Genomic DNA, 399,803 nt, shown 5'->3' on the forward strand with positions numbered 1-399,803 from the left:
CCTTCGGCGACGGCACCACCGGGCCCTTGGTGGTGATGCTCGACATCACGCAGGTCACCGACGTCATGGGCACGATCGACGCGGTCGCCGACGAGCTCGAGCAGGTGCCGGGCGTCGACCGCATCGCCGGCGCCTTCCCCGACGCGACCGTCGACACGGCCATCATCCAGGTGATCCCGACCACGGGGCCCGCTGACGTCGCGACCGTCGACGTCGTGCACGCACTCCGCGAGCTCGCGCCCGCGATCGAGGCCGAGCACGCCACGCCGATGGCGGTCACCGGCATGACCGCCGTGCAGATCGACCTCTCGCAGCGCCTCGCCGACGCGCTCGTGCCCTTCGGCGCCGTGGTCGTCTCGCTCTCGGTGCTGATCCTGCTGCTGGTGTTCCGCTCGATCCTGGTGCCGCTCACGGCGGCGCTCGGCTTCGTGCTCTCGGTGCTGGCCGCCTTCGGCGCGACCGTGGCGATCTTCCAGTGGGGCTGGGCCGCCGAGCTGCTGCACTTCGAGGCCGGTCCGATCCTGTCGTTCATGCCGGTGCTGACGATGTCGGTGCTGTTCGGGCTGGCGATGGACTACCAGATGTTCCTCGTCAGCGGCATGCGCGAGGCCTACGCCCACGGGCACCCGTCCGATCCCGACAGGGCGAGGAGCGCCGTGCGGCACGGCTTCGCCGCCAACGCCCGCGTCGTCACCGCGGCGGCGCTGATCATGTTCTTCGTCTTCTTCGCGTTCGTGCCGGAGGGCATGGCGATGATCAAGGCCATCGCGTTCGGGCTCGCATTCGGCGTCGCCATCGACGCCTTCCTGGTGCGCATGACGCTCGTGCCGGCGCTCATGACCCTGATGGGCGAGCGCGCCTGGTGGCTGCCGAGGTGGCTCGACCGCATCCTGCCGAACATGGATGTCGAGGGCGAGAGCCTCGGCCGGCACCGCGCCGCACTGGCCTGGGCGGCGGATGCGGGCGGTCACCTCGCGCTCGAGCGGCTGCGCCCCGAGCTGGGGCACGACCTGCCGGGCGAGCAGTCCTGGACGCTCACGGCCCCGCGCGGCGCGGTCGTGCGCCTCGACGGCTCGTTCGCCGAGCGGCAGCGCCTCGCGCACGCGCTGCTGAGCGACATCGGCGCGACCGGCAGTGCCCACCTCGGCGGCGCCGCGCTGCCGGGCGACGCGGCGACCATCCGGCAGCGGATGGCGCTGGTCGATCTCGACCTGGCAGGATCCGGCAGCCACCAGGAATCCGCCCACCAGGCCGCGCGGGCAGCGCTCGCACTGCGCTCGCCCTTCGCGATCGGCACGGTGCTCGACCGCCGGGCGAGCACCCTTGTCGAGCGCGCCGGCATCGCGGCGGGCACGCCCATCGACGCCGCGGCGCCCATGGCGCGCCTCGCGCCGCTCGCGCGCGCCGCCGTGCTGCTGGCCATCGCGATGGAGCGCACGCCGAGCTTGCTCTGGATCGACGCCGCCGGCGGCGCGCCCACCGGCGCGGCCGCGATCGCAGCCCGGCTGGGCGGCGACGACGTGACCATCGTCACGAGCGAGGCATCGCCCGAGGCGCACGGCCGGGCGGCGATCGAGCTCGCCCCGGCCAGTGCTGCAGCTGAAGACCGTGCCGCAGCGGAGGACCGCCTGGACGAGCCGCGCGAGGCCGAGGCGGCCCGCGCGGCGGCCGCAGCCGCATCCGCCCACCCACCGACCGACAGCGACGCCCCCGCCGGCGATCTCGCGACCACGGGAGCAGACCGATGAGCCCAGTGTCCACTTCCTTCGGGTTCACGCCCTCTGGGCTGAAGAAGGCCGTCGCCCTGACCGCGGCGGCAGCGACCCCGTTCGCGATCGCCGCGCTCGCCGCCTGGTCGTTCGGGCCGGCCGCCGACGGCGAGCGCGACGTGCCGGCCGCGGTCGTGAACCTCGACGAGATGCTCACGACCACCGCCGCCGACGGCACCGAATCGAGCATGTTCGCCGGGCGCCAGGTCGTCACCGACCTGGTCGCCGACGAGGACGACGGCTTCGCCATCCGCATCCTGAACGAGGAGGATGCCGCCGACGCGCTCGCGGCCGGCGAGGTGCAGGCGATCGTCACGATCCCCGCCGACTTCTCGCAGCGGGTGCTGAGCCTGCAGGGCGAGGAGCCGCAGCAGGCGGGCATCCGCATCGTCACCGACGCGAGCTCCAGCGGGCTCGCGACCAGCCTCGCGACCGAGACCGGGGAGGCGATCATGAACTCATTCGGCGACATGGTCACGAACGGCTTCATCTCGGGCATCTACGGCGGCATGGGTACGATCGCAGAGCAGCTCGGTGCCGCGGCGGACGGCGGGGATGCGCTGGGGGCTGGAGGCGCGGACCTCGCCTCCGGCCTGGGCGACCTCGCCGGGGGCATCGACCAGCTCGCCGACGGCGCGGGGCAGTCGCAGGACGGCGCTGCGCAGCTCGCGGACGGCGGGCAGCAGCTCGCCGCCGGGCTCGGCACCGCGCAGGGCGGCATCGGGCAGCTCGCCGACGGCTCGGCGCAGCTGAGCGACGGCGTCGACCAGTACACCGGCGGCGTCGACCAGCTCGCCGGTGGTGCCGCGCAGCTGAGCGACGGCGTCGCGCAGTACACCGCCGGCGTCGACCGGTTCGCCGCCGGTGTGCAGCAGGCGACCTCGCAGATCTCTGCAGGGCTCGACGAAGCGGTCGCGGCCGGCGGCATCGGCCAGCTCGAGACCGCCATCGGGCAGTCGAGCACGGGCGCGGCACAGCTCCTCGCGGCGCTCGAGGCCGACCCCGCCACCGACCCGCAGGCGTTGGAGGCCGCGCGGCAGCTGGCCGGCGGGCTCCAGCAGCTGGATCAGCAGGACCTCGCCGGGCAGCTCACCGCCGGCCTGGGGGAGGCCACCGCCGGCCTCGACCAGCTCGACGCCGGCGCGACGCAGCTGATCGCCGGCGGCGCTGGCCTCCGCGACGGCGCATCGCAGCTCGCCGACGGCGCGGCGCAGGTCTCGGCGGGCTCGCCGGCGCTGCGCGAGGGCGCATCGCAGCTCGCCGACGGCCTCGGCCAGCTCGACGGGCAGTTCGGCGCCTCCGTCTCCGGGGCGCAGCAGCTCGCCGACGGCACCGGCGAGCTCGCCGGCGGCCTCGGCCAGCTGGAATCGGGCGCGGTGCAGCTCGCCGCGGGTGCGCGCTCGGCCCAGACCGGCGCCGCGCAGCTCGGCGACGGCGGCACCGAGCTGGCCGACGGGCTGCGCGAGGGCATCGCGCAGATGCCGCAGCTCAGCGACGCCGAGCTCGCGCAGCTCTCCGACGTCGCCACCAACCCGATCGGCTTCGACCTCGCCCAGCAGCACGCCGTGCCGACCGGCGAGGCGCGCGTGGCGACGATCGCCGTGCCGATCGGCCTGTGGCTCGGCGCGCTCGCGCTGGTGCTCGTGCTGCTGCGCGCCGCCAGGCGCACGCTCGCCTCGGCGGAGTCCGACGGCCGCGTGCTCATGACCCTGCTGATCCGCTCCGCCTGGGTCGTCGGCCTGCAGGCCGTGCTCGCGACGCTCGTCGTGCACGCCATCGGCGGGGTGGCCTGGGCCTCGGCGCCGGCGACGCTCGGCATCGCGCTGCTGTTCGCGGCGGTCGCGACCCTGCTGCACGTGGCGCTGGTCGCCTGGTGGGGGCCGGTCGGAGCGGTGGTCTCGCTCGTGCTGCTGGCGCTGCAGGCGGTCGCCGCCGGCGGACTCGTGCCGCGCGAGGTGCTGGGCGAGGGCTTCGCCGCCATCGCGCCGGCGCTGCCGATGACGCACGCGGTCGATGCGCTGCAGGCGGTCTCGGCCGGCGCCGGCGGCGCCGGCGGCGCGGTCGCGATGCTGCTGCTGTTCGCGGGGTTCGGGCTGCTCGCGGCCTATCTGGCCGTGCGCGCGGCGCGGCGCCGCGAGACGGGCGAGCGCGTCCGCGCGCTCGACGCGCTGGCACCCACCCCAGCCGTGGCTTGAGCAGATCCTGCGCCGGCGCGCATTGACACGGCAGCGGCGCAGGGCGAAGATAACGCTGTTCGTCATCGGTCGCGCGCTGACGAGCCGCCTCTCCTGCCGCGACGCAGCACGCATCGCGATGCGCCGAGCACGCTCGGCACCTCAGCAGCGCCCGATCCGGGCATCCGGTTCCAATGGAGGAATCACATGCGCACGACCTATCGCGTCCTCGCATTCGTCATCTGCGGCCTCGTCATGCTGCAGGCCGCTTCCCACGCCTGGCTCTCCTCAGGCCTGGCGATCTACATCGGCGAGGGCGGCACCCTCGACCCGAACGCGCCGCCCGCCTTCCCCGAGGCGCTGGGCTTCATGATCCACGGCATGAACGGCATGTACGTCATCCCGGTGGTGGCGATCCTGCTGCTGGTCGTGTCGTTCTTCGCGAAGGTTCCCCGCGGTGTGATGTGGGCGGTGGTCGTGCTCGTGCTCGTCGCGCTGCAGGTGACGCTCGGCATCCTCGGCCACGAGATGTCGGCGCTGGCGTTCCTGCACGGCCTGAACGCGCTGCTGCTGTTCGGCGCCGCACTCCTGGCGGGCATGCGGGCGAAGGCGCCGGCACGGGTCGCCGCCGAGGCGCCCCGCACCTCCGTCGGCGTCGGCTGACGCCGGGCCGCCCGGCACAGCGCAGGAGCCTCCGGTGCGCCCGACCCGCCGCTCGCGGGCCGGGCGCATCGGGCGCGTGCTGGCCGGGCTTGTCGCACTCGCCGCGCTCGTCGCCGTCGGCACGATGTGGTGGTCGAGCCTGCGCCCGGCGACCTACTCGGCGCTCGCGATGGGCGTGCCCGACACCGGCGACGGCACCACCAGCGCCGACGCCGACCACGGGCACGGCGTAGGCGACGACGGGGACGGCCCCGACGCATCCGCCGTGCCCGTCACCGAGCTGGTCGCCGACCCGCTGCGCGTGCCAGACGTGCACGTCGAGCTCGTCGCGCGCGCCGAGAGCGTGACGCTGCCGTCGGGGGAGTCGTTCGACGGCATCACGCTCAACGCCGTCACGCCGGGCCCGGAGATCCGCCTGCGGCAGGGGCAGCTGGTGGAGGTGGTGCTGGTCAACGAGTCGGTGGCGGGCGGCGCGACCCTGCACTGGCACGGCGTCGACGTGCCGGCGGCCATGGACGGCGTCGCCGGGGTGACGCAGGATGCGGTGCTGCCCGGCGAGCGCTTCGCCTACCGCTTCGTCGCCGAGGACGCCGGCAGCTACTGGTACCACTCGCACCAGGTCTCGCACGAGCAGGTGGTGGCCGGCATGTTCGGGGCGCTGATCGTCGAGCCGGTCGAGCCGGGTGGCGCCGACGGGCCGGACGGGGCTGATGAGCCGGGCGATCCCGATGAGCCGGACGAGCCAGGCGGCACCGCATCCGACGCCGTCGCGCTGCTGCACACCTACCCGGGCACCTCACGCACGCTCAACGGCACGGCCGGCGAGGTGCGGCACGAGGCAGGGCCGGGGGATGCGGTGCGGGTGCGCGTCGCCAACACCGACAGCACCCCGACCGCGGTCTGGGTGAGCGGCGGACCCTTCCGCGTGCTCGCGGTGGACGGCACCGAACTGCACGGGCCGACCCCGCTCGAGCGGCAGAGGCTGCAGGTCAGCGCTGGAGGACGCATCGACCTCGAGGTGACGGTGCCGGCCTCCGGAGCCGTGCGCGTGCAGGCGCTCGGCGTCTCGCTGCTCGTCGGCCCGGCGGATGCCGAGGCCCCGACGGTCCCCGCGCCCGCCGAGCTCGTCGACCTGCTGCACTACGGCACCCTGGCGCCGCTCGGCTTCGACCCGACGCGGCCCGACCGGAGCTTCGCCTACGACATCGGCCGCGCTCCCGGCTTCCTCGCCGGCGTGCCCGGCATCTGGTGGACCATCAACGGGCGGATGGGCGACGACGTGCCGATGTACATGGTGCGGGAGGGCGACGTGGTGGAGATGCGCATCACCAACGGCTCTGGCGAGGTGCACCCGATGCACCTGCACGGTCACCACGTCGTGGTGCTCGCGCGCGACGGGGTCGCTGCCACCGGGAGCCCGTGGTGGGTGGACTCGCTCGACGTCGGCCACGGCGAGAGCTACGACGTCGCCTTCGTCGCCGACAACCCCGGCATCTGGATGGACCACTGCCACACGCTGCCGCACGCGGTTGAGGGGCTCGTGACGCACCTCATGTACGAGGGCGTGACGACGCCGTTCCTGCTCGGGCGGGGCTCCGGGAACGAGCCGGAGTAGCGCCTCACGCGCGCCGGAACTCTGCCCGCCACACGCCCAGCCGGCTGGGGGAATCGGGCGCCGCGAACTCCTCCACCGACACGGCCGTGAGCCCGCCCTGTCCGAATGCCTCGATCTCTTGCCGGTGCAGCGGCCACGGCGGGCCGCCCTCGCCTTCCCGCTCGGCGATGGCTTGCACCACCAGCAGTGAGCCGCCGGGCGCCACGAGTGCGCGGACACCGGCGGTGAGCTCCTTCCGGACGCTGGGATGCACGGCTTGGACTGTGTAGATCTCGACGACGAGGTCGAACGCGCCGATCCACTCGTTCGGCAGATCGAGCAGATCGCCGACGGCGTACGTCACCGCCGAGCCGTGGCGCCGGTCGCGGGCCGCGGCGACGGCGGTCGGCGAGATGTCGAAGGCGGTCGTCGTGTAGCCGAGCCTGGACAGGTGCTCGGCATCGGCGCCGAGCCCGCATCCGACGACGACGGCGGCGCCGCTCGCGGTGCCGGGATCAGGGGCGCCCATCCACGATGCCAGTGCAGGGTGCGGCGCGTCCCGCTCCCACGGCATCGTGATGTCGCCGTGGTCGGCGGCCGCCCAGAGCCGCTCGAACCAAGCTGTGGGCTCGGTCGGATCGGCGTTCCCGAGCCGTGCGGTCTCGGACTGCCAGGAGCGGGGTTCGACCATGGCGTCGACGATAGGTGGGCGCGGGCCCGCGGACAAGGTCGCGCCGTCCGGCGTGCGCCAGCTCAGCGGATACGCTCACGCGTGTGCCGACCACCTCTGCCATCGCCGCCGTCGGCACCCATCTCCCGCAGCGCATCCGCACGACCGAGCAGACCGAGCGCCGGCTGCGCGACGAGAACCCCGGCGTGGCGCTGCCGGTCGGGCTGATCCGGCGCATGACCGGCGTCGACCGGGTGCACGAGCGCGAGGAGGGCCAGCAGGCCTCCGATCTCGCGGTCGCGGCCGCCCGCGAGGCGCTCGCGGCATCGCCGGAGCCGGTCGACCTGCTCATCTTCGCGAGCGCTAGCCAGGATCTCATCGAGCCCGCCACCAGCCACATCGTGAACGACAAACTGGGCCTGGGCGTGCCGGTGTTCGACGTCAAGAACGCCTGCAACTCGGTGCTCAACGCTATGCAGGTCGCGCACGCCATGATCGTCAGCGGCCAGGCCCGGCGGGTGCTCATCGCCAGCGGCGAGACACCGACGAGCGCGGTGCGCTGGCGGGTCGCCGACCGCCACCAGTTCGTGCGCTCGTTCCCCGGCTACACGATGAGCGATGCGGGCGCCGCGCTCATCCTCGAGGCGACGGATGCGTCGGCACGGCCGGGCGGCGCCGGTTCCGCGGGCGCCGGTGCCGTGAGTGCTGATCCGGTGGGTGCCGACCGTGCCGCGGCCGACACCGGCATCGTCGAGATGGCTTTCTCCGCTGCCAGCCACCACTGGTCGATCGGCACGCTGCCCATGGGCGGCTCGATGCGACCGCGCGACCCCGAGGCCACCTACTTCGACATCGACGGCCGCGGCCTGCAGCGGGCATTCCTGGCGCTCGGGCCAGAGCTCGTCACCGGGCTGCTGGCGCGCAGCGGCATCGCGCTAGCCGACCTCGACCTCGTGCTCATGCACCAGGTGGCCGAGCCGCACCTCGGCCCGATCGCCGACCGGCTGGGCCTCGGCGTCGAGATGATCCTGCCGACGGTCGCGCAGCACGGCAACCTCGCCTCGGCGACCCTGCCGATCCAGCTGCGCACGGCGCTCGATCAGGGACTCGTCGGGCCGGGCAGCCTCCTGCTGCTGGTCGGCCTCGCCGGCGGCATCAGCCTGGGCGCCGCGGTGGTGCGGCTGTGAGCGGGACGGCTGGTGCGGCTGTGACCGCGGCGGACGGGGCGCTCCGTCGCGGCGGCCAAGGGCCGACGGATGCGCGGGGCCGGCTCGCGGTCGTCGTCCCGGTCTACGACGAGGCGCGCGGCATCGCGCCCACGCTGCGGCAGCTGGCGGCGCAGCGCGACGGCGACTTCGACGCGATCTTCGTCGACAACCGCTCCACCGACGGCTCGCGCGCGGTGATCGAGGCGTTCGCACGCGAGCGCGGGCTCGACCGCTGGCGCGTCATCGACGAGCCGCAGAAGGGCACCGGCGCGGCGGCCGACACCGGCATGCGGGCGGCGATCGCGGCCGGCGCGACGATGCTCGCGCGCACCGACGCCGACTGCATCCCGCGGCTCGACTGGACTGCACGCATCCGCCACGCCCTCACGCCGAGGGGCGCGGGCGGCCTGGGGCTCGAGCTCGTCGCGGGCAGCCTCGTGCCCCGCCACGACGAGGGGCTCGGGCCGGTGCTGCGCACGCTGCTGATGGGCGCGGTGCACGTGGCGGATGGGTTCGGCGTCGTCAGGCCCGACAACAACGGCCCGCAGTTCCACGGCCCGTACGTCATGGCGCCGGGCTGCAACCTGGCGATCACCGCGGCGATGTACGTCGCGGCGGGCGGCTTCCCTCGCACCGCGATCGAGGAGCTGCACGAGGATCGCGCGATCGTGAACGCCGTGCGGCGGCTGACCGGCAACTACGCGCGCCGGCGCGACGTTGTCGTGCGGGGCTCCTCGCGGCGTGTGCAGGCGTGGGGGCTGAAGAACACGCTGCTCTGGTACAAGGATCACGCGTACCGGCCGGAGCACGTGGACATCCGATGAGCGGGACGGACCGCCGGCGCGGGCTGGCGCTCGCGATGCGCCGCGACGAGCGGCTGATGCGCGCGGTGCACCCGATCGGCTACCCGCTGCTGCAGGCGGTGCCGGGGCCGGTGCGGCGGGTGCCGGGCCTGGGCGTGGTGGTGAAGGATGCCGCGCTCGCGCGGCAGGTGCTGCTCGACGGCGAGGGCTTCTCGAAGCAGGGGCCGGGCGCCTCGAGCGACCTGTGGACGCCGGTGCTCGGCGCCCGGGTGCTCGTGAACATGCACGGCGAGGACCACCGAGCGCTGCGGCGCCGGCTCGCGCCGATCTTCTCGCCCTCGTTCGTCGAGCCGCTCGTGCAGCAGAGCCTCGGGCCCGGGGCCGCAGCGGTCGAGCGGCGGCTGCTCGCGGGGGAGCGCGTCGACCTGGCCGCCCATGCGCGGCGGTCGGCGAGCGCCGCCATCGCGCTGCTGGTCGGGCTCGAGCGCGAGGCCGTCGACGACCGGCTCTTCCGGCAGATCGCCGGCATCACCGGCATGGTGCGGCTCACGCGGCCGACGCTGAGCCCCGCCCAGGTGCGCAGCGCGCGAGCGGTGCTCGACTCGCTCGGCGAGCACGCGGCCGCCGCCTACCGCGGCGACGAGTCGACCCTGCCGGGGCGGCTGCGCGGGCTCGGCCTCTCGGAGGACGAGGCGCTGGGCGCCGTGGGCGCCTTCATCCTCACCGGCACCGAGACGATCGCCGCGGCGATCCCGCGCATCGTCGCGCTGCTGGCCGACAGCGGCACCCTGCGCGAGGCGCGCGATGAGGCCGGCGCCGAGCGGGCGATCGCCGAGGGGCTGCGCTGGACGACGCCGACGCCGGTCATGCTGCGCTCCACGATCGCCGAGCGCACGGTCGGCGCGCTGCGGGTCGCGCCCGGCGACCGCGTGATCATCGCCACCTACGCGGCCGACCGGGCGGCCGGCGGCTTCGACCCCGCGAGCGACCGGGCGGCGAGCCTCAAGCAGCTCTGGTTCGGCGCCGGCGCGCACTTCTGCATCGGGGCGCCGCTGGCGATGGCCGAGATCCGGCTGGCGCTCGCGGCCCTGCGCCGCGTCGAGGCATCGGGCCGTCAGGTGCGTGTCACGGCCCGCACGCCCGCCCGCGGCCAGCTGCTGCCCGGCTATGCACGACTCATCCTGGAGGCCCGCCCGTGAGCATGCTCGAGGCCGTCCTGGCCGCCACCCGCGAGCACGCGGCGCTGCCGGCGATCACCGGGGGCGGCCGCACCCTGCACTTCGCGCAGCTGGGCGAGCGCATCGAGCGCACGGCGACGGGGTTGGCGGATGCCGGCATGCGGCCGGGCGATCGGGTCGCGTTCTCGGTGCGGCCGTCGGTCGACGCCGTGGTGCTGGCGCTCGCGGTGTGCCGGGCGGGCGGGCAGATCGCCTTCGTCGACCTGGGCGCCGGGCCCGAGCTGCTCGCCGCCAGGCTGGCGCTCGCGCAGCCGCAGTGGACGGCCGCCGAGTCGCTGCTGCACCTGGTCTCCGCCCCGGGGCTGCGCCGCATCGCCCGCAGCCGCGGCGTCGACCTGCCCGCCTACCGCGAGCTGCTGCCGAACGCCCGCCACATCGTCACCGGCCGCGCGCTGCCCGGCGCGCCGCGCGGCGCGCTGCGGCTCGACCGGCTGGCGCGCACCGCACCGCGCGCGCTGCCGCCGGCAGACCCCGCCGCCGATGCGCTGCTCATCTTCACCTCCGGCACCACCGGTGAGCCCAAGACCGTGCTGCACACGCTCGCCTCCCTCGGCGCAGGCCTCGCCGACATCCGTGCCGGCCTCGGGCTCGAGCCCGGGCTGCGCGTGCTCACCGACCAGCTCATGATCGGCCTGCCGGCGCTCATCGCCGGCAGCCACTGGACGCTGCCGCCTGCCGGTCTCGACCCGGCCGCCTCGCCCGCGCGGTACCTGCCGCTGCTGGGCGCCGCCGACGCGATCTTCGCCTCTCCCGCAGGCCTCGACGCCATGCTCCGCGAGCTCGACGAGCGGCGGGCCGCCGGCGCCGAGCGGTACGAGAGCGCCGTGCGCCTGATCGCGCTGGGCGGCGCGCCGGTGCTGCCGCCCCTCATCGAGCGCGCGCTGACGCGCTTCCCCGACGCACGCATCCGCTGCGTGTACGGCATGAGCGAGATCCTGCCGGTGGCGATCGCCGACGGTGCCGAGAAGCTGCACGCGAGCGGCGAGGGCGACTACGTGGGGCGCGTGGCCTCGAGCGTCGATGCCCGCATCGACGACGGCGAGCTGGTGCTGGCCGGACCCGGCCTGGCCCGCGCGTACGTGCACGAGCTGCCGCGCGAGCTCGGCGAGGTGCGCACGGGCGATCTGGCGCGCATCGACGGCGACCGGCTGACGCTGCTGGGTCGCAAGAAGGACATGCTGCTGCGCGGCACCCAGAACATCTACGTCGGCCTGTACGAGCCGGTGATCGCCTCGCTGCCGGGCGTCGCCGACGCCGCCATGGTGGGCGTGCCCGACGCGATCGGCGACGACCGCGTCGTGGTCGCGGTGGTGCCCGAGGGTGCACCGGAAGATCTCCCGGCCGACCCTGCGCATCCGCTGGCCCGACGCGTCGCGGCGGCGCTGCCGGGCCTCATCGACCACGGCGCGCTGCCCGATCTGGTGGTGGCGATCGGCGCGCTGCCCAGGCGGGGGCGGATGCGCAAGCCCGACCGGGGCGCGCTCGTCGCCCTGGTCGCGCCCCACGTCTCGTAGCGCGGAAGTGCGGCTAGGGTGCACGATGAATGGTCGGCTCAGATGATGTGAGCCCCACGCTCAGATGGGTTTCGCATGGTCGCAGATGTCGTCGTCGCAGCGACGCCGATCGCTGCCCTCACGGAGGAAGCCGTTCAGACTGCCTTCGCGTTGCGTCTCATGACCGAGTCGCAGGTCGTGCGCGTCTCGGAACGCCGGATGGCTGCTGGGCTCCCGCTTACGGAGCGAGAGCGGACGACGGCGCTGAGGCTCAGCGATGAGTTCGACGCTGTCGCGGCGGACTGGTGGAGCGAGCCCCCGGTTCGAGTCCGAGACCTGCTTGATGAGATCTCGAGCGGATCGCTGCGGGTGGTGCTCGTCTTCCTGGTCGCATCCGCCGCTGAGCGGATCCCTGACGATGAGGCGGCGGTCTGGGAGATCGAATCGATCCTTGATTCGCTCGACGTTGGCGGCTTGTTCGCCAACGACCGGTTCTTCTCGGCAGGATCCAGAGGGCGATGGCGCAACGGCGAGGGCATCCGGATCGCTGCGCTGCGGGAAGCGAAGCAACTGTCGTGACCGTGTCAGGACGTTCCGATCAGGACTGGGGGCAGGGCACGAGGGCGTCCGGCGGGATGTGGAGCGCGCGCTCCTGCGCTTGAAGCGCTGACGAGGAAGCGCACGTCGACATGGCGCTGGCAGACCTGGCAGGCCACCCGCCCTGACGTGGCCGTGCTCGATCGGGGCCGACCGGAGATTGAGCCGACGCTCACGCGGTTGCAGCGAGCGAAAAAGGTATACGGCGATTGGCTCTTCGGATCGACCCCGCAGCGCAACCTGCCGTATACCTAACCACGCGCCTCGGGCGCGGACGGCTCAGGCGGAGGGGTCAGCGGAGGAGACCGGCTCGGCCTCGGACTCGGCGGGCTCGTCGATCGCGAGGTGCTCGCGGGCGAACTCGAGCGTCTCGGTGAGCAGTCGCAGCCGGTCGCGCTCGTTGCGCGCGTACCGGGTCTTGATCTCTGCGACCACCTGGCCGCTCCACTGCTGCTGCGCGAGCATCTGCAGCACCTCGGCGACCGGCTCGTTGCCGTGGCCGGGGATGAGGTGCTCGTCGAACACGCGGCCCTCCTCCGCCGCAACACCATCCGTGAGGTGCAGGTGCCGCAGTCGATCGCCCAGGTCGAGCGCGAGCTGCATCGAGTCGCGCTTGGCGAGCGCGCAGTGCGAGAAGTCGAGCGTGGCGTGGTCGACATCCATCTCGCTCGGGTCGATGCCCGGCAGGTACGCCTGCCGGTCGATGCCGCCGGCGGCCCAGGGGAACATGTTCTCCACCGCCACCTCGACGCCGTGCTTCTGCTCCGTCGCGCGCACCGCATCCGTGAACGTCCTCGCGTACTTGCCCTGCCACCGGAAGGGCGGATGCACGACCACGGTTGGCGCACCGACATCGACCGCGAGCTGCGCCGAGCGGTCGAGCTTCGTGAACGGGTCGCGGCCCCACACGAAGGTGGTCAGCAGCACCACCGGCGCGTGGATGGCCATGATGGGCTGCTCGTAGCGCTCGGCGTACTCCAGCAGCTTCTCGGGACTGCGGGTCTTCGCGTCGGTCGTGACCATCACCTCGACACCGTCGAAGCCCGCCTCGCGCGAGAGCCGGAAGCCGTCCTCGACCCCCTTGGGGAAGACGGAGATCGTGCTCAGGCCGACCTGGATCATGCAACCGACGGTAGACCCTTCCGCTGAACATGGCACAGCGAGAGCACGTCGATCTGGGTGCGGGAGGAATCTGACATCACCCCCGGCGTAGGATCGGGACATGCCAGAGATCGACATCAAGCCGCGTTCCCGCGCCGTCACCGACGGCGTCGAAGCCACCACCAGCCGCGGCATGCTGCGCGCCGTCGGCATGGGCGACGGCGACTGGGAGAAGCCCCAGATCGGCATCGCGAGCTCGTGGAACGAGATCACCCCGTGCAACCTCTCGCTCGACCGCCTCGCGCGCTCGGCGAAGGAGGGCGTGCACGCCGGCGCCGGCTACCCGCTGCAGTTCGGCACCGTCTCGGTCTCTGACGGCATCTCGATGGGCCACGAGGGCATGCACTTCTCGCTCGTCTCCCGCGAGGTGATCGCCGACTCGGTCGAGGTCGTCGTCAACGCCGAGCGGCTCGACGGCACCGTGCTGCTGGCCGGCTGCGACAAGTCGCTGCCCGGCATGCTGATGGCCGCCGCCCGCCTCGACCTGGCGAGCGTGTTCGTCTACGCCGGCTCGATCGCGCCGGGCTTCGCGAAGCTCGAGGACGGCACGATCCCCGAGTCGCTCACGATCATCGACTCCTTCGAGGCCGTCGGCGCCTTCAAGGCCGGCAAGATCTCCGCCGAGGACCTGCACCGCATCGAGTGCGGCTTCGCGCCCGGCGAGGGCGCCTGCGGCGGCATGTACACCGCCAACACCATGGCCTGCGTGGCCGAGGCGCTCGGCATGAGCCTGCCCGGCTCGGCGACCCCGCTGTCGGCCGACCGCCGCCGCGACTACTACGCCCGTCAGTCGGGCACCGCCGTGGTCGAGCTGCTGCGCAAGGGCATCACCGCCCGCGACATCCTCACCAAGGAGGCGTTCGAGAACGCCATCACCGTCGCGATGGTGCTCGGCGGCTCGACGAACGCCGTGCTGCACCTGCTGGCGATCGCGCACGAGGCAGAGGTCGAGCTCACCCTCGAGGACTTCCGCCGCATCGGCGCCCGCTCGCCGCACCTCGCCGACGTCAAGCCATTCGGCGCCTACGTCGCGCAGGACTTCGACCGCGTCGGCGGCATGCCCGTCGTGATGAAGGCGCTGCTCGACGCGGGCCTGCTGCACGGCGACGTGCTCACCGTCACCGGCAAGACGCTCGCCGAGAACCTGGCCGAGCTCGACCCGCAGCCCATCGACGGCACCGTCGTGCGCGCCATCGAGGACCCCATCCATGCCACCGGCGGCCTGACGATCCTGCAGGGCACGCTCGCCCCCGAGGGCGCGGTCGTCAAGACCGCCGGCTTCGACGCCGAGGTCTTCGAGGGCCCCGCCCGCGTGTTCGACCGCGAGCGCGCCGCCATGGACGCGCTCACGGCCGGCGAGGTCAAGGCCGGCGACGTCGTCGTCATCCGCTACGAGGGCCCGAAGGGCGGCCCCGGCATGCGCGAGATGCTCGCGATCACCGCCGCCATCAAGGGCGCAGGCCTCGGCAAGGATGTACTACTCTTGACCGACGGCAGATTCTCGGGCGGCACAACCGGCCTGTGCATCGGCCACATCGCCCCTGAGGCGGTCGACTCCGGTCCGATCGCCTTCGTGCGCGACGGAGACCGCATCAAGGTCGACATCGCCGCTCGCTCGCTTGACCTGATCGTCGACGAGGCAGAGCTCGCCTCCCGGCGTGACGGCTGGGAGCCGCTGCCCCCGCGCTACACGCGCGGCGTCCTCGCCAAGTACGCGAAGCTCGTGCAATCCGCCGCCACCGGCGCGGTTACGGGCTGACGCATCCAGGCATCGAGCCCAGGAGAGCCATGACCATCACCCCACGGCCTGCGCCGCCTCGCAGCGCCGAGCCGCCCATCCTCACCGGATCCGGCGCCGTCCTCAAGTCGCTCGAGCTGCTCGGCGTCACCGACGTCTTCGGCATTCCCGGCGGCGCCATCATCCCGTTCTACGACGAGCTGATGCAGCAGAGCGCCATCCGCCACATCCTCGTCCGCCACGAGCAGGGCGGCGGGCACGCCGCCGAGGGCTACGCCGCCGCCACCGGCAGGGTCGGCGTGTGCCTCGCCACCAGCGGCCCGGGCGCCACGAACCTCGTCACCGCCATCGCCGACGCCTACATGGACTCGGTGCCGATGGTCGCCATCACCGGGCAGGTCTTCAGTCACCTGATCGGCACGGATGCGTTCCAGGAGGCGGACATCACCGGCATCGTGATGCCGATCACGAAGCACACCTTCCAGGTGACCCGCCCCGAGGGCGTGCCGGCCGCCATCAAGGCCGCCTTCCACATCGCCTCCACCGGCCGCCCGGGCCCGGTGCTGGTCGACATCACGAAGGACGCGCAGGCGGACAGCGCGCCGTTCGTGTGGCCCGAGAAGCTCGACCTGCCCGGCTACCGCCCGGTCACGAAGGCGCACGGCAAGCAGATCACCGCCGCCGCGCAGCTGCTCTCCCAGTCGCAGCGCCCGCTGCTGTACGTCGGCGGCGGCGTCATCCGCGCGAAGGCCTCGGCCGAGCTGCTCGACTTCGCCGAGTCGACCGGTGCGCCGGTCGTCACGACGCTGATGGCGCGCGGCGCCTTCCCCGACTCGCACCCGCAGCACCTCGGCATGCCCGGCATGCACGGCGCTGTGCCGGCGGTGCTCGCCTTCCAGGAGTGCGACCTCATCATCGCCCTCGGCGCGCGCTTCGACGACCGCGTCACCGGCAAGGTGCACGAGTTCGCGCCCGGCGCGAAGGTGATCCACGTCGACGTCGACCCGGCCGAGATCTCCAAGATCCGCACGGCCGACGTGCCGATCGTCGGCGACGTGCGCGACGTGCTCTCCGACCTGTCGATCGCCTTCCAGGAGCTCGCTGTCGACGAGCGCCCCGATCTCACCGACTGGTGGGAGCGGCTGCACGGCCTGCAGGAGCGCTTCCCGCTCGGCTTCACCGAGCCCAGCGACGGCAAGCTCTCGCCGCAGCACGTCATCCAGCGCATCGGCGCGATCACCGGGCCGGAGGCGATCTACGCCGCGGGCGTCGGCCAGCACCAGATGTGGGCGGCGCAGTTCATCAAGTACGAGCGCCCCAACTCGTGGCTCAACTCCGGCGGCGCCGGCACGATGGGCTACGGCGTGCCCGCGGCGATGGGCGCGAAGGTTGCGGAGCCCGACCGCGTGGTGTGGGCGATCGACGGCGACGGATGCTTCCAGATGACCAATCAGGAGCTCGCCACCTGCACGCTCAACGACATCCCCATCAAGGTCGCGATCATCAACAACTCGTCGCTCGGCATGGTGCGGCAGTGGCAGAGCCTGTTCTACGAGGGCCGGCACTCCTTCACCGACCTGGAGACGGGCTCCGACGCCAAGATGATCCCCGACTTCGTGAAGCTCGGCGACGCCTACGGCTGCCTCGCCATCCGGGTCACGAAGCCCGAGGAGGTCGACCCGGCCATCAAGCTCGCGCTCGAGACCAACGACCGGCCCGTGGTGATCGACTTCATCGTGTCGAAGGATTCGATGGTGTGGCCGATGGTGCCACAGGGGGTCTCGAACTCCTTCGTGCAGTACGCCGTCGATCACAGCCCGGTGTGGGAGGAGGAGTGATGAGCACCCACGTCCTGTCCCTCCTGGTGGAGGACAAGCCGGGTCTGCTGACCCGCGTCGCCGGGCTCTTCGCCCGCCGCGGCTTCAACATCGACTCGCTCGCGGTCGGCCGCACCGAGGTGCCGGGCCTGAGCCGCATCACGGTCGTCGTCGACGTCGACAAGCTGCCGCTCGAGCAGGTCACGAAGCAGCTGAACAAGCTCGTCAACGTCGTCAAGATCGTCGAGCTCGAGCCCGAGCAGTCGGTGCAGCGCGAGCACATGCTCGTCAAGGTGAAGGTCGACAACGCGACGCGCTCGCAGATCCTGGAGGCGGCGACGCTGTTCCGCGCCCGGGTCGTCGACGTCACCACCGACGCGCTCGTGATCGAGGTCACGGGCGACTCGCCGAAGTGCCAGGCGCTGCTGAAGCTGCTCGAGCCCTACGGCATCAAGGAGATCGCGCAGTCCGGGCTGCTGGCCATCGGCCGCGGCGGCAAGTCCATCAGCGAGCGCGTGCTCAAGGGCGACCGCGCCTGAGGCGCGACCGCACCTGCGAGCAGCGCGCGACCACGAACATCCGAACGAACATGAAGGAGTCACCATGACTGAGGTCATCTACGACGACGGTGCCGACCTCGGCATCATCCAGGGCAAGAAGGTCGCCATCATCGGCTACGGCTCGCAGGGCCACGCCCACGCACAGAACCTGCGCGACTCGGGTGTCGACGTGCGCGTCGGCCTGCAGCCGGAGTCGAAGAGCCGCCAGAAGGCGACCGAGGCCGGCTTCGAGGTGGGCACGCCCGCCGAGGTCGCCGAGTGGGCGGACGTCGTCGTCCTGCTCGCGCCCGACCAGTTCCAGCGCCACATCTACAACGACGAGGTCGCCCAGCACATGCGGTCGGGCAAGACCCTGCTCTTCAGCCACGGCTTCAACGTGCGCTTCGGCTACATCGACGCACCCGAGGGCATCGACGTCGTGCTCGTCGCGCCCAAGGGCCCGGGCCACACCGTGCGCCGCGAGTTCGAGGCCGGCCGCGGCGTGCCCGTGATCGTCGCCGTCGAGTCGGATGCCTCGGGCTCGGCCTGGCAGACGGCCTGGTCGTACTCGAAGGCGATCGGCGGCCTGCGCGCCGGCGGCATCAAGACGACCTTCACCGAGGAGACCGAGACCGACCTGTTCGGCGAGCAGGCCGTGCTCTGCGGCGGTGTCTCGCAGCTCGTGCAGTACGGCTTCGAGACGCTCACCGAGGCCGGCTACCAGCCGGAGATCGCCTACTTCGAGGTGCTGCACGAGCTCAAGCTCATCGTCGACCTCATGTGGGAGGGCGGCATCGCCAAGCAGCGCTGGTCGGTCAGCGACACGGCCGAGTACGGCGACTACGTCTCCGGCCCGCGCGTCGTCGACCCGAGCGTCAAGGAGAACATGCAGGCAGTGCTGAAGGACATCCAGTCGGGCGCCTTCGCCGAGCGCTTCATCGGCGACCAGGACGCCGGCGGCCCCGAGTTCAAGGAGCTGCGCGCCAAGGCCGAGGGTCACCCGATCGAGGCGACCGGCAAGAAGCTGCGCGGCCTGTTCGCGTGGGAGCAGCCCGACACCGACTACGTCGACGGCAGCGCCCAGCGCTGACCGGGCCGCGCAAGGGGCGGGGATCCAACCTGGATCCCCGCCCCTTGCGCATCCCGCCGCTGCCGCGTTGAGTGGGGGACATGCGCTCCCTCTGGCAGGCGACCGGCCCCACCATCGGCTTCGACGAGGAGGCGCCCAGGCGCACGGACGTCGCCGTCGTCGGCGCCGGCATCACCGGGCTGATGACCGCCGTGCTGCTCGCCCGTCGCGGCATGGGCGTGGTCGTGCTCGAGGCGCGCGAGGTCGGTGCGGTCGCGACCGGCAACACCACCGCCAAGCTGAGCCTGCTGCAGGGCGACCGGCTGCACCGCATCCTGGCGCTGGCGTCGGCCGAGGCGGCGCGGGCGTTCGTCGACGGCTCGCTCGAGGGTCAGCGGCGGCTGCTCGAGCTGCTCGAGGAGCGGGGCGAGCCGACGCAGAGGATGCCGGCGGTGTCCTACGCCTCCGGCATCGAGGGTGCGGCCGGGCTCGAGCGTGAGCTGGAGGCGGCGCGCAGCCTCGGTCTGCCGGTCGAGCAGGGCGGCGCGGAGTCGCTGCAGTTCCCGGTGGCCGGGGCGATCCGGCTCGAGCAGCAGGCGCAGCTGCAGCCGATGACGGTGCTCGCCGTGCTCGCGCAGGAGCTGCGCGATCGCGGCGGCCGCATCATGCGCGCCGCCGTGCGCAGTGCGCACGCCACGGGCGAGGGCCTGCGCCTCGACACCGACGCGGGTCAGTGGCACGCCGATCTCGCCGTGCTCGCGACCGGCGCTCCCGTGCCGGCCAGGCTCACCGCTGCGCCCCTCGAGGCGCACCGCTCCTATGCCGCCGCCTACCGCGTCGCCGGTGGGCTCCCCGAGGTCATGGCGCTCAGCGTGGATGCGCCGTCGCGCTCGCTGCGGACGGCCAGCGTCGACGGCGAGACGCTCCTGGTCGCCGGCGGCGTCGGCCACGTGGTCGGCCGGCATGCCGACCCGCGGCGGCTGGTGGCCGAGCTCGACGACTGGGTGCTGCAGCACTGGCAGGGTGCGGAGCGCACGCACGTGTGGAGCGCGCAGGACTACCGCACGCCGGACCGGCTGCCCTGGATCGGTGCCCGGCCGGGATCCCGCGGCCGCGTGCTGCTGGCCACCGGCTTCGACAAGTGGGGGATGACCGGCGGGGCGATGAGCGCGCTCGCCCTCACCGGCCGCATCACCGGGCGCGAGCCCGAGTGGGCGCGCACGCTGCGCCGACGCGGCACGACGCCCGCCGCGGCGGGACACCTCACCGGAACGCTCGGCGCCGTCGCGAGCACGCAGGCCCGCCGCCTGGCTGCTGCGCTCGCGCCCGCATCGACGCCGCCTGAGGGCGAGGGTCGCGTCGGCCGAGACGGCTTTCGCCTCGTCGCGACCTCGACGGTGGACGGAGCGACGCAGCGCGTATCTGCGCACTGCCCCCACGTCGGCGCGCTCGTGCGCTGGAACGCCGAGGAGCGCAGCTGGGACTGCACGGCGCACGGCTCCCGCTTCGCCCCCGACGGCAGCCGTCTGGAGGGCCCGGCCGCGTGCCCGCTGCACGCGCTCCGCGCCCCAGCGCGGTAGGAGGCGCTACCGCACGCGCGTCCGCGGGAAGCGCCAGGCAGCCAGCACCGCCGCGACCAGCAGGATCCCCGCGCACCACAGCACCGCCTCGAGCGCCCGCGTCTCACCGCCCATCAGCAGCCCGCGGATGGTCTCGATGATCGGCGTGACCGGCTGGTGCTGGGCGACGCCGTGCAGCCACTCGGGCATGGTCGCGATCGGCACGAAGGCGCTCGAGACGTAGGGCAGGAACAGGATCAGGAAGCCGTAGCCGTTCGCCGCCTCCGGGCTGCCGGCGACGAGCCCGATGAGGGCGAAGACGGCGGTGACCGCGAGGATCCACAGCGTCACGATGCCGAGCGCACCCAGCCAGCCCAGCGCATCCGCCGTGGGTCGGAACCCGATCAGCAGCCCCACGCCGATCACGATGGCCGTGGCGATGAGGTTGCGCACCACGCTCGCCACCACGTGGCCGACGATCGCGGTCGCCGCGATGATCGGCATGGTGCGATAGCGCAGCATGGCGCCGGCGGTCATGTCGCGGCTGACGGAGACGGCCGTCGAGGCGGCGCCGAAGCCCGCGCAGATGAGGATGATGCCGGGCACGACGTAGTCGATGTAGCCGCCGTCGCCCTGGATGGCGCCGCCGAAGACGGTGGTGAACAGCAGCATCAGGATCACCGGCAGCGCGATGGCCATGATCAGGCCCTCGCCGTCGCGGACGCTGTGCAGGAGGCTGCGGCCGATGAAGATGCCGCTCGATGCCAGCGGCGAGCTGCCGGCGGTGCGTGCTGCCGGGCTCTGCTCGTGCGCAGGCTGTCGGGGCGTGTGCAGGGTCGCGGTGCTCATGCTGCGACCTCCTCTCGGGGTCGGGAGGTGGTGATCGCCGTGAAGGCGTCGTCGAGGGTGGGGGAGCGCAGCTCGATGCGCGTGCCCTCGCCGTCGCCGCTGGCGAGGTGCTCGCGGTCGAGGGCGGTGAGCGCGCGGGCGACGGATGCCGGGGTGCCGTCGGTCTCGGATCGGCCGATGACGCTGCCGCTCGCGTCGAGCAGCACGACCGTCTGCCCGCCTACCAGGGCGGTCAGCTCGTCGGCCGTGCCGTCGGCGACGATGCGGCCGTGGTGGAGCACCGTGATGCGGTCGGCGAGCGCCTCGGCCTCGTCGAGCGTCTGGGTGGTGAGGAGCACCGTGGTGCCGGCCGTCGCCAGCGCGCGCACGTCCTCCCAGACGCGGGCGCGGCTGCTGGGGTCGAGGCCGGTGGTGGGCTCGTCGAGGAACAGCACCCCCGCGGGGGCGATGAGACTCGCGGCGAGGTCGATGCGCCGCCGCATGCCGCCGGAGTAGCTGCGCACCGACCGGCCGCCCGCCGTCGTGAGGTCGAGGCGCTCGAGCAGCTCATCGGCGCGGCCTCTGGCGCGCCGGCCGAGGCCGAGGAGCCTGCCGAGCAGCACGAGGTTCTCGCGGCCGGTGAGCAGCTCGTCGAGCGAGGACGACTGGCCGGTGACGCGCACGAGCCGGCGCACGGCCGCTGCCTCGCGCACGACGTCGTGGCCGAGCACGCGCGCCGTGCCGCTGTCGGGCCGCACGAGCGTGGTGAGGATCGACACGAGCGTGGTCTTGCCCGCGCCGTTCGGGCCCAGCAGTGCCAGCACGCCGCCGTCGACCGAGAGGTCGAGCCGGTGGAGCACGCGCTCGGAGCCGTAGGTCTTCCCGAGGCCGGCGACCTCGATGGTGGGTGTCATGGCGACCCCTCTCTGTGTATGTGACAGACAGTATGCGGCATAAACAGTATGCACGCAACACAGTATGCTTGGCATACCGTGGGCCAGGAGATGGGAGAGCAGATGGCATCGGAGGACGTGTCGCGCGTCGTGGCGCTCGCCTGGGGCGTGGCGGCCGCGCCGCAGCGCGGCCCCAAGCGCGAGCTGAGCCATGAGCGCATCGTCGAGACCGCGATCGAGATCGCCGATGCGGAGGGCCTGCCGGCGGTCACGATGCAGCGGGTGGCGCAGTCGTTCGGCTACACCACCATGGCGATCTACCGCTACGTCGCCACGAAGGACGACCTGCATCAGCTCATGCTCGACGCGGCTTTCGCCGACCTCGCTCCGCCCGCGGTGACCGGCGACTGGCGCGAGGGTCTCGGCGCGTGGATGGGCTGGCTGTTCGAGGCCTATGGCGCGCATCCATGGGTGCTCGACATCCCGATCAGCATGGAGGCGCTGCTGATGCCCTCGCAGATGCGGCTCGCGGACGCGATGCTGCGCACGTTCAGGGACCTGCCCGCGACCGACGGCGAGCGGCTCGCGCTGCTCATGTCGCTGTCCACGTTCCTGCGCGGCATGGCCGGCATCCAGCGCGACATCGCGCATGAGGGCGCCGAGGTGAGCGCGGCCACGAAGGCTCTGATCCGCGAGGTGGCCACGCCGGCGTCGCTGCCTGCGCTGCAGCCGCTGATCGACAGCGGGGCGTACTTCGGCGAGTACCCCGGCGAGTCCGGAGCCTCGGCCGAGGTGACCGAGGAGGACTTCGCCATCGGGTTCCAGGTCTGGATGGCTGGCATCGCGGCCGTCTTCGAGTCGCGCGAGGCCGTGCCGCAGGAGCATCCGCGGCCCGCACCCGAGACCCCGGCCGAGCAGCACGAGCGCGCCGAGGTGGAGCTCGCCGCCGGCGTCGCCGCGCGCAAGGCCGCGGAGCAGCGGGTCAAGGTCCTCTACAAGGAGGAGGCGGCGCTGCGGAAGCGCCGCGACAGCGCGAAGGAGCTCGCCAAGGCCGCCGCGCGCGCCGAGCGCGGCTGAGCCGGTCGAGGCTCGCCCCAGCCCCGAAGTGGCAGGCTGGGGCGGGTGGAGAGCGTGAGTGACGACAAGAAGGTCAGCGATGCTTACCTGCGCTGGGCGCAGATGGAGGCCGGCGACCGCTCGCCGCGCTACGCCGAATGGGCGCGCGGCGTCGCCGCCGACCCGGTGCTGTGCGCGGCGATCGCCGAGCTCGAGCCGATCAAGCGGCAAGCGAACCTGCTCTTCGCCGCCGCCCGCTTCGAGGGGGTGCCGCTGCAGCCGTGGAGCGATGTGCGCGACATGCTCGCCGGCAGCTGGAGCCGCATCCGCTCGACCATGCTCGCCCGCATGACGCAGACCAACGAGGCGCGCCGCATGGCCACGCTGCTGCCCGCGATCGCGCACCTGCGGGGGCCGATCGCGCTGGTCGAGGTGGGCGCCTCCGCCGGCCTGTGCCTCTACCCGGATCGCTGGCGCTACCGCTTCGGCGCCGGCAAGTACGTCGGCGACGCGTCGCTGCCGCTGCTGGAGACCGTCGCCTCGCCGTCGACGCCGCTGCCCGAGCGGCTGCCGCAGATCGCCTGGCGCGGCGGCCTCGACCTGCAGCCGCTCGATCCCGACGAGCCCGACACGAAGGCGTGGCTCGAGGCGCTCGTGTGGCCGGATGCGTCGGGTGGCGTCGACGGCGCACGCGTCGACCGGGTGCGCACCGCCATCGCGATCGCCCGGCGGGAGCCGGCGCACGTGCGGCGCGGCGACCTGACCGTCGACACGCGCGCGGTGGTCGAGGAGGCGGCGCGGCACGCGCCCACGGTGGTCGTGTGGCACTCGGCGGTGCTCGCGTATGTCTCCGCCTTCGACCGGGCCGCCTTCGCCGACCTGATGGGGGAGCTGCCGGTGACCTGGGTCGCGAACGAGGGCGCGACGCTCGAGATCGGCCCGCCCGCGCCATGGGCGCAGCCGGCCGACTTCGTGCTGCGGCGCGACGCGCAGCCGCTCGCGATCACCGATCCGCACGGCGCCGCCATCACCTGGCTCGACGACATCCCTCGCTAGCGGCCCCCGCGAGCGGCACATGGCCCGACTGCGGTGTCGCGAGCAGAGGAGATGTTGCGAGCAGAGGACGATGCTTCCTCCTCTCGCAGCACACTCCGCGTTCCATCCTCGTTTCGCGACAGTGCATCGGCGCGGCGAGGCGGGCTCCGGCGCGAGCGGGCAGGCGAGGGAGGCGTGCGAGGTGGGCGGGGCACCGCGGCCAGCGCGGGTAAACTCGATCCGATGAACCGCGACGAGGATGCCCTCCACTGGGAGGGCGACGACGAGCTCGATCGCCTGTCCGTCGTCGATGCAGCGGACGAGGCCGACGGCGCTGCCGAGCCAGGCGCATCCGCCCCCGTGGTGCGCGAAGCGCGGCACCGCGGCCCGCTCGGCTGGCTGATGCTGGTGCTCGCGGTCGCCGCGACCGCCGGCTGGGTCGTCATCCTGGTCGCGAACCCCGTGCAGCAGCCGAGCCTCGTCGCGCTCGCGATGTATCAACTGGGCGAGCTGCTGGCGGTGCTGACGCCGCTGCTGTGGTGGTTCGTCGTCGACCGTGTCGCACCGCTGCCGCGCCGGGCGCTGTGGTGGCTCGCCGGGCTCGTCGTGACCGCGCCGTGGCCGCTCGTCGCCGGGGTGCTGGCGTGAGCGCCGGTGATGGCATGACGACCGCCGCGGCGCGCGAGCCGCGCGAGGAGCGCCCCGGCGACAGCTGGATCGTCGCGCTGCTGTTCGCGCTCGCCTTCGGCTACGACACCGTCGAGGCGGTCGCCAACCTGCAGCAGCTCCCGCTGCTCTACCTCGGCAACGCCATCGAGGGCGCGACCCCGTGGTGGCTGCTCTACGCCGGCATCGCGCTGCCGGTGCTGCTGTTCGCGGCGGCGCTCTGGGTCGGGCGGCGGATGCGGCTGGTGCCGAAGGCGGGCGTGCTGCTGGTCGCGCTCGGCGTGAGCGCGCAGCTGAGCCTGCTCGCCGAGCAGCTCGCGCGGCAGATCGCTCTGACCGCGCTGGGCGGATAGCGTCGCCGGAATGCATCGCCCGCGCGGGACGTCTGCATCTGCGATGGGGATCGGCGAGAGGGCACACCGGCGGCGCCGGGTGTCTCGGCCGATCGCGGGCACCGCGCTGCTCGGTGCGCTGGTCGCGGCGCTGGTGGTGGTGGCGCTGCTGCTCGGGTCCGGCCTGTTCGGGCAGGGTCTGCCGAACGCGCTGCGGGAATGGGGCGGCCCGCTGCCGAGGGTGTCGCCGTGCACGGTCGAGACGGCGCACGGCGAGGTGGGGCTCGACCGCGCTCAGGCTCAACGTGCCACCACTGCGGTCGCGCTGCATGCGCGCGGGCAGGGGGCGCCCGACACCTCAGACATCGACGGGGCCGCGCTGCAGCGGCTCGCCGAGGGCGCGCCCGGCGACGCCGGCGCGAGCCTGGCCTGCCGGGGCACGCCCGCCGACGAACTGGCCGAGCAGCAGCCGGCAGCGAGCGGGCTGACACCGCGAGCGGAGCGGCTGCTGGACGAGATGACGGCTGTGTTCGGCGAGCAGCGCCTGGGCGGGTTCGCCCCGGGCGGGGTCGACCACGGCCACATGCCGGGGTCGACGCACTACGAGGGCCGGGCCATCGACATCTTCTTCCGCCCGGTGACCGAGGAGCATCGGCGGCAGGGCTGGCTGCTCGCCCACTGGCTCGTCGCTCACGCCGACGAGCTGGAGGTGCAGTACGTCATCTTCGACGACCGGGTTTGGAGCGTTCACCGCCCGGACGGGCAGTGGCGGCAGTACCGGGCGCCCGACCCGGGCAATGAGATCCTGCGCCACCTCGACCACGTGCACGTCGATGTGCTGCGCGGAGGGACAGGCTGAGGACGGCGGACGCTGCCGGAGCGGTCAGATCACGGCGACGAGCAGCAGCGCGCCGAGCGCGACCTGCCCGATCGCGCGCGGCACGAGCGGCATGGCGACGGCGCCGAAGCGCTTCGGGTCCTTCGCGGCCTCGGCGTTCGCCGGGAACACCGCGACCAGCAGCGCGATGAGCGCGAGCCCGGCGGCGAAGCGCACACCCCACCAGGGCGCCAGCAGCCCGATGCCGCCGAGGATCTCCGCGACGCCCGAGATGGTCACGAGCGGCATCGCGCGCGTGCGCTCGGGGCCGGCGAGCCCGGCCGGGATCATCGCCGCCATGGTGCGGCGCACGCGGGGGAGGAAGTGCGTGACCCCCATGCCGATGAAGACAGCGGCGAGGATGATGCGCAGCACGAGCTGCACGATTGCGAAGGCGTCCATCGCGACCATTCTCCCGCATCCACGGACCGGCTCGCGCCAGGCCGCTCGTCACGGTCGGCCGCGATGCACCCCACAAAGTTGCGCCCCGAGACGCGCGGGAACGGCGGCGCACACGCCGGTCGGTACGCTGGAGGCCTGGCACGACGACGTGCTGCCTGCCCACACCTCCCGAGGAGTCCCGCATGTCCAAGCCCGTCGTCCTGATCGCCGAGGAGCTCTCGGCCGCCACCGTCGATGCCCTCGGCCCCGACTTCGATGTGCGCAACGTGGACGGCACCGACCGGCCCGCGCTCTTCGCGGCGCTCGCGGACGCATCCGCCGTGCTCGTGCGCAGCGCCACGAAGATCGACGCCGAGGCGCTCTCGCACGCGCCGAAGCTGCGGGTCGTCGCCCGCGCCGGCGTGGGCCTCGACAACGTCGAGATCCCGGCCGCGACGAAGGCCGGCGTCATGGTCGTCAACGCGCCGACCTCGAACATCGTCTCGGCGGCCGAGCTGGCCATCGCGCACCTGCTGGGCCTCGCCCGGCACATCCCGGCGGCGGATGCGTCGCTCAAGGCGGGCGAGTGGAAGCGCTCGGCGTACACGGGCGTCGAGCTGTACGAGAAGACGGTCGGCATCGTGGGCCTCGGCCGCATCGGCGTGCTGGTGGCCGAGCGCCTCGCGGCCTTCGGCACCAAGCTGATCGCCTTCGATCCTTTCGTGAGCCCCGCGCGCGCCGCCCAGCTGGGCGTCGAGCTGCGCTCGCTCGACGAGCTGATGGCCGAGAGCGACTTCGTCACCATCCACATCCCGCGCACGCCCGAGACCGTCGGCCTGATCGGCGCCGAGCAGTTCGCGCTCGCGAAGCCGACCCTGCGCATCGTCAACGCGTCGCGCGGCGGCATCATCGACGAGGCCGCGCTCGCCGAGGCGCTGCGCTCCGGGCAGATCGCGGGCGCCGGCATCGACGTGTTCGTGAACGAGCCGCCGAAGGACGACGCGCTCACCTCGGCCCCGAACATCCAGGTGACGCCGCACCTGGGCGCCTCCACCGATGAGGCGCAGGAGAAGGCCGGCGTCGCCGTCGCCCGCTCGGTGCGGCTGGCGCTCGCGGGTGACCTGGTGCCGGATGCGGTGAACGTCGCGGGCGGCGTGATCGACGAGTACGTGCGCCCCGGGATCCCGCTGGCCGAGCGGCTCGGACAGTTCGCAGCCGGCCTCGCGGGCGGCCCGGTCGAGGCCGTGGACGTCGCGGTGCACGGCGAGCTCGCCGCCTACGACGTCAAGGTGCTGAGGCTCGCGGCCCTCAAGGGCTTCTTCTCGTCGATCGTGAGCGAGCAGGTGACCTTCGTGAACGCGCCGGTGCTCGCCGAGTCGCGCGGCGTGACGAGCGAGCTGACCGCCGACGAGCGCAGCGACGAGTACCGCAACGTCATCGAGATCGTGGTCGCCACGAGCGAGGGCCGCCGCGTGACCGTCGAGGGCACGCTGACCGGACCGAAGCAGATCGAGAAGATCGTCGGCGTCAACGGCCAGTCGGTCGAGGTGCCGCTGGCGCAGCACTTCATCGTCATGCAGTACGTCGACCGCCCCGGTGTCGTCGCGACCTACGGCACCCTCTTCGGCGAGGCCGGCATCAACATCGCCGGCATGCAGATCGCCCGCACCGAGGCCGGCGGTGAGGCGCTCTCGATCGTCACCATCGACCAGTCCGCGCCCGACGAGCTGGTCGAGGCGCTCGGCAGCGCGATCGAGGCGAAGGCGATCCGGCAGATCGAGATCCGCGAGTTCTAGCCGTCAGCCGGTCGGGGCGAGCAGCGACTGCAGCCGCACGATCACCTGCTCGACCGAGTCGGGCGGCAGCGAACCGGCGCCGCCGATGACCGAGCGCAGGTAGATGCCGTCACTCAGCCGCACGACCAGCAGCGCGAGGTCGCGGTCGCCGAGGCTGGTCGTGAGCGCGGCGAGGTAGTGCTCGTCGAGCCGCTCGAGGGCGTCGCGCGCGGCGGCGTGCTCGTCGAGCTGCCCGAGCTTCAGCAGCGCCACGAGCGTGCGATCGATGGGGTCCTCGGCCGCGAGCGACTCGCGCAGGAAGACGGTGACGGCATCGGCCATGGGGGAGAGGCGCTGCTCCTCCCGCTCGCCGAAGCGGTCGAGGCGCTCGGCGAGCCCGTCGACGAGCGCGCCCTTGGAGCCGAAGTGATAGAGCAGGCCGCCCTTCGAGACGCCTGCGGCATCAGCGGTCGCCGCGATCGTGCCGGCGCGCTCACCGAAGTCCACCACCAGCTGCTCGAACGCGTCCAGGATCCGCTCTCGGGTGTCGTCCGCCTTGCTCATGCCTGGCATCCTACCTCGACAACAAACCGTCCAGACGGTACAGTATTCGGGTGACGAACGAGGACACGACTGACGGCATCGCTGCGGCGACTGCACCCCCGCGCGCCGGCGCACGCGCCTGGGGCGCCCTCGCGGTGCTGATGCTGCCGGTGCTGCTCGTCTCGATCGACATCACCGCGCTCAACTTCGCGCTGCCGGAGATCGCGATCGCGCTGCAGCCCAGCGCCGCCCAGCAGCTCTGGATCATCGACGCCTACTCGCTCGTGCTGGCGACGCTGCTGGTCGCCATGGGCAACCTCGGCGACCGCATCGGGCGGCGCCGGCTGCTGCTGATCGGCGCGACCGGCTTCGCCGCCTTCTCGGCGCTCGCAGCATTCGCCCCGACGGCAGAGCTGCTCATCGCCGCGCGCGCCGCGATCGGCTTCTTCGGCGCCACCCTGATGCCCTCCACCCTCGCCTTGCTGCGCTCGATCTTCCTCGATCGCCGACAGCGGCGGCTGGCCGTGGCGATCTGGGCGACGGCGTTCTCCGTGGGTTCCGCCGCCGGGCCGATCGTCGGCGGCGTGCTGCTGGCGCACTTCCACTGGGGCGCCATCTTCCTGATCGCGGTGCCCGTGCTGGTGCCGCTGCTGGTGCTCGCGCCGCTGCTGGTCGACGAGTCGCGCGACCCCGCGCCCGGCCCCATCGACCCGATCGGCATCGTGCTGTCGATGCTCGCGCTGGGCGGTCTCGCCGCCGGCATCAAGGAGCTCGCGGCAGCGGGCGCCGACCCGCTCGGCATCGGCCTGGTGCTGCTGGCAGGCCTGGCGGGCTGGCTGTTCGTGCGACGGATGCGTCGGGTCGCGTCCCCGATGCTCGACGTCGGGCTGTTCCGCGTGCCGCAGTTCAGCGGCGCCCTGCTGGTCAACCTGCTGAGCGTGGTCGCGCTCACCGGCTTCCTGTTCTTCGTCACGCAGCACCTGCAGCTCGTCGAGGGGATGCCGGTGCTCGACGCGGCGCTCGTGCTGGTGCCGGGGGTGGTGGCGATGATCCTCGCCGGCCTGCTGGTCGTGCGGGTGGTGCGCTCGGTCGACCCGGGGGTCGCCGTGGTCGTCGCGCTCGGCTCCTCGCTCGCCGCCTACGGCATGCTCGCGGTGCTGGGGGAGAACGTCAGCGTCCTGGGCATCGCCGTGTCGTTCGCCCTGCTGGGCCTCGGCATCGGCGCCGCCGAGACGATCTCGAACGACCTCATCCTCTCCGCCGTGCCGCCCGCGAAGGCCGGTGCCGCATCCGCCCTCTCCGAGACCGCGTACGAGTTCGGCGCCGTGCTGGGCACGACGCTGCTCGGCGGCCTGCTGACGGCCGTCTACCGCGCGACGCTCGTCGTGCCGGCCGGCACGGACGCCGCGATGGCGCAGGCGGCGCGCGAGACGCTCGGCGGCGCGGTCGCGGTGACCGACGGCGCGGGACCGGCGGGGGAGCGGCTGCTCGAGGCGGCCCGCATCGCCTTCGACCACGGCGTGATCGCCACCAGCATCTCAGGCGCGGTGCTCATGCTGCTGGCAATGGTCGTCGCGTGGCGCTCGCTTCGCGGCACCGGCGACTGAACGCCGTCGAGCGAGCGCCCCAACGATGGCGCGTGTGGGCGCCCGCGGCTAGCGTCGCCCACATGACCACTCCCACCGAGAACGACGCTGCCCGCATCATCCTCGTGCCCGGCTTCTGGCTGGGCGCATGGGCCTGGGACGACGTCGCCGCGAGGCTCCGCAGCCTCGGCCACGAGGTCACCGCGCTCACCCTCCCGGGGCTCGAGCCCGGCTCCGACCCGAGCGGCGTCTCGCTCGAGGCTCACGCCGCCGCGATCGAGGCCGCGATCGGCGACGGTCCGGTGGTGCTCGTCGCGCACAGCGGCGCCGCGTTCCCGGCGACGATCGCGATCGACCGCAACGTCGATGGCATCGCCCGTTCCGTCTGGGTCGACACCGCGCCGGTGGTCGACGGCGCCGCGATGGACGCCTCGTTCGAGGGGGACGCGCTGCCGCTCGAGGCCAACTGGGAGGAGGAGCTCGAGGCCGGCTCGATGCGCGATCTCACCGACGCGCAGCTCGAGGAGTTCCGTCGCCGGGCCGTGCCGCAGCCGGCCGGCACCGTGCGCGACGCGGTGAGCCTCGCCGACGACCGACGGCTCGACGTGCCCGCAACCATCATCTGCACGGCGTACTCCGCAGCCGACTACCGCTCGTACGCCGAGCAGGGCGTGCCCTTCCTGCAGGGCGTGCTCGAGCAGCGGGCGCTCACGATGGTCGACCTGCCCACCGGGCACTGGCCGATGTGGTCGAAGCCGGCCGAGCTCGCGGCGCTCATCGATGAGGCAGCGCGCGGCTGAGGCTCGCGGCGCTGCGCGGGTCAGGCCCGCCCGAACGCGCCCGCGTCACCGACCTGGGCGCGCACGAGCGCGACGACGAGCGTGCCCTGCCCACGTGCGGTGAACGCATCCGCCTCGGTCTCGATCTCGGCCTGGACGCCGTCGATCCAGACGGCGATCGCGTCGCCGCGCGCACTGCCGCGCACCACGAGCGCGTCGCCGGTGCGCTCGACCGCAAGCGTCAGCTGCGGCGCCTCGGAGCGGATCGGCAGCGCGAGCCAATCGGTCGCGGCCAGCGGCGGCGTCCGCGCGGGCGTCGTGCGCCGCGGCCGCAGCGCCTCGATCGCGAGCGCCAGCCGCAGCACGCGCTCGTCCTCGTGCGGCCTGCCCGCGATCGTGAGCCCCACCGGCATGCCGGTGTCGGCCATCGTGCCCATCGGGACGGTGACAGTCGGGATGCCGAAGTGCCGCCAGACGAGGTTGCCGTTCGCCACCCACGTGCCGTTGCGCCAGGCGAGTCTCGCCGAGGCCGGCTCAGTGTCGGCATCGGCGGGCCCGACGTCGGCAACCGTCGGCATGACGACCGCATCGATGCCGTGCTCGGCGAGCCAGTCGTCCCAGTCGCGCTCGCGCGTGCGCTCAAGCCCCGCGAGCCCCTCGGCCATCGCGGGGATGTCCTCGAGCCTGGGCACCGGCATCGCGGGCAGCGACGCCAGGTCGACCTCGGCCGCCAGCTCGAGCGCCGGCGGGCGCTCGTCGTAGCGGTCGCTGAGCGCGCCGGGCGGGTGGGGGAAGATGCGCTCGCCGTCGACCTCCGCCAGCCGCTGCAGCGCCGGGTCGCCGTTGCGGCGCAGGAAGCCGTCCCAGCCCCAGACCGTCAGCTCCACCAGCTCGCTGCGCAGGAAGCGCTCCGGCACGAGGCCACGGGTCACGATCTCGGGCGCCCCCTCGCGGTCGCCCTCGTAGTTCGACACCAGCGGCAGGTCGGTCTCGATGACCGTGGCGCCGGCCGCGCGCAGGTCGTCCGCCATCGCCCGCCACAGAGCCAGCACGCTCTCGCGCGTGGCGATGGGGGATCGGATGCCGACGTCGGCGCCGATGTACATGCGGGGCACGGCGAGCGTGAGGCCGGCGAGCGAGGCGGGCTCGAGGCCGGCGAAGCGGCTCGGGCGCACCTTGTCGACCGGCGGCACCGGCAGCCAGGCCTGCTCGCGCCAGAAGTCGCCGTCGGTGCGGCGGTCGGGCTGCACGAGCACGTCGAGCGCGGCCAGCAGATCGGCCATCGACCGCGCGTGCGGCACCGCGACATCCATCGTCGGCACGAGCGGCCAGTTGCCGCGCATCGAGATCACGCCGCGCGAGGGCGTGTAGGCGACGAGCGCGTTGCAGCTCGCCGGCGCCCTGCCCGACGACCACGTCTCCTCGCCCAACCCGATGACGCCGATCGAGGCGCCGGTGGCCGATCCGGAGCCGTTGGACGAGCCGGAGCCGATGGCGCTGGTGAGGAAGTCGCCGTTGTAGGGGCTCTCGGCCCGGCCGTGCACGCCGCGCTGCATGCCGCCGTTGGCCATCGGGGGCATGGTCGTCAGGCCGATGAGCACGGCGCCCGCCGCCCGCATGCGCTCGATGGCGAAGGCGTCCTCGCCGGCGACGAGGTGCTCGAACGCGGGGCTCCCGGCCGAGACCGTCATGCCGCGCACCGAGTAGCTCTCCTTGGCGGTGTAGGGGATGCCGTCGAGCGCGCTCGCGGGCCGACCCGCGCGGATGCGCTCGTCAGCGGCGCGCGCGGCGTCGAAGATGTCGGATGCGAGCACCGGCACGGCGTTCAGCCGCGGCCCCGCCGCGTCGAACCTCCCGATGCGCGCGAGCGTCAGCGCCGCGAGCTCGGTCGCGGTGGTCTCGCCCGCGTCGAGGGCCGCGCGCAGGGTCCCGACGCTGGCCTCGTGCAGCTGCGGCGTGCTCACCGGGTGGCCTTCGGCTGCTGCTGCGTGATGCAGTGGATGCCGCCGCCACGGGCGAAGATCTCGCGGGCGTCGACGGTGACGGCGCGGCGACCGGGGTAGGCCGCCTCGAGCGTCTCGCGCGCGGCGGCGTCGGCGGCCGGGTCGTCGAAGCCGCAGGCGATGATGCCCTCGTTCACGAGCACATGATTGACGTACGACCAGTCGACCCAGCCCTCGTCGTCGCGCAGCGCGGCGGGAGCCGCGAGCGGGATGACCTCGAGCGCGCGGCCTGTCGCGTCGCTCTGCTCGGCGAGCAGCCGGGCGATCTCGCGCGTCACGTCGTGATCGGGGTGCTCGGTTGAGCCCTGCTGGTGCACGAGCACGCGGCCGTCGCCCACGAGCGTCGCGACCATGTCGACATGCCCGCGCGTGCCGTAGCGCTCGTAGTCGCGGGTGAGACCGCGCGGGATCCAGATGGGATGCATCGCGCCGATCGTGCGGGCGAGCTCGGCTTCGACGGCCTCGCGGGTGATGCCGGGGTTGCGACCCGGGTCCCGCTGCACCGTCTCGGTGAGCAGCACCGTGCCCTGCCCGTCGACGTGGATCGCTCCGCCCTCGTTGACGAGCGAGGAGGGGATGCGCTCGGCGCCCGCGGTCTCCGCCACGACCCTGCCGATCTGGCCGTCGTGCTCCCAGCTCGCCCAGTCCTGGCCGCCCCAGCCGTTGAAGACCCAGTCGACGGCGCCCAGCCTGCCCTGCTCGTCGAGCACGAAGGACGGGCCGATGTCGCGCATCCACGCATCGTCGAGCGGCGCTTCGAGGATGGTGATGGAGCCCGCGAGCAGGCGCCGGGCGGCGTCACGCTCGGCCGGATCGACCACCACCGTGACGGGTTCGAACTCGCTCGCCGCGTTCGCGACCGCGGCCCAAGCATCGTGCGCCGCGGCCACGCCGGCGGCGTCGTCGCCGGCGTTCTCGCCGTGGGGGAACGCCATCCACAGCCGCTCGTGCTCGGTGCCCTCTGCCGGCATCGTCCAGGCCATCGCTGCTCCCACGTCATCGTAGATATTGACCAAATGATCAATAAGTCGGTAGGGAGAGACAATACTGTGGAGCCCGTGAGGACGCAATGACCGAGCGCAAGCGCATCCGGAAGAGCCCTGCCGTCCGCCGCGACGAGATCCGCGCTGCGGCGCGCGCGATCGCGCTCGAGCGCGGGCTGAGCGCGGTGACGCAGCGCGCGGTCGCCGAGCGGGTGGGCATCGTGCCCGGGCTCGTCACGCACTACGTCGACCGCATGGAGCTGCTGGTCGCCGAGATCTTCCGAGACATCGCGCGCGAGGAGCTCGTGCAGGTGCGCGGCGAGGTCGAGGCCGCCGGCGCGGACGTCGACCGGGTGCTGGTGCTGCTGCGTGAGCTGATCGGCGACTACCGGCGCGACGTGGCGCTCGTCTGGGTCGACGGCTGGAGCCTCTCGCGCCGCAACGACGACCTCGCAGCGGTGCTGACGGAGGAGGCGCGCGCGTGGGAGGCATTCGTCGCAGGGGTGCTCGAGGACGGTCATCGTGCAGCGGCGCTCCATGCCCCCGACCCGCTGGCGCTGGCGCGTTTCGTGGTGGGTGCGACCGACGGGCTCAGTGCCCAGGCCGCCGTCTGGGCCGGGTACGAGGCGGAGACGCTCGGCACCGTCGTGCGCACGGTCGCCGGCCTGCTCCGGATCTCGCCGGAGGAAGTGGCCCTCCGCGGCTATTGATCGTTCGCCCAATAGTGTGCGATAGTCGTCGTCAGCGATGGCGCGTCGGTCCGTCGTCCTGAGGCGGAGGAGCGCACACCATGGCGGAGCACAGCGTGGACGTCGTCGTCATCGGAGCCGGGGCTGCGGGCCTGAGCGCCGCGACGCGGCTGGCCAGGGCCGGCAGGAGCGTGCACGTGCTGGAGGCGCGCGACCGCGTCGGCGGCCGCACCTGGACGCGCGAGATCGACGGTGCGATGCTCGAGATCGGCGGGCAGTGGGTCTCGCCCGACCAGACCGCGCTGCTGCAGACGCTCGAAGAGCTCGGGCTGGAGACCTACCTGCGCTACCGAGACGGCGAGAGCCTCTACGTCGACCGTGCCGGCACGACCCACCGCTACACCGGCGAGCTCTTCCCGGCCGGCGAGCAGACCGAGGCCGAGATCGAGCGGCTCGTCGCGCTCGTCCACGGCATGAGCCTGGAGGTCGGCGCGGACGCACCGTGGGCCCACCCGAGCGCGGCGGAGTACGACGCCATCTCGTGGCGCGAGTGGCTGCGCGGCCAGTCCGACGACGAGACCGCGACCGACATCGTCTCGCTCTACGTCGCCGAGGCGATGCTCACGAAGCCCGCGCACTCGATCAGCCTGCTGCAGGCGCTGCTGATGGCCGCGTCGGCCGGCGGCTTCGAGCACCTCGTCGACGAGGGATTCATCCTCGACCGCCGCGTCGTCGGCGGCATGCAGCAGGTCTCCGAGCGGCTCGCGGCAGAGCTCGGCGATGCCGTGACGCTCGGCGCCCCCGTGCGTCGCCTCGAGCGCGGCGACGACGGTGTCACCGCCTACGCCGACGGCGACGTCGTGGTGCACGCGAAGCGAGCGATCGTCGCCGTGCCGCCCAACCTCTACTCCCGCATCGACTTCCAGCCGCCGCTGCCGCGCATGCGGCACCAGGCGCACCAGCATGTCTCGCTCGGCCTCGTCATCAAGGTGCACGCCGTCTACGCCACGCCCTTCTGGCGCGAGGACGGCCTCTCCGGCACCGTCTTCGCCCCCTTCGAGACCATCTCCGAGGTCTACGACAACACGAACCACGACGACCCCAAGGGCACGCTGGTGGGCTTCATCTCCGACCTCGAGGCGGATGCGTCGTTCGGCCTGGGCGAGGATGCGCAGCGCGCGCAGATCCTCGAAAGCCTCGCGGCCTACTTCGGGCCGCAGGCGCTCGAGCCGGAGGTCTTCTACCTCTCGGACTGGGGCTCGGAGGAGTGGACGCGCGGCGCCTACGCCGCGAGCTTCGACCTCGGCGGCCTCTCCCGCTACGGCGCGCTGCAGACGCAGCCAGAGGGCGTCATCCACTGGGCCTGCAGCGACATCGCGGCGGCCGGCTACCAGCACGTCGACGGCGCGATCCGCCGCGGCTGGGCGGCCGCCGACGAGGTGCTCGAGCAGCTGCCCGTCTGATCCACAGCACGAACCCAGGAGTCAACGATGACCACCACCGCCACCACCAGCGATCCCGATACCGGCATCTCACCCAAGGGCCTCTCGAAGGGCACCGTGACGGTGCTGGGCGCCGTCGTGATCGGCGTCTCGACCATTGCGCCGGCTTACACCTTCACGGCCGCCATCGGCCCGACCGTCAGCGCGGTCGGCCTGCAGGTGCCCGCGATCATCCTCATCGGCTTCATCCCGATGCTGCTGGTCGCCTTCGGCTATCGCGAGCTGAATCAGGCCATCCCCGACGCCGGCACCTCGTTCACCTGGGGCACCCGCGCGTTCGGCCCCTACCTCGGCTGGATGACCGGCTGGGGGCTCGTGATCGCCACGGTGCTCGTGCTCTCGAATCTCGCGGGCATCGCCGTCGACTTCCTCTACCTGCTCATCGCGCAGCTCACCGGCGACGCCGCCATCGCCGAGCTCGCGGCGAACCCGTTCATCAACGTCGCCACGTGCCTCGCGTTCATGGCGATCGCCACCTGGGTCTCCTGCCGCGACATCACCACGGCGCAGAAGCTGCAGGCCGTCCTCGTCGCCTTCCAGGTGCTGGTGCTTGTCGGCTTCGGCATCGCGGCGCTCGTGCAGGCGAACGGCGGCGGCGCGATCGACCACACGCCCATCGAGCTCTCGTGGTTCAACGTCTTCGACGCGCCCTCGCTGAGCGCCGTCGTCGCCGGCCTGTCCCTGTCGATCTTCATCTTCTGGGGCTGGGACGTCGTTCTCACCATGAACGAGGAGGCGAAGGACCCCAAGCGCACGCCCGGCCGTGCCGCCGCCATCACGATCCTGATCGTCCTCGGCCTCTACCTGCTGCTGGCGATCGCGCTGCTGTCGTTCGCCGGCAACGGTGAGAGCGGCCTGGGACTCGGCAATCCCGACATCCAGGACAACGTGCTCTTCCACCTGTCGAATCCGATCATGGGCCCGCTCGGCTGGCTCATCTCGCTCGCGGTGCTCTCGTCGTCGGCGGCCTCATTGCAGTCGACGGCGATCTCCCCCGCCCGCACACTGCTGGCGATGGGTCACTACGGCGCGGTGCCGAAGCGCTTCGCATCGGTACACCCGCGCTTCCTCACCCCCGTGTTCGGCACCATCGCCTCCGCCGTCGTGGCGAGCACCTTCTACGCAGTCATGCGGTTCATCAGCGAGAACGTGCTGTGGGACACCATCACGGCGCTCGGCATGATGGTGTGCTTCTACTACGGCCTCACCGCGCTGAGTGCTGTCTGGTACTTCCGCAAGAACGCCTTCGGCTCGGCGCGCACCGCGTTCACGCAGTTCTTCGCCCCGCTCATCGGCGGTGTGGTGCTCATGGCGCTGTTCGTGCAGACGCTCGTCGACAGCTTCGATCCGGCCTACGGCTCGGGCTCCGAGATCGGGGGCGTGGGCCTGGTCGGCATCCTGGGGGTCGGGATGCTGCTGCTGGGCGTCGTGCTCATGCTCGTCATGCGCGTGCGGGAGCCCGCCTTCTTCCGGGGTGAGATCCTGCCCCGCGGCTACAGCAAGGGCGGGCTCGACACGAAGGCGCAGTTCATCCAGTAGCGGCCGCCAGCCGGGAGCTCCCTGCCTCGGCGAGGTCCCGGCACGGCGGAGGGCGCCGACCCGTCTTCGGATCGGCGCCCTCCGCGCTGCGCTCAGACGACGTCGTCGCGGCGCTCGGTGCGCTCGATGCGCGTGCCGGAATCCGGGTCGACGGTCGACCGGGAGACCTGCGAGGTGCGGCCGCGACTGGCGGCCATGATGATGCCGATGAGGGTGATGAGCGCGCCCGCGCCCAGGAGGATGTAGCCGATCAGCGCCCAGTTGGCGCCATCGACCTGCCACAGTGCTGGCACTGCCCACGCGACGATCGCGCCGACGGCCATCAGGAAGATGCCGAAGCCGATGCTCAAGGTGCTCTCCATTCGTCGGGACGGCCAGGGACCAGGCCGACTCTGGTGCGAATGTACCCCGTGATCCTGGACGCGTCGATGGCATCGTGCTCGCCGCTAGGCTGGAACCCGCGGTCCGTGCGGGTGCGGCGCCGCCGGTCGACGGGTGCGCTGGCGCACCAGGAGGAGGAAGTGTGGAGCAGCTGCGCCTCGCGGTCATCGCAGGAGACGGCATCGGGCCCGAGGTGACGCTCGAGGCACGGAAGGCCATGCGCGCCGCGCTCGACGGCGTCGAGCTCGTCGAGACCGAGTACAGCCTCGGTGCAGCGCACTACCTCGACACCGGCGAGATCCTGAGCGACGAGACGCTGGCGAGCCTCAGGCAGCACGACGCGATCCTGCTCGGCGCCGTCGGCGGCGACCCCGCGGATGCGCGCCTGGCAGGCGGCATCATCGAGCGCGGCCTGCTGCTGCGCCTACGCTTCGCGTTCGACCACCACGTCAACCTGCGCCCCACCAAGCTGCATCCCAAGGTCACCAGCCCGCTCCGCGAGCCCGGCGCGATCGACTTCGTCGTCGTGCGCGAGGGCACCGAGGGCCCCTACGTCGGCAACGGCGGCTCGTTGCGCACCGGCACCGAGCACGAGATCGCCAACGAGACGAGCGTCAACACCGCCTTCGGCGTCGAGCGCGTCGTGCGCTTCGCCTTCGAGCTCGCCGAGCAGCGCAGCAAGCGCCTCACGCTCGTGCACAAGAAGAACGTGCTGGTGCACGCGGGCGGCCTGTGGCAGCGCATCGTCGCTGAGGTCGGCCAGCAGCATCCGGACGTCGCGGTCGACTACCTGCACGTCGACGCCGCCACCATCTTCCTGGTCGAGCAGCCCAGTCGCTTCGACGTGATCGTCACCGACAACCTCTTCGGCGACATCCTCACCGACCTGGCTGGCGCCGTGGGCGGCGGCATCGGGCTCGCCGCATCCGGCAACCTCAACCCGTCCGGCGAGTTCCCCAGCATGTACGAGCCGGTGCACGGCTCTGCGCCCGACATCGCCGGCCGCGGCATCGCCGACCCGACCGCCGCGATCATCTCCGCCGCGCTGCTGCTCGAGCACTCCGGACACCCCGACGCCGGCCAGCGGATCAGGGACGCCGTCGACGGCGACGTCGACGCGCGCGACGGATCCCGCCGCACCACCAGTCAGGTCGGCGACGCCATCGTCGATCGCATCACCGCTTCCAAGGAGCAAGCATGACTCTCGAGTTCGCGCTCACCCGCAACGAGCAGCCGGCGGCCGACGACGTCCGCCAGGGCGTGCTCGACGAGCCCGGCTTCGGCCGCCACTTCACCGACCACATGGTCTCGATCGACTGGACGGCGGAGGGCGGCTGGCAGAACGCGCGCGTCGAGCCCTACGGCCCGCTGCAGATGGACCCGGCCTCGGCCGTGCTGCACTACGGCCAGGAGATCTTCGAGGGCATGAAGGCCTACCGTCGCGCCGACGGCTCGGTCTGGACCTTCCGGCCCGACCAGAACGCGCAGCGCATGCAGCGCTCGGCGGCCAGGCTGGCGCTGCCGCAGCTGCCCGAGCAGGACTTCCTCGAGGCGGTGCGGCAGCTCGTCGAGGTCGATGAGGCGTGGGTGCCCAGCGGCGGCGAGAATTCGCTCTACCTGCGACCGTTCATGATCGCGAACGAGGTCTTCCTGGGCGTGCGCGCGGCGCAGACCGTGCGCTTCATGGTGATCGCCAGCCCGGCCGGCCCCTACTTCGCCGGCGGCGTCAAGCCCGTCTCCATCTGGCTCTCGCGCGAGTACAACCGCGCCGGCAAGGGCGGCACCGGCGCCGCCAAGTGCGGCGGCAACTACGCCGCCAGCCTGCTGCCGACGCAGCTCGCCGTCGCGCAGGGCTGCGCGCAGGTGCTGTTCCTCAACGAGGAGGGCACCGACCTCGAGGAGCTCGGCGGCATGAACGTCGTGCTGGTCAAGTCCGATGGCACCCTCATCACTCCCGACTCGGACTCGATACTCGACGGCGTCACCCGCAACTCGCTGCTGCAGCTGGCTGAGGACGCCGGCCACAGGGTGGAGCGCCGGCCCGTCACGCTCGCCGAATGGCGCGACGGCGTCGCCGACGGCTCGATCACCGAGGCGTTCGCCTGCGGCACCGCGGCGGTGCTCACGCCCATCGCGGCGCTGAAGAGCACCGACGAGGTCATCGGCGACCCGGATGCGCCGGCCGGCCCCGTCGCGACCGCCCTGCGCGCACAGCTCACCGACCTGCAGTACGGCCGGGCGGAGGACCCGCACGGCTGGATGGTGCAGCTCACCGAGGCACGCTGATGCGCGTCACCCGGTTCCTGCAGGGCGACCGCATCGGCTACGGCGTCGTCGACGAGGATGCGCTCGTCGAGCTCGTCGGCGACCCGCTCGCCACGGGCTTCGACACCACCGGTCAGCGCCTGGCGCTCAGCGACGTGCGACTGCTGGCGCCGGTCATCCCGCGCTCGAAGGTGGTCGCGGTGGGGCGCAACTACGCCAAGCACGCCGCCGAGATGGGCAACGACGTGCCCACCGAGCCGCTCGTGTTCCTGAAGCCGAACACCTCGGTGGTCGGCCCAGGCGATGCCATCGTGCTGCCGCCGGAATCCGAGGACGTGCACTTCGAGGGCGAGGTGGCGCTCGTCATCGGCCGCGTCGCCCGCAGGCTCACGCCGGAGAACGCGCTCGGCGCAGTCTTCGGGGTGACCGTCGCCAACGACGTCACGGCGCGCGACCTGCAGCGCCGCGAACCCCAGTGGGCGCGCGCGAAGGGCTTCGACACCTTCTGCCCGCTCGGCCCGGCGATCGAGACCGAGCCGGATTGGGACGACCTGCGGGTCATCACGCGCCTGGACGGCGAGGTCAAGCAGGACGGTCCCTCGACCGACTGGATCTTCGACGCACCGACCGTGCTCAGCTGGATCACCGCATCCATGACCCTGCTGCCCGGCGACGTCGTGCTGATGGGCACGCCGGACGGTGTCGGCCCGCTGCGGGCTGGTCAGACCGTCGAGGTCGAGATCCCCGGCATCGGCACCCTGCGCAACCCTGTGGTGGCCCAGCAGGCCGTCTGAGTAGCATCGCTGGCATCGGCGGCGTCGGTCGCCGCGGGACTCGAGGAGGAGTCATGTCGGAGATCCAGCAGCTGATCGGCCAGATGCCCGTGCAGCAGATCGCACAGCAGGCCGGTGTCGATGAAGCCGAAGCGCGACAGGCGATCGAGGCGATCGTGCCCGCGCTCGTCGGCGGCATGCAGGCCAATGCCCACGACCCCGCTGGCGCACAGTCGCTGATGGGCGCGCTCGGCGGCCACCAGGGTCACCTCGACGAGCGACTGGCGGGCGACGTCGACACCGCCGACGGCGAGAAGATCGTGCACAACATCTTCGGCGACAACACCGAGCAGATCGCCCGTGCGGCCGGGGGAGGCTCGGCGCTGGGCGGGATCATCAAGAAGATCCTGCCGATCGTGGCGCCGATCGTCATCGCCTGGATCGCCAACAAGTTCTTCGGCCAGGGCGGCGGTCAGCAGCACGCTCCGCAGCAGCCGGAGGCCGGCGGCGGCTTCGACTCGCCCTTCGGGCAGGGCTCACCCGGCTCGCAGCAGCAGGTGCCCACGCCCCAGCAGACGCCGCAGGGCCAGCAACCGGAGCAGGGCGGCGGCTTCGGCCTCGACGACCTGCTCGGCGGCATCCTGGGCGGCGGCTCCTCGAGCCAGCAGGGCGGCAGCGGTCCGCTCGGGCCGCTCGGCGACATCCTCGGCGGGCTGCTCGGCGGCGGCCGCCGCTGACAGTTGGAGGCTGTCTGCATATGCAGGCAGCCTCCCGCTAGACTGCCCGCATGGCTTCCCCCGATGCGCTCCGCGGCCACGTCGACGCGATGCTGCTCGCCGTGCTCGCCGAAGGCCCCGTGCACGGCTACGGTGCAGTCGAGCGCATCCGCGAGCGCTCGAGCGGGGTGCTCGACTTCCCCAGCGGCACCGTCTACCCGGCGCTCAAGCGGCTCGAGCGCCGCGGCCTCATCGAGGGGGAGTGGCAGGCGAGCGGCCGGTCGAAGCGTGTCTACCGGCTGACGAGCGCCGGCACGAAGGCGCTCGAGACCGAGCGGAGCGACTGGGCGGCGACCGCGTCGCTCATCACGCGCGTGCTCGGAGCGGCTCGAGCCTGACCGCGCCCCAGCGCAGCAGCACCCCCGCGGCGGAGGCGATGAGCCCCGTGCCCAGCAGCAGGGTCACCGCGACCAGCGCGGCGAGCACGGCCGTGCCCGCGGCCGGCACCGTCACGGCGCCCACCATCGCGACGGCGCCGACCACGAGCGCGAGCGCGTAGCCCAGCTGCAGCAGCGCCACGGCGACGATCGCGGCGAGAGAGCCGGATCGCCGGATCGCGAGCCAGCCGACGACCGCGGCGCCGACCACCAGCGGGCCGGCGACGTCGAGACCCCGCGAGACCTGCAGCATCCACCCGCCCTCGACCGGCACGCGGAAGCCGGGCATGCCCACGAGCGTCGTCATGGCGGCGAACCAGGCGACCAGCAGCGTGACTGCGCCCAGTGCCGCGAACGAGGCGAAGCGCTTGCCGCGGTCGGCGAGCAGCTCGAGCGACAGCTCGACGGCCAGCTCGCCCGGATCGCCGAACTCGGCCACGACCGCCTCGGCGGCGTCGCGCTCGGGCACACCGGCGCGCACGCGCGCGGCGACGTCCTCACGCAGGTCGCCCTCGATCTCGCGCGCCAGCTCCCTGCGGTGCCGGCCCGTGGCCACGACGGCACGCTCGAGGCGGCCGACGAGCAGGGCGACGGGATCGGGGGAGGGCATCCCCGCTATTCTCCCACGCCTAGGATGGAGCCATCATGAGCGTTCCCTTCTCGTCGGCCACTGGCAGCGATGTCGTCGTCCGCTTCTGCCCCTCGCCCACCGGCACCCCGCACGTCGGACTCATCCGCACGGCGCTGTTCAACTGGGCCTACGCCCGCCACCACGGCGGCAAGATGGTCTTCCGCATCGAGGACACCGACGCAGCCCGCGACAGCCAGGAGTCGTACGAGCAGCTGCTCGAGGCGATGCGCTGGCTCGGCATCGACTGGGACGAGGGCGTCGAGACCGGCGGCCCGCACGAGCCCTACCGGCAGTCGCAGCGCGGCGAGATCTACGCCGGCCTCATCAGCCGGCTCACCGCATCCGGTCACCTGTACGAATCCTTCGCGACCGCCGAGGAGATCGAGGCGCGCAACCGCGAGGCAGGCCGCGACCCGCGCCAGGGCTACGACAACTTCGAGCGCGACCTGAGCGTCGAGCAGCGCGAGGCGCTCCGCGCCGAGGGCCGCGTGCCCAGCCTGCGCCTGCGCGTGCCCGACGAGGATCTCTCGTTCGACGATCTGGTGCGGGGCGAGATCACCTTCCCGGCCGGCTCCTTCAGCGACTTCGTGGTCGTGCGCCCCAACGGCGCCCCGCTCTACACCTTCGTCAACCCGGTCGACGATGCGCTGATGGGCGTCACGCACGTGCTGCGCGGCGAGGACCTGCTCTCGTCGACCCCGCGCCAGATCGCCCTCTACCGTGCGCTCGCCGAGATCGGTGTCGTGAGCGCCATCCCGCGCTTCGGCCACCTGCCGTACGTGATGGGCGAGGGCAACAAGAAGCTCTCGAAGCGCGACCCGCAGTCGAACCTGTTCCTGCTGCGCGAGGCCGGATTCATCCCCGAGGGGCTGCTGAACTACCTCTCGCTGCTGGGCTGGTCGATCGCGCCCGATCGCGACGTCTTCACCCGCGACGAGCTGATCGCCGCCTTCGACGTCGCCGACGTGAATCCCAACCCGAGCCGCTTCGACCCGAAGAAGGCCGAGTCGATCAACGGCGACCATGTGCGCATGCTCGAAGCATCCGACTTCGCCAAGCGCCTGGAGCCCTACCTGGGCCGGGTCTTCGACGGCGAGCCGAGCGAGGCGCAGCGCGCGCTGCTCGCGCAGGCCGCGCCGCTCGTGCAGGAGCGCATGCAGCTGATCGGCCAGGCCGAGGACATGCTGGGCTTCCTCTTCCTCGACACCGAAGACATCAAGCACGACACGGATGCGGTGGCGAAGCTGGGCGATGACGTGCTCGCGGTGCTCGAAGGATCCCGACGCGCGCTCGCCGAGCTCGAGACCTTCGACACGGCATCGATCGAGGCCACGCTGCGCGAGGTGCTCATCGACGGGCTGGGGCTCAAGCCGCGCTTCGCGTTCACCCCGCTGCGGGTGGCCGTCACCGGCCGCCGCGTCTCGCCACCGCTGTTCGAGTCGATGGAGCTGCTCGGCCGAGAGTCGACGCTCGCCCGCATCGACCGGTTGGCCGCGAGCGTCTGATGGACGTGGACGTCGTCGTCATCGGCGCCGGCCCCGCCGGCCTCGCCGCGACGCTGAACCTGGCGCGGCAGCAGCGCACGGTGCTGCTGGTCGACTCCAACCGACCCCGCCACGCGGCGACGCTCCAGTCGCACGGCTTCATCACCCGCGACGGCATCTCGCCGCTCGAGCTGCGCACCCTCGGTCGCGAAGAGGTGCTGCGCTACCCGACGGTCGACCATCAGCGCATGCTGGTGACGCAGGTCGCGGCGGTCGATGGCGGCTTCGCCGTGCAGGCCGAGCAGGCCGGATCCCGCGCCGAGAGCGAGACCCGCGCATCCGCCGTGCTCCTCGCCACCGGCCTGAGCGAGACGCTGCCGCTGTCGCAGCAGGTGCGCCCCTGGTACGGCACGAGCCTGCACTCCTGCATGGACTGCGACGGCTACGACAAGCGCGGCCAGGCGCTCGCGCTGATCGGCGAGACCGACGACCTCGTCGAGCGCGCCATGGTCATCCGCCGCCACACCGACGACCTCGCGGTGTTCACGAACGGGGTGGCGGATGCGGTGAGTGCGGCCGGCGAGGCCCGCCTGGCCGAGCACGGGGTCGCCCTGGTGCGCGCCCCGATCGCTGCGATCGAGGGCGACCGCGACGGCATGCAGGCCATCGTGCTGGAGGACGGGACGCGGAGCGAGCGCACCGGCGGCTTCGTGCGACCGTGGTGGCACGCGCAGCTCGGCTTCGCGGAGTCGCTGGGGCTGGAGACCGATGAGGACGGCCTGGTGGTCGTCGACCGCACGCAGCGCACCTCCGTCGAGGGCATCTACGCCGCCGGCGACATCACGCCCGGCTTCCGCCAGCTGGCGGTCGCCGCCGGCGCCGGCACCATCGCGGCATCCGTCATCAACCGCGACCTCATCGCCCGCGGCCTCTGACCGCCGCCTGTCTGGTCACGACGCACTCCCGCTGGTGAAGACTGTCCTCTGATGGACACCGAGCTCTGGATCCGCACCGCGCTCGCCATCGCGCTGCTCGCCGCGATCGCGCTCGCGGGTCTGCGCGCCTTCCGCGTCGCCGCCCCGTGGGAGGTCGTCATCGCGATCCTGCGGGCGGCCGTGCAGCTGGCGCTGCTGAGCGTCGTGCTCGCGGGGCTGATCCAGGATGTGCGGTGGGTGGCGCTCGGCCTCCTCGTCATGCTGGTGGCGGCCGTGCTGACCGCCGCTCGCCGCGGTCGGGGCGCATCGGCACCGCTGCCCCTGCTGGCAGTCGCGATCGTCGCTGGCCCGCTGACGGCGATGCTCGTCGTGTTCGGCACCGGTGCGGTCGGCATCACGCCGGAGTACCTGCTCGCGGTGGGCGGCATCGTGATCGGCAACGCGATGACGATGGCGATCCTCGTGCAGCGTGTGCTGCACGCCTCGATCGACGATCACTGGGACGAGGTGGAGGGCTGGCTCGCGCTCGGGGCGACACCCAGGCAGTCGATCGCGACGCTCGCGAGGGGAGCGGTGCGGACGGCGCTGCTGCCCGCGATCGACCAGACCCGCACGACCGGCATCGTGGTGCTGCCCGGCGCCTTCGTCGGCGCGGTGTTCGCGGGCCTGTCGCCGCTCGAGGCCGGCCGCTTCCAGCTGATCGTGCTCGCGTCCATCCTGGCCGCCGGTGTCGTCACCGCCACGATCCTCGCGTTCGCACCGATCAGGTCGTCCGCATCCCGGGCGGCGCCGGCGCGGGCCTTCGACTCCGGCGAGGCGAAAGCGTGAGCCCTCATCGCGCGGATATCTTCCTTTCCATCTCGCGATCTTCCTCCTAAGGTAGAAGCATGGCGCTCAACATCAAGGATCCAGAGACCGATCGCCTCGCCCGCGAGCTGGCGCAGGCCACAGGTGAGACGATCACGGTCGCGGCCCGTCGTGCGATCGAGGAGCGCCTCCGGCGAGTGAGGGCGCGGAGCGCCAGCGGCGTCGAGGCCCAAGTGCAGGCGATCATCGACCGTGGGCGCGCGCGAACGGTGCTCGACGATCGCACTGCCGACGAGATCCTCGGCTACGACACGGTCGGGCTGCCCCAGTGATCGTCGTCGACACATCAGCGCTGGTCGCCGTCGTCGCGGCGGAGTCGGATGCCGAGCGGTTCGCGGCAGTGCTCGTCAGGAACGCGGGTGATGTGGAGGTGAGCGCAGCGGCGCTGCTCGAGGCGACGATCGTGCTTGAGGCGCGGTATGGCGCGGAGGCGTCGACGGATCTTGAGCTGCTCATCGATCGTCTCGGCATCGCCGTTGCGCCGGTCGACGCCGACCAGGCCGCGATCGCGGCGCAGGCGTGGCGAAGGTTCGGCAAGGGGCGGCATCCTGCGGCGCTGAACTTCGGCGACTGCTTCTCCTATGCGCTCGCGGCAGCACGAGGCGTTCCGCTGCTGTTCAAGGGCCGTGACTTCGCGCAGACCGACGTGCGCGACGCAAGCGCCTGACGGTCGAGGGGAACGTGCGTACCGTCGCCCGTGTGCGCGGAGTCCGCGCGTGACCTACGAGGAGATCGGCCCGCCGGCGCGCCTCACGGGGATCGCGACCCGGCTCTGGCACCTCGAGGCGGTGCCGCTGCGCCGCTACGAGAAGATCCTGCCGCTGCCGAACGTCCACCTGATCGTCAACCTCTCGCGGCCCTACCGGCTGTTCGACCGCGCAGGCCGCGCCAGCGAGGTGGTGGACGCGTTCGTCTCCGGGCTGCAGCGCGAGTGCCTGATGATCGAGTCGCCGACCCGCATCCACCACGTCGGCGTCGAGCTCACGCCCGCCGGGCTGCACACCTTGGCGCCGCATCAGGCTGCGGCGAGTGCGGGCACGGTGCAGGACGCCCGCCGGTTGCTGGCGGGCATCGGCGCGCTCGTGGCGCAGCTGCACGCGGCATCCGCGCCCGACGTGAGCCTGCGCATCCTCGTCGACTTCCTGAGCGGCGCGGTCGTGCAGCCGCCCGATCGGCTCGTCGCCGATGCGCTGCAGCTGATCGGGGCGGAGTTCGACCGCACCGTCGAGTCGGTCTCCATCGAGCTGGGTGTCTCGCAGCGCACGCTCATGACGCGCTTTCGCACCGTCACCGGCACGACGCCGAAGCAGCACGCTCAGGTGCTGCGATTCCACCGCTTCGTCGACGCGGTGCATGCCGCCGGCGGTCGGCCGGACTGGGCCGCGCTCGCCGTCACGAGCGGGTACTACGATCAGCCGCACGTCATCCGCGCTTTCCGCCGCTTCAGCGGCTGGACGCCGGGGGAGTACTACCGGCTGGCCGCCGAGCACGGACCGGACGCGGCGCACTTCGTGCCGCTCGACCAGTTGCCGCGCGCGGCTCAGGCGAGCGCGTAGGCGTCGCGCAGCCAACCCAGCAGCTCGTCGTCGACATCGTCGATCGCGGCGACGTCGACGCGGTGGGTGCACATGCCGCCGGCCGCTTTGAGCCGCTCGGTCGGCGGGGCATCGGCGAGGTTGACGCCCAGTTGCACGCGCTTGGCGCTCGCGGCCTCGATGACCGCGAACTGCTTGCGACGGCGCAGCGAGACGCTCGTCTTCTTCGGCGCCACCTCGACGTCGTCGCCGAAGTCCGCCACGACCGCCAGGATGCGGTCGAGGATCGGCCGCAGCGCCGCCTTGCCGCCGGTGTACTGCGCGTCGACGAGGCCGTCGGGGATCACGGGGCCAGCGCTGCGTGCGCGGTGCTGCAGCGCCATGAGGTTGGCGAAGCCGTGCGTCATGCCGTGCTCACCCTTGAGCAGCGCCATCGCCTGGCCGTGCTTCTCGGGGGCTGCGGCATCGAGCACCGCGAACCACTCCGCGAGGCTCTTGCCGGTCTTCGCGGGCAGGTTGTCGATCATCGTCTGCGTCGCAGCGTCTACGTCCATGGCATCACGCGAACGCCGCCCCTGCGGTCGCGATCGGACGAAGTTGACCCGTCGGCAGGCGGATGCGGTTGGCGCTCGGGTGCCCGAGCCGCTATGCTTGACTCTTGGTTCGCCCGCTCCGGCGCGCGACCATTGGGGTATGGTGTAATTGGCAACACGGAGGTTTCTGGTACCTTTGTTCTTGGTTCGAGTCCAGGTACCCCAGCCAGATGAACGTTACTCGAACCATGGTCAAACGAACTGACCATGGGTCTTGCAGGGCTCTCCGCTTTTGAGCGGGGAGTCCTTTTTTGTTGCGCGGTGTGGCCCGCGCTGCCGCCCTGTGTGGCCTCGTTCAGCCCTCGGACGGCACGGTTAACCTTGCTGCGCTCGGCGGCCACCTCTGTGCGCTCGTCGCGCACGAAGACGGCCAGGTGCTCGAAGCACGCCAGCAAGAGGTCTCGGCGCACCGTGTCGGATGCACGTTTGTAGAGCTCTTCCGGAGACGCTAGTAGGTCCATGAAGGCGACTGCTGTGTCAGCGCCGTACTGGAGACGATCGGCCGTCTGCTCGAGCCTCTCCTGCAGCGCTGCCTTCGCTAAGGTCGTGTGCTCGATGCGCTCTCGGATCTTGGTAATCGGCAGTGTTCCCGAAGCGGCCAGGTCGATCAGCCGCTCCTCCTGCCGTTCCAACTTGCCAAGCTGCTTCCGCAGTTGAGCCTTGGCATCGCGATCCTCGGCCAGCAGGTTGTCGACCGCGCCAGTCAACGCCTCGCGCATGTCATCGAGGGCTTCGGTGCTCAGTCGTTCGCGCGACACCACTTCCAGGAGGCGATCCTCAATCTGTTCGACGCGGCTCCACGGCATCGAGCACTGCTTGCGCTGCTTGGCCGCACAGACGAGGTACTCGTAGGTGCCGCCGTTCCCGTTGACCTGGCTGTAGATCAGGCGGCTGGTTCGCCCTTCCTCCGCGCAGTGCCCGCACCGCAACAACCCCTTCAAGTAGTGATGGTGCGTGATGTCCCGATCGCCCTGTCGCTTGCGCTGATCCAAGATCTCCTGCACTTTGAGGAACGTCTCCTTGGTGACGAGCGGCTCGTGGCGACCGACGTAGAGTTTGCCCTTATCGCGCATGGGTCTGCTGCACGGATAGGTGACGGTTCCTAGTCACGCCGCCAGTGCGGCGGGCGTGTTCATGATGGTCTCGAACTCGATGGGGGTCAAACGCCCGAGCGCGGCCTGTCGGCGGCGGCGGTGATAGGTCCGTTCGATCCAGGTCACGATCGCGATGCGCAGCTCGTCACGAGTGGCCCACGAGCGGCGGTTGAGGACGTTCTTCTGCAGCAGCGAGAAGAAGCTCTCCATGGCCGCGTTGTCGCCCGCGGCGCCGACTCTGCCCATCGATCCGACCATGCGGTGACGCGTCAGGGCGCGCAGGAACTTCCGGCTTCGAAATTGCGATCCGCGGTCGCTGTGGACCACGCACCCGGCGACTCCACCGCGCATTGCGGCGGCGTTGTCCAGCGCGCTCACGGCCAGTCTGGACTTCATCCTGGAGTCGATCGAGTAGCCGACGATCTTGTTCCCGAAGACGTCCTTGATGGCGCAAAGGTAGAGCTTGCCCTCGGCGGTGCGATGTTCGGTGATGTCGGTCAGCCAGAGCTGGTTCGGGGCGATAGCGGTGAAGTCCCGGCCGACGAGGTCGTCGTGGACTGGCGGGCCGGCCTTCTTCCCACCGCCACGGGCCTTCTTCTTCCCGAACGCGCTCCACCAGCCGTGCTGAGACGCGATCCGCCACGCGGTGCGATCCGCCATCGGCTCACCGGCCTCGCGGGCCTCGTCAGCGAGCAGCCGGTGCCCGAACTCTGGATCGTCGTGGTGCGCGTCATACAGAGCGTTCGCGCGATACGCCTCCACCACCTCGCTCGGCGTGATGGGGTTCGCCAGCCACCGGCAATAGGGCTGGCGAGCGAGCTTGAGCACCCGGCACGTCACCGTCACGGGGATCCCCGCAGCGGCGAGCTCGGTCACGAGCGGGTAGAGCCTTTTCCCGGCAGGTTCGCCTGCGACAGATACGCCGCCGCCCGCCGCAGGACCTCGTTCTCCTGTTCCAGCAGCCGGTTGCGCTTGCGCAGTTCGCGGATCTCCGCCGACTCGCTTCGCATCTGGCCAGGCGCCGATCCGTCTTCGACCTTGGCCCGCTGGAGCCACTTCTGCAACGTCATCGGATGGACCCCGAAGTCGTGCGCGATCTGCTCGATCGTGACGCCGGGTTCACGGTGCCGCGCGACGCGGACGACGTCGTCACGGAACTCACTCGGGTAGGGCTTGGGCACGATGGCATCCTTCCAGGCCTGCCCCTCGGGCAAGCCAGATCAGATGTCACCTACACGTGCAGCAGACCCGATCTGCGGGCGCAGCTGGACGTCATCGCCCAACTCAACGACCGCAGCGTCACCGAAGAGATCCGCCTGGCTCTCGAGTCCTGGGTTCAGACCAGCAAGTCCGATCCCAAGGTTCTCGCCCGAGCTGAGACGGTCAGGGCTGAGATCGACCGCGAGGCCAAGACCAAGCAGTCGGCAATCGAGGCCATCTTCGGAGGACCGGCGGCGAGCAAGCCTCCCCGCCAGACCAAGCAGGCACCCGCCTGAACGGTGGTGGCTGGACCCGGGCTTGAGAGCAATCGCTCTCGCCTGGGCCAGCTGCCGCCCGACCAGCCTCGTTGTCCCGCTGCGGCTTGCCAGGTGAACGATCGCGTTCGCCGGCCGCACGAAGGCAAGGAGGAACCATGACTACAGCGGTATGGATCCAGGCCGACACTATCTGGTCGCCGAGCATCATCGAGGTCGATGAGATGGCGGACTACCAGTCACTGGTGGACGGCTGGGTCGAAGCGCTTCAGGTGCCGAGCCTCGGCATCACGATCTTCGTCAACGAGGAAGGTCGGCTGAGACGGCTGAAGTTTAACGCCAGGGCATCCCTGCTGTGGTGGCAGCGCACACCGGAGGCACGCAACCAGATGATCTGCGGTGACGCCGTCATCGTCGGCACACCCGACGCCACCGGCAAGTCGACGGACGCACCGGACGATCTCGTCACGATGCTGACCGAGGATGGCTTGTTCGCCGTCCTGGTGAAGATCCCGTACGAAGACCAGGGCGTGTACGTCGATCCGGTCACAGGCACGAGCAACCACGTCGTGCCCCTACCTCCGAGCATGGAGGGCTGGTACGTCTGTCAGGGGATGTACCCGGACTACTTCTCTGCAGCAGTCTGGGCGATGCTCATCGAGGAGCGGTGGGCCTCCGTCGACGACACCAAGGTCGCGTCGGTCGCCGGGATGGAGCACTTGTTCCCGAAATTCATGCAACGCCGGTCGACAGACTGACCGGCTATCCGGCGGCAGCCTCCTGGGATCGAGAGCGACGCGCTCTCTCCCGGGTGGGCTGCCGCCTGTTTCACGTTGGAGAGTCCGCTGTGGAGAACTTCTACGACTTATCTGCCGCTCTCGCTAGCGTGCTGAAATGCCAGACATCTTCGACGAGCTCGACTTCCGCTGCCCGAAGTGCAACGTCCTCGTGTACGACGAGCGCTGTCGTGGTTGCGGGTATGTCATCGAGGCGCTCCGGATCCCTGAAGTTGAATCGAAGCGTGTGGCGGGGCACGACGATGTGCCAGGGATCGGTGGTTGGTAGCGAGTTAATGTCACCGGCTCGACGTACCGTCGTGGCATCGGCTTGTCCCCAGCAAAGGCGGTTGTCATGGATCCCTCGCAGCACGTTCCCTCGCTCACGCACCTGCGTGACTTCGCCCGAGCACGGAAGGCCGGGCGCCGCACACACGTCGCCCAGGACCGCGCCCAAGTGACCGCACCAATCGGTGAGCGGTTTCCGGCCTTCTATTACGAGAAGTTCCTGAGCGCGGTCATCGAGTACATCGACAACGGCTGCTTCGGAGGGGCACTCGAACGTGTCGTCGAGGCCGCTTCGGCGCGAAAGCGTGCAAGTTACGCCGCGGCGGCACGCGGCATGACGGTAATGCTCTCTGAACTCCGGCCGATTGCGGCGAAGCGGAAGCAGCGGAATGTGGTCGTCAATGACAAGTACGTCCAGCTCGTGAGCTTACGTATCCACCTGCTGATCGAACTGGCAGATTACTCGGTGGTCGCGGCGCACTTCTACTTCTCAGAGAAGGCGCTGACCGAGGTGGAGCTGCGTCTAATGGAGACTTCCATCGCCCTCGCCTCGCTGGAGTCGGTCCCTGGTGCCGCGCCCGCAATCGCCATGGCGCGCTCTGGTCGTCTGCATCTGATTGACGTAGCCGAGGCGACGTCGGCAGATCGAGTCGAAGAGCTGCGCGATGCGTCCGAGGCATACCTCGACGAGTGGCGGGCCGCGGCGTGACGGGTCAACAGAACTCGATACCGTCGAGCATGACCAACACACCTGCGCTCCGCATTGGTGATTCCAGCGCTCAGATCGCAGCTGAGTCCGTGCTCCTGGCGGCCGCGTCGAAAGCGCTGGGTGTTGAATTGTCGCCGTCTCGCGTTCATGTCGGTGATGTCTACATCGACGTCGACGGCGTTGACCCCGGGCGGACGGTGCTTGTCGAAGCGACTGCAATGATCGGGGCGCCGAAGGCTGCGCAGCAGAAGAAGCTTGCCGCTGACGTCCTCAAGCTCGGGTGGGCAAGTCGCACGCTCGGAGACGTCCGGTGTGTCATCGTCACCTGGAGCCCAGAGGTCCAGGCCTTCCTCTCACGGCCGCGTGCTTGGCTGACGGCAGCGCGACTCGAAGCCGGCGTAGAGCTGATCCTGGCTGAACCCGACGACACAGCCTTCGTTGCAGTCTCTGCAGCCCGGCTCGCGCAGGATAGATACGCGATGGAGTAATCAACAGGTCATTGCGTCTATTCAACAATTCTCGCAATTGTGCGATAATTGTCACAGATTGCAATAGCCGGTTCGAGCCTCGCTCCCGGCTGAATCGAGTCCAGGCCCCGCGCGCCGTGCTGACGTTCTGTCAGTACGCGCCGATACGGTGGCCAAGGAGCCCCCAGCGCCAACCAACGCACGCCCTCAGCGTGGAGGAGAACAGAACACATGCCGCCGACCACCAAAGAAGCCCAGCGCGCCGAGCTGCACAAGACCATCTGGCGCATCGCCAACGACCTGCGAGGCAGCGTCGACGGATGGGACTTCAAGAGTTACGTGCTCGGCATGCTGTTCTACCGCTTCATCTCGGAGAACCTCACGGCATACATCAACGTCGGCGAGCGCGAGGCCGGACACCCCGACTTCGACTACTCCAAGCTCGCTGACAAGGATGCCGAGTTCGGGCGGGCCGACACGGTATCGGAGAAGGGCTTCTACATCCTGCCTTCGGAGCTCTTCCAGAACGTCCGGAAGCGCGCGAGCGACGACGAGAACCTCAATGAGACCCTGGCTGGCATCTTCGCCGACATCGAGGGCTCCGCGAAGGGCACAGACAGTGAGGATGACCTCAAGGGTCTGTTCCATGACCTCGATGTCAACAGCCCGAAGCTCGGCAGCACTGTCGCGAAGCGCAATCAGAAGCTCGTAAAGTTGCTCGACGCGATCGGTGATCTGCCGCTCGGTAACTTCGAGGACAACTCGATCGACCTGTTTGGCGACGCGTACGAGTACCTCATGCAGATGTATGCCTCTCAGGCGGGCAAGTCCGGTGGTGAGTACTACACGCCGCAGGAAGTGTCAGAACTGCTGGCTCGGATCACCGTTGTCGGCAAGACCAGCGTCAATAAGGTCTACGACCCGGCGGTCGGCTCGGGATCCCTGCTGCTCAAGTTCGCCAAGGTGCTGGGCAAGGAGAACGTTCGCCAGGGCTTCTATGGCCAGGAGATCAACCTGACCACCTACAACCTCGCGCGGATCAACATGTTCCTGCACGACGTCAACTACGAGCAGTTCAACCTCGCCCACGGTGACACTCTGATCGACCCTGCGCACTGGGACGATGAGCCGTTCGAAGCGATCGTTTCCAATCCTCCATATTCGATTTCATGGGAGGGCGATGCGAACCCGCTCCTGATCAATGACCCGCGCTTTGCGCCGGCCGGAGTGCTTGCGCCGAAGTCCAAGGCTGACCTTGCCTTCACGATGCACATACTTTCGTGGCTGGCGGTAAACGGCACCGCCGCCATCGTCGAGTTCCCTGGCGTGCTCTACCGTGGCGGCGCGGAGAAGAAGATCCGCCAGTACCTCATCGACAACAACTACGTCGATGCCGTCATCCAGTTGCCGCCGGACCTGTTCTTCGGAACAGGCATTGCAACCTGCATCATCGTGCTCAAGAAGTCCAAGGCCGACAACAGCGTTCTGTTCATCGATGCGTCAACTGAATTTTCGCGCGTTGGAACGAAGAACAAGCTGCAGGCGGTCAACCAGGCCAAGATTCTTGATTCACTGGTTGCTAGGAGCGCGGTCGCTCACTTCTCTGCGCTGATCCCGAATGAGCAGATTGCACAGAATGACTACAACCTCGGCATTTCTTCGTACGTGGAGCAATCGGTCGTGGAGGATAATCTGGATATTGCCCAACTCAACGCCCGAATCGCCGATATTGTAGAGCGGCAAGCGGAGTTGAGGACGATCGTCGATCGAACCGTTGCTGACATCGAGGGGATGGTCGGATGATCGCTGCGGATGTATTCACGACTGTTCGGAAGAAGGTGCGTCTTTCTGACGTGACGTCGGAGAGTAGAGAGCGGAACATCGATCGACTCGTGACCGATGTACGAACGGTCACGAATCAACAACAACTGATCCCGACCGCAGACTTCTTTGCGAACGCGCGCACCAGCGAGGACACGAAGAACTATAAGATCGCTCGTCCGGGTGCGTTCGTTTACAACCCTTCTCGAATCAATGTGGGCTCGGTTGCTTCGGTTGTGGGCGACAAGCCGGTCATAGTCAGCCCAATGTATGTAGTCTTTGACGTCGATCAATCGTGCGTGTTGCCACGATATCTAATGCATTTCCTGACCTCCCGAGCAGGTCGCCGAATGATTGAGGGTGGAGTCGAGATCGGCGCTCGCTTTCGACTTACCTATGCGAGTCTTTCGAAGTTTGTCATTAGCTTGCCAAGTCTCCAAGTGCAACAAGCGATTGTCGACGCGCTTGGCGACTTCGAACGACTTATTGACGCCCTTGAGGAGGAGTCGGATCTCCGGCGTTTGCAGTACGTTCACTACGCTGACCGTCTTGTCGCCAGCGGCGAGAAGACCAGCAGTGCCCTGCTCGGTGATGTGGCGACCGTAGTTCGAGGGGCTTCGCCGAGACCGATTCAGGAGTTTCTTACCGACAATGCCGACGGTATTCCTTGGATAAAGATTGGCGATGTTGCGACCGGCGAGAAGTACATTACTTCGACATCTCAGCGAGTGACGAAAGCAGGCGCGGAGAAGTCGCGTCGAGTTCGGCCGGGTGACTTTGTGCTCTCTAACTCCATGAGTTTTGGTCGCCCCTATATATCCAAGATCGACGGCTGTATTCATGATGGCTGGCTTGCCATAAGTGCTTTTGACGACGCCTTCATTCCAGACTACCTCTATCACCTGTTGCGTTCCTCCATAATTCAGGCAGAGTTTTCGCGACGCGCGGGTTCGGGCGCGGTACGGAATCTCAACTCCGAAATTGTGAGGTCTGTGCGAGTGCCTGTCCCTTCGCGCATCGAACAGGAGCGAGTGGTGGTTAGGCTCGATGGTTTCGAGAAGCTTGCCAACGACTCCTCGAGCGGCATCCCTGCAGAGGGCAAGCTCAGGCGACGACAGTACGAGTACTACCGCGACAAGCTCCTGACCTTCGAGGAGCTGCCAGCATGAACGAGCTCAGCAACCGCAAGTACGACCCGATCGCCATCAGCAGCGAGAGCACCGTGGTCGCCGAGTACATCCCGGACGCGGCGCAGCAGTCGGCGTATCAGTCGGAGGCAGAGCTCGAGCGCGAGTTCATCCGACTTCTGGAGTCGCAGGCCTACGAGCGCCTGACGATCACGTCAGAGGCTCAACTGGTGGACAACCTCCGGGTTCAGCTCGAGGCGCTCAACGGCATCGCGTTCTCCGACGAGGAGTGGACGCGCTTCTTCAACGAGCGGATCGCCGGAGCTAACGACGGCATCGTCGAGAAGACGCTGCGTATCCAGGAAGACCACGTTCAGGTCCTGACTCGTGATGACGGCTCGACGAAGAACATCACCCTGCTCGACAAGCGTCACATCCACAACAACCGGCTGCAGGTCATCAACCAGTACGAGACCAGCCAAGAACAGGGTGCCAAGCACGCGACTCGCTTCGACGTGACCGTGCTGGTCAACGGGCTGCCGATGGTTCACGTCGAGCTGAAGCGCCGCGGTGTCGACATCCGTGAGGCCTTCAATCAGATTGACCGCTATCAGCGAGACAGCTTCTGGGCCAGTTCCGGCTTGTTCGAGTACGTCCAGCTGTTCGTGATCAGCAACGGCACCCTGACGAAGTACTACTCGAACACCACGCGCCGCGAGCACCTCAGCGAAGAGACTGGCAAGCGCAAGTCTCGCAAGACCTCGAACTCCTACGAGTTCACCTCCTGGTGGGCGGACGCGCAGAACAAGCCGATCCAGGATCTGACGGCGTTCGCCAAGACCTTCTTCGCCAAGCACACGCTGCTCAACATCCTGACGCGCTACTGCGTCCTCACCGCCGACCGCATGTTGCTGGTGATGCGGCCGTACCAAATCGTGGCGACCGAGAAGATTCTTCAGAAGCTCGAGATCTCGACGAACTACAAGCAGCTCGGCACGATCGATGCCGGTGGCTACGTCTGGCACACGACCGGCTCGGGCAAGACCCTGACCAGCTTCAAGGCTGCCCAGTTGGCGTCGAAGGTGCCCAGCGTCGACAAGGTGCTGTTTGTCGTCGACCGCAAGGACCTCGACTACCAAACCATGAGGGAGTACGACCGCTTCGAGAAGGGCGCGGCCAACTCCAACACCTCGACTGCAGTGCTGAAGAAGCAGCTCGAGGATCCCAACGCCCGGATCATCATCACGACGATCCAGAAGCTCGCGACGTTCATCAAGGCCAACAAGGGCCACGACATTTACTCCGGCCACATCGTCATCATCTTCGACGAGTGCCACCGCTCTCAGTTCGGCGACATGCACTCGGCCATTACGAAGGCGTTCAAGCGGTACAACCTGTTCGGCTTCACCGGCACGCCGATCTTTGCGGCCAACTCCGGCAGTGGCGGCAATCCCCAGCTGAAGACCACTGAGCAGGCGTTCGGTGAGAAGCTCCACACCTACACAATCGTCGACGCCATCACCGACAAGAACGTCCTGCCGTTCCGCATCGATTACGTCAACACCGTCAAGGTCGGCAACGTCGTCGACAAGCAGGTTTCGGCGATCGACACTGAGAAGGCTTTGCTCGCACCCGAGCGCATGAGCCAGGTCGCGGCTTACGTCCTAGAGCACTTCGACCAGAAAACGAAGCGTGCCGAGCACTACACGCTGGGGGAGCGGCGCGTCCGCGGCTTCAACGCCCTGTTCGCCACTGCCTCGATCGATGCGGCTCGTCTCTACTACCAACTGTTCGCACTGCAGCAGGAACAGCTGCCGCCGGCCCGCCGCTTGAAGATCGCCACGATCTTCTCGTACGCCGCCAATGAGGCAGTCGAGGACGGTGCGCTCGAGGAAGAAGGCTTCGACACCAGCGCCCTCGACGGAGACGCTCGGTCGTTCCTCGAGGAGGCGATCAAGGACTACAACCGGATGTTCGGCACGAGCTTCGACACCTCGTCCGATCGCTTCCAGAACTACTACAAGGACCTGTCGCTACGGCTGAAGCAGCGCGAGATCGACCTGGTCATCGTGGTCAACATGTTCCTGACTGGCTTTGACGCCACCACGCTGAACACCCTGTTCGTCGACAAGAACCTGCGCACCCACGGCCTGATCCAGGCATACTCCCGCACCAACCGCATCCTGAACTCGGTCAAGACCTACGGCAACATCGTTTCGTTCCGCGACCTCGAGGAAGCGACCAACGACGCCATCGCGCTGTTTGGCAACAAGGACGCCCGCGGCGTCGTCCTGCTGAAGCCGTACGGCGAGTACTACAGCGACTACGCCGACAAGGTCACCGAGCTTCCCGAAGCGTTCCCGCTCGGAATTCCGATCGTTGGCGAGGCTGCACAGAAGACATTCATTGCTCTGTTCGGAGCCATCCTGCGCCTGCAGAACATCCTGACCTCGTTCGACGACTTCGTCGGCAACGAGATCGTCAATGAGCGCCAGATCCAGGACTACCGCAGCGTCTACCTCGACCTGTACGCCGAGTTCCGCAAGGACAAGGACGGCGACAAGGAACTGATCAACGACGACGTCGTCTTCGAGATCGAGCTCATCAAGCAGGTCGAGATCAACGTCGACTACATCCTGATGCTCGTCCAGAAGTACCGCGCGGAGCGCGGCGACGGCGACGATAAGGAGATTCGGGCTGAGATCGCCCGGGCGGTCGACTCCAGCCCGAGCCTGCGCAACAAGAAGGACCTGATTGAGGACTTCGTCGACTCCGTCTCAACCGACGGCGCGCTCGATGAGGAGTGGCGAGCCTTCATCGCAGCCCGACGCGAGGCCGAGTTGAACGCCATCGTCGATGACGAGGGTCTCCGGCCCGAAGCCACGCGCGAGTTCATTGACAACGCGTTCCGTGACGGCAACGTCCGCACCAGCGGAACGGCCATAACGAAGGTGCTGCCGCCGGTGTCACGCTTCGCCGCTGGCGGCAATCGCGCGGAGAAGAAGGAGCGAGTACTCACTCGCCTGAGCCAGTTCTTCGAGCGATTCTTTGGGCTTGGTGCGCAGGAGGATCAGGGTTCGTCATGACTGGGTGGGAGTGGTCGTGATGGCAATCAACCTGCTTCCTGGCGACGTCTGTGTCGGCCACCCCTTCGGTGATTACGCACGTGACGAGCACGTCGTTGCGTTGATGGATGCATCGGTGCCGAGATGGCAAACACTACTTTATGAACTGAACAGCGCGCCTTTGGCGGAACAGGAGCGACAACTCTAATGCATATATCCAAGCTGAGCATGGTCAACTTCCGAAATTTCTCTAGCACCGAGTTCCACTTCACCGCGGGTGTAAACACTGTGATCGGTGAGAACGGCACAGGCAAAACGAACCTGTTTCGCGCGATACGACTGCTTCTCGACGAGAGCATGCTACCCGCTGCGTATCGGTTGAACGAGGGTGACTTCCATCGCGGCCTTACGAATTGGAGAGGTCATTGGATTGTCATCAGCGCCGAATTTGCGAATATAACTATGGACGAATCGGTGCAAGCTTTATTCGTGCATGGCACGGGAAATCTCGAAGAGGAGCCGGTCGACACCGCGACCTTCAACCTCATCTTTCGGCCGCGGAAGGATGTACGAGCAGGCCTGGCCGCACTCACCGATGGCGACGAGATAGCAATGCGCGCCATCCTGGACCCGCTCACAATCGATGACTACGAGACTGTTTTCACCGGTCGGAGCACAGCAGATTTCAGCGACCCCGAACTCTATAGGTCGATCGTCGGCGACTTCGACAATGTGATCTTCAGCGACGAGACTGAGTTTCCCGAACTGGGCGCAATGCTGCCGAGACAGCTTGCTGTTGCCAAAGAAGTCTCTTTCTCACACATTCAGGCGCTCCGCGACGTAGTACAGGACTTCCAGAACAATCGGGCAAATCCACTTCGAACGCTATTGAGAATCAAGAGCGGCGAGATCGACACTGCCGGATTCAAGACAATCGCCGACAAGGTACTTGAACTCAACAAGTCGATCGAAGAGTGGCCTGACGTCGAGGAAATCAGTGGTGACATAAAGCAAACAATCAAGGACGCGGTTGGTGAGGCATACTCGCCGTCGTCGCTGAATATCAAGTCCGATCTCCCTGGCGATGCCGATCGCCTGTTCCAGTCACTGAAGCTCTTCGTGGGTGAGGACGGCGCGGATTATGAAGGTGGTATCCACGAACTGAGCCTTGGAGGAGCCAACTTGATATACTTAACTCTCAAGCTCCTTGAGTTCAAGTATCAGAAGGCCAAGCAGGCTGTTGCGAACTTCCTCCTCATTGAAGAGCCTGAAGCGCACATCCACACACACATCCAAAAGACGTTGTTCGACCGTCTAAATTACAGCGATACTCAGATAATCTATTCGACCCACTCCACGCAAATCTCGGAGGTGAGCAAGGTCGAGAGTATGAACATCGTTGGTCGCGACAATGGACGATGCGAGGCTTATCAGCCTTCACGTGGCTTGGAGCCGACCCAAATTGTGCATGTCCAGAGGTATCTCGACTCGGTTCGAAGCAATCTCCTCTTTGCTCGAAGCGTGTTGCTTGTCGAAGGTGACGCAGAAGAGATCTTGATCCCGGCACTGATCAAGAAGGTCTTGGGAATAGGTCTGGATGAACTTGGGATCAGCCTTATCAATATCCGTAGCACTGGATTCGAAAACGTGGCGCTGCTCTTCCATGATGAACGCATCCGGAAGAGGTGCAGCATCATTAGTGACCTGGATGCCGCGTTCTTCGACACGACTGCCGACACCAAGGACGATGAATCGCGTGTAAAGCTCAAGAAGCGGGCGCGTGCATCAGAGACATCGGGCGCCGCTAGAAAAGTTCGACTCGACGCCTTTGCGTCCGGCAACCAATGGGTTTCCACGTTCTATGCGGACCACACTCTCGAGGTTGATTTTGTTAAAGTTGGAAACGCGCCTGCTGCGGTAGGTGTAATCGACGATGTGTACGTCGATCCTCCAACGCGCGCGACGGCTAAATTGTCCTTAGAGTCTGACGACAGCTTCCGCTACGGGCATCGAATCCTTACGATGGCTAAGTCAGCGGGTAAGGGGTGGTTCGCGATCCTTCTTGCTGGCAAGCTTGACCATCACGTCGTGATCCCCGGATATCTCTTGGATGCACTGTGTTTCGCGCATCCCGTGATTAGCAGGGAGACATGGTTCAACATTTTTACTTATCGGATTGCTCTTGATGAGCTGGAGGCAATCACAGAGGCAACCGTGCGTGAATCGTTCTTAGCGCGCTTGCAAGAATACCGTCGGGGTGACCTCGCGTTCGCGGATGTTAAGTCCGAGTTCGCGGAGGCTTTTCCTTCAGATCGAATTAATGAAGTATTGGGTCGCTACTAAAAATGCTTGTCAGCGATCGAGGTGCACTGAATGCTGAGCAGGAAGCTGCGATCGCGGAGCCTGGAAGCGTCTTCCTGATTGCATGTCCAGGCAGCGGCAAAACTCGAACACTCACCTATAAGGTCGCGAGTGAGTTGGAGAAGATCGATTCTCATCGAAGCTTTGTAGCCGCCATTACCTATACGCATCGGGCAGCAGATGAAATCGAGGAGCGGATCTCTGGCCTGGGCGTGGACACGTCACAGTTGTGGATTGGGACTATCCACGCTTTTTGCTTAGAGTGGATTCTCAAGCCGTATGGGAAGTATCACCCCGACTTGCAGTATGGTTTTCAGGTGATCAATTCCCATGAAAGTGAAGTCATTCTTAAGCGGCTTTGTGCCACCTCTCGAAATCCGGCCGTGACAACCTTCGACTGCGACTACTACTTCACGGACTCGTCGATGGAGCTTGGTTGTAGAACAGCGTCGAAAATCCCAAGCGTGCACCGGATCCTGCAGGAATATTTCGGCGAATTGCACGCGTCGCGCCAGATCGACTTCGAGCACATTCTCAAGTATGCGTTCGAAATTGTCAGAGATAATCCGTCGGTTAGCACGATCCTTTCGCAGATCTTCACTTTCATCGCGATCGACGAGTACCAGGACACGAAGCAGGTCCAGTATTCGATCCTTGGAGCGATAATCAAGGCCGGCGCTGGTTCCACTCGAACTCTGATTGTGGGAGACCCAAATCAGTCGATCTTCGCTTCGCTTGGCGGATACGCAATCGCCCCGGGCGACTTTCGCTCACTTATCGGCGTGCCTTTGAGGGAAATGGCTCTCTCTCGAAACTACAGATCGTCCGAGCGTATAATCGACTATTTTGGAAACTTCAACGTGCATGGAACTCTGATAGAGGCCGCATCGGAGCACGCTGCCTACGCCAGCGCGATCACGTTTGATAATGTGACCACAAGGAACGAGTTGGAGACCGAACTTGCGCGCCTCATCCGACACAATATTGAGGTAGAGGGAGTTTCCCCAAACGAAATCTGCGTCGTGGCGCCTTGGTGGATCCACCTCGCTCATATGACCAGGCGGCTCGTTGCCTTGATGCCCGAGTATGAGTTCGATGGGCCAGGCTTGGTTCCGTTCTCCCGCGACATCGACAACTTTTGGTACAAGTTGGCAAAGCTTGCACTGACAGAGGCATCGCCGCGTATGTTCGTTCTCAGGCTGCGGTGGGCGGGCGACATAATCAACGACTTGGAGCTAGCTGGCGTCGACACGTCTCGGATTTCAAGGAGATCGCTTCTCCGGGAATCAAATTCCATCGCTCCTCCGGATGTCGAGGGTCTCGATTACTTGGCGTCCTATTTCCGGACTCTTTTCGAGAATCTAAGTATCGACTATGCGCAGTACCGTCCTCTGCAAGAACAACATGATGCATTCTTTGCCAGTTCGCGACAACGAGTTGATCGATTAGTTGCCGAAGGTGCTCCTTACGTCAGTGACATTGCTACTTTTCGGCGGGTCTTCCGTCCGCGAACGGGCATCACTGTCTCAACGATTCACGGCATCAAGGGCGCGGAGTTCGATACTGTAGTGGCGTTTGCGTTGCTGGATGGCATGGTTCCTCACTTTAGTGATGCCGATCAACTCGATAGTGCCAAGAAGCTCATGTACGTAATTGGTTCTCGCGCACGCAAGCATCTGCACTTGATTGCTGAGCGCGGCAGAACGAAAAAGGGCAATTGGCCGGACTACGATACAACGATTCCATTGAAGAACTTGCAATATGCCTACGACCGTTAGTTCATGAGCAATGGCTTTGAGTGAAGGCGCACAAGAAGGACCTAGGGCGAAGGGGCTGATCGATCGCAAACTTAGCTCACGTGGATGACTTCTTCCGCGGCGCCTTCGCCCGCATCTCCACGCCACTGCGGTGCAGTGCGCGCATTACCGCGCCGTGCGAGAGTCCGAACTTCCTCTCCAGCTCTCGCATCGTGGCTCCGGCCTCATAGTTCTCAGCCAAGCGCCGTGCTTCCGTCTCCGTGACTTTCTGCTTCGTCACAACCACGTCATGTTCGCGGAGGAGCCGCACGAGTGCCGATGGCGCGACCTCGTACTGCTTGGCTAGTGACCGCGCGCTTGCACCGGCCGCAGCTCTGCTTACGATCTCTGTGATTGCTTCAGTGCTGAGCCGCTTCTTCAGTGCCTGCGCCCGGTACGAGGGTGTATTGCTCGAACCCTGGTCTCGATCGCCAGGGACCGCCAGCTTCCGCAGCTGACTAGGGTTAAACCCCGCTCTGCAATGGTTCGAGCAGACGTCAAGTAGGCCAGCAGTAAAGCCCTCGCAGACGCGGGGGCTTCTTGCGTTTCACGACACGAAGATTGGCATTGCCTCTGCGGGCGGCTGTGTGTAATGTCTGTTACACATTGCTCCCCTCGACGGCTTGCCGTCTGAAGAACGTCAAGGACGACGTTCGCAGGAAAGGTTCGAATCGATGACTTCGACGGCAGATATCTCCAGGGATCCGGTCACTGCACCGCGCAAGAGCCTGCGCCTCTGGGAGGTCGTGGCGATCTCGGTGGGCTTCATGGGCCCGGTGATGGCGATGTCGCTCAACGGCATCGGGGTCGCGGGCCTCGTCGGCTCGGGCGTGCCGTTCACGTTCGTGGTGTCGTTCCTCGGCACCATGCTGGTGGCCTACGCCTTCATCCGCCTCACGCGCTACGTCACCCATGCCGGATCGGTCTACGCGCTCGCGGGTGCGACGCTCGGCCCGCGCGCCGGCTTCTTCGGCGGCTTCGCGCTGCTCGGCACCTACCTCTTCTTCGCCGCTTGCATCGCTGGCGCGTGCGCCGTGTTCTTCGAGGCGATGATGACCGAGCTCGGCGTCACGCTGCCCGCCTGGTCGTGGATCCTGGTGCCCGTGGTGGTGGCCGTGTTCGTGCTGCTGCTCAACGTGCGCGAGTCGACGGTCACGGCGCGCACCCTGCTCGGCATCGGCTTCGTGGGCATCGCCGCGATGGTGGTGCTGTCGATCGTGATCATCGCGAAGGTGGCGGCGGGCGACGCGCCGGTCTCGACCGGCGTCGACTTCTCCGTGCTGCTGCCGGGCGACGCGCCGATCAGCGCCGTGATGACGGCTGCGGTGTTCGGCTTCCTGTCGTGGGCGGGCTTCGAGTCGGGCACCTCGCTCGGCGAGGAGACGCGCAACCCCAAGCGCGTCGTGCCGATCGCGCTGCTGCTCGCGGTCGTGCTCGCGGGCGTCATCTACGTGCTCGTCATGTTCGCGCAGACCATCGGCTTCGGCACCGATGCCGCCGGCATCGAAGCGTTCGCGGGTGCCTCGTCGACGCTCACGACGCTCGCCTCCAGCTACATCGGGCCGTGGTTCGCCGTCATCATCTCGATGCTCGCCTTCCTCGTCGCCTTCGCCTCGCTGCTGAGCTCGACCGCCGCGGCCTCGCGACTGCTGTTCGCGCTCGCCCGCGACGGCTTCGGGCCGCGCACGTTCGCGCAGACGAGCCCGAAGACGGGCGTGCCCGTGCACAGCACCGTGTTCGTCGTCGTGCTCACGGTCGTGCTCGCGGTCGGCTTCGGCCTGTTCGGCGCGACGAGCGTCGACGTCTACTACTGGTTCGCGACCATCGCGACCCTCTGCATGGTGGTCGCCTACGCGATGTGCTCGGTCGGCGTCATCCGCTACGCCTTCAAGCGCGGCTCGAAGATTCCGAAGTGGGAGATCGTCTTCCCGGTGCTCGGCATCGCGTTCCTGGTCTACGTCTACGTCATCCAGATCGCCGGCCAGGTGGCGCCGTACACCTACTTCCCCTGGATCGCAGGCGCGTGGTGCATCATCGGCCTCGTGATCGTCGTCGCCAAGCCCGCCCTCGCCGACCGCATCGGTTCGCGCCTCACCACGGAGGATCTGGATTGAGCATGCCCGACACCGACCCGCGTCAGAGCGCGCCCGAGCTCGACGAGCTCATCTTCGTCGCGACGACCGACATCGCCGCGCGCACCAAGGGCCGCTCGATGCGACTGGCCGACTTCGACGACGACACCACCCTCGGCTGGGTGCCGGCCAACCTCGGCATCGGCTCGCTCGGCCACATCGTCGACGACATCCCCTACGGCTCGACGGGCGACCTGCGCCTGCAGCCCGACCGCTCGTCGCTCACGCGCGTCGACGGCATCCCCGGCCGGCCGCCGCTCAACATCGTCTTCGCCGACCTGGTGAACACGGATGGGTCGGCGTGGGAGAGCTGCCCGCGCACCTTCCTGCGCGAGGCCGTCGAGCAGCTGCGGGACGAGTTCGGCATCACCACCCGCTGCTCCTTCGAGCACGAGTTCGTCGACGCGAGCGCGCAGGGCGACCACCACCCGTTCTCGCTGCAGGCCTTCCGCAACGCCGAGCCGCTCGGCTCGGAGCTCATGAGCGTGCTGCACCGAGCCGGCCTGGAACCCGAGACCTGGCTGCCCGAGTACGGCCGGCACCAGTACGAGATCACCGTCGCGCCCACCGACCCCGTGGCTGCGGCCGATCGCGCGATCCTGGTGCGCGACATCGTCTACGACCTCTTCGACGCCCACGGCCGCGAGGCGACCTTCGCCCCCGTCGTCGCGCCCGGTGAGACCGGCAACGGCGTGCACGTGCACTTCGGCCTGAACGACGCCGACGGCAGCACGCTCGTGTTCGATCCCTCGCGCCCCGGCCGCCTCTCCGCGCTCGCGGGCAGCTTCGCCGCCGGCATCGTGCGCCACGGCCCGGCGATGGCTGCGCTCTTCGCCCCGCTCGCGACGAGCTACCTGCGGCTCGCTCCGCACAACTGGTCGACGGCCCGCTCGTTCCTGGGGCTGCAGAACCGTGAGGCGCTGCTGCGCATCTGCCCCACGAACGAGATCGACGGCCGCGACCCGAAGGACCAGCTGCACTTCGAGTTCCGCGGCAGCGACATCGGCGCCAACCCGTGGATCCTGCTCGGCATGATCCTGCGCGCGGGCATGCAGGGCATGCGCGAGGGCCTCGAGACCCCCGAGATCGTGGAGGGTGAGCTCGACCTCGACGGTCGCGACGCGGGTCTCGCGCGACTCCCGCGCGACCTCGAGGAGGCGCTCGACGTGCTGCGCCGCGACGAGCTCGTCTCCGGCTGGTTCTCGCCCGCGTTCCTCGCCACCTACGAGGCGATCAAGCGCGACGAGTTCGCCTCTGTGCAGGCGCGATCGCTCGCCGAGCAGTGCGAGGTCTACAAGCGTGTCTACTGACCTGCAGGCGGATGCGTCCGGTCCCGGCGCGCTCCACGGCCTCCCGCTGTTCGACCACCACTGCCACGGCGTCACCACGGCAGCGCTCGATCGCCCGAGCTTCGAGGATCTGATCACCGAGTCCGACTGGGCCGCCCCCGACGGCACGACCCACTTCGACACCCAGGTGGGCTTCGCCATCCGCCGGCACTGCGCGCCCGTGCTCGGGCTCGAACCCTTCGCGAGCCCCGACGAGTACCTGGCGCGCCGCCGCGAGCTCGGCACCGAGGCGAGCGAGCGGCTGCTGCGCGCGACGGGCATCAGCGACTACGGCATCGAGACGGGCCATCGCGGCGACGAGATCCTCGATCCCGCAGGCATGGCCGCCGCGGGGGCCGCACGCGCGCACGAGATCGTGCGCCTCGAGCGGCTCGCCGAGGAGCTCATGATCGGCGAATGCTCGCCACAGGCGTTCCGCGCGGCCTACGGCCGCGTGCTCGACGAGCGCCTCGAGAGCGCCATCGGCGTGAAATCGATCGCCGCGTACCGCATCGGGCTCGACTTCGACCCCGCGCGCCCGGCCGACGGCGAGGTGGACGCGGCGATCGGCGCATGGGCGGCGCACATCGCCGACGGCGCGCCCGTGCGACTCGACGACCCCGTCATCATCCGCCACGTGCTGTGGGCGGCCGTCGACCGGGCCTGCGCCATCCAGTTCCACATCGGCTACGGCGACGCCGACGTCGACCTGCACCGCTGCAGCCCGCTGCTGCTCACCGAGTTCCTGCGCCGCACGCGCGAATCCGGCGCGCGCGTGCTGCTGCTGCACTGCTACCCGTTCCAGCGCGAGGCCGGCTACCTCGCGCAGGTCTTCCCGCACGTGTACTTCGATGTCGGGCTCGCGATCAACTACACGGGCTCGCGCTCGGTCGAGGTGATCGCCGAGACGCTCGAGCTCGCGCCGTTCCACAAGATCCTCTTCTCGTCCGATGCCTTCGGCGTCGCCGAGCTGTACCACCTCGGCGCGCTGCTGTTCCGGCGCGGCCTCGAGCAGGTCCTCGAGACCTTCGCCGAGCGCGACGGCTGGCCCTCTGAGGAGCGCCAGCGCATCGCGGAGCTCATCGCGTGGCGCAACGCGCTGCGGGCCTATCGGCTCGACGCTGCGATGCCGGAGACGGAGCGGCCGTGAGCGTCGCCGTCTCCCAGCTCGCCGAGCTCGCGACGCGGTGGAGCGCCGCGCTCGAACGCCAGCTGCCCGCGGCCCAGCGCCTGCGCGAGCAGCTGCACGCGGCACCGCGGCTCTCGGGGCACGAGCACGACGTGACCGAGCGCCTCACGCGGGAGCTCGACGGCGTCGTGCGCCTCCAGCCGGTGGCGGATGCGGGCGCGATCGGCCGCGTCGGACCGCGCGGGCCCGCGGTGATGCTGCGAGCCGAGCTCGACGCGCTGCCAGTCGCCGAGCTCACCGGCGCCCGCTTCGCCGCCGCCGGCGGCGTGATGCACGCGTGCGGCCACGACGTCCACCAGGCCGCGCTGACGGCGCTGCTGCGCGCATCCGTCGGCCTCGATCTGCCCGTCGGGGTCGTCGCGCTGCTCCAGCCGCGGGAGGAGGCCTACCCCTCCGGTGCGCTCGACATTCTGCGCGACGGCGTGCTGCAGCAGCACGAGGTCGCGCACGTCATCGCGGCGCACGTGCACCCCGGCGTGCCCGTGGGCGCCGTCGCGGTCGGCGGCGGCTTCATCAACGCGGCGGCCGACGAGATCGAGGTGCGGCTCGCGGGCCGCGGCGGGCACGGCGGCTACCCGCACGAGGGGGCAGACACGGTCGCCGCCATCGCGCACATCGCGACCGCGATCCCCGAGGTCGTGCGCCGAGCGGTCTCGCCCCTCAACCCCGCGATCATCAGCGTCGGCACGCTGACCGCGGGCGACGGCGCCGCAAACGTGCTGCCGGCTGAGGCGCGCCTGCTGGCCACCATGCGCACGACCGACCCGGCCGACCGCGAGCCGCTGTTCGAGGCCGTCCGCGCGATGGCGGAGGGGATGGCCGCGGCGTTCGGCACGCGCGCAGAGGTCGAGCGCGTCGAGGGCGAGCCGGTGCTCGTCAACGACGTCGGCCTCGCCCAGGGCGCCGACGACTGGCTCGCGCGGCTCGGCGTCGACGGTGCGCAGCCGATGCGGTCGCTGGGCGCCGATGACTTCTCCTACTTCAGCGACGCTGTGCCCTCGCTCATGCTGTTCGTGGGCGTCGAGACGGCGGGGGAGTCGCCGCAGCCCGCGCTGCACCACCCGCGCTTCCTGCCCGGCGACGAGGCGGTCGGCGCGGTCGCGCATGCGCTGCTGGCCGGCTACCTCGCCGCCGCGGAGCGAGTGCTCGGCATCCCGCATCACCGTGGCGAGCCGGCGGGGTCGCAGGGGACGGCGTCGTGAGCGCACCGGCGCCGAGCCGACTCGAGCACCTCATGGCGCGCGACGCGCAGGCGATCGCGGGCGTCGAGCGGCTGCGCTTCTTCCCGCTCGCCGCGATCGCCGGCCGCGGCGAGCTGCTCGTCGAGCCCGGTGGCCGCGAGCTGCTCGACCTCAGCGCGAGCTGGACGGCCGCTGGCTTCGGCTACGGCAACCCCGCCATCGCCGAGGCCATCGCGGCTGCCGCCGCGACCGCGCCGGGCGCCTCGATCCTCTCCGGCACGCACCCCGACGCGGTGGCGCTCGCCGAGGAGCTGCTCGAGCTCGTGCCGGCTCGCGCACCCGAGCAGCCGCGCCGCGTGTACCTCGGGCACGCCGGCACCGACGCGAACGACGTCGCGCTGCGCGGCTGCCGCCACGCGACCGGTCGCCCGGGCGTGCTCGCGTTCGAGCATGGCTACCACGGCGGCTTCGGCGCCGCGCAAGGCGTCTCGGGCGTGCACGTCGCCGCGGGCGCGAGCGCTGATCCCGACGTCGTCTTCCTGCCCTATCCCGATCGCTTCCGCCCGCACACGGGCGACGCGGCGATGGTCGTCGACGACGTGCTGGAGCGCGCCGCCGCCGCGCTGTCGCGCGGCCGCATCGCCGCGGTCATCGTCGAGCCGCTGCAGTCGGACGGCGGCCTCATCGTGCCGCCCGACGGCTTCCTCGCGGGGCTGCGCGCGCTGTGCGACGAGCACGGCTCGTACCTGATCGTCGATGAGGTGAAGGTCGGGCTCGGGCGCACGGGCCGCACGCACGCGTTCGAGCACGCGGGCATCGTGCCCGACGTCGTGACGCTCGGCAAGGCGCTCGGCGGCGGCGTGCCCCTCTCGGCCGCGATCGGTCCCGCTGACGTGCTCGACGAGCCGACCGCATCCGCTCTCATGACGACCATCGGCAACCCGATCTCGTGCGCTGCCGGTCGCGCGGTGCTCGCGCTCGTGCGCGACGGCGCAGCGACGCGCAACGCCGACGAGCGCGGCACCCAGCTGCGGGCCCTGCTCGCGCAGTACGCCGCCAGCGGCCGGCCCGGAGCGGAGCGGGTCGGGGATGTGCGCGGGCTGGGCCTGTCGATCGGCGTCGAGCTCGTCGTCGGAGCTGGCGACGACGCCCCGGATGCGGTGCTGACGGCGAAGGCGGCGTACCGGGCTTGGGAGCTCGGTGCGGTCGCGTTCCCCGTGCGCGGCAACGTGCTCGAGCTCACCCCCGCGCTCACGATCTCCGCCGAGGCGATCGACCGCGCCGCGACGATCCTCACGCGGGCGATCGACGACGCGGCCGCCGGAGCCGTCTCCGACGAGCAGATCGCTGCGTTCCAGGGCTGGTAGTCAGCGCCGTCAGGCCCGCGGCGGGCCCGCGATGTGCCCGCGCATCGCCTCGATCGCCGCGAGCCGCTGTCTGCCGCTCTCGCCCAGCCGATCGGTGACGCCCGCGATAACCGCCTCGACGAGCGCGAGCGCCGGCACGAGCGAGTCGAACGGCGAGGGTGCCTGTACGTCGGCGGAGAGCACGGTCGTGGCGACATCGGCAGCCGGGGAGAGCCAGCGGTCGGTGAACAGCACGATCTCGGCACCGCGACCGGCGGTCTGCTGTGCGACGTCGACGATGCGCGGGTCGTAGCGCCGGTAGTCGAACACGATGAAGACGTCGCCGCGGCGAGCATCGGCGATCGCGCCGAGGCGGGCGAGCTCATCGGGTTCGACCACCGCGACGTCGCGCCGCAGCAGCACCAGGTGCGCGCCGAGGTACTCGGCAAGCATCCCGCTGAAGCGCCCGCCGACGAGGCGGATGCGGTGCTTGGCATCGGCCAGCAGCGCGACGGCGCGGTCGAACTCGCTCTGCGGCAGCTCGTCGATCGTGCTCGCGATGCCGGCCGCGAAGACGCGCGCCGCCCGAGCGAGGTCGTCGTCGGCCGACTGCAGGTCAGCGCGTCCGTACTGCTCGAGCGGCGAGCCGAGCCGCTCGTGCACCTCGCGCATGAGGCGGCGCTGGAAGTCGGGGTAGCCGCTGAAGCCGAGCCGGGCCACGAAGCGCACCACGGTCGGCGGGCTGACTGACGCGCGCTTGGCGAGCTCGGCGACGGTCTCGAGTCCCGCGATCGGGTAGTTCGCGAGCAGGGCCCGGCCCACCTTGCGCTCGCCGGAGCTCAGCGCATCCAGCGATCCGCGCACGACGTCGCTGAGCGAGCCTGCGTCTGCGCCATCGGGGAGCTGCGTCATGTTCCGCCCTTCGAGCTTGGAACAGACGTTACAGGGCTGCCGAGCGGTGCTGGGTGCGGCCTGCACCATAGGCTCGGCTGAGTGCCGGACTCGGCAAGCACAGCGAAGGGGACCGATGGCCCAGCGACACGTGGTGCAGCGGCTGCACCCCACCCTCGCCGACGTGCTGAGCCAGCTGGATGGCACACCGTTGGGGCGGGCGCTCAACGATCGCGCCGTCGAGCTGGCGACATCGCAGGTGCTCGGCGATCCGATCGATCGGTCTGCGGCTCTCGCCGGGCACCGCTGGCTGCTCGAGCGCGCCGACGGCGACGGTCTGCCGCTGACCGCGGCCGGCTACCTGAAGCCAGCCGCAGTCCGCGAGCTTGCGGCGGTGCTCCCGACCATGCACGACTGGCCGTTCGGCCTCGCGAAGGAGGTCGATGCGCACCCGCTGCTGCACTTCCACGGGTATCTCAAGTCCATCGGCCTGCTTCGCAGGTACAAGGGCACCCTGCGGCTGACGAAGGCCGGCCGTGCGGCGCAGCAGGATCCTGCGCTGCTGTGGCAGCACCTGGCCGACGCTCTCGTGTCATCCGATTCGCCGTTCGAAGAGACCACGGGCGTGGTGATGCTCGTGCACGCGGCGACCTCCGCGGACGACATCGACGTCGACGTGGTGGCCCGCACGATGGCCGAGCTCGGCTGGAGGGTGGACGACGGCTCGTCCGTCGAGCGGCGGGATGTGTATCCGGTCTGGAACCAGCTGTGGGATGCGCTCGGCAACGTCGGCGCGCCCGTCACCAGGAGCGTCATGGATCGCGCGCTCAGCCCCGCAGCACGGGCTCTGGTCGCCGACGCACTCTTCAAGATTGTTGAGAACGAAGCCCACGGCTGACCGCGAGCGTCGCCGTACCGCTGCTCGTCGCGTTGCACGAGTGACGTCCGGCGCTCAGGCGAGCGCCAGGAAGAGCTGCTCGAGTTCCTCGGTCGTCAGCCCATCGCGCTCCTTGCGGCCCTCTGGGTCGCTGACGCACTCCTCCATCGCGCTCGCGACCACGACGAAGCCTGCGCGGTTGAGCGCATGCGTCACCGCCGAGAGCTGCGTGACGACGTCGCGGCACGGCGCGCCGTCCTCGACGGCCGCGATCACCGCATCCAGCTGCCCGCGGGCGCGCTTGAGGCGGTTCGCGATGCGCCGCTGTGCCGCTGCCTGCTCGTCGGCCGTGCCAGGCATCTCAGACCTGGTCTGCGGAGGCCTGCGCCTGCTGCTCGGCGACCTTCGCGTGCACCTCGTCCATGTCGAGGTCGCGCACGGCGGTGATCAGCTGCTCGAGCTGCGGCTCGGGGAGGGCGCCGGCTTGGCGGAAGACCAGCACGCCGTCGCGGAACGCCATCAGCGTCGGGATCGACGTGATCTGCAGGCCAGCGGCGAGCTCCTGCTCGGCCTCGGTGTCGATCTTGCCGAAGGTGATGTCGCCGTGCTTCTCGGAAGCCTGCTCGAAGATGGGGCCGAACATGCGGCACGGCCCGCACCATGCGGCCCAGAAGTCGAGCAGCACGATGCCGTCCGACTCGATCGTCTGCTCGAGGGTGTCCTTGGTGATCTCTGTCGTAGCCATCCGTCCAGGGTACACCCGCATACCCCTGGGGGTATAGGGCGGAGGTGCCGTTCGCCGCAGGCATAGACTCCGGCGCATGGATCCCGCTGCCGTCGTCGTCTGCATCGCCGCGACGCTCGCCGCGCTGGTGCACGGCTACATCTTCGTGCTCGAGACGCTGCGATGGCAGCACCCGGCGACCCGGCGCGTGTTCGGCACCAGCGCCGAGCAGGCTGCGCAGTCGAAGCAGCTCGCCGCCAACCAGGGCGTCTACAACCTGCTGCTGGGCATCGCCGCCCTCGTCGGCGTGCTCGTGCTGCTCACGGGTGGGGCGGATGCGGGCCTTGCAGTCGCGCTGACCGCCACCGGCATCATGCTCGGCGCGGCCGTGTATCTCGTGGCCAGCGACCGCCGACTGGCGCGCGCCGCCCTCGTGCAAGGCCTCTTTCCGCTGATCGCCGTGGTCGCGGCCCTCGTCGCGCTCGCGGGCTGAACGATGCGGGCCCGGCGCATCGCGCGCCGGGCCCGCATCCGTCTCGGGTCAGTACGAGTCGGCCTCGCCCCGCGGTTGCTTCAGGCGCGCCACGGCCGCCTCGGAGCCGCGCGCCATCAGCGACACGTCGGCGGCCACGAAGACGAAGCTTGCGCCGCGCGCGAGCACGCGATCCTGGTCGGCCTCGGCGAAGGCGTTCACGCCGACGGGCTTGCCGGCGGCGCGCACCGCGTCGATGGCTGCGTCGACGGCGTCGACCACCGCCTGCTCGCCGGGCCGCCCGGGGTAGCCCATCGATCCGGCGAGATCGGCGGGGCCGATGAAGAGCGCGTCCACGCCGTCGACGGCCGCGATCTCGGCGGCGTTCGCCACCGCATCCGCTGTCTCGATCTGCACCGTCACCGACACGTGCTGGTCGGCGTTCGCCACGTAGCCGGCCGCCCGGCCCCAGCGCGCCGAGCGCGCCAGCGCCGAACCGATGCCGCGCGTGCCGGCCCGCTCGCCGGCGCCGCCGGGGTAGCGGGCGGCGAGCACGGCCGCCTCGGCGTCGGCGGCCGTGGAGACCATCGGCACGATGATGTTCTGCGCGCCCAGGTCGAGTACCTGCTTGATGCGCACCGGGTCATTCGAGGCGACGCGCACCAGCGTGGTGACCGGATAGGCCTCCGAGGCCTGCAGGATGTGCAGCAGATCGCGCAGCTCGATCGGGCCGTGCTCGCCGTCGACGAGCAGCAGGTCGGCGCCCGAGCCCGCCATGAGCTCAGCGGCGACCGGGCTGCCGGATGCGTTCCACAGGCCCACGAGGGGCGCGGTCGCCTCGGCAAGGGCGTGACGGAAGGTCGGCTTGAGGGTCACCGGAAGGTCACCTCGACCGTGCCCATGTCCTGGTACTCGGCGCGCACGGTGTCGCCGGGCTCGACCCAGACCGGCCGCGTGAACGAGCCGGCGAGGATGAGCTCGCCCGCCTCGAGTCGGTCGCCGTGCTGCGCAAGCTTGCCCGCGAGCCAGGCGACGCCGAGGGCGGGGTTGCCGAGCACGCCGCCCGAGACGCCGGTCTCGATGATCTCGTCGTTCACGAGGCAGAGCGAGCCGATCCAGGACAGGTTGCGGTCGCGTGGGCCGATCTCGTAGTCGCCGACGACGACGGCACCCAGCGCCGCGTTGTCGCTGATGGTGTCGACGATCGTGCGGCCCTCGAGCTCGATGTGCGAGTCGAGGATCTCGAGCGCCGGCACCACGACCTCGGTGGCGTCGAGCACCTGGTCGACCGTGAGGCCCTCGCCCTCGAGCGGCGCCTGCAGTACGAACGCGAGCTCGACCTCGACACGCACATTCGACCACTGCGCGTGCTCGACCGTAGCGCCGTTCGGGTAGGCCTGGTCGGCGAAGATCACGCCGTAGTCGGGCTCGGTGATGCCGGTGGCGAACTGCATCGCCTTGCTGGTCAGGCCGATCTTGCGGCCGACCAGGCGCGCGCCGCCCTGCTCGCGGCGCGTGCGCCAGACGCGCTGCACCGCGTAGGAGTCCTCGATGGTCGCCGCGGGGAAGCGGGTCGAGATCTTCTCGATCGTGCCGCGCGAGCGGGTGGCCTCGGCGAGCTCGTCGGCGATCTGCGTCACCGTCGCGTCGTCGAGGCCGCGCCCTGGGCGCGTGGGCTCCGGGGTGCTCAAACCTGGTTGCCCATCTTGAAGCCGATCTCCTCGGCCGGCTCACCCTTGATGGCGTCGCCCGGCGCACGCGTGTAGGAGAAGCCGTCGGCGCCGACCGTGACGGCCATCTCGCTCGCATCCGTGCGCTCGATCACCGGCTGCGGGTTGCCGTCCAGGTCGAGCACCAGCGATGCCTCGGTGTACCAGGAGGGCACGACCGGGTTGCCCCACCAGTCGCGGCGCTGGTTGTCGTGCACGTCCCAGGTCACGGTGGGGTTGTCGGGGTCGCCGGTGTAGTAGTCCTGCGTGTAGATCTCGACGCGGTGGCCGTCCGGGTCGAGGATGTACAGGTAGAACGCGTTCGAGACGCCGTGGCGGCCGGGGCCGCGCTCGATGCGGTCGGAGATGCGCAGGGCGCCCATCTTGTCGCAGATCTGGATGATGTTGTGCTTCTCGTGGGTCGAGAAGGCGATGTGGTGCATGCGGGGGCCGTCGCCGCCGGTGAGGGCGGTGTCGTGCACGGTCTGCTTGCGGTGCATCCAGGCGGCGTAGGTGACGCCGTCCGAGTCCTGGATGTCCTCCGAGACGCGGAAGCCGAGATCCTCGAGGTAGGCGCGGCCGCGGGGCACGTCGGGCGTGACCTGGTTGAAGTGGTCGAGCCGCACGAGCTCGCCTGCCGAGTAGAGGTCGTAGCGCTGCGTGAGCCGCTCGACGTGCTCGGTGGCGTAGAAGAACTCGTACGGGAAGCCCAGCGGGTCCTCGACGCGCACGCTGTCGCCGAAGCCCTTCTGGAAGCCGTCCTTGCGGCGCTCGGTGCGGCAGCCGAGCTCCCGGTAGTAGGCCTCGGCGGCGTCGACGTCCTCCGGCGTGCGCACGCGGTACGCGAACGCGGCGACCGCGGCTACCGGTCCCTTGCGCAGCACGATGTTGTGGTGGATGAACTCCTCGAACGACCGCAGGTAGATCGCCTCGTCGTCCTCCTCCGTCACGTGCAGGCCGAGCAGGTCGACGTAGAACGTGCGGCTGGCCTCGAGGTCGGTGACGACCAAGTCCATCGCCGCGCAGCGCACGATGTCGGGCGCGGGCGCCGAGGGGGTGGGGATCTTCTCGTTCATGATTGCTTCTCCTTCGAAGTGTGCGGAGCGGTGCTGACCGCGTCAGGCGGATGCGCCGAAGCGGGCGGTGTGGACGTCGCCGAGGGTGATGTGCACGGCCTGCTGGTCGCTGTAGAAGTCGAGCGAGCGGTAGCCGCCCTCATGGCCGAGGCCGGAGGCCTTCACGCCCCCGAAGGGGCTGCGCAGGTCGCGCACGTTGTGGCTGTTGAGCCACACCATGCCCGCCTCCACGTTCTGCGAGAACAGGTGCGCGCGCTTGAGATTGTTCGTCCAGATGTAGGCGGCCAGGCCGTAGCGGGTGTTGTTCGCGAGCTCGAGCGCCTCCTCGTCGGAGTCGAACGGGGTGATCGAGACGACCGGGCCGAAGATCTCCTCCTGGAAGATGCGCGCATCCGGCGCCACGTCGGCGAACACGGTCGGGGCGACGTAGTTGCCCTCCGGCAGACCCTCGGGGCGGCCGCCGCCGGCGAGCAGGCGGCCCTCCTGCTTGCCGATCTCGACGTACGACATCACCTTGTCGAAGTGCTCGGGGTGCACGAGCGCGCCCACTTCGGTCGTCGGGTCGTGCGGGTCACCGACGACGATGCGCTTCGCCCGCTCGGCGTAGCGCTCGAGGAACTCCTCGTAGATCGAGCGCTCGACCAGGATGCGGCTGCCGGCGGTGCAGCGCTCGCCGTTGAGCGAGAAGACGCCGAACAGCGTCGAGTCGATCGCGGCGTCCAGGTCGGCGTCGGCGAAGACCACCGCGGGGCTCTTGCCGCCGAGCTCCATCGAGAGCGCCTTCAGGTGCGGCGCGGCATTGCCGAAGATCAGCTTGCCGGTGCTCGACTCGCCCGTGAACGAGATGAGCGGCACGTCGGGGTGCTTGACGAGCGCGTCGCCAGCGGTCTCACCGAAGCCGTTCACGAGGTTGAACACGCCCGCCGGCAGCTCGGCCTCCTCGAAGATGCCGGCCCAGAGCGATGCCGACAGCGGCGTGAACTCGGCAGGCTTCAGCACCACGGTGCAGCCGGAGGCCAGCGCCGGGCCCAGCTTCCACGACTCGAGCATGAAGGGGGTGTTCCAGGGGGTGATGAGGCCCGCGACGCCCTTGGGCTTGCGGTTGACGTAGTTCACCTGGCTGCCGGGCACCTTGTAGGTGTCGTCGCGACCGGCGACGATGAGGTCGGCGAAGAAGCGGAAGTTCTCGGCCGCGCGCTGCGCCTGGCCCTTCGCCTGCGTGATCGGCAGCCCGGAGTCCCACGACTCGAGCTGCGCGAGCTCCTGGTCGCGCGACTCGACGATGTCGGCGATGCGGCTGAGGATGCGGGCGCGCTCGCGGTTCTTCATGCGCGGCCAGGGGCCCTCGTGGAAGGCGCGCGTGGCGGCGGCCACGGCGAGGTCGATGTCGGCCTGCTTGCCGGAGGCGGCGACGGTGTAGTCCTCGTTCGTGACCGGGTTCAGCACGCCGAACGTGTCGCCGTCGACCGAGGGCACGCGCTCACCGTCGATGTAGTGGGGGATCAGGTCAGGGATGCCTGCGGGCTGGTTCGCCATGATGGCTCCTTACGGTCGGTTCTGGCTGGTGTCTGCGTGCGTGCGCTGGAGGTACGCGTCGGGCGTCGCGAGCCGGTGGGCGCGCACGGCGAGCTCGATGCGGCGGGGGTCGGCGCCCGCCTCGATGAGGCCGAGGATCGCCTCGTGCTCGTCGACCGAGGGCAGCGCGCGGCTGGGCACGAAGGAGAAGGTCGACTGGCGCAGTCGTGCGAGGCGCTTCCAGCAGGTGTCGATCACGTCGCCGAGCACGGCGTTGGGGGAGACGTCGCTGAGCCGCCGGTGGAAGGCCTCGTTGAGGGCAGTGAACTTGACCGGGTCGAAGGCCGCGAGCGACTCGCGCATCTGCTCGTTGATCGTGCGCGCCTCATCGACGTCCGCCTTGGAGTAGAGGCCGGCGGCGAGCGAGATGGCGGCGCCCTCGACGAACGAGAGCGTCTCCATCGTGTCGTGGTACTCGAGCTCGTCGATCTCCGCCACCCGGGCGCCGATGTTGCGCTCGAAGGTGACGAGGCCTTCGGCCTCGAGCCGCCGGATGGCCTCGCGGACGGGCACGACGCTCATGTCGAGCTCGCGGGCGATCGCGTCGAGCACCAGGCGGTAGCCGGGGGAGTAGGTGCCCTCGACGATGCGGTCGTGCAGCAGCTGGTAGGCGCGCTGCGACTTCGACTGCGTGATGGCGCCTCCGGCCTCGTCGGCCGTGGCTGCCGTGAGCCGTCGGGGGCTCACGCGTGTTCCGGCCCGGTCTGGGCCGGCCCGGCCTGGGCCGACGCCTGCTGGGTCGCCTCGTATTTCGCGCGCCACTCGGCGTTCATCGGGAAGAGTCCGTCGAGCGGCTCGCCGGCGTCCATCTGCTGCGCGATGTACTCCTCGGCGCGCTCGGCCTCGATGCACTCGGCGACGAGCTCGCGCACCAGCGCCGGCGGGATGACGAGCACGCCGTCGCCGTCGGCGACGATGACGTCGCCGGCCTGCACGGTGGCGCCGCCGCAGGCGACGGTCTCGTCGAAGCTCCACGGCACGTGCAGGCGCCCGAGCACCGCGGGGTGGCCGCCGCCGTGGTAGGTCGGCACGCCGATCTCGGTGACGACGTCGAGGTCGCGCACGCCGCCATCGGTGATGATGCCCGCTGCGCCGAGATGGCGCGCGCGCAGCGCGAGGATGTCGCCGAGCGTGCCGGATCGGTTGTCGCCGCGCGCTTCGATGACGACGACGTCGCCCTCGTGCAGGTCGTCGAAGAGGCGCTTCTGCGCGTTGTAGCCGCCGCCGTGGCTCTTGAAGAGGTCCTCGCGGTTGGGCACGTACCGCAGCGTGCGCGCGGTGCCGACGATGCGCTTGCCCGGCTGCGTCGAGCGCAGGCCGTCGATCGAGACGTTGTTGAGCCCGCGCTTGCGCAGTGCGGAGGACAGGGTCGCCAGGGCGACGGTCGAGAGCTGCGCGCGCAGCTCGTCGTCGAGCACCGGTGCGGCGGCCTGCTGGAACTGGGAGACCGGGCGCCCGGATGCGTCGGCCCACTGCTGCGGCGTCGGCTTCGGCTGGGCGGAGTATGCCGGCAGCCGCTGCTCGCCCACGCGCACGGTGGAGGCGAGGCGGCCGGTGGAGACCTGCTCGCCGTCGAGCGTCGTCGCGGTGACCTCGACCTCGACGGTCTGGCCGGGCGCGAAGGTGGAGGCGTTCGCGGGCGTGCCGGTCAGGATGACGTCGCCGGGCTCGAGCGTCACGAGCTGCGAGAGGTCGCTGACGATCTGCGCGAGCGAGAAGATCAGGGTCGAGGTCGAATCCGCCTGCACGAGCTCGCCGTCGAGCCAGGTGCGCACCTCGATGGCGTTCGGGTCGAGCAGCGCGGCATCCAGCAGCTTCGGGCCGATGGGGGTGAAGCCGTCGCCGCCCTTGGAGCGGAGGTTGGAGCCCTTGTCGACCCAGCGCAGGTCGAACACACCCAGGTCGTTCGATGCGGTGACGTGCGCGACGTGACCCCACGCATCCGCTTCGCTGACCGCACGCGCGGCGGTGCCGATGACGATCGCGATCTCGCCCTCGAAGCCGAAGATTTCCGTGCCCTCCGGCATGACGAGCTCGCCGCCGAGGGAGAGGGAGGTGGAGGGTTTGAGGAAGTAGCCGGGCGCCTCGGGGGTGCGGCCCTTCTGGGCGGCGCGGGCGCGGTAGCCGATGTGCATCGCGAAGATCTTCGAGGGCCGGGAGCCGAGCAGCTGCCAGGCGTCGACTGCGGCCTGAGGGGCGCCCGCTCGGGGCTGCGACGATGCATCCATGCGGGCATCGTATACGATTCCGAATCTGGTCTGCAAGGGGAGCTCGATCGATCCCGGGCCTGACATGCTTGGTTCGTCGCGCTTGACCGTCGTGCATGAAATCGTATATGTTCCATCCAGTCCCGGGCCGACGCGGCCCTTCCCCTGACAAAGGAGTCAGCGTGTCCCACAGCACGACTCACCTCGCCACCGGACGAGAGCGCAACAAGGTCCTCGCGGCGGTCGTCGTCGGCACCACCATCGAGTGGTACGACTTCTTCATCTACGCCTTCATGGCGAACCTGGTCTTCGCGCAGCTCTTCTTCGAGCCCGCCGGCCCGGGGCTCGGCCAGATCTTCTCGCTGCTCACGATCGGCATCTCGTTCCTGTTCCGACCGCTGGGAGCCTTCCTCGCCGGACACTTCGGCGACAAGCTCGGCCGTCGCCCGATGCTGGTCATCACGCTGCTGCTCATGGGTGGTGCCACCACGCTCGTCGGCGCGCTGCCCACGTTCGACACCATCGGCGTCATGGCGCCGGTGCTGCTCATCCTGCTCCGCATCCTGCAGGGCCTCTCCGCCGGTGGCGAGTGGGGCGGCGCGGTGCTGATGGCGATCGAGCACGCACCGGCCAACCGCCGCGGCCTCTACGGCTCGTTCGTGCAGGCCGGCGTGCCGATCGGCATGCTGCTCGCGACCGGCATCCTCGCCGCCATCCGGGCGATGTTCCCCGGAGACTCGTTCCTCGAGTTCGGCTGGCGCATCCCCTTCTTCATCTCGATCATCCTCGTGATCGTCGGCTTCGTCGTGCGCCGCTCGGTCGACGAGTCGCCGGTGTTCAAGGAGATCAAGGAGACGGCGCAGGAGTCGTCGGCACCGATCAAGATCGTCTTCAAGAAGTACGGCCACATCGTGCTGTTCGCGGCGATGGTCTTCATGGCCAACAACGCCACGGGCTACATGACCACCGGCGGCTACGTGCAGGGCCTGGCATCGCGCCCGGTCGACGGCACCCCGCCCGGCCTCGGCTTCGACCCGGTCGGCGTGCAGCTCGCCGCCTTCGCAGGCTCGCTCTCGTGGCTGGTCTTCACGTTCGTGGCCGGCTGGCTCTCCGACCGCATCGGGCGCAAGCCGCTCTACTTCATCGGCTGGGCCACCCTCGCTGCCGGCATCCTGCCGCTGTTCGTGCTCGTGGAGCAGGGCGTCGCCGGCGTGGCCTGGGCCACCATCATCCTCGGCGCGGGCCTGGGCCTCACCTACGGCGCGCAGGCGGCGTTCTACGCGGAGTCGTTCCCGGCTTCGGTGCGCTATTCAGGCGTCTCGATCGCCTACGCGATCGGCGCGGTGATCGGCGGTGCGTTCGCTCCCACGATCGCGCAGGCCCTCCTGAACGCCACCGGCACGACCTGGGTCATCGTCAGCTACCTGCTGACCACCGTCATCATCTCCGTGATCGGCACTGCGCTGATGCCCGATCGCACGGGCGTGCCGCTGTCGGTCGAGTACGAGCACTCTGGGCACTGGGAGAAGTTCCGACGCGGCGACGAGTTCGAGGAGCTCTCGCCGGTCGACGCGCAGGCGCACCAGCAGCGCTAGCGTCGCTGCAGCACGGGACGGGCTCCGCTTCGGCGGGGCCCGTTCTGCGTCTGCGAGCTACTGCACGACGACGATCGGATCGTCGAGGGGCGTGCCGGCGGTGTACGGCCCGAAGAAGAGATCGGCGCCGTCCTCGGTGAGAGCCGTGCCGCGAGCGCGCCGACCGTCGAACGCCTCGATGGTGGCGAAGCGGAGTCGGATGCTCGCGTCGTCCGGATCGGCGATCTCGAGCGCCCAGCTGCCGCCGCTCTCGACCAGCGCCGGGTCGGCGATGACGACGCGCATCATGCCGCTGTGGCCGGAGAGCACGACCGTGCCGCGGAACGCGTAGGGGGCGGATGCGTCGTCCCGGCGCCGGAAGCGGAACCCGCCCTCGGCGGCCGTGCCGTCGCCCGCCTCGGTGCCACCGGACGCATCGGCACCGGCTGCATCGGCACCGGCTGCTGCCTCGGCGCCCGCCGATGCTTCGACGCTGCCGTCGGACATGCCGCGCACGTAGCTGAGCAGCGACGCCTTGATGCCCCAGACCAGGGCGCCAGTGCCGCTCGCCGTCATCGCGGCACCGACCAGGGCAGCGAGCGGGCGTAGTCGATGAGCGCTCGGGAGCGAGCGGTCGGGGCGGGAGTGCCGGGCCAGATGACGTCGACGCCGACCGGCGCGACCGGCGGCGCGATCTCCTTCATGGCCACAGGGTAGCCCTCGTAGCTCGCCGGGTTGGCGGGCCGCTGCACGAGGATGCCGTAGCCGAGCCCGCGCCCCACCAGTGCCCGCACGGCCTCGTAGCTCTGCACCCGGTGGCGCACCCGCGGGGCGAGTCCGCGGGCGGCGAACAGCGACATCGTGTGCTCGCTCGAGGGCGGCGCGTCGAGCAGGATCAGGTCGCGCTCGACGAGCTCCTCGAGCCGCACCGCGTCGGTGCTCGCGAGCGGATCGTCACCGGCGACCACCACGTGCGCGGGCAGCTCGAAGAGCTTCGCGCGCTGCGGCTCGCCGGGGATGAGCGTGTCGTAGACGAAGGCCACGTCGACCTGGCCCGCCTCGAGCCGGCCCTGCAGGCGGTCGTGGGTGGCCTCGACGATCGTGAGCTCTACGCGCGGGTGCGCCCGCCCGAAGCCCTGCAGCAGCGCGGGCAGGATCGTGGGCGCGAGCGTCGGGTAGCAGCCGACGGTGATGGGCCCGACCAGCTCGCCCGGAGCGCCGCGCAGCGATGCCTCGAGCTCGAGGGACGACGCGAGCAGCGCACGGGCGCGAGCGACCACATCCGCCCCCGTGCTCGTCAGCGTCAGGCCCCGGGCGCGACGCCGCACCGTCAGCTGCGTGCCGAGGCTGCGCTCGAGCTCGGTGATCGCCTCGGAGACCGCCGAAGGGGAGGCGTGCAGCCGCGCGGCGGCGGCGGCGATCGTCCCCTCGTCTGCGGCGCAGACCAGGAAGGAGAGCTGCCGGAGCGTGAAGGCGGGGGCTTCGAGCCGGTCCATCGTCGGTTCCTCCGATGTTAAAGTGTCGCAAAATCCGCTTTCCCAACGGTAGCCGACGCGGGCACACTGAGGACCGTGCGCGCGCTGATGCGCACCGACCACGAGGATGTGTGTGCCATGTCGAGCAAGGAAGCTCCCGTCGCCGACTGGGTGACGATCCCGGATCTGTACCGCGACCCGTTCCCGATCTATGAGCGCCTGCGCGCCGAGGGCGGCGTGCACTGGGTGCCGGCAGTCGGGCGCTACCTGATCACCTCGTACCAGGCGGTGCACGAGACCGAGCTCGACCAGACGGTCTTCTCGGCCAACGAGCAGGGCTCGCTGCAGATCCGCGCGATGGGGCACTCGATGCTGCGCCGGGACGACCCCGAGCACTACCTCGAGCGCAGGGCCTGGCAGCCGACGCTGCGGCCGGGCGTCGTCAAGCGCCACTGGCGCGGCGTCTTCGAGCAGACCGCTGAGCGCTACCTCGACGAGCTGCTCGCGAAGGGCAGCGGCGCCGACCTGATCTGGGACTTCGCCGCCCCGTTCGCGGCCGAGAGCCTGCGGCAGATCATCGGCCTGCACAACGCCACGCAGCAGGATCTGCAGCGCTGGTCGCAGACCCTGATCGACGCCACCGGCAACTACGCCGACGATCCCGAGGTGTGGGCGAAGGGCAGGCGCTCGTTCGACGAGGTCGACGCGGTGCTCGACGAGATGCTGCCGTGGCACGCGGCCAACCCGAACGAGTCGCTGCTGTCGCAGCTGCTGCGCATCCCCGGCTACGAGATGCCGATGGAGCGCATCCGCGCCAACGTCAAGATGACGATCGGCGGCGGGCTGAACGAGCCGCGCGATGTGCTCGGCGTCGCCGCCTGGGGGCTGCTGTCGCACCCCGAGCAGCGCCGCGCCGTCGAGGCAGACCCGAGCCTGTGGCATGCGGCGTTCGACGAGACGCTCCGCTGGATCGCCCCGATCGGCCTCTACTCGCGTCAGACGACCCGCGAGGTCGAGCTCACCGGCGTGCGGCTGCCGGCCGGCGCGCGGCTGGGCATCTGCATCCTCTCGGCGAACCGCGACGAGCGCGTCTGGGATGACGCCTCCGCCTTCGACATCCGCCGCGAGGTCAAGCCGCACCTGGCCTTCAGCAAGGGCGTGCACGTGTGCCTCGGTGCCTGGGTCGCGCGCTCGGAGATCGCCGATGTGGCGCTGCCGATGCTGTTCGGGCGGCTGCAGGGGCTCGAGCTGGTGCCGGAGAACCCCGCAGAGATCGGCGGATGGGTCTTCCGCGGCATGCTGAAGATGCCCGTGCGCTGGTCGTCGGTGGTCTCGAGCACCGCCGCTGCGGCCACCGCGCCGGCTGCCGCGGCGCCGGCGGCCGGGCTCGCGCCGCGGATCGGCATCGTCGGCTCCGGTCCGGCCGGCTCGTTCACGGCGCAGGCGCTGCGCCGGCGGCTGCCGGCCGCCGAGATCGACGTGATCGACGCGCTGCCGGTGCCCTACGGGCTGATCCGCTCCGGTGTCGCCGCCGACCACGGCGGCACGAAGTCGGTCGCGCGCCAGTTCGACCGGCTGTTCCTGCACGAGGGCGTGCGCTTCCGTGGCAACCTGCGCGTCGACACGGGCTCTGTCGATGGCGCGGCCGACGGGGCCGTCTCGATCGACCGGCTGCGCTCGGCGTACGACGCGGTCGTGCTCGCCACCGGCCTGCGGCTCGACCGGCCGCTCGGCATCCCGGGCGATGCACTGGAGGGCGTGCACGGCGCCGGCCGCATCACCCGGCTGCTGAACGCGCACCCCGACGAGCCCGCCGCGCCGTCGCTGGGCACGACGACGCTCGTGGTCGGGCACGGCAACGTCGCGATGGATGTCGTGCGACTGCTGGCCCGCGACGAGGAGGAGCTCGACGGCACCGACGTCGACGACGAGGCCCGGCGCGCGCTGGCCGCCGAGCTGCGCACCATCCACGTGGTCGGCCGCAGCGCGCCCACGGCCGCGAAGTTCGACCCTGTCATGGTGCGCGAGCTCGCCGGCCTCTCCGGGGTCGCGCACCACGTGCACGGCGCCGACCTGGGGCTCATCGCGGCTGGCAAGGACGCCCGGCTCGACGCGGTGCGGCTGCTCGACCAGAGGCGCCCGCGCCTGCCGCGCATCACGGTCCACTGGTGGTTCGGCCTCACGCCGGAGCGGCTGGAGGGCGACGGCTCGGTCGCGCGCATGGTGCTCCTGGGCGCCGACGCCGACGCCGAGGTCTCCATCCCGACCGACTCGGTGGTGACGGCGGTCGGCTTCGCCGGCGACGTCGAGACGCTCGCGGAGCCCGGCGCCCATCAGGACGGCCGGGTGGAGGCGGGCCTCTACACCGCCGGCTGGCTGCGGCGCGGCCCGCGCGGCACCATCCCCGACCAGCGCACCGACGCGCGCGAGCTCGCCCGCACGATCGCCGAGGACCTCGAGACCGGGGCGGTCGCGATCGGTGCGCCCGGCCTGCCGGCGGTCGCCGGCGAGACCGGCTTCGACGGCTGGCGCCGCATCGATGTGCGCGAGCAGCTGGGCGCCGCGCCCGGGCGCTCGCGAGCGAAGCTGCGCGGCCTGGCAGCGCTGCTCGAGGCCGCCGCCGACGCGACGATCCCGCTGCCCGAGATCGAGGCAGAGGCGGATGCGTCCGGTGGCGGCGGCGCGCCGGTCACGGTGGTGTTCGGCACCGAGTCCGGCGGCGCGGAGCTGGTCGCCGAGGAGCTGCGGCGCACGCTCGCGCACCGTGCGGACGTGGTGGTGCAAGATCTCGCCGATGTCGCACCCGACGACCTGGACGCATCCCGCCTGCACCTGGTGGTGTGCGCGACCTACGGCGACGGCGAGGTGCCGACCAGCGCCCGGCCCTTCCACCGGGCGCTCGCGGCGCTGCCCGAACTCGCCGGGCTGCGCTACGCAGTGTTCGGCATGGGCGATCGGAGCTACGCGAAGACCTATTCGCGCGGCTCGGAGCTGATCGACGAGGCGCTCACCGCGTGCGGCGCCACCCGGGTCGGCGAGTACGGCCGGCACGACGCCGGGGGGCCGGTGCCGGCGGCGGAGGCGGCCGCGGAGTGGGCCGATGCCGTGCTCACCGAGGCGCTCGCGCCGGTCGTGACGGTGTAGCGGCGCGGCCGCTCAGCCCTCGGCCATCGGCTGCTTCGGCAGCCGCTTCACCCGCGCCCGGCGCTTCGGGCGGGCGGGGATCATCGAGCGCATCTCCTCCAGCCGGCCGAAGCACAGCAGTCGGTCCTCGGCCTGCAGCACCTTGCGACCCTTCGGGTTCGGGATCACCGCGGTGCCGCGGTGCAGCGTCAGCACTGTGATGTCGCGATCCCAGAGGCCTGACTCCTTGACGGTCTTGCCGACCAGGTCGGCGTCGCCGTGCACCTCGAGCTCGGCGACGCCGTAGCCGGTCGAGACGCTCAGCCGCTCGCGCACGTCGATCTCGGGGAAGGCCACCTGGTTGGCGATGTGGTCGATGATCGCGCCCGCCACGTCGAGCCGGGTCGCCGTCTCGATGCCCTCGAGCCCGGGCGAGGAGTTGACCTCCATCACCAGCGGCCCGTCGTCGCCCTCGAGCATGTCGACGCCCGCGACCTTGAGGCCCATGATCTGGGCAGAGCGCACGGCGACCCGCTCGTACTCGGGCTCGAGGGTGACCGCTTCGACGGTGCCGCCGCGGTGCACGTTCGAGCGGAACTCGTCGCCCTGCGCCGTGCGCCGCATCGCCGCGACGACGCGGTCGCCGACCACCAGCGCCCGGATGTCGCGCCCCTTGCTCTCGGCGACGAAGCGCTGGATCAGCACCTGCTGCCGCGTGCTCTGGAGCGTCTCGATGATCGCCTCGGCCACCTTGATCGTCGGCGCGAGGATGACGCCGATGCCCTGCGTGCCCTCCAGCAGCTTCAGCACCACGGGCGCGCCGCCCACCCGCTCGATCGCGGGGATCACGTCGGCGCGGTCGCGCACGAACGCCGTCGCCGGCATGCCGATGTCGTGCCGCGCGAGGATCTGCGTCGCGCGCAGCTTGTCGCGCGAGTTCGCGATGCCGTTCGCGGTGTTGGGCGTATAGACGTCCATCTGCTCGAACTGCCGCACGACGGCGGTGCCGAAGTAGGTGATGGAGTTGCCGATGCGCGGCAGGACCGCGTCGTAGTCGGTCAGCTGCCGGCCGCGGAACTGCAGGTCGGGCGCCTCGCCCGAGAGGTCGATCGCGAAGCGCAGCGTGTTCAGCACCTTCACGTCGTGGCCGCGCTCGACCGCCGCCGCGCGCAGGCGGCGCGTGCTGTAGGCGTGCGGCGCACGCGAGAGGATGGCGAGCCTCATGATCGAGCGTTCCTGCCTTCCCTGGTCGGGTTCTGCTGGTTGGATTGCCGCATGGGCCGACACCATCCAAGCACCCCCGCGACCGCCGGCTGGCGCGAGTGGGTCGGGCTGCCCGAGCTCGGGGTCGCGCACATGAAGGCCAAGCTCGACACCGGCGCCCGCACGAGCGCGATGCACGCCTTCGACCTCGCGGAGTTCACGCGCGACGGCGCCGACTGGGTGCGCTTCGAGGTGCACCCGTGGCAGCGCTCCAAGGCGGATGCGGTGGTCGCCGAGCACGCCGTGCACGACCGCCGACGCGTCCGTTCATCGACCGGGCACGAGCAGGAGCGCATCGTCATCCGCACCGCGATCACACTGCTGGGGCGCGACGTCACGACCGAGGTGACGCTCGCGAGCCGCGACGAGATGGGGTTCCGGATGCTCGTGGGGCGTGAGGCGCTCCGCCAGGGCTTCGCGGTCGACAGCGCGCACTCCTACCTGGGCGGCCGGCCGCCCCGCGAGGTGCGGCTGCGGAATCGGGGGCGCAGTGGCGCGTGAGTCGTTCGCGATCGGCGCGGTGCGGGTGCGTGCCGGTCAGGCGAAGAGCGTGGAGCTGCCGATCACCAAGCTCGTCACCGGCGGCGACGTCTCGCTGCCGGTGCGGGTGGTGCACGGCCGCGAGCCCGGGCCGACGGTCTGGCTCGACGCCGCGATCCACGGCGACGAGGTGCTCGGCGTCGAGGTCGTGCGGCAGGTGCTCGCCCTGGTCACGCCGCGCACGCTGCGCGGCACGCTGCTCGCGGTGCCGGTCGTCAATGTGCTCGGCTTCATGACCGGCGATCGCACCCTGCCCGATCGGCGCGACCTCAACCGCTCGTTCCCGGGTGCGGCGCGCGGCTCGCTCGCGAGTCGCATCGCGCACCTGCTGATGACCGAGGTGGTCGCCAAGTGCGACGTCGGCATCGACCTGCACACCGGCACCGACCACCGCGACAACCTGCCGCAGATCCGCGCCGACCTCGACCACTCGGAGACGCGCAGGCTCGCTGAGGCGTTCGCCGCACCCGTGATGCTGCACGCGAGGCTGCGCGACGGCTCGCTGCGGCAGGCGGCGCGCGAGGCGGGCGCCATCGCCCTGCTCTACGAGGCCGGCGAGGCGCTGCGCTTCGGCGCCGAGCCGATCGCCGCCGGGGTCGACGGTGTGCTGCGCGTGCTCGCAGCGCTCGACATGATCGACGACGCGCCCGAGCCCGCGGTCGCGCCCGAGGAGAGCCGCGCGAGCGGCTGGGTGCGGGCGCGCGGCACGGGCATCCTGCACCTCGACGTCGAGCTCGGCGACCGGGTGGAGGCGGGCGCCAGGCTCGGCAGGGTGGCGGATGCGTTCGGCACGTCCGGCCGCATCGTGCGTGCCGACCGCGCCGGCATCGTCATCGGCCTCACCCGTGCCCCGATCGTGCACGCCGGCGACGCCGTCGCCCACATCGCGGTGCCGGTGGCGCTCGAGGCCTGAGCCAACCAGCGCGCTGCCGTGCACCCGCGCGCAAGTGCCGTGCACGCAAGACATGTCGACGCCGGAGGCGTCGTGTGACGATGAGTGCGTTCCGTTCGAAGGAGAGTGAGGAACCATGGAGACCTACGAGTCCCTGCTGGCAGCGGTCAGCGTCCCTGAAGGCCAGCCGGTCATCGACCCGGCCACGGGCGAGGCGTTCGCACACGCGCCGGTCTCGACCACGGCAGACCTGGAGCGGGCGATCGCGGCGGCGCAGGCCGCCCAGCCCGCATGGGCGGCGCTGAGCGACGACGAGCGCCGCGCCGCGCTCACCGCGGCGGCCGACGAGATCGAGGCGAACGCCGAGGCGCTCGCGCTCATCATCGCGCGCGAGCAGGGCAAGCCGCTCAGCGGACCCGGCGCACGATTCGAGGTCGGCGCTGTCGTCGGGTGGCTGCGGGCGACCGTCGCGACGCAACTCGAGCCCGAGGTCGTCGTCGACGACGAGCAGGCGAAGGCGACGATCTACTATCGCCCCATCGGGCTGGTCGGCGCGATCGGGCCGTGGAACTGGCCCGCGATGATCGCCACCTGGCAGTTCGCACCCGCCCTGCGGATGGGCAACGCCGTGGTGATGAAGCCCAGCGAGTTCACGCCGCTGAGCGTGCTGGCCACGGCGCTGCTGGTGAACCGGCACCTTCCCGAGGGCCTGTTCACCGTGCTCGCCGGCGACCGCGAGCTCGGCGAAGCCATCTCCTCCAACCCCGCCTTCGGCAAGGTCACGTTCACGGGCTCCGCCCGCACCGGCGCGGCGATCATGCGCGCCTCCGCCGACAACCTCACGCGGCTCACGCTCGAGCTGGGCGGCAACGACCCCGGCATCGTGCTGCCGGATGTCGACCCCAAGGCGATCGCCGAGGGCCTCTTCTGGGGTGCGTTCATCAACACCGGCCAGACCTGCGCGGCGCTCAAGCGCCTGTACGTGCACGAGGACGTCTATGACGACGTCGTGCGCGAGCTGGCGGCCGTGGCGGGCGCCATGCCGATGGGACCTGGCAGCGACGAGCAGAACGTGCTCGGGCCGCTCACCACTGAGCAGCAGTTCGGCATCGTCGACCGCCTCGTCGAGGACGCCAAGGCTCGCGGCGGCCGCGTGCTGGTCGGCGGCGAGCCCGATCGCGACGCGCCGGGCTGGTTCTACCCGGCGACGCTCGTCGATGGTCTCGACGACGACGCCGATCTCGTGAAGGAGGAGCAGTTCGGCCCCGCGCTGCCGATCCTGAAGTACTCCGACGTCGACGACGCCATCGAGCGCGCCAACCGCGGCGAGGCAGGCCTCGGCGCCAGCGTCTGGTCGGCGGACCCGGCACGTGCCCGCGAGGTCGCCTCGCGCATCCAGTCCGGCTCCGTGTGGATCAACTCGCACGGCACGATCCACCCGATGGCGCCCTTCGGTGGCGTGAAGGGCTCCGGCTACGGCCTGGAGTTCGGCGTCGAGGGCCTCAAGGCGATGGGTGTGCCGCAGGTCATCCACGGCTGAGGCAGCGCACCGGGCGGGCGGCTCCGGAGGGAGCCGCCCGCCTCCGTGCGTGAGCGTGTGCGTGCGCGACGGACGCGGTGCGCACCGCCACGCGGTGCCGATCGGCTCAGCCGAATGCGAGCGTCGGCACGTCCACGACGTGGGCGCCGCCGTCGATGACGATCGTCGCGCCGGTGAGGTAGGAGCTCGCAGGCCCGGCGAGGAAGCAGGCGAGCTCGGCGACCTCCTCGGGCTGCGCTGCCCGGCCCAGCGGCACGTCGCGCGTGACGAGCGCGTACGCCTCGTCGAGCGTCGCGGCGCGACCCTGCTCGATCAGCACGCCCATCTCCTCGTCGGCCATGGGGGTGCGCACCCAGCCGGGGCACACCGCGTTCGCCCGCACGCCGTCGCGGCCCCCGTCGCGGGCGATCTGCCGCATGAGCCCCAGGAGCGCGTGCTTGCCCACGGTGTAGCCGGTCGTCTCCGGGGCAGCGCGGATCCCCGCGAGCGACGAGACGATGACGATCGAGCCGCCGCCGTCCGCCAGCGCCGGCAGCGCCGCGCGGCAGGCGACGAACGCGGTCGTCAGGTTCGCCTGCAGCGAGGACGACCACTCCTCGTCGGTGGTCTCGGCCACCGACGAGTACCCGTGCCCGCCGGCGCTCGTGATGAGCGCGCCGAGCGGACCGGACTCGAGCGCGGTCTGCACCACCGCATCCATCGCCTGCCGATCGGACGCGTCGGCCGCCACGGCGCGGATGCGCTCGGGTGCCAGCGCGGCCGTGTCCTCGAGCGGCGCCGCGCGGCGGCCGGTGACGACCACGTGCCAACCCTCGCGGGCGAGCTGCAGCGCGACGGCCCTGCCGATGCCGGTGCCGCCGCCCGTGACGATCGCGCCGGTCATCTCTGGGGCTCCTCCACGAGGTAGGGAGTGGCGTTCACGACCTCGAAGCGGCTGCCGACCGGGAAGACGGTCGGGCTGCCGGGCTCGAACGCGTCGTCGCCGAACAGCGCCCCGTCGGAGCGCAACTGCTGCAGGTCGATGAGCACGGCCCCGAGCGTGGGCACGATCTTCTCCCGCCAGACGAACAGCACGAGGCCCTCGGCGACGCGGATGGCGTCGCACGCGTCCGTGTCGGCCAGGCCCGCCTCCACGCCCGAGAGGCAGTGCCAGGTGTACCGGTGCTCGGAGAGGTAGATGTGCTCGTACGACTCGGTGGGGGAGTAGGTGTAGCGGTTGCGCAGCCCGACCAGCTCGCGGGTGGGCGCGTGTCGGCTGCCGCCCGCGTCGACCAGGCCGTGCCGGAAGGCGGCCGTCACGCCGGTCGGATCGTCGCCGCGCTGCACGCGCGTCCAGGCGCTCTCGCGCGCGGTCGGGGCATCCGGCAGCCGTGCGGAGACGCGCGTGAACCCGCCGTCGGCGAGCACCAGCAGCTCCAGGCCCCGGTCGCCCGAGAGCTGCCTGGCCATCAAGACGCCCGGCCGGATCGCCGTGACGTGCGCGTCGCCCCGCTCGCCGCCGAGGTCGGCCGTGCCGTCCTCGCCGAACGCGATGCGCTCGCCCTCGAGGTCGAGCTCGCGGCCCGCGAGGGCATCCACGGCCGGCAGCACGTCGCCGTGCGCCTCCATGCCGCGCCCGAGATCGCCGACCGAGATGAACTCGCTCATCGGATCGCCACGTGGTCGTCGCCGTCGTCGCCGTGATGGCCGTGGTGGCCGTCGTGGTCCTCTCCGCGCTGGTGGCCGCCGTGGCCGTGCTCGTGACCGCCGTCGGGGCCGCACGTGCACGCGCCGCCGGCGCAGCCGCATCCGCCCCCTGCCTCCGGCACGTCGAGCGCCGGATTGCGGTCGAGGAAGCCGTAGGGCTTCACCCAGAAGCCCGAGTAGTCGACCGGCATGATGGGCCAGTCCTCGGGGCGCGGGATGTGCGTGAGGCCGAACGAGTGCCACACCACGAGATCGCCGCCGTCGACTTCGCCGCCCGCCTCCACCGACGCGGGCAGGCCGGCGCCCCCGGAGTGCTGGTTGGGGTAGCGGCCGGCGGGATAGAGGTCGTCATCGCGGTGCGCCGTCACCCAGAGGTGCTCGGTGGCGAAGGTGGCGCGCGCGTGCACCGTCGAGGCCGGATCTGCCATGAGCGTCGCCCTGGCCTCGGGGATGAGCTGGAACTCCGTCGGCCTGCCGACCGCGTTGGTGCGGCTCGACGAACCGATGTGCCAGGTGCGGCCGAAGGCCCCGTCGCCCTGCATGCCGGATGCGGCCGTGATGCGATCGCGCCGGTAGCTGAAGGCGTTGCCCCACGGGTTCTCCTCGCCCATCGGCACGCGCACCAGGTCGACCTGGTCGACGTAGTTGTCGGTGCCGTCGACGTCGAAGTCGAGCCGCGCGCAGAAGATGTGCTGGTGGATGGGCGCGAACAGGCCCGGTGCCATCTCGGTCGCGCTCGGCAGGATGCTGCCGGGAGCGTCGGCGCCCGCGAAGACGATGCCGGTCGCCTTCGCCTCGAACTGGATCGAGCCGTCGAGGTAGAGGTACCAGAAGAACCCGTAGTCGTAGTTGCCGACCGTCGCCCAGTAGGAGACGACGAGCCGGCGCGAGCGGCGGCCGTGGGTCGTCTCGCCGTCGAGCTCGCGGTGCTTCCAGAGCACCCCGTAGTCCTCCTCGTGCATGCAGATCGCGCGCGGGATGGTGATCGACTCGCCGGTGTCTGCAGCGACGTGCGCGTCGAAGTAGTGGATCGCGCCGACGCAGTCGCAGCCGAGCTGCAGCGAGTTGGCGTTCTTGCCCAGGTTGTACTCTCCGGCGTCGAAGTAGCTGATCCAGCGGCGGGTCTCGCTCGTGTCGCCGTAGGGCACCACCATCTCGGGCACGCTCGCCCGGTGCAGCACCGGCCGCAGCTCGTCGCCGTCCTGCCAGCCGAGCTGATGCAGCACGAGCCCCTCGCGCATCGAGAAGCCGACGCGGAACCGCCACTGCTCCCAGGTCACCTCGCTGCCGTCGACCGAGAAGCTCGGTCCCTCCGGCTGGGTGATCGAGAGCGGCTTGAGCGAGGTGCGGCGCTCGCCGACGGCCTCGTCGTCGTAGTTGAAGCCCTCGAGCACGGGCACCGGCACCTGCCGCTCGTCGACGAGCTTCACGACGCGCTGCTCGGTGACGTCCACCATCAGCACCAGCCCCTCGACGGGGAACGACCAGGGGTTGTCGTGCTCGCCGGGCGGCATGAACGTCAGCGAGCGCATCATGCGCTTGCCGACTTCGTCGGTCTCGCCGAACTGCCCGGGTGCGAGCGGCACCACGAGCGCGTGCTCCCACTCGGTGAGTCCGCGCGCCTCCATGGCCCTGCGCCAGCCGGCATCCGCCTTCACCACGCGGTCGACCAGCTCGTACTCCTCGAACAGGTACGGCGGCTGCCCGTAGGGAGCCTCGGCGGTGGGCAGCGTCTGGATCGATTCGACCCTGTCGTCGTCGAGCGAGACGACCGCTTCGCGCACCCGGCCCGAGCCGGTGTCGAGCAGGGTCGTCAGCACGCGGCGGCCGAGCGGCTGGCCGGGTCGCCATGCCGCGAGCTGCGCCTTGGGCGCCTCGAGCAGCAGCTGCAACGGGAACCGGGTGTCGTCGAGCAGCTCGCCGGCGGCGTCGAGCGCTCGGCGCACCCTGTCGATCTCGGCAGGCGCGAGTGCGTCGAGCGGATGCGTCGCCTCGGCCAGGTGGGAGTCGCGCGCGCCATGGGTGTGCGTCGTGTCGGGCATGGGACCTCCTCGTCCAGCGTGCCTCCACGGTAGGCGGCAACCGGAGCGCTGGCTTGCCCGCTAGTGCAGGGCGCTTGCCGTCGCCTGCTCGTGCACGCCTGTCGCCTGCTCGTACACGCTCGTCGCCTGCTCGTGCACGCTGGCCGCGACCCGGTACTCGGTCGGGCTGTGACCGAACGTGGCGCGGAACAGGCGCGAGAAGTGCGCCGGGTTGACGAGCCCCCAGCGCGACGCGATGCGCGCGATCGGCAGATCCGCCAGCTGCGCATCGGTGAGGTCGCGGCGGATGCGCTCGAGGCGGCGCTCGCGGATCCATCCGGCGACCGTGATGCCGCGCTCGGCGAAGACCGCGTGGAGGTGGCGGGTGGAGATGAAGTGCGCGTCGGCGACCTGCGCCGGGGAGAGTTCCGGGTCACCGAGCAGCTCGTCGATGGTGCCGAGCAGCTCGTGCAGCAGCTGCCGTCGCGGGTCGCGCCGCACGCCCTCCTTGAGCTGGGTGTGGATGAGCGTCATCAGCAGGTCGAGCCCCGAGCGGGCGAGGCGCTGCCCGTGCTCGGCCGGCAGCTGAGCGAGGCTCTGGGCGAGACCGACGAGGAACGGGTTGACGACCCTGCCCAGCGGCGACTCGAGCGGGAAGGCCGTCGCCGTGACCGAGGCGAGCTCCTCGCGGGGGATGTCGAGGTAGCCGTGGGGGAAGGTGATGACGACAAGGCTCGTCGTGCCGTCGAAGCGCAGGGTGTACGGGCGGGAGGTGTCGTAGATCGCGAGATCGCCCGGGTGCAGCAGGGCCACGCGGCCGTCCTGCTCGATCAGCTCCTCGCCCGAGAGCTGCAGGCTGACCTTGATGAGATCGGTGGCGCCGCGGCTGACGAGCGCCGGTGTGCGCGCCACGATGCTCGCGGTGTGCTCGATGCGGAAGACGGAGACCTCGCCGACGTCGACGCGGCTCGCGCGTGCCCGGAACGGGCTCTCGCCCAGCGGGTGCACGTCGAGCGGCACGAAGTTCTCGGTGGTGTCGCGCCGCCACTGCGCGAGGTCGACGAACGGCGCCTCCAGCGGCGGGAAGTCGAAGATGTCGGTCACTGGGCCCTCCTGCGGCCGCCCCGTCGCGGCCGTGCTCCCAGGGTAGCTGTGCTATCGGGTGCCGGTGTCTGCGCGCCGACAGTCAATGCTTCAGCGCTCGCAGGCAATCGTCTGCGGACCCTATGGGGGCACCATGAGTGCAAATCGGTCCATCGAACGAAGGAGTCCCATGGACACCGAAGTACAGCATGGTGCTCTCAAGGCGAACCAGCTCGGCGTCCCAGCCGTCGTGTTCCTCGTCCTCGCCGCGGTCGCGCCGCTGACCGTCGCGATCGTGGTCCTGCCGCTCGCGATCGGATTCGGCAACGGCGGCGGCATCCCGGTCGCGGTGATCGTCGTCGCGCTGGCGCTGCTGCTGTTCGCCATCGGCTACGCGCAGATGTCGAAGGAGCTGGTCAACGCCGGAGGCTTCTACGCCATCGCGGTGCGAGGGCTCGGCCGCACGGCGGGGCTGATCACCGGCCTGATCGCGACGTTGGGCTACAACTTCTTCGTCGCGGGTGCGCTCGGCACCATCGGCTTCTTCACCGGAGCGGTGGTGCTGCCCGCGCTGTTCGGCTTCGAGGTGCACTGGTTCATCGCCGGTCTCGTGCTGTTCGTGATCGTCTTCCTGCTGGCCCGCTCGGGCATCCACATGAGCGCCGTGGTGCTGGGCGTGGCCCTGGTGCTCGAGACGCTCATCCTGGTGGCGTTCGCGATCTCCGTCCTGGTGCAGACCGGGTTCAGCCTCGAGGCCTTCACGCTGGCGCTCAGCCCCGAGATCCTCATCGGCGGCTCGATCTGGATCGCGTTCCTCATGGTCGCGACGGCGTTCATCGGCTTCGAGGCGACGGCACTGTTCAGCGAGGAGGCCCGCGAGCCGCGCAAGACGATCCCGCGCGCCACCTACACGGCGATCATCGCGATCGGCGTCATCCACGCGATCGTCGGCTGGGCGATCGTCAGCGCCGTGGGCGTGCAGGATGCGCAGGAGTCGGCGCTCGACCACCTGGCCGCTGGCGACATGACGCTCGTGCTGATCGACACCTACCTGGGGCCGGTCGTCGGCATGGTGGCGCTCGTGCTGCTCGTCGTAAGCCTGTTCGCGGCGCAGCTCGCCTTCCACAACTCGGCCGCACGCTACCTCTACGCGCTCGGACGGGCGCGCGTGCTGCCGCGCTGGCTCTCGAAGACGAACCGCAACGGCGCGCCCGAGCGCGCGCAGCTGGTGAACCTGGTCTTCGCGGTCGCCGTGGCCGGCATCTTCGCCATCTTCGTCGAGACCGACCCCGACGGCGCCCCGCTGCCTCCCGTGCTCACGCTCGTGCCGGTGGGGCTCGGCTTCGCCACGCTCGCGATCATGATCGTGCAGACGATCGCGGCGCTGGCGGTCGTCGTGTACTTCCGCAAGCGCTCCGACCCGCGGCTGTGGAGCACGCTGATCGCGCCCGGACTCGGCTTCCTCGCCCTGCTCGGGTTCAGCATCGGCGCGCTGTTCAACTTCACCCTGGTCGCCGGCTCCGAAGCGCTGTACGTGCGGCTGATGCCGTGGCTGCTGCTGCTGGCCGTGATCGGCGGCGTCGGCTACGCGGCGTACCTGCGCTCGCGGAAGCCCGAGGTGTACCGCGGGCTCGATGCGGACATCGAGCGGCTGGACGAGTTGGACGAGGAGCCCGTACGGGCCTGACGCCGACTGGGCAGGGGCGCATCCGTGTGGGCGGATGCGCCCCTTCCTCACGCCAGCAGCCCGAGCGCGCCCGTCACGATGAGCGCCGCCCCGCCGAGCACCGACAGCGCGATGATCGACCAGCGCACGACGGTGCGGTTCACGAGGTGCGCCAGCCGGTTGCCGAGCAGCACGCCCGCGACCACCGGCACGCAGAGCAGCAGCCACGCCCACAGCGGCCAGTCGGGGCTGCCCTCGGGCGCCACGAACGGCCGCACGGCGACGATGACGCCGCTGACGATCACCCAGAACGGCTGCATGGTGGCGACGAAGGTGCGGTCCTGCCAGCCGGAGAGCAGCGTGTAGACGCCGAGCGCGGGCGCGCCCATGCCGACGCTCGCGTTCAGCACGCCGATCGTCGCGCCGGTCGCGATCCGCAGCGCCGGTCCGTCGTGCGAGCGCTCGGCGGTCGTGAAGGCGACCGTGATGACGACGCCTGCCATGGCGATGACGCCGACGGCGATGCGCAGCACGTCGGTGTCGAGCCCCTTCGCCAGCAGCAGGCCCGGCACCATGAGCGCGACCGCGGGCACGGCCAGCCACAGCAGCCGCTTCCAATCGATGTCGTGCCAGACCTTCGGCAGGATCACCATGCAGGCGAGCGCGCCGTAGAGGTTCACCACCAGCACCGCCGCGAGCGGGCCGGCGACCAGCGCGACCGCGGGCGTGACGACGAGGCCCCAGCCCATGCCGATCATGCGCTGACCGGCGGCGCCGATCAGCACGGCCACCAGCGCGACGACGAACGAGACGAGATCCATGCGCGGCGACCCGCTAGCGCAGGTCGGCCTCGATCGCCCTGGCCGCACGCAGCACGGCGGCGCCCAGCGCCTGCGCGTCCGGCTCGCCGACCGTGACCACCGCGACCGACGCATCCGTCATGCCGCGCGCCCTGATCGGGGCGCCCACCGACGTGATGCCCTGGATCACCTCGTTCGCGCTCACCGCGAAGCCCTGCGCGCGCACGTCGGCGACCGCCGGGTGCATGGGCTCGTCGTGGCCCAGCTCGCGCCAGGTGGCCTCGCTCAGCATGGCCTGCAGGGCGATGCCGGGCGCACCGAGCGCGATGGGGTGGCGGTGGCCGGGGTGCTGGGCGACGGATGCGTTGACGCCGCGGGGCACGGCCGTCACGAGGGTGACGGCGTCGTCGCCGTCGCGCACCGTCAGGAAGGCGGTCGCGCCGAGCTCGTCGGCGAGCTGCTGCAGGTGGGGGAGCGAGGCCGACTGCAGGTCGTGCTCGACGTCGCGCGCAAGGATGACCAGCTGCGGGCCGAGCGAGAGCATGCCGCCGCTGTCGCGCACCACCAGGCGGTGCTCTTCGAGGGTGCGCACCAGGCGGTAGGCGACCGAGCGGTGCACGCCGAGCAGCGCGGCGAGCGACTGGATCGACTGGCTGCCGTGATCGGCCAGCAGCGACAGCGCGGTGAGGCCGCGCGAGAGCGTCTGCGAGCCGCTGGTCTCGGGCTTCGCTGCGGCGCCGGAAGCTGTCGCTGCGGGGCTGGCGGGCGTCGGCTTGGTCTCGGGCATCGTCGCTCGCTCTCGTCACCATCGCGCCGCGCGCGGTCGGACGCGGACTCATGATCGAGCATAGAACACAGCGTTCAGATAGTGGATCTGTGAGCGTGCGCTTCAGGCGGCGTCGATGCCGGTCACGCCCGTCGCGAGCATCGTCAGGCGGCGCCGACGATGCCGGACACGCCCGTCGCGATCACCGCGGCGCCGCCGATGAGCGAGAGCACGATGATCGTCCAGCGCGCGACGCGGGGCGAGATGTGATCGGCGATGCGGTGCGCGAACAGCGTGCCGACGGCGGCGGCGGCACCGGCGCCGAGCCACGCCCACCACGGCCACTGCGGGAAGCCGTCGGGCACCAGGAGCTGTCGCTCGGCGAGGGTCACGAGGTTGAGGATGACCCAGAAGGGCTGCATGGTGGCGGCGAGCACGCGCGGATCCCAGCGGCTCACCAGCGCATACGCGCCCACCAGCGGGGCGCCGACGCCGACCGCGGCGTTGAAGCCGCCGATCGCCACCCCGGAGACGAGCCGGGTGGTCGGCCCGTCGAGCGTGTGCGAGGTGCGGGTGAAGACGACGGAGACCAGCACGCCCGCGATCGCGACGATCCCGATCGTGACGCGCAGCGCATCCGTCGACACCGCGCGCGCCAGCAGCAGCCCCGCGACGCTCGCCGGGATGGCGGGCGCGAGCAGCCATGCCATGCGGCGCCAGTCGATGTCGCGCCAGACCCCCGGCAGCATCAGGCTGCAGGCGACGACCGCGAAGATGCAGTTGAGCGGCACCGCGGCGATCGGGCCGGCGACGATCGCCGAGACCGGGCCCATGACCAGCCCGAAGCCCAGGCCGATGACGCGCTGCGCGACGGTCGCGACGAAGAGGGCCGCCGCGTAGAGCAGCAGCGTGAAGGGATCGATCACGCGCCGGCGGCACCTGCCTGCGCGCGATCAGCGCGGCGGGTCAGAGCTCGATCGCGTCGCCGGGGGAGAGGCGGTGGTGCTCGCCGCCCCCCGCGCTGACCGCGCCCTCGATGCGCGCGTGCGCCATGGCCAGGCCCATCTCCGACAGTGGGGCGTCGTGCACGGCGAAGGTCATCTTCGGCGCGACCTCGCTCACGAAATCCATCACCTCGCCGATCTTCAGCCAGGGCGCGCCGGCGGGGGTCGCGAGCAGCTCGACCGGCACGTCGGGCACCGCGTAGGAGTCGCCCGGGTAGTAGAAGCGCTCGTTCACGAGCACGCCGAGGTTGTCGACCCGCGGGATCGAGCGGTGGATCTCGGCGTGCGTGCCGCCGAAGAAGCGCAGCCTGAACGGGCTGGCGGTGACGCGCTCACCCGCCTCGACGACCGTCACGTCGAAGCCTTCAGCGGCCTCGGCGACGCCCGCGGGGCCGTAGATCGGCACATTCGGATTGCTGGCGCGCAGGGTGGCGAGGTGCTCGGCATCCCAGTGGTCGGCGTGCTCGTGGGTGATCACGATCGCGACGAGTCCCGGCGCCGAGATCGGGCCGGTCTGGTTGCCCGGGTCGATGACCAGGCTCTGCCCTTCGTCGCCGAGGATCATGCACGCGTGCTCTCGCTTGGTCACTCGCATGCCAGCCACGATATCGGCCGCACGCCTGAGGGGTCGAGTCGCGCGTGTCCGGCGGTGCGGCGCGGCGCTTCCTGCGACGGCGGCGGCCGTAGGCTCAGACGGTGCAGGTCGTCGTCGCCTCCAACCCCACCGCGCGCTTCGGGCGCACCGCGCCGGTGGGCGCGATCGTGGCCGCCCGCATCGCCGACCTCGGCCATGAGGTGCAGCACATCGCCGCCGTCGACTACGCCGGCCAGCTGGAGCAGACGCGCTTCGCGATGATCGGGGCGGATGTGCTGGTCGTGGTGGGCGGGGACGGCATGGTGCACCTGGCGGCCAACATCGTCGGCGGCACGTCCAAGCGGCTGATCATCGTGCCCAGCGGCAGCGGCAACGACTTCGCGAAGACCCTCGGACTCGGTTCGACGGAGCAGGTGGTCGCCTCGTTGGAGGCGCTGCTGGGCGCGGAGCCCGACCCCATCGACCTGGTGCGCATCGAGCATCCCGACGGCGTAGCGCTGGCCGCCGGCATCGTCTCGGTGGGCTTCGACGCCGACGTCAACGTGCGCTCGTTCGGCTTCACCCGGGTGCCGAGCCGGCTGCGCTACCAGGCCGCCATCCTCGCCACCGTGCTGCGGCCGAGGCACCGCAGCTTCCAGGTGCGGCTCGACGGCGGAGAGGCGCGCACCTGGCGCACGCTGGTGGCCGCGATCGCCAACAACCGCATCTTCGGCGGCAGCATCCCCATCGCGCCGGGGGCCGATCTGCGGGACGGTCGGCTGACGGCGGTGTTCGCCGACGAGCTCTCCTACCCGCGCTTCCTGTGGCTGCTCGGCAAGGTGCTGCGCGGCCGCCACGAGGCCGATCCGCGCGTGCACGTGGTCGACTGCGAGACGGCCGAGCTGGCGAGCGGCGAGACCGTGATCGTGTGCGCGGACGGCGAGATCGTCGGGCGCCTGCCGGTGCGCTGCAGCGTCTTGCCGGGGGCGCTGCGGGTGCTGCGCATCCGCTGATCGCGAGCGCGCCGCCGCCGATTTGGCGCACGGGCAGATCGTGTGGCAAACTATCCAGGTTGCAAACGCAAGTGAAGCGACAAGGCCCCATCGTATAGCGGCCTAGTACGCCGCCCTCTCACGGCGGTAACGCGGGTTCGAATCCCGCTGGGGTCACAGCAGAAGAGCCCCCGGTCCACGGACCGGGGGCTCTTCGCATGCGCGGGCAAGGATCCCGCGGGCAGACCGCGCGCTGCGCGGCCCGCGCCGAGCGCAGACGGGACGGGCCCCGGCCGCCGGCCGGAGCCCATCCGCTCGCCCGTGGCTACCGCGAGGCGGGCCGCAGCGCGCCGCGGAAGAACGCCGCCAGCTCGGCCGTCGCGCCCAGCGGCAGGATGTGCGCCACGTAGTGGTCGGGGCGCACCACGACGACGGCGCCATCGCGCGAGATGCCGCGGATGTCGAAGATGTCGTCGTTCGGCAGCGCCGCGTAGACGTTCTCGAGGTTGACGAGCTCGAACGGCCCCACGATCGGCTTGAACGCATCCGGCACCCGGTTGAGCCAGACGTCGTCGTGCTGCTGCTGGTAGATCGCCCGGATGTCGAACAGCGAGCTCGTGTCGGCACCGGCGGGCGTGTGCACGGCGATGGGCGACTCGGGGTCGTTCGCGATCCACTCCGCCCAGTCGGTCATCGCCGATGCCTCGCCCGGTGCGGCGGCGTCGGCGAACGCATAGATGCGCCAGCGGCCGTCGGCGGTGTGGAAGTGGCCGATGTGCACGTCGTTGGTGTCGGCCACCTTCGTCGCGCGCGCCGACTTGAAGCGCTTGCCGAGCGGGAAGCCGGTCGCGAGCTCCTGCTGCGCGCTGTCGGCGACGATCATCGACGGCTCGTACTCGGTCATGAAGCCGGCCGGGAACTCCATCGTCTGCGTGTAGAAGTCGGCGACCGCTTGCGGGTTCTCGAACTCGCTCGCGGGCTTCGCCATCAGCGTCGACCACTCCTTGTCGAAGTCGATGAGGTTCTGCGCGACCACCTGGCGCTCGAGCGAGTAGGTGTCGAGCAGCGCCTCGTCGGCCCGGCCGTCGAGCACGTGCCCGAGCTTCCAGCCGATGTTCCAGCCGTCCTGCATCGAGACGTTCATGCCCTGACCGGCCTTCGCGCTGTGCGTGTGGCACGCGTCGCCGGTGATGAACACGCGCGGCGTGCGCGTGCCGCGGTCCTCGGCGAGCACGTCGTCGAAGCGGTCGGTGATGCGGTGGCCGACCTCGTAGATCGAGCTCCAGGCGATGTTCTTCACGTCGAGCGTGTAGGGCGCGATGATCTCGTTCGCTCTGCGGATGACCTCTGCCATCGGCGTGCTGCGCACCTTGTGATCGTCGTCCTCTGGCACCTCGCCGAGGTCGACGTACATCCGGAACAGGTAGCCGCCCTCCCGCGGGATGAGCAGGATGTTGCCGCCGGCGGAGGATTGGATGGCGCACTTGGTGCGGATGTCGGGGAAGTCGGTGTTGGCCAGTACGTCCATGACGCCCCACGCGTGGTTCGCCGACTGGCCGGCGAGCGTGCAGCCGATCGCGGCGCGCACCTCGCTGCGAGCGCCGTCGGCGCCGACGACGTACTTGGCGCGGATGGTGCGCTCGCCGCTGCGCTCGCCGTCGGTGTGCGCGACCGTCACCTCCACCGGGTACTCGCCCTCTCCGGTGACCGTCAGGCCCGTGAGCTCGTAGCCGTAGTCGGGCGTGACGCGTCCAGGCGCGAAGGCCGCGGCCTGGGCGAAGTAGTCGAGCACGCGCGCCTGGTTGACGATCAGGTGCGGGAACTCGCTGATGCCGGCGGGGTCGTCCTCGGGGCTCGAGGTGCGGATGATGCGGGAGGGGTTTTCGGGGTCAGGGCCCCAGAAGGCCATCTCGCTGATGCGGTAGGCCTCGGCGATGATGTGGTCGGCGAAGCCGAACGCCTGGAACGTCTCGACGCTGCGCGCCTGGATGCCGTCGGCCTGGCCGATCGCGAGGCGGCCGGGCCGGCGCTCGATGATGCGCACGTTGACATCCGGGAACTGCGCGAGCTGCGCTGCCGTGATCATGCCCGCGGGGCCGGAGCCGACGATCAGCACGTCGACCTCGTCCGGGAGGTCGGCCGGCCGGTCGAGGCCGATGCCTGCCGCGGGCTGCACGCGCGGGTCGGTGGATACGTATCCGTGGTGGTGGAACTGCACGGGGCTTCCTCACTCCTGTGTGAGACGACTGACGTCATCGTCAAGCGTGTTCTATATATGAACACGTGCTTCGATTATTGTTCTCGAGCATAGAGCGGTCGCCCGTGTGAGACAAGCGCCAGCCGCGCCCCGTTCTGCGGCGAGCGCCCGCCCTCGCCGCGTCGCGTGCGCCACCGCCTCGGTGTCCCGAGCAGAGGAACGATTCGGGATCCGCTTCAGAACGAGGAGAAATCGTCCTCTGCTCGCGACGCTTCCTCTGCTCGCGACGCTTCCTCTGCTCGCGACGCTTCCTCTGCTCGCGACGCTTCCTCTGCTCGCGACGCTTCCTCCATTTCGTCCCTCGGTTGTATCCCTCTGCTCGCGCCTCGTCCTCCGCGCTGCGACTCGTGGCGCTCCCGGCCGGCGCTGTCCACAGGCGACGCCGTCCGGACCGCCCGCGACCGCGCCGTGTCGCATGATGCGACCATGCGCGACCTGCGATCGGATCTGCTTGCCGCTGGCGGTGCCACGACCCGGGTCGCCTTGCGCGCCCTGGGGCACGCGGGCCGCAGCATCCGCGCAGCCGTCGAGCGCGGCGACCTGCAGAGCGTTGGTCGCAGGTGGGTCGTGCTCCCCGAAGCCGATCAGGCAATCATCACCGCGCTCGAAGCAGGTGGCGTGCTCGGCGGCGCGACTGCGCTGGCCAGCTACGGCGTCTGGGTCACGCACGTGCCGCGGCTGCAGATCGCGACGAGGCCGAGCACGGGTGCGGGAGCGATGACGACTGCGGATCGCATCTGGGCGCCGTTCGAGGTGGATGCGAAGCAGTGGCGCGTGGGCGTGCTGGATGCGCTGTTGCAGCACGCCAAGCGTGTGCCGCACGACGACGCGATCGCATCGATCGACAGCGCCTGGCATCAAGGGCTGATCGCCGAGGAGCAGATCGACGAGCTCTTCCGCCGACTGCCGCAGCGGTGCCGCCCCTGGCGTCGGCTCCTTGAGGCCAAAGCGCAATCCGGCCTCGAGACGCTCGTGCGCGTGCCGTGCCTCGAGCGTGGCTGGCGCGTCGAGTCGCAGGTGGCGGCTCCAGGCGGCGGGTTCAGCGACCTGCTGATCGACGGCTGGCTCTACGTGGAAGCCGATGGATCGGAGTGGCACGACGAGCCGAAGCAGGCCGCCAAGGATCGAAAGCGCAACCGCGCGATCACTGACCGCGGCGACCGCTGGCTGCGCTTCGGCTATGCGGACGTCGTGCATGACCGGCCGCGCACCATCGCCACCATCGCGGCAGTGATGGCGCAGGGACGACCTGGCGGTTCGGCAGCAGGGCGAGCGTGTTCGGCGGCGTGACGACCCCGTCGGCGGCGACCGGCGGCTCGACCACCCGTCGGCGGCGACGGCGGCTCGACGGCCGGTCGGCAGACGCACCGAGTGCGCGGATGTTCTGAGCAGAGGAGATGGTGCGAGAAGAGGACGATTTCTCCTCGATCGGCGCCAGATCGGGAGGTCCTCCTCTGCTCGGGACGGACGAGGCGGCCAGCCGGCCGGCGGCGGTACGTCGCAGCGGACGAGGCGGACGGCCGGCGGCGGCACGTCGCAGCGGACGGGGAGCGGAAGCGGGAAGCGTGCAGCCGTAGCGCGCGTCAGCCCATCGAGCCGAGAGCCCGCACTGCATCGCGCTCGGCAGCGAGCTCGGCCACCGAGGCGTCGAGCTGCGCGCGCACGTCGGCGTCCATCGCCAGGCCCTCCACGATCGACCATGCGCCGCCCGCGCACGTGACGGGGAACGACGAGACCAGCCCCTCAGGCACACCGTATTCACCGCGCGAGACGACCGACATCGAAGTCCAGTCGTCGGCCGGCGTCCCCAGCATCCACGAGCGCACGTGGTCGATCGTCGCCGAGGCCGCAGAGGCCGCCGACGACGCGCCGCGGGCCTCGATGATGGCGGCACCTCGGTTGGCGACGGTGGGCACGAACGTGCCCGTCACCCACTCGCGCTCCACCAGCTCGATCGCAGGCCGGCCATTGACCACGGCGTGCGTCAGGTCGGGCACCTGCGTCGCAGAGTGGTTGCCCCACACGATCATGCGGCGGATGTCGCCCACGGCGGCGCCGGTCTTGGCCGCCAGCTGCGCCAGTGCGCGGTTGTGGTCGAGGCGGGTGAGCGCCGAGAAGCGCTCCCGCGGGATGTCAGGCGCGGCCGCCGCCGCGATCAGCGCATTCGTGTTCGCCGGGTTGCCCGTGACGGTGATGCGGATGCCGGCGCTCGCGCGCTCCTGGATGGCGCGTCCCTGCGCGGCGAAGATGGCGCCGTTGGCGGCCAGCAGGTCGCCGCGCTCCATGCCCTTCCCGCGCGGCCGCGCGCCCACGAGCAGCGCGTGATCGGCCCCCTCGAAGGCGACCGCCGCATCCGCCGTCGTCTCCACCGACGTCAGCAGCGGGAACGCGGCGTCGTGCAGCTCCATCACGACGCCCTCCAGCGCAGGCAGCGCCTGCTCGGTCTCGAGGATGCGCAGCCGCACCGGCTGGTCAGAGCCCAGCATGTCGCCCGCGGCGATGCGGAACAGCAGCTGGTAGCCGATCTGGCCGGCACCGCCGGTGACGGTCACGGTCGCGGGGCGGGGTGCGGAGTCGTCCATGCCCTCATCCAACCGTGGCGGGCTCCTCACAGCCAGTGCTTGCGCTTGAACGCCACGTACAGCCCGGCCGCCAGCAGCGCCATCAGCAGCAGCGCGAAGGGATAGCCGAGCAGCCAGTGCAGCTCGGGCATGGTGCGGAAGTTCATGCCGTAGATGCCGGCGATCAGGGTGGGCGCGAAGAGGATCGCTGCCCAGGAGGTGACGCGCTTCGTCTGGTCGTTCTGCACCACCTGCTGCTCGGTCATGGCGCGCATCTCGTCGTTCTGCCGCTCGGTCACCCGGGCCGCGGCCAGCTGCAGGAGGCCGGTGAGCAGGTTGCGCATGCCGCCCGCGCGCGCGGCGGTGCGGCGCGCGTGGTCGTCGACGTCGCGCAGGTGGTGGCGCAGCTCGGCGGCAGCGTCGGGCAGCCGGGCGGCGAAGCGCTCGACGATGCCAGCGATGGGCTCGGCGACCCGCTCGAGCGCCAGCACTCGTCGCATCGCCCGGTATACGTCGACCGTCGCAGGGTCGGCGTCGCCGAAGAACGCTGCCTCGATCTCGACGACCTGCTCGCGCAGCTCCTCGGCGAGCTCGGCGTGCGCGTCGGCGGTCTCGTCCAGCAGCAGGTACAGCAGCGCCGTGGGGGAGCGGGGGATCGAGGGGATGCCCGCGGCGAGCCGCTCGCGCAGCGTCTCGAGCGGCGCACCCCACGAGACGGTCACGGCGCAGCGACTGGCGATGATGGCGTGCAGCTCCTCGGGCACGAGCGCATCATGCTGCCGCTCCAGCCGGTGCACGACGCAATAGGTGATGCCGTCATAGGGCTCGAGCTTCGATCGCTGCCCCTGCTGCAGCACGTCCTCGACGAGCAGGTGGTGCAGCTCGAGCTCGCGCGCGACGGCGAGCAGCTCGTCCTCGCTGGGGTCGACGAGCTCGATCCAGGCGAAGCCGTCGTGGCGGGCGGCGGATTCCAGCAGCTCGTTGAACGGCACTCGGCCCGCGACCCTGCCATTGGCCGTCCAGACGGATGCGTCAGCGATGGCCATGTGCGATCCCTCCGGTGCGACTCACGCTCGCAATATAGGCCCAGCGGTCCGCCTGCCACCCGGCGTTCGCCGAAAGAGGATCAGCACGGGCTCGCGCGTAGACTTGGCAGACGGGCCGCACTGCCTTCCTCGGTGCGCGGGAGCCCGTCCGTGTTGGGAGAGAACCGTATGGGCAAGACGCTCGCTGAGAAGGTGTGGGACGACCACGTCGTCGTGAAGGGCGAGGACGGCGCGCCCGACCTCATCTACATCGACCTCCACCTCGTGCACGAGGTGACCAGCCCGCAGGCCTTCGACGGGCTCCGCCAGGCGGGCCGCTCGATGCGCCGCACCGACCTGACGGTCGCGACGGAGGACCACAACACCCCGACGCTCGAGATCGACAAGCCCATCCAGGATCCGACCAGCCGCAAGCAGATCGACACGCTGCGGCAGAACGCCGAGGAGTTCGGCGTCCGCATCCACTCGCTGGGCGACAAGGAGCAGGGCATCGTGCACCTGGTCGGCCCGCAGCTGGGGCTCACCATGCCCGGCATCACGGTCGTCTGCGGTGACTCGCACACCTCGACGCACGGCGCGTTCGGCGCGATGGCGTTCGGCATCGGCACCAGCGAGGTCGAGCACGTCATGGCCACGCAGACGCTGCCGCTGAAGCCCTTCAAGACGATGGCCATCAACGTCGAGGGCGAGCTGCGCCCGGGCGTGACGGCGAAGGACATCATCCTCGCCGTGATCGCCAAGACCGGCACCGGCGGCGGCGCCGGCTACGTCTTCGAGTACCGCGGCAGCGCCATCCGCGCGCTCTCGGTCGAGGGCCGCATGACGATCTGCAACATGTCGATCGAGGCGGGCGCCCGCGCCGGCATGGTCGCGCCCGACGAGACCACCTTCGCGTACGTCAAGGACAAGCCGCACGCGCCGCAGGGCGCGGACTGGGATGCGGCGGTCGAGTACTGGAAGACGCTGCCGACCGACGAGGACGCGGTGTTCGACAACGAGATCTTGATCGACGCGAACGAGCTCGAGCCCTTCGTCACCTGGGGCACGAACCCCGGCCAGGGCGTCTCGCTCTCCGGCGAGGTGCCGGCGCCCGACTCGTTCACCGATCCGACCGACCGTGCCGCCGCCGAGCGCGCCCTCGAGTACATGGATCTGCAGCCGGGCACCAAGCTCAAGGACATCCCGGTCGACACCGTCTTCATCGGCTCCTGCACCAACTCGCGCGTCGAGGACCTCACGGCCGCCGCCGAGATCATCCGCGGCAAGCAGAAGGCGGATGGGGTGAAGGTCATGGTCGTGCCGGGCTCGGCACGGGTGCGGCTCGAGGCGGAGGCGCTGGGGCTCGACAAGGTCTTCAAGGACTTCGGCGCCGAGTGGCGCTTCGCGGGCTGCTCGATGTGCCTGGGCATGAACCCCGACCAGCTCGCCCCCGGCGAGCGCTGCGCATCGACCTCGAACCGCAACTTCGAGGGCCGCCAGGGCAAGGGCGGCCGCACCCACCTGGTCTCGCCGCTGGTCGCGGCCGCGACCGCGATCCGCGGCACGCTCTCGAGCCCCTGGGATCTGCAGGAGACAGAGGCCGAGGCGCGCAATGTGACCGCCGATGAGCTGCAGATCGCCGATGTGCAGACCCAGCAGCTGGCCGAGGAGGTCTGAGCATGGAGAAGATCAGCACGCTGACCGGCACGATCGTGCCGCTGGAGCGCTCGAACGTCGACACCGACCAGATCATCCCCGCGGTGTTCCTCAAGCGCGTCACGAAGACCGGCTACGACGACGCGCTCTTCCACTCGTGGCGGCAGGACCCCGAGTTCGTGCTCAACCAGGAGCCGTACACGCACGGCGGCGTCCTCGTCGTCGGGCACGACTTCGGCACCGGCTCGAGCCGCGAGCACGCCGTCTGGGCGCTGCGCGACTTCGGCTTCAGCGCCGTCCTCGGCCCGCGCTTCGGCGAGATCTTCCGCGGCAACGCCGGCAAGCAAGGCCTGCTCGTCGGCCAGATCTCCGAGGAGACGATGGAGGCGCTCTGGGCTGTTGCGAAGGCAAGCCCGGGTGCGCAGATCACCGTCGACCTCGAGGCGCGCACCGCGACCGCCGACGGCGTTACCCACGACTTCCAGATCGACGACTACACTCGCTGGCGCCTGCTCGAAGGCCTCGACGACATCGCACTGACCCTCCGCGAAGAGGCCGCGATCACGGCGTTCGAGGCGAAGCGTCCCTCCTGGATGCCGACCACGCAGCCCGTCAGAGAGGGAACGCAGTGAACCTCACCGAGTTCAGCAAGAGCGCGGGTGCCGCCGTCGGCATGAACGTCGACCGCATCACCGTGCGCGGCGGCAAGCCGCTCAAGGGCAGCATCCAGATGAAGGGCGCCAAGAACCTCGTCACCAAGGCGATGGTCGCGGCGCTCCTGGGCGAGGGCCCCTCCGAGCTGCGCAGCGTGCCGGAGATCAGCGACGTGCGCGTCGTGCAGGGACTGCTCGAGCTGCACGGCGTGAGCGTCGAGCGCGACGGCGACACGCTGCGGCTCGACCCCGCGAACGTGCGCACCGCGCACGAGACCTCGATCAACGCGCACGCCGGCTCCAGCCGCATCCCCATCCTGTTCTGCGGGCCGCTGCTGCACCAGCTCGGCGAGGCCTTCATCCCCGACCTGGGCGGCTGCCACATCGGCGACCGCCCGATCGACTTCCACCTCGACGTGCTGCGCAACTTCGGCGCCGTGGTCGAGAAGCTGCCCAGCGGCATCCGCATGACGGCGCCGAACGGACTGCACGGCGCCAAGATCGCGCTGCCCTACCCCTCGGTGGGCGCGACCGAACAGGTGCTGCTGGGCGCGGTGCGCGCGAAGGGCCGCACCGAGCTCGCCAACGCCGCCGTCGAGCCCGAGATCATGGATCTCATCGCGATCCTGCAGAAGATGGGCGCCGAGATCCAGGTCGACACCGACCGCACGATCCGCATCGAGGGCGTCGACAAGCTGGTCGGCTACAGCCACACCGCCCTGTTCGACCGCAACGAGGCCGCCTCCTGGGCATGCGCGGCGCTCGCGACCGACGGCGACATCTTCCTCGAGGGCGCACGGCAGCCCGAGATGACGACGTTCCTCAACGTCTTCCGCAAGGCCGGCGGCGCCTTCCGTATCCAGGACGACGGCATCCGCTTCTGGCACCCGGGCGGCGCGCTGAAGCCGGTCGTGGTGGAGACGGATGTGCACCCCGGCTTCATGACGGACTGGCAGCAGCCGCTCGTGGTCGCGCTCACGAAGGCCGAGGGCATCTCGATCGTGCACGAGACCGTCTACGAGCAGCGCTTCGGCTTCACCGAGGCGCTGGTGGAGATGGGCGCCTACATCCAGATCCACACCGACTGCCTCGGCAGCCACGCCTGCCGCTTCGGCCAGCGCAACTACGAGCACTCGGCAGTGATCGCCGGCCCGGTCGAGCTGCACGGCGCCGACATCACGGTGCCCGACCTGCGCGGCGGCTTCAGCCACCTGGTGGCAGCGCTCACGGCGGCGGGGACGAGCCACATCTCGAACGTCGGCATCATCGCGCGCGGCTACGAGCGCTTCATCGAGAAGCTGGAGGCGCTGGGCGCAGACTTCGACGTGGAGGGCTGATGGCGCTGCCGGGGAAGCCGCCGAAGGGCGAGCGCACGCCTGTCTACATGGGGCTCGCGGCCACGATCATCCCGCCGATGACGGCGATGGCGAAGCTGCACATCCGCGGTCATGAGCACGTCCCGACCACGGGCGCCTTCGTGCTCTCGCCGAACCACTACAGCGAGATCGACCCGCTCGTGATGGCCATCGCCATCTGGAAGTCGGGCCGCGTGCCGCGCTTCATGGCGAAGGCCAGCCTGTTCAAGATCCCCGTGTTCGGTCGCATCCTGACGGCCGCCGGCCAGATCCCCGTCGAGCGCAGCGGCCGCGCCACGGTCGGCGGCGCGCCCATGGAGGCCGCGCGCACGCTCGTGCGCGAGGAGCTCGGCGTCATCATCTACCCGGAGGGCTCGCTCACGCGCGATCCGGATCTGTGGCCGATGCGCGGCAAGACGGGTGCCGTGCGCATGGCGCTCGAGGCCGGCGTGCCGCTCATCCCTGCCGCGCACTGGGGCACCCAGCACCTCATGCCGCGCTACGGGAAGGGCATCCGCCCGTTCCCGCGCAAGCACATCCAGATCCTCTTCGGCCCGCCCATCGACCTGTCGGAGTTCGAGGGCAGGACCGACCAGCGGTCGATGACCGCCGCCACCGAGCGGCTGATGGCGGCGATCGCCGAGCTGCTCGGTGAGCTGCGCGGCGAGACGCCGCCGGCGCAGCGGCACGACCCCGGCCAGCACGGGCAGGCCGAGACGGGGCGGTTCGATGGCTGACGCCGTCGTCCTGGGGGCCGGCAGCTGGGGCACCACGTTCGCAAAGGTGCTCGCCGACGGCGGCGCCGACACGGTGCTGTGGGCGCGCCGTCCCGAAGCGGCCAGGGAGATCGACGAGTCCCGCCGGAACACCCGGTACCTGCCCGGCATCACCCTGCCCGCCGGGCTGCGCGCGACGAGCGACATCCGCGCGGCCCTGGCCGACGCATCCGCCGTCTTCCTCGCCGTCCCCAGCCAGCAGCTGCGGCAGCTGCTGCGTGACCACGGCGACGCGATCGAGCGCGGGGTGCCGATCGTGACGCTGATGAAGGGCGTCGAGTCGGGCACCCGACTGCGCATGACCGAGGTGATCGCACAGGAGCTGCAGGTCGATGCCGCCCGCATCGCCGCGGTCTCCGGCCCCAACCTCGCGCTCGAGATCGCGCAGCAGCAGCCCACGGCCGCCGTGATCTCCTCGAGCAGCGGCGACACCGCCCGCGCGATCGCGAAGCTCGCGCGCAACGACTACTTCCACTCGTTCATCAACGCCGACGTGGTCGGCACCGAGTTCGGCGGCGTGCTCAAGAACCTGGTCGCGCTCGCGATCGGCATCGTCGACGGCGTCGGCTACGGCGAGAACACCAAGGCCTCGATCATCACCCGCGGCCTCGCAGAGATGACCGACTTCGCCGTCGCGCACGGTGCCGAGCGCAAGACGATGCGCGGGCTCGCGGGCCTCGGCGATCTGATCGCCACGTGCGGCTCGCCGCTCTCGCGCAACTTCACCGCCGGCCGGCTGCTGGGCATGGGCTACTCGCGCACCGACGTCATCGCGCGCATGGAGCAGGTCGCCGAAGGGCTGGCATCGGTCGACCCGGTGGCAGAGCTCGCAGCCGCGAAGGGCGTGCGGATGCCTATCCTCGAGCAGGTGCGGCTGGTGCTCGACGGCGAGATGGACCCGCGCGACATCGCGCCGCACCTGACGACCGACGACGAGCCGATCGAGGAGTGACCGTGCCACAGCACGACGACCGGGTGTCCGGCCCGCCTGACCGCAAGACCCGCGTCGCGCTGCTGTTCGGCGGCCGCTCGAGCGAGCACACCATCTCGTGCGCGACCGCCGGCAGCGTGCTCGAGCACATCGACCGCGAGCGCTACGAGGTGGTGCCGATCGGCATCACCCGCGATGGCCGGCTGGTGCTGCAGGCCGACGACCCCGCACCGCTCGCGCTCGAGCGCATGCCCGAGGTGACCGGGGGCGACGCGGTGCAGCTGCCCGCCTCCAGCACCTCGCGCATGCTGACGGCGACGGATGCGTCCGGCCGCGTCCGCGAGCTGGGCGAGATCGACATCGTCTTCCCCATCCTGCACGGCCGCTTCGGCGAGGACGGCACGGTGCAGGGTCAGCTCGACCTGATCGACATGCCGTACGTCGGCAACGGCGTGCTGGCGAGCGCGGTCGCGATGGACAAGCACTTCGCGAAGGCCGTGCTCGAGCACGTCGGCATCCGGGTCGCGCCGTGGATGACCGTCTCGCGCGCCGATTGGTCCGCCGACCGCGATGCGGTGCGCGCGCGGCTGGGCGACTTCCCCATGCCGGTGTTCGTGAAGCCCGCCCGCGCCGGATCCTCGGTCGGCGTCAGCCGGGTCGCGAGCGTGCTCGACTTCGACGCCGCGATGGATCTCGCGCTCGCGGAGGACACCAGGGCGCTGGTCGAGGCGGGCGTGACCGGCCGCGAGATCGAGGTGGGCGTGCTCGGCGGGCACGACGGCGACCGCGCTCGCGCCTCGCTGCCGGGCGAGATCGTGCTCGACGAGGGCACCTTCTACGACTTCGACGCCAAGTACCGCGGCCTGCCCACGGCACGCACCGTGTGCCCTGCCGACCTCGACGAGGCGACCGTCGAGGCGCTGCAGGCCACGGCCATCCACGCCTTCGAGGCGATCGACGGCTCGGGCCTGGCCCGCGTCGACTTCTTCGTCTCGCCCGAGCACGGCATCGTGCTCAACGAGGTGAACACGATGCCCGGCTTCACGTCGATCTCGATGTTCCCGGTGGTGTGGCAGGCGAGCGGCATCAGCTACGGCGAGCTGATCAGCGAGCTCATCGAGCTGGGACTGCGAGCGGCGCGATAGCCACCACGCTGCTCACGTTCGGCCACGGGCGCCTCGACGGCGAGGGCCTGCGGACGCTGCTGGCCGGTGCCGGCGTCGAGCTGGTGGTGGACATCCGCCGGTTCCCGGGCAGCCGCGCCAACCCGGCGGCGTCGCGCGACGCGATCGAGCAGGAGCTGGGCACCGGCGGCATCGACTGGCGCTGGGAGGAGCGGCTCGGCGGCCGCCGGCGGCTGAGGAAGGCGGAGGACGCCCTCTCGCCGGATGCGTGGTGGCGGGTCGCGGCGTTCCGCGCCTATGCGGACTGGACCCGCACGCCGGAGTTCGCTGCTGGCCTCGCCGCCGTGCTGGAGGCGGCCGGCGAGCGGCGCACGGCGGTGATGTGCTCGGAGGCGGTGTGGTGGCGCTGCCACCGCCGCGTGGTGGCCGATGTGGCGAGCGTGCTGCACGGCGTCGAGGTGCTGCACCTCATGCACGATGGAAGCCTGCGACCGCACCCGGTCAGCGAGACGGCACGGGTGGTCGGCTCCGGCGTGGAGTGGCCGCCCGAGCCGGCATCCGCGTGAGCGCCACCCCGACCAGGCAGATGAGGCCGCCGACGAGCGCGAGCGGCGGCGGCACCTCGCCCAGCAGCGGCCATGCGGCGACCGTCGCGATCACGGGCACCAGGTAGGTGGTGATGATCAGCCGGCCGGCCGGCATCCGCTGCAGCGCGTAGGCCCACGCCAGGAACGCGATCGCCGTCGGCACCACGCCCAGGTAGACGACGCCGAGGGTGTCCGCCGCCGGCGCGACCGCCACCTGCGCGACGAGCGAGCCGCTCCAGGGCAGGCTGCCGACCGTGCCGATCGCGACGCCGATCAGCGTCACCTGCAGCCCGGGCAGCCGGTTGAGCAGCGGCTTCTGGATGAGCACCGCGATCGCGTAGGTGACGGCCGCGACGAGCGCGAGCAGCACGCCGACGATGCTGAGCGCACCGCTGGCGGTGGCGACGCCGATGAGCGCGATGCCACCGAAGGCGACCAGGGCGCCGACGATCAGCCATCGCTGGAAGCCCTCGCCCAGCAGCGTGCCGGCGATCAGCGCGACCAGCAGCGGGGCGACGTTCACCAGCAGCGCCGCGGTGCCGGGATCGAGCTCGTGCTCGGCGGCGTTGAGCGCCAGGTTGTAGACCAGGAACCAGGCGATGCCGAAGACCGCCAGCAGCAGCCACTCACGACCGGTCGGCCGCACCCAGGCGCCGCGCCGCAGCAGCTGCACGGCGCCCAGCACCAGCACCGCGACGGCCAGCCTGCCGAGCGTCAGCGCGCCCGGGTCGAAGGCGGGCGCGACCGCGCGGATGACGACGAACGCCGACGCCCACGCCAGCACCGCGACGACGACGGCGGCGATGACGATCAGGCGCTCGCGGAGGGGGGCTGCGGCCATGAGCACGAGCCTAGGGTCGACCACCCACGAGCGTGAGCGGCAGCACGGTCGCCGTCCGCCAAGATCCCGCCAGCAGCGGGCTCACACCGTGCGCAGCCACGGGTGCACGTCGCCTGCGAGCCAGGAGCGCTGCACGGCGTTCCAGTGCTCGACGTCCTCCACGTTCCAGACGTGGTGCATGCCGGGAGCGATGCGGGTGTGCGCGTGCGGCAGGGCTCGTTGCAGGGTCTCGAGCGAGCGCCGCAGGACTGCAGGCTCCTTCCCGCCCGCGACCAGCAGCATCCGCCCCCTGTAGGCGGCGAGGCCATCGGGCACACCGCCGGCGTACACGTCGGCAAGCATCGCCCGCGCGGTCTCGCGCCGCACGGACAGCCCGTGCTCGACGTAGAGCTCGTGGGAGTCGGCGGGCAGGCCGAAGGCGACGGCCTGGCCCTTCCAGAACCAGCGCTTGTCCCACAGTGCCAGCTGGAGGCCCGAGGTCGCCCGCGCGGCGCCGCCGACCCGCTCCACGGCGGCGCCGCTGGTGAGCACCGAGGCGACGAGCTCGGGGTGGCGGGCGGCGAGGTGCAGCGCGACCACGCCGCCGAGCGAGAGCCCGACGACGTCGACGGGGCCGTCTTCGGTCAGCGAGCGGATGCGCGCAGCCATGTCGTCGGCGGCAGCGGCGAGGCCGGGCCACGGCTCTGCGGTGCGCGCGCCGAAGCCCGGCAGGTGCGGCGTGACCGCGAGGCGGTCGGCGAGGGCAGGCAGCTGCGGATCCCACATCCAGTTGGCGACGTTGCCACCGTGCAGGAGCACGACCGGGCGGTGGCCGGCGGGGGAGGAGGGGTCGTGCGCTTCGGGGAAGTGCGCGGTCATGGCAGCTGCTCCTCGACGATGTCGAGCCACTCCAGCTCGGTGCGCACATGGCGCAGCCCGTGGTCGAGCGTGGCCAGCCGGAGGTGCTCGCCGCGGGTGCGAGCGGGGCCGGTCGACGCCTCGATCGCCTCGAGCGCCGCGAGCTGCCCGAGGGCGGCGGAGCGGCGGAGCTCGAGGAGTCGGCCGACGGCCTCGTCGTCGAGGCTCTCGGCCAGGAAGATACGCGCGATGAATGCGTCACGCTCCGGCTGCCGATCGAGCTCGGAGGTGAGCCAGGCGACGAGCGCCGCGCGACCGGCATCGGTGATGCGGTGCTCCTGACTGTCGGGCGCGCCCGTGCCGGGCACCACGGTGACGCTCGCGAGCCCCTCGGCGACGAGCGCGGCCAGCGTGCGGTAGATCTGCGCCTTGTCGGCCGACCAGAAGTGGTTGACGGTGCTGTCGAAGTGTCGTTTGAGATCGGCGCCCGACAGGGGGGCGATGGCCAGCAGGCCGAGGATGATGCGGGAGAGGATCACCAGATCAGTGGAGCACACCCCTAGTAGACTTGTCAACTAGGGGGAAGCGATCGATGCCGACTGACAGGTCGCTTCCCCGAGCGTGGGTCGGGCCCCAGCGACCCGTGGCAGGATGCTCCCGTGCGCGACGACGAGAAGGCCCTGCTGGTGCGCTACCTGCGGCTGCAGCGCGATGCGCTGCGGTGGAAGCTGGAGGGCGTCTCGGAGCGCGATGCCCGGATGCCGATGACGGCGACCGGCACCAACCTGCTGGGGCTGGTGAAGCACGTCGCCTCCGTCTCGGTCGACTACCTGGGCGACTGTGTCGGCAGGCCGTCCGGCGAGGTGATGCCCTGGTCGGCCGATGGCGCCGAGGCGAACGCCGACATGTGGGCCGGTCCTGACGAGACGATGGCCGGCGTGCTGGCGCTGTGGGATCGCGCGTGGGCGCACATCGACGGCACGCTCGAGGCGCTGCCGCTCGACGCGCCCGCGCACGTCCCGTGGTGGGGCGAGCGCGGCGATGTGACGATGCGGCTGCTGATCGTGCACCTGATCGCCGAGATCGCGCGCCATGCGGGCCACGCCGACATCCTGCGCGAGCAGATCGACGGCGCGACGGGGCTGCGCGACGGCGTCTCCAACCTGCCCGACGGCGATGCGCGCTGGTGGGCGGGCTACGTGGCGCGGCTGCGCGCGACGGCCGAGGCGTCGGGCGCCTGACCGCCGCGCTGCCGCGTCAGCGGGCCGAGCGGCGCTCCGTCTGCGAGTCCTGCTGCTCGGGGGCGGTCGGGTCCCAGCCCTCCGCCGGGTTCTCCTTCGCGTCCTCGCCGACCGTGGGCTGCTCGACGTGCGCGCCGCCGTGCGCGCCGCCGTCGACCACGGAAGGGTCCTGCGCCGCGCTGTGATGCCGGTGCGTCGACTGGGGCTTGTGATCCTTGCTCATCGCCGTCCTCCTCCGGCGCGGCGTCGTCACCGCGCCACCGCCGACGCTACGCCGACGCGCGCCGCCGCGCCATGGGCGGTCAGCGCGGGCGGTCGCCTGCGGCCCGCGAGTCGTCGGAGCGGCGACCGGAGCGACAGTCCCGCCCGGTGACGGCGGCCGGATGCGTCAGACGCCGACGCGCTGGCGCGCGCGGGCCGCGTCGATGCGCGCATAGGCGAGCGCCTCTGCGGCCTCGAGCGTCGTGGTGCCGTTGTCGCGGGCGCTCGCGAGCACCCTGCGCACGGTGTCGCCGATGCCGGTCAGGCGCTCGGCGATGGCGGGCCACTCGAGGCCGTGGCCGATGCCCTCGAGGTGGATGACGCCGCCGGCGTTGACGACGAAGTCGGGGGCGTAGACGATGCCGCGCTGCTGCAGGCGGGCGGCTCCGGATCGGTCCGCGAGCGGATTGTTCGCGGGGCCGACGACGGCTCGCACGGGCAGGGCGTCGATCGCCTCGTCGGTGAGGATGCCGCCCAGTCCCGCGGGCACGAGCACGTCGGCCTCGGTGGTCAGCGCGCGGTCGGGTGAGATCCACTTGGCGTCGAGCTCGCCGGCGAGCTGCTGCTTGCGGTCGTCGATGTCGGTGATGATGAGGCGGGCGCCCTGGCCGGCGAGCATGCGCGCGAGGCGGCCGCCGACCTGGCCGAGGCCGGAGATCACGAACGAGCGGCCCTCGATCTGCTCGGAGCCGAACGCGGCCTCCAGGGTCGGGCCGATGGCCGAGAAGACACCCAGCGCCGTGGCGCCGGCGGGCTCGCCTGCACCGCCCTTTTCGGCCGGCAGCCCGACGACATGCTCGGTGCGCTCGCGCACGACCACCATGTCGTGCTCGGTCGTGCCGACATCCTCGGCCGTGCGGTAGCGGCCGTCCATCAGCTCGACGAGGTCGCCCAGGTCGAGCAGCGCCGCACGGCGGCGGTCGCTGTCGACGTGCTCACCGATCGGGAGCGCGATGACGGACTTGCCGCCGCCCGCGTCGAGGCCCGCGGCTGCGTTCTTGAGCGTCATGGCGGCGGAGAGCCGCAGCGCATCCGCCTGCCCGTCCGCCCACGTCGGGTACGTCCACATGCGGCAGCCGCCCAGCGCGGGCCCGAGTGCGCTGGAGTGCAGCGCGACGGTGATGACGAGCCCGCTGCGGGCGCCCTGTGCTGTCAGGACGCGCTCGTGCGTGAACTCCGGGACTGCGCTCATGGTGCTCTCCTCATTGAGTGCATGCACCGCGTCGTGCGCGGTGCAGCCGATATCGTGCCGCGGGTCGCGCGGTCACATCGATCTTGGAGCGGATGCGCGACGCGCGCAAGCGGGCGCGCCCGAGTTGCGCGGTGCGCGCAATGGGGGACGGATCGGCTGCGCGAGAATGCGCAGCTCGACCGCTGCGCCTGCCCATCGCTCACACGCGCCCGGGCGGCACCGCGGGCGGGCCCGCCCGCAGGTCCTCGACGACCGGGATGCTGGCGAACAGCAGCAGGATGCAGGCGGTCGGCACGACCGTGACGAAGCCGATCGCGCCGTAGGCGAGCGCACCCGTCACGCCGCCGAGGAAGAAGGCGCCCACCAGCAGCAGGTGCAGCGAGAGGCGACCGAGGTGCGGCCGCACGGGCTCCGGGTCGTCGCGCCGGCGAGGGTAGAGGAGCTTGCCCAGCTCGATGCCGATGTCGGTGACCATGCCGGTCACGTGGGTCGTGCGGATCTGTGCGTTGGAGATCTTCGTGATGATCGCGTTCTGCAGGCCCATCGTGAGACCGAGCAGCGCGATCAGCGCCCAGCTGCGCTCGGCAGCGGTGAGCTCGTGCGCCAGCAGGCCGATGAGCAGGATCAGCACAGCCTCGATCAGCAGCACGATGGCGTAGCGGCTCCGCAGCCCGCGGCGCCGTGCCCAGTTGAACAGCAGCGCGCAGCATGCGGCGCCCACGACGAATGCGGCCACGCCCACCAGCGCGAGCAGCGCGATATCGAGCGCACCCAGCACCAGGCTGTCCGCGATCATCGCCGTCAGGCCGGTCATGTGCGAGGTGTAGAGCGCGATCGCCATGAAGCCGACCGAGTTGACGATGCCGGCCGTCAGGGCGAGCAGCACCGCCAGGTCGCGGTTGGTGCGGGCGTTGCGGTCCGGGCCGGCGATCGCTCGCAGATGGGCGAGGACGCCGGTGGACGCCGGCCCTCGATGCACCTCGTCCCGCTGCTCTGCTGCCATGACTGTCGAGGCTAGTGCGGCCGCCCGGCCCTCGGCCGAGCGGCCGCGCCGCCGAGCGTCTGCCCTTCAGCGCCGGTCGACGTCGTCGTCGGAGCCGATGCCCTCGCCCTCGACGACGATCTCCTCGCGCTGCACCGGCACCTGCACCGTCTGCATCTCGGTCACGATGCGCCGACGCAGGCGCGGGCCGCCCTCGTGCGAGCGCTGACCGGCTGCCGCTGCCGGCTCCTCGCCCGACCGCTGCACGTCCGCATCGCGCACGCCGCGCTCGTCGTGACGCTGCCTGTCCGCATCGCTGCGCTCGTCGTGACGCTGCACGTCCGCGTCGCGCGTGCCGCGCTCGTCCTGCGGCTGATCGTCGATGCGGTGCGAGTCGCGGTCGCGATCGTCCATCGCACCCGGCGCGAGCCGGGGCGGCTCCACTCCGTAGTAGCGGTAGAGCTCCGCCTCCTGCTCGGCGGTCAGGTCGTCGGAGTCCCCGATGCGCGGCGCGTCCTTCACGAAGGCCTTGTCGTAGGCGACGATGAGCTCGTCGCCCCGCATGCTCGCCCCTGCGACCGGTACGAACGACTCCTGCATGCCGAACAGGCCGGTCTGCACGGCGACCCAGGTCGGCTCGTCCGTGCCCTGGAGCACGAACACCTGACCGACCTTGCCGAGCTTGTGGCCATCGCTGCCGAAGACCTCTGCGCCGTCCTCGATGTTGCCTTGGAATGTCATGCCTGTCCTCCTTCATCGACGCCCGCTGCTGCGAACGATCGGTCATGCGATGCGGAATCCCGCGTCGCCGCGCGGGTCGACCTCGTCAGCCTCGACGTGATCGACTCGCGCCGATGGCGGGCCGTGGGCGAGCCATGCCGCCATCTCGTCCACCGCATCCGCGTCACCCTCGGCCTCTGCCTCGACCGTGCCGTCGAAGCGGTTGCGAGCGCTGCCGGCGACGCCCAGTCGTCGTGCCTCGACGGCCGCGGCCATGCGGAATCCCACGCCCTGCACGCTGCCGTGCACGACGAAGCGCCGGCGGATGCGGTCGGTCGGCATCGGCTGCTCAGCGCCCGGGCTCCTCGGGGTGCGCTTCACGCGCCTGGCCCTCGCCTGCCGGCCGCTGGTCGCGACGCAGCGCATCCGCTTGCGTCTCGGTGGCCGCCGGATCCGTGCCGGACGCCTCGCCCTGCTGCCAGTGCGCGGGCGGTTCCTCCATCGGCGTGCCGTCGCCGTGCACCGGCGCACCTGTCTCCCGGTCGTGCGCGGCCGCGTCGTGGCCCTCGCCGGGCGGGCCCTCGTTGTGCCGGTTGGCGAACGAGCTCGCGGTGCCGCTGTCAGCCGGCGGCCGCTCGTGGTAGACCGGGTCGCCCTGGCGGCGGTCGTAGTCCGGGTCGTTCTTCTGGTCTGCTGCCATGATCTGCGCCCCTTTCGCGTCGCGAGGGCCAATGGCCGCTCGTCGCTGTGGGGGTGACGGTACGCGGGCAACCTGAATGCGACAAGGGCGTCAGCGTCGGACCGCGGCGCCGCCGGAAGGATGGTCTGTCCCGGGTGGGCGCTGCGGTCAGCGGGTCGCGTCCCGCTGCTCCTCGTCGTCCTCCAGCTCGTCGGGCGAGCGCTTCTCCGGCACCGCACCCGACCGCTCCTCGTCGTAGCGGTCGTCGTCGTCGCGGGGCGCGGCGACGTCGGTCGCGGCCGGATCCTGCCCGCTCGCCGCCCCCTGCTGCCAGTCGGATGGCTCCGTCTCGCTGGCTGTGCCGTCGCCGTGCACGGGCTCGCCGGTCTTCGGGTCGTGGGCGGCACCAGGGTGGCCATGCCCGGGCGGGAACTCGTTGTGGCGTGCCGAGAACGAGCTCGGCTTGCCGCTGCCAGGGGGCACCTCATAGTGCTCGATGGACTCCTCGCCGCGGCCTTCCCGCTCGACCGGATCCGGCGCGTGCTGATGCCAGCTCATCGTCCCCTCCCACCGTCGGGGGTCTCCTCGTGGCCCCACCCTAGGCCCGTCTGCGTCGGGTCTCCAGCCCTCATCTCGCGCCCCGACGCATCCGTCTGCCGGGCACCTCTGTCGCCGGTAGGCTGGTCTGTCGTGGCACTCACCATCGGCATCGTCGGACTCCCCAACGTGGGCAAGTCGACCCTCTTCAACGCGCTGACCAAGAACACCGTGCTCGCCGCGAACTACCCGTTCGCGACGATCGAGCCGAACATCGGGGTGGTCGAGCTGCCGGACGAGCGGCTGACGCGCCTCGCCGAGATCTTCGGCTCGCAGCGCATCCTGCCCGCCGCCGTGTCGTTCGTCGATATCGCCGGCATCGTCAAGGGCGCGAGTGAGGGCGAGGGGCTCGGCAACAAGTTCCTCGCCAACATCCGCGAGGCGGATGCGATCGCGCAGGTCGTGCGCGGCTTCGGCGACAGCGACGTGGTGCACGTCGAGGGTGCCGTCGACCCGTCCTCCGACATGGAGACCATCAACACCGAGCTGATGCTCGCAGACATGCAGACGCTCGAGAAGGCGATCCCGCGGCTCGAGAAGGAGCTCAAGGGCAAGAAGATCGACGCCTCGGTGCTCGATGCAGCGGTCGAGGCGAACGAGATCCTGAATTCGGGCCGCACGCTCTCGCAGGCCGGCTTCGACACTGCGCCGATCCGCGAGCTGGGCCTGCTCACCGCGAAGCCTGTCCTGTTCGTCTTCAACGTCGACGAGGATGTGCTGGCCGACGACGCGAAGAAGGCCGAGCTGGCGGCGCTGGTCGCGCCGGCCAACGCCGTCTTCCTCGACGCGAAGGTCGAGTCGGAGCTCGTCGACCTGGAGCCCGAGGAGGCGCTCGAGCTGCTGCAGTCGCTCGGCCAGGATGAGTCCGGCCTCGACCAGCTCGCCCGCATCGGCTTCGAGACCCTCGGCCTCCAGACCTACCTCACTGCGGGCCCCAAGGAGGCGCGCGCCTGGACGATCCGGAAGGGCGACACCGCCCCGCAGGCCGCCGGCGTCATCCACACCGACTTCGAGCGCGGATTCATCAAGGCAGAGGTCGTCTCCTTCGTCGACCTCGACGAGCACGGCTCGATGGCCGACGCGAAGGCCGCCGGCCGCGTGCGCATCGAGGGCAAGGACTATGTGATGGCCGACGGCGACGTGGTGGAGTTCCGGTTTAACGTATAGCGTTAATGACGGCTTCCGTTATACACTGGTCTCGTGATCAGATCGTTCGGCAGCAAGGACACCGAGCGCATCTGGCATGAGCAGTACGTCAAGCGCCTCGACCGGACGGTGCAGCGGGCGACCATGAGGAAGCTCGAGCTGATCCATGCGGCGAAGGATGTCGAGGACCTCCGGGTCCCGCCGGGCAACCGCCTGGAGCGTCTGGTCGGCGACCGACGCGGGCAGCACAGCATCCGCGTCAACGCGCAATGGCGTCTCTGCTTCGTCTGGAGAGAGGGAGGTGCGGACGATGTCGAACTCGTCGACTATCACTGAGCACGACCTGATCGAGCCGATCCACCCGGGAGAGATCCTGATGGAGGATTTCATCGAGGGGTTCGGGATCACTCAGAACAAGCTTGCCGTGTCCATCGGAGTGCCGCCGCGTCGGATCAATGAGATCGTGCACGGCAAGCGGGGGATCACCGCTGATACGGCGATCCGTCTGGCGCGCTACTTCGGAACGTCCGAGGAGCTCTGGATGAATCTGCAGTCGAACTACGAGCTTCGGCTTGAGCGCCGTGTGCTGCGCGACAAGGTTGCCGCGATCACCCCATTGCAGGTCGCATGACCGGGCATCTCATCGTGATCTCCGGTCTTCCCGGCGTCGGAAAGACAAGCGTTGCTGAGATCGCCGCCGCGCGCACAGGCTCGGTGCATCTGTCCATCGATGCCGTCGAGGAGTCAATTCTCGCCTGCGGTTTGCCGCGAGGATGGCAAGTCGGCGTTGCCGCGTACGAAGCGGCTCGCGCGATGGCGGAACTGAACCTTCGCCTCGGTCGTAGCGTCATCATCGATGCGGTGAACGACAGCGAGGATGCCAGGCAGACCTGGCGTGCTGCGGCCGCGCGCACCAGTTCTCGTATCGACTTCGTACACTTGGTGGTCGCGGATTCGCAGGAGCATGAACGGAGGCTCAGCGGCAGGGATCGCGGGCTCGCCTACGTCGGCGAGCCGACCTGGGCGGAAGTGCAGCGCCGTCGAGCTGACTACGCCGCGTGGTCCGACAAAGTCTTGGAGTTCGACACTGCAGCGCGGACTGCGGATGAGGTCGCAAACGCACTTTCCGCGCGCCTCAGCGCGAGATGAGGCCACGTCGTCGCTGATGGTTCTCCGTGCCGGAACTCGGTGGAGTTCCGCTTCAAGGTCTGATCTGGCTCGGCCACGACTCGGCCATCACTCAGGACGCGGGGGCCTGCGGTTCTGCTTGGTCTCTGAGCGCCGGATCTTCGCCGCACGCCGTCGTCGCCCCGAGCCCTTCGTGGGCTTGGTGGCGCGGCGAGCAGCGCTGGGCGCAACGGCCTCGCGCAGGAGCGCAAGGAGGCGTCGTCTGGCGGCTGCACGATTGTCGAGTTGCGAGCGGTGCTCGGAGGCGCTGATCGTCAGCACCGTGCCCGAGAGGCGCGCAGCCAGATGCGCGAGAGCGCGAGCCCGCTGGTCGTCGCTGAGCGCGGTCGTGCCGCCCAGGTCGAGGCTCAGCTGCACCCGGGAGTCGGTGGTGTTGACGCCTTGGCCGCCTGGCCCGGACGATCGGGAGAACTGCTCGACCAGCTCGGCTGCGGGCACAACGATGCCGTCGGGCGCCCCGGGCCCGGGAGGCACGCGCAGGTCGTCCATGGGACCATTCTGCACCGATGCCGCGCGGTATCAGCGGGCGTGGTCGATGCACTCGGTGGCGCCCGGGCGGGCGTCGAGCCGCGCGGCCGCGATCGGCTTGCCGCAGACGCTGCAGATGCCGTACTCGCCGCGCTCGAGGCGTGCCGCAGCATCATCGATCTCTGCGAGCGCTTCGAGCCGGGACTGGCGCAGCCCCTCGAGCCGCGACCATTCGGAAGACAGCGAGACGCCGTCGGGGTCGTGCTCGTCGTCGTCATGCAGCGACTCCCGCAGATGGCGCAACTCGGCGAGCTGCCGGTCGGCGTCCTCCAGCAGCGCCGCGAGCTCCTTGCGGCGATCGGCGACGCTCTTGGCGCGGGCTGCGGCGGAGGTGCGAGACATCCGGTCAGGCTAGACCCACTCGCTGAGGAGCGCCTCGGTGCGATTGGAGGGGTGGTGCGGCCGCATCGCGCCGCGCAAGATGGGGACATGAGCGACCCCAAGCACCTGCTGCCCGACGCGGACATCGCTGCGGCGGGACTCGACGATTGGCGCCATGCGGACGGCGCGCTGCACGCACGCTACGCATCGGGCGACTTCGCGGCCGGCCTCGAGCTCGTGAACCGCATCGGCGAGTCGGCGGAGGCCGCAGACCACCACCCCGACATCACACTCACCTATCCGGCGGTCGAGGTCACGCTCTCGAGCCACGACGCCGGCGGCGTGACGGCGCGCGACATCCGGATGGCGCGCGCCATCAGCGAGCACGCCTCCGCGCTCGGCATTGCGGCGAAGTCCTAACCGGTACGGCAGGCTGGGCGCATGCCGAACCCGACCGCCGCCATGCTCGTCATCGGTGACGAGATCCTCTCCGGACGCACCCGCGATGCGAACGCCTACCACCTGGCGGGCCGGCTGGTGCAGGTGGGCATCGATCTCCACGAGATCCGCGTGGTGCCCGACGACCACGCCGTCATCGTCGAAGCGCTGCGCTCGCTCAGCGCTGCCTTCGACCACGTGTTCACCTCCGGCGGCATCGGCCCGACGCACGATGACATCACGGCGGATGCCGTGGCTGACGCGTTCGGAGTGGGCATCGACGTGCGCGACGATGCTCGCGCGCTCCTGCAGGCGGCGGTCGGGAAGGACCGGACGCTGACTCCCGAGCACCTGCGCATGGCGCGGATCCCGCACGGTGCCGACCTGATCGCCAATCCGCTGAGCGGCGCGCCCGGGATCAGCATCGGGAACGTCCACGTCATGGCGGGTGTGCCCACTATCTTCGTCGCCATGCTCGATGCCGTCCTGCCCAGTCTCGAGGCCGGACGACCGGTCCTCTCCCGCGAGCTCCGCTTCGAGGTGGGGGAGGGCCGAATCGCCGCGCCGCTGCGCCGCCTCGCCGAAGAGCTGTCCGACCTCAGCTTCGGCTCGTACCCGTTCCGCGACGGCGCGGTCTATGGCACGAACATCGTCGTGCGCGGCACGGACGACGCGCTCATCGACCAGGCCATCGAGCGGCTCGAGGCCATCAGGCGCTCGCACCCCTGAGTGGGGCTCGCGCCTGGCACCTCCGGCTGGGTCACAGCGACTACGCGGAAGACTGGCGCACGTGAATGCACCAGGAAACCCGACGCTGGACACCGAGCGCGTGCGCGTCCGCGGCGCCCGCGAGCACAACCTCAAGAGCGTCGACCTCGACATCCCGCGCGACGCGCTCGTCGCCTTCACCGGCATCTCCGGCTCCGGCAAGAGCTCGCTCGCCTTCGGCACCATCTACGCCGAGTCGCAGCGCCGCTACTTCGAGTCGGTCGCGCCCTACGCCCGTCGGCTGATCAGCCAGGTCGGCGCACCCGACGTCGACGCGATCGAGGGATTGCCGCCGGCGGTCGCGCTGCCGCAGCAGCGCTCGGGCGGCTCTGCTCGATCGACGGTCGGCAGCGCCACCACCATCGCCAACGTCCTCCGCATGCTCTACTCCCGCGTCGGCACCTACCCGCCGGGTGCGCCGATGCTGCTGGCAGAGGACTTCTCGATGAACACCGTGCAGGGCGCCTGCCCGACCTGCCACGGGCTCGGGCAGGTGCATGACGTGCCGGAGGCACTCATGGTGCCGGACGACTCGCTCACGATCCGCGAGGGCGCGCTGGCTGCGTGGCCCACGGCATGGCATGGCAAGCAGCTGCGCGACAGCCTCATCTCGCTCGGCTACGACGTCGACGTCCCGTGGCGCGACCTGCCTCGGGAGCAGCGCGACTGGGCACTGTTCACCGAGGAGTCGCCGCAGGTGCCGGTGTTCACCGATCGGGGGCCCGCGGAGGTGCGGAAGGCCGTCGCTGCCGGCGTCGAGCCGAGCTACATGAGCACCTTCCAGGGTGTGCGCAGCTTCGTGCTCAACACCTTCGCCAACTCGAAGAGCGCCCGGATGCGTGAGCGGGCGGCATCCTTCATGGTCAGCGTCCGGTGCCCCACCTGCGGGGGCAGGCGCTTGAAGCCGGAAGCGCTGGCGGTCACCTTCGAGGGCTTCGACATCACCGAGGTCGCCGCGATGCCGCTCGACGACCTCGCCGACCTGCTGCGCGCCGTGCTGGAACCTGACTGGACGCCTCGAGCCGACCCCGGCGCCACCGGGCGCGACAGGATCGCACCCGAGCAGCTGCTGGCCGCGCAGCGGCTCGTCTCCGACCTGCTCTCTCGCCTGTCGCCGATCGTCGAGCTCGGGCTCGGCTCGCTCTCCCTCGATCGCACCACCTCGTCGCTCTCGTCGGGCGAGCTGCAGCGCATGCGCCTGGCGACGCAGGTGCTCTCGCAGCTGTTCGGTGTCGTCTTCGTGCTCGACGAGCCCTCGGCGGGTCTGCACCCCGCTGACACCGAGTCGCTGCTGCGGATCCTCGCGACGCTGCGGGACACCGGCAACACCGTCTACTTCGTCGAGCACTCGCTCGACGTCATCCGCAAGGCCGACTGGATCGTCGACATCGGGCCCGGTGCGGGCGCCGAAGGCGGGACGGTCGTCTACTCCGGAGCGCTCGACGGGCTGCGGGATGCGAGCGGCTCCGTCACCCGCGACTACCTCTTCCCCGAGCCGGACAGCCAGCGCGCCGCGCGCACTCGCCGCAGCGGCGACGAGCGCCTCGAGCTGTCCGGCGTCAGCCGGCACAACGTGCGCGAGGTCACGGTCGCCTTCCCGCTCGGCGCGCTCACGGCCGTCACGGGCGTCTCCGGATCGGGCAAGTCATCGCTGGTCGTGCAGGCGCTGCCCGATCTGCTGCGGACTAGCCTTGCCAGCGAGCTCGACGAGCACGCGTCCGGTGCGGATGAGCCGGCTGACGACGAGGATCCGCTGTCGCAGGCTGGCGAGGCCACCACGAGCGGCCGGGCGCGCGGCCCGCGCGAGCGGCTGCGTCGCATCGTGCAGGTGAGCCAGGCGCCGATCGGCCGCACATCGCGATCGAACGTCGCCACCTACACGGGCCTGTTCGACCGCGTGCGAGCGCTGTTCGCAGCGACGCCCGAGGCACGTCGTCGTCGGTACAGCGCGAGCCGGTTCTCCTTCAACCTGCCCGCGGGCCGCTGCCCGACCTGCAAGGGCGAGGGCACGATGGCCGTGGAGCTCCTCTTCCTCCCGACGGTGCACGCTCCCTGCGCCACCTGCGGAGGCAGTCGCTACAACCCGGAGACGCTCGAGATCGAGCTCGACGGCCGCACCGTTGCCGACGTGCTGGCGATGAGCGTGAGCGAAGCGCGGGCGTCGTTCACCGACGACGGCGAGGTCAATCGGCACCTCGACGCGCTGCTGGATGTGGGGCTCGGCTACGTGGCTCTGGGCCAGCCCGCGACCGAGCTCTCCGGCGGGGAGGCGCAGCGCGTGAAGCTCGCCTCGGAGCTGCAGCGCGGACAGCGCGGCGACACCCTGTACCTCCTCGACGAGCCGACATCCGGTCTGCACGCGGCAGACGCCGACCGGCTCGTCGCCCACCTGCACCACCTCGTCGACGGCGGCAGCACGGTCATCATGGTCGAGCACGACATGCGGATCGTCGCGGAGGCCGACTGGGTCGTCGACCTGGGGCCGGGCGCCGGGCACGCCGGCGGCCGGATCGTCGCCGAGGGCACGCCGGAGCAGGTCGCGGCGAGCGATTCCGGCCGGACCGCCCCGTACCTCGCGGCGGCGCTGCAGCAGCTGTCCCCGCCCACGCGCGGTTGAGCACGGCACACTGACCTGCACGCGGAAGGAGGACTCGCATGGATGCCGATGTGATCGTCGTCGGCGCGGGGCTGGCGGGACTGCAGAGCGCCCGCCGCCTGCAGGATCAGGGGTTCGACGCGCTGGTGCTCGAGGGGTCGGATGCGGTGGGCGGCCGGGTGCGCACCGACGTCGTCGACGGCTTCCGATGCGATCGCGGCTTCCAGGTGCTCAACCCCGCCTATCCGGCGGTCGACCGGTGGATCGACGTGCCGGCGCTCGAGCTGCAGCGGTTCGGCGTCGGTGCGATCGTGCGCGATGGCCGGAGCGCGACCACGCTCGCGCATCCGCTGCGCCATCCGCAGCACGCGCTCCGCACCCTCGCGAGCCGGCACGTGCCGCTGCGCGATGTGGCGGCGCTCGCGCGCTGGCTCGGGCCGACGCTCCTGCGGCCGCAGACGGCGACGCGCGCCGCGACCGACGAGACGCTCCGCGCCTCCCTCGACGCGGCAGGGCTCACCGGGCGGCTGCGGCGCGACGTCCTCGACCCCTTCCTGGCCGGCGTGCTCGCCGACAGCGGCGGCGACGCATCCGCCAACTACGTGCGGCTGCTGCTGCGCTCGTTCGCGCTCGGCGCGCCGGGTCTGCCGTCGCGCGGGATGCAGGCGCTGCCCGAGCAGCTCGCCGCGGGGCTGCACACCGCGGTACGGCTGAGAACCGCCGCGCGCGAGGTGCGCGAGGTGTCGAGTGGCGTCGAAGTCGCGACCGACGCTGGTTCGCTGCGGGCACGGGCAGCGGTCATCGCGGTCGGTCCGCAGCACGTCGCCGAGCTCGCATCGCTGCCCGCGCCTGCGACGCACGGCCTCACGACCTGGTGGTTCCGTGCCACCGGGCAGCCGCGCACCGGGCCCTTCCTGCTGCTCGATGCGTCGCGGCCGGGCGGCGGCCCGGCAGGCCCGATCTGGAACACGGCGGTCATCTCCCGCGTCGCGCCGTCGTACGCACCGCCGGGCGAGCATCTCGTGCAGGCGACGACGCTGCTCGGGGAGCCCGACGGTCGAGCCGACGAGCAGGCGGTTCGCCGTGACCTCGCCCGGCTCTACGGCACCTCGACGACACGGTGGGAGGTGCTCACGCACCACGTCGTGACGCACACGCTGCCGGCGCAGCCACCCGGACCGATCGCCCGCGGACCGGTGTGGACGGGGGAGCGCGTGCTCGTCACGGGCGACCATCGCGAGACCGCATCGATCCAGGGCGCGCTGGCCGCGGGTGTGCACGCGAGCCGCGCGGTCGCCGCCCGGCTCGGCCTCGCGTAGCGGAGTCCGTCGCCCGCCGCGCTCGCGCGGCCGAGGGCCCGCAGGCGCACGCACGGCCCGCACGCGCACGCAGCTCACTCCGAGGTCGGCGGCCTCCGGCTGCGCTTCGTCTCGGAGCGCTTGCTCTTGGCCTCGAGCCGCCGACGCTGCGACCCCTTCGTGGGCCGGGTCGGCCGCCGTGCGGCGCGAGGTGCGACCGTCTTGATCGTCGTGACGGTCAGACGTGCGGAGCGCAGCGGCGGAAGTGTCATCCGCTATCGCGCCGCCGCCCAGCCGTCTGGGACCCAGTCGAAGTCGCGGGAGCGGGCCGTGCTGAGCTGGGCGACGGCATCGCTGGCTGCGTCGGCCGCGAGAGATGCCAGCTGGTCCTCGATCCCGCGCTGCGCGAGCGCGCAGGCGAGCTCGCGCCGGAGGTCGACCGGCAGCTCGACCGTGCTGGTGACGCATACGAGCGCGATCGCGAGCACGTGCTCGTCGGACAGCGCTTCGATGCCGCGGGAGCGCTGCTCGGCCCGCGTCTCCTGGCTGCGCTCCCAGGCCGTCTGCTCGCGCTGCGCCATCGCGGCGAGCCAGTCGTAGTCGCCGTGCTCGTCGAGCTGTCGCAGGCGGGGCAGGGCGAGCTCGGCGGTCAGCTGGCGCTCCTCGAGCGGCAGCATGCGGCGGATCTGCATCGGCAGGCTCGTCGGTGTGCGCCCGATCCGCCGCGCGATCTGCTCGATGGTCGCCCCGGATCGGCAGGCCTGCATGATGGCGGCGAAGTCCTCCTCCGCCCACGGTTGTCCGCTCCGCGGGGTGGGCGTGTTGCGGAACTCAGCCAAGAGCTGGTCATCGTCGGAAGTGGGTTCATCCATGAGCGCACTGTGCACGCGATGGCGGGCGCGGCGCGTGAGGGCAGCGAGCAGGTGTGGAGAACGTCGGTCGGCGGCTGCGCTGAGAGGATGGCCGGATGACCGCAACGCTCGTCGCCCAGTCGCTCGCCGGCGGCCACGGCCACCGCACCCTCTTCGACTCGCTCGACCTCACCGTCGCGCCCGGCGACGTCGTCGGCGTGGTCGGGGTGAACGGCGCGGGCAAGTCGACGCTGCTGCGCATCCTCGCAGGCATCGACGAGCCGCAGGCCGGCAGCGTCTCGCTCGCGCCGGCCGACGCCTTCGTCGGCTTCCTCCCGCAGGAGCACGAGCGCGTGCCCGGCGAGAGCGTCGTCGAGTACATCGGTCGCCGCACGGGCACCGCGCGGGCGACCAGGGAGATGGATGTCGCCGCAGCGGCGCTGGCCGACCCGGCACCCGCGAGCGGTGCGGACCCGGCCGACGTCTACGCATCCGCTCTCGACCGATGGCTCGCCAGCGGTGCTGCCGACCTCGACGAGCGGCTGCCGATCGTGCTGGCCGAGCTCGGGCTCGAGGTGGACGGCGGGGCCATGATGACCTCGCTCTCGGGCGGGCAGGCGGCGCGCGTCGGGCTCGCCGCGCTGCTGCTGAGCCGTTTCGACATCGTGCTGCTCGACGAGCCCACCAATGACCTCGACCTCGACGGGCTCGAACGGCTCGAGGCCTTCGTGCAGGGTCTGCGCGGCGGCGTCGTGCTGGTCAGCCACGACCGCGAGTTCCTCGCGCGCTGCGTGACGCGCGTGCTCGAGCTCGACCTGGCGCAGTCGTCGAACCGCATCTACGGCGGCGGCTACGACTCCTATCTGGAGGAGCGGGCGACGGTGCGCCGGCACGCGCGCGAGCAGTACGACGAGTTCGCCGAGAAGAAGGCGGATCTCGTCGCGCGCGCCCGCACGCAGCGAGAGTGGTCGAGCCAGGGCGTGCGCAACGCCATGAAGAAGGCGCCCGACAACGACAAGAACCGCCGCCGGGCGATGACGGAGTCGAGCGAGAAGCAGGCGCAGAAGGTGCGGCAGATGGAGAGCCGCATCGCGCGGCTCGACGAGGTCGAGGAGCCGCGCAAGGAATGGCAGCTCGAGTTCACGATCGGCGCGGCACCGCGGTCGAGCTCCGTCGTCTCGACGCTCAGCGGCGCCGTGCTGCGGCAGGGCGATTTCACGCTCGGGCCGGTGTCGCTGCAGGTGAACGCGGGGGAGCGCATCGGCATCACCGGCCCGAACGGGGCGGGCAAGTCGACGCTGCTGCGCGCGCTGCTGGGCACGCAGGCGCCCGATGAGGGGTCGGCGAGCCTGGGCGCGAGCGTGCAGATCGGCGAGATCGACCAGGCGCGCTCGCTGCTGGCGGGCACGCGGCCGCTCGCGACGGCCTTCGAGTCGCTCGTGCCGGAGATGGCATCTGGCGAGGTGCGCACGCTGCTGGCGAAGTTCGGGCTGCGCGCCGATCACGTCGGCCGGCCGGTGGACGAGCTCTCGCCCGGCGAGCGCACGCGGGCGGCGATGGCGCTGCTGCAGGCCCGCGGCGTGAACGTGCTGGTGCTCGACGAGCCGACGAACCACCTCGACCTGGTGGCGATCGAGCAGCTCGAGCAGGCGCTCGAGAGCTACGACGGCACGCTCCTGCTGGTGACCCACGACCGGCGGATGCTCGCCACGGTGCGGACGGATCGGCATTGGCACGTCGATGGAGGCCGGGTCACCGAGCTCTGATCTGCTCGCCGGCCGGATGCGCGGGCGGCGGCCCCGTCGGGGTTAGCCTGTGCCCGGGAGGCACGATGCTCTACGCGCTGCTCTGGGGCGGGATCGCCGCCTCGTCGCTGCTGATCGGCGCGGCGCTCGCCGTCGTGCGGCAATGGTCTGAGGTCGCGATCGGCGTCGTCCTCGCCTTCGGTGCCGGTGCACTGATGGCGAGCGTCGCCTTCGAGCTCGCCGAGGGCGGGCTGCGTGACGGCGGCCCGCTCGCCGTCGGGGCGGGCCTGGCCGCCGGCGCCCTCGCCTACTTCTTCGCCGATCGCGGTGTCGAGCGGTGGTCGGGTCGCAAGGGCGCGAGTGCCGCAGGAGCGCCGCTTGCGATCGGCGCGCTGCTGGACGGCATCCCCGAGCAGGCGGTGCTGGGGATCGGTCTGGCCGGTGGCGGCGCGGTCAGCATCGCGCTGCTGGTGTCGGTGTTCGTCTCGAACCTGCCCGAATCGATCGGCGCATCCGCCGACATGCTCGCCGTGGGGCGCTCGCGCCGCTTCGTGCTGCTGCTCTGGGTCGGGGTCGCAGCCGTGAGCGTGCTGGCGGCGGTGGCGGGCGCGCTGGTCGCGGACATCGCCTCGCCGGCGCTCGCGGGTGTCGTCGACGGCTTCGCGGCGGGTGCGCTGCTGGTGATGCTCGTGGACGCGATGATCCCGGAGGCGAGGCAGAAGGCGCGGGACCTCGCCGGCCTCGCGACCGTGGTCGGCTTCGCCGTCGCCGCGGCGCTGTCGCTGCTCGTCTGAGGCATGCCGCGCCGGCGCGTGCCAGAGTGAGCCGTGTGAGCACGCAGACGAACCCGGCGTTCGAGCCGCCGGGCGGACGCCGGGTGATCCCCGTCCGGACCAGCTACGCGCCCTCGCACACGTGCTCGCCGGCGCTGCGCATGCGCGTGCTCCGGCAGACGCCGCTGTTCGCCGAGCTCTCCGACGACGAGCTGCGCTCGATCGACGCGCGGATGACGAACTTCCACGCGGATCCGAACGACATCATCCACCGGCAGGGTGATCGCGCGCAGCACTTCTACGTGCTCGCCGCCGGGCGCATGAAGGCCTACCGCACCAGCTCAGAGGGACAGCAGGCGGTCGTGGACCTGCTCGGCTCCGGGGATGCCTTCGGCGGCGTCGACTCCTTCGGTCGCGCCGAGCACGCGGAGACGGTCGAGGCGCTCACGACCGCGTGCGTGCTGCGCATCGACGCCGACGGCTTCCACCGCATCCTGCGCGAGTTCCCGCCGGTGGCGCTGCGCCTGATCGATGACCTGGCCGATCAGCTGCTGGAGTCCCGCGAGGCCGTCACGCAGCGCTCGACCACCGTCACGCAGCGTGTCGCGGCCACGCTGCTGCGACTGGCGGCCAAGTTCGGCGAGCGCGACGATGACCGCGCCGGCATCCTCATCCAGCTGCCGCTGACCCGTGCAGACCTCGCCGGCATGACCGGCTCGACGGCAGAGTCGGTCTCCCGGGCGATGAGCCGGATGCGCTCGGCCGGCCTGGTCGAGTCGGGTCGACGCTGGACGCGGATCGTCGACGTCGCTGGGCTCCAGCGCCTCGCAGACTGAACCACCGCATCCGCTCGACGAATGCCACGACGACGGATCTGCAGCAGCATGACGGGCGTCATGGTCGGTTCGCTGCCCGCTTCCTAGATTGAGATCGAGCCTCCAGCCGGAGGCCGATCCAGGAGGAGGATGGTCATGACCACCACGACGACACCCACGCACACGAAGCTCCGCGCGGAAGGCTTCTCCTGCCCCTCGTGCGTGACGAAGATCGAGAAGCAGGTCGGGCGGCTGGATGGCGTCGAGGCCGTGCAGGTGCACTTCGCGTCCTCGCGCATCGAGGTCGAGCATGACGCCGCCAAGGTGAGCGTCGACGAGATCGTCGACGCGGTCGCCAAGGCCGGCTACGTCTCGAAGCCCTCGGCCTTCTGAGCCCCGCCGCCGCAGAGCAGCGTCTCTGCGGCGGCCCATCCGTCGCAGCGTACGAGCAGAGCTGAGCAGAGAAGAGCAGGACCGTGAACAGGTTGCGGAAGGTCGCGGCAGGGCGATGGTTCGTCCCCGCAGTGTCGGGCACGCTGATCGTGCTGTCGTTCGTCGCCGATCGCGCGCTGGGGATGACCCTCGCGGGCGACCTCCTGATGGTCGCGGCGGCCCTCGTCGCAGGCAGGCGCATCGCCGTCGGCGCGGTGCGATCGCTGCTCGCGAAGCACATCGGCATCGACCTGCTGGTGTCGGTCGCCGCGATCGGCGCGATCATCATCGCCAACTACTGGGAGGCGGCCGCCGTCACGTTCCTGTTCGCGGTCGGGCACGCGCTCGAGGCCGCGACACTGAACCGCACGCGCGCTGCCCTCGCCGCGCTCGTCGCGGTCGCCCCCGACGTCGCCGTCGTGCTTCGCGACGGCCGACAGGTCGAGGTGCAGGCCGGCGCGGTAGTGCCCGACGAGACGGTGCTGGTGAAGAACGGTGCGAAGGTGCCTGTCGATGGCATCGTGATCGACGGCTCCGCAGGCATCGACGAAGCCTCCATCACGGGTGAGTCGATTCCGGTCGAGAAGTCGGCCGGCGACCGGGTGTTCGCCGGCACCGTCTCGCGCAGCGGCTTCCTGCAGGTGCGCGCGACCGGCATCGGCGCCGACACCACGCTCGCGCGCATCATCCACCGCGTGGAGGAGGCGCAGGACGCGAAGGCGAAGACGCAGTCGTTCATCGACCGCTTCTCGCGCTGGTACACGCCCGGCGTGATGGTGCTGGCGCTCGCCGCCGGCCTCGTCAGCGGCGACGTCGTGCTGGCGCTCACGCTGCTGGTCATCGGCTGCCCGGGCGCGCTCGTGATCTCGATCCCGGTCGCCATCGTGGCGGGCATCGGCCGCGCCGCCAAGGACGGCATCCTCATCAAGGGCGGCGAGTTCCTCGAGACCTCCGCGAGGATCGACGTGGTCGCGGTCGACAAGACCGGCACCATCACCGAGGGGCGCCCGGAGCTGACGGATGTCGTCGTGCTCGACCCGACGCTCGAGCGCTCCGACGTGCTGCAGTGGGCGGCGCGCGCCGAGGCCGGCTCCGAGCACCCGCTCGCCAAGCCGATCCTCGACGCCGCAGACGCCGAAGGGCTCCGCTACGCCCTGCCGGAACGCATCGAACCGATCGTCGGCAAGGGGATCGCGGTCACGTCCGGGGGCCGTCGCGTGCTCATCGGCAACGCCGCGCTGCTCGAGCAGTTCGGCATCGTCGACGACGGCAGCGCCGCGCGTGCTGCCGAAGCGCTCGCGCGCCGCGGGCGGACGCCGATGATCATCGCGGTCGACGACGCCGCCATCGGTGTCGTGGCGGTCGCAGACACGCTGCGCGCCGACGCCGCAGCGATGGTGGCGAGCCTGCACGAGGCGGGCGTGCGGCGCGTCATCATGCTCACCGGCGACGTGCAGCCCGTCGCCGACGCGATCGCCGACGCCACCGGCATCGACGACGTGCGCGCGGGACTGCTGCCGGAGGACAAGCTCGATGCCGTCCGCGAGCTGCAGCGGGCCGGCCACACGGTCGCGATGGTGGGCGACGGCGTCAACGACGCCCCGGCGCTCGCGATCGCCGACATCGGCGTCGCGATGGGTGCGGCAGGCTCCGCCGTGGCGGTCGAGACCGCCGACATCGCACTCATGGGCGACAACCTGCTGAAGCTGCCCGAGGCGATCTCGCTCGCGAAGCGCACCGTGTCGGTCATGCGGCAGAACATCGCGATCGCGCTCATCACGGTGGTGGCGCTGCTCGCAGGCGTCTTCCTGGGCGGCGTGACGATGGCCATCGGCATGCTCGTGCACGAAGGATCCGTGCTCGTGGTGATCGCCAACGCGATGCGGCTGCTGCGCCGGCGGACGGCGGCTGCCTCCGCTCGCCGGGTGGCGCGAGCGGCCGAGCGCGACCGGCTGCCCGCAAGGACGAGCTGACGGGTGCGCCCGCGTATCAGCCGTGCAGCGCCAGCTTGGCACGCGTCGTGCGTCGGCGCACGAGCCCGAGCCGGTCGTCGATGCGGGCGCGGGCGGTGAGCCTGCGAGTCGTCCATGGTGCGGTCATGATCGCCCACACGACGGCAACCATCAGCGCCTCCCAGCCGATGTAGATCGGCCACGGCCCGAGCGCGTCCAGGATCGATGGACCCTCGGGCGCGCGGCTGAGGTAGCCGTAGTTCGCGCCCGTCACCGAGTTGGCCACCAGGGCGACGGCAGCCCAGCCAACGGTCAGCACGAAGGCGGTGCCGTAGCCGAACCAGGTGGGCTGGAAGCCGAGCCCCCAGACCAGCACCACGGGGGCGAGCAGGGCGGCGATGTGCAGCAGCCAGTACATCGCGAACTCCAGCGCCGGCACCTGGAAGTAGTTGAGGTCGGGGGTGACGAACGACTGCAGGTTCAGCGTCAGGCCCCAGAAGTACGACACCGCGATCGCCCAGCCCGATCGGGTGATGAGCGCGATGGCCGTGACCAGCCGCAGGGCGTCCGAGAAGTGGAACGGGAGCGACTCGTTGATGTCCCAGTTCGCTGGCAGTATGCCCCACGCCATCCACAGCAGCGTCAGCACGAGCAGGATCCAGCCGGAGCGCGTGATCCACCTCTCCGCGCGCCGGACGTCTTTCGCCCTGCGGATCGCGAGGGGGAGCGCGACGATCAGCGCGACGGTCACCGCGAGCACGAGCAGGTGCTCCACGCCATATGGCTGCATGCGGTCGATCGGCACGACGCGGAGGATCATTCTTGCAGTCTAGGCAAAAGGTTGGGCCGCGCGGTGCAGCGCTGCACGGTCAGCCGCCGAGCGGCAGCGTGGCCACCACCTCGTGCAACGGGCGTCGGCCCCGACCGAGCAGCTGGGAGTCGATTAGCTCGACCTCCTCCACCTGCCACTCGCGCGAGCGATAGGTGTCGAGCACGCGCACCCACCGCAGCGCGCTGCGCCCGCGCGGGGGACGGGCGAGCGTCAGGTGCGGCACGAAGCGCCGGCCCTCGGGCACCGCGCCCGCGTCGTTCGCGGCACCGCGCACGCGACGCGCAATGCCGTCGAGCTCGGCACGGCCGCGCTCGACGCCCAGCCACAGCACCACTGGGCGGTCGGGATGCGGGAACGCGCCCGCCCCGCCCAGCCGGCACCCGAACGGCACCAGGTCGGCGACCGCGATGCGCAGCCGCTCCTCGAGCGGTTCGAGGATGCTCTCGGGCACGTCTGGCAGGAAGGCGAGCGTCAGGTGCATGCGGTCCGCGGACGTCCAGTGCAGCCCTTCGCGCACGTCGAGGAACTCGGCGAGGTCCTCTCGCACATCCTCGGGCGGCACGGCCGCCACGAACATCCGCCGTCCCATGCGCCAACGGTAGAGGGTGCCGGCGCCGGGTGCCGTGTGAGCCGTGTCGGCGGTCGGACATAGCCTGACCACGTCCGTCTCCACACCCCAGCAAGGAGCATCCATGTCGCTCGAGACCGCAGCCATCACAGCTTGGACATTCGTCGCAGAATGCCCCATTCCGGAGGACGTCCGGCCGATGCTCGTGGAGGGCGAGCAGCCGATCGCCGCGTACAAGACGTTCCGCGACTCGGCGGTGTTCACGAACAAGCGGCTGATCGTTCGGGATGCGCAGGGGATGACCGGGAAGAAGGTCGAGATGTACTCGCTGCCGTACTCGACCGTGAACATGTGGTCCTCCGAGAACGCCGGCACACTCGACTTCAACTCAGAGCTCGAGCTGTGGACCAGGGCCGGTCACATCAAGATCAAGGTCGGCAAGGGCGTCGACGTCCGTCGGCTCGATCATCTGATCGCCCACGTGGTGCTGGGCGGGCACTGAGTCACGCGAACGGCCGGATTGGAGCCGTCGACGTCGAGCGCCGACCGCCGTAGGCTCGGCCACATGGACGAGCTGCGCATCCGCACCACGATTCTGCAGGAGGGGCCCGCTGCCTCGATCCGACTGACGGACCAGCAGGTGAGCGCGCTCGGAGGGGCGCGCAATGCTCCCGTCACGGTCACCATCGGCGACCGCACCGCGCGGCTGCGCATCGGGCAGATGGGCGGCGAGAGCATGGTGGGGCTCAGCAAGGCCTCGCGGGCCGAGCTGGGCGTCGAATACGGCGACGAGGTGGAGGCGATCATCGCGCTCGACACCGCTGATCGCCCGGTCGAGCTGCCGCCGGAGCTGGAGGCGGCGCTCGCCGAGGATCCGGCCGCGCGAGCGGCGTTCGACTCGCTCGCGCCCTCGAAGCGCAAGGAGATGGCACGCGGCATCGCCGATGCCAAGGCGGCGGAGACCAAGCAGCGCCGGCTGGAGAAGGCGCTCGAGCAGCTGCGCGCGATCACCGCGGGGTGACGGGATTCGTGATCACGATCAAGCGCGTCTACGACGAGCCCGCGGGCGATGACGGACTGCGCGTGCTCGTCGATCGGCTGTGGCCGAGGGGCGTCAGCAACGAGCGCGCGGCGATCGCGGCGTGGCCGAAGGACGCGGCGCCGACGGCCGAGCTGCGGCAGTGGTTCCACGGCGGCGGCGTCAGCTTCGAGCAGTTCGCCGTCCGCTACCGCGACGAGCTCGACGCGGGGGAGGGCGGCGCCGACCTCTCGGCCGAGCTGGAGGGGCACGACCGCATCACCTTCGTGACCGCGGCGACCGATCCCGAGCGCAGCAACGCATCCGTGCTCCGCGACTGGCTCTCGGCGCGGCGCTGACGCCAAAGGCTGACCCCTCAGCGCCGACCCATCGGGCCGACACTGCCGGCTGACCGAGCGCTGATCCCGAGCGCTCAGCCGCCGTCCTGCGCGGCCGATGGCGCTGCCGCGTCGAGCCGAGCGAGCCGGTCGAGGGCGCGCGCCCGCCGCTCCGCCTGCGGCAGCTCCCACCAGGCGGTGCCTCGCTCGCCGAGCCCCTCCTTCGCGAGCTGCACCCGGTCGCGCGCAGCGCGCACGGCCCGCTCGTCGGCAGCGGTGCGGACGGCCGAGCGAGCACGCCCGAGGTGCGAGCGCAGGCGCGCCGCGACGTCGGCGTCCAGCGCCGGATCCTCGGCTCGCCAGCGGCGCCCGTCGACGACGATCCAGTGCCCGTCGGCCGTGTGGGGCGCGCCCGCCGCGTCGCCGTTCAGCGGCGCTCGATCGGTACGTGGCGCAGCTTGGCTGTCACCGGGCCCAGGCCGACGCGCACGGTCAGCACGCCGTCCTCGTAGAAGGCGGTGATGTCGTCGTCGTCGGCGCCCTGCGGCAGGCGGATGTCGCGGGCGAGCGCGCCGTAGCGGAACTCGGTGCGCTGCGGCTCGCGCTTGTCGGGATGCCGCTCGGCGTGGATGCGCAGCACCCCGTGCTCGACCGTCACGTCGATGTCGCGCTCGGGCTCGAGCCCGGGCAGCTCGGCATGCACCGTGAAGGCCTCGTCGTCCATGACCTCCTCGACGCGGATGCCCGGCAGCGGGCTCTTGCCGTCCCAGCCGCCCATGAGCGCGAACGCGTCGACCCACTCCGTGAAGGGCGGGAAGATCGGGTACTTTCGCGAAGTCTCCGCAGTCATGGTGAACTCCCCTCCTCGGCCTCGGTGCCTGCCCCATGTCTACTCCGCTTCCGGCAGCGCCTCAATGGCCCTCGGGCGGATGCGCTGCGCGCGTCCCGATGGCGGGTTGCGGGGCGCTCGTGGTTCGATGGCCGCATGAGCGACGCCACCGAGACCCGCATCGTCGAGGCCAGCCGCGTGATCGCGGCACCGGCCGACGTCATCTTCGAGCAGATCGCCGACCCGGCGAAGCAGCCCGCCTGGGACGGCAACGACAACCTGGGCGAGGCGCCCGAGGGGCAGCGGGTGCGCGCGACGGGCGAGGTGTTCTCGATGACGCTGACCAAGGGCGCGGTGCGCGAGAACCACGTGGTCGAGTTCCAGGAGGGCCGCCGCATCGCCTGGAAGCCGGCGGAGGAGGGCAAGCCGCCCATCGGCCAGCTGTGGCGCTGGGAGCTGGAGCCCGAGGGCACCGGCACGCGCGTGACCCACACCTACGACTGGAGCGAGCTGCAGGACGAGAGCCGGCTCGATCGTGCGCGCAACACGACGCCGGCGAACCTGCTGGCCTCGGTCGACCGGCTCGCGGGGCTGCTCGAGGGCTGACCCTCACCTCCTGCCGAGGGCTCAGCGGTGCCGCTGAGCGAAATGCTGCTGCGAGCGGGTAGCATGGGTGCAGGCGTCAGCTTGCCGGTCACCGTCGGTGCCGCATCACGGCATCCCGTGCACCGCAGCCGCCGTCACCCGCTCACCGGGTCGCCGTCATGTGCACGGCGCCCTCCGCAGCATGAACGCCGGGGCCCGAGCATCGCGGCCCCGCCTCGAATGGAGGACATGTGGCAGACGCCGCAACCATCGATGCGTCGCAGACGGACGAGAACCCGTCGGACGCATCCACCGGGCCGTCGCGCGACCGCGATGCGCTCATCCCGCAGCTCGCCCGCGCCGTCCGGCAGGTCGAGGCGGGCGTCAAGCGCGGGGCCGCCTCGCGCTCGACGCGCGTGAAGCTGCAGGTCGTCGCGCAGCTCGCCCGCGAGGAGCGAGCGCGCGTCAAGAGCGATGCCGCTCTGACGCCCGCCGAGCGCACCGAAGACCTCAAGCGGCTCGACGGCATCGCCGTCATCCTGGCCAAGGCTGCGAGCCGCGAGCCCACGCTGCTGCCGCTGCTGGGCGAGGGCGCCCCCGTCACCGACGCGGTGAAGGAGCGCAAGCGCGAGATGCTGCTCGCCGCCGGCCTCGAGCCCGAGCCGGAGCCCGAGCCCGTGGCCGAGCCCGAGTCGCAGGAACCGCAGGCGCCGCAGGTGGTGCCGCCGTCGGTGCACCGCGTCACGCTCGCGAACCCCTTCCTCGAGCCCGACCTCACGCACCTGCGCCGCAGGCCAGAGCGCGACCGGCTGGCGGGCTTCGACCTGCTCTCGCCGCTCTACCTCTCGTTCGAGGTGGCGGCTGACGGCAAGCCCGCCTGCATGCCGATGCCCGAGCCCAAGCAGCGCGTCGCCCCCGGTGGCGAGGAGCTCATGCACCATCAGGCGCAGCTCGTGCAGGCCGCCCGCGACGGGCACCGCTCGTTCCTGCTGGCCGACGAGCCGGGCCTGGGCAAGACCGCGCAGGCGCTGCTCGCGGCACAGGCGGCGGATGCGTTCCCGCTGCTGGTCGTCGCACCGAGCGTCGTGAAGATCAACTGGGCGCGTGAGACCGAGCGCTGGGTGCCGGGCCGCCGCGCCGCGGTCGTGCAGGGCGACGGCAACGAGCTCGATGCGTTCGCCGACGTCGTGATCGTCAACTACGAGGTGCTCGACCGCCACCTGGGCTGGCTGGAGCGCTTCGGCTTCCGCGGCATGGTCGTCGACGAGGCGCACTTCATCAAGAACACCCGCTCGAAGCGGTCGCGCCACGTCCTGCAGATCGCCGCCGCCATGCGTGAGCGGGTCGGCAACCCGCTGCTGATGGCGCTGACGGGCACGCCGCTCATCAACGACATCGAGGACTTCGGCGCCATCTGGCGGTTCCTGGGCTGGATCGACCACAAGGAGCCGAACGCCGAGCTCACCGACGACCTGGAGGAGATCGGGCTGACGCCCATGGACCGCGGCTTCTATCCCGCGGCCCGCAAGGCGGTCATCGACATGGGCATCGTGCGGCGCCGCAAGATCGATGTCGCCAGCGACATCCCCGCTCGCCGCATCGCCGACATCCCCGTCGAGCTCGACGAGTCCGAGGTGCGCTCCATCCGGGCCGCCGAGCGCGAGCTCGTCGACCGCATGCTGCGCCGCTACGACGCCGCCATGCTGCAGCGCTCCGCCGATGAGGCCGAGGGCGTCGACGACGACCTCGTGCACCGCATCGCCCGCGGCGAGGTCGAGACGCAGGAGGGCGGCACCGGCGAGAACGTCTTCGCGCTCGCCCGCCGCATCGGCCGCGCGAAGGCCGATCTGGCGGCCGACTACGCCGCCCAGCTCGCTCACTCGGTCGGCAAGGTGGTCTTCTTCGCGAAGCACATCGACGTGCTCGACACGGCAGAGGCGACGCTCGCCAAGGCCGGCATCAAGACGGTGTCGATCCGCGGCGACCAGACGCCGACGCAGCGCCAGAAGGCGATCGACGCCTTCACCAACGACGCGTCGGTGCAGGTCATCGTCTGCTCGCTGATGGCGGCCGGTGTCGGCGTCAACCTGCAGGCGGCCGCCGACATGGTGCTCGCCGAGCTGTCCTGGACCGACGCCGAGCAGACGCAGGCGATCGACCGCATCCACCGCATCGGCCAGCAGATGCCGGTCACTGTGTGGCGCATCCTCGCCGCGCAGACGATCGACACCCGCATCGCCGAGCTGCTCGACACGAAGGCGGGCCTCGTCGGCCGCGCGATCGACGGTGCTGCCGGCGACGAGCCCACGAGCGGCGACCTGCGGCTCGCGGCGGTCGAGGGCATGCTGCGCGACGCCATCGTGGCGCGCGCGCAGAGCTAGCGGCAGCCGGGCAGCCGGGCGTGGCCGACGCGATCTTCGAGCATCCGCGGCTCGCGGCGGTCTACGACGCGCTCGATCCCGACCGCAGCGACCTCGAGGTGTACGTCGCCATCGCGGTCGACGAGCTCGGCGCGCGCTCGGTGCTCGACATCGGCTGCGGCACCGGCACCCTGGCGCTCATGCTCGCCGACCGCGGTGTCGACGTGGTCGGCGTCGACCCGGCCCGCGCATCCGTCGACGTCGCCCGCGGCAAGCCCCGCGCCGAGCGCGTGCAGTGGCACGTGGGCACAGCGGATGCGCTGCCGCCGATGGCCGCGGATGTCGCGACCATGACGGCGAACGTCGCGCAGGTGTTCATCGACGACGCCGACTGGCACGGCGTGCTCGTGGCTGCGCGCGAGCGGCTGCGGCCGGGTGGCACGCTCGTGCTCGAGGCGCGCAGGCCCGAGCGGCAGGCGTGGCTCGACTGGACCCCGGAGGCGACCCGCCAGCTGGTCGACGTCGCCCACGAGGGGCCGGTCGAGGACTGGGTCGAGGTGACGCACGTCGACACCGCAGCGCCCGACGGGCCACTGGTCACCTTCGTCTCGCCGACGGTGTTCCATCGCGATGGCCATCGCATCGAGTCGGTCTCGACGCTGCGGTTCCGCAGCCGGGAGCGCATCGAGCGCTCGCTCGTGGCCGCCGGTCTCGAGCTGGTCGACGTGCGCGACGCGCCCGACCGGCCGGGCCGCGAGTGGGTCTACCTGGCCCGCCGCCCCTGATCTCAACGGCTCTTCCGGAGCGATGTGCAGAACTTCTGCACATCGGCTCCGCATTGCCGTTGCGTTGACGCTAGTGCTGGGCGGTCGGGGCCGCCTCGTCGAGCACGGCGGCGCGCGCCTGCTCGAGCGCCTGCGTGAAGACCTCCGCCGGCTGCGCGCCCGAAAGGCCCAGCCGCATGTCGAACACGAAGAACGGCACGCCGTTCACGCCGATCTGCTGTGCCTGCGCGATGTCGGCCCGCACGGCGGGCAGATAGCGCTCATCCGCGAGCGCGTCGCGGATCTCGCGCTCGTCGAGACCGGCTCCGGCGCCGATGGCGACGAGCGTGTCGACGTCGCCGATGTCGCTGCCCTGCTCGAAGTGAGCTGACAGCAGCGCCTCCTTGACCGCATCCGCGCCGCCGTGCGCCTTCGCCAGGTGCAGCAGCTGGTGCGCGCGCAGGCTGTTGGCGACCACCAGCCGGTCGAAGTCGTAGTGCAGGCCCTCGCCGGCCGCCTGCGTCGTCACGTGCTGGAACATCTGCTGCACCTGCTCGACGGGCATGCCCTTGCGGCTCGCGAGGTACTCGACCTCGGTGCCCTCGTAGTGCTCGGGCAGCGTCGGGTCGAGCTGGTACGAGTGCCAGGTGACCTCGACCTCGTCCCTGTGCTCCCAGGCGCCGAGCGCCTTCTCGAACCGGCGCTTGCCGATGAAGCACCACGGGCAGGCCACGTCTGACCAGATATCGATCTGCATGCTCAGGGCAACGCGATCGTGCGCTGTCTGATTCCCGGCCGGCCGGTGCAGGCCCAGCGGGGCCGTGCCGGGAGTCGGCTCAGCGGGGCAGCTCGTCGATCAGCGCGTCGGCCTCCGGGTCGTCCCAGTCGTCGAGGTCGAAGTCGTCCTCTGCGGCGGCATCGCCGGCTGCGGCCTGCTCGGTCGTGGCGTCAGGCGACGCGGTCTCCGTGTCGGTGCCCAACCAGGCGTCGGCGGCGGCTTCGAGATCCTCATCCACACCCGCGTCGAGCTCGTCGTCGTCGCGCTCGGCATCCTCGGCGAGCTCGTCGCGCAGCCACTGCGCGAGCGTGCCGTCGGCCTCCGCCTCGACCATCGCATCGACGTTCTCCTCGTCGAGCAGCAGGATGGCGGCCACCGTGTCGCCGTCCCGGCCGACGATCGTGTCGTCGTCGCCGTCCTCGCCGGGCACGCGCTCGACGGTGTCGTGCCACCCCGACATCACGTCCTCGACATGCGCCGCGATCCGCTCGCGGTCTTCCAGCCAGTCGGTCATCGCGCCTCCTCAGCATCCGATCGGTGACCAGTCTGCACCCGTCGCAGGCGCCGCGCCTGCACGATGTAGTCGATGCCTGCCACGACGTGCAGCCCGATGCCGAGCAGCAGCAGCGTCATGCCCACCGGTGCGACCCACGCGAGCACGGTCTGGCCGAGCAGCAGCACGACAATCGCGGTCAGCAGCAGCGCGGTGCGCACCTTGCCGACCCAGGACACGTGGATGCTGCCGGCGTGCGCCGCCCTGCCTGCGAACACCACAGTGGCGACGTCGACCGCCGCGATCACGCCGAGCATCCACCAAGCGACGGTGCCGTTGAGTGCGAGCGCGAGCGTCACGCCGATGATGCCGACGCGGTCGGCGATGGGGTCCAGCACCTCGCCGAGCCGCGACTCCTGGTGCAGGGCGCGGGCGAGCACGCCGTCGATCCAGTCGGTCGCAGCCCATAGGGCGAGCAGGATGACGGGCAGCCACGAGCCCTCCGCGCCGGCGACGATGAGCCAGCACACCGGCACGAGCAGCAGCAGCCGCGCGAGCGTGATCACGTTCGGCAGCGTGACGACGCGGGTGAAGAAGGGATCGTCCGGATCGCGCTCGCGAGCCGAGATGAGAGGCATGCCTTCTTGATAGCACAGCCGATTCGGGGCTGGCGGCCCGCTACGCCTCGCGCGGTGCCCAGCGCCGAGTCGCGAAGCCGACCAGGATGCCGACGAGCGCGCCGACGAGCGACTCGACCAGCCGGTCGACCACCAGTACCTCGACGGCTGTCGGCGACGCCAGCGGCACGGCCAGCAGGGCGAGCGGGGTGATGGCGATCATGGCGATGCCGTAGTCGCGACCGACCAGCAGCTCGGCCACGAAGGTGACGGCGATCGTGCCCGCCAGCAGCACGCCGATGGCAGAGCGCGCGACGCGGCGCAGCTGCACGCGGCGGCCGGCCCGCAGCGTCCAGTCCCGGGTGATGTCGCCGCGCGGCGTCGGCAGCCCGCGCGCGCTGCAGCGCGGTGCCCGCAGCGCCGATCGGCCAGGCGGGCGATGGCGGCGGCGCGACGAGTGCGCCGAGCGCGACCATCGTCACCAGCACGCAGGCGGCTGTCAGCCGCATGGTTGACGGTGCTGCTGGCGCTCACGCCTGCGCGCCCGCGCACTGCGCGAGGCCGAGCCGCACCATCTCCACGATGCGTGCGGCGAAGGCCTCGCGGGTCTGTGCATCGAGCGAGCGCAGCGGCCCGTCCACCGTGAGCATCGCGAAGCCGTGCACGGCCGACCAGGCCAGCGCCTCTGCCCCCGCCCGCTCATGCTCGGTCAGCTCGCCGGCGTCGACGAGCGCGTCGAGCGCTCGCTCCAGCTGCTCGTACGGAGTGCGCCCGCAGGCGCCCCGGCCGCGCTCGTCGTGGGCGGCCCCGAGGTCGCCGCGGGTGCGGAACGCGAGCCGGAACAGCCCCGGCTCCTGCCACGCGAAGCGGATGTAGCCGATGCCGGTCGCGGCGATCGCGCCGTCCGCCCAGGCCCGGCGGTCATCGGACGGGACGAGTGCGAGCTCGGTCTCCATCGCATCCGCCACCATCGCCTGCGCCCGCAGCGCCAGTTCGAGGAGCAGCTCCTCATGGCCCTCGAAGTGGCGGTAGACGGCCGAGGGCGCGACGCCGGCGACGCGTGCGAGCTCGCGCACGCTGACACCCTCGGGGCCGCCGGAGCGCGCCGCCTCGAGACCCGCGTCGAGCAGCGCCCGACGGAGGTCGCCGTGGAAGTAGCCCGATCTCGCCATCGCTCTTGATCCTACGCGCGAACATGCGCTAATGTGAACGCCGTTCACACGCGCGCCCGCACCCCGCCCGCGCGCAGAGCATGCCGAACGCACGAGGAGCAGCCATGGCAGTGCAGATGGTCTTCCCCAACTACGCGGTCGCCGACATCGCCCGCGCGACGTCGTTCTACGAGGCGCTGGGCTTCGCGAAGAACCCCGTGTTCAGCGACGAGGCGACCAGCTGCGTGGTGGTCAGCGACCAGGTCGCCATCATGCTGCTCGAGCATGCCAAGTTCGACGAGTTCCTCACCGGCGAGCAGCAGCGAGCACCGCAGGGCGCGCTCGAGAACCTGCTGGCGATGCTGCTGGGAAGCCGCGACGAGGTCGATGCGTTCGCCTCTGCGGGCACCGGCGCAGGCGGTACGCTCTCCAAGCCGGTCGAGGACAACGAGTGGGGCATGTACGGCGGCCAGCTCACCGATCCGGACGGCCACATCATCGACTTCTTCTTCATGGAGGCCCCGCAGGGCTGACCTGCGCCCCTCCACCCTTCCCGCAGCGACGCGAACCCAGCGAGAGCGATCCCGCTGGGCTCGTCGTCGCCCTCTCGGAGCACCATGCAGACCGAAACGCATCACCAGCGGCCCATGCCGCCGCCCGCCCCACCCGCGATTCAGCGCCTGCCACCGGGCGGCGCCATGACCATCGCCACACTGCTGGTGTCGGCCTTCGTCGTCATCCTCAACGAGACGGCGATGAACGTCGCCATCTCGACGCTCATCCAAGACCCCGTGCTCGCGATCGATGAGCGCGCCGCGCAGTGGCTCACCACCGCGTTCATGCTCACGATGGCTGTCGTCATCCCGGCCTCCGGCTGGCTGATGGCGCGCTTCAGCAAGCGCACGCTGTACGTCACAGCGATGGCCGCGTTCATCCTCGGCAGCCTGATCGCCGGCTTCGCGCCCTCGTTCCCGCTGCTGCTGCTGGGTCGCATCGTGCAGGCCTCCGGCACCGCGCTGGTGTTCCCACTGCTGATGACGACCGTCATGGAGCTCGTCCCGCCCGCCCGCCGCGGCGCGTTCATGGGCACCATCTCGATGGTGATGTCGGTCGCGCCCGCGCTCGGGCCGACCGTCTCCGGTGTCATCCTGCAGTTCGCCTCCTGGCGCTGGATCTTCCTCGGCATCGCGCCGCTCGCGCTGCTGTTCCTGCTCTTCGGCGCTCGCAAGCTCGGTGGCGAGCCGCAGGCGCACCGCCCCCGGCTCGACGCGCTCTCGCTCCCGCTCGCGGCCTTCGGTTTCGGCGGCCTCGTCTACGGGCTGTCGCTCATCGGTGCCGAGGGGCTGCCCGCCTGGCAGCTGCCGGTCGCGCTCGGCGTCGGCGTGCTGGGGCTGGCTGCGTTCGTGCTGCGACAGCTGCGGCTGCAGCGCTCGGACGACGCACTGCTCGACCTGCGCACCTTCCGGCACCCGCTGTTCACCGCATCCGTCGTGGTCATGACGATCGCGATGGCCGCCATGTTCGGCACCTTGATCATGCTGCCGCTGGTGCTGCAGGACTCCATGGGCCTGGAGCCGCTGCACGTCGGCCTGATCACCATGCCCGGCGCGCTGATGACCGGCCTGCTCGGGCCGGTGGTCGGCAACCTCTACGACCGCTGGGGGCCGAGGCCGCTCGTCATCCCCGGCTCGCTGGTGGTGCTGGCCGCGCTGGTGCTCTACACGACGCTCCACATCTCGACGCCCTGGTGGATGGTGCTCATCATGCAGATGGTGCTGATGCTGGGCTTCGCGTTCACGTTCCCGCCGTTGTTCACGGTCTCGCTCGCGGCGCTGCCGAAGCACCTGTACGGGCACGGCTCGGCGACCATCAGCACCGTGCAGCAGGTCGCCGGCGCCGCCGGCACCGCAGCGTTCGTCACCATCATGGCGACCAGGCAGACGCAGCTGGTCGCCGAGGGCGCCGCGAGCGGTGAGGCGCTGCTCGAGGGTGCACGTATCGCGTTCATGGGCGCGGCAGCGCTGTGGGTGCTGGGTGTCGCCGCCACCTTCTGGCTGCGGAAGCCCGCCGACGACGTGCCCGACGAGCCGGAGCACGACGAGCGCGCGGAACCTGAGCACGCCCGGGGGCCTGCCGCGCACTGACGCTGCAGCAGCCGCGGAGGCCGGGTGCGAGCGATCGCACCCGGCCTCTCGCGCATCCCGATCAGTCGGTCGGCGCGGGCCGACCCATGACGCGCACGGCCTCTGCGGCATGCTCGTTCGTGACCTGCACGCCGTAGCGCTCGGCCTTGAGCGTCTGGATGCTCGTGAAGTCGCGCTTCCCGCCGGTCATGGCGTGCTGCACGACCGCGGCGATCATGCCGAAGGCCGCGCCCATCAGCACGGCCCAGATCAGCCAGACCCAGCCGCCGGCGCCGATGAGGGCGAACAGCAGCCCCACGAAGAGGCCGAACCAGGCGCCGGCCATCGCGCCACCGAGTGCGGCGCGGCCGTAGGTCATGCGGCCGAGCACCTGCTCGACGGAGCTGAGCCCCGTGCCGACGATGCGCACGTGCTCGACGGCGAACTTCGCGTCCGAGAGCCGGTCGACGAGCGCCTGCGCCTGCTCGTAGGTGTCGAACTCGGCGATCGTGGTCGACGGCGGCGCGGGCGCGGTGCGGCCCTGCATCGGATTCTGGGTGTCGGTCATCATGCCTCCTGGAGCGGTGCGGGCGATATCCACGATCATGGCACCGGCCGCGGATAGGTTGGCTACGTGGACGACATCCTGAGCTTCGCCGGCGACTACTGGTGGCTCATCTTCATCGTCGGGCCCGTGGTGGGCGGATGGATCGGCGGCGTCGCCAAGTACAACGAGCGCCGCCGCCGAGACCGCATCGAGCTCGAGCGCGTGCGCCGCGCGCCGATCGCGCCCGTCGCAGCCACAGCGGCGCAGCAGCGCGCGGCCGACGCGGAAGCGGACCGAGCCGACCGCGACCGGCAGATCGACCGCATCCTGGCCGATCACGACGAGATCGATCGCCGCTGGCTCGACTTCGAGCTCGACGTGGCGAAGCTCATCGACTACCCGCTCGTGACCGACATGCGCGAGCCGTTGACACAGACCTTCCACCGCGCCAAGCGGGTCGCCGACGGCCTGCGCCCCGCCGAGCGCGGCGAGCTGCGAGCTGCGGGGGCGCTCGAGCGCTATCGCGAGGCCGTGCGCGACTACGAGGTCGCCTTCGAGGCGGCGGTGCGCGAGGCGAAGCGCCGCGCGCAATCGGGCTTCAGCGACGCCGAGCGCAGCCGGCTGGAGTCGGCGCAGCGGCTGATGGCGCTCGCCGAGAACGAGGCGTCCACGCCGGCAGAGCGGCAGAGCGCCTACAAGCAGGCGCGCAGGGAGCTCGACGGCCTGATCGCGCTGCCGGATGCCACGACGCACGACATCGAGCGCCGCATCGCGGGCGAGATCGAGGCGTAGCGCGACCGGTTCCGGCCGCCGAGCAGGGCGGCTGCGACCGCTCGCTCAGCGGCGATCCTCCGGTGCTGCCGCGTGGAGGTTGGCGCCCGCGCCGTCGACGACCGGGTCGAACGCCGCGATCGCGGCCACCGCATCCGCCACCGTGTCGACCAGGGCGATGCCGGCTTCGCCGGGCCGGTCGCGCATGAGCGCCTGCAGCAGCGGCCACGCCGGCAGCGTCTCGGTCCAGTAGCGCTCGCCCAGCAGCACCAGCGGCGCCCACGCGCCCTCTTCGGCGTACGAGTTCTCGCACGCGTCCTGGAAGATCTCCTGGACGGTGCCGCCGCTGCCGGGCAGCACGACGATGCCGGCGTTCGCGACGCGCAGCAGGATGTCCTCGCGCACGGAGTTCTGGAAGTACTTCGCGATCGAGGTCGCGAACGAGTTGGGCGGCTCGTGGCCGTAGTGCCACGTGGGGATGCCGAGCGAGACGCCGTCGCCGACCCGCTTGGCGACGGCGCGCGCCGACTCGACCCACTCCGCGATCGAGCCGTGGAAACCGGGCACGGCCGCCAGCTCGTCGATCGCGGTGTCGAGCTGCTCGGGGGAGAGCGCCACCGCGCGTGCCCCCAGGTTGCCGGCCTCCATGGCGCCCGGGCCGCCGCCGGTCGCCACGACACGGCCCGCGCGGGCGAGCCCGTGCGCGAGGTGCGCCGCCTGCCGGTACTCCTCGGAGTCGCGGCGAAGCGCGTGACCGCCCATGATGCCGACGATCTGCTTGCCCTGCACCCAGTCGACGAGCGCGTCGTCGATGGAGTGGTCGTGCAGCGCGGCCGCCAGGGTGTCGGCGACGTCGTGGTGGCGGGTGCGCGACCACGCGTAGACGCGCGCGTCGAAGCTCGCCGGGTAGCCGCGCTCGATGCCCTCGACGAGGTCGTCCGGCGTGTAGAGCGACGAGCGGTAGGCGTTGAACGGCGTGTCGGGCACGTCGTCGAACACCAGCGCGCCCTCGCGGATCAGTCGCTCCTTCTGGTCGTGCGGCAGCTCGGAGCCCAGGATGAGCGCGCCGTAGCCGTGCAGCGACGCGAGCTCGTCGCCGCGCTCCCGCAGGTCGACATCCTGCACGCGCCAGCCGTACATGCTGCTGGTCCTGGCGGCGAAGCGGTCGAAGGCGGCGAGCGATGAGATGTCGAGCCGTCGGCCGTGCTGCGGTCGCTGATCGAAGTCGCGCATGCGGGGGAGCCTACCCACGGCCTGCCGCGCGGTCGCCGAGCATGTGCGGAATCTCCAATCGCGGCGTCACCGCACTCGGGCTGACCGCACCCGGCGTCACGGCGATGCGGCTGCCGCCACCGGGCATCGGCACCACGCGGATGCGCGACGGGATGCGCTCCTGCATCTGCTGCACGTGGCTGATGACGCCCACGCTGCGGCCGCCGGCGCGCAGCTCGTCGAGCGTCGCCATGGCCGCCTCGAGGGTGTCCTGGTCGAGCGAGCCGAAGCCCTCGTCGACGAACAGCGTCTCGAGCGAGACGCCGCCGGCCTCTGCCTGCACGACGTCGGCGAGGCCGAGCGCGAGCGCGAGCGAGGCGAGGAAGGTCTCGCCGCCCGAGAGCGACCTGGTGGTGCGCGCGACGCCGGTGTGGGCGTCGAGCACGTCGATGCCGAGTCCGCTCGCGCGCCCGTGCGAGGCGCGCCCCTCGTCGTGCACGAGCGCGAACCTGCCGTCGGTCATCGCGGCCAGCCGCAGGTTGGCCGCGTCGATGATCGTCGCGAGCCGGGTCGCGAGCACATAGGTCTCGATGTCCTGCGCGCGCTCGTTCTTGCCGTCGAGCGCGCGGGCGAGCGAGCGCACGGTGTCGGCGTGCGCCGCGCCTTCGGCGAGCGAGCGGATGGCGTCCCGCGCCGCGCCGAGGTCCCTGGCGGCATGGTCTCGGGTCGTCTCGCCCGCCGCAGCCGCCCTGGCAGCCTCGGTCGAGGCCGTCGCGGCGGCACGCAGGGCCTCCTCGAGCGGTGCGAGCTCCGGCCGCTCACCCAGGTCGGCGAGGTCGGGCTGCGCGAGCACACCCTGTGCGCTCGCGACCGCGTGGTCGTGCGCGGCGATGCGGTCGCGGAGCGACTCGCGCTCGGCGGGCTCCGCGCGCATGGCGAGTGTCGCCGCGCGATCCGGCAGACCGTGCTCGGCGAGCGCCTCGGCGCCGGCAGCTGCCGCCGCGATCTGCTCGGCGAGCGCCTTCTCCGCGTCGGCGTCGGCGTCGAGCCAGCGGCGCAGAGCATCCCGCCTGCGGGTGGCGGCACCGAGGAGCGCGGCGGCGTCGGCGTGCTCGCCGAGCGCGTCCGCGAGCTGCGCGCGGGCGTCGTCGCGTCGGGCGGCCGCGGTCGCGGCGGCGGCGCTCGCCGCGGTCGCGTCGTGCTCGAGCCGTGCGAGCTCCGCCTCGAGCTGCGCCGCGTGCTCGTCGTGCTCCTGCAGCGCACGCACGGCGGCGTCGCGGGCGAGCTCGGCGTCAGCCGCCGCCGTCTGCGCGGCCCGCGCGCTCGCGAGCTCCGCCTCGAGCGCCGTGCGGTCGCCGCCGCCCGCGCGGCCCTCGTGCGCGGCCAGCCGCTGCTCGAGCTCGGCGAGCGCGTCGTTCGCGGCGCTCGCTCGCTCGAGCGCGCGCCGACTGCGATCGAGGGCCGCGGTGACGTCCTCTGCGGTGACCGCCTCCGATGCCGGGGGATGGGGCGCAGGGTGCTCGGCCGCGCCGCACACCGGGCAGGGCTCGCCGTCGGTCAGCTCGCTCGCGAGCTCGCCCGCCATGCCGTCGATGCGGGCGGCCTGCAGGCGGTGGAGCTCGTCGGCGGTGTGGCGCTGCGCCGTCGCGGTCTGCGCCGCGGCCCCCCGCGCAGCCGTGAGCGGCTCGGCGAGCGCGTCGGCCTCGTCGCGGGCGGCCAGTCGCGCTGTCGCTTCGCCGGCGCGACGGCTCGCGGCCTCCGCACCCGCGGCGGTCGCGGTCGCGGCCTCACGGGCGTCGACCAGCTGCGCCCGTCCCGCAGGCGCATCCGCCCGGCGCTGCTTCGCCGCGTCGACGGCCGCCACCGCGGCGTCCGCATCCCGCTGTGCCGTCGTCGCCGCGCGCTCGAGCCCGGCGATCGAGGCCTCGAGCTGCTGGGCCGCCGTCGCCCGCGCGGCATCGTCGACCGCGGCTGCGTGCTGGGCGAGCACGGCGTCGCGCTCGGGCTCGCAATCGTCGGGCAGCGCGGCGCCGGCCGCGGCGAGCGCGTCCGTCGCGCTCGCTGCCCGGCTGTCGGCCCGGCTCCAGCGGTCGAGGGCCGCCGCGGCCTCTGCCGCCCGCAGCGCGTCGGCGAGCCGGGCACGGTCGGCGTCGATCGCCGCGGCGGCGCCCGCGAGCCGCTCGAGCGCGGCGAGCGCCGCGTCGCGGCGGTCGATGCGCGCCACCAGCGCCGCTGCCGCGTCGCGCGCCGCGCGGGCTGCGCGCTCCGCCTCGGCCGCGCTGACGCTCCGTGCGACCGCGCGCTCGACGTGCGCGACGATCATCGTCTCGAGCTCCGCCAGCGCCGGCTCGTCGACATCGCGTTCCGCCGGCCCGGCGGCGTCGCGCTCCGCCGGCCGCTCGGCGTCCTCGACCAGCAGCGACAGCGCCGCGTCGCGCACGCGCTGGCCGCGATCGTCGCGCGTGCGCTCCTGCGATGCGCGCTCGGCGTCGACGACCTTCGCGTCGGCCACCAGCTGCTCGCGCAGCTGCCGCAGGCTGCCGGTGCCGAAGAGCCGCTCCAGCAGCACCTTCCGCGACTTGCTCTCGGCGAGCAGGAACTCGGCGAAGCCGCCCTGGGCGAGCAGGATGACCGTCAGGAACTCGTCCTTGCGGAGGCCCAGCAGCCGGCCGACCTCGGTGCTCGTCTCGTCGGTGCGGGTCGCGAGAGTCTCCCAAGCCTCGCCCCGTCGCATCCAGAGCGTCGCCGTCGCGCGCTCCTTCGTGACTCCGCTGCCGCGCAGCTTCGGCCGCTCGTACTCGGGCGTGCGCCGCACCTTCAGCACCTGCTCGCCGAGCGCGAACTCGAGCTCGACCCAGGTGAGGTCGGCGGCGGCGGCAAGGTCGCTGCGCACGTGCGGCGCGCCGTCGTAGCGCGGCGCGCTGCCGTACAGCGCGTAGGCGACCGCGTCGAGGATCGTCGACTTGCCCGCGCCCGTCGGCCCGGCGATCAGGTACAGCCCGTCGGCGTCGAAGGACGCGAAGTCGATCTCGAAGCGGTCGCGGAAAGGCCCGAACGCCGACAGCTCGAGCCGCAGCAGCCTCACTGCGCGACCTCCGCCGCCGCGACGCGCGCGAGGCCATCGCGCACGAGCGCCGCCTCGGCCTCGCTCGGCCCGACACCCGCCCGCACGTGCTCGAGGAAGTCGCCGACCACCTCGGCCTCGCTGCGACGGGCGAGCCGAGCCCGCAGCTCGGCCGCGGGCGCATCCTGCCCTCCGGTCCACTGCACCTCGGCCGCGTGCGGCCAGCGCTCCTGCAGCCGCCGCATCGCGTCGATCGGCCGCAGCCGGTCGGTGAGCAGCGCCCGCACCCAGTCGTCCTCGGTGCCGGCGAGCGACTCGTCGGCCAGCAGCGCGCCGAGCTCGCCCTCGATCGTGGTGAGCGCCCTCGGCACCGGCAGGTCGACCCACGCGACCTGCGCCAACCCATCCGCATCGAGGTCGACGAGCCAGCCGCCGCGCTGCGGCGAGCGCTCTCGGAACGAGTAGTGCAGGGGAGCGCCGGAGTAGCGCACCGCGGGCGCGAGCTCCTGCCGCGAGTGGAGGTGGCCGAGCGCGACGTAGTCGATGCCGTCGAAGCGCGCGAGCGGCACGACGTCGAGGCCGCCGGCGGTGATGTCGCGCGGGGCGTCGTCCTCGGGTTCGGCGACGCCCGCCGCGAAGCAGTGGGCGAGCACCACCGAGCGCGCGGGAGACGCGCTGAGCGACGCGCGCACGGCGCTCATCGCCCAGCCGATGGCGTCGGCCTGGTTCGCGATGCCCGCCTCCGGCAACGACGAGCGCATCGCCACCGGCTCCAGGTAGGGGAGCGCGAAGACGTGCACGGGCCCGTGCTCGTCGGCCAGCTCGATGCGCCACGAGTCGGGCTCGAGGGCACGGGTGCTCAGGTGCAGGCCGCCGGCGCTCGCGAAGCCGGCGTTGGCGCCCAACCGCGCCGCCGAGTCGTGGTTGCCGCTCGAGAGCACGATCGCTGCGCCCGCGGCGCGGATCTCCTGCAGCGCCCGGGTGAGCGCCTCGACGTGACGGCCGGAGGGCATCGCCGAGTCGTACACGTCGCCGGCGACCAGCACGACGTCGACCCCGTGCTCCCGCACGATCCGCGCGATCGCGCCCAGCGCATCCGACAGCGCATCGAGGGTGTCGGCACCGTGGAAGGTGCGCCCGACGTGCCAGTCGGAGGTGTGGAGCAGTCGCATGCCTCCACGCTACGGGCGGCCGCCGACGCACTCCGGCGCCATGCCGCGCCGGTAGAGTGGACGCAGCCCCTGCACGAGCTCGAGAGGGACTCCACCGCGTGCTGCTCACTGTGTCGATCCTCGCCGTACTCGGCGTGGTCGCCAGCGCGCTCAGCAGCCGCCTGGGGCGCTTCGTCTTCCTGCTGCCCGCCACGGCCAGCATCGCAGCCGCTGTCTGGTTCGGGATGCAGGGCCCCGCGGTCGCCGCGGGCGAGATCCTGCGGGAGCGCATCGAGTGGATGCCGGCACTCGACATCGCGATCGACCTGCGGCTCGGTGCGCTGCAGTGGCTGCTCGCGATGGTCGTGCTCGGCGTCGGCGGGCTCATCTTCGTCTACTGCGCGTGGTACTTCGAGTCGCATACGCTCGCCTCCCGCACGGTGGGCCTGCTGACCGGGTTCGCCGCCTCGATGCTGCTGCTGGTGCTCTCGGACGACCTCATCGTGCTGATGATCGGGTGGGAGCTGACGACCATCTTCAGCTACCTGCTGGTCGGCCTGAACCACCGGTCCGCGAGCAACCGCCGGGCGGCGCAGACCGCGCTCATCGTCACCACCATCGGCGGGCTCACCATGCTCACCGGCGTCGTGCTGCTGAAGGCAGAGACCGGCACCTTCTCGCTCGCCGCGACGCTCGCAGAGCCGCCGCAGACGACTGCCGCCGCGTGGGCCGCGGCGCTGATGATCGTGGGCGCGCTCTCGAAGTCGGCGATCGTGCCCTTCCAGTACTGGCTGCCCGGCGCGATGGCGGCGCCGACCCCGGTCTCGGCGTTCCTGCACGCCGCCGCGATGGTCAAGGCCGGCATCTTCCTGATCGCGGCGCTGAGCCCCGCCTTCGTCGAGCTGCCCTGGTGGCGCTGGGGGCTCGTCAGCCTCGGCATCGTCACGATGATGCTCGGCGCGGTGCGCGCGATGCGGCAGCTCGATATCAAGGTGCTGCTCGCGCACGGCACGGTGAGCCAGCTCGGCCTGCTGGTGACGGTGCTCGGCCTCGGCACGCACGCCTCGATGCAGGCGGGGCTCACGCTGCTCGCCGCGCACGCCGTCTTCAAGGCGGCGCTGTTCATGGTCGTCGGTGTGGTCGACAAATCGACCGGCACGCGCGATCTGCGCGCGCTCGGTGGCCTGGCACGGCGGATGCCCGTGGTCGCGGGCGCCGCGATCCTCGCGGCCGCGTCGATGGCCGGCATCCCGCCCGCGCTCGGCTTCCTCGGCAAGGAGGCCGCGCTCGATGCCGCGCTCGGCGACGCCGAGGGTGGGCTGATGGCGATCGGCTGGCTCGCCTTCGTCGGCATCGCGGTGGGCGCGGCGCTCACGGTCGCCTACTCCCTGCGGTTCGTGCTGGGCATCTTCTTCGGCAGCCTCGTGACCGAGCCGAAGCGGCGCTCGCGCATCCTGGTCATCGCGCCGGCGCTGCTCGCGCTGCTCGGCCTGGTGGGCGGTTTCAGCGGTGAGCTCATCTCGGAGCTGCTCGATCCGCAGGTCGAGGCCGTACCCGCCGGCGAGGATGCCCCGCACCTGGCGCTCTGGCACGGCTTCACGCCCGCGCTGGTCTCGTCGATGATCGCTTGGCTGCTCGGTGCGCTGCTGCACCGCGCCTACGGCGGTCGCCGACGCGCGCCGCACGGGCAGGATCCGCTCGAGCGCGGGTACCACGCCGGCATGCGTGCGCTGGACCGCCTGGCCGTCGAGGTGACCGGACGCACGCAGACCGGTTCGCTGCCGATGCACCTCACCACCATCCTGCTCGTGGTGGTCGCCTTCCCGGGCATCGCGCTGCTGCTGTCGGGCGCGCTCACCAGCGACGTGCGCCTGCACGACTCCGCCGGGCAGGTCGCGACCGCGGTGATCGTGAGCATCGCCGCCGTCATCGCCACCACGACCCGTGGCCGCCTGAAGGCCTTCATGCTGCTCTCGGTCGTCGGCTACGGCGTCGCGCTGCTGTTCCTGCTGCATGGCGGACCGGATCTGGCGCTCGTCCAGGCGCTCACCGAGACCGTCTTCCTCGTCATCCTCGTGCTCGTGCTGCGGCGGCTGCCGAAGTACTTCACCGACCGCCCGCTGCGCGCCGCCCGGTACATGCGCGCAGCCCTCGGCATCGCGGTCGGCACCTTCGCGGCGCTCGGCTCGCTGGCGGCGCTCCAGTCCCGCACCGCCGAACCCATCTCCGGCGGCTTCTACCGCTGGGCCTACGAGTTCGGCCACGGCGCGAACATCGTCAACGTCACGCTCGTCGACATCCGCGCGTGGGACACCCTGGGAGAGGTCTCGGTCGTGCTGGCCGCGGCCACGGGCGTGGCGAGCCTCATCTTCGTGCGACGGCCCACCGCGGGCACGCTGCGGCGCTCGCCCTCCGCGACCGGGCGCCGCACCTGGCTGCGCGGCGCGTTCACCTCCGAGCAGTTGGCCTCGCCGGTGCTGGAGATGATGACGCGGCTGCTCTTCCCCGTGATGATGACCGTCTCGATCTACCTGCTGGCCGTCGGCCACAACGAGCCCGGCGGCGGGTTCGCCGGCGGGCTGGTCGCAGGCATCGCGCTCGCCGTGCGCTACCTCGCCGGCGGCGGGCAGGAACTGCTCGAGGCGGTGCCCTTCGACGCCGGCAAGCTGCTCGGCGGCGGCATGGCCGTCATCGTGCTCAGCGTCGTCTGGCCGGTGCTGATCGGCGGTCGGATCGGCGAGTCCTACGCGATCGAGGCGAGCCTGCCGCTGCTGGGCGATCAGAAGCTCGTCACCACGATCTTCTTCGACATCGGCGTCTGGCTGATCGTGATCGGCGCGATGCTCGACTTCGTGCGGTCGCTGGGCGCGGGCATCGACCTGCACAGCGAGCAGAACGTGGCGCCGCGGCCCCAGTGGCGCTCGGATCGCTCGCTGCCGGGCGAGGGGGTGCGGCGATGACTCCCACGCTCATCCTCGCGATCGCCGGCGGCGTGCTGATCGCCGCGGGCGTCTACCTGCTGCTCGAGCGCAGCCTCATGCGCATCCTCGCGGGCGTCATGCTCGCCGGCAACGGCGTCAACCTGCTGTTCCTGGTCTCCGCCGGTCCCGCAGGCGATGCAGCGATCGTCGGCGCAGACCCGGAGACGATCGCCGATCCGTTGCCACAGGCGATGGTGCTCACGGCGATCGTCATCACCCTCGCGACGAGCGCATTCCTGCTCGCGATGTCCTACCGCTCCTTCCAGCTGGAGGGACACGACGAGGTCGCGGACGACGTCGAGGATGCCATCATCCGCCGGCGTGCAGAGGCCGACCTCTCGAGCGAGGCCTACGTCGACACGTCCTCGGACAGCGACTCCGAGTCCGGCGGCCGGGACGACTCCGAGTCGGGCGGCCGAATCGAGCGCGAGACCGGCAGTCGCGCCGAGGACGAGGACATCCGCTGATGGACCTCGCGAACCTCGTCCCGATCCCTGTGCTGCTGCCGCTGCTGGCGGCCGGCATCACCCTCATCCTCGCCCGCCACCCCGCGTGGCAGAAGATCGTCTCCGGCACGACGCTCGGCCTGGTGGCGGTGTTCGCCCTGGTCCTGTGCCTGGCGGCGGATGCGCAGGGTCCGATCGTGCTGTGGGTCGGGGCGTGGCCGGACGGGCTGGGCATCGTGCTGGTCGCCGACCGGCTCTCGTCGCTGATGGTGCTGGTCTCGAGCATCGTCACCGCGATCGTCGTGATCTTCCCCTCGCGGCGCGACGTCTCCGACAGCGCGGACGGCGCGCCCGTCTCCGTCTTCCACCCCACCTTCCTGGTGCTGACCGCCGGCGTCTCGAACGCCTTCCTCGCCGGCGACCTGTTCAACCTGTTCGTCGGCTTCGAGATCCTGCTGTTCTCGTCCTACGTGCTGATCATGCTCGGCGCGACCAGGGAGCGCGTGCGCGCGGGCTCCACCTACGTGGTCGTCAGCGTGCTGTCGTCGACGCTGTTCCTGCTCGCCATCTCGCTCGTCTACGGCGCGACCGGCACCGTCAGCTTCGCGCAGCTGCCCGAGCGGCTCGCGGCGCTCGACCCGGGACTGCAGCTGGTGATCCAGCTGCTGCTGCTGGTGGTGTTCGGCATCAAGGCGGCCATCTTCCCGCTGCAGGCGTGGCTGCCCGACTCCTACCCGACGGCGCCCGCGAGCGTCACGGCCGTCTTCGCCGGCCTGCTGACCAAGGTCGGCGTCTTCGCGATCATGCGCATGCAGACGCTGCTCTTCCCCGACAGCCCGCTGACCGACCTGCTGCTGGTGGTCGCGATCCTCACCATGCTGCTCGGCATCCTCGGCGCGCTCGCGCAGGGCGAGATCAAGCGTCTGCTCTCGTTCACCCTGGTGAGCCACATCGGCTACATGCTGCTGGGCATCGCGCTGGGCTCGGAGGCGGGGCTGGGCGCCTCGATCTTCTACATCGTCCACCACATCCTGGTGCAGACCGCCCTGTTCATCGTGGTGGGGCTGATCGAGCGCGTGGGCGGCTCGACGAGCCTCGCGCGCCTGGGCGGGCTCGCCTCCGTGCCGCTGCTGGCGGTGCTGTACCTGGTGCCGGCGCTCAACCTGGGCGGCATCCCGCCGTTCTCGGGCTTCCTCGGCAAGGTGGCGCTGATGGATGCGGCGCTCGCGACGGAGACGCCGCTCGCGCTGCTCGCGGTCATCGCCGGCGTCGCGACCAGCCTGCTGACGCTCATCGCGGTGATCCGCGTCTGGCAGCGCGCGTTCTGGCAGGATCGCGGCGAGGACGACGACCGCGTGCACTCGCTGCGCGTGCTGCCGCGCATCTGGGTCGTCGCGGCCTCCGCCCTGGTCGGCATCACCGTGCTGCTGACCGTGATCGCCGGCCCGCTGACCGACTTCGCCTACCGCGCCGCCGTCGACATCCAGGGCGGCGCGTACACGGTCGCCGTCGAGGAGGCGCTGCCATGAAGCGGCCGAAGCTGCGCTACCGGGTCTCGCTCGTCGCGACCATCGGCCTCGCCGTCGTCTGGGTGATGCTGTGGGGCGAGTTCACGCTCGGCGCCGCCGTCTGGGGGCTGCTGATCGCTCTGCTCATCCAGGTGCTGTTCCCGCTGCCGGACGTGCCGGAGCTCGAGTTCTTCCGTCCCATCGGCTTCGCGCGCCTCGTGCTCGTGACCCTGTGGGGCCTGACGGTGTCGAGCTTCCAGGTCGCGGCGAAGGTGCTGGCGTTCTGGCGGCCGACCAAGAACGCCATCATCGAGGTGCGGCTGCGCAGCGACTCCGCCTTCATCACCGCCATCACCGCAGAGCTCGTCACCCTCGTCCCCGGATCGGTGGCGCTCGACGCGGGGGAGCGCTGGCTGCTCGTGCACGTGTTCGACGCCTCGACGCCCGCGGCCGTCGAGCGCGCGCGGGCCAACGTGCTGCGCACCGAGGCGACCGCGCTGCGCGCTTTCGGCACGGCCGCCGACCGAGCGCTGCTGGAGGTGGACTGATGGATGTCGTGCTCGTCATCGCGGGCGTGATGCTGGTGGTCGCCGCCTCGCTCACGCTCATCCGCATCGTCCGCGGTCCCGGCCCCGCCGACCGCGTGGTCGCCACCGATGTGCTCATCACCACCGTGGCCGGCTCGCTCACGGTCGCCGCGGCGATCAACCACGATGGCTCGACGCTCGCCGTCATCGTCGTGCTGTCACTGCTCGCCTTCGCCGGCACGGTCTCGATGGCGCGCTTCGTCGCCGGCCGCGGTGGCGTCGTCGGGCCGGGGCCGGCCGAGGCTGCCGCGTCGCCCGGCCCTGTCGACGGCGACCCGACCGAGGGCGATGTGCCCACCGATGACGCAGATGGCGACGACGACGCGGCTGCCGGCGACGCCGCTGCGGATGACGAGGAGGCGCGGCCATGACGCTCGAAGCTGTCCTCGACGTGCTGGGCTCGGTCATGATCCTGATCGGCGCGGGGTTCACGCTCACCGCGGCGATCGGCCTCGTGCGGCTGCCGGACGTGCTCAACCGCATGCACGCCGCCTCCAAGCCGCAGACGCTCGGGTTCCTGCTGCTGTGTTCGGGGCTCGCGATCGTGCTGCGCGACCCGGGTGCCACGACGATGCTGATCCTGGCAGCCGGCATGCAGCTGGTGACCGCTCCGGTGGCCACGCAGATGATGGGCAAGGCCGCCTACCGCACCGGCCAGTTCCGCTCGGACATCGTGGTGGTCGATGACCGCACGCCGGAGGACGAGCCCGACGACGAGGCCGAGACTGACGAGGAGCGGCGAACCGGGTAGGATCGGCAGCAACACACAGCCGGCCGCTGCACGCCCGCGCGGGAGAGCCCCTCAGGGGGCACCGAAGGAGCAAGCCTCCCCGCCAAACTCTCAGGTCCTAGAACCGCTCGGGAAGGCCACACTGGAGCAGATCGACGAGATCGGCGACAGTGGGGGAGTCCAGACCGATGGAGGACTCATGACCGCAACGGATGCGACCGCGACCGGAGGCGGAGCCCCGACCACGCCGCTGCTCGCCGTGCACGAGGCTGCCGGAGCGCAGCTGATCGACTTCGCAGGCTGGCAGATGCCGGTGCGCTACGGCTCGGATCTCGCCGAGCACGAAGCCGTGCGCGAGCGCGCGGGCCTGTTCGACCTCAGCCACATGGCCGAGCTGCGGGTCAGTGGTGCGGGCGCCGCCGAGTTCCTCGACTTCGCGCTCGCCGGCCGGCTCTCCGCCATCGAGCTGTGGCAGGCGAAGTACTCGCTGCTGCTCGCCGAGCACGGCGGCATCATCGACGACCTGATCGTGTATCGCACCGGCGAGACGGACTACCTGGTCGTCGCCAACGCATCCAACCGGCACGCGGCCCTCGACGCGCTCACCGCGCGCATCGCCGGCTTCGACGCGCAGATCGTCGACGAGACCGAGCAGACGGGCCTCGTCGCCGTGCAGGGCCCCGCCGCCCTCGCGATCGTCAGCGCCATCGGGCTCGAGTCCGAGCCGCTCGAGCCGCTGCGGTACTACCGCGCACTGCCGGGCATCTTCGAAGGCGAGGACGTGCTGATCGCCCGCACCGGCTACACCGGCGAGGACGGCTTCGAGCTGTACATCGCCGCCCACGCCGCCGAGGACCTCTGGCGGGCGCTCGTGCTCGCCGGCGAGGCGCACGGTCTGACGCTCTGCGGCCTCGCCGCCCGCGACACGCTGCGGCTCGAGGCCGGCATGCCGCTGTACGGCAACGAGCTCTCGCTCGACGTGCTGCCGGCGCAGGTCGGCCTCGGCCGGGTCGTGGCGCTGAAGACCAAGGGCGACTTCGTCGGCCGCGCCGCGATCGAGGCCGGCCCCGCCGACGAGGCACCGGTGCTCATCGGCCTCACCGCCGACGGCCGCCGAGCACCGCGCGCCGGCTACCCGGTGCTCGACGGCGACCGCGTGGTCGGCGCCGTCACCAGCGGGGCGCTCGCGCCCACGCTCGGCCACCCGATCGCGATGGCCATGGTCGAGCCCGGCTCGGCGACCTCCGAATCCCTGACCGTCGACGTGCGCGGCACGCAGCTGCCCGCACGTCTCACCCAGCTGCCGTTCTACAAGCGAGAGGCCTGAGCATGAGCGAGACCAAGTACACCAAGGACCACGAGTGGATCCGCACCGAGGGTGACGTCGCCACGGTCGGCATCACCGACTACGCGCAGGCGCAGCTCGGCGACGTCGTCTACGTCGAGCTGCCGGGTGTCGGCCGCACCTTCGCCGCCGGCGAGTCGCTCGGCGAGATCGAGTCGACGAAGTCGGTCGGCGAGCTCATCGCCCCCGCCGCAGGCTCCGTCGTCGAGGTCAACGACGAGGTCGCTGGCGACCCCTCGCTCGTCAACAGCGGCGCCGAGGGCGACGGCTGGCTCGTGAAGCTGCGCTTCAGCGAGCAGCCCGAGCTGCTCGACGAGGCCGCGTACCGCGAGCTCACCGCCTGATGCGGCCGTTCGTCGACCGCCACATCGGCACGGATGCGGCGGCGCAGCAGGTCATGCTCGAAGCGGTCGGCTTCGACTCGCTCGAGGCGCTCATGGACGCCGCCGTGCCCGCCGGCATCCGCACCGCCGGCAGCGACATCGGCGAGGCTGCCTCCGAGACCGCCGCGCTCGCCGAGCTGCGCGAGCTCGCCGGCCGCAACCGGGTGCGCCACAGCGCCATCGGCCTCGGCTACCACGGCACCGTCACGCCCGCGCCGATCAAGCGCCTGATCCTCGAGAACCCGTCCTGGTACACCGCCTACACGCCGTACCAGCCCGAGATCAGCCAGGGCCGCCTCGAGGCGCTCATCAACTTCCAGACCATGGTCGCCGACCTCACGGGACTCGACATCGCGAACGCATCGATGCTCGACGAGGGCACCGCGGTCGTCGAGGCCATGCTGCTGGCGCGCCGCGCCTCGAAGTCGGCCTCCAGCGTCTTCGTGGTCGACGCCGACCTGCTGCCGCAGTCGAAGGCGCTGCTGCGCCATCGCGCGCACGCCACCGGCATCGACCTGGTCGAGCTGCCGCTGGCCCAGACGGCCCCGGCCGACCTCCCCGAGTCCTTCGGCGTCGTCGCCCAGCTGCCGGGCGCATCCGGTCTCGTCTGGGACGCCAGCGGCATCTTCGCCGCATCGACCGAGATGGGCGGCGTGCCCGTCGCGGCGGCCGACCTGCTCTCGCTCGCCCTCATCGAGGCGCCCGGCACGCAGGGCGCCAGGATCGCCGTCGGCTCGTCGCAGCGCTTCGGCGTGCCGATGGGCTTCGGCGGCCCCCACGCCGGCTTCATGGCCGTCGCCGAGCAGTTCACCCGCCAGCTGCCCGGCCGGCTGGTCGGCGTCTCCGTCGACGCCGACGGCTACCCGGCATACCGCCTGACGCTCCAGACCCGCGAGCAGCACATCCGCCGCGAGAAGGCCACCAGCAACATCTGCACCGCGCAGGTGCTGCTGGCCGTGATGGCCTCGATGTACGGCGTCTACCACGGGCCTGACGGCATCACGGCGATCGCCCAGGGCGTGCACTCGGTGGCCACCCGGTTCGCCCGCTCGGCGCGGGCGGCAGGCGCCGAGCTGGTGCACGAGTCGTTCTTCGACACGGTGCGGATGCGTGTGCCGGGCCGGGCGCGCGAGATGCAGTCCCGCGCGGCTGCGGCCGGCATCCTCGTGCACGTCGTCGACGACGACACCCTGCACGTCGCCTTCGACGAGACCTGGGCCGAGATCGGCACGGGCGTGCCGTTCGAGCGCCTGCTCGAGGCGCTGGGCTTCGAAGACACGTCGGCGGTCGGCTCCGAGCCGCGCGCGATCCCCTCGTCGCTCGTCCGCACGAGCGAATTCATGACGCACGAGGTGTTCCGCGCGCACCGCTCCGAAACACAGCTGATGCGCTACGCGAAGCGGCTCTCCGATCGCGACTACGCGCTCGACCGCGGCATGATCCCGCTGGGCTCCTGCACGATGAAGCTCAACGCCGCCGCCGAGATGGAGGCCATCACCTGGCCCGAGTTCTCGCAGCTGCACCCGTACGGGCCGATCGAGGACGCGGAGGGGTCGCTCGCGCTCATCGACCAGCTGGGGGAGTGGCTCGCGCGCATCACCGGCTACGACACCGTCTCGCTGCAGCCCAACGCCGGCGCGCAGGGCGAGCTGGCGGGCCTGCTGGCCATCCGCGGCTACCACCGCTCGCGCGGCGAGGAGCACCGCGACGTCGTGCTCATCCCCGCATCGGCGCACGGCACGAACGCCGCCAGTGCGGTGCTGGCCGGCTGCCGCGTCGTGGTCGTCGCCACCAGCACGAACGGCGATGTGGACCTCGACGATCTGGAGGCGAAGATCGCGGCGCACGCCGACGATCTGGCGGGCCTGATGATCACCTACCCGTCGACGCACGGCGTGTACGAGTCGGAGATCCGGCGCGTGTGCGACGCGGTGCACGAGGCGGGCGGTCAGGTCTACATCGACGGCGCCAACCTCAACGCGCTGCTCGGCCACGCCACCTTCGGCGACATGGGCGGCGACGTCTCGCACCTCAACCTGCACAAGACCTTCTGCATCCCGCACGGCGGCGGCGGCCCAGGTGTCGGGCCGGTGGCGGCGAAGGCGCACCTGGCGCCGTTCCTGCCGCGCGACCCGCGCGAGGAGTCCGAGCTGATCGACGGCGTGCGCGTGGGCGCGAACCCGCTCTCGGCCGCACCCTGGGGCTCGGCATCGATCCTGCCGATCTCGTGGGCGTACGTGCGCATGATGGGGCTCGAGGGCCTGACGAAGGCGACCGCGAGCGCGGTGCTGGCCGCCAACTACGTCGCCGCGCGCCTGCAGGAGCACTTCCCGGTGCTCTACACGGGCGAGCACGGGCTGGTCGCGCACGAGTGCATCCTCGACCTGCGCCCGCTGAAGGAGGCGACGGGCGTCAGCAACGACGACGTCGCCAAGCGGCTGGTCGACTACGGCTTCCACGCCCCGACCATGTCGTTCCCGGTCGCGGGCACGCTGATGGTCGAGCCGACCGAGTCGGAGGACCTGGCCGAGATCGACCGCTTCATCGACGCCATGATCGCGATCAAGGCCGAGGCCGATGCGATCGGCCGCGGCGAGGTCCCGCTGGCCGAGAGCGCGCTGCGCCGCGCGCCGCACACCGCCGGCTCGATCGTCCACGGCGAGTGGGATCGCAGCTACACGCGCGAGCAGGCGGTCTTCCCGGTGCCCGGCGTGGAGCGCGCCAAGTACTGGCCGCCGGTCTCTCGCATCGACCAGCCCTACGGCGATCGCAACATCGTCTGCAGCTGCCCGCCGGTGGAGGCCTTCGCCTGATGCCGACGCTCCGCCGCTCGGGGCGCCCGCGGCCGTTGGCCGGACGCGCCTCGCGACGACTGATGTCCGCGGTCGCGGCGGCGGGCGTCGCCGTCCTGGCGCTCACCGCCTGCGGCCCGCAGCCCGAGCCGCGCGTCGACGAGGGCACCAGCGCGACCGTGGCGTGGAGCGGCGAGCTGACCTCCGCGAACGCGGCCAGCGCGCCCGGTCGCACCTCCGGCAATCTCGACGTCGCGGCGATGACGCGGGCGCAGTTCGCGACCATCGGCGAGCGGGGGGAGGTGCTCGAGGATCCCTCCTTCGGCACGGCCACGATCGTCGCCGAGGATCCCTTCACGGTGCGCTACGACCTCGCCGACGGCCTGCGCTGGTCGGATGGCGTGCCGGTCGATGCGGCGGATCTGATGCTGGCCTGGGCCGCATCCTCGAATGCGCTCTCCACGCCCGATCTCGATCTCGCGTCGCTGCGCGGCCCCAGCGGCGCGCTCTCGCTGCCCGAGGACGCCGTCTGGTTCGACGTCGCCGAGCCGGGCGGCATGGCGCACGCGACCGCTGCGGTGCGCGACGACTGGGCCCGCTCGATCGACGTCAGCTTCTCGCAGCCGATCCCGGACTGGCGCGTGGCGATGGATGTCGCGGTGCCCGCGCACCTGCTCGGTCAGCGGGTGCTCGGCGTCGCCGACGCGATGCAGGCGAAGCAGGCGGTGCTCGAGGCCATCGACCGCGCCGACCCGCTGCTGCTGCACGAGCTGGCCGAGGCCTGGATCGCCGAGTTCGCGGTCGACCCCCACGCGCTCGACGCCGACGCGCTGATCTCGAGCGGCCCGTACCGCATCGATGCCGTGCAGGACGGCCGCGTGGAGCTGGTCGCCAACACCGACTACATCGGTGAGCGAGGCGCCTCCGTCGAGCGGCTGGTGCTGCAGCCGGTGGCGGCCGACGCCGCGGCGCTCGCCGGGCTGACCGCGGGCGAGCTCGACGTCGCGACGATCCGCCCGACCGTCGACGACCGGATCGCCATCCGCGACCTCGAGCGCGACGACGCGATCATGATCGACGCGAGCGACGGCACCCGCTGGGAGCTCGCCCTGCGCACCGACCGTGCGCCGTTGCAGTCGGTGGATGCGCGGACGTCCTTCCTGCGCTCGATCGACCGCCGGAGCATCGTCGACACGCTGCATGAGGGCACCGCCCAGGCGAGCACCATCACGAGCTCGGTGCTCTTCCGGGCAGAGACCCGCATCTACGACTACGCGATGGAGGATGCCGGCTTCAGCGCGGGCCTCGGCACGCCCGACCCGGAGGCTGCGGCCGCCCTGCGTCAGGAGTCGGGAATCGCAGCGGGCACCGAGATCTGCCTGCTCCACGACCGCGCGGCGCCGTTCGCGGCCCAGGCGCTGCCGCTGCTGCAGGCGCAGGCGGCCGAGGCCGGCTGGGCGGTGCGGGACTGCGGCGTCGACGACCTCGCGGCGGGCCTCGCGCAGGACGACTGGAACGCGGTGCTCCAGCTCGTGCGCGTGCCGCAGAGCGTCGAGCAGATCGATGCGCGGTGGCGGGGCGGCGGCCTCACCGCGGCGGAGAGCGCCGAGCGCGACGCGCTGCTCGACGAGGCGCTGCGCACCGCCGATCAGGACGCGCGCGAGGCCACGCTGCTCGAGCTCGAGACCTCGCTGGTCGCCGACGCGGTGGTGCTGCCGATCGTCGAGCCCATGCGGCTGACCATCGCCACCGGCGGACTCCAGGGCGTCTCGCCGGTGCCCGGGACGGCATCCCTCACCTGGAACGCGTGGGACTGGTCGATCGAGTCGGGCGCCGCGGCGCCCTGATCGCCACGGCGATCTGGTCGCCCCGCGCGCCGATCACCGACGCCCAGATCACCCGGCGCCGAACAGCGCCGGGAAGGTCGCGTATGCCCACGGGTAGCCGGCGAAAGCCGCGATGTCGATGAGCACGTGCGCCACGATCAGCGGCACGAGCCTGCCGGTGCGGGCGTAGAGCCAGCCGAACAGCACGCCCATGGCGATGTTGCCCAGCAGCGCCGGCACGCCCTGGTAGAGGTGGTAGACGCCGCGCAGCGCCGCAGCCGACAGGATGATCTGCCACGTGCCCCAGCCCAGCCGTCGCAGCCGCTCGAAGAGGTAGCCGATCACGATCACCTCCTCGGTGAGGCCCGCGCGCAGCGCCGACAGCAGCAGCACCGGGATCGTGAACCAGTGCGCGTCCAGCGGCGACGGCACGACGTCGACGGTCAGGCCGAGCGCGCGCCCCGCGAAGTACAGCGCGATGCCCGGCACGCCGATCACGAGCACGAGGGCGATGCCGGATGCGGTGTCGCGGCCCGGGCGGGTCCGGTCGATCCCGAGGGCGCCCAGGTGGGGCTGCCGGGTGCGCCACAGCAGCCAGACGACGAGCGCCACGGGCACCAGGTCGAGGAAGATGCCGGTCAGCTGGTAGGCCAGGTCGAGCCACGCGCGCTCCGAGCGGCTCGGGTTGAGCGCCACCTGCTGCTCGCCGATCGGCGCAGGGCGGGTGTTGAGATCGATGAACTGCAGCACCGACCAGATGGCGCTCGCGCCCAGGGACAGCAGCAGCACCAGGGCGATCTCGGTCGCGAGCCGGCGCCGAGCGGGAAGAGTGGCAGACACCCCTCAACGCTAGGGCCATCGCACCTCAGGGTTGTGTAAGCACCAACTTGGTAACGATCACGTCACCTGGCCGTTCTGCCCGCATCCGCGTGCATAGACTGCCCGTATCTCAACGAGCACTGCGGCTCTTGCGGCCGTGCGCTCACCCTGCACAGGAGGAAACACCAGTGACACACATGATGAGGCGTCGCGGTCGCGCGCTCGCCGGGCTGGCCATCGGCACTGCCGCTATGGTCGCGCTCGCGGGCTGCACCACGACCACCCCCGAGCCCGGCGAGTCCGGCGACAGCGGCGAGGCCACCACGGGCGGCACGATCAGCATCGCTCAGACCAACGCGGTCACGGCGCTGACGTCGGCGACGCCCGATGCCAACCTGAACACCAACGGCATGGTCGACTACCTGATGGGCAACGCCACGGGTCCCGGCTCGATGTTCTACGTCGACAGCGAGTTCAACGTCGTCCCCGACGAGACCAACGCGACCGTCGAGCTCGTCAGCGAAGACCCGCTGGTCGTCACCTACACCGTCGACCCCGAGGCCGTCTGGTCCGACGGCACGGCCATGTCGACCACCGACCTGCTGCTGTCGTGGGCGATCGGCTCCGGCTGGTTCGACGACGCGACCTACGCCGAGGACGGCACGGTCGCAGATGGCAACCAGTACTTCCAGCTCGCCGGCTCGACCACCGGACTCGACACCACCGAGTTCCCGGAGATCGACGCGGAGGCTGGCACGCTGACGCTCACCTACGGCGAGCCGTACGTCGACTGGAACCTGGTCAACCTGATCGGCAAGCCGGCGCACGTCTTCGCTGAGCACGCCGGCTTCGGCTCGGTGGAGGAGCTCGCGACGTTCCTCGAGGAGACGCCTGCTGGTGACCCCGAGGCTCCGGTCGAGGCCAACGAGCAGCTCCAGGCGCTCGCCGAGCTCTGGAACACGGGCTACAACATCACGTCGATGCCGACGGACGAGAGCCTGCTGGTCAGCGCCGGCATGTGGATCCCGAAGGACTTCCAGGCTGACGACGGTGGCTTCATCTCCTTCGAGCCGAACCCCGAGTGGCGCGGCGAGAACCAGCCCTCGTTCGACGAGCTGATCATCCGCTTCATCGGTGACCCGAACGCGCAGATCACCGCTCTCCAGAACGGTGAGGTCGACATCATCGAGCCGCAGCCCTCGGCTGACACGCTCGCTGCCATCGAGGCCTTCGGCGGCACCCTGATCCAGGGTTCGCAGCTGTCCTACGACCACCTCGACCTGACGATGAACTCCGAGGTCTTCTCCGACCCGGCCGTGCGCGAGGCCTTCCTGCTCACGATCCCGCGTCAGCAGATCCTCGAGTCGATCGTCACGCCGGTGCAGCCGGACGCCGAGGTGCTGAACTCGCAGATGTTCGTCACCAACCAGCCGCAGTACGCCGACGCCATCGCGTCGAACGGCTACAGCGACTTCGCGGAGCCCGACATCGAGCGCGCCACCGAGCTGCTCGCCGGCGCCACGCCGACGGTCAGCATCCTCTACAACATCAACAACCCGAACCGTGTCGACGCGTTCCAGCTGATCCAGGCGAGCGCGGCTGAGGCCGGGTTCAACGTCGAGGACGCCGGTTCGGCCGACTGGGGCTCGCTGCTCGGCAGCGGCAGCTACGACGCCTCCATCTTCGGCTGGATTTCGTCGGGTGTCGGCTACGCCGGCCTGCCGCAGATCTGGCAGACCGGTGGCGGTGGCAACTACAACGGCTACTCCAACGCCGAGGTGGACGCCCTGGTTGACGAGTCGCAGACGATCATCGGCGACACCGCTCGCATCGACGAGATCATGATCGAGATGGATGGCCTGACGCGCGAGGACTTCTACGGTCTGCCGCTCTTCCAGGTCCCCGGTCTGGTCGCGACGAACGGCACCGTCGACGGTGTTGTCTACAACGGCGGCCAGACGGGCGCCATCTGGAACACCTGGGAGTGGTCGCTCGTCGGCTGACGCTGACGGGAGATAGTATTCCCAGCTAGTCCTCTCCGGCCGTGGCTGTCGGGACCCAGGTCCCGGCAGCCACGGCCAACCCGTGTCCGTCCTCGATCGCGCGAGATCCGCGCGGTCGCGAGAGATCGGAGCTGCAGAGCACATGCTCAGCTTCATAGTGAGGCGCATCCTTGCCTCGATCCTGACGCTCGTCGTGGCGTCCTTCATCATGTACATCCTGACGGCGTACTCCGGCGATCCACTGATGGATCTGCGCGGCTCCAATGCCCCGAACGCACAGCTGCTGATCGGCCAGCGCATCGAGCGCCTCAACCTCGATGTGCCGCCTCCGCTGCGGTTCTTCGGCTGGCTCGCCGGTGCTGCCGGGTGCTTGACGCCCTTCACGCCCTGCGACCTCGGCACCGACCTGAACTACACCGCGGTCACCCAGCTCCTGCCGAATGCGGCAGCCGCAACGGTGCGGCTCGTCTCCGCGGCCACGATCCTCGCGATCATCTTCGGCATCATCACGGGTATCGTCTCGGCCCTCCGCCAGTACTCGGCGTTCGACCTGGGCATGACCTTCGTCAGCTTCCTGCTCTACTCGCTGCCGTCGTTCCTCGCTGCCGTGCTCCTGAAGGAGTTCGTCGCGATCGACTTCAACAACTGGATCTCCAGCGGCGATTCCAGCATCGGCTTCATCCCCACGCTCGTGGTCGCCCTCATTGTCGGCGCGATCATGCAGGCGCTCGTCGCAGGATCCGCGCGCAACCGGGTGATCGCGTTCGCGATCTCTGCCGGCGCCACCTTCGGCCTGCTGTACTTCCTCGACGCGATCGACTGGTTCCAGAACCCGGGCCTCGGCTGGGGCGGCATGCTGCTGCTCATCGTCGGCATCGTCGTCGGCGTGACCGCGGTGCTGGCAGGGTTCGGCAACCGCCGGGCGCTGCTGGGTGCGGTCATCGCCGGCGTGCTGGCGTACGCCGCGTTCTTCGCGCTGCAGGGGCTCTTCGCCATCTCCACCATCTGGACGATCGGCATCCTCGGCCTCGCGACCCTCGCCGTCTGCTTCGTCATCGGCTGGGTGATCGGCGGCCCCGACCGGGGCCAGGTCATCCGCGTGACGATGCTCGTCGGCTTCCTCAGCGGCCTGCTCGTGGTCGCCGACCGCTATCTGCAGTCGTGGCCCGCGTACCTCGCGAGCCCGCGCATCAACAACCGTCCCATCGCGACGGTCGGCGAGCAGACGGTGGGCCTCTCGGGCGACATGTGGCTGATGGGCCTCGACACCTTCACCCACTTCCTGCTGCCGACCATCTCGCTCACGCTCATCTCGTTCGCGGGCTATACGCGCTACGCGCGCGCCGGGCTGCTGGAGGTGATGAACCAGGACTACATCCGCACCGCCCGCGCCAAGGGCCTCTCCGAGCGCGTCGTCATCACGCGGCACGCGTTCCGCAACATGCTCATCCCGATCACGACGATCGTCGCCGCTGACATCGGCGTGCTGCTCGGCGGCGCGCTCATCACCGAGCGCGTCTTCGCGATCAGCGGCATGGGCGCGCTGTTCAACATCTCGCTCAACCGCGTGGATGTGAATCCGGTGATGGGGTACTTCATCGTGATCGCCATCACCGCCATCCTGTTCAACTTCCTGGCCGACCTGAGCTACGCGCTCCTCGACCCGAGAGTGAGGGTCAAGTGACGAACACCGCAATCTCCGACGCGGAGGTCGGTCAGAGCCAGGCTCGGCTGATCTTCCGGCGCTTCGTCACGAACAAGACCGCAATGGTCTCGTTCGTGCTGCTCATCGCCATCTTCGGGTTCTCGATCTCCGCGATCGGGCTGGGCCCGATCCCGGGCTGGTGGCACTACAACTTCTACGCCCCCATGCCCACCGCCAACGAGGGCAGGCCCACGCTCTCGATCATCCCCGAGTGGCTGGGCGGCAGCGGCATCTCGCTCGGTGATCACCCCTTCGGGCAGACCCGCATCGGCGTCGACTACTTCGCCGCCACTATGCGCGGGGTGCAGAACTCGTTCGTCGTGATCGTGCTGCTCGCCGGTGTCGCCACCGTGCTCGGCACCGTCGTGGGCGCCATCGCGGGCTACTACCGCGGCTGGGTCGACGCCGTGCTGATGCGCATCACCGACGTCTTCATCGTCATCCCGACGATCGTCGTCGGCGCGGTGGTCGGCCGCATGACCGGCGGCCTCGGTGTCTCGTTCCTCGCCATCGCCCTTGGGCTCGTGGCGTGGATGGGCATCGCCCGTCTCGTGCGCGCCGAGTTCCTGTCGCTGCGCGAGCGCGAGTTCGTGGAGGCGGCGCGCGTCGCCGGCGCGAGCGACGCTCGCATCATCTTCAAGCACATCCTGCCGAACGCGATGGGCGTGGTGATCGTCGCGGCCTCGCTGATCGCCGCCGCGGCGATCCTGCTCGAGACGGCGCTGAGCTACCTCGGCTACGGCATCCACGCACCCGAGCGCTCGCTCGGGCTGCTGGTCTCCGAGAACCAGTCGGCCTTCTCCACCCGGCCGTGGCTGTTCTGGTACCCGGCGTTCTTCACCGTCGCACCGGCGCTGCTGATCAACTTCATCGGCGACGGCCTGCGCGACGCGTTCGACCCGCGCCAGAAGCGCTTCTCGATCCGCCGCACCAAGGAGCTGCCTGAGACCACGGAGCAGCGATCGTGACCCGCGGCGCTGCCTCAGAGCAGCAGCGGCACGGTGGCCGCGAGCACGGGCCCGCCCACCAGTGCGGCCACACGGCCCCAGTGCACCGTGACGGGCACGGCGACGTCGTCGGCGTCGACGCGACTGGCGGGGCGCTGCTCCCAGCGCTGGCGCACGAGCGCCGCAGCATCGCCCGACTCGGTGCCGGGCAGGTCGCCGACGGGGATGCCGCTGTCGAGCGCGCTGCGGGGGTCGCGCGGGTCGCGGTCGTCGCGCACGCGCTTGGCGGCTCGGCGCGCGGCGAGCGCGCTCGCCTGCGGCGCGCACCAGACGGGCCACGCACGTCCGGGCGTGTGCAGCGTGAGGGAGTACTTCGTGTCGACGTGGATGAGCGCATCCCAGGAGACCGAGATGGTGCGCAGCGGGTTGCGGATCTGAGCACCGCGCGCACCCACCTCGAGCGCCGGCGCCCACAGCCCGGCGTACGCGGCGTACGCCAACCACGCGACCACGATGGCGGTCGCGACCACGCCCTGCAGCTGCGACTGCAGCGCGAGCAGCACGCCGAGCACCGCGAGCAGCGCCCACGAGGCGATCGCGAAGCCGCGGTTGACGCGGGAATGGACGGTCACAGCACGCAGATCGTCGTTCACAGCCTTATCGTCGCAGGCGCCACCGCGCCCGGCGAATCCGACACCCCGCTGCAGGAGGCGGCATGACATCCCAGACTGACACCATCCAGCACGCCGCCGGTGACGTGCCCGTGCTCCACATCTCGGGCCTCAACGTCGCCTTCGCGGTCGACGGCTACTGGGTCCCGGCTGCGAAGGACGTCTCGTTCGAGATCGGTCGCGGCGAGGTCGTCGCCGTCGTCGGCGAGTCCGGCTCCGGCAAGAGCGTCTCGTCGATGGCGATCCTCGATCTGCTGCCGAAGAACGCTCGCATCAGCGGCGACATCAAGCTCTCGGGCGACAGCCTGCGCGGCATGTCGCCGGGTGCCATGCGCGAGGTGCGCGGCAATCGTGTCGCCGCGATCTTCCAGGAGCCGATGACGGCACTGAACCCGGTCTTCACCGTCGGGTTCCAGATCATGGAATCGCTGCGCCTCCACCGCGGCATGACGCCGAGCCAGGCTGAGGTCCGTGCGCTCGAGATGCTCGGCCTGGTCGAGCTGCCCGACCCGACGAAGGCGTTCAAGTCGTACCCGCACCAGCTCTCTGGCGGGCAGCGGCAGCGCGCCATGATCGCGATGGCGCTCTCGCTCGATCCGGAGCTGCTGATCGCCGACGAGCCGACCACGGCGCTCGACGTCACGGTGCAGGCGGAGATCCTCGAGCTCATGCGCTCCCTGAAGGACCGGCTGGGCTCGGCGGTGCTGCTGATCACGCACGACATGGGCGTCGTCGCCGACCTCGCCGACTGGGTCGTCGTGATGGAGAAGGGCGTCATCGTCGAGCAGGGCCCGGTGAAGGAGATCTTCGCGGCGCCGAAGGAGCAGTACACGCAGATGCTCCTCTCATCCGTGCCGCGGCTGGGCGAAGGCGCCGACAAGGAAGACGCGATCGATCTGACCGCTGCCCTGGCACTGGCAGCCCACGACGACAGCGACGCGGAGCTGCAGCAGCGCGTGGAGGCCAACGCCCGCGTCGCGGAAGCTGCCCGTCGGGACGAGAAGGTGCACGAGGGCGCACCCGTGCTGGTGCTCGACAACGTCGCGATCGAGTACGGCAGCAAGGGCAAGCTGGGTGCGTTCCGCGCCGTCGACGGCGCCTCGCTGCAGATCCACGCCGGCGAGATCCTCGGCCTCGTGGGCGAGTCGGGCTCCGGCAAGTCGACGATCGGCCGAGCTGCGATCGGCCTGCAGCCGATCGCAGAGGGACGGCTCGAGGTCGCCGGCGTCGACATCTCGCGCATCGATCGCAAGATCGCGCGCAGCCTCAACCGCAAGGTCGGCATCGTCTTCCAGGATCCGTCGTCGTCGCTGAACCCGCGGCTCCCCATCGGCGAGTCCATCGGCGAGCCGATGTACCTGGCGAAGATCCACCGCGGTGCTGCGCTCGACAAGCGCGTCGAGGAGCTGCTCGACGCCGTGCGCCTGCCGAAGAACTACCGCAACCGCTTCCCGCATGAGCTCTCGGGCGGGCAGAAGCAGCGCGTCGGCATCGCGCGCGCACTGTCGATGAGCCCCGAGCTGCTGGTGGCCGACGAGCCGACGAGCGCGCTCGACGTCTCGGTGCAGGCGACGGTGCTCGAGCTGCTGCAGGAGCTGCAGCGCGAGCAGGGCTTCGCGTGCCTGTTCATCAGCCACGACCTCGCGGTGGTCGACATCATGAGCGACCGCATCGCCGTGATGCACCACGGCAAGATCGTGGAGCAGGGCTCGCGCGACGCGATCCTGCGCGCACCGCAGGAGGCGTACACGCAGCGTCTCATCGCGGCGATCCCGGTGCCGGACCCCGACAAGCAGCGCGCGCGCCGCGAGCTGCGGCAGCAGGTGCTCGCCCGCACCGCCGCGGAGTCCGACGAGCAGGGCGCCGGCGACGGCGTCGACGTCGACGAGATGGTGGACGACCGCAAGACCGAGACGGCGATCGAGGAGGAGCGCAACGTCTGAGGCGCGCTGCACGGCCGCGGTCGCCCGCTAGGATGGGCGATCGCGGCCGTTCGTCGCACATTCCTCACACCGGAAGGCACCCGCATGCCGATCGCCTCGCGATCAGACCTCCGAAACGTGGCGATCGTCGCCCACGTCGACCACGGCAAGACCACCCTCGTCGACGCGATGCTTCGCCAGACCGGATCCTTCACCGCGCACCAGGCGGTCGACGAACGCGTCATGGACTCCGGTGACCTGGAGCGCGAGAAGGGCATCACGATCCTCGCGAAGAACACCGCCATCCGGTACGCGGGCGAGCACACCGATGAGCCCGTGACCATCAACGTCATCGACACCCCGGGTCACGCCGACTTCGGCGGCGAGGTCGAGCGCGGCCTGTCGATGGTCGACGGCGTCGTGCTGCTCGTCGACGCTTCCGAGGGCCCGCTCCCGCAGACCCGCTTCGTGCTGCGCAAGGCACTCGAGGCCAAGCTGCCCGTGATCCTGCTGGTGAACAAGACCGACCGCGGCGACGCGCGCATCGACGCCGTCGTGGAGGAGAGCCAGGACCTGCTGCTCGGCCTCGCCTCCGATCTCGCGGACGACGTGCCCGACCTCGACCTCGACGCCGTCCTCGACGTTCCGGTGGTCTACGCATCCGGCAAGGCCGGCCGCGCCTCCACGGTCAAGCCCGCCAACGGCGAGCTGCCCGAGAGCGAGAACCTCGAGCCGCTGTTCGCCGCGATCCTCGAGCACATCCCCGCGCCCACGTACGACGACGAGGCGCCGCTGCAGGCGCACGTGACGAACCTGGACGCATCCCCCTTCCTCGGCCGCATCGCACTGCTGCGCGTAAAGGCCGGCACGCTCAAGAAGGGCCAGACGGTCGCCTGGGTGCGGCACGACGGCGAGGTCCAGAACGTGCGCATCACCGAGCTGCTGGAGACCAAGGCGCTCGACCGCGTGCCGGCCGAGAGCGCCGGTCCCGGCGACATCGTCGCCGTCGCGGGCATCGCCGACATCACGATCGGCGAGACGCTCGCCGACCCGGACGACGTGCGCCCGCTGCCGACCATCACGGTCGACGAGCCGGCCATCTCGATGACGATCGGCACGAACACGTCGCCGCTCGCAGGCAAGGTCAAGGGCGCGAAGCTCACCGCCCGCATGGTGAAGGATCGCCTCGACCGCGAGCTGATCGGCAACGTCTCGCTGCGGGTGGTCGACATCGGCCGTCCCGACGCGTGGGAGGTGCAGGGCCGCGGCGAGCTGGCGCTGGCGATCCTCGTCGAGCAGATGCGCCGCGAGGGCTTCGAGCTCACCGTCGGCAAGCCGCAGGTGGTCACGCGCAAGATCGACGGCGTGCTGCACGAGCCCTTCGAGCACCTCACGATCGACGCGCCGGAGGAGTACCTCGGCGCCGTCACCCAGCTGCTCGCCGCCCGCAAGGGCGTCATGGACGGCATGCAGAACCACGGCACCGGCTGGGTGCGCATGGAGTTCGTGGTGCCCTCGCGCGGCCTGATCGGCTTCCGCACCGAGTTCATGACCATCACGCGCGGCACCGGCATCGCGAACGCCATCTCGCACGGCACCCGGCCCTGGGCCGGCACCATCACGACGCGCAACAACGGCGCGCTGGTCGCCGACCGCAGCGGCGTGTCGACGCCGTTCGCGATCATGGCGCTGCAGGAGCGCGGCGTCTTCTTCATCCAGCCCGGCGACGACGTCTACGAGGGCATGGTGGTGGGCGAGAACTCGCGCGCCGACGACATGGACGTCAACATCACCAAGGAGAAGAAGCTCAACAACATCCGGTCCTCGACCGGTGAGGAGCTCGAGCGCCTGACGCCGCCACGGCAGCTCTCGCTCGAGGAGTGCCTGGAGTGGGCGCGCGACGACGAGTGCGTCGAGGTGACGCCGAACAACGTGCGCATCCGCAAGGTGAACCTGGACGCCGTCACGCGCGGCCGCGAGGCGAGCCGCTTGAAGAAGCAGGCCTAGCCAGCGCTGACGCGGACCCCTTCCGCCCTCGTGACCGACGCCAGCGTCCACGATGGCAGAAGGGGTCCGACTGCGCTGCGCTGGCACGGACACACGCGACGCGCGAGGTCACGGACCGTCACGTTCCGTCACACTCGCCGCTGCCGGACCGCGGGGCGCCTAGCGTGGCGCCATGACGCATCACGCATCCTTGGCGCGGCAGCCGCCGTCGACCGCCGGGCCGCTGCGCATCGTCGCGGTGAGCGGCAGCCTGCACCGGCCGTCGTCGACCACGGCGCTCGTCGCCGCGCTCGCGCGGGCGGTGGCGGGCCGCATCGACGCGCGGATCGAGGTGGTCGAGATGGCGGTGGTCGGCCCGCAGCTCGCCGGTGCGCTCGAACGCGGGGCTGTGCAGGCCGCCGCGGTGCAGGCGATCGAGGCGATCGAGGCCGCCGACCTGCTGGTGGTGGGCAGCCCGGTCTACCGGGGGAGCTTCACGGGCCTGTTCAAGCACCTCTTCGACTTCGTCGACCAGCGCGCGCTGATCGACACCCCGGTGCTGCTGGCCGCCACCGGCGGCTCGCACCGCCACGCGCTCACCATCGAGCACCAGCTGCGCCCGCTGTTCGCCTTCTTCCAGGCGCTCACGCTGCCGGTGGGGGTCTACGCCTCCAGCGCGGAGTTCGAGGGCGGTCGGGTGCGCTGCCCCGAGGTGCTCGAGCGCATCGAGGCGGCCGCCGATCGGGCGCTGCCCTACCTTTCCAGGCGCCCGGCGCCCGTGCGCCCCACCGCCTGGTAGCCGCGCCGCGTCGTGGACGCGCGTCCGAGCGCGTGCGCGCGGGGTGGTTGGATGGGAGGCAAATGGATCCCCGCCTCGAGCGCGTGATGTTCGTGCACGCCCACCCAGACGACGAGACGCTCTCGACCGGCGCCGCGATCGCCTCTGTGGCCGCGGGCGGCGGCGACGCCGTCGTGGTCACCTTCACGCTCGGCGAGCGCGGCGAGATCCGCGCCGACGCGCAGGCGGCGGTCGACGAGGTCGGCATCGGCGAGGTGCGCCGGGCCGAGCTCGAGGCGGCCCTGCGCGCCCTCGGGGCCCGCGGCCGCCGCATCCACGGCTGGGACGACTCCGGCATGGCCTGGCACCGCAGCGGCAAGGCGCAGGCCGCGCCCGATGCGCCGCCCACCTCCCTGAGCCGCGCCGACGCCGACGACCTGGCGGATGCGCTGGGCTTCGTCGTCGAGGAGATCGACCCGACCGCGCTGGTCACCTACGACGCCGACGGCGGCTACGGCCACCCCGACCACGTCGCCGCCCACCATGCCGCCGTGCTAGTCGCCCGGCGCTACGACCTGCCGCTCTACGTGCGGGCGAAGGCCGCCGCCGACGTCTCCTTCCCGCTCGCGCCGGTGAAGGACCGGGTGCTCGACGCGCTCGCGCAGCACCGCTCGCAGCTGACGGTGGAGGGCGACGACGTGCTGCACGTCGGCGGCCAGCGTCGGCCGATCGACGCGGTGGAGCACTACCGGCTGATCGAGACCCGGCCGCAGCGGCGCACCCGCTGGTCACTGCGCCTGGGGGCGCTCGCCGCGGGCGCGGTGGTCGGCGTGGTCGGCACCTTCTCGCACCAGCAGCTGCCGTGGGGCCTCGGCCTCTCGCTGATCGCCGCCGTGGGTCTGATCACCGGCATCCGCGCGGCGAGCGGCTCCCGGCCGATGACGCTCGCCTCGGTGATCGGCCTGGTCGGGGTGGTCGCCGTCATCGCCATCGACCCGCTCGGGCGCGGCGCCTGGGGCACGGAGCGCTCCCTGGTGCCCTCGAACCTCGCCGGCTGGCTCTGGTCGCTCGTCCCCGCGGCGGCATCGCTGTTCGCGCTGGCGTGGCCGGATGCCGAAGCGCGGCGGCGGATTAGGATGGCAGCGAAGCACAGGACGGAAGGGGAGGAGAACCGATGACCTACGTGATCGCGCTCCCGTGCGTCGACCTCAAGGATCGCGCCTGCGTCGACGAGTGCCCGGTGGACTGCATCTACGAGGGTGAGCGGATGCTCTACATCCACCCCGACGAGTGCGTCGACTGCGGCGCCTGCGAACCGGTGTGCCCGGTCGAGGCGATCTTCTACGAGGACGACACGCCTGAGGAGTGGGCCGAGTACTACGAGGCCAACGTGCACTTCTTCGACGAGATCGGCTCGCCCGGCGGCGCAGCCAAGGTCGGCGTGATCAAGCACGATCACCCGATCGTCGCCGCGCTGCCGCCGCAGCAGCACGACTGATGCTGCTGCCGGAGTTCCCCTGGGACACGCTCGCGGGCGCCAAGGCCCGCGCCGCCCTGCATCCCGGCGGCCTCATCGATCTGAGCGTCGGCTCCCCGGTCGACCCGACGCCGGCGCTCATCCAGGCCGCCCTGCGCGAGGCCACCGATGCGCACGCCTATCCGACCAACCACGGCACGGCTGAGGCGCGCGCCGCCATCGCCGAGTGGTTCGCGCGCATGCGCGGCGTGCCGGGCATCGGCGACGAGCACCTGCTCGTGACGATCGGCTCCAAGGAGCTCGTCGCGGGCTTGCCGCTGCAGCTGGGCCTGGGCGCGGGCGATGTGGTCGTGCACCCCTCCGTCGCCTACCCCACCTACGACATCGGGGCGCGCATCGCCGGCGCCGAGCCCGTGCGCGCCGACGACCCCGACGACTGGCCGGAGGCCACCCGGCTCGTCTGGCTGAACTCGCCGTCGAATCCCACCGGCGAGGTGCTGGGGGTGGATGCGCTGCGGCGCGTCGTGCAGGCGGCGCGCGAACGGGGGATCCTGGTCGCGAGCGACGAGTGCTATGCACTGCTGCCGTGGGAGCTCGACGAGGCGCCCTCGATCCTCGATCCGCGGGTGACGGACGGCGATCTGACCGGGCTCGTGGCCGTCTACTCGCTCAGCAAGCAGTCGAATCTGGCCGGCTACCGCGCGGCATTCATCGCCGGCGACCCGCAGGTCGTGCAGCGCGCGCTGGCCGTGCGCAAGCACCTCGGCCTGATGGCACCGAGCCCCGTGCAGCACGCGCTCGCGGTGGCGCTCGGCGACGAGGCGCACGTGGCCGAGCAGCGCGAGCGCTACCGCTCCCGCCGCGCGCTGCTGCTGCCGGCGATGCGCGAGCACGGCTTCGACGTCTCCTCCGATGCTGGCCTGTACCTCTGGGCCACGGACGGCACGGATGCGCTGGTGCAGCTGGACGCGCTGTCACGGCTGGGCATCCTGGTCGCGCCCGGCTCGTTCTACGGGGACCGCACCCGCGTGCGGGTCGCGCTCACCGCATCCGATGCCCACATCGCGGAGGCCGCGGCGCGCCTGCGGGGGTGAGCGGGAGCGCCGTGAGATACGGTCCCCGGGCGACCGGTAGTCTGTCGTCGTGACGACCGAGGACACCGCTACGCCCACTGCCCGCGAGACGGATCGATTCGTGACGCTCCAGCACGACGGGGGATCGACCCAGCTGCAGGTGCTGGAGGCGACCGACGGCCGCTCGGCGATCGACGCATCGAGGCTGACGCGCGACACCGGCCTCACCACGCTCGACTACGGCTTCGTGAACACGGCCAGCGCACGCAGCGCCATCACCTACATCGACGGCGACGAGGGCATCCTGCGCTACCGCGGCTACCCGATCGAGGAGCTGGCCGAGCAGAAGACATTCCTCGACGTCGCGCACCTGCTCATCTACGGCGAGCTGCCGAGCGAGGACGAGCTGGCCACCTTCGACCAGCGCGTGCGCCGGCACACGCTGCTGCACGAGGACCTGCGTCGCTTCTTCGACGCGCTGCCGCGCGACGCGCACCCGATGAGCGCCCTCTCCAGCGCCGTGAGCGCCCTCTCGACCTACTACGAGCACGACCACGACCCGCGCGATCCCGAGAAGGTCGACAAGCAGACGATCCGGCTGCTGGCGAAGATGCCGGTGATCGCCGCGTACGCCCACAAGAAGTCGATCGGGCAGTCGTTCCTGTACCCGGACAACGGGCTCAGCTTCGTCGAGAACTACCTGAAGCTCAACTTCGGCATCCAGGCCGAGGAGTACATCCAGAACCCGGTCATGGTGCGGGCGCTCGAGCGCCTGCTCATCCTGCACGCCGACCACGAGCAGAACGCGTCCACCTCGACGGTGCGCATGGTGGGCTCGACCGACGCGAACCTGTTCGCATCGGTCTCCGCGGGCATCCATGCGCTCTCCGGCCCCCTGCACGGCGGCGCCAACGAGGCGGTGCTGACGATGCTGCGCGGCATCCGCGACTCCGGCGAGAGCGTCGAGCGGTTCGTCGAGCGCGTCAAGCGCAAGGAGCAGGGCGTGAAGCTGATGGGCTTCGGGCACCGCGTCTACAAGAACTACGACCCGCGCGCGAAGCTGGTCAAGTCGTCGGCCGAAGAGGTGCTCGCGCAGCTCGGCGTGCGCGATCCGCTGCTCGACATCGCGCAGGAGCTCGAGCAGGTCGCGCTCGCCGACGACTACTTCAAGGAGCGCAAGCTCTACCCGAACGTCGACTTCTACACCGGCGTGATCTACAAGGCGATGGGCTTCCCGGAGCGCATGTTCACCGTGCTGTTCGCGATCGGCCGGCTGCCCGGCTGGATCGCGCACTGGCGCGAGATGATGCTCGACCCGCAGACGAAGATCGGCCGTCCGCAGCAGCTCTACGTCGGCCCCACCGAGCGCCACATCTGACCGCACCCCCTCGGTGGCTGAGCAGCCGCCGCACGCCACCGTCGGCTGTGCTTCGACTCGGTGAGCGCTCCCGCGCGCACCGGCTCAGGAGCCGCCGCGCCGAGCCCTGAAGCCAGCCCGCACGACCCGGAGCAACCATGACCACCACGACCAGCACCTCCACGCAGACGCCGCAGAAGAGCGCCGTCGACCGCTTCTTCAAGATCTCCGAACGCGGCTCGTCCGTCACGCAGGAGGTGCGCGGCGGTCTCGTCACGTTCTTCGCGATGGCGTACATCATCGTGCTGAACCCGCTCATCATCGGCGGGTTCTCGGCCGATCAGGCGGCGGTGGACGTCGAGGGCGGCTGGCTGCCGAACCACCAGGTCGCGGCCGTCACGGCCCTCGTCGGCGGACTGATGACGCTCGCGATGGGACTGATCGCCAACGTGCCGTTCGGCCTCGCCGCCGGCCTCGGCATCAACTCGTTCCTCGCGTTCGGCCTGGTGGGCGAGCTCACCTGGGCCGAGGCCATGGGCCTGGTGGTGATCAACGGCATCATCATCGTGGTGCTGGGCCTGACGGGCCTGCGGCGCATGATCTTCGACGCGGTGCCCGCACCGCTCAAGGCCGCGATCACGGTCGGCATCGGCCTGTTCATCGCCTTCATCGGCTTCGTCGACGCGGGCTTCGTGCGCACGACCGGCATCACTGCGCCGCCGGTGCAGCTCGGCGACGGCGGCTCCATCACCTCGCTGCCGACCGTGGTGTTCATCATCGCGCTCGCGCTGATGGGCTCGTTGCTGGCGCTGAGGGTCAAGGGCGCGCTGCTGATCGGCATCGTGGCGGCGACGGTGGTCGCGATCATCCTCGAGGCGATCTTCAAGGTCGGTCCCTCGCTCGGCACGAACCCCGACGCCTGGAACCTCAACCCGCCCGCACTGCCGACCGCGGTGTTCTCGCTGCCCGACTTCTCGCTGATCGGCCAGTTCTCGTTCGGCTCCTTCGAGCGCATCGGCATCCTGGCGAGCACCATGTTCATCTTCACGCTGGTGTTCATGAACTTCTTCGACGCCATCGGCTCGATGACGGGGCTGGCGAAGCAGGCGGGCATCTCCTACCCCAACGGCCAGTTCCCCGGCCTCAAGCGTGCGCTCGTCGTCGAGGGCGTCGGCGCGGTGGCCGGCGGTGGCGCGAGCGCATCCTCGAACACGGTCTTCATCGACTCGGCCGCCGGCATCGGCGACGGCGCCCGCACGGGCCTCGCCTCGGTCGTCACCGGCCTGCTGTTCCTGGCCGCGATGTTCCTGACGCCGCTCACCAGCGTCGTGCCGCTGGAGGTGGCTGCCGCGACGCTCGTGGTCGTGGGCGCACTCATGATGGCGCAGATCACCGAGATCGACTTCAGCGACTTCCGCATCGCGCTGCCGGCGTTCCTCACCATCGTCGTGATGCCGATGACCTACAACATCGCCAACGGCATCGGCGTGGGCTTCATCGCCTGGGTGCTCGTCAACGCGGTCTCGGGAAAGCTCAAGCAGATCTCGCCGCTGCTGTGGATCGTCGCGGTCCTGTTCGTGGTGTTCTTCGCCCGCGGGCCGATCGAGGCGCTGCTGGGCGCCTGATCGGTGTCAGTGCTCGCGGCTGACGGCCGCGAGCACCTCCGGCCAGCGCCGGTCGAGCGCCCTGCCGCCGAGTCGCACGCCCAGCCAGATCGCGAGCGCGCCGAGGCCGAGCCCGACTGCCAGGCTGACCCAGCCGAGCCACGGGAACCAGGCCGCGGCGATCGCGGTGCCGATCGCCGGCGCTCCGGCCGTCAGGATCGCCAGCAGCATCAGCAGCGCGCCCAGCAGCGCCTGCGCGCCGCCGGATGATCCGGTGCCGAACGGGCTCGCCTCGGGGGCAGGGGTCTGCCCGGGCATCCACGGGCTGATCGCGCTGCCGACGCCGATCACGAGCGCCGCGGTGCCCAGCGTCGCCCCGAGCGATGCCGGCAGCAGCTCCCAGCGCCCGGAGATCGCCGTGGTGACGACGGCCGTGACGGTCAGCAGCGGGCCGAACAGCACGAGCATGCCCAGCGCTCTGCCCGCACGGTCGGCGGTGCCCGAGACGCCGCTGAGCACGTGCGCAGAGAGCGCAGAGCTGTCGTACGCGGTGTCGAGCTGTGCGACCGACATCAGCACGATGGCGCCCAGCAGCGGCAGCAGCAGCGGGCCGACGTCGCCGAGCGCCCCGAGGTCGGCGACGCCCTCGCCCAGCTCGAGCTCGACCGTGCTGCCCATCACGACATTCAGGCCGAGGATCAGCAGCGGGAGCAGCACGACGCCGATCACGTTCACCAGGTGCCGCGGGTCGCGCAGCCGGTAGCGCAGGCCGCGCGCGGCGATCGCGCCGACGGGCGTCGCCGGCAGCAGCCGGTCGATCCACGCAGCGCTGCGCACCCGGCCGCCGCCGCCGGAGACGATCGGCGCGGTGAGCCGGCTGCGGAAGTCGTGCGCCCACACGAGCCACAGCAGCGCGGCCGTCGCGATCGCGATCAGCAGCTGCGCCGCGGCCGGCAGCAGGGCGCCGGCGGCGATGGCGCGCGGCACGCCCCACGCCGCGCCGAACGGCGTCCAGGCGAGCGCACCGGCGACCGCGCCCAGCAGCGACTCGGTCGACCCGAGCGCCCGCACGCCCTCGGCGACCACCACCACGACGATGCCGGCGGAGATGCCGAGCACGCTGCCGATGACGACGACCAGGTCGCGCCCGCTGCGCTTCGCGAGCTGCCGCGCGAGCGCTGCGGCGAGCGCCCTGCCCGCGAGCAGGCAGGTCAGCAGCTGCAGCGGCAGCAGCAGCGCGGCGGCGAGCAGTGCCGGCCAGGTGATGCTCCAGCCGATCAGGGTCAGCAGCAGCGCCAGCAGCGTCGCGATGCCGCCGACGCCGACGGCGCCGCCGAGCAGCACCCCCGGCAGCAATCGCCGCGCGGGCACCGGCAGCATCGCGAAGCGCTCCGGAGCGAGCGCGTCGTCGGCCGAGATGAGCACGCTCGCGACCGCCCACCCGACGACCAGCGCGCTGCCCAGCACCACCACCGCATCCGGGCCCGTCTGCGGCAGCGTCACGCGCAGCAGCAGCATGGTCGTGGCGACCAGACCGAGCGCTCCGAGCGCGCCCAGCACCGCGAGCACCAGCGTGACGGTCGCCCAGGGGCTGCGGGTGAGCGTGCGGCCGTACTGCCGCAGCTGCAGGCCTAGGAGGAGCGCAGCCACGACAGGCTCCCGGCGTCGAGCGCCTGCGTGCCGACCAGGTCGAGGAAGCGCCGCTGCAGCGGCTGCCCCTGCCGCACCTCGTCGAGAGTGCCGGCGGCGAGCATGCGGCCCTGCGCGATGATCGCGACCCGGTCGCAGAGCGACTCCACCAGCTCCATGACGTGACTCGAGAGCACGACGGTGCCGCCGGAGGCGACGAAGCCGCGCAGGATCTCGCGGATGGTCTCGCCGGAGACCGGGTCGACGGCCTCGAAGGGCTCGTCGAGCAGCAGCAGGCGCGGCGCGTGGATGAGCGCGCAGGCGAGCCCGATCTTCTTGCGCATGCCGGCCGAGTAGTCGATCACGAGCGTCGAGGCGGCCTCGGCGAGACCCAGCGCCGCCAGCAGCTCGCCGGCGCGGCCGGTGACGTCAGCCTCCGGCATGCCGCGCAGCAGCCCGTGGTAGCGCAGCAGCTCAGCGCCGGTGAGCCGGTCGAACAGGCGCACGCCGTCGGGCAGCACGCCCATGCGCGCCTTCGCCACCGGCGGGTCGGCCCAGACGTCGGCGCCGTCGACGACGGCGGTGCCGGCATCGGGGCGCAGCAGGCCGGTCGCCATCGAGAGCGTCGTGGTCTTGCCGGCGCCGTTGGGGCCGAGCAGGCCGAACAGGCTGCCGCGCGGCACATCGAGCGAGAGCCGATCGACCGCGAGCGTCTGGCCGAAGCGCTTGCTCAGCTCGCGCAGCGAGAGGATCGGGGGAGCGGTCGCGGCGAGGGGCACCCTCCGATTCTGCCGTGCCGCGCCTGAGGGCGCGCCCGCGACGGGCCGCGCGGCGCGACGGTCGGCGCCGTGACGCGAGCGGGCGCGATCGGCTCAGTGCAGGGCGGCGTTCAGCTCGACGCCCCCGCCGTCGCGGGCGACGACCTCCACGGCGCCCGAGACCGAGTTGCGGCGGAACAGCAGCCCCGGCCTGCCGGAGAGCTCGACTGCCTTCACCTGCTCGCCGCCGGGCACCAGCGACACCTTCGTGCCGGCCGTCACGTAGAGCCCCGCCTCGACCACCGAGTCGTCGCCGATCGAGATGCCCACGCCCGCGTTGGCGCCGAGCAGCACGCGCTCGCCGAGCGCCACCCGCTCCTTGCCGCCGCCCGAGAGCGTGCCCATGATCGAGGCGCCGCCGCCGATGTCGGTGCCGTCGCCGACGACCACGCCCTGCGAGATGCGGCCCTCGACCATGGAGGCGCCGAGGGTGCCGGCGTTGAAGTTGACGAAGCCCTCGTGCATCACCACCGTGCCGGGCGCGAGGTGCGCGCCGAGCCGCACGCGGCTGGCATCGCCGATGCGCACGCCGGAGGGAATGACGAAGTCGGTCATGCGCGGGAAGCGGTCGACGACCTGCACCTGCAGACCGGCGCGCTGCAGCTCGACGCGCCGCTCGTTCGCCCAGTCGGGGTCGACGGCACCGCCGTTCGTCCAGGCGACCACCGGCAGCGCGCCGAAGACCCCGTCGAGGTTGATCGAGTTGGGCTGCACCAGCCGGTGGCTGAGCAGGTGCAGCCGCAGGTAGGCGTCCTCGACCGACACGGGGGCCTCGTCCAGGTCGATCTCGACGTGCCGCAGCTCCATCACGACGCCGCGCGCGGGCACCGGGCCGGTGAGCTCGTCGAGGTGGCCGCCGCCGACCCACTGCGCGTCTCCTGCTGCCGAGCCGAGCGCGGGAGCCGGGAACCACGCGTCGAGCGCCCGCCCTTCGAAGACGGTGACGAGTGCATGTCCGTGTGCGGGGCGAGCCATGCCCCAAGTCTAGGCTGGTGGCCATGACGGACCCCTCGCCGCTGCCCGCCGCACTCCAGCCCGCCGTGCTCGACCCGCGCGCCAGCTCAGTCGAGCTCACGCGGCAGCTGTGCGACATCGAGTCCGTCTCCGACAACGAGGGGCCGATCGCCGACGCGATCGAGGCTGCGGCCCGCACCGCAGCCCATCTCGAGGTGACGCGCGTGGGTGACACCGTGGTCGCGCGCACGAACCTCGGCCGAGCGCGCCGCGTGGTGCTCGCCGGCCACATCGACACCGTGCCGGTCAACGGGAATCTGCCGACGCATCCGCTCGTCGTCGACGGCGAGGAGCACCTCTGGGGCCGCGGCACCGTCGACATGAAGGCGGGCGTCGCCGTGCAGCTGAAGCTCGCGGTCGAGCTCGCCGAGCCCGTCTTCGACGTGACCTGGCTCTGGTACGACCACGAGGAGGTGGGGGAGGAGCACAACGGCCTGCGCACGCTCGCCCTCACGCATCCCGAGCTGATGGAGGCTGACTTCGCCATCCTGGGCGAGCCCTCGAACGGCCAGATCGAGGGCGGCTGCAACGGCACGCTGCGCGCCGAGATCCGCACCCGCGGTGTGCGCGCGCACTCGGCCAGGGCATGGATGGGGCACAACGCCATCCACGACGCCGCCGAGATACTGCAGGTGCTGCAGGCGTACCGCCCGCGCGAGATCGATGTCGACGGGCTGCGCTACCGGGAGGGCCTGAACGCCGTCGGCATCTCCGGTGGCGTCGCGGGCAACGTCATCCCCGACGAGTGCGTCGTGCACGTCAACTATCGCTTCGCGCCCTCTCGCTCGCTCGCGGAGGCCACCGCGCACGTGGTGGAGCTGTTCGAGGGCTTCGACGTGCAGGTGGTGGATGCGGCCGCCGGCGCCAGGCCCGGGCTGGACGCCCCGCTCGCGCAGGAGTTCATCGCCGCCGTGGGCGCGACGCCGCAGCCGAAGTACGGCTGGACGGACGTCGCCCGCTTCTCGGCGCTGGGGATCCCCGCGGTGAACTTCGGCCCCGGCGACCCCTCGAAGGCGCACGCCGACGACGAGTCGGTGCCGGTCGCGCAGATCGTCGCGGCCGAGGAGAGCCTGCGCACGTGGCTCTCGCGAGCCTGACCGAGCAGCGCGCGCGGACGCGCGAGCGCTGGTGGCTGTGGCCGCTCGCGCTCTGGGCGGTGTCGCGGCTGGTCAGCACGGCGTTCCTGGGCGCGCTCGCCGGACGGCAGGAGCTGAGCGCCTGGACGCCTGCCCGCCCCGACCTGCTGGACTACTCGACGATGTGGGATGCCCACTGGTACTACATCGTCGCCATGTCGGGCTACCCGACCGAGCTGCCGCTCGGCGAGGACGGCCACGTGGGCGAGAACGCCTGGGCGTTCATGCCGGTCTACCCGATGCTCGCCAGGGTGTTGATGCTCGTGGGGCTGCCCTGGGAGGGCGCCGCGGTGCTGCTGTCGGTGGCGGCCTCGCTCGCGTTCGCGCTCGTCGCCTACCGGCTCTTCGCCGAGCTCGCACCGGGCAGGGAGCGCTTCGCGCTCGCGCTCGTGCTGCTCTCGCCGCTCGCGCCGGTGCTGCAGCTCGGCTACGCGGAGTCGCTGTTCCTGCTGCTGCTGGCAGGCGCGCTGCTCGCCTGGCGGCTGCACGCCTGGGAGTGGCTGTGGGTGCTCATCCCCATCATGTCGCTCACCCGCCCGGGCGGGCTCGCCTTCGCGCTCGCGCTCGGGCTGTGGTTCCTGGTGCGCTGGTACCGCGACCGCAGCGGCTTCCCGGTCGCGGAGCGGCGGATGCTCGTGGGCCTCGGGGCCTGGAGCGCGCTCTGGGGCTTCGGCTGGCTCATCGCCTGCACGATCGCGACCGGCAGTCTCACCTCCTACCTGGAGACGGAGCTGAGCTGGCGCTCGACGTACATCGGCAGACAGGAGCTGGTGCCCTTCACCCCCTGGCCGATCGGGCTCGAGTGGTGGTTCGGCGCCTGGTGGCCGCTCTGGCTGGCCGGCATCCTGCTGGTCGCGGTGCTCCTGCTGGCCGGTCCGTGGGCGACCGCGGTCGGCATCGAGGGCCGGCTGTGGCTGATCGCCTACCTGGTCTACCTCGCCGCGGTGTGGTTCCCGCAGTCGTCCACGTGGCGGCTGCTGATGCCCATATTCCCCGCGGCGGCCATCCTCGCCGCCGTGCGGCCCGCGTGGGCGCGAGCCATGCTGCTCGCGGCATGCATCGCGCTGCAGCCGGTCTGGATCTGGTTCTGCTGGCACGTGGACGGCCGGGACTGGACCGTTCCCTAGCACACGCGCAAGAGTGCCGACACGGGATCCTGCGTCACTGGGACGTGAGATAATGGCAGCACCGGATCTGAAGGGGGAGCCGCAATGGCCGCCATGAAACCACGCACAGGCGATGGACCGCTCGAAGCCGTCAAGGAGGGCAGGGTCATCGTCGTGCGCGTCCCGCTCGAGGGCGGCGGACGCCTTGTCGTCTCTGTGAATGACGAAGAGGCCGCCGCCCTGCACAAGGCGCTCGGCGAGGTCGTCGTCACCGCTTGATGCGAACGCGGCCGACGATGGCCGTAGCAAAAGGGGCCGATCCGTCGAGGATCGGCCCCTTCTGCGCGTCTCAGGCGGGCTCTGGCAGCCGCACGATCTGCAGCAGGCCATCGCCGACCGGCGTGACGGCGGCGCGCACCGCGTCGGAGGTGGAGAGCTCCTTCAGCAGCGCCCGCAGATCGGCGACCTCGTCGCCGCGCTGCGCGGGGTCGGCGACCCGGCCGCCCATGAGGGCGTGGGCGACGAGCACCGAGCCGCCGACGCGCACGAGCGAGAGCGCGTGCTCGACGTACTCGAGCACGCTGGCAGCATCGGCGTCGAGGAAGACGATGTCGTAGCTCGACTCGTTCATGCGCGGCAGCACGTCGCGTGCCTTGCCGGTGATCAGGCGGGCGCGCGTGACCGGTATGCCCGCCCTGCCGAACGCCGCGCGGGCGTGCTGCTGGTGGTCGAGCTCGGTGTCGATCGAGGTGAGCGTCGCCCCCGGCGCGCCCCGCAGCAGCCACAGGCCGCTGACGCCGGCGCCGGTGCCGACCTCGAGGATGGCGCTCGCCTGCGTCGCCGCGGCGACGGCCGCGAGCTGTGCGCCGACGGCCGGCTCGACGGGCGCGATGCCCAGCTCCTCGGAGGCATCCCGCGCCCCGGTGAGCACGTCGTCCTCTGCGGCGAGGTCGTCGAGGTACTTGGCGATGAGCGGTGATGTCTGCACGGTTCCTCCGGCCTCGAGCGTACGGCCCGCGTGCGTCCGCCTGTCTCAGGCTCGCCGCACGGGCCGGCGCCGTGCTGGTCGGCACGGCTCGACTACCCTAGTGGGGTGTCACTGGCAGGCATCACGCTCGACAAGCTGCTGATCATCGCGATCCTCGCGGCCGTCCTCATCGGCCCCGAGCGGCTGCCCGCGCTCGCGGAGCGGCTGGGCGCGCTCGTGCGCGGCCTGCGCGATCTCGCCGGCGGCGCCAAGGCTCGCATGCGCGAGGAGATGGGGCCGGAGTTCGACGAGGTCGACTGGAAGAAGCTCGACCCCCGCCAGTACGACCCCCGCCGCATCGTCGCCGAGGCGCTGCGCGACGAGCCCGCGCCCAGACCCGACTTCGCCGCCGCGGCAGCCGGCTCGGCGGTCGCGACGGTGAGCGCGCTGCCGCGCCGCGACGACGGCCCGATGCGCTTCGACGACGAGGCCACCTGAGCTGACGGGGGCGGATGGGTCAGGCCGGGCTGATCGGCAGGGCCCGACCGCTGAGTCGGCGTGTGCCGCGCAGCGACTCGGCGAGCACGATGATGGCGGCCGCTGCCGGGTCGCCCGGCTCGGCCGCCACCACCGGCTCGCCCGCGTCGCCGCCCTCGCGCAGCGCCACCGAGAGCGGGATGCGCGCCAGCAGCGGCACGTCGAGCCGTCGCGCGGCCTCGTCGCCGCCGCCGGAGCCGAACAGCTCGAGCAGGCTGCCGTCGGGCTGGGGGAGGCCCGCCATGTTCTCGACCACGCCCAGTACCCGCTGCCCGGTCTGCCGCGCGACTTCGGCGGCGCGCTCGGCGACGTCGGCGGCCGCCTTCTGCGGCGTGGTGACGACGAGCACCTCGGCGTGCGGCAGCAGCTGCCCGAGCGAGATGGCGACGTCGCCGGTGCCCGGCGGCATGTCGATCAGCAGGACGTCGAGATCGCCCCACCAGACGTCGGTGACGAACTGGTTCAGCGTGCGGTGCAGCATCGGGCCGCGCCAGGAGACCGAGCGGTTGCCGTCGACGAACATGCCGATCGACACCAGCCGCACGCCGTGCGCCTCTGGCGGCATCATCATGTCGCCCACGCGGGTGGGCTTCGCCGCGGTGCCCAGCAGCGCCGGGATGGAGTAGCCGTGCACGTCCGCGTCGATCACGCCCACCGCCAGTCCGCGCGCGGCCAGCGCGACGGCGAGGTTGGCGGTCACGGTCGACTTGCCGACGCCGCCCTTGCCGCTGGCGACGGCGATGATGCGGGTGAGCGTGCCGGGGCCGAACTGCTGCGGGCGCGAGCCGCGCAGTCGCTCGACGAGGGCCTGCCGGGTGGCGGGGTCCATGACGCCGACGTCGACCTCCACGCGCTCGACGCCGGCGACCGACGCTGCCGCCAGGCGCACATCCGCCTCGATCCTGTCTGCGGCGGGGCATGCGGCCACGGTGAGCTCGAGGCGGATGCGCGCGACGCCCTCGTCGAGGCTCGCGGCGGGGATCATGTCGAGCTCGACCAGCGGCCGGTGGATCTCCGGGTCGATGACCGTCGCGAGGGCGCGCTGCAGCGCAGGGTCGATCGGGGAGGTCATGGCAGGCGCCTCACGTGGCGTCGCGCTCGCGGCGCTCGTCGAGGTCGTCGACGAACGACTTCAGCTCGGCGCGGATGAACTCGCGCGTGGCCATGTCACGCATCGCCATGCGCAGCGCCACGACCTCGCGCGCGAGGTACTCGGTGTCGTTGAGGTTGCGCTCGGCGCGCAGGCGGTCCTGCTCGATCTGCACGCGGTCGCGGTCATCCTGGCGGTTCTGCGCGAGCAGCAGCAGGGGAGCGGCGTAGGAGGCCTGCAGGCTGAGCACCAGGGTGAGCAGCGGGAAGCCCTGATCCTGCGGGTCGAACTGCGCGTCGGCCGGGGCGATGGAGTTGTAGCCGAGCCAGAAGGTCACGAAGATCGTCATGCCGATCAGGAACGCCGGGGTGCCCATCGCGCGCGCGAACGCCTCGGTGAAGCGACCGAAGCGATCCTTCGACTCGGGCAGCCGGATGCGGCGGCGCGCGGCCTTCGGCTGCGAGAAGCGGTCGTCGCGCTCAGCCATGCGAGCCCTCCTCCTGCTCCTGCGCCCGCCAGTCCTCGGGCAGGATGTGGTCGAGCACGTCGTCGATCGTGACCACGCCCACCAGCCGGCCGGCCTCGTCGACCACCGGCACCGAGACCAGGTTGTAGGCGGCGAGCTGGCGGGTGACCTCGGCGGCGCTGTCGCTCGCGAGCACGGGCTCGATCTGCTCGTCGAGCAGGGTGCCGACGCGCTCGTTCGGCGGGTAGCGCAGCAGTCGCTGGAAGTGCACCATGCCCAGGAAGCGGCCGGTGGGGGCCTCGTACGGCGGCAGCGTGACGCAGATGGCGGCGGCCAGCGCCGGTGCCACCTCGTGGCGGCGCATGAGCGCGAGCGCCTCGGCGACCGTGGAGTCGGAGGCCAGGATGATCGGCTCGGTGGTCATCAGGCCGCCGGCGGTGTCGGCGCCGAACGAGAGCAGCATGCGCACGTCCTCGGCCTCATCCGGGTCCATCAGGTCGAGCAGCGTCTCGCCGCGCTCGGCCGGCATGTGGCCGATGAGGTCGGCCGCGTCGTCGGGCTCCATCTGGTCGAGCACGTCGGCGACGCGGGAGTCGGTGAGCGATGCCAGGATCTCGACCTGGCGATCCTCGTGCATCTCCTCGAGGATGTCGGCGAGCCGGTCGTCGGAGAGGTCCTCGGCGACTTCCATCATGCGCTGCTGCGGCAGGTCGAGCATGGCCGAGGCGGCGTCTGCGGCGGGCAGCTCCTCGAGCGAGGCGAGCAGGTGCTCGGTGTCGTGCTCGGCATCGCGGTCCTGCAGCACGTCGTCCCACTGCGCCAGGGTCGTCGGACCCTTGCCGAAGGGCCCCGTCTTCGGCTTGCGGAGGAAGAGCTCGTCGACCTCCCACTCGCCCGGGCCCCGCTCGGCGATGGAGAGGTCCTCGACCGTCGCGCGCGTGCCGTCCTGCAGCGTGACGCTGCGGCCGAGGATGTCGGCCAGCAGCAGCCGCTCGCTGCCGCGCTGGCTGAACCGCCGGTCGCTGATGGTGGCGGCGATCAGCTGGCCGCCGCCGATCGAGAGCACCCGGCCGATCGAGAGGAACACGCGCTGGCGGCCGCGATCCTCGACCACCAGGCCGACCACCCGCGGCGGGGCGTCCTGCCGCGGCACGGTGACCACGTCGCGCACCTTGCCGATGCGCTCGCCCGCGGGGTCGAACACGCCCGCACCCGCGAGGCGGGCGACGAAGACGGTGGGGGCGCTCATGCCGACAAACGTACCGCGCGAGCCTGACGCCCTGAGCGAACCGGCCCGGGGAGCGGCGGGCTCGCGTGGGAGACTGGCGCGGTGAGCATGTTCCAGCGTTCGTCCACCGGCGACCAGCACCTGCCGCATGGTGTGGTCGTCGCCTCGTTCGAGACCTACGCCCAGGCGCAGGCCGCCGTCGCGAAGGTCTCGGGCTCCGACACCGACGTCGCCGGGCTCGCGATCGTCGGCAACGACCTCAAGCTCGTCGAGCGCATCGTCGGCCGTCTCACCTGGGGCAAGGTGGCCATGCGCGGGGCCATCCGCGGACTCGGCTTCGGCGCCTTCATGGGCCTGCTGTTCCTGCTGTTCGTGCCGGAGGCCGTGAGCTCGGTGCTGGTGTTCCCGCTGCTGGGCCTCGCGTTCGGCATCCTGCTGTCGGTCGTGCAGCACTCGCTCGTGCGGCGCAAGCGCGACTTCGCGTCGACGCAGCAGGTGCTGGCCGCCCGCTACGACGTGGTCGCACCGCAGGAGAGCGCCAGCAGGGCGATGCAGGTGATCGGCCAGCGCGACGGGGCGGCCGCGCCGACCGAGGCGCAGCTGCAGTCGGCACCGCCGCCCGCGCCGCCCGCCCAGCCGGAGCAGTCGGCGAGCGCGCCGGTGCCCTCGAGCAGCCCGGCCCCGCAGGGGCGCCAGGACCCACCCGCCTCCTGATCAGGCGATCGCGTCGGACGCGCGCGCCGCATCCGCCACCGCGTCGCTGACGAGGTCGAGCAGCGGCGAGGCCAGGTTCCAGCGCTGCCACCACAGCGGCACCTCGACGCCCGCCTCGGCGAGCACCACCAGGGAGCCGTCGGCGACGCCCGCCTCGAACTGCCCCGGCAGCAGCATGCCCCAGCCCAGGCCCATGCGGATCGCCTGCGCGTACTCGGCCGACGCCGAGATGATGTGGCGGGGCGCGCTCGCGACGGCGCCGTGATCGGCCGCGAACCGTGACTGCAGGGTGTCGTGGTGGTCGAAGTCGACGATCGGGGCGCACTCGAGCGCGTCGCGCGTCGGGCCGTTCGGGAACCACCGGTCTGCGAAGGCGCGCTCCGCGATCGCGACGTAGCGCATGCGCCCCAGCGGTGACGAGACGCAGCCCGAGACGGGCGAGGGCAGCGCGGTGACCGCGCCCATCACCGCACCGGATTCGAGCAGTTGCGCGGTGCGCTCCTGATCCTCGCGGTGGATGTCGAAGGTCACATCGCGCTGCGCCGTGACGGCGGCGAGCGCGGGCAGGAACCAGGTGATGAGCGAGTCGGCGTTCACGGCCAGCGGGATGCGCGGCGCGGCCAGGCCGTCGCCCATCGCCTCGAGCGCGTCGTGCTCGAGCAGCGCGAGCTGGCGGGCCAGCCGCACGAGCGGCGCACCCGCCTCCGTCGCGCGCACGGGCTTCGCGCGTTGCAGCACCACCCGTCCGACGCGCTGTTCGATGGCGCGGATGCGCTGGCTGACGGCGCTGGGCGTGACGCCGAGCTGAGCCGCAGCGCGGTCGAGGGTGCCGGCGTCGACTGCGGCGGCGAGCGTGCGCAGATGATCGAGCGGGAGTTCCACGCGCTCAGCGTATATGAAGCGTTGCTTCAGATCATGCAGGATGATTCGCTGGACTGCATGTCGCCCGGCCCGTAGCGTCATCGACATGGACCAGGGAATCGTCGCGCTGCTGTCGGGCTTCGCGCTGTGCTTGGGCCTGATCCTCTCGATCGGGGCGCAGAACGCCATCGTGCTGCGCCAGGGGCTGCGCCGGGAGCACGTCGGCATCGTCGTGCTGGTGTGCGTCGTGAGCGATGCGATCCTGCAGACCATCGGTGTCGCGGGCGTCGCGACGCTCGTCACCGCGCAGCCGTGGCTGGAGACGCTCGCGCGCTGGGCGGGTGCCGCCTTCATCCTCGGCTTCGCGCTGCTGAGCGCCCGGCGCGCCTGGCGCGGGGGCGGCTCGCTCGAGGCGGCGCCCGACGAGCCGGTCGAAGTTCGGATCGTGTCGACGGATGCAGCTGCCGCCGAGGGCGAGGTCGCGACGACGGATGCGGCTGCCGCGGCGCACCGGGACCGCGCCGGCGAGAGCGCCGGAGCCGCGGTCGCGACGCGCACGCGCCCTCGCGGCGGCCGAATGGCCACGCTGCTCACGATCCTCGCCGTCACCTGGCTCAACCCCCACGCGCTCGTCGAGACGACGGTGGTGCTGGGCTCGGTCGCGGGCACGCACGGCGACGCGCGCTGGTGGTTCTTGGCCGGCGGCATCGCCGCGAGCACGCTCTGGTTCGTCGGCTTCGGCTACGGCGCCCGCTACCTGGCGCCGCTGCTGCGCACCGAGCGCGCCTGGCGGGTGCTCGACGGCGCGATCGCAGCGGTGATGCTCGTCATCGCCGTCATGCTCGTCACCGGCTGACGCGACGTCAGCGCGAACGCACCTCCCGCATCCACGCCTCGACCTCGTCGGCGGTGCGCGGGATCGCGCCCGACAGGTTGACGGCGCCGTCGGCGGTGACCAGGATGTCGTCCTCGATGCGGATGCCGATGCCGCGCAGCTCCTCGGGCACCGTGAGGTCGTCGGCCTGGAAGTAGAGGCCGGGCTCGATCGTGAACACCATCCCTTCCCGCACGACGCCATCGTGGTAGAAGTCGCGGCGCGCCTGCGCGCAGTCGTGCACGTCGAGGCCCAGGTGGTGGCTGGTGCCGTGCACCATCCAGCGGCGGTGCAGCTGCTGGTCGGGCTCGAGCGAGACCTCGGCCGAGACCGGCAGCACGCCCCACTCGGCCGTCTTCCGGGCGATCACCGCCATCGCGGCGGCGTGCACCTCCTTGAAGATGATGCCGGGCTTCACGATCGCGAACGCCGCGTCGGCCGCCTCGACCACCGCGTCGTAGATGCGGCGCTGCACCTCGGTGAACTCGCCCGAGATCGGCAGGGTGCGGGTGATGTCGGCGGTGTAGAGGCTGTCGACCTCGACGCCGGCGTCGAGCAGGATGACGTCGCCCTCTCGCACGGCGCCGTCGTTGCGGGTCCAGTGCAGGTAGCACGCGTGGTGCCCCGACGCCGCGATGGTGTCGTAGCCCACGGCGTTGCCGTCCAGCCGCGCGCGGCGGTGGAAGGCGCCCTCCACGACGCGCTCGCCCCGCTCGTGCTGCGTCGCCTCCGTCAGGTCGGCGATCACGTCGTCGAAGCCGCGCGCGGTCGCGTCGACCGCCGCCTGGATCTCGGCGATCTCGTGCGCGTCCTTCACCAGCCGCTGCTCGCTCAGGTCGCGCGCGAGCACATCGCCGTCGGGGTTCGCAGCGGGCAGCTGCGCCTCGACCTCCGGGTCGGCACCGGTGACGATGAGCGTCTCGCTCGCGCCGGCGAGCGCGGCGCCGAGCTCCGCCAGGTCGGCGACCGCGAGCCCCAGGTCGGCCGCCACGTGCTCGAGCGAGGGGCGCGGGCCCACCCAGAACTCGCCGATCGCCGGGTTCGCGTAGAACTCCGTGGTGCCCCGGCCGGCGGGGCCGCGGAAGTACAGCGTCGCGTCGTGGCCGGCGCCACCATCGACGGGCTCGAGCACGAGCACCGAGTCGGCCTCCGCATCCGCACCCCACCCCGTCAGGTAGGTGAAGTCGGGGTGCGCGCGGAAGGGGTAGTCGGTGTCGTTGGAGCGCACCTTCAGCCCGCCGGCGGGGATCACCAGGCGCACGCCCGGGTGCAGCGCGGAGATCGCGGCGCGGCGCTGCGCGGCGAATCCGGCGGCGGCGCGGGCCTGCGGCAGCGGCGTCTCGCGCTCCGCCCAGCCCGACTGGATGTGCTCGGTGAAGGCCGACGAGGTGGGGGTCGTCGAGCGGTTGGTGTTCTCAGGGGTGGCCGACGCGGGGTGCTGCGTCGTGGCGGCTTCGCTGGTCATGCGCACCATCCTCCCACCCTCGCGGGGGGCCGCCACGGGTGTGTCCGGGCGCTGTGCGCGGGCGTGGTGAGCGGATGCGTCAGGCCGGCTGCGCGGGCGGGTTGTCGTCGGCGTAGAGGGCCGTGAAGAGCCCGAGCGTCTCGCCGTCGGGGTCGGGCCCGCGCTCCTTGAACTCGTTCATCAGGTCGTAGAGCCGCTGCTGCAGCTCCTCGCGGTGCTGGGCGTTGATCTTCAGGCCCATCCACGACACGTCGAGCTCGTCGGGTGCCAGGCCGTCGATCTGCTGCAGGAAGGTCTCCACCAGCACGGGGGAGCCGCCGGGGATCGAGGTGCGCCAGGACAGCCCGGTCGCCCGGTACGGCACCTCGCGCGCCCCGCCCGCGCCGGCGCGCTCGGGCTCGGCGACCAGGAAGCCGGTCTGCACGAGCGTGCGCACGTGGTGCAGCATCGTGCCGGGGTTGACGTGCAGCAGGCCGGCGAGCTCCTTGTTGGTGCGCGTCTCGAACGCGCACAGCCGCAGCACGCGCAGCCGCAGCGGTGAGCTGAGCGCCCGCGCCATGGCCTGCTGCTCGGCGTCGTCGCTCGCGTGCAGGGTGATGCGATCCGCATCGGGCGCCGCATCGGGCACTGCGTCGGGCACGACGGGGCGGCGCTCGCGGTCCTCGGTCATGCCGCCATGGTAGCGAGGGCGATTGACAGTTCTCAATCAGGCGCGCATACTGATTGGCATGTCTCAATCGCCCGAGTCGACGGCTGAGGTCCCGCAGCGCTCGGACGACTCGCCCGTCGAGGCCGTCGCTCCCACCGCCGTGCGCGACGCGCCGACCGGCTCGCTGTGGCGCGACGGCAACTTCCTGACCATGTGGTCGGGGCAGGCGCTCGCACAGGTCGGCTCGCAGGTGACCGAGCTCGCCATCCCCGTGCTCGCGGTGCTGCTGCTGCAGGCGAGTGAGCTCGAGGTCGGCCTGCTGAACGCCGCCGGCGTGGCGGCGTTCCTCGTGGTCGGGCTGCCGGCCGGCGCCTGGATCGACCGGATGCGCAAGCGCCGGGTGATGATCTGGGCGGATGCGGTGCGTGCGGCGGCGCTCGCCGCACTGCCGCTGCTGTGGTGGGCGGGTGTGCTCGAGATATGGCACCTCTACGCCGTCGCGCTCGTGGTCGGGGTCGCGACCGTGTTCTTCGACGTGTCTTACCAGTCGATCATCCCCTCGCTCGTGCGGCGGAACCAGATCGCTGAGGCCAACGGCAAGCTCGAGGCCACACGTGAGCTCGCCAACATCGGCGGGCCCGCGATCGGCGGCTGGCTGATCGGCATCATCACGGCGCCCTTCGCGATCCTCGCGACCGTCGGCACCTACGTGGCGTCGTTCATCGCGCTGCTGCTCACCCGCGACCACGAGCAGCCGCGCGCGGCCGACGACCGCGAGCCGATCCTGCGCGAGATCGGCGAGGGGCTGCGATGGGTCCTCGGCAACCCGCTGCTGCGGCGCATCGTCGGCACCACCGCCATCTCCAACTTCTCCAGCACCCTCTCGTTCACCCTGCTGCCGATCTTCCTGCTGCGCGAGCTGGGCCTGACGCCGGCGGCCATGGGCGTCATCTTCTCGCTCGGCTCGATCGGCGGCCTCGCCGGCGCCGCCGCCACGCCGCACATCGTGCGCTGGATCGGCGAGGCGCGCGCCATCCCGGTCAGCGCCATCGGCTTCGGCGTGATCGCCTGCTTCCTGCCGCTCGCGGCCACCTTCCCGGCGGTCGCCTTCCCGCTGCTGGTCGCGCAGATGTTCGTCGGCAGCTTCACGGTGCTGCTCTACAACATCACTCAGGTCACCTTCCGGCAGCGCATCACCCCGGGGCGCCTCCTCGGCCGCATGAACGCATCCGTGCGCTTCTGCGTCTGGGGCGTCATGCCGCTCGCGGCGCTGCTCGCGGGCGCGCTCGGCACCTGGATCGGCGTCGTGCCCACCATGTGGATCGGAGCGGTCGGGCAGCTGCTCGCCGCCCTGTGCGTCGTGATCGGGCCGTTCTGGACGATGCGAGAGCTGCCCGACGCGCAGCACTGATCGTCAGCGCGGCACTGGTCGGTGGCACGGCACTGGCCGGTGGCACGGCGCTGGCCGGACGGGCCGCTGAACAGACGGCCTGGCGCGCGCTCTACGCTGGCAGGATGCGCAACGAGCGAGCCGCGGGGGCGCCCCCGCCCAGGCCGGCCAGCCTCGCCGAGTGGCGCGAGGCGGCTGACGGCTCGGCCGGCTCCGTCACCTTCACGCATGCCGAGGGCGATCACGTCGTGGTCGTGCATCGCTGGCGGAAGCCCGGAGCGACCACGGTGGTGCTGGTGCACGGCATCGGCATGGGGCAGCAGTACTTCGGCCTGCTGCGCGCCGAGCTCGCGGATGCCTTCGACGTCGTGGCGCTCGATCTGCCCGGCTTCGGCGAGTCACCCGAGCCTGCCGAGTCGCTGCCGATGGCGGCGCTGGCCGACCTCGTCGCCGCGGCCCTCGAGGCGCACGTCCCCATGCCGTGCATCGCGGTCGGCCACTCCATGGGCACCCAGGTGGTGGCCGAGCTCGCGGTGCGGCACCCGGCGCTCGTCGAGCGGCTCGTGCTCATCGCGCCGACCGTGAACCCGCGCGAGCGCTCCGGCTGGAAGCAGGCGCTGCGGCTGCTGCAGGATCTCTCCAACGACCCGCTCATCGTCGCCGCCGTCGGCGCCCGGCTCTACCTGCAGGCCGGGCCGCGCTGGTACCTGCGCAAGCTGCGCACCATGCTCGAGCACGACATCCGCCCCCTGCTGCCGCGGATCGCGCAGCCGACGCTCGTGATCAGGGGCGAGGACGATCGCGTGGCGCCGCGCGGGTGGGTCGAGCAGGTCGCGGCGCTGCTGCCGGACGGCCAGCTGCGCACCGCGAAGGGCAAGGGCCACGAGGCGATGATCACCGGCGCCGAGCCGGTCTCGCGCATGATCGAGGAGTTCGCACGATGACGATCACGGCGCGCGAGGCCGGCGTCTGGGCGCGTGACTACGCCTTCGCCGCGCGACAGCACCTCCGCTCGACGCTCGACCCCCGGCCGCCGCGGCTGGCCGGGATGCCCGGGGCGCGCGTGCACTGCGTGCTCATCCCCGGGGTCGTGGAGCGATGGCCCTTCATGGAGCCGCTCGGCAAGCGGCTGGTGACGGCGGGTCACGCGGTGCACTTCCTGCCGGAGCTCGGCCGCCACCTGATGCCGGTGCGCGAGGCCGCGGAGCTCGTGGCGGCCGCGGTCGACCGGGTCGCCGCGGCGCATCCCGAGGCGCAGATCGTGCTCGTCGGCCACTCGAAGGGCGGGCTGACCGGCAAGCGGCTGCTGATCGACCGTGCCATGCACCCCGAGCTGCCGCAGCCGGCTGGGCTGGTGGCGCTCGCGACGCCGTTCGCGGGCTCCAGCCGGGCGCGGCTGATGCGCGCCGCCGCCATCCGCGAGTTCGACCCGACGAACGAGCGGCTCCTCGCGCTCGCGTCCGAGCGCGGCGCAGACCTGCGCATCCGGGTGGTGCTGCCGGAGATCGACCCGCACATCCCTGGCAACCAGGTGCCCGAGGGCGTCGCCGGTGTGCGCCTGCGCGCGAATGGGCACTTCCGGCCGCTCGCGACGGCCGAGGCGGCCCGAGCGGTGCTCGCGGCGATCGACGACCTCACCCGCTGACCGGCGCCGCCACCGCCCCGCCACGGCCTGCCGATGGACGGCCGTCGCGGCGAGCGCGGAGCGCGTCAGCCCGTGCGGCGCAGCTGCACCACGACCGGGCGGTGGTCGGTGCCGGAGTCGTCGAGCCCCGTCAGCACGCGGGCCGCGATGGGCGTCCAGTCGGGGGTCGCCACCACGTGGTCGATGTTGGTGCCCAGCCACGGCGGGGCCCAGGTCGGCCAGGTGCCGACCGCGCCGGCGCCCACCGCCGCGGCCGCATCGCGGCAGACGCCCAGATCGCCCATGCCACCGCCGTCGAGCTCCGTGCGGAACCGCCACCAGTGGTCGACGGTCGAGTTGAAGTCGCCGGCCATCACCACCGAGTCGGAGCCGTCGCACAGCCCCGCGACGAACTCGAGATCCGCGCGCCAGTTGCGCATCTGCTGCGGCACCGGGGCCACCGGGTGCGCCGCGACGAAAACGGGACCGGAGCCGTCGTCGGGACGCGCGACGACGGTCGGCAGCGTGCGGGTGCCGCCGACCTCCGAGTCGGTGGTGTACTCGCCGAGCTCGGCCGAGATGAGCAGCGTCGTGTTCAGCGCCCCGTAGGAGGGGGAGTACCCGGTGGTGTGCACCCAGAAGCGCTTGCCCAGCTCGCGCAGCCGCTCCGCCACCCCGACGCCCAACGGCAGCGTCGTCTCCGGCAGCATCACCGCATCCGCCCCGGTCTCGTCGACGACGCGCGCGATCTCGTCGATGCCGGGCTCGTCGCCGAGGGTGTTCCAGGTGAGCACGACGAGGTCGTCGTCGCCGATCGACTGACCGGTGTCGAGCCCGCGCGAGACGTGGATGCCGGTCGAGACGAGCGCGAACACGAGCAGCAGCGAGGCGACGCCGAGCACGAACGGCCGCACCCGCTGCCAGCCGACGAAGCACAGGAACAGCAGCAGCAGCACCAGCGCGATGCCGACCACGCCGATGCGCATGGAGACCACCTGCGCGACCACCGGCGCCTGCTCGAGGCCGAACGCCTGCGGCCACGCGGCGACCGTCAGGCACGCCGCGATCACGAGGGCGAGCAGCCAGCCGAGGATCGCGAGCACCCTGCGAGCGTAGGCGATGCGCGCAGGGCTGCGCTGTGGCCGCGCGAGGGCAGGCGGGACGCCCCCGCGCCCGGGACCGGGTGCTGGCGCGCGAGCGTAGGCTGGCGGCATGGAGCGAGACGGTCGGGCGAGTGCCGGCGCAGCAGGCCCAGCGGCGTTCGATTGGACCGCGGCTGGCCCGGCAGACCTGCACGTGCACTCGCGCGAGTCCGACGGCACGGATGCGCCGGGCGACGTCGTGCGCGCCGCCGCGGCCGCGGGGCTCGGCGTCGTCGCGCTCACCGACCACGACACCGTCTCCGGCTGGGTCGAGGCGACCGAAGCCGCGCACGCCAGCGGCATCGCGCTGCTGCCCGGGGTCGAGTTCTCCTCCCAGATCGGCCCGGCGAGCGTGCATGTGCTGGGCTACCTGCTCGATCCGGAGTCAGCCGCCTTCATGGGCGAGCGGGAGCGCATCCGCGCCGAGCGCATCACGCGGGCCGAGCGGATGGTGCACGCGATCGGCCGCGACTACCCGCTCACCTGGCAGCACGTCGAGCAGCACTCGGCGCCGGGCGCGACGATCGGCCGGCCGCACATCGCCGACGCGCTCGTCTCGCTCGGCATCGTGACCGACCGCTCCGCAGCGTTCGAGGGCATCCTGCACTGGCAGGGCGGCTACTACACGCCGCACCGCGCGCCCGCGCCCGAGGAGGCGATCGCCATCATCCGCGAGGCCGGCGGCGTGTCGGTGCTGGCGCACCCGGGCGGTCGGGGCAGGCCGGTGCTGCGGATGGGTGTGCTCGGCGACCTGGTCGCGGCCGGTCTGGACGGGGTCGAGGTCTGGCATCGCGACAACGACGAGCGCGACCGTCGGCGGCTGCTCGCCGACGCCGACCGGCTCGACCTGCTCGTGACCGGCTCGAGCGACTACCACGGCTCGGGCAAGCCGAACCGGCTGGGGGAGCACACCACGGATGCGGCGGTGGTCGCCGAGATCGTGCGCCGCGCGACCGGTTGGGCACCCGTCCTGCCGGTCTGAGGGGGCCGCCAGTCACATGCGGGGCCACACGCACGGGCCGGATGCAGAACGGCCGCCCCGCTGCTGCGGGACGGCCGTTCGATGCTCGCTGGACGTCAGGCCTGCGGGGCCTGGGGCGCGTTCGCTCCACCGCCACCGCCACCGCCGGAGCGACGGCGACGCCGGCGCCGCGGCGCCGCGTTGCCGTCGTGGTGCTCGTTGCCGCCGCCGTCGTGCGTGCCGCGGCCCTCGACCTGCTGCCCGCCGGTCTGCTCGCCACCGGACTGCTGGTCGCGGGACTGCGTCGACGCATCCGCACTGTGTCCTTCGCCGCTGCCACCGCCGGAGCGACCACGGCCGCCGCGGCTGCGCCGACGCCGGCCCTCGCCCTCGGTGCGCTCGCTGCTGTGCTCGCTGGTGCGCTCGCCGCTGCGACCGCTGCTGCGACCGCCGCGCTCGCCGCGGGCGCCGGGTGCGACGCCCTCGCGCTTGGCCTCCTTGTTGGGCGGGGTCGTCGTGAGACGGCCCTTGACGCCCTCGGGGATGTTCAGGTCGCTGTAGAGGTGCGGGCTCGACGAGTAGGTCTCGACCGGCTCGGGCCTGTTGAACTCGAGCGCACGGTCGATCAGTGCCCACTTGTGCAGGTCGTCCCAGTCGACGAAGGTGACGGCGATGCCGGTGCGGCCGGCGCGGCCGGTGCGGCCCACGCGGTGCAGGTAGGCCTTCTCGTCCTCGGGCAGCGTGTGGTTGATGACGTGCGTGATGTCGTCGACGTCGATGCCGCGCGCGGCGACGTCGGTGGCGATCAGCACATCCTTCTTGCCCGCCTTGAACTGCGCCATGGCGCGCTCGCGAGCCTCCTGGCTCATGTCGCCGTGCACGGCGGCGGCGTTGAAGCCGCGGTCGATGAGCTCCTCGGTGAGGCGCGAGGCGGCGCGCTTGGTGCGCGTGAACACCACGGCCTTGCCGCGGCCCTCGGCCTGCAGGATGCGCGAGACGACCTCGTCCTTGTCGAGCGAGTGCGCGCGGTAGACGATGTGCTCGATGTTCGCCTGCGCGATGGTCTCGTCGACGCCGGCGGCGCGGATGTGCAGCGGGCGCGACATGAAGCGCCGCGCCAGCGCCACGATCGCGCCCGGCATGGTGGCCGAGAACAGCATCGTGTGCCGCACCTCCGGCACCTTCGAGAACAGCTTCTCGACATCGGGCAGGAAGCCCAGGTCGAGCATGCGGTCGGCCTCGTCGAGCACCATCTCCTTGACGCCTCCGAGATCGAGGATGCGCTGCTGCACGAGGTCGAGGAGGCGGCCGGGGGTGCCGACCACGATCTGGGCACCGGCCTTCAGCTGGTCGATCTGGCCCTCGTAGGCCTTGCCGCCATAGATCGAGACGACCGTCGTCGGACGGTTGGAGGTGATGAGCTCCATGTCCTCGGTCACCTGCACGGCGAGCTCGCGCGTGGGCACCACGATGAGCGCCTGCACGCCCGGTCCGGGCGTCGCGCCCAGCCGCTGGGAGAGGGGGAGGCCGAAGGCGAAGGTCTTGCCGGTGCCGGTCTTCGCCTGGCCGATGATGTCCTGACCGGACAGCGCGAGGGGGATCGTCTGCTGCTGGATCGGGAAGGGCTCGAGGATGCCGCGGTCGGCGAGCGCCTGGACCATGTCGGCTTCGATGTTGAGGTCTTGGAAAGTCAAAGGAGTGTTCCGCCTGTTCGTATGCTCCGACGATCCTACCGGCGGCATGCGTCCGATCGCTCCGCCTCGCCTCTAGACTCCTGGACGTGGTGAAGTGGTTCGACCGGACGCCGCGCGACGTGACGCGCCAGCTCCTGCGACAGCACCGGGCGCCGGTGCTCGGGGACAGGGTGCTGCTCTCCGACGTGCGGCCTGCGCTGGTGCCCTTCGTCGGCCAGGCGCTCGCCCTCGAGCTGGCGCTGGTCGCCAAGGCCGGCGGCGTGATCGAGCAGGCGCCCTCGCTCGATGCGCGCATCGCGCTCGCCGAGGTCGTGCGCATCCACGCGAGCCGTGCGGGTGCCTTCGCGCGCATCCTGGACGGCGAGGACGTCGAGGCGGATGCGGCGCTGCGGCCGTTCACGGAGTCCACCCGTGACTTCACCCGCGCGATCGACGGCGCCGACTGGTACGAGCAGCTGCTCGCCATCCACGTCGTGTCGGGCCTGCTGGAGGACTTCTTCGTCGCGATCGTGCCGGGTCTGCCGGAGGAGGATCAGGACGCCATGCTGCGCGCCCTGCGCGGCGAGAGCGCCCACCCGCACATGGTGCGGCTGCTGCTCGAGGCGATCGAGGGCACGCCTCGCCTCTCCGATCGCATGGCGGTCTGGGGCAGGCGACTGGTCGGCGACGTGCTGCTGCAGATGTACCTGGCGGTCAACGGCCCGGATGCGACCGGGCGCGCAGTGCCGAGCCAGGCGAGGCTCGAGCCGGCGTTCAACGACATCGTCGCCTCGCACACCCGCCGCATGGACGAGCTCGGCCTCACGGCCTGAGTCGCGGCGGCACTGAGGCCGATCAGGCCTTCGTCGCCCGTAGCTCCGTCAGGTAGCGCTCGTCGGCGTGCGCGCGCCGGTTGGGCAGCACGCGCGGGATCACGACCGCCACGATCAGCGAGGCGAGCAGGCTCAGCAGCCACAGCCAGCCGTTGTCGGCGGTCGCGCCCATCAGGGCGCCGATCGTCCACACCAGGCCGGCGGCCGCGGCGGCGGCCAGCGGGTTGAGGAACAGCCCCACCCATTCGCGGCCGGGCAGCAGGTAGCGCGCGAGCAGGCCGATCGCCGCACCCATCACCATGGGCACGAGCACCAGGATGGGCATCATCAGGCGACGAACCCGATCTTGCGCGTCGACTCGCTGCCGATCTCGACGTAGGCGATGCCGTTGCTGGGCACGATGTAGCGGCGACCCTTGGCGTCGTCGAGCGTCAGGTGGCCGGACTCGAGCGCCGCCACCACGAGCTCTTCGACCTCCTTGGCGGTCTGAGCCGAGTCGAACGCGATCTCTCGCGCAGAGTCCTTGATGCCGATGCGGATGTCCATGCTCCTGAGGATAGGCGATCGCCGCGCCGTCCCAGCGACGGTCCGCCGGCGGCGAACACCCGGGGCCGAGACGGGCTCCGGCGCTGAGGTCGAGGGGACGGCACGGAAGGGCGGTCTCTCCGGGGTCCACCGCGCGCGGCGAACGCCGAAGCCGGAGGGCCGCGCGGCCGGTGTCGGCGGCCGTCGATACCGTGGCGCTGTGCTTGCCGAAACCGCTGTGACCGCCGAACCCGCTGCGACCGACCAGTCGCCGACCCTCGACGCCTCCCAGCTCGCCGTGCTCGCGCTGCCTGCCGACGCATCCGCCATCGTGCTCGGCGTCGCGGGCTCCGGCAAGACCGTCACGCTGGTCGAGCTGGCCGCCGACCGCCTCGATCGGGGGCGCACCGATCGCCTCGAGCCCGCCGAGCTGCTGGTGGTGGCGGGATCGCGCCAAGCCGCCACGGCGCTGCGCGACCGGCTGGCTGCGCGCACAGCGCTCGTCACCCCTGGCCCGCTCGCACGCTCGATGCCCTCGTTCGCCCACGCCGTGCTCACCGCTGCCGCGCTCGCGGAGGGCCGCCCGGCCCCGCAGCTGCTCTCGGGCGCCGAGCAGGATCGCATCATCGCCGCCATGCTCGCCGGCCATGCCGACGACGCGGCGACGGGCCTCGCCGCCGGCCCCGACTGGCCCGAGCACCTGGGGCCAGAGGTGCGCGAGCAGGCGGGCTTCCGCGCTGAGCTGCGCGAGCTGATGGCCGCTGCCGCCGAGCGGGGGATCGGGGCGGATGCGCTGGCGCAGCTGGGCAGGGAGCGCGACGTCCCCGAGTGGGTCGCGGCCGGCGCCTTCATGGCGGAGTTCGAGCGGCTGCAGCGGCTCGAGCGGCGTGGCGCCGACGCCGTGACCGCCGCCTCGCTGCTGCGCACGGCGGCCACGAGGATCGCGACCACCGATGTGCCCGTGCCCAGGCTCGTGCTCGTCGACGACGCGCAGGAGCTCACCGAGGGCGCCGTCGTGCTGCTCGAGGCGCTGCGTGGCCGAGGAGCGACGGTGATCGCGTTCGGCGATCCCGACACCACCACCGGCGGCTTCCGCGGCGCCGACCCCGGCCTGCTTGCGGCGCTGCCCGCCCGCCTGGGCTTCGCCGACCGGCCCGGCCATCGGCTGGTGCTGCAGCACGACCACCGCCACGGCGCCGGTGTGCGCGCCTTCGCCGCGAAGCTCGCGGAGGGCATCGGCACGGCGGGCGCGGGCGACCATCGCGGCGCTGCTGCTGCCGCCGCCGTGGAGGACGTCGTCGAGCTGCGCGTCGCCGACTCCCTGGAGGAGCAGGCGCGGCAGATCGCGCGCGTCATCCACGACCGGCGCGTGGCCGGCGTTCCGCACGACTCGATCGGCGTGGTCGTGCGCACCGGCCGTGCGGCTGCCGAGCTCGCCTCGATGCTCTCGGCCCTCGACGTGCCCATCGCCTCCGGCGGCCCCACGCGGCTGCGGGAGGCCCCGGTGGTCGAGGCGCTCGTGCAGGTGCTGGCACTCGCGACCGGGCGCGTGCCGCTCACCGGCGAGCTCGTCGAGCAGCTGCTGCGCAGCGATCTGCTCGGGCTCGACGCGCTGGCGGTGCGCCGGCTCAAGCGGGCGCTCCGGCACCGCATCATCGCCGACGGCGGCGAGGTGCACGTGCCCGGAGCCGAGCTGCTGCGGGCAGCCATCGCGCAGCCCGACGACCTCGTCGAGCTGCGGGGGGCGCGCGCCGGCGCCGCTGCGGCGCGACGTCTCGCGCAGATGGTGCTCGACGCGCACTCGCTCGTCGAGGCGGAGGCGCCTGCCTCGGCCGACCAGGTGCTGTGGGCGGTGTGGGCGGCCGCCGGCGTCGCCGACACCTGGCAGCGCGCGGCGCTCCAGGGCGGCAGCGTCGAGCGGGCGCTCGCGAATCGGCGGCTCGACGCCGTCGTGGCCCTCTTCGACCAGGTTGCCCGACTCATCGAGCGCCGGCCCGACATCGACACCAGCGGCTTCGTCGATGCCTGGCTCGCCTCCAGCGTCGACGACGACTCGCTCGCGGCCCGCACCGAGGGCGCCAGGGTCGCGATCGGCACGCCCGGCCAGTTCGTCGGGCGCGAGCTCGACACCGTCGTCGTCGCCGGCCTCCAGGAGGGCGTCTGGCCCAACCTGCGCCCGCGCGGCTCGCTGCTGAGCGCCAACCGGCTCGACGGCGACGGCACCGATGACGCGCGCACCGCCGTGCTGCACGACGAGCTGCGCACGTTCGCCAAGGCCGTCTCGACCGCGCGCACCACCGTTGTGCTCGCGGCGGTCGAGAGCGACGATGAGCAGCCCTCGCCGTTCACGGCCGGCGCGACACGCGTGCCGCCCCACGCGGAGGCATGGCACTCGCTGCGCTCGCTCGCCGCGCACCTGCGCAGGCGCGTCGTCGAGCGCGACGATGCGGCGGCAGCCGCGGCCCTGCAGCGGCTCGCTGCAGAGGGCGTGCCGGGCGCCGCGACCGCTGAGTGGGCGGGGCTCGCTGCGGTGAGCACCGCGACGCGGCTCGACCTCGACGATGCCGTCGTCGCCTCGCCCTCATCGCTGCAGAAGCTCGACGAGTGCCAGGTCGCCTGGGTGATCGACCGGCTCGCGGGCTCGACCTCCAACCGCGCAGCGGGGTTCGGCACGATCGTGCACGAGGCGGTCGAGACGACCGACCCGACCGATGCGGCGGCACTCGAGGCAGCGATCGGCGCGCGGGTGGGCGAGCTGGTGCACGAGTCGACCTGGGAGGCAGCGGCGCAGCGCGCCGACATCCCGCCGGTCGCCGCACAGATCGCGGACTACTTCCAGCAGCTGCGCGGCGAGCGCTGGCGGGTCGAGGCGGGCGAGCACGAGGCGCGCTTCACGGTCGCGTTCGACGACGGCAGCCAGCTCAAGGGCTCGATCGACTGGCTCGAGCACGGGGAGGACGGCACCGTGCGGGTCGTCGATCTGAAGACCGGCAAGCGCAAGCCCGACAACCACGCCGAGCTCGGCAACCTGCAGCTGCGGGCGTACCAGTTCGCGGTCTCGCTCGGCGCGATCGAGGGCGTGCCCGCCGCGTCGAAGACCGAGGCGCGGCTCTTCATGCCGCGGATCGGCGCCGCCAAGAAGGTCGTCGAGACGCCCGAGTTCGATGCCGTGCGCGAGCACTTCGCCGAGCACCTGCACGCCGCGATCGAGACCATGGGCGGTGCAGCGTTCTCGGCATCGCCGGCGGAGCACTGCTACGACGACTTCTCCTTCGGCCAGTGCTCCATCCACGTCCTCCCGGAGGTCACCGAATGACGTACAGCCCCGACGAGCTCGCGCAGCTGCTCGCCGCAGCGAAGGGCGAGCGGCCGCTGCCGCCCACCGACGAGCAGCGAGCGGTCATCCAGGCACCCCACGCCCCGACGCTCGTCGTCGCCGGCGCTGGCAGCGGCAAGACCCACACCATGGCGCAGCGCGTGCTCTGGCTGGTCGCCAACGGCCACGCCATGCCCGACGAGGTGCTGGGCCTGACCTTCACGCGCAAGGCCGCGCGCGAACTGGCAGAGCGGCTCGACAAGGAGCTCGCGCAGCTGGCTGCCGCGAAGCTCGTCGACGAGGAGGTCGTCGCCACCCGCAAGCCGGTCGTGCAGACCTACAACTCGTTCGCCGGCACGCTCTTCAAGGAATGGGCGCTGCTCATCGGGCGCGATCCCGACTCGGAGGTGCTGTCCGATCCCGCGGCGCTGCTGCTGGCGCTGCGCATCGCGCGCGCATCCGACGATCAGCGGCTCGCGGGCATCGGCACCGCCACCAGAGTCGCCGAGCACGTGCTCCGTCTGGCCGGCGAGCTCGGCGACCACCACGTCTCGACGCAGCAGCTGCGGCGGGCGGGCTACGCGGCGGCGTTCACCGCGAAGGCCGATCTGCCGCCCGACCCCGCCGCGAAGCGCGCCCTTGCGCAGAAGGCGCAGCAGGACTTCGACGCCGACATCGCCCGCGTCGGCGCGCTCGCGGCGCTCGGTGAGCTCGTCGACGCGTTCGATGAGCAGAAGCGGCGCCTGGGCGTGGTGCAGTTCAGCGACCAGGTGCGCTTCGCCCTCGACGCGCTGCTCGCGCACGGCGGCGCCGTCGATGAGCTGCGCGGTCGGCACCGCTTCGTGCTGCTCGACGAGTTCCAGGACACCTCGGTGCTGCAGCTCGAGCTGCTCGGCAAGATCTTCCACGACACCCCGGTGATGGCCGTCGGCGACCCCAACCAGGCCATCTACGGCTTCCGCGGGGCCAGCGCCGGCACCCTCGCACTCTTCGAGCGCCACTTCGGTGCCACGGCGAAGGCGACGCTGTCGACGAGCTGGCGCAACGACAGCGCGATCCTGCAGCTCGCGGGTGTCATCGCCGACGAGCTGCCGAAGCGCCCCGAGGTGCCGGTCGAGCAGCTCTCGGCGCGCGCGGGGGCGGGCGCCGGCGAGGTCGCCGTGCGGCACTGCAGCACCGTCGACGAGGAGGCCGACGAGCTTGCCGCATGGCTGCGGCAGCACGGTGCAGGCAGCGGCGACGCCACCGCCGCGGTGCTCGTGCGCACGCACGGGCACGCCATCGACCTCTCCAGCGCGCTCGCCGCCCGTGGCCTGACGGTGTCGCGCACCGGCGGCGGCGGCCTGCTCGAGGATCCCGCCGTCGTCGACCTGGTCGCGGCGCTGCGGGTGCTCGGCCGTCCGGAGGAGGGGTCGAGCCTCGTGCGACTCCTGGCCGGCAGCCGCTGGCGCATCGGCGTCGCCGACCTGATGGCGCTGCAGCGCTCCGCGCAGCGCATGGCGCGCGCGGGGCTGAGCGACGAGCAGCGCGACCGCGATCGCGCCGCGGTCGTCGCAGAGGCATCGTCGTCGATCGTCGACGCGCTCGACGCGCTCACCGAGGGCACTGCGCTCGAGGGCGCGAGCGACGAGGGCACGGCACGGATGCGGCAGGCGGCGACGCTGCTGCGCGAGCTGCGCAGACAGGCCGGGATGCCGCTGCCCGATTACGTGCGCACGGTCGAGCGCGCGCTGCGCCTCGACATCGAGGTGGGTGCGAACCCGGGCCGCACGAGTGCGGCGCTCGACGCCTTCTCGCGCGAGGTGCAGGCGTTCGCCTCGGCGGACGAGCATGGCACGCTCGAAGCGCTGCTGACCTACCTCGAGGCGGTGGAGCGCGGGCGCGGCCCCGATGCGCCGCAGGAGGAGCCGCGACCCGGTGTGGTGCAGGTGCTCACCATGCACGCCTCCAAGGGTCTCGAGTGGGATGTCGTCGCGCTGCCGCGGCTGGCGCAGGCGCGGAAGGACCCAAGCTCGCGGGGCTGGCTCGACTGGGGCAAGCTGCCGTTCCCGCTGCGCGGCGACGCGGCGATGCTGCCGCAGCTCGAGCACGAGCAGCCGACCATCCACGACTACCTCGCCGCACGCGGGGCGTTCCTCGCGGAGCTCGCCGAGCACGGCGCCTCGGAGGGCGACCGCCTCTCCTACGTCGCCGTCACCCGCGCGCGCCGGGCGCTCTGGCTCTCGGGCGCCCAGTGGTACGGCACCGGCACGACGCCGGCGAAGCCGACCCGGCTGCTCGAGCTCGCCGCCGAGACGATGGGCGTCGAGCTGCTCGCACCCGCCTCGAAGGAGGACGGCAACCCGCGGGCGGGCGGATCCGCCGTGGTCTCGTGGCCCGTCGATCCCCTCGGCAGGCGACGGCCGGAGGTCGAGCGGGCCGCCGCCCGCGTCGACGCGGCCGACCCGTCGCAGGCGACCCCGTGGGACGACGCGATCGCACTGCTGCTCGCCGACCGCGCGCAGACGACCCTGAGTCTGCCCAGCCGCATCGCCGCATCCGGTTTCAAGGACTGGGCGGCCGACCCCGTCGCCGTGGCGCGGCAGATCGCGCGCCCGATGCCCCAGCAGCCCTTCGCGGCGACCAGGCTCGGCACGCTGTTCCACGGCTGGGTCGAGCGCCGCGACGGCGCCATCGGGCTCGGCGACGCGGTCGACGACGAGGCGCTCGACGAGGACCTCGTGGGCATCGACGCGGAGCGTCTCGAGCGGCTCAAGCAGACCTTCCTCGCCTCGCCGTACGGCGACAGGGAGCCCGCTGAGACCGAGATCGAGATCCACCTGCCGCTCGCCGGCACGACGGTGGTGTGCAAGATCGATGCCGTCTACCGCGACGGCGACCGCGCGACGGTCGTCGACTGGAAGACCGGGCGCCTGCCCTCCGGCGCGGCCGACCTCGAGTCGCGACAGCTGCAGCTGGCGCTGTACCGGGCGGCGTATGCGGCGCATGCGGGACTCGATCCCGAGCAGGTCGACGCAGAGCTGTACTTCGTCGAGCACGACACGACGATCAGGCCCGATCGCATCGAGTCGCTCGGCGAGCTCGAGGCCCGGTGGCTGCGCGCGCAGCAGGCGGTGGCGGAGGCCTCAGCGCTCGGCTGAGGCGCCGCCGATGCGGCCGGTCTCGTCCTCGCCGGAGGCATCGGCGTCGCGAGCCATGGGGTTCTCGATGACCTCCGTCGGCTGCTCGCCGGGCGCCGAGGCCGCCGCCTCGCCCAGGTACTCCTGCACGCCCGTGAGATCCATCGTCTCGAGCCGCTCCGGCGCGATCGCCGCGCCCTGATCGCTGTCCACCCGCGCGACCAGGCCGGCGAGCATGCCCTTGGCGTCCTCGATGATCGAGGCGTCGTCGCGCTCGACGCCGTGCAGCAGCCAGCGCGCGATGTCGAGCTCCGCGTGCAGCATCGCCCGCTGCCGCACCTGGCGATCGCCGATGCCGCGTGCAGCGGCGTGCGCCTCGAAGGCCTCGTCGACGCTGCCGAACTCGCTCGAGCCCAGCAGGAATGCCAGGTCGCGGGCTGGGTCGCCGATCGAGAGCCCGTGCCAGCCGTCGAGTCCGACGACGCGCGAGCCCTCGACCCGGAAGGCGGGCGCCTGCAGGTCGCCGTGCACGAGCGTCGGCTTGAACTGCCAGAGCCGGTCGTCGCCGAGCGCTGTCTCCCAGCGATGCAGGAGCGCCGTCGGCACCGATCCGGTGGCGGCAGCGCGGTCGAAGGTCTCCAGCAGTCGCGCGCGCAGCGACGCCGCGCTCTCGCTCGCCAGCCCCGCGTCCGCCGCGACGGAGGTCGGCAGCTCGTGGATCGCGGCGATCGCCTGGCCGACGCTCACGGCCAGCCCGGGCTTCGCGGGCGAGATGTCGGAGAGCCGCATGGTCGAGCCGCCCAGCCGGGTGAGCACGAACAGCGTCGACTTGCCGGCCTCGGTGGTGCCCAGCACCGAGGGCACCTCGAACGGCAGCCGCGAGCGGGTCGCGAGCGTGAGGGCGCTGAGCGCGGACGCGTGCTCCTTCGCGCTGCGCAGCGCGGAGACCGATCGGGGCAGCACCACCTGCACGGTCTCGCCGTCGGCGAGGCGCGCGGCGACCAGGGAGCGATGCTCGTCGGAGCCGTCCTCCGTCGCGCCGACGACCTCGAGGCCGCCGACTGCGGTGGTGGCGAGCGCGGCTAGAGTGAAGGGGTTCGTGCTCATGGATGCCAGGCTAGGCCGACCTCGCTCGCAGGAGGCCGCGCCACGCGACGGAGGTGACGTGCAGGTACCCCCGCTTGCCAGATCGGGACTCGATCGCGACCACGTCGCGAGGATCGCGCCCGACGCCGTCGCGCGCGCACTCGAGCAGCCCTCCACACGGCTCATCGTCGTCGCCGGCGATCGCTCGCCGGTGCGCGAGGGCAGGCTCGTGCGCCTCGCTCCGGATGCGCTCCCGCCGACCGCAGTGGCCGTCGAGCCGGCCGTGCCGCCGAGCTGGCTGGGCAGGCTCGCGCCAGAGGCGCCGGGGGAGCAGGGCGCGATCGTGCTGAGCATGCTCGTGGCCGAGCCGTTCGAGGTGGAGGGCGCCGAGTGGCGCTCGCTGCGCGAGGTCGGCGCCGAGCTCGACGACGCCGACGCGGGGGTGCTCGTGCAGGCGGTCGCGCTGGGCGTGTGGCAGCGCGAGAGCCACCACAGCCCCGTCGACGGGCTGCCGACCACGTTCGAGGAATCCGGCTGGGTGCGCCGCTCCGACAGCGGTGCCCCGCACTTCCCGCGCACCGACCCGGCGGTCATCGTCGCCATCCACGACGAGGCCGATGAGCGCATCCTGCTCGGGCACAACGCCGCCTGGCCGGAGGGTCGCTACTCGCTGATCGCCGGCTTCGTCGACCCCGGCGAATCCCTCGAGGCCGCCGTCGTGCGGGAGGTGCGCGAGGAGACGGGGCTGCGCGTGGTCGAGCCGCGCTACCTCGGCTCGCAGCCCTGGCCGTTCCCGCGCAGCCTGATGCTCGGCTTCGAGTGCGTCGCTCCGGAGCCCGACGCGATCGTGCCCGACGGCGTCGAGATCCTCGACGTCCGCTGGTTCAGCCGTGACGATCTGCGCGCCGGCGTCGTGCAGCTGCCCGGCTCGACCTCGATCGCCTCCTGGATCCTCGAGGCGTGGCTCGAACGATGACGGATGCGTCGACGGCGGATGCGCCCATCACCGACGCCGACCGCATCCTCGCCGGCCTCGACGAGCAGCAGCGGCAGGCGGCGACCACGCTCGGCGGTCCGGTCGCGATCCTCGCCGGCGCCGGCACAGGCAAGACGCGCGCGATCACGCACCGGATCGCCTACGCCGTCGCCACCGGCGAGCAGGCGGAGCACGCCTCGCTCGCGCTCACCTTCACCTCGCGCGCGGCGGGGGAGATGCGCACTCGCCTGGCGCGGCTCGGCGCCGGCCGGGTGCAGGCGCGCACCTTCCACGCGGCCGCGCTCGCGCAGCTGTCGCACTTCTGGCCGCGCATCACCGGCTCGCACATGCCCAAGCTGCTGCCGCAGAAGGCGGCGACGGTCGCCGATGCGGCCGCCCAGCTGCGCCTGCGGCTGCCGACCGCGCAGCTGCGCGACGCGGCGGGCGAGATCGAGTGGCGCAAGTCGCAGGCGATGACCATGGAGGACTACGGGGTGCTGGCACGCGTCCGCCCGATGCCCACCGGCATCGCACCCGAGGCGATGATCGACCTCCACATGGCGTACGAGCGGGTCAAGGACGAGCGGCGCCAGATCGACTTCGAGGACGTGCTGCTGGCGACCGCCGGCATGATCGAGCGCGAACCGGTGGTGGCCGACGAAGTGCGCTCGCGCTACCGCCACTTCACCGTGGACGAGTACCAGGACGTCTCGCCCATGCAGCAGCGGGTGCTGGCCGCCTGGCTGGGCGAGCGCCGCGACATCTGCGTCGTCGGCGACCCGAGCCAGACGATCTACTCCTTCGCGGGCGCCGATGCGGCCAGCATGAACCGCTTCATCCACGAGCACCCTGACGCCGAGGTCGTGCGGCTTGAGCGCTCCTACCGATCGACCTCCGCGATCGTCGGATGCGCAAACCGGCTCATGCGCGGCCGCGACGCGCTGACGCTGACCGCGGCATCGGGGGAGCCCGGCCGCGAGCCGAGCCTGAGCGTGCACGCCAACGACTCGGCGGAGGCAGCAGCGGTCGCCGCCGCCTGCCGTGCCCAGGTCGACGCGGGCACCGACCCCGGCCGCATCGCCGTGCTCACTCGCTTCCACGCCCAGTCGGGCCTCATCGAGCAGGCGCTCGCGAGCGTCGGACTGTCGTCGACGGTGCGAGGCGCCGCCCGCTTCTTCGAGATCCCCGTCGTCAAGCGGGCCGTGCTGATGCTGCGCAGCGCGCCCGCCGATCACCGGCCGGTGTTCCAGTCGGTCACCGACATCGTCATGGGACTCGGCTACCGCGCCGAGGCGCCCGCAACCCACGGTGAGGAGCGCGCGCAGTGGGACGCGCTGCACGCGCTCGTGACCCTCGCCGAGGAGGCGGGCGGCACGGATCTGCCCGGCTTCGCCCGCGAGCTGCAGCGCCGTGCGCAGACCGAGCACGAGCCGACCGTGGCCGCCGTCACGATCGCCACCATCCACGCCGCGAAGGGCCTCGAGTGGCAGCACGTGCACGTGGTGGGGCTCGCCGAGGGGCTGCTGCCGGTCTCGCACGCGACCACCCTCGCCGAGATCGACGAGGAGCGGCGGCTGCTCTACGTCGCCATCACCCGCGCCGAGCGCACGCTCTCGCTCACCTTCGCGCACAGCTCCGGCCACGCCGTCAGGCAGCCATCGCGCTTCCTCGCCGAGCTGGCTCCGCCGCAGGGCGCTCGGGCCGGCCGGTCGGCCGGCGGTCGCGCTGGTGCTGGCACGGGCGGCGGCGCCGCAGCGCGCTGACCGCGCCGTCGCGCTGCCTGATCTGCACCGCCCAGCCCTCGGGCAGCGCGCCTGCGGCCGCGCGCCGCAGCGCATCGAGCACGGTCACCACCGTCTGCGCCGCGGCGATCGCGCCCGCCTCCGGCACGAGGTGCGCGGGCAGCAGCGTGCCGTCCCGCGGAGTGCACCGCACGCATCCGCCACCCGCGCTCACGTAGGGCCCGACCTGCACCCAGGCATCGCCGAGCACGATCGGCAGGTGCGCGGCGCCGGACGAGAGCAGCCGCTCGGTCTCCGCGGCCGGCATGCGCCAGGGCGCGACCGGCACGACGATGCCGTCGCTGCCCGCGGGATGCCCGGAGTCGCGGACCGCCCGATGCAGCTGCTCAGAGAGGCGGATGCGTCCACGCACGAGCACGGGCACGGCCGGTGCCGCGTCCACGAGCGCGGGCGCCAGCAGGGTGAGCAGCGACTGCGCGTGCACGCCGCCGACGAGCTGCTCGAGCTCCTGCGGCAGTACCCCGCGCGTCATGGCGGCGATCGCGCGCAGTGTTGGCGGGTCGGCGTCGAGCACGGCAACCGGCTGCTGCGCCCCGATCACGATGCGGTCGGGAGCGGAGCGGAAGACGGCCAGGTGCGGGTCGAGTCGGAGCATGGGCGCATGGTGCGCCGATCCGGCCGATCGCGTCGGCAGTTCTCCACAGGCGCGCCGGAGCTGAGGACGAAGGCCCTTTCGGGGCTTCGTCGCGACGCCAGCGCCGACGCCCGTCTCGGGCGTCGGTCTGCGGCTGCGGGCGTCAGCCCTGCTTGGGCTGCTGGTCGTCGTCGGGTTCAACACCCTCGGGCTCGTCACCTTCGGGCTCGTCACCTTTGGGTTCGTCACCTTCCGGCTCGTCACTTTCGGGCTCGTCACCCTCGGGCTCACCGCGCTCGGCGTCGTCGAGCAGTTCCTGCAGCGCAAGGTCCATCTCGTCGAGCTCGCCCTCGCCCTGCAGCCTGGCGATCACGCGCGAGGGGTCGTCGATGTCGTCGGAGCCCGGCATCAGGTCGGGCTGATCCCAGAGCGAGTCGCGCACCTCCGCGCCCACCGCATCCGTCACCGTGCGCCAGAACGCCGCGGCCTCGCGCAGCCTGCGGGGCCGGATCTCGAGGCCGACGAGGGTGCCGAAAGCCTTCTCGGCGGGTCCGCCGGTGGCTCGCTTGCGGCGCACCGACTCGGCGATCGCGTCGCGCTTGGGCAGTCGTGCCGTGGCGGCTTCCGTGACGGCGTCGACCCAGCCCTCGATCAGGGCGATCGTGGTCTCCAGGCGCGCGAGTGCCTCCTGCTGCTCGGCCGTCTTGGGCGGGATGAGCGCACCGCTCGAGAGCGCCTCGCGCAGCTCCTCGGGGTTCGTCGGGTCGAAGGACTCGGCCAGTTCCTCGAGCCGGTCGACGTCGATGTGGATGCCCTCGGCGTACTCGCGCACGGAGGAGAGCACATGCAGGCGCAGCCAGCGCGCGTGGTGGAAGAGACGGGCGTGGGCGAGCTCGCGCGCCGCCATCCAGATGCGCACCTGGTCCTCGGGGATCCCGAGGCCCTCGGCCGCCGAGCGCAGGTTCACCGGCAGCAGGGCGGCGGTGTCCTCGAGCAGCGGGAAGCCGAAGTCGCCGCCGGCGACGGTCTCGCCGGCGAGCTGGCCGACCACATTGCCCAGCTGCATGGCGAACATCGTGCCGCCCACGTTGCGCAGGATCTTCTCGGCGCCGGCGAGCATCTCCTGCGCCTCCTCGGGCGCGTGCTCCTGCATGGCCCGGGTGAGGGCGTTGGCGATGCTGTTCGCGACCGGCTCGCTCATCTCCTGCCACACCGGGATGGTCGCGTCGACCCATTGCTGTCGGGACAGCATCGTCAGCCCGGTGGCGGCGCCGAGCTCGGTCGTCTCGCCCAGCCACATGGCGGCCAGATCTGCTGCCTGCTGCACGGCCTCGCGCTCGGCGCTCGTCACCGAGCCCGGGTCGCGCTGCACGACCGCAGCGGCCTGGCGCTTCGTGGCCGACCAGTCGATCCCGTCCTCGGTGCGCGCGAGCGCGGCCTGCAGCTGCGCCATCAGCGCCTGCAGCTGAGCGGGGTCGGAGGGCATCCCCGCGGCACCCGCGAGGCGGGCTGGATCGATGGGTCCTTCCCCTGAGAGGAACTGCTGCAGCATCTCGCGCAGCTCGTCCTCGGGGAGCCGATCGTCGGAGTCCTCAGGCATGCGACTACGCTATCCGCAGCATGTCCATACCCGCCGGGAATCCGCCCAACCAGCCCTCCGCCGTCCGCGAACAGCCGGTGCACCACCGCTTCCCGGACATCCGCCCGAGGCGTCTTCGTCGCGCGGGCTGGGGTGCGCTCGCCGCAGCGGCGCTCGCCTCGCTGGGGCTCGCCTTCGTGCCCTCGCCGTACGTGGTCGAGGTGCCGGGCCCGACCTACGACGCCCTGGGGCAGACGGATGCGGGCCCGCTGATCGAGATCCGCGGCGCCCGGACCTACCCGACCGAGGGCGAGCTGCGAGTGCTGACCCTCGCATGGTTCGGCAACCCGCAGCGCCCGCTCAGCTGGGTGGAGGTCGCGCAGGCCTATCTCGATCCGGCCGACTCGATCATCCCGATGTCCGTCGCCTTCCCGCCGTCGCAGACGATCGAGCAGTCGAACGAAGCCGGTCGGGTCGACATGCGCAACTCGCAGCAAGCCGCCATCGCTGCTGCGCTGCTGCACGAGGGCCACGATGTCGCCAGCGAGGTCAGGGTCGCGGGCGTCATCCCGGATACGCCGGCGGACGGCGTGCTGCAGCCGAACGACCGCATCCTGAGCGTCAACGGCCGCACGCCGTACGACGTCTGGTCGATCCGCGAGTCCATCGCCGCCGTCGACGGCCCGACGGAGTTCGAGATCGAGCGCGGCGGTGAGCCGATGACGCTCGAGGTCACGCCGCTGGTCGAGGGCGACGAGCGGCTGGTCGGCATCTACGCGTCCAACGAGTACACCTTCCCCTTCGAGGTCGACATCGAGCTGCCGAACGTCGGCGGTCCGAGCGCCGGCATGATGTTCGCGCTCGGCATCGTCGATGAGCTCACCCCCGGCGCCATGACGGCCGGCACGGCCTGGGCGGGCACCGGCACGATCGCCGCGCTCGGCGACGTCGGCCCGATCGGCGGCATCGTGCAGAAGCTCCACGGCGCGGTCGATGCCGGCGCCACGCACTTCCTGGCGCCGGTCGAGAACTGCGCCGAGGTCGTCGGCCACATCCCGGACGGGCTGACCGTCTTCGCCGTCGACACGCTCGACGATGCGATCACCGCCGTCGAGACGGTCGCCATGAACGCCGACACCGCGGCGCTGCCCACCTGCGAGAGCGGCGCCAGCTCATAGGGTCGACGGATACGATGGCTGCACCGCCCGCATAGCTTCTGGAGCAATACGACGTGTCTGCCAACGCCGAACGACCGACCGCCGCGACCACCGGGAGGCAGCGCCCCTCGCCGCTGCTGATCACGGTCCTGATCGTCGCCGCCATCATCGGCGCCTTCGTGCTCTTCTCGGGCTTCTACGCCGACATCCTCTGGTTCGACCAGCTGGGCTTCGTGCAGGTGCTGCAGACGCGCTGGGTGTCCATCGTCGTGATGTTCCTGATCGGCTTCGTCGCGATGGCTGTGCCGCTCGCGCTCGCGGTGCAGATCGCGTTCCGGTCGCGGCCCGTCTACGCGCAGCTCAACTCGCAGCTCGATCGCTACCAGGAGCTCGTCGAGCCGCTGCGCAAGCTCGTCATGTGGGCCGCGCCGGTCGCTCTCGGCCTGTTCTCGGGCATCGCTGCCGCCTCGCAGTGGGAGACCGCCCAGCTGTGGCTCCACCGGCGCCCGTTCGGCGAGACCGACCCGCAGTTCGGCCTCGACGTCGGCTTCTACATCTTCGAGCTGCCCTTCTACCAGCAGATCGTCGGCTTCGCCCTCGCGGTGCTGTTCATCAGCGGCGTCGCCACGCTCGCGACCGCCTACCTCTACGGCGCCATCCGCGTCACGGGCCGCGAGGTGCGCATCTCGCGCTCCGCGCGCATCCAGCTCGCCATCATCGTCGCGCTGTACATGCTCGCGCTGGGCGTGTCGATCTGGCTCGGCCAGTACGCGTCGCTCGCCCAGACTTCGCAGGGCTTCCTCCCGACGGGTGCCGGTTGGACCGAGGTCAACGCGTCGATCCCGGCGGCGCAGATCCTCGCCGGCATCGCGGGTCTCGTCGCTGTCTTCTTCATCATCACCGCGATCATCGGCCGCTGGCGCATCGCGATCGTCGGCACGGGGCTGCTCATCGCCGCCTCGCTGGTCGTCGGCGTCGCCTACCCGGCGATCATGCAGCGCTTCCAGGTCGAGCCGAGCGAGCGGTCGATGGAGCAGCAGTACATCCAGCGCAACATCGACGCGACCCGCGCCGCGTGGGGCGTCGACGAGATGGTCGAGACCCGGTCGGATGCGCGCACGGACGCCGAGCCCGGCGCCCTGCGTGCCGACGCGGAGACGACCGCGAACATCCGCATCCTCGACCCCGCGCTCGTGACCGACGCCTTCGCCAACCTGCAAGAGTACCGCCAGTACTACGGATTCCAGGAGCAGCTCGACGTCGATCGCTACGAGATCGACGGCCAGACGCAGGACACGGTCATCGCCGTGCGCGAGCTCGACCTCTCAGGCCTCGCCGACGACAACTGGTACAACCGCCACATCGTCTACACGCACGGCTATGGCGTGGTCGCCGCTTACGGCAACCAGCGCGGACCGGAGGGGCAGCCGGTCTTCCTGCAGGAGGGCATCCCGACCACGGGCGAGCTGGGCGACTACCAGCCGCGGGTGTACTTCGGCGAGGAGATGCCCGACTACTCGATCGTCGGCGGCCCGGAGGGCGCGCCCGATCTCGAGCTCGACTATCCGCTCTCGAGCGACGAGGGAGCCGGCAACGCCGAGACCACCTTCGCGGGCGACGGCGGCCCGGCGCTCGACAACATCTTCAACCGGCTCGTCTATGCCCTGAAGTTCCAGTCGGAGCAGATCATCCTCTCCGACGCGGTCACCGACGACTCGCAGATCCTCTACGACCGCGACCCGCTGGAGCGCGTCGCGGAGGTCGCGCCCTATCTGACGCTCGACAGCGACACCTATCCGGCCGTCGTCGACGAGCAGCTGGTGTGGATCGTCGATGGCATGACGACGGCGTCCACCTACCCCTACTCGTCGCACCGCTCGGTGGCGCAGGCCATCGCCGACACCACGAACCCGACGCCGCCGATCGGCGACGTGATCAACTACGTGCGCAACTCGGTCAAGGCGGTGGTGAACGCCTACGACGGCTCCGTCACGCTCTACGCGTGGAACACCGAGGATCCGATCCTGCAGGCGTGGAACGAGATCTACCCCGGCACGATTCGACCGATCAGCGAGATGTCCGGCGAGCTGATGAGCCACGTGCGCTACCCAGCAGACATGTTCAAGCTGCAGCGCTCGATCCTGGGCGACTACCACGTCACCAACCCTGACACCTTCTTCTCGGGCGACGACCAGTGGGCGACGCCCACCGACCCCACCGAGGGCTCGACGCAGGCGGCAGCTCCGACGCAGCCGCCCTACTACCTGACGATGTCGGTCGATGGGCAGGACCCGGCGTTCACGCTCTACTCCACCTTCATCCCGCGCGACGGGCGGAACGTGCTCTACGGCTACCTGTCGGTGAACGCGGATGCGGGAGGCACGGCCGGCGAGGTCGCCGACACCTACGGGCAGCTGACCCTGCAGATGCTGCCGAAGGACAGATCCATCCCAGGACCGGGTCAGGTGCAGAACACCTTCGACACCGATGACCAGGTCTCGCGTGAACTGAACCTGCTGCGCCAGGGCGCATCGGAGGTCATCAACGGCAACCTGCTGACGCTGCCGGTCGGCGGCGGCCTGCTCTACGTGCAGCCGGTCTACCTGCAGTCGACGGGTGCGACCTCCTACCCGGTGCTGCGGAAGATCCTGGTGTCGTTCGGCAACGACATCGCCTTCGAGGACACACTGGATGAGGCGCTCGACGCACTGTTCGGCGGTGACTCCGGAGCGGAGGCCGGCGACTCGGGCGTCGACCCGACGAATCCCGATGAGGGCGAGGGCGCCGGCGAGGGCGAGGAGCCCGCACCGGAAGGCAGCCTGCAGGCGCAGCTGGACGCCGCGGTGCAGGCGGCGGGCACGGCGCTGCAGGAGCGGCAGGCGGCCTACGCCGAGAACGACCTGGTCGCCGCGGCGGAGGCCGACGAGCGGCTGACCGCGGCGCTCGCGCAGGCGATCGAGCTCTCGGCGCAGATCGAGGGGGAGACGGCACCCGGGGAGACGGCCGCGCCGGAGGAGACACCTGCACCGGAGGAGTCCTCGGCGCCGTAGGAGCGCGTAGCCCCGCAGCGATTTGCCCCGCGGCTCAGCCCCTGGTAGAGTCATTTCTTGTGCCGCGGGGTGGAGCAGCTCGGTAGCTCGCCGGGCTCATAACCCGGAGGTCGCAGGTTCAAATCCTGTCCCCGCAACAAGAAGTCCGCGAACTGCGGCACAGGAAGAGGCCCTCGCAAGAGGGTCTCTTCTGCGTTTCCCGCACTGTCGCGCGCACAGCACGGCGGCGCCTGCGCGCATGGGCTTCGCGGTCTCGAGCGGTGCCGCCAGCTGCTGCCAGCCCAGCCGTTCGAGGTGCGCGCCGTCGCCAACGCCGCCCGCGGCACGCGCCGGTGAGCGCGGCCGCTGGGCGTCGCGGGCGCTGCTAGCGGCCGCCGCCGTTCGAGCCCGACGGCTCCTGCCGGCCCTCGCTGGGCTGCACGACGACGAAGCCCGGGCCGTGGAAGGCGAGCTGGAAGGCCTCGCCGGTGCCGCCGCGCAGCAGCGAGCGCATGTTCATCGAGTTCACGACGCTGGGGCTCAGCCCGGCCGACCAGCACACGGCGGCGTTCGGGTCGACGAACGTCGGCTGCTGTGAGCAGTCGAGCAGCAGCGGCTCGCCCTCGCAGGAGACGCCGACGGTGCCGTTGCCGCCCACCTCGACGTTGAACAGGCCGCCGGCCATGATGTTGCCGCTGCGCAGCATCTTGATGTCCCACTGCAGCTCGGAGTCGAAGGCGAGCAGGTTCTTGCCGTTCACCGACAGTCCCTCGTTCTCGAGCTGCACGGTGAAGACGTTCGCCGCGTCCCTGGCCAGGAACACCTCGCCCTCTCCGCGCATCCGCATCAGTGCGGCGCCTTCGCCGGTGACCAGCTTCTTGAGCATCCGGCCCGCGCCGGCACCCTCGTGCTGGAACTCGATCTGGCCCTGGTAGGCGACCATCGCGCCCTTCGCCGAGAGCACGTCCCGGCCGCCGGAGACGTTGATGCGCAGCATCTTGCTCGACTGCTTCACCCACCGCTCGGCCGACTGGGTCTCCTGGTTCGCCGCGGCGAACAGCTCTGATCTCATGCTTCCCCCTCCAGGGCCTGCTCGAGCCTGACGACCTTGCCGTCGAGCTCGCCCGTCCATCCGGGACGGATGTCGGCTTTGAGGACGAGGGATGCCCGGGGCGCATGCGCGAGCACCGCATCCGTCGCGCGCCTGATGCAGGCGAAGACCTCATCCCACTCGCCCTCGATGGTCGTGAACATCGCGTCGGTGCGGTTCGGCAGGCCGCTGTCGCGGACCACCTGCACGGCGGCTGCGACCGCGTCGTGCACCGAGCCGTCTGGGCCCGCGGTGCCTGGTGCTACAGAGAATGCGACGAGCATCCTGCTCCCTTCGTCGCACCGATCCTGGCATCCCGCGCCTGAGTTCGCGAGGGCGGCCGCCTAGGGTGGAGGCATGCGAGAGGTCGGGGGAGACGAGCGGATGCTGCTGGCGGCTGCCGTGCAGTGGGCGCCCGGGGAGGATGCAGGCGAGAACCGCGCCGCTGCGGCGCGCTGGATCGACCTGGCGGCTGCGCGCGGCGCGCGGCTGATCGTGCTGCCGGAGTACTCGCAGCACTGCTCGAAGGATCTCGCCGCGACCGCGCCGGCCGCCGCCGAGGCGCTCGACGGCCCCTTCGTCACGATGCTGCGTGAGCGCGCGACCACCCACGGCGCGCTCGTGGTCGCGGGCCTGGTCGAGCGGCTCGAGGCCGGCGTCGCCAACACGGTCGTCGCCGTCGACGCCTCCGGCATCCGCGAGGCGTACCGGAAGGTGCACCTCTACGACGCGTTCGGCAGCCGCGAATCCGACTGGCTCACCGCCGGCGACCCCGCGCAGACGCCGGTGGTCGAGGCCTTCGGCACGCGCATCGGCATCCAGACCTGCTACGACCTGCGCTTCCCCGAGACGACCAGGAGGCTGGTGGATGCGGGGGCCGACGTGGTCGTCGTGCCCGCCGAGTGGGTGCGCGGCCCGCAGAAGGAGCGGCACTGGACGACCCTCGTAACCGCACGGGCGATCGAGTCGACCGTGCACGTCGTCGCCGCCGATCAGGCGCCGCCGCTGGCGGCCGGGTGCTCGCTCATCGTCGACCCGATGGGTATCCCGCTCGCCGCGCTGGGCGACGAGGAGGGCATCGCGGTCGCGCCGATCGACCCGGCCGCGACCGAGCGCACGCGTGCGCGCAATCCCTCGCTCGCCAATCGGCGGTACCGGATCGGGTGAACTGTCCGGCCGGGCCGCGTCAGCCGGGCGACGTCGGCGGGGCTGGCCGCCGCGACGCTAGGCGGTGGGCTGTAGCGCGGCGTCCTTGAGGCCCGCCAGGCGGGCGGCCGCCTCGTGCAGCGTGTCGTCCGACTTGCAGAACGCGAAGCGCATCGTCGAGCGCAGGTCGCGGCGGGAGGGCCGTGCGAAGGCCGAGAGCGGCACACCGACCACGCCCACCAGCTCCGGCAGCCGCCGGGAGAGCTCGGCGGCGTCCTCGACGCCCAGCGGCGCCGCATCCGCCAGCACGAAGTAGCCAGCATTGGCCTCGTGCACGGTGAAGCCGGCCTTGCGCAGGCCCCGCGTGAGGATGTCGCGCTTGCGCGCGAACGAGGCGACGATGGTGTCGAAGTGCTCGTCGCCCAGCCGCAGCCCCACCGCGACGGCGGGCTGGAAGGGGGCGCCGTTGACGAACGTCATGTACTGCTTGACGGCGCTGATCTGCGCGATGCGCTCGGGCGTCGACATGATCCAGCCGATCTTCCAGCCGGTGACCGAGAAGGTCTTGCCCGCCGAGGAGATCGAGACCAGCCGCTCGCGCGCGGCGTCGAACGAGGCCAGCGGCACATGCTGCTCGTCGTAGACCAGGTGCTCGTAGACCTCGTCGGTGACGATGATCGCGTCGCGGCGCTCGGCGACCCGGATGATGTGCCGCATGGTCTCCTCGCTGAAGACCGAGCCGGTCGGGTTGTGCGGCGAGTTGACGATGATCATCCTGGTGCGCGGGCTGGTGGCACGCTGCAGCCGGTCGATGTCGGGCTCGAAGTCGGGCGCCGCCAGCGGCACCGGCACGAGCACGGCGCCGGCCAGCGCGGCGACCGCCGCGTAGGCGTCGTAGTAGGGCTCGAAGACAACCACCTCGTCGCCCGGGTTCAAGTAGGCGAGCATCGTGGCGGCCAGCGCCTCGGTCGCGCCGGCGGTCGCCAGCACGTCGCCGCGGCCGAGCCCGATGCCGTAGAAGCGGCGCTGGTGCTCGATGATCGCGTCGATCAGCTCCTGCGCCCCGCGGGCCGGCCCGTACTGGTTGCGCCCGTGGTCGATCGCGTGCTTCGCGGCGTCGAGCACGGCGCGCGGGCCGTCCTCGTCGGGGAAGCCCTGCCCCAGGTTGAGGGCTCCGGTCTTCGTGGCGAGCGCGGTCATCTCGGCGAAGATCGTCGGCGCCAGCCGACCGTCGGCGCCGAGCAGACCTGCGCCTTGTGCGGTTCGCTGCCAGGGTGCCTGCTCCATGCTCCGACGCTACCTGCTTCTGCCAAGTTCCGAACGGTCGACATCGGCATCGCGTAGGAATCGCATGGGTTCCACTGCCACGCTGGGAGTCATGACGAACCCGTACGACAGCGTGCCGAACCCCATGCAGCGGCAGCCGCAGCAGCCTTCGCCCCAGCAGTACCAGCAGCCGGCCCAGCAGCCCTCGGCGCAGCAGCTCGGAGTGCAGCCGCCGCGGCCGTACCAGCAGCACTGGCAGCAGGCGTCGGCGCCGCAGATGAGCGCACCCGCTGCCACGCAGACGATGCAGGCGCCGCAGCCGCGCCGTCGCACCGGCCTGGTCGTCACCTCGGTCGTCGCCGCCTGCCTGCTGGGGGGCGCGGCCGGCTTCGGCGGGGGCGTGCTGGCGCTGAACCAGCAGCAGCCGCAGACGCAGTCGGCCCCCGGCGGCGACGGCTCGAACCAGGAAGGCACCTCTGCCGAGGCCGTCTCCGACCCGGGCACCGTGGCCGACGTCGCCGCCGCCGCCGGCCCATCCGTCGTCACCGTGCAGGCGGTCTCGGGCACCGGCTCCGGCGAGGGCTCCGGCGTGGCCGTCGCGGAGGGCGGCTACATCGTCACGAACAACCACGTGGTCACCCTCAGCGGCCAGAGCTCGGACGCGCAGATCACGGTCGAGACCAGCGACGGCCGGCTGCTCGCCGCCGAGGTGGTCGGGACCGACCCCATCGTCGACCTCGCCGTCATCAAGGTCGACGCCGATCTGCCCGTGATCACCTTCGCCTCCAGCGAGGACGTGCGCGTGGGCGACACCGCGATCGCGATCGGCGCGCCGCTGGGCCTGTCGAACTCGGTCACCGACGGCATCGTCTCCGCCGTCGACCGCGGTCTGCGCATCGCCTCGAGCGCCGCACCGCAGGACGCCGACCAGGAACAGTCGCAGCAGTCGCCGTTCGGCTTCTGGCAGCAGAACGGCGCGCAGGCCGCGCCGGAGGAGATCTCCATCCCGGTCGTGCAGACGGATGCGTCGATCAACCCAGGCAACTCGGGCGGCGCCCTGCTCAACGCATCCGGGCAGCTGATGGGCGTCAACGTGGCGATCGCCAGTATGGGCGCGTCGGAGGGCGAGACGGCCGGCTCGATCGGGATCGGCTTCGCGGTCGAGTCGAGCCTGGTGCAGCGCGTCGTCGAGGAGATCATCTCGAACGGCACCGCCACCCACGGCCTGCTCGGAGCCACTGTCAGCGACGTCACCGACGCATCCGTCGGCACGGTCGGCGCCCAGGTGAGGGAGATCAGCGACGGTGGTGCTGCCGCAGAGGCGGGGCTGCAGGCGGGCGATGTGATCACGCAGATCGACGGGCAGCCGGTCACCGGCGCGGTCGACGCCACCGCGCAGGTGCGCTCGCACGCCGCCGGCAGCGAGGTCACCGTCACCTACCAGCGGGGCGGCCAGGAGGCGGAGGCGCAGGTGACGCTCGGCGCGCTCAGCTAGCCGCGCGGGTCGTCCCTCGGCGCGTCGCCCGGTGCATCCTGCGCCGGCGGCGCGCCGTTCGGCTGCTCGGGCTCGTCGCCCTCCCCGCTCCGACGAGCGCGGAATCGCCGCAGGCCGCCGCCGAGCCCTTCGCGCTCGATCTCACGTGCCTCGCGGATGCGTGAGCCCAGGCTGGGCCGCACCTCCTTGATGCGCGGGGCGAGGTTGGCGTCGAACTGCAGCGGCGCGGGTCCGAAGGCCTCTCGTGCCGACTTCACGACCTGGCGACCGAGGATGTTGTTGCCGACGCCGCCGATGACGGCCCCGATGCCGAACGGCATGGCGCGGCCGACCATCGAGGCCCCCGTGTTGCGCGCCATGCGGCGCAGGAAGGCGCGGCGCAGCATGTCGACGACCTGCCCCAAGGCGCCGGCCGGCATGGCGGAGGTGATGAGCTTGCCCCAGTAGGCATTGCCGGGCATGCCGCCGCGCCCGATGGCCTGCTCAGCCGCGCGCTTCACGAGCGACTGGCCGCCGGTGCCGAGCATCAGCCCCATGACGAGCGCCTTGGCCCGCTCCTCGTCCTCGACGGCGATGCCGTGCACCTCGGTGACGGCCTGGCCGAAGAACGCGCTCGCCTCGAGGAAGCCGACCGTCTCAGCGACCGTCAGGCCGAGTGCGGCGGCGGTGCCGATGCCGGGCGCGACCGCGGTGGCGCCGACCGCGGCGCCGCCGGTGGAGACAGCGGCGAGGTACTGCTTCTCGAGCCGCTTGATCATCTGCTCGGGCGTGAGGTCCGGCTGCTTGCGGCGCAGTGAGCGCAGGTGGTTGACGACCAGCGGCCGCTGCACGCCCAGGATGCCCTCGAGCGTCTTCACCAGCCAGCCGAGATCCTCGTTCGCTTCCAGTTCACCCATCGATCTCCCCCTCCTCGTCGTGGGATCATGGTGGCATGACGACCACGCCAGGACCTGAGACTTCCGGACCGGGCACGATCGGCGCCGGCGGCGGCACCGACGTGCTCGACCGCGAGCTCGAGCAGCTGCTCAACGAGGAGTCGGTCGAGGACGGCGACCACGACCGCTTCTCGCACTACGTGAAGAAGGAGAAGATCCTGCAGTCGGCGCTGTCGGGCAAGCCCGTCCGCGCGCTGTGCGGCAAGAAGTGGACGCCGGGCCGCGACCCGGAGAAGTTCCCCATCTGCCCCACCTGCAAGGACATCTACGAGAAGATGCGCGACAAGTAGCGCGGTGGAGGCGGGGGCGGCGGCACGTCGCGGGCCGCCGACTCAGCGGAAGACGGTCGGCAGCGCCGGCTCGCCGCGCGCCAGGCGGTGCGCGTCGGCCGGCAGCTCGGCCACCGACGCCGCGTGGCGCTCGCGCGCAGCCTCGACGCCGGCGGCGCCCAGCCACTGCGCATCGATCTCGCCGCCGGCGACCAGCGGCACCTGTAGCGAGCGACCGCGCGCCGCCGCCTCCGCCGCGACGGTGCCGTCGGCGCTCAGCAGCACCGTCTCCTCGACGGCGATGCCGTGCTCGAGGGTGCGTACGGCGACCTTCTCGCCGCCCTTCGAGGCTTTGTTCTCCGAGTGCTTCGCGACGCCGACCCACTCGCCGTCGTCGCCCTGCCGGGCGACCAGCTTGTAGACCATGCCCGCCGCCGGTGCGCCCGAGCCGGTCACGACGCTGGTGCCGACACCGTACGCATCCACGGGGCTCGCCTGCAGGCCAGCGATGGCGTACTCGTCAAGGTCGCTGGTGACGGTGATGCGGGTGCCGGTGGCGCCGAGCGAGTCGAGCAGCGCCCTGGCCTCGCCTGCGACCTCTGCCAGATCGCCCGAGTCGAGGCGGATGCCGCCGAGGCCGGGACCGGCGACCTCGATGGCGGTGCGGATGCCCTGCTCGATGTCGTAGGTGTCGACCAGCAGCGTCGTCTCGACGCCCAGCACGTCGATCTGCGCCTGGAAGGCGGCCGCCTCGGAGTCGTGCAGCAGCGTGAAGGAGTGCGCGGCGGTGCCCATCGTGGGGATGCCCCAGCGGGAGCCGGCGGCCAAGTTCGAGGTGGCGGAGAACCCGGCGATGTAGGCGGCGCGAGCGGCGGCCACGGCCGCCTCCTCGTTGGCGCGGCGCGAGCCCATCTCCGCGATCGGGCGGCCCCTGGCGGCGCGCGACATGCGGGTCGCGGCGTTGGCGACGGCCGAGTCGTAGTTCAGCACCGACAGGGCGACGGTCTCGAGCATCACCGCCTCGGCGAAGGAGCCCTCGACGACGAGGATGGGGGAGCCGGGGAAGTACAGCTCGCCCTCGGCGTAGCCGCGGATCTCGCCGGTGAAGCGGTAGTCGGCGAGCCAGTCGATGAGCTCGGCGGAGACCACCTGGTTGCTGCGCAGGTACGCGAGCTCGTCCTCGCCGAAGCGGAACTCGGCGAGCCGCTCGAGGAAGCGGCCGGTGCCGGCGACGACGCCGTAGCGGCGGGCGCCGGGCAGGCGGCGGGCGAACAGCTCGAAGACGGAGGGCCGGAACGCCGTGCCGCTGCGCATGGCGGCATCGATCATCGTCAGCTCGTAGCGGTCGGTCATGAGCGCGGTGTCGGTCACGCGCGCCAGCCTACGACGAGCGGATGCGCTGCGTCGCCTCGGCGGGCACGTGCCGGTAGCGTTGCCGGGTGCCGAATCGTGCGAGAGAGCTGCCGCAGGGCGTCGAGCTGCGCGAGCCGACCCCGCAGGACGCGCCCGCCTGGGCGATGTTCCTGGTCGAGGAGCAGCAGCGCACCTACGCGGGCCGGCTGCCGCAGGACTTCGGCGTCCGCGGGCTCGCGCAGGCGAACGTCGTCGGGCTCGCGCGCGCCTTCGGCGATCCGGCCGGGCGCGAGGCGGTGCGGCAGATCGCCTGGCAGGGCGACCGGATCGTCGGCATCGCCGCCACCAGCGCGGCGCCCGCGGCGTGGGAGCGGGAGCTGGGCCTCGTGCCCCCGCCGGCCGCGCGCGAGCTCGACCGCCTGTACGTGCACGCCGACATGCACGGCAGCGGTCTCGGCGCCGCGCTGTTCGAGGCGGTCGTCGACGAGCGCCCCCACTACCTCTGGCTCATCGACGGCAACGACCGTGCCGCCCGGTTCTACGAGCGGCGCGGCTTCCGTCACCTCGACGAGCAGGTCGAGACCGGCCCGACCTGGGGCAGCATCCCCATGCACCGGATGTTGCGGCCGTAGCGCTCACCCTTGTGGTGAGCGCGGAGGCCGCAAGGTCGAGGAGCGCGCGGCCGGAGGCCGCGCGCGTCACGAGACCCCGGTGACCGGCTAGCCCAGCAGGCCCTGCTCCTCGAGCCATGCCTGGGCGATGTCGGCTGCCGGGGACTGCTCCTCGACGCTCTGGCGGTTGAGGCCGATCAGCGCCTCCGCCGTCAGCGCCGCGCTCACCTCGTCGATGGTCGCCTGGGCCGCGTCGTCGACGCGGTCGCTTGCGATCGGCACCACGTTCGAAGCGAGGAAGAGTCCCTCGGTGTCCTCGAGCACGACGAGGTCGTTCTGGGCGATCGTCGGGTCGGCGGTGTAGACGATGGCGAGCTGGATGTCGCCGTCGCGCAGCGCCTGGATCGTGAGCGGGCCGCCGCCATCCTCGATGGGGGTGAAGCCCACCTCGATGCCGTAGACCTCGGCGAGACCCTGCGGTCCGTTCGGGCGCGTCTCCGCCTCGGAGTTCGCGCCCATCGTGAGCGGCTCCTCGACGTTCGCCAGGTCGGCGACGGTGGTCAGGTCGTTCGCCTCGGCGAACTCGCGCGTGACCACGTAGGAGTCCTGGTCGGTCGCGGGCGCCTGATCGAGGATCGTCAGCCCCTCGGGAGCGGCTTCGACCAGCGCGTCGTAGACCTCGTCGCTGGTGCGCTCGGCGGGCTCGTCCTCCCAGTACTGCAGCAGCGGCCCCGAGTACTCGGGGAACAGGTCGATCGCTCCCGACTCGATCTCGGGCATGTACACCTCACGCTGGCCGATGCGCAGCTGTCGGTCGATCGTGTACCCGTCGGCCTCCAGAGCCTGGGCGTAGAGCTCGGCGATGATCTCGTTCGAGTAGTAGTCCTGCGAGCCGACGACCAGCGTGGTGCTGTCGCCGTCAGAGGGCGGTGCCGAGTCGCCGTCGTCGAGCGGGTCGGCGCTCGAGCAGCCGGCGAGCAGCGCCGCGGCGGTGCCCATTGCGGCGAGGGTGAGTCCTGTGCGTCGCATGCGCGCGGCGCGACCGGGAGTGCTGTTCATGCTTCGATCCTCTCTCGCGCACCTGAGTGCGCACGGTGCTGGCGACCGTTCTGTGGTTCGGCGCGGCGGGCCGCCGCGGATTGGACGAGCTGGAAGCACAGCTCGACGATGAGCGCGAGCAGCGCCACGAGGATGGATGCGCCGAGCATCATCTCGTACTGCTGCGTCTTCAGCCCCAGGAACAGGGGACGGCCGAGCCCGGTGTCGGAGATGTAGGCGGCGAGCGTCGCGGTGGAGATGACCTGCAGCGCCGCCGAGCGCAGGCCGCCGACGATGACGGGCGCGGCGAGCGGCAGCTCGACCCCGGTCAGGATCTGCCGCTCGGTCAGGCCGATGGCGCGCGCAGCGCCGACGGTCGCGCGGTCGACCGACTCGACGCCCGCGTAGGCGCCGGCGAGCACCGGCGGCAGCGCCAGCACGAGCAGCGCCAGGAACGGCGCCTCGAGCCCGATGCCGAGCCAGAGGCCGAAGATCGTCAGCAGGCCGAGCGTCGGCAGCGCCCGTGCGCCGCTCGTGATCGCGATGATCGCGCCGCGGCCGCGGCCGGTGTGCCCGATCAGGGTGCCGACCGGGATGCCGATGGCGGCCGCGACGAGCACGACGGCGCCCGAGAACGCCAGGTGCTCGAGGATGCGCATGCCGAGCGCGTTCGGCTCCCCCCAGTTGGCGGGGTCGAGCAGCCACTGCACCGCCTCGATGAGCAGGTTCACGCTCGGCTCACCGCCCGCTGCCAGGGCATCGCCCACCGCGCGGCGAGCACGCAGAGCGCATCGAGCGCGAACGCGACGACGACGGTGAGCACGATGCCGGTGACGATGGAGGCGTCGATGTTGCGCTGGAAGCCGTCCGTGAAGAGCGTCCCCAGGCTCGAGATGCCGATGACGGCGCCGACCGTCACGAGGCTGACGGTCGAGACCGTCACCACTCGCAGCGACGAGAGCAGCACCGGGCCGGCCAGCGGCAGCTCGACCGTCCAGAACAAGCCCCAGCGGGAGTGCCCGGTCGCCGCGGCGGCCAGCCGCACGTCCTGCGGGACGGACGAGAACGCATCCGCCGCACCGCGCACGAGCAGGGCGCAGCCGTACAGCGTCAGCGCGGTGATCATGGTCGCGGGGGAGCGCAGCGAGAAGCCGAACAGCGCCGGGATGATGATGAACAGCGGCAGCGAGGGGATCGCGTACAGCAGCCCTGTGCCGGTGAGCAGGGGCGTGCGCAGGCGCGGGCTGCCGGCGGCGAGGCGCCCGAGCGGCACCGAGATCAGCAGGCTCAGCAGGATCGGCGGGATCGACAGGAACAGGTGGTCGGCCAGCAGCTGGCCGACGATGTGGAGGTTCTGGCTCAGCCAGTTCACCGCGCTGCGCCGTTCATCGCGTCGACGTCCTCATCGCTCGAGCACCCCGGTCGGGCGGCCGTCGCCGTCGACGACCACGTCGCGGCCGTCGACCTGGCGGATGCGCAGGGTGCGCTGGGCGGTGCCGGCACCCACGAAGCTGGCCACGAAGTCGTCGGCCGGGTTCGCGAGGATCTCGGCCGGCGCGCCCTGCTGGGCGATCTCGGCGCCGGTGCGCAGCACCACCACCTCGTCGCCGAGCGCGAAGGCCTCGCCGATGTCGTGCGTGACGAACACGATGGTCTTGCCGATGTCGGCCTGCAGCGCGCGCATCTCGGCCTGCAGCTGGTCGCGCACGATCGGGTCGACGGCGCCGAATGGCTCGTCCATGAGCAGGATGTTCGGGTCGGCGGCCAGCGCGCGGGCGACACCGACGCGCTGCTGCTGGCCGCCGGAGAGCTGCGCCGGGTAGCGGTCGGCGAGCGCCGTGTCGAGACCGACGCGCTCGAGCAGGCCCAGCGCATCCGCCCGCGCCTGCCGACGGCTGCGGCCCTCGAGCACCGGCACGGTGGCGACGTTGTCGGCGACGCTGCGATGGGGCAGCAGGCCGCCGGCCTGCAGCACGTAGCCGATCGAGCGGCGCAGCTTGACGCGATCCATCGAGCGCACGTCCACGCCGTCGATCGAGACCGTGCCGCTGGAGGGGTCGACCATGCGGTTGACCATGCGCAGCAGCGTCGTCTTGCCGCTGCCGGAGGAGCCCACCAGGGCGACCACGCGATGCGAGGGGACGATCAGGCTGAAGCGCTCCACGGCGACGGTGCCGTCGGGATACTCCTTGTGCACGGCGTCGAACTCGATCACGCGGGGCTCCTCCCGGTCGTCGGGAAGGCCGACGATACCGGGTGCGTCCCACATCGCGCTCCGACCCGGCGGCGGCGGCGCGACTAGGCTTGCCGACGTGCAGCGCCCGATCGGAGTCTTCGACAGCGGCGTCGGCGGGCTCACCGTGGCGCGCGCGATCATCGACCAGCTGCCTGCCGAGTCGATCGCCTACATCGGCGACACCGCGAACGGCCCCTACGGCCCGCGCGAGCAGGACGACGTGCGGCACCTCGCGCTCGACGTGCTCGACACGCTCGTCGCGCAGGGCGTGAAGATGCTCGTGATCGCCTGCAACACCGCCTCCGCCGCCACCTTCGACATCGCGCGCGAGCGCTACGAGCTCGGCATGGGCATCCCCGTCGTCGAAGTCATCCACCCCGCCGTGCGGGCGGCCGTGGCGCAGAGCCGCTCCGGCCGCATCGGCGTGATCGGCACCGCCGGCACCATCGGCTCCGGCGCCTACCAGCGCGCGTTCGCGGAGGCCGGCGTGCCGCACGTGGCCGCTGCGGCCGCCCCGCGCTTCGTGGAGTTCGTCGAGTCAGGCGTCACCACCGGCCACGAGGTGCTCGAGGCCGCGCACCGCTACCTGGAGCCGCTGCTGGCCGAGGATCTCGACACGCTCGTGCTCGGCTGCACCCACTACCCGCTGCTCGCCGGCGCGATCGGCTACGTCGCCGGTGCCGACGTGCGGCTGGTCTCGAGCGCCGAGGAGACCGCCGCCGACGTGTACCGCATCCTCAGCGACCGCGGCATGCTGGCGGCGACGAGAGCGGCACCCACCTACGAGTTCGAGGCCACGACCGAGGCGCAGGAGCCGTTCCTGCGGCTCGCCCGGCGCTTCCTCGGGCCGGAGGTCACCCACGTGGAGTTCCATCAGACCGGGGTCATCACCCTGCCCGGTCGCACCGACTGAAGGAGGCGGCATTGGCTGCAGCAGGTATCACGCGCAAGGACGGCAGGCAGCTCGACCAGCTGCGCGAGGTCACCATCGAGCGCGGCTGGAGTCAGCAGGCCGAGGGCAGCGCCCTCATCTCCTTCGGCGGCACCCGCGTGCTGTGCACCGCATCCGTCATGCCCACCGTGCCCCGCTGGATGTCGGGCAAGGGCAAGGGGTGGGTGACGGCCGAGTACTCGATGCTGCCCCGCTCGACGAACGAGCGCATGGATCGCGAGAGCGTGCGCGGCAAGGTCGGCGGCCGCACGCACGAGATCTCGCGCCTGATCGGTCGCTCGCTGCGCGCGGGTGTCGACATGAAGGCACTCGGCGAGCTCTCGATCGCGGTCGACTGCGACGTGCTGCAGGCCGACGGCGGCACCCGCACCGCCGCGATCACCGGCGCCTTCGTGGCGCTGGCCGACGCGATCTCGTGGGCGCAGGGCGAAGGGCGCGTGCCCAAGAGCGCCAAGCCGCTCGTCGACTCGGTCGCCGCCGTCTCGGTCGGCATCGTGGGCGGCGAGCCCATGCTCGACCTCGCCTATGTCGAGGACGTCAGCGCGGGCACCGACATGAACGTCGTCGCCACCGGGCGAGGGCTGCTCATCGAGGTGCAGGGCACCGCCGAGGGCGCACCCTTCGACCGCTCGGAGCTCGACCGGCTGCTCGACCTCGCGCTCGCTGGGACCGCCACGCTGACCGAGCTGCAGGCCGCGGCGCTCGCGGCGCCGCTGGGCGGCGGCGCATGAGCATCACCGGCTCGATGGGCCTCGATCTCGTCGGCGGCGGCCTGCAGGTGGTCGTCGCCACCCACAACGCGCACAAGGTCGAGGAGCTCGCGCGCATCCTCGCCCCGCTGCTGCCCGGCGTCGAGCTGCTGCCCTACGACGGCCCTGAGCCGGTCGAGGACGGCGAGAGCTTCGAGGCCAACGCGCTCATCAAGGCGCGCGCGGCGCACGCGCACACCGGGCTGCCGGCGCTCGCCGACGACTCGGGCATCGAGGTCGACGCGCTCGGCGGCGCCCCTGGCATCCACTCGGCCCGCTATGCCGGCACCCGCGACGATCGCGACAACCTCGAGCTGCTGCTGGCGAACCTGGGCTCGTCCGCCGATCGGGCTGCGCAGTTCGTCTGCGCGGCCGCGTGGGTCGACGCTGACGGCGAGTTGGCCGTGCGCGGCGAGTGGAAGGGCGAGATCGCGGATGCGCCCCGTGGCGAGGGCGGATTCGGGTACGACCCGATCTTCGTCCCGCACGACGGCGGGGGACGGGCCTCGGCGGAGCTGAGCCCCGAGGAGAAGGACGCACTGAGCCACCGCCGGATCGCGTTCACTGCCCTGGCGGAGCGCATTCAGGCGGGCTGAGCGGCGGCCGCCTGGCGGTCGGCCGTGTGGGGCTCGCAGCCGTGTGGGCTCGCAGCCGTGCGGGGCTTGCTGCCGCTGCCGCTGCCGCTGCCCGCTGCCCGCTCCTTGCTGCATGCCGCTTGCTGCCCGCTGCCCGCTGCTTGCCGAAGCCTGGACCTTTTCGAGATTCCAGGTCCCGATAGAGCAGGTCCCCGAATCTCGAACGGGTCCATCGCTGTATGGGGCCGCTCGATTGCACCGGGCCGAGCGCTCGTGCGTGGCCGCGGCGGCCGCGGTGTGCCATGATTTCGGTATGCCGAAAGAACGTCGTGCGGGATGGCGAATGGGCGCCGCTGCCGCTGCGTGCGCACTCGCCGCGCTGACCGGCTGCGCGCCGGTGGCGGGCGCCACGGGTGCGCCAGCGGCTGGCCACGACGGCGCCGACGGGCGCCCGCTCGTGCTCGCCACCTTCACCGTGATCGCCGACATCGCCCGCGAGGTGGCGGGCGAGAGCGCCCGCGTCGAATCGCTCACCCGCGTGGGCGTCGAGGTGCACGACTACGAGCCCACGCCGGGCGATCTGGTGCGCACCGAGGGCGCCGACCTCGTGGTCACGAACGGCTTCGGAGTCGACGACTGGCTGCTGGCGCTGGTCGAGCGCCAGCAGGCGCCGCACGTCGTGCTCACCGACGCGGTCGAGCCGATCGCGATCGAGGGCGGCCACTACTCGGGCCAGCCGAACGCGCACGCGTGGGTCTCGCCGGTCGAGGGCGCCGCCTACGTCGAGCAGCTGCGCATCGCCATCGGCGACCTCGTCCCCGAGCAGCGGGCCGAGATCGACGCCAACGCCGCGGCGCTCACCGCCAGGCTGGGCCAGCTCGAGCTGCGCCTTCGCGAAGGCGTCGCGGGAATGCCGCCCGAGCATCGCCTGCTGGTGAGCTGCGAGGGAGCCTTCAGCTACCTCGCGCGCGACGCCGGACTCGAGGAGGCGAGCCTGTGGCCCGTGAACGCCGGCGGGCAGGGCACCCCGCAGGCGATCGCCCACGTGGCCGCCGTCGTGGAGCGCACCCGGGTGCCGACGGTCTTCTGCGAGTCGACGACGCATCCGGGAACCCAGCAGCAGATCGCCCGCACAGCAGGCGTGCGCTTCGACGGCAGCCTGCACGTCGACTCACTGTCGGGCGCCGACGGCCCCGCGCCCACCTACCTCGCGCTCATCGAGCACGACATCGACGCGATCCTCGAGGGGCTGAGCCGGTGAGCGCAGCGGCGAAGGACGAGGGGCGGATGTGCGACACGGCCGACCACGGCGCCGTCCTCACGCAGGGCCTCGGCGTGCACTACGGAGAGGTGCGCGCGCTCACCGACGTGACCGTGCGGATCGGCTCGGGCGAGATCACGGGGCTCGTCGGCGTCAACGGCTCGGGAAAGTCGTCGATGCTCGCGGCGGTGCTCGGGCGCGTGCCGCACGAGGGCTCCGTGCGCATCCTCGGCCGCAGCCCGAAGGAGGCCCGGCGGGCGGGCCTCGTGGCCTCGGTGCCGCAGGCGGAGGCGGTCGACTGGGACTTCCCGGTGACCGTGCGCGACGTCGTCACCACCGGGCGCTACGGGCGCATGGGGCTGCTGCGCATCCCGCGCGCGGTCGACCGCACCGCCGTCGACGAGGCGATCGGGCTGCTGGGGCTGACGCAGCTGGCCGGCAGGCAGATCGGCGAGCTCTCCGGCGGCCAGCGCAAGCGCGCCTTCGTCGCCCGCGCCATCGCGCAGGATGCCGAGCTGCTGCTGCTCGACGAGCCCTTCGCCGGCGTCGACCGCACGAGCGAGGCAGCGATCACCGACGTGCTGCGGTCCCTGCGCGACCGCGGCCGCAGCGTCGTGATCGTGCACCACGACCTCTCGGGCGTCGCGGAGCTCGTCGACCGCGTGCTGCTGCTGCAGCGCGGCCGCCTGCTGCACCACGGCCCGCCCGCCGAGACGCTCACCGCCGAGCGCATCGCCGAGGCATTCGGCGCCGGCCGTCCGTTCGCGGGTGAGCCCGGGCGTCCGCCCGCGGGTGAGCCCGGCCGTTCGTTCGCGGGTGAGCCCGGCCGCACGCACCCGGACCGCACGGACGGGCAGTCGTGATGGACGCATCCGTCCTCGATGCCATCCTGGCCCCGTTCAGCTACGGCTTCATGCAGCGGGCGCTCATCGTCACGCTCATGGCGGCGATCGCGTGCGCGCTGCTGTCGACCTGGCTCGTGCAGATGGGCTGGTCGCTGATGGGCGACGCGGTCTCGCACGCCGTGCTGCCGGGCGTCGCGCTCGCCTACATCCTCGGCTTGCCGTTCGCGATCGGTGCCGCCGTGTTCGGCATCGGCGCCGTCGCGCTCATCGGCGGCGTGCGAGCGGCCACCAGGATCAAGGCGGATGCGGCCATCGGCGTGGTCTTCACCACCCTGTTCGCGCTCGGCCTGGTGATCGTCTCGGTCACGCCGTCCGACACCGACCTGCAGCACATCCTCTTCGGCAACGTGCTGGGCGTCTCGGACGCCGACATCGCCCAGGTGCTCATCGTCGGCGGCGTGGTCTGCGCGAGCCTGCTGGTGCTGCGCCGCGACCTCACGCTGGTGGCGTTCGACGCCGGGCACGCGCATGCGATCGGCCTGCGCCCGCGCATCCTGCACGCCGTGCTGCTGGGCGCCCTCGCGCTCACCGTGGTCACCGCGCTGCAGGCCGTCGGCATCATCCTGGTGGTGGCGATGCTGATCATCCCGGGCGCGACCGCCTCGCTCATCGCGGTGCGCTGGGATGCGCTGCTGGCCTGGTCGGTCGGCATCACGGTGGTCGCCTCGCTCGTGGGGCTGATGGGCGCCTTCTGGCTCGACATCTCGCCCGGCGGCGCCGTGGTGCTCACGCAGGGCCTCGCGTTCGGGCTAGCGTTGCTGTTCGGGCCCCGCCGGGGGCTCGTCGTGCGATGGGCGAGAGCGAGGCGACATGCAGTCCACCGCGGCTGAGGACTACGTCAAGGCCATCTACCACCACACCGAGTGGCAGCCGGAGCCGGTCACGCCCTCGCAGCTGGCGACGCGGCTGGGCCTGGCGAACTCGACCGTCACCGAGATGGTCAAGAAGCTCGCCGCCGCCGGCCTTGTGCACCACCGCCCCTACGGCGCCATCGAGCTGACCCGCAAGGGCTCGCTGCTGGCGCTGCGGCAAGTGCGCAGGCACCGCGTGGTCGAGACCTGGCTGGTCGAGCGGCACGGCTACGAGTGGGACGAGGTGCACGACGAGGCGGAGATCCTCGAGCACGCGCTCAGCGACCGGCTGCTCGAGTCGATCGCTCGCTCGCTCGGCGACCCGGTGCGCGACCCGCACGGCGATCCGATCCCGGCCAGCGACGGCACGGTGACGAGACCGGATGCGGTGCTGCTGGCCGAGGCGCGGGCGGGCCACGAGGGTGCCGTGGTGCGCATCTCCGACAACGACCCCGCCATGCTGCGGTTCCTCGCCGAGGCGGGCATCGCGCTCGACTCGGTGCTCACGGTGCTGGGTCAGAAGCCCTACTCGGGGTCGATCCAGGTGCGCGCGAGCGGCGGCACGGTCGACCTCGGCCCGGAGGTCGCGCGGGCGGTCTGGCTCGCGACCTAGCCGTTCAGCGCTCGAGACCGTTGTCGTTCGTGCCCGACAGGTCGAGCGTCTGCACCTCGCCGGAGGCCGTGCCGTCGCGGATCTCCCGCTCGACCTCGCGGCGCGACTGGATCGCGTGCCAGACGATGAAGCCGATCGCGATGACGACGACGCCGATCAGCACCACGTCGATGTACTGCGTGACGAAGTCGGCGACGCCCGGGATGTGGGCGACGCCCCAGCCCAGCAGAGGCAGCCCGGCGCCCCAGAGCAGGCCGCCGATCACGTCGAGGCGGAAGAACAGCGGCCACGGCATCCGCCCGACGCCGGCGGCCACCGGCATGAACGTGCGCACGATGCCGATGAAGCGGGCGATGATGACCGCCGCGGCGCCGTAGCGCAGGAAGAAGCGGTTCGTGCGCTCGATCGTCTTGTGCGAGAACAGCCCCGACGACTTCCGCTGGAAGATGGGCGGCCCGGCCTTCTTCCCGATGTAGTAGCCCAGCTGGTCGCCCGCGATGGCGCACGCGCCGATGCACAGCATCACCAGCCAGATCGGCTGCGGGATGACGCCCGTGAACGACAGGACGCCCGCGATCACGAGCAGCGTGTCGCCGGGCAGCAGGAAGCCCACCAGCAGCCCGGTCTCGACGAAGACGATCGCGCACACCAGCAGCAGCGCCCAGGGACCGGCGCTCGTGATCAGTCCCTCGATGTCGATGAGGAACGCTGCTGGCAGCGGATGCACGAGGGTGCTCCTTCACGTGGTGCCGGTCGGCCTGGTGCCGGTCGGCATGGTGCCGTACGGGCGCGGATGCGCCCAGTGCGGGAGAGGGGACTTGAACCCCTACGCCACTGAAGGCACAAGGACCTAAACCTTGCGTGTCTGCCAATTCCACCACTCCCGCGTGGAAGCCTTCAGAATAGCGGCGCCCGCCACCAGCCGCGCCCAGGCTTCGTCACGGGTTTCTGCCAGGCTTGGACGCATGCAGCTGCGCGCGCTCGTCACCGGGGCCTCGGCCGGCCTGGGCGCCGAGTTCACGAGGCAGCTGGCCGCCGACGGGCTCGCGCTCGTGCTGGTCGCGCGCGACGCCGAGCGGCTCGAGCGGCTCGCCGCCGAGCTGCGATCGGCGCGCGCCGTCGAGGTTGAGGTGCTGCCCGCCGATCTCACCGAGCCGGCCGACCTCGAACGCGTCGCGGCCCGCCTGGCCGACGCAGCGCATCCGATCGACGTCCTGATCAACAACGCCGGGTTCGCCGTCGCCGACCCCTTCCACGCCTCCGCCATCGACGAGGAGCGGCGCATGCACGAGCTGCTCTCGTGGGTGCCGCTGCGGCTCGCGCACGCGGCGCTGCCGGGCATGCGCGAGCGCGGCCGCGGCGGCATCCTGAACGTCGCGAGCCTCGCGGGGCGGCTGCCGAGCGGCTCGTACGCGGCTGCGAAGTCGCAGGTGATCACGCTCTCGCGCGCGCTCCACGCCCGCTACCACCGCGACGGCATCACGGTCACGGCGCTGCTGCCGGGCTTCGTGCCGACCGAGTTCCACGAGCGCATGGGCGTCGAGCCGACGAGCGTGCCTCGGGCGGGGTGGGCGGATGCGTCCACGGTCGTGAGTGAGGGTCTGCGCGCGCTGCGCAAGCGGCGCGGCATCGTCGTCAGCGACTGGCGCTACCGGCTGGCGGCGCCGATCATCCCGCTCGTGCCCGACCGGATCATCGCCGGCTTCGGCCTCGGCAGGCGCATCGAGCGCTGAGCCGGGCAAAGGGCCGATCGGTCCCGGCCCGGCTCGCACTGCCGCTGAGCGAGCGGCCCGGCTCGCGCTGCCGCTGGGCGGTGCCGGTGCTCAGCGCTCCCGGCGCCGCAGCAGCCGCGCCAGTGCGGGCGCGAACGCGGCGATCCAGAGCGCCGGGTAGGCGATCAGGATGACGGGGGAGCCGGTGCCGATCAGCAGCATCCCGATGCTCGCCACGGCGATCACCGGGATCGACCAGACCGGCAGCAGCCGCGCGCGCCAGAGGGCGATCGCCGCGAGCGGCGCGGCCAGCAGGGCGCCGAGCAGGTAGGGCGCGAAGATGACGGTGAAGAGGCCGTTCGACTCGATGGCGGCGATGACCCCGAGCGCAGCATCTGGCTCGAGCGCCGCCGCCAACGCCTGCGAGAGCACGATCCACGACACGAGGTGGACGGCCTGGCCGAAGGCGAACAGCGCGCCGCCGACCGCTGCCGCCCACGCCCACCGCGGGCTGCTGCCGTGCGCGAGGCGCCAGACGGCCGGCGCCCACAGCATCGTCAGCAGCGCCATCACGAGCATCGCGGCCCCCATGCCCGACCACAGGCCGGGAGCGGCGGTCACGGCGCCGAGGAATGCGGCGGGATCGGATGCGGGGTCGATGCCCCCGAGCGTCAGCAGCTCGAGCGCGCCGCCGGCGGAGCCCGCGACGGGCGCCAGCAGCAGCGCGACGCAGCCGAGCAGCGTCGCGCTGGAAGGGCGCGCGCCGGGCGCGCGGGCCGCGTCGCCGGCGCGGGCGGTGGCATCGGCGCGTGCTGCGCCGCGGGAGCGGGTGGTCTCATCGAGCTCGGACATCGGATCCTCCTTGCGTCGAGCCGGGGGATCCGGCTGCGTCGCACCACCCTGCGCCGATGCCGACGCGCGGCGCATCGGCCGCGCGTCGGCCCGCACCCGACTCGCGGCGGGGGCTTGAGCGACGGAAGTCGGTGTCGCCGGCGACCCGGCGCCAATACGCTCGCACCATGTCGACGCTGACCGGCCGGGCCAGGTGGCTGCTGGCCGCCGCCGCGGGGCTCTGGGCCGGCGTGCTCGCCGCGCTCGACCTGGACGAGCGGTGGTGGCTGGCGGTGCCCATCGGCGCCTGGTTCGCCGGCGCTTCCCTGCTGCTGGCGGACCGGCCCTGGCATGGCGTCGCGGCGACGATCGCGGGCGTGCTCGCCGTGGGCTGGATCGGGCTCCCGTCCGAGAACGCGGCGCCGCTCGGCGCGATCGTCATCGCGCTTGCGGTGATCGGTGCCGCTCGACCTCGCTCGCAGAGCATCTGGGCCGTGCCGCTGCTGCTGACCGCGACGGCGGTCGCCGCCGGCTGGAGCGCGCCCAGCATCGTGTTCGGGGCCGCGCTGCTGGTGCTGCCGTGGTGGTTCGGCTCGCTCGTGCGAAAGCGGGATCTGGCTCGCCGGGCAGCGGCGCAGCACGAGCTCGAGCTCTCGCTCGCCGATCCCGTGTCGCTCGCGCGCTCGGCTGCCGCCAGCGAGCACGAAGCGGTCTCCGCGGCGACGCTCGCGGTGATCGGGCGGGCGGTCGACGCGATGTCGGCGACCGCCGGCGCTGCGAGGGCCGAGCTGCCGGCGGCGTCGCTCGACGCGATCCACGTTGCCGGCGGCGAGGCGAGCCAGCGGCTGCGCTCGCTGCTGGCGCTGCTGCGCGAGCCCGGTGCGGCGGCGGAGACCGCTCGTGCGCCGCAGCCGCCGACTGCCCGCGCGCGACCGTGGCCGCTCACGCTCCTCGCGAGCACCTGGCCGGCGCTGCTCATGCTGCTCGACGTCGCACTGCTGCCCGTGCTCATGCGCGAGTTCGGCGAGACGCCCGCAGTGCCGGCCCCGACGTGGCCGTTCGTGCTGCTGGGTGTCGCGCCGCTCGCCGTCGCTGTCGCGCTGCGCCGCTGGAGCGTCCTCGCGCTGCTGGGAGCATCCGCGACGCTGGTCGCGACGAGCACGGCGGGGATCGTCGATGTCGGGCGCGATGGGCTCTGGCTCGCCATCGCGGCCGCAGCGCTCTCCTGGGCCGCGGGTGCGCGCGCCGCGCGGCCGGTCGTGCTCGCGTGGCTCGTCTTCACGGGCACCGGCCTCACGCTCACCGCGCTGCAGTCGGCCGACAACCTGCCCATCCAGATCACGATGCACGTGCTGCCGTTCCTCGCCGCGGCGGCCTGGGCGGGGCACCACGCCGCAGAGACGACCCATCTCGCCGCGGCGCAGCTGCGCGCGGCCGAGCTCGACGCGGCGACCCAGCGCGCGATCGCGCACGAGCGGCTGCAGCTCGCGCGCGATCTGCACGACGCCGCGAGCCATGCCGTCGGCACGATGATGATGCAGGCGAACGCGGCACGCGTGCTGCGCGAGCGCGACCCGGATGGCGCCAGGGCGGCGCTGGACGCCATCGCCGAGGTTGGTGCCGCGACGATGGCGGAGCTGCGCGCGCTGCGCTGCAGCGCCTCGCGGGCGGCCGGTGCGCCACCGGAGCTGGCTGACGATCTGCGCGCGCTGGCCGCCGCAGCCGAGCGCACCGGGTCGCGAGTGCGCGTCGACCTGTACGCCCGAGGCGACGTCGCCGAGGACGACGGGGGACTCATCCGCCGCATCGTGCGCGAGGGGCTCGCCAACGCGGTGCGCCACGCGCCCGGGAGCGACGTCGCGGTCTCGGTCGAGATCACCCCCGCGCGGATCGGCGTGCGCATCCGCAACGCGGCGCCCACCGGCGGCCCGGCCGGCGCGACCGGCAGCGGCCTCGGGCTGCGAGGGCTGCGCGAGCTCGTCGACGAGCGCGGCGGCCGGCTCTCGGCGGCGCCCGAGGGCGACGGCTTCCTGCTGGTCGCCGCGTTCGCGCCCCGATCGGCGAGGATGGTCGCGCCATGATCCGCATCGTGCTCGCCGACGACCAGGCACTGCTGCGCGCCGGGCTCCGGGCGGTGCTGGCCGCCGAGGACGACCTCGCCGTCGTCGGGGAGGCCTCCGATGGGGCAGAGGCCGCCCGCGTCGCCGCGTCGCTCGATGCCGACGTGGTGCTGATGGACGTGCAGATGCCCGGCACCGACGGCATCGAGGGCGTGCGCCGTCTCGTCGCGACGGGCTCACGCGCCAAGGTGCTGATGCTGACGATGTTCGATCTGGACGAGTACGTCTACGGCGCGCTGCATGCCGGCGCGTCAGGCTTCCTGCTGAAGTCGGCAGAGCCCGAGGAGATCGTGCGCGCGGTGCGCGCTGCGCACGACGGCTCGCTGCTGTTCGCGCCGTCGGTCGTCCGCCGGCTCGTGGAGTCGTTCATGCGCACGCCGCCCGCGGCGAGCGGGGCGCCCGGGCAGCTCGCCGCGCTCACCGAGCGCGAGCTCGAGGTCGTCGCGGGCATCGCGAGAGGCGAGTCGAATGCCGAGATCGGAGCGCACCTCTTCCTCGGCGAGGCGACGGTGAAGGGGCACGTCAGCAGCATCCTCGCCAAGCTCGGCCTGCGCGATCGCGTGCAGGTGGTGGTGCTTGCCTACGAATCGGGCTTCGCGGCGCGCAGCTGAGCCGAGCCGTGCATCACTCCGCTTCGCCGACCCGCACGAGCCCGCTCTCGTAGGCGAGAACGGCGAGCTGTACCCGGTCGCGCAGGCCGAGCTTGGCCAGCAGGCGAGAGAGATAGGTCTTCACGGTCGCGTCGCTCAGGAACAGCCGCTCGCCGATCTCCGCATTCGACATCCCCCGCGCCACCGACCGGGCGACCTCCGCCTCGCGCGGGGTGAGCGCCGCGATCGCGGGAGGCAGCGCGCCGGGCAGCGGGCGCCGTGCGAACTCGTCCAGCAGTCGCGCGGTCACCGCCGGTGAGAGCACGCGATCGCCACGGGCGACGGCGCGCACGGCATGCACGAGATCTCCAGGGGAGACGTCCTTCAGCAGGAAGCCGGACGCGCCTGCCTGCACCGCCGCCCAGACGTGCTCGTCGAGGTCGAACGTCGTCAGCGCCAGCACCTTCGGCGCCGCGTCGCCGGCGGGTCCACCAGCGGCTGCTCCTGCCACGGCGGCGGCCGATCCACCGCCGGCGGCCGCTCCTCGGGCGGCGGCCATGATCCTCCTGGTCGCCTCGATGCCGTCCATCCGCGGCATCCGCACGTCCATGAGCACCACGTCCGGACGATGCAGCGCCACCTGCTCGATCGCCTCGACGCCGTCGCCCGCCTCGCCGACCACCGGGTGCCCCGCTCGCTCGAGGATCAATCGGAAGCCTGCGCGCACCAGCTCCTGGTCGTCGACCACCAGCACCGAAGGCGCTGCGCCATCGCGCGAGACGTTCATGACGCCACCGGCAGCACGGCGCGCACGGTGTAGCCGCTCGCGGTGCCGGCCGTCTCGAGCTCGCCACCGTAGAGCGCGACGCGCTCCCGCATCCCGAGGAGCCCGTGGCCTGGCTCGTGCGGCTCATCGGTCGTCCCGCCCCGGCCGTTGTCGACGACCTCGATCTCGACACGGTCCTGCTCGTAGCGCAGCCGCACGGTGGCCAGGCTCGCCTGGGAGTGCCGCCGCACGTTCGTGAGCGCCTCCTGCACGATGCGGTAACCGGCGAGCCCGACGCCTGCTGGCAGCGCGCGCTCGGCGCCGTCGACCTCCAGCTCGACGCGCAGGGCGCCGGTGCCGGCCTGCTCCACGAGCTCGGCCACGGCATCGAGCCCCGGCTGCGGCCGGCGGTCGGCGCCGTCGTCGACGCGGAGCATCGTCACGACGCGTCGCATCTCGGCGAGCGCGCCGGTGCCGGTGGTGCGGATCGTGCCGAGCGCTCGCCGCACGTGCTCGGGATCGTCGTCGACGACTTGCTCGGCCGCGCCCGCCTGCACGACGATCACGCTCACGGCATGCGCGACGACGTCGTGCAGCTCGCGCGCGATGCGAGCGCGCTCCTCCGCGAGCGCGCGCAGGGTGCGCTCGCGGCTGGCGCCCTCGACCTCCGCGGCATGCCGTGCGGCGGCGGCCGCGCGCTCGGTCGACGCGCGGAGACCGCGTCCGGCGAGCCAGCTCGCGATGAGCGCGGACCAGTGGAAGAGCAGCTCCTCGGGCGCCTGCAGCCATCCGAGCGCGAAGTCGGCGAGCAGCACGAGGCCGGCGATGGCGCCGGAACCGATCCACATCCACGGCCTCGGCGCATGGCGCGCCGTCGAGAAGGTCAGCAGCAGCAGCGGCAGGAGCTGCCCGAAGAACAGCACGGGCTGCGTGCCGGTCACCACGAACAGCAGCGGCCACAGCGGCAGCGCCAGCAGCGCCAGCTTCGGCCGCGCGCGTCGCTGCGTTAGCGCGAGGCCGAACAGCGTGATCCCGATCGTGCTGATGACCGGTGGCGCGTCTCCTGTCGCCGACTCGAGCGGCACCCACACCTCGACAAGGCCGGCCGCGACGAACGCGCACGCCAGCGCCCAGTCCACGGGTCCTGCCCACCGCTCGGCGCGCCTCACGATCCACAGCCTAGGAGCGCGGCGGCCCGCGCGCGTCATACGAGGGTGGATGCGTCGATCGACTTCCGGAGACACGGTCGCCCCCGAGGGCAGTGCAACCCGAGCCCTGCGGCCGATGACCGGGTGTGCGCGCCCCGCCTACCGTCGGCAACGACCGGCGCATCCGCGCTGGCATCCCACCGCACCAGGAGTCGACGATGACCACCACGCACCCCATCTACCGCACGCTCGCAGCGCTCGCGCTGCTGCTGACGATCGTGCTGACCGGCGCCAGCATCCTGCTCATGCCGGCCTTCGACGGCGGCACCGAGCAGCAGCTCGAGGCCATCGCGACCGCCGGCGCGACCGCTGCGGTCTCCGCGACCATGTTCACCGTCGCGCAGCTGCCGATGGGCATCGGACTGCTCGCCGTCGCGCACCTCGTCGGCCGCCGGTCGCCCGTGCTCGCCGCGATCGGCGGCACGCTCGCCGTGCTCGGCTGCTTCGGGCACGCCGTGCACGGGGGGCTCAGCAACGTGATGCTGGCGATGGCGGCGGGCGACGCGCAGCTCCTGGTCGAGCACGCGGCGGTCGTGGACGCCGCGTATGCCGCCTCGCACGGCCCGTTCATGATCGCCGGGCTCCTCGGCACGGTGCTCGGCGTCGTGGTGCTCGCGATCGGCCTGCTGCGCTCGCGTGTCGCCGCCGTCTGGGTGCCGTGCGCGCTGCTCGCCTGGGTGCTCGTCGAGTTCCTCGGCAGCGGCCTCGTCGAGTGGGCGCAGTACGCATCACTCGTGCTCTTCTCGGCCGCCCTCGTCGGACTCGCGATCGCGGTCTGGCGCAGCGACCCGCTCGAGTGGGTCAGCGCTGCGCGCCGTCCCGAGGTCGCGCCGGCACAGGAGCAGGCCGTCGCGCCGTCATGAGCGACCGGCAGTGCCGTCTGGCGGCACCAGCTGCCAGAGGCGCCCACGCCGGGATCGGCCCTGCTGACCGCACGCGCGATCAGCAGGGCCGATCGCTGCCGGCGGGCAGGCTGTGGCATCGTCGGGGGCGAGCGAAGGAGCAGCGCATGCAGGAGATCATCGCCGTCCTCGGCGCGGGCGTGATGGGCGCTGGCATCGCGCGCGTGCTCGCCCGTGCGGGGCACGAGGTGCGGGTGTTCGACGTGCGCCCCGAGGCCGCGGCCAGCGCCGCCGAGTCGGCAGGCGCATCCGACCACGACACGGTCGCGAGCGCCGTCGCGGGCGCCACGATCGTGCTCGAGGCCGCGCCCGAGCGGCTCGAGGTCAAGCGTGAGCTCATCGCGCGCGTCGAGGCCGCCATCGAGGGAACGAGCAGCGCCGATGCGGTGATCGCCTCGAACACCTCCTCGATCGCCCCGGATGCGCTGGCGACCGGCATGCGGGATCCGTCACGGCTCGTCATCGCGCACTTCTTCAACCCCGCCGACACCGTGCCGCTGGTCGAAGTGGTGCCGGGGCCGGCGACGCCGCAGGCCACCGTCGACCGCATGGTCGCGCTGCTCGAGGGGGCGGGCAAGACGGCCGTGCCGCTCGCGCAGCAGGTGGAGGGCTTCATCGCCAACCGGCTGCAGGCGGCGCTCTACCGCGAGGCGATGCACCTGGTCGAGCTGGGCGTCGCGAGCCCCGCGCAGATCGACGCCACCGTCACCGCGGGCCTCGGGCCGCGCTGGGCGCTCGCGGGGCCCTTCGAAATCATGGACCTCGGCGGGCTCGACGTGTGGACGAGCGTGACTGACGGCATCTTCCCGACGTTGGGGGACGCATCCGCCGCCCCCGGCATGCTGCGCGAGCGCGCCGAGCGGGGCGAGCTGGGCGCGAAGACGGGCGTCGGCTTCCTGCCGCGCGACGCGGATGCGGCGGCCGAGTTCCGCCGTCGGCTCACGGCGCTGCTGGCAGCGCGCGACGACCTCGGTTGACCGCCCCGAATCCCGCATCTGGTGACGCACAGCGTCTCGTGGCACCGTGGCGGCATGACCGAACCCCTCCGCGCCATCTACTTCAACGGCACGCTCACCCCGTCGCCGGGCGAGAGCCACACCGACCTGCTCATCGAGGCCAGCGCCGGCATCCTGCGAGGGCAGGGCGTCGAGGTCGACGTCGTGCGCGCGGTCGACCACGCGATCGCGCCGGGCGTGCAGCCCGACATGACCGAGCACGGCGCGAGCGAGGACGCCTGGCCGGCGCTCTGGGAGCTGGTGCTGCGCGCCGACATCATCGTGATCGCCACGCCCATCTGGCTGGGCGACGCCTCGAGCGTGACGCGCCGCGTGATCGAGCGGCTCTACAGCGAGTCGGGCGTGCTCAACGACCAGGGGCAGTCGATCTTCTACGGCAAGGTCGGCGGATGCCTCGTGGGTGGCAACGAGGACGGCATGAAGCACGTGGCGCGCGAGGCGATCTACGCGCTGCAGCACATCGGCTGCACGATCCCGCCGCAGGCCGACGCCGGCTGGGTGGGGGAGGCCGGCCCCGGCCCGAGCTACGGCGACGAGCTCGACGATGGCTCGCACGCGGGCGCCGACAACGACTTCACCAAGCGCAACGTCACGATCATGGCGTGGAACCTGCTGCACCTGGCGCGCATGCTGCGCGGCGGCATCCCCACCGAGGGCAACGACCGCGATGCGTGGGAGCGGGGCGAGCGCTTCGGGTTCCAGAACCCCGAGTACCGGTAGCGCGCCACGAGTCTGCGTCGATAGCGTCGCGGCAGACGACACGAGGAGGACGCATGACCGACATCAGGCTCCACATCGACGACACCGGCGGCGACGGCAGGCCGGTCGTGCTCATCCACGGATGGCCGCAATCGGCTGAGGCCTGGGCGATGCAGGCACCGGCGCTGCGCGAGGCCGGCTACCGCGTCGTCGCCTACGACCGGCGCGGCTTCGGCCGCAGTGACAAGCCCGACGCCGGCTACGACTACGACACGCTCGGGGGCGACCTCCACCGCGTGCTCACCGAGCTCGACCTGCAGGACGCGACGCTCGTGGGCTTCTCGATGGGCGGCGGCGAGGTGGTGCGCTACGTCTCCACCTATGGCGAGCAGCGGCTGCGCTCGATCGTGCTCGCCGCGGCGGTGCCGCCGTACCTGCTGCACACCGACGACAACCCCGAGGGGCCGCTCGAGGAATCCGCGTACCGGCAGATGCGCGATGCGCTGGAGGCCGATCGCGAGGGCTTCCTCGACCGGTTCACGACCGGCTTCTACTCGAACGCCGAGGGTCTGTGCGTCACCGAGGAGCAGCGGCGGCAGGGTCTCGCGCTCGCGCTGCAGTCGCACCAGCCCGCGGCGCTCGCGACCATGGACGCCTGGGCCACGACCGACTTCCGCGACGACATCGGCACGGTCACCGTGCCGACGCTCGTGCTGCACGGCGACGGCGATCAGACGGTGCCGTTCGACGGCTCGGGCCGCCGCACGCACGAGACGATCGAGCACAGCGAGCTGCAGGTCATCCCCGGCGCGCCGCACGGCTGCAACGTCAGCCACGCCGACGCGTTCAACCGCGCGCTGCTCGACTTCCTGGCCTGAGGCCGACGATGTGGGCGCGCCAGGGCGGGATGCCCGCATGAGCGCCGTCGACTGGCTGCTGCAGGGCGATCCGGCGATCCGCTGGCAGGTGATGGCCGACCTGCTCGACGAGGGGGCGGATGCGGTGGCCCGCGAGCGCGCGCGGGTCGCGACCGAGGGCTGGGGCGCTGCGCTGCTGGCCGCGCGCGGCGAGGACGGGCAGTGGGCCGGCGGGGCGCACTTCCCGAAGGCGCGGCCGACGCTGCCGGGCCAGCCCTGGACCTCCACCGCGCACGTGCTGACCGAGCTGCGGCTGCTGGGCGTCGACCCGGCGGATGCGCGGGTGCGGGAGGCGGTCGCCGACGTCAAGCGCGTGACCCGCTGGGAGTACGACGACGAGCCGTTCTTCGAGGGCGAGGTCGAGCCGTGCATCAACGCGGCGCTGGTGACGAACGCCGTCTACTACGGCGAGGTCGACGACCGGATCGTCGAGCGGCTGCTGGGCGAGCGGATGGCCGACGGGGGCTGGAACTGCGACCAGGAGCGAGGCAGCGTGCGATCGTCGTTCGACACGACGATCGGCGTGCTCGAGGCGCTCGCCGCCTACGAGCGCGGCTGCGCCGAGCGGGGAGCGATCGAGGTGCACCGGGTGCGCGAGGCGCGGGCGAGCGGCGAGTCCTACCTGCTCGAGCGCGACCTGCTGCGGCGGCGGTCCACCGGCGAGATCCCCAAGCCCACCTACACGCAGTTCGCGTTCCCGCCCCGGCACGAGTACGACGCGCTGCGCGCGCTCGAGCACTTCCGGCTGGTCGGCGCGGTGCCCGACGAGCGCATGCGCGAGGCGATCGACCTCGTGCACGCCAAGCGCGGTGAGGACGGCCGCTGGCCGCTCGATGTCGTCCACGGCGGCGACGCGGTGAACGACTACGGCAGCGCCGGCGAGCCGAACCGGTGGATCACGCTCAGGGCCCTGCGCGTGCTGCGCTGGGCGGGCCACCCGATCCGGGGCTGAGCGGCGCTGCCAGGAAGGTTTCATCGATCGGGACCAGAATCGCATCGGGCAGTGTTGCACCAGAGGACGCCGCGACCTGCGACGTCGGCAACCTGCGACAGCAGCGACGTGCGGCAGCAGCACAGTGAGGAGCACGCATCATGACCAGCGGCATCGACGACACCGGAGCGATCACCCGCGATCCCGGCACCGAGACCGCCGTCCTGGCGGGCGGCTGCTTCTGGGGCCTCGACGACCTCATCCGCCGGCAGCCCGGCGTGCTGAGCACCCGCGCCGGCTACACCGGCGGCGACAACGACCACGCCACCTACCGCAATCACCCCGGTCACGCGGAGGCGGTCGAGATCGTCTTCGACCCCGCGCAGACGAGCTACCGCGACATCCTGGCGTTCTTCTTCCAGGTGCACGACCCGTCGACGCTCAACCGGCAGGGCAACGACGTCGGCACGAGCTACCGCTCGGCCATCTTCCCGCTCACGCCCGAGCAGGAGCGCGTCGCTCGCGACACGATCGCGGATGTCGACGCCTCGGGGCTGTGGCCGGCCAGGGCGGTCACGACGATCGAGCCGGCCGGCCCGTTCTGGGAGGCCGAGCCCGAGCACCAGGACTACCTGGTCGACAACCCGAACGGCTACACCTGCCACTTCGTGCGACCCGGCTGGGTGCTGCCGGAGCGAGGCTCCGCGAGCGCCTGAGGCGCCCTCAGCGCGGCTGCGCCGGCTCGGCGACCGGGCGGCGCAGCGCGCCGGGCAGGCATGCCAGCGCGACCACCGCGATCGCGCCGGCCAGCGCCGTGAACGCGCCGGCGTGGCCGAGCTGCCCGATCACCCAGCCGAGGCCGAAGGCGCCGACGCCCACGCCGCCGTCGTAGCCGATGTTCCAGATGGTGCTGGCGGTGCCGCTGCGGGCGGGGCCGAACACGCGCATCGTGACGACGAAGGAATCGTTCTGGGCGGCGCCGAAGGCGGTGCCGATCAGCCCGGCGCCGAGCACGAGCGCCCAGGCGGGGCCCTGCAGCGACGCCGCGACCAGCAGCGTGCCCAGAGCAGCCGCTGCAGCGGTGGGCACCAGCAGGCGGCCGCTGCCCATCCGATCGGCGACCGCGCCGGCGCCCAGCCGGCCCAGCACGATGCCGGCGGAGGCGGCCAGCAGCGCGAGCGCGGCGACGGCGGTCGCCGGGCCGGACAGCGGCAGGAAGGTGGAGGCCGCGCCGAACGACGCCGCTGTGGCCAGGAACAGCGCGAGGGCCGGCGCGACCCGGCGCATGTCCTTGCCCGAGACCGCCTGGAACGCGCCGTGTGAGCCGCGCGGCAGCATCCACGCCAGCACCGCACCCAGCAGCCCCGCCGCGCCAGTGACGATGAACACGACCGGGAAGCCCCAGGCGTCGGCCGCCCAGACGCCGCCCGCGAGTGCGATGAGGTTCGGCAGCGCGCCGGCGACGCCGTAGTAGGAGGCCGCGCGGGCGAGCTTCCCCGGCGCGGCGACATCAGCGATCAGCGTGGCGCCGGCGACCACGACCAGAGCGAAGCCGACGCCGCGCACGACCGTGAGCAGCAGGATCGGAGCGGCATCGTTCGAGAGCATGTAGAGCGGCGCCGGCCCACCCAGCAGGGCGGCGCCGACGATCATCATCGCGCGCAGCGACAGCAGCCGGAACACCCAGGGCGCGGCGAGCTGCGTCGCGACCGTCGCGGCCATCATGATGCCGGTCGTGCTGCCGACCGCAGCGCTGCCGAGGCCGCCGGCCGAGGCCCACAGCGGCACGACGGCGAGCAGCCCGGCGAAGTTGCCCAGCGAAAGGAACGTCGTCGCCAGCAGCACGGCGAGCCCGCGCGTGCGCGCCGTCGAGACGTCGCGCGGAGGTGTCTGCTCGCTGGTGGCCATCGCACCAGCCTCCGCCAGCGCGCCCGGCGGGTCAACTCGGGCTGCGCGCCTCAGCCGTGCGCGGCTTGTTCGATGCTTCCGAGCATGCAGCCTGGCGCCCGGCCACTCGATTGGCTCAGGCTTCGGGGCTGGGCGTTGTGTCGATCTTGGACCCTGGTGAGCCGGGCAGGCTCTCGCACGCGATCATGTCGTTGTTCCGATCGAGTCCAGCGACATCGCCCAGCGACGGATACCAGTAGAGGAACCATGCCTGTGCTGCCGCCCATGTGCGGAAATCGCTGCAGTTGACACCACTCGACGGCGGCGGTCCCGCCGGGGGCGCGGGAGCGGGACCCGGGGTCGGCTTCGGGGTGGGGGCCGGCGCGGGCGGGGGCGGCGGTGGGCAATCCTCGAGGCGCAACGCGCGTTCTGAAAGCGACGGGATGCCGCCCAGCCCAACCACGGTGGTGATGCCGCGCTGGTCGCGCTCGCCTCGTAGCATGGATGCGATATTGGTGTTGCAAGACGACGGCGCGAGATAGAGCGGTTCGCCGTTATTCGCCGCCAGCAACGAGCCCCCGAGCGCGTCCGGGAAGTTCTGGCCAGTCGCGAGCAACATGCGTTGGGTCGGCACGGAAGTGCTGAACGCGTCGTGGATCACCCGGGCGGTCTCATATCGGTTGGCGCCGGCGTACCTGTTGACGGAGGCTGCCCCAGCATTCCGCAAGGCGTTTTCGGTCGAGCGAGAGACTGAGGCCTCGCTGCCGGCAATTCGCACCGGTACACCGGCGACCGCATCGGAGACTTGAGCGATCCAAGCGTCAATGCCAGTCGTGCGAGCGCCATTGGGATCTAGCACGATCGCTCCTTGGCGCTGGCCAGCGATGGAACCCGCGACCAGTGCATCAGGGAATTTGGATCCCGCAACGACCCATACCTCGAGGATCGCGGCATTCTCGCTCAGCCTGTCGAGCAGTTTGAGTGCTGTCTCGTACCGGTTGCCGCCTGCGACGCGGGTGACCGTCGCCCCTGGGACGAGTTCGTGTATTTGCGCCGCGACTGCGACGGAGATCGACTGCTCATCGCCCACCAGAACGACCTCGGAAGGTCCGAGTTCGCTGAGCCGGGTAGCTACTGCACCGGGAAGCGCGTCGCGCGGCGTCAGTAGCAGGTGCGCATCCTCTGCAGCGGCGACGGGTCCTGCGGCGAGCGCGTCGGGGAATTTGCTGCCGGACGCGAGATACACGGTGTCGCCGATCCACGCCATCTGGCGGGAGATGGCGACAGAGGTCGCGTACCGGTCAGCACCTGCGATGCGCATGACTGACATCGCGTTTGCCTCAGGAGCAGGTCCGGCCGCGACCAGTGAAACGCTGCCGAGCATCAGGGCAAGCGTGCCGATCGTGAGGGCGCGAGAGAAGGTACGACGCATGGAGACCGTCCAGGGTGCAGGGCGTCGGCTGCTGGGGCGAGCCGATCCTCGTCAGTGTAGAGCGCGCTCAGAGCGCGGTTGCAGCGCTGGATGCCTGGACTGAGGTGAAACTGAGACAACGGAGAGTCCATCGAAGCGGTGCTCAGTGCAACCGATCGAAGCCTCCCCAAGCTTCCATCGCGACGATCGTCGCGGGTTGCACGGAGAGTGCAGTGCTGTGGGCAGGGTCCGCAGCGCCCCAGGTCGTGCTGCCTACCGCGGCGCTGCCGAGGCGGCCGGCCGAGGCCCACAGGGGCACGACGGCGAGCAGCCCGGCGAAGTTGCCGAGCGATAGGAACGTCGTCGCCAGCAGCACCGCGAGCCCGCGCGTGCGCGCCGTCGAGGCGTCGCGCGGGGGTGTCTGCTCGCTGGCGGCCATCGCACCAGCCTCCCAGCGCGCCCTGCGGGTCAACTCGGCGCATGCCGATCACCGCCGCCCAGTCCCTCCGGCGCGGTGCGAGCCGGGCTCCAGGCCCGAGACGAGCAGCTCCATCGCCGCGATCGCACCCGCGAGCTGCTCGCGCGAGAGCGGCCCGAGGTGCTTGGCCGCCGTCAGCAGGCCGAGCGTGGTGCTCGAGAGCGCCAGCGCCAGCGCTGCCGTGTCGACGCGCGCGTCGAGCTCGCCCTCCGACTGCAGCGCGGCGATCCACTCCGCGGCGCCCACCAGTCGCTCGCGATAGCGCCCGTCGCGCACGGTGTCGGCGTAGGAGCCCAGCACGCCCGCGTCGTCGAGGAACGCGGCGGTCATGAGCGGCTCGTCGAGCAGCACCTCGAGTCCCACGCGGTACGCCTCGCTCAACCGCGGTCGTTCGCCGAGCAGCCGGTGGCTGCGCTCGGTCATGCGCGCCAACGACTGCCGCAGCAGCGCGTCGAGGATGGCGTCCTTGCTCGCGAACTCGCGGTAGACGGCGCCCTTCGCGATGCCGACGCGCGCGGCGATCGCCTGCACGCTCGCGGCGTCGAAGCCGTGCTCGAGGATCAGCGCCTCGGCGGCGGCGAGGATCCGCTCGCGGCGCTCGGGGATCAGTGGTCGGGGCACGCCGGCTCAGCGCTCCTCGTCCGCCGCGGCGAGCTCGCCCAGGAAGGCGAGCATCGCCGGGACGACGACCTCCGGCACATCCCGCTGGGTCCAGTGCCCCGCATCCGCCACCTCGACGAAGCGGGCGTCGGGCATGCGCTCGGCCGCCTGCCGCGCGAGCGCCACCGGCACTCCCGTGTCGTGCTCGCCGTGCAGCACGAGCGCGGGACGGGGGAAGGTGTGCAGCCGCGGCATCAGGTTGGTGCGGAGGCGACCGAAGCGGATCTGGTCGCGCTGCCACTGGTCGAAGGCGGCGAGCCCGGTGCCGCGCTCGGCCTCGTCGAGGATGCCCGCCATCAGCGCCGGGGTGATGTTCGCCTCGTTGCGGATGATGCCGCGCAGGCTGCTGCGCAGCGCCGGGCCGCGCTTGGCGTAGGCGCGCATGGTCAGCCCCATCAGGCCGGTGTGCGTCATCGCCCAGGTGAGCAGGTGCCACGGGCGCTTCCAGAGCCCTTGCTGCTGGTGATCCATGATGCCGAAGGTGCCGATCAGGATTGCCCCGCGCACGCGCTCGGGGTGCGCGAAGGTGTGCCCCAGCGTCAGGCCGCCGCCCATCGACAGGCCGGCGAGCGCGTACCGATCGAGCCCGATGGCACGGGTGAACGCGTCGACGTGCTCGACCAGCCGATCGTGCGTCGCCGGCCACGGCGCGCTCGGGCTGTGGCCGTAGCCGGGCGCATCGGGGGCGATCACGCGGTGCCCGGCAGCGGCGAGCTCGCCGCCGGTCGCTCCCCACGAGAGCATCGCGCTGTCGAGCCCGCCGCCGTGCAGGAGGACGATGACGGATGCGCTGCCGGGCGTCTCGGGCAGCCACTCGAGATAGGAGACCTCGCCCCACGGCAGCCGGGCGGTGCGGTGAGTCGGTTCCATGGTCGGCCTCCCGGTAGTGACTCATGTGCGGGCAGTGGTCATAACCTATCCGGGGGGGGGGGGGGGGGGGGGGGGGGGCGGGGGGGGGGGGGGGGGGGGGGGGGGGGGGGGGGGGGGGGGGGGGGGGGGGGGGGGGGGGGCGACGGCGCGCCAGTGGCGCGTCGCCGCTGTGGACAACTTCTGCGGGCACGGCGCGGCTTCGGCTCTACTGGCTCCCATGCGCCAAGCCGTCGCCGAGATCACCGCGAATGTGCGGGCCAAGGTGCGACGCGACGGCGTCGACCTGTCGGGCCAGGGCGATCTCGCCGAGCGCTACGTGCGCGATGCCGTGCGCTCCTATGCCGAGCGCTCCCTGGGCGGCAGCATGCCGATGCTGCCGGATGAGCGGCAGGCAGAGCGCGACGTGCTCGCCGCGGTCTCGGGCTACGGCCCGCTGCAGCCCTACCTCGACGACCCGGAGATCGAGGAGCTCTGGGTCAACCAGGGCTCGCGCGTCTTCTGCGCGCGCGGGGGCGTCAGCGAGCAGCTGCCGCTGCGGCTCACTGAAGCCGAGGTGCGCGACCTCGTCGAGCGGATGCTCTCCACCACCGGTCGGCGCGTCGACCTGAGCACGCCGTTCGTCGACGCCTCGCTGCCCGACGGCTCGCGGCTCCACGTGGCCAGCGGCGATGTCGCCCGCGGCGCGACGAGCCTGAACATCCGGAAGTTCGCCCGACGGCTCTCGTCGCTGTCGGCGCTCGTCGAGCGTGGGGCGATGAGCCAGCAGGCGGCCGCCTTCCTGAAGCACGCGGTCGTCGCCGGCTGCAACATCCTGGTCTCCGGCCCCACCCATGCGGGCAAGACCACGCTGCTCAACGCGCTGCTCGCGGCGGTTCGCCCCGGCGAGCGGGTCGTGACGGTCGAGGAGACCTTCGAGCTCGACCCGCCGGTCGACGACATCGTGGGGCTCCAGTGCCGGCAGCCGTCGCTCGAGGGCACCGGCGAGATCTCGCTGCGGCGGCTCGTGAAGGAGTCGCTGCGCATGCGGCCCGACCGGCTGGTCGTGGGGGAGGTGCGCGAGGCGGAGGCGCTCGATCTGCTGGTGGCGCTCAATTGCGGCGTGAGCGGGATGTGCTCGATCCACGCCAACTCGGCCCGCGACGCCCTCAGCAAGCTCACCACCCTGCCGCTGCTCGCCGGGCGCAACATCGACGCGGGCTTCGTCGTGCCCACGGTGGCACAGTGCATCGACCTGGTGGTGCACCTGGCGATCGACGCCCGCGGCAACCGCCAGGTGGTCGAGATCCTCGCGCCCACCGGGCAGTCGACCGAGGGCGTCATCGAGGCCTCGAGCCTGTTCGCGATGCGCGATGGGCTGCTCGAGCCGACCGGTTCGCATCCTGCCCGCACCGCCAAGTTCGCAGCGGTCGGCATCGATCCTGCGGCGCTGCTGGCCAGGGGCGGCGCATGACCTGGCTGCTCGGCGCAGCGCTCGGTCTCGGCGTGGTGCTGGCGGTGAGCCCGTGGCTGTGGCCGCACGCGCGGCGCTCCGACGAAGCGCGCCCGCGCACGGCATTGCTCGATCGCCTCACGCAGGCCGGTCTGTTCGGACTGCCGCCGCTCGCCCTCGCGGCCGTCTCGCTCGTGGTGGGCGTGCTCGCTGCCGGCATCGCCCTCGCCTTCGTGCCCGTGGGCGCGGTCGCGGCCGCCGCGCTCGTCGTCGGTGCCGCTGTCCCCGTGCTCGCGGTGCGCTGGCGCGCCAAGCGGCGGCGCCGGGCGCAGGCGGCCGTCTGGCCCGACGTCGTCGATCACCTGGTCTCTGCCGTGCGCAGCGGGCTGGCGCTGCCGGATGCGGTGGCGCAGCTCGAGCACGCGGGCCCGGCGATCACGCGGCCGGCCTTCGCCGCGTACGCGGCCGACCACCGGGCGACGGGTTCGTTTGGGTACGCCCTCGACCGGCTCAAGGACCGCCTGGCCGATCCGGTCGGCGATCGCATCATCGAGACGCTGCGCATGGCCCGCGAGGTCGGCGGCACCGAGGTGACGACGGTGCTGCGCGAGCTCGCTGCCTACCTGCGCGTCGACCTGGCGACCCGCGGCGAGCTCGAGGCGCGGCAGACGTGGATCGTCAGCGCGGCCAGGCTCGGCGTCGCCGCCCCGTGGATCGTGCTGCTCATCCTCTCCACCAGGCCCGAGGCCGCGCAGGCGTACAACGCGCCCGGCGGCATCGTGCTGATCGCCGGGGGTGCGGTCGTGACCTTCATCGCCTACCGCGTGATGCTGCGCATCGGCACGCTGCCGACCGAGGCCCGGTGGTTCGCGTGAGTGCCGAGCTGGGCTGGAGCCTCATCCTGGGCGCGAGCCTGGGCTTCGGGCTGTGGATGCTGGTGAGCCTCGTCCCGGTGCTGCGCCGGCCGCTGCTGCTGCACCGGGTGGCGCCCTACGTGCTCGACGTGTCGGCAGGCGCCCGTGACCTGGTCGCGCGCCGCAGAGTCAGCCCGACCCGCGTGCTCGGCGTCGTCGCGTCGCCGATCGGCGATCGCGTGGCGCCCGTCGTGCACGCGGTGCTCGGCGCGCCCGAGGGCATCCGTCGCCGGCTGCGGCAGGCGGCATCGGCTGAGACGGTCGGCGAGCTCCGCGGCCGCCAGCTGCGCTGGAGCGTGCTCGGCGGCGCCGTCGGGGCGGGGCTCGGGGTCGCGGGGGCGGTGCAGGGCGGGCATGTCGCGCTGCCGGCGGCGCTCGCGCTGCTGGGGGCGGCCATCGGGGCGTTCACCGTCGATTGGCTGCTGCAGCACCGTGCGAAGCGCCGGCTCGCGCGCATCTCGAGCGAGCTGCCCTCGATCCTGGAGTTCCTCTCGCTCAGCCTTGCCGCGGGCGAGGGGCTGGGCGATGCCCTGCGGCGCGTGGGAGCCGCCGGCCACAGCGCGCTCGGCCGGGAGCTGTCGGGCGTGGTGGCCGACGCCGCAGCCGGCGCGAGCCTGTCGGGCGCGCTCGCGGCACTCGCGGACGAGCTCGACCACCCCGGAGTGACCCGCAGCGTCGACCAGATGCGGGGTGCGCTCGAGCGCGGCACGCCGCTCTCGCAGACGCTGCAGGCGCAGGCGGTCGACGCGCGCGACGCCGCCAAGCGCGACCTGCTCGAAGCAGCCGGTCGCAAGGAGATCTCGATGCTCGTGCCGCGCAAGTCCTAGTTTTGCTACTGCAGTGATCCGCAGGCTAGTCGCGGAGCCAGTGGCCCTGCAGGAGCTTGTGGATCTCGTCGCTTGGTCCCGCGAATCCGACGAGCGAAAAGGTGCAGCGGGTGAACGAGCAACCTTGGAGTCCTATTGCTCCGATCACAAACGGCCTGACTTCATCGTCGACCTCCCACACCAACGATTCGGTGCCCGCGCCGCGGTGGAGCAGGGTATTGCCTTCGAACCTAGTGTTTCCGAGGACGAGGACGGCAGGGCCGACTATCTGCGCGTCAACGAAATCCACGTCAACCAACGTGTCTCGCCCCGTCGGCAACAGCTCGGTGATGCGGACGGGTCCAGTGATCGTCTCCATATAGCCCAACCTAGACGTGCCGCGCCCGCACGCGGCCGATGAGAGAGGCGGTGCCCCCGGACACAAACAACCGGGGACACCGCCAGGCCGAGACAGGATCAAGCCGACACGGCGATCAACCATCCAGGCCAGACCGGACAGGACACCACTCCCGCCGGCCAGCTTTCAAACACAAACTTCTCGAGTGGATAAGGCCGCGTCGGTCTACCATCTCCGCACGCCAGGATGGTGCATTCGCCCAGCAAACGAGCGGAAAGCATGTACTTGGCATCGTGGTGGTAGACCATTACATCCCCGTGTGCAAAAAACCCGTCATTGCCGACCGTGGCGGAGGCCGACGAGGGAGGGGTATAGACCCCCACCCCTTCTCCTGCTCGCTCGGTCGGCATAGTGAAATATCTCTCTCCACCGCAAAAAAACGGTTCGACCGTGGTGCCCGCAGGGCGGCTTGTGGCTGTCCTGCGGGCACCTGTGGCCGCGTGGTTATGCGGCGTACTCGGTCTCGGTTGCGAGGATCGCTGCGGCCTTGCCTGGGTCGCGTGTGACGTGGGTGGTGCCCGCGTGCTCGAGCCTTGCGGCGGTCTGATGGGTCTGGTTCAGGCCATCCGAGAGGCGGAGCTGCACGTCGTCCCCGTATCGTCCGCGTGCGACGTCGACTACGAGGCGGCCGAAGTCGCCGTGCTTGCTCGCGTCGTCGATGATCCGCCGCACCGTGCGAGTCGCGCCGATCGTGTCCTCGTTGAATGCGGCGGTTGCATTCGGTCGCCGTACTTCGGACGGGACTGCGGGCGCGGCGATGGCGGGGCAGAGGGTGAGTAGCACGCTGGGCAGTGTGGCGTTCGGGGTGACGTGGATGGCGGTGATTGCCTGGATCGTTTCGACTGCTGTGCGTGCTTCGATGACGTGGCCGCCTGCGCCGTGCTCCGCTGCCTCTTCGGCGTCGAGCGGCTGGTTGTCGGGCAGGAGCGGCGCGAGCCGTGCGAGCGTCGCCGCTGCCTTGTCGAAGATCGGGGCGAGCGTGGGGAGCGCGCGTGCGAGTTCAGCGGTGCTGTCGAGCCTGGCTCTCGTCGCGACACTTTCGAGCTTGGCACGTGCCGTGCGGGCGGTCTCGGCGTCGGCGACTCGCTTCATGGCCCGCTTCGTCCATGCGGGCACGTCGTCGGGGCTGAGGGTGGCCATTTCGGCGTGGAGCGCGTCGAGCGTTTCGCGTTCGGTGGGCATGTCCGCGAGCGCCTGCCTGAGCACTTCGGCCGGCGGCGTCGGGGGCGTGATGCCGATGTGCTGGTATGCCTCAGTGATGCGGTGCGCCTGCGTTGCGGTGTTGGTGTTGAGGCCCTTGGCGGTGTAATTGCTCATTCTGTCTCTCCTTCGTTGTTGGCGAACGTCGCGAACGCCTGGCTGGTGGTGTGTTGCCGGTCGAGCTTGTCGATCGCGTCGGCGCGTTTCTTCGCGTGCTTCTCGGTGATCTGTGCGATGACTTCGTCCCATTCGTTTGGGTCGTCGCTTGGCATGAGGCTGTCGGTCATGGCGTGCTCCATTCGATGTCTGTTGATTTCGGTTTGGGTCGGCGTCGACCGCATCCGTGGCAGTAGGCGACGGACGCTCGGGGGCGGCGTAGGAGCGCTCCGCATTCGGCCGCGCATGGCACGTAGGGCGTGCCGGGTCGCGCTCGCTGGAACGGCGTTGGGAGCCGCTCAGGCGTGCCGCTGGTCCGTTCCCGCTCCTGCGGTTGCTCGACGGTCTGCGCGGGCGGCTGAGGCGCTGCCACGGGCGCGGGGGTGCTCTCGACGGCGTTGGCAGGCTTCATGCCCCACCTGTGCAGCCGTTCGCGTTCGAGCGCGTCGGTCGCGAGCGTGCGGCGGTGCTGCGTGTCGCCGTCCTGGTAGTCGACAAGGTCGAGCCAGTCGAACAGGAACCGGGGAGGCTTCGGGAGGGTCAGGTTCACGGTGCCGGTCCTGATGAGCCGTTCGAGCGCTCGCTGCGCCTCGGTGCCCGCGGTGACGGGTGTGTCCTTGGTGATAGTCACGGTGCCGCCGTTCACGAGTTGCTCATGTACATGAGTGCTCCGGTGGACGTGTTGATCGCGAGGAGTCGCACCGTCGAGGTGACGCCGCCTGTCCACTGACCGAGTCCGGAGAGCTTCGTTTGCGGGCCGTACAGGGTTGGCGAGATGGGCGATGTTCCGTCCTTCACGTTGTCGAGGTCGCTCTGCACTGCCGCGACTGAGGCCGTGGTGGCCTTCGCGTTCGCCAGGTTCCACGCCGACTGCGCTTTAGCGTCCGCGTCCGACGCTTCGCCACGCGCAGCCATCGCGTTGTCGTAGCCCGACTGGCCCTTACGGTCGGCCTCTTTGACCGCTGCGCCGAGTTCGGTCTGCACGCCGTCGATCGGCCCGACTACACCGAGGCGGCCTCGCACCTCGCCTTCGAACGTGAGGTTCGCTGCGCCAGTCATGTTGACCGCTACAGGGAGCGTGCCGTTGCTGTTGGTGAGTGCTCCGTCGTTGCGGAAGAAAGACGCTCCCGATCCGACACGTCCGCCGCCTGTCGAGTCGAGGAACGCTGCACCGGCTGTCGCGCTGCCGTCGCCTTCCATGTGGATGCCGGCGGGGATGTTGACCGCGAGGCCGGTGCCGTGACTGATCGACGAGTGCGCGAGTGGCGAGGCGGTCTCGAGTTGACGGATGCGGCGCTTGAGGTCGCGCAGCTCGGCTGCGAGGTTGCCGGGGTTGTCGTTGATCATGCTGTTTCCTTCGTTCGGTTGATGTGGATGACTTCGTGCTTGCCTCGGCAGTAGGTGCCGCAGCCGGTCGCGTAGAGCACCGAGTCGCGGTCGGATGCTTCGGAGTAGGTGGGCCAGAGCGTGAACGTTGCTGCCGGCCCGCACCATGCGACGAGAGTCCAGTCGCCGGTGCCGGTGATCCATTTCGCTGCGGGGTACTTGCAGCGGAGGAAGCCTCGGGAGGTTGCGTGCTCACGACGGCATCGGCAGATGCTCCAGTCGGTCACGAGGTCACCTCGCATGTCGGGTGCGTGGCGTGCCCGTCGGCGACGATGGATGCGTGCAGCGGCCATCCGCAGGTTGCGCAGTGGAAGCCGGTGTTAGGCCAGTCGTGCCGGTTGAGGTCGGATCGCGTCGTCATGCCGCCACCTCGCATCCGGGGTGGGTGGTGCTCTCCGCAGCGATCGCCGGGTGCATGGACTGGCCGCAGATGCGGCATCGCGGGTTGGTGCCAGATTCTGCAGTAGGTGCCCCAAGGCTTCCTGCCCTCTTATCTAGGGGCTGGGTGGGTACTGCAGTTTCTGGCACCGAATCCGGAGCGTCGTTGGTGGTGGTCTGGGTGGGTACTGCAGAATCTGGCATCACTTTTGGTGCCAGCGCATCGGGGTCGATGCCGTCGCGCAGTGTGTATGTCCAGATGGTGACTTCTCGGCCGCCGTTGTGCCCGTCGGTCTCGTCGACGCTCAAGACTTCGAGCATGTTGAGCGCCTGCAGCTCGCGGTCGACGGTTGCTCTTGGCATCCCGAGTCGCTTGCGAACGTCTGCGGTTGACGCGCCAGGGTTGGCCGCGATGTCGTCGATGATCCGCAGTCGGATCGGCGGCACCGAGTCGCGGGCGCATCTGACTGCGAGGCGCAGCGCATCGGGTCTCGACATTCCGAGTGACACCGCACCCCGGACGATCTGCGCCAGTTGCTTGGCGAACCGGGTGGGCATCTCGGGTGCGTGCGCGTCGATCACGTCGCCCCGGTAGTCGCGTTCCACTGCCGTCCTGGCGAGTGTTACGAGATCCGCGGCGGCCAGCAGTGTGTCTGTCTCGTCGGCGGTCATTGTGATGCCATGCGGGTTCATGGTGTCCATGACGCCGGCGACCGCGTCTGCAAGCTCGGCGCGCATCTGGGTCTCGTGGCCGGTGTTCCCGATCGCCTGCCGTCCTGCGGCCTGCCGCCCTACGGTCGAGTCCATCCGCACGAGCACGAATCGGTCACCCATGCTCGAGATGACCGCGTGCGCCTTGTCCCATGCGGTTGTGACTGCGCCGACGAGCACGAGCCTGCCGTGCCAGTCGAGCGTCTGCCCGCCGTCTGTGCCGACGTTGCGGAACCAACTGCCGTCGTACACCTCGCGGAGCGCACCGAGCACGCTTGCGCGTTGGTCGCCCGACATCGAGAGGATGGACGTCACATCCTTGATGACGACGATTCCGCGGTCGCCCACCTTGCGTAGCAGGCCGCCTGTCGCGTCCGCGGAGCGTTCGCGGGTCGACGTGGCCGACAGCAGCGCGCCCTCGGATGCGATGGTCGAGACGATGGTCGCGTCGACTCCTGCGAGCGCTCCTACGGTCTCGGTCTTTGCGTTGCCCGAGCCTGAGATGACGAGCATCCAAACGGGGTCGCCGTCCAGCCGTTCGCAGGCTGCAGTGGCGAGCACCGCGTCGAGCGCTTGGGTGTCATAGTCGCTGCCGAGCCACTTGCGGTAGACGCCGTGCACTTCGGGGAGTGTCGTCATGCTGCACCCCGAATCGCTGCTGAGAGCGCGCGGTGCATCCACTCGGGAGAGAGCGGGTCGACACCGGGAGGCGTAGAGGCAATTGCGCTCTGCATGCGACTTTCGACGGCCGTCGCGTTTTCGCTCGGATACGCCTTCGCGTAGAGCCTGGTCGCGTCCCATTCGGCCTGCGCGACTCGCTCAGCCTGCGCCTGGTAGCCGTAGCCGTGCCCGAGGTTGAATAGGTCGACTGCGCTTCGGGAGTAGCGGCCCAGCTCGTAGAGCGACAGGTCGCCGGATGCGAGCGCGTCCACAATGTCGCCGAGAATGGCGTCGGCGCGTCGAATTCGCCGGCCCAATTCTGCCGTTTGTGGGCGACTAGCGGTATAATCGAAAGTGAAGCCGCCGCCAATGGTTTCCGATTCAGCTCCTTTATCCGAGGGGCTGAATCTCTTTTCGGTGCTCAAGCCGCAACACCGCCTCGCAGCAGCGACGCGATGCGATCGCGCTGTTGAGGCGTCAGTGGGGGAGCTTCAGCGACGACGCGCTCGACGTACTCGGCGAGACGCGCGGCCTTCAAATTGCGCCGCGCCTCGAGCAGGTCGGGGTCATCGGCGGTACGGGATCGGGACAGCGACGCGACTCTTGCGCGTTCACTGGTCCAAGACGACAAAGAGGACACTTCGAACCTCCGCAGTAGCGGTGATTCACAAGTGCCCTCTTGTGCTGAACGCGTCCACCTCGCGAGGTGGGCCACAGGCTTAGTTAGATGCTAGCGCGACTAAGCACCTATCTTCAACTGGACGATCGCGTTGGTGAGCCTCGCACGCGCAATAGCCGCGTCAACTAGCGGAATTTCGATGCGAAACTTCTCGAGCGGTTCGAAGCATTCGCGGCACTTGATTCCACTCGGCTGCCTCGACCATCGGCCCGTGCGTTCGCTGTGCCAGAGCGTGCGATGCTCGTGCTCGTCGACGTGGCCGAGCGTCGAGCCGCAACGGCCACAGCGGAGCTTCACTCGACGTGCGATTAGAGCGCCAGACGCCTTGCGCGGGTCGTAGTGCCCCTTGTCGCGTGCCTTCACTTGCTCGTCCGTCGCGATGTCATCGGTGACGCCGTACTGATCGCCGCGTGGATCTCGCCAGACGCCTGCAGCGCGCGCCTCGTCCTCGGTGATCGGCTCCCATTCGTCGCCAACCAGCTTCGAGTAGCGCAGGCCGTCCTGCGATCGGACGATCTGATATTGGATTGCACCGGCCTCGGACGCCTCTCGCGCGCGACGGTTCCACCGCTCGCGCATGTTCTCAGTCATGCAGGCCACCGCTTTCGCGTGCCGTCATAAGTCGATCCTCTGCGGCGGGCCGGTCGAATGGGTACGGCACGCGCGGGCCGCGCTCGCTCGTCCAGTCGTCAGCCTCGCAGTCGAAGTACGCCGACAGCAGGCGGATTTCGTCGGCGGTGAACGGTGCGCGCCCATTGTGGAGGTCGCGTGCCCGCTGCGTGCTGATCTCGAGGATTTCCGCCAGGGGCTTCGCGGTCAGGTGCATGCCGTCCACGACGTAGGTGAGTGAGCCGCGAACGTTCGCGGCGACAGCGTTCACGCGCTGCTCGGGCAGTGAACGCCGGTCGAGTCGTGCCGCGAACTCGCGGAGTCGCGCAGGCTCAGCCTCGAGGCGGTCAGCGAGCGCCCGCACAGCGTCGCCGTCCATTCCGACGAATGTCTCGTCGTCGAACGTTGCCAGCACGTCAGCGTGCGCGCGCCCTTCGCCGTCGATCACCATTTCGTACTGGAGCAGTTCGTCGGCGTCGCTTTCGACCTTGTGGTGCCAGCGCTGCGGGTCGACGTCCGCCCCATGGAACTCGCCGTCGCATCCGGTGACACCGCAGGCGGTCGCTCTCGCCTCCGCCTCGGTACGCCGCATTTCGGCCACGATCGCGTCGAACTCGGTAGAATTGATAGTGGTCATCATCTTGCCTTTCAGTGGGTGATGGTCTGCCCTCGTCGCGTCCTACCGCGGCGGGGGCTTTCTTGCTACTGCAACCAGTCGATACGGACGGATGCAGGGTCAAAGTCGCGGCCGGAGCCAGCCGGGAGGATCGTGACACGGAGCACTGACGACAGCACGAGCCGTTGTACGTCGATGCTCTTGCTCGCCCAGCGTTCAGCCACTTGCGGGCCTATGAGGTCGGCGGGGAGCGCTGCGGGGAGTGACCGCGCGACAGTCGCCGCGTGTGCGTCGCGGTCGGCTCGCAACTGCGCCGTGATGCGAGTGAGTTGGTCGAGCTCGAGCGCACCGGCCGCGTAGGCGTCGGCGGCGTTGCTCAGGCGTGCGTCGATAGCGGCGATCGCGTCGCGTGCCTCGGTAGCGGCATCGTCGTCGCCCTGTCTGAACAGGTCGAGCGCGTCGGGCCGCTCGAGGCGTGCCAGCAGTACGGCTGTCACCAGCTCGTCGACGGTCGACTGCTTGCGCCGGACGCCGTAGCAGGCTGCGCACGAATACGCGGCGGGCTGCCGCTTGGTGCCGCTCTTGGTAGTCGTCATGCGTCCGGGCGATCGCTTCATGCGGGCGCCGCACTTGCCGCACTCGGCGATGCCCGCCAGCAGGTGCTTAGGAGCACGCCCCGCGTAATGCTTAGCGCGCGCAGGATCGTTCAGCACGGCGACGATGCGCTCGTGGTCGTCCGGGGTGATGATCGGCTCCCAGAGGCCAGCACCGACGGTCTCGCCCCGGTATCGGCGGAGTCCTGCCAGCGACTCGCGCAGGATCATCTGCCGCAGAGTCGTGCCAGTCCAGATGCCCGAGCCTGTCGTGCGTCTCGGTGATTCGATCCCGCGAGCGTTCAGGTCGGCGGCGATCGACCGTAGTGGCTCACCCTCGAGCACGCGCCGCGCAACCTCGCGCACGACTGCCGCCTGATCGTCGACGATCACGAGCCCGTCCCCGTCGCGCCGGTACCCGTAGCCGACAGAGGGGGCGGGCTTGCCTTGCTTCGCGCGCTGCACGTTCGCCGCCCGCTGCCTCAGCCCCTTTTGCTCAGTCTCGAACGTCGACCATGCGGCGACGGTTCGAGCGACAGCACGGCCCGCAGGCGTGGCGAGGTCGAGCGACCCCTGCGTGACCATGTGAACCGGAATGTTCAGCGAAATGACCTTCTCGAGATCCGCCGACAGTCGCAACAGGCGATCCTGCGCCCACGTCACGACAGCGGCAGGACGGTCGCCCAGCATCCGCTCGAACGCGGGCCGCTCCTTGCCAGAGGTCGCGCTGATGTCGTTGTCGACGTACACCTGACCGATTGTGAGGCCGAGCCGGTCGGCGAGCTGGCGGCAGTCGGCCTCCTGGCGCTCGACGCCGGCCGACTCGCCGGTGCGATCCATGCTGATGCGGCAGTAAATGGCGGCCTGTGTCATGCGTTCGACTCCTTCGCCGGCGGCACCAGTGGATCGTCGCTCAAGTCGATGATCGGCGTCGACTCGCCGCGTGGTCCTGTCATATAGACCACGATCCCAGGAATGCTCATGTAAAGCAACCTATTCGAAATGCTCGTGCCACTGGTGTTCGGGCTCCTGCCGACCACCGTCGCGTTCGCGCTGTGGCCCGGCATCCACGTCCTGCAAGTCGGATTCTGAAGGAGGAGCACATGTCGACGATCAGCCGACGATTCCAGCGCCTGGTCGGGCGCATGCACGACGAGGAGCGCGGCGACGTGCCCGGCTGGGTGCTCGTCACGCTGATGACCGCCGGGCTGGTGATCGTGATCTGGACGGTCGCGGGGCCGGCGCTCACGGGCGTCTTCGAGCAGGCGATCGCGCGCGTCACGAGCTTCTGATGCGGCTGGCCGACGAGCGCGGCTCGGCGGTCGCCGAGTTCACGATGGTGGCAGGGCTGCTCGTCGTGCTCGTGCTCTCGGTCATGCAGCTCTCGCTGGCGCTGCACGTGCGCGCGACCGTGGCCGATGCGGCCGCAGAGGGCGCGCGCCACGCGTCCCTGGTCGGGGCGGATGCGTCGGCCGGCGTCGTGCGCACCAGGCAGCTGATCACGATGGCGATCGGCGCCAGCTACGCCGAGCAGGTCTCGGCTTCGACCGCGACGGTCGCCGGGCTCGAGACCATCGAGATCCGCGTGGCCGCGCCGCTGCCCGTGTTCGGACTGATCGGTCCGACGGCGCTGGAGGTGACCGGGCATGCGCCGGTCGAGACGCTGGGCTGAGCGCTGGCCCGGCCTCGTCCGCGCTGCGCGCCGTCTGGCCGACGACTCCGGCTCCGCCTCGCTCGAGTTCCTCACCGTCGGCGTGCTGCTGCTCGTGCCACTCGTCTACCTGGTGCTCACGCTCGGGCAGATCCAGCACGCGGTGCTGGGGCTCGAGGGCGGGGCACGCCATGCCGCGCGCACGATCGCGCAGGCGGACTCGCACGATGCCGGCCTCGCGGCCGCCGACCGTGCGCTGCGCGTCGCGATGGCGGATGCGGGGCTCGCCGCCGAGCAGGTGGGGGTCACGATCTCCTGCGCCCCCGATCCCGACGCCTGCGACACCCCTCGAGGGACGGTCACGGTGGAGGTCGGTGCGACCGTGCCGCTGCCGTTCGCGCCGCCGGTGCTGCAGCTCGACGTCGGCCTCGGCGTGCCCATCTCGGCGCAGGCGATGCAGCCCGTGTCGGCATTCGGGAGAACCCCGTGAGGCGGCTGCTGCGCAGGGTGGTGCACGAGGAGGAAGGCTCCACGCTGCTGCTGACGATCGGCTTCGCCGCACTCGCGCTGTCGCTGATCATCGCGGTCACCGCTGCGACGAGCATGCTCATCGAGCGGCGGCGCCTGTTCACCGTCGCCGACGGCGCGGCGCTCGCGGCTGCCGAGGCGTTCGCGCTCGAGCAGGTGCGCTTCGACGGCTCGTCTGCCGCGCCCGAGCTCGCCGACGGGGCCGTCGATCGTGCGGCTGCCGCGTGGGCGTCGCGCGCCGGCGGCGATCTCGACGGCATCCGCGTCGACGGTGCAGCGGCCGACACCCGCAGCGCCACCGTCACCGTCTCCAGCGCATGGCGGCCACCGGTCGTCTCCCTGCTGCTGCCCGAGGGCATCCGCCTCGACGTCACCTCGACCGCCCGCGCTGTCTTTGTCGACTGAGGCGCGCCATCGGGAGCACGCTGCGGAGCTGCGCTGCGGGCTACGCGCCGCGCGGCTTCCGTGGCAGCCAGCGCAGCAGCATGCCGGCGCCGAAGAGGCACAGCACCGTCAGACCGCCCGCCGCCCAGGTGATCGACGCGACCGAGATCAGCAGCGAGATGAGCAGCGGTGCGACCGCACCGCCGGCATCGGTCGTCAGCCGCCAGGCGCCCAGGAACGGCGCGGGGTTGCGCGGGTCGGCGAGGTCGGCGCCGAGCGTCATCAGGATGCCGGAGCCGAGGCCGTTGCCGAGCGCCATCACCAGCGCCGCGATCCAGAACCAGAGCACCGCGGCGTCGATGTCGTGCGTGAGGGCCAGCAGCAAGAACGACAGCGCCATGAGCGCGAGCGAGGGCACCACGCTCCAGAGCCGGCCGAAGCGATCCATCACCCAGCCCGAGACGAAGAAGAGCGCGAAGTCGACGCCGCCCGCGATGCCGATCACGAGGCCCGTCGTCACGCCGTCGAGCCCGATCGAGATCGCCCACAGCGGCAGCAGCACGTTGCGCGCCTGCCGCGCGAGCGCCAGCATCGCGGCGCCGATGCCCACGGTCGCGAGCGAGCGGGCGTTCTGCCGCACCACCTGCCAGATGCCCGTGCGCTCCGCCCGCAGCTCGATCACGCCCGTCGTCGCGGTGCTGTGCTCGAACACCGACGACGGGTCGGGCAGCACGATCAGCACCACGATCGCGACGATGGTGCCGATCGCGCAGATCACCCAGACCGAGCCGAGCGCGAAGCCGAGCCCCAGCACGGCCGAGCCGATCAGCGGGCCGACGAACATGCCCATGCGGAAGATGCCGCCGAGCGTCGACAGCGCCCTGGCGCGGTATCGGAGCGGCACGTAGGTGGTCATGAACGCGTGCCGGGCGAGGGCGAACACCGCGTGCCCGAGCCCGAGCACGAAGATCGCGACCGCGAGCATCCACCACTCGGTCGAGAAGAACGCGATCACGAGCGAGACCAGCACCAGCAGCCCGGCGCCCACCATGGTCGCCCGCTCGCCGAAGCGCGCGACCACCGAGCCGCCGGGCACGTCGCCCGCGAGCTGGCCGACCGTCAGCATCGCGGCCACGACGGCCGCCACGGCGAGCGAGGCGCCGAGGTCGCCGGCGATGAGCGGGATGTAGGGGATGACCGCGCCCTCTCCGATCGCGAAGGCCGCGGTCGGCACGTACGCGGCGCCCGCCACCTTCCGCCAGGGGAAGCGCTCCGACCGGTCGACTCCGCTCACAGGCCGAGCCTACGGCGGATGCCCGGGCCGGCCGTGCGAGCGCCCGGGCTCGCGTCGGTAGGCTGGATGATCATGGCCGATCTCGACATCGCCGGCGACATCGCCGAGCTGCGCTCCACGTTCTTCGACATCAAGTCGGTGCTCGACGCCGAGCGCCTGCAGGCCGACATCGAGCGGCTGTCGGAGGCCGCCGGTGCACCCGACCTGTGGGACGACCCCGAGGCGGCGCAGAAGGTCACCAGCGAGCTCAGCCACGCGCAGGCCGACCTCAAGCGCATCACCTCGATCGAGTCGCGCATCGACGACCTCGAGGTGCTCGTGCAGATGGCGAACGAGGAGGGCGACGAGGAGACGCAGCAGGAGGCCCGCAAGGAGCTGAAGAGCCTGCAGAAGCTCATCTCCGAGCTCGAGGTGCGCACGCTGCTGGACGGCGAGTTCGACCAGCTGCCCGCCGTCGTCACCATCCGCGCCGGCGCGGGCGGCGTCGACGCCTCCGACTTCGCCGAGATGCTGCAGCGCATGTACCTGCGCTACGCCGAGCAGCACGGCATGCCGGTCACCGTGCACGAGACGAGCTATGCGGAGGAGGCCGGCATCAAGTCGTCCTCGTTCGAGATCGACGCGCCCTACGCCTTCGGCAACCTCTCGGTCGAGGCCGGCACCCACCGACTGGTGCGCATGAGCCCCTTCGGCGCCGCCGGCAAGCGGCAGACCTCCTTCGCCGCCGTCGAGGTGGTGCCGCTGTTCGAGCAGGTCGACGAGATCGAGGTGCCCGAGAACGACATCCGCGTCGACGTCTTCCGCTCCTCCGGCCCCGGCGGCCAGTCGGTCAACACGACCGACTCCGCCGTGCGCATCACGCACATCCCCACCGGCGTCGTGGTCTCGATGCAGAACGAGAAGAGCCAGATCCAGAACCGCGCCGCCGCCCTGCGCGTGCTGCAGAGCCGCCTGATGCTGCTCAAGCGCGAGGAGGAGGCCGCCCGCAAGAAGGATCTCGCCGGCAACATCTCCGCCAGCTGGGGCGACCAGATGCGCTCCTATGTGCTCGCGCCGTACCAGATGGTGAAGGATCTGCGCACGCTGCACGAGGTGAACAACCCTTCGGCGGTCTTCGACGGCGACCTCGACGGCTTCATCGCCGCCGGCATCCGCTGGCGCAAGCGGCAGCAGCAGGAGTCCGACGACTAGGAGCAGCATGGCCTCGGCACCGGCGGGTCGACCGCAGACCGGCAGCGACTACCTCGCCAGCCTCGACGACGGCCGCGTCGTCATCCACGACGGTGTGCCCGTCGAGCGGGTGGCCGAGCATCCCGCCTTCGCGGGCACGGCCGCCACCATCGCCGCGCTCTACGACACGCTCCACGACGACGACTCCGGTGTGCCCCTCGTGCCGACGGCCGACGGCACCGGCCTGACGCATCCGTTCTGGACCGTGCCGCACTCGCGCGACGAGCTGCGCGTGCAGCGCGACGCGATCGCGGCCTGGCAGCGCCGCACGCACGGCTGGGTTGGCCGCACGCCCGAGTTCATGGCGTGCGTGATCACCTCGATGGCCGCGCACGCGCCCTTCTTCGGCCGCTTCGAGCCGAACGTGCGCGACATGCTCGCCCGCGACCAGCGCGACGTCACCCACTACGCGCAGGCGCTCGTCAACCCGCCGGTCGACCGCGACCTGCCACCGGATGAGGTGGGGGATGTGTTCCTGCACGTCGTGCGCGAGACCGACGAGGGCGTCGTCATCCGGGGCGCGAAGGCCGTCGTCACCGGCGCCGCGACGGCGCAGCGGCTGCTGGTCTCGCACTTCGGGGGAGAGGTGCAGACGGAGGACTTCGCGATCGCGGCCTCCGTGCCCGTTGCGAGTGCGGGCATCCGCATCTACACGCGCGGCATCCCCGCGCATGCCGACGCACCGCTGTCGAGCCGCTTCACCGAGCACGACGCGCTGGTCGTCTTCGACGACGTGCTCGTGCCGTGGGAGGACGTCTTCATCCGCGACCCCGAGACGATGCTCGCCTTCAACAAGGGCGCCGTGGGCTGGAACGTGCGGCTGGTCTTCCAGGCGACGACGCGGCTGGAGGCGAAGCTGGAGCGCATCGCCGCGCTGGCAGTGCGCGCGACCGAGATCATGGGCACGAGCGAGCTGCGCGGCGTGCAGGCGTCGCTGGGCGAGCTGATCGCCTACCGCGACACCGTCGCCGCGCTGCGCGACGCGATGATCGAGCAGGCCGTGCCCTCGGGCGACTCGCTCGGGCCCGGGCCGCAGGCGGCGATGGCGTTCGCCGCGTACGGCCCCGACGCCTACAGCCGCATGCGCGTGAACCTGCAGACGATGCTCGCCTCTGCGTTCGCGCACCTGCCGGTGCCGCTCGACTCGCTCGGCAGCGAGCACGTCGCGCCGATCGAGCCGCTGCTGCGCGGCTCCGGCGGGGCGGATGCGCGGGAGCGGCTCGAGGTGATGGGCGAGCTGTGGGATGCCGTCGGCACCGGCTTCGGCGCCCGCCACGAGCTCTACGAGCGCAGCTACTTCGGCCAGCCCGAGCGCATGCATCTGGGCATCCTGGCCGGCGCCAAGGCCACCGGCCGCATCGACGCCTGGCAGGGTCCGCTGGTCGAATAGCGGCCGGACGCGCCCGGACGCGTATCGAGACCCGCCGATGCACAACGCGCCCGAACGCATCCGCGCCCGTAGCCTCGACAGGTCATGATCCGCTTCGACGAGGTCTCGAAGACCTATTCCCGCAAAGCCCGGCCCGCTCTCGAGAGCGTCTCCCTGGAGATCCTCAAGGGCGAATTCGTGTTCCTCGTCGGCGCCTCCGGCTCCGGCAAGTCGACGCTCATCCGCATGGTCCTCCGCGAGGAGGTGCCCACCGGTGGCGAGGTGCACGTGCTCGGGCAGCGGCTGAAGGCGCTGCCAAACCGCCGCGTGCCCTTCTTCCGACGCAACCTCGGCGTGGTCTTCCAGGACTTCCGGCTGCTGAACAACAAGACGGTGTACGAGAACGTCGCCTTCACCCTGCAGGTGATCGGCAAGAGCCGCGGGTTCATCTCCGAGGCGGTGCCCGACGTGCTCAAGGTCGTCGGGCTCGCCGGCAAGGCGAGCCGGCTGCCGCACGAGCTCTCCGGCGGCGAGCAGCAGCGCGTCGCGATCGCGCGCGCCGTCGTGAACCGGCCACCCATCCTGCTGGCGGACGAGCCGACCGGCAACCTCGACCCGTCCACCAGTGCCGGGATCATGGCGCTGCTCGCCCGCATCAACGAAGGCGGCACGACGGTCGTGATGGCCACGCACGAGGCGTCGATCGTCGACGAGCTGCAGAAGCGCGTGGTCGAGCTCGACGCCGGCGTGATCATGCGCGATGAGGCGCACGGCAGCTACAAGCGGCACCTGGCCGACCCCGCCTTCGACGAGGAGGAGATCGCGTGAGGCTCCAGCTGATCTCGCAAGAGGTCTGGAACGGGCTGCGCCGCAACCTGTCGGTCGTCGTCTCCGTCATCCTCGTCACCTTCATCTCGCTGTCGTTCGTCGGCGCCGCGATCCTGCTGCAGATGCAGATCACGCAGATGAAGGGCTTCTGGTACGACCGCGCGCAGGTCGGCATCTACTTCTGCGGGCCGGTCGACGCGACCGAGACCTGCACGCAGACCGCCGCCACCGCTGAGCAGGTGCAGGCGGTGCGGGATGTGCTGGAGAGCGGCGCGATCGCGCCCTACGTCAGCAACGTGGAGTTCGAGGATCGCGAGCTGGCATACCAGCACTTCATGGAGCAGTTCGGCGGCACCGCGAGCGCGGAGTTCGCCAGTCCCGAGACCATGAACGAGGCGCTGTGGGTGCGGCCGGCGAGCCCCGCGGACGCCGACCTGATCGGGGAGGCCACCTCAGCGTTGCCGGGCGTGCTGGAGGTGCGCGACCAGCAGGCGCTGCTCGAACCGATCTTCCAGGTGCTCAACACGGCGAGCCTCGCGTCGATCGGCGTCGCCGTGCTCATGCTCGTCGCCGCGGTGCTGCTGATCTCCACCACCATCAGGCTCTCCGCCTTCTCGCGGAAGCGCGAGCTCGGCATCATGCGACTCGTGGGCGCATCGAACCGCTTCATCCAGACGCCGTTCATCATCGAGGGCGTCGTGGCGGCGCTGCTGGGGGCGGTGCTCGCCGCCGGCTCGGTGATCGCCATCGTGCACTTCTTCCTGCAGGGCTACGTCGCGCCCATGCTGCAGACGATCGCGATCGTCACGATCGACGACGCGCTGGTCGTCGCGCCCGTGCTGCTCGGCATCGGCGTGCTCTTCGCGGGGGTCGCGGCAGCCGTCGCCATCCGGCGATATCTCAAGATCTGACCCGGGGCGAGGCAGACTGCGGCTAGACTGAACGGCTGCCCGCCCGCCGGGCCACCGCATCCGTCATCACACACCAGGAGCCAGCCATGCCGCGCGAACAGGGTCACAAGGTCGTGGCGCAGAACAAGAAGGCGCGCCACGACTACACGATCGAGGACCGCGTGGAGGCGGGCCTCGTGCTCACCGGCACCGAGGTGAAGTCGCTGCGCGCCGGCCGGGCGTCGCTGGTGGACGGCTACGCCTTCGTCGACCACGGCGAGGCCTGGCTCGATGCCGTGCACATCCCCGTCTACGGCCAGGGCACCTGGACGAACCACCCGCCGCGCCGCAAGCGCAAGCTGCTGCTGCACCGCGAGCAGATCGACAAGCTCGCGGCCAAGGTGTCGCAGGGCGGCTACACGCTCGTACCGCTGTCGCTCTACTTCTCGGACGGTCGCGCGAAGGTCGAGCTCGCGGTCGCGAAGGGCAAGCGGGAGTACGACAAGCGCCAGACCCTGCGCGAGCGGCAGGACAAGCGCGAGGCCGAGCGCGCCATGCGCACCAAGAACCGCCTGGGCGACTAGGGCTGGCTGCCGGGTTCGACAATCCCGGCGCGCGCCGCTTGAATGGACGCGCCGGCAGGTTCACCCAGGGCCGTCCGGTGGAAGGTGAAATGCGAGTCGGCATCCTCACGTCCGGTGGCGACTGCCCCGGCCTCAACGCAGTCATCCGCGCCGCGGTGCTCACCGGCATGGTGCACCATGGCCTCGAGTTCGTGGGCATCCGCGACGGCTATCGCGGCCTGGTCGAGGGCGACGTGCGCGTGCTCAACCGCTCCGCCGTCCGCGGCACCTCGCGCATCGGCGGCACGATCCTCGGCACCAGTCGCACGAACCCCTACGAGGGGCCGAACGGGCGGCCCGAGAAGATCAGCGAGAACCTCGCCCGGCTCGGCATCGATGCCGTGATGGCGATCGGCGGCGAGGGCACGCTCGCGGCGGCCAACCGGCTCGCGAACGACGGGCTGCCGATCGTGGGTGTGCCGAAGACGATCGACAACGACCTCGACGCCACCGACTACACCTTCGGCTTCGACACCGCCGTGCAGATCGCCACGGAGGCGGGCGACCGGCTGCGCACCACGGGCGACTCGCACATGCGCTGCATGGTGCTCGAGGTGATGGGGCGGCATGTGGGCTGGATCGCCCTCCACACCGGCATCGCCACCGGCGCGCACGTCACGCTCATCCCCGAGCAGCCGCGCTCGATCGAGTGGATCTGCGACTACGTGCAGTCGGTCTACGACCGCCGGCGCGCACCGCTCGTGGTGGTCTCCGAAGGCTTCAAGCTCGAGGGCATGGACGAGGCGCACTCGCACAAGGGCATGGATGCCTTCAACCGGCCGCGACTGGGCGGCATCGGCGAGCTGCTGGCGCCCATGATCGAGGAGCGCACCGGCATCGAGTCGCGCTCGACCGTGCTCGGCCACATCCAGCGCGGCGGGGCGCCCAGCGGCGCCGACCGCGTGCTGGCGACGCGCTTCGGCCTGGCGGCGGTCGATGCGATCGTCGACCGGGCGTGGGGCTCGATGGTGTCGCTGCGCGGCACCGACATCGTGCGGGTGCCGATGGCCGACGCGCTGGGCGATCTCAAGCGCGTGCCCGAGCACCGCTACCGCGAGGCGGAGATGCTCTTCGGCTGACGCGCGATCGAGTGGCGGCGCTCGCGGGCGGGTGGCGCAGGCCGCGTGGGCCGCCCGTGTCAGGCGGAGCGCTTGCCGCGGTGCTCGGTCTCGGGGTACCATGGTGGGCTGGCCTCGCCAGCGCGCCGGACGCATCCGGCATTGGGAACTCAACAGCGTGCGACTCGCACCACTCCATGGGGATGATCGGTTTCGACAGCGCCTCAGTCGGAGCGGGAAGCGGGTAGAGGATGCAGGGTTATCTCTTGAACGCTCCCTGCAAACCAATAGGTGCCAACGAAAAGCGCACCGACTTCGCCCTCGCTGCTTAAGCGAGCCTGAAGTCCGTCAGACCGGGTCTGCTCTCGCCCCGGACCCTGGCGTCATCTAGAGGGCTTGCTGCGATGCTGCGTCACAGGGCATCGCGGGACTTTCACTGTGACTGGGCTCGTCGACCTAGGTGCTCAGGACAAAGGTCGGAGCCGAGCAGAACGCCACCCCTGAGCTGCACCCGGAGAAGCCGCACGGTCCGAGCGTTGGACGGGGGTTCGATTCCCCCCATCTCCACCACCGGTCGTGAGTCGCACGCTGTTGATCACCTGATCACTACTCCCTCGCCTTCCCCGTTACGCTGGAGCCATCCACCGAGCTGCGAGGAGGCAGAAGCGTGAGCGAGTACAAGGTCACCGACCCGTACACCGGGCAGATCGTCAAGGAATACCCGACGGCGACCGATGACGAGATCCGCGCCGCGATCGAGCGGGCGCATGCGGCCTACGAGCCGTGGGCGACCACGCCGATGGCCGAGCGCGCCGCGATCCTGTCGAAGGCGGCGGATGCGTTCACGTCGCGCTCGCAGGAGCTGGCGGAGATCATCCGCACCGAGATGGGCAAGCCGCTCGGGCAGGCGAAGGACGAAGCCGAGTTCTCCGGCGACATCATCCGCTACTACGCCGACAACGCCGAGGAGTTCCTCGCCGACGAGGTGCTGAAGACCGCGAGCGGCGTCGACGCGCGCATCCGCAAGTCGGCCCAGGGCGTCATCCTCGGCATCATGCCGTGGAACTTCCCGTACTACCAGGTCGCACGCTTCGCCTTCCCGAACCTCATGCTCGGCAACACGGTGCTGCTCAAGCACGCGCCGCAGTGCCCGTGGTCGGCGACGGTGATCGCCGAGATCCTCGCCGAGGCCGGACTGCCCGCCGGCGCCTACGAGAACATCTTCGCCACGAACGAGCAGATCGGCGAGATCGTCATCCCCGACGCCCGCGTGCGCGGCGTCTCGCTCACCGGCTCCGAGCGCGCCGGCGCCGCGGTCGCCGAGATCGCCGGGCGCAACCTGAAGAAGGTCGTGCTCGAGCTTGGCGGCAGCGACCCCTTCGTGGTGCTCTCCACCGACGACATGGATGCCGTGGTGCAGGCGGCCGTCGACGCCCGGATGGAGAACTCGGGCCAGTCCTGCAACGCCTCCAAGCGCTTCATCGTGCTGGACGAGCTCTACGACGAGTTCTCGTCGAAGCTCGGCGCCGCGATCACCGGGATGCAGGTGGGCGAGGCCGACGACGCGGATGCGCTCGTGGGCGCCCTGTCATCGCAGGCCGCCGCCGACCGGCTGCGCGAGCAGACGAGCGCTGCGGTGGCGGAGGGCGCCGAAGTGCTCGCAGGCGCGCTCGGGCACCACGGTGACACGCGCGTGCAGCCGGCGCTGCTGGGCGGTGTCACCGAGCAGATGGATGCCTACCGCGAAGAGCTCTTCGGCCCCGTCGGCACCGTGTATCGCGCGAAGGACGTGGACGATGCCGTGCGGATCGCCAACGGCACGCCCTTCGGCCTCGGCGCACGCGTGTGGGCGACCGACCCCGAGCTCGCGCTCGCCGTCGCCGACCGCATCGACGCAGGCATGGTCTCGATCAACGGCGCAGGCGCCGAGGACTACGACATGCCCTTCGGCGGCACCAAGCGCAGCGGCTTCGGCCGCGAGCTGGGCCCCCACGGCATGGAGGAGTTCATGAACAAGAAGCTCATCGTCAACTGATCCAGTGGAGCGCCCGGCACGCCGCCGGGCGCTCCCCGGACGACGGACTCAGACGACCGTGCCCGTCATCGGGCGGCCGGCCGCCGCCCACGCGAGCGTGCCGCCCGCGACGTTCACCGCATCCAGGCCCTGCTGCTCGAGGTAGGCGACCACCTGGCCGCTGCGCGCGCCCGAGCGGCAGATCACGGCGGCGCCGTCTGGCACCTCGTGCAGGCGCTCGACGATCTCGCTCATCGGGATGTGGATCGCGCCGTCGGCGTGCCCCAGCTGCCACTCGTGCGGCTCTCGCACATCGACGACGGCACGATCGGAGACCTCGGCGGGCGTGACTTCTCGCATGCATCGAGGCTAGCGTGCGGCGCGAGAGGGGAGCATCATGGCCGGCATGGGTGATGTGCGCACCGTGCTCTGGTTCGACGGCAGGATCGAGGAGGCCGCCGAGCTCTACGTCTCGCTGCTGCCGGACTCCGAGATCACGGCGATCATGCGGTATCCGGAGGGCGAGGACCCCTGGCCCGGCGAGCACCGGCCAGGCGAGGCGCTCACCGTCGACCTGCGCCTGGGCGGCGTGCCCTACCAGCTGCTGAACGGCGGCCCGCAGTTCCCGCAATCCGAGGCGGTCTCGATCGCGGTGACGGTCGACGGCCAGCAGGAGGTCGACCGGCTCTGGGACGCGCTCGTCAGCGACGGCGGCGCCGAGTCGATGTGCGGCTGGTGCAAGGATCGCTTCGGCCTCTCCTGGCAGGTCACCCCGAAGCAGCTGCAGGAGCTCATGGAGGGCCCGCGCGGCGCCGCGGTGACGAGCGCGATGCTGCGCATGCAGAAGATCGTGGTGGCAGAGCTCGAGGCGGCCGCCGCCGGCTGATGCAGCGCGAGCGGGCACCCGGGCGGGTACCCGCAGCGGACAGGCTCAGCGAGCCAGGCGCTCGAGCAGCTGCTGGTGCAGGTGGCCGTTGGTGGCGAGCGCGCTGCCGTGCCACGGGCCGGCGTCGCCCCCGACCGAGGTGAACGTGCCGCCGGCCTCCTCGATCACCGGCACGAGCGCCGCCATGTCGTAGGGCTGCAGGTCGAACTCGGCCACCGCATCCAGGGCGCCCTCGGCCAGCAGCATGTAGCTCCAGGCGTCGCCGTACGAGCGCGCCCGCCACACGTCGCGCTGCAGCGCCACCAGCTGGTCCACGCGGCCCGCGCCGTCCCAGCCCTGGATCGAGTTGTAGGAGATCGCCGACGCTGCCAGCTCGCCCACGCCGGAGACCCGCAGCGGCTGCGGCGCATCGTCCGCCGGCGTCCGCTTCCAGGCGCCGCCGCCGCTCGCCGCCCACCAGCGCGCACCGAGCGCGGGGGAGGAGACCACGCCCACCACCGGCTTGCCGTCGACCGCCAGGGCGATGAGCGTCGCCCAGATGGGGGCGCCGCGCAGGAAGTGGGCCGTGCCGTCGATCGGGTCGATGATCCACTGGCGCGGCGCTTCGCCGACTGGTCCGAACTCCTCGCCGAAGATCGCGTCGTCGGGCCGCTCCGCGGCGAGGACGTGACGGATGCGCTGCTCGACCGCGCGGTCGGCGTCGGTGACGAAGGTGGTGTCGGGCTTGGTCGCGATCTCGAGGTCGCGCGCGCCGAAGCGGGCGGTCGAGATGGCATCGGCCTCGTCGGCAAGCTGAAGGGCGAGGGCGAGGTCGTCGTCGTAGCTGCTCACGATGCCAGCGTACGCGCGCGCTGGAGCTGGACCCGTTCGGGTCGCCGCCGCGACGCCAGCGCCGAGGCCCGTCCCGGGCCGAGGAGTCACTCCTGGTGGCGGTCGCTGCGGGCTGCGACGAGTGTGCCGAGCAGGCGCTGCATCGAGTCGACGCGGCGTCGCTCCAGCCTGCCGTCGTCCGCCGCGGCCGCGAGTTCGCAGTAATCCTCGGACGCGAGGTGGGTGCAGCCGCGCGGGCAGTCCTCCGCGACCTCGGCGAGGTCGGGGAAGCCCCGCAGCACGTTGGCGGTCGCGACGTGCCCGAGGCCGAACGAGCGCACCCCGGGGGTGTCGATGATCCAGCCGTCGCCGAGTCGGAACGAGACCGTCGAGGAGGAGGTGTGGCGACCACGTCCGGTGACGGCGTTCACGTGCCCGACCGCGCGGTGGGCGCTGGGCACGATGGCGTTCACCAGAGTCGACTTGCCGACGCCCGAGTGGCCGACGGCGACCGTCGTGTGGCCGTCGAGCCGCTCGCGCAGCGCGTGCGCCGGCGGGTCGTCGATCGACGAGCGCCACACCTCGATGTCGAGCCCGGCGAAGTTCGCCAGGAACGGTGCCGGGTCGGCGACATCCGTCTTCGTCATCACCAGCACCGGGGCGATGCCGGCGTCGAAGGCGGCGACGAGGAATCGGTCGACCATCCCGGCGCGCGGCGGCGGGTCGGCCGAAGCGACCACCATCAGCATCACGTCGGCGTTCGCGACGATCACCCGCTCGACCAGGTCGGCGTCGTCGGCCGAGCGGCGCAGCACGGTCGTGCGCGGCTGGATCCGCACGATGCGCGCGAGCGAGCCGGTCTCGCCGGTGGTGTCGCCCACCACGTCGACGCGGTCGCCGGCGACGATCGACTGCTTGCGCAGCTCGCGAGCCCGGGCGGCGGTGACGACCGCCTCGTCGCTCTCGCCGACCCTGACGACCAGCCGGTAGCGGCCGCGGTCGACGCCGGTGACGATGCCGGTGACGGCATCCTCGTGCTCGGGCCGCTGCTTCGAGCGGGGCCGGTTCGCCTTCGGATTCGGGCGCTCGCGCACGCTCGACTCGTCGTACTCCTCGTACGGGTCCTCGTAGTCGCCCATCCAGCTCATCGCATCAGCCCCGCTCCCCGGCCAGCATCGCGGCCCACAGCTCGGGGAACTCCGGGATGGTCTTCGCCGTCGCGCCGATGTCGTCGACCTCGACGCCCGGCACGCGCAGCCCGACCACCGCGCCGGCGGTGGCGATGCGGTGGTCGTCGTAGGCGCCCCAGTCGCCGCCCGTCAGCGGCGCGGGCTCGATGCGGATGCCGTCCGGCAGCTCCGTCGCACGGCCGCCGAGGGCGGTGATGTTGTCGATCAGGGCCCGGATGCGGTCGGTCTCGTGCCCGCGCGTGTGGCCGATGCCGGTCACCTCGACGGGCGCCGACGCGATGGCGCCGAGCGCCACGATGGTGGGGGAGAGCTCGCCGCAGGCGTGCATGTCGAGGCTGGCACCGGGGATCGCGCCACCGGTCGCCTCGACGGTGAGGGACCCATCCGCCACCGTGCTCGTCGCGCCGAAGGCGTCGAGCAGCGCGGGCAGCATGCTGCCGACCTGCGTGGTCTCGGCGGGCCAGCCGTCGAGCACGACGCGGCCGCCGACCGCGACGACCGCCGCCAGGAACGGCGCGGCGTTCGAGAGGTCGGGCTCGATCTGCTCGTCGAGCGGGGCGATCGGGCCGGGCTCGATCCGCCACGAGGCCTCGCCGATCGTCGAGGCGACGACGCCGCGCTGGCGCAGCGCCTCGAGCGTCATCTCGATGTGCGGGATGGAGGGCAGGCGCTCGCCCCGGTGGTGCAGCGTGAGCCCCTCGGTGAAGCGCGGCGCCGCCAGCAGCAGCGCGGAGACAAACTGGCTCGAGGCGCTGGCATCGACCGTCAGCTCGCCGCCGCGCACCTCGCCGGCGCCGTGCACCGTGAACGGCAGCCGCGGCTCGTCGGCGTCGACGCGCACGCCCAGATCGCGCAGCGCAGCGATCGTCTGCTGCATCGGGCGCTTGCGCGCGTGCGGGTCGCCGTCGAACGCGACCGGGCCGTCGCCGAGCGCCGCGACGATGGGCAGGAAGCGCATCGCGGTGCCAGCCAGCCCGCAGTCGATGGCGCCGCCGCCGACCACGGGCGCCGGCGTGATCTCGAGATCCGGCCCGAACAGGCCGTCCCCGGGCACCTCGCGGATGACCGCGCCGAGCGCGCGCAGGCCACCGGCCATGATCGACGCGTCGCGGCTGCGCAGCGGCCGATGCAGCGTCGAGGGCCCGTCCGCGAGCGCAGCCAGCAGCAATGCCCGGTTGGTGAGGCTCTTCGAACCGGGCAGCTGCACGCGCGCGTCGAGCCGCGCCTTCGCGGTCGGGGCGGTCCAAGGACGGGAATGATCGGGGTGGCTCATCGGTTGCAATCTATCGGTCGGAAAGCGAAGCCGAGGAGGTGCCAGTGCCAACCATGACGCTCGAAGCGCCGCGCTCGACACTAGACTCACCGGCGATGACAAGCGAACAGGACGAGTCTGGCCAGGTCGACGCGAGCGCTGCAGCTGCCGCCCGCCGCGACGACTTCGCCGAGCAGGCGATGCAGTACGCCGACCAGCTCTACGCGGCCGCGATGCGCATGACGCGCAACCCGGCCGATGCGGCTGATCTGGTGCAGGAGACGCTGCTGAAGGCCTACGCGGCCTACGGCTCGTTCAAGCCCGGCACCAACCTGCGGGCGTGGCTGTACCGCATCCAGACCAACACCTACATCAACACCTACCGCAAGCAGCAGCGACGCCCCTTCGAGGCGCCGCTCGACGACATGGAGGAATGGCAGATCGGCGACGCCGAGTCGTTCACCTCCACGTCCTCCCGCAGCGCCGAGGCCGAGGCCATCCACCGGATGCCCTCGGGCATCGTCAAGGACGCGCTGCAGCAGGTGCCGGTCGACTTCCGCATGGCGGTCTACTGGGTCGACGTCGAGGGGCTCAGCTACGCGGAGACCGCCGAGGTGATGGAGACCCCGACCGGCACCGTCATGAGCCGGCTGCATCGCGGCCGCAAGCTGCTGCGAGGCCTGCTGGCCGATTACGCACGCGAACAGGGCATCGAGGTGCCGGAGAGCACCGAGAAGGGGAAGAAGCCGTGAGCACGGTAGAGGCGAACAAGGACTGCACGCAGGCGCGAGCAGCGCTGGAGGAGTACCTCCACAAGGAGCTGTGCGCCGAGGACGCCGCCGACGTGCGCGCGCACCTCGACACCTGCGAGGAGTGCTCGGCAGAGCACCACGTGGGGGAGACGCTCACGAGCGCGCTGCAGGGCGCCTGCAAGGACCGCGCCCCCGAGGAGCTGCGCGAGCGGCTGCTGGCGAGCCTGCGTGCCGCGAAGGCGCAGCACGACTGACGCTCCCGGACATGCTGAAGGCGGGACCCGATCGGGGTCCCGCCTTCGCGCGTCTCAGGCCGCTTCACGCTCCTGCTCGTCTGCGTCCCGCGACGTCGTCTGCGCGACGGGAGCCGGCGCATCCGTCACAGGGATCGGGCCCGTGGTCGAGCGCTCCACGCCCTCAGCGAGGTAGCGCTCGGTGCCGGCGAGGGTGAGGAAGGCCGGGTAGGTCTCCTCGAGCGCGATCTCGCGGAAGAGCGCGATCGCCTCGCGGAAGCGGTTGCCCTCGGCGCGCTCGAAGCCGCGGCCCAGCTCGTCGACGATCGCCTCGCAGCGCTCGCGCGTGATCGTGCGGCCGTCAGAGGTGGCCGACTCGTTGTAGATCCACTGCCACACCTGCGAGCGGGAGATCTCGGCGGTCGCCGCATCCTCCATCAGCGAGTGGATGGCGACGGCGCCGTGGCCGCGCAGCCACGCCTCCATGTAGCGGATGCCGATCTCGATGTTGGAGCGCAGGCCGCCGTCAGTGATCTCGCCCGGCGTGGTCGACAGGTCGATGAGCGCGTCGCCGTCGACCGGCACGTCCTCGCGGCTGCGGCCGAGCTGGTTCGGCTCGTCGCCCAGCACCGCGTCGAACGCCTCGCGGCAGGTGGCGACCAGGCCCGGGTGCGCGACCCAGGAGCCGTCGAAGCCGTCGCCGGCCTCGCGCGACTTGTCGGCCGCGACCGCCGACAGCGCGCGCTCGGTGGCCTCGGGATCCTTCGCGCTCGGCACGAACGCCGCCATGCCGCCGATGGCGTGCGCACCGCGACGGTGGCAGGCCCGCACGAGCTGCTCGGTGTAGGCGCGCATGAACGGCGCCGTCATCGTCAGCTGCGCGCGGTCGGGGAGCACGAACGCCTCGCCCCGCAGGCGGAACGCCTTGATCATCGAGAACAGGTAGTCCCACCGGCCGGCGTTGAGACCCGCTGAGTGATCGCGCAGCTCGTACAGGATCTCCTCCATCTCGAACGCCGCCGTGATCGTCTCGATCAGCACGGTCGCGCGGATGGTGCCCTGTGGCAGCACCAGCAGCTGCTGCGCCATCACGAACACGTCGTTCCACAGCCGCGCCTCGAGGTGGTTCTCGATCTTCGGCAGGTAGAAGTACGGGCCTGAGCCGCGGGCGATGAGCTCGTCGGCGTTGTGGAAGACGTGCAGGCCGAAGTCGACCAGCGAACCCGACATCGGCTTGCCGTCGACGATGATCCGGTGCTCGTCGAGGTGCCAGCCGCGCGGGCGCACGACGATCGTCGGCGTCTGCTCGGCCGTGACGCGGTACTCCTTGCCCTCGGGGCTGGTGAATTCGATCTGCTCGCGGATGGCGTCCTGCAGGTTGACCTGGCTCGCGATGACGTTGCGCCACAGCGGGCTCGAGGCGTCCTCGCAGTCGGCCAGCCACACCTTGGCGCCTGAGTTGAGCGCGTTGATGGTCATCTTGCGCTCGATCGGACCGGTGATCTCCACGCGGCGGTCCTCCAGGCCCGGTGCCGGCGGCGCGACCTTCCATGAGCTGTCACGACGGATGCGCTCGGTCGCGGCCAGGAAGCTCGGCACGTCGCCGTCGGCGAAGGCCGCGCGCCGCTTGCGGCGGTCCTGCAGCTGCTGCTGGCGCTGGCACTCGAACGCGTCGTGCAGCTCGAGCAGGAAGGACAGCGCGTCGTCGGTGAGGACGCGCTCCTGGCCCTCGGCGGTGGCGGTGATGCGGATGCGGTCGTTCATGTCGTCCTCCTTCTTGGCTCTGCGCGGATCAATGGAACTGCTCGGACTCGGTGGAGCCGGCGAGCGCCAGCGTCCCCGAGGTCGGGTTGAGCGCGGTCGCGACCTGGTCGAACCAGCCCGTGCCGACCTCGCGCTGGTGCTTGGTGGCGGTGTAGCCCTGCGCCTCAGCGGCGAACTCCCGCTCCTGCAGCGCGACGTAGGCCGACATGTCGTGCTCGGCGTAGCCCTTGGCCAGGTCGAACATCGAGTGGTTCAGGGCGTGGAAGCCGGCCAGCGTGATGAACTGGAAGCGGAAGCCCATCGCGCCCAGCTCGCGCTGGAACGTGGCGATCTGGTCGTCGTCGAGGTGCTTCTTCCAGTTGAACGAGGGCGAGCAGTTGTAGGCCAGCAGCTGGTCGGGGAACTCGCTCTTGATGCCCTCGGCGAAGCGGCGCGCGACCTCGAGGTCGGGCTTGCCGGTCTCCATCCACAGCAGGTCGGCGTACTCGGCGTAGGCGCGCCCTCGGGCGATGCAGGGCTCGATGCCGTTCTGCACCTCATAGAAGCCTTCGGCCGTGCGGCCGCCGGTGAGGAAGGGGCGGTCGCGCTCGTCGACATCGCTGGTGAGCAGCGTCGCAGCCTCGGCGTCGGTGCGGGCGATGATGACGCTCGGCACGTTCTCGACGTCGGATGCGAGGCGAGCCGCGTTCAGCGTGCGCACGTGCTGCTGCGTGGGGATGAGCACCTTGCCGCCCAGGTGGCCGCACTTCTTCTCGCTCGCGAGCTGGTCCTCCCAGTGCACGCCCGCCGCGCCGGCGACGATCATGCTGCGCATGAGCTCGAAGGCGTTCAGCGGGCCGCCGAAGCCGGCCTCGGCGTCGGCGACGATGGGCGCGATCCAGTCGGCGACCGTGCGGATGCCCTCGCTGCGCTCGATCTGGTCGGCGCGCTGCAGCGCGTTGTTGATGCGCCGCACGACGGCGGGCACCGAGTTGGCCGGGTAGAGCGACTGGTCGGGGTAGGTCTGGCCGGAGAGGTTCGCGTCGGCAGCGACCTGCCAGCCCGAGAGGTAGATCGCCTCGAGGCCGGCGCGCACCTGCTGCACCGCCTGGTTGCCGGTCAGTGCGCCGAGCGCTCGCACCGGCGTCGCGGAGGTGTGCAGGCGCTCGAAGAGGCGCTCCGAGCCGCGGCGTGCCAGCGTGTGCTCCTCGACGACCGAGCCGCGCAGCCGGACGACGTCGGCGGCGCTGTAGTCGCGCTTGATGCCGTTCCAGCGGGCATCCGCCGCCCACTCGAGCTCGAGCTCCGCGGCCTCGGTCGCCATCGTGCTCTCGAACTTCGTGGTGTCGGGCTGCTCGGTCATGGTGTCCTCCTCGTTCGTCGCCGGTGTGCTCCGGCGGGGTCCTGCAACCACTGTGCGTGCAGTTCTGCACGGGTTTCGACCATCCGCACGTGAATTTCTTCGTTTCTGCCAACCTGCGCAGTTCTGCCGTAAGGTGCATCCATGACCAGCGAACGCACCGCACCGGGCACCTGGAACCGATCGGTGCCCTCGGCCCCCGAGCCGGCGCCGGTCGACGCGCTGCAGCTCGGCAAGTCCCTGCGCCACGCGCGCAAGCAGGCCGGTCTCACGCTCGACGCCGTGCACGTGGCGATCGGGCTTGCACCCTCGCAGCTGTCGGGCTTCGAGAACGGCAAGCGCGAGGCACGGTTCTCGCAGCTGCAGCAGCTCTCGGCGCTCTATGGGGTGAGCCTCGAGCAGCTCACCGGCACGGCGCCGCCGTCGAAGCGCGCGGCGATGGAGCTGCGGCTCGAGCGCGCGATGCAGTCATCGACCTGGCAGCAGAAGCGGCTGCCCACGATGCGCATCGGCCCGCGCACGCCCGACGACGTGCTGGCGACCACGCTGGCGCTCGTCGACGAGCTCGACCGGGTGGCGGAGGAGCGGGCGGCGACGCCGGAGGAGGCGCGCAGGGCGAATACGGAGCTGCGCGCGCAGATGCGGGCGCGCGACAACCACTTCCCCGAGATCGAGGCGGAGGCCGCCGCGATGCTCGCGAAGGTGGGCTACCAGGCCGGGCCGCTCTCGCAGCACCTCATCGCGGCGATCACCGAGCGCCTCGGATTCAGCGTGCATCACGTGGGCGACCTGCCGCACTCGACCCGCTCGGTGATGGACTACAAGCGCAAGCGCATCTACCTCTCGCGCTCGAGCCACACCGGCCACGACCCGCGCTCGGTGCTGCTGCAGGCGCTCGGGCACCACGTGCTGGGCCACTCGGTGCCCGAGGATTTCGGCGCCTTCCTGCGTCAGCGGATCGAGACGAACTACTTCGCCGCGGCACTGCTGGTGCCCGAGCGGGCCGCAGTGACGTTCCTCGAGGCCGCGAAGCAGGAGCGGCAGCTGGCCGTCGAAGACCTGCGGGACGCGTTCGCCGTCTCCTACGAGGCTGCCGCGCACCGGCTGACGAACCTCGCGACCGTCCATCTGGGCATCCCGCTGCACTTCCAGAAGGTGCACGAGTCGGGCATCATCTACAAGGCCTACGAGAACGACGGCGTCACGTTCCCCACCGACCACATGGGCGCGATCGAGGGCCAGCCGGTCTGCAAGCACTGGACGAGCCGCGAGGTGTTCGACGTCGCCGACAAGGTCAACGCCTTCGAGCAGTACACCGAGACGCCCGCCGGCACCTTCTGGTGCTCGGCGATGACGGAGCGCAGCGCGTCGGGTGAGTTCTCGCTCTCGATCGGCGTGCCGTTCTCGCAGGCCAAGTGGTTCCGCGGCCGGGCCACGAAGGAGCGCTCGATCTCGCGCTGCCCCGATCCCTCGTGCTGCCGGCAGCCCCCGGTCGAGCTCGCCTCCGAGTGGGCAGGGCAGGCGTGGCCGAGCGCCAGGGCGCACTCGCACCTGCTGGCGGCCCTGCCGCCCGGCGCGTTCCCGGGCGTCGACGAGACCGAGGTGTACAGCTTCCTGGCCTCGCGCGACTAGCCCACGGCCGATCAGCCCAGCGCGGTCTCCAGGATCGCCGTGAGCTCGCGCGCAGAGCGCTTGGCCGAGCCCGTCGCCGGGCTGGCCGACTGCGGGCGCCCGACGACCTTGAGCGTGCGGCCGTGCAGGTGCCGCGGCAGCGCGAGATGGATGAACGGCCACGAGCCCTGGTTGAGCGGCTCCTCCTGCACCCAGACGAGCTCGGCGCCCGGGTAGCGGTCGACCGCGGCGTTGATCTCATCGACCGGCAGCGGGTAGAGCTGCTCGACGCGCACGAGCGCGACGTCGCTGCGCTCCCGCTTGGCCAGCTCCGCCTTGAGGTCGTAGTGGATCTTGCCCGAGTGCAGCAGCACCCGCTTGACCCCGGCTGCATCCTGCACCTGCCGGTCGTCGATCACGGTCTGGAAGCGGCCGGTCGTGAAGTCATCGACCGCGCTGGTCGCGTCGCGCAGGCGCAGCATCGCCTTGGGCGTGAACACCACCAGCGGCCGGCGGGGCGTCGCGTACGCCTGCCGGCGCAGCAAGTGGAAGTGGTTCGCCGGCGTCGACGGACGGGCGATCGTCATGTTGTCCTCCGCCGCCATCTGGAGGAAGCGCTCGATGCGACCCGAGGAGTGGTCGGGACCGGCGCCCTCGTAGCCGTGCGGCAGCAGCAGCACGAGCGATGAGTGCTGGTTCCACTTCTGCTCGGCGGAGGCGATGAACTCGTCGATGATGATCTGCGCGCCGTTGGCGAAGTCGCCGAACTGCGCCTCCCACAGCACCAGCGCATCCGGCCGCTCGACCGAGTAGCCGTACTCGAAGCCCATCGCCGCGTACTCGCTCAGCAGCGAGTCGTAGATCGACAGGCGAGCCTGGTCCGAGCCGAGGTTCGCCAGCGGCAGCCACTCCTGGCCGTTCTTGCGGTCGTGCATGACGGCATGGCGCTGCACGAAGGTGCCGCGGCGGGTGTCCTGGCCCGACATGCGCACCGGCGTGCCCTCGAGCAGCAGCGAGCCGAGGCCCAGCAGCTCGCCGAAGGCCCAGTCGATGCCGCCCTCACGGCTCGCCTTGACGCGCTTGTCGAGCACCTGCTTGACCTTCGGGTGCACCTTGAAGCCCTCTGGCGGGTTGCCGTGCGCATCGCCGATGGCATGGATGACGGATGCGTCCACACCGGTCGTGTCCGGCTCGCGGTGGGCGGACTCGGCGTCGGCGGCCTCCTCCGGGGTCACGACGGGCATGGAGCCGGTCGCGGCCGCGTGCGTCTCCATGAAGGCGCGCTCGAGCTTGCCCTGGAAGTCGGCCTGCGCCGCCTCGTACTCCTCCTTGGTGATGTCACCGCGGCCGACGAGGTTCTCGGCGTAGAGGGTGCGCACCGATCGCTTCTGCTCGATCAGCGAGTACATCAGCGGCTGCGTCATGGTGGGGTCGTCGCCCTCGTTGTGCCCACGGCGCCGGTAGCAGATGAGGTCGATGACGATGTCGCGCTTGAACTCCTGGCGGTACTGGAACGCCAGCTCCGCCACCCGCACCACGGCCTCGGGGTCGTCGCCGTTCACGTGCAGGATCGGGGCGTGGATCGACTTCGCGATGTCGGTCGCGTAGGTCGACGAGCGCGACTCGGACGGCGGCGTGGTGAAGCCGAGCTGGTTGTTCACGACCAGGTGCACGGTGCCGCCGGTCTTGTACGCGCGCAGCATCGAGAGCTGGTGCGTCTCGAAGACCACGCCCTGGCCGGCGTTCGCGGCATCGCCGTGCACGAGCACCGGCAGCACGCTGTGCTCGCCGTCGCCGATGCGATCCTGCTTGGCGCGCACGATGCCCTCGAGCACGCCGTTGACGGCCTCGAGGTGCGAGGGGTTCGCCGCGAGGTAGACCGGTACGGTCGAGCCGTCGGCGGCGGTGAACTCGCCCGCGTTGCCCAGGTGGTACTTGACGTCGCCGGAGCCCTGGAAGACGGCGGCGCCCTCGAACTCCTGGAACACCTGGCCGTAGGTCTTGCCGGCGATCGAGGTGAGCACGTTGAGGCGTCCGCGGTGCGGCATGCCCATCGCGACCTCCTCGAGGCCCGCCTCCGCCGCACCGGCGAGCAGCGCGTCGAGGAACGCGATCATCGACTCAGCGCCCTCGAGCGAGAAGCGCTTCTGCCCGACGTACTTGGTCTGCAGGAAGGTCTCGAAGGCCTCCGCCTCGTTGAGCTTGCGCAGGATGCGCATCTGCTCGTCGTGCGTCGGCTTGACGTAGGGCACCTCGAGGTGGCTCTGGAACCACTGTCGCTGCGCCGGGTCGGCGATGTGCATGTACTCGATGCCGATCGTGCGGCAGTACGAGTCGCGCAGCACGCCGAGGATGTCGCGCAGCAGCGCGGAGCGCTTGCCGCCGAAGCCGCCGGTGACGAACTCGCGGTCGAGATCCCAGAACGACAGGCCGTGCTGCTCGATCTCGAGGTCGGGGTGCGTGCGCTGCACGTACTCGAGCGGGTCGATGTCGGCCATCAGGTGGCCGCGCACGCGGTACGAGTTGATCAGCTGCGTGACGCGCGTCTGCTTCGAGAGCTCGTCGGCCTCGCGCACCGAGACGTCGGTCGACCACTTGATCGGCTCGTAGGGGATGCGCAGGTCGGCGAAGATGCCCTTGTAGAAGTCCTGCTCGCCGACGATCAGGCCGTGCACGATCTTCAGGAACTCGCCGGAGCCGGCGCCCTGGATGACGCGGTGGTCGTAGGTGGAGGTGAGGGTGACGGTCTTGCCGACGCCCGCGTCCGCGAGCCGCTCGGGGCTCGAGCCCATGAACTCGGCGGAGTAGTCGAGCGCGCCGACGCCGATGATGGCGCCCTGGCCCGGCATCAGACGGGGCACGGAGTGCACGGTGCCGATGCCGCCCGGGTTCGTGAGCGAGATCGTGGTGCCCGCGAAGTCGCCGGCGCCCAGCTTGTTGGCGCGGGCCTTCTTCACGAGCGCCTCGTAGGCGTTGACGAACTCCTGGAAGTCCATCGTCTCGCAGCCCTTGATGCTCGGCACCAGCAGCGCACGGGTGCCGTCGGGCTTGGGGATGTCGATCGCGATGCCGAGGTTGATGTGCGGCGGCGCGACCATCGAGGGCTTGCCGTCGATGACCTCGTAGTAGACGTTCTGGCTGGGGAAGGCCTTCAGCGCCTGCACGAGCGCGTAGCCGATGATGTGCGTGAACGAGACCTTGCCGCCGCGCGTGCGGCGGAGGTGGTTGTTGATGACGATGCGCTGGTCGATCATCAGCTTCGCCGGCACGGTGCGCACGCTGGTGGCGACCGGCATCGACAGCGACTTGTCCATGTTGGCCGCGAGCGTCTTCGGCATGCCTCGCAGCGTCGTGACGGCGGGCTCGTCCTTGGGCTGCTCGTCGGCCTTCGTCGCGTCGGCCTTCTTCGCCTCCTTGGTCGGCGCATCCGCCGGCACCGGCTTGGGACGTGCGGCCTGCGCGGTGGTCCGGGCGACGATCGCGCCCTCGCTCTTCGCCGGCGCGGGCGTCTCGGCCTGGCCCTCGGTGTCCTCGCGCGGCGCGTCCTGGGCGTGCTGTCCCTCGCCGGAGTCGACCGGCTGGTCCGGGCGCGACTCGGCGCGGACAGGCTGGCGCGGAGGCGCGGGCTTCGACGACTCGGCAGCGGGAGCCGGCGCCGACGCGGGAGCCGGCGCTGGGGGAGCCGCATCGGACGCGGGCTTGGCGGTCTCGCTCATGCTCGTCGCCGCACCCCCGGCGTCACGCTGCTCGGCGTATCGCTCGAGGATGGGCCACCACGATCGGGCGACCGAGTTCTTGTCGTTGATGAAGAGCTGGTACTGCTCCTCGACGAGCCACTCGTTCGCTCCGAAATCGTTGTCGTCCGCAGGGGTGGACACGGTATCGATCGCCTCTTTCGAATCTCCGGGCATGCCGCAGGCAGTCCGCGGCCACACTGCCAACAAGCATAGTGGCGACGCGTGCTGCTCGATGCCTCAGGCGGAGGATCGCTCGAGCGCAAGACCGAGTTCCTGCAGATCGACGCCGGCAGCCTGGACGGCGAGCAGCAGCACCTCCCGGCGCCACACCACGCGCGGCTCGAACAGCAGCGGCATGCCGGCCTCCGGCGGTGTCCGGCCGCCCTTCTCGCCGTTGCAGGCGACGCAGGCCGTGATCGTGTTGAGCCAGCTGGACTCGCCGCCGCGCGAGACCGGCTGGATGTGGTCGATCGTCGCGCCGGGCCGCCCGCAGTACGCGCATCGCCGCCCGTCGCGCTCGAGCATGCCGCGACGGCTCCACGGCACCGGTGCGTAGAGCCGGGTGTGGGGGATCTGCACGTAGTCGTTGAACACCACCACGCGCGGCACCGGCAGCTCCAGCGAGTTCGAGCGGATGAAGCCGTCGGCGGCGAGCACGATCTGCGCGCGCTCCTTGACGATGAAGGCGACGGCGCGCTGCAGCGAAGCGACGCCGATCGGCTCGAGCGTCGCGTTGAGCACCACAACCTGCGCTGTCATCGCTGTCTCCGAGGACCATCCTGACGCATTCGGGTGACCAGTGGGTGTCATCGGTGCCCACTAGCGTCAGGACATGGCCGCAGCGAGCTTCGATGTGGGCGTCGCATCGCTCGACCGCGGCGCGCGCATCGCCGTCGCCACCCTCGTCGACGGTCGTGCCACGGATGCGTCGGTGCACGCGAGCGCGCACGTCGCCGCCGACCCGCGGCTGACCAGGCCGGGCGTGCGAATCGTCTGGCAGGACGCCAAGGCGGTGGTGCCCCTGCTGCTGGATGCGGGCGTGGGCCTCGACCGCGTGCGCGACCTGCGCCTCGTGCACCGCATCCTGGTGGAGGCGCGCGGGCTGGCGGCAGAGGAGCGCTGGGCACGCTCGCTGCGCGGCGAGGCCGAGGGGCTGTTCTCGCTCGCCCCCGAGGCCGAGCCGGTCGAGGCGCTCGCCGAGCAGCTGGCGGCGCAGGAGGCCGCGATCGCCGCCGACGCGGGGCTGCGGATGCTCGCCGCGGCCGAGTCGATGGGCGCCGTGATCGCGGTGGAGCTGAGCCGCCAGGGGCTGCCGTTCGACCGCGCGGCGCACGACGCGCTGCTCACCGAGGCGCTGGGCGAGCGGCCCGTCGGCGTGGGAGCCGCCGCCCGCCCGCGCCGCATGGAGGCGCTCGCCGCCGAGGTGCGCGACGCGCTCGCCGCGCCTGCGCTCAATCCCGATTCGCCGCAGGAGGTGCTGAAGGCGCTCCGGCGCGCGGGGCTCGATGTCGCCTCCACCGCCCGCTGGGAGCTGCGCGAGCACGAGCACCCGGCCGTGGCGCCGCTCATCGAGTACAAGCACCTCGCGCGGCTGCACACCGCCAACGGCTGGGCGTGGGCGCAGCGCTGGGCGCGCACCGACGCGCAGGGCCGCATGCGGCTGGCGATCGAGTACGTGCCCGGCGGCGTCGTCACGGGTCGCTGGGCGACGGAGGGCTCGGGGGCGATGCAGATCGCCAGGCAGATCCGCGGCGCGGTGGCGGCCGAGCCGGGCATGCGGCTGGTGGTCGCCGACGCCGCGCAGCTCGAGCCGCGCGCGCTCGCCGCGATCGCCCGCGACGAGGCGCTCGCCGACGCGGGCCGCGGCACCGACCTCTACCAGGGGCTCGTCGACCGCGGTGTGGTCGACACCAGGCAGCACGCGAAGATCGGCATGCTCGGCGCCCTCTACGGCGGCACCACGGGGGAGTCCGCGCTGGTGCTGCCGCGGCTCGCCCTCGCCTACCCCAGGGCGCTGGCGGTGGTCGAGGGCGCCGCTCGCGCCGGCGAACGGCGCGAGCGCGTGCGCACCTGGCTCGGCCGCACCTCGCCCGTGCCGCCGCGCTGGCGCGACGACGAGCGCGGCGGGCGGCAGGCGCGCGCCTGGGGCAGGTTCACGCGCAACTTCGTCGTGCAGGGCACCGCCGCCGAGTGGGCGCTCGCGTGGATGGCGGGCGTGCGCCGCGCGATCCGCGACGTCGACGGCGCGGCGCTGGTGTGCTTCCTGCACGACGAGGTCATCGTGCAGGCACCGGAGGGGTCGGCGGATGCGGTGGCCGAGGCCGTCAGGTCGGCCGCGGCAGAGGCGGGCAGGCTGCTGTTCGGCCGCTTCCCGATCGACTTCCCGGTGCAGACCGCGGTCGTCGGCGACTGGGGTCAGGCGAAGGACTGAGCGATCTACCCTGGACGCATGCGATTCATCGACGACGTGCCGGAGCACGACCTCACCTACTCCGACGTCTTCCTGGTCCCCAGCCGCAGCGACATCGGCTCGCGCATGAGCGTCGACCTCTCGCCCGACGACGGCACGAGCGCGACGCTGCCGATCGTCGCGGCGAACATGAACTCCGTCACCGGCCCGCGCATGGCCGCGACCCTCGCGCGCCGCGGCGGCCTCGCCGTGCTCACGCAGGATCCGCCGATCGAGCAGACGGTCGCCTCGATCGACTGGGTGAAGTCGCAGCCGATCGGGCTCGAGTCGCCGCACCGCACGAGTCCCGACTCGGTCGTGCTCGACGTGCTCGAGCGGGTCCCGGCGCTCGAGGGCCACTGCCTCGTGGTGGAGGACGCCGACGGCATGCTGCTGGGCGCCATCCCCGCCGAGCGCCTCGCCTCCGCGCTGCCCGATGCGCGATTGGGCGACCTGCTCCACTCGCAGCTGCCGAGCCTCGAGCCGTCCGAGGTCGCCGACGGCCGCAGCATGTTCGCCGCCCTCGAGCGCGAGGGCGTCTCGGTCGCGCCGGTGGTCGAGCACGGCCGCTGCGTCGGCATCGCGTCGCGGCTGGGAGCGCTGCGGCGCGACATCTACCGGCCGGCACTGGACGCATCCGGTCGTCTCAGCATCGCCGTCGCCGTCGGCATCAACGGCGGTCCAGGGGCCAAGGCGCGGGCGCTCGTCGATGCGGGCGCCGATGTCGTGGTGGTCGACACCGCGCACGGCCACCAGAGCGGCATGCTGCGAGCGCTCGAGGCCGTGCGGGCCGCGGTCGGCGACCAGATCCCGGTCGCGGCCGGCAACGTGGTCTCCTCCGACGGCGTGCGCGACCTGGCCGCGGCGGGTGCATCCATCCTCAAGGTCGGCGTGGGCCCCGGTGCGATGTGCACGACGCGCATGATGACCGCGGTCGGCCGCCCGCAGTTCTCCGCCGTGCTCGACACCGCCGCCGCCGCGCTCGAGCTCGGCGCCCGCGTCTGGGCGGACGGCGGCGTGCGCTACCCGCGCGACGTCGCGCTCGCGCTCGCGGCGGGAGCGTCGAGCGTCATGGTCGGCTCGTGGTTCGCCGGCACCATCGAGGCGCCCGGCCGGCTGCAGCGCGACGCGCAGGGCAGGCTCTACAAGGAGTCGTGGGGCATGGCCTCCACACGCGCGGTGCTGGGCCGCAACGCCGGCATCGACGCCTACGAGCTCGCGCGCAAGACGCTCTTCGCCGAGGGCATCTCCACCTCGACCATCCTGCTCGACCCGCAGCGGCCCAGTGTCGAGGACCTGGTCGACATGATCACCTCCGGCGTGCGCTCCTCGTTCACCTACGCGGGCGCGGCGAGCGTGCCAGAGTTCCGCGAGCGCGCCCGCGTCGGCGTGCAGTCGGCGGCCGGCTACGAGGAGGGAAAGGCGCTCCCGGTCAGCTGGTGAGGCTCGGTGACCGACACCTGCGACGCAGAGCGGATGCGTCCGGCCGGTGGCGGTAGGATTTCGCGCGTGACCGACGACCATAGTCATAGTCCCGAGCCGGAACCGATCGGCTGATGGATCTCATCCTCATATCCATCGGCGTCATCCTGACGATCGGAACCGGCCTCTTCGTGGCCAGCGAGTTCGCGCTGGTCAATCTCGACCGCTCCGAGGTGGAGGCCCGCCGCGACCGGGGCGAGGCCAGGCTCGACGGCACGATCAAGGCGCTCAAGCAGACCTCGACGCACCTCTCGAGCGCCCAGCTCGGCATCACGCTCACCACCCTGCTCACCGGCTTCACGATGGAGCCGGCGATCTCGCGGCTGCTCACCCCCGTGCTCGTCTCGTGGGGGCTCGAGGAGGGCTTCGCCGGCCCGCTCTCGAGCGTGATCGCCATGACCGGCGCGACCATCCTGTCGATGATCGTCGGCGAGCTCGTGCCCAAGAACCTCGCGCTCGCGAAGCCGCTCGGCACCGCGATCGGCGTCACGCCGTTCCAGCGCGCCTTCACCGCGGTGTTCAAGCCCGCCGTGCTGGCGCTCAACGGCTCGGCCAACGGCATCCTGCGCTCGATCGGGCTGGAGCCGAAGGAAGAGCTCTCGGGCGCGCGCACCGCCGAGGAGCTCACCACGCTCGTGCGCCGCAGCGCCATGGAGGGCGCGCTCGACGCCGATGCGGCCACGCTGCTCTCGCGCACGCTGCGCTTCTCGGAGCTCTCGGCCGGCGACGTCATGACGCCCAGGCCGCGGGTCGAGGCCATCGAGCGCAGCGACTCCGTCGCCGACCTCGTCACGCTCGCGCACCGCACCGGCCTGTCCCGCTTCCCGGTCATCGACGGCGACCTCGACGAGGTGATCGGCATCGCCCACGTCAAGCAGGCGATCTCGGTGCCGCGCGAGCGGCGTGCCGACGTGCCGGTCGCCGCCATCGCCGAGGATCCGCACCGGGTGCCGGAGTCGGTGCACCTGGATGCGCTGCTGGCCGATCTCAAGGAGCGCGGCTACCAGCTCGCCATCGTCGTCGACGAGTACGGCGGCACCGCCGGCATCGCGACGCTCGAGGATCTCGTCGAGGAGGTCGTCGGCGAGGTCGCAGACGAGCACGACCGCATGCACGTCGATGTCGTCCAGGGCCCCGGCTGGGTCACGTTCCCCGGTGAGTTCCGGCCGGACGAGCTGCGCGAGCGCGCCCGCATCGAGATCCCCGAGGATGGGCCCTTCGAGACCGTCGGCGGCTTCATCATGGCCGAGCTCGGCACGCTGCCGGTGGTCGGCGACACGGTCGAGATCGACAGCGGCACGCTCCGGGTCGAGCGGATGGACGGCCGCCGCGTCGACCGCGTGCGGCATGTCGACCGCCCCGTGCGGCAGGAGGAGCAGCGATGAGCGACTGGCTCGGCATCATGTGGCTGTTCATCCTGCTGGCGGCCAACGCCTTCTTCGTCGGCGCGGAGTTCGCCGTCATCTCGGCCAAGCGCAGCCAGATCGAGCCGCTCGCCGACCGCGGCAACGCCGCGGCGAAGCTGGCGCTGTGGGCGATGGAGCACGTCTCGCTCATGCTGGCCATGTGCCAGCTGGGCATCACCGTCTGCTCGCTGCTGATCCTGAACGTCTCCGAGCCGGCGATCCACCACCTGCTCGAGGGACCGCTGGAATGGACCGGGCTGTCGCCAGAGGTGGTCTCGGTCGTCGCGTTCGTCATCGCCCTGCTGCTGGTGACCTACCTGCACGTGGTGCTGGGCGAGATGGTGCCGAAGAACGCCGCGTTCACGGTGCCCGATCGCGCCGTGTTGCTGCTCGCGCCGCCGCTGGTGCTGATCTCGCGCGTGTTCAAGCCCGTCATCTGGGCCATGAACGCGGTCGCGAACGGCATCCTGCGACTGTTCCGCGTGCAGCCGGTGGATGAGGCGGCGAGCGCCTTCACGATCGACGAGGTCGAGACGATCGTCGAGACCTCGAAGCGCGAGGGCCTGCTGTTCGACCCGACCGGCGCCATCACCCGCACGTTCGAGTTCACCGAGCGCCACGTGCGCGACGTGGCGCTGCCGCTGGGCGACATCGTCACGCTGCCGGCGGGCGCCACGCCCACCGACATCGAGGCGGCGGTGCGCGAGCGCGGCTTCTCGCGCTACGTCATCACCGACGTCGACGGCGCGCCGAGCGGCTACGTGCACATCAAGGACGTGCTCGGGGCCGACGACGCGCACGCCGACCTGCCCGTGCCCGGCAAGCGCATCCGTCAGCTCGCCTCGATCTATCAGGACGCGGAGGTCGAGGACGCGCTGGCGCTCATGCGCTCCACCGGCGCGCACATCGCGCGGTCGTTCGACGCCAATGGCGAGACCACCGGGCTGCTGTTCCTGGAGGACATCATCGAGGAGCTCGTCGGCGAGGTGCGCGATGCCACCAGGAGGCTCTTCTGAAGCCTGAGCGCGGCTGGCTGTGGCTCGCGTTCGGCGGCGTGCACGCCCTGCTCGCGATCCTCAACATCCCGAGCGTGTCGGATGCGTACGGCGACGTGCTCAGCGTCTACCCGTTCTGGCTGGAGCAGGGCCTGGGCACCGACGGCCGGCCGAGCGAGTGGCTCGGGATCGACGTCGAGTGGGTGTACCCGCTGCTGGCATGGGCGCCCATCCTGGTCTCGGGCGTGCTGGGGCCAGAAGCCCTGCCGCTGGTCTGGATGCTCATGGTGACGGCGCTGGATGCCGTCGCCTTCGCACTGCTGCTGCGGGTGCGGCGCGGCCACGTGCTCGGCTGGACGTGGCTCGCCCTGCAGCTCGCGCTCGGCCCGGTCGCGCTCGCGCGCATCGACACCGTGACCGTCGCGGTGTGCATCATCGGGCTCATCGCGCTGCGCAGCCAGCGGCCGGGCGTCGCCGCCGCCGCGTTCACGGCCGCCGCCTGGATGAAGGTGTGGCCGGGCGTGCTCTACCTGGCGCTGCTGATCGCGCGCAGGGAGCGGCTGCGCATCGTGATCGCCGGCGCGCTGGTCTCCGGCGCCGTGCTCGCGATCGCCGCGCTGCTGGGCTCGCAGCACGCGCTCTCGTTCCTGCTCCAGCAGGAGGATCGCGGCCTGCAGATCGAGGCCGTCGCCGCGACCCCCTTCATGTGGCAGGCGATGCTGGGCGAGGGCCACGTGTACTTCGACCGGCAGATCTACACCTTCCAGGTGGACGCGCCGGGGGTGGGCCGCACCGCCGATCTCGCCACGCCCGTGCTGATCGCCGCGGTCGTGGCGCTCTGCGCGCTGGGGGCGCTCGCGGTGCGGCGCTCGCACCGCCGGGAGGCGATCGTGTGGCTGGCGGTGGCGCTCGTGGCGTCGATGATCGTCACGAACAAGGTCGGCTCGCCTCAGTTCGTGCTGTGGCTGACGGTGCCGGCGCTGCTGCTGGCCGAGCTCGGCGCGCGCCGGCATTGGATCGGTGTGGGCGCGATCGGGCTCGTCGCGGCGCTGACCCACCTGCAGTTCCCCTGGACGTACGACTCGCTCGTGAGCGCCGATCCCTTCGGCGTGCTGCTGCTGACCCTGCGCAACCTCGTGCATGTCGGGATCCTGGTCGGCGCGGTGTGGATGCTGCTGCGGGCCGCGCGCCGCGGGCCCTACGCGCTGTCAGTGGATGAGCGTCGCGAGCAGGTCGCGCACGCGAGCGGACTCGATCAGGAAGGCGTCGTGGCCGAAGCCGCTCTCGAGCACGATCGGCTCGGCACCGGAGACGCTCGTGGCGATGCCGGCGGCGAGCCGCTGCTGATCGGCGACGGGGAAGAGCCGGTCGCTGGAGATGCCGACGACGAGCGCCGGTGAGGTGATGCGCTCGAGCGCCGCCTCGACGCCGCCGCGGCCGCGGCCGACGTCGTGGGTGGTCATCGCGTCGACCAGCCGCACGTAGGAGCCCGCGTCGAATCGGCGCGTGAAGCGGTTGCCGTGCACGTCGAGGTACGACTCCACCTGGAAGCGGCCGCCCGCGAGCGGGTCGACGCTCGACTGCCAGGAGCGCTGGAAGCGCTCGTTGAGCTCCTGCTGCGAGCGGTAGCCGAGCATCGCCATGCGGCGCGCGAGCGCGAGGCCGCGGGCGGGCCCGGCGTGCCCGGGCAGGTCGTAGAAGTCGCCGCCGAGCCAGCCAGGATCGCTCGTGACGGCCTCGATCTGCAGCGTGTTCTGCGCGATCTGGTCGGCGCTGGTGGCGGCGTTCGAGGCGAGCAGCGCGGTCGCAGCCACGCGATCGGGGTGCGTGACGGCCCACTCGAGCGCGTGCATGCCGCCCATCGAGCCGCCGACCACGGCGTGCCAGCGTGCGACGCCGAGCCGGTCGGCCAGCCGGCGCTGCGCCTCGACCTGATCGCGCACGGTCACGCGCGGGAAGCGCGAGCCCAGCTCGATGCCGTCCGCGCCGAGCGAGGCCGGGCCGGTGGAGCCCTGGCAGCCGCCCAGCATGTTGGGCGCGACGACGAAGTGCCGATCGGTGTCGATCGCGAGCCCGGGGCCCACGACCTCCTCCCACCAGCCGGCGGTCGCGTGGCCGGGCCCCGCAGCCCCGCACACGTGGCTGTCGCCGGTGAGGGCGTGCAGCACCAGCACGGCGTTGTCGCGCGCCGCGTTCAGCGTCCCCCACGTCTCGTAGGCGACCACCGCATCCGCGATCGACGCGCCGGCCTCGGTGTCGAGGTCGCCGATGCGTGCGAACTGCCGATCGCCGGGATCGTCGCCGGGACGCCAGGCGCCCGTGACAGGCACGGGCGTCGGGTCGCCGGGGGCGCCGAGGCCGCCGTCGAGCAGACGGGAAGCGGGCACCCGCGAGGCAGGCTGCGCGTCGTCGCTCAGCTGCCAGTCCACGGTTGCCCGCCTCTCTCGTCGGTCAGACCGCGGCGCTCGCCAGCGCCTCGGACTGCTTCGCAGCCGCCTCGAGGCCGCTGCTCAGGTCGGCGATCAGGTCGTCGACGTGCTCGATGCCCACCGAGAGGCGCACGAGGCCCGGTGTCACGCCCGCCGAGAGCTGCTGCTCGGGGCTGAGCTGCGCGTGGGTGGTGCTGGCGGGGTGGATGACGAGCGAGCGCACATCGCCGATGTTCGCGAGGTGGCTGAAGAGCTCGAGCGCGTTCACGAACGCCTTGCCCGCCTCGACGCCGCCGACGAGCTCGAACGACAGCACCGCGCCGGTGCCCTTGGGGGCGATCTGCGTGCCGCGCTGGTGCCACGGGCTCGAGGGAAGGCCCGCGTAGTGCACCTGGGCGATCTGCGGGTGCGCCTCGAGGAACTGCGCCACCTTCGTGGCGTTCTCGACGTGGCGGTCGATGCGCAGCGACAGCGTCTCGATGCCCTGCAGCAGCTGCCAGGCGTTGTCGGGCGATGCCACCGAGCCGGTGTCGCGCAGCAGCGTGACGCGCGCCTTGATGATGTAGGCGATGCCGTCGCCGAGCGCTTCCGTGAAGGTGACGCCGTGGTACGACTCGTCGGGAGTGGTGAGTCCGGGGAACTTGTCGGACTCGGACCATGCGAACTTGCCGCCATCGACGATCGCGCCGGCGACGACCGAGCCGTGGCCGCCGAGGAACTTCGTCGCCGAGTGCACGACGATGTCGGCGCCGTGCTCGAGCGGGCGGATCAGGTAGGGCGTGGCGATCGTGTTGTCGACGATGAGCGGCACGCCCGCGTCGTGCGCCACGCCGGCGACGCCGGTGATGTCGAGCAGGTTGATGCGCGGGTTGCCGACGGTCTCGCCGAACAGCGCCTTCGTGTTCGGGCGGATGGCGGCGCGCCATGCCTCCAGGTCGTCCTGGTCCTCGATGAAGGTGACCTCGATCCCCAGCTTGCGCAGGGTGAAGTTGAAGAGGTTGTAGGTGCCGCCGTAGATCGACGAGGACGACACGATGTGGTCGCCGGCCTGGGCGATGTTGAGGATCGCGTACGTCGTCGCCGACTGGCCGGAGGAGAGCAGCAGCGCGGCGGTGCCGCCCTCGAGCGCGGCGATGCGATCCTCGGCCACCCCCGTCGTCGGGTTCTGGATGCGCGTGTAGATGTTGCCGAACTCGGCCAGGCCGAACAGGCGGGCCGCGTGGTCGGTGTCGTCGAACACGTACGAGGTGGTGCGGTACACGGGCGTGATGCGCGCCTTGGTGGTCGGGTCGGGCTGCGCGCCCGCGTGGACCTGCAGGGTCTCGAACTTCCAGTCGCTCATGGTGTCTCCTTGCTGGGGCCGGCGGTGCCGGGTCGAACTGAAGCCTTCCGACGAGTCTGCGCCGGTTCGGCCCCGAGTGCCAGGCACCCGGACGCACGACGTAACACTCGGCTCGGGTGGCGCCTGCACGCATCCGATGCTTGCATGTCGATATGAGCGAGAAGCGGATCATCGTCACCGGAGCATCGAGCGGCATCGGCGAGGCGGTCGCCAGGCAGGCCGTCGCCCGCGGCTGGCAGGTGCTCGCGGTCGCCCGCCGGGCGGAGCGGCTGGAGGCGCTCGCCGCCGAGATCGGCTGCGAGACCTTCGCCGCCGACCTGACGCAGGAGGATGCGGTCGCGGCGCTGGCCGAGGCGGCGGCGACGTTCCGCCCCACGGGCCTCGTGCAGGTCGCCGGGGGCGCGAAGGGCGCGGCGCCGCTGGGGGAGACCACGATCGAGGACTGGCGGTGGATGTTCGAGTCGAACGTCATCGCCACCAAGCGCGTGATCGATGCCCTGCTGCCGCTGCTGCGGCGCTCGACCGCCGCGCCGCAGCAGGACGGCTCCGCCTCGTACGCGGAGATCATGGTGGTCACCTCGATCGCCGCGACCGTCTCCTACCAGGGCGGCTCGGGCTACAACGCGGCGAAGTCGGCCGAGAAGCAGCTCATCGACGTGCTGCGGCTCGAGCTGTTCGGCGAGCCCATCCGGGTCATGGAGGTGGCGCCGGGCATGGTCTGGACCGAGGAGTTCAGCCTCGTGCGCTTCGGCGGCGACCAGGCGAAGGCGGATGCGGTGTACAAGGACGTGCAGGACCCGCTGTCGGCCGATGACGTGGCGCGCGTCATGACCGACATCCTGGCGCTGCCCGGGCACGTGTCGGTCGACGAGACCATCATCAAGCCGGTCGCGCAGACGCATCCGTGGATGGTGCACAAGGGGCCGCTGGTCGCGAAGGGCTGACGCCGCGCACGTCCCGCGCGGTGCTCAGCCGCCGGGGATGGGTGCTGGTGCCTCGGCGCGCTCGGCCGGCGGCTCGGGGTCTGCGAAGGCGAGCCTCGGCACCGCGATCAGGCCGATGGTCGCGGCGAGCGCGGTGACGCCGCAGATGACCCAGACGATGATGTAGCCGCCGAGGCTCGCGGCGGTGCCGATGGCGCCGGCCGCGAGCACGATGGCGAAGATCGATGAGGCGAACGAGCCGCCGATGGTCTTGGTGGTGTTCGTCATGGCGGTCGCGACGCCGGTCTGGCCGCGCGGCGCCGCTGCTGCCGCGGCGGCCGGGAGAGCGCCGACGAGCGCACCGGAGCCGAGCCCGGCGATGCTCATGCACAGGAAGACCTGCCAGATCTCCAGGTGCAGCGGCACGAGCAGCAGGTAGCCGATCGCGACGAGGGCGGCGGCGACGATCAGCAGCAGGCGCGGCCGCACCCTGGAGGAGAGCACCGCGAGCGTCGCTGCGCCGACGATGAGCGAGAGCAGGTACACGCCGATGAGGATCGAGCGGCCGCTCGCGTCGAGCCCGAGCCCGTAGCCGAGCGCCGGATCGGTGCCCGCGTAGGTCGCCAGCGGCGTCTGCGCGCCGAGCAGGCTCACGCCGACGAGGCCCGCGGTGAGCTGCACCGGCCACATCGAGGGCTGGCGCATGACGCGCAGGTCGATCGCGGGGTCGTCCTTGCCGAGCACCCAGCGGCCGAACGGCAGCAGCAGGGCGATGCCGATCGCCATGACAGCCCAGCCCCACCAGGCTTCGGGCCCGCCGATCTTCAGGAAGGTGAGCCCCGACGTGATCGTCAGAAGCGAGAGCGCCAGCAGCACGAAGCCCCCGGCGTCGAGCTTCCGGTCGGGCAATGGCTCCGAGTCGGGCACGCCCCAGAGGATCGCGAAGAAGCAGAGCGTGACCATCGCGGCGGGGAGCATGAGCGTCGGCATCATCGCGTCGTCGAAGGCACCGAAGGCGACCGCGGCGCCGAGCGCACCGATGATCGCACCCGCCTGCAGGGCGATCACGAGCAGGCCGGCTGCGCGGCGGGTGGAGGAGGGTGCGACGCCCGTGCGACGGCCGCGATCGAAGATGAGCGCGACCTCGAGCGGCAGCCAGACCGTGTACGCGCCCTGCAGGGAGAACGCGATCAGGTAGCTCCAGAAGTCGCCCGCGAAGGCCATCCACCAGCTGGCGCCCGCCGTGATCACGGTCGAGAGCAGCAGCATCTTCTTGTGGCCGTGCATGTCGCCGAGCTTCGCCAGCACCGGCACCATCAGGGCGGAGAGCAGCAGCTGCCCGGCCTCGAACCAGTTCACGTCGGCATCGGTCACGCCGATGTGGCGTGCGATGTCGGGTGTGAGGGTCACGTAGTAGCCCTGCAGGACGCCGCTCGTGAGCTCGACGCACACCAGCCAGCCGATGAGTGCAAGGGGCACGGCGCGCAACGCTGTCACGCATGCATCTTGGCACTCGCACGGCAGGAATCCTCAGATCTCGGCACGGACGCGCGGATGCGGAGCGGCCGCGTAGACTGGGTGCATGCGTGCCAACCACCCGTTCGTGATCTCCGTGCGCGACATCGTGCGGAAGCCCGGGCAGATGCGCGAGGTCATCGAGACCGCACCCTTCGGAGAGAAGATCGGTGAGGGTCTCGCGGTCGTGCTGCCCGAGCAGCCCGTCGAGCTCGTGCTGCGCCTCGAGAGCGTGCACGAGGGCATTCTCGCCACCGGAACGGCCGGCGTGACCGCGCTGGCGACCTGCGCGCGATGCCTCACGGAGTTCGACCTCGACATCGATGTCGACTTCCTCGAGCTGTTCACGTATGATGGTGCGTCGGAATCCGACTACCTCGTGGTCGACGAAACAGTCGACATGCATGCGGTGGTTCGGGACGCGGTCGTGCTGGCGCTGCCGTTCCAGCCGGTCGACCGACCGGACTGCTCAGGACTCGATCCTGAGACAGGGGAGCGGCTCGAGCCTGGCACCGATCCCGTGCCGGAGGAGACCATCGATCCACGATGGGCAGCGCTCCAGGAATTCGCACAAGACGTAACCGACGATCCGTCGGAAGATGACGCCCAGGCGTCGAAGAAGGAGTGAGCAATGGCTGTTCCCAAGAGGAAGATGTCGCGGTCGAACACCCGCGCGCGCCGTTCGCAGTGGAAGGCCGAAGCGCCCAAGCTCGTCAAGACCATCGAGGGCGGCAAGACCGTCTACAGCCTGCCGCACCGCGCGAAGGTCGTCGAGGACTCGGCCGGCACGCCGCTGTACATGGAGTACAAGGGCCGCAAGGTCGCCGACGTCTGATCCCTCTGACGAGGATCGCCGTCGCATGACGGAGCACACCAGCCGTCTGCTCGAGCAGCTCGGGGTCGATATCGACCCCGAGCTACTCGCGTTGGCCCTGACGCATCGCTCGTGGGCGTACGAGCAGGGCGGTGTGCCGCACAACGAGCGCCTCGAGTTCCTCGGCGACTCGATCCTCGGCCAGGCCATCACGATCGAGCTCTACCGCCGCTTCCCCGATGCGCCGGAAGGCGATCTCGCCAAGCGCCGAGCCGGCGTGGTCTCGACGGTCGCGCTCGCCGAGGTAGCCCGCGCCATCGGGCTGGGCGCGCACATCAGGCTCGGCAAGGGCGAAGCCGCTTCTGGCGGTGCCGAGAAGGCGTCGATCCTCGCGGACACGATGGAGGCCGTCTTCGGCGCCGCCTTCCTGAGCGCCGGGCACACCGCCTCGGCGCAGCTCGTGCTGCGCCTGGTCGCCCCGCTGCTCGACGACCCGGGCCGCACCGGCGCCGCGCTCGATCCGAAGACGGCGCTGCAGGAGGTGGCGGCCGCGCAGCACCGCGGCGCACCGGTCTACGAGATCGAGGCCGCCGGGCCGGATCACGCCCGCACCTTCACCGCGACTGTGCTGATCGACGGCCAGGCAGTCGCGACCGGCACCGGCACCAGCAAGAAGGTCGCCGAGATGGGCGCTGCGCTCACCGCGTACGACGCCCTCGTCGCGACGGTCGCCGCCGACCAGCCGCTGCGCTGACATGCCGGAGCTGCCAGAGGTCGAGGTCGTGCGCGCCGGCCTCGCGCCCGCCGTCACCGGCGCCCGCATCGAGGGCGTCGAGGTGCTCGACGAGCGCTCCATCTCGCGCCACGAGGGAGACGCGGCCGCGTTCGAGGCGGCGCTGCTCGGCCGCAGGCTCGGCGTGCCCGCGCGACGCGGCAAGTTCCTCTGGATCCCGCTCGAGCCCGAGCACGGCCGGCAGACGACGGATGCGCTGCTCGCGCCGGGCGCGCATCGTGCGCTGATGGCGCACCTGGGCATGTCGGGGCAGGTGCTCGTGCGGGAGCCAGGAGCAGCCGCCGACCGGCACACGCGCATCCGGATCCTGATCGACCAGCCGCAGCACGGCTCGCTCGAGATCCGCTTCGCCGACCAGCGGCTCTTCGGCGGCCTCGCGGTGCGGCCGCTGGTGGTCGGCGAGGGCGGTGGCGCGGTGCCCGACCAGGCCGCGCACATCGCGCTGGATCCGCTCGAGCCGGCCTTCGACGCATCCGCCGTCGCCCGTCGTCTGCGGCTGCGCCGGCAGGGGGTCAAGGCGGCGCTGCTCGACCAGCAGCTGGTCTCGGGCATCGGCAACATCTACGCCGACGAGGCGCTCTGGCGCAGCCGGCTGCACTACGCGACGCCCGGCCAGCGGCTCACCCAGGCGCGCGCGCTGGCGCTGCTCGCCGACGTGCGCGACGTGCTCGAGCGGGCGCTCGCCGAGGGCGGCACCTCGTTCGACGCGCAGTACGTGAACGTCAACGGGCAGGCCGGCTACTTCGAGCATTCTCTGAACGCCTACGGCCGCGGCGGCCAGCCCTGCAGGCGCTGCGGCGCGATCATGGTGCGCGAGGCGTGGATGAACCGCGGCTCGACCCGCTGCCCGCGCTGCCAGCGGCGGCCGCGCGGCCTGGCATAGCCTGGATCGAATCGCCCATGCGCTGTGACGACTCTGACCGTGTCATGCTTCCGTTGTGAAGCTTCCGTCGGAACTCGTCCCGCGTCTTGATTTTCAGTCAGCCCTGCAAACTGAGCTTGTCAGTTCTAGCAAACTGTTGCCTCGCCGGTGGGACCGCATGGTGCTTCTAGATAGCCATGTGAAGCTCGCGACCAATATGAAGAACCGGGCCTCCAAGCAGTTCGACGTCAACCGTGCGGACATTGTCTTCGCCGACAAGAACCGCCGCGGCTCACGCGCGATCAGCGAGATTGGAATCTTCGAACGAACGCTCTATCGCGCTCTAGTGGAACTGATTCGTAATTCTCTACCGGCTCATATCGCAGAAAGGTCCGAGCATCGTGCCTTTCGAGCTGCCCCTCTAGCAGTGGACAGTGCGAGGTATGTCTCGTCTACCGATATCTCGTCGTATTACGAGTTCGTCGATCACGAGGCACTCGGACAGGAACTAGAAGCGCAGTCGGGCGAGGCCTTAGCGATCGACAGTCTCCTAGAGGTGCTTGGCGCTCTGATGGGGCGACGTGTGGGGCTGCCTCAGATCCACGCTTCCAGCGACGTGCTTGGCGACACGTACATCGACGTCGTTCGAAGAAGGCTAGTTCGAGCGGGATACGCGGCCTTCTCATACTCGGATGATTTCAGGATCGCTACACCTACGTTGGCTGACGCGAAGAGCGCCCTGGAGATGTGTGCTCGTGAGGCACGTGAGTTGGGTCTGACACTGAACGAATCGAAGACGTATACCTTCGGGCGAGAGAAATATGTGTCGTCGCTCGAAGACTTCTCGTCTGCGGAATTGCAGTTGTTTACGGGCGATGAACTTAGGGAGCTCGAAGTTGTTCGCTTAGGAGTGTACGAGCCGCTTGCGGATGTCGACGAGTACAGTGATGAGGAGGCCGGTTTCGGGGTGGATCTTGCGGATCCTGGCAGTGACGAAGACCTGCATTCGGAGACGGAGTTCGACGTTGCCGGGTTGCCCTCCATCGCCCGGACGGAAGCAGCGGAGAAGGCTTTGTCGGCCTGGCTGGAACAAGTAGGTGCCGAGGATCAAGAGGCGCAACTAATCGCTACTACAGAGTCGCTCCTGAGAGTTTCACTGCCGATCCTGGGCGCTGCGGCATCGCGGAGTGCTTTGCCTCACATTTCTCTCGTGCTCCGGCTGGCGCCCTCACTGACGCCCGCAGCTGCGACCTATCTGATCATGCTGAGCCGTACAGGCCGGGCTGCCCGCGTCGAAGTCCAGGAAGCGCTCGATGTGTTGATTGAAGAATCGGCTCACAGCGATTGGCAACGGGCGTGGCTGGCCGAGGCCGCCGGATGGCTCCGCTCAGCAGGCGTCGATCGCGAATATCACCGTTGGTTACGCAACCTGTTGATGTCCGAACGCTCGGGACTCGCGGCAGTTGCCGCAGCTTCCATGGGGCGGCTCGGTATCGCGAACGTCTCCGAGTTGCAGAGGTTGCTCGATGCTGTGCATCCGGCTTGGCGACACCTGGTGCTGTGGGGGCTGGCGAAGCAAGACGGGGCAGCAGCAATGAGTGTCGCCGAGGACATGCTGGAACGCTCGCTAGTGGCGGCGACGGTTGAGAACCCAAGGTAACGAAGTCGGGTCGGATCGCGCTGAGGCCGCGGTCGGGCAGCTGAACCGCGCATTGGGGGACCTTCAGCGGCGCCTTGAGCAGTTGACGCATCGCGCGGGGGGCAGCCGGCTTCGCGGCGAGAGCAGTGAGAGTGGTGACATGGCGCTCCAAGCAACGGTGTTGAGATTGATGACAATCACCGAGGCTTTCTGCGTCGGTCGGCTCGTAGAGTTAGCAGACCTTTCGTCCGAGGCGAACGCTGCGTCTCCACGACGGGCGATGCTTGACGATGCTCTAATGCACGCAAGCGGCTCTTGGCAAGCAATGGAACGTGCTTTCAAGGATTGGCACAGTGTGAAGCCGTCTTGGTCGTCGCTTCGCGGACCCACCGAAGTCCGGAACGCGGTAGCGCACGGCCTTGGCGCACTCACTCATCGACAGAAGTTGTCGCGTACCGCGACCGTCAGTCGCATCAACTCTGTTGGTGCGGGCGTGAACGAGTTCGACCGCATCAGACTCGACCCGGCCATCGTGACTGCAATTGCGGAAGTGTGCGCGACATTCATTCGCGACTTGGACGCGCGATCGTTTAGGGAATTCTGAGGGTGTGAACTCGGACCATCCGAATTGCGCGACTTCGACGAGCGCTGCGTCCAAAATTCGCGTGCGTGCGGCCGCGCGCCGCACCACCCGCGTCCTGCCTCGCCACAGGAGTGCGGACTTAGACTGGATCGATGGCCTTCGACGGATTCTCGCCCGACGCGTTCGCCTTCTACGCCGAGCTCGAGGCGAACAACGAGCGCCCCTGGTGGCTGGCGAACAAGGCGCGCTACGACGAGCAGGTGCGCGCGCCCTTCGAGGCGCTCGGCGAGGAGCTCGAGCCGGTCGCGAGCAGCGTGAAGATCTACCGCCCGTACCGCGACGTGCGCTTCAGCCACGACAAGACGCCCTACAAGACCCGCCAGGGGCTGTTCGCGCAGCGTGCGCCCGGCATCGGCTGGTTCCTCAACCTCGACGCGAGCGGCGTCTGGATCGGCGGCGGCTTCTTCGGCGACGCGACGTTCACGAAGGCGTATCGCGCCGCGGTCGAGGCCGCCGGCCCAGGCACCGAGCTCGAGGGCGTCATCGAGGAGCTCACCGTCGCCGGCTACGAGCTCGGCGGCGAGCAGCTGAAGACCGCGCCGCGCGGCACCGACCCCGAGCATCCGCGCATCGCGCTGCTGCGCTACAAGTGGGTCACCGCCCGCCGCCACCTGTCACCGGCGGATGCGTCCGGTCCGGCACTGCTGGACGCCCTGTTCGACATGGTCGACGAGGTGCAGCCGCTGGTCGGCTGGGCGGCGGCGAACGTGGCGCCGAAGCGCTAGTCAGCCCATGATGCGCTTGGTGATCGCCGCTCGCAGCTCGGTGAACGGCGGGTAGATCACCCGCAGCGTGTCGATCGCGGCGGGCTTGGACAGCACCGCTTTGCGGTGGCTGAACGCCTCGAACGAGAAGCGCCCGTGGTAGCGGCCCATGCCGCTCTCGCCGACGCCGCCGAAGGGCAGCGACTTCGCCCCGTAGTGCGCGACCGCCACGTTCACGCCCAGCGCGCCAGAGCTGGTCTCGCGCTCGACGCGCCGGACGACCTCGCGGTCGCGCGCGAAGACGTACAGCGCCAGCGGCTTGTCGCGGCCCCGCATCGCGTCGATGAAGCCGTCCACCCCGTCGACCGGCAGCACCGGCAGGATCGGGCCGAAGATCTCCTCCTGCATCGCCGGCGCATCCGCGTCGACGTCGGTGAGGATCGTGGGCGCGAGGTAGCGCTGGTCGGCGTCCGCGTCGCCGCCGGTCACGACGGTGCCGCCTTCCAGCATGCTCTGCAGCCGGGCGAGATGCTCGCCGTTGATGATGCGCGAGTAGTCGGGGGAGGTGCGCGCGTCGCCGAGCTGCTCGGCGGTCGCGCGCCGCAGCTCGTCGACGAGCTCGTCGGCCACCTCGCGGTCGACGCGGATGTGGTCGGGGGCGACGCAGGTCTGGCCGGCGTTCAGCCACTTGCCCCAGGCGATGCGGTCGGCGGCGACCGCGATGTCGGCCGAGCGGTGGACGTAGGCCGGGCTCTTGCCGCCGAGTTCGAGCACCGTCGGCGTCAGGTGCTTCGCGGCCGCCGCCGCGACGATGCGCGCCACCCGCGAGTTGCCGGTGTAGAAGATCAGATCCCACCGCTGCTCGAGCAGCGCGGTCGTATCCGGCACGCCGCCCTCGATCACTCGCACCGAGCGCGGGTCGAGGTAGGCGGGCATGAGCCGCGCCAGCAGGGCGGAGGTCGCCGGGGCCACCTCCGAGGGCTTCAGCAGCACCGCGTTGCCGGCCGCGATCGCGCCCACCAGCGGCCCGAGCGCGAGCTGCAGCGGGTAGTTCCAGGGCGCGATCACGAGCGTCGCGCCGAGCGGCTCGGCGACCGTCCTGCCGAGCGCGGGCTGGAGCGCGAGCGGCAGCGGCACCGGCGCGGGCAGCATCCAGCGCCACAGCTGGCGCCTCGCGTGCTTCGCCTCGCCGACCGTGAACGCGATCTCGCTCAGGTGCGCCTCGACCTCGCTCTTGCCGAGATCGGCGGCGAGCGCCGCCTCCCACAGCGACACGTTCTGCAGCAGCATCCGCTCGAGCCCGTCGAGCTGCTGCTCGCGGTACTGCCGCGGCCGGGTCAGCCCGCTCGTGACGGCCGCCCGAAGCTGTGCGGCGATGCCGTCGATCGCGGCGCCCTTCGGCGTGCCGCTTTCGGTGGCGCGGGGTGCGGATGCGTCGGCCTCGGGCTCGGCGTGCTGGTCGCTCATGCCCTCCATGGTCGCAGGATCTGCTGCGGAAGCCTCGCACGTGACAGGCTCGTGCCGATGGTCGGCGCCGGATCGGAGCGTGAGAGATGTCGAGCAGCGCGATGATCGGTCCGGTCGCGGCACCGGAGCTGCACGCGATGACCTACAACATCCGGCGCCGGATGACGCACCTGGGGCGCCGCAGCCCCGATCGGTGGTCGCGCCGCAAGTGGCTGCTGCGCCGACTGCTCACCGACGAGCGCCCGACGGTGATGTGCGTGCAGGAGGCGCTGCCGGACCAGGCGAGGTGGGTGCTCGACAGCCTCGGGCCCGACTACCGCACCGTGGGGCGCGGCCGCGATGCCGATGGCGGCGGCGAGGGCACGCCGATCTTCTTCGATTCGCGCCGGCTGCGGCTGGTCGGCTGGGACCAGCTGGCGCTCTCCGACAGCCCCCGCACGCCCGGCTCGCGCGGATGGGGCAATCTCGTGCCGCGCATCGTCGTGAGCGCGCGCTTCGTCGACCGCGAGACCGAGACCGGGCTGCACGTCGTCAACACCCATCTCGATCACCTGTCGCCGCGATCGCGGCTGCGCTCGGCCGGGATGCTGCGGCAGCTGATCGAGCAGCGGCCAGAACCCGCCCTGCTCACGTGCGACGCCAACACCGGGGTCGGCTCGCGGCCGTTCCGAGCGCTGACGGAGGGCGGGCTGCTGCGGGACGCGTGGACGGCCGCGGAGCGCCGGCTGACCCAGCCCTGGGGAACCTTCTCGAACTACCGGCGTCCCAAGCGGGATGGGCGCCGCATCGACTGGATCCTGGTGAGCGCGCCGATCGAGGTGCGAGCGGTGGCGATCAACGCCATGCGGTTCGATGGCGCGGCGGCGTCCGATCACGAGCCGATGCAGGCGCGGCTGGCCATCCCACGCTGAAGCGGTCACCCGGGTTCGGCTGCTCCCACTCGCTTCTGCCAGCCGCCCTCGGCGCCGATGGCGACGAATCCGAGCGCCTCGTTGACGCGCAGCATCGGCCGGTTCTCCTCGGCGTTCCAGGTGATGATGCGCGTGCGATCGGGGTGCAGGCGGCCGAGCTGCAGCAGGTTCTCGGCCTTCACGAGCATGCCGAGCCGGTGCCCGCGGTGCTCGGCGTGCACGAGGGTGTCCTCCTGGAACGCGGGCCGGCCGGGCTCGGGCAGCAGCAGGATCGTGAACGCGACCGCCTCGCCGCTGCCGCGGTGCAGAGCGATCGCCTGCAGCGGTGTCTGGTGCGCGCCCTCCCACTCGCCCTCCAGCCGCTGCAGCCTCGCCGCGTCCCACCGCTCGTCGTCCACCTCCAGCCCCGCCCGCGGGATGTCGGTCGCCATGCGGGCGTGCAGCGCCGCCATCGAGTCGAGCAGTTCCGGCGGCGTCGCACCCTGCCACGAGCGCACCTCGTAGGCATCGCCCGCGTGCGTCAGCGCATCCGCCCTGTGGGTCTCGAGCGATGCGCGCGCGGCCTCGACGTCGAGCTCGGAGACGCGCTCGATCTGCTCGAGCTCGTACCCCATGGAGGCCAGCAGTCGCGCGGGGGCGTCCTCGGCGATGGCGCCGTGCCCGCTCTTGGGCGCGATCGACGTCTCGCCGCCGACCGGCACCCGATGGTCGGCCCAGGCCTGGAGCGAGGTCGGGCCCAGCTGCATCGCCTCGTGCTCGGCACGCTCGGCGAGCGCCCTGCCGATGCCGCGACCGCGCGCCTCGGGCACCACCCAGGCGGAGACGTACGCCACGCTCGCCCCCTCCTCGCGATTGATCGCCGCGATGATGCGCCCGACATCGTGCCCCGCCTCGCTGACGAGCCAGCGCACCCCGATCTCGTCCTCGGTGTGGCGCTGGCTCGCGACGATCTCCTCGACCGTGCTGTCGGCGCGGTTGTCGCCCCAGAAGTGCTGGGTGACGCGGTTGGCGGTCGCGACGTAGCGCGCGATCAGCGAGAGCGCGGGCTCGTCGAAGTCGTCGGCCGGCGGGAGGATCGGCGTCCAGGTGAGGTCCGGCGCGGTCACGGCGCGTCCTTCCGCTGCCAGGCGCCCTCGCTGCAGACGGCGGTGAAGCCGAGCGCCTCGTTGACCCGCAGCATCGGGCGGTTCTCCTCGGCGTTCCACGTGCGCACCAGCGCCTCACGGTCCTGCTCGTGGAGCGCCAGCAGGTTCGCGGCCTTCACGAGCATGCCCAGCCGGTGGCCTCGGTGATCCGCGTGCACGAGGGTGTCGTGCTGGTACCAGATGTGTGGCGTGCCAGCGCTGACGAGTGTGGTGAACGCGACCGCGGCATCCGTCGCCTCGTCGATGGCGATGGCTCGCAGCATCGTGCGGCCGCCCTCGAGCTGCCCCTGCTCGTAGCGCTGCAGGCGCGCGGCATCCCACGTCTCCTCCTCGTGGTCGAGGCCGGCGGCGGGCGCATCGGTCGACATGCGTGCCTGGAGGCGCGCGAGCGCGTCGAGCCGGTTCGACGGCGACGCCCCCGCCCACGTCTCGAGCCGGTAGCCGGCCGCGTGCCGCTGGGCATCGGCGATGTGCTCGGCCAGCGCCGCGTGCGTCGTGCCGACGTGCAGCACGCTCATGCGCTCGATCTGCTCGAGCACGAAGCCGTAGGCCTGCAGCAGGCGCACCTGCGGCGACTCGGCGGGGATCTCGCCGAAGCCCGTCGGCGGCGACAGCTGCGGGCCGGGTGCGGGGTGGTGGTCGACCCAGGCCTGGAAGGTGGTCGCGCCGCGCGCCCGCATGCGGGCCAGCAGGTCGTCGACCAGCGCCCTCGCGACACCCATGCGGCGGTGCTCGGGCAGCACCATCGCGTCGATGCCGGCGATCGTCTGCGCCTCGCGCAGGCCGCGCTCGGCGAAGCCGCGTCCGGCCGGCTCGCCGTCCACGAGCGCCAGGGTGCGGATCGTCTCGATGTCGACAGCGTCGCCGCGCCACTGCGACCAAGCCTCCTGATAGGAGTACGCGTGGCTGCTGTCGCCGCCCCACTCGTGCGCGGTGACGTCGTTGCGCACGTCGACGTAGGTGCGCAGCAGGCGAGCGCCCTCGCTGTCGTCATCCCAGCGCTCGGGCACCGCGACGTCGATGATCTCGATGCCCATCAGGCGTCCTTCCGCTGCCAGACCGCCTCGTAGGCGACCGCTTCGAAGCCCGTGGCCTCGTTGACGGCGAGCATGTGGCGGTTCTCCTCGGCGTTCATCGTGCTGACGCGCGGATGCATCGGGTGGTGATCGCGCAGCTGCACCAGGTTGGCGAGCTTCAGCAGCATGCCGAGCGCGTGGCCGCGGTGGTCGCGGCGCACGAGCGTGTCGTGCTGCCGGGCGACGTCGCCGCCAGGGGCGCCGATCTCCGCGCCCACGAACAGGCTCGTGAAGCCCGCGAGCTCGCCGGAGGCGATGTGCCGGGCGACGACGGTGCGCATGGTGCGGCCGCCGGCGGTCTTCTGCCGCTCGAACTCGGCGAGGCGCTCGTCGCTCCACGTCTCCGGCTCGAGCGCGAGCCCGCCGATCGGCGCATCGGTCGACATCGCCTCGTGCAGCGTGCGCATGGCCGGCCGGTACTCGGCGGGCGTCTCGCCCGACCACGCGATCGTGTCGTAGCCGGCGTCGCGAGCGCGGGCTGACGCATCCGCCCACCGCTCGTCGAGTCCGGGGGAGGCGGCCCCGAGCGCGCGCACGTCGGCGAGACTGAAGCGGTAGACCTGCTCGAGCGCGTAGCCCCGTGCGAGCAGCGCAGCCGCCTCGGGCTCGTCGGGATCGACGCCGCCGAACCCGGTCGCCGCCATGACCGCGCCGTTCGCGGCGGCGGGGGAGCCGCCCATGAGCGTCGTGCGACCGTGCTCCGCGGCGATGCGCTCGGCATCGTCGGTGAGCGCCTCGATCACGGCGCGTCGCGCGAGCGCGGGGACGCTCGCCTCGACCGCGACGCCGTGGTCGCCGTTCTCGAGCGACTCGAGCATGGGCAGCCAGACGCTCGCAGCGCCCACGATCGCTGCGCCGTCGAACGCCAGGCGACGCACGTGCAGCTCGGCCTCGGAGGACTGCCAGGCGGCCAGGCGCTCCTCGAGGGTGAGCGCCGCGACGCCGATCCCGAAGCGCTCGTCGTTGACGCGCGCCGCGTGCGCCGCGGCAGCCCGGAAGGAGTCGCCGGTCGGGGTCTGCTCGTCCCAGCGCTCGGGCAGCGCGAGCGAGCGGATGTCGATGTGCATGGTCGTCTCTGCCGCTCGCGCCCGGCACGATGCCTGCGGGCAGCCTTGCAGACTAGACCCGCGCGTGCCGCGCGCGCAACGGGGAATCTCGCGGCTACGGTGTTGCCAGCACGAACCGGGAGCCGCATGCATCTCAAGACCCTCACCGTCAAGGGATTCAAGTCGTTCGCGCGCGCCACGACCTTCCAGTTCGAGCCGGGCGTCACGTGCGTGGTGGGCCCCAACGGCTCGGGCAAGTCGAACGTCGTCGATGCCCTCGCCTGGGTGATGGGCGAGCAGGGCGCGAAGACGCTGCGCGGCGGCAAGATGGAGGACGTCATCTTCGCCGGCACCGCCACCAGCGGACCGCTCGGCCGTGCGCACGTCGAGCTCGTGATCGACAACGCCGACGGCGCCCTGCCGATCGAGTACGCCGAGGTGCAGATCTCGCGCACGCTGTTCCGCAACGGCGGCAGCGAGTACGCCATCAACGGCGAGTCCTGCCGGCTGCTCGACGTGCAGGAGCTGCTGAGCGACTCGGGCCTCGGCCGCGAGATGCACGTGATCGTCGGCCAGGGGCAGCTCGACAACGTGCTGCAGGCCACGCCCGCCGACCGCCGCGGGTACATCGAGGAGGCCGCCGGCATCCTCAAGCACCGTCGCCGCAAGGAGAAGACGCTCCGCAAGCTCGACGCCATGCAGGCGAACCTCACGCGTCTGCAGGATCTCACCGGCGAGATCCGGCGGCAGCTGAAGCCGCTCGGGCAGCAGGCCGAGATCGCCAAGGAGGCCGCCACCATCCAGGCGACCGTCCGCGACGCTCGCGCCCGGCTCATCGCCGACGAGGTCATCCGGCTGCGCGGCCAGCTCGACAGCGCCGCCCGCTCCGAGTCGGAGCGCAAGTCCGAGCGCATCGTGCTGCAGGAGCAGCTCGAGCAGGCGCAGCTGCGCGCCAGCCGCATCGAGGCCTCGATGATCGGCGACGACGTCGACCAGGCACGCAACGTCGCCCACGGCCTCGAGCGTGAGCTCTCACGGCTGCAGTCGCTGCATGCGCTCGCCGGCCAGCGGCTCGCACTGCTCGAGGAGGCGCCGGAGGTCGGCGACGCCGCACCGCTCGTGACGCCCGAGATGGTGCAGGCGGCGCGCGGCGAGGCGGGCGCCCTGAAGGCGAGGGTGGCGGATGCGGAGGCTCGCCTCGGCAAGGCGGCCTCGGCCACCGCGCTGGCACGCGCGAACCTGGACTCGCTCGATGAGGAGATCGCCGCGCAGGCGGCCCTGGTGTCGAAGCACGACCTGGAGGCCGCCGGCCACCGCTCGAAGGTGGAGGTCGCGCAGTCGACGCTCGCCGCCCGCGAGGCCGAGGTGACCCGCCGCGAGAGCGCGCTCGCGAACGCCCTGCAGCGGCTCGCCGAGGCGAGAGCGGCCGCCGAGGCGGCCGGCGACGAGCACGAGGTCGACGACGCCGAATCGCTCTCGCACGCCTACCGCGACGCCGACGAGGCGCAGGCCGCGCTCTCCACCGCCCTCGACGAGCGGCGGGAGGCCCTCCACGCGGTGGAGCGCGAGCGCGATGCGGTCGCCGCCCGCACCTCCGCCCTCACCCTCGCGCTGTCGAAGGCCAACGCATCCGCCGGGCTCATCGACGCCGGAATCGACGGCGTCGCCGGGCTGGTGGCCGAGCGCATCAAGGTCAAGAAGGGCTACGAGGCGGCCATCGCCGCAGCGCTCGGGACGCTCAGCGAGGCCGTGCTGGCCGACACGCGCGAGGCAGCCGCGACCGCCATCGAGCACGCGCATCGGGAGAAGCTGGGCCGCATCGAGGCGGTGGTCGGCGACGCCGTGCCGATGCAGGTGAGCGCGACGCAGGTCGCCGGGGACACGCTTGCGGGCGCGGTGCACGCGCCGACGGTCGTCGATGCGCCGGCCGGTGTGCTGGGCGTGCTCGCGCACACGTTCATCGTCGACTCGCTCCAGGCGGCGCAGGAGGCCGGGCCCGCGATCGCGCAGCTCGAGCTGGGCGGGCCGGTCACGATCGTCACCAAGCGGGGCGACTACGTCAGCGAGTACCTGATGCGGGGCGGCAGCGACGACGCGCAGTCGCGGCTCGAGCTGATCGCCGAGCGCGACGCCGCGACCGAGCGGCTCGAGGAGCTCTCGACCGCGATCGAGCGCGAGGCGGGCGCGCTCGAGGACGCGCGGCAGGCGCACCAGCAGGCCAAGCGCGCGGCGGCGGATGCGCTGGAGGCGCTGCGAGCGCACGACGCGGCCTCGGCGGCGCGCGGGGAGCAGCGCAGCCGGGCACGTGCACGGCTCGAGTCGGCCACGGGCGAGCACGAGCGCGCCGAGGCGGCGCTCGCGGAGGCGCGGCGCGGCATCGACGAGGCGCAGCGCGGCGTCGAGGGCGCTGAGCAGGCGCTCGAGCGGTTCGAGGGGAAGCCGCGCCCGATGCTCGACGCCTCGGCGCGCGAGGGGCTGCTGGCCGAGCTGGAGACGGCTCGCGGCGGCGAGACCGACCTGCGCATCGAGCTCGAGACCGCCAGGGAGCGGGTGCGGGCCGAGCTGGCGCGCGCCGACTCGCTCGCGCGCGACGTGGAGGCGCAGCGCGCCCGTGCCGAGGAGGCCGCGCGCCGCGCGGTGCTGCGCGAGCGGCAGCGCGAGCAGGCCTCGCGCGTGCTCGCGGCCATCCCACCGGTGCTCGCCGTGGCCGAGCGCAGCGTGCAGGAGGCGCGCGGCGTGCTCGCCGAGCGCGAGGCCGCCCGCCGCGACCGCAACGAGGAGCTGACGAAGCTGCGCCGCGACGAGGGCGGGCTGCGCGAGCGGCTGCAGGAGATCACCGAGCACGTGCACGTGGCCGAGATGGAGGCCTACGAGCAGCGGCTGCACCTGTCGAACCTGCTCGAGCGGGCCGGCAGCGAGCTCGGCCTCGAGGAGCGGGTGCTGGTGGCCGAGTACACGCCCGACGAGGGATGGGATCGCAAGGCCGAGCAGGCCAGGCTGCAGGAGGCCGAGCGCAAGCTGGGGCGCCTCGGCCGCGTGAACCCGCTCGCGCTCGAGGAGTTCGAGGCGCTCGAGCAGCGCCATACCTTCCTCACCGAGCAGCTCGCCGACCTCGCGAAGACCCGCACCGACCTCGAGCAGATCATCGCCGACCTCGACGAGATGATGGAGTCGATCTTCGCCACCGCCTTCGAGGACACGAAGTCGGCCTTCGCCGAGGTCTTCCCGATCCTCTTCCCGGGAGGCTCGGGCGCCCTGGCGCTCACCGATCCCGACAACCTGCTCGAGACGGGCATCGAGGTGACGGTGCGGCCGGCCGGCAAGAAGATCGACCGCATCTCGCTGCTCTCGGGCGGCGAGCGCTCGCTCGCGGCGGTGGCCCTGATGGTGGCGATCTTCAAGGCGCGGCCGAGCCCGTTCTACATCATGGACGAGGTGGAGGCGGCGCTCGACGACGCCAACCTCGGCCGCCTGCTGACGGTGTTCGAGCAGTTGCGCGAGAGCAGCCAGCTGATCATCATCACGCACCAGAAGCGCACGATGGAGATCGCGGATGCGCTCTACGGCGTCTCGATGCGGCAGGACGGGGTCTCGGCCGTCGTCGGGCAGCGCACGAAGCGCGAGACGGTCGACGCGTAGTCGCGCTCAGCCCTGCATCGCGCTGAAGATCTGCACCACGCCCGCGCCGTAGATCGCATCGAGGTCGGCCTGGATCGATCCGTCGTCGAACAGCACGTGCAGCTCGTAATGGCCGTCCGTCGGCCCATGGCTCAGGATGTCGTGCCGATCGAGCGTCAGGAGATCCGACTGGATGCCCATCAGCACCGCTTCTGGCAGCGACACTTCGCTCACCTCGACCGCCGGCGGCGACCAGGCATCGAACGGCTGCGGCGGTGAGGTCATGGCGAAGACCTCGCCATCCCAGGTCCCGAAGACGAGCGCGTCGACCCATCGGATGCCCTGCGCCTCATCGAGCGTGAGGGCCGTCCAGTCGAAGCCCCTGAGCGGCACCCCGGTGCACACCGGCGGTGCGCTCGCGCCGACGTCGCCGAGGCAGAGCACATCGCCTTCCGGCCGATCCATCGCGAGCCCGCCAGCCCACACCCCACCCGCAGGCAGCGGCGTCGGCAGCTCCGCGAGCCGCGCCTGCGCGTCGGCGCCGGTGATGACGGGCGCTGCGGTGTCCATCGGTGGGTCCACCAGCTCCGGCGCGTCGCCTGCTGAGCCACCGGTGTCGCGCAGCGCCGAGATCACGAAGACGGCGCCGGACCCGTAGATCTCGTCGAGCGCGCCCTGCAGCGAGCCGTCGTCGTAGAAGACCTCCAGCACCATCGTGCCCCGCTCGCTCCAGATGCCGAAGAAGTCCGCTCGGCCGAGCTCTCCCAGCTCGCGCTGCATCGCCTCGATCGTCGCGTCGTCGAGCTCGCCCGACGGCACCTCGATCGCCGGCAGCGTGATCGCCGCGGCGCTCATCGGCTCGCCGGTCTGCGTGAAGGCATCGGCAGCGGCCTCGTAGACGCCGGTGATCGCGACGCCCTGCACCCAGCGCACGCCGCCGGTCTCCTGATGCGCGAAGGCGTCCCAGTCCCAGCCGAGCAGCTCGGGCCCGCCGCACTGCGGGGGCGCCGACTCGGCGACCGGTCCGACGCAGAGGATCGCGCCGGCACCCTGCTCGAGCACGGTGGCGATGGTCAGCACCTCGCCGGCCGGGCTCGGTGCGGGCAGGTCGGCGAGCGACGCGGGGGAGCCGGGCGCGGTCGGCGCATCGGCGCCGGGCGAGGCGCAGCCGGCTGCGGCGAGGACGATGGCGGCGGCGACGCTGCCGACGATGATGCTTCTCATGGCATCAACCTAGGCGCGCCTCGCGCGAGACACATCCCAACCTTTCGCGCCACTCGTGCGTCCGGATGCGCTGCGCATGCGGCTGTGGACGGCACGAGTGGGCGCGGATCGAGACGGGCTAGGTTGCCGACATGGAAAGCGGCTACATTATGGTCATGGAAAGCGCCACAATTAAGCCGGCCCGCGTCGGCATCCGCGCGCTGCGTGACGGACTGAGCGCGCAGCTGCAGCGGGTCAAGGCGGGCGAGACGATCGAGGTGACGGAGCACGGCCGCGTCATCGCGCGCATCGTGCCGGCGACGCAGGAGTCGAAGCTCGAGCGATTGATCGCTGCTGGCCTCGTCACGCTGCCGACCGGACAGCGCCGCGCGCTGCCAGAGCCGCTCGTCGTCGACGGCACCGTGTCCGACCTGATCGCCGATCAGCGGCGATGATCGCCTTCTTCGACACCTCGGCGATCATCCCGCTTGTGATTGCGGAGGCAGGGTCGGCACGCGCTCAGGCGGCGTGGCGAGAAGCCTCGCGTGTGCACGTCATCGTGGCCACGGCCACGGAGGCGCACGCTGCACTGGGAGCGGCTCATGGAGCCGGCCGATTCGACGAGTCAGCGCTCGCCAACCGGATTCAGGCCGTGAATGCGCTGCTCGAAGACTGCGTTCGCCGCGACATCGACGACGACTTCGCACTCGCAGCGGGCGGGCTCGCTGTCGACCAGCAGCTGCGCGGCTATGACGCGATGCAATGCCTCGGCGCGCTCGAGCTCGACGACGAGGTCGTCGCGGTTGCCGGCGACCGCGAGCTGCTGGATGCGTGGACACGCCTCGGCGTACTGACGATCGACATCGCGGGCTGATCGACGCGGGGTGTCCCTCCCCAGCCCTCCGCCTCCACGCGCGAGCGTGCTTCAGCGGGGCAGCCGGCCCGCGTGCAGCACCCCGTCGCGGTCGGCGGCGTCGCGGATGGCCCGAAGCCGCGCCAGATCCTCGGGCGAGGCGCAGCGCTCGAGCGTGTCGTCTGGGTTCAGGAACGTGGGCACCATGCGTTCCGAGGCATCCGGCCGCAGCAGCGCGTCGAGCCCCGCGAGACTCGCGGCACCCGGCTCCGGCGGCGTGCCGGGGAACTGCGGGGCGAGCCCCATCACCAGCCAGCCGGCGCCTTCGAGGGTTGCGAAGGCCGGCCGCTGCGGATGGTCGAGCGCGCCGCCGAGCATGCGCAGGTTGATGCCGACGAGCGCCTGCTGCGCCGGCTGGGCGTGGAAGGCGAACAGCGCATCGATCGTCGCGTCGTCGAGCCGGGCGAGGGCGACCGATGCTCCGCGGCTCGGCGACGGCTCGGTGGGCTCCATCGACCCCGCCGCCATCGCGGCCTGCGAGGTGGGGCCGAAGTGCTCGTGCTGCGGCGCGGCCGCGGACCGCACGGCATCGAGCGCCTCCAGGTCGTCCTGCGAGAGTGCGAGCGCCTCAACGGTCACGAAGCTCCTGCCGCGCACCGCCTCCGGCAGCATCGGCGCATCGGGCATCCGCATCGAGTTCACGAACACGTTCAGCCCCGCGGGCGCGTCCGGGGCGAGGTCACGCAGCGCGCGCAGCACGGCCGGACCATCGGCAGCCGCGAAGGTCATCGAGGCGCCCTGGAGTGCCGGCGCCTCGAGCAGGTCGATCTCGAGCTCGGTGACGATCCCGACGGTGCCGCCCGCGCCCCGCAGCGCCCACATCGTGTCGGGGTCGGATGCGTCGTCGACGCGCTCGTGCGTGCCGTCCGGCCGCAGGATCCACGCGGCCCGCAGCGACTGGGCGCCGAGCCCGGAGGTGCGGCTCAGCCACGCGTGGCCACCGCCCAGGGTGTAGCCGGCGGCGCCCACGACGCGGCTCGTGCCGGACGGCACCGCCAGCGCAGTGCCCTCCCGCGCAGTGAGATCGAGCGCGTCGATCACGGTGCCCCACTGAACGCCGGCCCCGATGCGTGCCAGGCGCGCATCCGCATCGATCTCGAGGCGGTCGAACGCGGCGGTGCGGGTGAGGATCGCGCCTTCGAGGGCTCCGGCGGCACCGTGGCCGTACGGCTGCACGGCGACGGTCGCGCCGGCATCGCGGGCCGCGGTGAGGATCGCGCGCAGGTCGTCGACATCGGCGGGGTGCGCGACGGCGGCCGGCCGCTGGTCGACGGAGAGGTTCCAGGCCGAGCGCTCGGCGTCGTAGCCGGGGTCGGCAGGGAGGGTGAGGCGGCCCGCGATCGTGGCGGCGAGCCGGCCGAGCGGGGCGGTCGGGGGTGCGGGTGGGCGGTGTGCTGCAGTCACGCCCGAGAACGTACTCCGGGCGACTGACGCGCACCAGCGCCCGGTGGTGCGAGGATCGATGCCGTGACCGACCGCGACGCCCTCTTCGCCCGCCTGCGGCGCCGGCCCGACGTCGAGGATGCGACGCTGCTCGCCCACGACGCCTCGGACGCGCTCATCCTCGACGAGGCCGCGAGGCTGCGGAAGCAGCTGGGCGAGGTGGTGGTGATCGGCGACCGGCACGGCGCGCTCACGCTCGGCGCGCTGCACGACGGCGCCGAGCACGTGCGCGCGCACCAGGACTCGATCGTCGGCGAGCGCGCGCTCGACGCCAACGCGGCAGAGCTCGGCCCGGTCGGCGCCGGCGGCTTCACCCACCACCGGCTCGACGCCTCGCTGGTCGAGGGAGCGACGCTCGTGCTGCTGCAGCTGCCGCGCGCGCTCGACGAGCTCGACGAGATCGCCGAGCTCATCGCCACCCACGCCGACGAGCAGGTGCGCGTGGTGGCCGGCGGCCGCGTCAAGCACATGACGATGAGCATGAACGCGCTGCTGGGCCGATCCTTCAGGCACGTGCACGCGAGCCGCGGCTGGCGCAAGTCGCGCGTGCTGCACGCCGAGGGCCCGCGGCGGCCAGGCATCAGCTGGCCGCGCACGCGGCGCCACGCGCTGCTCGGCCGTCAGCAGAGCGTGGTCGCGCACGGCGGCGCCTTCGCCGGCACCGCCGTCGACATCGGCGCGCAGACGCTGCTCGCGCATCTGGACGACATGGCGGATGCCTCCCACGCGATCGACCTGGCGTGCGGCACGGGGGTGCTCGGCATCGCACTCGCGCTCGCCCGGCCCGAGCTGCAGGTGCTCGCGACCGACGCCTCGGCGGCGGCGATCGCCTCGACGCGGGCGAGCGCGAACGCGAACGGGGTCGCCGACCGTGTGGACGCACGGCAGCTGGACGGCCTCGAGGGCGTGCCGGACGCATCCGCCGGGCTCATCCTGCTCAACCCGCCGTTCCACCTCGGCGCGACGGTGCACACCGGCATCGCCGAGCGCCTGATCGCCGACGCGGGCCGCGCGCTCGCGCCGGGCGGCGAGCTGTGGTGCGTGTGGAACACCCCGCTCGGCTACCGCCCGCTGCTCGAGCGCGTCGGCGAGACGCGCCAGGCGAGCCGCACGCCCAAGTTCACCGTGACGGTGACCACGCGGTGAGCGAGGGCCGCCCCGAGTTCACCGCCGTCGAGGAGGCCATCGACCGCGCGGCGCACCGGTTCCTCGACCGACGGGGCCTGCGCGCGGGCGGCGGCCTCTCGCGCTGGCGCCGCGCGGTCGTCGAGCTGGCCGTGTTCACGCTCAAGCAGGGCTGGGCGGCGATCTTCGGCGGGCTCCTGCTCGTCTGCATCCTGGCCGCGCGCCTCTGGTGGCCCGACGACGCCCCGCTCGCGCGCAACGACGCCCTCACGATCGCCGCGGTCGTCATCCAGGCGGCGATGCTCGCCTTCCGGCTCGAGACGCTGCGGGAGCTGTGGGTGGTGGTGCTCTTCCACGTGGCGGGCACCGTCATGGAGCTGTTCAAGACCGATGTCGGCTCCTGGGCCTACGAGGCGGAGGGGCTGCTGCGCATCGGCGCCGTGCCGCTGTTCTCGGGCTTCATGTACGCGGCGGTCGGCAGCTACATGGTGCGCACGATGCGCATGTTCGATCTGCGCTTCACGCGCTACCCGCCGCTGTGGGCGACGATCGTGGTCGCTGCCGGCATCTACGCCAACTTCTTCGCGCACCACTTCATCTGGGACTTCCGCTGGGTGCTGGTGGCCGCCGTGCTGGTGCTGTGGGGCGGATGCGTGATGCGGTTCCGGGTGCTGCGCACGCACCGGGGTACACAGTTGGGCATGCCGGTCGTGGTCGCGTTCGGGCTCGTCGCGATCGTCATCTGGGGCGCCGAGAACCTCGCGACCCTCGGAGGAGCGTGGCTCTACCCGAACCAGGTGGACGGCTGGCAGCCGGTCTCCGGCAGCAAGATCGTCAGCTGGTTCCTGCTGATGATCCTCTCGGTGGTGCTGGTGACGCTCGCGCACCGGCCGCGGCGGCCGGACGCGCCGGCCGAAGGCTCGACAGGTCGGCGTCGTTCACCGGCTGCTCACCGGCACGATGCCGACACGCCGCCTGCGGTGCACCCCGACGCCACCGGGGACTGGTCGAATGAGAACAAGGAACCCGGCCACGTATGAGGTGGCCGGGCTTCGTGCTTCCCGGGGTCGGTGGCACCCCGTCTCCGCACAGCGTTGGAAAAGGGTGGAGGCCCCGAGCGGTATGAGCGTTCGGGGCCTCCGCTCCTCCCGAGGGAGGAACACCTTCCGAAGAAGGTTCGATCATCATGCGGCCTGCCCCAGCCGCCGCGCAACCTCGACAGCGGAAGTCACCTCAAGCGCTGATTGAGGGTTTGGCCGCGGCCCAGCAGCGCAGCATGAGCGCCGAGCGATGGCCCGCGCAGTCGGCGGCGAGCGCGGCGAGGTCGTCGATGCCCAGGTGCCTCGCCCCCTTGCGCACTGCGACGTCGCCCAGCAGCAGCACATCGGGGTCGCCCATGCGCAGCGACAGGTAGCCGACCGTCCACGGCCCGATGCCCTTGAGCGCCTGCAGCTGCGCGCGCATGGCGACCAGGTCGGATGCGGTCCCGTCGTCGTGCGCGACCGTCACCTCGATCGCGCCGCTCGCCACCGCCTCGGCCGCGGCGCGCACGGCGGCGGTCTTCGCCGCCGGGCCGCGCAGCACCCCGGCGCCGTCGGCCACCTGCGCCATGGTCGGGAAGCAGCGGTCGATGCCGGCCTCGGCCAGCGCCGCCGGCAGCGGGTCGCCGAGGGTCGCGAGCAGCCCGAGCTGCAGGGTCGCCGCCGCCACCGTGATCTGCTGGCCGACGATCGCGCGGATGAGCATCTCGTGCGCGTCCGCGCAGCCGGGCTGGGCGAGCGCCGGTTGCGCGGCGATCGCCTCGGCCAGCGCGGGGGCGCGGTGCCGGGCCGCAGCCCAGGTGAGCCGCTCGTCGGCCGCGAGCCGCGCATCCGCCCCGCCCGTGCCGTCTCGGCCGAGGTCGAACAGCCGCGCGAGGTCGGCATCGGCGGTCGCGGCGAGGTCGGCCGAGACCGAGGCACTTGCCACGCGCGGCCCGGGCAGCGCGCGGCGATAGCCGTCGGCCGTCACGAGCTCGACGCCCGGCACCGCCCGGGGCCGCAGCCAGTCGAGGATGCCGATTGCTCCACTCATGCCGTCGGGGACCGCGTCGGCGGCTCAGACCTCGCGGTCGCCGCGCTCGTCGAACTCGCGGCCCTCACGCAGGCGCCGGCGCACCTCGTCGAGGTCCTCCGGATCCATGTCCTCGCGGGCGGCCTCGCGCAGCACGTCCTCGGAGAAGTCGGCGGCGGGCGCCTCCTTGCCGTGCGCGTCGATGACGTTGAGCGTGCCGGTCGGGGAGTGCCGCACCTGCAGCGGGCGGTAGAACGCCGTGCCCGTGGCGTCGACGATGTGGTAGTGCCCATCGGCGCCCAGCTCGGCCTCGGACATGCCCAGGTGGAGCGACCTGTCGCCCGTGCGCTGCGCGTCCATGCGCAGCTTGATGAGCGAGGCGACGGTGGCGACGACCATCGAGCCGAGGATGACCAGCAGCGAGTGCCAGGTCTCGATGTGGGGCACCCAGGTGATGCCCTCGCCGCCGTTGATGAAGGGCAGGTCGTTCTTCTCCATGGCGTGGAAGACGAGCTTGACGCCGATGAATCCCAGGATCGCGGCGATGCCGTAGTGCAGGTAGACGAGCCGGTCGAGCAGGCCTCCGAGCAGGAAGTAGAGCTGGCGCAGGCCCATCAGCGCGAAGATGTTGCACGCGAAGACCAGGAACGGATCGGTCGTGATGGAGAAGATCGCCGGGATCGAGTCGATCGCGAACAGCAGATCGGTGGTACCCAGCGCCAGGATCACCATCAGGAACGGGGTGACGTACTTCGTGCCGTCGATCATGACGGTCGGCTTGCCGCCGTTCCACCGGTCGGTGAGGTTGACGCGCTTCTTGAGCAGACGCACGATCAGGTTGTCCTTCTCGCCCGATTCGTCCTCGCCGCCGAACGCCTGCTTCCAGGCGACGTAGACCAGGTAGGCGCCGAAGATGTAGAAGAGCCACGAGAACGACTCGATCAGCTGCACCCCCAGCACGATGAAGATGCCGCGCAGCACGATCGCGATCAGGATGCCGATCATCAGCACCCGCTGCTGCATCTCCTTCGGCACCGCGAAGCGGCTGAGGATGATGATGAAGACGAACAGGTTGTCGATCGAGAGCGAGTACTCGAGCAGCCAGCCGGTGACGAACTCACCCGCCTTCACCCCATCGCCCATCAGCCACAGCACGCCGGCGAACACGAGCGCGAGCGAGACGTAGACGACGACCCAGCCGGTCGCCTCCTTCATGGAGGGCACATGCGGCCGCTTCACGACGATGAGCAGGTCGAAGATGAGGATGGCCACCAGGATCGCCATCGAGGCGATCTCGAAGATCTGATACGCGGTCAAGGAAGGTGCCTCTCGATGGGGATGCGCGAACGGGCGCGAACGTCTCTCCCACGCGGATCGCGCCGCCGCGACCGGGAGCAGGGCCCCGTGATGACGATCGCGGCGTGACGGGATACTCCCCTTCGCCAGAGACCGAGTCTAGCGCCTGCGCCGCCTAGCATGGAGCCATGGCAGCCAAGTGGTCTCTCTCCGGCGCGCTCCGGGGCATGTTCCAGCGCGAGACGATCACCGAGGAGACCTGGGACGATCTCGAGACGGCGCTGATCACCGCCGACTTCGGCCCCGACATCACCGAGCAGCTCATCGACGCGCTGCGCGCCGATGTCGCGCGGCTGCTGGTGGACGATCCCAAGGACCTGCAGCGGATGCTGCGCGAACGGCTCGAGGAGCGCTTCGCCGAGTACGACCCGACCCTCTCGCTGCAGGAGCGCCCCGCAGTCATCCTGGTGGTCGGCGTCAACGGCGTCGGCAAGACCACCACGATCGGCAAGCTCGCGCGCTTCCTGATCGTCAACGGCCAATCGGTGGTGGTCGGCGCGGCCGACACCTTCCGCGCGGCCGCCGTCGAGCAGCTCGCCACCTGGGCGCAGCGCGCCGGGAGCGCGATCGTGCGGCCCGAGCGCGAGGGCCAGGATCCCGCATCCGTCGCCTTCCAGACCGTCGAGGCCGCCAAGACGCACGGCCACACGATGTGCATCATCGACACCGCCGGCCGCCTGCACACCAAGGGCGGGCTGATGGATGAGCTCGGCAAGATCAAGCGGGTGATCGAGAAGCAGGCGCCGATCTCGGAGGTGCTGCTGGTGCTCGATGCGACCACCGGCCAGAACGGCGTGAGCCAGGCGCAGGCGTTCATCGAGCACGCCGGCATCACCGGGCTCGTCGTCACGAAGCTCGACGGCAGCGCCAAGGGCGGCTTCATCCTGGCGGTGCAGGAGCGCACCGGCATCCCCATCAAGCTCATCGGCCAGGGTGAGGGCATCGACGACCTGACGGGTTTCACGAGCCACGTCTTCGTCGAGCAGCTCGTCGGTTGAGCCCGGGGCGCTCACCCTCGCGGTGAGCGTGCAGGGCTCACGATCGAGGCGCGGGCGGGCGCAGCCCGCACGCGTCGCGAGATCAGGCGGTCAGTCGGCGGTGTCGGGCCGAGTCAGGCTGCTGACGAGCGTGAGCCTGCCGTCGTCGATGCGCGCACGGTCCTCGGTGATGACGGTCGCGTGCGCGCCGCGCACCCACAGCAGCCCCTCCGCATCGCCGCGGCCCGCGTGGCCGACGATGCCGAAGTCGCTGCCCGGCAGCCGCCGGCCGGCCGTGCCCGGATGGGCGGTGAGCAGCTCGGGCGTGGCGACCGCGACGGTGCCGGTTTGCACCGTGCCGTAGGCGCTCAGCACGATGGGGCCCCAGGTGGCGTGCAGCCGCCGCACGAGGTCGGCGTCGATGTCCTCACCGGCGACCATGATGCGCCGCAGCCGCGGCGGCTCCTCGCCCGTGCGCTCGAGCTCGTCGAGAATGCCGGTGAGCTGGCGCGGGGAGGCCGAGAGCACCGAGACGAAGCGCTCCCTGATGATGCGGATGCGGTCGGCCGCCGGCGTGTGCGCGGCGCTCACCAGCGTGGCACCGGCCAGCAGCGCCATGCCCAGCAGCTGCAGGCCCTGGCCGCGGTGCGGGGGAGCGCACGCGAGCACGACGTCGGTGCCCTCGATGCCGAGCCGATCGTGCAGGCCGGCGAGCTGCCGCAGCCCCTGCACGCCCATCGCGCCCTGCACGTGCGGCGTGATGGTGCCGGCGGCGGAGGTGGACGGCAGCACGATGCGCGCGCGGTGCCGCGTGCGGCCGAGGCCGGAGCCGTCGCTCGACGCCCACTCCATGATCTGCGCCGAGGTGACGGTCGGTCCAGGGTGCCAGTCGGGGGCGTCGCCGTCGTGCACGAGCAGCGCATCGCGCGGCACCGCGCGCGAGTAGTCGTCGACCACTCGGGGGCTCAGCGGCATGACGTCGAGGCCGAGCCGGGCGACCGCGATCAGGGCCACCTGCATCGCCGGGCCGCCGCACGCGAGCACCACCGGCAGCGGGCGCCGCTCGAGCGGACCGACGTAGAGCACCGCGGCGACGCCCTCCGCCGCGCGCCACAGCTCGCGGAACGTGCCGCTCCAGCCGTCCACGACGAGCCCGAGCCGGTCGCCGTGCACGCGGGCCGCGTGGCGGGCGAGCGCGGTGATCGTGAAGCCGTGCGAGCGCACGCTGTGCCAGAGCGATCTGGCGTGCCTCGGCGGCATGCCTCGAAGGCGCATGCGGGATCCCCTCGTCGGTGACGGAACCAGCATGGCAGGCCGACGGTAGACTGGTGGGCACCATGGCTGCGTTCGGTTCACTCTCCACTCGGCTCACCGAGACCCTTGCCAAGCTCCGCACGAAGGGCAAGCTCTCCGCGTCGGACGTCGACGGCACGGTGCGCGAGATCCGTCGCGCCCTGCTCGACGCCGATGTCGCCCTCGAGGTCGTCAAGTCGTTCACGGCGGCGGTGCGCGAGCGCGCGCTCGGCGCCGAGGTCGGCGAGGCGCTGAACCCGGCGCAGCAGGTCGTCAAGATCGTCAACGACGAGCTCGTCGGCATCCTCGGCGGCGAGAGCCGGCCGCTGCAGCTGGCGAAGCAGCCGCCGACGGTCATCATGCTCGCGGGTCTGCAGGGCGCCGGCAAGACGACGCTGGCGGGCAAGCTCGCCAAGCACCTGCGCGGCAAGGGCCACCAGCCGCTGCTGGTCGCGAGTGACCTCCAGCGCCCCAACGCCGTGACGCAGCTGCAGGTGGTCGGCGGCCAGGCGGGCGTCGAGGTCTACGCGCCCGAGCCCGGCAACGGCGTCGGCGACCCCGTGAAGGTCGCGCGCGACGGTGTCGCGGAGGCGAAGCGACGCCAGTACGACATCGTCATCGTCGACACGGCCGGCCGCCTCGGCGTCGACGCCGACATGATGCGGCAGGCGGCGGACATCCGCCGCGCCGTCGACCCTGACGAGGTGCTGTTCGTCATCGACGCGATGATCGGGCAGGACGCGGTCGCGACGGCCAAGGCCTTCCAGGAGGGCGTCGACTTCACCGGCGTCGTGCTGACCAAGCTGGACGGCGACGCGCGCGGCGGTGCTGCGCTCTCGATCCGCGGCCTCACGGGCAAGCCGATCATGTTCGCCTCCACGGGCGAGACCCTCGACGACTTCGAGCCCTTCCACCCGGATCGCATGGCGAGCCGCATCCTCGACCTGGGCGACATCCTCACGCTCATCGAGCAGGCGCAGAAGGCCTTCGACGAGGAGGAGGCCCACCGTCTCGCCGAGTCGATCGCGACCGACGGCTTCACGCTCGAGGACTTCCTCAAGCAGATGCAGCAGCTGCGCAAGGCCGGCAACTTCAAGCAGATGCTCGGCATGCTGCCGGGCGCGAAGGGCATGCGCGAGGCGATCGACTCCTTCGACGAGCGCGAGCTCGTGCGCACCGAGGCGATCATCCAGTCGATGACGCCGCAGGAGCGCAAGCAGTCCAAGATCCTCAACGGCTCGCGCCGCGTCCGCATCGCGCGCGGCGCCGGCGTCACCGTCACCGACGTCAACCAGCTGATCGCCCGCTTCGAGCAGGCCGCCAAGATGATGAAGACGGTCGCCAAGGGAGGGGTGCCGCAGATGCCCGGGATGGGGCCGATGCCGCCCGGCATGCGCCAGTCCAAGAAGGTGCAGAAGCAGGGCAAGCAGCAGCGGCGCTCGGGCAACCCCGCGAAGCGCACCGCCGAGCCGGCGCAGCCGGCCGGGGCGGCGGGCAGCGCCTTCGGCAAGCCCAAGGCGGACGGCGCCTTCGGCGAGCTCTCCAGCACCGACCAGGAGGCGCTGCAGCGCATGCTCGGCAACGGTTGAGCCCATTCCCGCGCACGGCCGACGCGCTGGCACGGCGCACGCGCATGGTGAGTTAGGGTACCCTTACTTGACCGCGAGGGCACTGCTGCGCCGCGGACCCCCTCGCCGATCGGAGTACCCCCATGTCCCGTGCCCTCAGAGCCGCTGCCGCGGTCGCAGCGCTCGCGCTGCTGACCGGCTGCGCCGCGTCCACCGCGGCCGACGAGCCCGCCGGTGAGACCGTCACGATCGCGACCAACCTCGGGCCCGCGGACGTCGCGCTGCTGCCCGAGCGGGTGGCAGTGCTCGACAGCACGGCAATGGAGACCGTGCGCGACATGGGCATCACGCCCGTCGCCGCGCCGCTCGCGCTCATCCCCGAGCGCGGCTTCGAGGCCTGGCACACCGATGCGGCCATCGCCGACGTGGGCACGCACCGCGAGCCCGACTTCGAGGCGCTCGCGGCGGCCGAGCCCGACCTGATCATCGGCGGCTACCGGTTCAGCGACGCGCAGGACGAGCTCGAGGGCATCGCCCCGACCATCGACATCGCCGCGAGCGAGGAGCACGCCGACGGCTGGATCGCCTCGCTCGAGGCGCAGACCTCTGCGCTCGGCCAGATCTTCCAGGCCGAGGACGAGGCAGAGGACATCATCGCCGCGCTCGAGCAGGCGCGCGGCGAGGCCAACGCGGCCGCCCCGGAGAGCACCGTGTTCCTGGGCGTCGTCAGCGGCGGCCAGATCGACAACGGTGCGCAGCGCGTCGGCCGGATCATCGAGGGGATGTCGATCACCGACGTCTTCGCCGGCGACGAGGGCGACGTGCACGGCGACTCCGGCCTGTCAGCCGAGACCATCGCCCAGGCGAACCCGGAGTGGGCGATCATCCTCGACCGCGACGCCGGCACCGGCGAGACCGATGCGCAGCCCGCGCTCGCCGTGATCGAGGGCAACGAGGCGCTCGCGAACACGGCCTTCGTCACCGAGGGCCGCATCATCGTGCTCGAGGCCGACTTCTACCGCCTTGAGGGCGCGCAGTCCTACACGCGCACCTTCCAGCAGCTCGCGGAGGCGTTCGCGCAGTCGTGATCGCCGCGCCAGCCCAGCAGCGACAGGCTGCAGGAGCGCGAGGGCCCCGTCCGTGGGCGCTCGCGCTCCTCGCCGTCGGCACCGCCGGCCTGGCCGTCGCCTCGCTGTTCGTCGGCGGCTTCGACATCGACCTCCCCGGCCTCGCGGCCGACCCCGAGCAGCTGCGGCAGTTCCTCGTCTCGCGCGTGCCGCGCACGCTCGCGATCGTGTTCGCCGCCGTCGCCATGAGCGTCTCCGGCGTCGTGATGCAGCTGCTGACGCAGAACCGCTTCGTCGAGCCCACCACCGCCGGCACCACCCAGTGGGCGGGCCTCGGCATGCTGCTGGCCGTGCTGCTGTGGCCGAACGCGCCGTTCCTGACCCGCCTGGTGCTCGCGACCGTGCTCGCGCTGCTGGGCACCCTCGCGTTCATGGCGATCATCCAGCGCATCCGCACGCGCGACAAGCTGATGGTGCCGCTCGTGGGCATCATGCTCGGCGCGGTGGTCGGCGCCGTCTCCACCTTCCTGGCGATCGAGTTCGACCTGCTGCAGTCGATGGGCGCGTGGCGCTCGGCCGGCTTCAGCGGCATCGTGCGCGGCTACTACGAGCCGCTGTGGGTGGCGGCGATCGTGGCGATCGCCATCTACGTGCTCGCCGACCGGCTGACGCTCGCCGGCCTCGGCCGCGACATCGCCACCAACGCCGGGCTCGACTACCGCACGGCGATGCTGCTGGGCGTCAGCGCCGTGGCGCTGTGCACGGGCGTGACGAGCGTCGTGGTCGGCTTCCTGCCCTTCCTCGGGCTGATCGTGCCCAACCTGGTGTCGATGCTCATGGGCGACGACCTCAAGCGCTCGCTGCCGTGGGTGGCGCTGACCGGCGCCGCCATCCTGCTGCTGTGCGACATCGTCGGCCGCATCGTCGTCGCGCCGATGGAGATCCCGGTCTCGGTCATCCTCGGCGTCATCGGCAGCGCGGTCTTCCTCGCCATTGCCCTGCGGGGTCGCCGTGCTGGCTGAGCGCATCACGAGGCGCGGCGTGCGCTGGCCGTCCAGGCGAGCGGATGCGCGCCCGCGGCCAGCCGTGCGGCTGGCACTGGTGTGGGCGGCCGCCCTCGCCGCCTGCGTCCTGTTCCTCACGCTCGGCATCCAGGGTCCGGTCGAGTACGCCCTCACGCGCCGCGCAACGGTGCTCGGCGCCATGGTGGTGGCCGCCTTCGCCCACGGCGTCGGCACGGTGCTCTTCCACACCGCCACCGGCAACCGCATCCTCACCCCGTCGATCATCGGCTTCGACTCGATGTACACGCTCATGCAGACGCTGACCGTGTTCCTGTTCGGCGCCACCGCGATCGCCACGAGCGAGTCGATCCCGAAGCTGCTGCTGCAGACCGGGCTGATGGTGGCGGCCTCCACGCTGCTCTACGGCTGGCTGCTGGGCGGCCGCCGCGGCAGCGTGATGATGCTGCTGCTGGTGGGCGTGGTGCTCGGGCTGGCCTTCGACAGCGTCTCGTCGTTCCTGCAGCGACTGCTCTCGCCCACCGAGCACGACATCCTCTCGATCGAGCTGTTCGGCCGCATCAGCGCGGTGCCGGTCGAGTACCTGCCGCTGGCGCTGGCGGTGTGCGCTGCCGTCGCGGTCGTGGTGTGGCGGCGCGTGCACCGCCTTGACGTGCTGCTGCTGGGCCGCGACCAGGCCACCTGCCTCGGCGTCCACCACCGCCGCGAGCTCACGGTGGTGCTGCTGCTGGTGGCGGTGCTGGTGGCCTTCGCGACGGCGCTGCTGGGGCCGATGACGTTCTTCGGCTTCCTCGTGGCGACCCTCGCCTACCGGCTCGCCGGCGACCACCGGCACCGCGCGGTGCTGCCGATGGCCTTCGGCCTCGGGCTGCTGGCGCTCGCGCTGTCGCAGACGGTGATGGAGCACGTGTTCGACGCGAACGGCGTGCTCACCGTGATCATCGAGGCGGTCGGCGGCATCGTCTTCCTCGTCCTCCTCTTCACCTCCAGGAGAGCCCTGTGAACGGACAGTCCCTGTGATCAAGTTCCACGACGTCACCAAGGAGTACGGCGGCCACCGTGTGCTCGGCCCCGTCTCCGGGCGCATCGAGGCGGGCGGCATCACCGCGCTCATCGGCCCCAACGGCGCGGGCAAGTCGACGCTGCTGTCGATCGTGGGGCGCCTCATGCAGCCTACGAGCGGCGGCGCATCCGTCGACGGCCTCGACGTGCGCACCGCGCCGACTCGCGAGCTCGCCACCCGGCTGGCGATCCTCAGCCAGGAGCACCGGCTCGACGCCCGCATCACCGTGCGAGACCTGGTCGCCTTCGGCCGCTTCCCGCACACGCAGGGCCGGCTCACCTTCGGCGACCACGCCCACATCGACCGGGCGCTGGACTTCCTCGAGCTCACCGGGCTGCAGCACCGCTACCTCGACGAGCTCTCCGGCGGCCAGCGCCAGCGCGCGTTCGTGGCCATGGTGCTGGCGCAGGACACCGAGGTGGTGCTGCTCGACGAGCCGCTCAACAACCTCGACCTCAAGCACGCGGTGCTCATCATGCGGCAGCTGCGACGGGCCGCCGACCTGCTGGGCCGCACGATCGTGATCGTCATCCACGACCTCGCGATCGCCGCCGCCTACGCCGACCGGGTGATCGCGCTCAAGCAGGGGCAGATCGCGCACAGCGGCACGGTCGAGGAGGTCATGACGGCGGAGATCGTCTCCGAGCTGTACGAGACGCCCGTGCGCATCCTCGAGGTCGACGGCCGGCGCGTGCCGGTGGTCATGCCCTGACGCTGGCCTCCAGCGCCGCGTGCGTATGGTGGGGGCATGGCACGCATCATCGTCCTCGGCGCCCACGGCAAGGTCGCGCTCCACGCGCAGCGCATGCTCGCGCACGCGGAGCACATCGTCCACGGCGTCATCCGGAACGCCGAGCACGCGGCCGACGTCGAGGCGACCGGCTCCGAGCCGATCGCCGCCGACCTCGAAGCGCTCGAGCAGTCGGGCATCGACAACCTGCTGCAGGGCTACGACGTGGTCGTCTGGTCGGCCGGCGCGGGCGGCGGCTCGCCCGAGCGCACCCGCGCGGTCGATCAGGACGCGGCACTGCGGGTGCTGGACGCGGTGGCCCGCTCGGGTGCGCGGCTGCTGATGGTCTCGTACTTCGGCTCCAGTCGCGAGCACGGCGTGCCCGCCGACCACCCGTTCCACGCGTACGCCGAGGCGAAGTCGATCGTCGACGCGGCGATCGTCGACTCGGGCGCCGACTGGGTGATCCTCGCGCCCTCGGCGCTCACGCTCGACGACGAGGGCGGCATCGAGATCGACGAGCCGGCCGGCTCGATCGACTCGGGCGAGATCCCGCGCGCGACCGTCGCGCGGCTGATCGCCGAGGTCGTCGCGCGCCCGGAGCTGCGCGGCATCACGATCCGCTGCAACGCTGGCGCGACGCCCGTCGGCGACGCGTTGAACGACCTGCGCTAGAGCTCGATCGTGTACATCGTCGAGCCGTGCTCCTTCGTGTAGCCGAGGCTCGCGTACAGCCCCTGCGCCCCTGAGGGATTCTCGGTGTCGACATCCAGCACCGCGGCCTCCATCCCGTCGCCCGCGAAGGCGCGCATGCTCGCGGCGAGCGCCGCGAGCGCGCCCTTCCGGCCGCGGTACGCGCGGCGCGTGCCGAGCACGTCGGTGTAGCCGAAGCTGTAGCCGCGCACCGGGAAGTCGGCGGCGTAGCGGCTGTTGAGCGCGTACGCGACCACGAGCGGCGCGCCCGCCTCGAGCGCGGCGCGCGTGGACGCATCCGTCGCCTCGTCGGCCAGCAGCGCCGCCACGTCGGGCTCGTCGTCGACGACCACGAACGACCACTCCGGCGCGAACTCGCTGCGGCTCGCGGTCCACTGCTCCATCGTCTGCGGCTGGCTGCCCCAGTGGTCGCGGAACGCATCGTTGTGGGCGAGCCGGGTGGCGTCGTCGACCTCGTTCGAGAACGGCACGAGCCGGAGGGAGCCGGTCAGCGCGACGTCCGGGATCGCGGCCGCGCCGTCGGTGAGCGGCCGCTTGAGGTCGGAGAAGTAGCGGCGCGGCTCGAGGCCGGCGTGCAGGTACATGCGGTGCCGCGGTGCGGGGTCGTCGTCCTCGGCGTAGGTGCCGATGCGTCCAGGCAGCTCCTTGCCGGAGGCGGCCAGCAGCTGCCGAGCGCGCGCCAGCTGCCACGCGAGCACCTCGCGGCCGATGCCCGCGCCGCGCCGCGCCGGGTGCACGCCGCCGAAGGCGAATGCGCGCACGGTGGTGACGTCTCCCGGGAAGGTCGCGACGAACGCGGTCGCCCGCAGCTCGCCCTCGGCGTCGAAGCCCAGCAGCGAGTCGTGCTCGAGGTCGCGCCAGGGAGCGGCGAGCTCCTCGCGCGTCTCGTCCTCGGTCTCTCGGTAGGGCGCGCCGTCGGCCTCGGCCATGGCGTTGTTCAGCGCGGTCACGCGCGCCACGTCGTCGAGCGCGGCGGGGCGCCAGGTGAGCGCGCCGGCGGTGATCTCGGGCAGGGTCGCGGGCGCCGCGGCCCGCTCGGCGATGGGGGAGAGCTGATGCACGGAGCAAGCGTAGAACGGTGGGCGCCCAGCGTCGACCCGCATAGGCTCGGAGCATGATCGAGCGACCCACCAGGATCGGCGTGCAGCTCGCGCCGCAGCACACGAGCATGCAGGCCACCATCGATGCGGCGAGGCGCTTGGAGGAGATGGGGGCGGACGTCGTCTTCGGCTGGGATCACTTCTTCCCGCTCTCCGGCGACCCCGACGGCGTGCACTTCGAGGCGACCGCGCAGCTGGCGGCATGGGCCGCCGCGACCGAGCGCATCCAGCTCGGGGCGCTGGTGTTCTGCAACTCGTACCGCAACCCGGATCTGCTGGCAGACATCACCCGCACCATCGACCACATCTCCGGCGGCCGCTTCATCTTCGGCATCGGCGGCGGATGGTTCGAGCGCGACTACGAGGAGTACGGGTACGACTTCGGCACGGTCGGCTCACGGCTGCGCTCGCTGGGGGAGTCGCTGCCGCGCATCCGGGCGCGCTGGGCGCGGCTGAACCCGCCGCCGATGGGTCCGATGCCCATCCTGATCGGCGGCAAGGGCGAGCAGAAGACGCTGCCGATGGTCGCCGAGCACGCCGACATCTGGCACTCCTTCGTCGGACCGGACGATCTGCCGCACAAGCTCGACGTGCTGCGCGCGGCCTGCGAGGCGCGCGGCCGCGACATCGCCGAGATCGAGATCTCGAACGGCGCGAGCGTGCGCGACGGCGTCGGCGGCGTCGGCTTCGAGCGCCTCGACGCGCTGCACGCGGCGGGCACCAGGCTGCTGACCATCCCGCTCTCGGGCGACGACACCCCGGACGGCTACGCGCTCGACCGCGTGCAGGCCTTCCTCGACTGGCGGGACCGGAAGAACGGCGACTAGGAGCGCATCGCCTCGAGCATCTCGGCGAGCACCGCGTCGTGGCCCCCGCGACCGTAGGCGGCCCGCTGCTGCGCGGCCGAGCCGCCGCGCTCCAGCACCCGAGCGGCAGCGGCGAGCGAGTTCGCGGAGCCGAGCTCCTCGGCCACCGGCGCGAGGCGCTCGATCGCCTCGCCGAGCGCATCGCGCACCGCCTGCAGCGTGCCCTCCTCGTCGACGATGACGGTCGCATCCATCCCGTCGCGGGCCGCGCGCCACTTGTTCTCGCGCACGAGCCACGAGGGCAGGTGGCGCTGCGGCTCGCCCGCGTCGAGCGCGCGCGAGGCCTCCTCCATCAGGCAGTGGATGAGTGCCGTCACGGCCGCGAGGTCGTCGATGGAGGGCGCGCCGTCGGCCACCCGCACCTCGACAGTGCCGAGCGCGGGGGAGGGGCGCACGTCCCAGCGCACCTCGCCGATGTCGTCGATCACGCCCGCGCGCAGCATGTCGCCGAGGGTGCGCTCGTACTCGCCCCAGTCGACGAGCATCGGCGGCAGACCCCCCGTCGGCAGCTGCTGGAAGAGCATCGTGCGGTGCGAGGCGAAGCCGGTGTCGAGGCCCTGCCAGTAGGGGCTCGACGCCGAGAGCGCGAGGATGAGCGGCAGCTGGTCGAGCACCGTGCGCATCAGCGGGATCACCTTGTCGCGATCCTCGACGCCGACGTGGTTGTGCACGCCGAAGATGACCAGCCGGCGGCCCCACTCGCCGGCCTTCCGCACGACGCGCTCGTAGCGAGGGTCGTCGCCCTGCGACTGCTCGCGCCACTTGCTGGTCGGGTGCGTGCCCGTGCCCAGCAGCGCCAGGCCCAGACGGTCCGCGGCCCCGCAGGCCTTGTCGCGCATCCCCCGGAGCTCGTCGATCGCCGCGTCGGTCGTCGCGTGCACACCGGTGATCAGCTCGATCATGCCGGTCAGGAACTCCTTGTCGAAGCGCTTGTCGTCGATCGCCTCGAGCAGCTCGCGCGCGCGGGGCACGATGGCGCCCGTCCTGGGGTCGACGACGGCGAGCTCCCACTCGACGCCGAGCGACGAGCGCGGGGAGGCTGCGAACTTCATGGCAGAAGAGTAAGCCGTGTCGCCCCGCGGCGCGCGCGTCGCCTCCGGATGTGCCAGAATGGGGGGTCGAGCACGCGCCCGACCCTCTATCCGGCGCGCGATGCTCACCGAGCTTTGCGGGTCGCGCATCCCCACATGCGCAGGCCGCGGTGCAACTTTCCATTACACAAAGCAGGAGAACTGTGGCAGTCAAGATCCGTCTGAAGCGCTTCGGCAAGATCCGTGCGCCCTTCTACCGCGTCGTCGTGGCCGACTCGCGCACCAAGCGCGATGGCCGCGTCATCGAGGAGATCGGTCAGTACCACCCGACCGAGAACCCGTCGCTGATCAAGATCGACAGCGAGCGCGCCCTCTACTGGCTCGGCGTCGGCGCGCAGCCGACCGAGCAGGTCGCGGCGCTGCTCAAGCTCACGGGCGACTGGGGCAAGCACACGGGCGAGGGTTCGACCGAGAACCAGGTCAAGGCACCCGAGGGCAAGAAGGCGTTCGTCGCCGATGAGTCGAAGAAGGCCGTCCTCAAGCCCAAGGCCGAGAAGCCCGCCGAGGCACCGACCGAGGCCGCGTCGACCGACGCCGCCGAGGCACCCGCGGCCGAGACCGAGTCGGCTGAGGCCGAGTCGGCCGAGAAGACCGAGGACTGAGCATGCTGCGCGATGCGCTCGAGCACCTCGTCAAGGGGATCGTCGATCGCCCCGACGACGTGCGCGTGGGCACGCGCGACACGCAGCGCGGCGAGGTCCTCGAGGTGCGCGTGCACCCCGAGGACCTCGGTCGCGTCATCGGGCGCGGCGGTCGCACCGCCGGCGCCCTGCGCACCGTGATCGGTGCGCTCCCCGGAGGACGCCGCGTCCGCGTCGACGTGGTGGACACCGATCGCTAGGCCGGCCGTGCCCGCGCGCACGCAGCTGCGCGTCGGACGGCTCACGAGGGCCCACGGCCTCAAGGGCGCGATCAAGATCGAGCTCTACACCGACGACCCCGGTCGACGCTTCGTCCCGGGTGCTCGCTTCGCGCTGCAGGTGCCCACGTCGTCGAAGTGGCACGGCAAGTCGCTCGAGCTGCTCGAGCTGCGCGTCTACAACGGCAGCCCCGTCGGCTTCTTCGCCGGCGTCACCGACCGCACCGAGGCCGAGAGCCTCGTGAAGGCGGTGCTCTGGATCGAGCAGGACGCCACCGAGCTCTCCACCGAGCCAGACGCCTGGTACGTGCACCAGCTCGCCGGCCTCGACGTCTGGCGCGACGGCGCCCGCATCGGCCGCGTCGTGCGCGTCGACATGCTGCCCGCGCAGGACATGCTGATCGTCGAGACGGACGGCCGCGAGGTGATGGTGCCGTTCGTGAAGGCGATCGTGCCGGAGGTCGACCTGCGCGCCGGCCGCATCACGGTCACCCCGCCCGCGGGGCTGTTCGAGGAGCTCGAGCAGGACGACGAGGCGGCGCCGGCGACGGACGCACCCGCGTCCGAGGCCGAGCGCGCCCCTGCGGCCGAGCCCGACGCATCCGCCGAGCCCGAGGCATCCGGCACCACCGACCCGGCCTAGGCCATGCGGATCGACATCGTCACGATCTTCCCCGAGTTCTTCGGGGTGCTCGACGTCTCGCTGCTCGGCAAGGCCCGGCGCGAGCGGCTGCTCGAGCTCGGCGTGCACGACCTGCGCGAGTGGACCCACGACCGCCACCGCACCGTCGACGACACCCCCTACGGCGGCGGCGCCGGCATGGTCATGAAGCCCGAGCCCTGGGGCGAGGCGCTCGATGCGCTGCTCGGCCAGGCGCCGGCAGCCGAGGGCGAGCGGGCGGATGCGCTGGTCGTCTTCCCGACGCCCGCGGGCGTGCCGTTCACCCAGGCGCTGGCGCGCGAGCTCGCGAGCGAGTCGCACATCGTCTTCGCCTGCGGCCGCTATGAGGGCATCGACGCCCGGGTCGCCGACGACGCAGCGACCCGCGCCCGCGTGCTCGAGGTGAGCCTGGGCGACTACGTGCTCAACGGCGGCGAGGTGGCTGCCATGGCCATGATCGAGGCCATCGGCCGGCTCGTGCCCGGCGTGGTCGGCAACCCTGAGAGCCTGGTCGAGGAGAGCCACGAGGCCGGCCTGCTCGAGCATCCCTCCTACACGAAGCCGCAGGTGTGGCGCGGGCGCGAGGTGCCGGAGGTGCTGCGCAGCGGCAACCACGCCGCGATCGCCGCCTGGCGGCATGAGCAGTCGCTCGAGCGCACCCGGCGCGTGCGGCCCGACCTGCTGCCGGCGGCGGCCGAGCCCGAGCCGGGCACCGGCCGCCAGCACGGTGTCTGCTAGCCCTGAGCGAACACCTCGGCGACACCGAGGCGCGCTCGCTAGCCTCGAGGCATGACGACCAGCACAGGCACGCGGCCGCCGGCAGCCCGGCACTGGGCGCTGCGCGCATTCTTCTGGGCGATGATCGGCGCGATCATCGTGCTGCCCGCGTGGATCATGTTCGGCCGCGCGCTCACCGGCGCCCCACTGGGCGAGGCGCTGCTGCTGCAGGCGTTCCTCGGGCCGGGCCTCGCGCTCGTGATCGGCGCGGTCGTCGGCATCACCGTCGCCCGCAAGGAGGTGCGGCGGCCCCGCGCCGTCACCTGGCGCGACCTGCGGCTGATCGGCCCGTGGCTGCTGGTCATCGCGCTCATGGGCTTCACCGTCGTCGACACCGCCGGCGGCCGCACCGGCAGCGCCCTCACCGCCTGGTTCGGCGACGGCGCGCTCACCGCCTCGCAGTCGTTCACCGCCATCGGTGTGATGGTCACGCTCATCGGCGGCGTGGTGCTGTTCTGGCTGCAGGTTGTCGAGCTCGGCCGCGAGACGCGCCGGCGCGTCGAGAAGGCCGTCGGCGACCTGCAGGCGCCGCTGCTGGAGCAGCGGGCACGTCATGCGGACGCCAGCTTCTCACCGCTCGACGGGCCGCAGTCGGGCCGGGTCATCAGCGTCGAGGACGACGAGCAGCGCTGAGCCCGTCCATCCGGCACAGCCGCGCCGACGGATGCGTTGGTGCGAGGCCCCGAGGTATGGCAAGATGGATCGCTGGTGCCCCACGCGGTCCCGCCGGTGACGGCGGCCTCTGCCACGGGGGAGACGCAGGGCACCGCATCCCACTTTCTTCGAGAGCGACCGACCTGTGGCGGGCGCAGAGAGCGACACCGCAATGCACATCCTCGACAAGGTCGACGCAGCCAGCCTGAAGACCGACATCCCCGACTTCCGCGCCGGCGACACCGTCAAGGTGCACGTCAACATCATCGAGGGCGCGCGCTCGCGCGTCCAGATCTTCCAGGGCGTCGTCATCGGCCGCTCGGGCCACGGCGTGCGCGAGACCTTCACGGTCCGCAAGGTCTCGTTCCAGGTCGGCGTCGAGCGCACCTTCCCGGTGCACTCGCCGGTCATCGACCAGATCGAGCTCGTCAGCCGCGGCGACGTCCGCCGCGCGAAGCTCTACTACCTCCGCGGTCTGCGCGGCAAGGCGGCCAAGATCCGCGAGAAGCGCGACAACTGAGCATCACCCACAACGGGGCCGGCACTCGCCGGCCCCGTTCTGCGTCGCGCGCGTTCGTCGCCGAATCGTGATGCGGCACGACGTCGGCGATGCCGGTTCGGGCGGCTCGACGCACCTAGACTTGGCACGGCGAAAGGGCGGGGATGACGGACACGGTCGAGACGGGTGAGGGCGGCCGGAGAGACGGCAGATCCCGCGGCCGCGGCGTGCTGCTGTTCCTGCGCGACATCGTCGTGATCTTCCTGATCGCACTGCTGATCTCGTTCCTGGTCAAGACCTTCCTCATCCGGCCGTTCTGGATCCCGTCCGAGTCGATGAACGAGACGCTGCAGGTCGACGACCGCATCATCGTCAGCCTGCTGAGCCCCACGGTGATCCCGGTCGAGCACGGCGACGTGGTCGTCTTCGAGGATCCGGGCGGCTGGCTGCCCGAGCCGCAGCACGAGCCCGAGACCGGCCTTCTCGGCGCCGTGGACTGGTTCCTGACCTTCGTGGGCCTCGCGCCTGAGGACGACCACGGCTACCTCATCAAGCGCGTCATCGGCCTGCCCGGCGACACCGTCGAGTGCTGCAACGACTTCGGGCAGCTGCTCGTCAACGGCGTGCCCATCGACGAGCCGTACCTGCACCTCGACCAGGCGGGCCAGGCGGCCAGCTCGATGGCCTTCGAGGTGACGGTGCCAGCGGGCCACCTGTGGATGATGGGCGACAACCGCAACCACTCCGGCGACTCGCGCGCGCACATGGACGCGCCAGGCGGCGGCTTCGTGCCGATGCAGTCGGTGGTCGGCCGCGCCATCCTCATCTCCTGGCCCGTCGAGCGCTGGACCTGGCTCGACAGCTACCAGCAGACCTTCGTCGGCGTCGAGTCGCAGGGCGCGGCGACCGAGGTGGTGCTCCCGCAGGCGGTGGCGCACTGATGCCGGCCACGCCGACGCTCGAGCACGAGCAGGCACTGTGGGCGGATGCGTCCCTCGTCATCGGCATGGATGAGGTCGGCCGGGGCGCACTGGCCGGTCCCGTCAGCGTCGGCGCCCTCGCGCTGGCCGCCGACTGCGGCGCATGGCCCGAGCACCTGCGCGACTCGAAGACGATGACGCCGCTGCGCCGCGCATCCACCGCCCCCCTCGTGCGCGAATGGGGCGTGAGCGCCGTCGGCCACGCCTCGAACGACGAGATCGACCGGCTCGGCATCCAGGTCGCGCTGGGCCTGGCCGGCAGGCGGGCGCTCGTCGCGCTGCACGCCATCGGCATCGACGTGCCCGCGGCGGCCATCCTGCTCGACGGCACCCACGACTGGCTGGCGCCGGCGCTGCGCGCACCCCTCCGCACGACCCTGCGTGCGAAGGCTGACCGCGACTGCGCCTCCGTCTCCGGCGCGGCGCTGGTGGCGAAGGTCGACAGGGACGAGCGGATGGTCGGGGCCGACACCGTGCACCCGGGCTACGGCTGGGCGTCCAACAAGGGCTACGGCTCGGCCGCCCACATGGCGGCGATCGTCGAGCTCGGCCCGAGCGCGCTGCACCGGCGCACGTGGCTGCGCGAGACCGTTCAGACGTAGCGGCGGGTGGCGCGCCGCCACAGCCAGACCAGCAGCACGATCACGCCGATCGCGATCAGGCCACCGACCGCGAAGGTGATGAGCACGCGCAGCGAGCCGTCATCGAGCGTTGCGGCGGGCGCCTCCTCGGCCACAGCCGGCGCGGTGTCCGGCGTGCCGCTGAAGTCGGGCGCCGCGGCCGCCTCGCCGATCACCTCGATGGTGACGATGATGGGCATCGGCGGCGTGCCCTCGGCGGCACCGAAGCCCATGGCGACGTAGTGCTCGCCCGCCATCACCGGGCGCTTGAGCATGCCGGGGTCGCCGTCCCAGCGCACCGGGGCGGTGGTGACCGCGACGGCGGAGCCGGGCTCGGGCAGCGGCTGCGCCCAGCGGGTGCCGTCGGCGTCGGTGGCCAGCAGGGCGCCGACGTCGGCGCCGACCGGATCGAGCACCTGCAGGATGCCCCATGCGTCGGCCGGCGCCGGCAGGTCGGGCGAGAGGTTGGCGTGGACGCGCACCTGCTGGCCCCAGTCCGCGGCGACGCGGAAGAACTGGAACTCGTTCGGCAGCATCTCGATCGTGTAGGAGCCCGGCTGCGTGAGCGGTGCGTCGTTGAGGCTCGCGCCGCCGACGAGGCTGCCGGTGGCGCCGTCTGCGGCGATGCCCAGCGTCCAGCCGCGCTCGGCGTCGGTGGGCGCCGGCAGCGTCGATGCGTTGCTCGGCCACGGCTCCTCGCGGATGCGCAGCTCGAAGGGCACCGGCGCGTCGGGCGGGGCGGCGGCCTCGAGGGAGAGCAGCAGCGTCTCGGCCGTCGCGCAGGCGTGGGACGGGCTGCCCTCGGCGGCACTGAGCCTGCCGGTGAAGATCGAGTACCGATCCTCGCCGAGCGCGGCGACGGTGGTCGCATCGCACGCGGTGCCGTCGGCGGTGGTGAGGCTGCCGTCGATTGAGAGCGTGCCCTGGTGCGGGAGCCGGCCGGTGATGCCGACGTGCAGGATCGAGCCGGGCTGCTCGCGGTGCAGCAGGTAGTGCAGCGCCGGTCGGTCGCCGCCGAGCTCGTCGGCGTACTGGGTGCCGGCGACCAGCTCGGGCGCGTCGGCCGCCTCGACGGTGCCGCCGGCGCTCTCGCCCACCACGCCGAAGGGCCGGAAGGCGCGGGTCGAGAGGCGCTCGAGGGCGTGCTGCAGGCTGTCGGCCTCGGAGACGTCGAGGTAGTCGCCCCGGCCGCGGTCGGCGACGCACTGCAGCTGCTGCCTCGCCTGCGCATCGACGTCGAATCCGATGACGTCGATGCGCATGCCGATGTCCTGGGCGGTCAGCTCGGCCGCGATCTGGCAGGGGTCGGGCTCGCACGTGGCGATGCCGTCGGAGACCAGCAGGATGCCGCGGAAGCCCTGCTGCCCGAGATCAGCGCCGGCCTGCTGCAGCGCGTAGCCGATGGGTGTGTCGCCGGCGGGCTCGTAGCGGCCCACCGCCGCACGCAGCTCGTCGCGGTTGTCCGTGCCGATCGGCACCAGCAGCTGCGAGTCGGTGCAGGAGTCCGCGCCGGGGTTCGGGGTCGCGCCGAACACGCGCAGGCCGACGCGGTGCTGCGCGGGCAGGTTGGCCATCACCGCGTCGAGGGCGCCGCGCGCGGCGGCGATGCGAGTGGTGCCGTCGGGTGTGATCTCTGCCATCGAGCCCGAGGCATCGAGCACCACCATCAGGCCGCCGTCCTCGGGAGTGCCGGTCGCGCTCGCAGGAGACGCCGGGAGCGTGCCGGTGCCGAGCGCGATCGCTGCGGCGAGCGCCACGACGGCCAGGATCCTGCGCAACGGCGCTCCGTTCGGTCGGCAAATGTACCGGAACCGAATCTACGCGCTTTGCGCTACGAGCACGATCGCCAGGGGCATCTCTTGTCGCAATCTTCAGCCTGGTCACCCGGCCATAGGATGGCGGCGTGGAACCTGAGGACATCGAGGACTACGACCGCGAGGTCGAGCTGGCCCTCTTCAAGGAGTACCGAGACGTCGTCGGCATGTTCAAGCACGTCGTCGAGACCGAGCGGCGCTTCTACCTCGCCAACGACGTGAAGGTCACCCGCCACGACGCCGGCACCGACTTCTACTTCGAGCTCGAGCTGACGGACGTGTGGGTGTGGGACATCTACCGCTCCGACCGCTTCATCAAGTCGGCGCGCATCCTCACCTTCAAGGACGTCAACGTGGAGGAGCTCGCCTCGCGCGATCTGGAGCTGCCGAAGGACCTCGCGATCGAGGAGTGATCGAGGCGGCTGCGGCCGTCTTGTCCACAGGCGCGCGATCTGCGCGCACGCGTCACCGCGCGCATCCGCTTCTCTGCCCCCATGCGAGCGAAGGATCAGCTGGGGCTTGACGGCGAGGCGGCCGCGACCGTGCACCTCGAGCGGGCGGGCATGCGCATCGTCGACCGCCGGTGGCGCTGCGCGCACGGCGAGCTCGACATCGTCGCCGTCGACGGGCAGACGTTCGTCTTCGTCGAGGTGAAGACGCGCAGGGGGCTCGCCTACGGGCACCCCTTCGAGGCCATCACGCCGACCAAGGTGCGGCGGCTGCGCATGCTCGCGTGGCTGTGGCTCGAGGCGACCGGGCAGCGCGGACCGGTGCGGATGGACGCGGTGGGCATCATCGCGCCGCGCGAGGGCACATGGCGCGTGGAGCATCTGCGAGGCATCTCGTGAGCGGCTTCGGGCGCGCGGACTGCGTCGTGCTGCGCGGCATGCAGGGCGTCGGCGTGCAGATCGAGGTGCACGCCTCGGCTGGCCTGCCGGTCGTCCACATCGTGGGGCTGCCGGGGCCAGCCGTGCAGCAGGCGCGCCACCGCACCTGGAGCGCGATCGCGCGCATGGGGCTGACGGCGCCGAGCGGACGGGTGGTGATCAACCTGACGCCGGCATCGCTGCCGAAGGCCGGCACGCACTTCGATCTCGCGATGGCGATCGCGGTGCTGCGCGCGGGCGGTGTGGTGCCGCCCGACGACGGCCAGACGGCGCTGCTGGGCGAGCTCGGGCTCGACGGCCGGCTGCGGCCGGTCGCGGGCACGCTGCCGCTCGCCCGCGCAGCCGCCGAGGCGGGCGCACGGCGCCTGGTCGTGCCGACCGCCTCGGTCGACGAGGCCTCGCTCGTCGAGGGGCTGCGGGTGCTGGGCGCCGCCAGCCTCGCCCATGCCGCCGCGCTGCTCGGGGCCGAGCTCGACCCCGAGCCCGTCGAGCCCGTGCCCGGCCCGCCCGCACCGGAGCGCGCGCGGTCCGAGCTCGACCTGGCCGACGTGGTCGGCAACCGCGAGGCGGTCGACGCGCTGGAGATCGCCGCGGCCGGCGCCCATCACCTGCTGATGGTCGGGCCGCCCGGCGCGGGCAAGACGATGCTCGCGATGCGCCTGCCGGGCATCCTGCCGCCCCTGACGCAGCAGCAGGCGCTCGATGTCGCCTCCGTGCGCTCGCTCTCGGGGCAGGCGCCCTCGTCCGGCCTCGACCTGCTGCCGCCGTTCGAGCATCCGCACCACTCGGCGACGGCGGTCGCGCTGGTCGGTGGCGGCTCCGGCACCATCCGGCCGGGCGCCGCAGCCCGCGCCACCCACGGCATCCTGTTCCTCGACGAGGCGCCGGAGTTCCCCCGGGCGGTCCTCGACATGCTGCGGCAGCCGCTCGAGTCCGGCACCATCACGCTCGACCGCGCCGCCGTCAGCGCGACCTTCCCCGCGCAGTTCCAGCTGCTGCTGGCAGCCAACCCGTGCCCGTGCGGGCTGCTGGGCACCGGCGACTGCACCTGCGCCCCGATGGCGCGCCGCCGCTACTTCGGCAGGCTCTCGGGGCCGCTGCTCGACCGCATCGATCTGCGGGTGCGCGTCGACCGGGTCACGCTCGGCGCCGACGGGACCGGCCTCGACGGCGCACCGAGACGCACGACGGCGGATGCGTCGGGTCGCGTCGCCGAGGCGCGCGCCCGTGCCGCTCGGCGGCTGCACGGGACGGGCTGGAGCGCGATGGGCCAGGTGCCGGGTCCGTGGCTGCGACGCCACCTGCCGCTCGCGCCCGCGGTGCTCGCACCCCTCGAGCAGGCGCTCGAGCGAGGAGCCATCACCATGCGCGGCCTCGACCGATCGGTCCGGGTCGCGTGGACGATCGCCGATCTCGACGGCGCAGATGCGCCGAGCTCGACCCACGTCGGGGGAGCGCTCGCGCTCAGGAAGGGAATACCCGCATGAAGGCCTTCAGGATCGACCTCGATCGGCTTCGCCAGGCCGTGACTGCCACGCTGCCCGCTGATGCGGCGCCGCCGGACGATGATGCCGCCATCGCGCGATTCGCGGCAGGTGCCTGGACGGTGCTGCCGGAGCCGGGCGACGGCGTCGCCGGGATGGTGCGGCAGCGGCTCGGCGATGTGCGCGCGCTGCAGCTGCTGGTCGAGGGCGAGAGCCTCAGCGGCTGGGCGCGCGAGCTCGGCGATCCCGGTGCGGTCAGCGGCATGCAGGCGGCGCTGGCGCGCTGGCAGCCGCGGTTGGGTGCGGAGCGCATCCTCGGCGCCTTCGCGCAGGGCGCCGCGCACGACCAGCGGCTGCTCACCCCGGCCGACGCGCAATGGCCGTCAGGGATCGACGATCTCGGGCCGCACGCTCCCGCGGCGCTGTGGCTGCGCGGAGATCCCGCGGCGCTCGACGCATGCAGCCGCTCCGTCGCGCTCGTCGGCGCCCGTGCCTCCTCGGGCTACGGCGAGCTCGTGACCGGCCAGCTCGCCGCCGGTCTCGTCAGCCGGCGGTTCGCGGTCGTCTCCGGCGGCGCGTACGGCATCGACGGCACGGCCCATCGGTCGGCGCTGGCCAGCGGCGGCACGACCGTCGCCGTGCTCGCCGGCGGACTCGACCGCTTCTACCCGGCGAGCAACGACGAGCTGCTGCGCCGCATCGCCGCCACCGGATGCGTCATCGCCGAGGCGCCCAGCGGAGTGCCTCCCACGCGCTGGCGCTTCCTGGCGCGCAACCGGCTGATCGCGGCGCTCGCGAGCGCGACCGTCGTGGTCGAGGCGGGGCAGCGCTCGGGATCGATCAACACCGCCGGTCATGCCGCAGCGCTCGGCAGGCCGCTGGGCGCCGTGCCCGGGCCCATCACCTCCGGCTCGAGCACCGGCTGCCACCGGCTGCTGCGCGAGTACGGCGCCACGCTCATCGAGCGGCCGGAGCACATCGTCGAGCTGCTCGATGGCCCCGAGGAGGAGGCGGCGCAGCTCGACGCGCTGACCAGCGACGAGGTGCGCGTGCTCGACGCGCTGAGCCGACGCGCTGCTCGGAGCGTCGACGACCTGGCCGTGCGCACCGGCATGGCACCGCGAGAGGTCACCGCCTCGCTGGCGCTGCTCGAGCTTGGCGGCCGCATCACCGAGCGCGCGAGCGGCTGGGTGCGCGCCTGAGTGCGCGCGCTGCCCGCCGGGCTCCGCATGCGGCGTTAGCCTGTGCCCGTGAGCTACGGCATCCATCCCGCCCCCGCGTGCGTCATCGCGCATCTGAGCGACACCCACCTGCTCGCGGGCGGAGCGCTGCTGGCCGAACTGGTCGACACCGAGGCGCACCTGCGTGCCACGGCAGAGCGACTGCGGGTCGCGGCACCCGATGCCGACGCCATCGTGGTCTCCGGCGACATCGCCGACGTCGGCGAGCCCGAGGCGTACGCGCTCGCGCGCGAGATCCTCGAGCCGGTCGCGGCCGAGCTGGGCGCACCGATCGTGTGGGCGGTCGGCAACCACGACGAGCGCTCGCACATGCGCGCGGCGCTCGGCCTCCCCGGCAGCCCCCTCGACCCGATCGACACCGTGCACGAGGTGGGCGAGCTGCGCATCGTCTCGCTCGACACCAGCCTGCCCGGCTGGCACCACGGCGGCTTCGACGAGGGCCAGGCCGAGTGGCTCGCCGCTGCGCTCGCCGAGCCCCCTGCGCTCGGCACCGTGCTCGTCATGCACCACCCGCCGCTGCCGTACCGCAGCCGGCTGATGCGGCTGCTCGAGTTCCGCGACGAGCAGCGCCTCGCCGAGGTGCTCGGCGCCGGCGACGTGCGGGCGATCCTCTCCGGCCACCTGCACATCAACGGCTCAGGCACCTTCACGGAGATCCCCGTGGTGCTCGCCGGCGCCACCAGCTACGCCGACGACCTCGGCGGGCCGCCGCCGGCGATGCACGGCATCGACGACACGCAGTCGTTCAACCTGATCGAGATCTACCCTGATGCCGTGGCGCACTCCGTCGTGCCGGCCCTGCCGCACGAGTCGCGCGAGACGCTGCCCGCCCACCTGGTCGCGCAGGTCGAGCAGCTCTCGCCGGCCGAGCGGATGGAGCGCTTCAGCCGGAAGCCGAGCTGAGGATGCGCATCGACGCGGCGATTGCCGGGTACCTCGACCACCTCGAGCGCGAGCGCGGCTACTCGGCGAACACGGTGCGCGGCTACCGCGGCGATCTGCGCGGCCTCGCCGCGCACTGCGAGCAGGCAGACATCGATGACGCCGCGGCGCTGGAGATCGAGACGCTGCGCGACTGGCTCTTCGCCAGCGCCGAGGCCGGGATCGGCAAGGCGACGATCGCCCGCCGCAGCGCTGCGGCGCGCGGGCTGAGCCGCTGGATCGCCGCGAACGGCGGCACGGACGCGGCCGGCAGGCTGCGCACCCCGAAGCGCGATCGCCACCTGCCGAGAGTGCTCTCGCGACAGGCGATGGATGGGGTGCTCGCCGAGCTCTCGGAGGCGGCGGCCGAAGGGGACGCCGTCGCGCTCCGCGACCTCGCCGTGGTCGAGCTGCTCTACGCCTCCGCGCTCCGCGTGAGCGAGCTCGTCGGCCTTGACATCGACGACGTCGATCTCGAGCGCCTCACGGTGCGGGTGGTCGGCAAGGGATCGAAGGAGCGGGTCGTGCCGTTCGGGCGGCCGGCGCTCGATGCGGTGCTCGACTGGATGCGCGTCGGCCGGGCGCAGCTCGCGAACGCGTCGAAGCCGCATCCGGCCCTCTTCCTCGGCGCGCGCGGCGGCAGGCTCGGTCAGCGCCGCGTGCACGAGCTCGTCACGACGCTGCTGGAGTCACTGCCGGGCTCTGGCCCGCACGGGCCGCACACGCTGCGCCACACGGCGGCGACGCATCTGCTCGACGGCGGTGCCGACCTGCGCGCGGTGCAGGAGATGCTCGGCCATGCGAGCCTCGGGACGACGCAGATCTACACGCACGTCTCGCTCGAGCGGCTCGCCGAGGCCTACCGCACGGCGCACCCGCGCGCCTGACGCCCCCCGCTGCATCGCGCCGCGCTTCGGGGCGCCCATGGGCAGCAGCACCGGGCGCTCGACACCCAGCAGCGTGAGCGGGTCCACGTACTCCCCGTGGAGCCGGGCGCCGAGGTGCAGCCGTGCCGCGCCGGCCGCATGCCCGGGCTGCAGCACGCCGATCTGCTGTCCCCGCTCGACCGCGTCGCCGGCTGCCACCAGCGGTTCGACCGGCTCGAAGCTCGACACCAGACCGCCCTCGTGCTCGATCGAGAGCACCGGGCGCCCGGCCACCGGCCCGGCGAAGCGCACGACGCCGTCCTGCGGGGCGAGCACGGTGGAACCGGCCGACGCGGCGATGTCGATGCCGCGGTGCCCAGGCCCGTAGGGCGTCGCGGGCGCGTCGAAGGCCCGCACCACCTCGTGGGGCTCGACCGGCCAGGCCCAGGGGGCGAGTCCGAGCAGCAGCAGGGCGACGAGGATGCGCATGCGGGCATGGTGCACCGCCGCGGCCGCCGCGCGTGCGGGCGGCGCTCGGTCCGGTGGAGAGTGCGGCGTCGCTGCGCCCCGTGGGACATGTAGCATAGGAGGGCATCGCCTGTGCGATGACTTCGCGCGCCCATCGCGACACCACCTCCATCGGTCCGACTGCTCGAGCCCCGTGCTCGTGCGGATGGCGGAGGCGGGTCAGGGCGCCAGGGGCACGGCCACCGGCCGCGCCGACAGAACCGCAAACCACGAAGGAGGCGGCAATGGCCGTCGTCACCACTCGCCAGCTGCTCGACAGCGGCGTGCACTTCGGGCACCAGACCCGACGCTGGAACCCCAAGATGAAGCGCTTCATCTTCACGGAGCGCTCCGGCATCTACATCATCGACCTGCAGCAGTCGCTCGCCTACATCGACCAGGCCTTCGACTTCGTCAAGGAGACGGTCGCCCACGGCGGCAGCGTGCTCTTCGTCGGCACCAAGAAGCAGGCGCAGGAGTCGATCGCCGAGCAGGCGACGCGCGTGGGCCAGCCCTACGTCAACCAGCGCTGGCTCGGTGGTCTGCTCACGAACTTCAACACGATCTCCAAGCGCCTCAGCCGCATGAAGGAGCTCGAGGAGCTCGACTTCGAAGACACGTCGATCTACACCAAGAAGGAGCTGCTGCTCAAGAAGCGCGAGCTCATCAAGCTGCAGAAGTCGCTCGGCGGCATCCGCAACCTCCAGCGCACGCCGTCGGCCGTCTGGATCGTCGACACGAACAAGGAGCACCTTGCCGTCGACGAGGCCAAGAAGCTGGGCATCCCGGTCATCGCGATCCTCGACACGAACTGCGACCCGGACGACGTCCAGTACCCGATCCCGGGCAACGACGACGCGATCCGCTCCGTCGCGCTGCTGACGAAGATCGTCGCCGACGCCGCGGCCGAGGGCCTCATGCAGCGTCACGGCGGTGGCGACGCCGCCGCCGAGCCGATGGCCGAGTGGGAGCGCGAGCTGCTCGAGCAGCAGGCCGCCGCTCCCGCCGCTGAGGCTGCCCCCGCCGCCGAGGCAGCCCCGACCGCTGAGGTCGCGCCGACCGAGGAGCCGGCTGCTGAGGCTGCCACCGCCGAGGAGCCCGCTGCCGAGGTCGCCGCTGCTGAGGAGACCCCCGCAGAGACCACCGAGGACGTCACCGCGTCCGAGTCCAACTAAGGAGCAGCTGCATGGCCAACATCAGCATCGCCGACCTCAAGATGCTGCGCGAGCAGCTCGGCACCGGCATGAGCGACACCAAGGCCGCCCTCGAGGAGGCCAACGGTGACGTGGAGAAGGCGACGGAGATCCTGCGCCTCAAGGGTGCCAAGGGCAACGCGAAGCGCGCCGACCGCTCGACCAGCGAGGGCCTCGTCGCCACCGCCGAGAGCAACGGTGCGGTCACCATGATCGCGCTGGGCTGCGAGACGGACTTCGTCGCGAAGAACGAGAAGTTCATCACGCTCTCCGAGCGCGTCGTGGCCGCTGTCGCGGCTGCCGGTGCAGCCGACCTCGAGGCTGCGCTTGCGGCCCCGGCCGAGTCGGGCACCGTCCAGTCGATCATCGAGGAGCAGGCCGCCACGCTCGGCGAGAAGATGGAGCTGACCAAGGTCGCCCGTCTCGAGGGCGACGCGCAGGCGGTATACCTGCACCGCACGTCGAAGGACCTGCCCCCGCAGGTCGGCGTGGTCGTCGCCTACACCGGTGACGACGCAGAGACCGCTCGCGCGGTCGCGCAGCACATCGCCATGTTCGACCCGGCCTACGTCACCCGCGACGAGGTGCCGGCCGAGCAGGTCGAGAAGGAGCGCGAGCTCGTCACCGAGATCGCTCGCGGCGAGGGCAAGCCCGAGGGCGCACTGCCGAAGATCATCGAGGGGCGCCTGACGGGCTTCTTCAAGCAGATGGTGCTGCTCGACCAGGACTACGCTCGCGACAACAAGCAGTCGGTCGCGAAGGTGCTCGAGGCCGCCGGCCTCACGGTCACCGGCTTCGCCCGATTCAAGGTCGGCGCGTAGCCAGCGCAACGCACGACGAAGGCCGGGGGAGACCCCGGCCTTCGTCGTCTCCGCAGACGCGCACGCGGTAGGCTTCTGCACGGTCCGCGCTCGGGCCGCGACCCCCAGGAGGAGCCCATGTCTGCACAGCCGCGCCGTCGAGTTCTCCTGAAGCTCTCCGGGGAGGCGTTCGGCGCAGGCAGCCTCGGCGTGAACCCGGATGTGGTGCAGGCGATCGCCCGCCAGATCGCCGACGCGGCGGCGACGGTCGAGATCGCGATCGTCGTCGGCGGCGGCAACTTCTTCCGCGGCGCCGAGCTCAGTCAGCGCGGCATGGAGCGCGGTCGCGCCGACTACATGGGCATGCTCGGCACCGTGATGAACGCGCTCGCACTCCAGGACTTCCTCGAGCAGGCCGGTGCGGAGACCCGCGTGCAATCGGCCATCCAGATGACCCAGGTTGCGGAGCCGTACATCCCGCGCCGTGCCTCGCGCCACCTCGAGAAGGGCCGCGTCGTGATCTTCGGCGCAGGCGCGGGACTGCCGTACTTCTCGACCGACACGGTCGCGGCGCAGCGCGCGCTCGAGATCGGCGCCGACCAGGTGCTGGTCGCGAAGAACGGCGTCGACGGCGTCTACTCGGCAGACCCGAAGCATGACCCCGAGGCGACGCGCTACGAGGAGATCACCTACCAGGAGGCGCTCGTGCGCGGCCTCAAGGTGGTCGACTCGACCGCGTTCAGCCTCTGCATGGACAACCGCATGCCCATGCGCGTCTTCGCCATGGACGGCGACGATCAGCTGCGCCGCGCCATCCTGGGCGAGACGGTCGGCACGCTCGTGCGGGCCTGAGCGCCCAACCCCCATAGACTCGACAGCGAGGGAAGGAACCACGTGATCAGCGATGTGCTGGCTTCGGCCAAGGAGAAGATGACGCAGTCCATCGAGGTCGCGAAGGACGACTTCCAGACGGTGAGCGCCGGTCGCGCCAACCCGGCGCTGTTCCAGCGGCTGAACGTCGACTACTACGGCTCGCCGACGCCGCTCGTGCAGCTGGCTTCGTTCCAGCAGCCCGAGGCGCGAACGCTGATCATCACCCCGTTCGACAAGAGCGCCCTGAAGGAGATCGAGCGCGCGATCGTCGCAGCGCCGCATCTCGGCGTGACGCCCAACAACGACGGCACCATCGTGCGCATCACCATGCCGGAGCTCACCGAGGAGCGCCGCAAGGACTACGTGAAGATCGTCAAGGACAAGGCCGAGCAGGCCCGGGTCGCGGTGCGCAACGTGCGCCGCCAGGCCATGACCGACCTCGAGAAGCTCAAGGGCGAGGTCGGCGACGATGAGATCGCCCGCGCCGAGAAGGATCTCGAGGCTGCCACGAAGCAGGCCGTCGACGGCATCGACGAGGCCCTGAAGAAGAAGGAAGCCGAGCTCCTCGAGGTCTGATCGAGGAGTCGGGAGGCGACGCATGCGACGCGAGCATCGGAGCGGCGCCGAGATCGAGGCGCAGATCCAGGCGCAGATCAGTGCCGCCCGTGATCAGATCGAGGCGACCCGCGCCCGCGTGAACAAGCGCACCGGTCGCAACATGGCGGCCGCGATCGGCATCGCCCTGGTGCTCGGCGGTGCACTGCTCGCCAGCCTGCTGTGGGTCAAGACGCTGTTCATGGTCTTCGCGGTCGTGCTCATCGGCTTCGCGCTGTACGAGCTCGCCAGCGCACTGCGCTTCGCAGGCCGCGACGTCCCGCGCGTGCCGCTGGTGCTGCTCGGCTGCGCGATCCTGCCCGTCACCTGGTACTTCGGCGCCGCCGGCATGTGGTGGTCCACGCTCGGAGCGGTCGCGATCGTCGGGATCGTGCGCCTCGTCGAGCTCGCCGATCCGTCGACGCGCACCGGCAGGGGAGACGTTTTCGCCGACATCACGGCCGGCGCGCTGTGCATCGCGTACGTCGCAGTGCTGGGCGGCTTCACCGTGCTCCTCACCGCGCAGGACGGCGGCCACTGGTGGATCCTGGCCATGATCGTGATGACGACGGTCATCGACACCGGCGCGCTGGCCGTCGGCGTGTGGCTCGGCAAGCACAAGCTCGCTCCGCGCATCAGCCCCGGAAAGACCTGGGAGGGCCTGCTGGGCGGTGCTGCGTTCGCCGTCGCCGCCGGCATCCCGCTGTCGATCTGGATGCTGGGGCAGGAGTGGTGGTTCGGCCTCATCCTCGCCGCGCTGCTCGCGGTGAGCGCCACCGTCGGCGACCTCGCCGAGTCGCTGATCAAGCGCGATCTGGGCATCAAGGACATCGGCTCGTTCCTCCCCGGGCACGGCGGCTTCCTCGATCGGCTCGACTCGATCCTGCCCAGCGCGGTGGTCATGATGGCCCTCTTCCAGGTGACGCACGCGTGAGCCGCAGGGCGCCGCTGGCATGATGGGGACGATGAGCACGTTCCCGAAGGCCCGCCGGTCGCAGCAGGGCTACGACATCGAGGAGGTCGAAGACTTCCTCGAGGATGCTCGTCGCGCCTACGCGACCGATGCCCGAGCTGCGACAGCGATCGACTCCTCGGCGATCCGCCGGATGAGCTTCACGATGCAGAAGGGCGGCTACTCGCCGGCCCACGTCGACGCCGCGCTCGAGCGCCTCGAAGAGGCCTTCGCCCGCCGCGAGCACGAGCGGGGCATCCTCGAGCACGGCGAGGAGCAGTGGTACGCGAAGGTGCGTGAGCGCGCCCGCGAGGCGCTGGACACGCTGCAGCGCGCGGACGGCGGGCGCTTCCGCCGCGTCAGCAGGATCTCGCGCGGCTATCGCATCGTGGAGGTCGACCGCTTCGCCGCCCGGATCGCCGACTACCTGCAGGACGGTCCGGAGATCAGCGCCCGCGAGGTGCGCACCGCGCAGTTCGAAGCCCAGTTCGGCGGCTATGACGAGGACGAGGTCGACGCCCTGCTCGACACCGTAGTGAGCCTGATGCTGGCGGTGCGCTGACGGCACCACCCTGGGCTTCGTTACCGTTCCGTGATAACGTCGATCCTCGTGTTCACTCGCTCCTCCCATGCTTCCGCGCGCAAGACGCGCACCCGTGGCGTGCTCTCGGGGCTGTCGCTGCTGGCCGCTGCCGGCTTCGTGCTCGTGACGCTGGCGGCGAGCCCAGGCGCACAGGTGATGGCCGAGCCGGCCTCCCTGCCGAGCGAGAACCGTCCTGGTCAGGCACTCGATGCGATCACCGGCTCGCAGACCGCGCTCGTGCGCGACGAGATCGTGGTGCACACCCCGACTCCCACCCCCACGCCGACTCCTGAGCCGGTCGCGGCCGCGCCGTCCGGCGGCGGCGGGGGTGCTGCTGCCGCATCCATCGCCATCCCGCGCGCCGCGGCGCCGAACCCCGGCAGCGCACAGGCCGTCGCGCGCGAGATGGTGCTCGCGCGGGGCTGGGGCGAGGACCAGTACGCCTGCCTCTACAACCTGTGGCAGCGCGAGTCGAACTGGAACGTCTACGCCCAGAACCGCTCGAGCGGCGCGTACGGCATTCCCCAGGCGCTGCCCGGGTCGAAGATGGCCACAGCCGGCGCCGACTGGCAGACCAACGCCGTCACGCAGATCTCCTGGGGCCTCGGCTACATCTCCGGCCGCTACGGCACCCCCTGCGGCGCCTGGGGCCACTCGCAGTCGGTCGGCTGGTACTGATGCCTGCGCGGCGGCCGAAGCGTCGCGCGCAGCCCTACGTGCCGCTCGACGTCGACCGCCTCATGCAGGGCACCGCGCGCGTCGAGCGCCGCGCAACCGGCGAATGGCACGTGCAGCCGATGTCCGAGCGGAGCTCCGTGAAGGACTACGCATGCCCCGGATGCGGTGGCACGGTCGCCGCGGGCACGGCCCACGTGGTCGTGTGGCGGGCGGATTCGATCTTCGGCGAGCGTGCGGTCGAGGAGCGGCGCCACTGGCACACCGGCTGCTGGCGCGCGAACTGATCGCTCGCGCTCTGGCTGCTACTTCGCGTCCTGCCTCGGGATCACGACTTCCTTGAGGATCAGCTGGATGGCGGCGGCGACCGGGATGGCGACGAGTGCGCCCAGGATGCCCAGCAGTGTGCCGCCGATGAGGGCGGAGAGCACGACCACGACACCTGGCACCTTCACGGCGCGGTTCATGATCTGCGGGCTGATCACGTAGGCCTCGACCTGCATGTAGATGAGGTAGTAGATCGCGACCGGCAGCGCCGTCTGCGGGCCGTCGAGCAGCAGCACGAGCAACGAGATCACCACGGATGCGGAGATCGTGCCGATCAGCGGGATGGTCGACGCGATGAGCGCGACGAAGGCATACACGACCGCGAGCTCGGAACCGACGATGGAGAGCATGATGAACGACAGCACGCCGTTGCACAGCCCCAGGAAGCCCTGACCGAGGACGAACCGGCCGACCGACTGCATGACCTGCTCGGCGATCTCGATGAACTTCGGGCGCGAGGAGGCGGGCACCAGGCGGTACATGCCCGACTTCAGCGACGGCAGCGAGCCCGTGAAGTACAGCATCAGGACCACGACGATGAAGACGCCGCCGAGCGTGAACGCCAGCTGCCCGACGCCGTTGACGATCGCGCCGGCGACCTCGGCCACCCACGGCGGCAGCGACGACCAGGTGTTGAAGTCGGTGAGGGCGCTGGTGAGCTGCTCCAGAGCCATGTCGACGTCGAACTGCGGGAAGGTCTCGCGCACCCAGTCGAAGAAGCCCTCGAGCGCGCCGCCCTCGATCTCGGAGACGATCGACTGGATGAGCTGCGTGAACTGGGCGACGATCGTCGGGATGATCAGCCAGACGGCGCCCACGGCGATGCCGAGGATCAGCACGAAGACGAGCAGCACGGCGCCCCAGCGCGGCACCCTCCGCTTGATCAGGATCTGGATGAGCGGCTCGACGCCCAGCGCCAGGAAGATGCCGGCGAACGCCCAGACGAGCACGGTGCTGATCTGCTGGATGCTGGCGCCGATGGCAATGGCCAGCAGCACTCCCAGCCCGCCCGCGAGGCCGAGGAGGAATCCGTTCCTGATCTTCACACCCCGCATCCTAAGGTGCCGCGGGCGGCGGCCCCGGCAGGCACGCGGCCCCCGGATGGCGCGAATCGGGCCACCTCCGGTACCCTGGAGGCTTGCCTGCCGGGCGCGGTCCATCGAAACGGCCAGTCAACGATCTCGGCGAGCGTGAAAGGACCCCTGACTCGTGCGATACATCCTCGCGGCCGTGAGCCTCGTGATCTCGCTCGTCCTGCTCGGCCTCGGCATCGGACAGCGCACCATCTGGGCGCCGCCGGACTCGATCGTCTCGCAGCTCGAGCAGCCCACGGACGCCCAGCTCATCGTGTTCTCCGGTGAGACCCTCAACACCCACGACGGCCGGCAGACGCTGACCATCACCGATGACGGCCCGGTGACGGCCGTCGTCGGCCGCGACCACGACGTGCTCGGCTGGATCGGTGACACCCGCTATGCGGCAGCGCAGCTCGACGACCAGGACTCGCTCACGCTTGACGAGCAGGGCAGCGACACGGAGCCCGTGCCGGCGATCGCCGGCAACGACATGTGGATCGAGGTGCACGAGGGCGAGGGGCGCCTGCAGTTCGACATCGACCTGCCGGTCGGATTCTCGATCGCCATCGCCGGCGAGCCGGGCACCCCGGCACCGGCGGATGTGCGCGTCGACTGGCCGTTCGACGCGAAAACTCCGCTCTTCGGTCCGCTGATGACCGCCGGACTCGTCTTCCTCGCGCTGGCACTGCTGTTCTTCCTGCTGGCACTGCGCAGTCATCGCCGTCGCCGCGGTCCGCAGCGCCGCTCCCATCGGGACCTCAGCCGCTCGGAGCGGCGCGCGCTGCAGCGCGACGCGCGCGCCGGACTGCCGCTGCCCGATCGCGCGATCGAGCCCACCGCATCCGCCGATGGCGAACAGGGAGCGATCGATCCGGCGACCGCCGAGCCCGAGGTCGGGGAGCCCCCCGTCAGCGAGCCCGAGACCGGCGATCCCGAGACGCGACCGGAGCAGGAGCGTGGCACGGCCGAACGTCGCGCCGCATCGCGCACCCGCCGCCGCGTCGGGCTGATCGCCATCCCGGTGCTTGCGTCGATCGCGCTGACCGGCTGCGGGCCGCAGTACTGGCCGAGCCCCGCGCCGACCGACACGGCGGCCGAGCCGACGCCGACGAGCCTCGAGGAGACGCTGCCGCCGGTGGCGCTCACCGAGAATCAGTTCGAGCGGGTGCTCGAGAGCACCCGCGCCATCGTGGGCCAGGCAGACGAGGACCTCGACGCCGTGACCGCCGCGCGTCGGCTCGCGGGGCCCATGCTGGCGGCGCGGCAGACGAACTACCAGATCCGATCGCAGAGCGAGGACGCCGAGGCGCTGCCCGGCATCCCCGACGGCGAGGTGCAGCTGCTGCTGCCCCAGCAGACCGAGGCCTGGCCACGCACCGTGATGGCCGTGGTCGCGTGGGAGAACGCCGAGCAGGCGCAGTCGACACTGGTGTTCGAGCAGGCGGAGCCGCGCGCGAACTACCGGCTGATCTACCAGACGACCCTCGGCTCCGGCGTGCAGCTGCCGGCCGTGGCGAGCCCGACCATCGGCGCCGCGAGCCTGCCGGACAACACCGTGCTGCTGCAGCGCCAGCCGGGCGAGATCACGATGGCGTACGCCGACGTGCTGCTCAACGGCGAGGAGTCGGAGTTCGCATCCTGGTTCCAGGAGGAGGGCGATGCGCTGCGCGAGCAGATCGGCAAGGCGTACAAGGACGAGCAGCGCGCCAACCCGGACCTCGAGCTGACGAACCTGGAGTGGTTCAACGGCGAAGACGAATCGGCGCCGATGATGCTGGTCACGAACGACGGCGGCGCGCTGCTGGCCACGTCGTTCACCGAGACGCAGCGCACCACGCCCACCGAAGAGGGCGTCGAGGTGTCGGCTTCGGCCGGTGCCGCGATCCTCGCCGGTGTCGACCAGTCGGAGACCGGCATCGAGCAGACCTACCAGATCCAGGTGCTCTTCGCGGTGCCGCCTGCAGGCGCGCCGGAGGGCGCCCGCATCCAGGTGGTCGGCTACGCGCAGTCGCTGCTGGACGCACGAGAGGTACAGGAATGACACAGGAGCATCTGCCCGCATCGATCGGCGGAGCCGTCGACCTGTCGGCGCTCGCCGCGCGGCACGCGCAGGCGGCAGCACCGCAGTCTGAGGCTGCGGCCACCGGGGCACCCGGCGTGGTCATCTCCGTCTCCGACGCCGACCTCGAGCAGGTCGTCGAGCTCTCGAACCGAGTGCCGGTGCTGATCGCGATCGTCGCGGAGTGGAGCGAGCCGAGCACGCAGCTGACGCCGATGCTCGAGCGGCTCGTCCAGGCGCAGCGCGGCAGGCTCGTGCTCGCGAAGGTCGACGCCGACCGCAGCCCGCAGATCGTGCAGGCGTTCCAGGCGCAGTCCGTGCCCACCGTCGCCGCGGTGATCGCGGGCCGTCCCGCGCCGCTGTTCACCGGCGCGCAGCCGGAGGAGCAGATCGCCGACGTGCTCGCGCAGGTGCTCGAGTTCGCGGCCCAGCAGGGCGTCACCGGCAGCGTGCCGATGGGCGAGGGCGCCGAGGGCGACGAGGTGCAGGAGCCGGCTCCCGCGTCGGTGCCGCCGCTGCATCAGGAGGCCTACGACGCCATCGACGCCGGCGACCTCGAGGCGGCGATCAGCGCGTTCGAGAAGGCGATCGCGCAGAATCCGCGCGACGCGGAGGCCATCGCCGGCCTCGCTCAGGTGCGGCTGCTGACCAGGCTGCAGGGCAAGGGCACCGAGGAGATCCGTGCTGCCGCAGCGGCGGCCCCCGCCGACGCGCAGGCCCAGATGCTGGTCGCCGACCTCGACCTCTCCGGCGGCCACGTGGAGGACGCGTTCCTGCGCATGCTCGACCTGATGGGCTCGCTCACCGGCGACGAGAAGCAGGACGTGCGGCTGCGGCTGCTCGACCTGTTCGAGATCGTCGGCCTCGACGACCCGCGCGTGAACGCGGCCCGCAAGCGGCTGACGACGCTGCTCTACTAGGCGGCGGCGCCGGTCCCGACGCCCGAGACGGGCGTCGGCGCTGGGGTCGCGGCGTAGGCCCGCGAGGGCCTACGCCTGCAGCTCCACCGCGCGCGGCTTCAGGATCAGCCCCGCCAGCGGCGGGATCGTGAGCGTCGCCGACGCCGGTCGGCCGCCCCAGGGCTCCGCCACGGCGTGCACGGTGCCGAGGTTGCCGACGCCCGATCCGCCGAACTCGACCGCATCCGAGTTCACGATCTCTTCCCACTCGCCCGCGAACGGCAGCCCCATCCGGTAGCCCTCGACAGGCCTGCCCGAGAAGTTCACGATCGCCGCGACCGGGTCGCCGCCCGCCCCCCAGCGCAGGAACGCGACGAGGTTGTCGGCGGAGTTGCCGCCGTCGATCCACTCGAAGCCACCCGGCTCGTTGTCGCGCAGCCAGAGCGCCTCGGTGTCGCGGTAGACGCGGTTGAGCTGGGAGACGAGCGACATGAGGCCGCGGTGCACCGGCTGGTCGAGGATCCACCAGTCGAGTCCGCGCGCCTCGCTCCACTCGCTCGGCTGCCCGAACTCCTGCCCCATGAACAGCAGCTGCTTGCCGGGGTGCGCCCACATGAACGTCAGGTAGGCGCGCACCGAGGCGAGCTTCTGCCACTGGTCACCGGGCATCTTGCCCAGCAGGGAGCCCTTGCCGTGCACGACCTCGTCGTGGCTGATCGGCAGCAGGAACTGCTCGGAGAAGGCGTACAGGAACGAGAATGTGATGTCGCCGTGGTGGTGCGAGCGGTACATCGGGTCGACCGCCATGTACTGCAGCGTGTCGTGCATCCAGCCCATGTTCCACTTCAGGCCGAAGCCGAGGCCGGATGCGTCGGTCGGCTTCGTCACGCCGGGCCAGGAGGTGGATTCCTCGGCGATCATGATGACGCCCGGGCAGCGGCGGTAGACGGTGGCGTTGACCTCCTGCAGCAGCGCGATCGCCTCGAGGTTCTCGCGACCGCCGTGCACGTTGGGCAGCCACTCGCCCTCCTTGCGGGAGTAGTCGAGGTAGAGCATCGATGCCACCGCGTCGACGCGCAGGCCGTCGATGTGGAACTCCTCCATCCAGTAGACAGCGTTCGCCACCAGGAAGTTCTTCACCTCCGGGCGCCCGAAGTCGAACACGTGGGTGCCCCAGTCGGGCTGGTCGCCGCGCCGCGGGTCAGGGTGCTCGTAGAGCGCCTGCCCGTCGAAGCGCGCGAGCGCCCACTCGTCCTTGGGGAAATGGCCCGGCACCCAGTCCATCAGCACGCCGTAGCCGGCGCGGTGCAGCCGGTCGATCAGGTAGCGCAGGTCGTCCGGGTGGCCGAAGCGGCTGGTGGGAGCGAAGTAGCCGGTCACCTGATAGCCCCAGGACGGCCCGTAGGGATGCTCGGCGAGCGGCATGAACTCGACGTGCGTGAAGCCGGTCTCCTCCAGGTGCTCGATGAGCGCATCGGCCATCTCCCGGTAGCCGAGCCCTGGCCGCCATGAGCCGAAGTGCAGCTCGTAGACCGACATGGGGGAGTTGTGGGGGTCCTTCGCAGCCCGGGACCGCATCCAGTCGTCGTCGCTCCAGACGAAGCGGCTGGTGCCGACCTTCGAGGCGGTGGCCGGCGGCACCTCGGTGTAGCGCGCCATCGGGTCGGCGCGCGTCACCCAGCCGTGATCGGTCAGGATCTCGTACTTGTAGGCGCTGTGCTCGAGCTCGCCCGGCACGAACAGCTCCCAGACACCGGAGGCGCCCATGGTGCGCATCGGGTGCGAGCGCCCCACCCAGTCGTTGAAGTCGCCGATGATGCGCACGGCCCGCGCGTTCGGCGCCCAGACGGCGAACGAGGCCCCGGCCACGCCCTCGTGCTCGCGCAGCCGCGAGCCGAGCACCTGCCAGGCCTGCTCGTGCCGGCCCTCGCGCCACAGGTGCAGGTCGAGCTCGCCGAGCGTGGGCGTGAAGCGGTACGGGTCCTCGCTCTCCCACGCGGCCTCGTCGCCGTCGTAGGCGGTGAGCAGGCGGTAGGGGCGGATGGGTCCGGTCACGACGGCGCGCCACAGACCGTGCCCGAGGTGCTCCATGGGCGTCTCGGCCTGGCCGGTGTCGGTCTCCGTCAGCACGGTGACCGCCTCCGCGAGGTGTCGGACGGCTCGCACGACGTGCGACGTGCCGGGCACCGCCGACGCGTCGGCATGCGCGCCGAGCAGGTCGTGCGGGGCCGGGTGCGCGCCCTCTGCCAGCTGCTGGATGGTCGCCTCGTCGAGCATCATGCCCCCAAGCGTCGCACGTGGATGACGTGCGCGGGCTCGACGAACGCGTCGAGCCGCACGAAGTTGTGGTCGCTCCAGTGCCACGTCTCGCCGGTGATGAGGTCATGCGCCTCGAAGCTCTCGCCCGGGCGCAGGCCCAGCTTCGCCAGGTCGAGGTGCACGGTCGTCTGCCTGGCGGAGTGCGGGTCGACGTTGGCGACGACGATGATCGTGTCGTCCTCGCCGGAGGCGGTGAAGCGGCCCTCCACACGCTTCGAGTACACCAGGATCGCGTCGTCGTCGGACCAGTGCACGTCGAGCGCCCACAGCTGCCGGATCGCGGGGTGCTCGGCGCGGATCTCGTTGAGCCGGGTGATGTACGGCGCGATGGTGGTGCCGTTGCGCGCCGCTCGCTCCCAGTCTCGGGGCCGGTACTCGTACTTCTCGTTGTCGATGGCCTCCTCGGCGCCGGGCCGGGCGACATCCTCGATCAGCTCGTAGCCGGCGTACATGCCCCAGGTGGGCACGGCGGTGGCGGCGATCGCGGCCCGCACCTTGAAGGCGGGCACGCCGCCGAACTGCAGGTACTCGGTGAGGATGTCGGGCGTGTTCACCCAGAAGGCAGGCTTGAACCACGCGGCCTGCTCACCGGTGACCTCGCGCAGGTACTCCTCGAGCTCGGCCTTCGTGTTGCGCCAGGCGAAGTACGTGTACGACTGCTGGAAGCCCACCTTGCCGAGCGCCTGCATCATCGCCGGGCGGGTGAAGGCCTCGGCGAGGAAGACGATGTCGCCGTGCTTCGCGTTCACCTCGCCGATCACGTGCTCCCAGAACCACAGCGGCTTCGTGTGCGGGTTGTCGACGCGGAAGATGCGCACGCCGCAGCCGACCCACAGGTCGATGATGCGCAGCACCTCGGCGACGATGCCGGCCGGGTCGTTGTCGAAGTTGACCGGGTAGATGTCCTGGTACTTCTTCGGCGGGTTCTCGGCGAAGGCGATCGTGCCGTCGGGCAGCGTGGTGAACCACTCCGGGTGCGCACTCACCCACGGGTGATCCGGGGCCGCCTGGAGGGCGAGGTCCATGGCCACCTCGAGCCCCGCATCCGCCGCCTTCTCCACGAACGCGCGGAAGTCGTCGATCGTGCCGAGGTCGGGATGGATGGTGTCGTGGCCGCCGTGCTTCGAGCCGATCGCCCAGGGGCTGCCGGGGTCGCCCGGCTGCGGGGTGAGCGTGTTGTTCGGCCCCTTGCGGTTGACCTCGCCGATCGGGTGCACGGGCGGCAGGTAGAGCACGTCGAAGCCCATCGCCTTCACCGCCGGCAGCCGCTTCGCCGCAGTCGCGAAGGTGCCCGACTGCCAGGAGCCGTCGGCGCGCTGCACGGCGCCCTCGGAGCGGGGGAAGAGCTCGTACCAGGCGCCGACGCCCGCGCGGGTGCGCTCGACCTTCAGCTGCAGGGTCTCGGATGCGGTGACCAGGGAGCGGGGCCGGTGGCGGTCGATCGCGCCCAGGATGTCGGGGTCGTTCACCGATGCCCAGCGCTGCAGCACCGGCACCGCGGTGGTCGCGATCGCCTTCGCGGCACCGGCGAGCAGGGTGGCGTCGGCGCCCGTCGCGTCGCGGGCCGCGCGAGCGAGCAGCTGGGAGCCCATCGTCGCCATCAGTTCGGCGTCGATGTCGGCGGCGATCTTGATCTCGGCGTTGTGGTGCCAGGTCGCCCACTCATCGGCCCAGGCCTCGACGTGCCAGCTCCACAGGCCCTGCTCGTCGACCAGCGCGTGCGCCCGGTGGCGGTCGAGGCCGTCGTGCAGCGGCTCCATCGGCACGCGCGTCTCAGTGCCGCCGGGGGAGCGCAGCACGAGCGTCACGCCGATGCGGTCGTGGCCCTCGCGGAAGGCCGCCGCCTCGAACGGCACGACGTCGCCCACCACCGCCTTGGCAGGAAAGCGGTTGCCGGGCTGCTGCGGGTGCAGGTCGAGCACCGGGATCCGGCCGGAGAGCACCTGAACGGGGACTGCTTCGCTTGTCTTCGCCACGGCCTCAACCTACCGAGTGCCGGCCGTGAGCGGCCAGAGCCCGCCGCTAGGCTCGGGGACTGTGAGAGCTATCCGCCGGTTCACCGTCCGCACTTCCCTCCCCGCTCGGCTCGCGCGCCTCGACGCGCTGTCGGCCAATCTGCGCTGGTCGTGGCACGAGCCCACGCGCGAGCTGTTCCGCGAGATCTCGCTCGACGGCTGGCGCGCCACCGGGCACGACCCGGTGCAGCTGCTCGGCTGGGTCGGCACCGAGCGGCTCGAGCAGCTCGCCCAGGACGACGACTTCGTCGCCCGCGTGGACGCGCTCGCCGACGACCTCGACGACTACCTCTCGCAGGCGCGGTGGTATCAGTCGCTCGAGGACGTGCCCGAGTCGATCGCCTACTTCTCGCCCGAGTTCGGCATCACGAGCGCCCTGCCGCAGTACTCCGGCGGCCTCGGCATCCTGGCCGGCGACCACCTGAAGGCGGCCAGCGACCTGGGCGTGCCGATCGTCGGCGTCGGCCTGTTCTACCAGGCCGGCTACTTCAAGCAGGCGATCTCGCGGGAGGGCTGGCAGCAGGAGTCGTACCCGGTGCTCGACCCCGACGGCCTGCCGCTGAAGATCCTGCGGGGCGCCGACGGCACGCACGCGACCGTCGCGCTCGCGCTGCCCGGCGGGCGCACGCTGCACGCGCGCATCTGGCAGGCCACCATCGGCCGTGTGCCGCTGCTGCTGCTCGACACCAACATCCACGAGAACAGCGACGAGCTGCGCACCGTCACCGACCGGCTCTACGGCGGCGGCGGCGAGCAGCGCCTCCAGCAGGAGCTGCTGCTGGGCATCGGCGGCGTGCGCGCGCTCGCGGTCTACAGCGAGCTCACCGGTGCGCCGGCCCCGGCGGTCTACCACTCGAACGAGGGCCACGCCGGCTTCCTCGGCATCGAGCGCATCTCGCGGCTGATCGCCGAGGGGCTGGGCTTCGACGAGGCGCTGCAGGTCGTGCGCGCCGGCACCGTCTTCACGACCCACACGCCCGTGCCCGCCGGCATCGACCGCTTCGACGTCGAGCTGGTGCGCAGCCACCTCTCCGGCGACCTCGTCCCGGACGTCGACGTGGCGCGAGTGCTCGAGCTGGGCCGCGAGGAGGATCCGGCGATCTTCAACATGGCGCAGCTGGGCTTCTCGCTCGCGCAGCGCGCCAACGGCGTCTCGCAGCTGCACGGCAAGGTCTCGCGGCGCATGTTCGCCAGCCGCTGGCCCGGCTTCGACCCGGAGGAGGTGCCGATCACCTCCGTCACGAACGGCGTGCATGCGCCCACCTGGACCTCGCCCATCCTCAAGCACCTGGCCGAGCGCGAGCTCGGCACGCTCGACACCACGCGCTGCGACTGGGACTCGGATGCGGTCTCCGACGAGACGCTCTGGGCGGTGCGCCGCGAGATGCGCGAGGCGCTCGTGCAGGAGGCGCGCGAGCGCACCCGCGTCAAGCACGTGCGCAACGAGGGCACGGCACCGCGCTGGGTCGACGAGATGCTCGACCCGGATGTGCTGACGATCGGCTTCGCCCGCCGGGTGCCGACCTACAAGCGGCTCACGCTCATGCTGCACGACCGCGACCGGCTGCGCTCGCTGCTGACGCACCCCGAGCGGCCGGTGCAGCTCATCATCGCCGGCAAGTCGCATCCTGCCGACGAGGCGGGCAAGGCGCTCATCCAGGAGCTCGTGCGCTTCTCGCAGGAGCCGGACGTGCGCGGTCGCATCGTCTTCCTCGAGAACTACGACATCTCGATGGCGAAGTCGCTCTACCCGGGCTGCGACGTCTGGCTCAACAACCCGCTGCGCCCGCTCGAGGCGTGCGGCACCTCCGGCATGAAGGCGGCGCTCAACGGCTCGCTCAACCTGTCGATCCTCGACGGCTGGTGGGAGGAGTACTTCGACGGCAAGAACGGCTGGGCGATCCCCTCCGCGCACGAGCAGATGGATGCCGCCGAGCGCGATGCCTTCGAGGCCAACGCCCTCTACGAGCTGATCGAGCACCAGGTCGCGCCGCGCTACTACGACCGCGACGAGCGCGGTCTGCCGACGGCCTGGATCGCCTCGATCCGCCACACGCTCGCCGCGATGAGCCCCGAGCTCTCGGCCGAGCGCATGCTGGCCGAGTACGTCGACCGGCTCTACGCGCCGGCGGCGAAGGCGGCGGCGATCGCGGCCGCCGACGAGGCCCGCGCCGCCCGCGACTTCGCGGACTGGACCGGGCGGATGCGCGACGGCTTCGGGCAGGTCGAGGTGCAGCACGTGGAGGTCGACGGCGTCGACGTGCCGCCGGTGATCGGCGACGAGGTGCGCGTGCGTGCGTTCGTCGAGCTGGGGTCGCTGCGCGCCTCGGATGTGACGGTCGAGGTGGTCGCCGGCACGATCACCGAGGAGGGCGACCTGCGCCACACGCGCCGGTTCGCGCTCGAGCCGGTGGGCGCTGAGGGCATGGCGCAGCGCTTCGAGTCGGCGATCACCATGCCGGCCGCGGGCACCTTCGGCTACACCGTGCGCGTGGTGCCGAGGCACCCGATGCTCGCCTCCGATGCCGAGTTGGGGCTGGTCGCCTACGCCAAGGTCTGATCGGCCGGGGGGTCCGCGCTCGGCGGCCCCGGTTCGTCGGCCCCAGGCGCGGGCTCCTCGAGCGCGGGCGGCGACGGCGGGGTGCGCAGCACCATGACGGTCGCCGCTGGCTCGCCGTCCGTCGGCAGGCCGTGCACGGCGTAGACCCGCATGCTCATGGCGGTCATCGGCACGCGGGCGCCCGGCTCGATGCGCTCGTCGTCGTGGTGGTCGGCGGCGGAGTCCCAGAGCAGCTCGAGCTCCGTCGCGCCGTCGGTCTGCGGGGTGACGACGAGGGTGTCGCGCGGCGAGCCGTGGAAGATCACCAGCACGCGCGAGTAGGGCTCGCCCAGCGGCGTCGACTCGGCGAGCATCTGCATGGTGCGCTCGTGCGAGTGGTCCCAGTCGTCGATCGTCATCGGCTCGCCCGCGGCGTTGCACCACTCCAGGTGCGAGGAGCCGGCGACGCGCTGCGCGCTCTGGCCGAACCAGAGCGGCCGCAGCGCCGGGTGCTCGCGGCGCAGCTGCAGCAGGCGCTTCGTCTGGGCGAGGAACGACTCCTGCCAGTCCTTGCGATCCCAGCGCATCCAGGTCAGTGCCGAGTCCTGGCAGTAGGCGTTGTTGTTGCCGCGCTGCGAGCGTCCGAACTCGTCGCCCATCGTGAGCATCGGCACGCCGGCCGAGACCAGCAGGGTGCCGAGCAGGTTGCGCATCGAGCGGCGCCGATCCAGCTGCACGCCGACGTCCTCCGTGCGGCCCTCGACGCCGTGGTTGAACGAGCGGTTGCTGTCGGTGCCGTCGCGGTTGTCCTCGCCGTTGGCCTCGTTGTGCTTACGGTCGTAGCGCACCAGGTCGGTGAGCGTGAAGCCGTCGTGAGCGGTGATGAGGTTGACGCTCTCGAGCGGCCCGCGCCGACTGTGGAAGAGCCCGGCCGAGCCGGAGACGGCGTGCGCGAGCGGGCCGACCCCGGTCGAGCCGGCGCCGCCGTGCCGGAAGGCGCGCAGGTCGCTGAGCCAGAAGTCGCGCACGGTGTCGCGGAAGCGGTCGTTCCACTCGCTGAAGCCGGCGGGGAAGGAGCCGGTCCTCCAGCCGTCGGGACCGAGGTCCCAGGGCTCGGCGATCATCGTCGCCTCGACCAGCTCCGGCTCCGAGAGGATGCGCTGCAGCAACGGGTGCTCGGCGTCGAAGTGGCCGTCGGCGCCGCGGCCGAGCACCGGGGCGAGGTCGAAGCGGAAGCCGTCGACGCCCATCTCGCGGTGCCAGTAGGTGAGCGAGTCGATCACCAGATCCTGCGCGGCGGGCAGCGAGAAGTCGATCGTGTTGCCGCAGCCGGTCCAGTCGATCAGCGAGCCGTCGCCGTGCACGCGGTAGTAGGAGGCGTTGTCGATCAGCCGCAGGCTCGAGGGCGGGCCGCCGAGCCCCTCCTCGGAGGTGTGGTTGTAGACCACGTCGAGCGCGACCTGCAGGCCCGCCTCGTGCAGCAGCCGCACCATGCCCTTGAACTCGCGCAGCACGCCGCCGGTGCCGTCGAACTGCGCGCGGCGCGAGGCGTAGGCGCCGTGCGGGGCGAAGAACGAGAGCGTGTTGTAGCCCCAGTAGTTCACGCGCCCCTGCTGGATGAGCCGCTGCTCGGAGACGAACAGGTGCACCGGCAGCAGCTGCACGGTCGTGACGCCGAGCTCCTTGAGGTACCGGAGGGTCGACGGATGCGCGAGGCCGGCGTAGGTGCCGCGCAGCTCGGGCGGCATGTGCGGGCTGAGCTTCGTGAGCCCCTTGACGTGCGCCTCGTAGATCACCTGCCGGTCGAGCGGGACCTCGGGCCGCGGCACCCCGCCCCAGTCGAAGGCGTCGTCGATGACGGTCGCGCGGTGCTGGCCGTGCGGGGTGCGCACGACGCCGCGCGCGTGCGGCGGCAGGGCGTTGCGGGTCCAGTCGAAGGCATGGCCGGGCCCCTCGGGCCCGTCGATGCCGAGCGCGTACGGCGTGCCGGCGGGCAGCCGGTCGGTCTCGACGACGAACACATCGCCCTGCCGCTGCATCGGGATCGCATCCAGCAGCCAGTCGGGGTCGTGGCGGTCGAACAGCCGCAGCTCCATGCGCTCCGCGTGCTGCGACCACACGGTGAGCCGCTGGCCGCCCTCGATGCGCTCGAGCCCGCGGGCACGCTCCAGAGACTGCACCTGCACCACGCGCTCTAGGCTATGGGGTCATGCGGCTCTTCGATCACGCCGCCGCCACGCCCATGCGCGAGACGGTGCGGCAGGCGCTCGCGAGTGCCGAGCCGCTCGCCAATCCGGCGTCGACCCACCGCGAGGGCCAGCGCGCCCGCGCCGTGCTCGAGGATGCGCGCGAGCGGCTCGCCGCGACGCTCGGCGCACACCCGACCGAGGTGATCTTCACCTCCGGCGGCACCGAGTCGATCAACCTGGCGCTCAAGGGCGCCTGGTGGGCGGCGCGCGCCGCAGGCGGGTCCGGCGCAGGTGGCCTCGGTGCTCCGAACCGCGGCGCCATCGTCGTGCCGGTCGCCGAGCATCACGCGACGCTCGACGCGGTCGAGTGGCTCGAGCGGCAGGGCGCCGAGCTGCGCTGGGTCGGCGTCGACGCGCACGCCGTGACCGACCACGAGGCCTTCGCGACGGCCCTCGTCGACGGCGGCACCGCATCCGTCGCCACCATGCTCGTCGCCAGCAACGAGCTGGGCTCCCTGCAGCCGATCGGCGCGGTGGCGGATGCGTCGGCGCGCGCAGGCGTGCCGCTGCACCTCGACGCCGTGGGCGCGTTCGGGCACCTGCCGGTGCGGTTCGCCGAGACGGGCGCCTCGCTGATGAGCGTCGCGAGCCACAAGATCGGGGGGCCGCACGGCGTCGGCGCGCTGCTGGTGCGGCGCGATGCGAAGCTGGAGGCGCTGCATCACGGAGGCGGGCAGCAGCGCGGGCTGCGCTCGGGCACGCAGGATGCGCTGGGTGCGTCGCTGTTCGCGCTCGCCGCGGAGGAGGCGCTCGCGGAGCTCGACGCCGAGTCGGCGCGGCTGCGCGGGCTGACCGAGCGCATCCTGGCCGCCGTCGCAGACCTGCCGGGCGTGCGGGTGCTCGCGACCGACGAGCGACTGCCGCACATCGCTCACTTCGTCGTCGATGGAGCGCAGGGGGAGTCGCTGCAGTTCCTGCTCGATGAGGCCGGCTTCGCGGTCTCGAACGGCTCGGCCTGCTCGGCGGGCGTCTCGCGCGAGAGCCACGTGGTGCGCGCGTGCGGTCTCGAGGGGGTCGCCCCGCTGCGCATCTCGCTCGGCCGCACCACGACCGCCGCCGACGCCGACGCGCTGCTGGCTGCACTGCCCGCCGCGATCGAGCGCGCCCGCGCACTCTCGCGCTGACGCATCCGCCTCGGTTGCGGTTCTGCGTCCCAGTGGACGCCCACAAGGGCGCAGAACCTGAACCGGCGAGCGGCGCCGCTACCCTTGATGGGCAGAACGCCGCGATGAACAGAGTGCAGGGAGGTGCGCATGAAGGTGCTGGCAGCCATGTCGGGCGGGGTCGACTCCGCCGTCGCAGCCGCGCGCGCCGTCGACGCCGGGCACGAGGTCGTCGGCGTGCACCTGGCGCTCAGCCGCATGCCCGGCACCCTGCGCACCGGCAGCCGCGGCTGCTGCACCGTCGAGGACGCGATGGATGCGCGCCGCGTCGCCGACCGGCTCGGCATCCCGTTCTACGTCTGGGACTTCTCCGAGCGCTTCCACGCCGACGTGGTGCAGGACTTCGTCGACGAGTATGCCGCGGGCCGCACGCCGAACCCCTGCCTGCGCTGCAACGAGAAGATCAAGTTCGAGGCGCTGCTCGACCGCGCGATCGGGCTCGGCTTCGACCGCGTCGTCACCGGGCACTACGCGCGCGTCGAGCATCCCGCGTCGGGCGTCGAGCTCCACCGCGCCGCCGACTGGGCGAAGGACCAGTCGTACGTGCTGGGCGTGCTCACCGCCGAGCAGCTCGCGCACTGCTGGTTCCCGCTCGCGTCGACGCCCACCAAGGCAGAGGTGCGCGCCGAGGCGGCAGAGCGCGGCTTCCTGCTGGCGCAGAAGCCCGACAGCCACGACATCTGCTTCATCCCCGACGGCGACACCCGCGGCTTCCTCGCCGAGCGGCTCGGCTCCGACCCCGGGGAGATCGTCGACCGCGACGGCGCCGTCGTCGGCAGCCACGAGGGCGTGCACGGCTACACCGTCGGCCAGCGCCGCGGCATGGCGCTCGGCGTGCCCTCGCCCGACGGCCGCCCGCGCTTCGTGCTCGAGGTGAAGCCCTCCACCCGTCAGCTGGTCGTCGGGCCGAAGGAGGCGCTCGCCGTCTCGCGCCTGGCCGGCACCCGCATCTCCCACGCCGGCGCACCGCATCCGGATCTCGCCGACGGCCTCGACATCGAGGTGCAGATCCGCGCGCACGCCGATCCGGTGCCCGCTCACGCGCGCATGGTCGGCGACGAGCTCGTCATCGACGCGGTCGACCCGCTCACGGGCGTCGCGACCGGCCAGTCGGCCGTGCTCTACCTCGGCACCCGGGTGCTCGGGCAGGTGACGATCGACCGGACGGTCGCCGCCGACGAGCTGGTGGGCGGCTGACAAGCCCCACTCAGTGGTGGCCGTGGTGCTCGAGCAGCGACTCGTCGATCGCCGGGGCGTCGCCCTCGTGGACCTGTTGCACCGCACCGTGCCCGCCGTGCCCGTCGTGCTCACCGTGGGGCACCGCGTAGCGGCCCGCCTCGGTGCCGGCCAGCGCGGCGGTCGCCACGGCGGCCACGACAGTCGCGGAGGCGGCGATCGACAGCAGCGCGGGCACGGCGCGAGGCTCGTCGCTGCCTGCCGGATGCGGGCGGGCCAGCAGTGCGGCGGCGGCGAGTGCGAGCGCGCTCTCACCGAGCATGGGCCCGAGCGGCAGCACCGCGGCCGCCCCGGGCAGCGCCGCGAGCGCGGCGACCCACGCGACCGTCGGCAGCGCGAGCGGTGCGAGGACGGCGACGGCCGGCAGCGGGCGCCCGCGCAGCGCCAGCACGGCCACCACGCCCTGCCCGAGACCGGCCGCCACCAGGGGCAGCGCCAGCCATGGCACCGCGGCGAGGGCAGAGGGAGCGGCGCCCACCGCCAGTGCGACGAGCGCCGCCCCGAGCGCCGCGACGGCCCCCGCCATCCGCAGCAGCGCAGCCATCATCGCTCCTACGCCGTCGCGCGCTGGGCGCTCGTGCTGCGGTCGAGCGCGAGCCCGGTGCCGAGCAGCACGATGGCCGAGGCGAGGTGCAGGATGTGGTCGGCCGTGTTGAGCGCCAGGATGTTGAAGGCGGTGCCGACCAGGAAGAAGCCGACCACGCCGAGCAGCAGGTAGACGGCGCCGACGGTGAGGTTCACGCCCTTGGCGGCGGGCGTGCTGCGCAGCCCGGCGAACAGCAGCGCCGCGCCGATCGCGAGGTGGGCGATGTTGTGCAGGTGGTTCACCTGGAAGATGCCGAGCAGCAGGCCGCCCTCGGGGCCCGCGAAGTTGCCGCCGGCGACGAACAGGCCGAGCACGCCCACCAGCAGGTAGACGGCGCCGAAGATCGTGGCGACGAGTCGGTTGGGGGCCCGTCGGTCTCGGTCGGTGAACTGCGTCATGACTCCTCCTTCATTCGTGGCCGTTGCCGGCGTGCGCGCCGCCATGGCGCGCGGGGTGTCGGCAGGGGTTCGGAGCATCGGGGCTGCCGGATTGGAACGGATTGCCGAAGGAGAGTGGGAGATGACGGGCGGATGCGGTGAAGCCGTCAGCCGTCGGTGGCACGATGGGTGCATGGCGAGCCCGAAGGCCCCGAAGTCCACCGATGCGTCCGCGACGAGCGACGCCGACGCATCCGCAGCACCGCCGCCCGCGACGAGCCTGACCGACGCGAACGCCCGGGTGCAGGAGCTGCGCGAGCGCATCGAGGAGGCGAGCGCCGCGTACTACGACCGTGACGCCTCGCTCATGGACGACGCGAGCTACGACGCGCTCGTGCGCGAGCTCGATGCCCTCGAGCGCGAGCACCCGGAGCTGCAGAGCCAGGACTCGCCCACGCAGGCCGTGCAGGGCGGCGCATCGAGCGGGCTGCCGACGATCGAGCACGCCGAGCGCATGATGAGCCTCGACAACGTCTTCTCGGTCGAGGAGCTGCGCGAGTGGTGCGCGAAGGCCGAGGCTGCGGCCGGCAGGAAGGTCGCCTGGCTGACCGAGCTGAAGATCGACGGGCTCGCGGTGTCACTGCGCTACGAGGGGGGCGTGCTCACCAGTGCCGCGACGCGCGGCGACGGGCGCGTGGGCGAGCTCGTGACGACGAATGCGCTGCGGGTGGCAGGCATCCCGCAGCGGCTGACCGGCGAGGGCCACCCCGAGATCGTGGAGGTGCGCGGCGAGGCGTTCATCCCGGTGGCGGCGTTCGAGCGGCTGAACGCGCTGCAGGAGGCGATGCGGCCCCGCTCGGTCGAGGAGGACCGCGCTCGGCTGGGCGCGAAGTTCGACGAGGAGAGGGCGACCGACCGCGCGCTGCGCCGGTTCCCGACCTTCGCGAACCCGCGCAATGCGGCATCCGGCGGCCTGCGCCAGCAGCTCGAGAAGAAGACCGGGCTCGAGCACGAGGCCGGCGAGGCCCGCATCGCCGCGCTCGCGCTCTACGTGCACGGCATCGGCGCGTGGGACGACCCGCCCGTCGCCGCGCAGAGCGAGGTGTACGAGCTGCTGGCCTCATGGGGGCTGCCGACCAGCCCGCACACGCGCGTCGAGACCGACGTGGATGGCGTGGTCGCGTTCGTCGAGCAGTACGGCACCGGCCGCGGCGAGGTCGAGCACCAGCTCGACGGCGTGGTCGTCAAGGTCGACGAGCTGGCGCTGCACGGCGAGCTCGGCTACACCAGCCGCGCACCGCGCTGGGCGATCGCCTACAAGTACCCGCCGGAGGAGGTGCACACGAAGCTGCTCGACATCGTCGTCTCGGTCGGGCGCACCGGCCGCGCGACGCCGTACGCCGCGATGGAGCCGGTGCACGTGGCCGGAAGCGTCGTGCGGCAGGCGACGCTGCACAACCAGGACGTGGTGCGCGCGAAGGGCGTGCTGATCGGCGACACCGTCGTGCTGCGGAAGGCGGGCGACGTCATCCCGGAGGTGCTCGGCGCGGTCGTCGAGCTGCGCGACGGCTCGGAGCGCGAGTTCGTGATGCCCGCCGAGTGCCCCGAGTGCGGCACACCGCTGCGCCCCATGAAGGAGGGCGACATCGACCTGCGCTGCCCGAACGCTCGCTCCTGCCCCGCGCAGGTGCGGGGGCGGGTCGAGCACATCGGCTCGCGCGGCGCGCTCGACATCGAGGCGCTCGGCGAGGTGACCGCCGCAGCGCTCACGCAGCCCACCGTGCCGCCCGAGCCGCCGCTGGTCACCGAGGCGCGGCTGTTCGACCTCACGATCGACGAGCTGGTGCCGATCGAGGTGGTGGTGCGCGACGCCGAGACCGGCGAGCCCAAGGTCGACGAGGAGGGCGCGCCCGTCGTGCGCGCGCCGTTCCAGCGCGTCGAGCTCACGTATCCGCCGGGCGCCGAGGGGATGTCCGCAGCCGAGCGGCGGAAGGCCGGCATCCGCAAGGATCACCGGGTGCTGCACCCCTCGGCGCAGGCGACGACGCTGCTGGCCGAGCTCGAGGCGGCGAAGACCAAGGACCTCTGGCGGCAGCTCGTCTCGCTCAACATCCGCCACGTCGGCCCGGTGGCTGCGCGCGCGCTGGCCGACTGGTTCGGCTCGCTGGCGGCGATCGAGGCCGCGACCGCAGAGCAGCTCGCGCAGGTCGACGGTGTCGGCCCGATCATCGCCGACGCGGTCGTCGAGTGGCTCGCGGTCGATTGGCATCGCGAGATCGTGCAGACCTGGCGGGATGCGGGGGTGCGGTTCGCGACGCCCGATCACCCCGGTCCCGGCGCGGCCGCCGAGCGCGGCGGCGTGCTCGCCGGGCTCACCGTCGTCGCCACCGGCACCCTCGAGGGCTACACGCGCGACGGCGCGCAGGAGGCGATCATCGCCGCCGGCGGCAAGGCCGCCTCGAGCGTGTCGAAGAAGACCGACTTCGTCGCGGCCGGCCCCGGTGCCGGCTCGAAGCTGGCGAAGGCGGAGGATCTCGGCATCCGCATCCTGGACGCGGAGGGCTTCCGGATCCTCGTCACCGAGGGTCCCGACGCCCTCCCGAGCGTAGAGGAGCAGTGATGGATGCCATCGCCGTCCTGACCGAGTCGTTCTCGCGCGTGCCGCTGCTGGCGCGGCGCGCCGTCGAGGGCCTCACGGCCGAGCAGCTCGCCTGGGCGCCCGCCGAGGGCGCGAACCCGATCGCCTGGCTCGTGTGGCATCTCGCCCGCGGGCAGGACGCGCAGATCGCACAGGTCGCCGGCACCGATCAGGTCTACGCCTCGGGCTCCTGGGCGCCCCGGTTCGGACTGCCGTCGGATGCGGACGACACCGGCTACGGCCACGACGAGGAGGATGTGCGCGCCGTGCGCCCGGAGTCCGCGCAGACGCTGCTCGACTACCTGGCTGCCGTGCACGAGGCGACGCTGGCCTACCTCGACACGCTCGAGGCGGCGGACCTCGATCGCGTCGTCGACGACGCATGGGATCCGCCCGTCACGCTCGGCGTGCGGCTGGTGAGCATCGTCGACGACGACGTGCAGCACGCCGGCCAGGCCGCCTACGTGCGCGGGCTGCAGGGCGCGTGATCGATCGGCTCGCGATCGAGGGCTACCGCTCGATCCGCTCCCTCGTGGTCGAACTGGCGCCGCTCACGGTCGTGACCGGTCGCAACGGCACCGGCAAGTCGAGCCTCTATCGCGCGCTCCGGCTGCTCGCCGCCGCCGGGCAGGCTCGCGCGGTCGCCGAGCTCGCGGCTGACGGTGGGCTCGACGCGGTGCGCTGGGCGGGGCCGGAGACGATCAGCCGCGCGGTGCGCGAAGGCGGGCCGACGCAGGGCCTTCGCCGTTCCGGACCCGTCGCGCTGAAGCTCGGCTTCGGCGCTGCCGACGGGCTCGGCTACGCGATCGACCTCGGGCTGCCGGTACCGCAGGGCGACCCGCAGCATCCGAGCATGTTCGACCGCGACCCGATCATCAAGCAGGAGCACGTCTTCGCGGGCCTCGACCCGCGCCCAGCCGGCGTGCTGATCGAGCGCAGGGGGCAGCTCGCCCGCGCCAGCGGCGACAGCGGATGGCGCGAGCTCACTCGCGGCCTCGCGCCGTGGACGTCGGTGCTCGACGAGCACACGGGCGCAGCGGATGCACCGGAGATCGCCGGCGTGCGCCGCACGATGCGCTCGTGGCGGTTCCACGACGCGTTCCGCACCGACCCGGGGGCACCAGCACGCCAGCCGCACGTCGGCACTCGCAGCCCGCGGCTCGACGACGACGGCGGCAACCTCGCCGCGGTGCTGCGCACGTCGATCGAGGCGGGCTTCGATCGTGAGATCGCACGCGCGGTCGCCGACGCGTTCGACGGCTCGGGTCTCGAGATCGCCGTGCACGACGGCCGCATGACGCCCGTGCTGCACCAGCGCGGCATCCTCCGCACGCTGTCGGCCGCCGAGCTCTCGGACGGCACGCTGCAGTACCTGCTGCTGGTGGCGGCGCTCACGTCGGTCGAGCAGCCGAGCCTCATCGTGCTCAACGAGCCGGAGCGCAGCCTGCACGTCGAGCTGCTCGCACCGCTGGCCGCGATGGTGCGCCGGGCAGCGGAGCGCACGCAGGTGCTCGTCGTCACGCACCAGCAGCAGCTGGTCGGCGAGCTCGGCGGCAGCCGCATCGATCTCGAGAAGCAGCACGGCGAGACGATCGTGTCGGGGCGCGAGGGGCTGCTCGACCAGCCGCCGTGGCACTGGCCGAAGCGCTGAGCCGCCCGCACAGCCGCGCTCGGTAGCGTGCCGGTATGGCTGATCGACACGACGTCCAGACCGCCTTCGGTGACCTGCTCACGATCGACGGCGGCGCCTCTCTGTCGCCCTGGAGCGAGGTGTGGAGCGCGCGCGTGCACGGCGGCGCCGAGGAGGTGCCCGCGATCGTCAAGCAGACGTGGGGCAGCCCGGAGCCCCTCGAGGCGTGGCAGCGCACACTGGTGGCCCGGGGCATCCGCACGGTCGCGCCGCTCGCGCCCGCCGTGGCCGTCGGCGAGGGTGACGGTGTCGAGCACTGGGTGGCGTACCCGCGCCTCAACGGGCGCGACTGGGATGGCGGCAGCGCCGACCTCGGCGCGGCTGGCCGGCTGCTGGGCGAGATGCACGTCGCCTCCGAGGGGCTCGTGATCGACGGCTTCCCCGGCTTCGAATGGGGCAACCCGGAGCGCGCCTCGATCGACGAGGACATCGCGGCGATCGAGGCCTCCGCCGCGGAGCACTGGCCGGGTCTGGACGTCTCGCGCTGGGTGAGTCAGCTCGATGGCTTCGTGCCGCTGCTCGAACGCGTGCGCGCGGCCGATGTGCCGCAGCTGCCCGCATCGCTCGACCACCGAGCCGACAACCTGCTGTTCGACGTCGAGGGCGCACTGATGCTCGATCTCGAGAACGCCGCGCTCGCCCCGCGCATCCTCGACCTGGCGGTCGCGGCGCTGCTGTTCCCGCTCGAGCACGCCGGCTCCGGCGGCAGCGCGCTCGGGGGCGCGGAGTGGGCGGCGTTCCGCGACGCGTACCTGGCCGCGTGCCCGTTGACGCGGCAGGAGCGCGAGCTGTGGCCGGCGGCGCTGACGTACATGAAGCTCGAGTGGGGCACCTGGCACCTCACCGACGGTGTCGAGGCCGTGCCGGAGGGCAACCTCGGCTACCTCCAGGACCTGCTCACGCTCGACGAGCACGCCCGCTTCCCGCTCGGCTGAGTCCGGCCTCGCGCGCGAGCGCCGGCGCTCCTACAGTGGAGCGCATGCCTGCATCCCGCACCGAACCGAGCGCCCCGGTGCCCGGCGAGCGGGAGTGCTGAGCGGCATGCGGCTGGTCTTCGCCCACGGCAGCGGCCACGTCGGCCGGCAGGCCTTCCCCGAGCAGGCGGAGGCGTTCCCGGATGCTCGCTTCCCGGTGCTGCCCGGCTACGGCGACGACGCTCCGGCCGTCGGTGATGTCGCGGCCGCCGCCCATCTGCTGGCGCTGGAGGCGGCCGAGGCGGACGGCCTGGTCGGCTACAGCTTCGGCGGCGTGAGCGCGGCGATCGCCGCGTGCATGGAGCAGCCTGCCGCGCTCGTGCTCATCGAGCCGGCGCTCTTCCAGCTCTCGCGCGAGCAGCCCGCGAGCGCCGCGCTGATCGCACGGCTCGAGCCGATCTACCTCGACGCGGCACTGACGGATGAGCGCTTCGGGCGCAGCTTCCTCCGTGCGCTCCAGGGCGAGGATCCCGGCCCGCTCGTCACACCGGACGCCTTGTCGTGGTCGCGGCGCACGCGGCTGCACGGCGCACCATGGCGGCATCGGGTCGACCCGGACTGCATCGCCGAGACCCGCACGCTCGTGCTCAGCGGCGGCTGGAACGACGAGTACGAAGAGGTAGCCGCTTCGCTCGTCGAGCTGGGCGCCGAGCACGTGGTGCTCGCGGGCCACGGGCACCGCGTCATCGACCATCCCGAGTGCTCGGAGCGCATCCGCGCCTTCATCGACGCCGGCTGAGCGGCGCTCCGCTCAGAACAGGGTCGGCACCGGCTCCGGCGTGGGCTGGCTCGTCGACGGCAGCTGCCTCGCCCGCGGCGGGGGAGCGGCGAGTCCGGTGCCTGCGGTCGTGCGCACCCGCGCGAGCCGGTGCTGCCGCAGCAGCGGCCCGATGCGATCGCGCAGCCAGTCGCGGTACTCGCGCTTCGCGTACGCGCCGCGGCCGTAGAGCGATGCGTACAGGGGCATGAGGTGCGGATGCTCCTGCCGCAGCCACGACAGGTACCACTCGCGGGCGCCGGGCCGCAGGTGCAGCGAGCTGGCGATCGCGCTCGTCGCGCCCGCCTCGGCGATCACGCCGAAGGCATGCTCGAGGTGCTCGCGGGTGTCGGTGAGCCCCGGCAGGATCGGCATCGCGAAGACGGCGCAGTCGAGCCCCGCCTCGCGCACTGCGGTCACGGTCGCGAGGCGCGAGCGGGTGGTCGGCGTGCCCGGCTCGACCTGCTGCTGCAGCTCGTCGTCGAAGATCGCGATCGACATCGCCACCGACACCGGCACGTCGCGCGCGATCGACGCGAGCAGCGGCAGGTCGCGCCGCAGCAGGGTGCCCTTGGTGAGGATCGAGATCGATGCGCCGTGCCTCGCGAGCGCCTGCAGCACGCCCGGCATCAGCCGGTAGCGGCCCTCGGCCCGCTGGTACGGATCGGTGTTCGTGCCCAGCTGCACCGCGTCGACCGCCCGGCGCGGGCCGGCGAGCTCGCGCTCGAGCACCTCGACCAGGTTGGCCTTCACGACGATGCGCGAGTCGAAGTCGGCGCCCGCGTCGAGATCGAGGTAGGTGTGCGTGTTGCGGGCGAAGCAGTAGCGGCAGGCGTGCTGGCAGCCGCGGTAGGGGTTGATCGTCCAGCTGCCGCCCATGAAGCCGTCGCCGGGCACGCGGTTCAGGGCGCTCTTCGCGGTGATCTCCATGAACGAGACGCCGTCGAAGCCGGGCGTCGGCCACTGCTCGAGCACGCTGCCGCGCTCCTCGAGGCCGGGCAGCGCATCGGCATCGACGTGCGTCGCCGTCTGCCCTTCCCATCGCATGCACACCATTCGAACACACGTTCGAGCCTTGCGCAAGTGCTCCCGTCGACCGCTGGCGGCGCGTCGATAGTCTGCTGGTCGTGAGGGGCAGTCGACGGATGCGCGTGCTGCGCCCGGCGCTCTGGGCGACGGCCATCGTCGTGGCCTTCGCGTTCCTCCTCACGCGGGTGCTGCGCCGCCCGGTCGCTGCCTGGCTCGATGTGCCGTTCGCGCAGGGCGGCTGGGCGCTGCTGGTCGTTGCCGCGCTGATCGCCACGGTCGGGCTCGGCGGTGCGTGCCTGTGGCACGCAGCGGTGCTCACGCGGCTGGTGCGCGTGCGTCGCATCGACCTGCTCATCGCGTTGCTCGGGGGCGGGATGCTGCTGCTCGCGGTCGTGATCGTGGTGGCGGCAGCGAGCGATGCGGGCCTGGCACGCACGATCCTGCTGCTGGCGCTGCCGCTGTGGGTCGCCGGCTGCGCGGCGGCAGCGCTCGCGCTGGCGATCCTCATCCATCTGCGGCGCGGGCGCGCGGCGCCTGCACCGGGCACGGTGCTGATCCTCGGCGCGGGCCTGCGCGGCCGCGAGCTCGGACCGCTGCTGCGCACCCGTGTCGAGCGCGGAGCTGAGCTCTGGCGCCGCTCGCTCGCCGGGCGTCCCGATGCGCGCATCGTGGTCGCCGGCGGGCAGGGGCCGGACGAGGTGCGCACCGAGGCGTCTGCGATGGCCGAGCACCTCATCCGTCGTCTGGGCGTTGCCGCCGGCGCGATCGACCTGGAGGAGGCCTCGACGACGACGCGCGAGAACCTCGAGCTCTCGCGGCCTCTGGTCGCCGCGCCCGCACGCGCGCCGCTCGCGGTGGTCACGAGCGAGTATCACGCCTACCGCACCGCGTGGCTGCTGGCCCGCACGGGCATCGATGGCACGGTGGTCGGCGCGCGCACCCGGCGCTCCTACCTGCCGGGGGCCGTCGTGCGGGAGGCGCTCGCGATCGCCGCCGACCACCGGTGGTGGTGCGTCGGCGCAGCGGCCGCGCTGTGGGCGCTCGCGGCCTGGGCCGTGGTCCGGCAACCGTAGGATTGAGGCAACCCCGCTCACGACGAGGAGACGCATGTCTGAGATCACTCGCGAGGAGGTCCAGCATCTGGCTGGACTGGCTCGCATCGCGCTCACCGACGATGAGGTGACGAGCCTGACGACCGAGCTGTCGCAGATCGTCGACGCCATCGCGACCGTCCGCGAGGTCGCGGGCGACGACATCCCCGCCACCAGCCACCCCGTGCCGATGGCCAACGTGCTGCGCGAGGACGTTGTGGGCGAGACGCTCACGCACGAGCAGGCCTTCGCGGGCGCCCCGAGCCACGACGGCGAGCGCTTCCGCGTCTCGGCAATCCTGGGGGAGGAGCAGTGATGGCGCAGGCACCGACCGACCTCACCCGCCTGGCCGGCTACGAGCTCGCCGGCCTGCTGGCAGCCGGCGAGGTGTCGAGCGTCGAGGCCACGCAGGCCCACCTCGACCGCATCGCCGCCGTGGACGGCGAGATCCACGCCTTCCTGCACGTCAACGACGGCGCGCTCGAGCAGGCGAAGACGATCGACGAGCGCCGGGCGAGCGGCGAGCGGCTGCACGACCTCGCCGGTGCCCCGGTGGCGATCAAGGATGTGCTCTGCACGATCGGCATGCCCTCGACCTCTGGCTCGCGAATCCTCGAGGGCTGGGTGCCGCCGTACGACGCGACGGTGGTCGCCCGGCTGAAGGCCGCCGGCCTCGTCGCCCTCGGCAAGACCAACATGGATGAGTTCGCGATGGGCTCCTCCACCGAGCACTCCGCGTACGGCCCTACCCGCAACCCCTGGGACACCGAGCGCATCCCCGGCGGCTCGGGCGGCGGCTCGGCAGCTGCGGTCGCGGCATTCGAGGCGCCCTTCGCCCTCGGCAGCGACACCGGCGGCTCCATCCGCCAGCCGGCCGCGGTCACCGGCACGGTCGGCGTCAAGCCCACCTACGGCGGCGTCAGCCGGTACGGCGCGATCGCGCTCGCCTCCAGCCTCGACCAGGTCGGGCCCGTGACCCGCACGGTGCTCGACTCGGCGCTCATCCACGACGTCATCGGCGGCCACGACCCGCACGACTCGACCAGCCTCAAGCGGGAGTGGCCCTCGTTCACCGCGGCCGCCCGCGAGGGTGCGGCATCGGGCAGCCTCGCCGGCCTGAAGGTCGGCGTCGTGAAGGAGCTCGACAGCGAGGGGATCGCCGCCGACGTGCAGGCGCGCTTCCAGGAGACCGTGCAGGTGCTGACGGATGCGGGGGCCGAGGTCGTCGAGGTCTCGTGCCCGTCGTTCGAGTACTCCGTCGCCGCGTACTACCTGATCCTCCCGGCCGAGGCCTCCTCGAACCTCGCCCGCTTCGACTCGGTGCGCTTCGGCCTGCGCGTCGAGCAGCAGGGCCAGACCGTCGAGGACGTCATGGCGGCCAGCCGCGAGGCCGGCTTCGGCCCCGAGGTGAAGCGCCGCATCATCCTCGGCACCTATGCGCTCTCGGCCGGCTACTACGACGCCTACTACGGCTCGGCGCAGAAGGTGCGCACCCTCATCCAGCGCGACTTCGACGCCGCGTTCGAGCAGGTCGACCTGCTGATCAGCCCGGCAGCGCCCACCACCGCGTTCAAGATCGGCGAGAAGATCGACGACCCGCTGGCGATGTACGTCAACGACATCACCACGATCCCCGCGAACCTGGCGGGCATCCCCGGCATGGGCCTGCCGATGGGTCTGGGCGACGACGGCCTGCCCGTCGGCCTGCAGCTGCTCGCCCCGATGTTCGAGGACGCGCGCCTCTACCGCGCGGGTGCGACCATCGAGGCGCTGCTCGCCGATCGCTGGGGCGGCATCCTCACCACCCAGGCACCGGCACTTCGAGACGCCGCTCCGAGCGGCTCCTCAGCAACCACCGCGGGAGGCGCAGCATGAAGGCGAAGCTGATGGACTTCGACAAGGCGCTCGAGCTGTTCGAGCCGGTGCTCGGCTTCGAGGTGCACGTCGAGCTGGGCACGAAGACGAAGATGTTCTCGGCCGCCCCGAATCCGGCCCACCCCGAGTTCCACGGTGCCGGGCCGAACACGCTCATCGACCCGCTCAGCCTCGGTCTGCCTGGCAGCCTGCCGGTCACGAACGAGACGGCCGTGCGCTACTCGATCTCGCTCGGGCTGGCGCTCGGCTGCGAGATCGCCACCTCCTGCCGCTTCGCGCGCAAGAACTACTTCTACCCGGACACGCCGAAGAACTACCAGATCTCGCAGTACGACGAGCCCATCGCCTTCGAGGGACAGGTCGAGATCGAGCTCGCGAACGGCCGGCGGTTCACGGTGCCGATCGAGCGCGCCCACATGGAGGAGGATGCCGGCAAGCTCACCCACGTGGGCGGCTCGACCGGCCGCATCCAGGGCGCCGAGTACTCGCTGGTCGACTACAACCGGGCCGGCGTGCCGCTGGTCGAGATCGTCACGCACATGATCTTCGGCGCCGAGCACGACGCGCCCGAGCTCGCGAAGGCCTACGTCGGCGCCATCCGCGACATCGTGCTCTCGCTCGGCATCTCCGAGGCCCGCATGGAGCGCGGCAACCTGCGCTGCGACGCGAACGTATCGCTGCGGCCGCGGGGCTCGGAGCAGCTCGGCACCCGCACCGAGACGAAGAACGTCAACTCGATGCGCTCGGTCGAGCGCGCGGTGCGCTACGAGATCCAGCGGCAGGCGGCGATCCTCGCCGACGGGGGCACCATCACGCAGGAGACCCGCCACTGGCACGAGGACACCGGCGTGACGAGCCCCGGCCGGCCGAAGTCCGACGCCGATGACTACCGCTACTTCCCGGAGCCCGACCTGCTGCCGGTCGAGCCCAGCCGCGAGCTGGTGGAGGAGCTGCGCGCCGCACTGCCGGAGCAGCCGGTCGCCCGGAAGCGCCGGCTGAAGGCGGAGTGGGGCTTCAGCGACCTGGAGTTCCAGGACGTCGTCAACGGCGACATGCTGCACCTGGTCGACGCGACCGTCGCCGCCGGTGCGGCGCCGCAGAGCGCGCGCAAGTGGTGGACGGGCGAGATCGCCCGCGTCGCCAACGAGCGCGGCGTCGAGGCGGCCTCGCTCGTCGAGCCCGCCCGGGTGGCCGAGCTGCAGCGGCTGATCGACGAGGGGGCGCTCACCGACAGGCTGGCTCGCCAGGCGCTCGAGGGCGTCATGGCCGGCGAGGGCAGCCCCGCCGAGGTGGCGGAGGCGCGCGGGCTCAAGGTGGTCACCGACGAGTCGGCGCTGGTCGCCGCCGTGGATGACGCACTCGCGGCGCAGCCCGACGTGCTGCAGAAGATCCGCGACGGCAAGGTGCAGGCCGCCGGCGCGGTGATCGGCGCGGTGATGAAGGCGATGCGCGGTCAGGCGGATGCGGCACGCGTGCGCGAGATCGTGCTGGAGCGCGCGAGCAGCTGATCGGGCTGTGCAGATCCGGGAAGTTCGGGTTCAGCGAGAATCCAAGGAACTTCACAGGTTGAGGGGTACGCTCACGTCAAGAAGCCGCAGATCGCGGTGACTCGGCGGAGCTGCCCTTGCACCGCCTCGACACGGAAGGACTCGCACAACATGGGATTCCTCGTCTTCCTCATCTTCGGACTCATCGCGGGTGCGCTCGCCAAGCTCATCCTGCCCGGCAAGCAGGGCGGCGGCTGGATCGTCACGCTGCTGCTCGGTGTCGTGGGCGCCATGCTCGGCGGCTGGATCGCCGGCGCCATCTGGCCGGACAACGACATCTACGGCTCGTTCTTCTCGCCGCTCGGCTGGCTCTTCGCGATCGGTGGCGCGCTCGTCGTGCTGCTGATCTGGGGCCTCATCACCAAGAATCGCGGCCGCACGAGCGCCTGACGCTCGCACGCGACACGAAGGGGGCTGCCTGCGGGCGGCCCCCTTCTGCGTCCCGCTGCGCGGCCTTCGGCCGCTACTCGACGGCCGTGCCCGTGAACGCAGCCAGCTCGTCGAGATGGTCCAGGTCCGTCAGGTCGAGCGTCTGGAGGTAGACCCGCTCGACGCCATCGTCGGCGAGGGCGCCCAGTCGGTCCTCGACCTCGGCGCGCGTGCCGGCGATGCCGTGCTCGCGCAGCTCGGCGGGCTCTCGGCCGATCGCCGCCGCGCGGCGTGCGACCGTCGCCTCGTCCTCGCCGACGCAGGCCACCAGCGCCACCGAGCGCACGACCGGACGCGTGCGCTCCTCGACCTCGATGGCGCGATCGAGCGCGGCGAACAGGGGCCGGATGCGGTCGAAGGGCGGGAACGAGAGGTTGTGCTCGTCGGCGAACTGCGCCGCGAGACGCGGCGTGCGCTTCTCGCCGAGGCCGCCGACGATCACCGGCAGCCGATCCTGCGCGGGCTCCGGCAGTGCGGGGGAGTCGGTGATCGTGTAGTGCTCGCCCTCGAACGAGAAGCGGGTGCCGGCAGGCGTCGCCCACATGCCCGTCACGATCGCGAGCTGCTCCTCCAGCAGGTCGAAGCGGCGCTTCGGGAAGGGGATGCCGTAGGCGGCGTGCTCCTCCGCGAACCAGCCGGTGCCGAGCCCCAGCTCGACCCGGCCGCCCGACATCGCGTCGACGTTCGCGACCTGCACGGCCAGGATCCCGGGCAGGCGGTAGGTGACGGAGGAGACCAGCGTGCCCAGCCGCACCCGCGACGTGTCGCGCGCCAGCCCTGCCAGCGACGTCCACGCATCCGTCGGCCCATAGCCGGGATCGCCGTCGCCCATGCGCAGGTAGTGGTCGGAGCGGAAGAAGCCGTCGAAGCCCAGCTGCTCGGTGCGGAGCGCCACAGCGAGCAGCTCGTCGTAGGAGGCGCCCTGCTGGGGCTCGGTGAAGATGCGGAAGTCCATGTCTGACAGCCTAGGCAACCCCCGCTGACAGCGTCTCGGTGGTCGATCAGCCACAAGGTCGGGCGGCGCGGCCGGCGGAGATGCCAGGATCGGCGCATGGACTACGGCTACATGCTCGGCTACTGGAAGGCCGGCCCGCCCGCGGGCGCGCTCGAGACGGTGCAGGAGGCGGAGCTGCTGGGCTTCGACTCGGTGTGGACCGCAGAGGCGTACGGGTCGGATGCGTTCACGCCGCTGGCATGGTGGGGTTCGGCGACCAGCACCATCAAGCTCGCGACCGGCATCGCGCAGCTCTCGGCGCGCACGCCCGCGGCGACCGCGATGGCGGCGATGACGCTCGACCACCTCTCCGGCGGCCGCGTCATCCTGGGCCTGGGCGTCAGCGGACCGCAGGTGGTGGAGGGCTGGTACGGCCAGGCCTTCCCGAAGCCGCTCGCGCGCACGCGCGAGTACGTCGGGATCCTGCGCGACGTGATGGCGCGCGAGGCGCCGGTGTCGGCGCCCGGGCCGCAGCTGCCGCTGCCGCGCACCGGCGAGGGCACCACGGGGCTCGGCAAGCCGCTCATGTCGACGCTCCACCCGCTGCGCCAGCACATCCCCATCCACCTCGCGGCAGAAGGCCCGAAGAACACGGCGCTCGCCGCCGAGATCGCCGACGGCTGGCTGCCCTTCCTCTTCTCGCCCGCGAACGACGCGGAGGCGCGCTCGCTGCTCGCCGAGGGCTTCGCCAAGCGCGATGCGAGGCTGCCGGGTGCGGATGCGTTCGAGGTGTCCGTGCCGGTGCCGATCGTCGTCGATCAGGACGTCGAGGCCGCCGCCGACCGACTGCGCCCGATGATCGCCCTCTACGTCGGCGGGATGGGCGCGAAGGGCGCCAACTTCCACTTCGACGCAGTGGCGCGGCTGGGCTTCGAGGCCGAGTGCGCCGAGATCCAGGAGCACTACCTCGCGGGTCGCAAGGCCGAGGCGATCGCTGCCGTGCCCACGAGGCTCATCGACGAGATCGGGCTGATCGGGCCGGTGCAGCGCATCCGCGACGGCCTGGCCCGCTGGGAGGAGTCGGTCGTCACACGCATCCTCGTGCAGGGCGACATCACCGCGGTGCGGGCGGTCGCGCAGCTGCGCTGACCCGGCGCGCGGCGAGCCAGGTCGGGTTCGTTCGAGCGCGAGCCTAGGATCATCCGGTGCAGATGGACTGGGACAGCTGGGGCGGCGATGTGCTCTCGCCAGAGGCGAAGGCCGCTCGCGCGCCGGTGCGGCCGGGGCGCGTGCCGGCCGAGCGCGAGCTCGTGGTCGAGCGGCACGACGGCTACGTCGGCGCCGTCGTCGGTGTGGAGGCGGGCAACGTGCACCTGGAGGACCGGCGCGGCACGGTGCGCGCCTTCCCGCTGGGTCGCGGCTTCTTCGTCGACGGCGTCGAGATCGAGCTCGTGCCTGCGGCGCCGAAGCAGGCGGGGCCGACGCGCACCGCATCCGGCTCGCGCGCGGTCGAGGGGCTGAAGGCACGCGTCGCACTGCCCAGCCGCATCCTGGTCGAGGGCGTGCACGACGCTGAGCTCGTCGAGCAGGTGTGGGGGCACGACCTGCGGGTCGAGGGCGTCGTCGTCGAGCCGCTGCACGGCGCCGATGACCTCGCCGCGATCGTCGACGAGTTCGCGCCGACTCCCACCCGGCGCCTCGGCATCCTGCTCGACCACCTGGTGGCGGGCTCGAAGGAGACGCGCATCGCCCAGGCCGTGATGACCGGACCGCACGCAGCGCATGTGCGCATCGTCGGGCATCCGTTCGTCGACATCTGGCAGGCGATCAAGCCTGCCCGGCTCGGCATCCAGGCGTGGCCGGAGGTGCCGAAGGGCGAGGACTGGAAGCGGGGCACCCTGCGGCGCCTGGGCATGCCGCACGACTCGCAGGAGGACGTCGGGCGCGCGTGGCAGCGCATCCGCTCGCGCGTGCGCGACTGGAACGACCTCGAGCCCGAGCTGCTGGGCCGCGTCGAGGAGCTCATCGACTTCGTGACCGCCGGCGCCTGATCGGCCGATCGGACATCGATCCCATCCGGAAAGCGATGGGCGCCGAACTCCTGGTGCACGCATTCGACAGGGGCCGCACGAGCCCCGTGCACGAAGGAGCAGCAACATGCAGAAGTCAGCGTTCTTCCGGACGGTCGCCGGTGTCGGCGCCGTCGCGGTGATCATGGGAGCCAGCGCATGCTCGACGCCCATGGAGTCCGATGCCACCACGTCGCCGGAGACCTCGCAGTCGCCGATGGAGACCATGGATTCGGGAATGCTGCAGCCCTCCGGCACCGGCGACCCGTTCGCCGACGCCCGCACGGCCGCAGGCCACATGCCGATGACTGCGACCACCCTCGCGGGCGGCTTCGCCACGGCGCTCGAGATCCCGGGTGAGACCGAGTCGGAGGCGGCGACGCTGCGCGCCGACCTCACCGCGCTGCTGCAGGAGCACGTCTACCTGGCAGGCATGGCCGTCGCCACCGCCTACCACGCGGGGCCCGACTCGGCGCAGTTCGAGGCAGCAGCCGCTGCGCTCGACACCAACTCGGTCGACCTGTCCGAGGCCGTCATCTCGCTCTCCGATGAGGAGCAGGGCGCGGCGTTCCTCGAGCTGTGGCGCGAGCACATCGGCTACTTCGTCGACTACGCGGTCGCGGTCAAGGGCGGCGACCAGGCTGCGGCCGACGAGGCGCAGGCGAACCTCGAGGGCTACACCGGCGACGCAGGCGCGTTCTTCGAGTCCGTCTCGGGCGGCGAGCTGCCCGCTGACGCCATCGCCGAGAACCTCGTGATGCACGTCGACACACTCAGCGCGGCGATCGACGCGTTCGCAGCCGGCGACGCCGACGCGACCGACGCGCTGCAGGAGGCTGCAGCGCACATGCCGATGTCGGCCGAGACGCTGGCGACCGGCCTCGCTGCCGCTGCCGGCCTGGAGGGCGACGTCTCCGACGAGGCCTCGACCCTGCGCTCGACGCTGGCCGCGGGCCTGCAGGAGCACGTCTACCTCGCCGGCATCGCGGTCTTCACCGCGTACACCGCGGAGGGGGGCCCGGAGTCGCCCGCGTTCGAGGGCGCAGCGGCGACGCTCGACGCGAACTCGGTGGCGCTCAGCGAGGCCATCGGCTCGCTCGCGGGCGAGGAGAACGGCACTGCCTTCCTCGAGCTGTGGCGTGAGCACATCGGCTACTTCGTCGACTACGCGGTGGCGATCGCGTCGGACGACCAGGCAGCTGCTGACCAGGCGCTGATGGAGCTCGATGACTACCGCCCCACCGCGGGTGCCTTCTTCGAGGAGATCTCCGCCGGCGAGCTGCCGGCGGACGCCATCGCCGAGGGCCTCGGCATGCACGTCGAGACCCTCGCCGGTGCGATCGACTCCCTGAAGGAGCAGCTGGTCGACGCCGGCTGAGTCTTGACAGGGTGAAGGGCGAGGGCCGTGGCCGAGACGTCGCGGCCCTCGCGGCTGTCCGCGGCAGCGCGGCTGCTCAGCCCAGCGGCTGCACCTCGACCAGCTGCGGCAGCTTCGGGTCGCGGCCGTCGCCGGAGGAGCGGCCCGTGAAGCGGCGGCCGAGCCACGGCAGCACGTACTGCCGGTAGTAGGCGAGATCGCGGCGGCCCTGGGCGCTCGTCGCGCCCGTCAGGTCGCGCCAGCCTTGGGGAGCTGGCTGGCCGAGCGCACGCAGCACGTTGCTGGCGACGTGCGCGTGGCCGGCGGCGTTGAGGTGCAGCCGGTCGACCGACCAGAAGCGCGGACTGCGCAGCTCGACGTCGCCCCAGTTGTCGACATAGGGCGCGTCGAGGTCGGCGATGCGCGACTCGACCGCGCGGGCGAGCGCATCCCCACGGCGCTGCATGACGGCACCGATCGGCATCACCTCGCTCGGGTTGCCGCCTGAGAGCAAGATCGGGCGGATGCCTGCGGCCGCGATGCGGTGCGCGGCGTCGGCCAGGCGCGCACCGACGTGATCGATCGAGACCCGCGGGCGCAGGATGTCGTTGCCCCCGCCGTTGATGCTGATCGTGTCGGGCGCGAGCGCGATCGCGGCGTCGAGCTGCTCGTGCAGGATGCCCGCGAGCTTGCGGCCGCGGATCGCGAGGTTGGCGTAGCGCACCGGCGCGCGCTGGGCGGTCGCGAGTCCGGCAGCGACGAAGTCAGCCCAGCCGCGCACCGAGCCGTCGGGCAGCTCGTCGCCGACGCCCTCGGTGAAGCTGTCGCCGATGGCGACGAACGATCGGATCTGCGGTGCGGCCTCTGTCTCTTCCACTGAGCCAGCCTACGGCCGTCGGGTGCATGCGTCCGGGCTAGACTGCCTGCAGACACGGGAGTCCGGTGCGCCGGGCTGAGAGGAAGGCCGTAGCCTTCGACCGTCATACCTGATCTGGATCATGCCAGCGCAGGGAGACACGTCACCCGTGCCATCTCACCAAGAGAAAGGCACTGCCAATGACCACCACATCCACCGCGCCAGCGAGGCGCAAGAGCAGCTGGCGCGTCGTCGACATCGTCGTCGCCGCCGTCCTCGGCGTCGCCACCGGGCTGCTGTTCGTGCTCTGGAACGGCGTCGGCTACGTCTGGTTCAGCGCCATGGACGCGCTCACGCCCGGCTTCGGCGGCCTTGCCGTCGGCATCTGGCTGATCGGCGGAGTGCTCGGCGGGCTCATCATCCGGAAGCCGGGCGCTGCGCTGTTCGTCGAGCTGCTCGCCTCTGTCGTCTCGATGCTGCTCGGCAGCCAGTGGGTGATCGAGACCGTCTACGCCGGCATCGCGCAGGGGCTCGGCGCCGAGCTGATCTTCCTGCTGTTCGCCTACCGCCGCTTCGGCGTGTTCGTCGCGATGCTGGCCGGCATCGGCGCTGGCGTCGCCGCCTGGACGCTCGAGCTGTTCACCTCCGGCAACCTCGCCATGAGCGGCGAGTTCCTCACCATCTACCTCGTCTGCGTCGCCGTCTCCGGCGCGCTGCTCGCCGGCCTCGTCGGGTGGCTGCTGACGCGGGCGCTGGCCGCGACCGGCGTGCTCGACCGCTTCGCGTCGGGACGAGCGCGCGGCCGGTGAGGAACATCCAGTGACCGGCTCCCGCATCCGCGCTCGCGGATGGGGCTGGCGGCACGCGGGGCGCGATGCGCCTGCCGTCGCCGGGCTCGACCTCGATGTCGAGCCCGGCGAACGGGTGCTGCTGCTCGGTCCCTCGGGCGCCGGCAAGTCGACCCTGCTGTCGGCGCTGGCCGGGGTGCTCGGCGGCGAGGATGAGGGCGACGAGACCGGCGAGCTGACGGTCGACGGCGCGCATCCGTCGTCGCTGCGGGGCACGGCCGGCCTGGTGCTGCAGGACCCGCAGGCGAACACGATCATGTCGCGCGTCGGCGACGATGTGGCGTTCGGCTGCGAGAACCTCGCGGTGCCGCGCGACGAGATCTGGAGTCGCGTGCGCCACGCGCTCGAAGCCGTCGGCCTCGACGTCGCGCTCGACCGCTCGACGGCCGCGCTCTCGGGCGGCCAGCGGCAGCGGCTCGCGCTCGCCGGCGTCATCGCGATGCGGCCGGGGCTCATCCTGCTCGACGAGCCCACGGCCAACCTCGACCCCGCCGGCGTCGTCGAGGTGCGGGATGCGGTGGCGCGCGTCGCGGCCGAGACCGGCGCGACGCTCGTCGTCGTCGAGCACCGCGTGGAGACCTGGCTGCCGGTCGTCGACCGCGTCGTGGTGCTCACCGCCGGCGGCGGGGCGGCGGCGGACGGCTCGCCCGCGAGCGTGCTGGGCGCGCACGGGGCGCAGTTGGCGGCCGACGGCGTCTGGGTGCCGGGGCTGCCGGTGGAGGTGGCGCGCGGCACGGGGCACGCGGGGGAGCCGCTGCTCGAGCTCGACGCGGTGCGCGCCGGCCGAGCTGGCGAGGCGGTGCACGAGGCGGTCTCGCTCGAGATCCGCGCGGGTGAGGCGCTCGTCGTGACCGGGCCCAACGGCGCCGGCAAGTCGACGCTCGCGCTGACGCTGGCCGGGCTGATGCCGGCGGTCGAGGGCGAGGTGCGGGCGACCGAGCCGCTGCGCGCTCCCGACGTACGCGAGTCGCGGCCGATCCGCTGGCGGCCGAGGCAGCTCGCGCGCCGCATCGGCACGGTCTTCCAGCAGCCCGAGCACCAGTTCGTCGCGGCACGGGTGCGCGACGAGATCGCAGCGGGCCTGGTGGCGCTGCAGCAGCCGAAGCACGCGATCGCGCAGCGCGTGGACGGTCTGCTCGCGGCGCTGCGCCTCGAGGCGCTCGCCGACGCCAACCCGTTCACGCTCTCGGGCGGCGAGCAGCGCCGGCTCTCGGTCGCGACCGTGCTGGCCCCGGCGCCCAGGGTGATGGTGCTCGACGAGCCCACCTTCGGGCAGGACCGCCGCACCTGGACGGAGCTCGTGCGCCTGATCGCCTCGCTCGTCGACGATCGCGGATGCTCGGTGGTCGCGATCACGCACGATCCCGACGTCGAGCGCGTGCTGGGCGACCGGACGCTGCGGCTCGGCGGCTCGGCGGCCGAGCACGGCGCCGCCGCCCCTCGGGCGGAGCGAGCATGAGCGCACTGACGCGCACGCCGCGGGGTCTCGACCGGGTGAACCCGGTGACCCCCTTCGCCGCGGCGACCCTGTACTCGCTGCCGATGCTGCTGACCATCGACCTGGTCTCGGCGGCCGTCGCGCTCGGCGCCTGGATCATCGTGTTCGCCGGCGCCGGCATCGGGCCGCGCACCGTGCTGCGCCGCTCCTGGCCGCTGCTGCTCGCCGCGCCGCTGTCGGCCGTCAGCATGCTGCTGTACGCCGAGCCGGGCGGGCGCATCCACGCACAGCTCTGGCTCATCGTCATCAGCGACCAGTCGATCGAGCTGGCGCTCGCGATCGGGCTGCGCGTGCTCGCGATCGGGGTGCCGATCCTGGTGGGGCTCGTCGGCCTCGACCCGACCAGGCTCGCCGACGGCCTCGCGCAGGTGGCGCGCCTGCCGCACCGCTTCGTGCTCGCCGCGCTCGCCGGCGTGCGGCTGTTCGGTGTGCTGGGGGAGGACTGGCGGCAGATCTCGCTGGCCAGGCGCGCCCGCGGGCTCGGCGACACCGGCGCCGTGCGCCGTGCGATGCAGGCCGCGTTCGCACTGCTGGTGGTGGCGCTGCGCCGCGGCGGCACGCTCGCGACCGCCATGGAGGCGCGCGGCTTCGGGGGCGCCGAGCGCACCTGGGCTCGCCCGTCGACGCTGACCCGGGCGGATGCGGTGCTGCTGCTGATCACGGCGGTGGTCGGCGCGCTCGCGGTCGGCACGGCGCTCGCGACCGGCTCCTTCCGCCCGGTCTGGCAGGGCGCGCTGTGAGCGGCACCACCCGGATCACGATCGTCGACGGACGCTCGGGCTCCGGCAAGACCGAGCTCGCCGAGAGGCTCGCGGCCGAGACCGGTGCGCGCGTCATCCACATGGACGACCTGTACGCCGGCTGGCACGGGCTCGCCACGGGCTCGCGCCTGCTCGAGCGCGGCATCCTCGCGCCGCTCGCGGCCGGCGCGGTCGCGGTCTGGCGGCGCTGGGACTGGTCGCTCGGCGACTGGGGGCCAGAGGATCGCGCGGAGCCCGGGCAGGCGCTGATCATCGAGGGCTGCGGTTCGCTGACGATCGAGAGCCGGTTGCACGCCGACCGGTCCATCTGGCTCGACGCTCCCGAAGCGGTGCGGCGCGCCCGTGCGCTGCGGCGCGACGGCGACGACTCGTGGTGGATGCTGTGGCGCGCGCAGGAGGACGCCCACATCGCTGCGAACGACCCGGCCTCGCTCGCGGACGAGCAGCGAGCGACCGCGAGCTGACGGGTCAGGCCCAGCCGAGCTGGTGCAGCTGGGCGTCGTCGATCCCGTAGAAGTGCGCGATCTCGTGCACGAGCGTCGTGCGCACCTCGCCGCGCAGCTCGTCCAGCGTCTCGCTGGTCTCGATGTGCGGCAGGCGGTAGACCATGATCCGGTCGGGCAGCTCGCCGAAACCGTAGTTGCCGCGGTCGGTGATCGCGACGCCTTCGTAGAGCCCCAGCAGATCCTCGTCGGGGTGCGCGTCCTCGACCAGGAAGACGACGTTGTCGAGCCCCTCGACCATCTCGTCGGGCAGCTCGTCCAGCACGTCGGTCACGAGCTGCTCGAACGCCTCCGGGTCCATCTCGACCATTCGCTCCACCCCGTCCTGCACGCTGAGGTTGAGCCTATCGACGGCTCAGAGCATAGGCTCCGCTGATACCGTCGAGAGGATATGTCGAACCCTCTCCGCGCTCCTCGTCCGCCCCGCCCGCAGCACGTGCTGGAGGTGCTGAGCAGCGAGCGCATCGCCCCCAGCCTCGTGCGTGTCCGGCTCGGCGGCCCGGGCTTGGCCACCTTCACGCCGAACGCATTCACCGATGCCTACGTGAAGCTGATGTTCGTGGGGCCCGAGCTCGGCCTCGAGCCGCCCTACGACCTGGAGGCGCTGCGCGAGACGCTCGCGCCCGGCGACCTGCCCGTCACCCGCACCTACACGGTGCGCGAGGTGACGGCCGACTCCATCGCGCTCGACTTCGTCGTCCACGGTGCCGAGGGGCTCGCCGGTCCGTGGGCCGCGACCGTGCAGCCGGGGGAGCGGGTCGCGTTCAGCGGCCCTGGCGGCGCCTTCGCGCCCGACGACACGGCCGACTGGCACCTGTTCGCCGGAGACGAGTCGGCACTGCCCGCGATCGCCCGCGCCATCGAGGCGCTCGGGGCGGACGCACGCGGCATCGCGGTCATCGAGGTGCGGGATGCGTCGGAGGAGATCGGCATCGCGGCACCGGCCGGCGTCGAGGTGCGCTGGCTGCACCGCGGAGAGCCGCGCGCAGCGACCATCGGGCTGCTGGCCGAGGCGGTGGCGCAGCTGGACTGGCCGGAGGGCCGGGTGCAGGCGTTCGTGCACGGCGAGCGCGAGTCGATGAAGGCGATGCGCGACGAGCTGTTCACGCGCCGCGGGCTCGAGCGCGCGCAGGTCTCGCTCTCTGGCTACTGGGCGCAGGGCCGCACCGAGCAGCGCTTCCAGGCCGAGAAGCGCGAGCCGATCGGCCAGATCCTGCCGAGCGAGTGAATGACAGAAGCCCCGGTCTCGCGACCGGGGCTTCGTGCGGGGTCCCTCCGTGACACGTTCAGCAACATTCCCCAGAGGGCACAGACCCTTGTCACCCGCTGGAAGCGTGGGGTCTACCGGGATCAGCGCCGAACGACGGAACCCCGGATTTCTGATGCTCGTGGTCCGTTAGTCCGGAGAATCGAGACGGCTCAAACTTTTCTCAGCGCTGCCGAGATCGACAACCTGGTCGGCGACTACTTGGGAGGTGCGAGCGTCAATGACCTCGCGCAGCAGTACGGCATCCACCGCGCGACGGTGTTCGCCCACCTGCGCCGCAGGAGCACGCCTCGTCGCCGTGTAGGGCTGGATGTCGATGAGGGTGCTGAGGCGGTGCGGCTATTTCGTGGCGGAGTCTCGATGCGAGCGATCTCTCGGAGACTGGGGGTCGGACGGAAGGCTGTACGTGCGTGCCTGGTGGAAGCAGGAGCAATCGAGGATCAGTGACCTCTGCCGAGTTGATGCGTCTCAGGAAAGGAGCGCGTTGCCCAACGACTCGATCATCTGCTGGGCCGCCTCGGAGGACTCTTGCGTGACCGCTTTGCTGATACCCGCTGCGACGGGGGCAAGCAGGCCTTTGAGCATGGTGACGCTGCGCTTGATGATTCCCCTGTCAGGTTCCGCCTTCACTACCTCGCGCAAGATCGTCTCACTGCTGGCCTGTGCCTCTGTCTCATCCTCGGGGTCAAGGCGGAGCGACGAGAGGCTGGCGAGGAGCCGAGTCACAAGGTCGGCCAGCTCTTCATACCCAGGAGCGATCTGCTCCGTGCTCTTCTGGGTCTGAACGACATCGTGGTTGTTCCATGCGAGCTGAGCATGATCACCGGTGACGGTGACGACCGGGCCGTTGTAGTTGTTGACCGTCGTGGCTGGTGGCAACTGCATGGTGGAGGGGTCTGCTTGTAGCGGAATCCGAACAGGGTTCTTGGCGAACTCTCGCTCGATCTCTCGGGTCATCTGTCGGATGCCCTGCTTGTTGATCTTGAAGCCACTAGCCATTCGTACCCCCTCCTTCTGACTACTTCGATGGTCTCACGGAGTCGCAGCGGCTATGGAGAGCCACGCCCGCAGGCAGGCCGCGCGATTCTGTGGTCCTCCCGGGAGCGTCAGATGTTCGCTTCGGTGAAGATCCGACGACCCGTCATGGCTCTCGCTTTTGAGCGACGATCGCGGCGTTCCTTTGTTCGGAGGCGAACGAGCTGGATGACGCTGACGGGCCCGGTCCAGAGGAACTTGAAGGCGTTCCAGACGCACAGCAGGACCAGCAGATAGAGCCATCGTGGCCCGCCACCGTCGATGATCACGGTGAGCAGGCTCGCGAGGTAGAAGTATGCGGCGGCGAGCAGCAGGGCGAGCGGCCCGTACTTGAGACCGCGCCGGGTGCGGAGCTTGTCGAGCAGGATGTTGGTCGACATCCAGTGACGCATGATGCTGCGGACGTGGATGCTAGCGAACCAGATGAGCCGGAACATTGCGGGCCTCCTTGACACGCTTCGGTCGAGTGAGGCAGAGCATGGAGGTTGTGCCCCGAAGGGCTCGATCCCGGAGGACCCGCAGAGTTGAGAACCTGCCTCTGCTTCCACCATACGACCGGCCGGCGACATAAGGAACCCGTCGCGCTCATCGACGAGAATGCGTTCTGCTCTAGGTGTGATGTCCAGGGACGTTGTTGAGTCGGTCGAAGGGTACGCCGCCAATCGCAGAGTGGTGTCGGTGGTGGTTGTAGAAGTGGAGCCAGCCGGGC

At 71.5% G+C, this 399,803-nt stretch carries 383 protein-coding genes, 4 tRNA genes, 1 other RNA gene, 4 pseudogenes and 2 riboswitches (1 of these 394 only partly in view); of the genes and pseudogenes, 243 read left to right on the plus strand and 149 right to left on the minus strand.

Annotated features, from left to right (window positions below; all coding sequences use genetic code 11):
• From BM288_RS09105 to BM288_RS09120, 4 genes are all read left to right on the plus strand, one after another.
• On the plus strand, positions 1-1,748 hold the 3' portion of the coding sequence (locus BM288_RS09105; protein ID WP_092918159.1) for an MMPL family transporter. 1,231 nt of this gene lie to the left of the window's left edge; the window shows 1,748 of its 2,979 coding nt (coding positions 1,232-2,979); its start codon lies beyond the left edge, outside the window; it ends in the stop codon at positions 1,746-1,748.
• Positions 1,745-3,964, plus strand: a complete 2,220-nt coding sequence (locus BM288_RS09110) for a YhgE/Pip family protein (protein WP_092918161.1) — start codon at positions 1,745-1,747, stop codon at positions 3,962-3,964. Before BM288_RS09105 ends, BM288_RS09110 begins: the two co-directional genes overlap by 4 nt.
• A gap of 186 nt (positions 3,965-4,150) precedes the next feature.
• The gene (locus BM288_RS09115; protein ID WP_092918163.1) at positions 4,151-4,606 is read left to right on the plus strand and encodes a DUF6220 domain-containing protein; all 456 of its coding nucleotides are present in this window, start codon (positions 4,151-4,153) and stop codon (positions 4,604-4,606) included.
• Between the two features lie 34 nt (positions 4,607-4,640).
• Entirely contained in the window at positions 4,641-6,221 is a 1,581-nt protein-coding gene (locus tag BM288_RS09120; RefSeq protein WP_318255450.1) for a multicopper oxidase family protein, read from the plus strand.
• A 4-nt stretch (positions 6,222-6,225) separates the two neighbouring features.
• Here the strand turns inward: BM288_RS09120 and BM288_RS09125 are convergent, their stop codons facing one another.
• Positions 6,226-6,891: a class I SAM-dependent methyltransferase gene (locus BM288_RS09125; RefSeq protein WP_092918165.1), complete on the minus strand. Its 666-nt coding sequence runs from the start codon at positions 6,889-6,891 to the stop codon at positions 6,226-6,228.
• Positions 6,892-6,974: 83 nt separating this feature from the next.
• Here BM288_RS09125 and BM288_RS09130 point away from each other — a divergent pair, with 83 nt between their 5' ends.
• The 5 genes from BM288_RS09130 to BM288_RS09150 all read left to right on the plus strand — a co-directional run bounded on the left by BM288_RS09130 (position 6,975) and on the right by BM288_RS09150 (position 12,191).
• A complete protein-coding gene (locus BM288_RS09130; protein WP_092918167.1) occupies positions 6,975-8,057 on the plus strand; it encodes a 3-oxoacyl-ACP synthase III family protein in 1,083 nt (360 codons plus the stop codon).
• Positions 8,058-8,077: 20 nt separating this feature from the next.
• The gene (locus tag BM288_RS09135) at positions 8,078-8,902 is read left to right on the plus strand and encodes a glycosyltransferase family A protein (RefSeq protein WP_092918169.1); all 825 of its coding nucleotides are present in this window, start codon (positions 8,078-8,080) and stop codon (positions 8,900-8,902) included.
• Positions 8,899-10,080, plus strand: coding sequence for a cytochrome P450 (locus tag BM288_RS09140; protein ID WP_318255451.1), 1,182 nt, complete (start codon positions 8,899-8,901; stop codon positions 10,078-10,080). Before BM288_RS09135 ends, BM288_RS09140 begins: the two co-directional genes overlap by 4 nt.
• Positions 10,081-10,082: 2 nt before the next feature.
• On the plus strand, positions 10,083-11,633 hold the full coding sequence (locus BM288_RS09145) for a class I adenylate-forming enzyme family protein (protein ID WP_092918171.1): 1,551 nt from the start codon (positions 10,083-10,085) through the stop codon (positions 11,631-11,633).
• Between the two features lie 75 nt (positions 11,634-11,708).
• Positions 11,709-12,191 (plus strand): hypothetical protein, encoded by a 483-nt coding sequence (locus tag BM288_RS09150; RefSeq protein WP_092918173.1) that lies wholly within the window; start codon positions 11,709-11,711, stop codon positions 12,189-12,191.
• A 297-nt stretch (positions 12,192-12,488) separates the two neighbouring features.
• Here the strand turns inward: BM288_RS09150 and BM288_RS09155 are convergent, their stop codons facing one another.
• Complete coding sequence (locus tag BM288_RS09155) at positions 12,489-13,331, minus strand: sugar phosphate isomerase/epimerase family protein (RefSeq protein WP_092918175.1); 843 nt, start codon at positions 13,329-13,331, stop codon at positions 12,489-12,491.
• Positions 13,332-13,431: 100 nt separating this feature from the next.
• Here BM288_RS09155 and ilvD point away from each other — a divergent pair, with 100 nt between their 5' ends.
• The 5 genes from ilvD to BM288_RS09180 all read left to right on the plus strand — a co-directional run bounded on the left by ilvD (position 13,432) and on the right by BM288_RS09180 (position 20,113).
• Positions 13,432-15,129 carry a dihydroxy-acid dehydratase gene (gene ilvD / locus BM288_RS09160; protein ID WP_092918177.1) on the plus strand — a complete coding sequence of 566 codons (1,698 nt, stop codon included), beginning with the start codon at positions 13,432-13,434 and terminating at the stop codon, positions 15,127-15,129.
• A gap of 29 nt (positions 15,130-15,158) precedes the next feature.
• A complete protein-coding gene (locus tag BM288_RS09165; RefSeq protein WP_092918179.1) occupies positions 15,159-16,946 on the plus strand; it encodes an acetolactate synthase large subunit in 1,788 nt (595 codons plus the stop codon).
• A complete protein-coding gene (gene ilvN, locus BM288_RS09170; protein ID WP_092918181.1) occupies positions 16,946-17,464 on the plus strand; it encodes an acetolactate synthase small subunit in 519 nt (172 codons plus the stop codon). Before BM288_RS09165 ends, ilvN begins: the two co-directional genes overlap by 1 nt.
• 64 nt (positions 17,465-17,528) lie before the next feature.
• Entirely contained in the window at positions 17,529-18,554 is a 1,026-nt protein-coding gene (gene ilvC / locus BM288_RS09175; protein WP_092918183.1) for a ketol-acid reductoisomerase, read from the plus strand.
• 80 nt (positions 18,555-18,634) lie between these two features.
• Entirely contained in the window at positions 18,635-20,113 is a 1,479-nt protein-coding gene (locus BM288_RS09180) for an FAD-dependent oxidoreductase (protein WP_092918185.1), read from the plus strand.
• A gap of 6 nt (positions 20,114-20,119) precedes the next feature.
• Here the strand turns inward: BM288_RS09180 and BM288_RS09185 are convergent, their stop codons facing one another.
• Positions 20,120-20,941 (minus strand): ABC transporter permease, encoded by an 822-nt coding sequence (locus BM288_RS09185; protein WP_092918187.1) that lies wholly within the window; start codon positions 20,939-20,941, stop codon positions 20,120-20,122.
• Positions 20,938-21,834 (minus strand): ATP-binding cassette domain-containing protein, encoded by an 897-nt coding sequence (locus BM288_RS09190; RefSeq protein ID WP_092918189.1) that lies wholly within the window; start codon positions 21,832-21,834, stop codon positions 20,938-20,940. The genes BM288_RS09185 and BM288_RS09190 overlap by 4 nt, the downstream gene beginning before the upstream one ends.
• A gap of 90 nt (positions 21,835-21,924) precedes the next feature.
• Between BM288_RS09190 and BM288_RS09195 the strand changes: the two genes are divergently transcribed.
• The 5 genes from BM288_RS09195 to BM288_RS09215 all read left to right on the plus strand — a co-directional run bounded on the left by BM288_RS09195 (position 21,925) and on the right by BM288_RS09215 (position 25,761).
• On the plus strand, positions 21,925-22,890 hold the full coding sequence (locus BM288_RS09195; protein ID WP_177220331.1) for a TetR/AcrR family transcriptional regulator: 966 nt from the start codon (positions 21,925-21,927) through the stop codon (positions 22,888-22,890).
• Between the two features lie 45 nt (positions 22,891-22,935).
• Positions 22,936-23,925 (plus strand): DUF2332 domain-containing protein, encoded by a 990-nt coding sequence (locus BM288_RS09200; protein ID WP_092918193.1) that lies wholly within the window; start codon positions 22,936-22,938, stop codon positions 23,923-23,925.
• A gap of 222 nt (positions 23,926-24,147) precedes the next feature.
• Positions 24,148-24,552, plus strand: coding sequence for a hypothetical protein (locus tag BM288_RS09205; RefSeq protein ID WP_092918195.1), 405 nt, complete (start codon positions 24,148-24,150; stop codon positions 24,550-24,552).
• Positions 24,549-24,923, plus strand: coding sequence for a hypothetical protein (locus tag BM288_RS09210; protein ID WP_143103076.1), 375 nt, complete (start codon positions 24,549-24,551; stop codon positions 24,921-24,923). The genes BM288_RS09205 and BM288_RS09210 overlap by 4 nt, the downstream gene beginning before the upstream one ends.
• A gap of 79 nt (positions 24,924-25,002) precedes the next feature.
• Positions 25,003-25,761, plus strand: coding sequence for a VldE C-terminal domain-containing protein (locus tag BM288_RS09215; protein WP_318255452.1), 759 nt, complete (start codon positions 25,003-25,005; stop codon positions 25,759-25,761).
• Positions 25,762-25,785: 24 nt separating this feature from the next.
• Here BM288_RS09215 and BM288_RS09220 read toward each other — a convergent pair whose 3' ends face one another.
• Positions 25,786-26,181 carry a DoxX family membrane protein gene (locus BM288_RS09220; RefSeq protein ID WP_318255453.1) on the minus strand — a complete coding sequence of 132 codons (396 nt, stop codon included), beginning with the start codon at positions 26,179-26,181 and terminating at the stop codon, positions 25,786-25,788.
• Between the two features lie 182 nt (positions 26,182-26,363).
• Between BM288_RS09220 and serA the strand changes: the two genes are divergently transcribed.
• The gene (gene serA / locus BM288_RS09225) at positions 26,364-27,956 is read left to right on the plus strand and encodes a phosphoglycerate dehydrogenase (protein WP_092918201.1); all 1,593 of its coding nucleotides are present in this window, start codon (positions 26,364-26,366) and stop codon (positions 27,954-27,956) included.
• A 3-nt stretch (positions 27,957-27,959) separates the two neighbouring features.
• Here serA and BM288_RS09230 read toward each other — a convergent pair whose 3' ends face one another.
• Complete coding sequence (locus tag BM288_RS09230) at positions 27,960-28,499, minus strand: TetR/AcrR family transcriptional regulator (protein ID WP_177220332.1); 540 nt, start codon at positions 28,497-28,499, stop codon at positions 27,960-27,962.
• A gap of 50 nt (positions 28,500-28,549) precedes the next feature.
• On the opposite strand from BM288_RS09230, the gene BM288_RS09235 reads away from it, so the two are divergent.
• Both BM288_RS09235 and BM288_RS09240 read left to right on the plus strand, forming a co-directional pair.
• Positions 28,550-30,085 (plus strand): MFS transporter, encoded by a 1,536-nt coding sequence (locus tag BM288_RS09235; protein WP_318255454.1) that lies wholly within the window; start codon positions 28,550-28,552, stop codon positions 30,083-30,085.
• 62 nt (positions 30,086-30,147) lie between these two features.
• Positions 30,148-30,864, plus strand: coding sequence for an alpha/beta hydrolase (locus BM288_RS09240; protein ID WP_092918205.1), 717 nt, complete (start codon positions 30,148-30,150; stop codon positions 30,862-30,864).
• Positions 30,865-30,884: 20 nt separating this feature from the next.
• Here the strand turns inward: BM288_RS09240 and BM288_RS09245 are convergent, their stop codons facing one another.
• Together BM288_RS09245 and BM288_RS09250 are read right to left on the minus strand one after the other, a co-directional pair.
• Positions 30,885-32,807, minus strand: a complete 1,923-nt coding sequence (locus BM288_RS09245) for an amidase (RefSeq protein WP_092918207.1) — start codon at positions 32,805-32,807, stop codon at positions 30,885-30,887.
• Entirely contained in the window at positions 32,804-33,829 is a 1,026-nt protein-coding gene (locus BM288_RS09250; RefSeq protein WP_092918209.1) for an agmatine deiminase family protein, read from the minus strand. The genes BM288_RS09245 and BM288_RS09250 overlap by 4 nt, the downstream gene beginning before the upstream one ends.
• An 86-nt stretch (positions 33,830-33,915) precedes the next feature.
• On the opposite strand from BM288_RS09250, the gene BM288_RS09255 reads away from it, so the two are divergent.
• From BM288_RS09255 to BM288_RS09265, 3 genes are all read left to right on the plus strand, one after another.
• Positions 33,916-34,539 (plus strand): TetR family transcriptional regulator C-terminal domain-containing protein, encoded by a 624-nt coding sequence (locus BM288_RS09255; protein ID WP_092918211.1) that lies wholly within the window; start codon positions 33,916-33,918, stop codon positions 34,537-34,539.
• Between the two features lie 80 nt (positions 34,540-34,619).
• A complete protein-coding gene (locus tag BM288_RS09260) occupies positions 34,620-35,981 on the plus strand; it encodes a flavin monoamine oxidase family protein (protein WP_092918213.1) in 1,362 nt (453 codons plus the stop codon).
• Between the two features lie 27 nt (positions 35,982-36,008).
• Complete coding sequence (locus tag BM288_RS09265) at positions 36,009-37,559, plus strand: APC family permease (protein WP_092918215.1); 1,551 nt, start codon at positions 36,009-36,011, stop codon at positions 37,557-37,559.
• A gap of 92 nt (positions 37,560-37,651) precedes the next feature.
• Here BM288_RS09265 and BM288_RS09270 read toward each other — a convergent pair whose 3' ends face one another.
• Positions 37,652-37,909: a DUF6458 family protein gene (locus tag BM288_RS09270; protein ID WP_092919032.1), complete on the minus strand. Its 258-nt coding sequence runs from the start codon at positions 37,907-37,909 to the stop codon at positions 37,652-37,654.
• 173 nt (positions 37,910-38,082) lie between these two features.
• Between BM288_RS09270 and BM288_RS09275 the strand changes: the two genes are divergently transcribed.
• The 5 genes from BM288_RS09275 to BM288_RS09295 are packed head-to-tail and all read left to right on the plus strand — an operon-like array spanning position 38,083 to position 42,092.
• Entirely contained in the window at positions 38,083-39,141 is a 1,059-nt protein-coding gene (locus tag BM288_RS09275; RefSeq protein ID WP_092918217.1) for a 3-isopropylmalate dehydrogenase, read from the plus strand.
• Positions 39,138-40,226, plus strand: coding sequence for a branched-chain amino acid aminotransferase (locus BM288_RS09280; RefSeq protein ID WP_092918219.1), 1,089 nt, complete (start codon positions 39,138-39,140; stop codon positions 40,224-40,226). The genes BM288_RS09275 and BM288_RS09280 overlap by 4 nt, the downstream gene beginning before the upstream one ends.
• Positions 40,226-40,999, plus strand: a complete 774-nt coding sequence (locus tag BM288_RS09285) for a fumarylacetoacetate hydrolase family protein (RefSeq protein WP_092918221.1) — start codon at positions 40,226-40,228, stop codon at positions 40,997-40,999. The genes BM288_RS09280 and BM288_RS09285 overlap by 1 nt, the downstream gene beginning before the upstream one ends.
• Before the next feature lie 53 nt (positions 41,000-41,052).
• Positions 41,053-41,715 carry a DUF937 domain-containing protein gene (locus BM288_RS09290; protein WP_092918223.1) on the plus strand — a complete coding sequence of 221 codons (663 nt, stop codon included), beginning with the start codon at positions 41,053-41,055 and terminating at the stop codon, positions 41,713-41,715.
• A 50-nt stretch (positions 41,716-41,765) separates the two neighbouring features.
• Positions 41,766-42,092 (plus strand): helix-turn-helix transcriptional regulator, encoded by a 327-nt coding sequence (locus tag BM288_RS09295; RefSeq protein WP_092918225.1) that lies wholly within the window; start codon positions 41,766-41,768, stop codon positions 42,090-42,092.
• Here the strand turns inward: BM288_RS09295 and BM288_RS09300 are convergent.
• Positions 42,061-42,741 (minus strand): permease prefix domain 1-containing protein, encoded by a 681-nt coding sequence (locus BM288_RS09300; protein WP_092918227.1) that lies wholly within the window; start codon positions 42,739-42,741, stop codon positions 42,061-42,063. The two genes, BM288_RS09295 and BM288_RS09300, sit on opposite strands and share 32 nt — an antisense overlap.
• Before the next feature lie 35 nt (positions 42,742-42,776).
• Here BM288_RS09300 and gltX point away from each other — a divergent pair, with 35 nt between their 5' ends.
• The 6 genes from gltX to BM288_RS09330 are packed head-to-tail and all read left to right on the plus strand — an operon-like array spanning position 42,777 to position 47,604.
• Positions 42,777-44,267, plus strand: a complete 1,491-nt coding sequence (gltX, locus tag BM288_RS09305; RefSeq protein ID WP_092918228.1) for a glutamate--tRNA ligase — start codon at positions 42,777-42,779, stop codon at positions 44,265-44,267.
• Positions 44,267-45,181: an NAD(P)/FAD-dependent oxidoreductase gene (locus BM288_RS09310; protein ID WP_092918230.1), complete on the plus strand. Its 915-nt coding sequence runs from the start codon at positions 44,267-44,269 to the stop codon at positions 45,179-45,181. Before gltX ends, BM288_RS09310 begins: the two co-directional genes overlap by 1 nt.
• Positions 45,182-45,232: 51 nt before the next feature.
• Entirely contained in the window at positions 45,233-46,009 is a 777-nt protein-coding gene (locus tag BM288_RS09315) for an ABC transporter permease (protein WP_092918232.1), read from the plus strand.
• Positions 46,010-46,068: 59 nt separating this feature from the next.
• Positions 46,069-46,320 (plus strand): type II toxin-antitoxin system VapB family antitoxin, encoded by a 252-nt coding sequence (locus BM288_RS09320; RefSeq protein WP_092918234.1) that lies wholly within the window; start codon positions 46,069-46,071, stop codon positions 46,318-46,320.
• On the plus strand, positions 46,317-46,715 hold the full coding sequence (locus BM288_RS09325) for a type II toxin-antitoxin system VapC family toxin (protein ID WP_318255455.1): 399 nt from the start codon (positions 46,317-46,319) through the stop codon (positions 46,713-46,715). The genes BM288_RS09320 and BM288_RS09325 overlap by 4 nt, the downstream gene beginning before the upstream one ends.
• Before the next feature lie 49 nt (positions 46,716-46,764).
• Positions 46,765-47,604, plus strand: coding sequence for a helix-turn-helix domain-containing protein (locus tag BM288_RS09330; protein ID WP_177220333.1), 840 nt, complete (start codon positions 46,765-46,767; stop codon positions 47,602-47,604).
• Here the strand turns inward: BM288_RS09330 and BM288_RS09335 are convergent.
• Positions 47,589-48,137: a DUF4287 domain-containing protein gene (locus BM288_RS09335; RefSeq protein ID WP_092918238.1), complete on the minus strand. Its 549-nt coding sequence runs from the start codon at positions 48,135-48,137 to the stop codon at positions 47,589-47,591. The genes BM288_RS09330 and BM288_RS09335 overlap by 16 nt on opposite strands.
• 133 nt (positions 48,138-48,270) lie before the next feature.
• Between BM288_RS09335 and BM288_RS09340 the strand changes: the two genes are divergently transcribed.
• Positions 48,271-48,345: transfer RNA gene (locus tag BM288_RS09340), tRNA-Gln, on the plus strand.
• A 646-nt stretch (positions 48,346-48,991) separates the two neighbouring features.
• On the opposite strand, the pseudogene BM288_RS14730 reads toward BM288_RS09340, so the two are convergent.
• Positions 48,992-49,249, minus strand: a pseudogene (locus tag BM288_RS14730) (recombinase family protein); the annotation flags it as partial.
• 33 nt (positions 49,250-49,282) lie between these two features.
• A protein-coding gene (locus BM288_RS09350) for an IS3 family transposase (RefSeq protein ID WP_092918240.1) occupies positions 49,283-50,451 on the minus strand; the annotation gives its coding sequence in 2 pieces (ribosomal slippage) (positions 49,283-50,164 and positions 50,167-50,451; 1,167 coding nt in all).
• On the opposite strand from BM288_RS09350, the gene BM288_RS14480 reads away from it, so the two are divergent.
• The 10 genes from BM288_RS14480 (at position 50,344) to BM288_RS09390 (ending at position 63,137) form a co-directional block, all read left to right on the plus strand.
• Positions 50,344-50,766, plus strand: a complete 423-nt coding sequence (locus BM288_RS14480) for a hypothetical protein (RefSeq protein ID WP_177220315.1) — start codon at positions 50,344-50,346, stop codon at positions 50,764-50,766. The genes BM288_RS09350 and BM288_RS14480 overlap by 108 nt on opposite strands.
• Before the next feature lie 137 nt (positions 50,767-50,903).
• A complete protein-coding gene (locus BM288_RS09355; RefSeq protein WP_092918242.1) occupies positions 50,904-51,503 on the plus strand; it encodes a DUF3846 domain-containing protein in 600 nt (199 codons plus the stop codon).
• Positions 51,504-51,639: 136 nt separating this feature from the next.
• Positions 51,640-51,810, plus strand: coding sequence for a hypothetical protein (locus tag BM288_RS14485; RefSeq protein WP_177220334.1), 171 nt, complete (start codon positions 51,640-51,642; stop codon positions 51,808-51,810).
• 66 nt (positions 51,811-51,876) lie between these two features.
• Positions 51,877-52,518, plus strand: a complete 642-nt coding sequence (locus BM288_RS09360; protein WP_092918244.1) for a hypothetical protein — start codon at positions 51,877-51,879, stop codon at positions 52,516-52,518.
• A 29-nt stretch (positions 52,519-52,547) separates the two neighbouring features.
• Positions 52,548-53,006: a hypothetical protein gene (locus BM288_RS09365; protein ID WP_143103077.1), complete on the plus strand. Its 459-nt coding sequence runs from the start codon at positions 52,548-52,550 to the stop codon at positions 53,004-53,006.
• Between the two features lie 210 nt (positions 53,007-53,216).
• A complete protein-coding gene (locus BM288_RS09370; protein ID WP_092918248.1) occupies positions 53,217-54,788 on the plus strand; it encodes a type I restriction-modification system subunit M in 1,572 nt (523 codons plus the stop codon).
• Positions 54,785-55,975, plus strand: coding sequence for a restriction endonuclease subunit S (locus BM288_RS09375; RefSeq protein WP_092918250.1), 1,191 nt, complete (start codon positions 54,785-54,787; stop codon positions 55,973-55,975). The genes BM288_RS09370 and BM288_RS09375 overlap by 4 nt, the downstream gene beginning before the upstream one ends.
• Positions 55,972-59,019, plus strand: a complete 3,048-nt coding sequence (locus BM288_RS09380) for a type I restriction endonuclease subunit R (RefSeq protein WP_092918252.1) — start codon at positions 55,972-55,974, stop codon at positions 59,017-59,019. Before BM288_RS09375 ends, BM288_RS09380 begins: the two co-directional genes overlap by 4 nt.
• Positions 59,020-59,205: 186 nt before the next feature.
• A complete protein-coding gene (locus tag BM288_RS09385; RefSeq protein WP_092918254.1) occupies positions 59,206-61,341 on the plus strand; it encodes an ATP-dependent nuclease in 2,136 nt (711 codons plus the stop codon).
• A gap of 2 nt (positions 61,342-61,343) precedes the next feature.
• Entirely contained in the window at positions 61,344-63,137 is a 1,794-nt protein-coding gene (locus BM288_RS09390) for a UvrD-helicase domain-containing protein (RefSeq protein WP_092918256.1), read from the plus strand.
• 76 nt (positions 63,138-63,213) lie between these two features.
• Here BM288_RS09390 and BM288_RS14735 read toward each other — a convergent pair whose 3' ends face one another.
• On the minus strand, positions 63,214-63,426 hold the full coding sequence (locus BM288_RS14735) for a helix-turn-helix domain-containing protein (RefSeq protein ID WP_092918258.1): 213 nt from the start codon (positions 63,424-63,426) through the stop codon (positions 63,214-63,216).
• 403 nt (positions 63,427-63,829) lie between these two features.
• Here BM288_RS14735 and BM288_RS09400 point away from each other — a divergent pair, with 403 nt between their 5' ends.
• Genes BM288_RS09400 through BM288_RS09420 form a run of 5 tightly spaced genes read left to right on the plus strand, consistent with a single transcriptional unit; the run spans position 63,830 to position 70,352 of the window.
• Positions 63,830-65,269 (plus strand): APC family permease, encoded by a 1,440-nt coding sequence (locus BM288_RS09400; protein ID WP_092918259.1) that lies wholly within the window; start codon positions 63,830-63,832, stop codon positions 65,267-65,269.
• A gap of 2 nt (positions 65,270-65,271) precedes the next feature.
• Complete coding sequence (locus BM288_RS09405) at positions 65,272-66,597, plus strand: type I glutamate--ammonia ligase (RefSeq protein WP_092918261.1); 1,326 nt, start codon at positions 65,272-65,274, stop codon at positions 66,595-66,597.
• A complete protein-coding gene (locus tag BM288_RS09410) occupies positions 66,587-67,765 on the plus strand; it encodes an amidohydrolase family protein (protein ID WP_318255457.1) in 1,179 nt (392 codons plus the stop codon). The genes BM288_RS09405 and BM288_RS09410 overlap by 11 nt, the downstream gene beginning before the upstream one ends.
• On the plus strand, positions 67,762-69,006 hold the full coding sequence (locus BM288_RS09415; RefSeq protein ID WP_092918263.1) for a M20 metallopeptidase family protein: 1,245 nt from the start codon (positions 67,762-67,764) through the stop codon (positions 69,004-69,006). Before BM288_RS09410 ends, BM288_RS09415 begins: the two co-directional genes overlap by 4 nt.
• Entirely contained in the window at positions 69,003-70,352 is a 1,350-nt protein-coding gene (locus BM288_RS09420; protein ID WP_318255459.1) for an aspartate aminotransferase family protein, read from the plus strand. Before BM288_RS09415 ends, BM288_RS09420 begins: the two co-directional genes overlap by 4 nt.
• A 9-nt stretch (positions 70,353-70,361) precedes the next feature.
• Here the strand turns inward: BM288_RS09420 and BM288_RS09425 are convergent, their stop codons facing one another.
• Positions 70,362-71,243: a MurR/RpiR family transcriptional regulator gene (locus BM288_RS09425; RefSeq protein WP_092918265.1), complete on the minus strand. Its 882-nt coding sequence runs from the start codon at positions 71,241-71,243 to the stop codon at positions 70,362-70,364.
• 115 nt (positions 71,244-71,358) lie between these two features.
• Here BM288_RS09425 and BM288_RS09430 point away from each other — a divergent pair, with 115 nt between their 5' ends.
• Positions 71,359-72,120, plus strand: coding sequence for a hypothetical protein (locus BM288_RS09430; protein ID WP_092918267.1), 762 nt, complete (start codon positions 71,359-71,361; stop codon positions 72,118-72,120).
• 54 nt (positions 72,121-72,174) lie between these two features.
• Here the strand turns inward: BM288_RS09430 and BM288_RS09435 are convergent, their stop codons facing one another.
• Together BM288_RS09435 and trxA are read right to left on the minus strand one after the other, a co-directional pair.
• The gene (locus tag BM288_RS09435) at positions 72,175-72,459 is read right to left on the minus strand and encodes a metal-sensitive transcriptional regulator (protein WP_092918269.1); all 285 of its coding nucleotides are present in this window, start codon (positions 72,457-72,459) and stop codon (positions 72,175-72,177) included.
• A 1-nt stretch (position 72,460) separates the two neighbouring features.
• On the minus strand, positions 72,461-72,844 hold the full coding sequence (gene trxA, locus BM288_RS09440) for a thioredoxin (protein ID WP_092918271.1): 384 nt from the start codon (positions 72,842-72,844) through the stop codon (positions 72,461-72,463).
• Between the two features lie 76 nt (positions 72,845-72,920).
• Here trxA and BM288_RS09445 point away from each other — a divergent pair, with 76 nt between their 5' ends.
• Positions 72,921-73,316, plus strand: coding sequence for a DUF1304 domain-containing protein (locus tag BM288_RS09445; protein WP_092918273.1), 396 nt, complete (start codon positions 72,921-72,923; stop codon positions 73,314-73,316).
• A 48-nt stretch (positions 73,317-73,364) separates the two neighbouring features.
• Here BM288_RS09445 and BM288_RS09450 read toward each other — a convergent pair whose 3' ends face one another.
• From BM288_RS09450 to BM288_RS09475, 6 genes are read right to left on the minus strand one after another with little or no spacing between them, the layout of a single operon-like run.
• Entirely contained in the window at positions 73,365-74,171 is an 807-nt protein-coding gene (locus BM288_RS09450; RefSeq protein ID WP_177220316.1) for an HpcH/HpaI aldolase family protein, read from the minus strand.
• Complete coding sequence (locus BM288_RS09455; protein WP_177220335.1) at positions 74,168-74,986, minus strand: 2-keto-4-pentenoate hydratase; 819 nt, start codon at positions 74,984-74,986, stop codon at positions 74,168-74,170. The genes BM288_RS09450 and BM288_RS09455 overlap by 4 nt, the downstream gene beginning before the upstream one ends.
• Positions 74,983-76,080 carry a 3,4-dihydroxyphenylacetate 2,3-dioxygenase gene (gene hpaD, locus BM288_RS09460; protein ID WP_092918275.1) on the minus strand — a complete coding sequence of 366 codons (1,098 nt, stop codon included), beginning with the start codon at positions 76,078-76,080 and terminating at the stop codon, positions 74,983-74,985. Before hpaD ends, BM288_RS09455 begins: the two co-directional genes overlap by 4 nt.
• Positions 76,081-76,122: 42 nt before the next feature.
• Entirely contained in the window at positions 76,123-77,616 is a 1,494-nt protein-coding gene (gene hpaE, locus BM288_RS09465; protein ID WP_092918277.1) for a 5-carboxymethyl-2-hydroxymuconate semialdehyde dehydrogenase, read from the minus strand.
• 9 nt (positions 77,617-77,625) lie between these two features.
• On the minus strand, positions 77,626-78,342 hold the full coding sequence (locus BM288_RS09470) for a GntR family transcriptional regulator (protein WP_318255460.1): 717 nt from the start codon (positions 78,340-78,342) through the stop codon (positions 77,626-77,628).
• The gene (locus tag BM288_RS09475) at positions 78,339-79,883 is read right to left on the minus strand and encodes a fumarylacetoacetate hydrolase family protein (protein WP_092918279.1); all 1,545 of its coding nucleotides are present in this window, start codon (positions 79,881-79,883) and stop codon (positions 78,339-78,341) included. Before BM288_RS09475 ends, BM288_RS09470 begins: the two co-directional genes overlap by 4 nt.
• Positions 79,884-80,044: 161 nt before the next feature.
• Here BM288_RS09475 and BM288_RS09480 point away from each other — a divergent pair, with 161 nt between their 5' ends.
• Positions 80,045-81,457, plus strand: coding sequence for an MFS transporter (locus BM288_RS09480; protein ID WP_318255461.1), 1,413 nt, complete (start codon positions 80,045-80,047; stop codon positions 81,455-81,457).
• Positions 81,458-81,514: 57 nt separating this feature from the next.
• On the opposite strand, the gene BM288_RS09485 is transcribed toward BM288_RS09480, so the two are convergent.
• A complete protein-coding gene (locus BM288_RS09485) occupies positions 81,515-82,012 on the minus strand; it encodes an HtaA domain-containing protein (protein WP_092918283.1) in 498 nt (165 codons plus the stop codon).
• Complete coding sequence (locus BM288_RS09490) at positions 82,009-82,932, minus strand: LysR substrate-binding domain-containing protein (protein ID WP_092918285.1); 924 nt, start codon at positions 82,930-82,932, stop codon at positions 82,009-82,011. Before BM288_RS09490 ends, BM288_RS09485 begins: the two co-directional genes overlap by 4 nt.
• Before the next feature lie 117 nt (positions 82,933-83,049).
• Here BM288_RS09490 and BM288_RS09495 point away from each other — a divergent pair, with 117 nt between their 5' ends.
• Positions 83,050-86,055 (plus strand): cytochrome P450, encoded by a 3,006-nt coding sequence (locus BM288_RS09495; RefSeq protein WP_092918287.1) that lies wholly within the window; start codon positions 83,050-83,052, stop codon positions 86,053-86,055.
• A 12-nt stretch (positions 86,056-86,067) separates the two neighbouring features.
• Here the strand turns inward: BM288_RS09495 and BM288_RS09500 are convergent, their stop codons facing one another.
• Entirely contained in the window at positions 86,068-87,258 is a 1,191-nt protein-coding gene (locus tag BM288_RS09500; RefSeq protein WP_092918289.1) for a RimK family alpha-L-glutamate ligase, read from the minus strand.
• Between the two features lie 51 nt (positions 87,259-87,309).
• Between BM288_RS09500 and BM288_RS09505 the strand changes: the two genes are divergently transcribed.
• The 3 genes from BM288_RS09505 (at position 87,310) to BM288_RS09515 (ending at position 90,269) form a co-directional block, all read left to right on the plus strand.
• Entirely contained in the window at positions 87,310-87,798 is a 489-nt protein-coding gene (locus BM288_RS09505; protein WP_092918291.1) for an ATP-dependent zinc protease family protein, read from the plus strand.
• Positions 87,788-88,750, plus strand: coding sequence for a succinylglutamate desuccinylase/aspartoacylase family protein (locus BM288_RS09510; protein WP_092918293.1), 963 nt, complete (start codon positions 87,788-87,790; stop codon positions 88,748-88,750). Before BM288_RS09505 ends, BM288_RS09510 begins: the two co-directional genes overlap by 11 nt.
• Before the next feature lie 115 nt (positions 88,751-88,865).
• Positions 88,866-90,269 carry an aldehyde dehydrogenase family protein gene (locus tag BM288_RS09515; RefSeq protein ID WP_092918295.1) on the plus strand — a complete coding sequence of 468 codons (1,404 nt, stop codon included), beginning with the start codon at positions 88,866-88,868 and terminating at the stop codon, positions 90,267-90,269.
• A gap of 106 nt (positions 90,270-90,375) precedes the next feature.
• On the opposite strand, the gene BM288_RS09520 is transcribed toward BM288_RS09515, so the two are convergent.
• The 4 genes from BM288_RS09520 to BM288_RS09535 are packed head-to-tail and all read right to left on the minus strand — an operon-like array spanning position 90,376 to position 95,080.
• Positions 90,376-91,152 (minus strand): SDR family NAD(P)-dependent oxidoreductase, encoded by a 777-nt coding sequence (locus BM288_RS09520; protein WP_092918297.1) that lies wholly within the window; start codon positions 91,150-91,152, stop codon positions 90,376-90,378.
• Positions 91,149-91,916, minus strand: a complete 768-nt coding sequence (locus BM288_RS09525; RefSeq protein ID WP_177220336.1) for a MoaF C-terminal domain-containing protein — start codon at positions 91,914-91,916, stop codon at positions 91,149-91,151. The genes BM288_RS09520 and BM288_RS09525 overlap by 4 nt, the downstream gene beginning before the upstream one ends.
• The gene (locus BM288_RS09530; RefSeq protein ID WP_092918301.1) at positions 91,913-93,997 is read right to left on the minus strand and encodes a primary-amine oxidase; all 2,085 of its coding nucleotides are present in this window, start codon (positions 93,995-93,997) and stop codon (positions 91,913-91,915) included. The genes BM288_RS09525 and BM288_RS09530 overlap by 4 nt, the downstream gene beginning before the upstream one ends.
• A gap of 60 nt (positions 93,998-94,057) precedes the next feature.
• A complete protein-coding gene (locus BM288_RS09535; protein ID WP_092918303.1) occupies positions 94,058-95,080 on the minus strand; it encodes an AraC-like ligand-binding domain-containing protein in 1,023 nt (340 codons plus the stop codon).
• 169 nt (positions 95,081-95,249) lie between these two features.
• Here BM288_RS09535 and BM288_RS09540 point away from each other — a divergent pair, with 169 nt between their 5' ends.
• Entirely contained in the window at positions 95,250-96,746 is a 1,497-nt protein-coding gene (locus tag BM288_RS09540) for an APC family permease (protein WP_092918305.1), read from the plus strand.
• 47 nt (positions 96,747-96,793) lie between these two features.
• Here the strand turns inward: BM288_RS09540 and BM288_RS09545 are convergent, their stop codons facing one another.
• The 4 genes from BM288_RS09545 to BM288_RS09560 all read right to left on the minus strand — a co-directional run bounded on the left by BM288_RS09545 (position 96,794) and on the right by BM288_RS09560 (position 99,890).
• Positions 96,794-97,546 carry a sulfite exporter TauE/SafE family protein gene (locus BM288_RS09545; RefSeq protein ID WP_177220337.1) on the minus strand — a complete coding sequence of 251 codons (753 nt, stop codon included), beginning with the start codon at positions 97,544-97,546 and terminating at the stop codon, positions 96,794-96,796.
• 13 nt (positions 97,547-97,559) lie between these two features.
• Positions 97,560-98,312, minus strand: a complete 753-nt coding sequence (locus BM288_RS09550; protein ID WP_092918309.1) for an IclR family transcriptional regulator — start codon at positions 98,310-98,312, stop codon at positions 97,560-97,562.
• Between the two features lie 143 nt (positions 98,313-98,455).
• Positions 98,456-99,217, minus strand: coding sequence for a sulfite exporter TauE/SafE family protein (locus tag BM288_RS09555; protein ID WP_092918311.1), 762 nt, complete (start codon positions 99,215-99,217; stop codon positions 98,456-98,458).
• Between the two features lie 40 nt (positions 99,218-99,257).
• Positions 99,258-99,890, minus strand: coding sequence for an MBL fold metallo-hydrolase (locus BM288_RS09560; RefSeq protein WP_092918313.1), 633 nt, complete (start codon positions 99,888-99,890; stop codon positions 99,258-99,260).
• 101 nt (positions 99,891-99,991) lie between these two features.
• On the opposite strand from BM288_RS09560, the gene BM288_RS09565 reads away from it, so the two are divergent.
• Together BM288_RS09565 and BM288_RS09570 are read left to right on the plus strand one after the other, a co-directional pair.
• Positions 99,992-100,882, plus strand: coding sequence for a diacylglycerol/lipid kinase family protein (locus BM288_RS09565; RefSeq protein WP_092918315.1), 891 nt, complete (start codon positions 99,992-99,994; stop codon positions 100,880-100,882).
• Between the two features lie 83 nt (positions 100,883-100,965).
• Positions 100,966-101,038, plus strand: a tRNA-Glu gene (locus tag BM288_RS09570).
• A 148-nt stretch (positions 101,039-101,186) separates the two neighbouring features.
• On the opposite strand, the gene BM288_RS09575 is transcribed toward BM288_RS09570, so the two are convergent.
• Positions 101,187-103,079, minus strand: a complete 1,893-nt coding sequence (locus tag BM288_RS09575; protein ID WP_092918317.1) for an FAD-binding monooxygenase — start codon at positions 103,077-103,079, stop codon at positions 101,187-101,189.
• A gap of 165 nt (positions 103,080-103,244) precedes the next feature.
• Here BM288_RS09575 and BM288_RS14490 point away from each other — a divergent pair, with 165 nt between their 5' ends.
• On the plus strand, positions 103,245-104,408 hold the full coding sequence (locus BM288_RS14490; RefSeq protein ID WP_318255462.1) for an endonuclease domain-containing protein: 1,164 nt from the start codon (positions 103,245-103,247) through the stop codon (positions 104,406-104,408).
• Positions 104,409-104,701: 293 nt separating this feature from the next.
• Here the strand turns inward: BM288_RS14490 and BM288_RS09585 are convergent, their stop codons facing one another.
• Positions 104,702-105,700: a malate dehydrogenase gene (locus BM288_RS09585; protein ID WP_092918321.1), complete on the minus strand. Its 999-nt coding sequence runs from the start codon at positions 105,698-105,700 to the stop codon at positions 104,702-104,704.
• A gap of 26 nt (positions 105,701-105,726) precedes the next feature.
• Positions 105,727-106,725 carry a CorA family divalent cation transporter gene (locus BM288_RS09590; RefSeq protein WP_092918323.1) on the minus strand — a complete coding sequence of 333 codons (999 nt, stop codon included), beginning with the start codon at positions 106,723-106,725 and terminating at the stop codon, positions 105,727-105,729.
• A 168-nt stretch (positions 106,726-106,893) separates the two neighbouring features.
• On the opposite strand from BM288_RS09590, the gene leuC reads away from it, so the two are divergent.
• Genes leuC through BM288_RS09625 form a run of 7 tightly spaced genes read left to right on the plus strand, consistent with a single transcriptional unit; the run spans position 106,894 to position 113,765 of the window.
• Entirely contained in the window at positions 106,894-108,381 is a 1,488-nt protein-coding gene (gene leuC / locus BM288_RS09595) for a 3-isopropylmalate dehydratase large subunit (RefSeq protein ID WP_092918325.1), read from the plus strand.
• Positions 108,382-108,383: 2 nt separating this feature from the next.
• Positions 108,384-108,992, plus strand: a complete 609-nt coding sequence (gene leuD, locus BM288_RS09600) for a 3-isopropylmalate dehydratase small subunit (protein WP_092918327.1) — start codon at positions 108,384-108,386, stop codon at positions 108,990-108,992.
• Between the two features lie 41 nt (positions 108,993-109,033).
• A complete protein-coding gene (gene murA, locus BM288_RS09605) occupies positions 109,034-110,350 on the plus strand; it encodes a UDP-N-acetylglucosamine 1-carboxyvinyltransferase (protein WP_092919039.1) in 1,317 nt (438 codons plus the stop codon).
• A complete protein-coding gene (locus BM288_RS09610; RefSeq protein WP_092918329.1) occupies positions 110,350-111,105 on the plus strand; it encodes a lysophospholipid acyltransferase family protein in 756 nt (251 codons plus the stop codon). The genes murA and BM288_RS09610 overlap by 1 nt, the downstream gene beginning before the upstream one ends.
• Positions 111,098-112,096 carry an NAD(P)H-dependent glycerol-3-phosphate dehydrogenase gene (locus tag BM288_RS09615; RefSeq protein WP_092918331.1) on the plus strand — a complete coding sequence of 333 codons (999 nt, stop codon included), beginning with the start codon at positions 111,098-111,100 and terminating at the stop codon, positions 112,094-112,096. The genes BM288_RS09610 and BM288_RS09615 overlap by 8 nt, the downstream gene beginning before the upstream one ends.
• A 2-nt stretch (positions 112,097-112,098) precedes the next feature.
• Positions 112,099-113,220, plus strand: coding sequence for a D-alanine--D-alanine ligase family protein (locus BM288_RS09620; RefSeq protein ID WP_318255463.1), 1,122 nt, complete (start codon positions 112,099-112,101; stop codon positions 113,218-113,220).
• Positions 113,221-113,276: 56 nt separating this feature from the next.
• Positions 113,277-113,765 carry a DUF488 domain-containing protein gene (locus BM288_RS09625; protein WP_318255521.1) on the plus strand — a complete coding sequence of 163 codons (489 nt, stop codon included), beginning with the start codon at positions 113,277-113,279 and terminating at the stop codon, positions 113,763-113,765.
• On the opposite strand, the gene BM288_RS09630 is transcribed toward BM288_RS09625, so the two are convergent.
• The 3 genes from BM288_RS09630 to BM288_RS09640 all read right to left on the minus strand — a co-directional run bounded on the left by BM288_RS09630 (position 113,701) and on the right by BM288_RS09640 (position 116,003).
• A complete protein-coding gene (locus BM288_RS09630) occupies positions 113,701-114,627 on the minus strand; it encodes a DMT family transporter (protein WP_092918333.1) in 927 nt (308 codons plus the stop codon). The two genes, BM288_RS09625 and BM288_RS09630, sit on opposite strands and share 65 nt — an antisense overlap.
• A gap of 81 nt (positions 114,628-114,708) precedes the next feature.
• Complete coding sequence (locus BM288_RS09635) at positions 114,709-115,485, minus strand: alpha/beta fold hydrolase (protein WP_092918335.1); 777 nt, start codon at positions 115,483-115,485, stop codon at positions 114,709-114,711.
• Positions 115,482-116,003: a PadR family transcriptional regulator gene (locus BM288_RS09640; protein ID WP_092918337.1), complete on the minus strand. Its 522-nt coding sequence runs from the start codon at positions 116,001-116,003 to the stop codon at positions 115,482-115,484. Before BM288_RS09640 ends, BM288_RS09635 begins: the two co-directional genes overlap by 4 nt.
• A 120-nt stretch (positions 116,004-116,123) precedes the next feature.
• Here BM288_RS09640 and BM288_RS09645 point away from each other — a divergent pair, with 120 nt between their 5' ends.
• Positions 116,124-116,705 (plus strand): DinB family protein, encoded by a 582-nt coding sequence (locus tag BM288_RS09645; RefSeq protein WP_092918339.1) that lies wholly within the window; start codon positions 116,124-116,126, stop codon positions 116,703-116,705.
• A 16-nt stretch (positions 116,706-116,721) separates the two neighbouring features.
• On the opposite strand, the gene BM288_RS09650 is transcribed toward BM288_RS09645, so the two are convergent.
• The 7 genes from BM288_RS09650 to BM288_RS09680 form a co-directional block, all read right to left on the minus strand.
• Positions 116,722-116,928 (minus strand): hypothetical protein, encoded by a 207-nt coding sequence (locus tag BM288_RS09650; protein WP_092918341.1) that lies wholly within the window; start codon positions 116,926-116,928, stop codon positions 116,722-116,724.
• 165 nt (positions 116,929-117,093) lie between these two features.
• Positions 117,094-118,158: a Glu/Leu/Phe/Val dehydrogenase dimerization domain-containing protein gene (locus BM288_RS09655; RefSeq protein ID WP_092918343.1), complete on the minus strand. Its 1,065-nt coding sequence runs from the start codon at positions 118,156-118,158 to the stop codon at positions 117,094-117,096.
• A 199-nt stretch (positions 118,159-118,357) separates the two neighbouring features.
• Complete coding sequence (locus BM288_RS09660) at positions 118,358-119,161, minus strand: YoaK family protein (protein WP_092918345.1); 804 nt, start codon at positions 119,159-119,161, stop codon at positions 118,358-118,360.
• 66 nt (positions 119,162-119,227) lie between these two features.
• On the minus strand, positions 119,228-119,881 hold the full coding sequence (locus tag BM288_RS09665; RefSeq protein WP_092918347.1) for a DUF2382 domain-containing protein: 654 nt from the start codon (positions 119,879-119,881) through the stop codon (positions 119,228-119,230).
• A gap of 42 nt (positions 119,882-119,923) precedes the next feature.
• Positions 119,924-120,202: an acylphosphatase gene (locus BM288_RS09670; RefSeq protein ID WP_092918349.1), complete on the minus strand. Its 279-nt coding sequence runs from the start codon at positions 120,200-120,202 to the stop codon at positions 119,924-119,926.
• Positions 120,203-120,209: 7 nt separating this feature from the next.
• Entirely contained in the window at positions 120,210-120,560 is a 351-nt protein-coding gene (locus BM288_RS09675) for a hypothetical protein (RefSeq protein ID WP_092918351.1), read from the minus strand.
• Between the two features lie 147 nt (positions 120,561-120,707).
• Positions 120,708-121,097: a hypothetical protein gene (locus BM288_RS09680; RefSeq protein ID WP_092918353.1), complete on the minus strand. Its 390-nt coding sequence runs from the start codon at positions 121,095-121,097 to the stop codon at positions 120,708-120,710.
• Positions 121,098-121,229: 132 nt separating this feature from the next.
• Here BM288_RS09680 and ychF point away from each other — a divergent pair, with 132 nt between their 5' ends.
• Genes ychF through BM288_RS09700 form a run of 4 tightly spaced genes read left to right on the plus strand, consistent with a single transcriptional unit; the run spans position 121,230 to position 123,431 of the window.
• Positions 121,230-122,303 (plus strand): redox-regulated ATPase YchF, encoded by a 1,074-nt coding sequence (ychF, locus tag BM288_RS09685; protein ID WP_092918355.1) that lies wholly within the window; start codon positions 121,230-121,232, stop codon positions 122,301-122,303.
• Positions 122,304-122,336: 33 nt separating this feature from the next.
• Positions 122,337-122,618 carry a type II toxin-antitoxin system RelE/ParE family toxin gene (locus tag BM288_RS09690; protein ID WP_092918357.1) on the plus strand — a complete coding sequence of 94 codons (282 nt, stop codon included), beginning with the start codon at positions 122,337-122,339 and terminating at the stop codon, positions 122,616-122,618.
• Positions 122,593-122,913, plus strand: a complete 321-nt coding sequence (locus BM288_RS09695) for a HigA family addiction module antitoxin (RefSeq protein ID WP_092918359.1) — start codon at positions 122,593-122,595, stop codon at positions 122,911-122,913. Before BM288_RS09690 ends, BM288_RS09695 begins: the two co-directional genes overlap by 26 nt.
• Positions 122,910-123,431, plus strand: coding sequence for a P-loop nucleotide/nucleoside kinase family protein (locus BM288_RS09700; RefSeq protein ID WP_092918360.1), 522 nt, complete (start codon positions 122,910-122,912; stop codon positions 123,429-123,431). Before BM288_RS09695 ends, BM288_RS09700 begins: the two co-directional genes overlap by 4 nt.
• An 87-nt stretch (positions 123,432-123,518) precedes the next feature.
• Here BM288_RS09700 and arfB read toward each other — a convergent pair whose 3' ends face one another.
• Both arfB and BM288_RS09710 read right to left on the minus strand, forming a co-directional pair.
• A complete protein-coding gene (arfB, locus tag BM288_RS09705; RefSeq protein ID WP_092918361.1) occupies positions 123,519-123,959 on the minus strand; it encodes an alternative ribosome rescue aminoacyl-tRNA hydrolase ArfB in 441 nt (146 codons plus the stop codon).
• 30 nt (positions 123,960-123,989) lie between these two features.
• Positions 123,990-124,340: a TraR/DksA family transcriptional regulator gene (locus BM288_RS09710; RefSeq protein ID WP_092918363.1), complete on the minus strand. Its 351-nt coding sequence runs from the start codon at positions 124,338-124,340 to the stop codon at positions 123,990-123,992.
• An 87-nt stretch (positions 124,341-124,427) separates the two neighbouring features.
• On the opposite strand from BM288_RS09710, the gene BM288_RS09715 reads away from it, so the two are divergent.
• The 4 genes from BM288_RS09715 (at position 124,428) to BM288_RS09730 (ending at position 129,440) form a co-directional block, all read left to right on the plus strand.
• Positions 124,428-124,739 carry a 4a-hydroxytetrahydrobiopterin dehydratase gene (locus BM288_RS09715; protein WP_092918364.1) on the plus strand — a complete coding sequence of 104 codons (312 nt, stop codon included), beginning with the start codon at positions 124,428-124,430 and terminating at the stop codon, positions 124,737-124,739.
• Positions 124,740-124,760: 21 nt separating this feature from the next.
• Positions 124,761-125,486 (plus strand): competence/damage-inducible protein A, encoded by a 726-nt coding sequence (locus BM288_RS09720; protein ID WP_092918365.1) that lies wholly within the window; start codon positions 124,761-124,763, stop codon positions 125,484-125,486.
• 61 nt (positions 125,487-125,547) lie between these two features.
• Positions 125,548-128,142 carry an excinuclease ABC subunit UvrA gene (locus BM288_RS09725; RefSeq protein WP_318255464.1) on the plus strand — a complete coding sequence of 865 codons (2,595 nt, stop codon included), beginning with the start codon at positions 125,548-125,550 and terminating at the stop codon, positions 128,140-128,142.
• Between the two features lie 38 nt (positions 128,143-128,180).
• Positions 128,181-129,440, plus strand: coding sequence for an NAD(P)/FAD-dependent oxidoreductase (locus BM288_RS09730; RefSeq protein ID WP_092918366.1), 1,260 nt, complete (start codon positions 128,181-128,183; stop codon positions 129,438-129,440).
• 254 nt (positions 129,441-129,694) lie between these two features.
• Here BM288_RS09730 and BM288_RS09740 read toward each other — a convergent pair whose 3' ends face one another.
• Entirely contained in the window at positions 129,695-130,291 is a 597-nt protein-coding gene (locus BM288_RS09740) for a hypothetical protein (protein ID WP_092918367.1), read from the minus strand.
• A 95-nt stretch (positions 130,292-130,386) separates the two neighbouring features.
• Between BM288_RS09740 and BM288_RS09745 the strand changes: the two genes are divergently transcribed.
• The 5 genes from BM288_RS09745 to BM288_RS09765 all read left to right on the plus strand — a co-directional run bounded on the left by BM288_RS09745 (position 130,387) and on the right by BM288_RS09765 (position 136,008).
• Positions 130,387-132,036, plus strand: coding sequence for an ABC-F family ATP-binding cassette domain-containing protein (locus BM288_RS09745; protein ID WP_092918368.1), 1,650 nt, complete (start codon positions 130,387-130,389; stop codon positions 132,034-132,036).
• 65 nt (positions 132,037-132,101) lie between these two features.
• Positions 132,102-132,809 (plus strand): ZIP family metal transporter, encoded by a 708-nt coding sequence (locus BM288_RS09750; protein WP_092918369.1) that lies wholly within the window; start codon positions 132,102-132,104, stop codon positions 132,807-132,809.
• Between the two features lie 35 nt (positions 132,810-132,844).
• On the plus strand, positions 132,845-133,624 hold the full coding sequence (locus BM288_RS09755; protein ID WP_318255465.1) for a Crp/Fnr family transcriptional regulator: 780 nt from the start codon (positions 132,845-132,847) through the stop codon (positions 133,622-133,624).
• Positions 133,625-133,759: 135 nt separating this feature from the next.
• Entirely contained in the window at positions 133,760-133,996 is a 237-nt protein-coding gene (locus BM288_RS09760; protein ID WP_092918370.1) for a heavy-metal-associated domain-containing protein, read from the plus strand.
• A gap of 83 nt (positions 133,997-134,079) precedes the next feature.
• On the plus strand, positions 134,080-136,008 hold the full coding sequence (locus BM288_RS09765) for a heavy metal translocating P-type ATPase (RefSeq protein ID WP_177220339.1): 1,929 nt from the start codon (positions 134,080-134,082) through the stop codon (positions 136,006-136,008).
• A 16-nt stretch (positions 136,009-136,024) separates the two neighbouring features.
• On the opposite strand, the gene BM288_RS09770 is transcribed toward BM288_RS09765, so the two are convergent.
• Both BM288_RS09770 and thpR read right to left on the minus strand, forming a co-directional pair.
• Positions 136,025-136,807 carry a YwaF family protein gene (locus BM288_RS09770; protein WP_318255466.1) on the minus strand — a complete coding sequence of 261 codons (783 nt, stop codon included), beginning with the start codon at positions 136,805-136,807 and terminating at the stop codon, positions 136,025-136,027.
• A gap of 49 nt (positions 136,808-136,856) precedes the next feature.
• Positions 136,857-137,408: an RNA 2',3'-cyclic phosphodiesterase gene (gene thpR / locus BM288_RS09775; protein WP_092918371.1), complete on the minus strand. Its 552-nt coding sequence runs from the start codon at positions 137,406-137,408 to the stop codon at positions 136,857-136,859.
• Positions 137,409-137,511: 103 nt separating this feature from the next.
• Here thpR and BM288_RS09780 point away from each other — a divergent pair, with 103 nt between their 5' ends.
• The 3 genes from BM288_RS09780 (at position 137,512) to BM288_RS09790 (ending at position 138,764) form a co-directional block, all read left to right on the plus strand.
• Positions 137,512-137,889, plus strand: a complete 378-nt coding sequence (locus BM288_RS09780) for a PH domain-containing protein (RefSeq protein ID WP_092918372.1) — start codon at positions 137,512-137,514, stop codon at positions 137,887-137,889.
• Between the two features lie 63 nt (positions 137,890-137,952).
• Entirely contained in the window at positions 137,953-138,408 is a 456-nt protein-coding gene (locus BM288_RS09785) for a YdeI/OmpD-associated family protein (RefSeq protein ID WP_092918373.1), read from the plus strand.
• Positions 138,405-138,764, plus strand: a complete 360-nt coding sequence (locus tag BM288_RS09790; RefSeq protein WP_318255467.1) for a DUF488 domain-containing protein — start codon at positions 138,405-138,407, stop codon at positions 138,762-138,764. The genes BM288_RS09785 and BM288_RS09790 overlap by 4 nt, the downstream gene beginning before the upstream one ends.
• A 74-nt stretch (positions 138,765-138,838) precedes the next feature.
• Here the strand turns inward: BM288_RS09790 and BM288_RS14665 are convergent, their stop codons facing one another.
• Positions 138,839-139,000 (minus strand): hypothetical protein, encoded by a 162-nt coding sequence (locus BM288_RS14665; RefSeq protein ID WP_318255468.1) that lies wholly within the window; start codon positions 138,998-139,000, stop codon positions 138,839-138,841.
• A gap of 170 nt (positions 139,001-139,170) precedes the next feature.
• Positions 139,171-139,593, minus strand: a complete 423-nt coding sequence (locus BM288_RS09800) for an Hsp20/alpha crystallin family protein (RefSeq protein ID WP_092918375.1) — start codon at positions 139,591-139,593, stop codon at positions 139,171-139,173.
• A 135-nt stretch (positions 139,594-139,728) separates the two neighbouring features.
• Here BM288_RS09800 and BM288_RS09805 point away from each other — a divergent pair, with 135 nt between their 5' ends.
• The 3 genes from BM288_RS09805 to BM288_RS09815 all read left to right on the plus strand — a co-directional run bounded on the left by BM288_RS09805 (position 139,729) and on the right by BM288_RS09815 (position 143,302).
• Positions 139,729-140,178 (plus strand): SRPBCC family protein, encoded by a 450-nt coding sequence (locus BM288_RS09805; protein WP_092918377.1) that lies wholly within the window; start codon positions 139,729-139,731, stop codon positions 140,176-140,178.
• A 230-nt stretch (positions 140,179-140,408) separates the two neighbouring features.
• Complete coding sequence (locus BM288_RS09810; RefSeq protein WP_318255469.1) at positions 140,409-142,538, plus strand: DEAD/DEAH box helicase; 2,130 nt, start codon at positions 140,409-140,411, stop codon at positions 142,536-142,538.
• A gap of 20 nt (positions 142,539-142,558) precedes the next feature.
• Positions 142,559-143,302: a class I SAM-dependent methyltransferase gene (locus tag BM288_RS09815; protein ID WP_092918379.1), complete on the plus strand. Its 744-nt coding sequence runs from the start codon at positions 142,559-142,561 to the stop codon at positions 143,300-143,302.
• 70 nt (positions 143,303-143,372) lie between these two features.
• Here BM288_RS09815 and BM288_RS09820 read toward each other — a convergent pair whose 3' ends face one another.
• The 5 genes from BM288_RS09820 to BM288_RS09840 all read right to left on the minus strand — a co-directional run bounded on the left by BM288_RS09820 (position 143,373) and on the right by BM288_RS09840 (position 146,341).
• Positions 143,373-144,038: a DsbA family oxidoreductase gene (locus BM288_RS09820; RefSeq protein ID WP_092918381.1), complete on the minus strand. Its 666-nt coding sequence runs from the start codon at positions 144,036-144,038 to the stop codon at positions 143,373-143,375.
• A 79-nt stretch (positions 144,039-144,117) separates the two neighbouring features.
• Complete coding sequence (locus BM288_RS09825) at positions 144,118-144,573, minus strand: hypothetical protein (protein ID WP_092918383.1); 456 nt, start codon at positions 144,571-144,573, stop codon at positions 144,118-144,120.
• The gene (locus BM288_RS09830) at positions 144,570-145,190 is read right to left on the minus strand and encodes a CDP-alcohol phosphatidyltransferase family protein (RefSeq protein ID WP_092918385.1); all 621 of its coding nucleotides are present in this window, start codon (positions 145,188-145,190) and stop codon (positions 144,570-144,572) included. Before BM288_RS09830 ends, BM288_RS09825 begins: the two co-directional genes overlap by 4 nt.
• A gap of 40 nt (positions 145,191-145,230) precedes the next feature.
• Positions 145,231-145,500: an FUSC family protein gene (locus BM288_RS09835; RefSeq protein ID WP_177220340.1), complete on the minus strand. Its 270-nt coding sequence runs from the start codon at positions 145,498-145,500 to the stop codon at positions 145,231-145,233.
• 199 nt (positions 145,501-145,699) lie between these two features.
• The gene (locus BM288_RS09840; protein WP_092918389.1) at positions 145,700-146,341 is read right to left on the minus strand and encodes a TetR/AcrR family transcriptional regulator; all 642 of its coding nucleotides are present in this window, start codon (positions 146,339-146,341) and stop codon (positions 145,700-145,702) included.
• 104 nt (positions 146,342-146,445) lie between these two features.
• Here BM288_RS09840 and BM288_RS09845 point away from each other — a divergent pair, with 104 nt between their 5' ends.
• Together BM288_RS09845 and BM288_RS09850 are read left to right on the plus strand one after the other, a co-directional pair.
• On the plus strand, positions 146,446-146,853 hold the full coding sequence (locus tag BM288_RS09845; protein WP_092918391.1) for a VOC family protein: 408 nt from the start codon (positions 146,446-146,448) through the stop codon (positions 146,851-146,853).
• Positions 146,854-147,018: 165 nt separating this feature from the next.
• The gene (locus BM288_RS09850; protein WP_318255470.1) at positions 147,019-148,464 is read left to right on the plus strand and encodes an MDR family MFS transporter; all 1,446 of its coding nucleotides are present in this window, start codon (positions 147,019-147,021) and stop codon (positions 148,462-148,464) included.
• A gap of 61 nt (positions 148,465-148,525) precedes the next feature.
• Here the strand turns inward: BM288_RS09850 and BM288_RS09855 are convergent, their stop codons facing one another.
• The gene (locus tag BM288_RS09855) at positions 148,526-149,011 is read right to left on the minus strand and encodes a YflT domain-containing protein (protein WP_092919049.1); all 486 of its coding nucleotides are present in this window, start codon (positions 149,009-149,011) and stop codon (positions 148,526-148,528) included.
• Between the two features lie 66 nt (positions 149,012-149,077).
• Between BM288_RS09855 and BM288_RS09860 the strand changes: the two genes are divergently transcribed.
• Complete coding sequence (locus tag BM288_RS09860) at positions 149,078-149,782, plus strand: hypothetical protein (RefSeq protein WP_092918395.1); 705 nt, start codon at positions 149,078-149,080, stop codon at positions 149,780-149,782.
• Between the two features lie 45 nt (positions 149,783-149,827).
• Here the strand turns inward: BM288_RS09860 and BM288_RS09865 are convergent, their stop codons facing one another.
• The 3 genes from BM288_RS09865 to BM288_RS09875 are packed head-to-tail and all read right to left on the minus strand — an operon-like array spanning position 149,828 to position 155,209.
• Positions 149,828-150,994, minus strand: coding sequence for an LOG family protein (locus tag BM288_RS09865; RefSeq protein ID WP_143103079.1), 1,167 nt, complete (start codon positions 150,992-150,994; stop codon positions 149,828-149,830).
• Between the two features lie 10 nt (positions 150,995-151,004).
• On the minus strand, positions 151,005-154,058 hold the full coding sequence (locus tag BM288_RS09870; RefSeq protein WP_092918397.1) for an AAA family ATPase: 3,054 nt from the start codon (positions 154,056-154,058) through the stop codon (positions 151,005-151,007).
• A complete protein-coding gene (locus BM288_RS09875) occupies positions 154,055-155,209 on the minus strand; it encodes an exonuclease SbcCD subunit D (protein WP_092918399.1) in 1,155 nt (384 codons plus the stop codon). Before BM288_RS09875 ends, BM288_RS09870 begins: the two co-directional genes overlap by 4 nt.
• 98 nt (positions 155,210-155,307) lie before the next feature.
• Here BM288_RS09875 and BM288_RS09880 point away from each other — a divergent pair, with 98 nt between their 5' ends.
• The 10 genes from BM288_RS09880 to BM288_RS09925 all read left to right on the plus strand — a co-directional run bounded on the left by BM288_RS09880 (position 155,308) and on the right by BM288_RS09925 (position 167,807).
• Positions 155,308-158,148, plus strand: coding sequence for a Na+/H+ antiporter subunit A (locus BM288_RS09880; protein ID WP_092918401.1), 2,841 nt, complete (start codon positions 155,308-155,310; stop codon positions 158,146-158,148).
• The gene (locus BM288_RS09885) at positions 158,145-158,636 is read left to right on the plus strand and encodes a Na(+)/H(+) antiporter subunit C (RefSeq protein ID WP_092919050.1); all 492 of its coding nucleotides are present in this window, start codon (positions 158,145-158,147) and stop codon (positions 158,634-158,636) included. Before BM288_RS09880 ends, BM288_RS09885 begins: the two co-directional genes overlap by 4 nt.
• Positions 158,636-160,144: a Na+/H+ antiporter subunit D gene (locus tag BM288_RS09890; protein ID WP_092918403.1), complete on the plus strand. Its 1,509-nt coding sequence runs from the start codon at positions 158,636-158,638 to the stop codon at positions 160,142-160,144. The genes BM288_RS09885 and BM288_RS09890 overlap by 1 nt, the downstream gene beginning before the upstream one ends.
• Entirely contained in the window at positions 160,141-160,671 is a 531-nt protein-coding gene (locus tag BM288_RS09895; protein WP_092918405.1) for a Na+/H+ antiporter subunit E, read from the plus strand. The genes BM288_RS09890 and BM288_RS09895 overlap by 4 nt, the downstream gene beginning before the upstream one ends.
• Positions 160,671-161,081 carry an MrpF/PhaF family protein gene (locus tag BM288_RS09900; protein WP_092918407.1) on the plus strand — a complete coding sequence of 137 codons (411 nt, stop codon included), beginning with the start codon at positions 160,671-160,673 and terminating at the stop codon, positions 161,079-161,081. The genes BM288_RS09895 and BM288_RS09900 overlap by 1 nt, the downstream gene beginning before the upstream one ends.
• Positions 161,078-161,461, plus strand: coding sequence for a monovalent cation/H(+) antiporter subunit G (gene mnhG / locus BM288_RS09905; RefSeq protein WP_092918413.1), 384 nt, complete (start codon positions 161,078-161,080; stop codon positions 161,459-161,461). Before BM288_RS09900 ends, mnhG begins: the two co-directional genes overlap by 4 nt.
• A 29-nt stretch (positions 161,462-161,490) precedes the next feature.
• A riboswitch (glycine riboswitch) is annotated at positions 161,491-161,577 on the plus strand.
• Positions 161,578-161,639: 62 nt separating this feature from the next.
• Complete coding sequence (gcvT, locus tag BM288_RS09910; protein ID WP_092919051.1) at positions 161,640-162,767, plus strand: glycine cleavage system aminomethyltransferase GcvT; 1,128 nt, start codon at positions 161,640-161,642, stop codon at positions 162,765-162,767.
• A gap of 2 nt (positions 162,768-162,769) precedes the next feature.
• The gene (gcvH, locus tag BM288_RS09915; protein ID WP_092918415.1) at positions 162,770-163,129 is read left to right on the plus strand and encodes a glycine cleavage system protein GcvH; all 360 of its coding nucleotides are present in this window, start codon (positions 162,770-162,772) and stop codon (positions 163,127-163,129) included.
• The gene (gcvP, locus tag BM288_RS09920; RefSeq protein ID WP_092918417.1) at positions 163,129-165,981 is read left to right on the plus strand and encodes an aminomethyl-transferring glycine dehydrogenase; all 2,853 of its coding nucleotides are present in this window, start codon (positions 163,129-163,131) and stop codon (positions 165,979-165,981) included. Before gcvH ends, gcvP begins: the two co-directional genes overlap by 1 nt.
• A gap of 62 nt (positions 165,982-166,043) precedes the next feature.
• Positions 166,044-167,807, plus strand: coding sequence for an ABC transporter substrate-binding protein (locus BM288_RS09925; RefSeq protein WP_177220342.1), 1,764 nt, complete (start codon positions 166,044-166,046; stop codon positions 167,805-167,807).
• 48 nt (positions 167,808-167,855) lie between these two features.
• Here BM288_RS09925 and BM288_RS09930 read toward each other — a convergent pair whose 3' ends face one another.
• A complete protein-coding gene (locus BM288_RS09930; protein WP_092918421.1) occupies positions 167,856-168,626 on the minus strand; it encodes a CPBP family intramembrane glutamic endopeptidase in 771 nt (256 codons plus the stop codon).
• Between the two features lie 176 nt (positions 168,627-168,802).
• Between BM288_RS09930 and BM288_RS09935 the strand changes: the two genes are divergently transcribed.
• From BM288_RS09935 to BM288_RS09945, 3 genes are all read left to right on the plus strand, one after another.
• Positions 168,803-170,608, plus strand: coding sequence for an ABC transporter family substrate-binding protein (locus BM288_RS09935; protein ID WP_092918423.1), 1,806 nt, complete (start codon positions 168,803-168,805; stop codon positions 170,606-170,608).
• Positions 170,609-170,750: 142 nt separating this feature from the next.
• The gene (locus BM288_RS09940; protein ID WP_092918425.1) at positions 170,751-172,292 is read left to right on the plus strand and encodes an ABC transporter permease; all 1,542 of its coding nucleotides are present in this window, start codon (positions 170,751-170,753) and stop codon (positions 172,290-172,292) included.
• Positions 172,289-173,281 (plus strand): ABC transporter permease, encoded by a 993-nt coding sequence (locus tag BM288_RS09945; protein ID WP_318255472.1) that lies wholly within the window; start codon positions 172,289-172,291, stop codon positions 173,279-173,281. The genes BM288_RS09940 and BM288_RS09945 overlap by 4 nt, the downstream gene beginning before the upstream one ends.
• 14 nt (positions 173,282-173,295) lie before the next feature.
• On the opposite strand, the gene BM288_RS09950 is transcribed toward BM288_RS09945, so the two are convergent.
• Positions 173,296-173,913, minus strand: coding sequence for a PH domain-containing protein (locus BM288_RS09950; protein ID WP_177220343.1), 618 nt, complete (start codon positions 173,911-173,913; stop codon positions 173,296-173,298).
• A 62-nt stretch (positions 173,914-173,975) separates the two neighbouring features.
• On the opposite strand from BM288_RS09950, the gene BM288_RS09955 reads away from it, so the two are divergent.
• The 8 genes from BM288_RS09955 to BM288_RS09990 all read left to right on the plus strand — a co-directional run bounded on the left by BM288_RS09955 (position 173,976) and on the right by BM288_RS09990 (position 184,149).
• On the plus strand, positions 173,976-175,874 hold the full coding sequence (locus tag BM288_RS09955) for an ABC transporter ATP-binding protein (RefSeq protein WP_092918427.1): 1,899 nt from the start codon (positions 173,976-173,978) through the stop codon (positions 175,872-175,874).
• An 84-nt stretch (positions 175,875-175,958) separates the two neighbouring features.
• Positions 175,959-177,860, plus strand: coding sequence for a translational GTPase TypA (gene typA / locus BM288_RS09960; RefSeq protein ID WP_092918429.1), 1,902 nt, complete (start codon positions 175,959-175,961; stop codon positions 177,858-177,860).
• A gap of 172 nt (positions 177,861-178,032) precedes the next feature.
• Entirely contained in the window at positions 178,033-178,638 is a 606-nt protein-coding gene (msuE, locus tag BM288_RS09965) for an FMN reductase (protein WP_092918431.1), read from the plus strand.
• 62 nt (positions 178,639-178,700) lie between these two features.
• A complete protein-coding gene (locus BM288_RS09970) occupies positions 178,701-179,795 on the plus strand; it encodes a PIG-L family deacetylase (RefSeq protein WP_092918433.1) in 1,095 nt (364 codons plus the stop codon).
• Positions 179,792-180,115, plus strand: coding sequence for a ferredoxin (gene fdxA / locus BM288_RS09975; RefSeq protein WP_092918435.1), 324 nt, complete (start codon positions 179,792-179,794; stop codon positions 180,113-180,115). The genes BM288_RS09970 and fdxA overlap by 4 nt, the downstream gene beginning before the upstream one ends.
• Positions 180,115-181,188, plus strand: coding sequence for a succinyldiaminopimelate transaminase (dapC, locus tag BM288_RS09980; protein ID WP_092918437.1), 1,074 nt, complete (start codon positions 180,115-180,117; stop codon positions 181,186-181,188). Before fdxA ends, dapC begins: the two co-directional genes overlap by 1 nt.
• 100 nt (positions 181,189-181,288) lie before the next feature.
• A complete protein-coding gene (locus tag BM288_RS09985) occupies positions 181,289-182,545 on the plus strand; it encodes a citrate synthase (protein ID WP_092919054.1) in 1,257 nt (418 codons plus the stop codon).
• Between the two features lie 137 nt (positions 182,546-182,682).
• Positions 182,683-184,149 carry an NCS2 family permease gene (locus tag BM288_RS09990; protein ID WP_092918439.1) on the plus strand — a complete coding sequence of 489 codons (1,467 nt, stop codon included), beginning with the start codon at positions 182,683-182,685 and terminating at the stop codon, positions 184,147-184,149.
• A gap of 6 nt (positions 184,150-184,155) precedes the next feature.
• Here BM288_RS09990 and BM288_RS09995 read toward each other — a convergent pair whose 3' ends face one another.
• From BM288_RS09995 to BM288_RS10005, 3 genes are all read right to left on the minus strand, one after another.
• Complete coding sequence (locus BM288_RS09995) at positions 184,156-185,778, minus strand: hypothetical protein (protein WP_092918441.1); 1,623 nt, start codon at positions 185,776-185,778, stop codon at positions 184,156-184,158.
• Entirely contained in the window at positions 185,760-186,536 is a 777-nt protein-coding gene (locus tag BM288_RS10000; RefSeq protein WP_092918443.1) for an ABC transporter ATP-binding protein, read from the minus strand. Before BM288_RS10000 ends, BM288_RS09995 begins: the two co-directional genes overlap by 19 nt.
• Positions 186,537-186,629: 93 nt before the next feature.
• Positions 186,630-187,550 (minus strand): tetrahydrodipicolinate N-succinyltransferase N-terminal domain-containing protein, encoded by a 921-nt coding sequence (locus BM288_RS10005; RefSeq protein WP_092918445.1) that lies wholly within the window; start codon positions 187,548-187,550, stop codon positions 186,630-186,632.
• Between the two features lie 23 nt (positions 187,551-187,573).
• Here BM288_RS10005 and dapE point away from each other — a divergent pair, with 23 nt between their 5' ends.
• The 3 genes from dapE to BM288_RS10020 all read left to right on the plus strand — a co-directional run bounded on the left by dapE (position 187,574) and on the right by BM288_RS10020 (position 190,110).
• Positions 187,574-188,686, plus strand: coding sequence for a succinyl-diaminopimelate desuccinylase (dapE, locus tag BM288_RS10010; RefSeq protein WP_092918447.1), 1,113 nt, complete (start codon positions 187,574-187,576; stop codon positions 188,684-188,686).
• Positions 188,668-189,852, plus strand: a complete 1,185-nt coding sequence (locus tag BM288_RS10015; protein ID WP_092918449.1) for a hypothetical protein — start codon at positions 188,668-188,670, stop codon at positions 189,850-189,852. Before dapE ends, BM288_RS10015 begins: the two co-directional genes overlap by 19 nt.
• Before the next feature lie 84 nt (positions 189,853-189,936).
• Positions 189,937-190,110: a DUF3117 domain-containing protein gene (locus BM288_RS10020; protein WP_092918451.1), complete on the plus strand. Its 174-nt coding sequence runs from the start codon at positions 189,937-189,939 to the stop codon at positions 190,108-190,110.
• 70 nt (positions 190,111-190,180) lie between these two features.
• On the opposite strand, the gene BM288_RS10025 is transcribed toward BM288_RS10020, so the two are convergent.
• Positions 190,181-190,819 (minus strand): O-methyltransferase, encoded by a 639-nt coding sequence (locus BM288_RS10025; RefSeq protein WP_092918453.1) that lies wholly within the window; start codon positions 190,817-190,819, stop codon positions 190,181-190,183.
• Between the two features lie 105 nt (positions 190,820-190,924).
• Between BM288_RS10025 and BM288_RS10030 the strand changes: the two genes are divergently transcribed.
• Positions 190,925-191,296, plus strand: coding sequence for a twin-arginine translocase TatA/TatE family subunit (locus BM288_RS10030; RefSeq protein WP_404799700.1), 372 nt, complete (start codon positions 190,925-190,927; stop codon positions 191,294-191,296).
• Positions 191,297-191,315: 19 nt separating this feature from the next.
• Here BM288_RS10030 and BM288_RS10035 read toward each other — a convergent pair whose 3' ends face one another.
• From BM288_RS10035 to BM288_RS10045, 3 genes are read right to left on the minus strand one after another with little or no spacing between them, the layout of a single operon-like run.
• A complete protein-coding gene (locus BM288_RS10035) occupies positions 191,316-192,407 on the minus strand; it encodes an Mrp/NBP35 family ATP-binding protein (RefSeq protein WP_092918455.1) in 1,092 nt (363 codons plus the stop codon).
• Positions 192,408-192,417: 10 nt separating this feature from the next.
• Positions 192,418-192,912 carry a DUF1003 domain-containing protein gene (locus BM288_RS10040; protein WP_092918457.1) on the minus strand — a complete coding sequence of 165 codons (495 nt, stop codon included), beginning with the start codon at positions 192,910-192,912 and terminating at the stop codon, positions 192,418-192,420.
• Positions 192,905-194,140 (minus strand): magnesium transporter MgtE N-terminal domain-containing protein, encoded by a 1,236-nt coding sequence (locus BM288_RS10045; RefSeq protein ID WP_092918459.1) that lies wholly within the window; start codon positions 194,138-194,140, stop codon positions 192,905-192,907. The genes BM288_RS10040 and BM288_RS10045 overlap by 8 nt, the downstream gene beginning before the upstream one ends.
• 87 nt (positions 194,141-194,227) lie before the next feature.
• Between BM288_RS10045 and BM288_RS10050 the strand changes: the two genes are divergently transcribed.
• Positions 194,228-194,833, plus strand: coding sequence for a general stress protein (locus BM288_RS10050; RefSeq protein ID WP_318255522.1), 606 nt, complete (start codon positions 194,228-194,230; stop codon positions 194,831-194,833).
• Here the strand turns inward: BM288_RS10050 and BM288_RS10055 are convergent, their stop codons facing one another.
• Positions 194,834-195,715, minus strand: a complete 882-nt coding sequence (locus tag BM288_RS10055) for a LysR family transcriptional regulator ArgP (protein WP_318255473.1) — start codon at positions 195,713-195,715, stop codon at positions 194,834-194,836.
• Positions 195,716-195,800: 85 nt separating this feature from the next.
• Between BM288_RS10055 and BM288_RS10060 the strand changes: the two genes are divergently transcribed.
• Positions 195,801-196,550: a LysE/ArgO family amino acid transporter gene (locus BM288_RS10060; protein ID WP_092918463.1), complete on the plus strand. Its 750-nt coding sequence runs from the start codon at positions 195,801-195,803 to the stop codon at positions 196,548-196,550.
• Positions 196,551-196,557: 7 nt separating this feature from the next.
• On the opposite strand, the gene BM288_RS10065 is transcribed toward BM288_RS10060, so the two are convergent.
• Both BM288_RS10065 and BM288_RS10070 read right to left on the minus strand, forming a co-directional pair.
• Complete coding sequence (locus BM288_RS10065) at positions 196,558-198,033, minus strand: aminopeptidase P family protein (protein ID WP_318255474.1); 1,476 nt, start codon at positions 198,031-198,033, stop codon at positions 196,558-196,560.
• Positions 198,034-198,112: 79 nt separating this feature from the next.
• Positions 198,113-198,703, minus strand: a complete 591-nt coding sequence (locus tag BM288_RS10070) for an ArsR/SmtB family transcription factor (RefSeq protein ID WP_092918467.1) — start codon at positions 198,701-198,703, stop codon at positions 198,113-198,115.
• A gap of 58 nt (positions 198,704-198,761) precedes the next feature.
• Between BM288_RS10070 and BM288_RS10075 the strand changes: the two genes are divergently transcribed.
• The 3 genes from BM288_RS10075 (at position 198,762) to BM288_RS10085 (ending at position 201,717) form a co-directional block, all read left to right on the plus strand.
• The gene (locus BM288_RS10075) at positions 198,762-200,093 is read left to right on the plus strand and encodes an MFS transporter (RefSeq protein ID WP_092918469.1); all 1,332 of its coding nucleotides are present in this window, start codon (positions 198,762-198,764) and stop codon (positions 200,091-200,093) included.
• 104 nt (positions 200,094-200,197) lie between these two features.
• Positions 200,198-201,016 (plus strand): alpha/beta fold hydrolase, encoded by an 819-nt coding sequence (locus tag BM288_RS10080; protein WP_092918471.1) that lies wholly within the window; start codon positions 200,198-200,200, stop codon positions 201,014-201,016.
• Complete coding sequence (locus BM288_RS10085) at positions 201,013-201,717, plus strand: lipase family protein (protein WP_092918473.1); 705 nt, start codon at positions 201,013-201,015, stop codon at positions 201,715-201,717. The genes BM288_RS10080 and BM288_RS10085 overlap by 4 nt, the downstream gene beginning before the upstream one ends.
• A 65-nt stretch (positions 201,718-201,782) precedes the next feature.
• Here the strand turns inward: BM288_RS10085 and BM288_RS10090 are convergent, their stop codons facing one another.
• Positions 201,783-202,799 (minus strand): endonuclease/exonuclease/phosphatase family protein, encoded by a 1,017-nt coding sequence (locus BM288_RS10090; protein WP_092918475.1) that lies wholly within the window; start codon positions 202,797-202,799, stop codon positions 201,783-201,785.
• A gap of 109 nt (positions 202,800-202,908) precedes the next feature.
• Between BM288_RS10090 and BM288_RS10095 the strand changes: the two genes are divergently transcribed.
• On the plus strand, positions 202,909-203,820 hold the full coding sequence (locus BM288_RS10095; RefSeq protein ID WP_092918477.1) for a PHP domain-containing protein: 912 nt from the start codon (positions 202,909-202,911) through the stop codon (positions 203,818-203,820).
• 95 nt (positions 203,821-203,915) lie between these two features.
• On the opposite strand, the gene BM288_RS10100 is transcribed toward BM288_RS10095, so the two are convergent.
• Positions 203,916-205,493: a DEAD/DEAH box helicase gene (locus BM288_RS10100; protein WP_092918479.1), complete on the minus strand. Its 1,578-nt coding sequence runs from the start codon at positions 205,491-205,493 to the stop codon at positions 203,916-203,918.
• Between the two features lie 86 nt (positions 205,494-205,579).
• Here BM288_RS10100 and BM288_RS10105 point away from each other — a divergent pair, with 86 nt between their 5' ends.
• A complete protein-coding gene (locus BM288_RS10105) occupies positions 205,580-206,305 on the plus strand; it encodes a ferritin-like fold-containing protein (protein ID WP_177220345.1) in 726 nt (241 codons plus the stop codon).
• A 22-nt stretch (positions 206,306-206,327) separates the two neighbouring features.
• Here the strand turns inward: BM288_RS10105 and BM288_RS10110 are convergent, their stop codons facing one another.
• Together BM288_RS10110 and BM288_RS14495 are read right to left on the minus strand one after the other, a co-directional pair.
• Positions 206,328-206,633, minus strand: coding sequence for a hypothetical protein (locus tag BM288_RS10110; RefSeq protein ID WP_092918483.1), 306 nt, complete (start codon positions 206,631-206,633; stop codon positions 206,328-206,330).
• Positions 206,633-206,851 (minus strand): DUF3107 domain-containing protein, encoded by a 219-nt coding sequence (locus tag BM288_RS14495; RefSeq protein ID WP_177220346.1) that lies wholly within the window; start codon positions 206,849-206,851, stop codon positions 206,633-206,635. Before BM288_RS14495 ends, BM288_RS10110 begins: the two co-directional genes overlap by 1 nt.
• A gap of 199 nt (positions 206,852-207,050) precedes the next feature.
• Here BM288_RS14495 and BM288_RS10120 point away from each other — a divergent pair, with 199 nt between their 5' ends.
• Positions 207,051-210,146 (plus strand): PD-(D/E)XK nuclease family protein, encoded by a 3,096-nt coding sequence (locus BM288_RS10120; protein ID WP_177220347.1) that lies wholly within the window; start codon positions 207,051-207,053, stop codon positions 210,144-210,146.
• Entirely contained in the window at positions 210,143-213,286 is a 3,144-nt protein-coding gene (locus tag BM288_RS10125) for an ATP-dependent DNA helicase (protein ID WP_092918487.1), read from the plus strand. Before BM288_RS10120 ends, BM288_RS10125 begins: the two co-directional genes overlap by 4 nt.
• On the opposite strand, the gene BM288_RS10130 is transcribed toward BM288_RS10125, so the two are convergent.
• Positions 213,272-214,372: a phosphotransferase gene (locus BM288_RS10130; protein ID WP_143103081.1), complete on the minus strand. Its 1,101-nt coding sequence runs from the start codon at positions 214,370-214,372 to the stop codon at positions 213,272-213,274. The two genes, BM288_RS10125 and BM288_RS10130, sit on opposite strands and share 15 nt — an antisense overlap.
• A 58-nt stretch (positions 214,373-214,430) precedes the next feature.
• Between BM288_RS10130 and nudC the strand changes: the two genes are divergently transcribed.
• Both nudC and BM288_RS10140 read left to right on the plus strand, forming a co-directional pair.
• Positions 214,431-215,327: an NAD(+) diphosphatase gene (gene nudC, locus BM288_RS10135; RefSeq protein WP_318255475.1), complete on the plus strand. Its 897-nt coding sequence runs from the start codon at positions 214,431-214,433 to the stop codon at positions 215,325-215,327.
• On the plus strand, positions 215,312-217,090 hold the full coding sequence (locus BM288_RS10140; RefSeq protein WP_318255476.1) for an ATP-dependent helicase: 1,779 nt from the start codon (positions 215,312-215,314) through the stop codon (positions 217,088-217,090). The genes nudC and BM288_RS10140 overlap by 16 nt, the downstream gene beginning before the upstream one ends.
• Here the strand turns inward: BM288_RS10140 and BM288_RS14320 are convergent.
• Complete coding sequence (locus BM288_RS14320; protein WP_143103082.1) at positions 216,975-217,724, minus strand: hypothetical protein; 750 nt, start codon at positions 217,722-217,724, stop codon at positions 216,975-216,977. The two genes, BM288_RS10140 and BM288_RS14320, sit on opposite strands and share 116 nt — an antisense overlap.
• 142 nt (positions 217,725-217,866) lie before the next feature.
• Entirely contained in the window at positions 217,867-219,303 is a 1,437-nt protein-coding gene (locus tag BM288_RS10145) for a zinc-dependent metalloprotease (RefSeq protein WP_092918493.1), read from the minus strand.
• A gap of 20 nt (positions 219,304-219,323) precedes the next feature.
• On the opposite strand from BM288_RS10145, the gene BM288_RS10150 reads away from it, so the two are divergent.
• The 3 genes from BM288_RS10150 to BM288_RS10160 all read left to right on the plus strand — a co-directional run bounded on the left by BM288_RS10150 (position 219,324) and on the right by BM288_RS10160 (position 223,626).
• A complete protein-coding gene (locus tag BM288_RS10150; protein ID WP_092918495.1) occupies positions 219,324-220,460 on the plus strand; it encodes a YlbL family protein in 1,137 nt (378 codons plus the stop codon).
• A 53-nt stretch (positions 220,461-220,513) separates the two neighbouring features.
• On the plus strand, positions 220,514-223,489 hold the full coding sequence (locus BM288_RS10155; protein ID WP_318255477.1) for a UPF0182 family membrane protein: 2,976 nt from the start codon (positions 220,514-220,516) through the stop codon (positions 223,487-223,489).
• Between the two features lie 63 nt (positions 223,490-223,552).
• Positions 223,553-223,626: transfer RNA gene (locus BM288_RS10160), tRNA-Met, on the plus strand.
• A gap of 227 nt (positions 223,627-223,853) precedes the next feature.
• Here the strand turns inward: BM288_RS10160 and BM288_RS10165 are convergent.
• Together BM288_RS10165 and BM288_RS10170 are read right to left on the minus strand one after the other, a co-directional pair.
• A complete protein-coding gene (locus BM288_RS10165; protein WP_092918497.1) occupies positions 223,854-224,540 on the minus strand; it encodes an AIM24 family protein in 687 nt (228 codons plus the stop codon).
• On the minus strand, positions 224,537-224,842 hold the full coding sequence (locus tag BM288_RS10170; RefSeq protein WP_092918499.1) for a thiamine-binding protein: 306 nt from the start codon (positions 224,840-224,842) through the stop codon (positions 224,537-224,539). The genes BM288_RS10165 and BM288_RS10170 overlap by 4 nt, the downstream gene beginning before the upstream one ends.
• 73 nt (positions 224,843-224,915) lie before the next feature.
• Between BM288_RS10170 and BM288_RS10175 the strand changes: the two genes are divergently transcribed.
• Positions 224,916-225,725, plus strand: coding sequence for a nitrilase-related carbon-nitrogen hydrolase (locus BM288_RS10175; protein WP_318255478.1), 810 nt, complete (start codon positions 224,916-224,918; stop codon positions 225,723-225,725).
• Positions 225,726-225,782: 57 nt separating this feature from the next.
• Here BM288_RS10175 and BM288_RS10180 read toward each other — a convergent pair whose 3' ends face one another.
• On the minus strand, positions 225,783-226,991 hold the full coding sequence (locus BM288_RS10180) for an aminotransferase class I/II-fold pyridoxal phosphate-dependent enzyme (protein ID WP_092918501.1): 1,209 nt from the start codon (positions 226,989-226,991) through the stop codon (positions 225,783-225,785).
• Positions 226,992-227,055: 64 nt separating this feature from the next.
• On the opposite strand from BM288_RS10180, the gene BM288_RS10185 reads away from it, so the two are divergent.
• A complete protein-coding gene (locus BM288_RS10185) occupies positions 227,056-228,465 on the plus strand; it encodes a S1C family serine protease (RefSeq protein WP_177220348.1) in 1,410 nt (469 codons plus the stop codon).
• On the opposite strand, the gene BM288_RS10190 is transcribed toward BM288_RS10185, so the two are convergent.
• On the minus strand, positions 228,462-229,361 hold the full coding sequence (locus tag BM288_RS10190; RefSeq protein WP_177220349.1) for a hypothetical protein: 900 nt from the start codon (positions 229,359-229,361) through the stop codon (positions 228,462-228,464). The genes BM288_RS10185 and BM288_RS10190 overlap by 4 nt on opposite strands.
• Positions 229,362-229,396: 35 nt before the next feature.
• Here BM288_RS10190 and BM288_RS10195 point away from each other — a divergent pair, with 35 nt between their 5' ends.
• On the plus strand, positions 229,397-229,690 hold the full coding sequence (locus BM288_RS10195) for a DUF3039 domain-containing protein (RefSeq protein ID WP_092918505.1): 294 nt from the start codon (positions 229,397-229,399) through the stop codon (positions 229,688-229,690).
• A gap of 42 nt (positions 229,691-229,732) precedes the next feature.
• Here BM288_RS10195 and BM288_RS10200 read toward each other — a convergent pair whose 3' ends face one another.
• On the minus strand, positions 229,733-231,022 hold the full coding sequence (locus tag BM288_RS10200) for a nicotinate phosphoribosyltransferase (RefSeq protein ID WP_092919061.1): 1,290 nt from the start codon (positions 231,020-231,022) through the stop codon (positions 229,733-229,735).
• 86 nt (positions 231,023-231,108) lie between these two features.
• Here BM288_RS10200 and BM288_RS10205 point away from each other — a divergent pair, with 86 nt between their 5' ends.
• Positions 231,109-231,654 carry a GNAT family N-acetyltransferase gene (locus BM288_RS10205; protein WP_092918507.1) on the plus strand — a complete coding sequence of 182 codons (546 nt, stop codon included), beginning with the start codon at positions 231,109-231,111 and terminating at the stop codon, positions 231,652-231,654.
• Positions 231,655-231,741: 87 nt separating this feature from the next.
• Here the strand turns inward: BM288_RS10205 and BM288_RS10210 are convergent, their stop codons facing one another.
• The 4 genes from BM288_RS10210 to BM288_RS10225 are packed head-to-tail and all read right to left on the minus strand — an operon-like array spanning position 231,742 to position 234,886.
• Entirely contained in the window at positions 231,742-232,692 is a 951-nt protein-coding gene (locus tag BM288_RS10210) for an ABC transporter substrate-binding protein (protein WP_318255480.1), read from the minus strand.
• Positions 232,689-233,402 carry an ABC transporter permease gene (locus BM288_RS10215; RefSeq protein WP_092919063.1) on the minus strand — a complete coding sequence of 238 codons (714 nt, stop codon included), beginning with the start codon at positions 233,400-233,402 and terminating at the stop codon, positions 232,689-232,691. The genes BM288_RS10210 and BM288_RS10215 overlap by 4 nt, the downstream gene beginning before the upstream one ends.
• Positions 233,399-234,043: an ABC transporter permease gene (locus tag BM288_RS10220; protein ID WP_092918509.1), complete on the minus strand. Its 645-nt coding sequence runs from the start codon at positions 234,041-234,043 to the stop codon at positions 233,399-233,401. The genes BM288_RS10215 and BM288_RS10220 overlap by 4 nt, the downstream gene beginning before the upstream one ends.
• 30 nt (positions 234,044-234,073) lie before the next feature.
• On the minus strand, positions 234,074-234,886 hold the full coding sequence (locus BM288_RS10225; RefSeq protein ID WP_092919064.1) for an ABC transporter ATP-binding protein: 813 nt from the start codon (positions 234,884-234,886) through the stop codon (positions 234,074-234,076).
• A 97-nt stretch (positions 234,887-234,983) separates the two neighbouring features.
• On the opposite strand from BM288_RS10225, the gene murI reads away from it, so the two are divergent.
• The 7 genes from murI to BM288_RS10260 all read left to right on the plus strand — a co-directional run bounded on the left by murI (position 234,984) and on the right by BM288_RS10260 (position 240,813).
• Positions 234,984-235,820 carry a glutamate racemase gene (gene murI / locus BM288_RS10230; protein ID WP_092918511.1) on the plus strand — a complete coding sequence of 279 codons (837 nt, stop codon included), beginning with the start codon at positions 234,984-234,986 and terminating at the stop codon, positions 235,818-235,820.
• Between the two features lie 11 nt (positions 235,821-235,831).
• Positions 235,832-236,590: a ribonuclease PH gene (rph, locus tag BM288_RS10235; protein WP_318255482.1), complete on the plus strand. Its 759-nt coding sequence runs from the start codon at positions 235,832-235,834 to the stop codon at positions 236,588-236,590.
• Positions 236,587-237,204 (plus strand): RdgB/HAM1 family non-canonical purine NTP pyrophosphatase, encoded by a 618-nt coding sequence (rdgB, locus tag BM288_RS10240; protein WP_318255483.1) that lies wholly within the window; start codon positions 236,587-236,589, stop codon positions 237,202-237,204. Before rph ends, rdgB begins: the two co-directional genes overlap by 4 nt.
• Before the next feature lie 322 nt (positions 237,205-237,526).
• The gene (locus BM288_RS10245; RefSeq protein WP_092918513.1) at positions 237,527-238,444 is read left to right on the plus strand and encodes a metal ABC transporter solute-binding protein, Zn/Mn family; all 918 of its coding nucleotides are present in this window, start codon (positions 237,527-237,529) and stop codon (positions 238,442-238,444) included.
• Positions 238,441-239,307 carry a metal ABC transporter ATP-binding protein gene (locus BM288_RS10250; protein WP_318255484.1) on the plus strand — a complete coding sequence of 289 codons (867 nt, stop codon included), beginning with the start codon at positions 238,441-238,443 and terminating at the stop codon, positions 239,305-239,307. Before BM288_RS10245 ends, BM288_RS10250 begins: the two co-directional genes overlap by 4 nt.
• Positions 239,307-240,179 (plus strand): metal ABC transporter permease, encoded by an 873-nt coding sequence (locus BM288_RS10255; RefSeq protein WP_092918517.1) that lies wholly within the window; start codon positions 239,307-239,309, stop codon positions 240,177-240,179. Before BM288_RS10250 ends, BM288_RS10255 begins: the two co-directional genes overlap by 1 nt.
• Complete coding sequence (locus BM288_RS10260; protein WP_092918519.1) at positions 240,160-240,813, plus strand: metal-dependent transcriptional regulator; 654 nt, start codon at positions 240,160-240,162, stop codon at positions 240,811-240,813. Before BM288_RS10255 ends, BM288_RS10260 begins: the two co-directional genes overlap by 20 nt.
• A gap of 4 nt (positions 240,814-240,817) precedes the next feature.
• Here the strand turns inward: BM288_RS10260 and BM288_RS10265 are convergent, their stop codons facing one another.
• Complete coding sequence (locus BM288_RS10265; RefSeq protein WP_092918521.1) at positions 240,818-241,540, minus strand: DedA family protein; 723 nt, start codon at positions 241,538-241,540, stop codon at positions 240,818-240,820.
• Positions 241,541-241,616: 76 nt separating this feature from the next.
• Positions 241,617-241,700 (minus strand) — tRNA-Leu (locus BM288_RS10270).
• 78 nt (positions 241,701-241,778) lie between these two features.
• Here BM288_RS10270 and BM288_RS10275 point away from each other — a divergent pair.
• Positions 241,779-242,546 (plus strand): SDR family NAD(P)-dependent oxidoreductase, encoded by a 768-nt coding sequence (locus BM288_RS10275; RefSeq protein ID WP_092918523.1) that lies wholly within the window; start codon positions 241,779-241,781, stop codon positions 242,544-242,546.
• Between the two features lie 90 nt (positions 242,547-242,636).
• On the opposite strand, the gene BM288_RS10280 is transcribed toward BM288_RS10275, so the two are convergent.
• Positions 242,637-243,377, minus strand: coding sequence for a hypothetical protein (locus BM288_RS10280; RefSeq protein WP_092918525.1), 741 nt, complete (start codon positions 243,375-243,377; stop codon positions 242,637-242,639).
• Between the two features lie 167 nt (positions 243,378-243,544).
• Here BM288_RS10280 and BM288_RS10285 point away from each other — a divergent pair, with 167 nt between their 5' ends.
• Positions 243,545-245,437 carry a sensor histidine kinase gene (locus tag BM288_RS10285; RefSeq protein WP_092918527.1) on the plus strand — a complete coding sequence of 631 codons (1,893 nt, stop codon included), beginning with the start codon at positions 243,545-243,547 and terminating at the stop codon, positions 245,435-245,437.
• Positions 245,434-246,087 carry a response regulator gene (locus tag BM288_RS10290; protein WP_092918529.1) on the plus strand — a complete coding sequence of 218 codons (654 nt, stop codon included), beginning with the start codon at positions 245,434-245,436 and terminating at the stop codon, positions 246,085-246,087. The genes BM288_RS10285 and BM288_RS10290 overlap by 4 nt, the downstream gene beginning before the upstream one ends.
• Before the next feature lie 13 nt (positions 246,088-246,100).
• On the opposite strand, the gene BM288_RS10295 is transcribed toward BM288_RS10290, so the two are convergent.
• Together BM288_RS10295 and BM288_RS10300 are read right to left on the minus strand one after the other, a co-directional pair.
• A complete protein-coding gene (locus BM288_RS10295; protein WP_092918531.1) occupies positions 246,101-246,853 on the minus strand; it encodes a response regulator in 753 nt (250 codons plus the stop codon).
• The gene (locus BM288_RS10300) at positions 246,850-248,001 is read right to left on the minus strand and encodes a sensor histidine kinase (RefSeq protein ID WP_177220351.1); all 1,152 of its coding nucleotides are present in this window, start codon (positions 247,999-248,001) and stop codon (positions 246,850-246,852) included. Before BM288_RS10300 ends, BM288_RS10295 begins: the two co-directional genes overlap by 4 nt.
• Positions 248,002-248,198: 197 nt before the next feature.
• On the opposite strand from BM288_RS10300, the gene BM288_RS10305 reads away from it, so the two are divergent.
• From BM288_RS10305 to msrA, 6 genes are all read left to right on the plus strand, one after another.
• Positions 248,199-248,903, plus strand: coding sequence for a hypothetical protein (locus BM288_RS10305; protein WP_092918535.1), 705 nt, complete (start codon positions 248,199-248,201; stop codon positions 248,901-248,903).
• A gap of 146 nt (positions 248,904-249,049) precedes the next feature.
• Positions 249,050-249,919: a 3-hydroxyacyl-CoA dehydrogenase family protein gene (locus BM288_RS14325; RefSeq protein WP_177220352.1), complete on the plus strand. Its 870-nt coding sequence runs from the start codon at positions 249,050-249,052 to the stop codon at positions 249,917-249,919.
• A 54-nt stretch (positions 249,920-249,973) separates the two neighbouring features.
• Positions 249,974-250,678 (plus strand): flavodoxin family protein, encoded by a 705-nt coding sequence (locus tag BM288_RS10320; protein WP_092918539.1) that lies wholly within the window; start codon positions 249,974-249,976, stop codon positions 250,676-250,678.
• 53 nt (positions 250,679-250,731) lie between these two features.
• Positions 250,732-251,535: an alpha/beta fold hydrolase gene (locus tag BM288_RS10325; RefSeq protein WP_092918541.1), complete on the plus strand. Its 804-nt coding sequence runs from the start codon at positions 250,732-250,734 to the stop codon at positions 251,533-251,535.
• 37 nt (positions 251,536-251,572) lie between these two features.
• On the plus strand, positions 251,573-252,526 hold the full coding sequence (locus tag BM288_RS10330; RefSeq protein WP_092918543.1) for a hypothetical protein: 954 nt from the start codon (positions 251,573-251,575) through the stop codon (positions 252,524-252,526).
• Between the two features lie 140 nt (positions 252,527-252,666).
• Positions 252,667-253,221: a peptide-methionine (S)-S-oxide reductase MsrA gene (gene msrA / locus BM288_RS10335; protein WP_092918545.1), complete on the plus strand. Its 555-nt coding sequence runs from the start codon at positions 252,667-252,669 to the stop codon at positions 253,219-253,221.
• Positions 253,222-253,228: 7 nt separating this feature from the next.
• Here msrA and BM288_RS10340 read toward each other — a convergent pair whose 3' ends face one another.
• From BM288_RS10340 to BM288_RS10360, 5 genes are all read right to left on the minus strand, one after another.
• Positions 253,229-254,413: an MFS transporter gene (locus BM288_RS10340; protein WP_092918547.1), complete on the minus strand. Its 1,185-nt coding sequence runs from the start codon at positions 254,411-254,413 to the stop codon at positions 253,229-253,231.
• A 115-nt stretch (positions 254,414-254,528) separates the two neighbouring features.
• The gene (locus BM288_RS10345; RefSeq protein ID WP_092918549.1) at positions 254,529-255,824 is read right to left on the minus strand and encodes a cell wall-binding repeat-containing protein; all 1,296 of its coding nucleotides are present in this window, start codon (positions 255,822-255,824) and stop codon (positions 254,529-254,531) included.
• A gap of 142 nt (positions 255,825-255,966) precedes the next feature.
• A complete protein-coding gene (locus BM288_RS10350) occupies positions 255,967-256,242 on the minus strand; it encodes a hypothetical protein (RefSeq protein ID WP_092918551.1) in 276 nt (91 codons plus the stop codon).
• Between the two features lie 48 nt (positions 256,243-256,290).
• Positions 256,291-256,902 (minus strand): TetR/AcrR family transcriptional regulator, encoded by a 612-nt coding sequence (locus BM288_RS10355; protein ID WP_092918553.1) that lies wholly within the window; start codon positions 256,900-256,902, stop codon positions 256,291-256,293.
• Between the two features lie 6 nt (positions 256,903-256,908).
• Entirely contained in the window at positions 256,909-257,811 is a 903-nt protein-coding gene (locus BM288_RS10360) for an alpha/beta fold hydrolase (RefSeq protein ID WP_092918555.1), read from the minus strand.
• Between the two features lie 217 nt (positions 257,812-258,028).
• Between BM288_RS10360 and BM288_RS10370 the strand changes: the two genes are divergently transcribed.
• From BM288_RS10370 to BM288_RS10380, 3 genes are read left to right on the plus strand one after another with little or no spacing between them, the layout of a single operon-like run.
• A complete protein-coding gene (locus BM288_RS10370) occupies positions 258,029-259,261 on the plus strand; it encodes a TadA family conjugal transfer-associated ATPase (RefSeq protein ID WP_092918557.1) in 1,233 nt (410 codons plus the stop codon).
• Complete coding sequence (locus BM288_RS10375; protein WP_092918559.1) at positions 259,258-260,115, plus strand: type II secretion system F family protein; 858 nt, start codon at positions 259,258-259,260, stop codon at positions 260,113-260,115. The genes BM288_RS10370 and BM288_RS10375 overlap by 4 nt, the downstream gene beginning before the upstream one ends.
• On the plus strand, positions 260,112-260,981 hold the full coding sequence (locus tag BM288_RS10380; protein WP_092918561.1) for a type II secretion system F family protein: 870 nt from the start codon (positions 260,112-260,114) through the stop codon (positions 260,979-260,981). Before BM288_RS10375 ends, BM288_RS10380 begins: the two co-directional genes overlap by 4 nt.
• A gap of 25 nt (positions 260,982-261,006) precedes the next feature.
• Here BM288_RS10380 and BM288_RS10385 read toward each other — a convergent pair whose 3' ends face one another.
• The 11 genes from BM288_RS10385 to BM288_RS10430 form a co-directional block, all read right to left on the minus strand.
• Positions 261,007-261,339 carry a hypothetical protein gene (locus tag BM288_RS10385; protein ID WP_092918563.1) on the minus strand — a complete coding sequence of 111 codons (333 nt, stop codon included), beginning with the start codon at positions 261,337-261,339 and terminating at the stop codon, positions 261,007-261,009.
• 483 nt (positions 261,340-261,822) lie between these two features.
• Positions 261,823-262,584: a hypothetical protein gene (locus BM288_RS10390; protein WP_143103084.1), complete on the minus strand. Its 762-nt coding sequence runs from the start codon at positions 262,582-262,584 to the stop codon at positions 261,823-261,825.
• 107 nt (positions 262,585-262,691) lie between these two features.
• Positions 262,692-262,865 (minus strand): hypothetical protein, encoded by a 174-nt coding sequence (locus BM288_RS14500; protein WP_177220353.1) that lies wholly within the window; start codon positions 262,863-262,865, stop codon positions 262,692-262,694.
• The gene (locus BM288_RS14335; RefSeq protein ID WP_143103085.1) at positions 262,862-263,380 is read right to left on the minus strand and encodes a hypothetical protein; all 519 of its coding nucleotides are present in this window, start codon (positions 263,378-263,380) and stop codon (positions 262,862-262,864) included. Before BM288_RS14335 ends, BM288_RS14500 begins: the two co-directional genes overlap by 4 nt.
• The gene (locus tag BM288_RS10400; RefSeq protein WP_092918569.1) at positions 263,377-264,081 is read right to left on the minus strand and encodes a hypothetical protein; all 705 of its coding nucleotides are present in this window, start codon (positions 264,079-264,081) and stop codon (positions 263,377-263,379) included. The genes BM288_RS14335 and BM288_RS10400 overlap by 4 nt, the downstream gene beginning before the upstream one ends.
• Positions 264,078-264,347 (minus strand): hypothetical protein, encoded by a 270-nt coding sequence (locus BM288_RS14340; protein WP_143103086.1) that lies wholly within the window; start codon positions 264,345-264,347, stop codon positions 264,078-264,080. Before BM288_RS14340 ends, BM288_RS10400 begins: the two co-directional genes overlap by 4 nt.
• Positions 264,348-264,477: 130 nt before the next feature.
• Positions 264,478-265,830 (minus strand): transcriptional regulator, encoded by a 1,353-nt coding sequence (locus BM288_RS10405; RefSeq protein ID WP_092918571.1) that lies wholly within the window; start codon positions 265,828-265,830, stop codon positions 264,478-264,480.
• Between the two features lie 14 nt (positions 265,831-265,844).
• The gene (locus tag BM288_RS10410) at positions 265,845-266,294 is read right to left on the minus strand and encodes a hypothetical protein (protein ID WP_143103087.1); all 450 of its coding nucleotides are present in this window, start codon (positions 266,292-266,294) and stop codon (positions 265,845-265,847) included.
• A 314-nt stretch (positions 266,295-266,608) separates the two neighbouring features.
• On the minus strand, positions 266,609-267,139 hold the full coding sequence (locus BM288_RS10420) for a hypothetical protein (protein WP_092918577.1): 531 nt from the start codon (positions 267,137-267,139) through the stop codon (positions 266,609-266,611).
• Complete coding sequence (locus tag BM288_RS10425; RefSeq protein WP_092918579.1) at positions 267,132-267,797, minus strand: hypothetical protein; 666 nt, start codon at positions 267,795-267,797, stop codon at positions 267,132-267,134. The genes BM288_RS10420 and BM288_RS10425 overlap by 8 nt, the downstream gene beginning before the upstream one ends.
• A 62-nt stretch (positions 267,798-267,859) precedes the next feature.
• The gene (locus BM288_RS10430) at positions 267,860-269,239 is read right to left on the minus strand and encodes a recombinase family protein (RefSeq protein WP_092918581.1); all 1,380 of its coding nucleotides are present in this window, start codon (positions 269,237-269,239) and stop codon (positions 267,860-267,862) included.
• 230 nt (positions 269,240-269,469) lie between these two features.
• Here BM288_RS10430 and BM288_RS10435 point away from each other — a divergent pair, with 230 nt between their 5' ends.
• The 4 genes from BM288_RS10435 to BM288_RS10450 are packed head-to-tail and all read left to right on the plus strand — an operon-like array spanning position 269,470 to position 270,950.
• On the plus strand, positions 269,470-269,658 hold the full coding sequence (locus BM288_RS10435) for a hypothetical protein (RefSeq protein ID WP_092918583.1): 189 nt from the start codon (positions 269,470-269,472) through the stop codon (positions 269,656-269,658).
• Entirely contained in the window at positions 269,658-270,038 is a 381-nt protein-coding gene (locus tag BM288_RS10440) for a TadE/TadG family type IV pilus assembly protein (RefSeq protein WP_318255485.1), read from the plus strand. The genes BM288_RS10435 and BM288_RS10440 overlap by 1 nt, the downstream gene beginning before the upstream one ends.
• Positions 270,013-270,507: a hypothetical protein gene (locus BM288_RS10445; RefSeq protein ID WP_318255486.1), complete on the plus strand. Its 495-nt coding sequence runs from the start codon at positions 270,013-270,015 to the stop codon at positions 270,505-270,507. Before BM288_RS10440 ends, BM288_RS10445 begins: the two co-directional genes overlap by 26 nt.
• Complete coding sequence (locus BM288_RS10450; RefSeq protein ID WP_092918585.1) at positions 270,504-270,950, plus strand: pilus assembly protein TadG-related protein; 447 nt, start codon at positions 270,504-270,506, stop codon at positions 270,948-270,950. The genes BM288_RS10445 and BM288_RS10450 overlap by 4 nt, the downstream gene beginning before the upstream one ends.
• A gap of 40 nt (positions 270,951-270,990) precedes the next feature.
• Here BM288_RS10450 and BM288_RS10455 read toward each other — a convergent pair whose 3' ends face one another.
• Complete coding sequence (locus BM288_RS10455) at positions 270,991-272,223, minus strand: MFS transporter (protein ID WP_177220354.1); 1,233 nt, start codon at positions 272,221-272,223, stop codon at positions 270,991-270,993.
• 72 nt (positions 272,224-272,295) lie between these two features.
• Between BM288_RS10455 and prfB the strand changes: the two genes are divergently transcribed.
• The 8 genes from prfB to BM288_RS10495 all read left to right on the plus strand — a co-directional run bounded on the left by prfB (position 272,296) and on the right by BM288_RS10495 (position 280,256).
• Positions 272,296-273,414 carry a peptide chain release factor 2 gene (prfB, locus tag BM288_RS10460; RefSeq protein WP_092919071.1) on the plus strand — a complete coding sequence of 373 codons (1,119 nt, stop codon included), beginning with the start codon at positions 272,296-272,298 and terminating at the stop codon, positions 273,412-273,414.
• 7 nt (positions 273,415-273,421) lie between these two features.
• Positions 273,422-274,843: a 4-hydroxyphenylacetate 3-hydroxylase N-terminal domain-containing protein gene (locus tag BM288_RS10465; RefSeq protein ID WP_092918587.1), complete on the plus strand. Its 1,422-nt coding sequence runs from the start codon at positions 273,422-273,424 to the stop codon at positions 274,841-274,843.
• A gap of 84 nt (positions 274,844-274,927) precedes the next feature.
• Entirely contained in the window at positions 274,928-275,650 is a 723-nt protein-coding gene (gene ftsE, locus BM288_RS10470) for a cell division ATP-binding protein FtsE (RefSeq protein WP_092918589.1), read from the plus strand.
• A complete protein-coding gene (ftsX, locus tag BM288_RS10475) occupies positions 275,647-276,561 on the plus strand; it encodes a permease-like cell division protein FtsX (protein WP_092918591.1) in 915 nt (304 codons plus the stop codon). Before ftsE ends, ftsX begins: the two co-directional genes overlap by 4 nt.
• 86 nt (positions 276,562-276,647) lie before the next feature.
• Entirely contained in the window at positions 276,648-277,124 is a 477-nt protein-coding gene (smpB, locus tag BM288_RS10480; protein ID WP_092918593.1) for an SsrA-binding protein SmpB, read from the plus strand.
• 89 nt (positions 277,125-277,213) lie between these two features.
• The gene (locus BM288_RS10485) at positions 277,214-278,242 is read left to right on the plus strand and encodes a 6-phosphofructokinase (RefSeq protein WP_092918595.1); all 1,029 of its coding nucleotides are present in this window, start codon (positions 277,214-277,216) and stop codon (positions 278,240-278,242) included.
• Positions 278,243-278,420: 178 nt separating this feature from the next.
• Positions 278,421-278,791, plus strand: a transfer-messenger RNA (tmRNA) gene (gene ssrA, locus BM288_RS10490).
• A gap of 97 nt (positions 278,792-278,888) precedes the next feature.
• On the plus strand, positions 278,889-280,256 hold the full coding sequence (locus tag BM288_RS10495) for an NAD-dependent succinate-semialdehyde dehydrogenase (protein WP_092918597.1): 1,368 nt from the start codon (positions 278,889-278,891) through the stop codon (positions 280,254-280,256).
• A 48-nt stretch (positions 280,257-280,304) separates the two neighbouring features.
• On the opposite strand, the gene BM288_RS10500 is transcribed toward BM288_RS10495, so the two are convergent.
• A complete protein-coding gene (locus tag BM288_RS10500) occupies positions 280,305-280,595 on the minus strand; it encodes a rhodanese-like domain-containing protein (RefSeq protein ID WP_092918599.1) in 291 nt (96 codons plus the stop codon).
• Between the two features lie 37 nt (positions 280,596-280,632).
• Here BM288_RS10500 and BM288_RS10505 point away from each other — a divergent pair, with 37 nt between their 5' ends.
• A complete protein-coding gene (locus BM288_RS10505) occupies positions 280,633-281,121 on the plus strand; it encodes a VOC family protein (RefSeq protein ID WP_318255487.1) in 489 nt (162 codons plus the stop codon).
• Positions 281,122-281,166: 45 nt separating this feature from the next.
• On the opposite strand, the gene BM288_RS10510 is transcribed toward BM288_RS10505, so the two are convergent.
• The 3 genes from BM288_RS10510 to aroA form a co-directional block, all read right to left on the minus strand.
• The gene (locus BM288_RS10510; protein ID WP_318255488.1) at positions 281,167-281,952 is read right to left on the minus strand and encodes an inositol monophosphatase family protein; all 786 of its coding nucleotides are present in this window, start codon (positions 281,950-281,952) and stop codon (positions 281,167-281,169) included.
• A gap of 86 nt (positions 281,953-282,038) precedes the next feature.
• Entirely contained in the window at positions 282,039-283,079 is a 1,041-nt protein-coding gene (gene rsgA, locus BM288_RS10515; RefSeq protein WP_092918601.1) for a ribosome small subunit-dependent GTPase A, read from the minus strand.
• Between the two features lie 4 nt (positions 283,080-283,083).
• The gene (gene aroA / locus BM288_RS10520; RefSeq protein ID WP_092918603.1) at positions 283,084-284,394 is read right to left on the minus strand and encodes a 3-phosphoshikimate 1-carboxyvinyltransferase; all 1,311 of its coding nucleotides are present in this window, start codon (positions 284,392-284,394) and stop codon (positions 283,084-283,086) included.
• 95 nt (positions 284,395-284,489) lie between these two features.
• On the opposite strand from aroA, the gene BM288_RS10525 reads away from it, so the two are divergent.
• Both BM288_RS10525 and BM288_RS10530 read left to right on the plus strand, forming a co-directional pair.
• Entirely contained in the window at positions 284,490-285,125 is a 636-nt protein-coding gene (locus BM288_RS10525; protein ID WP_177220355.1) for a sigma-70 family RNA polymerase sigma factor, read from the plus strand.
• Positions 285,122-285,379, plus strand: coding sequence for a zf-HC2 domain-containing protein (locus BM288_RS10530; protein WP_092918607.1), 258 nt, complete (start codon positions 285,122-285,124; stop codon positions 285,377-285,379). Before BM288_RS10525 ends, BM288_RS10530 begins: the two co-directional genes overlap by 4 nt.
• A 54-nt stretch (positions 285,380-285,433) precedes the next feature.
• Here BM288_RS10530 and aceB read toward each other — a convergent pair whose 3' ends face one another.
• Positions 285,434-287,122, minus strand: coding sequence for a malate synthase A (gene aceB / locus BM288_RS10535; RefSeq protein WP_092918609.1), 1,689 nt, complete (start codon positions 287,120-287,122; stop codon positions 285,434-285,436).
• A 28-nt stretch (positions 287,123-287,150) separates the two neighbouring features.
• Positions 287,151-288,464, minus strand: a complete 1,314-nt coding sequence (aceA, locus tag BM288_RS10540) for an isocitrate lyase (RefSeq protein WP_177220356.1) — start codon at positions 288,462-288,464, stop codon at positions 287,151-287,153.
• 141 nt (positions 288,465-288,605) lie between these two features.
• Here aceA and BM288_RS10545 point away from each other — a divergent pair, with 141 nt between their 5' ends.
• Positions 288,606-290,093, plus strand: a complete 1,488-nt coding sequence (locus BM288_RS10545) for a helix-turn-helix transcriptional regulator (RefSeq protein WP_092918611.1) — start codon at positions 288,606-288,608, stop codon at positions 290,091-290,093.
• A gap of 11 nt (positions 290,094-290,104) precedes the next feature.
• On the opposite strand, the gene BM288_RS10550 is transcribed toward BM288_RS10545, so the two are convergent.
• The gene (locus tag BM288_RS10550) at positions 290,105-293,950 is read right to left on the minus strand and encodes a multifunctional oxoglutarate decarboxylase/oxoglutarate dehydrogenase thiamine pyrophosphate-binding subunit/dihydrolipoyllysine-residue succinyltransferase subunit (protein ID WP_318255489.1); all 3,846 of its coding nucleotides are present in this window, start codon (positions 293,948-293,950) and stop codon (positions 290,105-290,107) included.
• Positions 293,951-294,046: 96 nt separating this feature from the next.
• Positions 294,047-294,568 (minus strand): HNH endonuclease, encoded by a 522-nt coding sequence (locus BM288_RS10555; protein WP_092918615.1) that lies wholly within the window; start codon positions 294,566-294,568, stop codon positions 294,047-294,049.
• A 73-nt stretch (positions 294,569-294,641) separates the two neighbouring features.
• Here BM288_RS10555 and BM288_RS10560 point away from each other — a divergent pair, with 73 nt between their 5' ends.
• From BM288_RS10560 to BM288_RS14670, 5 genes and pseudogenes are all read left to right on the plus strand, one after another.
• A complete protein-coding gene (locus BM288_RS10560) occupies positions 294,642-296,240 on the plus strand; it encodes a bifunctional 3'-5' exonuclease/DNA polymerase (RefSeq protein ID WP_092918617.1) in 1,599 nt (532 codons plus the stop codon).
• A gap of 18 nt (positions 296,241-296,258) precedes the next feature.
• Complete coding sequence (guaB1, locus tag BM288_RS10565) at positions 296,259-297,701, plus strand: GMP reductase (protein ID WP_092918619.1); 1,443 nt, start codon at positions 296,259-296,261, stop codon at positions 297,699-297,701.
• A gap of 113 nt (positions 297,702-297,814) precedes the next feature.
• Complete coding sequence (locus BM288_RS10570; protein ID WP_092918621.1) at positions 297,815-299,125, plus strand: hemolysin family protein; 1,311 nt, start codon at positions 297,815-297,817, stop codon at positions 299,123-299,125.
• Complete coding sequence (locus tag BM288_RS10575) at positions 299,122-300,162, plus strand: hemolysin family protein (protein ID WP_092918623.1); 1,041 nt, start codon at positions 299,122-299,124, stop codon at positions 300,160-300,162. Before BM288_RS10570 ends, BM288_RS10575 begins: the two co-directional genes overlap by 4 nt.
• Before the next feature lie 182 nt (positions 300,163-300,344).
• Positions 300,345-301,049, plus strand: a pseudogene (locus BM288_RS14670) (glycosyltransferase 87 family protein); the annotation flags it as partial.
• A gap of 300 nt (positions 301,050-301,349) precedes the next feature.
• On the opposite strand, the gene metX reads toward BM288_RS14670, so the two are convergent.
• Both metX and BM288_RS10590 read right to left on the minus strand, forming a co-directional pair.
• The gene (gene metX / locus BM288_RS10585) at positions 301,350-302,570 is read right to left on the minus strand and encodes a homoserine O-acetyltransferase MetX (RefSeq protein WP_092918627.1); all 1,221 of its coding nucleotides are present in this window, start codon (positions 302,568-302,570) and stop codon (positions 301,350-301,352) included.
• A gap of 22 nt (positions 302,571-302,592) precedes the next feature.
• Positions 302,593-303,999, minus strand: coding sequence for a bifunctional o-acetylhomoserine/o-acetylserine sulfhydrylase (locus BM288_RS10590; RefSeq protein ID WP_318255490.1), 1,407 nt, complete (start codon positions 303,997-303,999; stop codon positions 302,593-302,595).
• 65 nt (positions 304,000-304,064) lie between these two features.
• On the opposite strand from BM288_RS10590, the gene BM288_RS10595 reads away from it, so the two are divergent.
• Positions 304,065-304,856 (plus strand): SDR family NAD(P)-dependent oxidoreductase, encoded by a 792-nt coding sequence (locus BM288_RS10595; RefSeq protein ID WP_177220357.1) that lies wholly within the window; start codon positions 304,065-304,067, stop codon positions 304,854-304,856.
• A gap of 24 nt (positions 304,857-304,880) precedes the next feature.
• Here the strand turns inward: BM288_RS10595 and BM288_RS10600 are convergent, their stop codons facing one another.
• Positions 304,881-306,314, minus strand: a complete 1,434-nt coding sequence (locus tag BM288_RS10600; RefSeq protein ID WP_318255491.1) for an MFS transporter — start codon at positions 306,312-306,314, stop codon at positions 304,881-304,883.
• 163 nt (positions 306,315-306,477) lie between these two features.
• Between BM288_RS10600 and BM288_RS10605 the strand changes: the two genes are divergently transcribed.
• The 7 genes from BM288_RS10605 (at position 306,478) to BM288_RS10630 (ending at position 311,826) form a co-directional block, all read left to right on the plus strand.
• Positions 306,478-306,978 (plus strand): YceD family protein, encoded by a 501-nt coding sequence (locus BM288_RS10605; RefSeq protein WP_318255492.1) that lies wholly within the window; start codon positions 306,478-306,480, stop codon positions 306,976-306,978.
• 3 nt (positions 306,979-306,981) lie between these two features.
• Entirely contained in the window at positions 306,982-307,185 is a 204-nt protein-coding gene (gene rpmF, locus BM288_RS10610) for a 50S ribosomal protein L32 (RefSeq protein WP_092918636.1), read from the plus strand.
• Between the two features lie 25 nt (positions 307,186-307,210).
• Positions 307,211-307,918, plus strand: coding sequence for a ribonuclease III (gene rnc, locus BM288_RS10615; RefSeq protein WP_092918639.1), 708 nt, complete (start codon positions 307,211-307,213; stop codon positions 307,916-307,918).
• Between the two features lies 1 nt (position 307,919).
• On the plus strand, positions 307,920-308,840 hold the full coding sequence (mutM, locus tag BM288_RS10620) for a bifunctional DNA-formamidopyrimidine glycosylase/DNA-(apurinic or apyrimidinic site) lyase (RefSeq protein ID WP_092918641.1): 921 nt from the start codon (positions 307,920-307,922) through the stop codon (positions 308,838-308,840).
• A gap of 178 nt (positions 308,841-309,018) precedes the next feature.
• Positions 309,019-310,479 (plus strand): reverse transcriptase domain-containing protein, encoded by a 1,461-nt coding sequence (locus tag BM288_RS10625; RefSeq protein ID WP_177220358.1) that lies wholly within the window; start codon positions 309,019-309,021, stop codon positions 310,477-310,479.
• Positions 310,480-310,618: 139 nt separating this feature from the next.
• Positions 310,619-311,062 carry a hypothetical protein gene (locus BM288_RS14345; protein ID WP_143103090.1) on the plus strand — a complete coding sequence of 148 codons (444 nt, stop codon included), beginning with the start codon at positions 310,619-310,621 and terminating at the stop codon, positions 311,060-311,062.
• 131 nt (positions 311,063-311,193) lie between these two features.
• Positions 311,194-311,826, plus strand: coding sequence for a DUF2461 domain-containing protein (locus BM288_RS10630; RefSeq protein ID WP_092918646.1), 633 nt, complete (start codon positions 311,194-311,196; stop codon positions 311,824-311,826).
• Here the strand turns inward: BM288_RS10630 and BM288_RS10635 are convergent, their stop codons facing one another.
• Positions 311,827-313,272, minus strand: a complete 1,446-nt coding sequence (locus BM288_RS10635; protein WP_092919076.1) for an aldehyde dehydrogenase family protein — start codon at positions 313,270-313,272, stop codon at positions 311,827-311,829.
• Positions 313,273-313,358: 86 nt separating this feature from the next.
• Between BM288_RS10635 and BM288_RS10640 the strand changes: the two genes are divergently transcribed.
• The gene (locus BM288_RS10640) at positions 313,359-314,183 is read left to right on the plus strand and encodes an endonuclease/exonuclease/phosphatase family protein (RefSeq protein WP_092918648.1); all 825 of its coding nucleotides are present in this window, start codon (positions 313,359-313,361) and stop codon (positions 314,181-314,183) included.
• A 5-nt stretch (positions 314,184-314,188) separates the two neighbouring features.
• Here BM288_RS10640 and BM288_RS10645 read toward each other — a convergent pair whose 3' ends face one another.
• From BM288_RS10645 to BM288_RS10655, 3 genes are read right to left on the minus strand one after another with little or no spacing between them, the layout of a single operon-like run.
• Complete coding sequence (locus tag BM288_RS10645; protein WP_177220359.1) at positions 314,189-315,289, minus strand: GNAT family N-acetyltransferase; 1,101 nt, start codon at positions 315,287-315,289, stop codon at positions 314,189-314,191.
• Complete coding sequence (locus tag BM288_RS10650) at positions 315,286-316,365, minus strand: GNAT family N-acetyltransferase (protein WP_092918652.1); 1,080 nt, start codon at positions 316,363-316,365, stop codon at positions 315,286-315,288. The genes BM288_RS10645 and BM288_RS10650 overlap by 4 nt, the downstream gene beginning before the upstream one ends.
• Positions 316,365-317,471, minus strand: coding sequence for a hypothetical protein (locus BM288_RS10655; RefSeq protein ID WP_092918654.1), 1,107 nt, complete (start codon positions 317,469-317,471; stop codon positions 316,365-316,367). The genes BM288_RS10650 and BM288_RS10655 overlap by 1 nt, the downstream gene beginning before the upstream one ends.
• Before the next feature lie 126 nt (positions 317,472-317,597).
• Here BM288_RS10655 and smc point away from each other — a divergent pair, with 126 nt between their 5' ends.
• Positions 317,598-321,089: a chromosome segregation protein SMC gene (smc, locus tag BM288_RS10660; RefSeq protein WP_092918656.1), complete on the plus strand. Its 3,492-nt coding sequence runs from the start codon at positions 317,598-317,600 to the stop codon at positions 321,087-321,089.
• Positions 321,090-321,095: 6 nt separating this feature from the next.
• On the opposite strand, the gene BM288_RS10665 is transcribed toward smc, so the two are convergent.
• Positions 321,096-322,292 (minus strand): hypothetical protein, encoded by a 1,197-nt coding sequence (locus BM288_RS10665; RefSeq protein ID WP_092918658.1) that lies wholly within the window; start codon positions 322,290-322,292, stop codon positions 321,096-321,098.
• A gap of 155 nt (positions 322,293-322,447) precedes the next feature.
• Between BM288_RS10665 and BM288_RS10670 the strand changes: the two genes are divergently transcribed.
• A complete protein-coding gene (locus BM288_RS10670; protein ID WP_092918660.1) occupies positions 322,448-322,726 on the plus strand; it encodes a type II toxin-antitoxin system Phd/YefM family antitoxin in 279 nt (92 codons plus the stop codon).
• Entirely contained in the window at positions 322,723-323,145 is a 423-nt protein-coding gene (locus tag BM288_RS10675; protein ID WP_092918662.1) for a type II toxin-antitoxin system VapC family toxin, read from the plus strand. Before BM288_RS10670 ends, BM288_RS10675 begins: the two co-directional genes overlap by 4 nt.
• Positions 323,146-323,196: 51 nt before the next feature.
• Here BM288_RS10675 and BM288_RS10680 read toward each other — a convergent pair whose 3' ends face one another.
• On the minus strand, positions 323,197-324,588 hold the full coding sequence (locus BM288_RS10680; protein ID WP_177220360.1) for an FAD-binding oxidoreductase: 1,392 nt from the start codon (positions 324,586-324,588) through the stop codon (positions 323,197-323,199).
• Between the two features lie 63 nt (positions 324,589-324,651).
• Here BM288_RS10680 and BM288_RS10685 point away from each other — a divergent pair, with 63 nt between their 5' ends.
• Both BM288_RS10685 and BM288_RS10690 read left to right on the plus strand, forming a co-directional pair.
• Positions 324,652-325,773 carry a class I SAM-dependent methyltransferase gene (locus BM288_RS10685; protein ID WP_092919077.1) on the plus strand — a complete coding sequence of 374 codons (1,122 nt, stop codon included), beginning with the start codon at positions 324,652-324,654 and terminating at the stop codon, positions 325,771-325,773.
• Entirely contained in the window at positions 325,770-326,792 is a 1,023-nt protein-coding gene (locus BM288_RS10690) for a DUF817 domain-containing protein (RefSeq protein ID WP_092918666.1), read from the plus strand. Before BM288_RS10685 ends, BM288_RS10690 begins: the two co-directional genes overlap by 4 nt.
• A gap of 193 nt (positions 326,793-326,985) precedes the next feature.
• Here the strand turns inward: BM288_RS10690 and BM288_RS10695 are convergent, their stop codons facing one another.
• Positions 326,986-327,825 (minus strand): hypothetical protein, encoded by an 840-nt coding sequence (locus BM288_RS10695; protein ID WP_092918668.1) that lies wholly within the window; start codon positions 327,823-327,825, stop codon positions 326,986-326,988.
• Between the two features lie 333 nt (positions 327,826-328,158).
• A pseudogene (locus BM288_RS10700) lies at positions 328,159-329,088 on the minus strand (TerC family protein); the annotation flags it as partial.
• A gap of 200 nt (positions 329,089-329,288) precedes the next feature.
• Between BM288_RS10700 and ftsY the strand changes: the two are divergent.
• Positions 329,289-330,158 carry a signal recognition particle-docking protein FtsY gene (ftsY, locus tag BM288_RS10705; RefSeq protein ID WP_092918670.1) on the plus strand — a complete coding sequence of 290 codons (870 nt, stop codon included), beginning with the start codon at positions 329,289-329,291 and terminating at the stop codon, positions 330,156-330,158.
• 90 nt (positions 330,159-330,248) lie between these two features.
• Here ftsY and BM288_RS10710 read toward each other — a convergent pair whose 3' ends face one another.
• A complete protein-coding gene (locus tag BM288_RS10710) occupies positions 330,249-331,412 on the minus strand; it encodes an AMP-binding protein (protein ID WP_177220361.1) in 1,164 nt (387 codons plus the stop codon).
• A 62-nt stretch (positions 331,413-331,474) separates the two neighbouring features.
• On the opposite strand from BM288_RS10710, the gene ffh reads away from it, so the two are divergent.
• The 6 genes from ffh to BM288_RS10740 all read left to right on the plus strand — a co-directional run bounded on the left by ffh (position 331,475) and on the right by BM288_RS10740 (position 337,555).
• Complete coding sequence (ffh, locus tag BM288_RS10715) at positions 331,475-333,019, plus strand: signal recognition particle protein (RefSeq protein WP_092919078.1); 1,545 nt, start codon at positions 331,475-331,477, stop codon at positions 333,017-333,019.
• Positions 333,020-333,141: 122 nt separating this feature from the next.
• Positions 333,142-334,086: an ABC transporter substrate-binding protein gene (locus BM288_RS10720; RefSeq protein WP_092918674.1), complete on the plus strand. Its 945-nt coding sequence runs from the start codon at positions 333,142-333,144 to the stop codon at positions 334,084-334,086.
• Entirely contained in the window at positions 334,083-335,087 is a 1,005-nt protein-coding gene (locus BM288_RS10725) for an ABC transporter permease (RefSeq protein WP_318255493.1), read from the plus strand. Before BM288_RS10720 ends, BM288_RS10725 begins: the two co-directional genes overlap by 4 nt.
• 19 nt (positions 335,088-335,106) lie before the next feature.
• Positions 335,107-336,090 carry an iron chelate uptake ABC transporter family permease subunit gene (locus BM288_RS10730; RefSeq protein WP_318255494.1) on the plus strand — a complete coding sequence of 328 codons (984 nt, stop codon included), beginning with the start codon at positions 335,107-335,109 and terminating at the stop codon, positions 336,088-336,090.
• A 13-nt stretch (positions 336,091-336,103) separates the two neighbouring features.
• Complete coding sequence (locus BM288_RS10735; protein ID WP_092918678.1) at positions 336,104-336,862, plus strand: iron ABC transporter ATP-binding protein; 759 nt, start codon at positions 336,104-336,106, stop codon at positions 336,860-336,862.
• Between the two features lie 36 nt (positions 336,863-336,898).
• A complete protein-coding gene (locus BM288_RS10740; RefSeq protein WP_092918680.1) occupies positions 336,899-337,555 on the plus strand; it encodes an NAD(P)H-binding protein in 657 nt (218 codons plus the stop codon).
• On the opposite strand, the gene BM288_RS10745 is transcribed toward BM288_RS10740, so the two are convergent.
• Positions 337,552-338,655, minus strand: a complete 1,104-nt coding sequence (locus tag BM288_RS10745; protein WP_318255495.1) for a GNAT family N-acetyltransferase — start codon at positions 338,653-338,655, stop codon at positions 337,552-337,554. The genes BM288_RS10740 and BM288_RS10745 overlap by 4 nt on opposite strands.
• A gap of 53 nt (positions 338,656-338,708) precedes the next feature.
• Between BM288_RS10745 and BM288_RS10750 the strand changes: the two genes are divergently transcribed.
• Positions 338,709-339,521, plus strand: a complete 813-nt coding sequence (locus BM288_RS10750) for an LLM class F420-dependent oxidoreductase (RefSeq protein WP_092918684.1) — start codon at positions 338,709-338,711, stop codon at positions 339,519-339,521.
• Here BM288_RS10750 and BM288_RS10755 read toward each other — a convergent pair.
• The gene (locus BM288_RS10755) at positions 339,518-340,612 is read right to left on the minus strand and encodes a glutamate--cysteine ligase 2 (protein ID WP_177220362.1); all 1,095 of its coding nucleotides are present in this window, start codon (positions 340,610-340,612) and stop codon (positions 339,518-339,520) included. The two genes, BM288_RS10750 and BM288_RS10755, sit on opposite strands and share 4 nt — an antisense overlap.
• A 182-nt stretch (positions 340,613-340,794) precedes the next feature.
• On the opposite strand from BM288_RS10755, the gene rpsP reads away from it, so the two are divergent.
• From rpsP to BM288_RS10795, 8 genes are all read left to right on the plus strand, one after another.
• Positions 340,795-341,253 carry a 30S ribosomal protein S16 gene (gene rpsP, locus BM288_RS10760; RefSeq protein WP_092918688.1) on the plus strand — a complete coding sequence of 153 codons (459 nt, stop codon included), beginning with the start codon at positions 340,795-340,797 and terminating at the stop codon, positions 341,251-341,253.
• Positions 341,254-341,255: 2 nt separating this feature from the next.
• On the plus strand, positions 341,256-341,492 hold the full coding sequence (locus BM288_RS10765; RefSeq protein ID WP_092918690.1) for an RNA-binding protein: 237 nt from the start codon (positions 341,256-341,258) through the stop codon (positions 341,490-341,492).
• Positions 341,493-341,499: 7 nt separating this feature from the next.
• Positions 341,500-342,153 (plus strand): ribosome maturation factor RimM, encoded by a 654-nt coding sequence (gene rimM, locus BM288_RS10770; protein ID WP_318255496.1) that lies wholly within the window; start codon positions 341,500-341,502, stop codon positions 342,151-342,153.
• Positions 342,154-342,156: 3 nt separating this feature from the next.
• The gene (trmD, locus tag BM288_RS10775) at positions 342,157-342,909 is read left to right on the plus strand and encodes a tRNA (guanosine(37)-N1)-methyltransferase TrmD (protein ID WP_092918692.1); all 753 of its coding nucleotides are present in this window, start codon (positions 342,157-342,159) and stop codon (positions 342,907-342,909) included.
• A gap of 51 nt (positions 342,910-342,960) precedes the next feature.
• On the plus strand, positions 342,961-343,581 hold the full coding sequence (locus BM288_RS10780) for a hypothetical protein (protein ID WP_092918694.1): 621 nt from the start codon (positions 342,961-342,963) through the stop codon (positions 343,579-343,581).
• Positions 343,582-343,774: 193 nt separating this feature from the next.
• Positions 343,775-344,122, plus strand: a complete 348-nt coding sequence (gene rplS, locus BM288_RS10785; protein ID WP_092918696.1) for a 50S ribosomal protein L19 — start codon at positions 343,775-343,777, stop codon at positions 344,120-344,122.
• Between the two features lie 143 nt (positions 344,123-344,265).
• On the plus strand, positions 344,266-345,042 hold the full coding sequence (gene lepB / locus BM288_RS10790; RefSeq protein WP_092918698.1) for a signal peptidase I: 777 nt from the start codon (positions 344,266-344,268) through the stop codon (positions 345,040-345,042).
• Complete coding sequence (locus BM288_RS10795; protein ID WP_092918700.1) at positions 345,042-345,683, plus strand: ribonuclease HII; 642 nt, start codon at positions 345,042-345,044, stop codon at positions 345,681-345,683. Before lepB ends, BM288_RS10795 begins: the two co-directional genes overlap by 1 nt.
• Here BM288_RS10795 and BM288_RS10800 read toward each other — a convergent pair.
• Positions 345,674-347,479, minus strand: coding sequence for a vWA domain-containing protein (locus BM288_RS10800; protein ID WP_143103092.1), 1,806 nt, complete (start codon positions 347,477-347,479; stop codon positions 345,674-345,676). The two genes, BM288_RS10795 and BM288_RS10800, sit on opposite strands and share 10 nt — an antisense overlap.
• A gap of 125 nt (positions 347,480-347,604) precedes the next feature.
• On the opposite strand from BM288_RS10800, the gene BM288_RS10805 reads away from it, so the two are divergent.
• From BM288_RS10805 to BM288_RS10830, 6 genes are all read left to right on the plus strand, one after another.
• Complete coding sequence (locus tag BM288_RS10805; RefSeq protein ID WP_021011424.1) at positions 347,605-347,928, plus strand: DUF2469 domain-containing protein; 324 nt, start codon at positions 347,605-347,607, stop codon at positions 347,926-347,928.
• Between the two features lie 81 nt (positions 347,929-348,009).
• Positions 348,010-348,363: a YraN family protein gene (locus BM288_RS10810; protein ID WP_092918704.1), complete on the plus strand. Its 354-nt coding sequence runs from the start codon at positions 348,010-348,012 to the stop codon at positions 348,361-348,363.
• 38 nt (positions 348,364-348,401) lie between these two features.
• Complete coding sequence (locus BM288_RS10815) at positions 348,402-349,889, plus strand: YifB family Mg chelatase-like AAA ATPase (RefSeq protein ID WP_318255523.1); 1,488 nt, start codon at positions 348,402-348,404, stop codon at positions 349,887-349,889.
• Positions 349,886-351,088, plus strand: a complete 1,203-nt coding sequence (gene dprA, locus BM288_RS10820; protein WP_092918708.1) for a DNA-processing protein DprA — start codon at positions 349,886-349,888, stop codon at positions 351,086-351,088. Before BM288_RS10815 ends, dprA begins: the two co-directional genes overlap by 4 nt.
• Before the next feature lie 48 nt (positions 351,089-351,136).
• Complete coding sequence (locus BM288_RS10825; protein WP_177220363.1) at positions 351,137-352,030, plus strand: metallophosphoesterase; 894 nt, start codon at positions 351,137-351,139, stop codon at positions 352,028-352,030.
• A gap of 2 nt (positions 352,031-352,032) precedes the next feature.
• The gene (locus BM288_RS10830; RefSeq protein WP_092918712.1) at positions 352,033-352,935 is read left to right on the plus strand and encodes a tyrosine recombinase XerC; all 903 of its coding nucleotides are present in this window, start codon (positions 352,033-352,035) and stop codon (positions 352,933-352,935) included.
• 90 nt (positions 352,936-353,025) lie between these two features.
• Here the strand turns inward: BM288_RS10830 and BM288_RS10835 are convergent.
• Positions 353,026-353,499 (minus strand): annotated as a pseudogene (locus tag BM288_RS10835) (murein hydrolase activator EnvC family protein); the annotation flags it as partial.
• Positions 353,500-353,666: 167 nt separating this feature from the next.
• Between BM288_RS10835 and rpsB the strand changes: the two are divergent.
• From rpsB to BM288_RS10875, 8 genes are all read left to right on the plus strand, one after another.
• A complete protein-coding gene (rpsB, locus tag BM288_RS10840; RefSeq protein ID WP_092918714.1) occupies positions 353,667-354,596 on the plus strand; it encodes a 30S ribosomal protein S2 in 930 nt (309 codons plus the stop codon).
• A gap of 11 nt (positions 354,597-354,607) precedes the next feature.
• Positions 354,608-355,435 carry a translation elongation factor Ts gene (gene tsf, locus BM288_RS10845; RefSeq protein WP_092918716.1) on the plus strand — a complete coding sequence of 276 codons (828 nt, stop codon included), beginning with the start codon at positions 354,608-354,610 and terminating at the stop codon, positions 355,433-355,435.
• A 117-nt stretch (positions 355,436-355,552) separates the two neighbouring features.
• Positions 355,553-356,266, plus strand: a complete 714-nt coding sequence (gene pyrH, locus BM288_RS10850; protein WP_092918718.1) for a UMP kinase — start codon at positions 355,553-355,555, stop codon at positions 356,264-356,266.
• A 42-nt stretch (positions 356,267-356,308) separates the two neighbouring features.
• The gene (gene frr / locus BM288_RS10855; protein WP_092918720.1) at positions 356,309-356,863 is read left to right on the plus strand and encodes a ribosome recycling factor; all 555 of its coding nucleotides are present in this window, start codon (positions 356,309-356,311) and stop codon (positions 356,861-356,863) included.
• Between the two features lie 22 nt (positions 356,864-356,885).
• Positions 356,886-357,815, plus strand: coding sequence for a phosphatidate cytidylyltransferase (locus BM288_RS10860; protein ID WP_092918722.1), 930 nt, complete (start codon positions 356,886-356,888; stop codon positions 357,813-357,815).
• Between the two features lie 31 nt (positions 357,816-357,846).
• Positions 357,847-358,395, plus strand: a complete 549-nt coding sequence (locus BM288_RS10865; protein ID WP_092918724.1) for a DivIVA domain-containing protein — start codon at positions 357,847-357,849, stop codon at positions 358,393-358,395.
• A 30-nt stretch (positions 358,396-358,425) separates the two neighbouring features.
• A complete protein-coding gene (locus BM288_RS14675; protein ID WP_318255498.1) occupies positions 358,426-359,094 on the plus strand; it encodes an aggregation-promoting factor C-terminal-like domain-containing protein in 669 nt (222 codons plus the stop codon).
• Positions 359,094-359,378 (plus strand): hypothetical protein, encoded by a 285-nt coding sequence (locus tag BM288_RS10875; RefSeq protein ID WP_092918726.1) that lies wholly within the window; start codon positions 359,094-359,096, stop codon positions 359,376-359,378. The genes BM288_RS14675 and BM288_RS10875 overlap by 1 nt, the downstream gene beginning before the upstream one ends.
• Positions 359,379-359,396: 18 nt before the next feature.
• Here BM288_RS10875 and BM288_RS10880 read toward each other — a convergent pair whose 3' ends face one another.
• Positions 359,397-360,464: an AI-2E family transporter gene (locus BM288_RS10880; protein WP_092918728.1), complete on the minus strand. Its 1,068-nt coding sequence runs from the start codon at positions 360,462-360,464 to the stop codon at positions 359,397-359,399.
• A gap of 184 nt (positions 360,465-360,648) precedes the next feature.
• Here BM288_RS10880 and BM288_RS10885 point away from each other — a divergent pair, with 184 nt between their 5' ends.
• Positions 360,649-362,535 carry a DUF8094 domain-containing protein gene (locus tag BM288_RS10885; protein ID WP_143103093.1) on the plus strand — a complete coding sequence of 629 codons (1,887 nt, stop codon included), beginning with the start codon at positions 360,649-360,651 and terminating at the stop codon, positions 362,533-362,535.
• The gene (locus BM288_RS10890; protein WP_092918732.1) at positions 362,532-363,473 is read left to right on the plus strand and encodes a tetratricopeptide repeat protein; all 942 of its coding nucleotides are present in this window, start codon (positions 362,532-362,534) and stop codon (positions 363,471-363,473) included. Before BM288_RS10885 ends, BM288_RS10890 begins: the two co-directional genes overlap by 4 nt.
• A 69-nt stretch (positions 363,474-363,542) precedes the next feature.
• Here the strand turns inward: BM288_RS10890 and glgB are convergent, their stop codons facing one another.
• Both glgB and BM288_RS10900 read right to left on the minus strand, forming a co-directional pair.
• Positions 363,543-365,732 (minus strand): 1,4-alpha-glucan branching protein GlgB, encoded by a 2,190-nt coding sequence (gene glgB, locus BM288_RS10895; protein WP_092918734.1) that lies wholly within the window; start codon positions 365,730-365,732, stop codon positions 363,543-363,545.
• On the minus strand, positions 365,729-367,747 hold the full coding sequence (locus BM288_RS10900; RefSeq protein ID WP_177220364.1) for an alpha-1,4-glucan--maltose-1-phosphate maltosyltransferase: 2,019 nt from the start codon (positions 367,745-367,747) through the stop codon (positions 365,729-365,731). Before BM288_RS10900 ends, glgB begins: the two co-directional genes overlap by 4 nt.
• A 61-nt stretch (positions 367,748-367,808) precedes the next feature.
• Here BM288_RS10900 and glgP point away from each other — a divergent pair, with 61 nt between their 5' ends.
• Positions 367,809-370,346 (plus strand): alpha-glucan family phosphorylase, encoded by a 2,538-nt coding sequence (glgP, locus tag BM288_RS10905; RefSeq protein WP_092918738.1) that lies wholly within the window; start codon positions 367,809-367,811, stop codon positions 370,344-370,346.
• Here the strand turns inward: glgP and glgX are convergent.
• On the minus strand, positions 370,331-372,514 hold the full coding sequence (gene glgX / locus BM288_RS10910) for a glycogen debranching protein GlgX (RefSeq protein ID WP_092918740.1): 2,184 nt from the start codon (positions 372,512-372,514) through the stop codon (positions 370,331-370,333). The genes glgP and glgX overlap by 16 nt on opposite strands.
• Before the next feature lie 20 nt (positions 372,515-372,534).
• Here glgX and BM288_RS10915 point away from each other — a divergent pair, with 20 nt between their 5' ends.
• Together BM288_RS10915 and mnmA are read left to right on the plus strand one after the other, a co-directional pair.
• Positions 372,535-373,698, plus strand: coding sequence for a cysteine desulfurase family protein (locus BM288_RS10915; protein WP_092918742.1), 1,164 nt, complete (start codon positions 372,535-372,537; stop codon positions 373,696-373,698).
• Positions 373,699-373,827: 129 nt separating this feature from the next.
• The gene (mnmA, locus tag BM288_RS10920) at positions 373,828-374,934 is read left to right on the plus strand and encodes a tRNA 2-thiouridine(34) synthase MnmA (RefSeq protein WP_092919081.1); all 1,107 of its coding nucleotides are present in this window, start codon (positions 373,828-373,830) and stop codon (positions 374,932-374,934) included.
• Positions 374,935-374,944: 10 nt separating this feature from the next.
• Here the strand turns inward: mnmA and BM288_RS10925 are convergent, their stop codons facing one another.
• Both BM288_RS10925 and BM288_RS10930 read right to left on the minus strand, forming a co-directional pair.
• Complete coding sequence (locus tag BM288_RS10925) at positions 374,945-375,517, minus strand: hypothetical protein (protein ID WP_092918744.1); 573 nt, start codon at positions 375,515-375,517, stop codon at positions 374,945-374,947.
• Between the two features lie 8 nt (positions 375,518-375,525).
• Positions 375,526-375,957 carry a DUF4383 domain-containing protein gene (locus BM288_RS10930; RefSeq protein WP_092918746.1) on the minus strand — a complete coding sequence of 144 codons (432 nt, stop codon included), beginning with the start codon at positions 375,955-375,957 and terminating at the stop codon, positions 375,526-375,528.
• Between the two features lie 172 nt (positions 375,958-376,129).
• On the opposite strand from BM288_RS10930, the gene ligA reads away from it, so the two are divergent.
• The 5 genes from ligA (at position 376,130) to BM288_RS10955 (ending at position 381,977) form a co-directional block, all read left to right on the plus strand.
• A complete protein-coding gene (gene ligA / locus BM288_RS10935; RefSeq protein WP_092918748.1) occupies positions 376,130-378,556 on the plus strand; it encodes an NAD-dependent DNA ligase LigA in 2,427 nt (808 codons plus the stop codon).
• Positions 378,556-379,062 (plus strand): mycothiol transferase, encoded by a 507-nt coding sequence (locus BM288_RS10940; RefSeq protein ID WP_092918750.1) that lies wholly within the window; start codon positions 378,556-378,558, stop codon positions 379,060-379,062. The genes ligA and BM288_RS10940 overlap by 1 nt, the downstream gene beginning before the upstream one ends.
• Positions 379,059-380,225, plus strand: coding sequence for an AAA family ATPase (locus BM288_RS10945; RefSeq protein WP_092918752.1), 1,167 nt, complete (start codon positions 379,059-379,061; stop codon positions 380,223-380,225). Before BM288_RS10940 ends, BM288_RS10945 begins: the two co-directional genes overlap by 4 nt.
• Positions 380,226-380,260: 35 nt before the next feature.
• Entirely contained in the window at positions 380,261-381,199 is a 939-nt protein-coding gene (locus tag BM288_RS10950; protein ID WP_092918754.1) for a phosphotransferase enzyme family protein, read from the plus strand.
• 106 nt (positions 381,200-381,305) lie between these two features.
• Positions 381,306-381,977 (plus strand): alpha/beta hydrolase, encoded by a 672-nt coding sequence (locus tag BM288_RS10955; protein WP_143103094.1) that lies wholly within the window; start codon positions 381,306-381,308, stop codon positions 381,975-381,977.
• A 12-nt stretch (positions 381,978-381,989) separates the two neighbouring features.
• Here BM288_RS10955 and BM288_RS10960 read toward each other — a convergent pair whose 3' ends face one another.
• Positions 381,990-383,042, minus strand: coding sequence for an Rv2578c family radical SAM protein (locus tag BM288_RS10960; protein WP_092918758.1), 1,053 nt, complete (start codon positions 383,040-383,042; stop codon positions 381,990-381,992).
• 80 nt (positions 383,043-383,122) lie between these two features.
• Here BM288_RS10960 and BM288_RS10965 point away from each other — a divergent pair, with 80 nt between their 5' ends.
• The 5 genes from BM288_RS10965 (at position 383,123) to BM288_RS10985 (ending at position 387,927) form a co-directional block, all read left to right on the plus strand.
• Positions 383,123-384,097, plus strand: coding sequence for a YdcF family protein (locus BM288_RS10965; RefSeq protein ID WP_143103095.1), 975 nt, complete (start codon positions 383,123-383,125; stop codon positions 384,095-384,097).
• Between the two features lie 34 nt (positions 384,098-384,131).
• Positions 384,132-384,431 carry an Asp-tRNA(Asn)/Glu-tRNA(Gln) amidotransferase subunit GatC gene (gene gatC, locus BM288_RS10970; RefSeq protein ID WP_092918762.1) on the plus strand — a complete coding sequence of 100 codons (300 nt, stop codon included), beginning with the start codon at positions 384,132-384,134 and terminating at the stop codon, positions 384,429-384,431.
• Positions 384,431-385,990 (plus strand): Asp-tRNA(Asn)/Glu-tRNA(Gln) amidotransferase subunit GatA, encoded by a 1,560-nt coding sequence (gene gatA, locus BM288_RS10975; protein ID WP_092918764.1) that lies wholly within the window; start codon positions 384,431-384,433, stop codon positions 385,988-385,990. The genes gatC and gatA overlap by 1 nt, the downstream gene beginning before the upstream one ends.
• Positions 385,987-387,498: an Asp-tRNA(Asn)/Glu-tRNA(Gln) amidotransferase subunit GatB gene (gene gatB / locus BM288_RS10980; RefSeq protein ID WP_092918766.1), complete on the plus strand. Its 1,512-nt coding sequence runs from the start codon at positions 385,987-385,989 to the stop codon at positions 387,496-387,498. The genes gatA and gatB overlap by 4 nt, the downstream gene beginning before the upstream one ends.
• Positions 387,499-387,648: 150 nt before the next feature.
• A complete protein-coding gene (locus tag BM288_RS10985; protein ID WP_092918768.1) occupies positions 387,649-387,927 on the plus strand; it encodes a GlsB/YeaQ/YmgE family stress response membrane protein in 279 nt (92 codons plus the stop codon).
• Positions 387,928-388,000: 73 nt separating this feature from the next.
• Here the strand turns inward: BM288_RS10985 and BM288_RS10990 are convergent, their stop codons facing one another.
• Positions 388,001-388,921 carry a TIGR03560 family F420-dependent LLM class oxidoreductase gene (locus BM288_RS10990; protein ID WP_092918770.1) on the minus strand — a complete coding sequence of 307 codons (921 nt, stop codon included), beginning with the start codon at positions 388,919-388,921 and terminating at the stop codon, positions 388,001-388,003.
• 96 nt (positions 388,922-389,017) lie between these two features.
• On the opposite strand from BM288_RS10990, the gene BM288_RS10995 reads away from it, so the two are divergent.
• From BM288_RS10995 to BM288_RS11005, 3 genes are all read left to right on the plus strand, one after another.
• On the plus strand, positions 389,018-390,049 hold the full coding sequence (locus BM288_RS10995; RefSeq protein WP_092918772.1) for an LLM class F420-dependent oxidoreductase: 1,032 nt from the start codon (positions 389,018-389,020) through the stop codon (positions 390,047-390,049).
• Between the two features lie 62 nt (positions 390,050-390,111).
• Positions 390,112-390,951 carry a DUF3097 domain-containing protein gene (locus BM288_RS11000; protein ID WP_092919082.1) on the plus strand — a complete coding sequence of 280 codons (840 nt, stop codon included), beginning with the start codon at positions 390,112-390,114 and terminating at the stop codon, positions 390,949-390,951.
• Positions 390,952-391,057: 106 nt separating this feature from the next.
• Positions 391,058-392,347, plus strand: coding sequence for a hypothetical protein (locus tag BM288_RS11005; protein WP_092918774.1), 1,290 nt, complete (start codon positions 391,058-391,060; stop codon positions 392,345-392,347).
• Between the two features lie 76 nt (positions 392,348-392,423).
• Here the strand turns inward: BM288_RS11005 and BM288_RS11010 are convergent, their stop codons facing one another.
• A complete protein-coding gene (locus BM288_RS11010; protein WP_092918776.1) occupies positions 392,424-393,203 on the minus strand; it encodes an SGNH/GDSL hydrolase family protein in 780 nt (259 codons plus the stop codon).
• A gap of 44 nt (positions 393,204-393,247) precedes the next feature.
• A riboswitch (TPP riboswitch) is annotated at positions 393,248-393,356 on the plus strand.
• Positions 393,357-393,382: 26 nt separating this feature from the next.
• Here BM288_RS11010 and BM288_RS11015 point away from each other — a divergent pair.
• The 4 genes from BM288_RS11015 to BM288_RS11030 are packed head-to-tail and all read left to right on the plus strand — an operon-like array spanning position 393,383 to position 396,753.
• The gene (locus BM288_RS11015; protein ID WP_092918778.1) at positions 393,383-393,991 is read left to right on the plus strand and encodes an ECF transporter S component; all 609 of its coding nucleotides are present in this window, start codon (positions 393,383-393,385) and stop codon (positions 393,989-393,991) included.
• A gap of 10 nt (positions 393,992-394,001) precedes the next feature.
• Positions 394,002-395,489: an ABC transporter ATP-binding protein gene (locus BM288_RS11020; RefSeq protein WP_092918780.1), complete on the plus strand. Its 1,488-nt coding sequence runs from the start codon at positions 394,002-394,004 to the stop codon at positions 395,487-395,489.
• Entirely contained in the window at positions 395,486-396,268 is a 783-nt protein-coding gene (locus tag BM288_RS11025; protein WP_092918782.1) for an energy-coupling factor transporter transmembrane component T family protein, read from the plus strand. The genes BM288_RS11020 and BM288_RS11025 overlap by 4 nt, the downstream gene beginning before the upstream one ends.
• Positions 396,265-396,753 (plus strand): nucleoside/nucleotide kinase family protein, encoded by a 489-nt coding sequence (locus BM288_RS11030; RefSeq protein WP_092918784.1) that lies wholly within the window; start codon positions 396,265-396,267, stop codon positions 396,751-396,753. Before BM288_RS11025 ends, BM288_RS11030 begins: the two co-directional genes overlap by 4 nt.
• A gap of 4 nt (positions 396,754-396,757) precedes the next feature.
• Here BM288_RS11030 and BM288_RS11035 read toward each other — a convergent pair whose 3' ends face one another.
• Entirely contained in the window at positions 396,758-397,102 is a 345-nt protein-coding gene (locus BM288_RS11035) for a metallopeptidase family protein (protein WP_092918786.1), read from the minus strand.
• An 81-nt stretch (positions 397,103-397,183) separates the two neighbouring features.
• Between BM288_RS11035 and BM288_RS11040 the strand changes: the two genes are divergently transcribed.
• On the plus strand, positions 397,184-398,020 hold the full coding sequence (locus BM288_RS11040; protein ID WP_092918788.1) for a siderophore-interacting protein: 837 nt from the start codon (positions 397,184-397,186) through the stop codon (positions 398,018-398,020).
• 507 nt (positions 398,021-398,527) lie between these two features.
• Here BM288_RS11040 and BM288_RS11050 read toward each other — a convergent pair.
• Together BM288_RS11050 and BM288_RS11055 are read right to left on the minus strand one after the other, a co-directional pair.
• Complete coding sequence (locus tag BM288_RS11050; RefSeq protein WP_092918790.1) at positions 398,528-399,058, minus strand: hypothetical protein; 531 nt, start codon at positions 399,056-399,058, stop codon at positions 398,528-398,530.
• Between the two features lie 107 nt (positions 399,059-399,165).
• Positions 399,166-399,531, minus strand: coding sequence for a sulfate permease (locus BM288_RS11055; protein WP_092918792.1), 366 nt, complete (start codon positions 399,529-399,531; stop codon positions 399,166-399,168).
• Positions 399,532-399,803: the final 272 nt, after the last annotated feature.

The organism is Agrococcus baldri (genome assembly GCA_900114805.1).
GTDB classification, from domain to species: domain Bacteria; phylum Actinomycetota; class Actinomycetes; order Actinomycetales; family Microbacteriaceae; genus Agrococcus; species Agrococcus baldri.

Coding starts and splice junctions, on each gene's coding strand:
- ilvN (WP_092918181.1), top strand. CDS start 16,946: ATGAGCACCCACGTCCTGTCCCTCCTGGTGGAGGACAAGCCGGGTCTG.
- BM288_RS10305 (WP_092918535.1), top strand. CDS start 248,199: ATGACCACCACGCACCCCATCTACCGCACGCTCGCAGCGCTCGCGCTG.
- BM288_RS09695 (WP_092918359.1), top strand. CDS start 122,593: ATGTCGAACTCGTCGACTATCACTGAGCACGACCTGATCGAGCCGATC.
- BM288_RS10340 (WP_092918547.1), bottom strand. CDS start 254,413: ATGGCCACCAGCGAGCAGACACCTCCGCGCGACGTCTCGACGGCGCGC.
- BM288_RS09485 (WP_092918283.1), bottom strand. CDS start 82,012: ATGACGGCGAGCGGCACTGGCGCCCTGGTCTGGGGCATCAAGGCGTCG.
- dapE (WP_092918447.1), top strand. CDS start 187,574: ATGACGGACCCCTCGCCGCTGCCCGCCGCACTCCAGCCCGCCGTGCTC.
- BM288_RS09550 (WP_092918309.1), bottom strand. CDS start 98,312: ATGCCCGAGACCAAGCCGACGCCCGCCAGCCCCGCAGCGACAGCTTCC.
- BM288_RS09650 (WP_092918341.1), bottom strand. CDS start 116,928: ATGAGCAAGGATCACAAGCCCCAGTCGACGCACCGGCATCACAGCGCG.
- BM288_RS10350 (WP_092918551.1), bottom strand. CDS start 256,242: ATGGCCGCCAGCGAGCAGACACCCCCGCGCGACGCCTCGACGGCGCGC.
- BM288_RS10345 (WP_092918549.1), bottom strand. CDS start 255,824: ATGCGTCGTACCTTCTCTCGCGCCCTCACGATCGGCACGCTTGCCCTG.
- BM288_RS10420 (WP_092918577.1), bottom strand. CDS start 267,139: ATGACTGAGAACATGCGCGAGCGGTGGAACCGTCGCGCGCGAGAGGCG.
- BM288_RS09560 (WP_092918313.1), bottom strand. CDS start 99,890: ATGCGAGTGACCAAGCGAGAGCACGCGTGCATGATCCTCGGCGACGAA.
- BM288_RS10150 (WP_092918495.1), top strand. CDS start 219,324: ATGTCCATACCCGCCGGGAATCCGCCCAACCAGCCCTCCGCCGTCCGC.
- BM288_RS09365 (WP_143103077.1), top strand. CDS start 52,548: ATGACCAACACACCTGCGCTCCGCATTGGTGATTCCAGCGCTCAGATC.
- gcvH (WP_092918415.1), top strand. CDS start 162,770: ATGAGCGAGACCAAGTACACCAAGGACCACGAGTGGATCCGCACCGAG.
- BM288_RS09805 (WP_092918377.1), top strand. CDS start 139,729: ATGAGCGACGCCACCGAGACCCGCATCGTCGAGGCCAGCCGCGTGATC.
- BM288_RS09240 (WP_092918205.1), top strand. CDS start 30,148: ATGACCACTCCCACCGAGAACGACGCTGCCCGCATCATCCTCGTGCCC.
- BM288_RS09190 (WP_092918189.1), bottom strand. CDS start 21,834: ATGACACCCACCATCGAGGTCGCCGGCCTCGGGAAGACCTACGGCTCC.
- BM288_RS10110 (WP_092918483.1), bottom strand. CDS start 206,633: ATGATGCCCATCCTGGTGCTCGTGCCCATGGTGATGGGTGCGGCGATC.
- BM288_RS11035 (WP_092918786.1), bottom strand. CDS start 397,102: ATGGTCGAGATGGACCCGGAGGCGTTCGAGCAGCTCGTGACCGACGTG.
- BM288_RS14320 (WP_143103082.1), bottom strand. CDS start 217,724: ATGCTCCGACTCGACCCGCACCTGGCCGTCTTCCGCTCCGCTCCCGAC.
- BM288_RS09760 (WP_092918370.1), top strand. CDS start 133,760: ATGACCACCACGACGACACCCACGCACACGAAGCTCCGCGCGGAAGGC.
- BM288_RS10175 (WP_318255478.1), top strand. CDS start 224,916: ATGCGAGAGGTCGGGGGAGACGAGCGGATGCTGCTGGCGGCTGCCGTG.
- BM288_RS09540 (WP_092918305.1), top strand. CDS start 95,250: ATGGACACCGAAGTACAGCATGGTGCTCTCAAGGCGAACCAGCTCGGC.
- BM288_RS09740 (WP_092918367.1), bottom strand. CDS start 130,291: ATGGATGAACCCACTTCCGACGATGACCAGCTCTTGGCTGAGTTCCGC.
- BM288_RS10180 (WP_092918501.1), bottom strand. CDS start 226,991: ATGGAGCAGGCACCCTGGCAGCGAACCGCACAAGGCGCAGGTCTGCTC.
- BM288_RS10640 (WP_092918648.1), top strand. CDS start 313,359: ATGTCGAGCAGCGCGATGATCGGTCCGGTCGCGGCACCGGAGCTGCAC.
- BM288_RS09280 (WP_092918219.1), top strand. CDS start 39,138: ATGACTCTCGAGTTCGCGCTCACCCGCAACGAGCAGCCGGCGGCCGAC.
- BM288_RS10560 (WP_092918617.1), top strand. CDS start 294,642: ATGGCCGCAGCGAGCTTCGATGTGGGCGTCGCATCGCTCGACCGCGGC.
- BM288_RS09935 (WP_092918423.1), top strand. CDS start 168,803: ATGATGAGGCGTCGCGGTCGCGCGCTCGCCGGGCTGGCCATCGGCACT.
- BM288_RS09110 (WP_092918161.1), top strand. CDS start 1,745: ATGAGCCCAGTGTCCACTTCCTTCGGGTTCACGCCCTCTGGGCTGAAG.
- BM288_RS14345 (WP_143103090.1), top strand. CDS start 310,619: ATGGCGCTCCAAGCAACGGTGTTGAGATTGATGACAATCACCGAGGCT.
- BM288_RS10020 (WP_092918451.1), top strand. CDS start 189,937: ATGGCCGCCATGAAACCACGCACAGGCGATGGACCGCTCGAAGCCGTC.
- BM288_RS09525 (WP_177220336.1), bottom strand. CDS start 91,916: ATGAGCGAGTTCATCTCGGTCGGCGATCTCGGGCGCGGCATGGAGGCG.
- hpaD (WP_092918275.1), bottom strand. CDS start 76,080: ATGAACGAGAAGATCCCCACCCCCTCGGCGCCCGCGCCCGACATCGTG.
- BM288_RS10795 (WP_092918700.1), top strand. CDS start 345,042: ATGCCGGCCACGCCGACGCTCGAGCACGAGCAGGCACTGTGGGCGGAT.
- BM288_RS09660 (WP_092918345.1), bottom strand. CDS start 119,161: ATGGCAGCAGAGCAGCGGGACGAGGTGCATCGAGGGCCGGCGTCCACC.
- smpB (WP_092918593.1), top strand. CDS start 276,648: ATGCCGCGCGAACAGGGTCACAAGGTCGTGGCGCAGAACAAGAAGGCG.
- rplS (WP_092918696.1), top strand. CDS start 343,775: ATGCACATCCTCGACAAGGTCGACGCAGCCAGCCTGAAGACCGACATC.
- BM288_RS10195 (WP_092918505.1), top strand. CDS start 229,397: ATGACGACCACGCCAGGACCTGAGACTTCCGGACCGGGCACGATCGGC.
- dprA (WP_092918708.1), top strand. CDS start 349,886: ATGAAGGCCTTCAGGATCGACCTCGATCGGCTTCGCCAGGCCGTGACT.
- BM288_RS09390 (WP_092918256.1), top strand. CDS start 61,344: ATGCTTGTCAGCGATCGAGGTGCACTGAATGCTGAGCAGGAAGCTGCG.
- BM288_RS09260 (WP_092918213.1), top strand. CDS start 34,620: ATGGCGGAGCACAGCGTGGACGTCGTCGTCATCGGAGCCGGGGCTGCG.
- BM288_RS10830 (WP_092918712.1), top strand. CDS start 352,033: ATGCGCATCGACGCGGCGATTGCCGGGTACCTCGACCACCTCGAGCGC.
- BM288_RS09590 (WP_092918323.1), bottom strand. CDS start 106,725: ATGGCCATCGCTGACGCATCCGTCTGGACGGCCAATGGCAGGGTCGCG.
- glgB (WP_092918734.1), bottom strand. CDS start 365,732: ATGATGCTCGACGAGGCGACCATCCAGCAGCTGGCAGAGGGCGCGCAC.
- BM288_RS09145 (WP_092918171.1), top strand. CDS start 10,083: ATGCTCGAGGCCGTCCTGGCCGCCACCCGCGAGCACGCGGCGCTGCCG.
- BM288_RS09435 (WP_092918269.1), bottom strand. CDS start 72,459: ATGCCTGGCACGGCCGACGAGCAGGCAGCGGCACAGCGGCGCATCGCG.
- typA (WP_092918429.1), top strand. CDS start 175,959: ATGCCGATCGCCTCGCGATCAGACCTCCGAAACGTGGCGATCGTCGCC.
- BM288_RS09195 (WP_177220331.1), top strand. CDS start 21,925: ATGGGAGAGCAGATGGCATCGGAGGACGTGTCGCGCGTCGTGGCGCTC.
- BM288_RS09855 (WP_092919049.1), bottom strand. CDS start 149,011: ATGACCGACACCCAGAATCCGATGCAGGGCCGCACCGCGCCCGCGCCG.
- BM288_RS10950 (WP_092918754.1), top strand. CDS start 380,261: ATGGCTGATCGACACGACGTCCAGACCGCCTTCGGTGACCTGCTCACG.
- BM288_RS10815 (WP_318255523.1), top strand. CDS start 348,402: ATGCAGGGCGTCGGCGTGCAGATCGAGGTGCACGCCTCGGCTGGCCTG.
- BM288_RS10720 (WP_092918674.1), top strand. CDS start 333,142: ATGTCCCGTGCCCTCAGAGCCGCTGCCGCGGTCGCAGCGCTCGCGCTG.
- guaB1 (WP_092918619.1), top strand. CDS start 296,259: ATGCGATTCATCGACGACGTGCCGGAGCACGACCTCACCTACTCCGAC.
- BM288_RS10065 (WP_318255474.1), bottom strand. CDS start 198,033: ATGACCAGCGAAGCCGCCACGACGCAGCACCCCGCGTCGGCCACCCCT.
- BM288_RS09710 (WP_092918363.1), bottom strand. CDS start 124,340: ATGTCTCGCACCTCCGCCGCAGCCCGCGCCAAGAGCGTCGCCGATCGC.
- BM288_RS10890 (WP_092918732.1), top strand. CDS start 362,532: ATGACACAGGAGCATCTGCCCGCATCGATCGGCGGAGCCGTCGACCTG.
- BM288_RS09715 (WP_092918364.1), top strand. CDS start 124,428: ATGAGCGACCCCAAGCACCTGCTGCCCGACGCGGACATCGCTGCGGCG.
- BM288_RS10075 (WP_092918469.1), top strand. CDS start 198,762: ATGTCTCAATCGCCCGAGTCGACGGCTGAGGTCCCGCAGCGCTCGGAC.
- BM288_RS10630 (WP_092918646.1), top strand. CDS start 311,194: ATGGCCTTCGACGGATTCTCGCCCGACGCGTTCGCCTTCTACGCCGAG.
- BM288_RS10465 (WP_092918587.1), top strand. CDS start 273,422: ATGGCCTCGGCACCGGCGGGTCGACCGCAGACCGGCAGCGACTACCTC.
- BM288_RS09990 (WP_092918439.1), top strand. CDS start 182,683: ATGACCACCACGACCAGCACCTCCACGCAGACGCCGCAGAAGAGCGCC.
- pyrH (WP_092918718.1), top strand. CDS start 355,553: ATGTCTGCACAGCCGCGCCGTCGAGTTCTCCTGAAGCTCTCCGGGGAG.
- BM288_RS10650 (WP_092918652.1), bottom strand. CDS start 316,365: ATGGGCATCGAGATCATCGACGTCGCGGTGCCCGAGCGCTGGGATGAC.
- BM288_RS09140 (WP_318255451.1), top strand. CDS start 8,899: ATGAGCGGGACGGACCGCCGGCGCGGGCTGGCGCTCGCGATGCGCCGC.
- rdgB (WP_318255483.1), top strand. CDS start 236,587: ATGAGCATCACCGGCTCGATGGGCCTCGATCTCGTCGGCGGCGGCCTG.
- BM288_RS10245 (WP_092918513.1), top strand. CDS start 237,527: ATGGGCGCCGCTGCCGCTGCGTGCGCACTCGCCGCGCTGACCGGCTGC.
- gatB (WP_092918766.1), top strand. CDS start 385,987: ATGAAGGCGAAGCTGATGGACTTCGACAAGGCGCTCGAGCTGTTCGAG.
- BM288_RS09635 (WP_092918335.1), bottom strand. CDS start 115,485: ATGACCGCGCACTTCCCCGAAGCGCACGACCCCTCCTCCCCCGCCGGC.
- BM288_RS09295 (WP_092918225.1), top strand. CDS start 41,766: ATGGCTTCCCCCGATGCGCTCCGCGGCCACGTCGACGCGATGCTGCTC.
- BM288_RS10295 (WP_092918531.1), bottom strand. CDS start 246,853: ATGAACGTCTCGCGCGATGGCGCAGCGCCTTCGGTGCTGGTGGTCGAC.
- BM288_RS09155 (WP_092918175.1), bottom strand. CDS start 13,331: ATGATCCAGGTCGGCCTGAGCACGATCTCCGTCTTCCCCAAGGGGGTC.
- BM288_RS09820 (WP_092918381.1), bottom strand. CDS start 144,038: ATGCAGATCGATATCTGGTCAGACGTGGCCTGCCCGTGGTGCTTCATC.
- ftsE (WP_092918589.1), top strand. CDS start 274,928: ATGATCCGCTTCGACGAGGTCTCGAAGACCTATTCCCGCAAAGCCCGG.
- serA (WP_092918201.1), top strand. CDS start 26,364: ATGTCCAAGCCCGTCGTCCTGATCGCCGAGGAGCTCTCGGCCGCCACC.
- BM288_RS10285 (WP_092918527.1), top strand. CDS start 243,545: ATGTCGACGCTGACCGGCCGGGCCAGGTGGCTGCTGGCCGCCGCCGCG.
- BM288_RS10440 (WP_318255485.1), top strand. CDS start 269,658: ATGCGGCTGGCCGACGAGCGCGGCTCGGCGGTCGCCGAGTTCACGATG.
- BM288_RS09545 (WP_177220337.1), bottom strand. CDS start 97,546: ATGGATCTCGTCTCGTTCGTCGTCGCGCTGGTGGCCGTGCTGATCGGC.
- BM288_RS10740 (WP_092918680.1), top strand. CDS start 336,899: ATGGCACGCATCATCGTCCTCGGCGCCCACGGCAAGGTCGCGCTCCAC.
- BM288_RS09670 (WP_092918349.1), bottom strand. CDS start 120,202: ATGCCGACCGACCGCATCCGCCGGCGCTTCGTCGTGCACGGCAGCGTG.
- BM288_RS09825 (WP_092918383.1), bottom strand. CDS start 144,573: ATGACCGACTGGCTGGAAGACCGCGAGCGGATCGCGGCGCATGTCGAG.
- BM288_RS10780 (WP_092918694.1), top strand. CDS start 342,961: ATGACGACCAGCACAGGCACGCGGCCGCCGGCAGCCCGGCACTGGGCG.
- lepB (WP_092918698.1), top strand. CDS start 344,266: ATGACGGACACGGTCGAGACGGGTGAGGGCGGCCGGAGAGACGGCAGA.
- aceB (WP_092918609.1), bottom strand. CDS start 287,122: ATGAACGACCGCATCCGCATCACCGCCACCGCCGAGGGCCAGGAGCGC.
- BM288_RS09655 (WP_092918343.1), bottom strand. CDS start 118,158: ATGAGCGCAGTCCCGGAGTTCACGCACGAGCGCGTCCTGACAGCACAG.
- BM288_RS10290 (WP_092918529.1), top strand. CDS start 245,434: ATGATCCGCATCGTGCTCGCCGACGACCAGGCACTGCTGCGCGCCGGG.
- BM288_RS10045 (WP_092918459.1), bottom strand. CDS start 194,140: ATGAGCGCCCCCACCGTCTTCGTCGCCCGCCTCGCGGGTGCGGGCGTG.
- BM288_RS14325 (WP_177220352.1), top strand. CDS start 249,050: ATGCAGGAGATCATCGCCGTCCTCGGCGCGGGCGTGATGGGCGCTGGC.
- BM288_RS10255 (WP_092918517.1), top strand. CDS start 239,307: ATGGACGCATCCGTCCTCGATGCCATCCTGGCCCCGTTCAGCTACGGC.
- BM288_RS10695 (WP_092918668.1), bottom strand. CDS start 327,825: ATGAGTGGAGCAATCGGCATCCTCGACTGGCTGCGGCCCCGGGCGGTG.
- tsf (WP_092918716.1), top strand. CDS start 354,608: ATGGCCAACATCAGCATCGCCGACCTCAAGATGCTGCGCGAGCAGCTC.
- BM288_RS09780 (WP_092918372.1), top strand. CDS start 137,512: ATGTCGCTCGAGACCGCAGCCATCACAGCTTGGACATTCGTCGCAGAA.
- BM288_RS09955 (WP_092918427.1), top strand. CDS start 173,976: ATGACATCCCAGACTGACACCATCCAGCACGCCGCCGGTGACGTGCCC.
- BM288_RS09380 (WP_092918252.1), top strand. CDS start 55,972: ATGAACGAGCTCAGCAACCGCAAGTACGACCCGATCGCCATCAGCAGC.
- BM288_RS09970 (WP_092918433.1), top strand. CDS start 178,701: ATGGATCCCCGCCTCGAGCGCGTGATGTTCGTGCACGCCCACCCAGAC.
- smc (WP_092918656.1), top strand. CDS start 317,598: ATGCATCTCAAGACCCTCACCGTCAAGGGATTCAAGTCGTTCGCGCGC.
- BM288_RS10915 (WP_092918742.1), top strand. CDS start 372,535: ATGCGGCTCTTCGATCACGCCGCCGCCACGCCCATGCGCGAGACGGTG.
- BM288_RS09770 (WP_318255466.1), bottom strand. CDS start 136,807: ATGATCCTCCGCGTCGTGCCGATCGACCGCATGCAGCCATATGGCGTG.
- BM288_RS10095 (WP_092918477.1), top strand. CDS start 202,909: ATGGAGCGAGACGGTCGGGCGAGTGCCGGCGCAGCAGGCCCAGCGGCG.
- BM288_RS10710 (WP_177220361.1), bottom strand. CDS start 331,412: ATGCGCCTTCGAGGCATGCCGCCGAGGCACGCCAGATCGCTCTGGCAC.
- BM288_RS10995 (WP_092918772.1), top strand. CDS start 389,018: ATGGACTACGGCTACATGCTCGGCTACTGGAAGGCCGGCCCGCCCGCG.
- BM288_RS09370 (WP_092918248.1), top strand. CDS start 53,217: ATGCCGCCGACCACCAAAGAAGCCCAGCGCGCCGAGCTGCACAAGACC.
- BM288_RS09220 (WP_318255453.1), bottom strand. CDS start 26,181: ATGGACGCCTTCGCAATCGTGCAGCTCGTGCTGCGCATCATCCTCGCC.
- BM288_RS09700 (WP_092918360.1), top strand. CDS start 122,910: ATGACCGGGCATCTCATCGTGATCTCCGGTCTTCCCGGCGTCGGAAAG.
- BM288_RS09505 (WP_092918291.1), top strand. CDS start 87,310: ATGGGCCGACACCATCCAAGCACCCCCGCGACCGCCGGCTGGCGCGAG.
- BM288_RS09230 (WP_177220332.1), bottom strand. CDS start 28,499: ATGAGCAAGGCGGACGACACCCGAGAGCGGATCCTGGACGCGTTCGAG.
- BM288_RS09845 (WP_092918391.1), top strand. CDS start 146,446: ATGGCAGTGCAGATGGTCTTCCCCAACTACGCGGTCGCCGACATCGCC.
- BM288_RS09150 (WP_092918173.1), top strand. CDS start 11,709: ATGGTCGCAGATGTCGTCGTCGCAGCGACGCCGATCGCTGCCCTCACG.
- BM288_RS11005 (WP_092918774.1), top strand. CDS start 391,058: ATGCAGAAGTCAGCGTTCTTCCGGACGGTCGCCGGTGTCGGCGCCGTC.
- rpmF (WP_092918636.1), top strand. CDS start 306,982: ATGGCTGTTCCCAAGAGGAAGATGTCGCGGTCGAACACCCGCGCGCGC.
- BM288_RS10005 (WP_092918445.1), bottom strand. CDS start 187,550: ATGGCTCGCCCCGCACACGGACATGCACTCGTCACCGTCTTCGAAGGG.
- BM288_RS10605 (WP_318255492.1), top strand. CDS start 306,478: ATGCGCGAGGTCATCGAGACCGCACCCTTCGGAGAGAAGATCGGTGAG.
- rnc (WP_092918639.1), top strand. CDS start 307,211: ATGACGGAGCACACCAGCCGTCTGCTCGAGCAGCTCGGGGTCGATATC.
- BM288_RS11040 (WP_092918788.1), top strand. CDS start 397,184: ATGTCGAACCCTCTCCGCGCTCCTCGTCCGCCCCGCCCGCAGCACGTG.
- BM288_RS09375 (WP_092918250.1), top strand. CDS start 54,785: ATGATCGCTGCGGATGTATTCACGACTGTTCGGAAGAAGGTGCGTCTT.
- BM288_RS10435 (WP_092918583.1), top strand. CDS start 269,470: ATGTCGACGATCAGCCGACGATTCCAGCGCCTGGTCGGGCGCATGCAC.
- BM288_RS10370 (WP_092918557.1), top strand. CDS start 258,029: ATGCGCCAAGCCGTCGCCGAGATCACCGCGAATGTGCGGGCCAAGGTG.
- BM288_RS09680 (WP_092918353.1), bottom strand. CDS start 121,097: ATGAGCTGGCATCAGCACGCGCCGGATCCGGTCGAGCGGGAAGGCCGC.
- BM288_RS09180 (WP_092918185.1), top strand. CDS start 18,635: ATGCGCTCCCTCTGGCAGGCGACCGGCCCCACCATCGGCTTCGACGAG.
- BM288_RS09115 (WP_092918163.1), top strand. CDS start 4,151: ATGCGCACGACCTATCGCGTCCTCGCATTCGTCATCTGCGGCCTCGTC.
- BM288_RS14500 (WP_177220353.1), bottom strand. CDS start 262,865: ATGACCGACAGCCTCATGCCAAGCGACGACCCAAACGAATGGGACGAA.
- trmD (WP_092918692.1), top strand. CDS start 342,157: ATGCGGATCGACATCGTCACGATCTTCCCCGAGTTCTTCGGGGTGCTC.
- BM288_RS10670 (WP_092918660.1), top strand. CDS start 322,448: ATGGAAAGCGCCACAATTAAGCCGGCCCGCGTCGGCATCCGCGCGCTG.
- BM288_RS09885 (WP_092919050.1), top strand. CDS start 158,145: ATGACTCCCACGCTCATCCTCGCGATCGCCGGCGGCGTGCTGATCGCC.
- BM288_RS09615 (WP_092918331.1), top strand. CDS start 111,098: ATGGCTGACGCCGTCGTCCTGGGGGCCGGCAGCTGGGGCACCACGTTC.
- BM288_RS09890 (WP_092918403.1), top strand. CDS start 158,636: ATGGACCTCGCGAACCTCGTCCCGATCCCTGTGCTGCTGCCGCTGCTG.
- BM288_RS10130 (WP_143103081.1), bottom strand. CDS start 214,372: ATGAGCACGAACCCCTTCACTCTAGCCGCGCTCGCCACCACCGCAGTC.
- BM288_RS10505 (WP_318255487.1), top strand. CDS start 280,633: ATGGCCGGCATGGGTGATGTGCGCACCGTGCTCTGGTTCGACGGCAGG.
- BM288_RS10165 (WP_092918497.1), bottom strand. CDS start 224,540: ATGAGATCAGAGCTGTTCGCCGCGGCGAACCAGGAGACCCAGTCGGCC.
- BM288_RS10210 (WP_318255480.1), bottom strand. CDS start 232,692: ATGAACAGCACTCCCGGTCGCGCCGCGCGCATGCGACGCACAGGACTC.
- BM288_RS10960 (WP_092918758.1), bottom strand. CDS start 383,042: ATGCGATGGGAAGGGCAGACGGCGACGCACGTCGATGCCGATGCGCTG.
- BM288_RS10035 (WP_092918455.1), bottom strand. CDS start 192,407: ATGACCTCCCCGATCGACCCTGCGCTGCAGCGCGCCCTCGCGACGGTC.
- BM288_RS09530 (WP_092918301.1), bottom strand. CDS start 93,997: ATGCCCGACACGACGCACACCCATGGCGCGCGCGACTCCCACCTGGCC.
- BM288_RS09850 (WP_318255470.1), top strand. CDS start 147,019: ATGACCATCGCCACACTGCTGGTGTCGGCCTTCGTCGTCATCCTCAAC.
- BM288_RS10125 (WP_092918487.1), top strand. CDS start 210,143: ATGACGTACAGCCCCGACGAGCTCGCGCAGCTGCTCGCCGCAGCGAAG.
- msuE (WP_092918431.1), top strand. CDS start 178,033: ATGACGCATCACGCATCCTTGGCGCGGCAGCCGCCGTCGACCGCCGGG.
- msrA (WP_092918545.1), top strand. CDS start 252,667: ATGACCAGCGGCATCGACGACACCGGAGCGATCACCCGCGATCCCGGC.
- BM288_RS10525 (WP_177220355.1), top strand. CDS start 284,490: ATGACAAGCGAACAGGACGAGTCTGGCCAGGTCGACGCGAGCGCTGCA.
- ilvC (WP_092918183.1), top strand. CDS start 17,529: ATGACTGAGGTCATCTACGACGACGGTGCCGACCTCGGCATCATCCAG.
- BM288_RS10575 (WP_092918623.1), top strand. CDS start 299,122: ATGAGCGACTGGCTCGGCATCATGTGGCTGTTCATCCTGCTGGCGGCC.
- BM288_RS11015 (WP_092918778.1), top strand. CDS start 393,383: ATGACCACCACATCCACCGCGCCAGCGAGGCGCAAGAGCAGCTGGCGC.
- BM288_RS10375 (WP_092918559.1), top strand. CDS start 259,258: ATGACCTGGCTGCTCGGCGCAGCGCTCGGTCTCGGCGTGGTGCTGGCG.
- BM288_RS09475 (WP_092918279.1), bottom strand. CDS start 79,883: ATGGATGCATCGTCGCAGCCCCGAGCGGGCGCCCCTCAGGCCGCAGTC.
- BM288_RS09355 (WP_092918242.1), top strand. CDS start 50,904: ATGACTACAGCGGTATGGATCCAGGCCGACACTATCTGGTCGCCGAGC.
- BM288_RS09315 (WP_092918232.1), top strand. CDS start 45,233: ATGGACACCGAGCTCTGGATCCGCACCGCGCTCGCCATCGCGCTGCTC.
- BM288_RS10170 (WP_092918499.1), bottom strand. CDS start 224,842: ATGCTCGTCGCATTCTCTGTAGCACCAGGCACCGCGGGCCCAGACGGC.
- thpR (WP_092918371.1), bottom strand. CDS start 137,408: ATGGGACGGCGGATGTTCGTGGCGGCCGTGCCGCCCGAGGATGTGCGA.
- BM288_RS09750 (WP_092918369.1), top strand. CDS start 132,102: ATGCTCTACGCGCTGCTCTGGGGCGGGATCGCCGCCTCGTCGCTGCTG.
- aceA (WP_177220356.1), bottom strand. CDS start 288,464: ATGACCGAGCAGCCCGACACCACGAAGTTCGAGAGCACGATGGCGACC.
- BM288_RS09895 (WP_092918405.1), top strand. CDS start 160,141: ATGAAGCGGCCGAAGCTGCGCTACCGGGTCTCGCTCGTCGCGACCATC.
- BM288_RS10665 (WP_092918658.1), bottom strand. CDS start 322,292: ATGAGAAGCATCATCGTCGGCAGCGTCGCCGCCGCCATCGTCCTCGCC.
- BM288_RS10485 (WP_092918595.1), top strand. CDS start 277,214: ATGCGAGTCGGCATCCTCACGTCCGGTGGCGACTGCCCCGGCCTCAAC.
- BM288_RS10080 (WP_092918471.1), top strand. CDS start 200,198: ATGCGCAACGAGCGAGCCGCGGGGGCGCCCCCGCCCAGGCCGGCCAGC.
- BM288_RS10260 (WP_092918519.1), top strand. CDS start 240,160: ATGCAGTCCACCGCGGCTGAGGACTACGTCAAGGCCATCTACCACCAC.
- BM288_RS10320 (WP_092918539.1), top strand. CDS start 249,974: ATGACCGAACCCCTCCGCGCCATCTACTTCAACGGCACGCTCACCCCG.
- BM288_RS10940 (WP_092918750.1), top strand. CDS start 378,556: ATGGATGCCATCGCCGTCCTGACCGAGTCGTTCTCGCGCGTGCCGCTG.
- BM288_RS09720 (WP_092918365.1), top strand. CDS start 124,761: ATGCCGAACCCGACCGCCGCCATGCTCGTCATCGGTGACGAGATCCTC.
- BM288_RS11055 (WP_092918792.1), bottom strand. CDS start 399,531: ATGTTCCGGCTCATCTGGTTCGCTAGCATCCACGTCCGCAGCATCATG.
- BM288_RS10755 (WP_177220362.1), bottom strand. CDS start 340,612: ATGAAGTTCGCAGCCTCCCCGCGCTCGTCGCTCGGCGTCGAGTGGGAG.
- BM288_RS09630 (WP_092918333.1), bottom strand. CDS start 114,627: ATGGCCGCAGCCCCCCTCCGCGAGCGCCTGATCGTCATCGCCGCCGTC.
- BM288_RS09320 (WP_092918234.1), top strand. CDS start 46,069: ATGGCGCTCAACATCAAGGATCCAGAGACCGATCGCCTCGCCCGCGAG.
- BM288_RS09585 (WP_092918321.1), bottom strand. CDS start 105,700: ATGGACGACTCCGCACCCCGCCCCGCGACCGTGACCGTCACCGGCGGT.
- BM288_RS10990 (WP_092918770.1), bottom strand. CDS start 388,921: ATGGACTTCCGCATCTTCACCGAGCCCCAGCAGGGCGCCTCCTACGAC.
- BM288_RS10925 (WP_092918744.1), bottom strand. CDS start 375,517: ATGGCTGCGCTGCTGCGGATGGCGGGGGCCGTCGCGGCGCTCGGGGCG.
- BM288_RS09385 (WP_092918254.1), top strand. CDS start 59,206: ATGCATATATCCAAGCTGAGCATGGTCAACTTCCGAAATTTCTCTAGC.
- BM288_RS10430 (WP_092918581.1), bottom strand. CDS start 269,239: ATGACACAGGCCGCCATTTACTGCCGCATCAGCATGGATCGCACCGGC.
- BM288_RS10050 (WP_318255522.1), top strand. CDS start 194,228: ATGTTCCAGCGTTCGTCCACCGGCGACCAGCACCTGCCGCATGGTGTG.
- BM288_RS11000 (WP_092919082.1), top strand. CDS start 390,112: ATGGACTGGGACAGCTGGGGCGGCGATGTGCTCTCGCCAGAGGCGAAG.
- BM288_RS10400 (WP_092918569.1), bottom strand. CDS start 264,081: ATGATCAACGACAACCCCGGCAACCTCGCAGCCGAGCTGCGCGACCTC.
- BM288_RS09265 (WP_092918215.1), top strand. CDS start 36,009: ATGACCACCACCGCCACCACCAGCGATCCCGATACCGGCATCTCACCC.
- BM288_RS10425 (WP_092918579.1), bottom strand. CDS start 267,797: ATGATGACCACTATCAATTCTACCGAGTTCGACGCGATCGTGGCCGAA.
- BM288_RS09205 (WP_092918195.1), top strand. CDS start 24,148: ATGAACCGCGACGAGGATGCCCTCCACTGGGAGGGCGACGACGAGCTC.
- BM288_RS09745 (WP_092918368.1), top strand. CDS start 130,387: ATGACCGCAACGCTCGTCGCCCAGTCGCTCGCCGGCGGCCACGGCCAC.
- ligA (WP_092918748.1), top strand. CDS start 376,130: ATGGCGAGCCCGAAGGCCCCGAAGTCCACCGATGCGTCCGCGACGAGC.
- BM288_RS09165 (WP_092918179.1), top strand. CDS start 15,159: ATGACCATCACCCCACGGCCTGCGCCGCCTCGCAGCGCCGAGCCGCCC.
- BM288_RS09445 (WP_092918273.1), top strand. CDS start 72,921: ATGGATCCCGCTGCCGTCGTCGTCTGCATCGCCGCGACGCTCGCCGCG.
- mnmA (WP_092919081.1), top strand. CDS start 373,828: ATGAAGGTGCTGGCAGCCATGTCGGGCGGGGTCGACTCCGCCGTCGCA.
- BM288_RS10360 (WP_092918555.1), bottom strand. CDS start 257,811: ATGGAACCGACTCACCGCACCGCCCGGCTGCCGTGGGGCGAGGTCTCC.
- BM288_RS14480 (WP_177220315.1), top strand. CDS start 50,344: ATGGACCCCGAAGTCGTGCGCGATCTGCTCGATCGTGACGCCGGGTTC.
- BM288_RS10595 (WP_177220357.1), top strand. CDS start 304,065: ATGAGCGAGAAGCGGATCATCGTCACCGGAGCATCGAGCGGCATCGGC.
- BM288_RS09520 (WP_092918297.1), bottom strand. CDS start 91,152: ATGACCGGCGCGATCGTCACGGGCGGCGGCACCGGCATCGGCAGGGCC.
- BM288_RS10875 (WP_092918726.1), top strand. CDS start 359,094: ATGCCTGCGCGGCGGCCGAAGCGTCGCGCGCAGCCCTACGTGCCGCTC.
- gatA (WP_092918764.1), top strand. CDS start 384,431: ATGGCGCAGGCACCGACCGACCTCACCCGCCTGGCCGGCTACGAGCTC.
- BM288_RS09865 (WP_143103079.1), bottom strand. CDS start 150,994: ATGCGCGACTTCGATCAGCGACCGCAGCACGGCCGACGGCTCGACATC.
- BM288_RS10060 (WP_092918463.1), top strand. CDS start 195,801: ATGGACCAGGGAATCGTCGCGCTGCTGTCGGGCTTCGCGCTGTGCTTG.
- BM288_RS11025 (WP_092918782.1), top strand. CDS start 395,486: ATGAGCGCACTGACGCGCACGCCGCGGGGTCTCGACCGGGTGAACCCG.
- BM288_RS09300 (WP_092918227.1), bottom strand. CDS start 42,741: ATGCCCTCCCCCGATCCCGTCGCCCTGCTCGTCGGCCGCCTCGAGCGT.
- BM288_RS09900 (WP_092918407.1), top strand. CDS start 160,671: ATGGATGTCGTGCTCGTCATCGCGGGCGTGATGCTGGTGGTCGCCGCC.
- BM288_RS10385 (WP_092918563.1), bottom strand. CDS start 261,339: ATGGAGACGATCACTGGACCCGTCCGCATCACCGAGCTGTTGCCGACG.
- ftsY (WP_092918670.1), top strand. CDS start 329,289: ATGGCAGCCAAGTGGTCTCTCTCCGGCGCGCTCCGGGGCATGTTCCAG.
- BM288_RS10145 (WP_092918493.1), bottom strand. CDS start 219,303: ATGCCTGAGGACTCCGACGATCGGCTCCCCGAGGACGAGCTGCGCGAG.
- BM288_RS10675 (WP_092918662.1), top strand. CDS start 322,723: ATGATCGCCTTCTTCGACACCTCGGCGATCATCCCGCTTGTGATTGCG.
- gcvP (WP_092918417.1), top strand. CDS start 163,129: ATGCGGCCGTTCGTCGACCGCCACATCGGCACGGATGCGGCGGCGCAG.
- BM288_RS09940 (WP_092918425.1), top strand. CDS start 170,751: ATGCTCAGCTTCATAGTGAGGCGCATCCTTGCCTCGATCCTGACGCTC.
- BM288_RS09785 (WP_092918373.1), top strand. CDS start 137,953: ATGGACGAGCTGCGCATCCGCACCACGATTCTGCAGGAGGGGCCCGCT.
- BM288_RS09400 (WP_092918259.1), top strand. CDS start 63,830: ATGACTTCGACGGCAGATATCTCCAGGGATCCGGTCACTGCACCGCGC.
- BM288_RS10985 (WP_092918768.1), top strand. CDS start 387,649: ATGGGATTCCTCGTCTTCCTCATCTTCGGACTCATCGCGGGTGCGCTC.
- BM288_RS09610 (WP_092918329.1), top strand. CDS start 110,350: ATGGCGCTGCCGGGGAAGCCGCCGAAGGGCGAGCGCACGCCTGTCTAC.
- trxA (WP_092918271.1), bottom strand. CDS start 72,844: ATGGCTACGACAGAGATCACCAAGGACACCCTCGAGCAGACGATCGAG.
- BM288_RS09255 (WP_092918211.1), top strand. CDS start 33,916: ATGACCGAGCGCAAGCGCATCCGGAAGAGCCCTGCCGTCCGCCGCGAC.
- mutM (WP_092918641.1), top strand. CDS start 307,920: ATGCCGGAGCTGCCAGAGGTCGAGGTCGTGCGCGCCGGCCTCGCGCCC.
- BM288_RS09125 (WP_092918165.1), bottom strand. CDS start 6,891: ATGGTCGAACCCCGCTCCTGGCAGTCCGAGACCGCACGGCTCGGGAAC.
- BM288_RS10085 (WP_092918473.1), top strand. CDS start 201,013: ATGACGATCACGGCGCGCGAGGCCGGCGTCTGGGCGCGTGACTACGCC.
- BM288_RS09675 (WP_092918351.1), bottom strand. CDS start 120,560: ATGGCAGCAGACCAGAAGAACGACCCGGACTACGACCGCCGCCAGGGC.
- fdxA (WP_092918435.1), top strand. CDS start 179,792: ATGACCTACGTGATCGCGCTCCCGTGCGTCGACCTCAAGGATCGCGCC.
- gatC (WP_092918762.1), top strand. CDS start 384,132: ATGTCTGAGATCACTCGCGAGGAGGTCCAGCATCTGGCTGGACTGGCT.
- BM288_RS09425 (WP_092918265.1), bottom strand. CDS start 71,243: ATGACGCAGCTCCCCGATGGCGCAGACGCAGGCTCGCTCAGCGACGTC.
- BM288_RS10545 (WP_092918611.1), top strand. CDS start 288,606: ATGACCAGCGAACGCACCGCACCGGGCACCTGGAACCGATCGGTGCCC.
- BM288_RS09730 (WP_092918366.1), top strand. CDS start 128,181: ATGGATGCCGATGTGATCGTCGTCGGCGCGGGGCTGGCGGGACTGCAG.
- BM288_RS09925 (WP_177220342.1), top strand. CDS start 166,044: ATGTCCGCGGTCGCGGCGGCGGGCGTCGCCGTCCTGGCGCTCACCGCC.
- gcvT (WP_092919051.1), top strand. CDS start 161,640: ATGACCGCAACGGATGCGACCGCGACCGGAGGCGGAGCCCCGACCACG.
- ffh (WP_092919078.1), top strand. CDS start 331,475: ATGGCTGCGTTCGGTTCACTCTCCACTCGGCTCACCGAGACCCTTGCC.
- BM288_RS10200 (WP_092919061.1), bottom strand. CDS start 231,022: ATGACCGACCGCTACGAGCTGACGATGATCGATGCCGCCATGCGCAGC.
- rsgA (WP_092918601.1), bottom strand. CDS start 283,079: ATGAGCTGGATGGGCGACTACGAGGACCCGTACGAGGAGTACGACGAG.
- BM288_RS10955 (WP_143103094.1), top strand. CDS start 381,306: ATGCGGCTGGTCTTCGCCCACGGCAGCGGCCACGTCGGCCGGCAGGCC.
- BM288_RS14495 (WP_177220346.1), bottom strand. CDS start 206,851: ATGGACATCCGCATCGGCATCAAGGACTCTGCGCGAGAGATCGCGTTC.
- BM288_RS09665 (WP_092918347.1), bottom strand. CDS start 119,881: ATGACATTCCAAGGCAACATCGAGGACGGCGCAGAGGTCTTCGGCAGC.
- mnhG (WP_092918413.1), top strand. CDS start 161,078: ATGACGCTCGAAGCTGTCCTCGACGTGCTGGGCTCGGTCATGATCCTG.
- BM288_RS10810 (WP_092918704.1), top strand. CDS start 348,010: ATGCGAGCGAAGGATCAGCTGGGGCTTGACGGCGAGGCGGCCGCGACC.
- hpaE (WP_092918277.1), bottom strand. CDS start 77,616: ATGGCGAACCAGCCCGCAGGCATCCCTGACCTGATCCCCCACTACATC.
- BM288_RS10570 (WP_092918621.1), top strand. CDS start 297,815: ATGGATCTCATCCTCATATCCATCGGCGTCATCCTGACGATCGGAACC.
- BM288_RS09405 (WP_092918261.1), top strand. CDS start 65,272: ATGCCCGACACCGACCCGCGTCAGAGCGCGCCCGAGCTCGACGAGCTC.
- ilvD (WP_092918177.1), top strand. CDS start 13,432: ATGCCAGAGATCGACATCAAGCCGCGTTCCCGCGCCGTCACCGACGGC.
- BM288_RS11050 (WP_092918790.1), bottom strand. CDS start 399,058: ATGGCTAGTGGCTTCAAGATCAACAAGCAGGGCATCCGACAGATGACC.
- BM288_RS10635 (WP_092919076.1), bottom strand. CDS start 313,272: ATGAGCGACCAGCACGCCGAGCCCGAGGCCGACGCATCCGCACCCCGC.
- BM288_RS10765 (WP_092918690.1), top strand. CDS start 341,256: ATGCTGCGCGATGCGCTCGAGCACCTCGTCAAGGGGATCGTCGATCGC.
- BM288_RS09310 (WP_092918230.1), top strand. CDS start 44,267: ATGGACGTGGACGTCGTCGTCATCGGCGCCGGCCCCGCCGGCCTCGCC.
- BM288_RS09285 (WP_092918221.1), top strand. CDS start 40,226: ATGCGCGTCACCCGGTTCCTGCAGGGCGACCGCATCGGCTACGGCGTC.
- BM288_RS09490 (WP_092918285.1), bottom strand. CDS start 82,932: ATGGACCGGCTCGAAGCCCCCGCCTTCACGCTCCGGCAGCTCTCCTTC.
- BM288_RS10070 (WP_092918467.1), bottom strand. CDS start 198,703: ATGACCGAGGACCGCGAGCGCCGCCCCGTCGTGCCCGACGCAGTGCCC.
- prfB (WP_092919071.1), top strand. CDS start 272,296: ATGGCCGATCTCGACATCGCCGGCGACATCGCCGAGCTGCGCTCCACG.
- BM288_RS10555 (WP_092918615.1), bottom strand. CDS start 294,568: ATGACAGCGCAGGTTGTGGTGCTCAACGCGACGCTCGAGCCGATCGGC.
- arfB (WP_092918361.1), bottom strand. CDS start 123,959: ATGGACGACCTGCGCGTGCCTCCCGGGCCCGGGGCGCCCGACGGCATC.
- BM288_RS09840 (WP_092918389.1), bottom strand. CDS start 146,341: ATGGCGAGATCGGGCTACTTCCACGGCGACCTCCGTCGGGCGCTGCTC.
- murA (WP_092919039.1), top strand. CDS start 109,034: ATGAACGTCGACCGCATCACCGTGCGCGGCGGCAAGCCGCTCAAGGGC.
- leuC (WP_092918325.1), top strand. CDS start 106,894: ATGGGCAAGACGCTCGCTGAGAAGGTGTGGGACGACCACGTCGTCGTG.
- BM288_RS10275 (WP_092918523.1), top strand. CDS start 241,779: ATGCAGCTGCGCGCGCTCGTCACCGGGGCCTCGGCCGGCCTGGGCGCC.
- BM288_RS10930 (WP_092918746.1), bottom strand. CDS start 375,957: ATGACGCAGTTCACCGACCGAGACCGACGGGCCCCCAACCGACTCGTC.
- BM288_RS09250 (WP_092918209.1), bottom strand. CDS start 33,829: ATGGCCTGGACGATGCCGGCAGAGGGCACCGAGCACGAGCGGCTGTGG.
- BM288_RS09335 (WP_092918238.1), bottom strand. CDS start 48,137: ATGGACGTAGACGCTGCGACGCAGACGATGATCGACAACCTGCCCGCG.
- BM288_RS10750 (WP_092918684.1), top strand. CDS start 338,709: ATGATCGAGCGACCCACCAGGATCGGCGTGCAGCTCGCGCCGCAGCAC.
- BM288_RS14485 (WP_177220334.1), top strand. CDS start 51,640: ATGCCAGACATCTTCGACGAGCTCGACTTCCGCTGCCCGAAGTGCAAC.
- BM288_RS10500 (WP_092918599.1), bottom strand. CDS start 280,595: ATGCGAGAAGTCACGCCCGCCGAGGTCTCCGATCGTGCCGTCGTCGAT.
- BM288_RS09430 (WP_092918267.1), top strand. CDS start 71,359: ATGGCCCAGCGACACGTGGTGCAGCGGCTGCACCCCACCCTCGCCGAC.
- BM288_RS10190 (WP_177220349.1), bottom strand. CDS start 229,361: ATGGGTGAACTGGAAGCGAACGAGGATCTCGGCTGGCTGGTGAAGACG.
- leuD (WP_092918327.1), top strand. CDS start 108,384: ATGGAGAAGATCAGCACGCTGACCGGCACGATCGTGCCGCTGGAGCGC.
- rpsB (WP_092918714.1), top strand. CDS start 353,667: ATGGCCGTCGTCACCACTCGCCAGCTGCTCGACAGCGGCGTGCACTTC.
- BM288_RS09875 (WP_092918399.1), bottom strand. CDS start 155,209: ATGCGACTGCTCCACACCTCCGACTGGCACGTCGGGCGCACCTTCCAC.
- BM288_RS10325 (WP_092918541.1), top strand. CDS start 250,732: ATGACCGACATCAGGCTCCACATCGACGACACCGGCGGCGACGGCAGG.
- aroA (WP_092918603.1), bottom strand. CDS start 284,394: ATGAGCCACCCCGATCATTCCCGTCCTTGGACCGCCCCGACCGCGAAG.
- BM288_RS09185 (WP_092918187.1), bottom strand. CDS start 20,941: ATGAGCACCGCGACCCTGCACACGCCCCGACAGCCTGCGCACGAGCAG.
- BM288_RS09500 (WP_092918289.1), bottom strand. CDS start 87,258: ATGAGGCTCGCCATCCTCTCGCGTGCGCCGCACGCCTACAGCACGCGC.
- BM288_RS10655 (WP_092918654.1), bottom strand. CDS start 317,471: ATGCACATCGACATCCGCTCGCTCGCGCTGCCCGAGCGCTGGGACGAG.
- BM288_RS10280 (WP_092918525.1), bottom strand. CDS start 243,377: ATGTCCGAGCTCGATGAGACCACCCGCTCCCGCGGCGCAGCACGCGCC.
- BM288_RS10865 (WP_092918724.1), top strand. CDS start 357,847: ATGAGCACGTTCCCGAAGGCCCGCCGGTCGCAGCAGGGCTACGACATC.
- BM288_RS09830 (WP_092918385.1), bottom strand. CDS start 145,190: ATGCCTCTCATCTCGGCTCGCGAGCGCGATCCGGACGATCCCTTCTTC.
- BM288_RS09800 (WP_092918375.1), bottom strand. CDS start 139,593: ATGACTGCGGAGACTTCGCGAAAGTACCCGATCTTCCCGCCCTTCACG.
- BM288_RS10185 (WP_177220348.1), top strand. CDS start 227,056: ATGGGTTCCACTGCCACGCTGGGAGTCATGACGAACCCGTACGACAGC.
- dapC (WP_092918437.1), top strand. CDS start 180,115: ATGCTGCTGCCGGAGTTCCCCTGGGACACGCTCGCGGGCGCCAAGGCC.
- gltX (WP_092918228.1), top strand. CDS start 42,777: ATGAGCGTTCCCTTCTCGTCGGCCACTGGCAGCGATGTCGTCGTCCGC.
- BM288_RS09360 (WP_092918244.1), top strand. CDS start 51,877: ATGGATCCCTCGCAGCACGTTCCCTCGCTCACGCACCTGCGTGACTTC.
- BM288_RS09290 (WP_092918223.1), top strand. CDS start 41,053: ATGTCGGAGATCCAGCAGCTGATCGGCCAGATGCCCGTGCAGCAGATC.
- BM288_RS10445 (WP_318255486.1), top strand. CDS start 270,013: ATGCGCCGGTCGAGACGCTGGGCTGAGCGCTGGCCCGGCCTCGTCCGC.
- BM288_RS09495 (WP_092918287.1), top strand. CDS start 83,050: ATGTCGAGCAAGGAAGCTCCCGTCGCCGACTGGGTGACGATCCCGGAT.
- BM288_RS10040 (WP_092918457.1), bottom strand. CDS start 192,912: ATGGCTGAGCGCGACGACCGCTTCTCGCAGCCGAAGGCCGCGCGCCGC.
- BM288_RS09515 (WP_092918295.1), top strand. CDS start 88,866: ATGGAGACCTACGAGTCCCTGCTGGCAGCGGTCAGCGTCCCTGAAGGC.
- BM288_RS10860 (WP_092918722.1), top strand. CDS start 356,886: ATGCGACGCGAGCATCGGAGCGGCGCCGAGATCGAGGCGCAGATCCAG.
- BM288_RS10330 (WP_092918543.1), top strand. CDS start 251,573: ATGAGCGCCGTCGACTGGCTGCTGCAGGGCGATCCGGCGATCCGCTGG.